Origin of the sequence: Curtobacterium pusillum (assembly GCF_007680845.1) — a bacterium.
GTDB classification, from domain to species: Bacteria; Actinomycetota; Actinomycetes; order Actinomycetales; family Microbacteriaceae; genus Curtobacterium; species Curtobacterium pusillum_B.
This window is the reverse complement of sequence record NZ_VEIY01000001.1, coordinates 364,585-818,961: the sequence shown is the minus strand read 5'-3', so window position 1 is coordinate 818,961 and position 454,377 is coordinate 364,585. Positions and strand designations below refer to the sequence as shown.

Sequence of the window (454,377 nt, the reverse complement as noted above, 5' to 3'; positions counted from 1 at the left end):
GGGCTCGACGACGCGGGCAAGGAACGGCTGACCGCGATCAACCAGGAGCTCTCGACGCTCACCACGACGTTCGAGCGGAACTTGCTCGAGGACACGAACGACCTCGCCGTCCACGTCACCGCCGAGGAGGAACTCGCCGGCCTCGACGACGGCGCGAAGTCCGCTGCCGCGAGTGCCGCCGCCGACCGCGGGCTCGACGGCTGGCTCATCACGCTGCCGCTGTACACGGGGCACCCGTGGCTCGCGTCCCTCGCGGACCGCGGCCTCCGTGAGCGGATCCTCGAAGCCTCGCTGTCCCGCGGGCGCCGCGGGAACGAGCACGACAACCGCGAGGTGCTGCTGCGCATCGTGCGGCTCCGCGCCGAGCGTGCGGAGCTCCTCGGCTTCCCGAACCACGCCGCCGTGGTCACCGCGGACGAGACCGCCGGCACGCCGGAGGCCGTCGATGGACTGCTGTCCTCGCTCGTCCCCGCCGCGGCCGCGAACGCGAACGACGAGCGGGCCGTCCGCTCCCGTGTCGTCGGGTTCGAGGTCGAGGCATGGGACTGGGCGTACGCCACCGAGCTGCTGCGCGGTGAACAGTTCGCGGCGGACAGCTCGGCGCTCCGCCCGTACTTCGAGGCCGACCGGGTCCTCCGCGACGGGGTCTTCCACGCGGCCGGGGAGCTGTACGGGCTGACCTTCACCGAGCGTCCGGACCTGCACGGCTACAACGACGAGGTCCGGGTCTTCGAGGTGCGCTCGGACACCGACGAGCCGGTCGGCCTGTACCTGCTCGACCTCTACACGCGGGACGGCAAGCGGGGCGGTGCGTGGATGAACCCCGTGGTGGAGCAGTCCGACCTGCTCGGCACGCTGCCCGTCGTCGTGAACAACCTCAACGTGGCGAAGCCGGCGGCGGGGTCGCCGACGCTCCTCATCCAGGACGAGGTCGAGACGCTGTTCCACGAGTTCGGGCACGCGCTGCACGGGCTCATCGCCCGCACGACCTACCCGCGGTTCTCGGGCACCAACGTCGAGCGGGACTTCGTCGAGTTCCCGTCGCAGGTGAACGAGATGTGGGTGTCGTGGCCCTCCGTGCTCGCGAACTACGCCAAGCACCACGAGACCGGTGAACCGCTGCCGCCCGAGCTCGTCCTCGGGTTGAGCGACTCCGCCGGGTTCAACGAGGGCTTCGCGACGACGGAGTACCTCGCCGCCGCGCTCCTCGACCAGGCGTGGCACCGGCTCTCCGCCGCCGAGGCCGCCGAGGTCACCTCCGTCGAGGACTTCGAGCGCTCAGCACTGGAATCGGCCGGGATCGCCGTGGCAGCCGTGCCGCCGCGGTACTCGTCGACGTACTTCGCGCACACGTTCTCGGGCGGGTACGACGCCGGGTACTACGGGTACATCTGGTCGGAGGTGCTCGACGCGGACACCGTGGAGTGGTTCCGGGACAACGGTGGGCTCTCGCGGGAGGCCGGGGCGCGGTTCGCGTCGAAGTTGCTCGGGGTCGGCGGGGCGAAGGACCCGCTCGAGGCGTACCGGGACTTCCGCGGGCGTGACGCCGAGGTCGGGCCGCTGTTGCGGCGACGCGGGCTCGAGTAGGGCGGGGCGCCCGCGTGCCGGGCGGAATCGGGCGTACCTGCCGGAATCGGGCGTACCGTGTCGAAACGTTCGACCAGGTACGCCCGATTCCACTTTCCATCCCCGGTGTGATGGGAAGGAGCGAGTGCGCTACGCGGACTTCTCGACGCGCTTCGCCCGGGGCCGCGGCACGATCGTCGGCGCAGCGTTCTCGAGCACGGACTCGCGGGTGATCACCACGCGAGCGACGTCGTCGTCCGAGGGCACCTCGAACATCACCGGCCCGAGGACCTCTTCGAGGATGGCCCGGAGCCCACGAGCACCGGTCTGCCGCAGCACGGCGAGATCGGCGATCGCCTCGAGCGCACCGCGGTCGAACTCGAGCTCGACCCCGTCGATCGCGAACATCCGCTGGTACTGCTTGACGAGCGCGTTCTTCGGCTCGGTGAGGATCCGCATCAGCGCCGACTGGTCCAGCTGCGACACCGTGGTGACGACGGGGAGACGCCCGATGAACTCCGGGATGAGGCCGAACTTGTGCAGGTCTTCCGGCAGGACGTCGGCGTAGAGGTCCTGCTGGTCGAGCGGGCTGTGCAGCGGAGCGCCGAAGCCGATCCCCCGCTTGCCGACGCGCGAGGACACGATGTCCTCGAGCCCCGCGAACGCCCCCGCCACGATGAACAGCACGTTCGTCGTGTCGATCTGGATGAACTCCTGGTGCGGGTGCTTCCGTCCGCCCTGCGGCGGGACCGAGGCGACCGTGCCTTCGAGGATCTTGAGCAGCGCCTGCTGCACGCCTTCACCGGAGACGTCGCGCGTGATCGACGGGTTCTCGGCCTTGCGGGCGATCTTGTCGACCTCGTCGATGTAGATGATGCCGGTCTCGGCACGCTTCACGTCGTAGTCGGCGGCCTGGATCAGCTTGAGGAGGATGTTCTCGACGTCCTCGCCGACGTAGCCGGCTTCCGTCAGTGCGGTGGCGTCGGCGACGGCGAACGGGACGTTGAGCCGCTTCGCCAGGGTCTGTGCGAGGTAGGTCTTGCCGCAGCCCGTGGGGCCGATCAACAGGATGTTCGACTTCGCGATCTCGACGTCGTCGCGGTCCTCCGCCGCGGTGATCTGCCCCTGCGCACGGATCCGCTTGTAGTGGTTGTAGACGGCGACGGCCAGGGAGCGCTTCGCCGGGTCCTGCCCGATGACGTACTCCTGCAGGAAGTCGAAGATCTCGCGCGGCTTGGGGAGCTCGAAGTCACCGCTGGCGGTGTCTTCGCCGGCTTCGGCCAGTCGTTCTTCGATGATCTCGTTGCACAGCTCGACGCACTCGTCGCAGATGTACACCCCGGGACCGGCGATGAGCTGCTGGACCTGCTTCTGGCTCTTGCCGCAGAAGGAGCACTTGAGCAGGTCAGCGCTCTCTCCGATGCGTGCCATGTCGGTGCCCTCCCTGGTTGACCGATGCGTTCGCCGGATGCTGGCCGACGGCCCGCCCGACTGTCCACGAGCCTAATCGCAACCGGTGACACCAGCGGCGACGCCGAGCCGGTTTCCCGCAGCGCGTTCGCCCAGGGCGTTCGATCCTGCTAGCGTGTCCTCGACTTCTCTACAAGTTGTAGAAGTGCACCCCTGGAAGGAACCCCATGACCAAGCGTCTCGCCGTCGTCGGCACCGCGACCCTCGGCGTCACCGCTCTGATCGTCCTCGGCACCGCCGGTGTCGCCAGCGCCCACGTGGAAGCGACCGCCACGTCGACCGCCGCGGACTCGTACACGACGGCGACCTTCTCGGTCCCGCACGGCTGCGACGGCTCCCCCACGACGAAGATCGAGTTCCAGGTGCCGGAGTCGATCATCGAGGTCACGCCGACGGTCAACCCGAACTGGACCATCACGAAGGCCACCGAGCCGTACACGAGCCCGTCGTCCTCCGCCGACGACGAGTCCGCCGAGGACGCCGGCGAGCGCGTGACGAGCGTCACCTACACGGCGAAGACCCCGCTCCCCGCTGACGAGCGCGACACCTTCCAGCTGTCGTTCTCGCTGCCGGACGGCAAGGCCGGCGACCGCGTCGAGTTCCCCGCCCTGCAGACCTGCGAGAAGGGGTCCGTCGAGTGGAACCAGGAGCAGAAGACCGGTGCCGCCGAGCCCGAGCACCCGGCCCCCTCCATCGTGCTGACCGCAGCCGTGCCCGTCGCCGCCGACGGTGACCCGATCGAAGCCACGCCGACGGCCACCGCCGACGCCAGCGCCTCGACCGCCTCCCCCGCCGACCCCGACCTGGTCGGTCGCTTCCTCGGCCTCGGCGGCCTCGTGCTCGGCGCGGTCGCCCTGGTCGTCGCCGTCGCGAACACCCGTCGCCGGAGCACCACCAAGTGACGAAGCGGTCCGGTGGGCACGTGGCGTCGGCCTGGAGGCGCGGGTCGGCCGCCGCCCTGTCCGTCGCGATCGTGGCCGGTGCCGTCCTCGGTCTGGCCGGCCCCGCCTCGGCGCACAACTACATGGTCGCCTCGACCCCGAAGGTCGACGGCACGCTGACCTCGCTGCCCGAGTCGTTCGAGATCACCACGAACGACAAGCTGCTCGACATCGGCGACACGAACTCCGGGTTCGCGTACCGGATCGTCGGCCCGGACGGGAAGTACTACGAGGACGGCTGCCTCGACGTCGACGGGCCGTCGATGACCACGAAGGCCGCGCTCGGCGACTCCGGCAAGTACACCGTCGAGTGGCAGATCATCTCCGCCGACGGACACACCGTGTCCGACGAGTACACCTTCACGTGGGACGCCCCCGCCGGGTTCACGCCCGCGAAGGGCGCCACGGAGCCCCCGGTCTGCGCCACGTCGAGCAATGGCGGCGCGGCGAGCTCCGGCGGCGACACCACGGGCACGGCGTCGGGCAGCGGGGAGTCGACTGCCTCCGACGCGATCTGGATCGGTGCCGGGGGGATCGTCCTCGTCGGCGTCGTCGTGGCCCTCCTGCTCCTGCTCCGCCGTCGTCCCGCGCCCGCCGCGGACGACGAGCGCGACGCGGTGGACGGTCCCGAGACGGACTGACGCCCGCCCGCCGGACCCGCACCGCGCCTCCAGGCCGGCCGCGACACGACGAAGGCCCCGCACCGGACGGTGCGGGGCCTTCATGTGCCGGTGCTACTTGACGAGCGCCGGCAGGTTCTTGCGGCTCGTGAGGACCTGGTCGATCAGGCCGTACTCGAGCGCCTCTTCGGCGGACATGATCTTGTCGCGCTCGATGTCGTTGTTGACCTGCTCCGGCGTGCGGTTCGAGTGCTTCGACAGCGTCTCCTCGAGCCAGGTGCGCATGCGGAGGATCTCCGCCGCCTGGATCTCGATGTCCGACGCCTGACCGCCACCCTGCTGGACAGCGGGCTGGTGGATGAGCACCCGAGCGTTCGGCAGCGCCAGACGCTTGCCGGGCGTCCCGGCAGCGAGGAGCACCGACGCGGCCGAAGCCGCCTGGCCGAGGCAGACCGTCTGGATCTGCGGACGGATGTACTGCATCGTGTCGTAGATCGCCGTCATCGCGGTGAACGAGCCACCGGGCGAGTTGATGTACATCACGATGTCGCGGTCCGGGTCCATCGACTCGAGCACGAGCAGCTGGGCCATGACGTCGTCGGCCGACGCGTCGTCGACCTGGACGCCGAGGAACACGATGCGGTCCTCGAAGAGCTTCGCGTACGGGTCCTGGCGCTTGTAGCCGTAGGCCGTGCGCTCCTCGAAGCTCGGGAGGATGTACCGATCAGAGGGAGCCGGGACGTTCTGCGCGCCACCGAGCATTGGGAGATGCATTCTCGTTTCCTTTTCTACGGTGGGTCGGATCAGGACTTGGCGTCGGGGTCGGCCGCGTCGGTCGGGGTCTCGCCGTCGGCGACCGTTCCGCCGCCGCCGATGACCTCGACGCTCGACGCGCGGAGGTGGTCGACGAAGCCGTACTCGAGGGCCTCCTGCGCCGTGAACCAGTTGTCGCGGTCGTTGTCCTTGAGGATCTGCTCGATCGACTTGCCGGTCTGCTCCGCCGTGAGCTCCGCCATCCGCTTCTTCATGTCGAGGATGACCTTCGCCTGCGTCTGGATGTCGGCAGCGGTCCCGCCGAAGCCACCGGACGGCTGGTGCAGCAGCACCCGCGCGTTCGGCGTGATGTAGCGCTTGCCCGGCGTGCCCGACGAGAGCAGGAACTGCCCCATCGAGGCGGCCAGGCCGATGCCCACCGTGACGATGTCGTTCGGGACGAACTGCATCGTGTCGTAGATGGCCATGCCGGCGGTGATCGAACCACCGGGCGAGTTGATGTAGAGGTAGATGTCCTTCTCAGGGTCCTCGGCGGCGAGCATCAGCAGCTTGGCTGCGATCTCGTTCGAGTTGTCGTCGCGGACCTCGGAGCCGAGCCACACGATCCGGTCTCTCAGAAGGCGGTCAAAAACACTGGGGTTCAGTGTTGCTTCGGCCATGGAAAAGCTCCCGTTCAGTTGTCGCTTGATGTCGAACTTATCGGGTGCAACGCAGCAGTTCGCGCCTGTTCGCTGACGGCGGTCAGGCGGTGCGGAAATACGAGACGGGAGGCGCGGTGCCAGCTGGCACCGCGCCTCCCGTCCGTCGTCCTGGTGGCGTTACTCCGCGTCGTCCGCGGGGGTCTGCGCGACGCCCGCCGTGAAGGCGGAGAGGTCGACGTCGTTGCCGTTGGTGTCCTTCACGGTCACCTTCGACAGGACCGTCGCGACGGCCTTCGAACGAGCGACCTCGCCGACCATGCCGGGGATCTGGCCGTTCTGGTCGATCACCTTGATGAACTCGGCCGGCTCCATGCCGTACTGCGCAGCGGCCTGGATGAGGTACTGCGTGAGCTCTTCCTGCGAGACCTGGATCTCTTCCTTCTCGGCGATCGAGTCGAGGAGGATCTGCGAGCGGAAGGCCTTCTCGCTGGACTCGGAGACCTCCTTGCGGTGCTCGTCGTCCTCGAGGCGGTTCTCCTGCTCGAGGTGACGGTGCACCTCGTCCTCGATGAGCTTCTCCGAGATCGGGATGTCGACGTCCTCGATGAGCTTCTCGACGAGCTTGTCGCGAGCCGCGGCGCCCTGGCCGAACGACTTCGACTTCGCGATCTGCTCCTTGAGGTCCGCCTTGAGCTCCTCGATCGTGTCGAACTGGCTCGCGATCTGGGCGAACTCGTCGTCGGCCTCGGGGAGCTCGCGCTCCTTGACGGCGGTGACGGTCACGGCGATCTGGGCGGTCTCGCCCTCACGGTCGCCACCGACGAGCTTCGACTCGAAGGTGGTGGACTCGCCGGCGGTGAGGGACTCGAGCGCCTCGTCGATGCCCTCGAGCAGGTCGCCCGAACCGATCTCGTAGGAGACGCCGGTGGCCGAGTCGACCTCGTCGTCGCCGATGGTGGCGGTGAGGTCGATCTGGGCGAAGTCACCCGTGGTCGCCGGACGGTCGACCGTCACGAGCGTGCCGAAGCGGGTGCGGAGGTTCTGCAGTTCCTCTTCGATCTCGTCGTCGGAGACGTCGACCGCGTCGACCGTCAGCTCGTACTTGTCGTACTCCGGCAGGTCGAACTCGGGACGGACGTCGACCTCGAAGGTGAGGACGAGGTCGCCCGTGAAGTCCTTGACGTTCGGGAGCTCGGAGACGTCGGCCTCGGCACGACCGAGGATGCGGAGCTCCTGCTCTTCCACCGCCTGGCGGTAGAAGTTGTCGATGGCGTCACCGACGGCGTGGTTCAGGACCTCGCCGCGGCCGACACGCTGGTCGACGATCGCCGGCGGGACCTTGCCCTTGCGGAAGCCGGGGATGTTGATCTGCTCGGCGATGTGCTTGTACGCGTGGTCGATGCTCGGCTTGAGATCTTCCGGCGTCACGTTCACGGTGAGCTTGACGCGGGTGTCGCTCACCTTGTCGACGGTGCTGGTGGCCAAGGGGAGTACTCCTGTTGGTTGACGTTCGTGTGGTCGGTGTTCTGGTGGACCTGGTCGGGGCGACAGGAGTTGAACCTGCGACCTCCCGCTCCCAAAGCGGGCGCTCTACCAAGCTGAGCTACGCCCCGTCTGCATGGGCCAGGGGTGTCCGCGCGCGCCAGAGGCGCATGCGACGCCGATGAGTCTAGCGGTCTGCCGGTGGTCGGTTCCCGGGAGGTACTCGGGTGTGCTCGGCCGGGTCGGGGTCGTCGTCCTCGGCGGCGCGTCGGAGGCCGCTTCGCCACTGCACGCCGACGACGATCTGGACCGCCACGGCTGCGAGCGCGAGCACGATGCCGGCGACGATCCGCCACACGTGCAGGAGGGCGTGGGCGGGCTGGGTCTGCGGGTCCCCGAACAGCTCCGGACGCAGCGAGAACACCACGGCTGCGAGGAGCACGAGGGCGTACGAGAGCACTCGGGAGTGCTTGATGCGGCGGGCTTCCCGGTCCGTCGGCGGCAGGGTGACGCGTGGTGGCATGTCGCGGTGTCTGGTCCGGCTCGTTCGTCCGTTACGATGATGGGGCTGCGACTCGTGCGCAGCCGCGGGGATGTAGCTCAATGGTAGAGCCCCAGTCTTCCAAACTGGCTACGCGGGTTCGATTCCCGTCATCCCCTCCACATCCCGACTTGCACTGCGCCGATCCGCGATTCTCCTGGACGCCCCCAGGCTCTCCACGGGAACCACCCGGATCAGGCCGTCGGCTGCAGAACGGAGGACCGGGTCCTCGGTCACCAGGGCGTCTGCCTGCAGGATCGCCACCGCGAGGTACTCAGCCGGCCCGACCTCGTCCCACCCGAGCTCCATCGCTATCTTCCACGCGGTCGCCCGCGAGACCCGGTCCCCCAGTAGTCGGATCCGGAGCGCGGCGAGGCCGTCCAGCAACGCCCGCGCCGTCTGCTCGTCCATCGACCCGGCGCGGACCTCACGGTAGAGCGCAGCCAGGACGTGGGACCGCAGTACCGCCGGCCCCACGAGCTGGTGCGACGAGTCCACCACCACCTCGCCACGCACGATCCGCAGCGCGACCCCGGCATCGATCCCGTACCTCGTCATGCGACCAGTGTGCTCCGCGCCCACGAGGAGTCGACGAGCGGGGATGTCACTCCTCGCTCAGATCGTGACGACCGGCTGCTCCTCGACTTCTTGCCGGAGCATCCGGTAGTGCTGTTCCCATCCCGGGGTCCCGCGGCCGGCAGCGTGCAGGGCGGTTCGGACGGCTCCGAGCGCACGGTCGAGCGCACCGAACTCGTCGTCGGCAGTGACTCCGACCGAGAAGGTCAGCGTCCGTGTGCCGACGTCCGCGCTCAGGTCCTGGTCGTGGACGTCTTCGAGCTCGAAGAGCGCGTCCGCGATGAGATCGAACGCCGCCGTGATGTCATCGGCTCCGTCGACCAGCGCGGCGCACTCCAGGTGTACGAGGTAGTTCGTCATCGTGTTCTCCCATCCCAACAGCTCGATCGCGCGAACCGATACTTCAGATGCACAACGTACCAGCGGTTCGAAGGCGTGAGGTGCACCGTGAGCAGGTGTTCTCCGCACGGGCAGTACGCCTTGTAGTACTTGCGTCCCTTCGTGAAGCGCCATCCACTGGCTTCCGCCGTGCGGATGATGGCTTCGATCTCCTTCTTCGGATGTCGTGGTCGTTCGACCATCGCCACCTCCCCTCCACGCTCAGGACGGTAGGGAGGAGCGGCGCGACGACTGGACGAGTCAGTGACGGCTGTGGACAGGGTCGCGGACGGGCGTTGCTGGGGAGGAACGAGGGTCAGGGGCCGCCGAGCTCGAGGGTGACCGTCGGGGCGTCGCCGAGGTCGACGCCGGCACGACGACGCTCGGCTGCGCGGAGCGGCACGAGGTACCCGCCGTCCTTCGGGAACAGCGAGGTCGTCCAGGTCACCGAGCCGATCGTCACCCGCGCGGGGATGACGCCCCACCCGTAGGTGAGCATCGGGGCGAGCTCGTGGATGACCTCGGCGGCGTCGGGCGGCACGACCGCGTAGAAGAACGGCGCCGGTCCGCGCCACTCGATGACCTCGCCGCTGAACTCGAGTTCCACGCCGCGATCGTACGGCCGCGACGCCGCCGGTAGCCGGTTCGCCGAAGCGACAGGTTCCCGCGAACGTTCGGCGGGAACCTATCGCTTCGGCAGAGGGGGCGGTGCCGCGCGGGCGAGATCTGTCGCTTTGACGCGGAAGACTCCCGCTCAACGCGGAAGACGCACACGCGCGAGCCGCGAGCCGCGAGCCGCCGCCGCCGCTCGAGACGCGACGTCAGTGGTACGTCGCGGCCTGCCCGTAGAGCTGCTGCGTCATCGCCGACACGTACCCGGAGACGTCACCGTCCGGCAGGTTGTACGTCATGAACACGCCGTACCCGTCGGCCTTCGTGCGCTGCGCGAGCGACACCGCGGTGGACTGCGACGTGTTCTGGATGTCGACCGCCGCAGCCGACAGCTTCGACTTCGACAGCCCCGGGATGGACGGCGCCGAGTACGTGCCGTAGAAGGGGTTCCAGGCGTAGTCGAGCTTCGAGCCGATCGTGCTGCTCGACGACGACAGCGAGGACGCGGCCGGGCCGATGTTGTAGAACGAGATCAGCTTCGACGGCATCTGGGCCCGGAGCGCGGTGATGAGCCACCCGATGGACTGCGAGTTCGGCTGCGGCGTGCCGTTCGTGCCGTAGTCCGAGTACTCGTCGTCCAGGTCGACCCCGTCGAGCCCGTACTTCGTGACGGTCGCGGTGACCTGGGACGCGAAGTCCGTGGCCGCGGCCTGCGTCGGGAAGTTGGCGATCCCGGCGCCCTGGTGGTTGCCGAGGATCGACAGCGACACCTTGATGCCCTTCGCCTGCAGGGGCTTGATCTGGGTGGCCGCGTTGTCGAGGGTCGCCTGGACGTTGGTGTTGTTCGCCAGGACGGCCTTCGAGCCGTTCCAGTTGATGTTCGCGGCGAAGATGATCGCCACGTCGAACGCGTTCGCGCCGTTCGCCAGCTGGTAGCGGCCGACGTTGGCGAGCTGGTCGTTGTTGACCTCGACGTACGCGATGCTCGTCGGCCCGGACTTCGTGGCGGTGGTCGACGCTGGTGCCGCTGTTGCTGCGGCGGGCACCATCGGTGCGGCGACCATCGCGGCGATGGCCGCCACGATCCCGATCTTCACGGACTTCTTCATCTCATTCCTCCTTGAATGGTTCGGTCGTTCAGTTGTGCGGGAAGCGGAAGGTCCGCACCTCGTACGCGTCCACGGAGAACGAGGACGCGTCCGTGTCCGCCAGCGGTTCCTCGAGCAGCGTGACCTCGACCGACGCCCCGTACGGACCGTCGACGGCCACGCTGCCGGTCCCCCGCCGCCCGCTCGGCTCGTACACCCGCACGACCAGGTCACCCGACCGGTCGTCCGCGAGCTTCACGCTCGACAGCACGACGTCACCGGACACCTCGACCAGCGGCGCGAACCCGTGCGACCCGGTGACGGTCCGCGCGGCGGCGTTCATCACCACGCCGGCCTCCGTCGCCCCGAGCTGGTCGGTCCCGATGACGATCCCGTACCGGTGCGTCTGCACGCCCTGGTCGGTCTCCGGGTCCGGGAACCGCGGCGCCCGCAGCAGCGACAGCCGCACGGTCGTGGTGACGTGCCCGTCGACGGCATCGCGGGTGGTGTCGAACCCGTGGATCGAGTCGTTCACCAGCGCGACACCGAACCCGGGCTCCGACACGAGCACGTAGCGGTGCATCGAGGTCTCGAACTTCGCGGCCTCCCACGAGGTGTTCGTGTGCGTCACCCGCTTCTGCGCGCCGAACTGCGTCTCGGCGACGGTGTGCTCGGCGCGGACGTCGAGCGGGAACGCGACCTTGAGGAACTTCTCGGTCTCGTGCCAGTCGGTCGTCTGGTCGAACTCGAGGGTGCGGGACCCGGGCGCGAGCGTGATCTCCTGCGTGACGGTCGAGTCGCCGAAGGCCCGCGACACGACGACCCGTGCGACGCCGTCGGCCCCCACGGACGCGTCCAACGACGAGACCGTGACCAGGTCCTCGACCCGGTTCCGGTAGTACCGGTCGACGTCCCACGCGTCCCACATGTTCGGGAAGTCCTGGTGCAGCTGCAGCAGGTTCGCCGCCTGCCCCGGCGCGATCGCGTCCCGCCCGGTGGTCAGGTCGACGGCGCTGGTCACGAGTCCCTGCGCGTCGACGACGACCCGCACGAGCTCGTTCGCGAGCACGTACCCGCCGTCCGCCTCGGCGAGGGAGACGGCGCTCGCCTCCGGCACGTCGGTCGCCTCGACGGCGCCCTGCGCGGGTGCGCCGGCCTGGAGGAACGGGGCCGGGTTCACGACGACCGTCCGGTCGCCGACACCGGCCAGTGCCGACAGTGCCCGCTCGATGATCGCGGTCAGGCTCGCGGCCGTCTCGGCGTACTTCTGCTCCGCTTCGCGGTGCACCCACGCGATCGACGTGCCGGGCAGGATGTCGTGGAACTGCTGGAGCAGGACCTGCTGCCAGAGCGCGTCGAGCTCGTCGTACGGGTAGACGAAGTCGGTCCGGGCGGCGGCGGTCGCGGACCACAGTTCGGCCTCGATGAGGAGCTGCTCGCACCGGCGGTTGCCCTGCTTCGTCCCGTGCTGCGACGTGAGGGTCGCGCGGTGCAGTTCGAGGTACAGCTCGCCCACCCACACGGGCGGATCGGTGAGCTCGGACTTCGCGCGGTCGAAGAAGTCGTCCGGGTGCTCCCAGCGGACCTTCGCACTGCCCTCGAGGTCGGCCAGGCGTGCCGCGGTGCCGGTCATCTCGCGGGTGGTGCCACCGCCGCCGTCACCCCAGCCGACGGGTGCGATCGACCCGGTGGCGAGTCGGTTCTCGCGGAACTGGCGCGAGGCCTTCGCGACCTCGGACCCGCTCAACCGCGAGTTGTACGTGTCCATCGACGGGAAGTGCGAGAACACCCGCGACCCGTCGATGCCCTCCCAGAGGAACGTGTGGTGCGGGAACTTGTTCACCTGGTTCCACGAGATCTTCTGCGTGAAGAACCACTCGAAGCCCGCGCGGCGCATGAGCTGCGGCAGCGCCGGCGAGTACCCGAAGCTGTCCGGCAGCCAGACGCCCTTCGGCCGGATCCCGAACTCGCGCTCGAAGAACCGCTGCCCCTGCGAGAACTGGCGGACGATGCTCTCGCCGGTCGGCATCACGGTGTCGGACTCGACCCACATGCCGCCGATCGGCAGGAACCGGCCGGCGGCGACGGCGGCCTTGACCCGGGCGTAGACCTCGGGGCGGTGCTCCTTGATCCAGGCGTACTGCTGCGCGCTCGACATGCCGTAGAGGAAGTCGTCGGTCTGGTCGATGAGCTCGGTCATCGTCGAGGTGGTGCGGGCGACCTTCCGGATCGTCTCGCGCACGGGCCAGAGCCAGGCGGAGTCGATGTGGGCGTGTCCGACGGCGGAGATCGTGTGCGCCGAGGCCTCGGCGGGCGCGGCGAGTACCTCGGCGAGCGCTGCGCGGGCGTCCGGCGCGGTCGCGGCGATGTGCTGCAGGTCGAGCCGGTCGAGGGCGTCGTCGAGCGCCTGCAGGATCCGCATCCGCCGCGGGCCCTCCGGCAGCTCGGCCTGGAGCTCGAGCAGGACGTCGATGTCGAGCGCGAGCTCGTGCACCTCCGAGTCGAACACGGCGAGGTCCATCCGCCGCGAGGTGTACAGGCGCTTGGAGGACGAGGTCTGGATGTCGCCCTCGTGCGTGACGAGGAAGGGGTGGTAGTCGAGGAGGACCGGGTTCGACGCCGCCTCCACGAAGAGTTCGACGGTCTCGCCGCCCTCGGCCCGTTCGGTGACGAGCACCCACTGGTTCCGCGGGTTGATCGACTTGACCGGGGTGCCGTCGGCGAGGTAGACGAGTCCCTCGCACTGGAAGCCCGGCATGTTCTTGTCGAAACCGAGGTCGATGACGGCCTCGATGCGACGCCCCGCCCACTCGACCGGGACGGTCCCGGTCAGCCGGAACCACGTCGTGCCCCACGCCGCTCCCCACGTCGTGCCGACCTCGTACGGCTCGAAGTCGAGGGCGAGCCCGGACGCCGGTGCGATCGGCTCACCCGGCAGCTCGTGCCAGGCGGTGTCGAGCGGCGTCGCGGTGGCGTGCACGGCCGGCAGGATGCGCTCGTCGAGGACCCGTCGTGCGCGTCCGGTGGTGAGGGGGATGTCGTCGTGCATGGGGACCTTCCTGGTTGCGGGAGGGCCGGCGTCGGTGCCGGCGGGACGGGCGGGTGGTGCGGTCAGGCCATCGTCGCCGGGTGGGCGACCGACAGCAGTGCGGTGGGGGTGTCGTCGGGGACCTCGACGCACCGGGTGATCCCCCGTCCGCCGAGCAGTGCGTCGTCGCCGATCCGGGACCGGAGGACGACCTGCGGCCCTCGCCCGTCCGGAGCACGCTCGGCGAGCTCGAGCCACGCGGCGGCGAACCGGCCACCGGGCGCGCACTCGGCCCGGAGTCCGTGGCGGGTGGTGCCATCCGGCAGCACGTCGTCGAGGACGAGTGCAGTGGCCGGGGCGGTCCGCGGCACCGGCGGAGCGTCGGCGGCAGCATGAACGCCGTGCGCGTGGGCGAGGGCGGCGAACGCCTCCCCCGCGGGCTTCAACCGGCCGTCGTTCGTGAACAGCCCGAGGTCGTACTCGAGCTCGGGGAAGTCGGCGAGCGACCGGGAGACGTCGTGCGAGCACCACCACGTGACGCCGAGCACGTCCTGCGCGTCGAGGACGTGGCGGATCGTCTGCTCGGTGAACGACGCGGCGTCGGCGGGGTCGACGACGTTCGTGGGGGCGCCGACCTCCTGCAGCCAGTTCGGTCGGCCCGGCTCCCGGTTCCAGGCGGCGGCGAGTTGGAGGAGGTACTCCCCGTGGCGCACCGATCCGGCTCCGAGTGCGCCGTGCAGCGCTGCCGAGCCGTTGAACACCCATGAGTGGGTCACGGTGGCGTCGCCGTGGTCCGCCGCGTGCTCGGGGCCGAAGGGCTGCGCGTCGTCGTACCAGGCCGCGTCGTACTGCGCGACGGTGACCAGGGGCCCTGGACGCGACCCGGTGCCGGACGCGGGCGACGGGGCGGACGCGCGCCGCGCCTCCAGACCGACAGCGCCGGACGCGCCGGACGACAGCCCGCGCCGCGCCGCCGCGACCATCGCCGCCGCCCACGCGTGCCCCTGCTCCGCCGTGATCTCGTGCGGCGTGGGGTGCGGAGCGTGCGCGAACTGGTTCACCTCGTTGCCAATGGTGATGCCGAGCAGGTTCGGCTTGTCGGCGACCGCTCCGGCGAGCGCCTCGACGTAGGCGGCGGTCGACGCGACGACGTCAGGGTCGGTGAACATGTTCCGACGGTGCCAGCTCTCGAGCCACGAGGGCACGAAGTCGAAGCTCGACAGGTGCCCCTGCAGCGCGTCGACGTTGACGTCGAGCCCGAACGACCCGGCGATGTCCACGACGGACGCGACGTCCCGCAGCGCGGACTGCCGGATGAGCGTCCGGTTCGGCTGCACGACCGGCCAGAGCGGGAAGATCCGCACGTGGTCGGCGCCGAGCGACGCGATCGCCTCCATGTCCCGCGCGGTGTCCGACGGCGAGAAGTCGAGCCACGAGTGGAACCAGCCGACGGAGGGGGTGTGGTTGACGCCGAAGCGCATCAGCCCTTCACCCCGCCCTCTTCGACGCCCTTGAAGAAGAAGCGCTGCAGGATCGCGAAGATCACGGCGATCGGGATGAACGCGATCATCGTGCCCGCGGCGATCATCCGCTGGTCGGTCGCGAACGTGCCCTGCAGGTACTGCAGCCCCACCGTGAGGGTGAGCTTGTCCGGCGACTGCAGCACGATGAGCGGCCAGAGGAAGTCGTCCCACGCGCCGATGAACGAGAAGATCGCGATCACCGCGATGGTCCCCTGGACCGCGGGCAGCGAGATGTACCGGAGCCGCTGCATCGCGTTCGCGCCGTCCATCACGGCGGCCTGGTCGATCTCCTCGGGGATCTGCCGGAACGCGTTGAACATCAGCAGGACGTTGAGCGCGGCGATCATGCCGGGCAGCGCGACGCCGACGAGGGAGTCGGCGAGGCCGATGTCCTTGATGGTGACGAACTGGCTGATGATCGTCGCCTCCCCCGGCAGCACCAGGGTCGCGAGGAACAGCCCGAGCACGAGCTTGCGGAAGCGCCACTGCAGGCGGGCCAGGGCGAAACCGGCGAGGGTCGCGAACACGATGTTCCCGAGCACGTCGATCGCGGCGACGATGAGCGAGTTGCCGATGTAGCCGAAGACCGGGATTGCCTCGCCGACGCGCAAGTAGTTGCCGAACGTCGGCTGGGTCGGGATGAAGGACGGGTTGGCGGTGTAGATGTCCTCCCCGGTCCCCTTCAGCGACGTGGAGAGCTGCCAGAGGAACGGGCCGATCGTGATGAACAGCACCACGACGAGGAGGACGTAGCGGAGCACCTTCTCGCGGGTGGACATGACGCCCCAGGACGCGCGGCGCTTGCGTGCGCGTCCGTCGCGTCCGTCGCGTCCGCTCGGCCGGGAGGCGCGGCGTGCGTCCGTCGCGCCGGTCACGTCGGGCGCGGGGACCGCTGCGCCGGCGGCGCCCCCGAGGACGGGTTCGGTGGTCGGGGTCGTGTTGGTCACTTGTCCGCCTTGCTGTTCATCCGGGCGAGGGCGAGCATCGGGATGAGCGTCACGACGAAGAGCAGGAGGCTCAGGGCCGACGCGTAGCCGAGGTTGCCGGTGAAGCCGCGGGCGTACTGCTGGATGAGCATGACGAGCGAGTTGTCCTGCCCGCCCGGTCCGCCGGTGCCGTTGGTGAGGATGTAGAGCTCGCTGAACACCCGGAGCGCGCTGACGCAGACGAGGATCCCGACGAGCGTCATGGTGCCGCGGACCCCGGGCATCGTGACCGACCAGAACCGGCGGACCGCCCCGGCGCCGTCGAGCGCCGCGGCCTCGTGCAGGTCCTTGCCGACGTTCCCGAGGGCCGCCAGGAAGATGATCATGTAGTACCCGAGGCCCTTCCAGACCGTCAGGCTGATCGCGCTGAACACGAGCAGCCACCGGTCGGTGAGGAACGGGATGGAGTGCTGCACGATCCCCAACGACTGCGCCATCTCATTGATGACGCCGCGGTCGTCGAGGATCCAGTTCCAGATGAGCCCGACGACGACCGCGCTCGCGATCACCGGCGTGTAGTACGCGGTGCGGAAGAACGCGATGCCGGGGAGCTTGCGTTCCACGAGCACCGCCATCAGGAGCGGGAGGACCGTCAGGAGCGGCAGGCAGACCGCCATGTAGATGACGCTGTTGAGCAGCGCCTCCCACACCTGCGGGTCGGCGAGCAGCGTCTGGAAGTTCTGCAGGCCCACCCACTGGCTCACGCCCCCGAGGGGGCTGGCGTTCGTGAACGACAGCCGGACGGTGTTGATCGACGGCCAGAGGCTGAACGCGAGGAGCCAGACCAGTGCCGGCAGGACGAGCAGCCAGGGCGTGAACCAGCGGTTGGCGCGCATCAGCTGTTGGCCAGCAGGCTGTTCATCTTGGTCTGGGCGGTCTGCAGCGCCTTCTCGGGCGTGGTGCCACCCTTCATCGCCAGCGCGATCTGCTGGTCGAGGAAGTCCGTCATCGCCGAGTTCGCCTCGACCGGGTTGAGGTTCTTGGCGGTCTTCAGGGCGTCGTTGGCGAGCACGCGGGCCTTCGCCTCCACCGTGCCGTCGTCCTTCGAGAAGTACGGGTCGGACTGCGACGAGGTGGTCGACGGGAAGATGTTCACCAGGTGCGCGAACGCCTCCTGGTTCTTCGCGTTCGTCATGAAGGCGGCGAGCGCCTCGGCGGTGGCGACGTGCTTGCTCTTCGCGCTGACGCTGAGGCCCTGCACGTAGAGCGGCGGGTTGTCCAGCGCCGGCGAGACGACGATGTTGCCCTTGAGCGACGGGTTGTTCTTCTCGAAGTCGCTGATGGCCGTGGCCCCACCGGTGGTCCAGGCGACCTTGCCCTGCGTGAACAGGGTCGAGTTGCCGAGGTAGTCGGTGTTCAGCACGGAGGACGGCATGAGGCCCTCCTTGTAGGCCTTCGCGTACTTCGTGATGAGGTCGGCGGCCTTCGAGGAGTTCGCGAAGGTGAACTTCGTCCCGGCGTCGTTGATGATCTTGACGCCGGCGAGCGAGAAGTCCGACAGGCCGGGCTTCCGGCTCATCAGGTAGTCGTCCGGGCACTTCTGGTGCATGGTCTCGGCCTGCGTGAACAGCTCGTCGGTGGTCTTCGGCGGGTTCGCGGGATCGAGGCCGCACTTCTCGAACATCGTCTTGTTCCAGTAGTCGACGTCCGTGTTGAGGTACCACGGGTACCCGAACGTGCCGTCGACGCCCTTGTAGTTGTACGCGGCGAGCGCGCCCTTGACGTAGGTGCTCGACAGCTTCGAGTCGTCCTTCGCGACGTCCTGCAGGAACCCGCGCTTGGCGAGGGGCAGAGCGATGTCCGGCGGCAGGTTCACCACGTCGGGCAGCGAGTTCGACGTCGCCTGGCTGAGGACCTTGTCCGCGTAGCCGTCGCCGGGCTGGTCGACGAGCTTCACCTTGGCATCCGGGTACTTCTTCTCGAAGTCCTTGATCACGCCGTTGAGGTAGTCGGTGTAGGTCGGCGTCAGGGCCCAGGTCTGCAGGGTGATCGACCCCTCGACCTTGCCGCTGTCGCCGCTGCCCGACCCGCCGCCGCTCGAGCAGGCCGTGAGCGCGAGGGCCGTGACGGCCGCCCCGGCGAGGAGCGCCATCGCGCGTCCCGTCGTCCTGCGTGTGGTGTTCTTCATCGCTCGTGACTCCTTCGTCGTGCCGCTGATGCTGCTGAACCGGTTCAGTTCCTGTCGCCGAACCGGTCGAATGCAGCGATGGTGACGAACTAAAGCGCTATAGTCAAGTCCGTGGCCAAGAACCGCCGAACGACGATCGCCGACATCGCCGCACGCGCCGGCGTGTCCATCAGCGCGGTCTCGTTCGCGCTCAACGACCGACGGGGCGTCTCCGACGAGACCCGTGCACGCGTCCGTGCGGTGGCCCGCGAACTCGACTGGCAGCCGCACACCGCGGCGCGGGCGCTGGGCGGCGCGAAGGCGGGATCCATCGGTTTCGTGCTCAACCGGCCGGCCCGGACACTCGGGACCGAGTCGTTCTTCGGCGACCTCATCTCCGGCATCCAGCTCGGGCTCGCCGGCAGCCACGTCGGCATGAACCTGCTCGTCGCGCGGGACGCGGCGGAGGAGCTCGAGACCTACCGCGACTGGTGGCGCGGGCACCGGGTCGACGGCGTGATCGTGATCGACCCGCGGCGCGACGACGACCGGCTCGCGCTGCTCGCCGACCTCGGGATGCCGGCGGTCGTCGTCGGCTCGCACCCGACCGCCGAGGGTGCCGCGCCGAGCGTCTGGATCGACGACTCGGACGCCACGGACACCGTGCTCCGCTACCTGCACGCGCTCGGGCACCGGCGGATCGCGCACGTCGCCGGCCGCCCGGAGTTCGAGCACACCGCGATGCGGATCGACCGGGTCCGGGCGTTCACCGCGTCCGAAGGGCTCGACGGCACCGAGTCGATCCCGACCGACTACTCGGCCGAGGCGGGTGCGAGCGCGACCCGGACCCTGCTATCCCGCAGCACCCGGCCGACCGCGATCGTGTACGACAACGACGTGCTCGCCGTCGCCGGACTGGGGGTGGCGAGCGAGATGGGCGTCTCGGTCCCCGCGGACGTGTCGATCGTGTCGTTCGACGACTCGGCGATGATCCAGCTCGTCCGGCCCTCGATCACGTCCCTGACCCGTGACACCGTCGAGCTCGGGCAGCGGGCGGCGACCCTGCTGCGCGAGCAGATCGACGCGGGCACGGTGCTCCCGTCGCGCCCGGGGCCGTCGCTGACGTTGAGCGTCCGCGAGTCGACGGGCCGCGCGCGGTCTTCACCCTGACACCTCCGGGACACGCCGACCAGCGCTCCCATACCCCACCACCGGCGCGGCCGACTTGACGTCGGTTCGAACACACGTTCGAATACCGTCGTGGGACGGCGTCGCGAGAACCGGTGGCAGCCCCCGGAGCACCCGGAGGTCGAACGCCCGCGCGCCTACTCCCTGTCCGAGGACGCCCGCGGCCCGGACGTCTGCCACGCCGTCACACCCGTGCCCGTGTGGGCGTGGATCCAGTTCCCGACGTTCCACGTCCGGGTCAAGGCCTTCGCGAAGAGCTGGACCCGCGACGCCGTTCTCGTCGAGTGGGCGCAGTTCGGCCAGCAGGCGAACGCCTGGGTCTGGCGGTCGGCCGTGAAGCACCGCACCCTGCGTGCCGATCGGGACGCCCGTCGTCCGGAGAACGCGTCGCATTGACTTCTCCTCGGAGGACGAGGATCGTTTACGGAACACCGGTTCAGCAAGTAACTCGACGATCGAGACTTTCAGTCGCCTGAGCAACGAACCGGGAGGAGGCACCATGCACAAGAACGAGGTGCCGTCCTGGGTGGCGCACGTGCTCACCCCGCCGGAGGTCATCACGGCCTACGTCGAACGTCGGATCAACGACCCGGCGCTCCTGACGGGTGAGCAGTCGGAACCCACGTACGCGGACTTCCTCCGCGACGAGTAGGCGGGTCTTCCAGGAGGCGCGGGTCACGTGGTGATCCGCGCCTCACTTCTTCCGCCTGTGACGTCCCGTCGTCACGCAACGGGATCCGCGCCGGCACGCGCCCGGCGGGCGGACATCGTCACGCCGACGCTCGCGGCGGTGACGCACACGAGGGCGACGACCTCGAGCGGCGCCAGCCCCTCGTGCAGGATCGCCAGGCCCGCGAGCGCCGCGATCGCCGGACCGAGGCTCTGCAGCACCCCGAAGACCCGGGTCGGCATCCGCCGGAGCGCGAGCATCTCGAGCGCGTACGGCAGGACGCTCGAGAGCACGGCGACGGCGCCGAACACGACGAGGAGTACCGGTTCGCGCACCACTCCGTCCACGGCCGGCCCGAGCCCGGACGGCAGCGACACGAGCATCGCGACCAGCATCGACACCGCGAGGCCGTCCACCCCCGGGATCGCCGCGCCTACGTGCCGGTTCATGACGATGTAGCCCGCCCAGCACGCGGCGGCCAGGACGGCGAACACGACCCCGGAGACAGCCGTGACCGCCGTCGGACCGACCCCGAGGAGCACCACCCCGGCGAGGGCGAGCACGGCCCAGGTGACGTCCCGCCACCGGCGGGTGTGCACGAGCGAGAGGGCGAGCGGGCCGAGGAACTCGATGGTGACGGCCACCCCGATCGGGATGCTCGCGAAGGCGATGTAGATGAAGACGTTCATCCCGCCGAGCGCCAGGCCGAGCCCGACCGCGCCGAGCCACTGCGCCCGCGTCCAGTGCCGGACGCGCGGGCGGACGACGAGCGCGAGGACGACGGCGCCGATGACGAGCCGGAGCGTCGCGGCGCCGACGGGGCCGACGTCGTCGAAGCGGGTCTTCGCGACCGCGGCGCCGAGCTGGACGGACACCATCGCGGCGAGCGCGAGGACCGGTGCCGGGATGCGGTTCATCCCAGGGCTCGGTTCATCCGAGGTACGCGAGGACGGCGAGGACGCGGCGGTGGTCCTCGCCGGTGTCCTCGAGCGCGAGCTTGCCGAAGATGCTCGACACGTGCTTCTCGACCGCGCCGGTGCCGATCACGAGGGCGCGCGCGATCGCGTTGTTCGTGCGGCCCTCCGCCATCAGCCCGAGGACCTCGCGTTCCCGGGGTGTGAGCGCTTCGAGCGGGTTGCGGCGGCGGCTCATGAGCTGCGTGACGACCTCGGGGTCGAGCACGGTGCCGCCGGCTGCGATGCGGCGGACGGCGTCGTCGATCTCCTCGAGCCGGGTGACGCGGTCCTTGAGCAGGTAGCCGATGCCCGTCGCGCCGGCGGCGAGGACGTCCTCCGCGTAGGTGGCCTCGACGTACTGCGAGAGCAGGAGGACCCCGGTCCGCGGAGCCAGACGGCGGGTGGTGACTGCGGCGCGGACGCCTTCGTCCGTGAAGCTCGGAGGCATCCGGACGTCCATCACGACGACGTCGGGTGCGTGCTCGGGCAGCGTGGCGAGGAACGAGTCGGCGTCGGCGTACTGCCCCACGACGTCGATGCCGGCTTCGTCGAGGACCCTCGCGAGCCCTTCGCGCAGCAGCACCGCGTCGTCGACGACGACGGCCCGGATGCGTGCTGCATCCGGGCCGTCGCTCATGCCGACCAGCCTAGCGGGAGCGGTGGCGCTCCCGGCGGCTCAGGCGCGCGTCATGCCCGCGCCACCGGGACGCCGTTCAGGGCGCCGAGCGGGATGCGCGCGGTGGCCTCGGTCGGACCGCCCTCGGGGCTCGACACCGTGAGCTCGCCGTCGAGGGCACGCATCCGGCCCATCAGTCCCTCGATGCCGTGGCCCTCCTGCGGACGGGCGCCGCCGCGACCGTCGTCGGTGACGCTGACCGTGAGGTACCAGAGACCGGAGGCGTCGACCACGAGCCCGAGGTACACCCCGGCGGTCGAGGCGCCGGCGTGCTTCGTCGTGTTCGTGAGGAGCTCGCTCACGGTGAAGTACACGTTGCGCTGGATCTCGGTCGCAAGCTCCAGCCCGTCGGGCAGGCGGACGTCGAGCCCCACCGGGATCGGCGTCCGGGCGACGAGGGCCTCGAGCGCGGCGACGAGCCCGCGGTCGAGCAGGATCGGCGGAGCGAAGCCCCGCGACAGTGCGCGCAGCTCGTCGAGGGCGTCCTTGGCGTGCTCCGACGCCTCGCCGATGAGCTGCTTGGCCTTCTCCGGGTCCTTGTCGAACGCGCGCTCGGCGGCCGAGAGGTCCATCCGGAGCCGGACGAGGCGCTGCTGCGGGCCGTCGTGCAGGTCGCGCTCGATCTGGCGGAGGGCCTGCCCTTCGGCGGTCACGGCGCCGGCGCGGGAGGCCTGGAGTCCGGCGACGCGCTGCTCGAGCTGCTCCGCGCGGAAGCCGCCGAGCAGGCCGAGGTCGATCCAGTAGTGGGCGATGACGGAGCCGCGCGCCCAGAGCGGGAAGAGCACGACCGAGGCCGCCATCGACAGCAGCCCGAGGAACCCGTACCCGACGACCGAGGCCATGTCCCAGCCGAAGTACTGCGCGCTCATGCCGTTCACGAACACGACGCCGGCGAGGCCGATCGGCCAGAGGAAGCCGGCGAGGAGCACGGCACCGGCACCCACGGTGAACAGCGCCGCGAGCGGGTACACGACCGCCGCGTGCAGCAGGTAGAGCCAGTAGTGCGGGTTCGCGACCGCGGACCCGGTGCAGGTCCACCAGTTCTGCTGCCACCGCGGCGTCCAGTCCACCGGGCGGATCGGCCGACGGTCGGCCCAGCCGATGCGGAGCTTCTCGAACTGGCCGAGCCACCGTGCGACGAACAGGGCGATGAAGAACATCAGCAGGACGAACGGGTTGAAGAGGTCCCGGAAGCCGCCGCCGAAGATCGCCGCGGGGAACGCGACGTACAGCGTGCAGAGGAGCACCGCCGTGAGCGCCATGTAGCCGAAGTCCCGGGGCAGGCGCTTCCAGGCCTCGCGGTAGAACGCGCCGGCGGTGACACCCGAGCCCGAACCGGACCCGCTGGCCGTCGGCGGCGGGGTCGCTGACCACGTCGGCGGGGTCTGGTTCGGCTGCTGGGCGGGCATCGGTTCGGTGGCTCCTGGTGGGACGGAGTCGTGCAGCGGGACGGTCTCGGCCTGGTCGAGGCGGGCGGTGTCGGTCATGACACCAAGCCTCGCGACCGCGGGCTCGTTCCCCCATCCTGCCCCCTCCCGGACCCGGGGTGGGGTTATCCCCCGGTCCGGCGTACGGTGAGCGACCGTGGTCGCCGGGATCGCCGCGGCCCTGGTGTTGGTGGTCGCCCTCCGCGTGCGGGACCGCCGGGCCCTGGCCTTCGCCGTGTCCGCGCTCGCCTTCGCACTCGCCTGGGGCATCCCCGGGCCGGTCGGCTCCGCGCTGTACGTCGTCGCGCAGGGTGCGCTCGTGGCGTTCGGGGTGCTCACGGTGCGGTCGGTCCGTGGCCCGCAACGGGTGCTCGCGTGGGTCGTGATCCTCGCCGCCGCGCTCTGGTTCGTCACCGACCTGCTGGCACAGACCGTGGTCCCGCCCGCGCTCTCGCAGGGGGCGATCGGCGTCGTGTACTCGATCCCCACGCTCGTGATGGCGGTCGCCTACCTCGCCGCCGCGGTCCTCGTCGCCGTCCCCCTGCTCCGGACGGTGGGCGCGGGCGCCGGCGCGCTCTGGGCCTCCGCCGAGGTGCGCTGACCAGCGCACCAGCGCCAGAGCGCCCGCGGACGACTGACCGCCGCGCCCGTCAGACGAGCCCCGCAGCGACCTCCGGCGTCTCCGCGGGGATCGCCCAGGGCTCCGAGGTCATGCCTCCACCGCCCCGGATCGACCGCACGGTGCCGTCGGCGTCGCGCGCGTAGGTGACGTCCTCGTCGATCGACCCGAACCGGTTGCCGTGGGTCATCCGGAGCGTGTCGGCGTCGACCACCTCGAGCCGGGTCGGCGTCTCGAGCGGAGCGGGCGCCGACGGGTCGACCTCGACGAGCCGGTCACCGATCCGGGCGATGTCGCTGACGCCCCACGGGTTCGCGAACCGACCGGTGAACGTGCTGGTGTCGACGTCGTCCGGCACGGGCGTCCCGGGGGCGTCGGCGGCGGCGGCGGCATCGAGCAGGTTCACGATGGCGGTCGCGATGAGCGTCGCCGGGCCGCCGGCCGCACTGGTCAGCACCGAGACCACGAGCCCGGACTGCGGGTCGAACAGCGACTGCGTGATGTGCCCGGGGAAGCCGCCGGAGTGGCCACGGACCTCGCGCCCGCCGATCCGGTCGACGATGAACCCGGCGCCGTACCCGCGGCCGGCCACGTCGTCGGTGGCGCTCCACGCCCGGCGCTGTGCGAGCCGCTTCGAGTGGTCGTCGAGCAACGTGCCCTGCCCGATGACGTGCTGGGAGAAGTACCGCACCAGGTCGGACGCGGTGCCGTGGAACCCGGTCGCGGCGGCGAGCGCACGGGTGTCGACGTGGTCGATGCGGTGTCGGACGCGGTCGGCGTGGAAGCCCGTGTAGCCGACCACGAACTCGTCTGCACGCGCGGGGTCCCAGTCCGGGCCGGTGCCGTGGAGGCCGAGCGGTTCGGTGATCGACTCGCGGACGAAGTCGTTGTAGGACCGTCCGGAGACGGCGGCGATGACGAGCCCGAGCAGGGCGTAGCCGAGGTTCGAGTAGTTGAAGGACGACCCGGCGGGCACCTTCTGGCCGCGGTCGAGGACGAGCGCGAGCAGCTCCTGCTCGTCCGGGAACGGGCGGAGCAGCGACCAGTGGTCCCCGTCGTGGCCGTCCCGGATCACCCCGGCGCCCATCTCCATGAGCTCCCGCAGGGTCGCGTCGGCGAGGGGCGACCCACCGTCGACGAGCGCGGGGACGTACGTGCCGACGGTGTCGTCGAGGCGGAGCGATCCCCGCTCGGCGAGCTGCAGGAGCGCGGTCGCGGTGAACGTCTTCGAGTGCGAAGCGATCCGGAACAGGTCCGTCGTGGTGAGGCGGCGGCCGGCCTCGACGTCCGCGTACCCCCACGCCTCGTCGAAGAGGACCTCGCCCCCGTACCCGATCGCGACCTGCACGCCCGGCACCCGGAGCTGCCACACCTTGTACGACACCCATTCGCGGACGTAGGGCAGGACGGTCTCGTAGGCGGCGCGCTTCGTCATGACGATCAGGCTCCCATGTGCCACGCTGGCGGCATGCGACACACACCGCACTTCCTCATGACCGACGTCGACGAGGTGCGCAGGCTCATCGACGCGAACCCGTGGGCCACGATCGTGTCGCACACCGACGCCGGACTCGTCGCATCGCACTACCCGTTCCTGCTCGAGCACAGCAGCGACGACGAACTCGTCCTCGTCTCGCACGTCGGACGCCCGGACGAGATCGCCCACGAGCTCGGTCGGCACGAGGTCCTCGTCGTGTTCCAAGGCCCGCACGGGTACGTCTCCCCCGCCTGGTACCCGCCGGAGCAGTTCGTCCCGACCTGGAACCACGTCACGGCGCACTGCTGGGGCACGCCCGAGATCCTGTCCGACGACGAGAACTTCCGCGTGCTCGGCGAACTCGTCGACCACTTCGAACGGGTTATGCCGGAGCCGGTCTCGCTCGAGGTCGACGAGGAGACCGCCCGCCGGATGGCGAAGGGCACCGTGGGGATCCGCATCCGGGTCACCCGGTTCGACGCCCGGGCGAAGCTGTCGCAGAACAAGGCCCCCGAGGTCGTCGAACGGATCATCGCGGGCCTCCGCGGGGACGGTCCGTACGCGTCGCCAGCACTCGCCGACGAGATGGCACGGACACACGGCCTGGAGGGACGATGACGGAGGTCCTGCTCCGCACCGTCCGGCGGGTGGGCACCTCCGGGGCCCCTGCCGACGTCCGCATCGTCGACGGCCGGGTCACCGAGATCGCGCCGGCCGGCGCGCTCGACGCGTCCGGCCCGGACACCGACGTCGTCGAGTCCGCCGGTGCGTGGCTCGGCCCAGGCCTGGTCGACCACCACGTGCACTTCGACCAGTGGGCCCTCGTCCGCCGCCGCGTCGACGTGTCCGGGTGCGACTCGGCGGAGTCGACCGCCGCCCTCCTGGCGGAGGTGGGTCGCACGGGCGTGGCGGACCGCGTCCTGGTCGGTCACGGCTACCGCGACGGGATGTGGCCCCGCCCTGCGCGACGTGCGCTGCTCGACGAGGCCGCGCCGCGCCTCCCGGCCGTCGTGATCAGCGCCGACCTGCACGCGGTCTGGTGCAACGCCCTCGCACTCGCGCACTTCTCGACGATCGTCGGCCGACCGCTCGTCACGGGTGTGGACGGGGTCCTGCGCGAGCAGGACGCGTTCGACGTGACGGGCGCGCTCTCCGCCGTCCCCGACGACGTGCTCGACGGCTACGTCGCCGACGCCGTCGAGGCGGCGAGCGCCCGCGGTGTGACGCGGATCGTGGATCTCGAGATGCGCTTCGGCCTGGACCGGTGGCGACGACGCGTCCACGCGGGGACCGACGGGCTGCGCGTGTCCTCCGGCGTGTACCCGGCGGAGCTCGACGACGTCATCGACCGTGGTCTCCGCACGGGCGACGTGCTGGACGGCACGCGGGGCCTCGTCACGATGGGGCCGTTCAAGGTGATCACCGACGGGTCGCTCGGTACCCGGACGGCCGCGGTGACCGAGGCCTACCGGGAGCTCGGCGGTCACGGCGTGCTCACCTGGCCGCTCGACGAGGTCGTGCCGATGGTCCGCCGAGCCGTCGACGCCGGACTCGTGCCGGCGATCCACGCGATCGGGGACCGCGCGAACACCCTCGCACTCGACGTGTTCGAAGCCGTCGGATCCCGCGGCACGATCGAGCACGCCCAACTGCTGGCGGACGAGGACTTCGGTCGCTTCGCGGCGCTCGGTGTGGCCGCGTCGGTGCAGCCGGAGCACGCCATGGACGACCGCGACATCGCCGACCGCTACTGGGCGGACCGCACCGACCGGACCTTCGCGTTCGCGTCGCTCGAGCGTGCCGGAGCGCGGCTGCTCCTCGGGTCGGACGCTCCGGTGGCGCCGCTCGACCCGTGGGTCTCGATGGCGGCGGCCGTCGGGCGCGACCGGGACGGCCGCGAGCCGTGGCACCCCGCGGAGCGGCTGTCGGCACTGACGGCGTGGCGCGGTTCGACGGACGGCCGGGTCCAGGTGGCGGTGGGTGACGTCGCGGACCTCGTGCTGGTGGAGTCGGATCCGCTCGGCACGGCCGACGCAGCGCAGCTCCGGGAGACGCGGGTGCTGGCCACCGCGATCGCCGGTCGGTTCACGTACCGCGACGTGTGAGGGTGCGCTACTTCTGGTCCTTCGGGCACCAGTAGAGCTTGCGTCCGGCCATGTCGGCCATCCGGATCTCGGTGCCGCACACCCGGCACGGTTCGCCCTGCCGGTGGTAGACCCAGTGCCGGTCCTTCCGTGAGCGCTTGGCCTTCTTGAGTTCGGCGTCGGACAGGCCGTCCATCGTGAGCATCAGGCCGTCGCGGACACCGTCGTGCAGGAGCTTCGACCAGTCCGCCCACAGCGCCTTCGCCTGCTTCACGGTGATCTTCTTCCCCGGCTTGTAGGGGTCGATGCGCTGGCGGAACAGCAGCTCGGCACGGTAGATGTTGCCGATCCCGGCGACCACCGACTGGTCCATGAGCAGCTGCCCGATGGCCACGTTCCGCTTCCGGACGTTGTCGACGAACGCCTTCTCGGCCTCGGGGCCGTCGTCGTTCATCGGGTCGGGGCCGAGCTTGTCGAGCGCCTGCTGGACCTCGGCCGGGGTCTCCACCACGCACGCGGTCGGGCCGCGGAGGTCGGCGACGGTGTCCTCGGTGAGGATCCGGACGCGGACCTGGCCGACGGGGTCCGGCGGGAAGGACTCGATCGGGTCCTCGACCTTCTCCTGCTCCGCCATCCGGTACCGGGCGAGTCGGGGTGCGCCGATCGAGGTCAGCGACTCCTCGCCGTCGTCGTCGGTGGACAGTGCGGTGGCGGTCGACAGGTCGCCGGCGAAGTCCCACGCGCCGTAGAGCCCCAGGTGCACACGGAGGAACAGGTCGCCCTCGAACTCGAGGAACATCTGCTTCGCCACGGCACGCGCCGCGATCATCTTCTTGCCGTCGAGCTGCGCCGCCCCGGCGGCGAACCGACCCTGCGGACTCGACACCTCGCAGCGTTTGCCGACGAAGTGCCGGGAGAACTGGTTGGCGATGCGGTGGACGGAGTGACCCTCGGGCATGCCTACCGTTCTACCCGGTACCGCTGACGGGAGGGCCTACTCGTCGATCTGCTTGCCGGCGATCCGGCCCGTCGTCTCGTACTCGGCGAGCTGCGCGATGCGGCGGGCGTGCCGTTCCTCGCCCGAGAACGGCTCGGCGATGAAGAGGTCGACGAAGCGGATGGCTTCGTCCTCGGTGTGCTGACGGGCACCGATGGAGATGACGTTCGCGTCGTTGTGCTGGCGTGCGAGGAGCGCCGTGGACTCGTTCCACACGAGCGCTGCCCGGATGCCCTCGACCTTGTTCGCCGCGATCTGCTCGCCGTTGCCGGATCCGCCGAAGACGACGCCGAGTGCCTGGACGCCCGCGCGCTGGTCCTCGACGACGGCGTGCGCGGCGTTGATGCAGAACGAGGGGTAGTCGTCGAGTGCGTCGTACTCGGTCGGACCGTGGTCCACCACGTCGTGCCCCGCCTCGGTGAGGTGGGCGTTCAGGGTCTTGTTGAACTCGAGGCCGGCGTGGTCCGTTCCGAGGTGGATGCGCATGGAAGCGATCCTATTCCTGCGGCTACTGGCCCCGGACCACGATGACGGCGTACCGCGTGGGCTCGTCACCGGGGTTCCGGTAGACGACGTCGGCGGGCTCGCCGAGTTCGATGCGGTCCCCCGCGCCGAGCCGCGTCGGCTCGCCGCCGACGACGACCTCGAGCACGCCGTCGACGACCCAGATGCAGTGGCGCAGGAACGCGTACGCGGACGCCGGGTAGGCCACTTCGCGGCCGGCCGGGAGGCGCACCTCGGTGACGTCCGCGGGGAAGGACGCGCTCGAGACGGGACGGCGCCGGTACCCGGTCTCGGGATCGGTCCAGGAGTCGGCGGTCGCGCCGCGTTGGACGCCGCGCGCGTCGTCGGGGTCGGTTCCGCGGGGCACCTCGTGGTCGAGGGCCTCGTCGAGGAGCTGCGAGATCGTGAGTCCGAACGCGCCCGAGAGCCGTCCGAGGATCGTCGCCGTCGGGCTGGACACCCCGCGCTCGACGCGGTTGATCATGGCCCGGGAGACGCCGGACTCCTCGGCGAGCTCGGTGAGGCTCCACTTCCGCTCGGTGCGCAGGCGCTGCAACCGGTCGCCGAGTCGGCGCTGGTCGGCGTCGTCGGTTTCCGGTTCCGGCACGGTGTCGTCTACGATCTGAGACATGACGACAGCATATGCGACGAACGGGATCGTGATCCGCGACTGCACCCCGGTCGACCTCGACGTCGTGCACGCGCTGCACGTCGACGCCGTGCTGCACTCCACCGCGATCTGGCAGGACGAGCCGCACCCGCGCGCCTACTTCGACGACTGGCTCGCCGAGCGCCGCGCGGACGGGTACCCGGTGCTCGTGGCCGAGGTCGACGGAGCCGTGGCCGGGTACGCCACCTACAGCGCCTTCCGCCCCCACCAGGGGTACCGGCACACGGTCGAGCACAGCGTCTACGTCGTCGAGGCGTTCCGGGGTCGCGGTGTCGCGACGGTGCTCATGGACGCGCTGACGTCCGAGGCCCGTGCCGAGGGACGGCACGTCATGATGGCGGGCATCTGCTCGTCCAACACCGCGTCGATCGCACTGCACGAGCGCCTCGGCTTCACGACCGTGGGCGTGCTGCCCGAGGTCGGCCGGAAGTTCGACCGGTGGCTCGACCTGACGCTGATGCGGCTGCCGCTGTCCTGACGGGGCGGGTCAGTCGGCGGTGTCGAAGATCGGGCCGACCGTCCGCGAGCGCTTGAGCTCGAAGAAGCCGGGGTACTTCGCGACCGCGACGACGCCGTCCCACAGGTCGAGCGCCTCCTGGCCCTTGGGCGCCGGCGAGATGACCGGACCGAAGAACGCGGTGCCGGCCACGGCGATGACCGGGGTCCCGACGTCCTGCCCGACGCGGTCGATGCCGTCCTTGTGACTGGCGCGCACGGCCTGGTCGACCTCGTCCGTCCAGGCGTACTCGAGGAGGTCGGCGTCGAGGCCGAGCTCGGCGAGCACCGCGGGGACGACCTGCTCGGGGTCCTGCTCCTGGCGGTGGTGGATGTGCTCGCCGAGGGCGTCGTACAGCGGCTTGACGATCTCCTGCCCGAGCCGGAGCTTCGCCGCCGTGACGATCCGCGGGTAGACCTGCCCGGCGCTGAGGCGTTCCTTGTACTTCTCCGGGACGTCCTGGTCCTCGTTGAGCACGAAGAGGCTCATCACCTTCCAGGTCACGTCGAGGTCGCGGTGCTCGGCGACCTCGCCGACCCAGCGGCTCGTCATCCAGGCCCACGGGCAGTTCGGGTCGAACCAGAACTCCACGGTGGTCCGCTCGGTGGTGGTCGCTTCGTCGGTCGTCTTGTCCAGAGTCGTGTCCGTCACGCTTGGACCCTACGCCCGCTCGCTAGGCTGGGAGCCACCGTCCCGCCGGTGCACGACGCCGTGCGGGGACACCGCACCGTGGACACCGATCGTCCGCGGACACCGAAGATGGAGCGTCCGTGCCCGGAGAGAACCTCACCCGAATCGAAGCCCAGGAGCGCGCCGGCATCGTCGACGTGCAGACGTACGACGTCGAGCTCGACCTGACCCGCGGCGCGGAGACGTTCGGCAGCACGACGCGCGTGCGCTTCACCGCGACGCCGGGCGCCTCGACCTTCATCGACGCGATCACGAAGACCGTGCACGCGATCACGCTGAACGGCACCGACCTCGACGTCGCGGCCGTGAACGACGGCGTGCGCATCCAGCTCGACGGGCTGCAGGAGCAGAACGAGCTCGTGGTCGTCGCCGACGCGCTGTACACGAACACGGGCGAAGGGCTGCACCGCTTCGTCGACCCCGTGGACGACGAGGTGTACCTGTACTCCCAGTTCGAGGTCCCGGACTCGCGCCGCATGTTCGCGGTGTTCGAGCAGCCCGATCTCAAGGCCGAGTTCTCCTTCACCGTGACGGCGCCGTCCCGGTGGCAGGTCGTGTCGAACTCCCCCACGCCCGAGCCGCACGTCGACGGCGACATCGCGACGTGGGCGTTCCCCCCGACCGCGAAGATCTCCAGCTACATCACCGCGCTCGTCGCCGGCCCGTACGAGGTCGTGCGCGACGAGCTGACGAGCCGCGACGGCCGCACCATCCCGCTCGGCGTCTTCGCACGCAAGTCGCTGGCGGAGTACCTCGACCCCGAGTACGTGTTCGACATCACGCGGAAGGGCTTCGCGTACTACGAGGAGAAGTTCGACGTCGCGTACCCGTTCGAGAAGTACGACCAGCTCTTCGTGCCGGAGTTCAACGCCGGGGCGATGGAGAACGCGGGCGCGGTCACCTTCACCGAGACGTACGTCTTCCGGTCGAAGGTCACCGACGCGATCAAGGAGCGCCGGGTCGTCACGATCCTGCACGAGCTCGCGCACATGTGGTTCGGCGACCTCGTCACCATGAAGTGGTGGAACGACCTCTGGCTCAACGAGTCCTTCGCCGAGTGGGCCTCCACCATCGCGACGGCCGAGGCCACCGAGTGGACCGAGGCCTGGACCACGTTCCAGGCGATGGAGAAGTCGTGGGCGTACCGGCAGGACCAGCTCCCGTCGACGCACCCGATCGTCGCGACGATCAACGACCTCGAGGACGTCCAGGTCAACTTCGACGGCATCACCTACGCGAAGGGCGGCTCGGTCCTCAAGCAGCTCGTGGCGTGGGTCGGCATCGACGCGTTCTTCGCCGGGGTGTCCGCGTACTTCAAGAAGCACCACCACTCGAACACCGAGCTCCGCGACCTCCTCGTCGAGCTCGAGGCCACGAGCGGCCGTGACCTGTCCGACTGGTCGGCGCTCTGGCTCGAGACCGCCGGGGTGAACACGCTCCGCCCCGAGATCGAGGTCGACGACGCCGGCGTGATCACCTCGTTCGCGGTCCTGCAGGAAGCCCCGGCCGACCACCCGACGCTCCGCCCGCACCGACTCGCGATCGGCGTCTACGCCTTCCAGCAGGACGCGGACGCCCCGTTCGGCGCCGACACGGCGTCAGCGGGCGGCAAGCTCGAGCGCACGCACCGGGTCGAGATCGACGTCGACGGTGCGCGCACCGAGGTCCCCGAACTCGTCGGCGTGCACCGCGGCGACCTCGTGCTCCTCAACGACGACGACCTCGCCTACGCCAAGATCCGGCTCGACGAGCACTCCCGGCGCACCGCGATCGAGCACCTCGCCTCGATCGCGAACCCGCTCGCCCGCTCCATCGTCTGGGGCGCGATGTGGGACGCCACGCGTGACGCCGAGTCGCCCGCGAGCGACTACGTCCGCCTCGTGCTCGGCAACATCGCGACCGAGACCGAGTCGACGACGATCCGCACGACGCTCTCGCAGCTGCTCCTCACGGCGCGGAACTACGTGGCGCCGGCGAAGGCCGACGCGACGATCCGCACGGTCGGCGACACGCTGTGGAAGCTCGCCTCGAGCGCCGAGGCCGGGTCGGACGCGCAGTTCCAGTTCGCGAAGTTCTTCGCGCAGATCGTGTCCACGCCCGAGCACGTCGCCACCCTCTCCGGACTCCGCGACGGCGCGGTGACGCTCAACGGGCTCGAGATCGACACCGACCTCCGCTGGGAGCTGCTCGAGGGCCTCGTGCTCGCGGGCGCTGCCGGCAACGCCGAGGTCGACGCCGAGCTCGCCGCGGACAAGACCGCGTCGGGCGAGCAGGCCGCGGCGCGTGCGCGGGCCACGATCCCGACCGCCGAGGGCAAGCTGGCCGCGTTCTCGTCACTCGTCGACTCGTCCGAGCTGCCGAACGCGATCGTGCGCCAGACCACGATCGGGTACCAGCACGTCAACTCCCCCGTCGTGCTCGAGGGCCTCGTCCCGAAGTACTTCGAGGTCCTCACCCGCATCTGGGCCGAGCGCAGCTACCACATCGCCGACACCATCATCACCGGCCTCTACCCCGCGCCCCTCGCGTCGGTCGAGCTGCGTGACGCGGCCGTCGCGTGGCTCGAGGCGCACCCGGAGACCCCGGCCCTGCGGCGCATCGTGACCGAGGGACTCGCGGGCACCGAACGGGCGCTCCGCGTGCAGGCGGCCGACGACTGAGCACCCGGTGACGGTCAGCGGGGTCTTGGCGTTCCTCACGGAACGCCAAGACCCCGCCCTCTACGATCGATCGGATCATGATCTTGGCTGTACCGACCCCCACCCCATCCGACGCCGCACAGGTCGTCACCCAGACCTTCGGTGAGTTCGTCGAGACCTGGCACATCCCGATCACCGTCGTCATCACGATCATCGCCGCGATCGTCCTCCGCCTGATCCTCCGGCACTCGATCAAGGGCATCGTCGACCGTGTCGTGAACGGCGTCAAGAAGCGTCAGGGCGCGACCGACACGCAGGCGCTGATCGCCTCACCGATCCAGACTGCGCGCGTCGTCCAGCGCACCCGGACGCTCGGTAGCGTCCTCGAGAACCTCGCGACGGTGATCGTCGTCGTGATCGCGCTCGTCGTGATCATCCCGCTCGTCATCCCGAACGCCGCCGTCGGCATCGTCGGTGGCGCCTCGCTCGTCGCGGCCGGCCTCGCCGTCGGCGCGCAGAGCATCGTGAAGGACCTGCTGTCCGGCGTCTTCATGATCCTCGAGGACCAAGCAGGCGTCGGCGACGTCGTCGACACCGGCCAGGCGACCGGCGTCGTCGAGAACGTCGGCCTCCGCGTCATGCAGATCCGTGACGTCAACGGCATCCTCTGGTTCGTCCCGAACGGTCAGATCCTGCGCGTCGGCAACCTCTCGCAGGGCTGGTCACGGGTGCTCGTCGACGTCACCGTGCCGTACGACACCGACATCGACGCGGTGCAGGACGCCCTCCTCGCCGCGGCGGTGACGATGTCGCAGGAGCCCCGCTGGCGCCAGCGGATCGTGGAGAAGCCGGAGATCTGGGGCCTGCAGTCCATCAGCGACGACGGCATGGTGTTCCGCCTCGTGGTGAAGACGCGTGCGTCGGAGCTCGACGTCGTCGGCCGGGAACTCCGCGTGCGGCTCAAGCGCGCCGTGGACGCGCTCGGTGTGACACTGCCCGCGATGGCGATGATCATGCCGGAGGGCTGGGAGAACGCGACCTCGATCAACGGGCTCCGGACCGTCCGCACCCAGCCGACGCCCGCGCCGACGAAGCCGCGGCGCACGCGCAAGAACGTCCTCGGTCAGCCGATCCGGACCGACGACCACGATGCCGGGAGGGACCCGCAGTGACCGAACCGACCCCACCGCCCACCGGGTCCCCGCAGCCGGGCGGCGGCGTGCCCGCGCAGCCGATCACGCTCCGGGTCGGTGAGCGCGGGGCGTCCGCCACCGGGTCGCTGTTCGAGCGCATCGGCGGCGCCCCGACGTTCGACCGTCTCGTCCGCCGCTTCTACGAAGGCGTCCAGCAGGACGACGTGATCTGGCCGATGTACCCGGCGGACGACCTGGACGGCGCGGTCTGGCGGCTGTCCGCGTTCCTGCAGCAGTACTGGGGCGGCCCTGGGACGTACAGCGAGGAACGCGGCCACCCTCGGCTGCGCATGCGGCACATGCCGTTCCGCATCACGTCGGAAGCGCGGGAGCGCTGGCTCCTCCACATGCGCGAGGCAGTGGAGTCGCTCGGACTCGCCCCGCTCGACGAAGCCGAGCTGTGGGGCTACCTCGACCGTGCCGCGCACGCCATGACGAACACGTTCGACTGACCGTCGGGTCAGCGGAGGTACGACCCGTCCGCCAGGTCGTCGACCAGGGACGGCCCGGTGGGGTCCCAGCCGAAGGCGGCACGCGCGTGCGCGCCGGACGCCTCCTGGTGCAGGAGCAGCGCGTCGGCGTACTCGGCGCCCAGTCGCGCACGGCTGGCGTCGGCGCTCTCGGCGACGACCGGCGACCCGTGCGCGCCCGCCTCGCCGAGCTCCCGCACCGTCGGGTTGTGCCCGCTCACGGCGACCGCGTACCCGTCCTGCTCGGCTCGGTGCACGGCGAGCACGTAGAGCTCCCCGAGGTCGTCGACGTGGACCGTCGTCCAGCGCTGGGAACCGTCGCCGACGAGCCGGACCTCGTGCTCGCCGTCGCCGACGAACATCGCCGGGATGCCGGCGCCGCGGCCGTGGACGATGCCCGGCGCGATGATCGTGGTGCGGACGTCGCTCGCCCGGACGGCCGCCTCGTTCGGGACGCGCCACGCGGTCAGTGCGGGCGGTGACACCGGGGACTGCTCGGAGATGTCGGTCGAGTCGCCGAACGTGAAGATGCCGCCGGTGTGGACGAACGGCTTGGGGGTTCCGACGAGCGCGTCGAGGACCGTCCTGGTGAAGCCCGGGTCGACGTCCGGCGCCGAGGCGGTGTGGACGACGGCGTCGGACTCGCGCGCGAGCTGCCGGACGAGGTCGGTGTCGGTGACGTCGCCGACCACGGCTCGGCCGCCGGCGTCCCGGACGGCCTGCGCCTTCTGGTCCGTCCGCACGACCGCGGTGACGTCGTGCTCGTGCGCGACGAGTGCGCGGAGCACCGAGGAGCCGATGTACCCGGACGCGCCGGTGAGGAACACGTGCATCGTCGGTGGGTCTTTCCTACGACGTGAGGGTCCAGGCGCGACGCTTCACGAGCACGTGGCCGCGCGACGTCGTCAGCCGGCTCCACGGGCCGGTCTCGAACAGCCGCACCGGGTCGTGTCCGAGGAACCCGAGGCTCTCCCCCGCGAACCCGGCACCGGCGGGGACGTGCTCGATGCCCGCGACGGGTCGGCCCCAGACCTCGGAGCGCACCTTGCGGACGATCGCCTCGCCCGCGTTCGTCGGTACCGCGTCGGCGACCTCGGCGATGCCGTCGCGCGCCGCACGGCGCAGGAGCTCCGGCGAGACGTCGGGCAGCGGGACCCAGCCGCCGCGGGGCGGTGAGATCGCCGCCCACGTGACGGTGTGGACCTCGTGCGGGAGTTCGACCTCGATCGGGGTCGCCCGGGTGGGGTCGGCAGCGTCCGCGTGCTCGGCGTCGTGCGTCTCGCCGAGCACCCGGAGCCGCTCCTGCAGCGAGGCCAGCGGCACCACCGCGTCGATGGACGCCGGCTGCGCGAGTGAGAACGTGCGGAGGCCGAGCACCGTCGGCAGCTCGTCGAGCAGACCGAGCGGGTAGAGGATCGCCGTGTACACCGCGAGGACCCCGGAGTCGGCGATCAGCCGGACGGAACCGTCCTCGATCCGGGCGGCCCGTCCGAGGTACGTGCGGAGGTCTCCGAGCGAGGCTGCGTCGGGAAGCGTGAACGAGTTGCCCATGTCTCCCGGATCCTACCGTTCCGAGCCTGCTCGTAGACTGCCCGTGTGAACGGCGAACCGGACTTCCTGCGGACCCTCCGACTGTCGGACACCGGCGCGAGCACGGGCGAGACGATCCTCACCGGAGCCAGTCACTGGTCCCCCGGCGGCCGGGTCTTCGGCGGGCAGGTCCTCGCGCAGTGCATCGTCGCAGCACAGACCACCATCGAGGACCGCGACATCCACTCGATGCACGGTTACTTCCTCCGACCCGGCGACATCGACGTCCCCATCACCTTCGGCGTCGAGCGGATCCACGACGGTCGCTCGTTCGCCGCCCGGCGCGTCCAGGCGTACCAGCGCGGCGTGCCGATCTTCTCGATGATCGCGTCGTTCCAGCGTCCCGACCACGGGCTGGAGCACCAGGACCCGTTCCCGGTCGACATCCCAGCGCCGGAGTCGCTGCCGTCGGCCGCGTCGATCCTCTCCGCGATCGACCACCCCGTCGCACAGGCGTGGGCGGAGCGGTCCATCGACCTCCGGCACGTCGAGGGTCCGGTGTTCGTCGACGTGCAGGGCGAGCAGGTCCCGCACCAGGCCGTGTGGTTCCGGGTCGACGGCGACCTGCCCGAGGACCCCGCCCTGCACCGCGCCGTCCTCGGCTACGCGAGCGACCTGTCGATCCTCGAGCCGATCATGCGACGGCACGGGCTCGCGTGGGGAACGCCAGGGGTGAAGAGCGCCAGCCTCGACCACGCGATGTGGTGGCACCGCGACGGCCGGGCGGACGAGTGGGTCCTGTACACGCAGGAGTCCCCGAGTGCGCAGGGCGGCCGGGGACTCGCGTTCGGGCGGATGTTCTCGCGGGACGGCCGGCTACTCGCGTCCGTGGCGCAAGAGGGGATGATGCGCGCTCCGCGCTGACCGGCTGCCCGCACCGGCTCGGACTCGGGCTTGCTGACCGGCTGACCGCTCGGGCTCGGGTGCTACGGCCGGGAGAACTCGACGGCAGCCTCGGTGTACCGGGCGCAGGCGTCCCGCTCGGCCGCGGTGAGCCGGCGCGGCCGGTTCGTCTCCGCGTCGACCATCACGAGGGCCGTCGTCGCCCGGGTGTAGAGCACAGCAGGCTCGTGCCCGACCGGCGACCACACCTCGTACGACACGTCGATGCTCGCGCCCCCGATCCGCCCGATCCACATCTGGATGTCGAGGGGCTGCCGGAAGTACGGGATGGACGCGAGGTACTCGAGCCGCTGCGCCGCGATCACCGTCATCGTGCCCGAACCCGGCCGACCGTCGATGATCGGTTCCGGCATCGACCCGTCGGACTCGAGTTCGTCCGGGTCCGGACCCCAGAACCCCACGATGCGCGCCTCTTCCAGGAGGCGCAGCATCGCGGAGTTGTTGACGTGACCGTAGGCGTCGATGTCGCTCCACCGCATGCGGATGGGAGCGTGCAACCGCGCCACGGTCAGTCGCGGGTGAGCTTGCGGTACGTCGCGCGGCCGGGCTTGGCCGCGTCGGCACCGAGGCGCTCGATCTTGTTCTCCTCGTAGGCCTCGAAGTTGCCCTCGAACCAGTACCAGTTCGGCGTGCCGTCCTCGTTGAGGCCTTCCCACGCCAGGATGTGCGTCGCGATGCGGTCGAGGAACCACCGGTCGTGGGTGATGACGACTGCGCAGCCCGGGTACTCCAGCAGTGCGTTCTCGAGGCTGCCGAGGGTCTCGACGTCGAGGTCGTTCGTCGGCTCGTCGAGGAGCAGCAGGTTGCCGCCCTGCTTGAGCGTCAGCGCGAGGTTGAGGCGGTTCCGCTCACCACCGGAGAGGATGCCCGCACGCTTCTGCTGGTCCGGCCCCTTGAAGCCGAACTGCGAGACGTAGGCGCGCGACGGGATCTCGGTCTTGCCGACCTGGATGTAGTCCAGGCCGTCGGACACGACCTCCCACAGGTTCTTGTTCGGGTCGATGCCGCCACGGCTCTGGTCGACGTAGGAGATGTCGACCGTGTCGCCGATCTTCAGGGTGCCGCCGTCGAGCGGTTCCAGGCCGACGATCGTCTTGAACAGCGTGGTCTTGCCGACACCGTTCGGACCGATGACACCGACGATGCCGTTCCGCGGCAGCGTGAACGACAGGTCGTCGATGATCACGCGCTCGCCGAACTGCTTGTGCAGCTTGTCGGCGTCGATGACCTGGGAGCCGAGGCGCGGCCCCACGGGGATCACGATCTCCTCGAAGTCGAGCTTCCGCGTGCGCTCGGCTTCCGTGACCATCTCTTCGTAGCGGGCCAGACGGGCCTTCGACTTCGCCTGGCGGCCCTTCGTGTTGCTGCGCACCCAGTCGAGCTCGGACGACAGGCGCTTGGCGAGCTTGGCGTCCTTCTTGCCCTGGACCTCGAGGCGAGCGCGCTTCTTCTCGAGGTAGGTCGAGTAGTTGCCCTCGTACGGGTAGAGGCGGCCACGGTCGACCTCGGCGATCCACTGGGCGACGTGGTCGAGGAAGTAGCGGTCGTGGGTCACGGCGAGGACGGCGCCGTGGTACTGCTGCAGGTGCTGCTCGAGCCACTGCACGGACTCGGCGTCCAGGTGGTTGGTGGGCTCGTCGAGGAGGAGCAGGTCGGGCTTCTGGAGCAGGAGCTTGCAGAGCGCCACGCGACGCTTCTCACCGCCGGAGAGGTGCGTGACGAGCTCGTCCCCCGGGGGGCACTGGAGCGCGGCCATCGCCTGCTCGAGCTGCGAGTCGAGGTCCCACGCGTCTGCCGCGTCGATCTCTTCCTGCAGGGTGCCCATCTCGGCGAGGAGGGCGTCGAAGTCGGCGTCCGGCTCGGCCATCAGCGCGGAGATCTCGTTGAACCGGGTGATCTTCCCGTGGATCTCGCCGACGCCTTCCTGCACGTTCTCGAGGACGGTCTTCGACTCGTCGAGCTCCGGCTCCTGCATGAGGATGCCGACGCTGAAGCCCGGAGTGAGCTTCGCCTCGCCGTTGGACGGCTGGTCGAGACCCGCCATGATCTTCAGGATCGTCGACTTGCCCGCACCGTTCGGTCCGACGACGCCGATCTTGGCGCCGGGGAGGAACGACATCGTGACGTCGTCGAGGATCAGCTTGTCGCCGACCGCCTTGCGGGCGCGGACCATCTGGTAGATGTACTCAGCCATATCGCGATGAGTCTACCGACAGCGCACCGGCCGCGCCCGCGCGCTGTCGCTTGCTCCGGAACCCGCAGGGGGGCTGTTGCACTCGGCGACTTCGACGTACCGTTACCGCGCCCCGCACCAGGGGCTCGGTCAACCGACCACCGGAGAGGATCAGGACATGTTCACCAAGCGTCTGCGACGACTCGTGCTCCCGCTCGCCGGGGCGACCGCGCTCACCGTCGCGCTGCTCGCCCCCGCCACCTCCGCCTCGGCCGCGTCGCCGGTGCCGCGCGGGAAGCCGTACGTGCAGTACACCGCGCACCTCATCGAGAACGGGTCCGGGTCGGGGTACTCGTCGTACATCAACGTCCACGACGCGCACAACAACGCCTTCGCCGTCGGGATCCAGTCCGACACCGGGTCCTCGATCAGCAAGGGACAGCCGCGGTTCATCTGGGAGCGCGTGCAGAACGGCAAGTTCACGTACGGCTACATGGGCGGCGCGTCCCACAGCAAGACCTCGGTCGGTCTGCGCTGGTACAAGAACGACGTGGCGTCGGTCATCCTCAACAACCGCACGGTCGGCACCATCGCCGTGAACCTGGACGGGCGACTCTTCTTCAACGCCGAGGCGAACGCCCGTCTCAACGGCGACGTCGTGCACTCGCAGGTGAACGACATCTCGATCGCCGTCGGTGACACCGCCGGGCGGACCGGTCTCACCGGCACCTGGAACACGGGCTTCACGTTCCACGGGCTGAAGGCGAAGCAGACGAACGGCACGAAGGTCCAGGGTGCGAGCTTCTCGATCGACGGACGGGTGTCCGGGCTGCCGCGCGGCGGGAACTGGGACACGACCGAGGTCGCGGGCATCGCGATGATCGCCCAGGCCTGGCGGTAGTCCGCGCCACGGCTCACGCCGCCGCACGGTCGTCCTCCGGGGCGATCGTGACGGCGGCGTTCGTCATCGGGTCGTACTCGTCCCCGTGGATCGCGGCGGTGTGCCGGGCGGCCTCGGTCGAGTCCGGGAGTTCCTCGCCGGGATCGGACTCGGGGCCCGGGCGGTCGCCTTCGTCGTCGTCGGCGTCGGCGTGCGCGACTTCGGTGACGACGCCCGTGACCGGGTCCACATTGGGCGCGATGGTGGCGGTGCTGCCCGGCGCAGCGGACGAATCGCTCGTGTGCCGGGGGACGCGGACCCAGTTGCTGATGCCCCAGGCGAGGTCGTGACCGACCCCTTCGGCGTCGATCTCGACCGAGGTGCCGCCGCGGCCGTCCCGTTCCCACGTCCGGATCCGGACCCGCCCGGTGACGACGATGCGGTCGCCCTTCTTCAGGGAGCGGTGGACGTTGGCCGCGAGCGACCGGAAGGCGGTGACGGTGTACCAGTTGGTCGCGCCGTTGGTCCAGCTCGAGGTCGCGCGGTCCCAACGTCGTGACGGCGAGGCGAGCCGCATGCTCGTGATGGCGATCCCGGTGTCGGTGACGAGGTGACGGGGCTCGGTGGCGATGATCCCGCAGACGGTGATGGTGTCGTTCATGCCTCGATCGTCATCGAGCCCCGGAGTGCGGAAGCACTCCGGGGCTCGATCTGTGACTGGATGACTCGATCAGGCGAGGTGTGGAGGAGGAGTCCCCCGCGCCTCCAGACCGACGTCAGTGCGCGCGGAACTCGGGTCGGTCCGCCAACGGCCCGAGCGCCGCGTGCACGGCACCCTTCGCAGAAGCGAGCGACGGGTACGTCCCGCCGAGCCCGCTGCGACCGTAGAGCTCGACCCGGTACCCGCCATCGGCACGGTGGATGCTGCCCACCGCTCCGGCCGGTCCGACCGCGACCCAGGTCCCGGTGTTGTTCGTCATCGTTCGACCACCTCCTCGTGGCCCCGACGTCCGGACGATCAGGACGATCAGGACGCCAGGATGTACTGACTGTAGGCCTTGCGGACCTTGTTCACCTTCGGCAGTGCGACTGCGAGGCAGTAGCCCTGACCGGGGTTCTTCGCGAAGAAGTCCTGGTGGTACTCCTCCGCTCGGTAGAACGTACCCAACGGTTCGATCGTCGTCACGATGCCCCCGTCCCAGATCTCGGACGCGCGCTCGATCGCACGCTCGAACAGGGCCCGCTGCTCGTCGTCGGCCGGGAACATGGCCGAGCGGTACTGGGTGCCGACGTCGGCGCCCTGCCGGTTCAGCTGCCGCGGGTCGTGGAGCGTGAAGAAGACGTCGAGGATGACGTCCGCCGGGATCACCGACTCGTCGAAGGTCACGGCGACGGCTTCGGCGTGCCCGGTCGTCCCGGTGCAGACCAGCTCGTACGACGGCTCGGGGGTCGCACCACCGACGTAGCCGGACACCACGTCCTGCACGCCCTGGAGCGTGCGGTACACGGCGTCGAGACACCAGAAACATCCACCTGCGAGCACGAACGTCGTCATGCGCTCAACCTACCTTCCCGGCCTCGGACCGACCCGAGATCGGGTCGTTCCTCCTCCACAACGCGACGGGTCGGAGCGGTGTTCCACGGAGCGGACACGGAGCCCGCGGCGTGTCGGTGGTCGCCCGTACCGTCGGACACACACCGACGAACCGGAGGCCACCCGATGCACACGACGACCGAACCCGCACTGCGGATCCGCACCGTGCCCGTCGCCCGTTCGCGCGGTGACCTCCGCATCCTCGACGTCCGTGACGACCTCAGCCGTGTGACCCGCGCCAGCGGCGAGATCGTCGGGTACGTGGACCGCGTGGACGTCGCCGGCGGGACCGCCTACCGGGCCCGCCGCTACGTCTCGGCCGAGCGGCGCTTCGTCGAGCTGCCGAACGTGTGGTCGGCGGACGACGCCGTCGACTGCCTCCGCTGGGGCTGATCCACACGTCGACGCAGCGCAGCACCCGGCTCCGACGGGTTGCGTGGAACGCCGTCCCGCTTCCCCGATGCCTGACCGTTTCGTGAGTAGGGTGCGCGCATGGACTGGTGGAACGACCTGACCGACTGGATCTCGTCGGACGACGGCTGGCGTGTGATCTCCGGCGCGATCATCCCGTTCGTCGCGATCGTCGTGGCGGGCATCGTCGCGGCGCTCATCGGACGCGCGGCGACGAAGCGCGTCGTCGCGATGCAGGAACGCGAAGCACGGAACGCGGCCGTCGCGGGTGTCGTCTCGGCGGCGCGCAAGGCCGCGACGTGGGGCTCCCTCGGGCACGACGAGCGCGCCTACGCCGACCACCTCGCCGAGGACTCCGACATCCGCCTCCGACTCCTGCCCGTCTCCGGTGCGCCGCTCGCGGCGAACTGGACGCAGCACGAGATCGCGGACATCAAGAAGAACTCCTCGACGTTCAGCTTCCAGGCCGAGCAGTCGCTCGCCGAGTTCCGCGACCGGCTCCTCGAGTGGCAGGCACGTCCGAACCGTGCGCGCAAGCTCTTCAAGAGCGACCTCGAGCGCTGGAAGTTCGACTCGCCGGACCCCGACGCCGAGCTGATCTCGCGTCAGCAGGAGTGGAACGCCGACAAGACCGCCGCGCGGCCCACGGACGCCACGGCTGCCGCTCCGGCACCTGCGCCGGCCGCCGATCGCCCCACCCCGACCACGACGTCCCTGCGCCCCGCGCCGCAGCGTCCGGGTGCTGCCACCCCGGTCGGTTCCACCGCGACCCCCGGCGCCCCCACGGCTCCCGCGGGCGCCGCTGCCGCGCAGGCCGCAGGTGCCGGGTTCTCGGTCACGCGCGGCGGTGCCGTCCGGACCGATCCGAACGCCACGACCCCGATCTCGGACTCCTCCGGCACGAACGCGACGACGCCGATCTCCGACGCGAACACGACCCGCGCGTACGGCGACCGGGCAGCCACGCCGATCCGCCCGGCGCTCGGTTCGCCGGCCTCCCCGTCGCGTTCCACCGGGTCCTCGGCAGCACTCCGTCCGGACACCGACAGCGCGACCGCCGCGCGCACCAGCGACTCCCGGCGGAGCGACACGGACGACGACAACGCCGACACGGTCGACGACTCCCGCACCCAGCAGTCCGCGGGACAGCGTGGGCCGCTGACGAGCGGCTCGCCCGTGCCGCCGCCCGTCGCGCAGCCGACCTCGGCGGACGCCCACGTGAACCGCGGCACCGATGCCGACGGCCGCAGCACCGACGCTCCCGCCGCGTCCCCGACGCGATCGGTCCCCACGCGCATCGCCGATGCACCCGCCGAACCGGCCGACGCGAACGAGACCTCGGAAGCGCCGTACACGCAGCCGATCAGCGCGAGCGAGCTCCGCCGCCGGGCTGCCGACGACGACGAGTAGACCGCCGGAACCACGACGAAGGCCGCCGTCCCGACGGACGGCGGCCTTCGTCGTACGTGCCCCCGGCAGGAATCGAACCCGCGGCACGGTGGGTAGAAACCACCTGCTCTATCCACTGAGCTACGGAGGCGGACGGCCTCGATTCTATCCGCGACCCTCGTCGAGGTGCTGCACGAACCGGTCGATCGCCCGCTGGGAGCGCAGCCGCACGATGCGGAGGTGCGGGGCCGTCCGGACGAGTTCGGGCACCCGTTCCCGAGTCGCGTTGCGGGTGCTGATCCCCCAGCGGACGATGTGGCCGCGGTCCGTGAAGAAGGTCCAGAGCGACGGCTCGACGTTCCCGTTCCAGAGCTCCGTCCGGCGCAGGCGCCGGCGGACGGTACGGCGCACCAGACGCCACAGGGCCAGGGGCGTCGGCAGATCGATCCACACCAGCGTGTCCGCACGTTCGGCGAGGAGTGCCCGCACGGACGTGTACTGCCACTCCGTCACCCAGGTCGGCGCGCTCGTGAACGCCTCGACGTCCTCGACGAAGCGCTCCCGCGGCTGCCAGTCCGGCCCGTGGTACAGCGCGTCGATCTCGGTGTGCGGGATCCCGAGCGCCCGGCCGATGCGCCCCGCTGTCGTGGTCTTCCCGACGCCCGTCGTGCCGGCGACCAGGACGCGCCGGGGTGTCGGGTCGAGGGGGTCGTCGGCGCCGAGCACCTCCCGACCCTAGCCCACGGTCAGGTCGTACACCGTGACGCCGCCGATCGTCGTCGACGTGAAGTTCGACTCGACCCACGACGAGATCTTCGACGCCGTGTCGCTGCCGCCGTTCGACCGGCCGACGCTCCCGGCGATGAAGTAGTGGATCTTGCCCTCGGCGACGTACCGCTTGAACTGCGCCAGGGTCGGTGACGGGTCCGAGCCGTTGAACCCACCGACGGGCATCACCGACTCCCCGGTGGCGAGCTGGTACGTCGCGGCGCTGTTCGAGCCGATCGCTGCGGCCACCCAGGTGTAGTCGTCGGCGTCCTTCGTGAGCGCCTGGCGCAGTGCGGAGGAGATCTCCGTGGACCCACCGAGCAGACTGCCCGCGCCGCCACCGAAGCCGCCACGGCCACCCTCGGCCGACCCGCCGAAGCCACCGAACCCGCCGCCAGTACCACCGGTGCCGGTGCCGGGCGCGCCGGTGCCGGTACCGCCCGTCCCACCGCCGCCGGTCCCACCGGCGCCACCCGCGCCTCCTGGCTGACCGCCGAAGCCGCCGAACCCTCGACCGCCGCCGGCACCTCCCGCACCACCGGCACCGCCACCGAAGCCACCACGTCCGCCGCCGAACCCCGCGCCCGCGACGCTCGGTCCTGCCGACGGCAGCGACCCCGTGTGCGCAGTCGTGACGGTGTCGATGGAGTACGCGGCCGGGCCGAGCAGGGCGGTGATCACGGAGCCGACGACCACGACGCCTCCGAGCAGGCGGGACCACCGCGCCGCCACACCCCAGCGGGGGCGCACGGCCGGGGAACCCTCCGGATCGCCGGACTCGGACGGACCCGCGGCGACGGGGACCGACTCCCAACCCGACACACCGGCCGCGCCAGCCCCGCCAGCCCCGCCGACCGCACCGGCCGCGCCAGCCCCGCCGACCGCACCGGACTCGTCGACGACGCCAGCCCCGCCGCCGGCCCGACCAGCCCCGCCGCCCACACCCCGCACCGGCACGAGCACCGCCGCGGCGGTCACCACCCCGACGACCAACACCACCCACCGGATCCACGGCTGCCACCCCGACGCCGCCGTCAACAGGTGCCACTGCCACACCACGGTCACGACGATCGCGAGCGCCGCCACACCCCGCCACCACCACGACGCCCGCCGCTCCCAGAGCACTCCGGCCCCGATGCCCACGAGCCCCGCGATGTACGGCGCCAGCGCGACCGTGTAGTACGGGTGGAAGATCCCGCCCATGAAGCTGAAGACCAGTCCGGTCACGAGCAGGGCGCCGCCGAGGGCGAGCACCGTCGCGAGCCGAGCAGACGTACGCTGCCGGAAGCCGATCGCGACGAGCACCGCCACGAGGAGCACGAGCGCGGTCGGCAGCAGCCAGGTGATCTGCCCGGCGAACTCCGACCCGAACAGCCGCAGGATCCCGGTGGCACCCCACGACCCGCTGCCCGCGGTACCGCCGCCCCCGCCTCCACCGGTCACGCTGCCGGTCTCGTCGCCGGTCACCCGCCCGAGGCCGTTGTACCCGAACGTGAGCTCGAGGAACGAGTCCGTCTGGGACCCGCCCACGTACGGACGCGCCGACGAGGGGACGAGCTCGACGATCGCGACCCACCAACCGCCGGCGACGACCACGGCGAGCGCGGCCCACAGCAGGTGCACGACGCGCTTCACGAACGGCAGCGACGAGCAGTACAGGTACACGCCTACCAGGACCGGCAGGATGACGAACCCCTGCAGCTGCTTGGTGAGGAACGCGATCCCGACCGCGACGCCCGCGAGGACCACCCACCGCAGCCGTCCGCTCTCGACGCCGCGTAGCACGAGCCACAGGGACAGGACCATGAGCAGCGCCAGCAGCGCGTCCGGGTTGTTGAACCGGAACATGAGGGTCGCGACCGGCGTCACGGCGAGCGCACCACCGGCGATGAGCGCCGCTCCGGCGGAGAATCGGCGGCGCACGATCGCGTAGAGCAGCGCCACGGCGCCGACGCCCATGAGCGCCTCTGGGACGAGGATCGCCCACGAGTTGAGCCCGAACAGCCGCACGGACAGCTCCATGACCCAGAGGAACGCCGGCGGCTTGTCGACGGTGATCGAGTTGCCGGCGTCGGAGGAACCGTAGAAGAACGCCTCCCAGTTCCGGCTGCCGGCCTGCACGGCCGCCGAGTAGAACGCGTTCGCGTACCCGTTCACCCCGAGGTTCACGATGTACAGCACCCCGGTCGCGACGAGCAGGCCGAGGAACGCGGGGCGTTCCCACCGCGCGCGCGGGACGACTGGTGTGCGGGACGTGGGAGCCATGGTCCCAGCGTCATCGAGTCGGCTTTCGGCATCCGTTGGTACGGCTGTGCAACTGCCGGGAGGCGCGGCTCGACTCCGGCGCGCGGGTTCCGGCACGGTTCGGCGCGAGTCTGCCTCGTGTTCGCTTCCGCGTCACCGGCGCTTCGTAACGTCCGGACCATGCGCTCCACCGGTTCCGTCGTCGCGGTCGTGCCGGCCCGTGCCGGGTCGAAGGGGATCCCGGGGAAGAACCTCCGGGTGGTCGCCGGCCGGTCCCTCGTCCGCCGCGCCGTCGAGTCGGCACGTGCGGCATCGACGATCGACCTCGTCGTGGTCTCGACCGACGGGGACGCCATCGCCGCCGAGGCCGTCGCCGCCGGCGCCCGGGTCGTCCATCGGCCGGAGGCGCTCGCCGGGGACGAGGCCTCGTCGGAGTCCGCGATCCTGCACGCCCTCGACGCGCTGACCGCGGCCGGGGAGGACCCCGACGTCGTGGTGTTCCTGCAGGCGACCTCGCCGTTCATCGACCCGGCCGACCTCGACGCCGCGGTCGCGCGCGTGCGGGACGGCCACGCCGACGTGGTGTTCGCGGCGGCCCCGTCGCACGCGTTCCTCTGGCGGATCGGTGACGACGGCGCCGCCCACGCGGTGAACCACGACGCCGCGGTCCGCCCGCGCCGGCAGGACCGCGAGCCGGAGTACCGCGAGACCGGCGCCTTCACCGTCTTCCGTGCGGAAGCGTTCCGGGAGCACCGCCACCGCTTCCACGGCCGCGTCGAGCTCGCCGTCGTCGACCCGCGTGGCGCAATCGACATCGACGACCCCGCCGACCTCGCGCTCGCCTCGGCCCTCGCAGCCCGGCTCGAGCAGCCGGCCCCCGACCACCCTGCGGCCGTCGCGCCGCACGTCCCTGCACCGAACGGAGCACCATGACCGTCACCATCGGCACCTCGACCATCGGCGCGGGCCATCCCGCGTACCTCATCGGCGAGATCGGCCTCAACCACAACGGCGACGTCGAGCTCGCGAAGCGACTCATCGACGTGGCGGCCGACGCCGGGTTGCAGGCGGTCAAGTTCCAGAAGCGGACGCCGGCGATCGCCACGCCGGAGCACATGAAGCACACGCCGCGGTCGACGCCGTGGGGCGACATGACGTACCTCGAGTACCGCTACCGGGTGGAGTTCGACCGCGACCAGTACATCGAGATCGGCGACCACGCCACGCTCCGCGGCCTCGACTGGTTCGCCTCGCCGTGGGACGAGCCGTCGGTGGCGTTCCTCGAGGACCTCAACGTCGTCGCGTACAAGATCGCATCGGCGTCCGTGACCGACCTCGGCCTCCTCGCCGAGGTCGCGGCCACCGGCAAGCCCGTGATCCTGTCGACCGGGATGTCCACGCTCGAGCAGATCGACCGCGCGGTCGAGGCCCTCGGCACCGAGCGACTCGTCCTCATGCACGCCACGTCGACGTACCCGCTCCCCGCCGAGGAAGCGAACCTCCGCATGATCGACACCCTCGCGAACCGGTACGCGGGCGTGCCGGTCGGGTACTCGGGCCACGAGCCCGGGCTGCAGATCTCCCTCGCCGCCGTCGCGCTCGGGGCCACCGCCGTCGAGCGGCACATCACCCTGGACCGCACGATGTGGGGCTCCGACCACGCGGCGTCGCTCGAACCGCACGGGCTGCAGACCCTCGCGCGCGACATCCGGATCATCGAGACGGCGTTGGGCGACGGGGTGAAGCGGATCTTCCCGGGCGAGCGGGCGCCGCTGGCGAAGCTGCGCCGCGTCGGGGCGTGAGCGACGGAGGTCGGAGCGTCACCGGTGACGGGGGCGAGCCGACGAGCGGACGGGAGGCGCGCCTCCAGTCCGAATCGTCACCACGCGTCCGACGCGTGGTCGGCCTCGTCGACACCGACTCGTTCGCGAAGTGGGGCGCCCACCTCCTCGCCACGGCACCCGCGCACTGGGACGTCGAGCTGCGCACCGTCGCGACACCACGCTCCGCGAGCCGCCAGCAGCTGCGGTCCGCGTTCCGGGGTCTCGACGACCGTCTCGCGCACCTCGCTGCCGCGCCGTCCGAGCCGCTCGGGGTCGACGCCGTCGTCGAGCAGCTGCGGCGCGACCCGCCGGACGCCGTCCTGGTCTCCCTGATCGGTCCGGTCGCCGAGCTCGTGATCGACGAGGTCCACCGGCGGGTGCGACGGCGACCGGTCCTCGTGACCGGGCTGCCGGGGATCTCGTACCCGTCGAAGTGGAAGGGCGTGTTCTTCCGTGCCCGCGCCGACCTGTTCGTCCTGCACAGCCACCGCGAGGTGCGCGCGTACGAGGAGCTCGCGGCCGAGGGCGGCGTCGAGCCGCACTTCGCACTCGCGACGCTGCCCTTCGCGCGGCGCGCCGGGGCGGTGCGCGGCGCCGTGGCGGTGCGCGACGCCGTCGTCTTCGCGGCGCAGCCGAGCGTCCCCGCCGAGCGGGCGGAACGCGCACGGGTCGTCGGCTGGCTCGCCGAGACGGCCCGGCGGCACCCGGAGTGGCGCGTGGTCATCAAGGTGCGTGCCACGGCCGGCGAACAGCAGACGCACCGGGAGCCGTACCCGTACCCGGACCTGGTGCCGGCGGACGCACCGGCGAACCTCGTCGTCGAGAGCGGGCCGATGGCGGAGCACCTCGACCGGGCGGTCGCCCTCGTGACGATCAGTTCGACGGCCGTCCTCGAGGCTGCCGCCCGAGGCGTCCCCGCACTCACGCTGACCGACTTCGGCATCGGTCGGCACCTCATCAACGAGGTCTTCGTCGGCAGCGGGCTGGAGGGTGACTCCGTCGACCTGGTGGACGGCCGCTTCGGCACGGTCCGCCCGGAGTGGATGCACGCCAACCACTTCCACCCGGAGTCCGAGAACGACTGGGCGGAACGGGCCGAGCACCTCATGGAGCAGCGTGACGCCGGGGTCCTCGTCGACCGTCCGGCCGCGCGCCGGAGTCGTGGCGGAGCGCTGCGGCGGGCGTGGGAACGGAAGAACGCGCTCGGGGCGGACGACCACAGCGTGCTCGGTGCCGTCGCCCTCGGGGTCGGGGCACCGGTCCGGGCCGTGAAGCGAATCGTGCGCCAGGTGCGGCGGCTCGTCCGGCCTCCCGAGGCACCCGTCGTGCTCGCGCCGACGAGTCAGCGGGCGGGCACTGGCGGTGCTGGCGGTGCTGGCGGCGCAGGCGGCGCGGGCGGCGCGGGCGTTCCGCGCGTTCCGCGCGTTCCGCGCGTTCCGCGCGTTCCGCGCTCAGAGCGCGTGGGCGATCGCGAGCAGGAGTTGGTCCCGGGTCGGGACGCCGGGTGACCGGAAGACCTCGGCGCCGTCGTCCCGACGCACGATGATCGTCGGGGTCGACCGGATGCCGAGTTCCTCCGCGCGGTCAGGGTCGTTCGCGACGTCCCGTTCGGTCAGGTGCAGCCCGGGGACGAGCGCCGCGGCCTCGGCCGACACCCTGCGGGCGGCGGCGCACGGGGCGCAGAAGGCGGAGGTCCAGAGATCGAGCTGCATGACCTGGTGCAACACAGCGGCGCCGGGATCCACTCCCGACGCCGCCGGCCTCGCGCTCACTCGTGCTTGCTCGCGGTCACTCGCGGTCGAACTCGCCGCTGCGGTCGCCGCGGTCCTGCAGGTCGTCGACGGGGTCGGACTCCCCCGGGACGTACTCGTACTCGGCCGAGGTCTGGTCGAGCACCTGGCGGGTCTTCGTCACGCGGTAGGTGAAGGCCGTCTGCAGTCCCTCGACGTCGGCGAACACCGTGACCTCGTCGTCCAGGGCGTCGCTCGTCGCGGTCCGGGTGTCGGTCGTGCCGTCGAAGGGTCCGCCGTGGAAGATCGCGGTGTACTCGTCGCCTTCGTGGATGGTGATGTCGCTCATGCATCACTTCTACCAGGCCGGACCTGTTGACTGATTCATAGCCTCGCTATATAGTTTTGCTATGGAACCGAACCGGGAGCAGACGCTCGAGACGCTCGTCGTCTCGGTCAACCGTCTGATCCGCTCCGCAGCGCAGGCCACCGGCAACAGCACGTCCTCGGCCGTCTGGCGCACCCTCGGCATCCTCGAGACGGACCAGCCGCTCCGCCTCGGGGAACTCGCCGCCGCTTCGCGCGTCGCCCAGCCGACCATGACCCGCCTCGTCGCGAGCATGCTCGCCGACGGCCTCGTCTCCCGCACCGTCGACCCGGACGACTCCCGCGGCCAGCTCATCGAGCTCACCGAGGCCGGCCGCGTCCGACTGGCCGAGTGGCGCGCCACCATCGCCAGCACGGTCGGCCCCCTGTTCGCCGACCTCGACGACGACGAGTGGGACCTCCTGCACCACGCCGCGACGCTCATCGCATCACGGACGCCCACCTCCACCAGAACGGAGACCACCGCGTGAACGCCCACGCACCCGCCGGCCAGTCCGGCAGCATCCTCAAGCAGTCCTCGGCCGTGTGGGCCATCGCCTTCGCCTGCGTCGTCGCCTTCATGGGCATCGGCCTCGTCGACCCGATCCTCCCCGCGATCGCCGCCTCGCTCAAGGCGACCCCCGCCCAGACCGAGCTCCTCTTCACGAGCTACCTGGCCGTCACCGGCGTCGCCATGTTCTTCACCAGCTGGGTCTCGAGCCGCATCGGCGCGAAGAACACCCTGCTCATCGGCCTCGCCCTCATCGTGCTGTTCTCGGTGCTCGCCGCGGCCTCCAACAGCGTGTGGAGCATCATCGACTTCCGCGCCGGCTGGGGTCTCGGCAACGCGCTCTTCATCTCCACCGCACTCGCGACGATCGTCGGCGCGGCATCGGGTGGCACGGCGTCCGCGATCATCCTGTACGAGGCGGCGCTCGGTCTCGGCATCGCCGTCGGCCCACTCGTCGGTGGCCTGCTCGGCTCGGTGAGCTGGCGCGGCCCGTTCTTCGGCGTCACCACCCTCATGGCGATCGCCTTCATCGCCATCGTCACGCTCCTCAAGACGAAGAACCTCGAGAAGCCCACTCCGACGAAGCTCTCCGCCCCGTTCCGCGCCCTCAGCCGCCCGGCGCTCGCCGCCCTCGCCGTGACCGCGCTGTTCTACAACATCGGCTTCTTCGTGCTGCTCGCCTACACGCCGTTCCCGCTCGGCTTCGGTGCGCTCGGCATCGGCTTCACGTTCTTCGGCTGGGGCGTCGGGCTCGCGATCACCTCGGTGTGGGTGGCCCCGATGCTCACCGCCCGTCTCCGTCGGACGACCGTGCTCAAGATCGCGCTCCCGCTGCTGGCGCTCGACCTGTTCGCCGCGGCCGTGGTCGTGCGGTCGCAAGCGGGGCTCATCATCTGCGTGATCATCGGCGGTCTCGTGCTCGGTGTCCTCAACACCGTGCTCACCGAGTGCGTCATGGAGGCCACCGACCTCCCCCGTTCCGTCGCCTCCAGCGCCTACTCGGCGGTGCGCTTCATCGGTGGTGCGATCGCCCCGCCCGTCGCGACCCTGCTCGCGGATGCCTTCTCCCCGTCGGCCGCCTACGTCTTCGCGGGGCTGTCGGTCGCGGTCGCCTTCGTGGTCGTGCTCGCCACCACCAAGGTCCTGCGCCGGGTGGACGAGGGCGTCGAGCCCGAGCAGGTCGAGGCCGAGGCGATCTCCGCGGGCGAGATGTCGTAGCGCGCGCGGCGTCCGGGCGCGGCGCGGGCGCGCTCCGCGCCTTCCCCGCGAGCGGGCGATGTACGTGCCGTCCACGGCGCGAGCGCGCCGTGTTCCGCCCGCTCGCGGAACGAGGTGACCGCCTGGAGGCGCGGCGCCGGTCTCACGGACCGGCCCCGCGCCTCCAGGCCGTCACGAACACGGCCACCCCCGATCCGCGAGCGGGTGGAACCAGTCCGGTCCGCACGGCGCCCCGCGCCGGATCCGCCCACTCGCGTATGCGGGCGGCGGGCGGGCGACCAGGGGCGCACGCACGCTGTCGAGCGGCGGAATCGCATCCGGACCGCCGCGAACCGGCGCGTCCTTCGCCCGCTCGTCTCGTCGGGGAGCCGGCCGCCGCGCGACCGGGCGGAATGTGGCCCGACCGGTGCGCCCACCGCGCGTCCTTCGCCCGCTCGGTGAGAGGGCAAGGCGGGCACGACGCCGAGCGGGCGGCATGCGGCCCGGTGGGCGGGCGAGCGGGACCTATTTCGCCCGCTCGCGCGCCCGCTCGCGCCCCGCGCGCCGCCGCGCGCCGCCGGCGACGGGCCCCTCCGCCCCGCGGAATAGGATCGACCCCATGGCAACTGCGAACGACCGCCTCGTCTGGATCGACTGCGAGATGACGGGCCTCGACCTCGAGGTCGACGAACTCGTCGAGGTGGCCGTGGTCATCACGGACTTCGACCTCGTCCCCGTCCACCCCGGGTTCGACATCGTCATCAAGCCGGACCAGTCCGCGCTCGACAACATGAACGAGTTCGTCACGAACATGCACACGACCTCGGGCCTCATCGACGAGATCCCGGACGGTGTGAGCCTCGCGGACGCCGAGTACCAGGTCCTGGAGTACATCCTCCAGCACGTCCCCGCCGAGGGCACCGCTCCCCTCGCGGGCAACACGATCGGCACCGACCGGGCCTTCATCGCGAAGTACATGCCGCGGATCGACAACCACCTGCACTACCGCAGCGTCGACGTGTCGAGCATCAAGGAGCTCTGCCGGCGCTGGTTCCCGCGCGTGTACTTCAACGCCCCGGAGAAGCACGGCGGCCACCGGGCGCTCGCGGACATCCTCGAGTCGATCCGCGAACTCGAGTACTACCGCCGCGCCGGCTTCGTCGCCGAGCCGGGGCCGTCGTCCGAGGACGTCCGCGCGGTCCAGGCCGAGGTCGTCGCGAAGTGGGAGCCCCGGCTCGCCCAGCCCGCCGCGGAGTAGCGACACGCGTGGTCCGACCGGGCTCCGGCGTGTACTACAATTGAGTGGTCGCGCCGGTCACCCGGTCCGAACATGGTGGATATAGCTCAGTTGGTAGAGCGCCTGGTTGTGGTCTAGGAGGTCGCGGGTTCGAGACCCGTTATTCACCCCAGCAGCTGATGCAGGTCAGCAGAGAGCCCCGGTCCGATCGGACCGGGGCTCTCGTCGTGCAACGCCACCGCCCCGTCAGGTCGGTGTGGGACGATCGGCCCGTGATGGAGATGTCCCTCGACGACTTCGAGCAGCTCGTGACCGACGAACTCGACCTGCTCCCGGACGAGATGGTCGACGGCCTCGACAACGTGGTGTTCGTGGTCGAGGACGAGCCGGAGGACGGCTCCGACCTCTTCGGCGTGTACGACGGCATCGCCGCGACCGAGCGTGGGCAGTACGGCTTCGGCGAGCTCCCGGACCGCATCGTCCTGTTCCGGAAGCAGCACCTCGCCGAGTGCGACACGGTGGAGGAGCTCCGGGACGAAGTGCACACCACCCTCGTGCACGAGATCGGCCACTTCTACGGGATCGACGACGAGCGTCTGCACGAACTCGGCTGGGCGTGACGGGCGGGTACCCCGCCTACGTCCGCGCCACCACGTCCGCCAACCCGGCCGGCTGCTCGGCCGCGATGAACGCCTCCTCCTGCGCCGCCCACCGCGCCCACTCCCGCGCGAACACCTCGCCGTCCCGCCCGATCGCCCGCTCCCACCGCGCTCGGTCGTCGGCCTCGAGCCACACCCGCAGCGTGGCGAGTGGTGCGGACGCCCGGGACAACGCGCCGCACCCCTCGACGACGATCGGGAGGCGCGGGTCGACCGCCGTCCACCCGTCCGGCTCCGAGGTGGTCCAGTCCCACCGCCGGTACCCGGACGGCTCGCCGAGGATGTCGGTCACGACCGCCTCGGACGCCGCGCGGAGCCCGTCCCAGCCGGGGTAGACGTCGTCGAGGTGCACGATCTGCGCGCCGAGCTCGGTGGCGAGGGCGTTCCCGAGCGTGGTCTTCCCCGTCCCGGACCGTCCGTCGACGAGGACGACGACCCGCCCGGCACCCGACGCCCCGACCGGACCCGCACCGGGCACGACGACCCGCCCCGCACCCGGCGCGCCGACCGACCCGACCAGACGCTCGAGCACCCGCTCGAGCACCGCCGTCCGCTCAGGCACGCCACGTCCCCGCCCCCACCGCGACCACGATCGCGACGACCCCGATGCCGACGAGCACCCCGACCATCGCCCACTCCGGCCCGCCGAACCGTGCCGTCCGCGCCCACGTCCGTCGGCCCGGCGCCCCGAACCCCCGCGACTCCATCGCCACCGCGAGCGTGGTCGCCCGCCGCAGCGCGAGCACGAGCAACGCGAACGCCATCGAGGCCCCGCGCCGCACCCGTCCGGTGTCCGCCACCCCTCGTGCCCGCCTGGCCATCCCGAGCTGTCGCCAGTCGTCGCCGAGCAGCGTCGTCATCCGGATCGCGGCGAGCGCACCGAGCACGAACCGCGCCGGCAACCGCAGCAGCTGCGCGAGCCCGTCCGCGAGATCCGTCGGGTCCACCCGCACGAACAGCGCCACCGCGGGCAGCCCGACGGCGAGGACGCGCAACGCCGTCGCGAGCGCGAGCGTCAGGGACCCGTCGGTGACGTGCGCGAAGCCGAGGTCGAACCACTCCCGGCCGGAGGGCCGCCCGTACAGCGCGATGCTCAGCGCCGTGAGCGGGACCGCGACGAGCACGGGCGAGGTCCGCAGGAGCAGGGTCCGCCACGGGATCCGGAGCACCGGCAGGAGCAGCACCTCGAGTCCGAGCGCGACCGCTGCGGACACGACGTCGAGGCTGAGCACGAGGCACACGCCCAGCGCGAGGACGCCCAGCAGCGACGCCACCGGCTGGACACCGCGGATCCCCCCGGCGCGTGCGGGTGCGGTCGGTCGTCCTGGAGGCGCGGTTCGCCCCCGCGGTCCGGCTGCGGCCCTCGACGTGCTCACGATCGCACCTCCGCGGCCCGGCCCGGCGGGACGCGCGTCGCGCTCGCAGGACCGCGCGCATCCCCGACCGCCACCACCCCGTCGGCGCCGAGCACGGCCTCGTCCGCGTCGAGTGCGCGCACGAGGTCACGGTCGTGCGTCACCGCGACGATCGCGGTCCCGTTGTCGGCGAGCGTGCCGAGCCGGTCGACCACGGCCTGCCACGTGGCGCGGTCCTGCCCGGAGGTTGGTTCGTCGAGCACGACCACCGGCGGTCGGGAGGCGATCACCGCCCCGATCGCGAGCCGCCGCTGTTCTCCGCCGGACAGCGTGAAGGGGTTGGCGTCCGCGAGGTGTGCGAGCCCGAACGCGTCGAGCAGCTCGGCCACGCGGTCGTCGACGTCCGGCTGCCCGAGGGCGCGGGGTCCGACGGCGAGCTCCTCGCGGACGGTGCGGGCGACGAACTGGTGCTCGGGGTCCTGGAAGACCGTGCCGATCCGTGCGGCGAGTTGCCGGCTCGACCACGCGGCGGGTGCGTCCCCGGCACCGTCGGCCACGTCAGGAGTGGCGCGGAGTGTGCCCGCCGCGGGTCGGAGGAGTCCGGCGAGCGTGAGGCCGAGCGTGGACTTGCCGATGCCGTTCGGTCCCGTCACGGCGAGCACCCGGCCCGAGCGGACGTCGAGGTCGATGCCGCTCCCCACCCGCTGTCGCCGACCCCGGGCGGTCCCGAGCCCGCGCGCCTCGAGCAGCACCGCACCGTCCTCGTGTGCGGACCCACGGGAGGACCCGCGCGCCGGCTCCGCCCCGGGTACCCACACCCCGGCGGCGGTGAGCGCCGGACCGTGCGCAGCGAGCACGTCCGCGGGTGCCCCGTCGGCGACGACTCCCCCGCCCGGTTCGAGCAGGACGAGCCGGTCGACGAGGTCGAGCCACGTCCCGATCCGGTGCTCGACGACGAGCAGGGTGGCCCCGGTCGCGTCGAGGAGCGCTCGGACGGCGTCGTGCACCTGTGTCACACCGTCGGGGTCGAGGTTCGCGCACGGTTCGTCGAGCACGAGCGCCCCCGGCCGCATCGCGAGCACCCCGGCGAGCGCGAGCCGCTGCCGTTGCCCGCCGGAGAGCATCGTGGTGGACCGGTCGAGCGGGAGGTCGAGCCCGACCACGTCGAGCGCCGACCGGACCCGTTCCCAGGTCTCGGCCTGCGGCACGCCGGTGTTCTCGCACCCGAAGGCGACGTCGTCCCCGATGCGTGACATGACGGTGTGGGCCTCGGGGTCCTGCATGACGAGGCCGACGCGTCCGCGGACCGCGCCGGGGTCGGCGCCGTCGACGAGCACCGTTCCCTGCACGGCCGCGGCGGTGTCGTCGCTGGGATCGGGTTCGTCGGGCAGCACCGCGGCGACGGCGCGGAGGAGCGTGGATTTCCCCGCTCCCGACGGCCCGACGATCGCGACGCGCTCCCCCGGCTCGACGGTCAGGTCGACGCCGCGGACCGCCCAGGCGTCACGTTCCGCGTACCGCCACCCCCAGTCGGAGAAGGTGACCCGCGCGGCTCGGGCGGTCACGCGACGGCGCGGGTCCGGCGCCTGGAGTGTTCGCGTCCGACAGCGAACGAGGACAGCACCCCGGTGGTGGCGAGCGCTCGCACGAGCAGCCACGACCCGATGCCCGCGATCACGGCGCCGGACACGATCGCCGAGACGACGTAGACGACCTTGAACGCGGCGTCGAGTCCGGCGTACCAGAGGATGGTGTCGTTGAGACCGAGCGCGAGCCCGGCGGCGGCACCGGCGAGCACGACGACGGGGAGCCGGTAGGTGCGGTACAAGAAGAGCGCGAGCACGAGCTCGGCACCGAGGCCCTGCACGAGCCCGGCTTCGAGGGTCAGCCACCCCCACTGCGTGCCGAGGAGCGCCTCGACCGAGGCGGCGACCATCTCGGCGTAGAGGGCCGCTCCGGGCTTCCGGACGACGATCGCGACGACCGGACCGGCGAGCAGCCAGACCCCGCCGAAGAGCGCCTGCGTGCCCGGGAGGACGAGCGTGGCGGCGGCGCTGATCGGCTCGTAGCCGAACTCCCAGAGCTTGAACACGACACCGATCGCGACGGCGAGGACGCTGGCGACGACGATGTCGACGACCCGCCACCGCAGGGATCGCTTGGTGGTCGTGAGGACGGTGGACGACGGACTGGTGGACATGGTCCTGGACTCCTCCCTGCGCCGGCATGATCCGGATCAGGTTCGACGGTCGGAGCGCGACTCGCTCCCTCTCAGCCCGGCGTTCCCGGACTCCCGTGTGTGTGCCACCAGTGTAGACACGGTCGCGACCACATGACGGACTGGAGGCGCAGTGCCCGCTGGCACCGCGCCTCCCGTCCCGCGACGGGTCACTTCTTGAGGACGCGCACCAGTTTCCGCAGGACCGTCCCGGTCACCCAGATGACGGGGATGCTCACCGCGAGGAGCGAGATGAGGTTCGGTTCGAACTCGAGGTCGCGGCCTGGACGACGGACGTACGCGCCGACCGGGATGGAGGCCGCGCCCCCACCGCCGCCGCCGTTGTCGTCGCCGTCCCCGCCCCCACCGAAGCCGAACCACGCGATGGACACCGGGATGAGGGTCTGGTCGCCGACCTCGACCGGCTCGCCGTAGTTGGTGGACACGCCGACCGGGCGCACCTTGTCTGCGATCTGACTGACGATGTTGGTCATGCGCGCGAGGCTACTCGGCCGTTCCTCCACAGCCCGCGATCCGCGGCGACTGTCCGCTGCTGGGCCTTGTCTGCGGACGGGGGAGGTCAGCGTCGATATCGTGACGAGACCCACTTCTGGAGGACCATTGCACACCTGGCCCGGTAACCCGTACCCCCTCGGCGCGACCTACGACGGCAGCGGCACGAACTTCGCCCTGTTCAGCGAGGTCGCCGAGCGCGTCGATCTCTGCCTCTTCGACGACGACGGCAACGAGGAGTGCATCCCCTTCGTCGAGGTGGACGCCTACGTCTGGCACGCCTACCTGCCGAACGTCGGCCCCGGGCAGGAGTACGGCTTCCGTGTCCACGCCCCGTACGACCCCGAGAACGGCGTGCGCTCGAACCCGAACAAGCTCCTGCTCGACCCCTACGCGAAGGCGACGAGCGGTGAGATCGACTGGGACCAGTCGCTGTTCTCGTACACGTTCGGCGACCCCGACTCGACCAACGACGAGGACTCCGCGTCGCACATGATGAAGGGCGTCGTGATCAACCCGTTCTTCGACTGGCAGGGCGACCGCGCACCGCGGACGCCCTACGGCGAGACGGTGATCTACGAAGCCCACGTCAAGGGCCTCACCGAGACCCACCCCGACGTGCCGGAAGAGCAGCGCGGCACCTACGCCGGCGTCGCGCACCCGGCCGTCATCGAGCACCTCAAGCGCCTCGGCGTCACGACGCTCGAACTCATGCCGGTGCACCAGTTCGTCAACGACTCGACCCTGCAGGACAAGGGTCTGTCGAACTACTGGGGCTACAACACGATCGGCTTCTTCGCGCCGCACTCGTCGTACTCGTCCTCGGGCGACCAGGGCCAGCAGGTCCAGGAGTTCAAGACGATGGTGCGCGAGCTGCACCGCGCCGGCATCGAGGTCGTCCTCGACGTGGTCTACAACCACACCGCCGAGGGCAACCACATGGGCCCGACCCTGTCGTTCCGCGGCATCGACAACGCGGCCTACTACCGCCTCGTCGACGACGACAAGAAGTTCTACATGGACTACACCGGCACGGGCAACTCGCTCAACGTCGGGCACCCGCACTCGCTGCAGCTCATCATGGACTCGCTCCGCTACTGGGTGACCGAGATGCACGTCGACGGCTTCCGCTTCGACCTCGCGTCGGCGCTCGCCCGCGAGTTCTACGAGGTCGACCGGCTGTCGGCCTTCTTCGAGCTCGTCCAGCAGGACCCGATCGTGTCGCAGGTGAAGCTCATCGCCGAGCCGTGGGACGTCGGCCCCGGCGGCTACCAGGTCGGCAACTTCCCCCCGCAGTGGTCGGAGTGGAACGGCAAGTACCGCGACACGGTGCGTGACTTCTGGCGCGGGGAGGCCTCGACCCTCGGCGAGTTCGCGTCCCGGATCTCCGGCTCGGCCGACCTCTACGAGCACGACGGCCGGACGCCCAAGGCGAGCATCAACTTCATCACCGCGCACGACGGCTTCACGCTGTACGACCTCGTCGCCTACAACGAGAAGCACAACGAGGCGAACGGCGAGGACAACAACGACGGCGAGAGCCACAACCGTTCGTGGAACTCCGGCGCCGAAGGCCCCACCGACGACGACGCCGTGAACGCCCTGCGGCTCCAGCGCCGACGGAACTTCATCGCGACGCTGCTGCTCAGCCAGGGCGTGCCGATGATCGCGCACGGCGACGAGCTCGGCCGGTCACAGTCGGGCAACAACAACGTCTACGCGCAGGACTCCGAGCTGAGCTGGATCGACTGGGAGACCGCGGACGAAGACCTCATCCAGTTCACGGCCGACGTCGTGAAGCTCCGGCACGACCACCCGACGTTCCGCCGCACCCGGTACTTCAACGGGCGCCCGGTCCGCCGTGGCGAGGGCGAGCCGCTGCCGGACGTCGTCTGGCTGACCCCCGCCGGCGAGGCGATGGACCCCGAGGACTGGGACTCCGGCTTCGGCAAGAGCGTCGGCATGTACCTCAACGGCGAAGGGATCCGCGGGCGCGACTCCCGCGGCGAACGGGTCACGGACGTCGCGTTCATCACGTACTTCAACGCCCACGACGACACCGTGACGTTCACCCTGCCGCCCGAGGAGTACTCCCCGGGCTGGACCGTCCGCATCGACACGGCGGACCCCGGCGCCCGCGACGAGGTGCTCGAGGCAGGCACGCTGCTCGACGTGCCCGCCCGTTCGATGATCGTGCTCCGTGCCGAGCCCGACCACGAGGTCCGCGTGACCCCGGTGGACGCGAGCACCGCGGTGCCGTCGACGCCCGCCCCGCAGGACGCCGTCACGCCGGCGAACCCCGCCGGTGCGCCGGCCCCGTCCGCCACGGGCGGTGCACAGTGACCGACCGGCGCGTGCCGGCGTCCACCTACCGGCTCCAGGTCACGGCGGACTTCGACCTCCGCTCCGCACAGGACGTCGTCGACTACGTCCGGGACCTCGGCGCGGACTGGCTGTACCTCTCCCCGGTGCTGCAGGCCGAGCCGGGCTCACAGCACGGCTACGACGTCGTCGACCACTCCCACGTGGACACCGAGCGCGGCGGGGACGACGCTCTCCGCGCCCTGGCCGAGGCCGCGCACGCGGTCGGGCTCGGCGTGCTGGTCGACGTCGTGCCGAACCACGTCGGCGTCGCCACCCCCGCGGTCAACCCGTGGTGGTGGTCGCTGCTCGAGCACGGCCAGGGCTCACCTGTGGCCTGGGCGTTCGACGTCGACTGGGAAGCCGGCGACGGCAAGCTCCGCGTCCCGGTGCTCGACGACCGCCTGCTGGACGCGGTCGAACTGCGCGACGGTCGGCTGTACCTCGGCGACACCGCGTACCCGACGGCCGCCGGCACCGTGCAGGACGGCGACTCCGTCGCGGACGTCCACGCGCGGCAGCACTACGAGTTCGTGCACTGGAAGCGTGCCGACCACGAACTGAACTACCGGCGGTTCTTCGCCGTGAACACGCTCGCGGCGATCCGGGTCGAAGAACCGGAGGTCTTCGCGGCGTCGCACGACACGATCGGGGGCTGGTTCCGCGACGGGCTCGTCGACGGGCTCCGCATCGACCACCCGGACGGGCTGTACGACCCCGCCGGGTACCTGCAGGACCTCGCGGAGCTGACCGGCGGCGCGTACACCCTCGTCGAGAAGATCCTCGAACCCGGCGAAGCGCTGCCGTCCTCCTGGCCGGTGGACGGCACGACCGGCTACGACGCCCTCGGGGTGCTCGACCGGGTGTTCGTCGACCCGGCCGGCGAGGCACCGCTCACCGCCGCGTCCGGGGCCGAGCCGACCGACTGGCAGGAGCTCACGCACGGCACGCGTCGCGGGATCGCGGACGGCATCCTCGGCAGCGAGGTCGAGCGGCTCGCCCGGCTCCTCGGACCCGGCACGGCGACCGCCACGACGGCCCCGATCCCGCACGAGCGCATCGTCGACGCCGTCGCCGAGATCGTCGCGTCGTTCGACGTCTACCGGACCTACCTGCCGGAGGGGTCGCACCACCTCATCGACGCCCTCGAGCGTGCTGCCGAGGCACGTCCCGAGCTCGACGACGTCATCGACCGGATCGCCCCGGCACTCGTCGACCCGACGAACGCCGCCGCGATCCGCCTGCAGCAGACGAGCGGCATGGTGATGGCGAAGGGCGTGGAGGACACCGCGTTCTACCGCACCTCGCGGCTGACCTCGCTCAGCGAAGTCGGCGGCGACCCGAGCGTGTTCTCGGTCACCGTCGACGACTTCCACCAGGCGCAGCGCGACCGGCTCGGCAGCTGGCCGCACACCATGACCACCCTGACGACGCACGACACGAAGCGCAGCGAGGACACCCGTGCCCGCATCGCCGTGCTGGCCGAGCTCGGACACGAGTGGACCTCGGCCCTCGAACGGTTGCAGTCACTCGCGCCGCTGGAGGACGCCGTGCTCGCCGACCTCCTCTGGCAGGCGATCGTCGGGGCACGACCGGCCAGCCGGGAACGCCTGCACGCCTACGCCGAGAAGGCCTCCCGCGAAGCCGGGGACAGCACGACCTGGACCGCACCCGACGAGGACTTCGAACGCCGGATGCACGCGCTCGTCGACGCCGCGTTCGTCGACCCCGCGGTGGTCGCGGTGCTCGACGCCCTCGACGAACGGATCGACGCCGCCGGGTGGTCGAACGGCCTGGGCGTCAAGCTCGTGCAGCTCACCGCGCCGGGTGTGCCCGACGTGTACCAGGGCACCGAGTCCTGGGACCGCTCGCTCGTCGACCCCGACAACCGTCGGCCGGTGGACTACACCGAACGCCGGCACGTGCTCGCCTCGCTCGACGGCCCCGACGACGACGGGCCGGAAGACCTGCCGCCGATCGGGCTCGACGGCGCCGCGAAGCTCCTCGTCACGAGCCGGGCACTGCGGCTCCGGCGCGACCACCCCGAACTGTTCACGCGCTACCTCGCACTCGAGGCGACGGGCAGCGCCGCCGACCACGTGATCGCCTTCGACCGGGGCGGCGCGGTCACGATCGCGACCCGACTCCCGATCGGCCTCGACCGCGTGGGTGGCTGGGGCGACACCCTCGTGCACGCCGTCCCGCTCGACCGGGTGGACCTCCTCACCGGCCGGAGCGTCCCCGCTGGCCGGGGCATCGCGCTGGCCGAGCTCCTCACCGACTTCCCGGTGGCGCTGCTCGTCCCGGCGTCCGTCGCCGAGGCGACCGACCACGGCACCGAGGGAGCCGCTGCAACGGGGACGGGCACGGCGCCGGGGGCGGGGACGGACCCGGGCACCACGCTCGCCGGCACCTCGGCACCGGAGACCGACGCGCAGGCCGAGATCGACATCCTGGAGGGCCACGCATGACCGCACCCGACCGCTACGCCGTCTGGGCTCCGGTCCCGGAGCGCGTCCGCCTCGTCGTCGACGGGTCCGAGTACCCGCTGACCCGCGGCGACGACGACTGGTGGACGACCGACGCGATCGTGCCGGTCGTCGGCGCCCGCTACGGCTTCCGCATCGACGACGACGACGACGTGCGACCCGATCCGCGCAGCCGGTTCCAGCCCGAGGGGGTGCACGGGCCGAGCGAGGTGGTCGATCCCGCGCGGTTCTCGTGGACCGACGACGCCTGGACCGGGCGTCCGGCGCGCGGCGGTGTGATCTACGAGATGCACATCGGCACCTACACCCCGGAAGGCACGCTCGACGCCGCCGCCGCGAAGCTCGACCACCTGGTGGAGCTCGGGGTCGAGTTCGTCGAGCTGCTGCCTGTGAACGCCGTCAACGGTGTCTGGAACTGGGGCTACGACGGGGTCGCCTGGTACGCCGTGCACGCGCCGTACGGCGGACCGGACGCGTACGACCGCTTCGTCGACCGTGCCCACGCCCTCGGGCTCGGGGTCATCCAGGACGTCGTGTACAACCACCTCGGACCGAGCGGGAACTACCTGCCGCTCTACGGGCCGTACCTCCTGCAGGGGCTCGGCAACACGTGGGGCGACTCGGTGAACGTCGAGCACCCCGAGGTCCGCCGGTACGTCCTCGACAACGTCCGGATGTGGTTCCGGGACCACCACGTCGACGGGCTCCGGCTCGACGCGGTCCACGCCATCCGGGACACCACCCGGCCGCACGTGCTGCAGGCGATGGCGTCCGAGACGGACGCCTACTCGGCGTTCGTCGGGCGGCCGCTGTCGCTCATCGCCGAGTCGGACCTCAACGACCCGGTCATGTTCCGGCCGCAGGAAGCCTGGGGGTACGGCCTCGCCGGACAGTGGTCGGACGACTTCCACCACGCCGTCCACGTCGCGCTCACCGGCGAGACGAACGGCTACTACGCGGACTTCGCTCCGCTGTCGGCGCTGGCGAAGGTCCTCGAGCACGGCTTCTTCCACGACGGCACGTGGTCGTCGTTCCGCGGGAAGCGGCACGGACGACCGATCGACCGGGGCACCTCCCCCGCGACCGCGCTCGTCGTCGCGAACCAGAACCACGACCAGATCGGGAACCGCGCGACCGGGGACCGCCTCGCGGCGACCCTGACCGACGAGGGCCTGGTGATCGCGGCCGCCCTGACCCTGCTGGGTCCCTTCACGCCCATGCTGTTCATGGGCGAGGAGTTCGCCGCGTCCACGCCGTGGCAGTTCTTCACCTCGCACCCGGAGCCGGAGCTCGGCACGGCCACGGCCGAGGGTCGGATCGCGGAGTTCGCCGAACACGGCTGGGACGAGTCCGTGGTGCCGGACCCGCAGGACCCGTCGACGTTCACCAACTCGAAGCTCGTCTGGGCCGACGTCGACTCGAAGCGGGGGCAGACCATCCTCCGCGCCTACCGGGTGCTCGTGGCGCTGCGTCGGACCGACCAGGCGTTCGTCGACCACCGGTACGAGGCGAACGCGGTGCGCTTCAGCGAGGACGACCGGTGGCTCGTGCTGACGCGCGGGCTGCTCGGTCCGGACGCCCGGCCGGTGCACGTCGTGGTGAACCTCCGCGACGAACCGGCCGAGGTGCCCGTCCCCGGCGCGACGGGCGAGGAGCTCTACCGCTTCGGGGCCGTCGACGCGCAACCCGACACCGGCACGACCGAGGATCCGGGCGTCGTCCGGTTCGCGGGCCGGGGCGTCGTGGTCGTGCGCTGACCCGGACCGACCCGGTCACACGGCGGACGGGAGGCGCGGTGCCAGCCGGCACCGCGCCTCCCGTCCGTCGTCGGGCCGTCAGGCCGCGTGGTCGGCGACCGCGTGCGCGTTCGCGCGCACGGACGGCAGCCGGCGGTGGTCCTTCACGAGCGAGCGCCCTTCGCGCAGACGCCGGTCGATGCCCCACTTCGTGACGAGCGCCAGGCTCTCGCGCACGATGTTCCCGCTCATCTTCGAGACGCCGAACTCGCGCTCCGTGAACGTGATCGGTGTCTCGACGACGCGCAGTCCCGCCTCGAGCGCGCGCCAGCAGAGGTCCACCTGGAAGCAGTACCCCTTCGACGCGACGCCGGCGAGGTCGATCCGTTCGAACGCCCGCGAGGTGAACACCCGGAACCCGCCGGTCGCGTCCCGCACGGCGATGCCGAGCGCGAGGCGCGTGTAGAGGTTCCCGCCGCGGGAGAGCAGCTCCCGGTACCAGGGCCAGTTCTCCACGTCGCCGCCCTTGACCCAGCGGGACCCCAGGACGAGGTCGTTCGTGTCGGCGAGCTCGAGCATCCACGGCAGGTACTCCGGGTGGTGCGAGCCGTCCGCGTCCATCTCGACGAGCTTGTCGTAGCCGTGCTCGAGACCCCACGCGAACCCGGCCAGGTACGCGCCGCCGAGGCCGTCCTTGACGGTGCGGTGCATGACGTGGACGCGGTCGCTCTCGCGGGCGAGCTCATCGGCGATGTCGCCCGTGCCGTCCGGCGAGTTGTCGTCGACCACGAGGACGTGCACCGTGTCGTCGGTGGCTGCGAGGGTCCGTGCGACGATGGGTCGGACGTTCTCCGCCTCGTCGTAGGTCGGGATGATGACCAGGGTCGTGCTCATGCTGCTCCTTGCGCTTGACATCGAAGGTATCGGCCGGTCGCTGCGTCAGTCCGACGAGAGCTCTGCGAACACGATCAGATTGTCCGTGTAGTGCCCTGTGGCCGTGTCGAACGTGCCGTCGCACGTGATGAGGCGCAGCTCCGGAGTGGGTGCGGGGCCGTAGACGTCGCTCGTGGGGAAGGCCGACTTCGCGGCCCGCTCCGACCGGTCCACGGTGAAGGTGCGGGTGGTGCCGTCGGACATCGCCACGTGGATCTGGTCCCCGGGGACGAGTTCGTCGAGGCGGAAGAACACGGCCGCGGTGGTCGGGCTGTCGACGTGTCCGGCGATCACGGCGGGGCCGACCTCACCGGGCACGATGCCGTCGCTGAACCAGCCGGCGCTGTTCCAGTCCTTCGGCGGGTCGAGCTCGCCGGCGGACCCGCGGTGGAGGTCCTCGAGCGAGGACGAGACCCCGATCGCCGGGATCGTCACACGGACCGGGGTGGCGTCCGACCGCGCTGCCGGGACCGCGGGGTCCTGGAACCCGCCGGCGCTGTTCCGGCCGGCCGCCGCACTCGCCGACGACGATGCGCTCGACGACGCGCTCGGGGTGCTCGACGTGCCGGGACTCCCGGCGGCGGACGGCCGGTCGGGTCCGTTCGTCGCCGCGACCGCGACCCCGGTGACACCGCCCACGACGAGGACCACGGCCACGACCGTGCCGGCGACGAGCCCCCGTCGTGCCCGGAGCCGCTCGCCGAGACCCGGCCGTCGCGCCGCGCGTCGCCCGCGGACGGTCCGACCCCCGCTCACGATGCCCCTCCGCCCGCGGTGGCGCACCCGCCGAGGACGTCGGACGTCAGCATCGTCGCCCCGAGCGCCGCCCACGCGTCGCCGTAGTACGTCGGTGTCGTCGCGGCCGTGCGGTCCGCGCGTCGGAGGTCGGTGGCCGCCGCCGAGGTCGCCCCCGACGCGTGCTCCGCTGCCGCCCGCGCGACGTACGCCAGGGCGCTGGTGTCCCCGGTCACGGCCGTCCCGCCGAGGTCGAGCTGGGCCGCCAGCTGCGTCTGCCGCCGGAGCGTCGGCGCGATCGAGCCCGCGAGCGCCCGGTCCGGAGCGGAGCACGCCTCGGCGTACCGCACGGGCATCCGCATCGCGTCGTACCCGTACAGCACGCGGCTGTCCCCGCCCGTGGCCGGCATCGGGTCGACGCTCCCGTCGGCGTGCACCTGCGACCAGTCGCTCGGCAGGTCGGACTCGTCGAGGACCGCGCTGGTCACCGCCCGCGAACCGCGCGACAGCGCCGTCCAGCGGTCGTCGCCGGTCGCGGTGGCCAGCACCTCGAACGCCGCCGGCGACGCGTACGAGGCGTCGTACCGGTACGGCTCGGAGTCCGCCCACGGCCCGGGCAGCAGGATCGTGCCGAGGTCCGTCGTCGCGGTCTCGTGCTCGAGGATCGCCGACGCCAGGGTCTTCCCCGCCGTCGTGTAGCGGGACTCGCCCCACGACGAGCCGGCCAGCACGAGGGCCCGCGCGGCATCGAGGTCCGCGTCGCTCGCGGACTGCCCGTCGGCGACCCCGCCGTCCGGCGTCCAGCGCCAGGCGAGCAGGTCGTCGTCGGTGACCAGGTGCCGCTCGGTCCACGACCAGATCGCGTCGAAGCGCTTCCGGTCGCCGTTCGCGTAGGCGATGAGCAGCCCGTAGGCCTGGCCCTCGCTGACGGTGTCGCCGCCCTGGTCCGTGCGGACCACGCGGCCGTCCCGGACGTACCGGTCGAGGAAGTCGGTCCGCAGCTGCTCCGGGGATCGTGCCGCGTCGGGTGCGGTGGTCGAGGTGGGCGTCGAGGTCGGGTCCGACGCCGCTCCGGCGTCGGTCGTGCGGTCGCCCCACGGTCGTACCGCGACGAGCGCGATGCCGACCGCGACGAGCACCGCCGCGGCGGCGGTCACGGGGATCCAGGTCCTGCGGGTCATGCGGCCTGCCTTCCTGGGCGGGTGGGATGGGGGTCGGACGGGAGGCTGGGCCCACGCCGCCGGTTCCTGTCCGACGCGCCAGCGGCGGACAGGCCGTGCCGGTGGGGAGGATCACGTGGGCGCGTCGGCTCGGGTGATCCGCGCCTCCAGTCCGGGTGTCAGCTGAACAGCGCGCGGAGGGCGCGGATGAACGCGTGGTCCGCCTGCGTCCGCGCGTCGGCCGCGCCGCCGCCGCCGGTCTGCACCCCGCCGGTCGGGGTGGCGGCCGTGGCGGCCGCGTCCGTGACCGGCACGACCGTCAGGTCGCCCTTGCTGTCGTCGAGCACGAACAGGGTCGAGACGGTGTTGCTCTTGAGGTCGACGATCGCGGAGCCCCGCTGGCCGCCCCCGGAGATGTTGAGCGCCCAGGTGCCGGCGTCCACGGTGGCGTACTTCGTGGCCGAGCCGTAGGCGGCGTCCTCGGCGATGGCCGTGCCCTCGGAGGTCCGCACGTCGACCGTCTTCGCACTCGTCGCGGCCTGCACGAGTCGGAGCTTCGCCTTGCCGTCGCCCGGCTGCTGCAGGTCGTCGGTGAATGCCTTCGTCTTGAGGTCGGCGTTCTTGCCGTAGGCGACGACGGTCCGGGCGTCGCCCTTCACCACGGACACGTCGGTCGAGATGACCGGCGTGGAGTCCGGCGCGTTCGCCGCGCGCATCGAGAGGACGTACGTGCCGACCGGGAGCTTGCGGTACGGGCTGACCTGGCCGTAGGCGACCCCGTTCAGGGCGAACACAGTCTTGCCGCCGGACAGGCTCGAGAGCTGCACGTCGACGTCCTTGGTGTCCGGCGAGAGGTGCCCGACGCGGAGCCACCCGTCGCTCGTGGCGGCGGAGGTGGCGGCGGTCGCTGCCTGCGGGGCGAGGCCGACGGCTGCGGCGACGAGCGTCGCGGCGATGGCGCCGACGACGAGGGTACGACGAGGTGCTGACATGGTGGTGCTCCTTCGGGTCGTTGTCCGGGTCTGGACCGTGCGGGTACGGGTCACGAGCCGCTCTGGGCGGTCGTCGTCGGGTCTGCCGGTGTGTAGGTCACCGTGAGGTGTCGCCCGTCCCGCACGACCGAGTCGGGTCGGAACGCGGCGGGGACGGCGTCGAGGGTCGCCTCGATGCGCCGGGCGTCGGCCGCGCTGGAGGCGAGCATGACCACGCGGCGGAACGGCTGTCCGGTCTCGCCGGGGCGCGGGGTGAACCGGTCGACCTCGACGGACTGGTCGGCGAGCACCTGGCCGAGGGCGATCATCGCTCGCGAGTCGACCTGGCCGGCACGGAACTGCGACTTCGTCCCCTCGTCCGCGAAGAGCTCCGGGTTCGACGCGAGCTGCGTGCCCAGGGTCTTGCGGACGTCGGTCGCCCGCGTGATCGCGGTGTCCGCCGCGGCCTTGCCCTCGGCGTGGATGCGACGGACGTCGACCTCCTGGTCGCCGGTGCCGAACGTGGCGACGGACGTGGAGTTCTCGATCGCCTGGCGGACGTCCGGCGACGAGTTCCCGCCGGTCCGCATCGAGTCCGTCGTGATGACGTAGTCGGAGTCCTTCCAGCCGTTCGGCGACTGGCGTTCCACCGCGGCGTCGGTGTCGAGCTTGTAGTACCAGATGACGTTGTCGCGGGCGAACCCGTCCCGCACGAGGTCGACCCACATGGCGTCGTCGACGAGCAACCGGGACGACTTCGGCACGTTGGTGTCCACCCACTTCTGCGCCTGCTGCATCGGGAGGTCGAGGTCGCCGAGCACGAAGCCGCGCAGCTGCGGCCCCCAGAGCGACACGGCGACGAGGAGCGCTGCGGACGTCGCGATCGCCCAGGTGGTCCCGAGGGCGCGGCGGGCGACGGCACCCGCGGAGTTCCCCGCGGTGCCGTGCACCCGGCCGAAGACGGTGAGGACGGCACGCTCGGCCGTGTACGCGACGAGGAGCGCAGCGAACGGGATGAGCATGATCACGTACGGCACCGGCAGGTACCCGTTCGGCCGGAACATCACGACGAGCAGGAACACGAGCATCGCCGCGATCGGCCGGACCCGGCGCAGGAACAGACCGACGACGGCGGCGGCGGACCCGAGCACGATGAACGCCGGGTCGAGTGCCCACCACTGCGACGCGGCCGCGTTCGCGAGGCTGCTGGGGTCGAACACCGAACCGCTCGCGGCACGTGACCCGAGCTGGTACGTGATGCCCTGGAGCAGGCTGACCCGCCCCGGCCCGGGCAGGAGCTCGCCCTTCACCGCGGCCAGCAGGAGGTAGCCGCCACCGATCACCACGAGCACGGCCCCGGCGACGCTGAGCGTGTAGCGGCGGGTGCTCTTGTCGGCGCGACGCACGGCCAGCCAGATCAGGAACGGCAGCGCGAGGAGGTACGTCTCCTTCGAGAGCACCGCGATGCCGAGGCACGCGGCAGCGGCAGCGAACCCGGCCAGCTGCTGCCGGCGGTTGAGCACGAGGACGAACGCAGCGAGGAGCCACGGCGTCGCGACGTTGTCGATGTACACGGTGCGGTGGTACTGCAGCGCGAGCGGGGAGAGCGCGAACACCAGGACGGCCGCGGCCGCGGTGGCGCGGTGGGCGCCGAGCCGTCGGGCGAGGACGAACAGCAGGACGGCCGAGACCGCGGCGAAGAACACCATCGCCTCGCGGCCGGCCTCGACGGCGTACGGGTAGCGCGCGAACGCCCCGGTCAGCGACGTGTACCCGGCGATCTGGACCCAGCCGAGCGGCGGGTGGTCGTACCAGTACGTGTAGTGGGTGAGCTCACCGAGGTTCGTCAGCGCCCACGCCTGGGCCGTGTAGGTGCCCTCGTCGTCGATGCGCTGCGGCGTGCCGGTCATGTTCCACGCCTGCACGACGACGGCGACGGCGAGGACGGGCAGCAGCCACACGAGGCTGGGCGCGTGCACCCGGAGCCAGGTCCGCACGCCGTGGGACGACCCGGCACCCCGGATCGGGATGCCTGTGGTGTCGGTGATGCTGGCGGTCATGACTTCGCTCCGGCGCGCTCGAGCTCACGGGCGGCCGGCGCCGGCACGACATCTGCGTCAGGGAACACGGGTGCTGCATCGACGGCCTCGGGGTGAGCCGTCCGGTGTTGACCAGTGTGCTCCGTCTTCTCCCATCCGTCCTGCCCCTTCGCGTGCCGGATGACGGCCCGCACCGCGGCGGCGGCGAGGAACACCTGGTACGGCACGAGACCGAGGACGAGCTTGACGTAGTCGCGGACCCGGACGTTCTCCTTGTAGATGCGCCCGAACTCGTTGAGTCCGACCACCTCGACCGCGAGCAGCATGAGCGTCGGGGCCACCGGGACGAACGACACGAGGGCGATCGCGGTCGGCACCTTGACGAACAGGATCATGAGCACGCTGAGCGGGATGAGGAGTCCGGTGGTCGCCTGGATGAACGGCATCGTCAGCATGTAGCGGGCGAAGAAGCGCTGGCGGAAGGAGGGCAGCTTCTTCCACTCCCCCTTGCCGAGCACCTGCAGGAAGCCCTGGTTCCACCGGGTCCGCTGCTTGAGCAGGGAGGCGAAGGTGGGCGGGGTCTCCTCGCGGGTGACGGCTTCCGGGCTGTAGGCGACGACGACCTTCGCGCCGTCGGCGGAGAGCCGGACGCCGAGCTCGCAGTCCTCGGCGAGGCAGTGCGCGTCCCACCCGTTGGACCAGTCGAGCCGGTCCTTCGTCACGAAGACGGTGTTGCCGCCGAGCGGGATGAACTTCGACCCCGCGTGGAAGTGCAGGCGCGACCGGAACCAGAAGTAGTACTCGAGGACGTTCCGGAGCGACCACCAGCTCGACCGGAAGTTCATCAGCTGCACGCCGCCCTGCACGACGTCGGCGCCGGTCTCCTGGAACCGCGAGTCCACCAGGGTGAGCAGGTGCGGGTACACCTCGTCCTCGGCGTCGAACACCCCGACGATGTCACCGGTCGCGTACTGCAGCGCCAGGTTCATCGCCTTCGGCTTGTTCTTCGGCGCGGTGTCGTCGACGACCACCCGGATGAGTCCGGGGTGCCGGGCCGCGGCGGCGCGCACGACGGCGTCCGTCTCCGGGTCGTCCTCGCCGACGATGGCGATGATCTCGAAGTCGGGGTGGTCCTGCGTGGCGAGCATGTCGAGCGTCTGGCCCATGACCTCCTGCTCGTGCCGGCCCGGTACGAGCAGGGTGAAGCGGTGTGCGGCGGGTCGGGGCGTCTGGCTGAAGCTCGTCGACTTCAGCGCGTCGCGCGACCGCCAGGCGTGCAGCATCCACCACAGGGTGGTGAGCGCGACGATCGTGAGCAGCACGGAGATGGCGATGAGGGCGGAGTACCCGACCCACTCGCCCACCGACCAGGCTGCCTGCGGGACCTGACCCGAGCCTCCCGTCGGCACGTCGGTGGTCCCGCGGTTCGGGACGGACCCTGACGGGCCGGCCCCCTCGCCGGGCTGGAGCAGCGGCCCGGCGGCCGCCAGCAGCGTGGTGGAGATGGTCATTCGGCGAGCTCCTTCGTGCGACGAGCGTCGGTGGAACGGAAGACGAGGGCCTTGTACGCGGCGAACCGGAACGCGGTGCCGAGCACGAGACCGACCCCGTTGCCGGCGACGTTGTCGGCGAGGGTGGACGTGAACCCGAGGACGTAGTGCGAGACGAAGAGGCAGGCCGCGGCGATGCCGAGCCCGACGAGGTTGGTGGCGGCGAAGAGGAGTCCCTCGCGGAGGGTCTCCCGACGTCCGGACTGCCGTTCGGCGCGGAAGGTGATGAACCGGTTCCCGATCCACGCGACGGCGGTGGACACCACGGCGGAGACGATCTTCGCGGCGATCGGTGCATCCGGCATCACGGTCGCGCGGAGGAGGTTGTAGATCCCGAGGTCGATCACGAAGCAGACGGCGCCGATGCTGCCGAAGGTGACGAGCTGCCGGCCGAGGACGACCAGGCGCGCGACGCGGGTGGAGCGCGCGGGCTCGGCGCTCGCCAGTGCCTCCCTCGGTGCGGATGGCACCAGAACGGGGGTATCGGTTCGGGTCATGCCCCCTCTTCGGGGGCATGGAGGGTGCGGTTTGGGCGGGGTACGCCCCTTGCCAGGCGTCTGCCAGTTCGACGACATCTGCCGTTCACACGACGGACGGGAGGCGCGGTGCCGGCTGGCACCGCGCCTCCCGTCCGGGGGTTGGTCGCGTCTACGCGGGGCGCGACGCCGGGCTGACGGTCTTCGACGCGTCGCGCTCCGGGATGTCACCCAGGGCCTCGTCGATGGCGGCGAGTGCGTCGGCGTCGAGCGTGACGCCGGCGGCCTTCACGTTGTCCGTGACCTGCTCCGGACGGGACGCGCCGACGATCGCACTCGCGACGTTCGGGTTCTGCAGCGTCCACGCGATCGCGAGCTGGGCGAGCGTGAGCCCCGCCTGGTCGGCGACCGGCTGCAGGCGCTGCACGGCCTCGAGGACCTCGTCGCGCATGAACCGCTTGATCATGTCCGCGCCGCCCTTCTCGTCCGTGGCGCGGGAGCCCTCGGGCAGCGGCTGACCGGGCTTGTACTTGCCGGTGAGCACACCCTGCGCGATCGGCGACCAGACGATCTGCGAGAGGCCGAGCTGCTTCGACGCGGGGACGACCTCGCCCTCGATGACCCGCCACAGCATCGAGTACTGGGGCTGGTTCGAGATGAGCTGGAAGCCGAGCTCCTTCGCGAGGGCGGCGCCCGCGCGGATCTGCTCGGCGTTCCACTCGCTCACGCCGATGTAGAGCGCCTTGCCCTGCCGGACGACGTCGGCGAAGGCCTGCATGGTCTCTTCGAGGGGGGTCTCGGAGTCGTAGCGGTGCGCCTGGTAGAGGTCGACGTAGTCGGTCTGGAGGCGGGTCAGCGAGCCGTCGATCGACTCCATGATGTGCTTCCGGCTGAGGCCGACGTCGTTGTGACCCTTCGGCCCGGTCGGCCAGTAGACCTTCGTGAAGATCTCGAGCGACTGGCGACGCTCGCCCTTGAGGGCCTCGCCGAGGACCTGCTCGGCCGCGGTGTTGGCGTACGTGTCCGCGGTGTCGAACGTGGTGATGCCGGCGTCGAGCGCTGCCCGCACGCACTGGGTGGCGACGTCGTTCTCGACCTGCGAGCCGTGCGTCAGCCAGTTGCCGTAGGTGATCTCGGAGATCTTGAGTCCGGAGTTGCCCAGGTACCTGAATTCCATGGTGTCGACGCTACCGGGCTCCGGGTGCGCGTGAGGGGCCGTGGGAGTACCTGGCGGGGTGGGCGGCGCGCGGCGCGCGCGTGCCGCGCGCCGCGCGCGGCGCGCGGCGCGGGGGGGGAGGTGAGGAATGCGAGCGGGCGGTATACCCACCCGGGCACTCCGGAACCGCACGTATTCCTCCCACTCGCGCCGCGCCTCCAGGACACGCACCCCGCTGACCGGGCCCGTCAACGCGAGCGGGCGGTATGCCCACCCAGGAGCCCGGGAACCGCACGTATTCCTCCCGCTCGCGCCGCGCCTCCTGGACGCTCCCGCGCGCGCTACGGGCCGCACCCGCGAGCGGGAGGAATACCCACGAGATTGGGCCGGTAAGCTCCCGGATCCGCCCGCTGGCGGCACGCTCGTCCAGTCGGCCACCCCCTCACAAGGTGCCCCGCGGCGGCAGCGCTCCACAGATCGCGCCACAGAGCGACCACGGCCCGGCGACTCGACGAGGCTGACCCCATGCAAGCCGAGCTCGCGTTCCCGATGGCCCTCCGCGGCCGGCCGTTCCGCGTCCGCGAAGCGCTCCACCGCGGCATCAGCCCCGGACGACTGCGCTCGAAGGCACTACTCCGACCATTCCACGGCATCCGCACCTGGGTGCAACCGCGGACGCACGAAGAACGTGCGCGTGCTGTCCTCCCTCGGCTCCGACCCGACCAGGCGTTCAGCCACACGACCGCAGCCGTCATCCTCGGCCTGCCACTCCCCCGGCGACTCGAACGCGACCTCCGCATCCACGTGACGACCATCGGGCCCGACCAGGCGCTCCGCGTCCGCGGGACCATCGGGCATCGCGCTCGCGAAGGGCGTGTCCGCACCGTCCACTCCGGGACAGCGACGCTGACACACCCAGCCGACACGTTCATTGCGCTGGCGACCCTCCTGAACAGGGACGAACTCATCGTCGTCGGCGACGCCCTCGTCGGCTGGCGAGGGTGGTGCGACCGCGACGAGCTCATCGCGGCCGCCCGCCGGTACCGAGGCGCCCGCGGGATCCGTCGCGTCCGCGCTGCCCTTGCCGAGATCCGGCCGGGCTCCCGCTCCCCAGGAGAGACGAGGCTGCGGCTGGCCATGACCCGCCGCGGTCTCCCGCAGCCAGCGCTCAACCACGACGTGGTCGTCGACGGTCGGTGGGTGGCGTGCGTCGACCTCGCCTACCCCGCGGCCCGCGTCGCGATCGAGTACGAGAGCGACCTCCACCGCACTGACGACAGGACGTTCCGGAAGGACCTCACTCGCGGAGAACTCCTCAAGGACGCCGGCTGGTGGCTCGTCCGCGCGACCGCGGACGACGTCGGGGCGGCGATCGACACCTTCGTCGCGCGCGTTCGTCGCCTGATCGACGGGGCGTCAGCCGGGAGGCACGACTCGCGTCCGACACGCCGGTCACCGTCATCGGGATGAACATTGGTTGACGCTTCAACCAAATGCGTGCAGAATGGGCTACCATCGGCTTCGATGCAGGCGCATGGAACTCTCGTTCCTCCCAACGCCTGCTCGGGTACGCAGACCACACGCTTCGAAGGAGTCACCATGACGCTCACCGCCTCGACCATCCCCGGCTACCAGACCGGCACCTGGAAGATCGACCCCACCCACTCCGAGGTCACCTTCTCGGTCCGCCACCTCGCGATCAGCAAGGTGAAGGGCAAGTTCGAGACCTTCGACGCCACCGTCGTCACCGCCGAGAACCCGCTCGAGTCGACCGTCGAGGCGAACATCGACGTCGCGTCGATCAACACCGGCCAGGAGCAGCGCGACCAGCACCTCAAGACGAGCGACTTCTTCCTCACCGAGGAGCACCCGCAGCTGACCTTCCGCTCCACGAGCATCGAGGCCAAGGGCGACAACCTGCACATCGCCGGCGACCTCACCCTCCGCGGCGTGACCAAGCCCGTCGTCCTCAAGGCCGAGCTCGGTGGCTTCACCACTGACGGCTACGGCCAGGTGAAGTTCGGCGCCGAGGCGACGACGAAGATCGACCGCACCGAGTTCGGCGTGAACTGGAACGCGGCGCTCGAGGCCGGTGGCTTCACGCTCGGCAACGACGTGACCATCAACCTCGACGTGCAGTTCGTCCTCCAGGCGGCCTGACTCCCTTCGAGTTTCTGACCTCCAGGTCCGCGAACGCCGCGTGACCTGAGGGCACCGAACAGCAGGACACTGCAGCACCCGAGGCGTACGGCCCGGCTCCCTCCAGGGAGCCGGGCCGTTCGTCGTTCCCGGTGCTGATGCCCGTCGCGGTGCGGCGCGTCCGTGCTGGCCTCTTGGCGCTTCCGCGAGCGGGAGGTATGCGCACGGCATCGGCGCTCCCGGAGGCCTGTTCCGCCCGGTCGCCGCGCACGTCTCGCTTCCTTTGTCCGCGGCGTCGACCGCCGACGAGCGCTGAGCAGCGAGCGGGCGTGATCCGTTTCGGAAGCGAGCTCTGACTCGCTTCTTCAGGCCGCTCGCTCCGCTCAACGCGAACGGGTGAATTGGTACGGATTCGCTTCCCGCGCACGCGCATGTGGCCCGCTCGCCGCGGGCGCGTGACGAATGGGCGGAAGCGGCGGCGATCCGACTGGTCCGCCGGCGTATTCCTCCCGCTCGCGCAACGCAACGGGACGGGGCCGCCGGTCGGGGGCGCCGGCCCCGGGCCGGGGCGGCGGAGGAGCGAGCGGCCGCTCGGGTGGCGCAGTAGCGTGAGACCGCACCACGAGGGGGCGCCCCACCCAGGGAATCCGCGGCCCCGCCCGCCGGTTGCAGCCGAGCACCAACAGCACGAAGCGCCCGCCCGAGCACCGCCCGGGCACGGCCAGACAGCACGAACAGCACGAACAGCCCGCCCAAGAGCACCCCCACCCCCACCCCCACGAACAGGAGCACCACCATGGCCACCGACTGGATCGCGCTGCAAGCCCTCGCCGCATCCGAGTTCGGCCGCCGCGTCGCCGCCGTGACGGACTGGGACGCCCCCACCCCCGACTCCGAGTGGACCACCCGCGACCTCGTGCAGCACGTCGTCGAGGAACAGCGCTGGATCCCGAAGCTCCTCACCGGCTGCGACCACGACCAGGCCGAGGCGGACCTCGAGGAGATCGGCCCCGACCTCGCCGCCGAGTGGGAGAAGTTCGCCACGGCAGCGACCGAAGCCTGGCGTACTTCGCCCGCTGACGCGCCCGTGCACCTGGCGACCGACATCGTCCCCGCCGGCGAGTACCTCACCGAGCAGACGAGCGACATCACGATCCACACGTGGGACCTCGCACGGGCGACCGGCTCGGACGAGGACCTCCCGGACGAACTCGTGCGCGCCGTGTGGGAGTACTTCGAGCCGAAGATCGAGCACCTCGCGGCGACCGGCCTCTACGCCGCCCCGGTCGAGGTCGGCGAGGACGCCCCGCTGCAGGTCCGCCTCCTCGCGGTCACAGGCCGTGATGCCAGAGTGACGGCATGAGCGAAGGAACGAGCACCACCCGCCTCGGCGCCACCGGCCTCGAGATCAGCAGCGTCATCCTCGGGATGATGTCCTACGGCGAACCGGACCGCGGCGCCCACCCGTGGAGCGTCGGCATCGACGAGGCGCGCCCGTTCGTCCGCCGCGCGTTCGAGCAGGGCATCACCACGTTCGACACCGCCAACGTGTACTCCGCGGGCAGCAGCGAGGAGATCACCGGCACCCTCCTCAAGGAGCTCGCCCCGCGCGAGCAGATGCAGGTCCTCACGAAGGTGAACGGCCGGATGCGCCCGGGCCCGAACGGCGCCGGGTTGTCCCGCGTGGCGATCATGCACGAGATCGACGCCTCGCTGACGCGCCTCGGCACGGACTACGTCGACCTGTACCAGATCCACCGCTTCGACCCGGAGACCCCGGTCGAGGAGACGATGGAGGCCCTGCACGACGTCGTCAAGGCCGGCAAGGCCCGGTACATCGGCGCGAGCAGCATGTGGACGTGGCAGTTCGCCGAGATGCAGCACGTCGCCGAGCGGCACGGGTGGACGAAGTTCGTCAGCATGCAGGACCAGTACAACCTCCTCGAACGCGAGGAAGAGCGCGAGATGCACCCCTTCTGCGCCCACACCGGCGTCGGCGTCATCCCGTGGAGCCCGCTCGCCCGCGGCAAGGTCACCCGCCCGTGGGACGCGCAGGGCTCCGGCAGCCGCGCGGAGTCGGACGAGTTCGGCAAGACCCTCTACCGCCAGGACGAGGACGCCAACCGCGCCATCGTCGAGGCGGTGCAGCAGGTCGCCGAGGCGCACGACGCGAGCATGGCCCAGATCGCCCTCGCCTGGGTGATGGGCAAGGCCGCGGTCAGCGCTCCGATCGTCGGCGCCACCAAGGAGCACCACATCGACGACGCCGTGATCGCGTCGACGATCACGCTCAGCGACGACGAGGTCACGCGACTCGAGTCCGCGTACACGCCCCGGGTGCCGTCCGGTTTCTGACGCACCACCCGTCTGACTGGAGGCGCGGTGCGGGCCCGCGCCGCGCCTCCAGTCCGTCAGACGGTCGCGTCCACCCCGTCGGCCGCGCGTTCGAGACGCGCGATGCGGACGAGCGCCGCGCGCTCCGTCCCGGGCTGGTGTCCGAGCACGGCTCCGATGCCGTCGAGCACGATCCCGGCCGTCCGCTGCACCGGGAACTCGACCGGCCCGATCGCCGGCGTCCGAAGACCGAGCATCGAGCGGTGCCGCGGGTCGAGCGACGCGACCGCCCCGTCGAAGAGCGCGCGGTAACCCGGTCGCAGGAGCTTCGCGAGCGGCGGGTCCTTGATGAACCGGACGACCTCGCTCGTGCGCGCGGTCACGACGAGTTCCCCGCGGTCGAGGTAGCCGTCCATCTGCGCGCGGAGCTCGAGTTCGCTCTCGGGCGGGTCCTCGACGTGCATGAGCCGGCCGGCGGTCGCCCACTCGCGCACGTACGCGTCGGCGCCGCCGGGGATCGGCTCGCCCCACAGCTGGGCGCTCCGCAGGAAGGCGTCGGTGAACGCGAGGTGCACCCACCGCGCGAGGTCCGGGTCGTTCGCCGCGTACGGCTTGGTGACCCCGTGCCCGTCGACGTACTCGCCGCGGACCCGCTCGTGCAGCTTCCGGACCCAGGCGCTCGCGGACTCGGCGGCGGCGGTGTCGCCGTGCGACACGGTGTAGATCCAGCGGATGGTGCCGGCGAGGCGGCCGAACGGGTCCTCGCGGTAGCGGGAGTGGTCGGCGACCCCGGCGAGCGCCCCCGGGTGGAGTGCCTGGACGAGCAGCGCGCGGACGCCGGCGAGGATGGTCTGCTTGCCGCCGTGCACCGACCAGGTCGCGGATCCGGGGCCGAAGAACCCGGCGTCGGTGCCCTGTTCGAGGTCGTCGATCCAGGCCGGACGTTCCGTGGCACCACCGGTGAACGTGTCGTTGAGTCGTGAGCGGAAGGCGTCGGCGACGGAGGGCATGCCCCCATCGTCCGTCGTGCCCCTGACAACCCGCCGCGACCGCCCGCTAGGTTGGTCCGCGTGAGCATCGACACGCCTCGTCCCTGGCTTGCCTCGTACGCCCCGGGGGTCCCGCACGACATCGACGAGCCGACGGGCTCCTTGTACGACCTCGTGGAGGAGTCCGCTCGGCGCTTCCCGAAGCACGTCGCGCTCGAGTTCTTCAAGCGGACCACCACGTACGCCCAGCTCGAGGAGCAGATCCTCCGGGCGGCGAACGGGCTCCGGAAGCTCGGCGTGGGCGCCGGCGACCGGGTGGCGATCGTGCTGCCGAACTGCCCACAGCACGTGGTGGCCTTCTACGCGGTGCTCCGGCTCGGGGCGATCGTCGTCGAGCACAACCCGCTGTACACGCCGCGGGAGCTCCGCCACCAGTTCGAGGACCACGGCGCGAAGGTCGCCATCGCCTGGGACAAGTCCGTCGCGACGCTGCAGGACTTCCCCGCGGACGTGTCGCTCGACGCGATCGTCTCGGTCGACCTCACGCGCGCGATGCCGCGGAGCACCCGTCTGGCGCTCGCCCTGCCGATCGCGAAGGCCCGCGAGTCCCGCGCGAAGCTCACGACGAGCGTCCACGGCACCACGACCTGGGACGACCTCGTGTCCAGCCGCAAGCTGTCGAAGCGGCACCCGCGTCCGGCGACCGGCGACGTCGCGCTCATCCAGTACACCTCCGGCACGACCGGGGTGCCGAAGGGCGCGGTGCTCAGCCACCGCAACCTGCTCGCGAACGCCGCGCAGTCCCGAGCGTGGGTCCCGCAGATCGTGCGGGGCGACAACGTCGTGTACGCGGTGCTGCCGATGTTCCACGCCTACGGTCTGACGCTCTGCCTGACCTTCGCGATGAGCATGGCGTCGCGGCTGGTGCTGTTCCCGGCGTTCGACCCGGCGCTCGTGCTCGCGGCGGTGAAGAAGCACCCGCCGACGTTCCTGCCGGCCGTGCCGCCGATCTACACGCGGCTGCAGCACGCGGCGGACTCCGCGGGGGTGTCGCTCGCCGGCATCGAGATCGGGATCTCCGGCGCGATGCCGTTGTCGCAGGACGTCGTCGAGCCGTGGGAGGCCCGGACCGGCGGCTACCTCGTCGAGGGCTACGGCCTCTCCGAGTGCTCGCCGGTGCTCATGGCGAACCCGGTGTCGCCGGCACGTCGCCTCGGCGCTATCGGGCTCCCGTTGTCCTCGACCGAGGCCCGGGTCGTCGATCCCGACGACGGGACGAAGGTGCTCGGCACCGACGAGCCCGGCGAGCTGCAGGTCCGCGGTCCCCAGGTGTTCCGGGGCTACTGGGGCAAGGCCGAGGCCACCGACGAGGTCTTCACCGCCGACGGCTGGTTCCGCACGGGTGACGTCGTGGCGATCGACGTCGACGGGTACGTCCGGATCGTCGACCGCCTCAAGGAGCTCATCATCACCGGTGGGTTCAACGTCTCCCCGTCGGAGGTCGAGGACGCCCTGCTCAAGCACCCGAGCGTGCGCGAGGTCGCCGTCGTCGGCATCACCCACGCCGGCAACGAGCAGGTCGTCGCCGTGGTGGTGCCGAAGGACCCGGCCACCTTCGACGCGGAGGCGCTGCGGGCCTGGTCGCGCGAGCACCTGGCGGCCTACAAGGTGCCGCGCCGGGTCGTCGTGGTCGACGACCTGCCCCGGTCGATGATCGGCAAGGTGCTCCGACGGAAGGTGCGGGACCAGATCGTCGGCGAGTAGCGCTGGCGCGGTGGCCCGGGGCGCTCAGGCCACCCGGAGCGGTTGCGGCTGCGCCGGCACGTCCTGCGTCGGCGCGTCCTGCGTCGCCATCCACGCGAGCAGCAGGGCGATCCCGTGCTCCGGGTCGACCTGCGGGACGTACCCGAGGGCGTCCGCCGCGGCCGACACGTCCGCGAACGCCGCCCGCACGTCCCCGAGCCGGTACTGCCCGGTGACCTGCGGCGCCGGGGCACCCGCCTGTGCAGCGACGAGGGCGGCGAGGTCGAGCAACGTCATCGGTGCGCCGGAACCGATGTCGACGGTGCTGGTGCCCTCCGTGGTGCTCCGGGTGGCCGCGGACAGCGCACGCACGACGTCGTCGACGAAGACGAAGTCGCGGGTGATGTGGCCGTCCTCGTAGACGGGGATCGAGCGGTGCTCCCGCGCCAGGCGACCGAACAGGCTCACGATGCCGGTGTACGGGTTCGTGAGGGACTGGCCCGGTCCGTAGACGTTCTGCAGGCGCAGCACGCTGAGGGGCGTGCCGTGCGCGGAGGCCCAGGCGTGCAGCACGTGCTCCTGCGCGAGCTTGGTCGCCGCGTACACGTTGGAGGGGCGTGGTTGCGTCGTCGCCGCGGCGTGCGCCAGCGGGTGGGCCGGACCACCGCCCGCGTCTCCAGGCGCCGACGGGTCCCACTCCGCGCGGTCGAGCTGCCGGACGTCGCGGGCGGCGGCGGCGAAGCGCGTGCCGTCCGGTGTGGCCCACTCGCCCTCGCCGTACACGGCGCGGGACGACGCGAGGACGAAGCGGTCCGGGACGTGGCCGGCCCGGTGCAGCCCGTCGAGGAGCTCGCTCGTGCCGACGACGTTGACCCTGGTGTGGCGGCTCGCCTCGGTCAGGGACTGCCCGGTGCCGGTCTCGGCCGCGAGGTGGACGACGACGTCCGGGCGCACGGACCGGAGCACGGCGTCCCACATGGTCGGCACGGTGACGTCGAACGGGATCGCGGTGATGTCCGCCGGGAGTGCGGGCCAGCCGCCGGCGTGCACCTGGGGGTGCAGGACGTCGAGCAGGACGACGTCGTCGCCGTCGGCGGCCAGGTCGGCGGCGAGACGGGAACCGATGAACCCGGCACCGCCGGTGATGAGGACGGTACGGCCGGTCATGATGGCTCCTTGGTGAGCAGGACGTGCTCGGCGAGGGCGTCGAGCACGCGGGGGTCTGCGCCGAACTTGCGGGCGAACGGGTGCGGGGCGGCGACCAGCATCGGGACGTCCTCGACGGTGAAGACGTCGGGACGCCCGGAGCGGTGGTCCGACCAGCGGATGGTGTGCAGCGACTCGTGCTCCACCCGGATCGACGGGTCGTTCTCGAGGATCGTGGCGAACAGCGACTCGACCGGGATCACGGTGCGCTCGTAGTAGCGCACGAGGGCGGGGTCGGCCTCGATCCGTGTCACGACCGCCTGCATCGCGCGTCGGTCCAGCGCGAACCAGCAGTTGTTGTGCCAGCCGGGGTGTGCCCGGTCGAACGGGGTCCGGAGTGCGCGGAACCCGATGCGCGCGGGCACGCCGACCGACGGCATCGCGAGCGCGAGGCGGACGGGCAGCCCGTGCTTGTGCAGGCGGTGGACGAGGACACCCGCGGCGCGGTCGACGAAGCGGGCGACCGGTCGTGGCAGGTGCCTCGCGAGCCCCGTCGTCGGCAGCGCGTACCACTGGAACCGGTACCGCTGAGCGGCTTCGGCACGGATCTCCGGGTCCGGGATCTCGTCGAGGCGCCAGGCCTCCATGACGACGTCGGTCCCGTTCGCGGCCGCGGCTCCGAGTCGCTCGCGGAGGACGCCGAGGGGCGCGGTCGGGTGGTCCTGCTCGGACAGCATCATGACCCAGTCGACGTCGAGGTGCTCGAGGATCCAGCCGTACACCCGCCACCGGGCACGGTCGAGGGTGATGTCGCCCCAGCCGATCGTCTCCGGGCTGAGCAGGACGTGGACGCCGAGCGCGTCGAGCGGTGCACGGTCGAGGGCGTTGTGCGTCTCGTCGTGCTGGACGACGATCTCGGCGTCGGGGTCTCCGGCCCGGAGAACGCGCACGAGCCGGAGCAGCTGGACGCCGTCGCCGTACGACGTGATGAAGTAGGCGAGCCGCAGGGGCTCGCGGGGTGCTGCGAAGTGGTGCTCGGACATCGTGATGTTCCTCGCAGGGACGGTGGTACCGGCCGGCCACGACGGGGCGTCGTGGTGCGATCAGTCTCCTGAGCACCGGCGGGCGCGTCGATGGCTGCGCCCGCAGTTTGCGGCAAACCGCACCGGGTGGCGCCCTCCGCCGGACCGGCGACCGGCCGTCGCCCGGCCACCGCCGACCGCCGTCAGGAGCGCGAGCGACCGGCCCCACGAGCAGGCAGGGCCAACAGGGCGAGCCCGCCCACGACGAGCACGATCCCGACCGTGCCGCCCGCGCCGAGGTGCTCCCCCACGACGAGCACCGCCAGCACCGCCGCGACCACCGGCTCGACCAGGGACAGCAGCGTCGCGACCGAGGCGCTGACGCTCCGGAGCCCCACCGCGTACAGGGAGTGCCCGAGCACCGTGGGCACGAGCGCCAGGTAGAGGAAGACCGGCCAGTTCGACGCCACTCCCAGGGAGTCGTGGCCGCCGACCACCGCGAGGACCACCAACGGGACCGCGGCCAGACCGAACACCGCCCCGACGACGCCCCGCCCGTCCGCCCCCGGCACACCGGCCTCGGGACCGCGCGGCACGGCCCCGACTCCGCCCGGCACCGCCCCGCGAGCGCCCGGCACCGCCCCGATCCCGCCCGCGCCCGGCACCGCCCCGCGAACGCCCGGCACCGCCCCGATCCCGCGCGCGACCGCCCACGAGTACAGCGCGTACGTCAGCCCGGCGACGAGCGCACACCCGAGCCCGAGCACGAGCAGCCCACCCGCCCCGGACCCCGCCGCCCCTGCCCCGGCCCCCTCCGACCGCGCGAGGGTCACGACGACCATGCCGGCCACGCTCACCAGGGTGGCGACGATCCACCGGGGTGTGACGCGCCTCCCGTCCGCCACCCACTCGACGAGACCCGCGAACACCGGCGACGACCCGATGGCCACCGTCGTCCCGAGCGCGACGCCCGCGTCGGCGAGGGCGGCGTAGAACGCGACCGCGTAGACGACGAGCGAGACCGCGCCGAGCACCACCCACCGGCGCGTCGCCGGTCCGGCCAGGGCGCCGACGGTCCGCCGCCCCGCGGCGACCGCGAGGACGAGTCCACCCAGTCCGAACGTCACCGCGCCGAAGACGAACGCGGGCACGCCCGGCGCGAAGTGCGTCGCGGTCCCGGTGGTCCCCCACACGGCTGCGGCGACGAGGACTGCCGCGGCTCCACCGAGCGGCCTGGAGGCGCGGCGCACGTCCGCGTCGCCCGTCACGACACGTGGACGCTGGGTCGTCGGTTGACGTCCGGTTCCGCCTCGCGCAGCACCTCGCGCGTCACGGGGGCGACGTCGCCGACGCCGGTGAACACGAAGCGGATGGCGTTCCGGATCGGGCTGCCCTCGTTCCACTCGAAGTAGATGCTCGGGACGACGCCGGCGATGTCGCGGATCGCGAGGAGGGTCGACGCGATGGTGTTGGGGACGTTGCCGGAGCGGACCTTCAGCACGCGGTGCCCGTGGATGACGTGTCCTTCGACGACGAGGTCCTCCTCGAAGTCGGAGGAGTCGGCCGGCAGCACCTCGAGGAACATCGTCGGGACCCGCGCCGGGATGCCGGAGTCGCGGCGTTCCTCGCGGCCCTTCGACCGGTACGCCTCGGCGGTCCCGGCACCGGGTTCGTTCGCGATGATGCAGACCGAGCTGAACTGGTCGGCGTCGGCCTCGACGAACTGCCTCGCGGTGGCGTCGAGCTCGATCGACGATGCCCGGAGCTCGAACGAGCGACGCACCCGCGAGACCAGGGACACGACGACGATCGCGACGATGAACACCGCCGCGATCCGGACGCCGTCGGGTCGTTCGATGACGTTCGCGATCGTCGTGTAGACGAACACGACGGCGATCACGCCGAAGCCGATCGTGCGCTTCCGCTGCTGCTTGCGCCGTGCCGAGAGCGTCACCGCGACGGCGGCGCTCGTGATGAGCACCAGCACGCCGGTGGCGTACGCGCCGCCCTGCGCGTCGACGTCGGCGCGGAAGATGATCGTGATGACGAACGCGATGAGCGTGAAGATGATCACGAGCGGCCGGGTCGCTCGCGCCCACTGCGGCGCCATGCCGTAGCGGGGCAGGAAGCGGGGCACGAGGTTGAGCAGGCCGGCCATCGCGCTCGCCCCGGCGAACCACAGGATGGCGACGGTCGAGAAGTCGTACACGGACCCGAACACGCCGCCCAGGTACTGGTGGGCGAGGAAGGCGAGCGCACGGCCGTTCGCACCGCCGCCGGGCTGGAACTCGTGCTGCGGGATGAGGAACGTCGTGGCGATCGAGGACGTGATGAGGAACGAGCTCATGATCACGGCGGCGACGGTGAGCAGCCGCTTCGTGCCGCGGATCCGTCCTTCCGGTCGGGCACTCGAGTCGTCCGAGGCGTCCCCGCGGACCTGCGGCATCACGGCCACACCGGTCTCGAAGCCGGACAGGCCGAGCGCGAGCTTCGGGAACACGAGGAGGGCGATCCCGATCATCACGAGCGGGTTGCTGTGCTGCGCGGTGAGCCCGCTCCACCAGTCGCTCGCGACCATCGGGTGCTCGAACACGTGCCAGAGGGCGACCACGACGACGACCGCGTTGAGCGCCAGGAACACCCCGACGAGCCCGACGGCGATGCCGATCGCCTCCTTGAAGCCGCGGAGGAACACGATGCCGAGCAGGAGCAGCAGGGCCAGGGTGATCGGGATCGGGATCTCGGTGAACCAGTGCGGCGTGTACGGGTTCTCGGCGATGTGGGCCGTGGCGTCCGCTGCCGACAGGGTCATCGTGATCATGAAGTCGGTGACCGCGAAGCCGAGCAGCACGAGGACGAAGAGCTTGCCGGCCCACCAGGGCAGCAGCTTCTCGAGCATCATGATCGACCCGGCGCCCCTGAAGCTGTCCTGCGCCACCCGGCGGTACACCGGCAGCGCGCCGAGCAGGGTGACGAGGACGAGGACGATCGTCGCGATCGGCGACAGGAGCCCGGCGGCGAGCGCGGCGATGGCGGGCTGGTAGCCGAGGGTGGAGAAGTAGTCGACGCCGGTGAGGCACATCACGCGCCACCACGAGTGGGTCTTCTCGACCTCGACCTGGTGGGGGCCCTGGTGCGAGGCGCCCTGGTCCGCGCCGTGCAGCATCCAGCGACGCAGGCGGGTGCTGCGGTCGAGGGGTGGCTCGGTCGCGTCGCGTTCCGCGGCCCGCTCGGCGTCTGTCGCGGTCACGATGACGATGGTAGGCGGTCCGGGCAGCGGTGACCGTCACGAGCGCGGCCGGGCGACGGTGACCGTCACGACCGCGGTCGGGCGGCGGCGGCCGTCACGACCGCGGCTGGGCGACGGCGGCCGTCACGACCGGGCCCGCCACCGCCGGGCCCGTCAGGACCGCGGTCGGGTGACCGCGGCCGCCACGCCGGCCACCACGAGCAGGACGCCCGCCGCGACGCACGCCGCCAGCACCAGGGTCAGCGGGTCGACGGAGAACAACGGCAGCGCGGTCACCGCCATCGCCGCGGCGAACACCAGGAGCACGACGCCCCAGAACACGGTGCCGAACCGCGCCGCCCTCCGAGGGCGGGCATCCACCGTGGCGGGTGTCGGATCATCGCCGACCGGCTCGTCGAGCGGTTCGGTCCGGTCCAGGGGGGTGGTGTCGTCGGTCATGATCGCTTCCTCACTCGTTCACGAAGACCGCACGCGGGACGGTGACCCCGCCACCGAGGACCCACACGTGCACGGTCGTGGTCTCAGCGGCACTCGCGGTGCGGGCCGCCCGGTTCTCGACGAGGGTGGTGCCGAGCACCCCGCCCTGGCCGTCGTCGTCATCGTCGCCCGGTGTCACGTCGACGCCGTAGCCGACACCGCTCACCTCGACGCGGACCGGCGCATCGGTCGGCAGCCGGACCTCGGCTCCCCCGGCGCCGAGCCACAGGTTGACCCGCCCGCCGCCGTCGGCCTCGTCGAGTCCGCGCAGGTCGAGCGTGGGACCGCCGACCACCATCGCGTAGTTCCGTTCGGCGCCCCGTCCGACGTCGTCCACCCGCCAGGTCGTGCCGCCGATCACGGAGACCTGCGTCCCCGCGGGCAGCACGCCCGTGACGACGAGCGCGACGACGCCGATCGTGGCGAAGAGTCCGAGGCCCCCGCTCTCGCGCCCCCGGACGCCGGCGACGATCGTCGCGACGGCGAGCACGCCGAGCGCCGCGGCGATGCCGAGCACGGCGACCGAGAGCCCGGCCTGCTGCGCCCACACCGCGACGCCGGCCCCCGCGACGAGCGCCAGTCCGAGACTCACCGCGAGGAACGCCGCCCCAGGTACACGCTCGGCTCGGCGGGCACGCCGCTCGGCCGCGCGCTCACGTTCCCGTCGCACCCGGTCGAGGTGCTGCTGGTGGCGGTCGGCGGCGGTGGTCCCGTTCCACGTCCAGGAGGCGCTGCTCGCCCCCGTCGCGTCCCCTGCGGCCCCGGGACGGCCGGGTCCGGGAGCCGTGGTGGCGCCCGCCGTCGACCACGCCGGACCAGCGGGGCCGCCGGGGCCGGCGGGCCCAGCGGGGCCACCTGGCCCACCTGGCCCACCGGGGCCGGCGGGGCCAGCGGGGCCAGCGGAGCCGGCCGGGCCGGTCGGGTCCTCGGCGCTGGTCCAGAAGTCACGCCGCAGCCCACCGGCGTCGGTCCCGGCCGCGCCGTTCCAGTCGGTCGGGTCGGTCGGGTCGCCCGGGCGGACACCACGGCGGGCCAGCACCACGACCAACCAGATCGCACACCCCACCAGGGCGATGGTCCAGGCCGTGCCGAGCGTGGCCGAGAGCCAGCCCGGCATCCCCCAGGCGACGGGGACGCCCTGCCACCAGATGCCCTGCACGGCCGGCACGAACGTCAGGACGACGAGGACGCCGATCGCGATGAGCGCGGGGTCGAGGACACCCCGGATCATCCGCTCGAGGTGGATCCGTCCGGCGGAGTCCGGCAGCAGCGCCCAACCGGCCGCGTAGGCCAGGAACACCGGACCACCGAGCAGAGCCACGACGATCGCGACGCCGCGCACCACGAGCGGGTCGAGGCCCGTCCGCTGGGCGACCGCACCGCACACGCCGGCGAGCCAGCGATCGTCGGTCCGGGTGACGTGGATGCCCCGGATCCAGTCGAAGAACCGTGTCGCCGACGCGGGGCCGCCGGTGTCCTGTTGAGTCATGGCCACCAGCATCGCGCCGGGCGGGACCCGCCACCATCGGGGTTCGCCCTGACCGGCCCCTGATCCCCACCCCGGTCCCGTCGTCCGGGGGCGGCACGATGTCAGGATGGGGGCATGCCCACCGCCACGATGTCCCGCCCCGCACTGCGGGTCGTGGGCGGCGTCTGCGGTGGCTTCGCGGCCCACACCGGGCTGCCCGTCGGAGCGGTGCGCGCGGTGACGGTGGCGCTCGCCGTCTGCGGGGGCGCCGGGGTGCTCCTCTACGCCTGGCTGTGGGCGACGACACCGGAACAGGCATCGGCGTCGGCGTCGTCACTGAAGTCGGTGCTCACCGCGCCGGCCGACCCCGCCGACCGGGCCGGGGGCGACCAGGCCGGGGCCGCCGACCCGGGTCGGCGTGCCCCCGTGGTCGAGATCCTGCTCGGCCTCGCGCTGCTCACCGCCGGCGGCGCCATGATCGCCTCCCGTCTCGGCGCCGACGTGCCGCTCGAGGTCGTGGTGCCGGCGATCGTCGTCGCGACCGGGGCCGCGCTGGCGTGGCGGCAGCTCGACGCCCTGCGGAACGTCCGTGCGGCCGGGTCGTCCGCACTCGTCGTCCGCGCGCTCGGCGCACTGGTGCTCGTCGTGCTCGGGATCCTGCTGTTCTTCACGTCGAGCACCCACCCGAACGTGTGGACCGTCCTCAGTGCCGCCGCCGCGGTCCTGCTGGGCGTGGCGGTGGTCGTCGCGCCGTGGGTCGTCCGGCTCGTGCGCGACCTCGCCGAGGAGCGTGCCGCTCGCGTGCGCGACGTCGAACGCGCCGAGATCGCGGCGCACCTGCACGACTCGGTCCTGCAGACCCTGGCGCTCATCCAGCAACGGGCCGAGCCGGGCTCCGACGCGGCCCGGCTGGCGCGGGCCCAGGAGCGGGAGCTGCGCTCGTGGTTGTTCGCCGAGCAGGAGGAGCCGACGTCCGACCTCGGCGCGCAGCTCCGCGCCGCCGCCGCCGAGATCGAGACCGAGTACCCGGCCCGCGTCGAGGTGATCGCGGTCGGTCCGGCCCGCGCCGACCTGCCCGACGGCATCGTCGCCGCCGCACGGGAGGCCATGCTCAACGCAGCCCGGCACGCTGGAGGGACCGTGAGCGTGTACGCCGAGACCGCACGGGACCGGGTCGAGGTGAGCATCGGTGATCGCGGTCCGGGGTTCGACCCGGCGTCCGTGCCCGAGGGACGGTACGGGGTGCGGGAGTCGATCGTCGGACGGATGCACCGGCTGGGCGGCACCGCGAGCATCGGGCCGGGTCCGGGTCGCACCGGTACCGAGGTCCGGCTGACCCTGGCCCTGCCGGACACCGACGCGCCGACGAAGGAGCACTGAGTGACCGAGGGCGACGCGACCAACACGACCGACGCGACCGACGACACCGGCGACACCGCGTTGACGGTCGCGATCGTCGACGACCACTCCATCTTCCGAGCAGGCGTGCGCGCCGGACTGCCGGCGGACCTCCTGGTCGTCGGTGAGGCCGCGACGGTGGACGGGGCGGTCGACCTCGTCGCTGCGACCGCTCCCCGGGTCGTCCTGCTCGACGTGCACCTGCCCGGTGGCGCCGGGGGCGGCGGTGCCGAGGTCATCGCACGGGCGGCGCCGGGCAGCCCGGACACCCGCTTCCTGGCGCTCAGCGTGTCGGACGCCGCCGACGACGTGGTCCGCGTCATCCGGGCCGGAGCCCGCGGCTACATCACGAAGAGCTCGTCGGTCGCCGACGTCGCCGAGGCCGTCCGCCGGGTGGCCGACGGGGACGCCGTGTTCTCGCCGCGGTTGGCGGGGTTCGTGCTCGACGCCTTCGGAGCCGTCAGCGGCGAGACGGCCCAGGGCGACGCCGAGCTCGACCGCCTGTCCGCCCGGGAGCAGGAGGTCATGCGGCTGATCGCGCGGGGCTACGCCTACAAGGAGGTCGCCGCCGACCTGTTCATCTCGGTGAAGACGGTCGAGACCCACGTGTCGAAGGTGCTCCGCAAGCTGCAGCTGTCGAACCGGCACGAACTGACGGCCTGGGCGCTCCAGCGGAAGCTGCTCTGACGGCGGCCCGCGCTACTTCGAACTGATCCGCGTGTACTTGTTCACCGCCCAGGGCACGAACACCACGAGCATCACCGCGATGCCGATCAGGACCGTGACGACCGGGTGCTGCATCGTCCAGATCTCCGGCACCGGCGCCGACCCCACGTTGCCGAAGAGCTCGCGTGCGGCCTGCACGAGCGACGACACCGGGTTCCACTCCGCGAAGACCCGGAGCACGAGCGGCAGGGTGTCGCTCGGCACGAACGCGTTCGAGATGAAGGTCAGGGGGAACAGGATCATGAACGAGGCGTTGTTGATCACCTCGGGCGTCTTGACGCTCATGCCGAGCAGAGCCATCACCCAGCTGAACGCGTAGCTGAACAGCAGCAGCAGCGCGACGCCGGCGAGGAACTCGAGCGGCGACGAGTTCACCCGCCACCCGACCACGAGGCCGGTGAGCATCATGATCGCCATCGAGATCCCGTTGAGCACGAGGTCGGAGTTCGTCCGGCCGACGAGCACCGCGGACGCGGACATCGGCAGGGTGCGGAAGCGGTCGATGAGGCCTTCCTTGAGATCCTGCGCCATCGCGGACCCGGAGAACGTCGCCCCGAAGACGACCGTCTGGGCGAAGATCCCCGCCATCAGGAACTGCGTGTAGTCCGTCCCCTGCACCGCGATGGCGCCGCCGTAGACCTGGCTGAAGAGCAGCACGAACATGATCGGCTGGAGCACCGCGAAGACGAGCATGTCCGGCGACCGCTTGATCTTGATGAGGTTCCGCTTGGTGATGGTCCAGCCGTCCTCGAACCACACCGCGGCGGGTGCGGTGACGACGACGGGCAGCTGTCGGCCGAGCGCCGTGGTGGTGGCGGTCATCGTGCCGTCTCCTTCTGCTTCTGGTTCTTCGCCGGCTTCTTCCCCGCGGTGGTGTCGTCCACTTCGTCGTCGGTCGCGGCGTGCCCCGTGAGCCGGAGGAACACGTCGTCGAGCGTCGGCCGACGCATGCCGGCGTCGTGCAGGTCGATCCCCGCCTCGCCGAGGTCGGCGAGGACCCGCTGCAGGGCGGAGGGACCGGCGTCGACCGCGATCGCCCGGGTGCGGCCGTCGCCGGAGACCTCGACCTCGCCCACGCCGTAGCGACGGAGCACCGTGGTGGCCGCGTCGCCGTCGGCTTCGTCGACGAGGGTCACCACGACCCGGTGTCCGCCCACCTGGGCCTTGAGGTGGTCGGAGGTGCCCTCGGCGATCACGGTGCCGTCGTCGATCACCGCGATGTCGTCGGCGAGCTGGTCGGCTTCCTCGAGGTACTGCGTGGTGAGGAGCACCGTCGTACCCTCGGCCACGAGGCCCTCGATGATGCCCCAGAGCGCCAGGCGGCTACGGGGGTCGAGGCCGGTGGTCGGTTCGTCGAGGAACAGCACGCGCGGGTTCATCACGAGCGCGCCCGCGAGGTCGATCCGGCGCCGCATGCCGCCGGAGAACCCCTTCACGGGTCGGTCGCCCGCCTCGGACAGGTCGAACACGTCGATGAGCTCGCGTGCTCGCTGCCGGGCCGTCCGACGGCCGAGGTGGTAGAGCCGTCCGATCATCTCGAGGTTCTCGAACCCGGTGAGGTTCTCGTCGACGGCCGCGTACTGCCCGGACACGCCGATCGACCGCCGGGTGGCCTGCGGGTCGGCGATGACGTCGATGCCGTCGATGTGCGCGGTGCCGGCGTCGGGCGTGATGAGGGTCGTGAGCACCTTCACGGTCGTGGTCTTGCCGGCGCCGTTCGGTCCGAGCAGCGCCTTCACGGTGCCCTGCGGCACCGAGAGGTCCAGCCCGGCGAGGGCGTGGACCGGTCCGGACTTGGACCGGTAGGTCTTGGTCAGCCCGGAGGCTTCGATGATGGCCATGGCGCTCCCTTGTCGACCACAGAACATATCAGTAGGTCGGTGGGAGCGCCGACGTCGCTACACGTCGAAGTCACCACCGAAGTCGCCGAAGCCACCGCCGAAGTCCGATCCGCCGTCGCCCCAGCCCGCATTGTCGAACCCGCCGCCGTCGGAGCCGCCGCCGTCCGTGGCGCCGCCGTCTGCGGAGTCGGCACCAGTGTCCTCCGAACCACCGTCACCCGCAGCGTCGGTACCGCCATCGAACGATCCCGGGTCGGGCAGGAACGCGCTCATGATCGCCGAGCCGATGACGTAACCGGCCACCGTGCCGAGGATCGACGCACCGATCATGCTGCCGAACGATGGCCCGGACCGCTGCCCGCCGAACCCACCGCCGAAGGCACCGCTCTGCCCGCCGCCGACGCCACCGAGCGACCGCTCCATGAAGCCGGGCTGCCGGATCTCGGACCGTGTCGCCGCCTGCGCGAGCGACCGGGGGTCGTCCCCGCGGGGCGCTTCGCCGGCCGGGGCCGTCCGGGTGAACTCGTCGTAGACCATCCGGCGCTGCTCCGGGGTCAGGGTCGCGAAGGCTTCGGCGTGGACCTCTTCGATCCGCTCGGGCGGCGCCGTGCGGAGCAGGTACCGGTACCGCTCGACCGCGCGCTCGTCGTCGGTCCCGGCGCCCGGCGCGGGCGGCTGGTAGGGCTGCTGGTACGACTGCTGGCCGTACTGGTACCCCTGCTGCTGGCGGGGCGCCTGCCCCCACTGGTTCGGCGTGCCGCCGTTCTGTGCGGCACCGTTCTGGTCGCGGTCCGGACGTCCGAGCAAGCGGTCGAGGAATCCCATTCCGCCACAGTAGGGAGCGGCGGCGCCCGGTGACTGAACGCACGCACAGAGTCCGCCGTGAGCGTCCGGGTGCAGGATGGCGGCGTGACCGTGGACCTCGACGAACTCCGACGGCTGCGGCGGGCCCGCAGCCGGGTGGACCGTGACCACGCCGAGCCCCTCGACGTGCCGTCCCTCGCAGCGGCCGCGTTCATGTCCACCGCGCACTTCAGCCGTCGGTTCCGCGCCGCGTACGGCGAGACCCCGTACGCGTACCTGATGACCCGGCGGATCGAGCGGGCCCAGGCACTGTTCCGCAGCACGGACCTGAGCGTGACCGAGGTCTGCATGGCGGTCGGCGCCACGAGTCTCGGGTCGTTCTCGACGCGGTTCACCGAACTCGTCGGCATGACGCCGACCCAGTACCGCGCGGCCGACCACGACGCCCTCGCGGGGGTGTGGAGCTGTCACACGATGATCGTCACGCGCCCGGTCGCCCGGCCCGTCCGAGCAGGATCGGAGAAGCGCCGGGACACCTCGCAGTCCTAGGGTCGCTGCCATGACCATCCAGATCAGTGGCGTGCACGTGCTCGCCGACGACATCGACGCCGCCGTCGCCTTCTACGGCGACGTGCTCGGCTTCACCGTCCGGAACACCGTCGAGAACGGCGGGTTCCGGTGGGTGACCCTCGTCAGTGACGACCACGCCGACCTCGAGCTCGTCCTCTCGGAGCCGCACGCCGGCCGTTCGCAGGAGGACGGCGACGCGATCGCCGCGCTCCTGGCGAAGGGCGGGCTCTCGATGCTCCAGCTCCGGGTGAGCGACCTCGACGCGACGTTCGACCGCATCACGGCGAGCCCCGACGCCGAGGTCCTGCAGGAGCCCACCGACCAGTTCTGGGGCGTCCGGGACGCCGCCGTCCGGGACCCCGCGGGCAACATGGTGCGGATCGCACAGGCCTGACGGACCGCGGTCACCCGGCGGCGAGCGCCGCCGTCCACACCGCGTGCAGCTCGTCCGCCGCACCGGGGTGCGCCACGAGGAAGGGCTCCCCCGCCGGTGGGAAGCCCTCCACCGGGCCGGAGCGGGTGAGCACGACCCCGCCGGCCTCGTGCACGAGCAGCACCGCCGCCCCGTGGTCGACCGGGTCGAACGCCGACACGCACCCGCCGATCCCCCGGCCCGCCGCGACCTGCGCGATCGTCAGCGTGCCGGATCCCTGCACCCGCAGCGTGCAGGACCGGTCCCCGAGGGCGTCGAGGAAGGCACCGAACCCGCGCCACGGCCGCTGCCCGTCGAGCTCCGTCCCGACGACCGCGCCGGCCAGGGCCCGGGGTGCGTCGTCCAGCCGGAGTGCCCGGTCCCGGAGCGTGGCACCGTGGCCACGTCGGGCCTCGAACACCTCACCGCGCCACGGGTCCGCGACCACCCCGACGATCGGCCGGCCGCCCCGGACGAGGCAGAGCGACGTCGAGGTCCACGGCACGCCGTTCAGCAGGTTCGTCGTCCCGTCCACCGGGTCGAGGTACCAGCGGTGCCGGTCGCCGGGCGCGTCGCCGTACTCGGGTCCGGTGAACCCGTGGGTCGGGAACACCGCGCGGACCCGGGACCGGACGTGCTGCTCGACGAGCCAGTCCACGTCGGCGACCACGGCCTCCTCGACGTGCTCGCGGGTGAACGCGATGACCTCGTGCGCGATGCGGTGCGCGAGCGCCTGGGCGCGTCCGGCGACCTCGGTCTCGGTCGGTTCCCGGTCACGCTCGGGCAGGCCGTCGCGCTCGGCAGCGGCGAGGACGGCGCGGAGCCCGGCGACGTCGTTCGTGGTGATCGCGTCGACGCCGAGCCGAGCGGCCCAACGGGCGGGCTCGGCGTCGTCGACGGTCCGCACCGCGACCTGCAGCCCCAGGGCGTGCGCTGCCGTGACCGTCCGTCGTGTGAGGAACGCGAGGTCGAGGTGCAGGGTCGAGGGTCGCAGCGGGTGGAGGTCCTTCCGCGTCGGCGGGTCCAGCGACTCCCAGGCCGCCCAGACCTCCGCGTCCGGGAGCACGGATCGCACCGCCGCCGTCGCGTCCCGGCCGCCGCACCACGCGACCACGGTGCTCCCTCGGAACGCGCCGACGGTCTCCGCGGCGACGAGGGCGTCGGCGGGATCGACCACGTGGACGAGCAGCGTGGACCGGCAGCCCTCGAGTCGTTCGAGGGCGTCGTCCAGCCGCGGGATCCGGTCGAGGCCGTTGCCGAGCCGGGCCACGTCGCACCAGGCGACGTCGGCGACCCGGCGTGCGTCGCCCCACATCCGTCCGAGCGTGGCGTCGTGGAGCAGCACCGCGACGCCGTCGGCGGTGCGTCGGACGTCGACCTCGATGGTGTCCGCGCCGAGCGCTTCGGCGACCGCGACGGCGGGCAGCGTGTTCTCACGTCGGACACGCGGCGCACCGCGGTGGGCGACGAGACGTGGCGGACGCACGCCGCGCCTCCCGTCCGTGCCCACCGTGGACCCGACGGACGCGACGGACCCGACTGGCGCTGTGGGACTCACGGTCATCGGGGCATCCTGCCCGGCCGGGGCGAACCGCGGGTGACGCGGATGTGAACGCGGGGCTGCGCACCACGCAGCCCTGCGAGAATGGGGACGTGACCCAACGCACCTGGGGCTGGCTCGCAGCCGTGATCGACGTCGTGCTCATCGTCCTGTTCGCCCTCATCGGGCGGTCCTCGCACGGCGAGGCCGACTCCGCCGTCGGGCTGTGGACCACGGCGTACCCGTTCCTCGCCGGCTGGGCGATCGCGTACGTGACGAGCGGCGCGTGGTCCCGTCCGCTGCGGTTCTGGCCGACGGGCGTGGTGGTGTGGGTACTGACCGTGTTCGTGGGGCTGGCGATCCGCGTCGCGACGGGTCAGGGCGACGTCGACGGCAACCCGCTGCCGATCTCGTTCGTGATCGTCGCGACGATCGTGCTCGGGCTGTTCCTGCTCGGGTGGCGCGGGATCGCGCGGCTCGTGCTCCGCGCCGTCGACCGGCGAGAGCGGTCGACCGCGACCACACGCTGACGGGTCCGCAGCACGCCACCCCGGCGCGCTGAGGCGTCAGAACAGCCCGTCGCGGGAACCCTCCGGCCCGTCGAACCCGCGGAACATGTCCGACACCAGCGCCTCGATCTGCGGCTCCACCAGGCGTTCGACCGCCTCGGCGATCCGCTTCCGGTGGTCGATGAGCGCCAGGCACACGGACGTCCCCGTGGACCGGGCGCACTCGTCGGACAGCTCGATCTCGTGCCGGAGCGCGTTCTTCGCCTCGTCCGACAGCGGTTCGCGGGGCGACTGCTCCCCCGCCCCCGTCCCGGTCAGCTCACCGAGGGTGAACAGGAACGGCGACCCCGGCGACGGCTCCGGGTCGACGTCGAGCCCCTGGAACTCCGGCGAGAGCCCGTCCGTCGGCTGGTACCCGGCGTGGCGCCTGCGGGCCGCGGCCCGCTCGAGCTCCCGCTGCAGCAGCGGCAGGTTCTTCGCCGTGTAGTCGTCGACGGCGTCCTCGATGATGGTCGAGATGCGCCCGATGAGCGCGTGCTGGACGGCGTGCGGCACGTCCGGCCCGAACCCCGCGGCGCTCGCGATCGGGGAGCCGGTGCACTTCCGGCAGATCCGGGTGCGCGGACGCGCGGTGCCGATCTGCCACCGCGGCAGCCAGCGGAGCCAGACATCGACCGCGCCGCGCACGCGCCCCTCGATGCCGTCCATGCCCTCAACAGTAGGCCTGTGCGCCCACGCCGGCCGGTACCGACGCGTCGCGGAGCCTGCGGAGCGACGTGGCGGCCGAGCCGGTGGGGAGGCGCGGATCACCCCGGTCGGACCGGGCCAGTCGTGGGGTCGGTCGGGTCCTCAGGCCTTCGGTTCCGTCACGAAGTCGATGAGCTCCTCGACGCGGCCGAGGAGCTGCGGCTCGAGGTCGGCGAACGTCCGCACCTGACCGAGGATCCGCTGCCACGCCCGGGCGATGTCGGCCTGCTCGGCGTGCGGCCACCCGAGGGCCTGGCAGATGCCCTGCTTCCACTCGATCGACCGTGGGATCGTCGGCCATTCCCGGAGTCCGACCCGGGCGGGCTTGACCGACTGCCAGACATCGACGAACGGGTGTCCGACGACCAGCACGTGCGCGCCCCACTTCCCGCGCATCACGGCGTCGGCGAAGCGGGACTCCTTCGAGCCGGGCACGAGGTGGTCGACGAGCACGCCGACCCGGCGGTCGCGGGAGGGCCGGAAGTCGTCCAGGACCGAGGCCAGGTTGTCGACGCCGGAGAGCTCCTCGACCACGACGCCCTCGACGCGGAGGTCGGCTCCCCAGACCTTCTCGACGAGTTCGGCGTCGTGCTTGCCCTCGACCATGATCCGGGAGGGCAGCGCCACGCGAGCCCGCTGCGACTCGACCGCGAAGGATCCGGACGCGGTGCGGAGGCGACCACCGTCGGCGGTCTGGCGGACCGCCGGGGCCGCACCGTCCCTCCAGTCGGCGTGGACGGAACCGACCGCGCCACCGCGACCCGCAGGAGCGGCGGCAGACCGTCCGACCGGCGAAGACGGACGTCCGAGCGTGACGAGCTCGCCCTCGAGCAGGAACTGTCCGACGAAGGGGAAGGAACGGGTGCGGCCCTTCCAGTCCTCGAGCGCGACGTTCCCGGCCTCGAGCCCGACGACGGCCCCGGCCCAGCCGGAGTCCGGGTCCTCGAGCACCATGCCGCGTTCGAGCGGCACCTGCCGCACCTTCTTCACGCCCTTCGAGCGCCAGTCCCCCGAGAGCACATCGCTGCCGTACCGGTCGTCGTCCACCCGCACGAGGGTACTGTCGACGACGGCCCGGACGACGTCGACCGCGCCGACTCCCCACCATCTCGACGGAAGGCTCCCCCCGTGCGCGCAGCGATCATCCACGCCCCGAACGACATCCGTGTCGAGGACCGTGACCAGCCCGGCCTCATCACCCCGAAGGACGTCGTCGTCAAGGTCGTCGCGGCGTGCGTGTGCGGCTCGGACCTCTGGCCCTACCGCGGCGTCACGAAGACGAAGGAGCCGCGCCCGATCGGGCACGAGCTCGTCGGCGAGGTCGTGGCCGTCGGCGACGACGTGACGGACCTGCACGTCGGCGACTTCGTCATCTCCCCCTTCACGATGAACGAGGGCACCTGCCAGGCCTGCCGGCACGGGATGACCACAGGCTGCGATCACCTGTCCGGCTTCGGCGGGAAGGACGCCTACGGCGACCCGGTCGGCGGCGCCCAGGCGGAGTACGTCCGCATCCCCGATGCCGAGGCCACGCTGGTCGCCGTGCCCGGACCGGTCGACCCGGCGCTCGTGCCGTCGCTGCTCACGCTCTCCGACGTCTTCTCCACCGGGCACCACGCCGCGGTCTCCGCGGCCGTCGGCCCCGGCAAGACCGTGGTCGTCGTCGGTGACGGCGCCGTCGGGCTGTCCGCCGTGCTCGCGTCGAAGCGGCTCGGCGCCGAGCGCATCATCGCGATGAGCCGGCACGCCGACCGGCAGGCGCTCGCCCGGGAGTTCGGCGCGACCGACATCGTCGCCGAGCGCGGCGCGGAGGGCATCGCCGCGATCAAGGAGCTGCTCGACGGCGACCTCGCGGACTGCGCGGTCGAGGCCGTCGGCACCGAGGAGAGCATGGACCAGGCGCTGCACTCGGTGCGTCCCGGTGGCAACCTCGGCTTCGTCGGGGTCCCGCACGGGGTGCCGACGATCGGGACGCGGTACCTCTTCGACACGAACATCGCGATCGCCGGCGGGATGGCGCCGGCGCGGAAGTACATCCCGGAACTGCTGCCGGACGTGCTCTCGGGCGCGATCGAGCCCGGGCGGGTGTTCGACCTCGAACTGCCGCTCGACGAGGCCGCCGAGGCGTACCGCGCGATGGACGAGCGCCGCGCGATCAAGGTGCTGCTGCGCCCGTGACGCGCCCGCACGTTTCGCAGAACAGAACGCGTGTTTCGAATCGGTAAACAAACCTTTCAGTAAAGAAGGTTGTCCGTTACAGTCCTCGACATGAGCACTCGAGGACGCACCCCCGGCCAGCCCGGCCTCCTGCGCGTCCTCAACGACCGGGCGGCCCTCGAGCTCCTCCTCGACGAGGGGCCGCTCACCCGGAACGAGATCGCCCAGCGCACTGGACTGAGCAAGCCCACCGCGGCCGAGATCATCCGACGGCTCGAAGCGGCGGCGCTCATCCGGGGCGCGGGCACCTCGTCGCAGGCGGGCCGCCGCGGCCCGAGCGCCGTGGTGTACGAGGCGATCACGGACCGCGACCTCGCCGTCGCCGTCGACGTCCAGCTCGTGGACGTCCGCTCCACCGTCGTGGACGCCGCCGGCCGGACCTTCCCGGTCGCGACGCACACGATGTCCCCGGCCGAGATGCGCTCCCCCGGGGCGGACATCGTCGCGGCGGCGATCTCCCGTGCCGCTGCCGCCGCCGACATCGACCCCGAGCTCGTCACGGCCGTCGCGGTCGGCGTGCAGGCGTCCGTCGACCACGCCACGGACACCCTCATCTTCACCGACGGCCTGCCCGGCTGGCCTCGCGACCAGGTCTCGACGTCGCTGTCCCAGGCGCTCGGCGTCCGGGTGGTCATCGAGAACGACGCGAACCTCGCCGCCATCGCCGAACGGAACATGGGCGCCGGTCGCGCCCCCGGTTCGTTCGCGCTGCTGTGGATGGCGGAGGGCCTCGGCATGGCCCTCGACCTGCACGGCCACCTGCACACCGGCGCCTCCGGGGCCGCGGGTGAGATCGGCTACCTCAGCGTGCCCGCCGACGCACGCTCCATCGACCCGACGGCCACGCTCGTCGCGGACCTCATCTCCGAGTCCGCGATCGCGTCCCTCGCCGCTGAGCACGGGATCACGGCACCGGACGGCACCGCAGCCGACTGGCGCCAGGTGCTCCCGCAGCTGCCCGGGCTCCCCGAGCAGCACCCGTTCACCGCCGCCCTCGGCGAGCGCGTCGGGCACAACGTGCTCCCCGCCCTCGCCGTCGCCGATCCCGAGACGGTCGTGCTGCACGGCCCGACGGGGATCGCGGGCGGTCCCGCCCTGGCCGCCGCCGTGACCTCCTGGCTCCGGACCCGCACCCGCTGGTCCACCGCCGTGGTGGCACCCGGCGTCCCCGACACCCCCGTCCTGCACGGTGCCCGGCACGTCCTCATCGACGTCGTCCGCACCGCACTCGCCGACCGGCTCGAACGCATCAGCGACGATGCGCCCGCTCCGGACCCCGTCGAGCGCCCCTGACCAGCACCACCCCACCCGCACCACTCGAGGCACCACCACCCGGCCCTTTCCCAGGGCTCTTCGTCGCGCCCGGAAACGGGCACGTCGGAGCGAGAGAAGAGAGCGAGTCCCCCGTGTCCCTCCCCGAACCGAAGCGACGGGCGTTCCGTCGCATCGTCACCGCCACGGCCGTCGCCGCGACCGGAGCGCTGGTCATCGCCGGCTGCAGTTCCGGCAGCAGCGCCGACTCCGTCGACAAGAGCGCCCCGAAGGAGCTGAAGGGCACCGTGTCCCTCTGGCACTTCTTCACCGGCCGCGAAGCCGGCGTCGTGAAGAGCGCCGTCGCCGGCTTCGAGAAGGCGAACCCCGGCGTGACCGTCGACATCCACGCCGGGCAGGACGACGAGAAGCTGCAGAAGGCGATCTCGTCCGGCCAGAACATCGACGTGGGCCTGTCGTACTCGACGGCCATCGTCGGCAGCTTCTGCTCCTCCGGCGCCTTCCGCGATCTGTCGCCGTACATCAAGCGCGACAAGGTCGACCTGTCGGACATCCCGAAGGCCGTGCAGTCGTACACGGAGTACAAGGGCACGCGCTGCACCCTGCCGGCCCTCGCCGACGTCAGTGCGCTCATGGTCAACAAGCCGCTCCTGGCCAAGGCGGGCATCACGACGCCGCCGAAGACCCTCGACGAGCTCAAGACCGACGCGCTGAAGCTCACGACGTACAACGCCGACGGGTCGATCAAGCAGCTCGGCTTCAACCCGCTCATCGACTTCTACGAGAACTCGCCCGAGCACTGGGCGCCCATGGTCGACGGGTCGTGGCTCGACAAGAAGGGCAACAGCGTGATCGGCACGTCCGCTGCCTGGAAGAAGCTCATCGAGTGGCAGAAGGGCTTCGTCGACGAGATCGGCTACGACAAGCTCAAGGCCTTCACGTCGGGTCTCGGCCAGGAGTTCGCCGCCGACAACGCGTTCCAGACCGGCCAGGTCGCGATGCAGATCGACGGTGAGTACCGCACCGCGTTCATCAAGGACCAGAAGCCGGACCTCGACTACGGCACGGCGCCGACCCCGGTGATGGACGGCCTCGGCAACTACGGCTCGACGTACATCGCGGGCAACGTCGCCGGGATCGCGAAGGGCTCGAAGCACCCCGAGCTCGCGTGGGCGCTGCTGAAGTACCTGTCGACGAACACCGACGCCCAGGTCACCATGGGCAACGGCCTGAAGAACATCCCGACGCTCACCTCGGCGCTGGACTCCCCGAAGCTCGAGGTCGACGACAACTACAAGACGTTCGTCGACGTGGCCGGCAACAAGGACACGATGACCTCGCCCGGCACCGCGGACGGCGCCGCCTACATCGGCACGTTCACGAAGTTCTGGCAGGCGTACCAGGAGAACGGCGGCAACCTCGACGCCAAGCTCAAGAAGCTCGACTCCGACATCGACAACGCCAACCAGCTGGCTGGTCCGTGACCATGACGGACGTCACCACCCCTGAGACCGGCAGCCTGGAGGCGCGGCCCACCCGCGCCTCCCGGCCGCCGGCCAGCGCCGGGTCCGGTTCCACGGCCCCCGGGAGCCGACCACGTCGGCGCCGGTCCGCCGAGTCCCGCCGTCGCCTCGTCGCGCTGACGATGCTGGCGCCGGCCCTGGCGGGCCTCGTGATCTTCTTCGCGTACCCGCTCGTCGCGTCGATCTTCTACTCGTTCACCCGCTACAACCAGCTGCAGGAACCCCAGTTCGTCGGCCTGCTCAACTACAAGTTCCTGTTCACGCAGGACCCGCAGATCTGGCCGGCGGTCATCAACACGCTGTGGTTCGTCGTGATCCTCGTGCCGATCCGGATCGTCTGCGGGTTGCTCGTGGCGGGGCTGCTCAGCCGGGCGAAGACCGCGACCGGGTTCTGGCGAACGCTGTTCTACCTGCCCGCACTCGTGCCGCCGGTCGCGAGCGTCGTCGCCTTCGTGTTCCTCTTCAACCCCGGGACCGGGCCGGTCAACCAGATCCTGCGGCTGTTCGGGATCGACGGTCCGCTGTGGTTCAACGACCCGGCGTGGTCGAAGCCCTCGCTCGTGATCATGGGCGTCTGGGTGATGGGCGACATCATGATCATCTTCCTGGCGTCGCTCCTCGACGTGCCGCGCGACCTGTACGAGGCCGCGTCGCTCGACGGCGCGAACGGCGTCCAGCAGGTGCGGCACATCACGCTGCCGACCATCGCGCCCGTCATCGGCTTCGCGGCCGTGACCGGGGTGATCGCGGCCCTGCAGTACTTCACCGAGGCCGCGGTGGCGTCGGGGGTCGCGAGCGGCAAGGCGACGATCGGCGGTGGGACGGCGGCGCAGCTCGGCTACCCGGGCACCTCGCTGCTGACCTACACCGAGCTGCTCTACCAGCACGGGTTCGCGAACTTCCAGTTCGGCTACGCCTCCGCGATGGCCGTGGTGCTGTTCGTGGTCACCGCCGTGGTGCTCGTGTTCACGATGCGCCGGATCAGTGTGTTCCGGCCGGAGGAGTCCTGATGACCGCCGTCTCCCAGTCCCCGCTCGCCCGGGCCCCCCGGGGCGCTGCGTCCGGCACCGCCCGCGGTCCGCGCCGGAGCCTGTTGGTCTGGATCGCCGAGCACGCCGCGCTGGTGGCGCTCGGGGTCCTGACGATCGCCCCGATCGTGTTCGTCATCCTGACGTCGCTGATGTCGAGCAACCAGGCCCTGACGGCGTCGATCCTGCCGCGCCCGTTCGACTTCTCGAACTACGCCAGGGTGTTCACCGAGCTGCCGCTCGCGCAGTGGTTCGGCAACTCGTCGATGTACGCCGTGCTCGCCACCGCGTTCATGCTCCTGAGCTCCGTGCCGGCGGCGTACGCCCTGGCCCAGATCAAGTTCAAGGGCGCGAACCTCATCTTCACGGTGATCATCGTCGCGATGCTCCTGCCCCCGCAGGTCACCGCGGTGCCGGTCTACGTGATGTGGTCCCAGCTGCACCTCACCGGCACGCTCTGGCCGTTGATCCTGCCGAACCTGCTCGGCGACGCGTTCAGCATCTTCCTGCTCCGCCAGTTCTTCATGACGATCCCGAAGGAGTACGGCGACGCCGCCCGGATGGACGGCTGCAGCGAGTGGGGCGTGCTCTGGCGGGTCGTCGTGCCGATGGCCCGCCCGGGCATCGCGTCGGCGGCGATCTTCATGTTCTTCCACTCGTGGAACGACTACTACGGCCCGCTCCTGTACGCGTCCGAGAACCAGGCCGCCTGGCCGGTGGCGTACGGGCTCGCCACGTTCCGCGGACAGCACGGCACCGACTGGTCGATGACGATGGCGATGACCGTCGTCGTCATGGTCCCGGTCGTCGTCATCTTCTTCTTCGCACAGAAGGCATTCGTCGAGGGCATCGCGCTCACCGGCGTGAAGGGATAGCACCACAGTGAAACTCGCAGTCATCGGTGGCGGATCCACCTACACCCCCGAACTCGTGGACGGCTTCGCCCGGCTCCGCGACCAGCTGCCCATCGACGAGCTCTGGCTCGTCGACCCCGACCCCGTCCGCCGGGAGCTCGTCGGCGGCGTCGCGAAGCGGATGTTCGCGCACGCCGGGCACCCGGGCACGATCCACGTCACGGACGACGTGGTCGCCGGGGTCTCGGACGCCGACGCCGTCATGTTCCAGCTCCGCATCGGCGGCCAGGCCGCACGGCACCAGGACGAGACCTGGCCGCACGAGGCCTGCTGCATCGGGCAGGAGACCACCGGGCCCGGCGGGTTCGCGAAGGCGCTCCGCACCGTGCCCGTCGTCCTCGAGTACGCGTCGCTCGTCAAGCGCCACGCGAAGCCGGACGCCTGGATCGTGGACTTCACGAACCCGGTCGGCATCGTCACCCGCGCCCTGCTCGAGGCCGGGCACCGCGCGGTCGGGCTCTGCAACGTGGCGATCGGCTTCCAACGCCGCTTCGCCCGCGAGTTCGACGTCGCACCCGGTGCCGTCCGCCTCGACCACGTCGGCCTGAACCACCTGACGTGGGAGCGCGGGGTGCACGTCACGGACGCCTCGGGCGAGCGTGACGTGCTGTCCGAGCTGCTCGCCGCAGAGACCGGGGCGCTCGAACGGATGGCCGAGAGCGTGCACATGCCCGCCGACCTCATCCGCCTGCAGCACGCCGTCCCCTCGTACTACCTGCGCTACTTCTACTCGCACGACGTCGTGCTCGAGGAGCAGCTGCACTCCCCCACCCGGGCCGAGGCCGTGATGGAGACCGAGCGGGCCCTGCTCGCGAAGTACGCCGACGAGTCCGTCGTCACGAAGCCCGCCGAGCTCGAGCAGCGCGGCGGTGCGTACTACTCCGAGGCCGCGATCGACGTGCTGTCCTCGATCCTCGGCGACCGCGGCGACGTGCAGGTCCTCAACGTGCGGAACGACGGCACGTTCCCGTTCCTCCCCGACGACCACGTCATCGAGGTCCCGGCGCGCGTCACCCGGCAGGCGATCACCCCGCTGCCGGTGTCCCCGCTCGACGCCGACATGGCCGCACTCGTGGGGCACGTCGCCGGGTACGAACGGCTCGCGCTCGACGCGGCCGTGCACGGCGGACGCGACCGGGTGCTCAAGGCGATGTGGGCGCACCCGCTCGTCGGGCAGGTCGACAAGGCCGAGAAGCTCACCGACCTGCTGCTGGCCGCGAACGCGGAGCACCTGCCGTGGACGCGATCGGAGCAGCTGACGTGGGCGGGTTGAGCCGCGCGGCCTCGCCCGTCGCGCCGGTCGGTACCGCCGCGGGCACGGACGTCGTGCTCGCAGTGGACGGCGGCGGCAGCAAGACCGACGTCGTCGCGATCGGACTCGACGGGTCGATCGTCGGCCACGCCCGCGGCCCCGGGTCCAACCCGCAGACCCGCGGGTGGGACGTCGCCGGACCGATCCTCGACGACGTCCGCGCACGGGTCGTCGGAGGACTCGCCGACCGGCGGATCCGCACGACGCACGTGTACCTCGCCGGACTCGACCTGCACGACGAGCTCGTCGCCGCGACCGCCGCCCTCGCACACTGGGCGGAGGACGGCGGCGCCCCGGACGTCCTGGACAACGACCTGTTCGCACTCCTGCGAGCCGGGACACTGTCTCCGGACGCCGCGGCCGTGGTGTGCGGGACCGGGATCAACGCCCTCGCGGTCCGTGCGGACGGGGCGACCACCCGCTTCCCGGCGATCGGGGACATCTCCGGGGACTGGGGCGGCGGCGCGTACCTCGGCAACCGGGCGCTCTGGCACGCGGCGCGGGCCGAGGACGGGCGTGGACCGGCGACGGCGCTGACCACGGCGGTCCCGGAGGCGCTCGGCCTCGGATCCGTGCGGGAGGTCACCGAAGCCATCCACTTCGGCCGCCTCGACCAGCGCGTGTTCAACCGGCTCTGCCCGGTGCTGTTCGAGGTCGCCGCTGCCGGTGACGCCATCGCCACCGAGGTCGTGGCACGGCAGGCGGAGGAGATCGTGCTGCTCGCCTCGGTCGCACTGGGGCGGCTCGGACTCGGCGGGTCCGCGGCGACGCCGGTGCCGGTCGTGCTCGGGGGTGGGGTGCTCGCGGCACGGGACGACCTGCTCGTGGAGGGGGTCGTGGCAGGACTGGCCTCCCGGGTGCCCGGGGCGGTGCCGACCTGGGTGACCGATCCCCCGGTGCTCGGTGCGGGGTTGGCCGCGCTCGAGTCGGTCGGGGCCGGCGAGGCGGCGCTCGACCGCTACCGGGAGGCCGTGCGCTCCCGCTCGTTCGCGTCCACGACGGCGCTGATCCGCTGACGCGGCCGCGCCCCCTTCGCGAAAGCGACAGTGTGCCGCCGAAGTTCGGCGGCACACTGTCGCTCTCGCGGGACCGTCCGAACGCCCGGGCGGCAGGACGTCGCTCTGCCGCCACAGACCAGGCAGCCGCCGCGCGCCCTACGCCCGCGCCAGCATCCCGAGCGTGTCGACCACCCGGTTCGAGAAGCCCCACTCGTTGTCGTACCAGGCGACGACCTTCACGTGCCGCCCCTCGTCCACGCGGGTGAGCAGCGAGTCGAAGATGCTCGACTCCGGCCGCCCCGTGATGTCGGTCGACACGAGCGGGTCCGCCGTGAACGCCAGCACCCCGGCGAGCGGCCCGGCCGCAGCGGCACGGTAGGCCTCGTTCACCTCGTCGACCGACACGTCCCGCGACACCACGGTGTTCAGCTCGACGATCGACCCCACCGGCACGGGCACCCGGATGGCGTCACCGGAGAGCTTTCCCGACAGCCGCGGCAGCACGAGCCCGATCGCCTTCGCGGCGCCGGTCGACGTCGGCACGATGTTCACCCCGGCGGCACGTGCCCGACGGAGGTCCCGGTGCGGACCGTCCTGCAGGTTCTGCTCCTGCGTGTACGCGTGCACGGTCGTCATGAAGCCGTGCTCGATGCCGGCGAGGTCGTCGAGCACCGACGCCAGCGGCGCGAGCGCGTTCGTCGTGCAGGACGCGTTCGAGACGACGGTGTGCACGTCCGGGTCGAACACGTCGGTGTTCACCCCGTACGCGATGGTGGCGTCGGCGCCCGTCGCGGGGGCGCTGATGAGCACGCGTCGTGCGCCGGCGGTCAGGTGCCCCGCGGCCGCGTCACGTGCGGTGAAGCGGCCGGTGGACTCGAGGACGACCTCGACGCCGAGCTCGGCCCACGGCAGTTCCGCGGGTTCGCGCGAGGCCAGGACGCGGATCCGGCGCCCGTCGACCACGAGCGTGTCCCCGTCGACCTCGACGGTCCCGGCGAACGGGCCCAGCGCGGAGTCGTACCGGAACAGGTGCGCGAGGGTCTCCGGTGCGGTCAGGTCGTTGACGGCGACGACCTCGAGGTCGTCGCCTCCGCGTGCGACGAGTGCGCGGAGCGTGTTGCGGCCGATCCGGCCGAATCCGTTGATGGCGATGCGGGTCATGAGCACTTCCTTTCGTTCCGCGATCCATGCTCGTGGGACGGGAGGCGCGCCTCCAGTGGCACGAGAGCCAGCGTCCGGAAGGATCTCGCCACCAGGGCGTGGGGTCGCGTCAGTCCTGGAAGGTGCGCCGGTACGCCGTCGGGGAGGTCCCGAGGATCCGCCGGAAGTGTGTCCGCAGGTTCGCGTCGGACCCGAGCCCGGCGCGCTCGGCCACCTGGTCGACCGACAGGTCGGAGCGCTCGAGCAGCTCCCGCGCGAGGTCGACCCGCGCGCGGAGCACCCACTGCATCGGCGTGTACCCGGTGTCCTCCACGAACCGCCGCGAGAACGTCCGCGGGGACACCGTCGCGTTCCGGGCGAGCGCCTCGAGCGTCAGCGGATCGGCGAGGTGCCGGAGCGCCCACTCGCGCGTCTCGGCGAACACGTCGCCGAGGGGCTCGGGCATGCTCCTGGGGACGTACTGGGCCTGCCCGCCGCTCCGGTACGGCGCACTGACGAGCCGCCGGGCGACGTGGTTCGACAGTGCGACCCCGTGGTCCTGCCGCACGATGTGCAGGCACAGGTCGATCCCGCTCGCCGCCCCCGCACTGGTCAGCACCGAGCCGGCGTCCACGAACAGCACGTCCTCGTCGACGTCGACCTCGGGGTACCGCTCGCGGAGGACCCGCGTGTAGTGCCAGTGCGTGGTGGCCCGCCGGCCGTCGAGCAACCCGGCGGCCGCGAGCGCGAACGCCCCCGTGGAGATCGCCGCGATCCGCGTCCCGTCGTCGTGGGCAGCTCGGAGCGCCGCGACCACCGCCGCCGGGGGCGGGACGTCCGCGGGGAACCGGTACCCCGGCACGAAGACCGTGTCCGCCCAGTCGATGGTCTCCAGCCCCCGTCCGACCGCGTAGGCCAGACCGTCGCCACCCCGGACCGTCCCCGCCCGGGGCCCGCACACCCGGACCTCGTACGGCATGCTCGGCCGGTTGGAGAACACCTGCGCGGGGATGCCCACGTCGAGCGGCTTCGCGCCGGGGAGGACGAGGACCGCCACACGGTGGAGTCGAGCTGGCGCCATGGTGCGACGCTAGCCCAGCACGACCGCGTCAGGCGTCGTGGATCGCCAGCACCCGGTGCGGGGTCGCCCGCTCGGCACGCCAACCCGGTGGGAGCGCGTCGTGCAGCTCCGGCAGCGTGAAGGACCGCCGGATCGACCGGAGGCCGTCGACCCGGACGAAGGTGCCGGCCGCGACGAACGTCGACCCGACCGCGTACGCCCGGTAGGCCGACGCCGACCGCCGGATGTCGGAGTGCAGGCTCCGGCTCGACGCCAACCGCTCGGAGTCGGCGAGGAACCCGTGCCGTTCCTCGTCGCCGAGGTGGTGCAGCACGTGGTTCGAGACGACCACGTCGAACCGCTCCCCCGCCGCGACGAGCTCGGCGCTGGACTGCTGTCGGAAGGTCACCCCGCGCGGCGTGGACCGGTTCGCCGCCGCGATCGCCCGCTCGTCCGGGTCGGCTCCGACGACCTCGACCTCGAAGCCGTCGGCCGCTGCCCACCGGACGAGCGCCCGTGCCAGGTCCCCGCCACCGCACCCGACGTCGAGCACCCGCCCCCGACCGTTCGCCGGCAGCGCGGGCGCGACGTGCGTCCGCCACGCGGCCCGCCACCCGCTGACGAGGGCGTTCACCAGGGCGAACCGCCGGAACGTGCGCGCGAGCGCGCGCGGGTCGCAGTCCGGGTCGTCCATGAGCTCCTGCAGGTCGACGGCGCGTCGGGTCAGGTCGACTGCCTGGAGGCGCGGCTCGGCCCCGTCACGCCGACTCACGAGACCGACGCGGTCGCGACGGCGGTGGCGTGCGCGGCCCCGGCGGTCGCGGCGGTCCCGACCGTGCCGGTGACGGTGCGGCCTGCCTCGGACGCCGTCGCGGTCCCGACGGCGGTGAGCCGGGCGGCCTCGACGGTCAGCCCCGGCCCGAACGCGAGTGCGACGACCGGGCTCCCGTCGTCGATCCCGTCGTCGAGCGCCTGCCGGAGCACGAACAGCACCGTGGCGCTCGACATGTTCCCGTGGTCCCGGAGGACCGTCCGGCTCGCCGCGATCGCCTCGTCGGGCAGACCCAGGGCGTCCTGCGTGCGGTCGATGATGGCCCGGCCGCCCGGGTGCACGGCCCAGACCGGGATGTCGGTGACGCGCATCCCGGAGCGTTCGAACAGCGGGGCGACCGCCTCCGCCACCGTGGCGCCGACGAGCCTGGGGACCGCGGTGCTGAGCACCATCTCGAAGCCCTCGTCGCCGATGTTCCACGCCATCTCCGACGCTCCCTCGGGCACGACCGTCGTCGCGAAGTCGTCGAGTCGGAGCCCAGGGCCGTCGGCAGTGACGACCACGGCCGCCGCTCCGTCCCCGAAGACGCTGTTCGCGACGATCTGGTCGGGGTCGTCCGAGGCGCGCACGTGCAGGGTGCACAGCTCCGCGCAGACGACGAGCACCACTGCGTCCGGGTCGCCCTCGGCGAAGGCCGCGGCGATGCGCAGTGCGGGGAACGCGGCGCAGCAGCCCATGAACCCGATGTGCTGGCGGAAGACGGTCCGGCGCAGGCCGAGCTCCTGGACGACGTCGAGGTCCGGTCCGGGCTGCGTGAACCCGGTGCACGACACGGTCACCACGTGGGTGATCGACTCCGGCGCGACACCGGCACGATCGACCGCGTCACGGGCGGCCGCCACGAACAGCGCCGGAGCGAGCTCGCGGTACCGGTCGTTGCGGGTACCGGTCGACGGCGACAGCAGGACGCCGTGCTCGTCCCGGAAGGCACCGGCCGGCGTCGCGGCGTCGAGCTCCTCGAGGACGGTGTGCCGGTGCTCCACCGCGGAGACGTCGAACGCAGCGGGCACCAGGCGACGTCCGAGGCGTCCGAGGTCCGGTTGCCCGACGAACAGGTCGCGCACCGCGGGCTGGTCGAGCGTCTTCGTGGGGACGGCGGTTCCGATGGCGCGGATCGTTGCGGACACGACTCATCCTGTCACCGGGTCGCTGACGCGTCCCCAGGTTGCGAGCCCCACGAGCCGAGCACCGGGGAACGGACACAGCACCGCGGAATTCCACGGTGCTGTGTCCGGAACCTGGTTCCGCGGGGAGGGGTCAGCCCTGCTGCGCGCGCTCCAGCACGAGTTCGCGCACGCGAGCAGCGTCGGCCTGGCCCTGCATGGCCTTCATCACCGCACCGATGATCGCGCCGGCGGCCTGGACCTTGCCGTCCTTGATCTTCGCGAGCACGTCGGGCTGCGCGGCGAGTGCCTCGTCGACCGCGGCGGTGAGCGCCGAGTCGTCCGAGACGACCTTGAGCCCACGGGACTCGACGACCTGCGCCGGCGAGCCCTCGCCCGCGATGACGCCCTCGAGCACCTGGCGCGCGAGCCGGTCCGTCAGGTCGCCGGACTCGACGAGTGCGATGAGCTCGGCGACGTGCTGCGGCGACACGAGGTCACCGGGGGCGGCGTCCTGCGTGTTCGCCACACGGCTGATCTCGCCGGTCCACCACTTCCGTGCCGACTGCGGCGCAGCGCCCGCGGCGACCGTGCCCTCGACCTCGTCGAGCAGCCCGCCGTTGACGACGTCCTGGAACTCGAGGTCCGCGAAGCCCCAGTCACCCTTGAGCCGACGGCGACGTGCGACCGGTGCCTCGGGCAGGGACGCCCGGAGCTCCTCGATCACGGCCGGATCCGGCACGACGGGGAGCAGGTCGGGCTCGGGGAAGTAGCGGTAGTCGTCGGCGTCGGACTTCGGGCGCCCGGCGGAGGTGCGGCCGGTGTCCTCGTGCCAGTGCCGGGTCTCCTGCGTGATCGTCCCGCCGGCGGCGAGGATCGCTGCCTGGCGCTGGATCTCGTAGCGGATCGCCCGCTCGACCGCGCGGAACGAGTTGACGTTCTTCGTCTCGGTCCGGGTGCCGAGCTTCTCCTGCCCACGCGGGCGCAGCGAGATGTTCGCGTCGCACCGCAGGTTCCCGCGCTCCATCCGGGCTTCGGAGACGCCGAGCGCGCGGACGAGGTCGCGGATGACCTGCACGTAGGCGGCCCCGAGCTCCGGCGCGCGGTGCTCGGCGCCGATGATCGGCTTCGTGACGATCTCGACGAGCGGCACACCGGCACGGTTGTAGTCGACGAGCGAGTACTCGGCGCCCTGGATCCGCCCGGTGGCGCCGCCGACGTGCGTCAGCTTGCCGGCGTCCTCCTCCATGTGGGCGCGCTCGATCGGCACGTTGAAGATCGTGCCGTCGGCGAGTTCGACCTCGACCTCGCCCTCGTACGCGATCGGCTCGTCGTACTGCGAGATCTGGTAGTTCTTCGGGTTGTCCGGGTAGTAGTAGTTCTTCCGGGCGAACCGCGACGACTCAGCGATCGAGCAGCCGAGCGCGAGCCCGAGCTGGATCGAGTACCGCACCGCCTGCGCGTTCACGACCGGCAGGGACCCGGGCAGCCCGAGGTCGACCGGGGTCACGTTCGTGTTCGGTTCGCCGCCGAAGAAGTTCGGCGCGTCCGAGAACATCTTGGTCTTCGTCGCGAGCTCGACGTGCACTTCGAAGCCGAGGACCGGCTCGTAGCGCTCGAGCGCTTCGTCGAAGTCCATCAGCGCGTCCTTCTGCGCCATCAGATCACACCTTCCTGCGCAGCGGACTGCTGACTCTGGTCGAGGTCCGGGATGCTCTCGATGAGCGGACGACCCCACTGCTGCTCGAGCAGACGCTCCAGCGCGGCACCGTACCGGTAGAGGCGGGCGTCCTCGCGCTGGGGCGCCATGAGCTGGACACCGGTGGGCAGGCCGTCCTCGGGCGCGAGCCCGTTGGGGATGCTCATGCCGGGGACGCCGGCGAGGTTCGCCGGGATCGTCGTGAGGTCGTTGAGGTACATCGCCAGCGGGTCGTCGATGCGTTCGCCGATCGGGAACGCGGTCGTCGGAGCCGACGGGCTGATGAGCAGGTCGACCTGCTCGAACGCCGCGGTGAAGTCGCGCTGGACGAGCGTCCGGACCTTCTGCGCGGAGCCGTAGTACGCGTCGTAGTACCCGGCGCTCAGTGCGTAGGTGCCGAGGATGATGCGTCGCTTGACCTCGGGTCCGAAGCCCGCTTCGCGCGTGGCCGCCATGACGTCCTCGACGGTCGCACCGTTCTCGGGGGTGACCCGGAGCCCGAACCGGACGGAGTCGAACTTCGCGAGGTTCGACGACGCTTCGGCCGGCAGGATCAGGTAGTACGCGCTGATGGCGTAGGCGAACGACGGCGCGTCGATCTCGACGACGACCGCACCGGCCGACTCGAGGATCGCGACGGTCTCCTGGAAGCGCTGGGTGACACCGGCCTGGAAGCCGTCGCCACCGGCGAGCTCCTTCACGACGCCCACGCGCAGCCCGCGGAGCGTGTCCGCCTGCAGCCCTTCGCGCGCGGCGGCGGCCATCGACGGCCAGGCGTCCGGGATGGACGTGGAGTCCCGCGGGTCGTGTCCGCCGATGACGTCGTGCAGGAGCGCGGCGTCGAGGACGGTGCGGGACACCGGGCCGACCTGGTCGAGGCTCGACGCGAGCGCGATCGCCCCGTACCGGCTGACCCCGCCGTAGGTCGGCTTCACGCCGACGGTGCCCGTCACGGCGCCGGGTTGACGGATCGACCCGCCGGTGTCCGAGCCGAGGGCGAGCGGCGCTTCGTGCGCGGCGACCGCCGCCGCCGAGCCACCGCCGGAGCCGCCGGGGATCCGGTCGAGGTCCCACGGGTTGTGCGTCGGGCCGTACGCCGAGAACTCGGTCGTCGAGCCCATCGCGAACTCGTCCATGTTCGTCTTGCCGAGCAGCACGAGACCCGCGGCGCGGAGCTTCGCGACCGGGGTGGCGTCGTACGGCGGCACCCAGCCTTCGAGGATCTTCGACCCCGAGGTCGTCGGCATGTCCTGCGTGCACAGGACGTCCTTCACCGCGATCGGCACGCCCGCGAGCGGTCCGAGGTCGTCCCCGGCGGCACGACGGGAGTCGATCGACTTCGCCGCCGCGATCGCGTTCTGGTTGACGTGCAGGAAAGCGTGGACGTCGCCGTCCACCGCCTGGATGCGGTCGAGGTGGGCCTGGGTGGCTTCGACGCTCGAGACGTCGCGCGACACGAGGGCGTCGGCGAGCGCCGCGGCGCTGAGCGTGGTGATGTCGTCGGTCACTGTCTTCGCCCTACTGTTCTTCGCCGAGGATCGCGGTCACACGGAACCGCTCGCCGTCGGAGTCCGGAGCGCCCGAGAGCGCCTGCTCCTGCGTGAGCGTCTGCCCGACCACGTCGGGTCGGGTGACGTTGCCGAGCGGCACGGGGTGGCTCGTCGCGGGGACGTCCGGGGTGGCGACCTCGGTGACCTTGGCGACGCTGTCGACGATGTGCGACAGCTCCCCCGTCAGCTTCTCGATCTCGTCGGGCGTGAGTGCGATACGCGCGAGGTTCGCCAGGTGGGCGACCTGCTCGCTCGTGATGTCAGGCATGGTGCTCCGTCGATCGGTTCGTGGAATGCCCACCAGTCTATTGATGAACGCGACCGTCCGGAGGCTCGGTGCCGGTCCGCAGAACCGGCACCTTGCCTCCCGTGCTCACTTCCCGGTCTGCTGGCGCTGCGTCGTCGCCGGTTGCGACGCCTGCTGCGTCGGCTGGGCCGGCGACTGCGTCGCCGTGCCCGTGGCACCCGACCCCGTGCCGGTCGACGTACCGGACGACCCGGACGTCCCGGACGAGGTCGACGCGTGGCTCGTCTGCCCGATCATCGCCGGGTCCGCTGCCGGGAGCGCCCCGCCGCCGACGGTCTGGTCGAGGTAGGTCATCATCGACCGGCCGACCCCGAACTTCGCGCTGTAGCCGGTCGTGCCCTGCAGGAACGGCCAGTTCGCCAGGCTCACCTGCCCCTGCACGTTCCCGATCCAGGTCGCGTTCGTGTACTTCGTGGTCGACGCCACGAGCCAGTTCTGGACGTCGCCGTCGGTCGTGCCGGTCTTGGCGAACTTCGGGGTGCTGTCGCCCGGGTTCGCGCTCGCGGCGGTCCCGGAGCCGGTGAGCACGCCCTGCAGCGCGTAGTCGACGGTGCCGGCGACCTCGGCGGAGACGCCCTGCGTGCAGGACGACGGGGTCGGTGTGATCTTCGTGCCGTCGGCCTCGGTCACCGAGTCGATCGCGGTCGGCGTGCACACGACGCCGCCGTTCGCGAAGCCCGCGTAGGCCTCGGCGAGGTCGATCGGCGACAGGTCGTTCACGCCCAGGATCGACGACGGGGTCTGCGTCAGCTGGCCGCCGGAGGCCGGGTGGATCCCCATCGACTGGGCGAGCTGCGCGATCTTGCACAGGTCGAGCTGCTTGCCCATCTGCGCGTACGCGGTGTTGATCGACTCGGACGTCGCCGCCTGCACCGTCATGGAGGACGGCACGCTCTCGGCGTTCGACACCGGCCAGGTCCCACCGCTGACGTTCTGGCACGAGTTCGTGAACTCGGAGTTCTGGAAGGTGTGCTCCCCCGTCGACACCGACTCGGACAGGGTGTGCCCGGTGGCCAGCCACTCCGCGAGCGTGAAGACCTTGTACGTCGAACCGGTCTGGAAGCCGCCGGAGTTCCCGTAGCCGCTGTCGGCGCTGTAGTTCACGGCCGTCGACCCCGCCGCTGCGTTGTCGCCCTGCGTGTACGAGGTGTTCTGCACCATCGACAGGATGCGGCCGCTGCCGGGTTCCACGGTGACGTTCGAGCCGCCGACGTCGACGCCGGCCATGGTGCTCGGCACGTAGGTCGACAGGGCCGTCTGCGCCTGGGCCTGCAGGTCGAGGTCCAGCGAGGTGTGGATCTCGAGCCCCTTCGTGTCGAGCGTGGCGATCCGCTCCGCCGCGGTCTTCCCGAACGCCGGGTCCTGCAGCACCTGGTCGCGCACGTAGTCGCAGAAGTAGCCGGCGTCGTAGCCGGTCGCGGCCGACGAGCAGCCGTTCGCGGTCGCGGTGATCTTCGGCGTGATCGGGGTGGCCTTCGCCTGGTCGAGCTGCGTCTTCGTGATGTCGTGGTGGACGTACATGCGCTGGAGCACGTAGTCGCGGCGTTCCTTCGTCGCCGCGTACCCGTTGGCCGATCCGTTGTCGGCGTTCGTGGGTTCGTCGATGCGGAGGTTCGACGGGTTGTTGAGGATCGCGACGAGCGTGGCGGACTGCACGAGCGAGAGGTCCTTGGCGTGCACGCCGAAGTAGTACTCGGCTCCGGCCTCCGCGCCGTACACCCGGCCGCCGAGCCCGACGAGGTTGAGGTAGCCGGTGAGGATCTGGTCCTTCGAGTACTTCTTGTTGACGGCGATCGCGTACCGCATCTCCTGGAGCTTCCGCTGCGGCGTCACACCGGCCGCGTCCTCGTAGCACGCGGCGATCTTCTTCGCCGTGTCCGCGGCGTTCTTGCCGGTCAGCTCCTCGCACTCCTGCACGAGCACGTTCTTGACGTACTGCTGCGTGATGCTCGATCCGCCCTGCACGTCGCCGCCGACGACGGTCGCTGCAGCGCCGCGGAGGGTGCCCACCACGTCGATGCCGCCCTCGTCGTAGAAGCGGGGGTCCTCGGTGTCGATCGCGGCCTGCTTGAGGGTCGCCGCCATCGCGCTGGACGCCACCGTGGTGCGGTTCTCGGCGTAGAACGACGCGATCTTGACCTGCTGCCCGTCCTTCGTCGCGTAGACGGACGACACCTGCTGCGGGGTCTGGATGTCGAGGTAGCTCGGCAGGTCCTCGAAGAAGGCGACCGCACCGGACGTGCCCTCACCCGCGACCGCGACGGCCGGGGTGACCGCCACCGCGACGAGCATGCCGGCGAGCGCCGACATCGCGACGAACGTCAGGAGAGCACCAGGCCATCGCACCACACGCATGCGAGTGACGGTAGGGGGACGTTCTGTACTGGTTCTGCCGTGGAACGAGTCCCACCTGCGTCGGCACTCAGGTTGCCGTCCAGGATCAGTCGCGCGGCTGGAGGTCCTGCGGGCGCACGAGGTACATGTCCGGCGACGCCTGCGGGAGCCCGTCGTCGCCGCCCTCGCCCCGGCGGACCTGCTCCCGCACGAGGTCGCCCCGGCCGACCGCGATGAGGGCGACGTCGTGCAGCGACGCCGTCCCGGGCTTGAGGTAGTCGTTGTGCCCGATGGGCCGTCGGAACACGTCCCCCGCGTCCGCGGCGTCGGCCCCACCGGCCAGGTCGAGCAGCGTCGACCCGAACGACGACGACCCCGGGTCCGTCCCGAAGTACCCGGACCCCGCGATGGGGTCGCTGTGGGCGTCGCCGACGAACACCTGGCCCGCACTGACGGCGAGGTCCGCGGAGGTCGGCACGTCGCTGCCCGGCGAACCGAGCACGGTCAGCGTGTCGGCGCTCATCCGGCCGGAGGACAGCGCCATCAGGGCGGCCGTCGACCCGTACGAGTGCGCCACGATGTTGAGGCGGGGCTGGTCGCCGTCGCGGATCTCGCGGAGGCCGCCGACCGTGTGCTCGAGCCGGGTGGCACCGGTCTTCGCGAGCCCGAGCGAGAGGATGTTCGACAGGTCCGGGGTCCGGTACCCCATCCACGCCACCACGGCGACCCCGCTGCCGGATCCCGGCGCCGCGACCCCGGCGAGCGTCGCCTGCTCGCTGTAGAGGTCGTTCGCGGTGTTCGTGAAGTCGGTCATCTGCCCGGTGACGGTGAAGAACATGCCGGGGACGACGACCGTGACGTCGGCCGCGGTGTCCAGGTCCCCGATCGCGATCGCCGCGCGGCCGGACCCGCGCGTGTCGAGGGTGATGAGGGAGCGCGCCGGTGCGCCCACGGCGTGGACGAGGGAGTCCCGGACCTGGCCGAGCATCGCGGTCCGGGCGGCACCGGCGGCGTCGTCGGCGAGGCCCGCGGCGAGCACCGCGCGGTTCGCCCGGTCGCGGACGGCGTAGGGAACGCCCTCGAGGTTGCCGACGACCGACGGCGCGAAGGTCACCAGGGTCCGGCGCTCGTCGTCGTCGAGCCCCGTCCACCACGTGTCGACCTCCGCCGCCGTCGGTGGGTCGTCCTGGGCGGTGGCGACGACGCGGGGGTCACGACCGGCGTCGGCGAGGTCGGACCGGCCGAGCGCGGCGAGGTCGTCGAGGAAGGTCCGGCCGTGCGCGGCGGCGACGTCCTCGACGGTGACCTGTACCCCGGTCATGACCGGTCGGGGCACGGAGTCCGCTCCGGGGACGACGGCGGACGCGGCGACGACCGACACCGAGTGTGCTGCGGGCGCACCCGGGGCCTCGACCACTCCGAGCGAGTGCATCGAGGCGGTGAGCAGAGCCGCGGCGATGAGCAGCAATCGGGTCTCCCCCGGGAAGGCCGTCCCGTCGTCCCCCTGCAGACGACGGGTGATGCTCTATCGAGTGTAAGGAGAATGGCCTCCGGGCGGATGTGCGAGATGCAACTTGTCCCTCGAACTGGGTGCACGACGAGGCGCGTCGCGGTCATCGGACAGCCGCCGGACGTGCAACTGCGGTCCGGTCAGCCCTCGACGGCGCCGTCCGCGGCATCGGCGTCGACGGCCGGCGCGTCCCCGAGTGCACGGGGTCCCTCGGTCACGAGCACCCGGAACTGCTCGGCGTCGATGATCCGGACCCCGAGCTGTTCGGCCTTCGTGAGCTTCGATCCGGCGCCGGGGCCGGCCGCGACGAAGTCGGTCTTCTTGCTGACGCTCGACGCCGCCTTGCCGCCCGCGGCCATGATCGCCTCGAGCGCGCCTTCCCGGCTGTACCCCTCCAGCGAACCGGTCGCGACCACCGTCAGGCCGCTCAGGACGCCCCCGTCCTCGCTCGCAGCACCGGGACCGGGGTGGCCGGGAGTGGTGAACTGCACCCCCGCGGCCGTCCACCGATCGATGATCTCGCGGTGCCAGTCGACCTCGAACCAGTCGGCCAGGGCGTCGGCGATGATCCCGCCGACACCGTCGACCGCCGCGAGCTCCTCACGCGACGCCGCACGGATCGCGTCGAGCGAGCCGAAGTGGTTCGCGAGGGCGCGCGCCGCGACGGGTCCGACGTGGCGGATGCTCAGGCCGACCATGATGCGCCAGAGCGGCTTCGTCTTCGCGGCGTCGATGTTCGCGAGCATCTCGAACGCGTTCTTCGACGGGTACCGGCTCGGCTCGCCGGTGTGGTCCGCGCCGCGGGCATCCGGGTCGAACGGCGGGTCGGTCTTCTTGCGCGCCCGGCTGAACGGCGTCACGCGCTTCGGGGCGCCGTCGTCCGTCGTCTTCTCCATGCCGGTCTCGGAGTCGCGGACGACCACCTCGATGGGGACGATGTCCTCCATCGTGAGGTCGAACAACCCGGCTTCCGTCACGAGCGGGGGCTGCTCCGGGAACGACGGCTGCGTGAGCGCCGCCGCGGCGACCTCGCCCAGCCCCTCGATGTCGAGGGAGCCACGGGACGCGATGTGCTCCACGCGACCGCGGACCTGGGCCGGGCAGCTCTTCGCGTTCGGGCACCGGAGGTCGATGTCGCCTTCCTTCGCCGGGGCGAGGAGCGTGCCGCACTCCGGGCAGTGGGTCGGCATCACGAACTCGCGCTCGCTGCCGTCGCGGAGTTCGACGACCGGCCCGAGCACCTCGGGGATGACGTCGCCCGCCTTGCGGAGGACGACCGTGTCGCCGATGAGGACGCCCTTCGCCTTGACGACCTGCTGGTTGTGCAGCGTCGCCTGGCGCACGACGGAGCCGGCGACCTCGGCCGGGGCCATCACCGCGAAGGGGGTCGCGCGTCCGGTCCGGCCGACGCTCACCACGATGTCGACGAGCTTCGTGTGCACTTCTTCCGGCGGGTACTTGTACGCGATCGCCCAGCGCGGTGCACGGGAGGTGGACCCGAGTTCCTCGTGCAGAGCGAGGTCGTCGACCTTGATCACGATGCCGTCGATCTGGTGCTCCACCGAGGCCCGACGGTCGCCGTAGTCCCGCACGAAGCCGAGGACCTCGTCGATGGTGTCGAACACCCGGTAGTGGGTGCTCGTCGGCAGGCCCCACGACTGCAGCAGCTCGTACACCTCGGACTGGGCGTGCACGTCGGTGTCCCGCTCGAGTTCCCGGACGGGCCACGCGCCGATGCCGTGCACGAGCATGCGCAGCCGTCGCAGCCGGTCGACCATGAGCTCGCGCTTCGCCTCGGACTTGCCCTCCTCCTTCTGACGGAGGGACCCGGCGGCGGCGTTCCGCGGGTTCGCGAAGAGCCGTTCGCCCGCGTCGCGCTGCTTCGCGTTGAGCTCGTCGAACTGCTCGACGGGGAAGAAGATCTCGCCGCGGACCTCCACGATCGGAGGGTGCCCGCTGCCGGAGAGGCGGTCCGGGATGGTCCCCATCGTGCGGACGTTGCCCGTCACGTCCTCGCCGACCACGCCGTCGCCGCGCGTGGCCGCCGACACAAGCCGGCCGTCCTCGTAGCGGAGGTTGATCGCGAGCCCGTCGATCTTCAGCTCGGTGAGGAACCGGACGCGTTCGGCGCCGGCGTCCCGCTGGACCTTGACCGCCCAGTCGGTGAGCTCCTCGGGGCTGAAGACGTTGTCGAGACTCAGCATCCGCTCGGCGTGCTCGACCGGCGCGAACTGCACCGTCTGCGCCTGCCCGCCGACCGTCTGCGTCGGGCTGTCGGCGGAGAGGAGCTCCGGGAACCGCTGTTCAATCGCGTCGAGCCGGCGCACGAGGGCGTCGTAGTCGCCGTCCGCGACCGTCGACCCGTTCTCGTCGTAGTAGGCGTGCCGCAGCTCGTTCACCCGTGCGCGCAGCCGATCGACCTCGCGCTGCGCCTGTGCCGCGTCGAGGTCGGCCGGGTCCAGGGTCTCGAACGTCGAGTCCGCGGGCGTCGTGTCGCTCATGCTCCAGTTCTACCGCGAACCACCGACCCCGCGGATCAGGCGGGGGTCGGGACCGCCGAGACCGTGGTGTCGATCGTGCACTGCCCGAGCACGCGCGTGCCGACGTAGACGACGGCGGTCTGCCCGGGGGCCACACCCGACAGCGGCGCGTCGACGTCGATGACGAGCTGGCCGTCGGACACCCGCGCGGTCGCCGGGACCGGGTCGGCGTGCGCGCGGATCTGCACGTCGCACGCGAACGGCACGGACGGGTCGGCCGGAGCGGTGCCCGCCCAGGTGAACCGTGCGCCCGACATCGAGGTCACGTCGAGCGCTTCCTTCGGCCCGACCACGACGGTGTTGTCCTTCGGGCGGATCTCGAGCACGAACCGCGGCTTGCCGTCCGGCGCCGGACGACCGAGGTGGAGGCCACGGCGCTGCCCGACGGTGTACCCGGTCGCTCCGTCGTGCGCGCCGACGACCGTGCCGTCCCGCTCCACGACGTCCCCGGGGGCGGTGCCCACGCGGTCGGCGAGCCAGCCACGGGTGTCGCCGTCCGGGATGAAGCAGATGTCGTAGGAGTCCGGCTTCTGCGCCACGGTGAGCCCGCGCGCGGCGGCCTCGGCCCGGACCTCGTCCTTCGAGGGCGTCGCGCCGAGCGGGAACATCGCGTGCTGGAGCTGCTCGGCGGTCAGGACCCCGAGGACGTACGACTGGTCCTTCGCCCACGCGGCGGACCGGTGGAGCTCGCGGGACCCGTCCGGGCCGGTGGTGATCGAGGCGTAGTGGCCGGTGCAGACCGCGTCGAACCCGAGGGCGAGCGCCTTCTCGAGCAACGCCGCGAACTTGATCCGCTCGTTGCACCGCATGCAGGGGTTCGGCGTGCGACCGGCCTGGTACTCGGCCACGAAGTCGTCGACGACGTCCTCCTTGAAGCGCGCCGAGAAGTCCCAGACGTAGTACGGGATCCCGAGCGCGGACGCGGCGCGCTGGGCGTCCATCGAGTCCTCGATCGTGCAGCAGCCACGACTGCCGGTGCGGAGCGTGCCCGGCATCCGGCTGAGCGCCAGGTGCACGCCGACCACGTCGTGCCCGGCGTCGACGGCCCGCGCTGCGGCCACGGCCGAGTCGACGCCACCGCTCATCGCTGCAAGTACTCGCATGCCTCCAGGGTACGCGGCAGGCGTAGCGTTGGAGGGCGATGACCTCCGAGACCCCCGCCTTCGACTTCCGGGCGGTGCTGCTGTCCGGCTTCCTCCCCGCCGCCCTCTTCGCGATCGGCGAGGGAGCGATCATCCCGATCATCCCGATCGCGGCGTCGTCCCTCGGCGCGAGCCTGGCGTTCGCGGGCTTCGTCGCGGCGCTGATCCTCGTCGGCGAGCTGATCGGCGACGTGCCGTCCGGCGTGGTCGTCGCGCGCATCGGGGAGCGCAACGCGATGATCGGCGCCGCCGCCGTCTCGGTCGTCGGGCTCCTCGTCTGCACGGTCGCGCCGAACGCCTGGGTCCTCGCGCTCGGGGTCTTCCTCGTCGGCGTCTCGACCGCGGTCTTCGCACTCGCCCGGCACGCCTACATGACGACCGCGATCCCGCTGCAGATCCGTGCCCGCGCGCTGTCGAGCCTCGGCGGGGTCTTCCGGTTCGGCTACTTCGTCGGCCCGTTCATCGCCGCCGGGGTCGTGCACCTGACCGGGACGACGCAGAGCGCGTTCTGGATCCACATCGTCTGCTGTCTCCTGGCGGCGGTGGTGCTCCTCGTCCTCCGCGACCCCGCGACGGGCGCACGCGGCTTCCGGAGGCCGCCCCGCGCCTCCCGTCCGGACGCGACGACCGCGACGAACGCCGCGACCGCCGCGACCGAACCGCCCACCGACACCGGCGCGCAGTTCGTCCAAGAAGAGGCGCACGGCCTCTTCCGCACCATCCGCGCGAACCGTGCCGTCCTCCTCCGACTCGGCAGCGGCGCTGGCCTGATCGGCGCGCTCCGCGCCGGACGGCAGGTCATCCTGCCGCTCTGGGCCGTGAGCGTCGGCCTCGACGACTCCACCGCCGCCCTCGTCATCGGCATCGCCGGTGCCGTCGACTTCGCGCTGTTCTACACGAGCGGGCAGATCATGGACCGGTGGGGCCGGCTCGCGAGCGCGCTCCCGTGCATGGTCGGCCTCAGCATCAGCTACTTCCTCCTCGCGTGGAGCGGCCACCTCGACGCCCGCGTCGGCTGGTTCGTCGCCATCGCGATGGGCATGTCGCTCGCGAACGGGGTGGGATCCGGCATCCTCATGACGCTCGGCGCGGACCTCGCCCCGCGCGACCACCCGGCGCCGTTCCTCGGAGCGTGGCGGTTCACCGGCGACTTCGGGCAGGCGGCCGCACCGCTCGTCATCTCCGGCGTGACGGCGGTCGCATCGATCGCGGTCGCGAGCGGCGTGATGGGCGTGCTCGGCCTCGTGGGCGCCGGCATCCTCCTGCGGTACGTCCCGCGCTACCTGCCGCGTCGGTTGCGGTGAGCACCGCGAGCGGGCACGGCCGTGGAGGCGCGCACCGCCCCCGGTGCGTCGGCCGCGGTCGGTAGACTGCCGCTGCTCGCGGGAGTGGTGGAATCGGTAGACACGCAGGATTTAGGTTCCTGTGCCCCAGGCGTGAGGGTTCGAGTCCCTCCTTCCGCACGGAAGTCCGCACGGTCCCCGCGCACCTTCGGGAAGTCATACCCCCGAGGGATGGGACCGCGATCCTCGGACGGTACCCTCGTCACGCGGGAGTCCTGCCCGTGACCCCGCCGCTCGACCGGAAGAAGCATGCACTCCGTCGCACTCGCACTGATCCCCTGGCTGGATCCGCAGTACATCCTCGACCACTTCGGGGCCGTCGCCGTGCTCGTCGTGTGCGCCATCATCTTCGCCGAGACCGGGCTGCTCGTCGGGTTCATCTTCCCCGGTGACAGCCTGCTGGTCATCACCGGCCTGTTCGCGTTCGACCGTGGCGGCGAGATCGGCGGGATCCCGGTCTGGGTCGCCGCGCTGATGATCGCCGCAGCGGCGTTCCTCGGCGGCGAGCTCGGCTACTACATCGGCAAGAAGGCCGGTCCGCCGATCTTCGAGCGCAAGGAGAGCGGACTGTTCTCCAAGGCGAACGTCGACCGCACCAACGCGTTCTTCCACCGGTTCGGCCCGCTCGCGGTGATCCTCGCGCGCTTCGTGCCGGTCGTCCGCACGTTCCTCCCGATCGCCGCGGGCGTCGGGCGGATGAACTACAAGAAGTACTCCCTCTACAACGCGATCGGCGCCGTGGTGTGGGGCGTCGGGGTCACGTTCCTCGGGTACTTCATCGGGCACATCCCGTTCGTGGCGCACATCGTCCGCGAGTACATCGACATCATCCTGCTCGCGGCCGTCGTGGTCACGGTCGTGCCGATGGCGCTGACCTACCTCCGGAACGCCCGCAAGGCGAAGCACGCCACGGAGGCCGAGGCTGGGACCGAACCGCAGCACTGAGGTCCCCACCCGACGGACGGGAGGCGCGGTGCCGGCTGGCGCCGCGCCTCCCGTCCGTCTGCCGGTCGGCCGGCCGGCCGCGCCGACTTCCCGCACCGAGCGGGCGATGTACGTCACGCTCGGCGCGTTCCGTCGACGTGTTCCGCCCGCTCGCCGCGGCGCCCACGGCGTGTTGCGCCCGCTCGGCGGGCCCGCCCGCCGCGCCGTGCGCGGCGCGAGGCCCGCACGCGCGTCACGCGCCGAAGTACTCCCGCACGATCGGCGCGATCCCCCGGAACGCCTTCGCCCGGTGGCTCAGCGCGTTCTTCTCCTCGCGCGTCAGCTCCGCTGAGGTCCGGTCCGCGTCGTCCGGCCGGAACACCGGGTCGTACCCGTGCCCGCCGTCCCCGATCGGCTCCGTCGTGACCTCGCCGTTCCAGACCGCCTCGACGACGTGCTCGGTGCCGTCCGGTGTCACGAACGCAGCCGCGCACACGAACGCCGCGGTCCGCTCCACGACGCCTTCCAGCCGGGACAGCAGCAGTGCGATGTTGTCCGCGTCCACCCGCGTGCCGGCGTACCGGGCGGAGTGGATGCCGGGCGCCCCACCGAGCACGTCCACGGCGATGCCCGAGTCGTCGGCGAGTGCCGGCAGCCCGGTGTGGGCCACCGCGGCCCGCGCCTTGATGAGCGCGTTCGCCGCGTAGGTGTCGCCGTCCTCGACGGGCTCGGGGCCGTCGTACGCCTCGAGCGCGACGCCGCCGAGAGCGTCCCCGAGGATCTCCCGCAACTCGACGACCTTCCCCTGGTTGTGGGTCGCGAGCACCACGGTCCCGGTCACGACGACAGCCCCAGTACCTCGCGCTGGATCGCCGCGAGCGACTGGTTGCCGGCCAGGCCGAGGTCGAGCAGCGTGTTCAGCTCGTCCCGGTCGAACGGCGCGTGCTCGGCGGTGCCCTGCACCTCGATGAACTTCCCCGAGCCGGTCGTCACGATGTTCATGTCGGTGTCGGCCGCGGAGTCCTCGGTGTACGCCAGGTCGAGCATCGGCTCCCCCTTGACGATGCCGACCGAGATGGCCTGCACGCTGTCGGTCAACGGGACGGCCTTCTTGCCGATGAAGCCCTTCGCCCGACCCCACTCGATCGCGTCGACCATCGCCACGTACGCGCCCGTGATCGATGCGGTCCGGGTGCCCCCGTCGGCCTGCAGCACGTCGCAGTCGATGACGAGGGTGTTCTCGCCGAGGCCCTTCATGTCGACGACCGCTCGGAGCGACCGACCGATGAGCCGGGAGATCTCGTGGGTCCGGCCGCCGATCTTGCCCTTGATCGACTCGCGCTGCATGCGCTCGTTCGTCGAGCGCGGGAGCATCGAGTACTCGGCGGTGACCCAGCCGGTCCCCTTGCCGGCGAGCCAGCGGGGGACGCCGTTCGTGAACGAGGCCGTGCAGAGCACCTTCGTGTTGCCGAACGAGATGAGCGCACTGCCCTCGGCCTGCGCGCTCCACCCCCGCTCGATCGTGACGGGACGGTGGTCGGTCGCGGTGCGGCCGTCGATGCGGAGCGTGTCGCTCATGGGGTCCTTTCGATGCGGGGCAGCGTGATGGCCCCGGTCTGGAGGTGGCCGACGCTGGAGACCTCGGGGCCGAGGAAGCGTCGGGCGAGTCGGATGAAGCCGTTCTGGTCGGTGCCAGTGGCCTCGAACGAGTAGGTCGGCGGCGCCGTGGTCGTCCGCTCGAGCCCGTGCTCGACGAGCCGTCGGTACACGTCGTTCGCTGTCTCTTCCGCACTGGACACGAGCGTCACGTCCGGCCCCATCACGTACTGGATGGCGGCGGACATGAGCGGGTAGTGCGTGCAGCCGAGCACGAGCGTGTCGACGTCCGCAGCGCGGATCGGTGCGAGGTACTGCTCCGCGACCGTGCGGAGCGCCGGCGACGAGGTGTCCCCGGCCTCGACGAACTCCACGAACCGGGGGCAGGCGGCGAGCGACAGGGTGATGTCCGAGGCGACGGCAAAGGCGTCCTCGTAGGAGCGGGAGGCGATGGTGCCGACGGTGCCGATCACGCCGATCCGCCCGGTGCGGGTCTGCTTCACGGCAGCGCGGGCGGCGGGTTGGATGACCTCGACCACGGGGATCCCGTACGCCTGCTCGTAGCGTTCCCTGGCGTCCCGGAGCACCGCGGAGGACGCCGTGTTGCACGCGATGACGAGCGCCTTCACGCCCTGCTCGACCAGGTCGTCCATGACCTCGAGCGCGTACTGCCGGACGTCCGCGATCGGCTTCGGCCCGTACGGCGAGTGCAGGGTGTCCCCGACGTACCGGATGCTCTCGCGCGGCAGCTGGTCGATGATCGCGCGCGCCACCGTGAGCCCGCCGACCCCGCTGTCGAAGACTCCGATCGGTGCATCCGTCACGGTGACCAGCGTACCGACGCGAGGCGACCGCCAGGGAACCGGCCGTGTCCGCTCGGCGAGCCGAGCGCCGGGCGTGATCCGCGCCTCCCGGCCGCTCCGACAGTAGTGTCGGTGAGGTGACCAGCGCCCTCCTGACCGACCAGTACGAACTCACCATGGTCGACGCGGCCCTCAAGGACGGCACGGCCGACCGCCGCTGCGTCTTCGAGGTCTTCGCCAGGCGCCTGCCCGACGGGCGTCGCTACGGCGTGGTCGCGGGCTTGGGGCGCTTCCTCACCGCCCTCGCGGACTTCCGCTTCGGCGACGAGGAGATCGGCTTCCTGCGCGACCGCGGCGTCATCGACGCCGGGACGGCCTCGTACCTCGCCGACTACCGCTTCACGGGCGACGTCCGCGCGTACCGCGAGGGCGAGGTGTTCTTCCCGAACTCCCCCGTCCTGCAGATCGAGGGGACGTTCGCCGAGGCGGTCGTCCTCGAGACCCTCGCGCTGAGCATCTTCAACGCCGACTCCGCGATCGCCTCCGCCGCAGCCCGCATGGTGTCCGCCGCCGACGGACGCCCGCTCGCCGAGATGGGCTCGCGGCGCACGGGCGAGTGGAACGCCGTCGCTGCCGCTCGTGCCGCGTACATCGCGGGCTTCGGCGCGACGAGCAACCTCGAGGCCGGGCGGACGTGGGGCATCCCGACGATGGGCACCGCCGCGCACGCCTTCACGCTGCTGCACGACTCGGAAGAGGACGCCTTCCGGTCGCAGCTCGACGCCCTCGGCACCGGCACGACCCTCCTCGTCGACACGTACGACATCGAGGCCGCGGTCGACACCGCCGTGCGCCTGACCGACGGCAGGCTCGGCGCGGTCCGGATCGACAGCGGCGACCTGCCGTCGGTCGTCGCGAGCGTCCGGGCGCAGCTCGACCGGCTCGGCGCGACCGGGACGAAGATCACCGTGACGAACGACCTCGACGAGTACACGATCGCGGCGCTCCGGGCGGCACCGGTCGACTCCTACGGCGTCGGGACCTCGGTCGTGTCCGGCTCCGGCCACCCAGCGGCGGGCATGGTCTTCAAGCTCGTCGCACACCAGGAGGACGGCGGCGAGTGGGTGTCGGTCGCGAAGAAGTCGGCGGACAAGGTCACCCTCGGCGGCCGCAAGGAAGCCGGACGTCGGCTGCGGAACGGCATCGCCACCGCGGAGGTCGTGCTCACCTCGGGCCAGGTCGGGCCCGATGAGCGGCCGTTGCTCGTCCCGGTCGTCACGAACGGTCAGGTCGACCCGGCGTTCCTCGGCGCGCACGGGGTCGAGGCAGCCCGGGCGCACCACAAGCTCGCGAAGGCCGAACTGCCGGCGGACGCGGCGCGGATCGGCCGGGGTGACCCGGCGATCCCGACGCTCGTGATCTGAGCGGGGCTACTCGGCCTGCATCTTCTCGTAGATGGCCTTGCAGTCCGGGCACACCGGGAACTTCTCGGGGTCGCGTCCGGGGACCCACTTCTTCCCGCAGAGCGCCTTGACCGGCTTCCCGGAGAGGGCGGACTGCAGGATCTTGTCCTTCTTGACGTAGTGCGAGAACCGCTCGTGGTCGCCGGGCTCGATCGCCTCTTCCTCGAGGAGCTTCTCGAGCTCGCGGTCCATCACGTCGAGGCCGCCGCCGGGTTCCGTCATGCTCATGTGTCCAGGGTACGACGGTGCGGCGCGCTCCGCGACGGGCGCCGCGGTCCGGTGGTGCGTCGTGACGGCCTGGAGGCGCGGGGCGGCGCCGACCCGCGCCTCCAGGCCGTCAGGCGGTCGGCTCGAGAGCGCGACCCGGCTCAGTTCCGCTGCGCCGCGGCCAGCAGGTCCGGCCCGTGCCGGTCGAAGAGCCGGCCGCCGACGGCCACGCCGATCGCGAGGACGACCACGCCCACCAGGACGCCCACGACCAGGGTCAGCACCGCCCACGGGGAACGCCCGTCGACGAAGGACAGCACGGCCAGCCACGCCGCGGGCACGGAGCACACCAGGATCCCGACGACCATCGACGACTGCGCGACGGAGGCGAGCAGTCCGGCGGCCTGGGGCTGCTGGAACGGGTGGTCGCCCGGGCGTACCGTCGGGTACGGCAGCAGGACGGACACGATGCTCGACAGCCCGAGGCCGGACAGCAGGGCGCTCACGCTCACGCCGAGGAGCACCGGGAACGTGGTGGTGTCGCCGAACAGCAGCGCGGACGCCCAGGAGCCGACGACCAGCGCGGGGATGCCCACCGCGATCACGGGGACGAGGCGACCGAGGCGGTCGCTCCACCCGGCCGCTCCGGACGCGACGTGCAACCACACCGCGGTGTTGTCGTAGGAGACGTCGTTGTGCGGCAGGAACCCGGCGATGAGCGCCATGAGGGGCAGCGGCACGAGCGCCGTCCAGTGCCACGGCACCCCGGCGACCCCGAGCGGGATCACCACGACCGGCACGAAGACGATGATGAGGTACGACGCCCGGTAGCGCGGGTCACGGCCCCAGTAGGTGAGCGCACGGGCGGCGACGGCACCGACGGGCGTCGACCCGAGCGAGTCGAACCACCCGAGGCCGCGGTAGCGGCGGGTGCGTGCGCGGCCGTCGACGGTCTCCAGCGCCCGACCGACGACCGCCCACCAGGCCCAGGCGAGCAGCGCCACGACGGCGACCGCGACGAGGAGCTTGACGACGCCCTCGCCGACACGACCGCTGGCGACGTCCGCGGGCACGGCCCACGCCGCGCCCCACGGTGTCCACCCGGCGACGTCGGCGACGCGCTGCATCTCGGTGCCCGCCGGGTCGAGCCAGTCGACGCGCAGCAGGAGCGACACGACGGGGATCGCCAGCACGACGATCACCAGGGCGACGAGCCAGCCGGCGTCGCGGGAGCGGTGCGGACCGATCAGCGCTGCACCCACCGCGCACCCGACGCGGACGAGCAGTGCGCACGTGGCGATCGCGAGGACTCCCCCGACGACCCCGAGGAACCCCGCACCGGTCCCGCGCATCCACGCGACCGACTGCGCGACGGCGACGATCGCGACCGCGACCACCGGCACCCCGACGAGGCCTGCGACACCGAGGCCCACCGCGAGGTCCCGCCGGCCGATCCCGAACACCGTGAAGCGCCGTGGGTCGAACTGGTCGCTGCGCCCCACGACGAGCGGGACGACGGTGAAGGCGAAGGCGACGAGCGTCCCGACGGGGACGATCACGGACCGGGCGACCTCGGGAGCGGCACTGCGCAGCCCGACGATCTCGAAGCCCACGAGCACCGCGGCGACGAGGCCGGCGAGGCTGCCGAGCACGACGAGGACCGACCGGCGGGCGCTGCCGCGGACCTCCCCCGCGAGGAGGTCGGCCCTCAGCCGGAGAAGCTGTGCAACCATTCCATGCTCTCTGCCACGACGCGGCCGCCCGCGAGTTCGACGAACTTGTCCTCGAGGCTCTTGCGCCCACGGACCTGCGCCATCGTCCCGGACGCCAGGACCTTGCCGCCGACGATGATGGCGACCGAGTCGCAGGTGCGCTGCACGAGCTCCATCGAGTGGCTGGAGAGCACCACGGTCCCACCGCCGCGCGTGTAGCGACGGAGGATCTCGGTGATGGTCGCCGCGCTCACCGGGTCGACGGACTCGAACGGTTCGTCGAGCACCAGCACGCGGGGCGAGTGGATGAGCGTCGCGGCGAGGGCGATCTTCTTCGCCATGCCCACGGAGTAGTCGGCGACCTGCCGGCCGAGCGCTTCGCCGAGGCCGAACGCCTCGGCGAGGTCGGCGCTGCGCTTCCGGGCGGTGGCGCCGTCCAGACCGCGGAGCGTCGCCGAGTAGTAGAGGAGCTGGGCACCCGTCAGACGGTCGAACAGCCGCAGTCGGTCGGGCAGCACGCCGAGGTCGCGCTTGGCCGCGGCCGGGTCGGCCCAGACGTCGTGGTCGAGCACGGTCACGGTGCCGGCGTCCGGACGGAGGAGTCCGGTCACCATGGACAGCGTGGTGGTCTTGCCCGCGCCGTTCGGGCCGACGACGCCGAAGATCGAGCCCTGGCGGATCTCGAGGTCGACCTCGTCCGCCGCGAGAGTCTGGCCGTAGCGCTTCACGAGGCCGCTCGCGCGGAGGACGACGGGCTGCAGCGGCTGCTTCTGGGCCGGGGCGGGGCGCTTGGCGGCGGGGCGCTTCTTGGGGGCCTTGCCCGGGGCGGGGTCCGTGTCCGTGGTGGTCGCGTCCTGCGGGGCGGGCGCGGTCGCGGTCGGGGTCGGGTCGGCCGTCGCGGTCGGGTCCTGCGTCGCGGTCGCGGTCGGGTCCTGCGCCGCGGTCGCGTCCGTCGGCGCGTCCGCCGTCGCGGTCGCGTCGGCCGGGTCCGGCGTGCTGCTGCCGGGAGGCACGGTGCCGGTCGTCCCCGCGGCCTGCGTCGGGCGCGTCGCACGTCCCTTGCCGCCACGCGCCTTCGCGGGTCGGCGGCCGGTCGTCGTCGGAGCGACCGCCAGCGCGGCGCTCGTGACGGGTTCGGTCCCCGTCGTCCCGGTGACCGTGGTGTCGTCGGTCATCGCGTCCTCAGCGGAGGCATCGTGCGCATCCCCGTCCCCCATGTCGTCGTCGGCGGAGTCCTGCTCCGCCGTGGCGTCGTCGTCCGTGTCGTCGGTGTCGTCCTCGACGTCCTCGGCGACGGTGTCGTCGTCGGTGCCCGCTGCCGCGTCCGCGTCAGCTTCCTCGGTCAGCCAGGCAGCGTCCGACGTCGCGTACACGTCGTCGTCTTCCCCTGCTGCTGCGGCCACGGCCCAACCGTACCAACGGTCTCCGGACACTGGCGGACGGGTCCGGGCGCAGTGTCACGAAATGAGCACGAAGCGGGCGGAACCGTACCCCGGGGGACGCCCGTTCCGTATCATTCACCAGGGCACGACGGAGTGTTCACCACTTGGCAACCTGCTCCGGCCGGCGTTTCCCACGTGACCCTCTCCTGCGAATCAGCGCAGGAGCGGCGGTTTCTGGGCGAACTCCGACCTTCCAGGAGCAGACTCTACGAGGCCCGCCCGTGCCCCAGGGCGCGCGGGCGGACACCAGAAGGGACCATCATGACCACGCAGATCGTGATCCTCGCAGCGGGGATGGGCAGCCGCCTCGGGCGCAGCCTGCCGAAGCCGCTCACCGAACTCAGCGACGGCCGCACCATCATGCAGCAGCAGTTCGACAACATCCGTGCCGCGTTCGGTTCGAGCGCGCGCGTGACGATCGTCGTCGGCTACAAGTCGGAGTACATCGTCGAGGCGTTCCCCGAGGCGAACTTCGTCTACAACGAGTCCTACGACTCGACGAACACCTCGAAGAGCCTGCTCCGTGCGCTCAAGGCCACGGGCAAGGGCGGAGTCCTCTGGATGAACGGCGACGTCGTCTTCGACCCGCGCGCGCTGGTGCGTGCGGCCGACATGATCGACGAGGACCGCTCGTTCGTCAGCGTCAACACCGACAAGGTCTCCGACGAAGAAGTCAAGTACACGATCGACGCCGAGGGCTTCATCCACAAGCTCTCGAAGCAGGTCGTGGGCGGTCTCGGCGAAGCCGTCGGCATCAACTACGTCGCGTCGAGGGACAAGCAGGCGCTCATCCGTCAGCTCGGGCGCGTCGACGACCAGGAGTACTTCGAGGGCGGCATCGAGGCTGCCATCGCGGAGGACGGGCTACTCTGGAGCCCGGTCGACATCTCCGACCTGTACGCGGTCGAGATCGACTTCGCCGAAGACCTCGAGCGCGCGAACAACCTGTTCGCCTGAACCACCCGGACCCCTCGGCGGTTCCGCCCGAAGGGACATCGTGACCACAGCGAGTACACCGACCGCGCCCAGGATCGCCGCACCGATGGCGACCCGGGGCGCGGTTCGGCGTTACCGGCACGCCCTGTGGCTGCTGACCGCGCGCGACCTGCGGGTCCGGTACTCGACGTCCGCGCTGGGGTACTTCTGGTCGATCCTCGACCCGCTGGTGATGTCGGCGATCTACTGGTTCGTCTTCACCCAGGTCTTCCACCGCGGCTCGGTCGGTGAAGAGCCGTACATCGTGTTCCTGCTGTCCGCACTGCTGCCGTGGATGTGGTTCACCGGTGCGGTGTCCGACTCCACCCGTGCCTTCGTGAGCGAGGCCAAGCTCATCCGCTCGACGACCATCCCGCGGAGCATCTGGGTGGCGCGGGTGAACGCGTCGAAGGGCATCGAGTTCCTCCTCAGCCTGCCGGTGCTCGCCGTGTTCGCGATCGCCACCGGCGCACACCTGCACTGGCAGCTGGCGCTCTACCCCCTGGCGATCGTGCTCCAGTGCGCCCTGGTGTACGGCATCGGCCTGATCGTGGCGCCGCTCGTGGTGTTCTTCCGTGACCTCGAGCGTGCCGTGAAGCTCGTGCTGCGGTTCCTCTTCTACGCGTCCCCCATCATCTACGGCACGCAGGCGCTCCCCGACAAGCTGCACGACCTCGCGGCGTTCAACCCGCTCAGCGGCATCTTCGGGATCTACCGCTCCGCGTTCTTCCCGTCGCAGCTCGACTGGTTCGAGGTCGCGGTCTCCGCCGTGGTCACGGTCGTCGTCCTCGCGATCGGCCTCGTGGTGTTCCGCCGGAGCGAGCACCGCGTCCTGAAGGAGCTGTGATGACCGCCACCGAGACCGACACCCGTCCGTCGACCGTCGCCCCCGTGATCACCGTCCGGAACGCCGGCATCCGGTTCAAGCGCAACCGCCGGGCCAGCCGGAGCTTCAAGGACCTCTTCGCCGGCAGCAACCGCCGGAAGCGCGCCGACGAGTTCTGGGCGCTCCGCGGCGTGACCTTCGACGTCCGTCCCGGTGAAGCGATCGGGGTCGTCGGGCGGAACGGCCAGGGCAAGTCCACCCTGCTCAAGCTCGTCGCGCAGGTCATGCTGCCGGACGAGGGCCGTGTGCACGTCGGCGCCGGCGTGGCACCCCTCATCGAGATCACCGGCGGTTTCGTCGGCGACCTCTCCGTGCGGGACAACGTGTTCCTCACCGCGGGGCTGCACGGCATGTCCCGCGCGGAGATCCGCGACGCCTTCGACGAGATCATCGACTTCGCCGAGATCGGCGACTTCGTCGACACCCCGTACAAGCACCTGTCGAGCGGCATGAAGGTGCGCATCGCGTTCGCCGTGATCTCCCGGCTCGACGAGCCGGTCATCCTGGTGGACGAGGTCCTCGCGGTCGGCGACAAGGCGTTCCGCGAGAAGTGCTACAAGCGGATCGAGGAGCTCCTCGCCGGCGGCCGCACCCTCTTCTTCGTCTCGCACAACGACAAGGACCTCCGCCGGTTCTGCGACCGCGGGCTCTACCTCGACAAGGGACGACTCCAGCTCGACGGCACCATCGAGGCGGCACTCGCGCGCTACTCCGCCGACTACGGCGTCTGACGGCCGCACTCTCCGTCCACAACCAGGGTCCCCCGGGCCGCTCTCAACAGCCGCCGGTGCCGCGACGCGAACCGGCCGCCGGACGTCGGACCCTCACCCTACGGTGGCCCCATGCACCACCCGACACCGGCCTACCCCGTCCCGTTCACGATCGACCGCTCCCGAGCGCCCCGGCGCTACGACCTGCTCAACGCCGGCGACGAGACCGTCGACGGTCTCACCCTGACCCACCTGGGGAACGGGTACTGCCCGCCGCTCGCCGTCAACCGACTCGAACCCGGCCGGTCGCTCTCGATCGCCGTGTTCGGCGCCGACCCCGAGGACACCGGCGTGGTGGTGGTCCGCTGGCGTCGGCCCGACCGCTCCGAGTACCTCTGGCGGATGTCGCTCGTCGGTGACGGGCGCGCCGCGTGACCGTCCGGACGACCCGCTCAGTCCTCCCCGCGTGCAGAAGCGACCTCGCGCCACCGGGCGAGGAGTCGTTCCACGGCGTCGTGCAGCCGAGCCGTGGCGACCCCGGGCGTGGTGTCACCGAAGTACCGGGTCACCCAGTGCTGCAGCTTCTCGAGCTCGGCGGCGTCGTGCGCGGCCGCGTCGACGCGTGCGACGACGTCGTGCGCGTCCGCCGCGGTCAGCCAGTTCGCGTCACCGAGGTAGCCGCGCTCGTCGACGTCGGCCTCCGGCGCCACCGGCCGGGTGACGATGAGCGGCTTGCCGACGGCCAGTCGGTCGTAGATCATCGCGCTGATGTCGGTGATGGCGACGTCCGCGCCGGCGAGCTGCCAGCCGAGCTCGGCACCGTCGTCGTACACGTGGTGCGCGCTCGGGTCGGCGGCGTTCGCGCTGGCGATCGCCGCCACGATCCGCTCGTGCGCCGCCTTGTAGGCGGGTTCGCGGACGCCGCTGCGCGGGTGCGGCCGGTACACGAGCCGGTGCTCCGGCGACGCGAGCACCCGTTCCGCGATCGCGGTCCCGTGGCTCGCGATCGACCCGTAGGCCGCAGCGGGCCGGTCGCCTTCCCAGGTCGGCGCGTAGAGCACGACGGTGCGGTCGTCCGCCGGGTACGGCGTGGCCCCCGCGAAGTGGTCGGCCTGCGGACGGCCGATCGCGATCGTCCGCGCGTCGACGTCGTAGTCCCACAGCGCGTCCGACAGGCGTTCACGGGCGGCGTCACCGGCGATCAGGGCGTAGTCGTACGCCTTGAACTGGTTCGTCGTCATGTACATCTTGTCGCTCTCGCCGTGGTTGACGAAGACGTGCCACATGCGCCCGTACCGCATCATCTGGAAGTTGCGGGCGTTCTGGTTGACGTAGAGGACGATCTTCGGCGCCTGCTCGTCGACGAAGCGCTCGAGGTCGACGACCTGCCGCGCGTACACGACCGGGACGGGCGACTCGTCGAGCAGGGTGAGCATCGTGCCGGGGCTGCGCGAGATGATCGCGACCGGGTGCGTCGCGGCGAGCTCGGCCAGCGGCGCGTACCACTGCCGCACCTGGTACATGTTCACGGGTCCGTCGGCGAAGTACACCGCGATCTCGATGCTGCCCGGCGCGGGGACCGGCACGGACGGCATCCGGCGAGCCAGGTCACGACGGCTCCGTCGCGACTTGAGCAGGCGTTCGACGAGCCGCAGAGCGGTGCGCGCGTCACTGGTGATCGGCATGGTCCCTCTTCCGGAGTCGACGATCGGTTGGTGGTGGGGGTCTCAGACGACGGGCGGACGGCCCGCGAGCGTCATGCGTCCGATCGTCAGCCAGCCCATGACCCGCGTCGGGCCGCAGTCCGTCGTCCAGCCTTCGCGGACGCCGCCGAACCAGGTGGCCAGGCGACGCGGGTGTCGCCACCAGCGCGCGGTCTGGATCGCCGCCCAGGACCCGACGTAGACGGGGCGGAGCACCGCGGGCAGGTTGCGCCGGGCGAGCCACACGCGGTTCCGGGCGTTCAGCCGGTAGTACTCGGTGTGCCGCGCCGGGTCGATCGCGGGGTGGTGTGCGACGAGGTCGCCGGCGTACCAAGCGCGTCGGCCGGCGTCCCACACCCGCCAGGCGAGCTCGATGCCCTCGTGCGCGTAGAAGTACGGAGCGCCCCACCCACCGACGACGCGGTAGACGTACATCGGCAGGACGACCGCCCCTTCCCACACCGAGAACACCGGCGACGAGTCCTCCGGCGCGCCCTTGCGGATGCGCGGGATCCAGCGCGTGGGGTTCGCCGCGCCGGTCGGGTCGACGACGCGGGGCTGCACGAGCCCGAGCGACGGATCGCGCTCGAGCAGCGCCACCGCGTCGCGCAGGAAGGTCTCGGACGGCACGGACGCGTCGTCGTCGAGGAAGAACACGTAGTCCCCGTCGACGACCTCGGCGCCGGCGTTCCGACCAGCGGGGATGCCGACGTTCTCCGCCAGGGCGAGCGGGCGGACGCCGTCGGGGAGCCCGGTCGGTTCCCAGCCGTTGCCGACGCACACGACGTCGAGCTCGACGTCGCGCTGGGCGAGCACGCTCTCGAGCCCGCGGCGCAGGTCGTCCGGCCGGGTGCCCTGTGACAGGCTCACGACGGCGACGCGGGGACGCTCGCGGTGCGGGACCGCGTGCCGCCGCAGCGTGCCCGGGGTCACCCCCGGACCCGCTTCGACGAGATGATCGCGACGAAGTGCCCGAACGTCGCCAGCACCGCCAGCGGCAGGAGTGCGCCGACGAGGATCCGATCGGCCAGCGGGTGTCCGATGACGAGCGCCAGGAGCGCGAAGACGAACGCCAGGATGCTCAGCTCCACCGAGTGGTACAGACGGTGGAACGGCAGGAAGCGCGCGGCCCGGCGCAGCCCGGCGAGCCGGCGACCGGACGGCACGGTGCCGGCGTCGCGGCGGTCCACGAGCTTGTCGAGCCCGGCGTTCGCCCGAGCGACGTGGACCATGTCGTTGAGGGCCTTGTTGAGCACGATCACGAGCCCCAGGGCGCAGCCGATCGTCGTCCACATCCAGTCGGCGCCGTGGATCGGCCACGTCGCGGCACGGATCCCGAGCGCGACGGGGACGAGTCCTTCGGTCGTGTAGTGCCCGACCTTGTCCAGGAACACCCCGGCCGGCGAGTGGGTCCCCCGCCAGCGGGCGACCTCGCCGTCGGAGCAGTCGACGAGCATCTGCAGCTGGCCGAGCACGAGCGCGAGCGCCGCACCCCAGATCCCGGGGATGAGCAGGGCAGCGGCCACGCTCCACCCGACGAGGATCATCAGGCCGGTCACCTGGTTGGCGCTCACCCGGGTCTTCAGCAGCACCCAGGTCAGGTACGGCGAGACGTCCCGCAGGTACAGCGAGGCCGTCCAGTGCTCGGCGTTCGCGCGCGACCGGACCTCGTCCGGTTGGGCGACGGCCCGGAGCTCCGCGATCGAGGTGGGGCGGGTGTCGCCGCGGCCGGTCGTGTCGTCGGTCAAGATGTCAGGTCACCGTCCCGTGTGCGTGGTCAGCTCGGACGTCCGGGTGAGGAAGCCGATGATGAAGCCGAGTCCCCAGCCGACGTGGATGCAGGGCAGCACCACGAGCAGCCAGGCCATCGTCGGCAGTCCCGAGCGTCGGGCGACCGCGACGGCCCCCACGACGACGAAGACGAGGTACACCGCGGGCACGACGAAGCCGAGCAGCGCCCACGCCGCCCCGGAACCGAGAGCCGCGCCGATGATCCCGACGATGCCGGCCACGATGCCGAGCGCCATCGCCGCGACCATGGCCGGCGGGACGAAGTAGCGGAGCCCGTTGTTCGTCGGGAACCGACGGGCGAGCTCACCGCGCCACAGCCCGGTCGCGACGAACTGCCGGACCAGCCGCTTCAGGCTCGGACGCGGACGGTACGTGACCACCAGCTCGGGCGTGAACCACACCGTGCCGCCGGTCTGTCGGAGTCGCTTGTTGAGTTCCCAGTCCTGCCCGCGCTTGATGCCCTCGTCGAACAGGCCGACCGCGAACAGCCGGTCACGGCGGAACACCCCGAGGTACGCGGTCTCGGCCGGACCGGCCTGCCCGCCCACGTGGTGCGGGGTACCGCCCAACCCGACCCGACTGCCGTAGGCGAGCGCGACGGCGCGTTCGAAGGGGGTGCGGCCCTCGGCCTGCATGATGCCGCCGACGTTGTCCGCACCGGACTCCTCGAGCACCCGCACCGCGGTGCGCGTGTAGTCCGTCGGCAGCACCGAGTGCGCGTCGACGCGCACCACGATCGGGTGCACGGACGCCCGGATCGCCACGTTCAGGCCGGCCGGGGTCGACCCGACCGGGTTCTCGATCGCGCGGATGCGGGGGTCGGCGGCGCTCATCTCGGCGACGAGCTCGTTCGTGCCGTCGATGGACGGACCGAGCGCGAGGATCACCTCGAATGGGCCGGTGTAGTCCTGGTCCAGCAGACTCTGGACGGCGGCCCGGACCTCGGTGACCTCGTTGAGGACGGGCATCACGTACGAGACGCCCGGCACGGGCTGTCCGTCTGTCTGCATGCGTACCTCGGGTCCTCAGCTGGGCGCGGGTCGCACCGCGGACGGCGCCGCCCCGCAGAGCGACCCCGAGCCTATCAAGGACGCAACCCTGAGACGGCCTGGAGGCGCGGTGCCAGCTGGCACCGCGCCTCCAGGCCGTCGTGTCGTGCAGCTGCGCTGTCGCGCGTCAGCCCTTGTAGGTCCCGAGGGTTACGTCCGCCTCGCGGGTCTGCCCGTCCCGGATGAAGGTGATGGTCGTCTTCGCGCCGCCCGCGAAGTAGCGGACCTGCGCCGTCAGGTCGGTCGCGTCGGAGACCGTCGCCGAACCGATCTTGGTGACCACGTCGCCCTTCTGCAGGCCGGCCTTCGCCGCGGCGCCACCGGACGACACCGACTTGATGAGGCCGCCCATCTGCGTGGCGTTGGCGTCCTCGGCCGCGTCACCGACGGTCGCGCCGAGCAGGCCGTGCGTCGCCGAGCCGTTGTCCTTGATCTCGTTCGCCACCCGCTTGACGAGGTTGGCGGGGATCGAGAAACCGACGCCGATGCTGCCGGACTGGCTGGTGGAGTCCGAGGAGCTGCTCGCACTCGCGATCGCGACGTTGATCCCGATCAGCTTGCCCTTGGAGTCGAGCAGCGCGCCACCGGAGTTGCCCGGGTTGATGGACGCGTCCGTCTGGATGACCGGGAGCGACACCGTGCTCGTCGCGGACGAGCTGCTGCCGTTGTCGCCGTTGCCCCAGAAGTCGAACGGGCCACCGCTCGAGCCGCTGCCGCCCTCGTTCGAGTCGCCGCCGTCGGTCGGAGCGCTCGACGTGACCTGGATGCTGCGGCTCAGGGTCGAGACGATGCCGTCCGTGACGGTGTTCGACAGGCCGAGCGGTGCACCGATCGCGACCGCCGTGTCACCGACGTTCAGGTTCGAGGAGTCCGCGAAGGTGATCGGCTTCAGGTCGGTGGCGTCGATCTTGATGACCGCGAGGTCGACCGTCGGGTCCGTGCCGACGAGCTTCGCCGGGTAGATCTTGCCGTCCGAGGTCGTCACCGTGATGGTGCCGCTCGACGAGTCGCCGTCGAGGGTCACCACGTGCGTGTTCGTGACGATGTAGCCGTCCTTGCTGAAGACCACGCCGGAGCCGGTGCCGGCCTCGCTGCTCGCCGAGACGTTGATCGTCACGACCGACGGGGTCGCCTGCGCGGCCACGGCGGTGACGACGGTGGCGTTGTTGTAGTCGTTGACCGTGAGGTTGCCGCCGCCCTGCGAGCTCGAGGAGCCGACGACGGTGCTGCCGCCCTGGCTCGACGCCGCGAGCCAGCCGGCGCCGCCGCCGACGAGGCCGGCGATGACGATGCCGGCGACGAGCGGGAGGACGAGTCGGCTGCGGCCGTCCCGCGTGCGGGTCGTGGTGCTGGTGGACGCGGCTCCCGCTGCGCCGGCCGCGCCTGCCGTGCCTGCCGTGCTGCCGAAGTAGTGGCCGTTGCGCTGGTTCGACCCGTCGACGTCGCCGAAGGCGCTCGTGGCGGAGGACGGGGCCTGCGCGGAGGTCGCGCTCGCGTACTCGGAGGCGGAGGCCGGAGCCGAGGTCGGCTGTGCGTACTCGCCGTACCGGGGCTGCTGGCCGTACTGGCTGTCGCCCTGGCCGTACTGGGACTGCTGGCCGTACTGCGACTGCTGGCCGTACTGGGGCTGCTGGCCGTACTGGTTCTGCTGGCCGTACTGGTTCTGCTGGCCCTGGTCGGATGCTGCGCTCGCACCGGCACCGGCGTTCGTGCCGTGCGGTGTGGCGTGCTGTCCGTACCCACCGGACGCCTGTCCGTACTGGGACTGCTGGCCGTACTGGGCCTGCTGGCCGTACTGGCTGCCCCCCTGGCCGTACTGCGACTGCTGGCCGTACTGGCTCGTCTGCCCGTACTGCGCGGTGTCGGCAGCAGGCGCGTCGCTGCCCGAGACGGTCGGGTACGGCGCGGTGTACCGGTCGGTCGGGTGGTCGGTCGACGCCGCGAGGACGTCCGTCTCGTTCGCGCCGGCGGGGTCGATCACATCGGTGTGGTCCGCTCGCGCGTCGCTCGTCGGAGCGTCGTCCGTGTGCTGGGAGTCGTTCGGCGAAGCGTCCTCGGATGCGGCCTTCGCGGCCGTGTCGTCCGGACGGATGTCGTCGCCCTGCCCGTTGGGCGTGGTGTCGGTCATGCTGGACGTGCTCCTTTCAAGCTCGTGCAGTCTGTCGGACCCACCTGAGCGGTGCTCCTGGTGACGCTGCAAGCGACCTATGGCGATCTTATGCGTGGGCTGTGGGGGCCCTCCCGGGCGGACGTCCGGGAGGCCGCTAGGTTGGGTCCGTCCAGCGCGGCGGTGCGTCGGCGACACCTCGGAGGGAACCACATGCGGCAGGCAGGACCCTGGTTGCGAGCGGCCGAGGGCGCGATGCTCCTCGGTCCCGACGGCATCCCCGCTCCCACCGTCTTCGCGGAGATGAGCGCCCTCGCCGCGGCGACCGGTGCGATCAACCTCGGCCAGGGGTTCCCGGACGAGGACGGGCCGGCCGAGGTGCTCGAGGCAGCGGTCGCCGCGATCCGCGACGGCGTCAACCAGTACCCGCCCGGCCGCGGGACCCCCGACCTCCGCGCGGCGATCAGTGAGCACCAGTCGCGGTGGTACGACCTGGAGGTCGATCCCGACCGCCAGGTGCTCGTCACCGCCGGCGCGACGGAGGCGCTCGCCGCGACGCTCCTCGCGCTCGTCGAGCCCGGTGACGAGGTCATCACGTTCGAGCCCTTCTACGACGCGTACGGCGCGCTCATCCGGCTCGCCGGGGCCGTCCACGTCACGGTGCCGCTCACCGCCCCGGACTTCCTGCCCGACGAGTCGACGCTCCGCGCTGCCTTCTCGGACCGCACGCGGGCAGTGCTGGTGAACACGCCGCACAACCCGACCGGTCGGGTCCTCCCCGCCGAGGTCCTCGCCACGGTGGTCGAACTCGCCGCGCAGTACGACGCGGTCATCGTCACGGACGAGGTCTACGAGCACCTGACCTTCGACGTGCCCCACGTGCCGATCGCCACGCTCCCCGGCGCGGCCGAGCGCACCGTGACGATCTCGAGCGCTGGGAAGACCTTCAGCACCACCGGCTGGAAGATCGGCTGGCTCACGGCTCCCCCGGCACTCGTCGACGCCATCACCGCCGTCAAGCAGTTCCTCACGTTCGTCAACGGCGCTCCGTTCCAGCCGGCGGTCGCCGCGGGGCTCCGGTTGCCGGACTCCGTGTTCGCGGGCATCGCCGCCGAGCTGTCGGCCAAGCACGACCTGCTCGCCGCCGGGCTCCGCGCCGCGGGCTTCGACGTGATGCGACCCGACGGCGGGTACTTCGTCATCGGCGACGCTGCAGCGCTCGGGTACGCCGACGCCCGCGAGTTCTGCCTGCGGTTGCCCGAGCTCGCCGGGGTCGTCGGGGTCCCGGTGTCGGCGTTCGTCCGGCCCGATCACGCTCCCGGGTACCGGTCGCTGGTGCGGTTCGCGTTCTGCAAGCGTCGGTCGGTGCTCGAGGAGGCGGCGGCGCGGCTGGCCGGCCTGGCCGCCGCGGTCTGAGCCACCTCGCGGAGGTGGGCGGCGGGGCGGGGCCGAGCCGCGCCTCCAGTCCGCCCGTCCGCCCGCCTGCCCGCCTGCCGGTCGTCCGCCGAGCCGGTCGTGCTCGAGCGGGCGAAATACGGCCCGCCGGGCACGCCATCGGCGCACATACCGCCCGCTCGCGGAGCGGCGCGCGCGGCGGGGTGCGGCGAGCGGGCGGAATACGGCCCGTCTGCCGTTCTGTTCGCTCGCATACCGCCCGCTCGCGGGAGGGGGCGCGGCGAACGGGCGGAATACGGCCCGCCGGGCACCCCGTCCGCGCACATGTCGCCCGATCGCGGGAGGGGGCGCGGGGCGTGGCGGGGCGCGGCGAACGGGCGGAATACGGCCCGGCGGGCACGCCGTCCGCGCATGAACTGCCCGCTCGGCGAGGGACGGGCGGAGCCCGGCATCCCGAGCGGGCGAAAAAAGGCCCGCTGGGCACGCCGTCGGCGCGGATGTCGCCCGCTCGCGGGAACGCGCGCGGCGGGGCCCCGGGGGCCGACGGCCTGGCGCGCGGGTCAGGTGCGCGGGAGGACCTCGTACCGACGGAGCGCGAGCGACGGGTTCACGCGGCGGACCTCCTCGGTGACGGCAGTGTCGATCGTGGCGATGAGCAGACCGGGTTGCACGCCCGCGGCGGCGACCGCGACGCCAGAGGGGTCGAGGACCACTGACGCGCCGATGCCGACGGGCGGCGTCTGGCCCACCCCGACCACCCAGACCGTGTTCTCGATGGCGCGGGCGGCGAGGAGGGTGCGCCAGTGGGCCTCCTTGCCGGGGCCCCGGACCCACTCGGCGGGCAGCACGACGACGTCAGCGGCCCCATGCTCGGGCGCGGCCAGGCGACGCGTGACCTCGGGGAACCGCAGGTCGTAGCAGGTCTCGAGGCCGATCCGGACCCCGTCGAGCTCGAAGACCGGCAGCTGTCCGGGGTCCCCCGGTTCGATGCGGTCCGACTCGCTGGAGCCGAACGCGTCGTAGAGGTGCACCTTCCGGTACGTCTCGGCGATGGTGCCGTCGGCGAGGACCGCGACGAGCGTGTTGCGGAACCGTCCCGCCTCGGGCGACGATTCGGCAGTCCCGACGACGAGGGCGATGCCGGCCTCGCGGGCGATGCCGCGCAGCCCGTCGACGAACGGACCGTCCAAGGGCTGCGCGGCTCCGGCGAACCGGTCGTCGATCTCCGCGGTGAAGTACGAGCTGTACTCGGGGGTCACGAGGAGGGCGGCTCCGCGGGCCGACGCTTCCGTCGAGGCGTCGCGGATGGTCGCGAGGTTCGCGTCGGGGTCGTCCACGGGGGTGAACTGTGCGGCGGCGATCGTGAGGGTGCCCATCCGGCGAGCGTACCGGCGGGTGCGACGGGGTGTCGCGGCGGCTCCACCGCCGTCCTCTGTACGGCGAACGGTGGTCGACCCGCCCGCTCACACCGCGGATCGCGCTAGCGTCGAGACCATGGGGTCCTCCTCGCCGGCACGCGCTCCGCGGCAGTGGCGTCTGCGCACGCCGTGGGGGCACCTCCCCGTCGTCGTCCGTGACGGAGCCGGCGGGGTCCTGCTCTTCGTCATCTCGCTCCTCCCGCTCGGTGTGCCCGGCGTGGAGCTGGGCGAGCTCCACCACTCCGTCGAGCCGTGGGTCCCGCCGGTGCTCGCCGCGGCGCAGACACTCGCACTGGCCGTGCGGCGCATCGCCCCCGGCACCGCGCTCGGGGTGGTCGGGGTCGCGTTCGGCGCGGCGCAGTTCGCCGGCGCGAGCACGGGGACCGCCGGGCTCGGGCTCTTCGTGGCGATCTATTCGTTCGCTGCGTACCAGCGGCGACGGCGGAGGACGATCGCCCTCGCCGCAGCGGTGGCGTACGTGCTCCTCGCAGTGGGGTTGCACGCCGAGGGCTCGCCCGAGCGTCTCATCGACTGGGTGACGTTCTTCCTGGTCCTCTCGACGCCGTGGTTCGTCGGGCTGCTCGTCCGGCGGCGGATCGCCGAGCAGGCCGCCCGCGAGGTCGAAGCAGCCGAGGCCGCCGTCCGGGAGTCGCGGATCCTCCTGGCCCGCGACCTCCACGACATCGTCACCCACCACGTCACGGCGATGGTGGTGCAAGCCGATTCGACCGCCTACCTCGACGAGGCCGACGCGCTCGAGCGCGCTGAGACCCTCGCGACGATCGGAGCCACCGGGCGACGGGCCCTGCAGGAGCTCCGTTCCCTGCTGGGCGCCCTGGAGCAGACGCCGACACCGGCCAGCGACACGGCTGCACCGCGCGAGGCCGTGCCCCGGACCGTCGCCGACCTCGTCGAGGAGGCGAGGCTGCGGGGGTACCCGGTCACCTTCGACGAGCCGGTCCCACACCAGCCAGTCTCGGACGAGGTCGCCATCACGCTCTACCGGATCGCCCAGGAAGCCCTGACCAACGCCATGAAGCACGCACCCGGGTCCCCCGTGACCATGACCGTGAGCGAAACCGACGGCCGGGTCCTCCTGCGCGTGTCGAACGACATCGGGACGCGTGACCCCGGCGGCCCCGGCCGTGGCCGTCGCAACATGGCCGAACGTGCCGCCCTCCTCGGCGGCAGTGTCGATGCAGGGGCCTCCGACGGTGTCTTCACCGTCGTCGCCGCCTTCGCTGCGGACGCACGCCCACGAGCGGGGACGACCAGGTGACCACCGAGCAGCGACTGCGCGTCGCCCTGGTCGACGACCAGACGATGGTGCGCGACGGCTTCGCCCGCATCGTCCGGGCGCAGGACGACATGGTCCTCGTCGGCCTCGGTGCGAACGGCCGTGACGCCGTCGACCTCGCTCACGACGCGGCGCCCGACGTCATGGTGGTCGACATCCGGATGCCCGTCCTCGACGGGATCTCGGCGACACGCGAGATCCTCGCCGCCCCGATGAGCGACGACGGGTCGCCGCCGCCACGGATCCTGGTGGTGACGACGTTCAACCTCGACGAGTACGTCTTCGATGCACTCCGCGCCGGCGCGAGCGGCTTCCTGCTCAAGGACGCGTCGCCGCCGCAGCTCCTGGACGCGATCCGGACGATCGCCCGCGGTGACGCGCTCGTCGACCCCGCGGTGACGCGCACGCTCATCGGCAGCTTCGCCGGCCGGATCCGTCCCCCGGTCGAGCCGACGACCACGGCGGGCGACCTCACGCCGCGGGAGCTCGAGGTGTTGCGCCTCCTCGCGAAGGGGAAGTCGAACGTCGAGATCGCGGAGGCGATGTTCGTCACGCGCGAGACCGCCAAGACGTACGTGTCGAGGATCCTCCTCAAGCTCGGCGTCCGCGACCGCGTGCAGGCCGTCGTCCACGCCTACCGCACCGGCCTCGCCGACGACTGATCCGCTCCGGGCCCGACTGTCGACCTTTGGGGGACCCGCGGGTCCCCGCCGTTTCCTACCGTCGAACCAGCAGCAGATGCTGCTCCACGACGAAGGAGAACGACCATGGCAACAGCAGTCACCGCGCGCGAGGGACAGGGCCCCAAGCCCGGCGTCGCGCGCCGGATCTTCACCTTCCCGCTGACCTGGATGGTCATCGGGACCGTCTTCGTGTTCCTCACCAACGCGATCCTGGTCGGCGTCGGCTCGGAGATGGACTCGACCGGCGTCATCGTCACCGCCCTGATCGGTGCGGCAGCCGGACTCCTGTTCTACAAGCTCACGATGTGGCTCGTCGCCCGCCGCTCGACCCCCGAGCTGTCGCTCCGCCACTTCGGCCGCGAGACGGTCTTCGGCCTCGCGATCGGCACCGTCTTCATCGCCGCGTCCTACCTGATCGTCGTGGCGACCGGCGGGTACTCGGTCGTGTGGGCACCGCACGACGTCGCGACGACGGTCGGGCTCGCGCTCGCTGTGAACGCCGGCGCAGCCATCGTCGAGGAGCTCACCTTCCGCGGGCTGCTGTTCCAGGGCATCGAGGCCCTCGGCGGCCGCCGCGCCGGCCGCTGGATCGCCCTCGGCGTCACCGCCGCGTTCTTCGGCGGAGCGCACCTGTTCAACCCGGGAGCCACGCTGTGGTCGTCGTTCGCCATCGCCGTCGAGGCCGGCGTGCTGCTCGGCGCCGCGTTCATCTGGCGCCGCAATATGTGGTTCGTCATCGGCATCCACTTCGCCTGGAACGTCATCGAGGGGCTGCTCGGCATCCCCGTCTCCGGCCACCGGGACCCGGGTCTGTTCCTCACCACCGTCCACGGGACCGGGCTGCTGTCCGGCGGCGCGTTCGGCCTCGAGGCATCGTTCGTGCCGGTGCTCGTCAGCCTCGCCGTCGCGATCCCGATGCTCGTCGCGGCGCACCGGAAGCGCGTCGCCCTCGCCCCGGTCCCCGCCGTCGCTCGGTAGCGTCGCCTGCATGATCGTCACGACGTGGACACTGGAGATGCTGCGACGGCCCACCCGGCCGCCGCGGCCTCTGCCGGTCGGCGTCCACCTCGAGCTCGCCACCGGGGTCGACCCGGAGTACGCCCGCTTCCTCTACGCCGCCGTCGGCGGCCCGTGGCACTGGTCGGACCGGCTCGACTGGAGCCGCGACCGCTGGGTGGACGAGCTCGCCGTACACGGCACCGAGTTCTGGATCCCGTACGGCGACGGCGTCCCCCTCGGCTACGTGCAGCTCCAGCCGCAGCCGGTCGAGGACGGCACGCAGGTCGAGATCCGGTACTTCGGGCTCCTCGCGCGGGCCACCGGTCGTGGTCTCGGCGGGGCTTTGCTCGAGCGCGCGATCGACGCGGCGTGGTCGCTCCCCGAGCGGTCGGGCGTCCCGCCCGTGACCCGTGTGTGGGTGCACACGTGCAGCCTGGACGGGCCCGCCGCTCGGCCGAACTACGAAGCCCGCGGCCTCGTCCTCTGCCGCACGGACGTGCACGAGGAGGACGTCCCCGCCGAGGCCGTCGGGTCGTGGGTCGCGACCGGCGGCAGCGCGGCTCCGGCCTGACGCGGGACCCCTGCACGGCGCCGGCCGGGCGGCCCGAGACTCGGGCACGGCGACAGTTCTCGGGCCACGGAACACGAGAACGGTCGCTCAGGCCGAGACTCGGCCCCGGCGCGCCGAGACTCGGCCTCGGCACGGCACGGCGCACGCCGGCGGCCCCGGGCAACGCAGAAGGCCCCGGTCCGACTGGACCGGGGCCTTCCGTGTGACGCTTGGTTGCGGGGGCAGGATTTGAACCTACGACCTCTGGGTTATGAGCCCAGCGAGCTACCGAACTGCTCCACCCCGCGGCACGTAGAACAGCCTACACGGGGCCGCGGCGGGGCACAAATCGAGCGCCCCGCCACGGTGTGTCAGTTGTCGCCCTCGGCCTCGGTCGCGGCCTGGATCGCTTCCTGCAGACGCTGGTCGGCCTCCGCAGCGGCGACCAGGTCGTTGTCCGCGTAGGCGTCCTGACGGTCCTGCAGTGCCTGCTTCGCGTCGTTCAACGCCTTCTGCAGCGCCTCGTTGTCGACCGTGCCCGAGCCGGTGGACGTGCCCGAGTCCGACCCGGTCGAGGACCCGGAGTCGCTGGACGAGCCCGAGCCCGAGTCGCTGGACGACCCCGACCCCGAGCCCGTGGACGACCCCGAACCCGCCGCACCCTGGTCCCCAGCGGCAGCGCCGGAGTCGCCCCCGAAGAGGCTGTTGAGCGCCTCGTCGAGGGTGTCCTCGAACGCGATCTTGTCGCCGAACGCCACGAGGACCTTCTGCAGCAGCGGGTACGAGCCGCTCGACGTCGACTGCACGTACACGGGCTGGACGTAGAGGAACCCGCCGCCGACCGGGAGCGTGAGCAGGTTGCCCTGCTTCACGGTCGAGTTGCCCCGTTTCAGGATGTTGAGCTCCTGCGACACCGTCGTGTCCGAGTTGAACAGGTTCTGCACCTGCGCCGGACCCGGGATGTTGTCGGTCTTCGGCATCGTCAACAGGGTGAGCTTGCCGTACCCGGACGACTTCTTCCCCTTGCCGGCTCCTCCGGCGTCGGAGTCGACCGCGAGGTACCCGGTGAGCACGTTGCGGTTGTTCGACCCCGTCGACTGCTGGGGTATGTAGGTCGTGTACAGCGTGTACGCGGTCCCCTGCCCCGGCACCTTCATCGTGAGGTAGTACGGGTCCTGCAGGTTGGCCCTGGTCGTCGTCGTGGTGGTCCCGAGCGCGTTCGTGCCCGAGTTCGTGGTCGTCGTCGTGTCGCTGGTGTCCGAGGTGTCGTTCGTCCCGGACGTCGGTTCCTGCGGCGTGTTCCACGCGTCGTCACCGGAGTACCACGAGTTGGCGTTCGTCACGTGGTACGTGCCGAGGATCGAGCGCTGCACCTTGAACAGGTCGGTCGGGTACCGGACGTGGTCGAGCAGCTGGGCGCTCATGTCCGACACCGGCTTGACCGCGGTCGGGAAGATCTTCTGCCAGGTCTTCAGCACCGGGTCCTTGGTGTCCCAGGAGTACAGGGTCACCTTGCCCGTGTACGCGTCGACCGTGGCCTTCACCGAGTTGCGGATGTAGTTCACCTGGTCGGTGCGGTAGGCCGAGCTCTCCGAGCCGGCGATGCTGTCCGACAGGCTCTGGCTCTGCGAGTACGGGTACGCGTCGCTCGTGGTGTAGCCGTCGACGACCCACTGGATGCGGTGGTCGACGATCGCGGGGTACGCGTCGCTGTCGAGCGTCAGGTACGGCGCGACCTTCTGCACGCGGGTGATCGGGTCGCGGTCGTAGAGGATCTGCGAGTCCTTGTTGACGGCGTTCGAGAGGAGGATCTGCTCGGACTGGAACTTCGCCGCGTAGACGAGCCGGTTGAAGAAGTTGCCGAGGCTCGGCCCGCCGTTGCCCGCGTAGGTCGTCGTGGCGTTGCCGCCGTTGCCGTCGTCGTCGCCGGACGGGTAGTCCAGCTCGACGTTCTTCGAGCCCTTCGGCGCCCCGACGATCGAGTACGCCGGCGAGGTCTCACCGAAGTAGACGCGCTGCTGGAAGTCGCCCAGGCCACCCGTCGACGGGATCCCGGATTCGAGGAACACCGGCTTGCCGTCGCTCGCGCGCTGGTTGCCGTACGCGGCCGTGACGCCGTAGCCGTGCGTGTAGACGAAGGCCCGGTTGTACGGGGTGTTCGCCTGCGCGCTGAGGCCGTCCAGGTCGATGTCGCGGACGGCGATGACGGTGTCCTCGGTCTGGCCCTTGACGTCGTACCGGTCGACGTCGAGCTCGTCCGGGAACTGGTAGTACTGCCGGTACTGCTGCAGCTGGCTGAAGGTGTCGGAGACGATCTTCGGGTCGATGAGGCGGATGTTCGCCGTCGTCTGCGCGTCCTGCGCGAGGGCACCGGAGCTCGCCTCGGTCGTGGCGTCGTAGTTCTGTTCCTTGACGCCGGAGACGCCGTACGCGTCGCGGGTCGCCTTGATGTTCCGCTCGATGTACGCGGACTCGAAGGTGCGCTCGGACGGCTTCACCTGCAGGCGCTGGACGATCCACGGGTAGATGCCGCCGATCACGATCGCGGCGACGAGCAGCAGCCCGGTCCCGACGATCGAGATGCGCCAGCGGCCGATGACCGCCGTGACGATGAAGAGGAGCGCCACGATCGCGGCGATGCCCGCCATGATCTCGCGGCCGGGGATGACCGCGTTCACCTCGGTGTACTGGGCGCCGGTGATGAGCGAGTTCGACTTCGTCAGTGCCGCGTACTGGTCGAGCCAGAGGCTGATCGCCTGCAGCGCCACGTAGACGGCTGCCGTCACGGCGAGCTGGATGCGCGCGGCGCGGGAGATCCGGACCTCGCGCCCGCCGAAGCGCATCGCGCCGTACAGGTAGCACGCGGCGAGCGCGGCGAGTCCGGCGATGAGGACGACCGCCGACGAGTACGCGACGATCGCGCGCCAGAACGGCAGCTCGAAGACGTAGAACCCGATGTCGAGGCCGAACTGCGGGTCGGTCTTGCCGAACGGCGTCCGGTTGAAGTACTCGAGCACCATGCTCCAGCGCCCCGCGGTGGAGAGTCCGGCGAAGATGCCGAGGACGACCGGGATGCCGATCATCACCGCGCGACGGAGCGGTTCGATGACCTGCTGGTAGCGGTCGAGCTGCGAGTTGAGCTTCGCGTACACCGGGCGGAACCGGAACGCGATTGCGATGCTCGCGTACACCGGCACGGCCATGCCGAGGAACCCGGCGAAGAACATCAGCGTGCCCGCGATCCACCTGGTGGTGAGGACCTGCTGGAAGCCGAGCTGCGCGAACCACGCGTAGTCGGTGTACAGGCTCGCGAAGATGAAGAAGGCGATCACCAGCGCGGCCAGCACGATGATCGTGACCACGATCGGGACCCGCGGCGAGCGCCGCCCCGAGGTGGACGAGGTTGTCGTCACTTGATGTGCTCCAGACGTGTCGAACCGTCGGGCCCGGCGCGCGGACCGTCAGTGCGTCGATCCTACGGGGCCCGGCCGCTCACGAAACTGTACGGCGACTCAGGAAGGCGATCCGCGCCTCCCGACGGACGGTCTGGAGGCGCGGATCGCGCCGTCCGCGCTCGTCGCGTGGACCACGTGGCCGGGTCTACGACGTGCAGCGCGCGAGCTTCGCGGTGCTCTTCCCAGAGCCGATGGTCTGCAGGTCGGTGACGGCCTGGTCGAGCGTGGCCACCTTGTAGACGTCGAGGCCGTCGGGGACGTGGCCGACGACCTCGTCGCAGTTGTCCGCGGGGGCGAGGAAGACCGTCGCGCCCGCGTCCTTCGCGCCGTACAGCTTCTGGCGGATCCCGCCGATCGCGCCGACCTCGCCGTCCGCGCTGATGGTGCCCGTGCCGGCCACGTGCTTGCCGCCGTTGAGCTTGCCCGGCGTGATCTCGTCGATGATCCCCAGGGCGAACATCATGCCGGCCGAGGGGCCGCCGACGTCCTGGAGCTTGATCGAGACCGTGAACGGGAAGTCGTAGTGCTCGGTGACGCCGACGCCGATGAGCGGGGTGCCCTGCTGGTCGCGCGGCGTCAGCTCGACGGTCTTCTCGGCGCCGTCGCGCTCGATGACGACCTTCGCCGGGCTGGAGGTGCCGTGCTTCGCGACGAGTTCTCGGAGCGACGTGGCGTCCGCGTTCGTGGTGAGCGAGGTGCCGTCGAACGACCGGACGACGTCGCCCTTCTCGATGACGCCGTCGGCCGCGGACCCCTTCTGGACGGTGCCGACCTCGAGTTCGGTGGGGAGGTCGAAGCCCTGCTGGATGAGCGCGGCGGCGACGGCGGACTGCTGCGACTGCTGCATGTCGGCCTGGTCCTGCTGGTTCACCTGGTCGGTCGTGGTGCCGGTCGGGTAGATCGCCTCGGCCGGGATGACCGCCTCGGAGCGGGTGAACAGCGCACGGATGACACTCGTCCACGACGGCCGGTTCGTCGCGTCGCCCTGGATGCCGACGGTGAGCATGTCGAGCGCGCCGGCGGTCGGGTAGGTCGGGTGCCCGTCGATCTGCATGAGCTTCACCTTCTCGGCATCCTTGCCGGTCCCCTGTTCCTGGGTGCCGATGGTGTTGTACACCGGGCCGGGCACCTCGATGAGGTACGGGCTGGGCAGGACGCTGGCGAGGAGTCCGAGGACGACGGCGCCGATCACGAACGCCCACCCGAGGGTCCGGGATCGCGGACGTCGACGGGGTTGGGGGGCGAAGAGGGTCACGCAGCGTCCTTCCACGGTGGGCTGTTCGCCCTCGGCGCAGCGGTTCGGGCGTTCCCACGGGGGCGTCCCAGGCGCGGCCCCGTGAGCAGCGATTAGCGTAGTCGCCATGCCTGATGAACCGCAGCCGGGGCCGGACGACGACTTCCAGGAGATGCTCCGGAAGCTGCTCTCCGGCGAGGGCCAGATCGACCCGTCGCAGCTGGCCGGAGCGGCCGGTCTGCCGAACGACCCGGCCTTCGTCGCGAACCTGATGAGCCAGCTGCAGCGGGCCGCGCAGTCCGGCGGGGACGGCATCGACTTCTCCGTCGCGACCGAGCGTGCCACCGCCATCGCCCGCGACGGCGGCCGCGCGATCGACCCGGTGACCTCGCAGGCCGCCGACCAGGCGTTCCAGGTCGCGGCGCTCTGGCTGGACGAGGCCACCTCGGTCCCCGAGCTCACCGCCACCCCGAGCGTGTACACGCGGGAGCAGTGGGCGAAGGCGACGACCCCGGTGTGGGCGCAGATCGCCGAACCGGTGGCGCTGAGCATCTCGAACGCCCTGACCGAGGCGATCGAGCAGCGGGCGCCCGAGCAGCTCAAGGCCATGCTCGGCGACGTCTCGAAGGCCATGCGCGGCGTGGGCGGCGCGCTGTTCGCGATCCAGCTCGGCCAGGTCGTCGGACAGCTCTCGAAGGAGGTCGTGTCCGGCGGCGACGTCGGCGTCCCGCTCCTCGACGAGCAGGTCGCCGCGCTGGTGCCGCAGAACGTGGACGAGTTCGCCGAGGGACTCGACGTCCCCGAGGACGAGGTCCGGATCTACCTGGCCGTCCGCGAGCTCGCACACGCCCGGCTCTTCCGCTCGGCGCGCTGGCTCCGGCTGCACATCATCTCGTCGATCACGGACTACGCCCGCGGCATCCACATCCCGTTCGACCGGGTCGAGGAACTCGCGTCCGAGATCGACCCCACCAACCAGGAGCAGCTCCGCGACGCGTTGGCGTCCGGTGCGCTCATCCCGCCGCGCACCGAGGAGCAGGAGGCCGCGCTCGCCCGTCTCGAGACGATGCTGGCGCTCGTCGAGGGCTGGGTGGACACCGTGACCGCTGCCGCGACCGTGCGCCTGCCGAAGTCCGGCGCCATCGCCGAAATGGTCCGCCGTCGCCGGGCGGCCGGGGGTCCCGCCGAGTCCGCGTTCGCGACACTGGTCGGCCTCGAGCTCCGGCCCCGTCGACTCCGGGAGGCCGCGGCGATGTGGCAGCGGGTCACCGACGAGCTCGGCACCGAGCAGCGGGACGCCCTGTGGTCCCACTTCGACGCGGTCCCGACCTCGGACGACATCGACGCACCCGACGCGTTCGTCGCCCGGCTGCGGAACCCCGGCCGCTCCGCCGAGGACGACGAGTTCGACAAGGCGCTCGAGGACCTGCTCAACGACACGACCGGCGACCGTCCGCGTGAGGACGAGTCCGGCAACGTCGACGAGTCCGCGTCGGACGACGACGGCGACGCCCCGAAGTAGTTCTCCACAGATGTCCCGGCACTCCCCCACGCGGCCGCCCGGTCGGCCAGCGTGGGGGCATGGGCATCCGCATCGATCCGACACTCGAGTTCGTCTGGCGCGACCCGACCACGGTGCAGCTCGGGGTCGACCCGCCGCGGGCCGTCGTGCCCGTGCCGACCACGGGCGAAGAACGGTTCCTGTGCGCCCTGCGGCGTGAGACCGGCCGGGACGCCCTGGCCGGACTGGCCGCGGCGAGCGGCTGCGCCCCGGGGATCGCCGCCCGGGTGCTCGGCGCGGCGTCCCCCGCGGTCGTCGACCTGCTGCCGGAACCGCTCGAGCGCGTCGAGGTCCACGGCACCGGGGCCCTGCCGGACGCCGTCGCCGAGATGCTCTCCGGTGAAGGCGTGACCGTCGCCCGGACGACCGCGGTCCGCGGCGGGCCCGTCGTGCTGCCGGAGCAGGATCCGAGACTCGCCGTCGTGGTCGCCGAGCACGTCGTGGACCCCGCGCTCCGCGCCGCGTGGACCCGCCGTGCCGTGCCCCACCTGCCCGTGGTGGTGGGCGACGGACGCGTGCGTCTCGGGCCGTTCGTCGTCCCGGGTGCCGGGCCGTGCCTCCAGTGCGTCGAGTACGCGCACGTCGACGACGACGACTCGTGGCCGGCGATCGCGGCGCAGGTCTGGGGCCGCCCCGCGGCGCCGCTGTCGCCGTACCGGACCGCCGCGATCGCCGCCGCGACCACCCGGATGCTCCTCGAACGGCTCCCGCTCGTGACGCAGCGCCCCCGTGCCGAGCAGCTGCTCTTCGAACGGGACGACCTGTCGGTCAGTCTGCTGCCGGTGTCGTTCCATCCGCGGTGCGCGTGCCGAGCGCTGCCAGGAAACGACTCGCCACGCGAGCGCCCCCACGCGTGGAGCCCTGCGCGGACCACGTGACGGTGACCGAGCGGCGCGCGCGGGTCAGTCCGACGTAGAAGAGTCGGCGTTCCTCGTCGACCTCGGCGTCGGTCGTCGCGTACGAGATCGGCAGCAACCCCTCGGCAACCCCGATCACGACGACGTGCGGCCACTCCAGGCCCTTCGACGAGTGCAGCGTCGCCAGGGTCACGGCGTCCAGCTCGGGCTCGTGGTGGGTCGCGGCCCGGTCGACCAGGTCCTGGGTGAACTGCTGCATGGTCGTGCCGGCCGGGGCGTCCTCGGCGAGCCCCATGATCGCCTGCAGGGCCTCCCACTGCTCGCGGACCGCGCCCGTCCCCTCCGGCGGGGTCGGCGTCCACCCGCTGACCTGCAGGACGAGACCGACGCGTCGGGTGAGCTCGTCGTCGGTCTGCCGGACTGCTTCGCCGCGCATGTGGTGGACCGCGAGCTTGACCTCGGGACGGTCGAAGAACCGCGTACCGCCCTGCACCCGGTACGGGATACCGGCCCGGCCGAGCGCGGACTCGATCGCCGCGGCCTGCGCGCCGAGTCGGTAGAGCACGGCGCAGTCGCCGTGGGCCGCGCCGCCGGCGACCAGCTCTGCGATGCGGCGGGCGACCGCCTGCGCCTCGTCGCCGTCGTGCACGCACGCCAGCACCTCGGGCTCCGGGCCGGACGTCGTGGACTGCGCGACCAGGTCGAGCGCGCCGGGCTGGCCGCGCATGAGGGCGTTCGCGGCGTGCACGACCTCAGGCGTCGAACGGTAGTTCCGCTCGAGCCGCAGGACGGACCCGCGCGGGAACTCCGAGCCGAAGCCGAGCAGGTAGCGGCTCGACGCGCCCGCGAACGAGTAGATCGTCTGGCTGGCGTCACCGACCACGCAGACGTCGTCGCGGCCGCCGAGCCACGCGCGGAGCAGGTCGTGCTGCACGGGCGAGACGTCCTGGTACTCGTCGACCACGAAGAACCGGTACTGCTGGCGGACGTACGACGCCACGCGCGGTTCGGACTCGACCATGCCGAGCGTCGCGAGCAGCACGTCCTCGAAGTCGAGCTGGCGGCGGTCGTCCTTGAGCTGCTCGTACGCGCGCATGAGGTCGAGGACCCGTCGCGGTTGGGTGTCCCGCGGCATCACCCGTTCGGCGGCCGCGACCTCGTACTCCTCGTAGGAGAGCATCTGGACCTTGCGCCACTCGACCTCGGCCGCCAGGTCGCGGAGCGTCGGGGTGTCCACCCGCAGACCGACGGTGTCCGCGGCGTGCGCGATCACGCGCCCCTTCGACTCGACGATCCGCGGTGCGTGTCCGCCGACGGTGTCCGGCCAGAAGTAGCTGAGCTGCGCCATCGCGGCGGCGTGGAAGGTGCGCGCCTGCACCGCACCGGCGCCGAGCGTGCGCAGGCGGGACCGGAGCTCACCGGCGGCCCGCGTGGTGAAGGTCAGCGCGAGGACGTGGTTCGGTGCGTACGTGCCGGTGGCGACGCCGTACGCGATCCGGTGCGTGATGGCGCGCGTCTTGCCGGTCCCGGCACCGGCGAGCACGGCCACGGGACCGAGCAGGGTCCGTGCGACGGTGCGCTGCTCGGCGTCGAGCGCCGCCAGGAGTTCGTCCGGCGACGGTGGCCGGACGGCGTCGGCCGCGGTGCTCACGGCAGGTCCAGCGGCCCGCCGTACCACTCCTCGATGATCGCGCGGGCGATCGACGTCCTCCCCGGCAGGAGCAGGGTGTCCCCGGCGCGCTCCCGGATCTCGTCGCGGGAGAACCAGCGCACGTCGAGGATCTCGACGCCGTCGGGGCGGGCGGTCGACGGGTCGCCGTCCACCGCGCGGGCACGGAACCCGACCATGAGGGACGCCGGGAACGGCCACGGCTGCGACCCGAGGTACTCGGGCTCTTCCACGTGGACGCCGGACTCCTCCCAGACCTCGCGCCGGACGGCGTCCTCGAGGGACTCCCCCGGTTCGACGAAGCCGGCGAGCAGCGAGTAGCGGTTCGCGTCCCACGCGGCGTTCGAGCCGAGCAGGATGCGGTCGTCGGCGTCGGTGACGCCCACGATGATCGCCGCGTCGGTGCGTGGGAAGTGCTCGTGCCCCTCGGGGTCGCGCCGCACCCAGCCGCCGGTCACGACGTCGGTCGCCGACCCCGTGCGCGGCGAGAACCCGTGCACGGCGTGCCAGTTCGCCATCGCCACCGCTTCGACCGCGAGGCCCTGGTCGCGCGCCGAGAGCTCCGTGCCGAACATGCGCAGGCTCTCCCACGCGTCGTCGTCGGGCTCGATCGCGGCGGCGGTGGCGCCGTCGACGAAGGCGGCCGCGAACCGGGTGCCGGCCGCGGCGTCGGGAGCGTCGGACACGGCACGGCCGAGGTACAGCGTCACGGTGCCGCCCGGGACGGCGTCGGCGGAGACGAACCGCAGCGTGCCGTCGGGGTTCCGGAGCACCTCGGAGCCCCGGACGGGCAGGAAACGGGTCGACGGGTCGTCCCGGAGCACCCGCTCGAGGTCGGGGGTCGTGCGGAACTCCGCGTCACGGTCGAGCTCGTTGCGGGAGAGGGGCAGCCGGGCGGCGAACTCGACGGTCACGGCAGGGGGCTCCTCGGGTCGGTTCAGGTGGTGTTGCTGGGACGCGGTGCAGCGTGGCGTGCGCTCGTCCTCCGGCTCCGGACCTACCCTGTTGGGCATGGCGGGATCCCAGTTCACTCTAGCCGCGTTGGCGACCACGGCCGTCTCAGGCCTCCTCGTCACGGGCACGCGCACGCTCGGCTCGGCCGCGTCCGGGGACTACGAGTCGGCCGTCCTCCGCGACGCCGACGGCGTCGAGTCCGCGATCCGCCGGCCGCGCAACCAGCGGGCCGAGGCCCGTCAGTCCGCCGACCTCGTCGCCATCCGGGCGCTGAGCGCCGGGATCCGCACGCGCCTCCCGTTCGGCGTCGCCGAGTACCGCGGCCAGGCCCCCATCGGCTCGACCCGCGCGATCGTCACCAGCTACCTGCCGGGGTCGCACCCGACCCTGCAGTCACTCGTCGACCGTCCGGAGCTCGCCACGAGCGTCGGCCGGGCCGTCGCCGCCATCCACCAGCTCCCGACGAGCTTCGTCACGGACGCCGGGCTGCCGTCGCTCACCCCGTTCGAGGTGCTGCGCTCCGCCGTGTCCGTGATGGACCGCGCCGTCGCCACGAAGCTCGTCCCCGCCGCGCTCAAGGAGCGGTGGGAGGGCGCCGCGCGTGACCAGCAGCTCTGGCAGTTCACGCCGACCGTCGTGCACGGCTCGCTCGGCACCGCGACGATCCTGGTCGAGGGCGACGCGGTCTCCGGGGTCATCGACTGGGGTGAGCTGCGGCTCGGCGACCCGGCGAAGGACCTCGCGTGGGTCCTCGCCGGCCGGAAGGACGCGTTCGACACCGTCCTCAGCGCGTACGAGGCGAACGGCGGCGGTCGCGACCGGCAGCTCGCGCAGCGGGCGCGGGTCCACCACGAGCTCGAGACGGCGCAGTGGCTGCTGCACGGCGTGCAGGCCAAGAGCACCGAGGTCGTCGACGACGCGGTCGCGATGATGCACCGGTTGGTCGACGCGGTCCAGACGCCGAGCGCGGCGCCGCTGCAGTCGGTGTCACCCGAGACGATGGAGATCGGCGAGGTCGAGCAGCTGCTGTCGTCGACCGAGCGCCGGCACGGCTGACGCGCGCCGCGCGCTGCGCAGCGGCGCGTCCGCGCAGCGGCGCGGCTCGTGACGAACCACGGAACCGACGTCGAACCGACCCGCGGACTCGGTTCGACGTCGGGAACGTGGTTCGACGCCGACGGCGCCACGCCGCGGCGGACGGGAGGCGCGGAGCGGGCCCGCACCGCGCCTCCCGTCCGCAGCGTGGTCCCGCCGGGCGCGGGGCGCGCGCACCGCGTCAGCCGATCGCGTCGCGCCAGGCCCGCTCGAGCCCGGCACGGTCGAACAGCTCGCGCGGCCGCACCTCGAGGTCGTCGGCGACGAAGTAGAACACCGCGTCGACCTCGTCCACGGGCCGCCCGGTGAACTCGGCGTAGGCGACCCGGTACAGCGCGAGCTGGAGCTGGCGCTTCGCGAGGTCGTCGGCACCGGAGGGGGCCTTGCCGGTCTTCCAGTCCACGACCTCGGCACGGCCGTCGATCTCGTACACCGCGTCGAGCTTGCAGACGACGCTGTGCCCGAGGAACGGGATGTGGATCTCGCGCTCGACCTCGATCGGGGTCAGCTCGGCCCACCGTGACCGGGCGAACGTCGCCTGGAAGTCGGCGAGCCGGCGGGCGTCGTCGTCGCTGACCACCGCGTCGGCCGAGGCGTCGACGGCGTCGTCGAGGTCGAGGTCGAGTTCGCCGTCCCACGCGTCGAGCGTCTCGATGGATCCCCCGGTCCGCGCCCGCTGCTCGACCCACTGGTGGAAGAGCGTGCCGAGTCGGGTGGCGCGGTACGGACGCTCCGGCATCGGTCGACGCAGCCGTTCGGCCACGGCGTCCGGGTCGGTGAGGTAGTCCTTGAACCCGGACGCCGGCACCCGGTGCGGGACGACGACCGAGTGCCATGCGCGCCGGTTCGCGGTGCGCTCGGCGAGCAGCAGGTCGATGTCCGGCGCGAACCGTCCGGCAGCACCGGGGTTCGCGTTCCGGACCCGGTCCGCCGCCGCGACCACCCGGGCGGCACGCTGCCCGAACGGCACGTGCGGCCAGTGCTGCGTCGCTCCGGCGTCGCCGAGGGGGTTCTCCTCGTGCGCGGTCGTGTCGGGCACGGCCGCCGCGTCGACCACGCCGGCGTCCACGAGGTCGCGGAGGTACCGGCTCGGCTCGGTCGGCCGCACACCGCCGGCCCAGAACGACCCCGTGACGAGCAGGTCGTGCTTCGCCCGGGTGAGCGCGACGTACGTGAGCCGTCGTTCCTCGTCCTCGTTGCGGGCCTTCACCTGCTCCTTGTACGCGTCGATCGCGTCGGTGACGTCCTTCTGCGCGTCGTGCCCGCGCCAGTCCAAGCGCGGCAGCTCATCGGCGTCCCCGCGGAACTCGTACGGCAACCGGCCGAAGCCCAACCAGCCGGAGGAGCCCTCCTGGGGTCGGGCCGGCAGGGCGCCCTCGACCATCCGCGGCACGGCGACGGCGTCCCACTCGAGGCCCTTCGAGCCGTGGATCGTCAGGATCTGGACCGTGCCGGCCTCGGGTTCCTCGGAACGCGGTCCCATGTCGTCCCGGCGGGCCGCGGCGTCGATCCAGCCGAGGAACGCCCCGAGGTCGGCGCGGTCGTCGGTGGTCACGAAGCCCGCGAGCTCGTCCACGAAGGCGTCGAGGAAGGCGCCGCTGCCCTGCTCGTGCGCGGCGACCTCGACGTCGAGCCGCATCTCCTGCACGACGAGCGTGACGAAGTCGACGAGGTCACCGGCGGCCCGGGAACGCAGCGCGGCGAGCTGCCGACCGAGCTCCCGCATCCGTCGACGACCAACCTCGCTGATGTCGGCGAGCGCCCCGTGCTCGTCGGGCGCGGTCGCGACGAAGTCGAGCGCGTCGACGATCGACCCGTGCTCCCCGGCCGCGACCGAGGCCCGGAACGCCGCGGTGAGGTCGTCGTCGAGGCGCTGCTGCGTGTGGTCGCGACCGAACAGCCACCGGGCGAGGGCGTGCAGTGCGGCGATGTCCGCGGCGCCGATCCGCCACCGGGCGCCGGCGAGCAGCCGGATGAGGTCGTTGCCCGCCGCGGGGTCGTGGAGCACGCGGAGGCAGGCGACGAGGTCGACGATCTCCGGGCGCTGGAGCAGGCCGCCGGTGCCGAGGACGTGGAACGGCACACGGTGGTCGCCGAGCGCTCCGGTGAACGCGGCGAGGTCCTTCCGCGAGCGGAGCAGCAACGCCATGGACCCCTTCGGGTCCGCCGCCCGACGGTCGCGGAACCACCTGGCGACCGCGTCGGCTTCCTCCGGGAGGGTCTCCGGGAAGACGGCGTGCACCGTCCCGGCGTCGGCCCCGGGGCGTGGGGAGAGCCGCTCGACGTCCACCTCGGACGCCTCGGACAGGGGTGCGACGACCGCGTTCGCCCCGGCGAGGACGTCGACGGGGTTCCGCCAGCTCGTCGAGAGCGCGAAGGTGACCGGCCGGTCGCCTCCGGACTCGTCGCCGAAGTCCCGCGGGAACCGGGCGAGGTTCGCAGCGCTCGCGCCGCGGAAGCCGTAGATCGACTGGTGCGGGTCGCCGACCGCCATGACGGGGTGGCCGCGGAACAGCCGGGCGAGGAACCGCGTCTGCACCACCGAAGTGTCCTGGTACTCGTCGAGGAGGACCACCCCGTACCGCTGCCGCAGGTCGGTCACGACGCGGGGCGCGGACTCGGCGGCGGCGAGGGCCAGGGCGATCTGGTCGGAGAACTCCACGAAGCCCCGGTCGACCTTCTGCCGACGGAACTCCTCCACCAGGTCGACCAGGGGTTCGAGGGCACCGATGGCGGCCACCGCGTCCGTGACCGCCTTGTACGGGGTGCCGCGGGTGCTTCCGGGCAGCTCCAGCAGCCCGGCGAACTCGATCGCGAACCGTCGCAGGCGCGCAGGCTCGACCAGGTGTTCGGAGACGGCCCCGGCGAGCGCCACGACCGCCGCCGTGACGGTGTCCACGTCCCGGTCGAGTCCGGCCAGCCGGTCGTCCCGCGCGCCGACGACCACCCGGCGTGCGAGCTGCCAGGCGGACGGCTCGGTGAGGACCTGGGACTCGCCGTCCCGCCCGACGAGGAGGGCGTTCTCGCGGAACACCGAGTTCGCGAACGCGTTGTAGGTCGACACCGTCGGGGCTTCGAACGCGTCGCCGGCGTCGAGCAGCCCGACGTCCTCGAGCGCGCGGATCCGGTCGTTGATGCGGACGGAGAGCTCGCCGGCGGCCTTGCGGGTGAAGGTCAGGCCGAGGATGCCGTCCGGCCGGACCATCCCGTTCGCGAGCAGCCAGACGACCCGGGAGGCCATCGTCTCGGTCTTCCCGCTGCCCGCGCCGGCGACCACGAGGGCGGGCGCGAGTGGCGACTCGATGACCGCGCGCTGTTGCTCGGTCGGCCGTGGTCGGCCGAGGGCGTCGGCGATCGCGTCGGCACCGTGGCGCGGCGCGGCGACCGGAGCGACCGCTTCGTGGACCGTCTGCTCGCCGTTCACCAGGTGACCTCCCCCACCACGTGGATCCGGCACTCGACGCCGGTCCGTGCCTTGTCACAGTGGTCGTCCACGTTCGCGAGGAACGTCCGGCCGGCCATCCCCTCGGCGACGGCGTGCAACCGCTGCCGGTAGGTCTCGCGGGCGTCCTCGTCGAAGGCGTGCTGCGTCCGCTCGGAGTACGCCCGGCCGCCGCGCGGGTTCTGCACGAACACGAGCCGGGCATCGGCCATCGTGGAGCCGGCGGGGACCCCCTCGACGGCGCCGTCCTCGACCGCGAGCTGGTACGCCCCGAGCTGCGGGTGCTCGGGCATGTCCTTCTTCTCGCTCGGCATGGACCGACCGGTCTTCAGGTCGACGACGCTCACCCGGCCGTCGGGGTCGATCTCGATCCGGTCGATGCTGCCGCGCATCCGGGCCGGCCCGGTGACCAGCGCGAAGGACGTCTCGGCACCGAGCAGTCGTCGTCCGGCGCTCGCGAACGTACGGAGGTAGTCGCTGAGCCCCTCGATCATCCGGCGCGTCCGGGCACGCTCGCGGTCGGCGATCCACGCCGACTCGAAGGTGAGCTCGTCCCACCGGGCCTCGACGTGTTCCCAGAGGGACTCCACGTCCACCGCGGTGGCGTGCTCCATCGCCCCGTGCACGATCGTCCCGATGCCCATCGCGGGGCTCGGCGCGCTGCCCCCGAACGTCTGCACGAACCAGTGCACGGGGCACTCCTCGTAGGTGCCGATCCGGGACGGGGACACCGAGACCGTCGGAGCGACCGGGTCGCCGCCGTCAGGGTCGGGCACGGGATCAGCGGTGAGGTCGACGAGGGGGTCCTCCGTCGACGGTTCGGCGAGTCCGTACCAGTCGTCCGGCGACGCGCCCGGCACCTCGGCCTCCGCCAGGCGGGCGAGCGCGGAGGCGGCCTCGTGGTCCCCCGAGGCGACGACCCGACGGCGCAGGGACCCGGCGAGTCCACGGAGGGACAGCGGGTGGACGGTGGGCTGCCGGTCCGGTGGCACCGGGACGAGGCGCACGAACGGGGACGGGGCCTCGTCGTCGTTCGCCACGGTGCCGATGACGACCTGCGTCGTCGCACGCGAGACGGCGCGGGCGAAGAGCCGGAGCTCGTCGGCGATCACGGCGGCGCGGTCGTCGATCGCGGAGTGCTCGGTGCCGGCGGCCGTGCGGACGAGCCCGTCGGGGTCGAGCAGGCTGCCCCGGACCCGGGTGTTCGGCCAGACGCCGTCCTGCAGCCCGAGGACCACGACCACGTCGCACTCGAGACCGATGGTGGCCGACGGGGTCAGCACGCGGACCCGGCCGGCGGTGCGGTCCGGGCCGATGGAGTCCTCGGGCAGGTCCGCGCCGAGCAGGTCGTCCACGAAGACCCGTGCGGGGGCGTCCGGGGTCCGCTCGACGAAGCGCTTCGCGGCGGTGAACAGCCCGACCACGGCGTCGAGGTGCCGGTCGGCCTCGGCGGCGCCGACGCCACCGGCCGCGGACTGGCCGCCCCAGGTCCCGGCGAGTCCGCTGCGTTCCCAGAGGCCCCAGAGGATCTCCTCGATGCTCGCGCCCGACTCGGCGTCCGTCCGGGCCTGCACGAGACTGCGGGCCAGCCGGGTGGCGCGGCGCGCGAACCCGGCGTCGACGGTCGCGAGTCGTTCCGGTGCGCCGAGGGCGTCGACCAGGAGCTCGTCCGCGGTCCTGGTGCCGCCGCCGGCGATCTCCTCCCGCCGCAGGGCGAGCCGGAGCCGCCGCATCGCGAGGGTGTCGAGCCCGCCGAGCGGCCCGGTGGCGAAGGACGTGGCGAGCGCGGCGTCGAGCGGGAGCACCCCGAGCGACACGGCCGCGGCGTCGATCAGGGAGCGTGCTGCGGTGTCGTCCCGCGGGCGGACCGGTGCGGAGCCGGCGGTCGCGGGGACCTCGGCCACGGAGAGCGCACGGACCAGCTCGGGGATCGCGGCACCGCTCCGCGTGACCACGGCCATCCGGTGCCAGGGCACGCCGTCGAGCAGCCGGTGCTCGCGGAGTCGCCGGGCCACCGCGACCACGAGGGCTGCACGGCTCGCGCCCTCGAGGTGGACGACCGCGTCCGGGCGGGCGTCCGCCGTGGTCGCCGTCGCCGTGCGCTGTCGACCCGCGGCCGCCGCTCCGATGCGGGCGGTGATGCCGGTCACGAGGGCACGGATCGGCGCCGCGTGCCGGTGCACGGTGGTCAGCACGAGTTCGTCGACCCGGTCCACCCCGAGTCGCACCCGGAGCCGACCGAGGACGTCCGGCTCGGCGCCGCGGAACGCCGAGGCCGCGATGTCGGGGTCGCCGAAGGCCACGACCTGGACCCCGGAGCGCGCGAGGGCACCGAGGAGGGCGATCTCCCCCTCGACCAGTTCCTGGGTGTCGTCGACCACCACGAGCCGCAGCGCCTGGACGCTCGCGGGCACCTGCCCGCGGAGGACGGCGGCCGTGGCGTACGCGACGAGTTCCGCGGCGTCGAGACTGGTCGCCCGGAACGCCGTGACGGCGCCGCGGTACTCGTCCACGAAGTCGCCGACCGCCCGCCACTCCGGCCGCCCGGTGTCGTCACCGAGCTCGCGCATGTCGTCCGGCTCGACGCCGGCAGCGACCGCCCGCATCATGACGTCCCGGAGCGCCGTCCGGAACCCCGCACGCTCCCGCACCACGGCGGTGATGGGCGGCGGCCACTCCGGACCGGTGCCGTCGAGCTCGTGCCCCTCCAGCAGGTCGGCGATGATGCGGTCCTGCTCGCCGCCGGTGAGCAGCGTGGGCGTCTCCTGCCCCTGCACCGCGGCGGCGTGCGCGACGATCTGGAACGCCAGGGAGTTCACCGTCCGCGCGAGCGCACCCGGCATCACCCGCTCGACCACGGCCGCGAGGCGGTCCCGGAGCGCCGTGGCGGCCGTGCGCGCGGAGGTCAGTGCGAGCACGGTCGCGTGCCCGTCGGGCGAGATCGCGTCCGCGCGCGTGAGCCGGGCGGCGACGAGCCGGGCGAGCGTCGTCGTCTTCCCGGTGCCCGGTGCGCCGATCACCGCGGCGTGCCGTCCGTCGGGCAGGGCGAGCACCGCTGCCTGCGACGCGTCGGCCGCCAGGGCCCGGGCGACGCCGGTGTCCTCGGGGGCGGTCGTCAGCGTGGTCTGGGGCACCCTCGTACGGTAACCGTGGCGACCGACACCACCGGGCCGCCACGACGGGCGAGCCGACCGAGCCGCCGGGAACGGGCGTCCGTGCGCCTGCGGCGAACGTCCGATGCCCCGACGGTCCGCTCGGATACGCTGTGCCCGTGGACATCAAGATCGGCATCATCAACAGCCCGCGCGAGATCGCGTTCGAGACCGCCCAGACCGCGGACGAGATCGAGAAGGCCGTCTCGGAGGCGCTGGCCCAGCAGGCGACGCACCTCTCCCTCCAGGACGAGAAGGGCCGTCGGTTCATCGTGCCCGTCGCATCGCTCGCGTACGTCGAGGTCGGCGCCGAAGAGGCCCGTCGCATCGGCTTCGTCGCCTGACGACGTGGAACTGCTCTTCGCGGTCCTCGGCGGCCTGATCGTCGGGGCCGTCGCGCACGTGGTCGTGCCGTGGCGGACCAGTCGGGGCTCCCTGCTCGGTCCGGCCGTCGGCGGGATCGCGGCCGCCGTGCTCTGGGAGGCCCTGACCTGGGCGGGCTGGAAGTACGACGCCACGTGGATCTGGGTCGTCGCCCTCGTGGGTGCGGCCGTGGTCGCCCTCGGCACCGAGTGGGTCCTCGGTCGGCGCCGGACGGCGGCGGACGCCGCCTACTACGAGCGCATCAAGGCCCAGGGCGCCTGACCCGCGCACTACACGCGACCGTTCCGGGCGGTGGGCGCGACCGCCCCGGGCGGTGACGGGACCGCGCGGGCCGGGCCGCGCCTCCAGGCCGTCACGCTCTCAGGCCGTCAGGCCGTCAGACCCAGCGCGTCCATCCGACGGGAGTGCGCCGCGATGAGCTCGGTCCACACCGGCTCGAGACGCTCTTGGTCCTCCCGCGCGTGGGACGCGAGCGCCGACCGGGCCACGAGCAGCGTGTCGCCGACCAGCCGCCGACCCCACATCGCCAGACGCGACCCGACCTGCGGGTCCTCCGCGATGCGGGCGGTGAGCTCCTCGACCACGGCGGCGTCCTCACGCGCGTCGAACACCGTCCCCAACCGCTGCCGGACCTCGGCCGGGAGTGACCGCAGCAGGTTGCCGAACAGGTCGTTGAGGATGCCGCCGGTCACGTAGCCGGTGAGCATCGACTCGTACCAGTCGGCGCCGCTCGTCCGCTCGAGGAAGCGGTCGATCGGCTCACGGTGCGGAGCCATCAGCGCGGCGGGGTCCCCGCCGGTGCGTTCGATCTCGGCGACGATGGTCCGGTGCCGGTCGAGCGCCGTGGTGGCCAGCACGCCCGTGACCAGTCGGCCGGAGAGCGTGGGGGCACCGGCGCCGGCACGACCCATCGTCTCGTACAGCGAGAGCTGCAGGTACGCGGCCTGACCGAGGTAGACGTCGAGCTCGGGGGTGACGTCGTCGAGCTGGAGGCGTTCGACTGGCTTGGCGCCACGCGGGTTCCGCGACGCGAGCCACGCGGCGGCGAGCTGCGCAGCGCGCTTCCGGTTCCACCACGACACCACCCCACGAGCATAGCGGGAACCGCCCCGCGCCCAGCCCGACCGGGCCGTCGGTAGACTGGTCGGGACTTCCACCAGGACTAAGGTGATTCTTTGACTTTCGCAGACCTCAACATCGAGCAGGACATCGTCGATGCGCTCGCCGGCAAGGGCATCATCGAGCCCTTCCCGATCCAGGAGCAGACGATCCCGCTCGCCCTCACCGGCCAGGACATCATCGGCCAGGCCAAGACGGGCACCGGCAAGACCTTCGGGTTCGGCCTCCCCCTCATCCAGCGTCTCGGCGCCGACCCCGCGCCCGGCGTGAAGGCCCTCGTGGTCGTCCCGACCCGCGAGCTCGCGGTGCAGGTCACCGAGGACCTCGAGCTGGCCACCTCGAACCGGCCCACGAAGATCGTGTCGATCTACGGCGGCAAGGCGTACGAGGGGCAGATCGAGCAGCTCAAGGCCGGCGCGCAGATCGTCGTCGGCACGCCCGGTCGGCTCATCGACCTGCAGCGCCAGCGCATGCTCGACCTCTCCCACGTGCAGGAGGTCGTCCTCGACGAGGCCGACCGCATGCTCGACCTCGGGTTCCTCTCGGACATCGAGCGCATCTTCCAGGCCGTCCCCGACGTGCGGCACACGATGCTGTTCTCGGCGACGATGCCCGCGCCGATCGTCGCGCTCGCCCGTCGCTTCATGAGCCGTCCGGTGCACATCCGCGCGACGGACCCGGACGAGGGCCTCATGCAGGCCAACATCAAGCACCTCATCTACCGTGCCCACTCGCTGGACAAGGACGAGGTCATCGCCCGCATCCTCCAGGCCGAGGGCCGCGGCAAGACCGTGATCTTCACGCGCACCAAGCGTGCCGCGGCGAAGCTCGTCGAGGAACTCAAGGACCGCGGCTTCAACGCCGCAGCCGTGCACGGTGACCTCAACCAGGAGCAGCGCGAGCGCGCGATGGCGGCGTTCAAGGCCGGCAAGCGCGACGTGCTCATCGCGACCGACGTCGCCGCCCGCGGCATCGACGTGGACGACGTCACGCACGTCATCAACCACACGATCCCGGACGACCCCGACACGTACCTGCACCGCGCCGGCCGGACCGGTCGCGCGGGCAAGACCGGCATCGCGGTCACGTTCGTCGACTGGGACGACCTGCACAAGTGGACGCTGATCGACAAGGCCCTCGAGTTCGGCATCCCCGAGCCCGTCGAGACCTACTCGTCGTCGCCGCACCTGTTCGAGGAGCTCGACATCCCCAAGGGCACCAAGGGCCGGCTGCCCGGCGCATCGGCGCACGCGGCGTCGGCCGGTGGCCCGGCCGAGAAGCGCACCGGCGACCGTCCGGCGCGCGGCTCGCGTGACGCGGCCGGCTCCCGTTCGCGGTCGCGCACCCGCTCGGGAGGCGCGGAGCGCTCCGCCTCGCAGGCTCCGGCCGCCGAGTCCACGGCTCCGACCTCCGCGCCCACCGACGGCGGTTCGCCCGCGGTCGACGGCGCCGAGGGCACCGGCACGGACGGCGCCGCGAAGCGTCGCCGTCGGCGTCGCCGTCGCGGGGCCGGCACCGGCTCGTCCGAGGCGACCGCCTCGGCACCGCAGGGCACGTCGGACGGCGAGTAGCGCCTCCAGGCCGAAGGGTCCGTCGCTGGCGCGACGGGCCCTTCGTCGTTCCCGCGCGCCTGCTGGCCCGCGCGGCCGCCCGCGGTCCCGAGACTCGGGCTGAGCGACGGTTCTCGGGACGTCAGCCCCGAGAACCGTCGCTCACCGCGAGACTCGGACGACCCGGGACGAGACTCGGGTCAGGGCAGGCGGGAGCCAGCGCCGACCACGGGGGCGCTGCCGGTCGCCTCGGAGCGGATGGCGTCGAACGCTGCACGACCCGTGCGGTGTTCGCCGAGCCGGTTCGGCTTCCCGGTGCCGTGGTAGTCGCTCGATCCGGTGACGAACAATCCGTACCGACCCGCCCAGTCCAGCAGGGTGCGCTTGCCGTGCGCGAGGTTCTCGCGGTGGTCGACCTCGAGCCCGCCGAGTCCGGCGTCCACGAGTTCGCGGAGCATCGGCTCGTCGATCACGATCCCGCGCGACGAGGCAGCCGGGTGCGCGATCACCGGCACCCCACCCGCCTGGCGGATGAGCTCGACTCCGCGGAGCGGGGTCGGCGCCTCGTGCGGTTCGTAGTAGCCGGAGGCCGGGTGCAGGATCCCGCGGAAGGCTGCACTGCGGTCCGTCTCGAGCCCGCGGGCGACCAGCGCGTCGGCGATGTGCGGCCGGCCGATCGTGGCACCGCGGCGGGACTGCGCGAGGACGTCGTCCCACGTGATCGGGTGGTCGCGACCGATGCGGTCGACCATGCGGCGTGCGCGGGACAGCCGGCCGTCCCGGATGCGCGCGGTCTCGGCCACGAGGCCCGGGTCTTCCGGGTCGACCAGGTAGCCGAGCACGTGCACGCTGCTGAACCCGACGCGCGTGCTGAGTTCGAGTCCGGGGAGGAGCGTCATCGGCAGGCCGCGTGCCGCCTCCGTCGCCTCGGCCCAGCCCGCGGTCGTGTCGTGGTCGGTCAGGGCGACGGCGTCCAGCCCGGCGGCCGCTGCCGCCCGGACGAGGTCCGCGGGTCGCTCGGTGCCGTCGGAGACGCTCGAGTGCGCGTGCAGGTCGATGAACGGATCGGGCACGTCGACAATGCTATCCACAGGTGAGCAGCCGCACAGGCCGCGGTCCCACGGGCGGTGCGATGATGGGGGCATGGCCGACACCACACCCCGCGCGACGAGCAACCGTTCCACCACCCCCGGGTCCTCGACGTTCAAGGACTACATCGGTTCGCAGTGGGCCGATCGCGACCGTCCGCTGCCCGAGCTGCGGGAACAGGCCGCCTTCGCCGCCGAACGCCGTGCACGGATCTCCGAGCTCCACCCGGGCCGCACGATCGTGGTGCCGGCCGGTCAGGCGAAGGTGCGCTCGAACGACTGCGACTACCCGTTCCGCCCGCACTCCGCGTTCGCGCACCTCACCGGCTGGGGCACCGACACGGTCGTCGGCTCCGTCCTCGTGATGACGCCGAACGGCTCCGGGCACGACGCCACGCTGTACTTCCGCGCCACCGCGGGCCGCGACTCCGAGGAGTTCTACGCCAACCCGGAGATCGGCGAGTTCTGGGTCGGGCCGCGTCCCTCCCTCGCCGAGGTCGCGGCGGACCTCGGTCTCGCCACGGCCGACCTCGGCGCGTTCGACACGGTGACCGCGGGGCTCGACGCCGCGGCGCTGCTGGTGCGGGACGCCGACGTCGAGCTCACCCGTGCGATCGACGAGCGTGTCGGCTCGCCCGTCGGCGGTGCGCCCGAAGCCGACGGCGTGCCCGCGACGGACGACGCCCTCGCCCGCGACCTGTCCGAGCTGCGCCTCGTGAAGGACGCGTACGAGGTGAACGAGCTCCGCCAGGCCGTCGACGCGACGAAGGCCGGGTTCGACGACGTCATCGCCGACTTCGACGCCGTCCTCGCACACCCCCGCGGCGAGCGCATCGTCGAGGGGACGTTCAACCGCCGCGCCCGCGCGGACGGCAACACCGTCGGCTACGACACGATCGCGGCGTCCGGGCACCACGCCTGCATCCTGCACTGGACCCGCAACGACGGTGCCGTGCAGCCGGGTGACCTCATCCTCATCGACGCCGGCGTCGAGGTGGACTCCTTCTACACGGCCGACATCACCCGCACCCTGCCGGTGAGCGGCACGTTCTCCGACGTGCAGCGCCTCGTCTACGAAGCCGTGCTCGAAGCCGCCGACGCGGCGTTCGCCATCGTCAAGCCGGGCATCACGTTCCGTCAGGTGCACGCCACCGCGATGGAGGTCATCGCCCGGAAGACCGCCGAGTGGGGCTTCCTGCCCGGTACCGCCGAGGAATCGCTGCAGCAGGACAACCAGTTCCACCGGCGCTACATGGTGCACGGGACGAGCCACCACCTCGGCCTCGACGTGCACGACTGCGCGAAGGCCCGGCGGGAGATGTACATCGACGGCATCGTGCAGCCCGGCATGGTCTTCACGATCGAGCCCGGCCTGTACTTCCAGCAGGACGACCTCACCGTCCCCGAGGAGTTCCGCGGCATCGGCGTCCGGATCGAGGACGACATCCTCGTGACCGCCGACGGCGCCGAGAACCTGTCCGTCGGCATCCCCCGGACCCCCTCGGAAGTGGAGGGGTGGATCGCCCGCTCCGGCCGCTAGCCTGAACGGGTGACGACGCCCGAGCTGTCCCCGAACACCGTCTCGATCGAGGTCGAGCACTTCGACTCCCCCGACGCGCAGCGGCTGCGTGCCGCCCAGCGGTTGGAGATCGACCGCGCCTACGGGGGCGACACCGAGCCGGGCGAGAAGCCCACGGCGGAGTCGATCGCGGTGTTCTTCCTCGCCCGTGACGAGGACGGGACGCCACTCGGCTGCGCCGGGTTGCGGATCGTCGAGGACGGCATCACCGAGATCAAGCGCATGTACGTGCGGCCGGAGTCCCGCGGAGCGGGTGTCGCGACGGCGCTGCTGCGGCGGTTGGAGGAAGCCGCGCTCGACCTCGGCTCACCGGCGCTCGTGCTGGAGACCGGGAACGAGCAGAAGCGGGCGATCGGGTTCTACGAGCGGGAGGGGTTCTCGCACATCGCGAACTTCGGGCCGTACGTCGGGGCGCCGCTGTCGATCTGCTACTCGAAGGTGCTGTAGGCGCGGGGGCCGGGGCGCCGAGCGGGCGAAATACGTCCCGCTCGCCGCCCGCCGACGGCCACTTCTGCCCGCTCGGCGATGGGCCCGCGGCGTGTCCTGCCCGCTCGGCAGACCGGGGCGCAACCTCGGTGGACGAGGGGCGGGGCTAGCCGGGGCCGGGCGCCGAGCGGGCGAAATACGTCCCGCTCGCCGCCCGCCGGCGGCCACTTCTGCCCGCTCGGCGGTAGGCCCGCGGCGTGTCCTGCCCGTTCGGCGGACCGGACCGGGCGTCGACGGGGGCGGGGCGCGGCGTGCGGGCGCGGGGTCAGCGGCCCTCGTCGTCCTTCGGGGGCTCGGTGTCCGACGACGCGGGCGACGCCGGCGCCGAGGTCGGCGTCCCGCCGGTGACCCGCTCGCCGTACCGCGGCGGCTCCTCCGCGCGGGCCTGCGACGCGGTCGACGGAGCCCCGGGGTCGGACGGAGCGGACGGAGCGGAAGGAACGGCTTGGCCCTCCCCGTACCGCGGCCCCTCGTTCGTGCCGTAGCGCGGCGCTCCCGTCTGCGTGCCGGGCGCCGACGTACCGGGCTGCTGCGCGCCTCCAGGCTGCTGGTGCGGAGTCGCGTGCCCACCGTACGGCGAGCCCTGCGACGGCGCGCCAGCACCGGGCGCCCCCGCGCCGGGCGCACCCGGACGCCACGGCTCCTGCCCCTGGAACCCGGCACCGCGCACGCCCGAGCCCGACGAACCGGAGCCCGGGGCACCCGGACCACCAGGAGCACCCGGCGTCCCCGGGTTCCAGTGCGTGGTCGGGGCGATCCCGGCCTCCCCGAGGATCCGCCGCGCCTGCCCGACGAGCTGCGGGTCGACGACGATCTGGTAGTTCGTGGCGAGCACCTGGTGCACGCTCGTGAAGTCCCGCTGCCGCTTCGTGATCGCGAACGAGACGATGCCGTAGAGCATGCCGAACGCCGCACCGATGATCGCGGCGGCGAGGATGAGGCCGCCCGCACTCGGCGAGAACAGCGTCAGCACGATGCCGAAGAAGATGCCGAGCCACAGGCCGGACAGGGCACCGGCGATCGCCGCGCGTCCGTAGGTCATCTTGCCCGTGACGCGCTCGACGGTCTTGAGGTCGTTGCCGAGGATCGAGAGCTGGTTGACGGGGAAGTCCGCCTCGGCGAGCTTCGCCACGACGCGCTGAGCGTCGGGGTAGCTGTCGTACGTGCCGAGCACGTCCCCGCGCGGGAGCGTCGGGAAGGCCTGGGCGGTGCGTCCGGCGAACGGGCTCTGATTGCTCACCCAGCCATCATTCACCGCACACCTTGCGATCGCACGTGCACACACAGGGAAGGCCCCGACCGCGCGGCACCGTACGGCCAGACGCAGCGACTACGCTGGGTCGAGTGAGCGCCACGAAGGTTTTCGTCGCCCGCCTCGCCGGGTGCTCCGTCTTCGACCCCGCGGGCGACCGCGTCGGCAAGGTCCGCGACGTGCTCGTCGTGTACCGCCGTGACGACCCTCCCCACGTGGTCGGTCTGATCGTCGAGGTCCCGGGCAAGCGCCGCATCTTCGTCAGCGTCGGCCGGATCACCTCGATCGGCGCCGGGCAGGTCATCACCACCGGGCTCGTCAACATGCGCCGCTTCGAGCAGCGCGGCGGCGAGGTCCGGGTGATCGCCGAGATGCTCGGCCGCAAGGTCCTCATCACGAAGGAACGCATCCGCGCCACCATCGAGGACGTCGCGATCGAGGACCGCGGGCAGGGCTCGTGGGAGGTCTCGCAGCTCTTCCTCCGCAAGCCGAAGACGACGCCGTCGCCGTTCGGCAAGGGCCCGACGACCTTCGCGACCTGGAACGAGGTCACCGAGGACGAGCTCCCCGGCGAGGCCCAGTCCGCCGAGCACGTCATCGCCGCGTACTCCGACCTCGTGCCGGCCGACCTCGCGTCGACGCTGCTCGACCTCCCCGAGGAACGCCGCTTCGAGGTGGCCGAGGAACTCCCCGACGACCGGCTCGCCGACGTGCTCGAGGAGATGCCCGACCAGCAGCGCATCGAGATCCTCACCCGGCTCACCGACGCCCGAGCCGCCGACGTGCTCGACCACATGCAGCCGGACGACGCCGCCGACGTGCTCGCGCAGTTCTCCGACGAGCGGAGCGAAGCCCTCCTCGAGCTCATGGAGCCGGAGGAGGCGCAGGACGTCCGCATGCTCCTCGAGTACGAGCCGGACACCGCCGGTGGCCTCATGACGACCGAGCCGGTGATCGTCTCCGCCGACGCGACCGTGGCCGAGGGGCTGGCGCTGGTCCGGCGCCACGAGCTCGCCCCGGTGCTCGGCGCCGCGGTGTGCGTCACCCTGCCGCCGTACGAGCCGCCGACCGGCCGGTTCCTCGGGCTCGTGCACTTCCAGCGGATGCTGCGCTACCCGCCGAACGAGCGGCTCGGCACCCTCATCGACCAGCAGACCGAACCGGTCCGTGTCGATGCGAGCGCCGCGGAGGTCACCCGCATCATGGCGACGTACAACCTGCTGTCCGTGCCCGTGGTCGACGATGCCCACCGACTCGTCGGGGTGGTGACGATCGACGATGTCCTCGACCACGTCCTGCCGGACGACTGGCGAAGTCAGGGCGAGGGGGAACCCTCACCGCTTCCACGCCAACGCCCGCGCAAGACGCCCGTGACGACGGGAAGGAGGACCACCCGTGGCCCGAACGGATGAGAACCGTCAGGAACGCCTGGACGCCCCGAAGGGCATGCGCACGCGTGTCCTCCCGACCCGACGACGCTCCGGTCGCGGTGACACGTTCGGCCGCGCCACCGAAGGCATCGCCCGTGCGATGGGAACGCCCTGGTTCCTCGTCGGCCTGACCCTGTTCTGCGTGGTCTGGATGGGCTACAACACGCTCGCGCCGAAGTCGTGGCAGTTCGACTCCGCGGCCATCGGCTTCACGGCCCTGACCCTCGTGCTGTCGCTGCAGGCGTCGTACGCGGCACCGCTCATCCTGCTCGCCCAGAACCGGCAGGACGACCGCGACCGGGTGCAGTTCGAGCAGGACCGGCAGCGCGCCGAACGGAACCTCGCGGACACCGAGTACCTCGCCCGCGAGGTCGTGGCGCTCCGCCTGGCGATGCGCGACATGGCGTCGAAGGACTTCATCCGCGCCGAACTGCGGTCGCTGCTCGAGGAGCTCGACCGGCGCGACGCGGACGACGCCGGCTTCGCCGACGAGTCCGGCAGCACCGCCCGTGGCTGACGCCGGGTCACCCGAGGAACGCCTCGGCTCCGCGGTCCTCGCGGCGCTCGGCCGGGTGATCGACCCCGAGATCCGCCGGCCCGTCACGGAGCTCGACATGATCCGCGGGGTCGACGTGCAGCCTGGAGGCGCGGTGCGCGTCGACCTGCAGCTCACGATCGTCGGGTGCCCGGCCGCCGACACCATCGAGCGCGACGTGCGCGCGGCCGCCGCTTCCGTGGACGGCGTGTCCACCGTGTCGATCGACGTCTCCGTGATGGCGCCGGCGACCAGGGCCGCGCTCACCGAACGACTCCGCGCGGGCCGACCCCGGGGCGTGCAGTTCACGCCCGACTCCCTCACCCGGGTGATCGCGGTCACCAGCGGCAAGGGCGGTGTCGGGAAGTCGACCGTGACGGTGAACCTCGCGGCCGAGCTCGCCCGGCGCGGGCAGCGGGTCGGTCTCGTCGACGTCGACGTGCACGGCTTCAGCGTGCCCGGGCTGATGGGCCTCACGGACGCGAACGGCGTCGCACCCCGCCCGACCCGGGTGGACAGCATGATCCTGCCGCCGGTCGCCCACGACGTGAAGGTCGTCTCGATCGGCATGTTCGTCGACGACGTCTCCACCGCGGTGTCCTGGCGCGGCCCGATGCTGCACCGCACCGTCTCCCAGTTCCTCACCGACGTGTACTTCGGCGACCTCGACGTCCTCCTCCTCGACCTGCCGCCCGGCACCGGCGACGTGGCGATCTCGGTCGGGCAGCTGCTCCCCCACGCCGAGGTCCTCGTCGTCACCACCCCGCAGGCGGCCGCCGCCGACGTCGCCGAGCGGAGCGGGGTCGTCGCACGGCAGACCGGGCAGCGGGTCATCGGTGTCGTCGAGAACATGGCCGGGCTCGTGCAGCCGGACGGCAGCGTCCTGCACCTGTTCGGTGAGGGCGGTGGCGCCGAGACCGCCGCCCGACTGTCCCGTGGGCAGGACAGCCCCGTGCCGGTGCTCGGGAGCGTGCCGCTGTCCGTCCCGCTGCGCGAGGGCGGGGACGCCGGGGTTCCGGTGGTGCTCGGTGCGCCGTCCGATCCCGCAGCGGTGGCCCTGGCGGCGATCGCCGACCGGATCACCACGATGGGCCGGGGTCTCGCGGGCCGGAAGCTCGGGCTGTCCCTGTCCTAGGGGCGTCGCGTCGAAGGACTGAGGGCGCGGACCTGTACGTCCTTTCATGGACAGGTCGTTCTACTCGGGAGCAATATGCAGGGGTATTCCACAATGCTCCTGCGAAATCGGGTCGCAGGAGCTCCACCCGCCGGACGACGACGACCGGCCGAGGACAGGAGAACCGTGTGAAGAAGCAGATGCGCATGCGCGCCGGACTGGTCGCCACACTGGCCGCCGTGGCCGCGACGATCGCCGGAGGATCGCTCGCCGCGGCCCCGGCCCTCGCCGCCACCCCGGCCTGTGCGACCGCCTGGAGCGCCGGCACGGCGTACACCGGCGGCGCCACCGTCAGTGAGAACGGCACCAACTACACCGCGAACTGGTGGACGCAGGGCGACGACCCCGCGACGCACTCCGGGGCGACGGGGAGCGGGCAGCCCTGGACCTCGACCGGCGCCTGCACGGGCACGGGCGGCGGCGGGACGACCACGCCCCCCGGTGGTGGCACCACGACCCCGGGCACCGGCGGCAGCGGGGGCACCGCCAGCGGCCTGGTCTTCAGCCCGTACAAGGACGTCACCGTGAACCTCGACTGGAACACGAACGTGATGAACACGGCGGTCACGGGGACGCGCATCCCGGTGGTCGGGTCGAGCAACAGCCTCGTCTCCACCCGGGAGCCCGGCCTCAAGGAGATCACCCTCGCCTTCGCCACCGGCACCTGCGGCAGCGAGAACTGGGGCGGGGTCGCCGCGGACGCGTTCGCGAGCGCCAACATCCCGAAGCTCGACGCCGCGGGCGTCAACTACATCGTGAGCACCGGTGGTGCGGCGGGATCGTTCAAGTGCTCCGGCACGGCGCTGCAGTCGTTCATCGCCCGGTACGCCACGCCGCACATGATCGGCGTGGACTTCGACATCGAGAGCGGGCAGTCCGCCGCCGACGTGCAGAACCTCGTCAACGCCGCAGCACTCGCCCAGTCGAAGTACCCGGGGCTGCGCTTCTCGTTCACCCTCGCGACCCTCGCCGCCAGCGACGGGAGCTTCGGCGGACTCAACAGCACGGGTGACGCCACGGTCAAGGCGATCAAGGCCTCCACGCTGACGAACTACACCGTCAACCTCATGACGATGGACTTCGGCCGCGCGACGACCGCGAACTGCGTCCTGTCCGGCTCCACCTGCGAGATGGGCCAGTCCTCGATCCAGGCCGTCACGAACCTCGAGCACACCTACGGCATCGCGCCGTCGAAGATCGAGGTCACCCCGATGATCGGCGTGAACGACGCCTCGGACGAGGTCTTCACCCTCGCCGACGTCGACACCCTGTCCGCCTACGCCAAGGCGAACGGGCTCGCCGGGATCCACTACTGGTCGCTGGACCGGGACACCCCGTGCTCCTCGACGACGGCGATGTCCACCTGCAGCTCGGTCCCGAGCGCACCGGCCCTCGCGTGGACGGACCGCTTCATCGCGGACCTGAAGTAGACGCGACCCCCTGACGGCCTGGAGGCGCGGTGCCAGCCGGCACCGCGCCTCCAGTCCGTCTGCTGGTCACGTGACGGGCGTCAGGTCGCTTCCGCGTCGAACGGTGCGGCCTCGCCGATGGCGAGCGGCACCACCGGTGCCGACGCCCGCACCTTCGACGCGGTGACCTGCGCGGTCTGCACGGCGGCCGCACTGCCACCGGAGTCGAGGAGGGCGTCGCGGATGATCCGCCGCGGGTCGTACTGCCGGGGGTCGAGCTTCTGCCAGTCGACCTCGTCGAACTCGGGGCCCATCTCCTCGCGCATCCGGTCCTTCGCGGTGTCGGCGAAGCGACGGACGGCCTTGACGAACTCGGCGAGCTTCTGCGCGTACTGCGGGAGCCGTTGCGGTCCGAGCAGGAGGACGCCGATGATCCCGATCACCAGGAACTTCTCGAAGCCGTCGAACACGGTACGAGCGTAACCCGTCCGTGCCCCGCAGCACCCGTAGAGTTGTCACCCGAACGGAGTGTGCGTGTCAGAGAAAGAGTCGAACTGGAAGTTCGCCGAGGACATCGTCTCGGAGTCCGAGGTGATCACCCGAGCGCGGGAGCACTCCCTCGAACTCGGGGTCGAGGCGATCTCCCCCGCCATCGGAGCGCAGATCGGGGTCATCGCCGCCGCCTCACGGGCGACGAGCATGATCGAGATCGGCACCGGACTCGGCGTCTCCGGCCTGTACCTGCTCGGGGGTGCGCCGACCGCCACGCTCACCACGATCGACGTCGAGGTCGACCACCAGCAGTACGCCCGTGACGCGTACATCGCCGCGGGCACCGCTCCCGCGCGGATCCGGCTCATCCCGGGTCGGGCGAACCAGGTCCTGCCGCGGATGAACGAGGCCTCCTACGACGTCGTCCTCGTCGACGCCGACCCGGAGCACGTCATCGAGTACGTCGAGCACGGGCTGCGGCTCGCGCGGCTCGGCGGGACGGTCCTCGTGCCGCACGCGCTCTGGCGGGGTCGCGTGGCGGACCCGGTGAAGCGGGACCGGGCGACGACCGACTTCCGGCTGCTGCTCACCGAGGTGTCGACGTCGGGGGCGGTCACCAGCGCGCTGTCGCCGGCGGGCGACGGGCTGCTGCAGATGACGAAGGTCTCCGCCTAGCCCAGGGCGCTCGGCTCACGCCAGGTGTCGGAGGTACCGTTCCGGGGACTCCAGGAACGACCGTTGGTGCCGCACCAGGTCGAGGTCGGCCCAGTCCGTCCGACGGATGCCCCACTCCCCCACCTCGTGGATCGTCGCGCCGGGGAACGCCGCGAGCACGGGTGAGTGCGTCGACATGAGGACCTGCCCGACGCCGCTCTCCACGATGGACTGCAGCAGGGCGATGAGCGCGAGGCACCCGGAGAACGACAGCGCCGACTCGGGCTCGTCGAGGATCCACAGGCCGGGCCACCGCGCCCGGTCGATCACGAAGTCGAGGAAGGACTCGCCGTGACTGCGCTCGTGGAAGACGGGCTCCGGGCGGGAGCGGTTCGGGTGTTCCTCGAGGTAGGTGAAGAACCCGTGCATGGTTTCGGCTCGCAGGAAGAAGCCGCCGCGCGGAGCACCGAAGTCGCGACGGACGGCGATGTGCTCGCAGAGGTCGGACTCGGACGGGCGGGTGGAGTGCTGCGAGCCGGTGCCGCCGCCCTCCGGGCCCATGCCGAACTGGAGGGCGATCGCCTCGATGATGGTCGACTTGCCGACGCCGTTCTCGCCGACGAGCACCGTGACGGGGTCGAGGTCGAGGCCCTCGTCGAGGAGCTGGCGGACCGGGGCGAGCGTGGCGGGCCAGACGTCGCGGGGCATCGGGCCGGGGTCGAGGAACTCCTCGACGCGGCGGATCGGCATGTGGGTCCTCGGCACGGTGCCATCCTGCCGGGTGGCGCCGACACGGCGTGCTCCGGGGCCAGCGCGCTCCGGGGCCAGCGCGCTCCGGGGCCGGCGCGCGAAAGGGCTCGGAGCGTACACGCTCCGAGCCCTGACGATGGTGCGTCGACGTACTAGGCCGAGACGACCTCAGCGAGTGCGTCGTGGAGTTCCTTGGCCTCGGCATCGTTGACCGAGACGACCAGGCGGCCTCCACCTTCGAGCGGAACCCGCACGATGATGAGTCGACCCTCCTTAACAGCCTCCATCGGCCCGTCACCGGTCCTCGGCTTCATGGCTGCCATCAGATGTCCCCTTTCGTGCAGTACATGCCCGCTCATTATCTCGTATCGATGGGCCAACTGCGAAACCGCCCAGGTTGGGGGGCCTCCATCGAGCCGTTCTCGCGGTTCCGAGTGGTCACCTTGGGGGATGCCGTACATCCGCTCCACGCGCCGTCCACCGGTCGACCCGGCCGTCGAGGCCGTCCCGGCGGGCATGCGCGTCGCCGGTGCGTTCTCGTGGCGCCTGCTCGTGGTGGCCGCCGTCCTCGCCCTCGCCGTCGCGGCCGTCTTCCTCCTGCGGGACATCGTCGTGCCGTTCCTCATCGGCCTGATCGTGTGCGCCCTGCTGGCACCGATGTCCGCGTTCCTGCAGCGGCACCGCTGGCCGAAGTGGACCGCCGTGCTGTCGTGCTTCCTGGCCGTGGTGGTCGTCATCGGCGTCCTCGCACTCGTCGTCACCGCGCAGATCCGGTACGACCTGCCGGCGCTCGGCCATCGCCTGGACCACAACGTGCAGTCGCTGCAGACCCTGCTCGCGACGGAGCCGTTCGGCATCACGTCGAAGCAGGTCACGATGTGGCTGTCCGACGGCACGACGTTCCTGCAGACCCACGCCGCCTCGATCCTCTCCGGGTTCCAGGAAGCCGGGAGCGGGTTGGTGCACGCGCTCGAGGGGCTGTTCATCATCGTCTTCACGACACTGTTCGTGCTCATCGACGGATCCCGCATCTGGGCCTGGGTCGTGCGTCTCTTCCCGCGCCGTGCCCGTCCCCGGCTCGAGGTCGCCGGTCGCGCCGGCTGGAAGACCCTGACGAGCTTCATCCGCGTCCAGCTCGTCGTCGCCGTCACCGATGCGCTCGGGATCGTGATCGGGGCGCTGGCGCTCCAGGTGCCGCTGGCGATCCCGATCGGCGTGATCGTGTTCCTCGGCGCCTTCGTGCCCGTCGTCGGTGCGATCGTGGCCGGAACGGTCGCGGTCGTCGTCGCGCTCGTGTTCAACGGGTGGGTGCCGGCGCTCGTGATGCTCGGCATCGTCGTGCTCGTGCAGCAGCTGGAGAGCCACGTGCTGCACCCGTTCCTCACCGGGAGCGCGGTCAAGGTGCACCCGCTCGGCGTCGTGCTCGGCGTCACCGCCGGGACCACGATCGCCGGTGTGGTCGGGGCGTTCTTCGCGGTGCCGTTCATCGCGACCGTGAACGCGATGGTCACCGCCGCGGCAGCACACCCCGCGGGGACACCCGCCCCGGAGATCGGATCAGCGTCGACGCCGCCGGCGACCGTCGACGTCGCTGCCGATCACGGCGGGGTCCAGTCGTAGCCGTCGACCCACCAGCAGTAGTAGAGCCACGCCCACTGCAGGGCCAGGCACACCACGACGACGAGCACCCGGTACACCCGTGACCGCGGCAGCGCCACGATCCCGAGCAGGGGCGCGATCGGCAGCAGGATGCGCCACGTGCTCGACTGCGGGAAGAACACCGCCAGCAGGTAGACGAGGTACGCCACGCCCCAGAGCCGCAGCTCGAGGCCGATCCGTCGTGCGGCCGGCATGGACACGAACGCCGCGAAGCCGACCACGACCACGGCGAGCAGGATCGCGCCCGCCGGCTGCTGGAACCACCAACCGAAGCCCTGGACCCACGGCGCGAACGGCACGAGGTCCTTCCAGCCGATGTACGACGACCGCCAGGCGAGCTCGGTGTCCGTGTAGGCCCGCGGCACCCCGGTGGCGGCCCAGGCGATCGCGGGCCACGCGAGCCCGACGAGCCCGGACACGACGGCGACGACGGCCGGCGGGACGGCTCGGCGCACGGTGAGCGGCGACGACGCCCGGACCCACGCCGGTCGGACGGCCCACGCGCCGAGGAACAGGAGGACGAGCAGCGCGAACGCGAGCCCGGTGGGACGGGTCATCCCGAGCAGCAGCACCACGGGCAGCATCGTCCACCACCGCCGGTCCACGAACAGCAGCAGGGCGACGAGCAGCAGGAACATCCCCATCGACTCGGCGTAGGCCACCTGGAACATCACCGACACGGGGGCGACGCAGAACAGCACGGTCGCGAACGTCGCCCGCGCCGGGTCGAGGAAGCGCCCCATCAGTCGTCGGAAGACCAGGGCAGCTCCCCAGCCGAAGAGCAGCGACACGGAGACCGCGACGAGCTCGAACGACGCCCCGGTGAGCGCCATCAGCGCGCGGACCAGGAACGGGTACGCCGGCATGAACGCCCACGCGTTCTCGGTGACGTGTCCGGCGGTGTCGACCGGCAACGTCGAGGGGTACCCGCTCGTGGCGATCACCCGGTACCAGGCGCCGTCCCAGATCGACGAGAACGACAGCAGGCCCGGGTGCTGCACCGTGAACGAGTTCGCGGCCTGCACGCTCGCGAACGCGGCCAGCATCGCACCCGTGACGACCCGGGCGAGCGCGTAGACGACCGTGATCCGCACCCACCACGGCACCACCCGGTAGCGGGCGCGCCACCGGGCCGTGGCACGTGCGGGCGGGGCGACCGGCGACGCCCCCGTCGTCAGGCCGTCAGCCACCGACGCAGGCCGTCCTCGACCGCGGTGATCTGGTCGACGGGGACCTGCTCGTCGTCGTGGTGCGCGTAGACCGGTTCGCCGGGCCCGTAGTTGACCGCGGGGACGCCGAGGGCGGAGAACCGGGCGACGTCGGTCCAGCCGTACTTCGGCCGGGGCGCGGGGCCGCCGACCGCGTCCACGAACTGCTGGGCGAGCGGCGCGTCGAGCCCCGGGCGTGCACCGGCGGCGAGGTCGACGATCTGCACGTCGTACCCGTCGAAGAGCTCGCGGATGTGGGCGACGGCCTCGTCGGCGCTGCGCGAGGGCGCGAAGCGGTAGTTCACGTGCACCATCGCCTCGTCGGGGATGACGTTGCCGGCGATCCCCCCGGAGATGCCGACGGCGTTGAGGCCCTCGCGGTACTCGAGGCCGTCCACCGTGACGGTCCGCGGCTCGTACGCGGCGAGGGTGGCGAGGATCGGAGCGGCCTTGTGGATCGCGTTCTCGCCGATCCAGCTGCGCGCGCTGTGCGACCGCTTGCCGAACGTGCGGATCTCGGCGCGGAGGTTGCCGTTGCAGCCACCCTCGATCTGCGCACCGGAGGGCTCCCCGAGGATCGCGAAGTCGCCGGCGAGGAGCTCGGGGCGCGTGCGTGCCAGTCGGCCGAGGCCGTTCAGGGAGTCGCTGACCTCCTCGTGGTCGTAGAAGACCCAGGTCACGTCGATCGACGGCGCAGCGAGGTCGTACGCGAGCTTCAGCTGCACGGCGACACCGGCCTTCATGTCCACCGTGCCCCGGCCCCAGAGGATCTCGGCGCCGTCCTCGGCAGTCCGGAACTCCGTCGGCAGGTTCTGGTTGAGCGGCACCGTGTCGATGTGCCCGGCGATGACGACCCGGCGGTCACGACCGAGGTTCGTCCTGGCCACGATCGCGTCGCCGTCCCGGACCACCTCGAGGTGCGCGAGCGGCGCCAACGCAGCTTCGATCGCGTCGGCGAGGGGCCCTTCGTTGCCGGACACCGACTCGATGTCGCAGATGGCACGGGTGATGTCGATGGACGAGGCGGTGAGGTCGAGCGGCTCCGGCATGCGGTCACTGTACCGGCCGCGGCACGGACGAGACCGTGCGCGCCCACCCCAGTACCCTGGTGCGGTGACCGACACGACCGCTGCCACCGACCGCCCGACCCACGCCTGGGGCCACGGCCTCGCGACGATCGCCGCCGACGGCACCACCCTCGACACCTGGTACCCGGAGACGCACCTCGGCGCCCGGCCCGCCGACGCGGCCTTCCCCGCCGAGCTCCGGGCCCACGTCGGCGACGACCCCCGCCGCGGCGTGACGATCGAAGCGGTCACGACCGAGATCCAGATCGACACCGCCCCCGCGAGCACCCCGGACGCGTACCTCCGTCTGCACCTCCTCAGCCACCTGCACGTCCGCCCGAACGAGATCGCCCTCGACGGCGTCTTCGCGCACCTGCCCATCGTCGCGTGGACGAACGCCGGCCCGGTGCACCCGGACGACCTCACGCGCCTCCGCCCGGTGCTGCAGCGCGCGGGCATCGCCGTGCACGCCGTCGACAAGTTCCCGCGGCTGGTCGACTACGTCGTCCCGGATCGCGTGCGCATCGGCGACGCCAACCGGGTCCGGCTCGGCGCGCACCTCGCCCCCGGCACCACGGTCATGCACGAGGGCTTCGTGAACTTCAACGCCGGCACCCTCGGCGACGCCATGATCGAGGGCCGCGTCTCCCAGGGCGTCGTCGTCGGCAACGGCACCGACATCGGCGGCGGCGCGTCCATCATGGGCACGCTGTCCGGCGGCGGAACGCACCGGGTGTCGCTCGGCGAGCGCGCGCTCCTCGGGGCGAACGCGGGGCTCGGCATCTCGCTCGGTGACGACTCCGTGGTCGAAGCCGGTCTCTACGTCACGGCCGGCACGAAGGTCGTCCTGGTCGGCGCGGCCCCGAACCCGGACGGCACGCCGAAGACGGTGAAGGCCGCCGAGCTCTCGGGTGCCCCGAACGTCCTGTTCCGCCGCAACTCCCTCACGGGTGCGGTCGAGGCGCTGCAGCGCAAGGGCGAGGGCATCCAGCTGAACACCGCGCTCCACGCGTAGCGCCCCGCGCCCAGCGCGACGGCCTGGAGGCGCGGTGCCGGCCCCTGGGACCGGCACCGCGCCTCCAGGCGGTCGCGTCGACGCCCGCGCCCGCCGCGAGCGGGCAGGACACGCCGTCCCCGTTCCGCCGAGCGGGGGGAGAACGCCGGGTCCGGCCACCGAGCGTGACGGAAAAGGCCCGCTCGCGGAACGCGAGCGGGCCTCGGCAGCGCGGCCACCCCAGCGCGTCAGCGCGCCGGCAGGTCCCGCTCGGGGTGCCCCACGTAGAGCTGCTGCGGGCGCCCGATCTTGTTCAGCGGGTCGTTGTTGAGCTCGCGCCACTGGGCGATCCACCCCGGCAGACGCCCGATCGCGAACAGGACCGTGAACATCCGCGGCGGGAAGCCCATCGCCTTGTAGATGATGCCCGTGTAGAAGTCGACGTTCGGGTAGAGCTTGCGGCTGACGAAGTACTCGTCCTCGAGCGCGATCTGCTCGAGCTCCATCGCGATGTCGAGCAGGTCGTCCTGCACGCCGAGCGCTTCGAGGACCTCGTGCGCGGACTCCTTCACGAGCTTCGCCCGCGGGTCGTAGTTCTTGTAGACGCGGTGTCCGAAGCCCATGAGCTTCACCCCGCGCTCCTTGTTCTTCACCCGCTCGACGAAGCGCGTCACCGGCTCGCCGGAGTCCTTGATCTGCTGGAGCATCTCGAGCACGGCCTCGTTCGCGCCGCCGTGCAGCGGCCCGTAGAGCGCGTTGATGCCCGCCGAGATCGATGCGAACATGTTCGCCTTCGTCGACCCGACCAGGCGGACGGTGGCCGTCGAGGCGTTCTGCTCGTGGTCTTCGTGCAGGATGAGCAGCCGTTCGAGCGCCTTCGACAGCACCGGGTTCGGCTGGTAGGTCTCGGCCATGGTGCCGAAGTTGAGGCGGAGGAAGTTGTCGACGAACGACAGCGAGTTGTCCGGGTAGAGGAACGCCTGCCCGATGGACTTCTTGTGCGCGTAGGCGGCGATCACCGGGAGCTTGGCGAGGAGCCGGACGGTCTGCAGCTCGACCTTCTCCGGGTCGTCGACGTCCATGTCGTCCTCGTAGTAGGTCGACAGGGCGCTCACCGCGCTCGAGAGGACCGACATCGGGTGCGCCGAGTGCGGGAGGGCGTCGAAGAGGCGACGGAGGTCCTCGTGCAGGAGCGTGTGGCGGCGGATCCGGGCGTCGAAGTCGGCGAGCTCGCTGTCCGTGGGGAGCTCCCCGTAGATGAGGAGCCACGCGACCTCGAGGAAGGTGCAGTTCGACGCGACCTGGTCGATCGGGTACCCGCGGTACCGCAGGATGCCCTGGTCGCCGTCGATGTAGGTGATGGCGCTCTTCGTCGACCCGGTGTTCACGAACCCGTAGTCGAGCGTGTTCATCCCGGTCTGCTTCTTGAACGAGGAGATGTCCACGGTGGACGCGCCGTCGACGCTCGGCAGGATCGGGAACTCCGCGGTGCCGCCCGGGTACGTCAAGGTCGCGGTCGCCGTCGTCTGCTCGGCGGCGGGACTCACGGGGACGGGCGTCGTAGGCGGTGTGGCCGTCTTCTGAGCGTCATTGGCAGTGTCAGTCACGGTGACAGCCTAATCGCGGGTCCTGTCACTCGCGCACACAGGGACCCTCGGCATTTGGTGGGAACCACGGATTGCGCTCAGGGCAGGAGACTGCCCGGAGGCGCCGTGCGGCTCCGTCAGACGCCGTTCAGACGACGTCCACTCGCGAGACGCTGCGCGGCGGCCGCGATGCGCTCGTCGGTCGCCGTGAGGGCGATACGGACGTGCTGCTCCCCCGCGCTGCCGTAGAAGGTGCCCGGCGCGACGAGGATCCCGCGCTCGGCGAGCCACGCCACGGTGTCGAGTGCCGGCTCCCCGCGGGTGGCCCAGAGGTACAGGCCGGCCTCGCTGTGGTCGATGCGGAAGCCCGCGCCTTCGAGTGCCCGCCGGAGCATGTTCCGTCGGGCCCGGTACCTGGCCTTCTGCTGCTGCACGTGGGACTCGTCGGCGAGGGCGACGATCATCGCTTCCTGCACCGGGAGGGGCGGCATCATGCCGGTGTGCTTCCGGACGGCGAGGACCTCGGCGAGGACCGCGGCGTCACCCGCGACGAACGCGGCACGGTACCCGGCGAGGTTGGACTGCTTCGAGAGCGAGTACACGCTGAGGACACCATCGACCGAGTCCCCGACGACGCGGGGGTCGAGGATCGTCGGGGTCGGGGTGCGGTCGTACGGCGCTTCCCAGCCGAGCTCGGCGTAGCACTCGTCGCCCACGATGACGGCGCCGAGCTCGCGGGCGCGGGTCACGGCCGCCCGGAGGTCGTCGACGGACAGCACGCGGCCGTCCGGGTTGCCCGGCGAGTTGAGCCAGACGAGCTTCGTCGTGTCCGGCCAGGCGGCGGGGTCGTCCGAGGCGAGGGTGTCCGCGCCGACGAGCGCCGCACCGAGCTCGTACGTCGGGTACGCCGCCGCGGGGAACACCACGGTGTCGCCGCGGCCGATGCCGAGCCACAGCGCCAGCCCGGCGATGAACTCCTTCGAGCCGATCGTTGGCAGGACCTGGTCGGGCGTGAGCGTGACGCCCTGTCGGCGGCCGTACCACGCGGCGATCGCCTCACGCAGGGCCGGGGTGCCGGCGACCTGGGGGTACGCGTGCGCGTCCGTCGCCTCGGCCAGGGCCGTGCGGACCACTTCCGGCGTCGGGTCGACCGGCGAACCGACGCTGAGGTCGACGATGCCGCCCTCGTACGCGGCGGCCTGCTGCTTGAACGGGACGAGCTGGTCCCAGGGGAAGTTGGAGAGGTCGAGCGCCACGGGCCGGCTCCGGTTCAGCCGCGGGGCGGTTCGGCCATGACGACGGGGTGGTCCTTGTGGATCACTCCGACCTTCGCGGCACCGCCGGGCGAACCGACCTCCTCGAAGAACTCGACGTTGGCCTTGTAGTAGTCCGCCCACTCGTCGGGCAGGTCGTCCTCGTAGTAGATCGCCTCGACCGGGCAGACCGGCTCGCACGCACCGCAGTCGACGCACTCGTCGGGGTGGATGTACAGCGACCGGTCACCCTCGTAGATGCAGTCGACCGGGCATTCGTCGATGCAGGCGCGGTCCTTGACGTCGACACAGGGCTGGGCGATCACGTAGGTCACGGTGCGGGTGCTCCCTTCGGACGAGCGGCTCCGAGTCTACCCGCGGGCGGGGCCGGAACCTGACGAGGCGGCCGCACCGGCGGTCGGTGCCGCGTCCCGCGCCGCCCGCACACCGGACAGGTCGGGCCAGGCGAGGACGAGCGCGGCGATCACGGCCGGTCCGAACGTCCACACGTAGCCCGCGGTGTTCGCGAGCACCAGCGGCGAGCTCTGCCCACCGACCGACGACAGCACCTGCGTGGCCACGATGATCCCGATCCCCACCGCCGCGACCATCGCGCGCGATCGGTAGAGCAACCGGAGCCCGACCGTGAGCCCGACCACGATCAGGGTCGTGAGGACCATGCCCACCGGGAACGCCCCGAGCGTCTGCTGGTGGGTGACCGTCCCGAGGCCGCCCGCGACGAGCCCGAGCAGGAGCGCGACGACGACCGCGGTCACCTTGCCCTGACGGCTCATCTCGGCGTAGGTCTGCGGCGCCGGTGCGGCCGGGGCCTCGGCGTGCCGGAACGCCTCGACCGCCGGGGCCTGGTGCCGGGCGCCGTGCGGCATCACCCACGACAGTGCCGTCGGGTCCGCGGGGTCCGTCGGATCGGCCGTGACCTGGGAGCGGTACTGCTCGACGGCGGCCCGGACCTTCGCCCGGACCGGGAGGACGTCGACCGTGACGTCGGCCTCGGTCGAGGCCGGGTCGACGACCATCGAGAACGGGAGGTCCTCGGCCTTCGCCGCGTACCGGGCAGCGTGGTGCACGCGGACGTGGTCCGGGTGCCCGTACCCGCCGTCGTCGGCGTAGCTCACCACGGCGTCGGCCGCGGTGGAGCGGATCGCGGCACGGATGTCGTCGACGACCTCGCCGAGGTCGGCCGCGGTGAGCGAGTCGGCGGGGGCGTCGTCCGAGGCGACCGCGCGGCCGTCCGGTCCCCACTGCATGCCGGAGTCGGTGTAGCGGCGCTCGGGCAGGTCGGTGGGCCGGGCGCCCGGCCCCCCGAGCCACAGGTGCGCGGGGCGCCCGAGGGCGGCGAGCGCAGCGGCGATCTCGGTCTCCCGGTGGGCGGCGACGCGCGGGCCGTCGCCGTACATCGGCGCCAGGGCCGGGGTCAGCATCTCGCCGCGCTCACCGCGGGTCGCGGTCAGCACGGTGACCTCGGCACCGAGCTCGAGCAGGGTGGCGATCGTCCCACCCGTCGCGAGGGTCTCGTCGTCGGGGTGGGCGTGCACGAACAGGACGCGCTCGGGGCGGGTGGCAGGGACCTTCGACATCGCGACCCAGCGTACGGGCTAGCGGGGCGTCACGATGTAGGTCGCGGTGACGCCGTCGTCGCCCTTCGAGAAGGTGAGCACGACCCGGTAGGCGTCGCTGCGGAACATCCCGAACGCGCTCGACGAGTCGGCACGCTTCGCCGACTCGGTGAACCCGGCGTCCGTCAGCTGCTGGTCGGCCGTCTGGAAGTCGTCGACGGACGCAGCGCGGACCTGGGCGACCCAGCCGGCGCCGTTCGGGCCCGCTCCCCCGCCGAGGACGGTGCCGTCCACGAGCGGGACCTCCTTCGTCGGGAACCCGTCCGGGAGCTTGCCGTCCGAGGTGACGTTCGCGCCCTTCAGCGCCGTGTCGAGGGCGCCGTCGATCCCGCCGGCCACCGAGGCCATGCCGTCCTGGATCGCCTTGCCGTCGATCCCGTTGACGCTCTCGGCGACGCTCGACGCGACGGAGGAGCCGAGGTCGGTGGCCTGCTGGACGGCGTCCGAGGAGCAGCCGGCCAGTCCGGCGAGGGCGATGCCCGCGGCGACGGCCGCGATCAGGGTCCGGGTCGTGGTGCGCATGCCGAGCACCCTAGATGGTGGGCCGGGAGGCGCGGCGTGAGTCCCCTGGGAACGTCACGTGCGCGACGGGGTCGCGCCGCGCCTCCCGAGATGCCCGACCGAGGCGCGGGTCAGGCGACGTAGGCGCGCGCCGCGGCCACGAAGGCGTCCACGCCCACCGGGATGGCCGTCTCGGCCTGCGGCGCGTAGAACGGCGAGTGGTTGCTCGGGATGTCCTCGCCGCGACGGAAGAGCTCCGGGTCGGTGATGCCGGTGAACCAGTAGACGAGCGGGGCACCGCTGGCCGTGGCGAGCTGACCGACGTCCTCCGACGCCATCGCGAGCCCGATCTCGAGGTCACGGGCACCGGGCACCACGGCCCGGATGGCGTCGAGCACGGTCTGCGCCTCGGTCGCGTCGTTCACCGTCACCTCGGCACCGGGCGAGCGGACGATCGTCGGCTCGGGCAGGCCGCCGGCGTCGCTCTCGGCGCGGACGATGCGCTCGATCGACGCGATGATCCGTTCGCGGGTCTCCTCGTTGCGGGCGCGGGTGGAGATCTCGATGACCGCCTGGTCGGGGATGATGTTCGCGCGCGTGCCCGAGTGGAAGCTCCCGACGGTGACGACCCCGGCGTCGCTCGGGGACACCTCGCGCGAGACGACGGTCTGCAACCGCACCACGGCCGACGCGGCCGTGACGATCGGGTCGAGCGACGCCTGGGGCGCCGAACCGTGCGCACCACGGCCGTTGAACGTCACCGTGAGCCGGTCGCTCGAGGCCATGACCGGACCGCTGCCCACCGCGACGATGCCGACCGGAGCCGGGGCGGAGTGCTGCCCGAGGACGACGTCCGGCTTCGGGAAGCGGTCGGCGAGCCCGTCCTCGACCATTGCCCGTGCGCCGGAGATGACCTCCTCCGCCGGCTGGAACACGGCGACGACCGTGCCGTGCCACTCGGTGGTGGTCGCCGCGAGGCGCTCGAGCGTGCCGAGCAGCCAGGTCACGTGGATGTCGTGGCCGCAGGCGTGCATCGTCGGCACCTCGTTGCCGTCCTCGTCGCGGCCGGTGTGCTCGCTCGCGTACGGCAGCCCGGTGCGCTCCTGCACGGGCAGGCCGTCCATGTCGGCACGGAGCCAGACGACCGGGCCGTCGCCGTTCGACAGGACGCCGACGACACCGGTGCCGCCGACGCCGGTGGTGACCTCGATCCCCCCGATCTCCGCGAGCCGGTCGGCGACGATGCCGGCCGTGCGGTGTTCCTGGAAGCCGAGTTCCGGGTGGGCGTGGAGGTCCTGGTACAGCGAGAGGAGGTCGAGGGTCACGGCATCCACCGTAGCCCTCGACCTCCTCGGGTCGCGCGGGTCGCGCAGCGTGCTGGTTACGCGTCCTGACGCTTCAGGCGGGCGTACGAGCGCTGGCGGGCCTGCGCGTCGAGCTCCACCTTGCGGATGCGCACGGCGTCGGGGGTGACCTCGACGCACTCGTCCTCGCGGGCGAACTCGAGGCACTCCTCGAGCGAGAGCTGACGCGACGGCGTCATCGACTCGAACGTGTCGGCGTTGGCCGACCGCATGTTCGTGAGCTTCTTCTCCTTGGTGATGTTCACGTCCATGTCGTCGGCGCGCGAGTTCTCGCCGATGACCATGCCCTCGTAGACCTCTTCGGTGGGGTTGACGAAGAACGTCATCCGCTCCTGGAGGTTCGTGATGGCGAAGGGCGTGACCACACCGGCCCGGTCGGACACGATCGACCCGTTGATGCGGGTCTGGATCGAGCCGGCCCACTCGTCGTAGCCGTGGAAGATCGCGTTGGCGATGCCGGTGCCGCGGGTCTCCGTGAGGAACGACGTGCGGAAGCCGATCAGGCCGCGCGACGGGACGATGAACTCCATGCGCACCCAGCCGGTGCCGTGGTTCGTCATGTTCTCCATGCGGCCCTTGCGAGCGGCCATGAGCTGCGTGATCGCGCCGAGGTACTCCTCCGGCGTGTCGATGGTCATGTGCTCGTACGGCTCCTGCAGCTTGCCGTTCTCGTCACGCTTGGTGACGACCTGCGGCTTGCCGACGGTGAGCTCGAAGCCCTCACGACGCATCTGCTCGACCAGGATGGCGAGCGCGAGCTCACCACGGCCCTGGACCTCCCACGCATCGGGGCGACCGATGTCGAGGACCTTGAGCGAGACGTTGCCGACGAGCTCGCGGTCGAGGCGCTCCTTGACCATGCGCGCGGTGAGCTTGTGGCCCTTGACCTTGCCCACGAGCGGGCTCGTGTTGGTGCCGATCGTCATGGAGATCGCCGGGTCGTCGACCGTGATGGTCGGCAGCGGACGGACGTCCTCCGGGTCGCTCAGCGTCTCACCGATGGTGATCGTGTCGAAGCCGGCGACGGCGACGATGTCACCGGGGCCCGCGGACTCGGCCGGGTAGCGCTCGAGCGCCTTCGTGATGAGGAGCTCGGTGATGCGGGCGTTGACGACGGTGCCGTCGTGCTTGACCCACGCGACCGTCTGCCCCTTCTTCATCGTGCCGTGGAAGATGCGGAGCAGCGCGAGGCGGCCGAGGAACGGCGACGCGTCGAGGTTGGTGACGTGCGCCTGCAGCGGGTGCTCGTCGTCGTACTTCGGCGCCGGCACGTGCTGGAGGATGGCCTCGAACAGCGGCTCGAGGTCGTCGTTGTCGGGCAGCGAGCCGTCGGCCGGCTTGTTGCGGCTGGCGGCACCCGCACGGCCCGAGGCGTACACCACGGGGACGTCGAGGATCGCGTCGAGGTCGAGGTCGTCGACCTCGTCCGACAGGTCGGAGGCGAGGCCGAGGAGGAGGTCCTGGGACTCGGAGACGACCTCGTCGATGCGGGAGTCGGGGCGGTCCGTCTTGTTGACGAGCAGGATCACCGGGAGCTTCGCGGCGAGGGCCTTGCGGAGCACGAAGCGGGTCTGGGGCAGCGGGCCCTCGGACGCGTCGACGAGCAGGACGACGCCGTCGACCATGGAGAGGCCGCGCTCGACCTCGCCACCGAAGTCGGCGTGGCCGGGGGTGTCGATCACGTTGATCGTGATGGGACCGCCCGCACCGAACTCCGCGGCGTGCTTGCCGTTGTAGAGCACCGACGTGTTCTTCGCGAGGATCGTGATGCCCTTCTCGCGCTCGAGGTCGTTCGAGTCCATCATGCGGTCTTCGCCCTCGAAGTGGGCGTCGAACGAGTTGGTCTGCGTGAGCATCGCGTCGACGAGGGTGGTCTTGCCGTGGTCGACGTGTGCCACGATGGCGACGTTGCGCAGGTCGGACCGGGTGGCGAGCGCCATACAGGACATCCTTCAAGTTCTGGGAGATTGTCGGGCCGGCAGCATCGGCGCCACGCCCGCGGGCAGAACGCCCGACACGCCAGTCTACCGGTAGTTCGCAACCGACAGGAGTACAGCCGATGAGCCGACGGCGAACGTGGATCGAGATCACGATCGTGCTCATGCTGTCGCTCGGTGGCAGCGCCCTGTACTCGATCCTCCAGATCGTCGACGACCTGTCCCAGACGACCCCGCTCGGCGACCAGTCCACCGCGCTCAACACCTCGACGACGACCGTGCAGTACGTCGACCTCGCGCGGCAGCTCGTCGGCATCGCGGTCGACCTCGCACCGGTCGCGCTGGTCTGCTACCTCCTCTGGAGCACGAGCCGCCCGCACCTCGCCCGACTCGGCATCGACCGGTTCCGGGTGAAGCCGGACATCGGCGGCCCCGTCCTCATCGCGCTGTGCATCGGCATCCCCGGACTGGCGCTCTACTTCACCGGTCGAGCGCTGGGCTTCACCGTGAACGTCGACCCCTCCGCGCTCGACTCGTACTGGTGGACGGTCCCGGTGCTGCTGCTCTCGGCGGTCCGGTCCGGGCTGCAGGAGGAGGTGATCGTCGTCGGGTACCTGTACGAGCGACTCGGCGGGATCGGCTGGGGACGCTGGCAGGTCATCCTGTCCACCGCGGTCCTCCGCGGCAGCTACCACCTGTACCAGGGGTTCGGGGCCTTCGTCGGGAACGCGGTGATGGGCATCGCCTTCGGGTGGATCTACACGAAGTGGGGCCGGCTCCTGCCGCTCGTCATCACGCACTGCCTGCTCGACGCCGCGGTCTTCGTCGGGTACCCCTGGGTCGCCCACGCGTTCCCGCAGCTCTTCCGCTGACCCGGAGCCGCGACACCCGGCGCGCACAGCCACCCCCGTTCGGGCGTCGGCGATGCTGAGGACGCACACGACCCCGGTCGAGCGATCCCACAGCCAACCCACAGCGCGGCGGGCACCGGCACTGTCCGAGCGGCCCTAGCGTGAGCACATGAGCATCCCCGAGGTCGGCGACCCCGCGCCCGACTTCACCCTGCCCGGCATGATCGTGCGCGACGGGACCCGCACCGACGACGAGTACGCCCTGTCCGCCGAGATCGGCCGGACCCTCGTGCTCGCCTTCTACCCCGGCGACGCCACCCCGGTCTGCACGGCGCAGCTCTGCAGCTACCAGGAGGAGCTCGACGACTTCGGCGACCTCGGTGCCGTGGTCTGGGGGGTCAGCCCGCAGGCGCTCGACTCGCACGAGGCGTTCGCCCGCGGCTCCTCGCTCACCTTCCCGCTGCTCAGCGACACCGCCGGCAGCGTCATCCGCTCCTACGGCGTCCAGGCACCAGGGATCGGACTCCGTCGCTCGGTGTTCGTCATCGGGCCCGACGGCGTCATCCGCTGGCGTCACGTCGGGCTCGTGGGTCTGCGGTTCCCGAAGCCCGAGGCGATCCGCGCACAGATCGAGCTCCTCGTCGCCTGATCCGGCGGTTTCCTGAGATCTCTGCGCTCGGCCCTTGACACCCGAACGGGGGTCCGAGGACGATGGTCGACACGAGAGGTCCACCAGGATCTGCCTCCCCGGAGAATCGGGTCGTCCGGAGATACGCGACGGTGTGTCACACCCGCTCCCCGGGCGTCTCCGGGGAGGCATCTCGTAACCTCTTCCGGTGACCACGATCACCGCTCCCGGCATGCGCCTGCTCGCCCTCGTCCTGTGGGCCGCGGCCGTCGCCCTCGTCCCGCTCGCCCTGGTCGGCGGCGGAGCGGTGTGGCTCGCTCCCGTCCCGAGCCTCTTCATCGCGTTCGTCGCCTGGGCCGTCCTGTGGCGTCCGCGGTTCGAACTCACCCCGGAGCACCTCCGCATCGTGGACGTGCGCCGGTCGAGCACCTACGACTGGCGGCGCGTCACCGAGGTCCGCACGAAGTACGGCATCGAGGTCGTCTCGAGCGAGGGGGTCCGCCGCACCTGGCTCGCGACCCGCAGGTCGGCTCGCCTCGGCGCGGTGGTCGCGGACCGGCCTGGAGGCGCGGATCGCCTCGACGTCGACGCTGCGGCCGAGCGCATGCGGGCCTTCGTGCCGGTGCGGCCCGAGCAGGACGGCCCGCCCCCGGCGACGGTGGTCGCCGCCCCGATCACGCACCGGGCGCACGGGTGGACGGTCCTGGCGATGATCGTGCTCGGCTTCGCGGCGACCGTGACGGCCGCGCAGCTCTGACCGCAGCCGGCGGGGCGGGGCCGAGCCGCGCCTCCAGTCCGACCGTGCTGCTGACCGGACCGCTGACGCAGGACGACACCCCCGATGTCGTGGGACGTCGGGGGTGTCGTTCGGGGTCGACCGGACCGGTTACTCGTCCGAGCCGGCGGCGAGGATCTGCCGACGCAGCTCCCGACGCTCGCGCTGGACGTCCGGGTCGGGCAGCGGCACCGCGGCGATGAGCCGCTGCGTGTACGGGTCCTGCGGGTCGCGGAGGATCTGGTCACGCGTGCCGACCTCGGCGAGGTGCCCGTGGTGCAGCACCGCGATCCGGTCCGCGAGGACGTCGATCACCGCGAGGTCGTGCGTGACGAACAGGCAGGCGAACGCGAACTCGCGCTGCAGGTCCTTGAGCAGCTCGAGCACGGTCGCCTGGACCGACACGTCGAGTGCCGACGTCGGCTCGTCCGCGATGAGCAGCTTCGGCCGCAGGGCGAGCGCGCGGGCGATGCCGATGCGCTGCTTCTGGCCACCGGAGAGCTCGTGCGGGAAGCGGGTCGAGTACGCGGTGGGGAGGCGGACGGCCTCGAGCAGGTTCTCGACCTCGCGCTCGAGCTCGCGCCCCTTCATGCCCTTGCCGAGCAGCAGCGGCTCGCCGATGGACTGGCCGATCGTCATGCGCGGGTTGAGCGACGACGACGGGTCCTGGAACACGATGCCGGCGTTCTGGTGCACCTGACGCACGAGCGACCGGGTCGGCTTCGACAGGTCGACGCCGGTGACCTCCAGGCCGCCCGACGTGATCGGCAGCAGGCCGATCGCGGCACGGCCGAGGGTGGACTTGCCGGAACCGGACTCGCCCACGAGCCCGACGACCTCGCCCTCGTGGACGGTCAGGTCGACCCCGTCGATGGCACGGAACGCCTTGACGCGGCCGCGACCCGGGTACTCGATGACGACGTCCTTGAACTCGAGGACCGCCGGGCCGAGCGTCTGCACGACGTCGGTGTGGGTGACCGTCGAGCCGACCTGGGCCGGTGCCTCGTGCTCGACCACGGACTCGAGCGTCTCGGTGAGGTCGATGACCACGTCACCGGCCTGGCCGAGACGGGGGACGGCGTCGAGCAGCGTCTGCGTGTACTCGTGCTGCGGGGCGGCGAAGACGTCGCGGACCGTGCCGGTCTCGACGGCGACACCCTGCTGCATGACGACGATGCGGTCGGCGAGGTCGGCCACGACGCCCATGTCGTGGGTGATGAGCAGGACCGCACTGCCGAGCTTCGCCGCGAGGTCGCGGATGAGGTCGAGGATCTCGGCCTGCACCGTGACGTCGAGGGCCGTGGTGGGCTCGTCGGCGATGAGGAGCTTCGGGTCGCAGGAGATCGACTGCGCGATCATCGCGCGCTGCCGCTGCCCACCGGAGAGCTGGTGCGGGTACGAGTCGAACGCCTTCTGCGGGTCGGGCATCTCGACCATGGTGAGGAGCTCGATCGCGCGGACCTTCGCCTCGCTCGGCGAGATGCCGTAGTGGATGCGGATCGTCTCGACGATCTGCGACCCGACGGTGAAGACCGGGTTGAGGGCCGTCATCGGCTCCTGGAAGATGACCGCGATCTCCTTGCCGCGGTACTCCCGGAGCTGCGCCGAGCGGAGCCCGAGCAGTTCGGTGCCGTTGAACTCGATCGAGCCGTTCACGCGGGCGTTCCGGGGCAGGAGGCCGAGGATCGACATCGAGCTCACCGACTTGCCGGAGCCGGACTCGCCCACGAGCGCGAGGACCTCACCGGACCGGATCTCGTAGGACAGCTGCTTGACCGCGGGGGTCCAGACGTCGTCGACCGCGAAGTCGACGTCGAGTCCGGAGACCTTGACGACGGGGGTGCTGGTGGCGGCCGGGGTGGTGGCCGCGGAGGCGGGCGTGCTCAACGACGTCCGGTCCTTTCCCGGCCGCTCGTGGCGACCGCGTGGGTGGTGGTGGAGGTGCGCTGGCGTCGGGGTTCGGTGCTCCGACCTGCGACGATGGAGGCATGCCTGCCCCCTCGACGACGCACGATGTGTTCGTGTCCAAGTTCAACCGCGGACTCGCGATCGCGCTCTGGCTGATCGTCGCCCTGCTGTTCGTCACGACCGTGGTCAACGACACGACGTGGCCGGACCGGGTCCTGGCCCTGGTGCCGACCGCGTTCGGTGTCCTGCTCGGCTGGGTGGCGCTCTGGCGTCCGCGCCTGACGATCGCCGACAAGGGCATCGAGGTCGTCAACGTCTTCCACACGGTGCACGTGCCGTGGGCCGCGCTCGTGCACGTCGACACCCGGTTCGCCCTGACGCTCGTCACGCCGAAGCGGCGCGTGTCCGTCTGGGCCGCCCCGGCGCCCGGTCGTGCCGGCGTCGCGCTCGCCCGTCGGCAGAACCAGCGGCACGGACGCGACACGGCCGGCCTCGGCGACGGCGACCGTCGCGCCGGTGACCTGCTGTCCACGGCGTCCGGCGACGCCGCGTACCTCATCCGTCACCGCTGGGACGACCTGCGCGAGCGCGGCGCCATCGAGCTGGGCACCGCCGACACCGTGCACGTGCCGGTCACCCTGCACTGGGCGTCGATCGTGCTGCTCGCGGCGACCGCCGTCGGTGGCTGGTTCGCCATCGCGGCTCGCTAGGACGCGGGGGGACGTCACGCGCTGATCATCTCCGAGCCGGACGAGTTCGCCGGCTCGCGCGTCTTGCGGAGGCTGAAGCGCTTCGAACGCGGGTCGAACGCGTCACGCAGGCCGTCACCGATGAAGTTCACGCACAGCGCGAGCAGCACGATGAACGAGGCCGGCCACCAGAACAGGTACGGACGCGTCTGGAACGCGGACTGGTTCTGGCTGATGAGGAGACCGAGCGACGAGTCCGGGGCCTTGATGCCGTAGCCGAGGTAGCTCAGGGCCGTCTCGAGCAGGATCGCGGAGGCGATGAGGAGCGTCGCGGACACGATGATCACGCCGATCGCGTTCGGCAGGATGTGCCGGAAGATGATCCGCGCGTCCGAGGCGCCGGCGACCCGGGCGGCCTCCACGAACTCGCGCTCGCGGAGCGACAGGAACTCGGCGCGGACCAGACGGGCGATGACCATCCAGGACACCAGGCCGAGCAGGAGCGCGAGGCCCCACGCGCCGAGACCGTTGGCCGTCTTGCCGACCACGGCGCCGATCACGATCGCCGGGATGACGATGAAGATGTCGGTGATGCGCATGAGCACCGCGTCGACCGTGCCGCGGAAGTAGCCCGCGATCGCGCCGACGACGACGCCGATGAACGTCGCGAACACGCCGATGACGATCATCACGAGCACCGAGTTCTGGATGCCGCGCATGGTCAGGGCGAAGTAGTCCTTGCCGATGCGGTCCTGGCCGAACGGGTGGTCCGCCGTGGGCGCCCCGCCGTTCTGGAGGTCCTCGAGCGCCTTGTAGGAGTAGTGCCACCAGCCGGGGATCGGGCCGAGGCCGACCGCCGAGACGGCGAAGAGGAGCACGAGGACGTAGACGACGAGCGCGACGACCGCGAGCCGGTTGGCGAGGAAGCGGCGGAGGATGATCCGCCCCTGGCTCTCGCCGACCTGCTTCTCGTGCGAGTCCGGCGTCATGCCGACGTCGGTGCCGTCGCCGATGTTCGGTTCGAGCGGCGCGCCGCCCTGGATGGTGCTCATCGGTTGTCCTCCTGGTGGTGCAGGTTCGCCGGGGTCATCGGACACGCACCCGCGGGTCGAGGGCCGAGTACGCCAGGTCGGCGAGGAAGTTGAACGCGATCGCCGTGATCGCGATGACGAGGAAGTACCCCATCACCGGGTTCACGTCGGTGATCGAGAGCCCGCTGTTGAACAGGCTGCCCATGCCGGAGATCGCGAAGACGCGTTCGGTGATGATCGCGCCACCGAGGAGCGCCCCGATGTCGGTCGCCACGAGGGTCGCGATCGGGATGAGCATGTTGCGGAGCGCGTGGCGCACGATGACGGTGCGCTCCGGCAGGCCCTTCGCACGGGCGGTGCGGACGTAGTCCTGGTCGAGGACCTCGAGCATGCCCGAGCGGGAGTACCGCGTGTAGCTCGCGAAGCTGATGAGCAGCAGCGAGATCGTCGGCAGCAGCAGGTGCGTGTAGGTGTCGATGCCGGAGATCCAGAAGTCACCGGTCAGACCGGGCGTCTGCGAACCGACGGTCGCGATCGGTCGCGACACGTAGTTCTGCGTGTAGTCGATCCAGGAGCGCATGAAGCGGTCGAGCAGGATGACGCCGGCGCTGAGGAACGCCGTCAGCGCACCGATGCGCATCATCAGCCCACGGTCGTGGCCGCCGACGAAGAAGCCGGACGCGAGCCCGACCAGCACCGTCACCACCGCGAGGATGAAGATCGTCGCACCCGACGACACGTTCAGCAGGCCCTGCAGCGCGAAGTAGCAGATGATCGCGACGAGGACGTTGATCCCCGCGACGAGCCAGGCACGACGGTTCTTCGTGCCGGCGAGGAGCGCCACCATCGCCAGGCCGATGCCGGCGCTGAAGAGGATCACGAACACCGGACCGAGCGACGGGTCGGTGAACCAGCCGGTGGCCTGCATGAGGAGCAGCATGCCGGCGGTCACGACCGCGCTCACCGCGCCGACGACGAGGCGTCGGCGGAGGATGCCGCCCACGATCAGCTGGATGACCAGGCCGACGACGATCGCGATGAGCACGAGGTTCACCGGCGGGATCTTCGGGTCGACGAGGAAGTTGTTGTAGTCGAGCGCGATGAACGACTTCAGGAGCACGGCCATCAGGAAGGACGGCAGCGAGTAGAGGAAGAAGCTGACCAGGGTGATCGAGTAGTCGAAGCCCGAGTAGACGCGGAGGGCGGTGACGACGCCGAGGCCGATGCCGAAGATGATCGCCAGGATGAACGAGAACGTCACCAGCTGGATCGTCGAACCGACGGCCTGCGGGAGGAGCTCCGCGACGGGCTGGTTCGAGAACGTGGTGCCGAGGTCGCACTGCCCGATCACGCACTTGCCGACGCCGGTGATCCACAGGCCCCAGCGGAGGGGCGGGATGAGGTCGAGGTGCTGGGCCGCGGTCCGTGCAGCGATGAGCTGGTCACGGTTCGGCGAGTTGCTGCTCTGGAGGTCCTGCAGGGGGTTTCCCGCGATCGCCGCCAGGTTGTACATGATGAACGACGCAGCGATGAGGATGAGGACCGAGACGAGGATCCGTCTCGCGATGAAACTCACCATGGGCGATGGGTGCCTCTCCGGTGTGGTGGATCGTACTGCTGGTCGTCCGATCGGGCGGCCCGCGCAGCAAGGGTACTGGGTCCCGCTTGCTCGGTCGTCTTCGACCTCGCACAGCGGCGGTTGCCGGGGTCTCCGGCGGGAGGGTGCCGGTCAGGGTCCCGGCTCACGGGAGGGCGCCGGACTCGTCGAGTCCGGCGCCCCCTCGTGTGTGGTGCTGATCAGCGACCGGTCAGGGTCACTTCTTCCAGTCCCAGACGTTCCAGAAGATGCCCGTCTGACCGCCGAAGTACTCGACGCCCTTCAGGTTCGAGCCGGTGGCGAAGAGCCCCGGGCTCTGGAACAGCGGCAGGCCGTACGCCTTGTCGAAGGCGATCTTGTCGATCTGCTGCTTCATGTCGTCGAGCTTCGACGCGTCCAGCGTGGTCTGCGTCTCGACGGCCAGCTTCGAGGCCTCCGCGTCGGAGAACTTGTTGTAGTTGCCCGAGTTGTTGGTCTGGAAGAGCTGCGGGATCGCGGCGTTGCCGGCACCCGGGTTGACCCAGCCGAAGATCGACGCGTCGTAGTCGCCGCCCGCGAGGAGCGAGGACCAGTCGGGCGAGCCGCCGTCGACGACCTTGATGCCGGCCTTGGCGGCCGAGGCCTGGATCGCCTGGAACGTGTCCACGCGGTTCGGGTTCTCGGTGTTGTAGAGGATCTTGATCGACGGGGTGGCGCCGTTCAGGAGCTTCTTCGCCGCGGCGATGTCGACCTTCGAGTACTCGTCCGAGTCGTTCGACTTGACGGACTCCTCGTAGCCCTTCTGACCCGGCAGGTACAGCTGCGAGTCGAGGACCTTGGCGTCCTTGTTGATCGGGGTGACGATCGACTTGAGGATCTGCTCACGCGGGATGGTGAGGAGGAAGGCCTTGCGGACGTTCTCGTCCTTGAACACGGACGCGCCGAAGTTCAGGTCGAGGTGGTCGTAGGCGACCTGCGAGCCCTCGATGACCTTCACGCCGGAGGCCTCGTCGAGCGCCTTCACCGTGTCGGCCGAGGCCTGCGGCTGGATCGCGTCGACCTCGCCGTTCTGGAGGGCGGTGACCTGCGCGTTCGCGTCGCCGATGAAGCGGACGACGAGCTTGCCGAAGTTCACCTTGTGCGAGCCGGTGTACTCCGGGTTCGGCACGAGGGTCATCGACTGCTTCGGGGTCCACGCGGAGACCATGAGCGGACCACCGGAGACGAGCAGCTTCTTGTCGCTCGGCAGGCTGGTCTTGTCGTAGCCCGTGTTGATGAAGTCGGCGACCTTCTTGAGGGTCTCGTTCGCAGCGGCGGGCTTGGCCGGGTCACCGGCGGGGGTGTCCTTGAGGGCCTTGAGCAGGTCGCTGGTGGTCGTGCCCGCCTCTTCCGCGACGACGTGCGCCGGGAACTGGATCGGGTTGACGAGGTTCCAGTCGACGTACGGGTCCTTGTACGTCAGGGTGATCGACGTCTTGGTGATGTCGCTCGGGTAGTCCGTCTTGAACGGGGAGGCCGAGGCGAGCGAGAAGTACTGCGTCCCGCTCGTGACCTTGCCGTCGGCGTCCTGCGTCGCGGAGTCGTAGTAGCCGGACGCCTGCGCCCAGCCGAGGAGGAGGTCGTCAGAGGTGATCGCCTTGCCGTCGGACCACTTCGCGTCCTTGTTCAGCGTGTACTTGACGGTCAGCGGGTCGTCGCTGATCTTCTTCATCGTGCCGAGGTCGGTGTTCGGCGTGATCTTGTAGTCCGAGCCCAGCGTCACGAACTGCGGCTGGGTCATGTAGTTGATCATGCCGTTCATGTCCAGGTTGCCCTGGGGGGTGTTGTAGTTGAACGACGTGACTTCGTTGACCTGCGCGACGGTGACGGTCTTGTTCGACGACGAACCCGACTCGGTGGCACTCGGAGAGGTGGTGCAGCCGGCGAGAGCGATCGCGGCCGCCCCGGCCAGGGCGACGACGCCGAGCAGCTGGCGTCCCCGCTTCTTGGTGATGTTCACTCTGTGATCCTCCTGATGGAATGTGATCGAACGAGCATGAGGCAGGCCTCCACGGCGCGTTCGCAAGAACCTTAGGTGCGTGTCGGAGAGGCCTCAAAATCTCCGGAGCACTTGTTACACACCGGAAACCTGACCGGCGGATCGTTGCGTGACACTGCGGATACTTGCGCCAGGCTGATGCCATACGCAACGTCTGCGCTTGACGACGCAAGTGGTTCTGAACAGTCTTGCAACGGCGCCCGGACTCGGTGAACGCCCGGGGAACGTCTGGCCGTAGCGTGATGGTGTGCTCGCGAACGACATCAACCACCTCCACGTCCCTTCCTCCCCCACCGTCAGCGGCGACCCCCGGAACGGCGGCGCCGCGTACGTCGCGGTCTCGCGACCGGACCTCGACGACGACTCCTACCGCAGCACCCTCGAGCGGGTGACCGCCTCCGGCGCCGACCGCTGGACCGCGGGCGACCGTGACTCGTCGCCCGTCCTCTCCCCCGACGGCCGGCGGCTCGCCTTCCTCCGCGTGGTCGAGGGCGAGCACGGCGGTCCCCGCCCGCAGCTCGCCGTCGCGCCCGTCGACGGTGGCGAGGCCCGCGTGGTCACCGACCTGCCGCTCGGTGCCGGTGACCCGGTCTGGTCACCGGACTCGACGCGCGTGGCGGTCACGGCACGGTTCCCCGAGCCCGGCCGCTACGGCTCCGCCGTCCCGGGAAGCGACCGCCGTCCGGCACCGAACGCCGAGGCGCCCCGGCTCATCACCCGGCTCGACTTCCACGTCAACGGCTCGGGCTACCTGCTCGACAAGCCGCAGCAGGTCGTGGTCGTCGACGTCACCGACCGGGACGCCCCGCTCGTCGACTCGGCGCTGACGAGTGCCCCGTGCTCCCTCGCCGCGCCGGCCTGGTACCCGGACGGCAGCGCCCTCCTCGTCGTCGCGCCGCGGGACCTCGGCGCCCGGGAGACGCACGACGACGACCTGTACCGGGTCGACGCCGCCGACGGCACCCTGACGCTCGCGATCCGGACCGAGGGGTCGGTCAGCGCGAGCACGGTGACGCCGGCCGGGACCGTGTACTACACCGGCGCTTCGCACGCCGAGGGTCGGCTCGTCGCCGAGCCCGAGGGCCTCTGGGTCGGCACGCACGGGTCCGACCCGGTGCGGCTCACGGCGCGCGAGACCGTGGACGTCACCGGGCACCCGGTCCTGCACGGTGCGGACGTCCTCGTCGCCGTGCTCGACCGCGGGACCGTCGGGATCCGGCGCGTGCCCGGTGGGACCGCCTCGCCCCTGCAGCTCGACGAGCTGACGATGGTGCTCGGCGGGCACCTGGTGGTGTCCGGGTTCGACGTCGACGGCGACGTCCTCGTGGCGACCGCGGCGACCCCGACCTCCCCCGGCGAGGTCCTCGTCGTCGACCTGGCCGACGGCACGGACGCCCCGACCGTCCTCACCGACTACGCCGCCCCGCTCCGCGACAGCGCGGCCGCTCCGGGCGTCCGCCGGATCGAGGAGCTCACCGGCACCTCCGCCGACGGCACCCCCGTGCACGGCTGGGTCGTCCTCCCCGAGGGCGAGGGCCCGCACCCCGTGCTCCGCGTCGTCCACGGCGGCCCGTTCGGTCAGGACACCTGGGCGTTCTTCGACGAGGCGCAGGTCTACGCCAGCGCCGGGTACGCCGTCGTCATCGGCAACCCCCGCGGCTCCGGAGGCTACGGCCTCGACCACGGCCGCGCGGTGATCGGCGCGATGGGCACCGTCGACGTGGACGACGTCCTCGCCCTGCTCGACGCCGCCCTGGAGCGCCCGGACCTCGACGGGTCACGTGTCGGCATCATGGGCGGCTCGTACGGCGGCTTCATGACGAGCTGGGTCGCCGCGCACCACGGCGAGCGCTTCGTCGCCGCGTGGAGCGAGCGCGCCGTGAACGCCTGGGACTCGTTCGCGGGCAGCTCCGACATCGGCTGGTTCTTCGCGGACGCCTACGTCGGTGCCGACCCGGAGGAGCAGCGTCGTCGCAGCCCGCTGACCTACGCGGCGCAGGTGTCGATCCCGTTCATGGTGGCGCACTCGGAAGAGGACTGGCGCTGCCCGATCGAGCAGGGCCACCGGCAGTTCGTCGCGCTGCGCCGTGCCGGCGTGGACGCGTCGTTCCTGGTGTTCCCGGGTGAGGGGCACGAGCTGTCACGCTCGGGTCGCCCGCAGCACCGCGCGCAGCGCTTCGAGCACGTGCTCGCGTGGTGGGCGGAGCACCTGCCCGTGACGCCGGTCGCGTAGCCGGCCCAGGACGGACGGGAGGGACGGTGCCAGCTGGCACCGTCCCTCCCGTCACGGCCGTCACCCCGCTGGCGCGGTGCGCCGGTACCGGCGGGTGGGGCCCACCTCCCGTCCGCCGTGTGGTGCGGACGGATCGCGGGTCGCTACGCGAACGCCTCCACCGGCGGGCACGCGCACACGAGGTTGCGGTCCCCGTACGCCTGGTCGATGCGCCGCACCGGCGGCCAGTACTTCCTGGCGCTGATCCCCGGGAGCGGGTAGACGGCCTGCTCGCGCGTGTAGGCGTGCGTCCACTCCCCCGAGATCACCGACGACGCCGTGTGCGGGGCGTGCACCAGCGGGTTGTCGTCGGCCGGCCACTCGCCGCGCTCGACGGCCGAGGCCTCGGCACGGATCGCCAGCATCGCGTCGACGAACCGGTCGAGCTCGGCGAGGTCCTCGCTCTCGGTCGGTTCGACCATGAGCGTGCCCGCGACGGGGAACGACATCGTCGGCGCGTGGAACCCGTAGTCGACCAGGCGCTTCGCGACGTCGTCGACGGTGATGCCGGTGGCGTCACGCAGGGGGCGGAGGTCGAGGATGCACTCGTGCGCGACCAGCCCGGACTCCCCCGTGTAGAGGACCGGGAACGCGTCGCGGAGCCGCGCCGCGATGTAGTTCGCACCGAGCACGGCGGCCTCGGTCGCACGGGTGAGTCCCTCGAGCCCCATCATCCGGACGTAGGTCCAGGTGATCGGCAGGATGCTCGGGCTTCCGTACGGCGCCGCGCTGACCGGCCCACCGCCGTGCGCGTCGCGGCGGGCGTCGTCCGCGGTGACGGAACCGGTCCGGCGGTCGGCGTCCTGCGCGAACGGGTGGCCGGGCAGGAACGGCGCGAGGTGGGACTTCGCCGCGACCGGACCGACACCGGGCCCGCCGCCACCGTGCGGGATGCAGAACGTCTTGTGCAGGTTGAGGTGCGAGACGTCCCCGCCGAAGTCACCGAAGCGGGCGTGGCCGAGCAGCGCGTTGAGGTTGGCGCCGTCGACGTAGACCTGGCCGCCGGCGTCGTGCACGGCGTCGCAGATCTCGCGGATGTCGTGCTCGTAGACGCCGTGCGTGGACGGGTACGTGATCATCAGCGCCGCCAGGGTGTCGGCGTGCTCGGTGACGCGGGCGCGGAGGTCGTCGAGGTCGACGTTCCCGTTCTCGTCGCAGGCCACCACGACGACCTGCATGCCGGCGAGGACGGCCGACGCGGCGTTCGTGCCGTGCGCGCTCGACGGGATGAGGCAGACCGTGCGACCGTCGTCACCACGCGACCGGTGGTACCCGCGGATCGCGAGGAGCCCGGCGAGCTCGCCCTGGCTGCCGGCGTTCGGCTGCAGCGACACCGTGTCGTACCCGGTGACCTCGGCCAGCCAGGTCTCGAGGTCGTCGATCATGTCGAGGTAGCCCTCGACGTCGCCGCGCGGGGCGAACGGGTGCACGTTCGCGAACTCGGGCCACGTCACCGCGGCCATCTCGGTCGCGGCGTTGAGCTTCATGGTGCAGCTGCCGAGCGGGATCATGCCGCGGTCGAGCGCGTAGTCCTTGTCGGCGAGGTGCTTGAGGTACCGCATCATCCGGGTCTCGCTGCGGTGTGCGCTGAACACGGGGTGCGTCAGGTACTCGCTCGAGCGTTCCAGGGCGGACGGGAGGCCCGTGCCCGCGTCCCGCACGGCGGCCTCGGTCGCGGGGACGGTCACGTCCACCGCCCCGAACACGCCCGCCAGCCGGGCGACGTCGTCGGGCGTGGTCGTCTCGTCGACGGACAGCTGGAGGGTGTCGTCGTCCACCCGGTGCAGCAGGTAGTCGGCGTCCTGCGCTGCGGCGACGATCTCGGTCGCGCGTCCGGCTGCCCGCAGGGTCACGGTGTCGAAGAACGCGTCGTGCACGACCTCGAGGCCGGCGTCGCGGGCGGCGGTGGCGAGCGCCGACGTCGTCCGGGCGACCCGGTCGGCGATGAAGCGCAGGCCCTCGGGCCCGTGGTAGACCGCGTACATCGACGCCATCACGGCGAGCAGGACCTGCGCGGTGCAGATGTTGCTCGTCGCCTTCTCGCGCCGGATGTGCTGTTCGCGGGTCTGCAGGCTGAGCCGGTAGGCCATCTGGCCGTCGGCGTCGAACGACACCCCGACCAGGCGGCCGGGCAGCTGGCGTTCGAGACCGGCACGCACGGCGAGGTACCCCGCGTGCGGGCCGCCGAAGCCGAGCGGGACACCGAAGCGCTGGCTCGTGCCCACCGACACGTCGGCCCCGAGGTCGCCGGGGCTGGCGAGGAGCGTCATGGCGAGCAGGTCGGCGGCGACGACCGCGATGCCCCCGCCGGCGTGGACGCGCTCGATGACGGCCGACGGGTCGACGATGCGGCCGGAGGCGCCGGGGTACTGCACGATGACCCCGAAGGCGCCGGCGAGCTGCTCGTCGGTCGGACCGTCGGCGGCGTCGAACGTCCGCAGCGTGATCCCGACGGCGTCGGCGCGGTGGCCGAGCAGCGCCCGCGTCTGCGGGAGCAGGTCGGCGTCGACCAGGAACGCGTCGCCCTTGACCTTGGACGCGCGGCGGGCGAGGAGCATGCCCTCGACCACGGCCGTGCCTTCGTCGAGCATCGACGCGCCGGCGGTCGCCATGCCGGTCAGGTCGGACACCATCGTCTGGAAGTTGATGAGCGCTTCGAGTCGGCCCTGGGAGATCTCCGGCTGGTACGGCGTGTAGGCCGTGTACCAGCTCGGGTTCTCGAGCACGTTCCGCTGGATCACCGCGGGGGTGTGCGTGCCGTGGTACCCGAGGCCGATCATCGCGCGACGGACGGTGTTCCGCCCGGCCTTCGCCCGGAGTTCGGCGAGCGCCTCGGTCTCGCCCACCGCAGCGGGGATGGACGAGTGCGTCACCGGAGCGGCGTGGATCGACTCCGGGATGGCGGCGCGGACGAGCGCGTCGAGCGTCGATCGGCCGACGGCGTCGAGCATCGTCTGCTGGTCGGCCGGCGTCGTGCCGATGTGGCGGTCCGCGAAGGTCGTCTGGAGGTTCGGCCCGGTCATGCGATGGACGCCCGGTACGCGTCGTGGTCCATGAGGTCCTCGGGGAAGGAGGTGCCGTCCACCTTGATCTTGACGAGCCAGCCGGCGCCGAACGGGTCCTGGTTGACGGTGTCCGGAGCGTCGACCACGGCGTCGTTGATCGCGACGACCTCGCCCTCGATCGGGGCGAAGAGCTCGCCGACGCTCTTGGTCGACTCGATCTCGCCGATCTGGTCGCCCGCGGTCGTGGCGGTGCCGACTGCCGGGAGTTCGACGTAGACGACGTCACCGAGCTGTTCGGCGGCGTGGTCGGTGATGCCGACGGTGACGGTGTCGCCGTCGACGAGGAGCCACTCGTGGTCGGCGGTGTACTGGAGTGCGGTCTGGTCGGTCACGAGATCAGCCTTTCTCAGGGCGGCGGTAGAAGGGGAACGCGGTGACGGTGCTGGGGACAGCGGTCCCGCGGACGTCGATGTGGAGGGTCTGTCCCCCGTCGGCGACGGCGGTCAGGGCCGCCGGGTCGACGAAGGCCATGGCGACCGGGTGTCCGAGGGTCGGGGACAGGGCCCCGGAGGTGATCGTGCCGACGACGGAGCCGTCGAGGACCACGTCGTAGCCGGCGCGGGGTGCGCGGCGGCCCTCGGTGACGAGGCCGACCAGGACGCGTGCGTCGGCGGCGGGCGTGACGCCCTCGGCCCCGACGAACGAGCCCGAGGTGGCGACGACCCGGCCGAGGCCCGCCTGCGCGGGACGGACGTCGGTGCCGAGCTCGTGGCCGTAGAGGGGCATGCCGGCCTCGAGCCGCAGGGTGTCACGCGCGGCCAGCCCGGCGGGGACGACGCCCCGGTCGGCGCCCGCGTCGAGGAGGGCGTCCCAGACGGCACCGGCGACCCCGGTGTCGCAGTACAGCTCGAAGCCGTCCTCGCCGGTGTACCCGGTGCGGGCGACGAGGACCTCGGCGCCGTCGAACAGGGCGTGCAGGACCCGGTAGTAGCGGAGTTCGTCGAGCGGGGACTCCGGCTGCAGCCGGTCGGCGACGACGAGCGCGTCGAGGGTCCCCGCGGCTGCCGGACCCTGGATCGCGACGAGCGCCGTCGTGTCGGAGTCGTCGGAGACCTCGACGTCGAAGCCGTCCGCGCGTGCGGTGAGGGCGTCCACCGCGACCGTGCGGTTCGCGGCGTTCGCGACGACGAGGAAGACGTCCCCGTCGGTGCGGTAGACGACGAGGTCGTCGAGGATCCCGCCGTCGTCGGCGAGGAGCAGCGAGTACTTCGCCCGGCCGACCGTCATCGCGCCGAACGACCCCGCGAGCGCGTGGTCGAGGAAGGCGACGGCGTCGGGGCCGGTGACACCGATCTCGGCCATGTGCGACAGGTCGAACACCCCGGCCGCCTGACGCACCGCGTGGTGCTCGGCGAGGTCGGACGAGTACCGCACGGGCATGCGGTAGCCGGCGAAGTCGGTGAAGGTGGCGCCGGCGGCTTCGTGCGCGGCTTCGAGGGGGGACGAACGCATGGCGGAGTTCTCCTGGCATCGGCAGGACCCAACGACCGTCGTCGGGCGGAACTCCCCCTCTGTCATGGGCCTGAGAGTTTCACCGCGGCCCGTGAGGTCCGGCGGCTTTCACCGTGGGCGAGTCACGATCCGACCCGGTGGGGGCATCGTGACTGCTTTTCAGAGTGGCCTGTCCGCTGCGGTGTGGGACCTGAGAGATTGTCGGGGGGATTGCTCCTTCGGTGCGGTGCGACCCGGTGCCGTCGGCGTCCGGGCGGTGCACCGCGTCTCCCGCGACGGATGAACGGCCGGTCTTCAGTTGTCCGGCCCGATCATACCGACCCCGCGTTTCGGGCATGTGTCGCGCTGCGCGCTTCGACATCTCGTAGAATCGCGGGATGGCAGGACAGCGATCGCGCCCCCGCGGGCAGCTCGAACGAGCGGTCCTCGACGCGCTCTGGTCGGCGGACGCGGGGATGAGCGCTCGCCAGGTGCTCGACGTCTTCCCGGAACCCCGCCCCGCACTGACGACCGTGCTGACCGTGCTCGACCGCCTCGGCCGGAAGGGACAGGTGGAACGCGAGCAGCACGACGACGCCCCGCTGACCTTCCGCGCGACGAACAGCCGCGAAGAACAGACCGCGTCCCTCATGTCGAACGCCCTCGCCGCCGCGACGGACCGGGAAGCCGCCCTGCTGCAGTTCACCGGGTCGCTCGCCTCCGACGACCTCGACGTCCTCCGCCGCGCCCTCGACGCCCGAGCACGTTCCTGACGGAGCCGGTGCCGTGATCGTCGCCGGGGTCGCCCTCATCGTGCTGGCACTCGCGGTCGTCGTGCTCGCACCCCGCGTCCTGACGCGCTCGGCCTGGACCATCGACCGTCCCCGCACGGCCCTCGTCTGCTGGTCGGTCGCCGTCCTGCTCGGGATCGTCGGGTTCCTCGCCGGTGTCACGCTCGTCGTGCTCGCGAACCGCCCGGTCACCGATCCGTTCCGCCTCGGCGACTCCCCGAGCCACGGGCTCAACATCGGCGTCGCGCTGCTCGCCGTCACCGCCTTCGCCGTCGCCGTGCGGGTCCGCCCCGGCCCCGAGCACGACGCCGTCCGCGAGGCCATGCGCTCCGGGTCGGCCCCCCACCGCGAGATCGACGGCACGCCGGTCGCCGTCGTCGAGGCCGAGCACGCGCTCGCCTGCGCCGTGCCCGGCCGCTCCGGCGGGGTGCTCGTGAGCACCGGGCTCGCGGACCGGCTGCGCACCGACGAACTGGAGGCCGTGGTCGCCCACGAACGCGCCCACCTGACCCAGCGCCACGCGGTCGCGGTCGGGGTCGCCGAGTCCATCGAGCGTGCGGTCCCGTGGATCCCCGGTGCCCGCGCCATGGCGCGGTCGACCCGCGTGCTCGTCGAGTTCGCGGCGGACGACGCCGCCGCGAGACGCGTCGGACGCGACGCCCTGCGCCGAGCGGTGCTGGTGGCGGACGGGACGAGCGCGCTCGGGGCGATCCGCACCTCCAGGCTGTCGGACGCCCCTGTCGGCGGCGAGGCATAGGGTGTTGAGCACCGTGAAGCCACTGACCGAAGCAGACATCCGTTCGTCGTTCGTCAACGCGACCCCGGACGAACTCGCCCAGCTCCCCATCCCCGGCCTGCACGAGATGCTGTGGGACGAACGCGAGTTCCTCGGCTGGCGTGACCCGCAGGCCGCCCGCCGCGGCTACATCGTGTCGTGGATCGACGAGCGCCCCGTCGGCATCGTCGTCCGCGCTGCGAGCGGTTCCCTGCGGCCGGGCATCGCCGCGATGTGCTCGTTCTGCCACTCCCCGCAGCCGGCCACGCAGGTCCGCTTGTTCTCGGCGGCGCGTGGTGGCGAAGCCGGGCGGAACGGCAACACGATCGGCTCGTACATCTGCGAAGACCTCGGTTGCTCGATGCTGATCCGCACGGCGCCGCCGCACCTCAACCCGCCGGCGACCATCGCGATGCGGGGCGAAGCGCTCCAGCAGCGGATCCGGAACTTCACCGAGGACATCGCGAAGACCGCCTAGCTCGAGCGGGTGTAGCCGTACAGGTCCTGCTGGACGCCGTTCACCCACAGGTCGGGTCCGTCGGGTCGTGCGACGCGGAGCGTGCGGTTGTACGCCTCGTCGAGGATCCGCGGCTCGTACCCGGCCGCCCGCAAGCGCGTCGCCAGGTCGTCGAGGTCGCCGGAGTACTCGAACGAGAGCTCGACGCCGCGCTGGTCCGCGCGGTGCAGCGCGACCGCTCCCCCGCCGACCGCGGTGAAGTCGATCCACACGCCGCTGTCCGACGCGAGCCGGCGGCGGAGGCCCACCGCCTCGGCGACGGCTGCCTGGGCGGTGAGGTCGCTGCCGTACCAGATGGGCATCACCGTGATCGGCGAGGGGCCGCTCGCGGCGGCGGACGCGGAGACCGTCGCGGTCATCGGGAGCGGACCGTCGACGACCAGGAGCGGGCCGATGTCGTCGAGGATGGTCCGGCGCAGCGTGGCTCCGGCCCCGACGAGTGCGCGCTCGAGGGCGTCGAGTGCTTCCGGACCGTCGGTCAGGAGGGTGAGCTCGGTCCGTTCGTCCGCCGGGGCGTCGACGCGGTGGACGGCGAGGATGCCGTCGCCGGCGAACTCGGACCAGACGTCGTCACCGCCGTCGAGCGGTTCGAGGCCGAGCGCGCGGGCGAGTGCGTGCCACGCGGGCGGGTCGGTCGTGTACTGGATCTGCTGCACGGTGATCGTCATCGGGTTCCCCCTTCGGAGTCGGACACGTACTGGGTGGCGATGCGCTCGACGAGGGCGGAGAGCGAGACCCCCTCGTCGATGGCGCGGTGCTTGAGGTCCCGCACCAGGTCAGCGGGGAGGTACACGTTGAACTGCACCTTGGGGCTGTTCGCGCTGGCTACCATGCTAGCAATCTAGCCGATGCCGCTGCTTGTGTCACGGGTCGGTCGGTAGCGTGTGTCCGTGAGCCGGTTCAGCACTGCACGGTGGGCCGTCGTCGAGGAGCTCGGTGACGGCCGGTGGCGACTGTCCGTGCGGGACGAGGCCGACGACGAGCTCGGGGCATTCGGGCTCGGCGTCGAAGGGCCGTGGGACCCGGACGTCGAACCCCACGTGGCGTTCGTGCTCGTGCAGCTCGGACTGACGCTCCGGGGGGCCCGGCCCTGGCGGGAGGACGAGCTGGGCGACCAGCGCGCGCCGGTGCTGCCGCCGTCCTGACGAGCGGTCCGGTCACTCCGTCGCGGACTCGGTCGCGGGCTCCGTCGCGGCGACGAAGTTCCGCAGGATCTCGCGGTCGTCCCCGGCGCGGGCGGCCCAGACCAGCTCGCTCCGGTGCTCGTCCGCCTCGAGCGGGAGGAGCACGACCGAGTCGGGTGCTGCCAACGTGGCACTCTCCGGTGCGAGGGTCACCCCGAGCCCCGCGCCGACCAGGTGCAGGACGGTCGCCCACGTCGTCGCTTCCTGCACCACCACCGGACGCCGGGCACCCGACACGACGGGCGCGAGGTTCCGCTCGGTGGCAACCGAGCCGGCTTCCGCCGGGAAGAAGACGAACGGGTCGTCGAGCAGCTCCGGACCGCGGATCGATGCCCGTCCGGCGAGCCGGTGCCCGCGCGGGACGGCGGCCACGAACCGCTCGCTGCGGAACGGCAGGAAGCGCACGGCCGGGTCCGGGTCGGGGTCGCGCACGATCGCGAGGTCGAGTTCGCCGCGGACGATCCGGGCGAGCAGCGTCGAGGAGTACCCCTCGGTGAGTTCGACCCGGACGAGCGGGTAGCGCTCCCGGAACACCTGCACGCGTTCGATCGGTCCGAGCGGCAGCGCGGAGACGACGAACCCGACGTCGAGCCGACCCGCCTCGCCGCGCCCGACGCGCACCGTCTCGTCGAGGTCCCGACGGGCCTGCTGCAGGAGCGACCGCGCCCGGCCCTGCAGGACGCGTCCCGCCGGGGTCAGCGCGACGCTGCGGCTCGTCCGGACGAAGAGGTCGACGCCGAGTTCGCGCTCCGTCCGCCGGATCTGCTGGGACAGCGCCGGCTGTGCGATCCGGAGCCGTCCGGCCGCCCGTCCGAAGTGCAGTTCGTCGGCCACGGCGAGGAACGCCCGCAGCTGCCGGAGGTCGACGTCGGGCTCGCGATCCATGCACAAAGCGTATCGATCGGAGCGAACGAGTATTGGACGTCGCTCGACGAGCCGTTCAGGATGGACACATGCCCGATGCGACCACCGCCGACGCCCTCACCATCTCCGACATCGCCTCCGCCGCTGACGCCGAGGCGTTCCGGATCCTCAACGAGGCCTGGATCAGCCAGTTCTTCACGCTGGAGGACGAGGACCGCAAACTCCTCGGCGACCCGCTCGGCCAGATCGTCGAGCCGGGTGGTGCCGCGTTCGTCGCACGGCTCGGACAGGACGGCCCGGTCATCGGCTGCGTGGGCATCGCCCTCGTCGCACCCGGGGTGTTCGAGCTCGTGAAGATGGCCGTCTCGCCCGACCACCAGGGACACGGGACCGGGCGACGTCTCATCACCACCGCACTCGAGCGTGCCCGGGCCCTCGGCGCCCACCGCATCGTGCTCGAGAGCAACGCGCAGCTGGCGAGCGCCGTGCACCTGTACGAGGCGTTCGGGTTCCGGCACCTCGGCCACGACGAGGTCGCACCGAGCCCCTACGTCCGCGCCGACGTGCACATGGCGCTCGAGCTCACCTGAGGGCTCACCGCGGCGCGCGGTAGGTGCTCCCGTCGCAGGTGTGCACGGCCGAGTCGTCCAGGAGCGTCCGCAGGTTGTAGGCCGCACAGTCGACGAACGTGCCGATGCTCATCGAGGTCGAGGACCGGTGCAGCTCGCCCTTCGACGGCCCGTCGGAACCGATGCCCGCGCGGTGCACCATCCACTCGACGTCCCGCGCTTCCCGGTCGAGGTACCGCATGACCGCTTCGTTGTCCGCGTGCTGCCCGATGTAGCCGCGGGCGATCGTGCTGCGGACGAGCCGGAGCACCGGGGACAGCCGCTTGTCCGGCGCCGCGCTCAGACCGCCCGCCTGGTACAGGAACCGGCGGGTGCGACTCCTGCGCATCGCGGGCACCAGCGACCGGACGAACTCCGTGTTGACCAGGCGCTCGCGCTGCGCGGCGGCATCGCCGACCATCATGACGACCCCGTCGACCCCGTCGAGGAGTGCATCGAGGTCGAGGTCGTCGCCGATCGACCCGCGCACGACCTCGAGTTCGTCGTCGGCGGCCTGCAGCTTCTCAGGCGTCCGCGCGACAGCCCGGACGTGGTGTCCGGCGGCGAGCGCGAGGCGGGTGAAGTGCTGTCCGGTCTGTCCGGTGGCGCCGAACACCAGGAGGGACTGTCGCGTTGTCATGCGCCCAATCTAGGCACTGTCTAGCAAATAGGCAATGACTACTTCACGACTAGGATGACGGGATGACCGAGCGGCCGTTCCACCACGGCAACCTCCGGGCCGCCCTGCTCGACGAGGCGGCCACGGTCGTCCGCGAGTCCGGCGTCGACGGACTCTCGCTCCGCGACCTCGCGCGGCGAACCGGCGTGAGCCACGGCGCTCCACGGAGCCACTTCGTCGATCGCCAAGCACTGCTCGACGCCCTTGCGGAGCTCGGCTTCCAGCGGCTCACCGCGGCAGTGCACCGCGCGCTCGGACCCGAGGGTGACCTGTCCGGCCGCTTCCGCCGCGTGGCGCAGGCCTACGTCGACTTCGCCATCGACGACGCCGCGCTGATGGAGCTGATGTTCCAGGCGAAGGCCGCGCACCGGTCCACGGGCGTGCACGACGCAGCCGACGCCCTGTTCGCGACGCTCGACGGTGCGATGGGTCCGCGGTCGTCCGGCGACGTGGACGACGACTCGCGGACGCTGTTCAAGTTGCTGTTCGCGGCGACGATGCAGGGGATCGCGTCGCTCGTCGCGTCCCGCCGCATCGACCGCGCCCAGGGGAACGGCTTGGTGGACGCGGCCATGGAGACCATGCTCGGCTCCGACCTCGCGACCCGAGCGGTCACCGTGCGCGACGAGCCGGACACCGCGGAAGCCTGACGTCCGGACGTGTGCGTCCGATAGCGTCCGACGAGATGCGGATCCACCAGCGCGCCGAAGCCGACCTCGACCCACTGGTCGAGGTGCTGTGGCGCGTCCACGACACCGGCTGGCCCGCAGCGTGGCCGGACGCGCCGCGGGACTGGATCTCGCCGGCCGGACTCCTCGGTGCCTGGGTCGCGGTCGACGACGACCAGGTCGTCGGTCACGTCGGCGTCGCCGTTCCGGCACCAGGACGCATGGCCGAGGTCACCCGGCTGTTCGTCGACCCGGCGCACCGCGGCAAGGGTGTCGCCGATGCGCTCCTCGCCGCCGCCGAAGCCGCCGTCCCGGGCACGCACGTCCGGCTCGACGTCACCGAGGAGAGCCCCTCCGCCTGGCGACTCTACGAGCGGCGCGGCTGGTGCCTGACCGGACGCGGCCCCGCCGACTGGTGCACGCCCTCGGGCGAGGTGCCGACCCTCCGGTACTACGCCAAGCGCGTCGGCTGACCGGTACGCTCACCGCATGGCGACACACGAGGTGCAGGCGGTCCGCGAGCGCGGCGCTTGGCAGGTCTTCATCGACGGCTTCCTGGTGACCGAGGTGACCCGGTGGCCGTCCGTCGGGTTCGTCGCCCGCGAGTTCGTCGCCCTCACCGAGGACGTGCCCGTGGGCGAGGTCGACCTGGCGATCCGGGTCGTCGGTCGGAACCAGTACCTGGTCTGACCCGACTCCCGGCGCTCGCTGGCCCGCTCAGCGCGCCGCGGCGACGAGCTGCTGCGCCCGCTGGTGCGACACGTGGAGCAGCGGTCCGATCTCGCGCACACCACAGCGACCTGCACCGCCGCTCACGCGACGTGCCAGACCAGCCCCTCCTGCGCACTCGACGGGTAGGCGGCGGCGATCCGCAGCACCGCTTCACGCAACGTGTCCGGCGAGCATGCCAGGTTGAGCCGGGCGAACCCGCGCCCCTGCGAGCCGAACCCCAGGCCGGAGTTCAGCGCCACGTACGCGTGCTCCCGGAGCGGCACCGCCGGGTCGTCCCCGAGCCCGATCCCCCGGAAGTCCAGCCACGCCAGGTACCCGGCACGGGGCCGCGTGTAGACGACCCCGGGCAGGTGCTCGGCGAGCAGCGACCCGAGCAGCCGCTCGTTCGCGACGATCCGGGCGACCACGTCGTCGAGCCAGTCGGTCGCGACCGTGAACGCCGCGGTGTTCGCGTGCAGGCCGAGGATGCTCGTGCGGCACGCGACCTCTTCCCACAGGGTGTCGAGGAGCGCCGCGGTGCGGTCGTCCCCGGCGACGATGATCGAGCACTTCACGCCGGCGAGGTTCCACCCCTTGCTCGCACTCGTCACGCACACGCTGCGGGCACCGGCGGGCTCGGCGACCATCGCGAACGGGGTGAACTGCACGCCCGGGTGCGTGAGCGGGGCGTGGATCTCGTCGCTGACGACGAGGACGTCGTACCGGGCGGCCAGTTCGGCGAGCGCCTCCAGGTCGGCCCGGTCGTGCACGAGGCCGACGGGGTTGTGCGGGTTGCAGAGCAGGAAGACCCCGACGCCGTCGGCGAAGGCGCGCTCGAGGCCCGCGAGGTCGAGCCGGTAGACGCCCCACTGCTCGAGCAGGGGGACCTCCTCGACCTGACATCGGGCTTCTTCGACGAGCTCGAAGAAGGGCGGGTACACCGGCGGCGTGATCGCGACCCGTCCGCCGTCCGGCAGGGCGAGGCGGAGCGTCTCGACGATGCCGACGCTGACGTCGGTGGCGAGGTACACGCGCCCGGGGTCGACCTGCCATCCCCAACGGTCCGCGGCGAAGGACGCGAAGGCGGGCGCGAGCGGCCCGGGCCCATCGAGGTATCCGAGGTCGGACTGCTGGACCCGCTCGATGAGCGCCTGCCGGATCGCCGGCGCGACCTCGTGGTCCATCTCGGCGACGAACAGGGGCAGCACGTCGGGCGCGTACCGCGTCCACTTGATGCTCGTGCGGACCCCGCGGAGCGTGCCGACCGGGTCCTCCTCGTCGTGCGCCATGCGTCCCAGCATGCATCGGACTGGAGGCGCGGCGCGACCCCGCCCGTCATCTCGCGTCGTGTTCCGGTCAGGTGACGGCCGGGGGCCGCCCCGTCGGCCTACTGTCGGCGGCATGAGCACGAGCACCGCCGACAAGGCGACCACCCTCAAGCAACTGCACGAAGCCCCCGAGATCCTGCGGGTCGTGAACGTCTGGGACGCGATCTCCGCGAAGGTCGTCGCCGACCTGCCGGAGACGAAGGCGATCGCGACGGCCGGGCACTCGATCGCCGCGTCGTACGGGTACGAGGACGGCGGGATGCCCCTGGACCTCGCACTGTCGGGGGCCGCGATCGTGGCCGCGGCGACCGACCTGCCGGTGACGGCGGACCTCGACGACGGCTACGAGGACCCGGCCGAGACGATCCGCCGCGCGATCGGCTCCGGGATCGTCGGCGCGAACGTCGAGGACCGACTGCGCCCGTTCGACGAGGCCGTCGCCCGGGTCGCCGCCATCACCGCGGCCGCCGAGGCCGAGGGCGTCGACTTCCAGCTGAACGCCCGCACCGACGCGATCGCCCGCGGTGGGGACCGCCCGATCGACGAGAGCATCGCGGACGCGATCGCCCGCGGCAAGGCGTTCCTCGACAACGGCGCCGCGCTGGTGTTCGTCCCCGGGGCGATCGACCACTCCGTCGTCGAGCGGCTCGTCGAGGGGCTCGGCCGCGGGAAGCTCTCGGTCATCGGCCTGCCCGGCGCCCTGCCCGCCGCGGAGTACGAAGCCCTCGGCGTCGCCCGCATCTCCTACGGGCCGCTCACGCAGCGCGTCGCGCTCCGGGCGCTCCGCGACCTGGCGACCGACCTGTACGGCGGTGGCGTCGTGCCGGAGGACACCCCGACCCTGAACTGACGAAGCAGACGGACGGGAGGCGCGGTGCCGGCTGGCACCGCGCCTCCCGTCCGTCACGGGGTCGCGTCACGCGACCCGCTCAGCTCAACCGAGCGCCGGGTACAGCGCGGGCGTGGTGCGGGCCTTCGTCGCCTGCTCGAACGAGTAGCCGATCCCGATGATCGTGCTCTCGTCGAACGAGCGGCCGAGGAACTCGAGGTTCACGCCGGCGCCGGTGATCGTGTTGTCGGCCGCGATCGCCTGTCCCATCGGCACCGTGACCGCCGGCATGCCGGTGTTCGGGCTGAGACGCATGTTGGTCGACTGCGTCCCGTAGGGCGTTCCCGACGGGTAGATCAGCGTGTCGAGGTCCTGGTCGTCGAGCATCTGCGTGACCAGCTGCTTGCCGGTGGCGAGCTGCGTGGTGTGCGACCCCGTCGGGCCGGCCCACGCCTGGTACTGCGCGTCGGTGATGAGGTCACGCGACTCGTAGGTCGACTTCCGGCTCGGCACGTACTCCCCCGAGGCGAGGATGCCCTGCAGCGACCGCGCCGTGACGTCCGGGTCGAGGTGCTGCGCGACGTACTCGGCCAGGTCGTGCTTGAACTCGTTCGTCGAGCCGCTGCCCTCGGACAGCACGCGGTTGAACGCGGTCGTCGCGGTGATCGGCACCACGGTGGCTCCCGCGGCCTCGAGCTTCGCGACGGACGCGTCGAACAGGCGCTTCGTCGTGGCGTTGGTGCCGACCATGCTCGTCACGTACCCGATCCGTGCACCCTGCAGTGCCGTCGGGTCGAGCGCCGCGGTGTACGACGTGGGCACCTTGCCGGACTGCGCGCTGGTGGCGGGGTCGGCCGCGTCCACGCCGGTCACCGCGTCGAGCGCGACCGCCGCGTCGGTGACGGAGCGGGCGATCGGGCCACCCGTGTCCTGGGACAGCGCGAGCGGGATGATCCCGTCGCGGCTGGTCAGGCCCACGGTCGGACGGATGCCGACGAGCTGGTTGTAGGTCGACGGGACGCGGATCGAGCCGCCCGTGTCCGTGCCGAACCCGATCCCGGCGAGGTTCGCTGAGATCGCTGCGCCGGTCCCGCCGGAGGACCCACCGGCGGTCTGGTTCGTCGCGTAGGGGCTCGCGACGAGGAGCGAGGAACCGGCGGGCTGGTTCGACGAGAACTCCGAGACGAACCCGTACGCGAACTCGTCGAGGCTGGCCTTGGCGAGGATCACCGCACCAGCGTCGCGGAGTCCGGCCACCATGGTGGCGTCGGTGTCCGTCTGGTTGCCGTCCCAGCAGCCGCAGCCGCCGGTGGTCGGCATGTCCTTCGTGTCGTAGTTGTCCTTCACCGCGATCGGGACGCCCAGCAGCATGCTCGTCATGCCGTGGTCGGCACGCTCGGTGTCCGCGGCCTTCGCGGCGGCGAGCGCATCGGCGTTCGTCGTGACGATCGAGTTGAGCGGACGGCCGGTCTCGGCCGTGTCGACGGTGGTGCGGTCGTACGCGGCGATGCGGTCGAGGTAGTCCTGCGTGATGGCCACGGAGGTGGTCACCCCGGCGTTCATCGCGGCCTGCATGTCGATCGTGGACGCCTCGACGAGCTCGAACGGCCCGTCGTCGTAGATCATCCGCGCGGAGAGGGCGGCGACGTCCTCGACGGAGACGACACCGTCGGCGTCGGTGTCCGCCGCGCTGACCGACGCCCAGTCGGGGCTCGCGCTGGTGTCGCCGAGGTGTGCGGTGAGCACCGCGAGGTCGGCCTTGGTGACCTGGTCGTCGCCGGTCAGGTCGAGGTCCGTGTAGTACGGCGCGAGCATCGCGGCGGGGCTGGCGTCGACCGCTGCCGGGGCGGCTGCCGCGGTGATCGCGGGTGTCGCGGCGAGGACGGTGCCGACGAGGGCGACGAGTGCGGCGCCGGCGACGGCCGGGCGCTTCCTGGCGGTCATGCGGATGCTCCGGTGCGGTCGCGGCGGGCGCGGCGCGCACGCAGGGTGATCAGGGTCCCGCCGGCGGCGAGGAGGGCGAGGGACGCGGCGATCCACGGGGCGACGTCGGCTCCGGTCCACGCGAGCGACCCGCCGGTCGGACCGGAGGCTCCACCGGCGTCGTTCCCGCCGCCTGCGGCCACCGGGGTGGCCGGGTCGGAGGGGTCGGCCGGCGTGGCCGGGTCGGACGGGTCCGAGGCGTCCGAGGGCTCGGACGGCGTCGCGGTCGGGGTGGCGGTCGGCGTCGCGGTCGCTGCCGCCGCGATCGTCACGGTCGTGCTCGCCGGGTCGGTGAGGCGCGTGGTGCTGCCGTCGGACCCGACGAGCGTGATGGTCGTGACCGCGATGTCGGCGTCGCCGGCCGCCGTCGGGGTGAGCGAGACGGACGCGTCGAGGTCGCCGCTGAGCGCGGGCGACGTCCCGAGCCGCGTGTGCACGATGGTGATGGCGTCGCCGTCCTGCTCCGCGCTGTCGAACCCGCCGTCGGGGCCGGTCACGCTGTCGGCGTCGTACGTCAGCGCGTCCGCGTCGACGGCGAGGGTGATCTCGTACGCGAAGACGTCGGCGGTCGCCGGGATCGTGACGTCGACGTCGAACGGGGTGCCGACGGTCGCGGACGCCGGGGCGTCGATGGCGGCGGAGGTCGCCGTGGGTGCCGCCTGGGCCGGAGCGGCCGAGAAGACGGCGAGGCCGATCGCCCCGGCAGCGACGAGCGTCGAGGAGACGATCGTCGCGCGGGGGCGCAGCCGTGGTCGGTGCTGCATGGGTGCAGTTCCTTCGCTGGGAGGGGAGCTGAGCGGGTACTCAGCGATCTGCACGCTAACGGCGGCCTGTTTCGCGGACGGGCCCGCCGCATTTCCGGTGCGTTACACGTCAGGTGTGGCACTACTGTCGTGCCATGATCGTGGACGTCGAGGCGCTGCTCGCACCGCCCTCCCCCGTCGCCGAGCGCGCGCTCGAGGTCGTCCGTGCATGGTCCTCGCCGGCGCTCGTCAACCACTGCCTCCGGTCCTGGGCCTGGGCGTCGTTGCTCGCCCCGACGATCGACCTCGAACCCGACCGCGAGCTGCTGTTCGTCGCGACGATGCTCCACGACCTCGGCGTCACGACCGCGTTCGACGCCCACACCGTCCCGTTCGAGGACGCCGGTGGCGCCGTCGCGTCGGTCTTCGCTGTCGGTGCCGGCTGGGACACCGTCCGTGCCCGTCGCGTCGGCGAGGTCATCGAGCGGCACATGTGGACCGCAGTGGACCCGGCCCTGGACGCCGAAGGACACCTGCTCGAGGTCGCGACCTCGCTCGACGTCTCGGGGGTCGGGTTCGAGCGCTGGGACGCCGCGGACCTCCGCGCGGTCGCCGCCGTCCTCCCCCGGCTCGACTTCTCCGAAATGTTCGACGGGCTGGTCCACGAGCAGGCCGGACGGAAGCCGTCCTCGGCCGCCGCGCGGCTCGACAGCTCGGGCAACGTCGCCGCCGGCGGAGCACGATGGGGCGCGTTCCTGGACTTCTCGCCGACGATCGGGTAGTGTCTCTTGTTGGTGCATTGCAGCGAACCCATCTGACTCGCGCACACCGAACCGTCTCGAAGCCGACTCACCCGAGTCGCATTCCCACGAGACCACCGCTCGATCCGAACGGACGAGCAGCACGTTGAAACTCGACGTGCGCGCCCCGCACCCGATGCGTCGCGCCGGACCGAGCCGTCCGCCGACACCGGGTCCCCTGGGCGCCGACGACCAGGAAGTACCAGCACCATGACCAGCAACGAACGCATCACCATCACCGGCACCGCACTCGCGGCGCCGACCGTCTCCCCCGACCGCATCGCCGAGTTCGGTGTCCGTGACGACCGCTCGCAGCGCGAGTACCTCGTCCGCATCCCGGCCGACGACCTCGGGCTCTTCATCACCCGTGGCGCCCGCGTGGGCGTCGACGGCGAGGCCGGCTGGACCGTGCCGGGCCGCTCGTGGGCGGGCGAGGCGAGCCGCACGCTCGTGCAGGCGCAGTCCGTCCGCGCGGGCGAGTTGGCCCTCGCCGCCTGAGCCCTCCGCTCCACACACGAATGCCGCCGAGCTGTGCTCGGCGGCATTCGTCGTCTCAGGGGCGGTCGGCCGGTCTGTCGCCGTCCGGGCCGTCGGCGTCGTGGTCGTCGCCGTGCGTGCTCGTGCTGTCCGGCTCGTCGGCTCCGACGAATCGGCGGCCGCCGTCGGCGTTCACCGGGGTCCGGTCGCCCGCACGCGCCGCGGCGTCACGCAAGTTCCGGACGAACGCGATGTCCTCCGGCTCGAGTTCGTCGTCCGGTGCGGTGCTCACCGTCAGCTCACTCGCGGGGCCGATGAGGACCGTGGTGCGGGTCACCGAGCCGTCGTCCGCCACCGCTGGGATGGCGACCGTGTCGGTCCGTTCGTTGGCGCCGAGGACCGCTGCGTAGTCCACGACCGCGTCGGCGATCGCGTCTCCTGTCAGGATCAGGCTGCCGTCGTAGTGGATGTACTTCACGTTGCCTCCTCCGCTCCGACGGTAGGTGCGGGGCATCCACGGTGGCACAACGAACGCGTTCGTTGGCCAAAAGCGGCACGGTCAGGGACGACGTCGTACCGTCGTCTCCCGCTCTGCGAGGGCGTCCCGAGCTGCCTTGCGACGTTCCATCAGGAGCAGGCGCATCGCTCGGACCCGAGGCGGGTCTCCGCTCAATCCGACGTACGTCCCGCGGAGCAACGCTCTCGTCGTTGTGTCTCTCATAGCCGGCACCTTCCTCCCGATCGGCGGACAACTCGGCCATGGTCGTGGGTCCGAGCCACCGAGCGCCAACATCCGGAATGCATGGCAGATGTCGAGCAGGCGTGGCAGTGTCCCCACCAGGGAGGGCGGAGGTGCGGATGAGCCGAGCGGCTGAGCTGATCCGAGCAGCTCGTGAGGACGTCGGCATGACCACGGCGGAGCTCGCCGCTGCCTCCGCGATCCCCGAGTCCCAGCTCGATGCTGACGAGCACGGCGCGGAGGAGCCGGCTTGCGAAGCACTGACCCGCATCCTCAACGCTGCAAAGATGCGCCCGAGCATCCCCTTGGTGCTCTTCGCCGACGAGATCCTTCGCGAGGCAGCGCGCTGGAACCTCCAGCACGTGCGGGTCTTCGGCTCGACCGTCCGGGGTCAGGACACCGACACCAGCGACATCGACCTGCTCGTGGCACTGACTCCGGCGACCTCGCTCTTCGACCTCGGCGGCTTCGCGCAAGCCGTCGAGAGCCTCACAGGATTCACCGTCGACATCCTCACTGACGACCTGGCCGGCGACGAGCACTTCCGCCACGTCCTCGACGAAGCGGTGCCCCTGTGACCGTGAGGGTCAGTACTCGCCCTTGATGACGAAGAACGAGCCGCGGATGGTCCCCGCGAGCTTCGACTTCTGCCGGGCGAACTTGAACTTGTCCGCCAGCTCCTCGGGCACCTCCATGCCGTCCGAGAGCTTGAACCCGACCGCGCGCTTCCCGCCGGGCTCGAGCGTGTAGAGAACGTTGACCGCCAGGCCGGACTCGTAGAAGACGTAGGTCCAGCGGACGCCGTCGACCAGCGCCTCCGTGGCTTCGAGCGGCGGCGACGCGATCACGATCCCGCGCTCGTCCTGCAGCACCCGCGCGACGTAGTCCACGAGGTCGGGCACGTCGGCTGCCGGGTGGGTGGTGAAGACGTGGTCGTACTTGTTCTTGAAGTAGCGCGCCTCGTTCGCCCGGAGACCGGCGAGTGCGTCGACGACCGGTGACGACTCGAGCCCGACGGTGGACACGTTCTCGAAGTCGACGACGTACGACATCGGGCCTCCTCGGCGCTGGGTCAGCGTCAATCTAGCCGGTCCGCGGTAGGACGTCGCCCTCGTCCCCCTGGTCGCGGCACCGGCCGGAGGACGACAATCGCGGCATGTCAGGATTCTTCGCGAGCGCGTCGTCCTACGACCGCTTCATGGGCCGGTTCTCGAAGCAGCTCGCGGCGCCGTTCCTCGACTTCGTCGAGGCACCCGCGGCGACCAGTGCCCTCGACGTCGGATGCGGCCCCGGTGCGCTGACCGAGGTGCTCCGCGAGCGGGTCGGTACGGTCAGCGCCGTGGACCCGTCGCCGGCGTTCGTCGATGCTGTCCGGGCCGCGCTCCCCGATGTCGACACTCACGTCGCATCGGCGGAGACGCTGCCCTTCGCCGACGGAGTGTTCGACCTCACGGTGGCCCAGTTGGTCGTCCACTTCATGCCGGACCCCGTCGCCGGTGTCGCCGGCATGGCTCGGGTGACACGGCCGGGCGGAGTCGTCGCGGCAAACGCCTGGGACTTCGCGGGCGGGCGCGGCCCCCTGGGCGTCTTCGAACGCGCGGCCCTCGACCTCGACCCGGACGCGCCGACGGAGCGAGAACTCGTCGGAGCAGGAGCGGGCGACCTCGCCCGTGTCTTCGGTGCCGCCGGGATCGTCGACGTCCGGACGGGGTCGATCACGATCGGTCTGGAGTTCGCGACGTTCGAGGACTGGTGGGAACCGTTCGGCCTCGGGGTGGGACCGGCAGGCGCGTACGTGGCCTCCCTGGGCGGGGAAGCACGGACAGCGCTCTCCGACCGTGCTCGCGAACTCGTCGGAGCAACCCCGTTCCGCATCGACGCGACGGCTTGGGCGGCGGTGGGCACGGTGCCCGACGACGCCGGTGCAGGCAGCTAGTTGTTGAAGCGGAACTCCACCACGTCGCCGTCCTGCATGACGTAGTCCTTGCCCTCGATCCGGGCCTTGCCGTGTGCACGGGCCTCGGCGATCGAGCCGGCCTCGATCAGGTCGTCGAACGAGATGACCTCGGCCTTGATGAAGCCCTTCTCGAAGTCCGTGTGGATGACGCCGGCGGCCTGGGGAGCCTTCCACCCCTTGCCGATCGTCCACGCACGCGACTCCTTCGGCCCGGCCGTCAGGTAGGTCTGCAGCCCGAGGGTGTCGAACCCGATGCGGGCGAGCTGGTCGAGGCCGGACTCGGTCTGCCCGGTCGACTCGAGGAGCTCGGCGGCGTCCGCGGGGTCGAGGTCGATGAGCTCGGACTCGACCTGCGCGTCGAGGAACACGGCCTGCGCGGGGGCGACGAGCGCCGCGAGCTCGGCCTTCCGCGACTCGTCGGTGAGGATCGCCTCGTCGACGTTGAAGACGAAGATGAACGGCTTGGCGCTGAGGAGCCCGAGCTCGGCGATCGGCGCGAGGTCGATCGAGGTCGCGGAGAGCAGGACGCCCTTCTCGAGCTCGGCCTTGGCCTCACGAGCGGTCTCGAGCACGACCGGCTCGGCCTGCTTGAGCTTCACGGTCTTCTCGTACCGCGGCAGTGCCTTCTCGATGGTCTCGAGGTCGGCGAGGATCAGCTCGGTGTTGATGACCTCGAGGTCGTCCTTCGGGGAGACCTTGTTCGCGACGTGCACGACGTCGTCGTCGGTGAACCCGCGGACGACCTGCGCGATGGCGTCGGCTTCGCGGATGTTCGCGAGGAACTTGTTCCCGAGCCCCTCGCCCTCGCTGGCACCCTTGACGATGCCGGCGATGTCGACGAACGACACGGGCGCGGGCACGGTCTTCTCGGAGTGGAAGAGCTCGGCGAGCTGGTCCAGACGAGGGTCGGGCAGGTTCACCACGCCGACGTTCGGCTCGATCGTCGCGAACGGGTAGTTCGCCGCGAGGACCTGGTTCTTCGTCAGCGCGTTGAAGAGGGTCGACTTGCCGACGTTCGGGAGACCGACGATTCCGATGGTGAGTGCCACGGGAGGACAGCCTACCGGCGGCCGCCCGGCGGGGCCGACCCGCGCCTCCAGTCCGACCGCCGGAGCGCACGATGTGGCACGGTGGTGCGGGACGACGAGAGGGAGGACGCTCGATGTGGTTCGAACGAGACCGACGCGGTGTGCACTCGATGGGGCTCGACCGGCGGGCACAGCGCCGGTACGTGGCGCCGGAGACGATCGCCGCGCTGGAGGCACTGCCGCTCCGTGATCTCGACGCCCTCCACGACGCGATGGCGGAGCTCGAGGCGGACGTCCTCGTCACCTACGACGCCGCGGACGACTCGATCGACCACGACGCGGAGGACGCCTTCGCGCTGCGCACCCCGCCCGCTGGCATCGCGTTCCCGCCGGTGACGAGCGACTTCGCGGCCGCCTTCACGGCACACGTCGAGAGCCTCCCCCGCCGGTGGCGCATCGACGGCGCCGCGATCGCGTACGAGGTCGTCGGCTCGGTCCTCGCACCGCAGCTCGCACGGGAGCGGGCACGGCGCGCGGCGACCTGGCGGGCGACCGCACGCCGGCAGCGGGGATCCCGGCGGACGCGCCGCCGCTGACGCCCACGGCCGTGGCGCAACGCCGTGTTCGCTTCCGGCGATGTCGGTGACGCGTGCGACGATCGGGACGTGCCGTTGAACTTCACCGCGATCGACTTCGAGACCGCGAACAGCTCGCCCGCCAGCGCCTGCTCGGTCGGACTCGTCAAGGTCCGGTCGGGGAAGGTCGTGGACCGCGCCTCGTGGTTCATCCGGCCGCCGTTCGGGCACGACGCCTTCCTCGAGTGGAACACCCGCATCCACGGCATCGTCGCCTCGGACGTCCAGCACGCCAAAGGGTGGGCCGAGCAGTACCTCGACATCGTGGCGTTCGCGGACGGTGACGTCCTGGTCGCCCACAACGCGCGCTTCGACATGGGCGTCATCGCGGGTGGGTGCTCGGCGACGGGCACGGACCTGGCGGAGCACCACTCGATGTGCTCGCTGCAGGTGGCCCGCAAGACCTACACGCTCGATTCGTACCGGCTGCCGATGGCCGCTCGCGCGGCCGGCTTCGAGGGCTTCCAGCACCACGACGCCGCTGCGGACGCCGAAGCGTGCGCGGCGATCGTCGTGCACGCTGCCGGCCGGCACGGCACCGACACGGTCGAGGCGCTGGGCGCTGCCACCCGCGTCGCGATCGCCCCGGTCCGGCCCCGCGTCGAGAAGCCCCGCACCGCCCCGCAGCCCCGGCTGTCGAACCGCCCGATGATCTTCGCCGACTGACGGACGAACGAGGGAGACGCACGTGCCCGCGACCACCACCATCGAGCGATCGATCGTCGTCGCGGCACCGGCCGCGGCGATCCTCCCGCACCTCGCCGACCTCCACCGCTGGACCGAGTGGTCGCCGTGGGAAGGGCAGGACCCCGACCTGCACCGCGAGTACGGCGGCGAGCCAGGCACGGTCGGTTCGACGTACGCGTGGAAGGGGAACCGCAAGGCCGGCGCCGGCGACATGCGGGTGACCGGCATCGCCCCGCACCGGGTCGACATCGACCTCCGCTTCACGGCACCGTTCCGCTCGTCGAGCACGTGCGTGTTCCGTCTCGACGAGACCGGTGCCGGGACCGGTGCCGGGACCGACGCCGGGACCCGTGTGGTCTGGATGATGACGAGCCCGCGCACCACGATGTCCCGCATCGTCGGGACCTTCATCAACATGGACAAGCTCATCGGCGGGGACTTCGACAAGGGACTCGCGCAGCTCAAGGCCGTCGTCGAACGCTGACGCCGAACCCCCGGTGGTATTGTCACGACATTCCCCGTCGGCGCCGTTGCCGACCCCCGCACTCCCTGAAGGACCGCGATGACCAACGATGGCCAGCTGCCGTCCGACCTGTTCATGGACCTGGACCGGTCGGGTCCGATGCCCCTCTACTTCCAGGTGGCGTCACGCATCGAGGAGTCGATCCGGTCCGGCGCGATGCCCCCGGGAGCGCGGCTGGAGAACGAGATCGCGCTCGGTGAGCGGCTCGGGCTGTCCCGTCCGACGATCCGTCGGGCCATCCAGGACCTCGTCGACAAGGGCCTGCTCGTCCGTCGGCGGGGCATCGGCACGCAGGTCGTGCACGGACCGGTGACCCGCAAGGTCGAGCTGACGAGCCTCTACGACGACCTCGCACAGGGATCGCAGGCGCCGGCCACGAAGCTGCTCGAACGGAACGACGTCCCCGCGTCGGACGTCGTCGCCGAGGCGCTCGGGCTCGAGCCGGGCACCACGGTCGCGCACATCCGCCGCGTGCGGTTCGCCGAGGACGTGCCGATGGCGGTGCTCGAGAACTACCTCCCGCCGGAGTTCTTGGAGATCACCGACGAGGACCTGCAGACGCACGGTCTGTACCAGCTGCTGCGCGGGCGCGGCGTGACGATGCGGGTCGCGAAGCAGCGGATCGGCGCCCGTGCCGTCGTCGGCGACGAGGCCGCCCTGCTCGAGATCGAGGACGGCGACCCGGTGCTGACGATGAGCCGCACCGCGTACGACGCCTCCGGCCGAGCGGTCGAGTACGGCGTCCACTGCTACCGACCCGACCGCTACTCGTTCGAGGTCACCCTCGTCGACAAGTAGGCCTCACGCCGAGGCGGGGACCCCGAGCTCGCCGGTGACGTACTGCGCCCGCCCGAAGCCGAACGACCAGTCCTGGGGGCCGTTCTCGACGTAGCCGATGAAGACGTCCTCGCTCGCCACGCCGACCCCGGCGAGGGCGTCGTGGATCGCGGCGTACAGCGCGGTCTTCGCCTCGTCGGAGCGGCCTCGCTGGGTGAACACCTGGATGACGAGCACCCCGTCCGTGCGCTCGAACCCGAGTCCGGCGTCCTCCGCGATGATCTGCTGCGCCGGGTGCTCGGTGATGACCTGGAACCGGTCGCGGACGGGGATGCCGTACACGTCGACGATGGCTCGGTGGATCGCGTCGGCGATGGCGCGGACCTGCTCGGGGGTACGCCCGGTGGCGAGGTCGATACGGACGAGTGGCACGGTGCCTCCTGCTGTCGGGGTCCTCGCCGCTACGCGGCGGGGACGATGATGTCGCGGACGAGGGCGTCGAGCTTGGCGTCGGCGTCGAGGAACTGCCGCAGTGTCGTCACCGTCGCCCCGAACCGGTCGAACTCGTCGATCGTCATGCCGTCCTCGTCGTAGCCGCGGGCGAACTCGGGCGTCGCCGCTCGGAGCGCTGCGATCACGGACGCCGGCACCTCGTCGTCGATCGCGTCGGGACGCCACGGGAACGCGTTGTCGTTGATGTCCTTCGACCACTGGAACGGCGGGGAGACGACGAGGTCACCGCCCTGGAACTCCGACCACTGCAGCGCGTTGCGGAACGCTGCCACGAGGACGCGCGACCGGAACCCTCGCTCCTGGAAGATCCGGTACGCGTTCTTCACGGCGGCGACGCCGGCCCACTCGAGGATCCCGGGGTCGACCATGACGTGGTCGCGCTTGACGACCGTCTTGAGCCAGTCGTCGAACCGACCGGCCATGAGCGTGACGACGTGGCCGAACTCCTGCTCCGGCAGCCGGTCGGCCGCGCGACGGTCGAGGGCCCGCTCGATGGCCTCGCCCACGGCGACGACCTGCGGCACCGTGAACGACACCGTTGCGTTGATCGAGACCCCGCGGTACGCGGCTTCCTCGATCGCAGCGATCCCGACCTTCGTGGCGGGGATCTTCACGATGATGTTCGGCGCGAGACCCGAGAACCGCACGGCCTGCTCGACGAGTGCGTCCCGGTCACGGTGGAGGCGCGGGTCGGTCTGCATGGACAGGCGCCCGTTGCGTCCACCGGACGCCTCGAACGCCGGCAGCAGTTGCGCGGCCGCGGCGATGGAGAGCTCCTCGACCGCCTTCCAGCCGATCCAGGCCTCCCCCGCGGTCGGGTGCTCGGCAGCGATCTCGCGGATCCGCGGCTCCCACGTCGTCGGGTCCTGCTGGATGCACGTGTACGCGATGACCGGGTTGCAGGTCGCCCCGACGGCGCCGTACTCGGTGATGGCGGTGGCGAGCTCCCGCGGGTCGGCGGAGTCGTTCCAGAGCGCCGTGACGGTCTGCGTCGCGGCCTGCAGGGTGACGGGCCGGGTGTCGGCGCTGGTCGGCGCCGGGGTGGTCTCGAGGGTGTTCGTCATCGGGTGAGTCCCTTCGTGATCGCTTCGAGTTGGTACCGCGAGACCTCGTCGGCGTTCTCGTCCTCGGCGAAGACGCTGGAGACGGCGACGGTGTCCTCGCGCGCGGAGAAGCCGATGCGGTCGAGGCCGGCCCAGAACGCGTCGAAGTCGACGTCGGCCCGACCGATCGGCAGGTGCTGGTGGACGCGCGCGGTGTTGCCGGGCGGGTTCGAGATGTAGCGGAGGCCGTGCGACCGGCGGTGGTCGTAGGCGTCCGCGACGTGGACGAGCTGCAGCGAGTCACCGGCGGCGTCCATGATCGCGTCCATGTCGCCGCCGTAGTGGAACGTGTGGCAGGCGACGTAGACGAAGCCGACGTGCTTCGAGTTGAGGCCGCGGATCACCCGGAGCGCCTCGAGACCGTCCTCGACGAAGTCGTCGGGGTGCGGGTCGATGAGCACGCGGAGGTCGGCGTCCTCGATGATCGGGAGGAGCTCGTCCATCGAACGGTAGAAGGCGTCCTCGGACTCCTCGGCGCGCTCGGGGCGGCCGGAGAACTCGGTGTTGATCGTGTCGACACCGAGGCGCTTCGTGATCTCGATGACCCGCTTCCACTTGTGCACGGCGGCTTCCCGCGCATCGCGGTCGGGGCCCGACCAGCGGAGCACCGGCAGGACGCTCGCCACGCCGACACCGGCGTCACGACATGCTGCGGCGAAGGCGTCGACCAGGTCGTCGTCGGCCTTCGGGTGCCGGTAGAACGGGATGAAGTCCTTGTGCGGCGTCAGCTGCAGGTACTCGTACCCGAGGTCGGCGACCTTCCGCGGGAACTCGAGCAGCGACAGGTCGTGGTGGAACGGCGTGGGGTCGAGTGCGATCTTCGGCACTGTGCTCAGGCCCCCGCGAGCGCCGCGTCGTCCGCGGAGAACGCCGGCTCGTAGAACGCCGGCTTCGTGAGCGCGTACTCCACGGTCTCGTTCGCACCGGACTGCTGCGCACGCACTGCGACCTCGGCGACGACTGAGGCCGTGTAACCGTCCCAGGCGCTCGGGCCGTCGATGCCGCCCAGGCGGGCTGCGTCGACCCACCGCTGGACCTCCTCGTCGTACGCGGCCGCGAAGCGCTCCTTGAACGACGGGGTGACGCCCTGTCCGGACACACCGGCCGACACGATCGTCTGCGAGGTCTCGCGGCCGATGTACGCCACACCCGACTCGAACACCGCGTCCGTCGTGACCTGGTACCCGAACTGCGCGTTCACGTTGATCTCGACGATCGCCATGGTGCCGGACTCGGTGGTGAAGAGGACGAACTGCGGCTCGGGCAGGTCTGCCGGGGCGAGGGAGTTCTTGCGCGGCTTCTTGACCTCGACGTTCGTGATCGCCTCGCCCGTGAGGAACGGGATGATGTCGATCTCGTGGATCACCGAGTCGTGGATGAGCATCGACTCGTTGAAGTTCGGCGGCGTCGTGGGGTTGCGGTGTGCGTGGTGCAGCGCGAGCAGGGCGCCGTTGGCACCGGACTCGCGGAGTGCCTTGAGCTCCTGGTACCCCGAGTCGAAGCGCCGCATGAACCCGACCTGGATGATCGGGCGGTCCGCGTGCTGCTGCTCGAGCTCGACGATCCGGAGCGAGTCCGCGGCGCTCGTCGTCAGCGGCTTCTCGCAGAGCACCGCGAGTCCGCGTTCGAGCGCGGTCACGAGGATCGGCTCGTGCAGGAAGCCCGGCGTCGCGATGATGACGCCGTCGATCTCGGTCTGCGCGAGGGCCTCGTCGAAGGAGGCTGCCGTGATCGCGCCGGGGGCGAGGGCTGCGGCCGCCGCGGCGCGGGCCTCGTCCGGCTCGACGACGGCGACGACGTCGGCGTTCGAGATCTTCGCGGTGATGCGACGGACGTGGTCGGCGCCCATCATGCCGGCGCCGACGACGGCGACGCGGAGGTTCTGCGTGGTCATGGTGTTGCTCCCGTGGTGGTGGACGACGCGTCAGGAGACGCGGGCAGCGGAGGTGGAACCGAAGATGTGCTGGAAGGTGCGCTCGGCGATCGGCCCGGGGGCGTCGACCGAGCAGCCGTACATGTCCTGCTCGACGATCCCGAACACGTCCGGGTTGATCGCGGCGACGGCCTCGATGATCGGCGCGAGCTCCGGCGTGCCGTGCGGCGGCTCGGTCATGATGCCCTGCGACACCGCGGTCGCGAACGGGACGTCGTTCTTCAGGACGTCGAACAGCAGGTCGGTGTCCACCTGCTTGAGGTGCAGGTAGCCGATGCGCTCCGGGTGCTCGGCGATGAGCTTGAGGTTGTCACCGCCGTAGTACGCGAAGTGGCCGGTGTCGAGGCAGAGGTTCGTGTACGCCGGATCCGTCTCCGACAGGAACCGGACGGTCTCCTTGTACGTGCCGACGTGGCTGTCCGCGTGGGTGTGGAACTGCTGGTGGACGCCGAACTCCTCGAGCAGTGCCTTGCCGAGCCGGTCGTGACCCTTGCCGAGACGGTCCCACTGCTCGTCGGTCAGGGTGCGCGACTCGAGGACCTCTTCCGTGGCGTCCGAGCGCCACAGGTCCGGGATGGTGACGAGGTGCTCGGCGCCGAGCGCAGCGGCGAGGCCGGCGACCTTCACCGCCTGGTCCCAGGCGCGCTGGAACTGGTCGTCCCCCTTGTGGAACCCGGTGAAGACGGTGCCGGCGGACAGCTGGAGCCCGCGGGACTCCAGCTCGTCGGACAGCTGCGCGGGATCGGTCGGCAGGTACCCGTACGGGCCGAGCTCGATCCACCGGTAGCCCGCGGCGGCGGCCTCGTCGAGGAAGCGCTGCCACGGCACCTGCTTCGGGTCGTCCGGGAACCAGACGCCCCACGAGTCGGGGGCGGTACCGATCCGGATGGCGTCGGTGGCGGTGGCGGTGTCGGTCATGACGTCGTCGTCCTTCTGCAGTGGTGGTGGGGGTGTTCAGCCGAGCAGGGGTCGCTGCACCGCGACCCGCTCCTCGTACGCGGCGCGGGCGGCCTGCGTGCTCGGCAGGGTGGAGGTCTGCGCGACCGGGACGTCCCACCAGCCGTCGCCCTCGGGCGCGTAGACCAGCGGGTCGGAGTGGACGTGCACGAGCGTGGCGTGGTCGTTCGCCTTCGCCTGGCGCACCGCGGCCTTGAGGTCCTCGATGCTGTCCGGCCCGGGCCGGACCTCGATGACGTCGACGCCGTAGGAACGGGCGTTCGCCGCGAGGTCGACGGGCAGCACGTCGTCGCCCTCGAACGAGCCGGTGTCGTCGAGGTAGCGGTACTTCGTGCCGTACCGCTCGGACCCGACCGTCTCGGACAGGTGCCCGATCGACGCGTACCCGTTGTTCTGGATGAGGACGACCACGATCTTGATGCCCTCGGCCACGGCCGTGACGAGCTCGGTGTGGAGCATGAGGTACGAGCCGTCGCCGACCATGACGATCGCGTCGCGGTCCGGGGCACCGCGGCGGACGCCGATGCCACCGGCGATCTCGTACCCCATGCACGAGAAGGCGTACTCGACGTGGTAGCCGAGTTCGTCCCGAACGCGCCAGAGCTTGTGCAGGTCACCGGGCAGCGAACCGGCGGCCTGGATGACGACGTCGCGGGGATCGGTCGCGGACTGCACCGCGCCGATGATCTCGGACTGGCCCGGCAGGGCCAGGCCCGACGGCGCGAACGCGGCGTCGACCGTCTGGTCCCACTCCCGCTTGCGCGAGGCGATCTCGGCGGCGTACCCCGCGTCGACCGCGTACGACGAGTCCGTCGTGAGCGACGTGGTCAGGGCGACCAGCGCCTCCCGAGCGTCGGCGATGAGCGGCAGCTGCGAACCGTGCTTGTAGGCGTCGAACGCGGCGATGTTCACGTTGACGAACGTGACGTCCGGGTTCTGGAACGCGGTGCGCGACGCCGTCGTGAAGTCGCTGTAGCGGGTGCCGATCCCGATCACGACGTCGGCCTGCGCGGCGATCGCGTTCGCCGCTGCCGTGCCGGTCGCGCCGATCCCACCGAGGTACTGCGGGTGGTCCCAGGCGAGGGCACCGCCGCCGGCCTGCGAGGTGCCGACGGGGATGCCGGTGGCCTCGACGAAGGCGGCGAGCTGGTCGGAGGCGTCGGAGTACAGCACCCCGCCGCCGGCGACGACGACGGGGCGCTTCCCCGCTCGGATCGCCGCGACGGCGCGGGCGAGCGGACCGTGCTCGGGCAGCGGTCGCCGGACGTGCCACTCCCGCGGCTCGAGGAACGCGAGCGGCACGTCGAGCGCCTCCGCCTGCACGTCCTCGGGGAGGGCGATCGTGACCGCGCCGGTCTCGGCGGGGTCGGTGAGGACGCGCATCGCCGCGAGCGCGATCGAGAACAGCTGCTCGGGACGCTCGACCCGGTCGAAGTACCGGGACAGCGGCCGGAACGCGTCGGTCACCTGGACCGAGGTGTCGTGCGGCATCTCGATCTGCTGCAGCACCGGGTCGGTGGTCCGCGTCGCGAAGGTGTCGGACGGCAGCAGCAGCGCGGGCAGACGGTTGGTCGTCGCGAGGGCGGCGCCGGTGAGCATGTTGGCCGCGCCGGGGCCGACGGACGCGGTCGACGCGTACGTGGCGCGACGGCGGTGCATCCGCGCGAAGCCGACCGCCTGGTGCACCATCGCCTGCTCGTTGCGCGCCTGGTGGTACGGCAGGAGACCAGGCTGCTCGACGTGGAGCTGCTTGATCGCCTGGCCGAGGCCGGCGACGTTGCCGTGACCGAAGATGCCGAAGATCCCCGGGATCGTCCGCTCACGGTGGTCGCCGTCGACGGTCCACTGGTTGGCCAGGAACTCGACGAGCGCCTGGCCGACGGTCATGCGGCGGGTCCCGCCGAGACGTCGCGTGGTGGTGGTCACGCGTGCTTCCTTTCGTACGGCAGTCGGGGGTCCACTTCCTGCGAATCCCAGACCTGGCGGACCCAGCCGTGGGCAGGGTCGTCGGTGATGTTCCACACGCGCTCCGGGTCGGGTCCGGCCATCACGTTGAGGTAGTACATGTCGTAGCCGGGCGCCGCGACGGCGGGACCGTGCCAGCCGTACGGCACCAAGGCGATGTCGCCGGTGCGGACCTCGCGGAACTCGTCGATCGCACGGTCGTCCGACGCGTAGGTCCGGTGCAGCGCGAACGGATCGGCACTCGCCGGGGCGGAGACGCCGCGGGCGACGGCGGACTCGTAGTAGTAGATCTCCTCGAGGTTCGACTCCTCGCCCGGCACGTTCGTGTCGTGCTTGTGCGGCGGGTACGACGACCAGTTGCCGGCCGGCGTGATCACCTCGCACACGATGAACTTCACCGCGTCGAGCGCCGCCGGAGTACCGAAGTTGTGCACCTGCCGGCTCGACTGCCCGGCGCCGCGCAGCTCCACCGGGACGTCCTGCCGCGCCACGTACGTGCTCGGCTTGACGACGTCGGTGGGCGCCTCGGCGACCGCGAGGCGACCAGCCCCGGTGATCCGCGCCTCCGTTCCCGAACCGAGGTACAGGACGTCGGTGGGTCCGTCGAAGACGCTCGCACGTCCCTCCAGGACCTGCTCCGTGCCGTCGTACACGACGGTGAAGTTCCCCGACAGGGGGACGACGATGCGCTCCACGGCGTCGGCCTGGAGGCGCAGCTCGCCTCCGTCGGACAGGCTGCCGGTCCGGAGACCGGTGTGCGCCCACCCCTCGATGCGTCCGTCGACCACGTCGGTCCAGCCCGCCTCGGGGCGGGAGCCAGCCGGGACGAACCAGCTGTCGTGCTGGTGCTGTTCGTTCGTCATGCGCGGGGTCAGTTGTTCGAGGGGAAGCCGAGGTTGATGCCGCCGTGCGAGGGGTCGAGCCACCGCGACGTGATCGCCTTCTGGCGGGTGAAGAAGCTCACGCCGTCGGCGCCGTACGCCTTGTGGTCGCCGAACAGCGAGTTCTTCCACCCGCCGAACGAGTAGTACGCGACCGGGACGGGGATCGGCACGTTGATGCCGATCATGCCGACCTGCACGTCGCGCTGGAACCGGCGGGCGGCGCCGCCGTCGTTGGTGAAGATGGCGGTGCCGTTGCCGTAGGCGCCCGAGTTGATGAGCTCGAGGCCCTCTTCGTAGGACGCGACCCGGACGACCGACAGCACCGGGCCGAAGATCTCCTCCGTGTACACGCGGCTCGTCGTGGGCACCTTGTCGATGAGGGTCGGGCCCAGCCAGAAGCCGTTCTCGTCGCCGTCGGGTCGGACGGTGCGGCCGTCCACCACGACCACCGCACCGTCCTGCTCGGCGACCTCGATGTACGAGGCGACCTTGTCACGGTGCTGCTTCGTGACGAGCGGGCCCATGTCGCACCCGCGACGCCCGTCACCGATGCGCAGGGTGGCCGCGCGGGCCGTGATCTTCTCGATGAGCTCGTCCGCGACGGGCTCGACGGCGACGACGACCGAGATCGCCATGCAGCGCTCCCCCGCCGAGCCGAAGCCCGCGTTGATGGCGTTGTCCGCGACGAGGTCGAGGTCGGCGTCCGGCAGCACGAGCATGTGGTTCTTCGCGCCGCCGAGGGCCTGCACGCGCTTGCCGTGCTTCGTGCCGGTCTCGTAGACGTACTGCGCGATCGGGGTCGACCCGACGAACGAGATCGACTCGACGTCGGGGCTGGTGAGGAGCCCGTCGACGCTCAGCTTGTCGCCGTTGAGGACGTTGAAGACGCCGTCCGGGAGGCCGGCCTCCTGGAACTTCTCCGCCAACCAGATGGCCGCACTCGGGTCCTTCTCGCTCGGCTTGAGCACGACGGTGTTGCCGGCCGCGATCGCGATCGGCAGGAACCACAGCGGGACCATCGCCGGGAAGTTGAACGGGCTGATGATGCCGACGACACCGAGCGGCTGCCGGATCGAGTACACGTCGATGCCGGTCGACACCTGGTCGCTGAACTCACCCTTCAGGAGGCTCGGGATGTTCGTCGCGAGCTCGACGACCTCCTGCCCGCGGGCGATCTCGCCCAGGGCGTCGTCGATGACCTTGCCGTGCTCGCTCGTGATGATCTCGGCGAGCTCGCCCTTGTCCCGGTTGAGGATCTCGCGGAAGGAGAACAGGATCTGCTGACGCTTCGACAGCGAGAGGTTGCTCCACGCCGGGAACGCGGCCTTGGCGCTCGCGATGGCGGCCTGGATCTCGTCCTCGTTCGCCAGCGCGACCTGCTTCGTCGCGACACCGAGCGCCGGGTCGTAGACCGGAGCCGTGTTGCCGGACTGCGAGGCCACACGTGCCCCGTCGATCCAGTGGCCGACCGTGGTGGTGGTCGTGTCGGTGATCGTCATGCGTTGCTTCCTTCGAGTGTGGTGGTGTGCACGTTCCTGTGGACGAGACCCGCGGCGACGTCCACGGCGGCGGCGACGTCGCCGTCCCCGGGGTAGAGCAGGGTGCGGCCGACGACGAGACCGCGCACGCCCGGCAGGGCGAGCGCGTCAGCCCACTTGGCGTAGGTCTCGAGCGGCTTGGTCGACGGGTCGCCACCGAGCAGGAGCGTCGGCAGTGTCGTCGCCGCCATCACCCGCTCCATGTCGTCGACGACCGGGATCTTCAGCCAGCTGTAGGCGCTCGACTCGCCGAGACCGGCGGCGATCGCCATCGAGGTGATGACGGCGTCCGTGGAGAGGTCGTTCACGATCCGGTCGTCCTTCCACTCGGACATGAACGGCTCGAGCATGATGGGCAGCTGCTGGGCCGCGGCCTCGGACACGGCGCGCGCGGTCGCCTCGAGGGTCGGGGCGGTGCCGCCGTCGGCGAGGTTGATGCGGACGAGGAGCTTCGCGAAGTCGAGGCCGGCGTCCTTGATCGACGCGGCCGAGTACGCCGTGTACCGGTCGTCCATCTCGAAGGTCGCTCCGCGCAACCCGCCGCGGTTCATCGAGCCGACGACGACCTTGCCGTCGAGGACGCCGAGGAGCGCGAGGTCCTCGAGGATGTCCGGGGTGCCGAGGACCCCGTCGACACCGGGTCGGCCGAGGGCGGTCACGAGGCGCTCGAGCAGGTCGTAGCGGTCGGCCATCGCGGACTCGTCGTCGCGCACGCCCAGGGCGCCGCGTGCGGGGTGGTCGGCGGCGACGATGAAGAGCTTGCCGTCGTCGGCCAGGAGGCTTCGCTTGGTGCGGGCCGCAAGCGCGGTCTGGATCTGCTCGGGCTGCGAGGCGCGGACGTCCCGGAGGCGCTGGAAGTCGGCGGCGCTGATCTCAGGCATGGACGGACTCCTCGTGGTTCGTCCCCTCGGCGGGGTTCGACTGGATGAACTGCTCGATCTCGTCGCTCGTCGGCATCGCGGTGGAGCACTCGAAGCGCGTGGCGACGATCGCGCCGGCGGCGTTGCAGAAGGCGAGGATGCGCTCGAGACCCCAGCCCTCGAGGAGCCCGTGGGTGAGTGCACCGCCGAAGCCGTCACCCGACCCGAGGCCGTTCACGACGTCGATGTGGTGCGGGCGGAACTCGACGAACTCGTCGCGGGTCTTCGCCAGCACGCCCTTCGGCCCCTGCTTGACGATGGCCAGCTCGACCCCGCGCTCGAGGAGGGCGTCGGCGGCGCGGACCGGATCGGTCTCGCCGACCGCGACCTCGCACTCCTCGCGGTTGCCGACGGCGACGGTGGCGTGCTCGAGGGCGACGGCGACCTCACGGGTGGCGGCCTCGGCGCTCGACCAGAACATCGACCGGTAGTCGAGGTCGAGCACCGTGTGGAGCTTGGTGCTGCTCGTGGATGCGCTCCGCGCTTCGTAGGCGACGTGGTGGGCTTGGCGGCTCGGTTCCTCGCTGAGCCCGGTCACCGTCGTCCAGAAGATCCCCGCCCGCTCGATCTCGTGGAGCGGCAGCGACTTCGCGGTGATCATGAGGTCCGGGGCCTTCGGCGCCCGGTAGAAGTACAGCGGGAAGTCGTCCGGCGGGAAGATCTCGCAGAACGCGACCGGGGTGTTCAGTCCCTCGACCGTCTCGACGAACTCGTTCGCGACGCCGAACTCCGGCAGCGTCCTGGCGATGTAGCGGCCGAAGGGGTCGTTCCCCGTGCGGGTGATGACGGCGGCGTCCGTACCGTGGCGGGCCGCCGCGATCGCGACGTTGGTGGCGCTGCCGCCGACGGACTTCGAGAACGTCGAGACGTCTTCGAGCGGGCCCGTCTGCTGGGGGTAGATGTCGACGCTGACACGTCCCATCGTGATCACGTCGTACGCGTGGGGAGCTGGGTTCGTCATGCGACGTGGTGGACCTTCCGTGCGGCTTCATCGGCGGACGATCACGACTGTACACCGCGTTTGCCAGAATGTCATTACATGGATCGCGGCCAGGAGGCGCGGTGTCGGTGGGTCCTGCCAAGGTCACGTCATGCAGATCCTCGCGCTGGTCATCGGTCTCGTCATCGGCACCGCCGTCGGTGCCGTCGTCGCCTGGTCGCTCGCGCGCTCGCGCGCCGGCGTGGACGCCGCCGCGGCCCGCGCGACCGCCGAGGCGCTGCGCGGCCAGCTCGCGTCCGTGCGGCAGGACGCCGAGGAACGGCTCGACGCCCAGGACACCCAGTACCGCCGGCAGGTCGACTCGCTCGAACGTCGGTCCGCCGAGCTCGAGCACCTCGTCGAACGGATGCACGGCGCCGACGCCGCCCGCAACCAGAACGAGTCGAAGGTGCTCTCCGCGCTGAGCCCGGTCGCCCAGACGCTCGACGTCATGCGCGCCAAGATCGCCGAACTCGAGCAGGCCCGCAGTGAGCAGTACGGAGCACTGTCCTCCCAGCTGCGCTCCGCCGCCGAGTCCGAGGAACGCCTGCGCGCCACCGCCGAGACCCTCGCGAGCGCACTGTCCGCCAACAGCACCCGGGGCGTCTGGGGCGAGACGCAGCTCCGGAACGTGGTCGAGGCCGCCGGTCTGCTCGAACGAGTCGACTTCGACGTGCAGTCCTCCGTCACGACCTCCGCCGGTGCCGCACGCCCGGACATGATCGTCCACCTGCCCGGTGGGAAGAGCATCGCCGTCGACGCGAAGGTGCCGTTCAGCGCCTACCTGCAGGCGGCGGAGATCCCGGCGAGCGCGACCGGGGCCGAGGGGGCTCGCCGGGACCACCTCATCGGCCAGCACGTCAAGGCGCTCCGGGCGCACGTCGACGCCCTGGCCGCGCGGGAGTACTGGTCCGGGTACGACGCCTCCCCCGAGCTGACGGTGGCGTTCATCCCGTCGGAGTCCCTCATCGCCAGTGCCCTCGCCGCCGACCCGGGGCTGCTCGACCACGCGTTCCGCAAGCGGGTGGCACTGGCTTCGCCCGTGACGCTCTGGTCGGTGTTGAAGACCGTCGCGTTCTCGTGGCAGCAGGACGTCGTCACACAGGAAGCCAGGGAGCTGTTCACCATCTCGCGGGAACTCCACGGCCGGCTGTCGACGATGGCCGGGCACGTCGACAAGCTCGGGCGCTCGATCCGCGGCTCGGTCGTCGACTACAACCGGTTCGTGGGGTCACTGGAACGGCAGGTGCTGCCCAGTGCTCGTCGGTTGTCGTTGCTCGACGAGTCGAAGGTGATCGCGGACCCGTCCACGATCGAGGACGAGCCACGCCTGCTCACCGCGCCGGAGCTCGTCGGCGCCGTCGACGACGACTGACCCGCTCGCGCCGGTCGCGCCGGGCGTCGGGCGTCGCGGCGTCGCGGCGTCGAACCACGAAACCGACGTCGAACCGGCCCCGTCGCCTGGTTCGATGTCGTTCGCGTGGTTCGACCTCGGCGCCGGCGCCGGCGTCGACCTCGGCGCCGGCGTCGGCGTCGGCGTCCGGCTCAGCGGCGGGTCAGAACCACTTCTCGGCGCGGTGGTCGGCCTGGATGCGGCGGATCGTGTTCGACCGGGACCGGAGCACGAGGGAGTCGGTGTGGATCACACCACGCGACCGACGCACCCCGTCGACCAGGACACCGTCCGTGACCCCGGTCGCGACGAAGAACGTGTTGTCACCCGTGACGAGGTCATCCTGGTCGAGGACCTTGTCCAGGTCGTGCCCGGCAGCGATCGCCTTCTCCCGCTCCTCGTCGTCCTTGGGCTGCAGCTTGCCGAGGATCACCCCACCGAGCGCCTTGATCGCACACGCCGTGATGATGCCCTCCGGCGTCCCACCCACCCCGACGCACATGTCGATCGTCGACCCCGGCAGCGCCGCCGCGATCCCACCCGCGACGTCCCCGTCGAGCAGCAGCCGCGTCCCGGCACCGGTGGCACGGATCGCACGGATGAGCTCGTCGTGGCGGGGACGGTCGAGGACGGCGACGACCATGTCCTCGAGGTCCTTGCCCTTCGCCTTCGCGAGCGCGCGGATGTTCTCCCCGATCGGCTTCTCCAGGTCCAGGACGCCGCGGCCCTCGGGCCCGGCGGCGATCTTGTCCATGTAGAACACCGCCGACGGGTCGTACATCGACCCACGATCCGACACCGCCATCACCGAGATGGCGTTCTGCCGGCCGGCAGCGGTCAGCGAGGTGCCGTCGATCGGGTCCACGGCGATGTCACACGCGGGACCGTGGCCGTTGCCGACGTGCTCACCGTTGTAGAGCATCGGGGCGTTGTCCTTCTCGCCCTCTCCGATCACCACGACACCGTCGAAGTTCACCGTCCCGAGGAACTTCCGCATCGCGTCCACAGCGGCACCGTCCGCGAGGTTCTTCTCACCACGACCCACCCACGGCTGCGCACGGATCGCGGCAGCCTCCGTCGCACGCACGAGCTCGAGCGCCAGGTTGCGGTCAGGCTGGAGGAACAGGGAGCCGGTCTCAGTGGTGGGAGTCACGGCCCCAAGACTACCGACCGGCGTCGAGTCACACTCCAGTCCGCCTGACTAGGCTCGGCCGGGACACCACCGAAGTTGAAGGAGATCCACGTGCCCATCGCAACGCCGGAACAGTACGCCGAGATGATCGAACGAGCGAAGGCCGGCAAGTTCGCGTACCCGGCCGTGAACGTGTCCTCGTCGCAGACGATCAACGCGGTCCTCCAGGGACTCGCGGAGGCCGGCTCGGACGGGATCCTCCAGGTCACCACCGGCGGCGCCGACTACTTCGCCGGCCACACCGTGAAGAACCGTGCCGCCGGTGCCCTCGCGATGGCGAAGTTCGCCCACGAGGTCGCGAAGAACTACGACATCACGGTCGCACTGCACACCGACCACTGCCCGAAGGACGCCCTCGACGGCTTCGTCCTCCCGCTCATCGCCGCGAGCGAGGAAGAGGTCCGGCAGGGACGCAACCCGATCTTCCAGTCGCACATGTGGGACGGCTCGGCGGTCCCCCTCGACGAGAACATCGAGATCGCGAAGACGATGCTCGAGAAGACGCGGAACATCAACGCCATCCTCGAGGTCGAGATCGGCGTCGTCGGCGGCGAGGAGGACGGTGTCGAGCACGAGGGCACCAACGACGCGCTGTACACGACCCCCGGCGACGTCGAGAAAGTCGTCGACGCGCTCGGCCTCGGCGACCAGGGCCGCTGGATCGCCGCCCTGACGTTCGGCAACGTGCACGGCGTCTACAAGCCCGGCAACGTGAAGCTGCGCCCGGAGCTCCTCGGCGAGATCCAGGCCTCGGTCGCCGCGAAGCACGGCACCGGCGAGAACCCCCTCGACCTCGTCTTCCACGGCGGCTCCGGCTCGACGGACGACGAGATCCACGAGGCCGTCCGCAACGGCGTCATCAAGATGAACATCGACACGGACACGCAGTACGCGTTCACGCGCTCGATCGCCGGTTCGATGTTCACGAACTACGAGGGCGTCCTCAAGATCGACGGCGAGGTCGGCAACAAGAAGCAGTACGACCCGCGCGCCTGGGGCAAGGTCGCCGAGACCGCCATGGCGGCCCGCGTGGGCGAGGCCGCGAAGGTCCTCGGGTCGGCCGGTCACACCAAGGGCTGATCAGCAGGTCGCGTCCGGTTCGTCCGGACGGGAGGAACGGGGCGCGTCCGACGGGCGCGCCCCGTCCTGCGTCTGGGCGCCGCCACCGCGTGCCACGATGGACGGGTGACCGCCGACGCCATCGCCACCGAGTTCGCCCAGTACGTCACCGACTCCCCGACGGCGTTCCACGCCGCCGCGGCCGCTCGGGACCGGCTCGTCGGAGCAGGGTTCACCGAGCTGTCGGAGCTCGACGCCTGGCCGACGGAGCCCGGCGCCTACGTGGTGGTCCGCGACGGCGCGGTCATCGCCTGGCGCCTGCCGTCCGGCGCGACGGGCACGATCCCGTTCCGGATCCTCGGCGCGCACACCGACTCCCCCGGGTTCCGGATCAAGCCGAACCCCGGCGTCCGGACCGGCGGGTGGGAGCAGCTGAACGTCGAGGTCTACGGCGGCGCGCTCCTGTCCACGTGGTTCGACCGGGACCTCCGGATCGCCGGCCGGGTCGTCGACGCCGACGGCTCGGTCCTCCTGGTGTCGACCGACGCCGTCGCCCGGATCCCGAACCTCGCGATCCACCTCGACCGCGGCGTGAACGACGGCAAGGAGATCGACCGGCAGCGGCACACCCTGCCGATCGTCGGGGTCGACGGGGACGCGGGCGGCACCGACGTGGTGGCCTGGTTGCGTGGACGACTCGGTGAGGGCGCGGTCTCGTGGGACCTGTTCCTCGCCGACACCCAGCTGCCGACGCGGATCGGCATCGACCGGGAGTTCCTCGCCTCGGGTCGGATGGACAACCTCACGAGCGTGCACGCCGGACTCCGCGGCATCGTCGACGCTCCGGCCGACGGCGACCACATCCCCGTGTTCGCGGCGTTCGACCACGAGGAGATCGGCTCGTCGACGCCGTCCGGCGCGGGCGGCCCGTTCCTCGAGGACGTCCTCGGCCGCGTGCAGGAGGGCCTCGGTGCGAGCCGGTCCGACGCCGCGCGGGCGTTCCGGGCCTCGTGGCTGCTGTCGAGCGACGCCGGGCACCTAGTGCACCCGAACCAGCCCGAGAAGCACGACCCGACCAACCGCCCGCGTCCGGGAGCCGGTCCGCTGCTGAAGATCAGCGCGAACCAGCGCTACATGACCGAGGCGAAGGGTGAGGCGGTCTGGGCGGCGGCCTGCACGACCGCCGGTGTGCCGTGGCAGCCGTTCGTCAACGTGAACACGATCCCCGGCGGCTCGACGATCGGCCCGATCGCGGCGACCCGGCTCGGCATCCCGACGATCGACATCGGCGTCGGGCTCCTGTCGATGCACTCGATCCGGGAGCTCGTGCACGTCGACGACCTCGCCGCGCTGCACGGCGCGGTCGCTGCGTTCCTCGCCGGGTAGTCGACGAGCGGGAGGGATACGCCCGCCGCGGGATCAGCCGCCGGACGCCATCCGCTGCAGGTACGCCTGCACCTGCGGGTCCTGGAAGACGACGACCAGCACCGGGACCATCCCGAGGAACGACCCGACGACACCGCCGACGAGCGGGACCCAGAACGTCCAGCGTCGGGACCGCAGCCGCCGGAGCGACCACCAGGCGACGAGCACGAACGCGACGACGAGCACGACTGCGCGCACGACGGCGGCGGACGACAGGGCAGCCGGATCGGCGAGGTCGGTGTACTGCTGCTCGACGACGGACCGCACCGTCGAGGCCACCGTGCCGACGGCGAAGGACTCGAACACGGACCACAGCCCGATGACGAGCAGGCCGACGGTCAGGACGAGGTCGAGCGGCGACGCGCCGAACCGGCTGGCCAGCGGGGCCGTGCGTGCCGACGGGTCGGCCGGAGCGCCCCCACGGGTCGGCGGTGCGGCCGGGCCACCACGGCGATCGCGGACCGCGGCTGCGGCTGCCTGTTCCCGCAGTGCTCGCGAACGGTCGTCCTGCTCGCGGCGTTCCTGCTCGACGAGCACCGGGTTCACCCAGCCGTCCGGGGCGTACTCGCCGTACTGCGGTGCGGGGCGGCCGTGGACGCGACCATCCGGTCCACTGCTCGCCGACGTGGCGGGGGTGCGCCGCGCCTCCAGGCCGTCCGTCGCGTCGTCGACGTGACCCGACGAGCGCGACGGGACCGACGACCAGTCGCCCGTGCCGCTCATCGGCGTCGCCCGCCGAGCGCACGCGTCGGAGCACCCGAGGCATCGGTGCGGAGCTCCTTCGGGAGCGAGAACATGAGGTCTTCGTGGGCGGTCACGACTTCTTCGACCGTGCCGTAGCCGGCGTCGGCGAGCTGGTCGAGCACCTCGGTGACGAGTTCCTCGGGGACGGAGGCGCCGCTCGTGACGCCGACCGTGCTGACGCCCGCGAGCCAGTCCTGCTGGATCTCGGACGCGTAGTCGACCCGGTGCGCCGCCTTCGCACCGTGCTCGAGCGCGACCTCGACCAGGCGGACGCTGTTCGACGAGTTCGCCGATCCGACGACGATGACGAGGTCAGCCGCGGGCGCGACCTTCTTCACGGCGACCTGCCGGTTCTGGGTGGCGTAGCAGATGTCGTCCGACGGCGGGTTCTCGATCGTGGGGAACTTCTCGCGCAGGAGGCGGACGGTCTCCATGGTCTCGTCGACGCTCAGCGTGGTCTGCGACAGCCAGACGAGGTTGTCCGGGTCCGGGACCTCGAGCGCGGCCACGTCGTCGGGGCCGTTGACCAGGATCGTGCGCTCGGGCGCGTGCCCCATCGTGCCTTCGACCTCTTCGTGGCCGGCGTGACCGATGAGGATGATGGTGCGCTCGGCCTTCGCGAAGCGCGTTGCTTCCCGGTGCACCTTCGTGACGAGGGGGCAGGTCGCGTCGATGGCGTGCAGGTCGCGGTCGGCGGCGCCGGCGACGACCGCGGGCGAGACCCCGTGCGCGCTGAAGACGACGTGCGAGCCGCGCGGGACCTCGGCGACGTCGTCGACGAACACCGCGCCACGCTGCTCGAGCGTCGACACGACGTGGACGTTGTGGACGATCTGCTTCCGGACGTAGACGGGCTCGCCGTACTGCTCGAGCGCCTTCTCGACGGCGACCACGGCGCGGTCGACGCCCGCGCAGTACCCGCGGGGCGCTGCGAGCAGGACCTTCTTCGTGCCGGCGACCGGTTCGTCCCGCAGCCGGCCGCGCGGCGCGAGGACCCGCGGCGCTGCGAGCGGGACCGTGTGGCCGTTGGTGATCGTCACGTCCCCGATGATAGGTGAGCACCACGCGCGCGACCTGGGGACGGGACACGCCTGTGGAGAACACGCCGACCGCCCCGCTGTCACCGGTACCGGGCACGATGGGCGTCCGACGACGAGGAGCTTGCATGGCGATCGAACAGGGCCCGCCCACGGCCGACAACCCGTGGCCCGTCGCGCTGCTCGGCTCCAAGATCCGGGACTGGATCGACCGGCTCGGCACCGCCTGGGTCGAAGGCGAGATCACCCAGTGGAACGTCGCCGGCGGCAACGTCTACGGCAAGCTCAAGGACGTCGAGGTCGACGCCACGGTGTCGTTCTCGATCTGGTCGAGCGTGCGCGCCCGGGTCCCCGCCGACCTCAAGCAGGGCGACCGGGTCGTCGCTGCCGTCAAGCCGAACTACTGGGTCAAGGGCGGCTCGTTGACGATGCAGGTCGTCGAGATGAAGCACGTCGGCCTCGGGGACCTGCTCGAGCGGCTCGAGCGGCTCCGGCGCACCCTCGCCGCGGAAGGGCTGTTCGACCCGTCGCGGAAGAAGCGCCTGCCGTTCCTGCCGCACCGGATCGGGCTCGTCACCGGCAAGGACTCCGACGCCGAGAAGGACGTCAAGCGGAACGCGCAGCTCCGGTGGCCGCAGGTCGAGTTCCGGACGGTCCACACGGCGGTGCAGGGCGAGCGCGCCGTGAGCGAGGTCACCGCCGCGATCCTCGAGCTCGACGCCGACCCCACCGTCGACGTGATCATCATCGCCCGTGGCGGCGGCGACTTCCAGAACCTGCTCGGCTTCAGCGACGAAGGACTCGTCCGGACCGCGGCCGCCGCGGACACACCGATCGTCTCGGCCATCGGGCACGAGGCCGACCGGCCCATCCTCGACGAGGTCGCCGACCTCCGCGCCTCCACCCCGACCGACGCCGCGAAGCGCGTGGTGCCGGACGTCGCCGAGGAACTCGCCAACGTCCGGCAGGCCCGGGCCCGGATCGGGCTCCGGCTCTCGCACACCCTGTCGGTCGAAGCGGACCGGATCGCGGCGCTCCGGTCGCGGCCGGCCCTCGCGTCCACGGGGTGGCTCGTCGACACCCGGGCCGAGGAGATCGCGCGTGACCTGTCCCGCGCCCGGGAGCTCCTCGACCGGCGGCTCGAACGGTCGCATGCGGACGTCGGGCACCTGACCGCCCGGCTGCGCGCACTGTCGCCGCGGGACACCCTGCGGCGGGGGTACGCCATCGTGCAGACGACGGACGGCGGGGTCGTGCGGAGCGCGGACGACCTGGCCGGGGCGACCCCGGTGCACGTGACGCTCGGCGCCGGGACCGCGACGGGCACGCTCGAGCCGGACGGCCCGGGGCCGGACGGGGTCTGACCGGGCGGGACTGAGCGGACGGGGTCCGACCGTGCGCGTTCTCCACAGATGCTCGGAGCGGCCCGCGGGTCGGTGGGCGCTCGGTAGGATCGAGGGGTGCCATCCCAGCAGGAACCCGAGCAGCCCGACGTCCAGTCGCTGAGCTACGAAGCCGCGCGCGACGAACTCGTCCGCGTCGTCGCCGAGCTCGAGCAGGGGTCGGCGACGCTCGAACGGTCCCTGTCGCTCTGGGAACGCGGTGAGTCACTGGCCGCACGGTGCGAAGAGTGGCTCGTCGGCGCCCGTGCGCGCCTCGACGCCGCTCGTGCCGCCTCCGCGACCGAGGACGGCGCAGCCCGATGACCGACGCCGACGGCCGCCCGATCGTCGCCGAGCTCGGCCGCCCCGAGACGCCGGAGGAGACCTGGGCACGGAAGGACGCCGCGCGCACCGCTCGCCGGCAGCACCAGACGGCGTTCAACCTCGTCCTCGCCCTCATCGCGTCACTCGGCATCGTGCTGTTCCTCGTCGCCGTCGTCGTCCGCCCGGACACCTCGGTGGGTGACCGCACGGTGGACTACCAGCAGGTCGCCTCACAGGCGAAGGTGCCCGGCGTGACGCTCGCCGCTCCGGCGCTCCCGAAGGACTTCACGTCCAACCGAGCCGACTACAAGGACAAGACCTCCGACGGCGTCAGCGTGTGGACCGTCGGGCTGATCACCCCGGACAAGCAGTTCATCAGCCTGCAGCAGGGCATCGACGCGAACGCGACCTGGGTGTCGAACGAACTCGAGCAGCACGCGGCCACCGGGTCCCGCACGATCGCCGGCACGAAGTGGACCGTGTACGACCGCCGTGCCGAAGGCGACGACGCCGGCAACCAGGCGTACTCGCTCGTGTCGACGTTCGGCAAGAACACCGTCGTCCTGGCCGGCACCGCGAACGACTCGTCCTTCCGGACCGTGGCCACCGCCGTCGCGAAGCAACTCGCGGGCTGACCGCACACCACCCGAACCCGCACCCGCACCCGCACCCGCACCAGCACCAGAAGACCAGCACCCGAGGAGCCCCATGCCCGACCGCGCCGCTTCCACCCCGTCCGAGGCCCTCCGGCTCCTCGTCGACGGCAACGCCCGCTTCGCCGCGGACAAGCGCCGCACGGGCCGGATCGACCCCGACCGCCGGTCCGAGCTGGCCGGGTCGCAGGCACCGTTCGCGACCGTCCTCGGCTGCTCCGACTCCCGCGTGCCCTTCGAGCACGTGTTCGACGCCGGCATCGGGGACCTCTTCGCCATCCGCAACGCCGGGCAGATCGTCGACGACGTCGTGCTCGGGTCGATCGAGTTCGCGGTCGTCGCGCTGGGCACTCCGCTCGTGGTCGTCCTGCGCCACACCAAGTGCGGCGCCGTCGCGGCCGCCCGCTCCGGTGAGCCCGTCCCCGCGCCGCACCTCCAGGCCCTCGTCGACGCGATCGCCCCGAGCGTCGAGCGCGTCCGCACGAGCGACCCGGACGTCCCCCAGGAATCGGTCGGCGCCGCGCACCTCGAAGCGACGCTCCGTCAGGTGATCGAGCGCTCCGGTGCCGTCTCCGACGCCGTCGCCGAGGGTAGATTGGCCGTCGTCGGCGCGACCTACGACCTCACCACGGGCGAGGTCACGATCGACATCGTCGTCGGCCAGGCCTGACCGGCCGGCACGACGAGCAGTCCCGGGCGCCGGCGGAGACCCCGCCGTCCGGACACCCCACGAGCCGGCGCGACCGCGGCCGGTGACCACCCCAGGAAGGACCACGACGACGTGACCGACACCACCACCCCGACCACCGTGACCGACAGCTCCGGCGAGTACCGGATCGAGCACGACACCATGGGCGAGGTCCGGGTGCCGGTGTCCGCGCTCTACCGGGCGCAGACGCAGCGCGCGGTGGAGAACTTCCCGATCTCGGGCAGCGGGCTCGAGTCCGCCCAGATCGTCGCCCTCGCCCGGATCAAGCGCGCCGCGGCGATCGTCAACGGCGAGCTCGGCATCGTCGACCCGGCGCTGGCGGACGCCGTGGCGAAGGCGGCGGACACGATCATCGCCGGCGAGCACCACGACCAGTTCCCCGTCGACGTGTACCAGACGGGCAGCGGCACCTCGTCGAACATGAACATGAACGAGGTCCTCGCGACCCTGGCGTCCGAGATCGCCGGCACCCCGGTGCACCCGAACGACCACGTGAACGCCTCGCAGTCGTCGAACGACGTCTTCCCGACCTCGGTGCACGTCGCCGTGACCGAAGCCCTGCTCCGTTCCCTCGTGCCGGCGCTCGAGCACCTCGCGGAGTCGCTCGAGGCCAAGGCGTCGCTCTGGGCCGACGCCGTGAAGTCCGGCCGCACGCACCTGATGGACGCCACCCCGGTCACCCTCGGCCAGGAGTTCGGCGGCTACGCACGCCAGGTCCGCCTCGGCATCGAGCGCGTGAACGCGACGCTCCCCCGCGTGGCCGAGGTCCCGCTCGGCGGCACGGCGGTCGGCACCGGCATCAACACGCCCACGGGGTTCCCGCAGCGCGTCATCGCCCAGCTCGCGACCGACACCGGCCTCCCGATCACCGAGGCGCTCGACCACTTCGAGGCGCAGGGCGCCCGCGACGCCCTCGTCGAGGCGTCGGGCGCGCTCAAGGTCATCGCGGTCAGCCTGACGAAGATCAACAACGACCTCCGCTGGATGGGCTCCGGCCCGAACACCGGCCTCGGCGAACTCCACATCCCGGACCTCCAGCCGGGCTCGTCGATCATGCCGGGCAAGGTCAACCCGGTCATCCCCGAAGCAACCCTCATGGTCGCCGCCCGGGTCATCGGCAACGACGCCACGATCGCGTGGGCCGGCGCCTCCGGAGCGTTCGAGCTGAACGTCGCGATCCCGGTGATGGGCACCGCGCTCCTCGAGTCGATCCGTCTGCTGGCGAACAGCTCGCGGGTCCTCGCCGACAAGACCATCGACGGGCTCGAGGCGAACGTCGACCGTGCACGCGCCTTCGCGGAGTCGTCGCCGTCGATCGTGACCCCGCTCAACCGGGTCATCGGCTACGAGGCCGCGGCGAAGGTCGCGAAGTTCGCCGTCGCCGAAGGGGTCACCGTGCGCGAGGCCGTGATCGCCCTCGGGCACGTCGAGCGGGGCGAGGTCACCGAGGAGCAGCTCGACAGCGCCCTCGACGTCCTCAGCATGACGCACCCGAACTGACGCACCCACACGGCGGACGGGAGGCGCGGTGCCAGCTGGCACCGCGCCTCCCGTCCGACACCGCGGAACGGACACAGCACCGCGGAATCCCGCGGTGCTGTGTCCGGAACCTGGTTCCGACGCGTGGCGACGCGACGCGACGCGCGCGCCGCGCTACGGCAGGTCGGGCGAGTCGAGCATCTCCGTCACGAGCGCCGCGATCGCCGACCGCTCCGACCGCGTCAGCGTCACGTGCGCGAACAGCGGGTGCCCCTTGAGCCGCTCGATCACCGAGGCGACCCCGTCGTGCCGACCGACGCGCAGGTTGTCCCGCTGCGCGACGTCGTGCGTGAGCACCACCCGCGAGTTCTGCCCGATCCGGGACAGCATCGTGAGCAGGACGTTGCGCTCGAGGGACTGCGCCTCGTCGACGATCACGAACGCGTCGTGCAGGGAACGCCCGCGGATGTGCGTGAGCGGCAGGACCTCGAGCATGCCCCGCTCGACGACCTCGTCGAGGACGTTGTCGGACACCAGCGCGCCGAGGGTGTCGTAGACGGCCTGCGCCCACGGGTTCATCTTCTCGTTCGCGTCGCCGGGCAGGTACCCGAGCTCCTGCCCGCCCACGGCGTACAGCGGGCGGAACACCATGATCTTCTTGTGCTGCTGTCGTTCGAGCACCGCCTCGAGCCCGGCGCAGAGCGCGAGCGCCGACTTGCCCGTCCCGGCGCTGCCGCCGAGCGACACGATGCCGATCTCCGGGTCGAGCAGCGCGTCGATCGCGAGTCGCTGTTCGGCCGAGCGGCCGCGGAGGCCGAAGACCTCCCGGTCGCCCCGGACGAGTGCCACCGACCCGCCGGGGATCACACGTCCGAGCGCCGAGCCGCGCTCGGAGTGGATCACGACGCCGGTGTTCACCGGGATGCCCTCGAGCGATGCGGAGCGGATCTCCTCCTGCTCGTACAGGTCGGACATCTGCTCCCCGGAGACCTGCAGCTCCGTGACTCCGGTGTAGCCGCTGTCCACGGCGAGTTCGGCGCGGTACTCCTCGGCCGCCATGCCGATCGAGGACGCCTTGACGCGGAGCGGCAGGTCCTTCGACACGACGACGACGTCGAGTCCGTCGTTCTTGAGGTTCGACGCGACCGCCAGGATCCGGGAGTCGTTGTCGCCGAGCTGCAACCCGGAGGGCAGGACCGACTGGTTGGAGTGGTTGAGCTCGACCCGGAACGAGCCGCCCTCGCCGATCGCGATCGGGAAGTCGAGCCGTTCGTGTTCGATCCGCAGTTCGTCGAGGAGTCGGAGGGCCTGCCGCGCGAAGTACCCGATCTCCGGGTCGTTCCGCTTCGACTCGAGTTCGCTGACGACCACGACCGGCAGGACCACCGCGTGCTCCGCGAAGCGGAACAGTGCCCGCGGATCGCTGAGGAGCACCGAGGTGTCGAGCACGTACGTGCGCTGGGCGACCGACGTGGACGAGTCCGCGGTGCGCTGCTGGGCGGTGCCGCGAGAGACGTTCTGAGAGGTCACGACCACTCCATCCCCGGGCCGCGATCGGCCCGGTCCATGTCCTCGAACGCGGCCGTGGAGCGGGTCCCGAAGCACCGACTGTGGCCGCTTCGATCGGGCGCGGTGCCCGATGGGGACAAGCTACGTCCGACCCCCGACAGGCGACACGCGACACGCTGTTCCGCAGGTTACGGTCGCGTGAACGCGCACCGCGGCTGACGGGAGGTCCGGCGGCCCCCTCGCGAAAGCGACGGATTGCCGCGAACTGTCCGCGGGGATCTGTCGCTCTCGCGACAGAGACCGCGCAGCGCGCCGCGCGCTACTGCATCGTGGCGTACGACAAGCAGGCGTCGCGGAACATGTCGAGCGTCTCGTCCGTCGTGGACGCGAACACCGACACCCGAGCGACCCCGAGCCGCGTCGTCACGGTGACCCCGTGGTTGTGCAGCGCGGCCGACAACGCCGTGAGCCGCCCCTGCGGCGGCCGGAGCACCACGATCCCGGCGCGCTCCCGCGGGTCGCGGCTGGACTCCACCGAGAGCCCGAACTCGTCGGCGATGTCGAACACCCGCTCGACCCGGTCCGCGACGCGCTCCTCGACCGCCGCGACACCGACCGCGGTCAGCCGGTCGAGCGACACCGCCATCCGGGCCTGCGACACCGGGTCGACGCGCGACATCTGGTAGCCGGCAGCCCCGGGTCGGACGGAGGGCACCTCGGTCGGCCAGCCGGTCGTACCGTGCGGACCGGAGAGCGCCGGACGCAGGCGGTTCAGGGCCCGGTCGCTGAACGCTGCGAAGCCCGTCCCCCACCCGGCGTGCAGCCACTTCTGCCCGCCGGTGGCGACGACGTCGGCGACCTCGTACGGTGCGTCCACGACGCCGAAGCCCTGGATGGCGTCGACGATGAGCAGGCGGTCGCCGATGACCTCCCGGATCGCGGCGAGGTCGGCGAGGTAGCCGGTCTGCCAGTCCACGAGGGACAACGCGACCGCGGTGACGTCGTCGGTCAGGCGCGACTCGATCAGCGACGGGGTCATCCACCCGGCACCCGACTCGATCACGACCGGCTGGACCCGGCCGCCGGTGGCCGACGCGGCACTGGCGAGGGCGAGCGGCAGCGACGGGTACTCGTCGGCGGACACGAGCACGCCGCCGGTGAGTCCGAACGCGGTGTGCAGCAGGCCCGGCGTGGTCGCGGTCTGCGAGACGACCTGGTCCTCGCGCCGGCCGACCAGGCGCGCGGCGACGGTGCGGACCCGGGCGTCCTGCTCGTCGAGCGTCTCCATCGCGCCGAACCGCAGGTGTTCCTGGATCGTCCCGAGCACGCGCTGCTCCTCGAGGACCGCGGTCTGCACCGGACCGAACGCGGCGTGGTCGAGGTAGCCGGGCTCCTCGGCGAACCCGGCGGCGTACTCGGGGATGTTCACAGGGGCAACCTTCCGTGGGACGAAAAACCCTGTGAGTCTACTGGGACGCCCCGTGCGGGACGAACCGACTATCCGCCGAAGCGCCGGGAGCGCAGCCCGAAGTCACGGACTGCGCGGAGGAAGTCGACCTCGCGGAGGTCCGGGTAGAACGCCTCCACGAAGTAGAACTCGCTGTGCGCGCTCTGCCACAGCATGAAGTCCGACAGCCGTTGTTCACCCGAGGTCCGGATGACCAGGTCCGGGTCGGGCTGGCCCTGCGTGTAGAGGTGGTCGCCGATGAGCTCGGGGGTGAGGACCTCGGCCAGGGTGTCGAGGGTGCCGCCGCCCTCGCCGTGGGCCTGCACGATGCTCCGCATGGCGTCGGCGATCTCGCGGCGTCCGCCGTACCCGACCGCGAGGTTGATGTGCAGGCCGGTGTGGTCGGCGGTCCGGCGCTCGGCCTGCTCGAGGGCGGACACCAGCGACTCCGGGAGCCCCTCGTTCGACCCGACGTGCTGCACGCGCCAGTCGCGGTGGTCGGAGAGCGTGCCGGCCAGGTCGGCGATGATCCCGACGAGCTGCTCGAGCTCGTCGCCGCCCCGACCCGTCAGGTTGTCCGAGGACAGCAGGTAGAGCGTCACGACCTCGATGCCGAGGTCGTCGCACCAGGTCAGGAACTCCGGGATCTTGGCGGCGCCGGCGCGGTGGCCGTGTGCGGCGGACTCGAGGCCGAGCTGCTTCGCCCAGCGACGGTTGCCGTCCACGATCATGGCGACGTGCTTCGGCATGGCCGCACCGTCGATCTGCCGGCGGATACGACTCTGGTAGGCGCGGTAGAGGATCCCTCGTCCTGCCCATCCCACCCTGCCGGTCACGGGACGAACATAGTCCACCGGACCTCCGAACCAGCCACGCCGCCGAGCTGTTCGGCAATCGTTCGGCGGCGGACCGTACGGTCGGGGCATGCACGCCGAGCACGACACCGGAGCCCTCCCGCACGTCCCCTTCACCGAAGAGGCCGCCTCGGTCGGCCCCGGTCCGGCCGTGGAACCCCGCCCGGCCTGGCGCGGGTGGATCCACCTCGGGGCGTTCCCGTTCGCCGCCGCGATGGGCATCGTCCTCATCGCCCTCGCCGGCTCCCCCGCGGCGAAGGTCGGCAGCGCGGTGTTCATGGCGACGTCGTTGGCGATGTTCGGTGTCTCGGCGACCTACCACCGCTTCCCCTGGGGCCCGACGGTCAAGGCCGTGCTGAAGCGCATCGACCACACGAACATCCTGCTGCTCATCGCCGGCACGTACACACCGGTGGCGATCTGTGCGCTGCCGCACACGCTCATGGTCGTCGTGCTGTGGGTGATGTGGTCCGGCGCAGCGCTCGGCATCGCGTTCCGGGTGCTCTGGATCGGGGCACCGCGGTGGCTGTACGTGCCGATCTACCTCGTGCTCGGGTGCGCGGCGCTCGGTCTGCTCCCGCAGTTCTTCGCCGCGAGCGTCCCGATGACCGTGCTCGTCCTGTCCGGCGGCCTCGCGTACGTCATCGGCGCGCTCGTGTACGGCTTCAAGCGGCCGAACCCCTCGCCGACGGTGTTCGGGTTCCACGAGGTGTTCCATGCGCTCACCGTGGTCGCGTTCGCCGCGCAGTGGGCCGGTGTGCTCATCGTGGCGCTCCACCCGGTCCGGTGACGCGCGCGGCTCACGTGAGCGGCTGACGGACTGGAGGCACGGTGCGGGCCCGCGCCGCGCCTCCAGACCGTCGATCGGACGCGTCTACCCGCGTTCGGTGTCGTCCCCGACGTCGGCTCGGCCGTCCTCGGCCGCCCGCCGTTCCGGTTCGTCGGTCGCGACGCCGTCGCGGTCGTACCCGTCGGCGCTCGCGGTGCCGTTCGCCTCCGCCTCGAGCCGCTCCCGGATCTCCGCGCGGTAGCGGGTCCGGCGGATGCGCCGCGTCATGTCGATGACGAGCAGGATCGTCACGACGGCGACGACCGCGATCGCGATGAAGCCCGCGACACCGGGGGTGACGTCGACGTCGGGGACGGTCGAGGTCGGGCTCGGGCTGGGGGTGGCGGCGAGTGCCGCCCAGGTGGTGCTCACGCAGTGGTGTCCTCGTCTGCCGGGATCCCCGCGAAGAGGTCGGACTCCGGCGTCGACGTCGGCACGCGTGCCTCGACGAGCTGGTAGTCCTCGGTCGGCCACACCGTCGCGAGGAGGTCGTTCGGCCAGTAGAAGAACGCGCTGTCCGGCGGCACCTGGCTGGCGTGGGCGCGCAGCGCGGCGTCGCGGGCGTCGAAGTACTCGTGCACGTCGACGTGGGTGGTGGCGAGGTCTGGTCGGTCGGCGAACCGTTCGACCCACTCGCGGAGCTGCTCGATCGCGGGGCTGTCCGGGTCGCGTTCCTGCAGGGCCTCGAAGATCGTGCGGAACCGGCGGGGGTTCATCGTGCGCTCGTAGTAGAGCTTCGCGATCGCCCACGGCTCGCCGGCGGACGGGTACTTCGTCGGGTCGGCGGCGTCGCGCCAGGCGGCCACGGACACCTCGTGCGTGCGGATGTGGTCGGGGTGCGGGTAGCCGCCGTTCTCGTCGTAGGTGACGAGCACGTGCGGACGGAAGCGCCGGATCACCCGGACCAGGGCCTCGGTGGAGTACTCCAGCGGTACCGTGGAGAACGTGCCGGGGCGCACGGTCTCGCCCTTCTCGGCGTCCGGCAGACCGGAGTCGTGGTAGCCGAGCCACAGGTGGTCGATCCCGAGCGCTGCCTGCGCTGCGGCCATCTCGGTGCGGCGGTACCCCGCCATGTCCCGGTGGGCGCGGCTGGTGGCCGGTTCGCCGAGCCGCTCGTTGAGGATGTCCCCGGCCTCGCCGCCGGTGCAGGACACCACGAGGACCTCGTTGCCCTCGGCCGCGTACTTCGCCGCCGTCGCCGCTCCCTTGCTCGACTCGTCGTCGGGGTGGGCGTGGACGGCCAGCAGGCGGTACGGCACGGTGGTTCCTCACAGATCGTGCGCGGTGGTGCGCGGGGGGCGCACGGTGGACGCGGGCGGCGCACAGGGACGCGTGAACTACCCTTGCATCAGGATAATCACCCCGGGAGCCCCGAACTGTCCGAACCGCACGCCCGACCGGCACCTCAGCCGTCCGCCAGCACCACCGCGACGCTGGACGACCGCTACGGCCGCACCCCCGGCCGTCTCCGACGCGGCCGCTTCATCGGCATCGTCGGTGCCGTCGCCGTCGCCGTGGTCTTCGCGGTGTGGGTCATCTGGGCCGGCCCGGGGCAGACGAGTCACGGGCTGGACACCGACGACGTCGGCTACCAGGTCGTGGACGCGCACCGGACGGTCGTGCACACGCAGATCTCCGTCGACCCGGGCACGGTCGCGAAGTGCGCCGTCCAGGTGCTCGACAAGTCGTACACGATCGTCGGCTGGAAGGAGATCCAGGTCCCCGCGTCCGAGCAGCGCACCCGGAGCATCACGACGGCTGTGAACACCGTGTCCCGGGGCGTGACCGGCTTGATCCACGACTGCTGGGTTCCCTAGACTGCTCTGATTCGCGGACGAGACCGGCCACACCGGCCGGTCTCGTTCCATGCTGAAGGGAACCACCATGAGCAACGACACCCAGGTCACGTGGCTGACCCAGGAAGCGCACGAGCGTCTCACGGCGGAGCTCGAGCAGCTCTCCGGGCCGGCTCGCAAGGAGATCGCGGACCGCATCGAAGCGGCGCGTGAAGAAGGCGACCTCAAGGAGAACGGCGGCTACCACGCCGCGAAGGACGAGCAGGGCAAGATCGAGGCCCGCATCCGTCAGCTCACCGAGCTCCTCAAGCACGCCACCGTCGGCGAAGCGGACTTCGACGGCACCGTCGAGCCGGGCACCGTCGTCACCGCGGTCATCGCCGGCGACGAGTCGACCTTCCTCGTCGGCAACCGCGAGATCGTCGGCGAGGGCTCGGACCTCACGGTCTACAGCCCGGTCAGCCCGGTCGGTGCCGCGATCGTCGGCCTCCGTGCGGGCGAGAAGACGTCGTACACGGCGCCGAACGGCAAGGAGATCGCCGTCGAGGTGACGAAGGTCGAGCGCTACGAGCCGTAGCGGCTGCGCGCCCGCCCCGGAACCAGGTTCCGGACACAGCACCGTGGAATTCCGCGGTGCTGTGTCCGTTTCGTGGTTCCGAGCAGGCCGACCGCGCACCCGGCAGCGCGGCTCAGTGCTCGAGCAGCTCCGGGCGGAACCCGACCTCCCGCAGGCGGTGGATGACCTCCTGCGCGTGCTCCGGCCCGCGCGCCTCGATCGACAGGTCGAGCGCGACCTCGTTGATGACGAGCCCCTGTCCGTGGCGCGTGTGCAGCACCTCGACGACGTTCGCCCCGGCGTCCGAGATCACCTGCGAGACGCGGGCGAGCTGCCCCGGGCGGTCGGGCAGCATGATCCGGATCCCGATGTACCGCGAGGCCGCGACGAGCCCGCGGGTGATCACGCGCTCCATCATGAGCGGATCGATGTTGCCGCCGCTGAGCAGCACCACGGTGCGACCGGTGTCGCGGACGGCGCCGGACATGATCGCCGCGACGCCCACCGCCCCGGCCGGCTCGACCACCAGCTTGGCGCGCTCGAGGAGCACCAGGAGCGCGCGGGCGACGTCGTCGTCGGACACCGTGACGATGTCGTCGACCAGGTCGCGGATGATCGGGAAGTTCATGTCACCGGGACGGGCCACGGCGATGCCGTCGGCGATCGTCGGCCTGGTCGAGACGGTGACCGGTTCGCCCGCCTCGAGCGAGCTCGGGTAGGCCGCCGCGTTCTCGGCCTGGACGCCGACGACGCGGATGGTCCGACCGGTCCGCTCGGCGACGCCCTTCACCGCGAGGGCGATCCCGGCGATGACCCCACCGCCGCCGATCGGCACGATCACGGTGTCGGTGTCCGGCACCTGGTCGAGGATCTCGAGGCCGAGCGTGCCCTGGCCGGCGATCACGGCGGGGTGGTCGAACGGCGGGATGAACACCGCGCCGGTGCGGGCGGCGAAGTCCTTGGCGGCGCTCAGGGCCTCTTCCACGGAGTGGCCGCGCAGGACGACCTCGGCGCCGTAGTGCCGCGTGGCCTGCAGCTTCGGCAGGGCGACCCCGACCGGGGTGAAGATCGTCGCGGGGATGCCGAGCTCGCGGGCGGCGAGGGCGACGCCCTGGGCGTGGTTGCCCGCGCTCGCGGCGACCACGCCCGCTGCGCGCTGCTCCGGCGTGAGCGTCGACAGGCGGTTGTACGCACCGCGGACCTTGTACGCACCGGTCCGCTGCAGGTTCTCGCACTTGAGGTGCACCGGGGACCCGAGCACTTCGGCGAGGAACTGCGACGTCTCCATCGGCGTGACCCGCGCGACACCCGAGATCGTTTCGCGCGCCCGCTCGATGTCGTCGAGGGTCGGGATCAGCGGCGCAGTCGTTTCGGTCACCGTCCCATCATCGTCGGTCGTGGCCGCTCCTGACGAACCCGTGACGTCAGTTGGTGCTGGCAGTGCCCTCAGCCGCCGTCGGTTCCGGCTTGCTGCCCGGAGCCGGCACGTCGTCGCCCACCTTGTGCCGTCGGCGGCGCATCAGTTGGAGTTGGCCGTGCTGGCCGTGCTTCGGAGTGGCCTCGAGCACGTGCTCGGAGTCGAGGCCGCGCCACCGCCCGCTCGCGATCGTCGTCACCATGGCGTTCAGGGTCGCGATGAGCGGCACGGCGAAGAACGCACCGGCGATGCCCGCGAGCCCGGAGGCCGCCGTGACGCCGAGGACCACGGCGAGGGGGTGGACCTTCACCGCGTTGCCCATGACGAGCGGCTGGAGGATGTGCCCCTCGATCTGCTGCACGAGCAGCACGACGCCGAGGACCAGCACCGCGGCGACCGGCCCGTTGAAGATGAGCGCGACGAACACCGCGAGGAACCCGGTCACGATCGCACCGACCACGGGGATGAACGCACCGAGGAAGACGAACGCGGCGATCGGGATCACCAGCGGCATGCCGCCGAAGAAGAGTCCGACGACGAACGCACCGAGACCGATGCCGACGGCGTCGACGAACGCGACGAAGATCTGCACGCGGATGAAGCTCGTGAGCGTGATCCACCCGGCGACGCCGGCGCCGTCGACCGTGGCGCGTGCCTTCTTCGGGAAGAGCCGGACCGTCCACCGCCACACGTTCTTGCCGTCGATGAGCAGGAAGATCGTCGTGAACAGGATTATGAACAGGGCTTCGAAGATGTGCGTCGCGCCCGACCCGGCGCTCGCCACACCCGAGAGGATCGACCCCGAGTTGTCCTGCAGCCACTTCGTGCCGTCGTCGAGCCACCCGTTGACGTCGCTCTGCGTGATGCCGAAGCCGGAGTTGAGGACGAAGTCCTTGATGTTCGCGTACTGGTCGATGGTCCGGTCACGCAGCGAGGGGTACGAGGCGATGATCTGGTCGACCACGAGCCAGATGAGCCCGCCGAGGGCCGCGATGCCGCCGAGCAGGCTGAGCACGACCGCGAGCCACTTCGGCACGTGGTGCCGCTGCAGCCAGTTCGAGATCGGCACGAGCAGCGCGGAGATCACGATCCCGATGAGGAAGGGGATGAGGATCTCGCTGAAGATCGTCATCAGCCAGATGAACACCGCGATGACGCCGACGACGACGAGCACCCGCCACGACCACGCCCCCGCGATCCGCATGCCGGTCGGGACGCTCTCCTCGACCACGGGGTCGGGATGCGTCGGTTGCTGCTTTCCGCGCCACACCATGCCGCGAGTGTACCGATGTGCCTCCTGACAGGTTCCAGATGCGGCATACGTCGCCCGACGCGGCTGTCGGCGGCCCCCGGTAGCGTCGGCGTCATGGTCCGGACCACGCTCTCCGCCGCAGAGGCCCGCCGCGTCGCCCTGGCGGCCCAGGGGTTCGGGCAGCCCCCGGCCGAGTCCGTGCCGACCAGGACGCTGACCGCGGGGTTCGCCCGGCTGGGCCTGCTCCAGATCGACTCGGTGAACGTCTTCGAGCGCAGCCACTACCTGCCGCTGTTCGCGCGCCTCGGTGCGTACGACCGCTCGACGCTCGACCGCCTCACCATGGCCAAGCGCGGCCCGTACGCCGAGTACTGGGCGCACGAAGCGGCCTTCGTGGACCGCTCCGACCTCCCCCTGTTCCGCTGGCGCATGGACGCCCTCCGCGATCGTGACTCGTGGCCGACACGGATCGAGAGCGTCACCCGCACCGAGGGGGTCCGCCGCGAACTGCAGGCCCTCCTCCGGGCCGAGGGGCCGATGCCCGCGAGCGCCGTCGAGCACGAGTCGAACGTCCGCCGCGGTCCGTGGTGGGGATGGAGCGACGTCAAGCTCGGGCTCGAGCAGATGTTCCGCTGGGGGGACGTCGTCAGCGCCGGTCGATCCGGCTTCGAGCGGGTGTACGCGCTGCCCGAGCAGGTGCTCCCCGCGGGCACGCTCGAGACGGCTCCGCCGCGGCCGGTGGCGATCCGCGAACTCGTCCGCCGGTCCGCCCGGGCACTCGGGGTCGGCACCCGCGCCGACATCGCGGACTACTTCCGCCTCCGCTCGGACGACACCGGCGCTGCGATCGCCGAGCTCGTGGCCGCCGGGGAACTCGTCCCGGTCGAGGTCGAGGGGTGGTCCGAACGCGCGTGGATGCACGCCGACGCCCGGGTCCCGAGGCGCATGTCGGCCGACGCCGTGCTCAGCCCCTTCGACCCGGTCGTCTGGTTCCGGCGGCGGGCCGAGCGCACGTACGGCTTCCACTACCGGATCGAGATCTACACGCCGGCGCCGAAGCGGGTGTTCGGCTACTACGTGCTGCCGGTGCTGCAGGACGACCGGCTCGTCGGGCGCATCGACCTGAAGAGCGATCGACAGCGCGGCGTTCTCCGGGTGCGGACCGCCTGGCAGGAGCCCGGGGAACACCTCGACGCCGTCCGTCTGGCCGACACCCTCCGCCGGACCGCGGCGTGGCAGGGCCTCGACGGGATCGAGGTCACCGACCGCGGGACCGCGGCAGCGGCCCTGGCGGGCGCGCTCGGGGTGCGGCCGGTGCCGCACGTCGTGGCGGACGACCAGGAAGCGGTCGCGGCCCTGGACCCGGCCGTCTGACGGATTGGAGGTGGGCCCCACCAGCCGGTTCCGGCGCACCGCGCCAGCGGGGTGACGGCCGAGACTGGAGGGACGGCGCGGGCCGGACCCGCGCCTCCCGTCCGGCGTCGGCTCAGAACCGGTCGATGCTCGACCGGAGCCGCGCGATGCGGTCCGGCAGCGGCGGGTGGGTCGAGAACAGGCGGTCCATCACCCCCGGACGCATCGGATCCGCGATCCAGAGGTGGGCCATCGACGAGTTCTGCGTCCGCGTCGGCCGACCGTACGCACCGAGCTTCTCGAGGGCACGAGCGAGTCCCTCCGGGTACCGCGTCGTCATCGCGCCGGTGGCATCCGCCAAGTACTCGCGCTGCCGGGAGACCGCCGCCTGCACACCTGCCGCCGCGATCGGGGCGACGATGACGGCCACGATGCCGGCGACGAGGAGGATCGGGTTGTTGCCGCCGTTGTCGTTGTTCCGGCTGCGCCCTCCCGCGAGGCCGCTGAAGATCGAGATCCGGAGCAGCACGTCGGCGATGAGCCCGACCGCGACCACGAGACCGAACACCATCGTCGACACCCGGATGTCGTAGTTCCGCACGTGCCCGAGCTCGTGCGCCATGACGCCCTGCAGCTCTTGGTCGTCCATGATCGCCAGCAGCCCGGTCGTGGCGGCGACGACGGCGTGCTCGGGGTCCCGGCCGGTGGCGAAGGCGTTCGGCGCCGGGTCGTCGATCACGAACACCCGGGGCATCGGCATCCCGGTGGCGATCGCGAGGTTCTCGACGGTGCGCCACAGCCGCGGCTCGGTCGTGCGGTCGATCTCGATGCCGCCCGCGATCGCGGTCGCCTGACGGGCCGCGAAGAAGTACTGCAGCACGGCGTAGCCGATCGCGACGACGAGCACGATCACGCCGATGGACACGTTGCCGGCGAGGTACCCGCCGAGGAACCCGAGCGCTCCGATGATCAGCAGGAACACGAGGACGATCAGGACCGTGTTGCGCTTGTTCCGCGCGATCGCGCTGTACACGTCAGCCCGGGGTCGGTCGGGTCAGAACTGGACGCGCGGCGGTTCGGCGATCGCCGCGGGCTCGGCGGTCTCGAAGAAGGCCGCCTCGGAGAAGCCACGGCTCTTCGCGAACGACGAGTTCGGGAAGACGCGGATCTTCGTGTTGAGCTCGCGCACGCCGCCGTTGTAGAAGCGTCGAGCGGACTGGATCTTGTCCTCGGTGTCGACGAGTTCGGTCTGGAGCTGCAGGAAGTTCTGGCTCGACTGCAGTTGCGGGTACCCCTCGGCCACCGCGAACACGCTCTTCAGGGCCTTCTGCATGTGCCCTTCGGCCACCGAGGCCGTCGTCGCGTCACCGGCGCCGAGCGTCTCCGCCCGGGCCCTCGTGACGTCGTCGAACACGGACTTCTCGTGGGTGGCGTAGCCCTTGACCGTGTCGACGATCGTCGGGATCAAGTCGGCTCGGCGCTTGAGCTGCACGGAGATGTCGCTCCAGGCTTCGTCGACGCGGACCTTCAGCGTGACGAGCGCGTTGTACGTGACCCACAGGTAGATCCCCACGACCACCAGGAGGACCACCACCACCCCGACGACGATGAGCGTCGTGATGAGTCCGGTGTCCATGAGGGCGTACTCCTTTGCGTCGGGATGCGCGGGTACCCGCGAGCCGCCGTGACGGCCGGGGTGATTCTACCGACCGGTCGGGTGCCCTCCCGCGCCCGGTGGCGGTTCACGGCCGATTCCCGAGTCGTACACACCGGGCGTTCGGCCTGGTCGGCGTGTCGGGCGACGGGGGCGACATCATCCGTTCGACGTATTGACCCGGGGCACGTGATCACGTGGGATGGAGGTGGATGAACGCGCGCGGGGAGAACGTGGACGACCGGACCGTCGGGGGCGACGGTCCCGTCCGACGACCCAGGACGGTCCTGCTCCTCGTCGGAGCGCTCGCCGTGGTCGCGGGCCTCCTCGGTACGGCTGCCGCGCCCGCGGCGGCCGCCGTCCCCGGGGCTGCCGCCACCCCCACGGTCGACGCCGTCCCCGGGGGCTCTGCCGCGCTCGCGGCCGCCGCCACCGCGCCCGCCCCCACGTCCACCCCCGTGCCGCAGAACCAGCTCACGCCCCGCCCCGGCGGGCCCACGTCCTCCCCCGCACGTCCGGTCCGCCCGACCATCGCGGACCCCGGGGACATCACGAGCGCCACCGTGCGGTTCAGCGGGACGGGCACCCCCGGGCACGAGCTCCGGGTGGCCGGCCCGGGGTCGACCGGATCGACCGGGTGCCGGGCTTCGGTGCGGGCCGATGGTTCGTGGTCCTGCCTCGCGGGCGTCCGGTCCGGGCCGCGGCAGGTCTTCGTCGTGCAGGACGCGTCCGCCCCCGGCATCGGTGCAGCGCGCACGCCGGCGTCGGACGTCATCGTCCCTCCCGTGGTGACGACCTCCCGCCCGACGAGCGGCCCGGTCTCCGGCACCGGGCGCGCCGGCTCGACGGTCTCGGTCTCGGTGTCCGGCGCGACGGCGGAGCGGACGACGACCGTGGGCCGGGACGGCCACTGGACCGTGCTCCTCGGCGTCGGATCGGACGGCCGACGGACGGTCACCGCCACCCAGACCGCCAGCACGGCCGACGGCTACCGCTCCGACCTGCGGAGCGCCGCCTCCGCTCCGGTCACGATCACGGTCGACCGCACGGCACCGGCTGCCCCGCGCATCAGCGCCCCGAGCGCCGGCGACCGGCTCGGCACGCAGCCGACGACGGTGTCCGGTGCCGGTGAGCCCGGTGCGGTGCTCACCGTGTACGTCGACCGCGCGCCGGTGTGCCGGGCGGACGTGTCGGCGTCCGGCCGCTGGTCGTGCTCGACGGCGGGATCGACGCTCCGGCCCGGAACACACTCGGTCACGGCCGCGCAGCAGGACGTCGCGGGCAACTTCTCGGCGACGTCGGGCGCGGTCCGGGTGACCGTCGCGAAGTCCCCGGGGTCGACGGGGTCGGCGGGCGACCCCTCGGGCACGGCCACGTCCGGCACGGGCAACGGCACCGGCGGTGGCAACGGCTCGGGTACCGGCGACGCGGCGACGCCCGGCGGCAACGGCAGCGGCAGCGGCAGCAGCAGCGGCAGCGGTGCCGGCAACGGCCACAGCGGCGGCGGCAGCGGCAACGGCCACGGCGACGGCGGTCAGGCGGGGAACGGCAACGGCGACGGCACGGGCACCGGCACCGGCACCGCAGGCCAGGGCGCGAACGGCACCGGATCCGGCACGGGCACCGGAACGGGCACGGGCACGGGCACCGGCCCCATCGGCGGCGTCCACCCCGGGAATGGACGAGGCCCCGACTGGTCCGGACCCGCCGGCGACTGGACCGCCTCCACCACCTACGACGCCACCGTCCCGACGATCCAGTCCGCGTTCTCGTGGCGCACCGTCCTCGTGGCCACCGCGGTCGCTGCCGGGTTCCTGCTCCTCGTCGCGGGCCCCCTCGCGCTCGTCGCCGGCGCCGCCCGCGGCCGACTCCGCTCCCCCTTCGCCGGCCTCCTCGGTCGGAACCGCCCCCACGACGAACGTCGCCGGGGTGACGCCCTGCCGACGTGGGCGTCGATCTCGGTCGCCGTCCTGGTCGTCGGGCTGTGCACGGTCCTGGGCGTCGGGGTGTCCCTCGAGGCCCGGTACGTCCGCCTCGCGATCGCGGTCCTGCTCGGGGCCGCCGTGCTCGCGACGACCGTGGTGCTCGCGAGCCGGTGGGCGGCCGGGCCGGACCGGCACACGGTCGGGTTCCGCGTGTCGCCGTGGCTGGTGCTCGCGGCCCTCGTGGCCTGCAGCGTCACCCGGACGTTCGACCTCTCCCCCGCGCTCGTCGTGGGCGCCGTGCTCGTGCCCGTCGGGCGGCCCGATGCCGACACCGCCGTACTCCGGTTGGGCTCCGCCATCGTGGCCGGTGCCCGGAGCGCGACCTGGCGTTCCGTCGCCCTGCTCGTGGTGGCGGCGGCCGGGTGGGTGCTGCACTCGGTGACGCCCGGGTCCGGGTTCTGGGTGTCGTTCGTGTCCGAGTTCGCGATCACCCTCTGCGTCGGTGGCCTCGGTGCCGTCCTGACGACCCTGCTGCCGGTGGCGGGATCGGCCGGGCACACCCTGTTCGCCCAGGCTCGGGGCCGGTACGTCGCGATCGTGGTGGTGGCGGTCGCCCTCGCCGCGGCGGTGTCCTCGGGGTCGACCGGGACCCACGTCCCGCCCGTCGCCCTGGTCGTCGTCGCGCTGGCGTGCACGGCCGCGGCGGTCGGGACCCGCCTGTGGCACCGGGTCGCGCGCCCCGACCAGCGAGCCTGAGGCACGCGGCCGGAGCCCCGGCACCACGTCGCACCCGACGGATACGCTGGCGATCGGTGCACGAGACACCACGACCGCCCCAGGGAGCGACGATGACCCAGACCCGATCCGACTACGACCCGACCCGGTTCCGCGACGTCTTCGAGGGGAGCTACACGTACGCGAACGGCTTCGCCCGGAACACGCACCGCTTCGCCGGCCGCCCCGCGCTGCGCGACCCGGACTCCGACCGCTCCTGGACGTACGCCGAGCTGGGCGACGCCGTCGACCGCGTCGGCGGGTGGCTCGTGCGGCACGGGGCCGGACCCGGCTCGGTGGTCATGGTCGAGCTGTTCAACTCCCCCGAGTTCGCGATCCTCTACCTCGCCTGCCACCGCATCGGCGCCGTCTTCTCCCCGACCAACTTCCGGCTCGCCCCGGACGAGGTCGCCTTCATCATGGAGGACTCCGCGCCCGTGGTCCTCGTCTACGACGCCGCGCGGACGGCCGACATCACCGCCGCCCTGCGGACCGCACCCGAGCTGCCCGACCACGTGGTCGTCGTCGGGGACGCCGAGCGCGAGCACACGCCGTTCGCCGACCTCCTCGCCGCCGAGCCCGTCACCGCCGACGAGCTCGCCTCGACCGAGCCGCGCAGCACCTACGACGAGACCACCCGGCTCTACACCTCCGGCACGACGGGCCGGCCGAAGCCGGTGCCGCTCCCGAGCCTCGTCGAGGTGCTCAGCGCGCACGACGTGATCATGCACTTCCCGCTCAGCCCGTTCGACAAGACGCTCAACATGTCCCCGCTGTTCCACCGCGGCGGCCTGTACTCCGGCGGCCCGAACCCGGTCTTCTACGTGGGCGCCGAGCTCACCACGCTGCGGCACTTCGACGCCGACCGGGTGCTCGACCTGGTCGAGTCGGAGCACCTGACGTTCCTCATCGGTGCTCCGCCGAACCTCGTGCAGCTCGCGAACGCGCAGGAGGCCCGCCCGAGGGACCTCTCGAGCCTGCACGGCATCGTCACGATGGGCGCCCCGCTCGACCGTGCCGCTGCGCTCCGGTACCAGGAGCTCCTGTCCCCGCGGATCTTCAACGGCTACGGCACGACCGAGACGTTCTGGAACACGTTCCTCCGCCCCGAGGACTTCCCGGACGGTGCCGGCTCCACGGGCCGCGCGAGCACCGACGACGACGTCGCCGTGGTCCGGGTCTACGAGGACCGCCTCGCCGACCCGTCCGACACCGTCCCGAAGGACGGCACCGAGATCGGCGAGTTCGCGGTGCGCACCGTCAAGTCGGGGTACTCGTACCGGAACCCGGGGCTCGAGGCCGAGAAGTTCGCGAACGGTTGGTTCTACCCGGGCGACCTCGCCACGTGGGACGAGCACGAGCGGGTGACGATCGTCGGCCGCAAGGACGACATGATCATCTCCGGCGGCGAGAACGTGCACCCTGTTCAGGTGGAGGCCGCACTGCAGGAGCACCCCGGCGTCGCGGACTCCATCGTGGTCGGCGTGCCCGACGAACGCTGGGGCGAGGTGGTGACCGCGTTCGTGGTCCGGGCTCCCGGTCGTCTGCCGGAGGACGACGTCGAAGCCGCCGCCCAGCTCGAGGAGTGGACGGGATCGCACCCCGGCCTCGCCCGCTACAAGCGCCCGCGGCTGTACCTGTTCGTCACCGAGCTGCCGTACAACGCGACCGGCAAGAAGGTGCACTACGTCGCCAAGGCGACGGCTGCGGAGGACCAGCAGGCCGGTCGGCTCATCGCACCGTAGCGGCTGACCGGACCACTTGACGGACTGGAGGCGCGGTGCGGGCCCGCACCGCGCCTCCAGTCCGTCAGCTGGTCGCGTCCACCGCGCGCTGCGGCGCGTTCCGGGCGAACAGGCCCGGCAGCAGGCCACCGATCTTCGTGCCGACGCAGAGACTGACGAAGGTCGCGAGCGGCGTCGCCAGGGCGACCGGGTCGAACGTCGCGACGGCCACGAGTCCGACCGTGCCGGGCACGAGCAGCAGGAACGCCGGGAAGAACGACACCGTCGCCGGGATCGCCGGCACGAGACGCTCGAGCAACCGGGTCGCCACGAACAGCAGCGCCGCCGTGGCGCCGGTCGCGACGACACTCCCCCAGAGCGGTGTGATGCCGCTGACGAGCGCGTACGCCGTGGTCATGACGGCGACGGACACGACGGTCAGTCGCCACCCGGAGCGGAACACCAGGCCGAGCCCGACCGCGAGGACGACGACGGCGACCCACGAGACCCAGTACGGCGGGACCGCCTCCCACCCGCCGCGGTCCGTGCCGACGCCGGCGACCTCGCCGACGAGCGCCGCGGACGCCGGGTCCACGTGCAGGCCGGTGAGCGCGCTGCCCGCCGCGATCCCCGCCGCCATGAAGCCGAGCATGATGAGCCCCTGCATGAGGCGCGACGACCCGGTGACGATGTCGGCCGCCGTGAGTTCGAGCAGGGCGTTCGTGATGAGCGCACCCGGCACGAACACGGCGACGGGCGCGCAGACGGCGAACAGCGGGACGTGGTCGAAGCCGGTGCCGGCGGCGACGACCCCGACGATCGCGGTCGACCCGAAGGCCGCGAGGAACGGGATGATCGCGACGGCCTCACGGAACCGACGGAGCAGCAGACCGATCACGCCGACGAGTGCTCCGACCCCGAGCGCCACGAGGATCGCCCACCACGGGCAGCGGAACACGACCGCGAGGCCCGCCGACGTCAGCGCGTTGCCGGCGATCCACGGCAGCGCGGGCGGTGGGACGGTGCCCGCCCGGATCGCCCGGACCCGCGCGGGGATCTCGGCGAGGGCGATCGAACCGCTCTCGAGCCCGAGGACCAGACGATTCGCCCGCGCCGCCTGCCGGAAGCTCAGCTCGACGCCCTCGGCGTTGACGATGGTCGCGGCACCCGTCGCGGTCTCGCTCACCATCACCAGCGCGGGGAGCACCCCGACGGCGAGGGTCGGGCCGACCCCGGCGGCGTCGCGGGCCTTCTCGAGCGCGGAGCGGACGTCGGTGACGGAGCTGCCGGCGTCGAGGAGGAGGGCACCGAGCGTGCCGAGCAGCATGCCGACGGGGACGGTCTCGCCGTCGACGACCTCGACGTGTGCCTCGGGTCGGCCGAGGGCGTTCCGCAGGTTGGCGAGCGCGCTTCCGAATCCGACCACACGGAGATGGTACTGACGCCGAGCCCGCTCCCCGTGCGTCACCGCCGGAGGGTGTGACGCGGGTACTCCCCGAACCGCTGCAGGTACTCGCCCGAGAAGCGGCCGAGGTGGGTGAAGCCCCACCGTGACGCGACGGTCGCGACGGACGTGGTGGCGTACTCGGTGCGGAGGAGGTCCTCGTGGGCACGGCGCAGCCGGATCTCCCGCAGGTACGTCATCGGGGTGCGGTCCATGGTGCGTTGGAACGCCTCCTGGAGTCCCCGGACACTGAAGTCGGCCGCGTGCACGTGGATGTACTCCACCGCGGCGCGGACCCGGTGGTTCCGGTGGTCGCCGTACCCGACCGGGACCGGCTCGCCCTGGAACCGGTACAGCGCGAACAGCGACCGTGCGACGTCGCGCTGCGCCTCCTGCCACGCGAGCGAGCTCGTCCCGTCCGAGCGGAGGGCCTGCATCGCGGCCGCCACGGAACCACGCCACTGGGCGACCGCTGCCGGGCTCGGCGTGCGGCTCCGATCGAACCCGAGGGTCCCGTCGGCCAGGTACCGCTCGGCGGCGACGTCCAGCACGAGCTCCCGGTCCAGGTGCACGAGGCGTTGGTCCCAGTCCCGGTACTCCATCTCGAACCGTTGCTCGATCGGGAACAGGGTGGGGACGCCGGCCTGCATGCGCACCTCGTCCTGACCGACGTCGACACGCGCCTCGCCGGAGTCGATCCACTGCACGACGACCTCGCCCTCGACGGCGACGTCACCGCGGAGGTAGCCGTGCATCTGCGAGCGTCGGATGCTGAGGTGGTCGTCGCCGACGGCGACGTACTTGTACCAGTACGCCTCGTCGAGGTGCGACGAGTACCAGGTGCGCCCGGCGTACATGCCTGCGAGGTCCTGAATGGCGCGGTCGGTCTCCGACCCTGAGACCGCGACGATCGGGGCGATCGCGGGGGCGGCGGTCGCGGTGCGTGCGGCTGTGGTCGTGGCTGTCACGCGACACCCCCCGTGCCGCGGAGCGCTCGAGCGACGTCGAACGAGGTGATCGTGAGCGTGTGCACCGTGCTGGCCCGGAGGACGAACACCGGCAGGAACAGAGATGTGGCGGTCATGGCGGACCGACCTTCCGCGAGGCTGTGACGCCTCATCGCTGCCGGAACGCCCTGCTGTGCCAGCACTCCGCAGACCGCGAAGACCATCGTGGCGACAAGACCGCAAATTGTTCCGACCACTTCACGGTAGCGACGGCGGGGCCGGGCGGCAACGAACAGCCGCGGAGCGCGAGACTGCTCCCCGGCGGCGGCAGCGTGCCGACGTCGTACCCCCGGTGGGACTCGAACCCACAACTCGGCGATTTTAAGTCGCGTGCCTCTACCGGTTGGGCCACGGGGGCGGGCCGGAACAGCCTACCGACGCGACGACGGCCGCTGCCCCCGTGCGGGGCAGCGGCCGTCGTGTCGAGCAGGACCTACTTGGCGTCAGCCTCGGCCTTCACCGGCTCGGCCTCGTTCGAGACGTCCTTCGCCGGCTCGCCGTACGCGGGGCCCGCAGCACCGGCGGGCTTGCCCTCTTCCGGAGCGGTCGTGGGCTTCGCGGCCTCGACCGGGGCGGCGGGCGCCTCGGCAACGGGCTTCGGACGGGACGCGAACGCCTCGAACGCCGCACGCGGGGTCTCGCGGTCGTCGAGCGACGCGATGTCGCGGCCGAGGAAGAAGCCGCCGACCCAGTCGCCGATGACGCGCCACTTGCGCTCCCACGACGGCATGGCCAGACCGTGGTAGCCGCGGTGGGCGCCCCACGCGAGGAAGCCCTTCATGGCGAACTTGCCGGACTGGAACACACCGATGCCGAGCCCGAGGCCCGCGACGGCGCCGAGGTTCTCGTGCTTGTAGTCGTTCGTCGCTTCACCGCGGAGGGTCGCGACGAGGTTCTTCGCGAGCTGCTTCGCCTGACGGACCGCGTGCTGGGCGTTCGGCACGCAGAAGCCGCCGACGCCACCACCCGTGAGGTCCGGCACGGCCGCGACGTCACCGCAGGCCCACGCATCGGCGATCACGCCGCTGTCGTCGACGACGCGGAGGTCGGGCTGCACGCGGATGCGACCGCGCTGCTCGAGCGGGAAGTCGGTGCCCTTGACCATCGGGTTCGCCATGACGCCGGCGGTCCAGATGATGAGGTCGGACTCGATCGTCTCGATCGCGCCGTCGCTGGTCTTCAGTTCGCAGACGCCACCGACCGCGGAGGCCAGCTGGGTCTCGAGGTGCACCGTGGCACCGCGCTGCGCGAGGTTCTCGAGCACCCAGTGCGAGGTCTCCAGCGAGACCTCGGGCATGATGCGGCCCATCGCCTCGACCAGGTGGAAGTGCGTGTCGTCGAAGGACAGCTGCGGGTAGCTCTTCAGCAGGTCGGTGACGAACGAGCGGAGCTCGGCGAACACCTCGATGCCGGCGAAGCCACCGCCGACGACGACGACCGTCAGCAGACGGTCGCGCTGCGGGCCGGCCGGCAGGTTGGCTGCCTTGTGGAAGTTCACGAGGATCTTGTCGCGGATCGCGGCGGCTTCCTCGATTGTCTTGAGACCGATCGCCTCGTCAGCGACGCCCGGGATCGGGAACGTGCGCGAGACCGCGCCGGCCGTCATCACGATCTGGTCGTAGGACTCCTCCCACGCCTCCCCCTCGGCCGGGGTGATCGTCGCCGTCTTGGTGGCGTGGTCGACCTTCGTGACCTTCGCCGTGACGACGCGGGTCTTCTTGAGGTGCCGGCGGTGCGAGACGACCGCGTGACGGGGCTCGATGGAACCGGCGGCGACCTCGGGGAGGAACGGCTGGTACGTCATGTACGGCAGCGGGTCCACCATCACGACCTCTGCTTCGCCCTGGCGAAGGTGCTTCTCGAGCTTCCAGGCGGTGTAGAAGCCGGCGTAACCGCCGCCGACGACGAGGATCTTGGGCACGGGGGATGATCTCCTTGGAGTGGGGTGGTTGCCGGGAGGCTGGTTCAGACTTCGCCGCCACCCGCCCCGACTCCAGCGTCTGCGAGGCCATCATACGCCCGGCACTCACACCGGGAGGGCGACCAGGCCGCGCGCTCGAGCGCGAGGTCGCCGATGGGGTTGACGCCGGGTCCGGCAGCGAGGGCGTGGCCGACGAGGGCGTGCAGGCACTTCACGCGGGTGGGCATGCCACCGGCGCTGATGCCGTCGATCTCGTCGACGTGCTCGATCGACTCGCGATCGGCGAGGTAGGACTCGTGGGCGGCGCGGTACGCGGCCGCGGTGTCCTCGTCCTCGAGCAGGGCCGCCAGTTCCGGCATGACCTGGTTCGCCTCGAGGGTGCTGACCGCAGCGGTGGCCGCGGGGTGGCACAGGTAGTAGAACGTCGGGAACGGGGTGCCGTTCGCCAGCCGGGGCTTCGTGGAGACGACGGTGGGGTTGCCACAGACGCAGCGTGCCGCGATCCCGACGACGTCCCGCGCCGGTCGGCCGAGCTGCGCCGAGACGACCTGGATGTCGCGTTCGGTGGGCGGGTCGAAGGGAGGGGTCGTCACGGGAACGTGAGCCTACCGGAGTCCCGCGGCGCGGCCTACTTCGTGTCGCCGGTGCCGGAGACGTCCGGTGCGACGAGCTCCTGCGTCGTCTCGTCCGTGAGCCCGGAGGTGAGGACGGACGAGAGCATCGCCTGCACCCAGTCCACCTTCGGGGTCTGCACGGTCGAGCTCACCGGCGTGCCCGAGTCGGTGGTGGGCTTCGCGCTGGACGCCGTGCTCTCCGCGCCCATCACGAGGTAGCTCTCCTCGCCCGGGTAGACGTAGAGCAGACGGTCACGGGCCTGCGCCTCGATGTACGCGGGGTCGTCCCAGCGCGCGACGTCCTTCTTCTTCTGCGTGACGTCGGCCTTCTGCGCTGCGACCTCGCGCTGCTGCTCGGCGATCTGCTCCTGCTGCTGGATGAGCGTGCGGAGCGAGGGCGCGAGGACCACGACGAACAGCACGATGATCGCGAGCATGAGCAGGCTGAAGCCGGAGAAGTGCAGCGACCGGTACCAGGGCTGGTCGGCGGTGCCGCCGTCCGGCATCGCCACGGGGACGCGGCGGACGCGGGGCTTCTGGCTGGGCACGGTCCGACGATAACCCCGCCGGTCGCGTGGTCGGGTCCGGCACGCGGTCGTCGGGCAGCCTCTCAGCGTCGGCCTGGAGGCGCGGCGCGGCTCCGGCTCGTCCGTCCCGTCTCGGCGGGGAGTCGAGCGGGCACGGCGGGGCGCCGAGCGGGCACAACACGCCGTGCCCCGTCCGCCGAGCGGGCACGAGGTGCTGCCCGGGGGCCGCCGAGCGTGACGGATGTTGCCCGGTCGGGAGGGACCGTCCGCCCGAGCCCGGGCACAGCACGACGCCGCCCTCCCGGAGGAGGACGGCGTCTCGAGCGGTGCTGGTGTTACAGCGCGGCCGCGCGCGGGAAGGCCGAACGACCGGCGTACACCGCGGCGTCGCCGAGCTCTTCCTCGATGCGGAGCAGCTGGTTGTACTTCGCGACGCGGTCCGAGCGAGCCGGGGCGCCGGTCTTGATCTGGCCGCCGTCGACCGCGACCGCGATGTCCGCGATCGTGGTGTCCTCGGTCTCGCCGGAGCGGTGCGACAGGATCGAGGTCAGGCCGTGACGGTGTGCCAGGGACACGGCGTCGAGCGTCTCGGTGAGCGTGCCGATCTGGTTGACCTTGACGAGGATCGAGTTGGCGGCCTTCTCGTCGATGCCCCGCTGCAGGCGCTTCGGGTTCGTGACGAACAGGTCGTCGCCGACGATCTGGACCTTGTCGCCGAGCTCGGCGGTCAGGTGCGACCAGCCTTCCCAGTCGTCCTCGGCCAGCGGGTCCTCGATGGTGACGAGCGGGTAGTTCGCGACGAGGTCGGCGAAGTACGAGGTGAACTCCTGGCTCGAGAGCTGCTTGCCCTCGAACTGGTACTTGCCGTCGGAGAAGAACTCGGTCGACGCGACGTCGAGACCCACGGCGATGTCCTTGCCGGGGGTGTAGCCGGCCTTCTCGATCGCGGCGAGCAGGAAGTCGAGCGCGGCGCGGTTCGAGGCGAGCTCGGGGGCGAAGCCGCCCTCGTCGCCGAGACCCGTCGCGAGGCCCTGCTTCTTCAGCTCACCCTTGAGGGCGTGGTACGTCTCGACGCCCCAGCGGAGCGCCTCCGAGAAGGACTCGGCGCCGTACGGCACGAGGAAGAACTCCTGGATGTCGACGTTGGTGTCGGCGTGCGCGCCACCGTTGACGACGTTCATCAGCGGGACCGGCAGGGTGTGCGCGTTCGGGCCACCGAGGTAGCGGAACAGCGGCAGGTCGGCCGAGTCGGCGGCGGCACGGGCCACGGCGAGCGAGGCACCGAGGATCGCGTTGGCGCCGAGGCGGGACTTGTTCTCGGTCCCGTCGAGCTCGATGAGCGCGGCGTCGACGAGGCGCTGGTCGGTGGCGTCGAAGCCCTCGAGCGCCGGGCCGATCTCGTCGAGGACGGCGTCGACCGCCTTGAGGACGCCCTTGCCGCCGTAGCGGGAGGCGTCTCCGTCGCGGAGCTCGTACGCCTCGAACGCACCGGTGGAGGCACCGGACGGGACGAGTGCGCGGGACACGACGCCGTCGTCGAGGAGGACCTCGACCTCGACCGTCGGGTTGCCTCGGGAATCGAGGACTTCGCGTGCTCCTACGGCATCGATCACGGCCACGGGGTACTCCCTACACGTTCGGTTGTGGTGATTGCGGAACCGATCCTACCGAGGCGCAGGTGAACACGAGGGACCGTGACGGCCACTGTGGAGAACTCAGGCGAGCGGGCGGAACTCCACACCCTCGAGCGACTCGGTGTCGGCGTGCACGGCGGCCCATGCGTCGAACCCCTGCGCGGCGAGGGCGGCGAGCAGGTTCTTCGTGTTCTTCGTGCGCCGCTCGAGCCGGACGCGCCGGTGCTGGTCGAGCGCCTCGGTCTTGAGCGCCGCGAGCCGCACCGGGTCGACGTCCTTGTCGTGCACGAGCACGACCGCGTCCGACTCGGCGGACTCCGGCAGCGTCACGAGGTCGACGAGCCGCTCGAAGCCGAGCGAGAAGCCGACCGCCGGGACGTCCTGGCCGAGGAAGCGCCCGATCATCCCGTCGTACCGGCCGCCCCCGCCGAGGCTGTAGCCGAAGTCCGGGTGCGCGACCTCGAAGATCGTTCCCGTGTAGTAGCCCATCCCCCGCACGAGCGTCGGGTCGAAGCGCAGGTCGACCCCCGGCAGTGCTTCCCGGAGCTGCAGCAGGTCGGCGAACGCGTCAGCGTCGAGCCACGGAGCGCCCTCGACGGAGGACCAGTCGGCGGACTCCAGCGTCCGGATCGTCGACTCGAGTCCGGGGAGCTCGGACCCGATCGTCTCGCGGAGCTCTGCCGCGACCCCGTCCGGTCCGATCTTGTCGAGCTTGTCGATCGTGATCAGCGCGCGGTCGGCGGCGCCGGGCTCGGTGATGCCCCAGGACCCGAGGAGGGCGAGCAGGATCCGGCGGTCGTTGATCCGGATGGTCGTGCCGGCGATCCCGAGGGCGTCGAGGGCCGCGGTCGTGGCGCGGATGAGCTCGATCTCGGCGAGTTGCCCCGGCTCGCCGAGGATGTCGATGTCGCACTGCACGAACTGGCGGTAGCGCCCCTTCTGCGGTCGCTCGGCACGCCAGACCGGCGCGATCTGCACGGAGCGGAACACCGAGGGCAGCTCGGCGCGGTGCGACGCGTAGAACCGGGCGAGCGGCACCGTGAGGTCGAACCGGAGCCCGAGGTCGGCGAGGTCGAGCGGGGCGTCGGCGTTCCGGAGGTCCTCGGTGGACAGGCCCCGCTTCATCACCGCGAACGCGAGCTTCTCGTTGTCACCGCCGAGCCCGGAGTGCAGGCGTGCGGCGTCCTCGACCACCGGGGTCTCGATCTCGTCGAAGCCGTGGCGCGCGTACACCCCCCGGATCACGCCGAGGACGTGCTCGCGCCGGGCCTTGTCCGCCGGGAGGAAGTCACGCATGCCACGGGGAGCCGTCACGGTCGAAGCCATGCGTCGATTCTGGCAGATGGACGGTCGGACTTGCGCAGCTCGTGAGCAACGGATATGCTACATCCAGAACCTCGGTTCGACGGGTGCCTGATCCACCCCCGGACCGATCGGGTGGGCACCGTGCTGCAACGTGCCCCGCGGTTCGAGCGGGCCTCCGTGCCGACATCCATTCCCTGGTGGTGTCGACTGCCCGCTCGCGGGCGTCCTCCTTTTTTCGGGTTGGGAGGACGCCCGCACTCTCCTCGCTGGCCGCGCAGCCGGGTCACTCGCCCGCGCGGCCCGCCGACTCCAGTTCGGCGACCGCAGCGCGGAGGCTCGCGATCGGATCGACACCGGCATCCCTCGCCTCGGCGACGGATGCGAGCATCGCGCTCCCCCACGCGACGTCGACGCCCACCGGAACGTCCGCGCCTGCCGGAACGTCCGCGCCAGCGCCCGCACCCGCATCCGCACCCGCGCCGGCCCCCGCCCCGACCCGCGCGACGACGGACGCGACGACCGTGTCGGCGTCCCCCCGTTCCTCCAGTCGCTCCAGCAGCTTCACCGCACGCTCGAGGGGCGGCATCGCTCGCGGCACCCCGTCGAACACGCTCCGCCGCGACGACTTCTCCGCCGCCTTCGCCGCGCGCCAGACCCGGACCACGTCCTCCACGGTGTCGGCCCGCTCGTCGCCGAACACGTGCGGGTGCCGACGGATCATCTTGTCGCGGGCGCCGGCGGCGACGTCCTCGAGGTCGAACGACTCCGCGAGCCCCGCGTGCAGGACGACTTGGTACAGGACGTCCCCGAGCTCCTCCCGGAGTTCCTCGTCGTCCCCGGCGTCGATGGCGTCGACGAGTTCGTACGACTCCTCGACGGCGTACCGGGCGAGCGTGGCGTGCGTCTGCGACCGGTTCCAGACGCAGCCGGAGTCGGGGTCGAGCAGGCGGTCGACGACGGCGACGAGGTCCGAGACGGCGGTCATGCGGTCATCGTGCCACGGTCACCGGCTCGCCCGGCGGGCTCCGACCGGTATGCTGGACATGGCGTGTCGGGAAGTCTGGTCGACGGACCCTCGCCCGACCCCGAACCTCGGAGCTCCATGCCGGCACTCGTCCGTTCTCCTCGATTCAGCGCCATCGCCCTCCTGACCGCCGCGGTCCTCGGCCTCCTGGTGGCGAACTCGCCGCTCGGCCGCGGCCTCGAGCACGTGCTCCACGTGCACGCTCCGTGGGGTGCCGTCGGCCTCGACCTCTCGGTCGCGCACTGGATCAGCGACGGTCTGCTCGCGGTGTTCTTCCTGCTCGTCGCGATCGAGCTGAAGCACGAGCTCGTCGCCGGTGAGCTGTCGAACCCGAAGACCGCCGTCATCCCCGCGATCGCCGCGATCGGCGGGGTCGTCGTCCCCGCCGGCATCTACCTCGCGGTGACGACCGGCACAGCGTACGGCCATGGCTGGCCGATCCCGACCGCCACCGACATCGCGTTCGCGCTCGGGGTCCTCGCGGTGTTCGGTCGCGGGCTCCCCTCGACCCTCCGGGTGTTCCTGCTGGCGCTGGCGGTGCTGGACGACCTCATCGCGATCGTCATCATCGCGGTGGTCTTCGCGCACGACACGGACTTCCTCGCCCTCGGCGGCGCCGTCGTCGTACTGGTGCTGTTCTGGTTGCTCGGCAAGGCACTCCGCCCCGGACGCACCGGTCAGGCGTGGTTCATCGCCGGCATGGTGCTGCTCGGGCTCGTCACGTGGTGGCTCGTGTACCACTCGGGCGTGCACGCGACGATCGCCGGCGTCGCGCTCGGGCTCGTCCTGCCGCGGCGCCCGGGCCACACCCTCCACGAGCACGTCGAGCCCTGGTCGAACGCCGTCGTGCTGCCGGTGTTCGCGTTCGCGTCGGCCGCGGTCGTCATCCCGGCGGTCGGGATCGGGCAGCTCTCCCCGACCTTCTGGGCGGTGGTGGTCGCGCTGCCGGTCGGCAAGGTGCTCGGCATCACGCTCTTCGGGGCCGTCGCGACCCGGGTGTTCCGGGCGCCGGGGCGGTCGACGCTGTCGTTCTGGTCGATCGTCACGGTCGGGGTGCTCGGCGGCATCGGGTTCACGGTGTCGCTCCTCATGAACGAGCTGGCGTTCGCCCACAACGAGGAGGTCCTCGACGAGGGCGTCCTCGCGGTCCTCGTCGGGTCCGGCATCGCGATCGTCGCGTCCGCGGTCGTCGTGAGCGCGCGGGCGCGGCAGTACCGGGCGCGGCACGAGCTGTCCGAGGCCGAGGCGACCGAGTAGGGGTTCGCGCGCGGCGGCGGCGACTCCGAGCGACACGGCCGACGTCGTACGACATCCGCCGTGTCGCCTCGTGCGGACGCGGACTGTTGCTCGCGCGTGGTTGCGACATCGCCGATGTCGTACGACAGCGGCGATGTCGTTCCGAGTCGGCACGCCGCGCACCATGCGACGAGACCCCGCCCCCGTCAGGCGGCGGAGGTCTCCGCCGGCGCCTTCGACGCCCCGTACACGGCCGTCAGGATGCTCTCCACCCACTGGATGAGCCCGTCGTCCGGCAGGGTCTCACCGTGCGGCTTCGGCAGCGGGATGCTCGCGGCGTCCTGCTGCGGGAACCACCGGGCTCCCGGGAACATCCGCTTGAGCCGCACCTGCGCCGAGTCCGCGAGCTCCTTGCCCGCGACCCGCAGGTTCGACCCCATGACGACCACGTCGGACAGCCCGACCTGCTGCGCCATCCGGCGGAGGCGCGAGACCTCGACCAGGGTGAGCACGGCCTGCGGGGGCTGCCCGTACCGGTCGGTGAGCTCGTCGAGGACCATGTCGATCCCCTCCGCCTGGGCCGTCGGCGACGAGGCGGCCGAGAGCTTCTGGTACGCCTCGAGCCGGAGCCGTTCGGACTCGACGTAGTCCTCGGGGATGTGTGCGTCGACGGGGATCTCGAGCCGGAGCTCGGTCTGTCCCTCGGCGACGTCCCCGCGGAACTGCGACACCGCCTCGCCGATCATCCGGAGGTACAGGTCGAACCCGACGCCCGCGATGTGCCCGGACTGCTCGCCGCCGAGCAGGTTGCCGGCGCCCCGGAGCTCGAGGTCCTTCATGGCGACCTGCATGCCCGCGCCGAGCTCGTTGTTCGCGGCGATCGTCTCGAGGCGGTCCTGCGCGGTCTCGGAGAGCGGCTTGTCGGCGTCGTAGAGGAAGTACGCGTACCCGCGCTCCCGCCCACGGCCGACTCGACCGCGCAGCTGGTGGAGCTGCGACAGGCCGTACTTGTCGGCCTTGTCGATGATGAGCGTGTTCGCGTTCGCGATGTCGAGGCCGGTCTCGATGATCGTCGTCGACACGAGGACGTCGAACCGGCGCTCCCAGAAGTCGACCATGACCTGCTCGAGCGTCCCCTCGGACATCTGCCCGTGCGCGACGGCGATGCGGGCGTCCGGGACGATCTCGGCGAGGTGCGCCGCGACGCCCTGGATGTCCTTCACGCGGTTGTGGACGTAGAACACCTGGCCCTCGCGGAGGAGCTCGCGCCGGATCGCCGCGGCGACCTGCAGGTCCGACTGGGGTCCGACGAACGTGAGGATCGGGTGGCGGTCCTCCGGCGGGGTGGCCAGCGTCGACATCTCGCGGATCCCGGTGACGGCCATCTCGAGCGAGCGCGGGATCGGCGTCGCGGACATCGCGAGCACGTCGACGTTCGTCTTGAGCTTCTTGAGCTGGTCCTTGTGCTCGACGCCGAACCGCTGTTCCTCGTCGATGATGACGAGGCCGACGTCCTTGAACTGGATGCCCTGCGACAGGATCCGGTGCGTGCCGATGACGATGTCGACCGTGCCGTCGGCGAGCCCGGCGATGGTCTCCTTCGACTCCTTCTCGGACTGGAACCGGCTGAGCGCGCGGAGGTGCACCGGGAAGCCGGCGAAGCGCTCCTGGAAGGTCTCCATGTGCTGACGGACGAGGAGCGTCGTGGGCACGAGCACGGCGACCTGCTTGCCGTCCTGCACCGCCTTGAACGCGGCGCGGATCGCGACCTCGGTCTTGCCGTAGCCGACGTCACCGGAGAGCAGCCGGTCCATCGGGATCGGGCTCTCCATGTCGCGCTTGATCTCGTCGATCGTGGTGAGCTGGTCGGCGGTCTCGGCGAACGGGAACGCATCTTCCAGCTCGCGCTGCCACGGGGTGTCCGGACCGAACGCGTGCCCCTTCGACGCCATGCGCGCGGAGTAGAGCTTCACGAGGTCGACGGCGATGTCCCGGACGGCCTTCCGCGCCTTCGACTTCGCCGCGGACCAGTCCGAGCCGCCCATCTTCGACAGGGTCGGGTTTTCGCCGCCGACGTAGCGGGAGAGCTGGTCGAGCTGGTCGGTCGGCACGAAGAGCTTGTCGCCCGGGTAGTTCCGCTTCGACGGCGCGTACTCGAGCACCAGGTACTCGCGCTGCGTCTTCACGGCGTTGCGGCCGCCGGAGCTGACCTCGCGCGAGACGAGCTCGACGAACTTGGCGATGCCGTGCGTGGCGTGCACGACGACGTCGCCCGGCTTGAGCTGCAGCGGGTCGACGACGTTCTTCCGGCGTCCGGCGAGCTTCTTGACGGTGCGAGCGCCCTGCTGGACGCTCCGGCCGTAGAACTCGGCCTCGCTGATGAGGGCGATGCGCGGGTCCGGGATGGCGAAGCCGTGCTCGACGACCGCGGTCGTCACGATCGCGACACCCGGTTCGGGAGGCGCGGTGAGGGCTTCGGCACGGGCGGCGACCCCGGCGTCGGCGAGCACCTGCACTGCCCGTTCGACCAGTCCCTTGCCCTGGGCGGTCACCACGACGGCCCACCCGTTGTCGGTGAGCTCCTTGACGTGCGCGATCGCGCCGTCGGCGCTGCCCGCGAAGGCCGGGATCGACTCGGCGCGGACGCGGATGTACTCCCCCGCCTCGGCCGCGGCTTCGGCGTCGGTGAGGACCCGCTGCTCGTCGCCCTCGTCGAGGCCGGAGTCGAACGGCGACACGGTCCACCAGGTGCGCTGCCCGCGGCCGTTCTTCAGCTGCTGCACGGTGAGGAAGTTGCCGGCGTCGAGGTCGATCGGCGCCTGCGCCCCGGCGACGGCGGCACTCCACGCCGCCTGGAGGAACTCGGTGTTCGTCTCGGCGAGGCTGTGCGCACGCCCGCTCACCCGCTCGGGCGAGAACACGGCGATGATCGAGTCGTCGGGCAGGTAGCTGGTGACGGGCACGAGGTCCTGCACGAGCGCGGGTGCGAGGGACTCCATGCCCTCGACCGGGATGCCCTCGGCGATCTTCGCGAGCATCTGGGACAGGTTCGGGAACTCGTGGAGCATCTCCCGCGCACGCTGCCGGACGTCGTCGGAGAGCAGGAGTTCGCGGGACGCGGTGAGCTCCACGGAGCCGAGGTCGTCGTCGGTGGTGCGCTGGTCGGCGACCGAGAACGCCTTGATCGCCTCGATCTCGTCGCCGAAGAAGTCGACACGGACCGGGTGGTCGGCGGTCGGCGGGAAGACGTCGAGGATGCCACCGCGGACGGCGAACTCACCGCGGCGGGTGACGAGGTCGACGCGGGCGTACGCCATGTCGACGAGCTGCCCGGCGATGACGCCGAGGTCGTTGCCGCGGGAGTCCGTCCGGAGGGCGATCGGCGCGAGGCTCGTCAGGTTGCCCGCGAGCGGCTGCAGCGCCGCTCGGACACTCGCCACGACCACGGTCGTCCGGCGGTCGGCTGCGGCGGCGTCCTGCCACGTCGCGAGCTTCCGGAGGGTCGCGATGCGTGTGCCGACCGTCTGCGCGCTCGGGCTGAGGCGTTCGTGCGGCAGGGTCTCCCACGCGGGGAACTCGAGGACCTCGGCATCGGGCAGGTAGCTGCCGACGGCGTCCCGGACGGCTTCGGCTTCACGACCGGTCGCCGTGATCACGAAGACGCACTGCGGTCCGTTCCGTTCGGCCAGCAGCGCGCCGAGCAGCGGCACGCGCAGGCCGTCGACCACCGAGAAGTCGGCGTCACGGGGTGCGGCACGGAGGACGCGATCGAACGCGGAGGCGCGCGAGAGCGCAGGGATGATGCCCGAGATCGTCACTCAGGACATGGTACCGGCCGCCACCGACAGCGGTCAGGACGGGGCGTGCACCCGCTGCTGGGCGGCGAGGAGTCCGAGCTCCGCGATGGCCTCGACCGCGTCGGCGCCGTCGGCCAGCAGGTTCGGCAGCGTCTTCTTCTCGGTCGGCGAGAAGTCGCGGAGGACGTAGTCGGCGGGGTCCTGTCGCCCGGGGGGTCGACCGATGCCGATCCGCACGCGGGTGAACTCGTTCGTCCCGGTCGCCTTGATGATGTCCCGCAGACCGTTGTGGCCGCCGTGCCCACCGCTGCCCTTGAGCCGCACGGTGTCGAACGGCAGGTCCAGCTCGTCGTGCACGACGACGAGCTGCTCCGGCGTCGCGCTGTAGAACCCGAGCACGCTCGAGACGGGGCCGCCCGAGGTGTTCATGAACGACCCCGGCTTGGCGAGCACCAGGCGGGGTCCGCCTGGGACGAGGCGCCCCTCGGCGACCTGGTTCGGGGTCTTGTGCTTCTTGAACGTCGCGCCCATGCGGGCGGCGAGTTCGTCGAGGACCATCTGGCCGACGTTGTGGCGGTTGCCCGCGTAGCCGGGCCCGGGGTTCCCGAGCCCGATCACGATGAGCGTCTGCTCCACCATCAGCGTCGGCCAGTGTCCGCGAAGGGGGTGTTACTCGGAGTCGCTCGAGTCGGCGCCGGCCTCGGCACCCGCCTCGGCGGAGGCCTCGTCGGCGGCGTCGTCGTCGGCGGTGCCACGCGGGGTGACGATCGAGACGACGATGGGGTCGCCCTCGGTCTCGAGCTCGGCGCCCTCGGGGAGGGTGATGTCGGTCGCACGGATCTGCGCGCCGTCCTCGAGGCCCTCGACGTCGACGACGATGTGCTCGGGGATGTCGGTCGCGAGGACCAGGAGCGACAGGGTCGACTCTTCCTGGACGTGGATCGTGCCGGAGAACGACTCACCGTGGACGACGACGGGCACGGAGACCGTGACCTTCTCGCCGCGACGGACGACCACGAGGTCGATGTGCTCGATGATCTGGCGCACCGGGTCACGCTGGACGTCCTTGACGAGGGCGAGCTGCGCGGTGCCCTCGATGTCGAGGTCGATGATGGCGTTCGCCTGGCGGACGATGAGCATCGTCTCGTGGCCCGGGAGCGTGATGTGCTGCGGCTCGGTGCCGTGACCGTACACGACGGCGGGGATCTGGTTGTTCGCGCGGATCTTCCGGGCGGCGCCCTTGCCGAACTTGGTCCGGATCTGGACGGCGAGCTTGGTGTTGTCGGCCATGGTGTCTCCTGGTCTCGGGGACGACACCGGAGTGCCGGCATCGTGGGGGTCTGTGGTGTTGCAACTCGAACGCGTGCACGCGTGAGGAACGTTCCCAAGCTGGGCCGGGTCTCCCACCGCGTCGATCACGGCCGCTTTCGCAGCCCTCGCCGAAGTCAGTCACCGAGTCTAGCAGCACCCGTCCGGGCGTGTCGGCCCACGCTCTGAGCGTGCGGTCAGGGCGGACGGGAGGCGCGGTGCCAGCCCGCACCGCGCCTCCCGTCCGCCCGTCCCCGCGTCCCCGCGCGGCGTGCGCCGTCCCCTCAGTCGACGTCGGCCGGTGCCTTCGGCGCGAGGCGCCGGATCGTCTCGTCGAGCCGGCGGTCGACGGCCGGCTGGTCCGCCGTCGCCGCCCGCAGCACCGCCGCGTCCGAGGCCGTGACGTGCAGGAGCCGGCTCCACTCGGCGTCGTAGAGCGCGCTCCGGTACCCCGAGGAGTCCTGGCAGCCCGCGTCGCGCACGGCGATCGCGATCTCGCCGTCCCGCACCGGTGTCGACCGGATGTTCGTGCCGTACTCCACCTGCATCGACCGCGACGGCATCCGGTCCGGTGTCGCGGGCAGGTCGGGCGGGCCGGCCGGTGCCATGCAGGCGTGCCACTCCGCGGCGGCCCGGACCACGGTGTCGTCCGTCCGGGCGTCCACCGCGGCGAGGTACGTCAGTCGCTTCGCCACGAGCGACGCGGACTGCGCCCGGCCGTCCTCGTCGTCGGTGCCGAGCGTCCGGTACCCCTGGCGGAAGCACCGCGTCGTCGCGGTGTCCGAGGCCGCGGCGAAGGCGGCGTTCCGGGCGGGGTCCTGCCCCCAGGCGCGCATCCCGTCCTCGTTCGCGCCGGCCGTCGACGGCCCGTGGTAGCCGCGCGTCCGGGCGAGCTCGGCGCCCAGCGGCACGCTCCCGGACAGCGCGGGCGCGGGGTTGCCCCGTTCCGGTGTCTCGGACGCGTCCGACGACGCCTCGAGCCCGGCGATCGTGGCCCACGGCACCGGGAAGTCGATGCCGACGTCGCGCAGGCAGGGCTGGACCACGAGGTCCTCCGCGTAGTCCTGCTTGTCCCAGCCGGGCTGGACGTACCCGTCGAGCGGCATCGCCCACGCGCCCGGCGACCGCTCGGTGGTCGGCGCGATCGCGACGTCGGCGCGCTCCGGCAGGGCGTGCACGACGCCGGCGCCGAGGCCGACGACCACGAGCGCGAGCGTGCCGGCCTTCGTGACGCGTCTGGTGATCTGCATGGTTCCCCCTAGGCGCGGACGAGGCCGCGTTCGTGTGCGGTGATGACGACCTGGATCCGGTTCCGCAGGCCGAGCTTCTGGAGCACCGAGCGGACGTGGGTCTTTACGGTGGCCTCGCTGAGGAACACCGACGTGGCGATCTCGGCGTTGCTGAGCCCCTTCGCGACGAGCAGGAATACCTCGCGCTCCCGGGCGGTGAGGGCGTCGAGCACCTCGTCCCGACGGCTCGACTGGACCGGGGTCCCCTGGTCCCGCAGCAGGTCGAGCGCTTCGTCCTCGGTCGGAGCCGGACGGCCCTCGTGGACGTCCCGGATGGTCGCCGTGACGACGTCGGGCAGCGCGTCCTTCGTGAGGAACGCGGCTGCGCCGGCGTGCAGCGCGGCGAGGACGGCGTCGTCCCGGCGGATCGTGGTCAGCGCGATCACACGCGGGCGGTCGTCGGTCTGCTCCGCGAGGCGCGCGAGGGTCTCGATGCCGTTGAGCACCGGCATCCGGAGGTCGAGCAGGAGGACGTCGGGCTCCTCAGCTGCGCACAGGAGCAGTGCTTCAGCTCCGTCGGCCGCTGTCCCGACGCACGTCATGTCGTCCTGGGCGTCGACGAGCATCTGCATCCCGGAGGCGAACAGTCGCTGGTCGTCGACGACGGCGACGCGGATCGGGCTCACGACGCGACCTCGCCGACGGGCTCGCCGGCCGCCGGGGCCGGGGGCAGGGCGCGGTCCGTGGTGGGCGCGGCGGAAGCCGTCGGTGCCGTGGGGAGCCACGCAGTCACGACGAACTCGTGGTCCCCGTCTCCGGCGCCGGCCCGGAGCCAGCCGCCGACGAGTCGTGCCCGCTCCTGCATCCCGGCGATCCCGGAGCCCGGTCCGTCGAGTTCGACCAGCGGCGCGGACCCGTGCGAGGACACCACGACGCCGAGCCCCGGCCCCCGCCAGTCCAGCACCACGCGGGCGGTCGCCGTGCGGCCCTGGTGCTTGAGGACGTTCGTCAGGCTCTCCTGGACGATCCGGTGCACCGCGGAGCCGACCCCCGGTGACACGTCGGACCGCGTGCCGTGCTGCTCGAGGCCCGCGTCCATCCCGAGTTCCGCCATCTCGTCGACGAGCACCCGGACGTCGGCGAGCCCGTGCCGCGCGTCGTCACCCGCGCCCTGGATCCGCTCGACGAGCGCGCGGACCTCCCCGAGCGCCGACCGGCTCACCGTCGCGATGTCGTCGAGGGCCCGGGCCGCGTGCTCGTCGCGGACCGCGATCGCCGCGGCACCCTGCGCCTGCGAGACCACGACCGCCAGGGAGTGCGCCAGCGAGTCGTGGACGTCCCGCGCGATGCGGGCCCGCTCCTGCTCGGCGTGCAGCTCCACGGTCGTGACCTCGGCCTCCCGCTCGGCCTCGACGACCCGGACCCGAGCGAGCCCGATCCGCCACGTCGCCCCGACGGCGACGCCCACCGCCCACCCGATGCCGCTCGCTCCCGCGATCGCCAGCGCGACGAACGCGAGGTCCGAACGGGTGCTCGACGACGAGCCGACCCAGAGCCCCCACACGTCGGGGTCCGCCACCGTGGGGACGACCATCGCCCACGCAGCCGCGACGCTCGCGACCGCGAGGACCGGGAGCGCCAGCCAACGGAGCAGGTCGGACCGACCGGCCCCGACGATGCCGACGACGACCGCGATGGCCAGGTACTCCGGCCACGTCGTGTCCGTCGGGCGGTGGAGCAGGCGGAGCGTCTGGAGCAGCGGCACCACGACGACCAGGCCGAGGGCTGTCGAGGGCATCCAGTTCGCCAGACCGATCGCCACGGCGAACGCCGAGACGACCACGACGTGGTCGACGAGCCCCGAGCGGCCGGCCTCGGCGACGATCCAGAGCACGAGGTACAGGGCGCCGGCGGCCGGGGCCACGAGGTGCCGGAACCGACGGATGGTGGAGGTCATGGGGCCGAGCGTACGAGGAGGCCCGTGCGGTCAGCGAGGCGCGTCGGCGCTTTTCATCCGAGGTGATGAGGGTCAGCGACCGACCGCACGGCGGTGGTGCTGCGCGGCCGTGAGGACGTCGCGAGCCCGGTCGCTCGCGGCTTCCGCGTCGTCGCGGGCGCGCTCGAGGCGTTCGACCTCCGCGGTGGCGTCGGCGAGCTGCCGTTCGAGGTCGGCGCGGCGCTCCTCGGCGGCCTCGAGGTCGGTCTCGGCGGCGTCCAGAGCGGCGTCGGCGTCGCGGGACTCGGCTCGGGCCTCGGTCTCGGCCTGGCGGGCGGCGCGGCGGTCGGCGGCGGGGTCGGTCTTCGGCTCGCGCTGCTTCGGCTCGCGGCGCTCGGGCTCGCGCTGCTTCGGGTCGCGCTGCTTCGGATCGCGGCGCTTCGGCTCGCGCTGCTCCGGCTCGGGCTTCCTGGAGGCGCGGCTCGCCCCCCGTGCACCCCTCGCGCTGGTGATCGGGATGGGTGGTGCGTCGCTGCCGCCCCACGCGTCCGGCACCGCGTCCGGGTCGGCCAGTGCGCCGTCCAGGTCGACGTCGTCGAACCCAGCGCTCTCGAGCGGACGGACGAGCAGGCCCGAACGGACGGCGGCACCGGCGTGCGGGTCCGCCATCGCGGCCTCGATGGCGGCACGGACCTGGTCGAGCACCGCCGGGGTCGCCGGGTGTCCCGCGTCGGAGGCCAGGTCGGCCCCCGCCTGCACCAGCGCGTCGACCACGCCGGCCCGCTGGTGCCGCAGTGTCCGGATCGCCCCGGGGTCGGCGTCGGCCTGGGCCTGACGGATGGCCGGCCCGAGGTCGACTGCTTCGTCGAGGGCGCCGTCGCGTGCCAGGAGGTCGATGACCCACGCGGCCGGCGCGGGCTTCCGGAGTCCACCGATCGCGGCGGCGAGCTCACGGTCGTCCTTCCGGACCGCCCGCTGCCTGGCGGTGCGTTCGGCGACGAAGTCCGCGGGCGCGACGAGGAGCAGTTCCCTCGCCACGTCCGCGAACCCCATGCCCACCAGCATGCCCTGCCGGCGGCGTCCGGCTACCAGTCGTGGACGGTGCCGTCGGCGAGGCGGTTGAAGGGCAGGTACGCCTGTTCGTAGGGGTACTTGCCGGCTTCGTCGACGTCGAGGGTGACGCCGAGGCCGGGTTCGTCGCCGGGGTGGAGGTACCCGTCGGTGAAGGTGAACGTCTGGTGGAACACCTGGTTCGTCTTCGGCCCGTGCTGCATGTACTCCTGGATGCCGAAGTTGTGGATCGCGAGCCCGAGGTGCATCTGCGCCGCGAGGCCCACGGGTGAGATGTCGGTCGGGCCGTGGAACCCGGACTTGATCTGGTACATCGCCGCGTAGTCCATCGTCTTCTTCAGCGGACTGATGCCGCCCATGTGCGTGACCGCGCCGCGGACGTAGTCGATGAGTTGGTCGCGGATGATGTCCTTGAAGTCCCAGATCGTGTTGAACACCTCACCGATCGCCAACGGCGTGGTGGTGTGCTGCCGGACGAGCTTGAGGGCTTCCTGGTTCTCGGCGGGGGTGCAGTCCTCGAGCCAGAACAGGTCGTACGGTTCCAACGACTTGCCGAGCTTCGCGGCCTGCAGCGGCGTCATCCGGTGGTGGCCGTCGTGCAGCAGCGGCAGCTCGGGACCGAACTCGTTCCGGACCGCTTCGAACACGGTCGGCACGTGCCGGAGGTACGCGCGGGTGTCCCAGTCCTCCATCGCCGGGAACGCCCCCCGCTGCGCGGGCTCGAAGTCGTACCGGACACCACTGTTGCCTTCGGTGGTCTTGTTCGACGCGATCCCGTAGATGGACTCCAGCCCGGGGACACCGGTCTGGACACGGATGGACCGGTACCCCTCGGCCTGGTGTTCCCGGATCGAGTCGAACAGTTCCGGGAGTTCCTTCCCCGACGCGTGCCCGTACGCCATCAACCCGGTCCGGGACGCCCCGCCGAGGAGCTGGTAGACGGGCATCCCCGCGACCTTGCCCTTGATGTCCCAGAGGGCCATGTCGACCGCGGCGATCGCTGCCATCGTCACCGGTCCCCGGCGCCAGTACGAGGACCGGTACAGGAACTGCCAGGCGTCCTCGATGCGGCTCGCGTCCCGGCCGATGAGGAGCGGCACGACGTGCTCGGACAGGTACGCGGCGGCGGCGAGCTCGCGCCCGTTCAACGTGGCGTCACCGAGGCCCGTGACGCCGTCGACGGTCGTGATCTTCAGCGTGACGAAGTTCCGGTTCGGGCTCGTCACGATCACCTCCGCCCGGTCGATCAGCTGCCCGCGGTCGGTCGACGCCCACGTGTCCGGACGCCCCGCCGTCGGATCCGTCGCCGCACCCGTGTCGGCAGCACCCGGCACCGGGGCCGCAGGGTTCGTCGTCGTGTCGGTCATACGGGGACTCCTTCGTCGGTGGTGGTGCGGTCCGCAGCGGCACGCGCGGCCGTGATGCGGTCGGCCGCTGCGGTGACGGCAGCGACCACGGGGGCGGTGTCGAGGTCGGGCGCGATGACGCGCAGCACGTCGTGCACGTCCGAGTCTGGCCCGGGAGCGCCGTCATCGCTCACGAGGTGGGGCTGCTCGGTGCAGTGCAGCCACCACGAGGCGACCGCCGTCGCGGCGCCGGGACCGATCCCGGCGTCGGGGTCGCGTCCGAGCCGGTGTCGCAGGACGTCGACCACCCGGACGGGCAGCTTCTCGGACCCGCCGGACGCGATCTGCCGCAGGGTGTGCCGGATGCGGGGGTTCGCGAAACGGTCGACCAGGGCCGCTCGGGCCGCCGAGATCTCGGCAGCGGGCAGCGGCAGCTCGAGGGCGGCTTCGTCCCACAGCTGCTCCACGGCGGCGCGGCACATCGGGTCGTCCATCGCCGCGGCGACGGTCTCGTGCCCGAGCAGGAGCCCGAGGTACGCGAGCAACGAGTGCGAACCGTTCAGCAGCCAGAGCTTCCGCTGCTCGTACGGGGTGACGTCGTCGACGACCCGGACGCCGGCGGTCTCCCACGCGGGACGGTCGATGCCGGCGAAGGCGTCCTCGAGCACCCACTCGGCGAAGGGCTCGGTGACGACGGGCACCCGGTCGCCCGGCAGCGATCCGGGGAGGCCGGCGAGGGCCGCGACGTCGGCGTCCGTCGTCGCCGGGGTGATCCGGTCGACCATCGACGACGGGAACGACACGTTCGACCCGATCCACGAGCGGAGGTCGTCGTCGTCCACTGCCCCGAGCACGGCGTCGCGCAGGACCTGGCCGTTGTGGGTGAGGTTGTCGAGGCTGACCAGCGCGATCCGCCCGCCCCCGGCCCGACGCCGGGCGTCGAGGCCCGCGACCAATCGGGCCGGCACGTCGGAACCGGACCGGTAGCCCTGCTCGGTGACCGTCAGCGTCACGATCGTCGTGTCTGGGGACGCGACCACGCGCCTCCAAGACTCCTCGTCGCTGCCGGCGTGGGCCGCGACGATCGCGTCGATGACCAGTGCTCCGTCGCCGTCGGCGGCCCGGGTCACCAGGGTGTAGCGGCAGCCCTGTGCGGTGAGCGCCTCGGCCGCTTCCGGAGACCGGCCCGTGAAGGCGGTGATCCCCCATGCGGGGCCGTCGACGCGCGCCGTGTACCAGGCGAGGTGGGCGCGCGCGAACGCACCCACCCCCAGGTGCACGATCCCGGGGCGGCGGTCCGTCATGCCGACACCGGGACGAGGGACTTCAGGTACGCCAGGTTGTCGGCGGTCCGGGCCTCGAGCGGGAGGTCGGTGGAGAAGTCCTCGATCGTCACCCACCCGTCGTACCCGAACCGGCGCAGCGCATCGAGGTACTCCGAGACGGACGCCTGGCCGGTGCGCAGGGGTGCCCACTCGTTCTGCCAGATCGAGGAACCGTCGGCCCGGGTGTCCCCGGTGTCGACCCACCGGGCGTTCTTCACGTGCGCGTGCGCGAGGTACGGGCCGAGGAGCTCGAACGCGGCGAGGTGGTCCTCCTGCCCCTCGATCACGAGGTTGCCGAGGTCGTGGATCACGCCGACGTGCGCCGGGTCGAGTCCGTCGACCAGCCGCAGCGCCGCGGACGCCGAGGGGGTGATCGTCATGTGGTGGAGCTCGACGAGGGCCTTCACCCCGAGTTCGGCCGCGCGGTCCGCCGCCCACTCGAGGTCGGCACGGGTGCGGTCGAAGAGCTGGCCGTAGGTCTCGCCCGTCCGCTCCTTCTCGGCGCGGTAGTTCGGCATCGTCACGCGCACCTGACGGGCGCCGAGCTCACTCGTCACGCGGAGCATCGTCTCCACGCCGTCGTGGTCCGACGCCTGCTGGTAGCCGCCGATGCCGGAGTACTCGAGCCCGGCGGCGTCGGTGGTGCGGGCGATGTCGCCGACGTGGTCCGCGATGCCGGTGAACTGCCAGGTCGACTTGTTGCCGGCCCAGAACGCCCGCTCGGCCGGCACGGTCGCACCGTCGGCGGGGCGGTCGTCGACGATCCGCCACTCGATGCCGTCCCAGCCCTGCTCGGCGAGGATCGAAGCGGCTTCCGACGGGGTCCAGTCGGGTGTGGACGCGGTGAACACGGAGAACTTCATCGGGATGCTCCTTCGGTCGCGGCAGCGCCGACCACCGGCACCACGTCGTCGTACCCGCCCTCGATCACGTCGTCGATGCGGACGGGCTTCCCCAGCGTCGCGCTGACGTACAGCCCGCGGACGGTGGCGAGCGACACGAGTGCCGCGTCCACCGTGACCGCCGCGTCGCGGCCGTCCCGGATCGCGCTGACGATGTCGGTGTACTGCCGGGCGTGGCCGGCGGCGAAGTGGTCGGGCTCGGCCGGGCCACCGACGACGTGCTCGGCGGGGACGACTTCGTCCTTCTGGTCGACCGCACCGGCGACCGCCGTGGCGTTCGCCGTGGTCGACGCCGACTCGAGCGTCGCGGCGTCCGGCGCGACGTGGAAGTACGCGAGCCGGTCGTCGTCGACGATCGCGGAGCCGTGCGTGCCGTAGACCGCGTACCGCGCGGACAATCCGGGGTAGGCGGCGGTCGTGCAGTGGATGACACCGAGGGCGCCGTTCTCGAACCGAACGGTGGCGACGGCCGTGTCCTCGACCTCGATGCGGTCGTGCGCGAGGAGGCCGGTCTGCGCGGAGATCTCGACGGGACGACCGAGCACCCACACCAGCAGGTCGACGGTGTGCACGCCCTGGTTCATCACCGCTCCGCCGCCGTCGAGCGCCCAGGTGCCCCGCCAGTCACCGGAGTCGTAGTAGCCCTGCGACCGGTACCAGGCGACGCTCGCGACACCCGAGGTGACGGTCCCGAAGGCCCCGTCGTGCGCGGCGGCCGCGACGGCGGCGGACGCGGGGTCGAAGCGGTGCTGGCTGATGACGCTCGTCACGAGCCCGCGCTCGCGCGCCTCCCGCGCGAGACGGGCGATCTCACGGGCACGCGGCATCGTCGTGTCGAGGGGCTTCTCGATCACGACGTGCTTGCCCGCGGCGAGCGCCGCTTCCGCCAGCTGCACGTGCATGCCCGACGGCGAACAGATCGCCACCACGTCGATGTCGGTCTCGGCGATCGCCTGCTCGATGGTCTCCGTCGTGACGGGGCGGGCGACGCCCATCGCCTCGATCTCGTCGGCGGCGCTCGTGGCGGCGGCGGGGATCGCGTCGACGAGCGCGACCACCTCGAGGTCGGGGTGGTGGACGGCGACGGTGGCGTGGTGGCGTCCGATGACGCCGGCGCCGACGACGGCGAGGCGGAGTGGGCTGGGTTCGTGTGGGGTGGTCATCGCAGGGTGACTCCGATCTGGTCGGTGAGCGTGCGGAGGGCGCGTCCGGCGCGGCCGAAGGCCGCGGGGCCGGAGAACCCGCCGAGGGAGGTGAAGTCGCTGAGGTGCGGTTCGAGCGAGGCGTACCCGGAGTACCCGGCGTCCCGCAGGGCCGTGAGGGTCTCCAGCAGTTCGCCGTCGCCTTCGCCCGCGGGCACCACGGACGAGTCGGCGGCGAGGGCGTCCTTCACCTGGAGGTAGTCGACGTACGGGGCGAGCTGCGCCCAACCGTCGGTGAAGGGTCGGACGCCGCACTGCACGTAGTTCGCGTTGTCCCAGGCGAGACGGAGCGCCGGGGAGCCGACGCTCTCGACGACGTCGAGCACGCGGGAGGGGACGTCGCCGTAGATGTCCTTCTCGTTCTCGTGCAGGAGCGTCACGCCCTCGCGCTCGGCGAGGTCGGCCAGCGCGCGCATCCGGACGAGCACGTCGTCGCGGACGGCCTCGGGCGCTCGGCCCGCGAAGTAGAACGAGAAGATCCGGATGTTCGTGGTGCCGAGGGCGTGCGCGGCGGCGATCGCGCGGCCGAGCCGACCGACCTCGTGCTCGACGGGTTCGTCGATGGAGACCTTGCCGATGGGCGAGGCGATCGCGGACACGGTCTGCCCACGCTCCTCGAACAGCCGGTGGAGTCCCGCGAGCTGGTCCTCGTCGAGGTCGACGACGTTCACGCCCCAGGCGCTGCGCACCTCGATGGCGTTGGCGCCGAGTGCCTGGAGCACTGCGACCTGGATGGTGGGGTCGGCGTCGATCTCGTCGCCGAAACCGGAGAGCTCCCAACTGGGCTGGGTCATTGCATTCCCTTCATGCGTCCAGCCTGGAGGCGCGGGGCGGGCTGGCACCGCGCCTCCAGGCTGTCTGTGGACAACTTCGTCACTTCACAGAGCCGGCGGTGAGACCGCCGACCAGGTAGCGCTGGAAGATGAGGTAGAGGGCGACGACCGGCACGGCGCACACGATCGACGCGGCCATCATCTGCCCGTAGATGGGGACGGCCCCGCCCTCCTGCGTGGTCCCGAGCACCTGGAGGACCACGGCGACGGTGCGCGTGTTGGGGGTCGTCATGATCGTCGAGAAGAGCACGTCGTTCCAGCCGAGCAGGAAGGCGAAGATCGCGGACACGACGATGCCGGGCCACGACAGCGGCAGGACGATCTTCGTGAGGATCTTCGTCGAGGAGGCACCGTCGATGCGGGCGGCTTCCTCGAGTTCCTTCGGCAGCCCGCGGAGGTACGTGACCATCACCCACGTCGAGAACGGCAGGGCGAACGTCAGGTAGGTGACGAACAGGCCCCAGCGGGTGCCGATGATCTGCACGCCGGTCGCGCTCGCGACGTTCGAGAACACCACGAACACGGGCAGCAGGAGGAGCGTGCCCGGGATCGACTGCAGCGCGAGGAGCCCGCGGAGGATCGTCAGGCGGCCGAGGAACCGGAACCGGACGAGGACGTACGCGGTGGACACGGCGAGCGCTGCACTGGCGACCGCGACCGCGCCGGCGGTGAGGATCGAGTTCACGAGTCCCTGGCCGAGCGCGACGGTCGACCAGATGTCGACGTAGTTCGCCAGCGTGAACTCCGAGGGGAAGTACTCGCCGCGGGCGACGGCGACGTCGGAGTTCACCGACCCGAACAGGATGTAGAGCACCGGGACGGCGATGAACGCGATGATCACGGCGATGACGACGACCAGCAGCCAGCGCGGCAGGAGCCGGGTGACGTCGGTGTCGTACGGCCGCTTGCCGCGGCGGGGGCCGGGCGCGGTGATGCTCTCCGTGAGCGTCGCGGTCGGGCGGGTGCGGGTGGTCCCGAAGGTGGTCATGCGCGTGCTCCGTCGAGGTCGGCGGCGGTCGGGGCGGTGGCACCGGCCAGGGTCGCGCGGTCGGCGCGCCGCTGCTTCCGGGTGGGTCCGGCGTCGTCGCCGGTGTCGAGCTTGACGGCCCGCAGGTAGACGAACAGCGGGATGGCGACGATCACGAGCGAGCAGATCGCCATCGCCGCGGAGAGCCCGAAGCGGAACGACTGGAAGCTCGCGATGTAGGTCAGGACGGGCATCACCTCGACGCTCGACGGCAGCGGGATGCCGAACAGCACGAACGGGAGCGTGAAGTTGTTGATGTTGTGCAGGATCGAGATGATGATCGCGAGCGAGAGCGGGCCGCGGAGGTACGGGAAGATGATGTAGCGCAGCTTCGCCCACCAGGTCACCCCGTCGAGCGCGGCGGCCTCGTGCACCTCGTTGTCCACGGCCTGCAGCCCGGCGAGCGAGAGCAGGTACACGAACGGCCAGCTCGTCCACACCATCACGCCGGCGAGCGCCCAGTACGACGCCGACCCGTTCAGCCAGAGGACGTCGGTGTGCAGGATCGAGTTCACGACGCCCTGCGGCTGCAGCATGGTCCGGAAGAACGTGCCGACGACGAACGCCGGGAGCACGTACGGGATGAGGTAGATCGACCGGACGAGCCCGCGCCCGGGGAACCGGTTCTGCGTCGAGATGGCCGCGGCGACCCCGATCGGCACGGTGACCGCGGTGACGAGCACCGACAGCGACACCGAGATCCAGATCGAGTGCAGGAGCGGCGAGTCCGTGAACGCCTCGGCGAAGTTGGCGAACCCGACGAACGGGGCGCTGAACCACTGGCGGAGCGTGTACTGGTCGAGGTCGAGCATCGCGATGAACACGCCCACCAGGAGCGGCACGACGATGACGGCGAGCATGAGGACGCCGCCGGGCAGGAGCATCCAGAGCGGACGCTCCTTCTTGTACAGCGGGGTCGTGCCGTGCGGCCGGACGGGCCGTTCGGCGTGCTCGGTCCGGGGTCGGGTCTGCGTGCTGGTCATCACAGGCCTCCGTTCTTCTGACGGTCGAGCGTGGACTGGGCGTCCTTCTGCGCGGCCTGGAGTCGTTTCCGGAGCTGGTCGTCCGTGACCTCGCCGCTCTTGAGCGACGGGATGGACTGCACGACGACGTTCACGAGCGAGAGCTGGATGTCCGACCAGGCCCCGGTGAACGCCGTGGGCTTCGAGAGCTTGCCGGCCTGGATGATCGGGGCGAGCTGCGGGTTGTCGGCCGCGAGCTGTGCGGCCGCGTCGGCGTTCGTGGGCAGGTTGCCGAAGAGCCGGTAGTACTCGAGCTGCGCCTTCGGCGTGCTGAGCTGCTTGATGAAGTCGAACGACAGGGCCTGCTTCGTGCCGTAGTCGGCGACGACCCAGTTGTCGCCGGAGAGGATGCTCGCGGCCTCGATGCCGTCGGCCGGACGCTCCGTCGCCCCCGGTGGCACGGTCGGCAGCAGGGCGAACTCGTACTTGCCGTCGACCTTCGTGTTCTCGAACGAGTTGATCGCGGTGGTGGTCGTCATCGGGAAGAAGGCGGCCTTGCCCTCGGTGAACTGCGCGAGGGCCTGGGCGTTGTTCCACCCGATCGCGGCCTTGTCGACGACGCCGTCCTTCGTCACCCAGTCGAAGTAGGTGCGGTAGGCGTCCTGGACGGCCTTCGTGTCGATCTCGGCCTTGCCGTTCCCCGACACGATCGTGTTGCCGGCGTTCTGCGCCATGCCCCAGACGAACTTCCACGGGTCGAAACCGTCGGCGTACGCGACCGCGAGACCGTGGTGGTCACCGGTGGTGGTGGCCTTCGCGTCCGCGGTGAGCTCGTCCCACGTCGTGGGCGGCTTCTCGATCCCGGCCTGGGCGAGCAGGTCCTTGTTGACGGCCATCACGAACGGCCGGCTGGCGAACGGGATGCCGATCTGCTTCGCGGCGCTCGGCCCCGAGATCCCGAACGACGCCGGGTCGAACTGGTCCTTGCCGCCGACCGCTTTCCAGTCCTTCGCGTCCATCTCGACGAAGGCGCCGGTGGCGTACGCCGTCGGGGTGAAGGTGCTGCCGATGGCGTACACGTCGGGGCCCTGCCCGGAGATGACGCTCGTCTGGATGGCGGTCAGCTCCTCCTGGGCGGAGGAGTACGTCTCCCACTGGACCTTCGCGCCGGTGGTGCGTTCGAACTCCGCAGCGACGTCCTGCTGCCACTGCTTGCGTTCCTTCGGGTAGGTGGTGTCCGCGCCCATCATGACGCGGAGGGTGTTCGGGTCGTCACCGCTGCCGTTCACCACGGCGCATCCCTGGAGGGACAGCGCGGTGAGGGCGACCACGGCCACGGCACCGACCAGGGTGCGTGTCCTGAGTCTTCCTGTGCTCATGCGGGGGTTTCCTCCTCGAGACCTCCACCCGGGAGCGACGCTGCGGCCCGGGTGCCGGGAGGTGCTGCCCCCGGCGTGGCCACCACTGTTCCTCGGCTGGCAACAACCGGCAACCGGTTGCCACTTGTTGCCAGATCCGCTTACGGTCGGCATCGTGAGCAGCAGCGGCACGGAACCCGACACCACCCGGCGGGTGACCATCCGGGACATCGCCGACGCGACCGGGGTCGCCGCGTCGACCGTGTCGCGTGCGCTCTCGCTCCCCGACCGGGTCAACCACGCCACGCAACAGCGGATCCAGCGGGCCGCCCGGGAGCTCGGCTACGTCGCGAACTCGCAGGCCCGGGCGCTCACCTCCGGCCGGACCCGCGCGGTCGCCGTCCTCGTGTCGGACATCACGAACCCCTTCTACTTCGACGTCATCCGCGGCACGCAGCACCAGCTGGCCGGCGCCGGGTGGACCCAGCTGCTCGTGGACACCGAGGAGTCCGCCGAGGCCGAGACCGCCGCCCTCAGCGCGATCGCCGGCAAGGCCGACGGGGCCGTCCTCACGGCGTCGCGCCTCTCCGACGCGCAGATCGCCCGGTTCGCCGAGCGCACGCCGCTCGTGGTCGTGAACCGCCGGCCGCCCGGTGTGCCCTCCGTGCTCATCGACACCCCGGGCGGGGTCGAGCAGGCCGTGCAGCACCTGGTGTCCCTCGGGCACCGGGACGTCCTCTACGTCGCCGGCCCGGACAGCTCGTGGTCGAACGAACGCCGCTGGCGTGCGCTCGTCCGCGTCGCCAAGCGACTCGGCATCCGGGTCGCGCGGATCGGGCCGCACGCGCCCTTCGTCGACTCCGGTGCCGCGGCCGCGGACGCCGCCGTGCACGCCGGCGCCACCGCGTGCATCGCGTTCAACGACCTCATCGCAATCGGCATGCTCGGTCGACTCCGCGAACGCGGCGTGCGGGTCCCCGAGGACATGTCCATCGTCGGCTGCGACGACATCTTCGGCGCGGACTTCTGCAACCCGCCGCTCACCACGATGACCTCGCCCATCGAGCGGGCCGGACGGGTCGCGATCCGCATGCTGCTCGGCCGGCTGGGAGCGCTGCCCGCCGATGAACTGCCGGGCGAGCACACCACCGGCGCGGTCGCGTTGCCCACGCACCTCACCGTCCGCGAGTCCACCGGCCCCGCGCCGCGTCCGTCCTGATCCGTCCGTCCGTCCTGAAGGAGTCGACGATGACCCGAACCAGCACCGCCACCCCGCTCGCCCCGCACCCCGACCGGCTCTTCCCCGCCGATCCGGGAGCGCGCGCGGTCGCCCGCACGGTCCACGACGCCGTCAAGGACGCGCCGATCATCTCCCCCCACGGACACGTCGACGCGGCCCTGATCGCGGACGACCAGCCGTTCGAGGACCCCGCCGCGCTGCTCATCACGCCGGACCACTACGTCCTGCGGCTCCTGCACGCGAACGGTGTCGGACTGGAGGCGCTGGGTCGCGTCGACCTGTCCGGAACGCGACCGGGCTCGCAGGCTCGCCCGGCGGGGTCGGCGCATCGCTGGCGCGATGCCGCTGAGCCGACCCCGCCTGGCAGGGCCATCTGGCGGCAGCTCGCGGAGCACTGGAACGACTTCCTCGGCACCCCCGTCCGCTCCTGGTTCGAGACGGAGCTGCACGACGTGTTCGGGCTCGACTCCGCCCCGTCGGCCGCGAACGCGGACGAGCAGTACGACCACATCGCCGACCGGCTCGCGTCGCCGGCCTTCCGCCCGCGCGCCCTGTTCGACGCCTTCGGGATCGAGGTCCTCGCGACCACCGACGCGCCCACCGCCGACCTCGCCGCGCACGCGCGGCTCGCCGCCGACCCGACGTTCACCGGTCGGGTGCTCCCCACCTTCCGCGCGGACGCCGTGTTCGACCCGTCCCGGTCGGACTGGAGGCACGTGGTCGCGTCGATCGGTGAGGCCGCCGGGATCGACACGGGGACCCACCAGGGCCTCCTGGCGGCACTCCGCGCACGTCGCCAGTACTTCATCGAGCACGGCGCGACCGCGACCGACACCGGGGTGCTCGACGCGGGATCGACGCCGTTGTCGGAGACGTCCCGCGAACGGATCCACGCGGCGGCACTCCGCGACCCCGCGTCGGTCTCCGCGGCCGATGCCACCGCGTACCGGCACGACATGCTCTACCGCTGGGCCGAGATGAGCGTCGAGGACGGCCTCGTCATGCAGCTGCACCCGGGGGTCCTCCGGAACCACCACACGCCGACGCTCGAACGCTTCGGCCCGGACACCGGCCACGACCTGCCCGCCGTCGGGTCGTTCACCGTGCCGCTCCGGCCGTTGCTCGAGTCGTTCGGGACCGCTCCCGGCTTCCACCTCGTGCTGTTCACCGTCGACGAGACGGTGTTCTCGCGCGAGATCGGTCCGCTCGCCGGGTTCTACCCCGCCGTGTACGCCGGCGCGCCGTGGTGGTTCATCGACACCCCCGCCGCGATCGGGCGGTACCGGGCGGCGATCACCGACTCGGCGTCGTTCACGAAGACCTCCGGGTTCATCGACGACACCCGGGCGTACTGCTCCATCCCCGCGCGGCACGACATGGCCCGGCGGGCGGACGCTGCGTACCTGGCGTCGCTCGTGGTCACGCACCAGATCTCCGAGGAGGACGCCGTGCAGACCGCGCGGCGCATCGTGTCCGACATCCCGCGAGCGACCTTCAAGCTCTGAGCGGGACCGAGCGGAGGAGGTCGAGCGACCGGCGGATCTCCCGCTCGGCCTCGTCGGGGTCGGGCGACCAGCGGCACTCCAGCGACACCGCGCCGCGGTAGCCGCCGTCGTGGACCGCCTCGAGGAAGGTCCGCCAGACGTCGTCGACCGTCCCGGGAGGCCGCCGGTCCGGATCGCTGACGTGCACGTGCCCGATGCGGCCGCCGTGCGCCCGGAGGACCTCGAACGACTCGCCCTCGTTCCGGATGTGGAAGAGGTCCGCGACGACGCCGCCTCCCCCGATGCCCGCCGCATCGAGGAACGCCACGGTCTCCTCGACGGAGTTGAGGAGGTTCGTCTCCGATCGGCTGAGGGGTTCCAGCACGATGCGGAGTCCGCTCGCCGTCGCCGTGTCGCGGGCGGTGCGGACGACGTCGGCGAGGCGCTCGTGCGCCTCCGCGGTGGACATCCCCTCGGGAGCATTGCGCGCCGTGCCGGAGCCGAACACGATCGTCGCGCCGGGCTCGGCGACCGACGACACGATCGGCATGACACTCGTGAAGTACTCGCTGACCGTGCCGGGATCCGCGGTCAGCAGCGCGAGGTCGCCTGGTACGAGGACAGCGAAGGACGGGAAGCGCTCGCCACGGTACGGCTCGGCGAGCACCCATCCGGTGCCGCCCGGCTCGTCCCGCGCGACCAGGTCGCCGGCGATCGTGGGCTCGACGTGGTCGGCGCCGGCACGTCGGGCGGTCTCAGTCAGTCCTGCATCGGCGACGACGCCAAACCCGGTGAACGACATGGGTCCATGCAACTCGGTCCGGCCGGGCGCTGCGGTCGTTGCCAGGCGTTGCCGGGTGTTGCCACGGCCGACCGTCACCGTCGAGCGTCACTCCGCGGTCGTGACCAGTCTGCTCGGCGCGTCGGAGATGTCGGGGACCGAGTCGAGCCGCCCCTCGGCGATCGCGACGATGAACTCGTCCGCCTGGTCGTTGGTCGCGGTGAGCCGCCGCCCGTTGCCCTCGAGGACGACGAAGGTCCGGCGCGCGATGTGCAGTGCTTCGTCGGTCGTGAGGTGGATCACCGTCCGAGTCGCTCCAGTGCTTCGGCGAAGCGTGGCAGGTCGCGGTCGAGGACGCGGTCGATGGTGTCGGTCGTGGTACCACTCGTCAGGTGCTCGAGGGTCACGGGCGCCAGCCGGGGGTGACGAGGCCGGTCTCGTAGGCGAAGACGACGAGCTGCGCGCGGTCCCGGGCGCCGAGCTTGATCATCGCGCGGGAGACGTGGGTCTTCGTGGTCATCGGACTGACGAAGAGGTGCTCCGCGATCTCGGTGTTGGTCATCCCGACGGCGACGAGTTGCATCACCTGACGTTCGCGGTCGGTCAGGACGCCGAGCTCGGGAGCCAGGGATGACGGCTTCGCGTGGGTGGCGTACGCCTCGACCAGGGAGCGGGTGGCCCCGGGCGACAACAGCGACTCCCCCGCGACGACCGTGCGCACCGCTCGGAGGAGTTCCGCCGGCTCGGTGTCCTTCACGAGGAAGCCGGCTGCGCCGGCCCGGATCGCTTCGAACACGTAGTCGTCTTCCTCGAAGGTGGTGAGGATGACGACGTGCACTCCCGCGAGGTCGGGGTCCGCCGAGATCCGCTGGGTCGCCGCGAGGCCGTCGGTGCCGGGCATCCGGATGTCCATGAGGACGACGTCGGGCCGGTCCCGGCGTGCGGCGTCCACTGCGGCGTCGCCGTCGCCCGCCTCACCGACGACCGTCATGCCCGGTTCGGCGTCCACGAGCGCTCGGAGACCCGCGCGGACGAGCACCTGGTCGTCGACGAGAAGCACACGGATCGGATCGGGGATCATCGGTCGTCCTCCGTCTCGGCGCCGGCGCCTGTGCCGGTCGCGGGCTCGGGCTCGGGCTCGGGCTCGGGCTCGGGCTCGGGCTCGGGTTCGGTGCCGATGATCGGGAGCCGCGCGGCCACCCGCCATCCGCCGTCCGGGGTGGGGCCGGCGGTGAAGGTCCCGTCGACGGCGTTGGCGCGCTCGCGCATCCCGATGATCCCGTTGCCGGACGGTCCGAGTGGTGCCGCCGACTCCCCCGCGAGCCGCGGGACGGACGGACGGTCCTCGACGACGAGGTCGACGACGTCCGGGCCGATCGACACCGTCACTTCGGTGTGGTGACCGGGGGCGTGCTTCATCACGTTCGTCACCGATTCCTGCACGATGCGGAACGCGTTGCGGTCGGTCACGCCGTGGACGGTGCTCAGGTCGCCGTCCACGGTCGCGATGACGTCGACCCCGGCGGCTCGAGCGCGCTCGACGAGGTCCGGGATCCGGTCGAGGCCGGCGACGGGGTTCCGTTCGGGTCCGCCGCCGTCGCCCGTGCCGTCCACGCTCCGGAGCACGCCGAGGATCGTGCGGAGCTCGACGAGGGCGTCGCGGCTGGAGTCGCGGATGTTCGCCAGCGACTCCCGCGTCTGCGCCGGGAGCTCGGACCCGAGGTGGAGCGCGACCCCGGCCTGCAGGTTGATGAGCGACATGCTGTGGGCGACGGAGTCGTGGAGTTCGCGGGCGATGCGCACGCGTTCGTCCGCCGCACGGCGCTGCTCGGCTTCGGCACGCTGCCGACGACGTTCGGCGACGCGTTCGAGCCGGACCCGCACGAGCTCCGACACGGCGATGGTCACGGTCACCCACGCGACCGCGAGGAGCACGGCGCTGAGGTCGAGCACCGGCGAACGCCCGAGCAGGGTGTCCGCCGTCGGCAGCAGCGCGACCGAGACGGCCGCCGCGGCGACCGCCCAGGAGCGGTGCCCGCGGAGCCAGGCGTTCGCGAGCGCCATCGTCAGGGCGGCGACGAACGGACCCCGCGGACTGACCACGAGTGCGAACCCGACCGTGCTGGCGAGCGTGACGAGCAGCACCACCCGCGGCCAGCGCCAGCGCCACGGGAGGACGACGACGCCCGCGACGAGCAACGCGATCGCGAGCGGGCCGAGGTGCACCGCGTCGACGTGCACACCGGCCGCCGAACGCGCCCAGGGCGGGCCGCCGGACCCACCCGCCGCGAACCGCGACGCGAAGAGGGTCCCCACGATCTGCACGACGGCCACCGGCAGCACGCGTCCGACCCGGGCGAACCGACGTCGTCCGGACCAGCGGGCGTCGCGGGGCGCCGGTGCGGTGACGGACGGGATGGCCATGGACCGAGCCTAGGGTCGCGCTCCCCCTGCGGCATCGGACCGGAGCACGACCTGTGGACTACTCCCCCGGGAGTAGTCGCCTGTGGAGGAGGACGTCGCGTACGACCGCGGGAGCAGGCGGAAGTGGGGACGCGGGGCGGACGCGCGCCGCGCCTCCAGGCCGGACGCTGTGAGGGTCGCGATCGCGGCACCGGAACCGACCACAGGAGACCACCATGTTCACCACCATCGCAGCGACCGCACCGTACTGGCACGGCGGCGGGTTCCCGTTCTTCGTCTTCCCGGCGTTCTTCTTCTTCGCCTTCCTCGTCGTGTTCGTCGTGTTCGGCGTGCTCCGTCGCGGTGGTTGGCGCGCACGGTCCGACGCCCGCTCGGTGCTCGCCGACCGGTTCGCCCGCGGCGACATCGACGCCGAGGAGTACCGCTCGCGGCTGTCCGAGCTCAGCCGGAAGTGACCGACAGCGCGGCGAGGATCGTCGCCACCGTGTCGTCGACCGACCCCTCGATCGACACGGCGACGGCGGCCTCGTCCGGCTGCGGGCGCTCGAGCGTCGCGAACTGCGAGTCGAGCAAGGACGTCGGCATGTACTCGTGGTGCCGGTGCGACTGCCGCTCGGCGATCAGCTCGCGAGAACCGTCCAGGAAGGCGATGACGAGACCGGGCGCACGCTCCCGGAGCCGGTCGCGGTAGACGCGCTTGAGGGCCGAGTTGGCCATCACGCAGCGGCTCCCTGACGCCTCGACCTCGGCGATGCGGTCCGCGCACGCGACGAGCCACGGCCAGCGGTCCTCGTCGGTGAGCGGGATGCCCTGCCGCATCTTCTCCTTGTTGACGGCGGGGTGCAGGTCGTCGGCGTCGACGAACACGCACGCTCCGCCCCGCGCGACGAACGCGTCGGCGAGGGTGCGGCCGATCGTGGACTTGCCGGAGCCCGAGACCCCCATCACGAGCACGGGCGGGGGGACGGCACTCTCGGTCATCCCTCCACAGTATTGGTGCGGTGAACAGTCATCCCCAGTTGCCGTAACACCCGTGCGGTTCCGAGCGAGCGACCGTAGGTTGGGCCGGAGACGTCAGGACAAAGGAGACCTTCGTGGCAGACAACAACGGACAGGCGAACATCGGTGTGGTCGGCCTCGCCGTCATGGGATCGAACCTCGCACGGAACCTCGCATCGCGTGAAGGCAACACGGTCGCGGTGTACAACCGCACCTACGCCCGGACCGAGGAGCTCCTCAACGAGCACGGCGACGCGGGGTTCATCGCATCGGAGTCCATCGACGACTTCGTCGCGTCGCTGTCGAAGCCGCGGACCGCGATCATCATGGTGCAGGCCGGGAAGGGCACCGACGCGGTGATCTCGCAGCTCGCCGACCGGTTCGAGGAAGGCGACATCATCGTCGACGGCGGCAACGCGAACTTCCACGACACCATCCGCCGCGAACACGACCTTCGCGAGCAGGGCCTGAACTTCGTCGGCACCGGCATCTCCGGCGGTGAAGAGGGTGCCCTGAAGGGGCCGTCGATCATGCCCGGCGGGTCGAAGGAGGCGTGGGAGACCCTCGGCCCGATCCTGAAGTCGATCGCCGCGGTCGCCGAGGGTGAACCGTGTGTGACGCACATCGGCACCGACGGCGCCGGGCACTTCGTGAAGATGGTCCACAACGGCATCGAGTACGCCGACATGCAGCTCATCGCCGAGTCCTACGACCTGCTCCGCCGCGCCGGCGGGCTGAGCGTCGAGGAGCTCGTCGGGGTGTTCGACGAGTGGAACAAGGGCGACCTCGAGTCGTACCTGATCGAGATCACCGGGGAGATCCTCAAGCAGAAGGACGCCGACACCGGCAAGCCGCTCGTGGACGTCATCCGCGACGAAGCCGGATCGAAGGGCACCGGGGTGTGGACGGTGCAGAACGCGGTCGGGCTCGGGATCCCGGTGTCCGGCATCGGCGAGGCGGTGTTCGCCCGAGCGGTGTCGTCCAAGCCGACGCAGCGCGCGGCCGTCCAGCAGTCCGTGCAGTCGCGGCCGTCCATCGCCGAGGTGCCGGACACGTTCGCCGACGACGTCCGTGCGGCGCTGTACGCGTCGAAGGTCGTCGCGTACGCGCAGGGCTTCGACCTCATCATCGCCGGGGCCAAGGAGTACGGCTGGGACATCAACCTCGGCAACATCGCCAAGATCTGGCGCGGTGGGTGCATCATCCGCGCCCAGTTCCTCAACCGCATCGTCGAGGCGTACGACAAGAACCCGTCGCTCGAGTCGTTGCTGGTCGACCCGTACTTCGCGGGCGCCGTCGCCGAGGGCGAAGCCGCCTGGCGCCGGATCGTCGGGATCGCGGCCGCGTCGGGGATCCCCGCACCCGGGTTCTCGTCCGCGCTGTCGTACTTCGACTCCCTCGCCTCCGACCGGCTGCCGGCCGCGCTCATCCAGGGACAGCGGGACTTCTTCGGCGCGCACACCTACCAGCGCATCGACAAGGACGGCACCTTCCACACCCTCTGGTCCGACGACGACCGACGCGAAGTCGAACAGGAACCGTCGACCCACTAGACCGCGGCCACAACCGCACCACAGGAAGGCCTCGCCGATCGGCGGGGCCTTCCGCCTTGCCCGGGGTGCCGGAGCTCGCAGGTTGGTGCGGCCGCTGGCCGCTTGCCGCTTGCCGCTGGCCGCTGGCCGCTGGCCGCTACGCGACGATGCGCTCCCGCGCGAGGTCCGCGACGAGCCGGTCGAGCCGCGGGCCCCGGCCGAGCATCCGGCGTGACCCCGGCGCCGCCCGGACGAAGAACGTCGCCACCGCCGTGGTGTCGTCCGGCCGGACGTAGTGCAGCGCGATCGCCCACGACCGGCCGTCCCCCTGCACGTCCTCGAGTCCGACGTGCACCATGCGGCTCCACCGGATCACGAGCAGCCGGGTCGCCCGACGTTCCTCGAGTTCCCACAGCGACGCCTCGGTCGCCCCGAAGGCCCAGGTCACGCGGTGTCCGAGCGAGACCTCGGGCCGGACGGCCTCGACGGACGACCGCAGCTCGGGGGTCGGGGCCGCCGGGACCAGCCACACCGTCGGGTCGATGCGACGGATGGCGAGTGCGAGCGCCTCGTCCTCGTACCGGCGCCGGAGCGAGTGCCCCCGGACGACCGCCACGCCGATCACCAGGACGCCGAGCGAGATCGCGACCACCTCGGCGATGCCGAAGACCGTCAGGTCGGCGTCCGGCGTCAGGGCCACGACGATGATCCGGACGGTGAGCAGGGCCGCCCAGACCCCGACGATGATCCAGCGCAGGGTCATCAGCCGGCGGGCGGAGGACATCGGGGAGCGCTGCCGTCCGCGGGCGCGACCGGGTCGCGGGACACCGTCGGAACGCCTCAACACCCTCCGATCCTCGCACGACCGGCCCGTCGACCGCTGTCGGGGTGCAGGACTGTCAGCCCACGCGCGGCACCGGCGACCTACGCTCGGGCCGTGACGACCGACCTCGAGACCGCGCCCCGTACCGTCCGACGACCGGCGGCGTCGGCGGCAGCGGCCGGCATCGTCGCCGCCGCAGCGTTCCTCGCCGTCGCGGAACTCGGCGCCCTCGTCCTCGGTGGTGCCGGGAGTCCGCTGGTCGCGGTCGGGTCCGCGGTCATCGACCTCGCCCCGCGTGGTGCGAAGAACCTCATGGTCGCGCTCTTCGGGACCGGCGACAAGCTGGCGCTCTTCGTGCTCATGGCGGTGCTCGTCGCGGCGATCAGCGCCGGTGCGGGCGTCCTCGAGCGGGCCCGCCCGCCGTTCGGCGCGCTCGTCTTCGCCGTCGGTGGCGTGCTGTCGCTGCTGGCGGTGACGACCCGGTCGGGCAGCGGGACCCTGGACGGCGCCCCCTCGGTCCTCGGTGTGGCGGCTGCCATCGTGGTGCTCCGGGTCCTCATCGGACGGCTCCGGCGGTGGGAGTCCGCCGCGGCCGTCCCGTCGGCGGCGACGCGACCCGCGTCGACCGAGCGCCGCGCGTTCCTGGTCTGGGGCGTCACGGCGGCGGCCGTCGCGGTCGTGGTGGGCACCGCCTCCAGGCTGGGCACCTCGGCCGTGCAGGCCGCCGCTGCCGCACGCCGGGCCATCAAGCTGCCCGCCCCCGCGACTCCGGCGCCGACCGTCCCCGCAGGTGCCTCGCTCGACGTGGCGGGGATCTCGCCGTACGTCACACCGAACGCGGACTTCTACCGGATCGACACCGCGCTGCGCGTCCCGTCGGTCGACACCGCGGACTGGCGACTCCGGATCCACGGAGCGGTCGACCACGAGGTCGAGCTGAGCTGGGACGAGCTCCTCGCCCTGCCGCTCGAGGAGCACCACGCCACCCTGAGCTGCGTGTCGAACGAGGTCGGCGGCGACCTCATCGGCACCGCGCTGTGGCTCGGCTACCCGATCCGGCACCTCCTCGAGCGTGCCGGGGTGCACGCGGGCGCGGACATGGTGCTGTCCCGCAGCGTGGACGGGTTCACCGCGGGAACGCCCCTCGACGTCCTGCAGGACGAGGGGACCGCTGCGCTCCTGGCGGTGGGGATGAACGGTGAGCCGCTGCCCCCGGAGCACGGATTCCCGGTGCGCATGGTGGTCCCGGGACTGTACGGGTACGTGTCCGCGACGAAGTGGGTCACGGAGCTCGAGGTCACCCGGTTCTCGGACGCCCAGGGGTACTGGACGCCGCGGGGCTGGTCGGAGCGCGGGCCCGTCAAGCTCGAGTCGCGGATCGACACCCCGCGTGCTGGTTCGACGGTCGACGCGGGGTCCACGGTCGCCGTGGCGGGGGTCGCGTGGCAGCCGCACACCGGGGTGAAGGCCGTGCAGGTCCGGATCGGCGGTGGCGCGTGGGAGGAGGCGACCCTGGCCGACTCGGTGTCGGCCGACACGTGGCGCCAGTGGGTCTACCGGTGGACGCCGACGAAGGGGTCGCACCGGATCGAGGTGCGCGCGGTGAGTGCGGACGGCGAGGTGCAGACGAGCGTCGAGCGACCGCCGGCGCCGAACGGCGCGACGGGCTGGCACACGGTCGAGGTGCGCGCGGCCTGACCGAGCGGGTCGTCAGGCGGGGAGCGTCGCCACGACGCAGGTGCCGTCGACCTCGTCGTCGGTCTCGATCGACGTCGCGAACCCCGCTGCGCCGAACGCGGCCGCCGAGTCGGACGCCTGCGCCACCGACACCTCGATGACGACCGAGCCACCCGGGCGGAGCCACTCCCCCGCTCCCGCGGCGATGCGTCGGTGCAGGTCGAGCCCGTCCGGACCGCCGTCGAGCGCGACGCGGTGTTCGTGCTCGCGGGCTTCGGACGGCATGGTGGCGATCGAGGCCGTCGGCACGTACGGGGCGTTCACCGCGATCACGTCGACCATGCCGCGGAAGCGCTCCGGGAGCGGCGCGAAGAGGTCCCCCGTCACGACGATGCCCCGGTCGCCGATGTTCTCGGCCGCGACCTCGACCGCGTCGGGATCGATGTCCGTGGCGACGAGGTCCAGCGCGCCGACCCGCGCGAGCAGCGCGACCGAGACCGCGCCGGCGCCGCAGCAGAGGTCGACCACCCGGTCGTAGCGCTGCAGCCGTCGCGCTGCGTGCTCGACGACGACCGCGGTGCGCGCACGGGGGACGAACACGCCCGGGGTCACGCGGAGGCGGTGCCCGTCGAACGCCGCCCAGCCGAGGACGTACTCGAGCGGCTCCCCGTCGAGGCGTCGCTGGACCAGGGCGCGGAGGCGGACGGCGTCACCGTCGCCGGCGTCGAGCAGCAGGTCCGCTTCGTCCTCGGCGAAGACGCTGCCCGCGGCCCGGAGCCGGGCCGCGAGCGCGTCACGCGCGGCTCCGGTCAAGCAGCACCGTCGAACATCGAGGTCACCGAACCGTCGTCGAAGACCTCGTGAATGGCACGGGCGATGAGCGGGGCGATCGGCAGGACCTCGAGCCGGTCCCAGCGCTTCTCTTCCGGCAGGGGCAGGGTGTCGGTGACGACGACGCGGTCGATGAACTCGCTCTGCAGGAGCTCGGTCGCCGGGTCGGAGAACACCGCGTGGGTCGCGGCGACGACGACGCCCGTCGCACCGGCGGCCTTGAGCGCTTCGGCGGCCTTGGCGATCGTACGGCCGGTGTCGATGAGGTCGTCGACGAGCAGGCACACCCGGCCGGAGACGTCACCGACGATCTCGTGCACCGACACCTGGTTCGGCACGAGGGGGTCACGACGCTTGTGGATGATGGCGAGCGGGGCGCCGAGCTTCTCGGACCAGATGTCGGCGACGCGCACGCGGCCCATGTCCGGCGAGACGACCGTCAGCGTCGACGGGTCGAGGATCTCCTGGAACCGCTGCAGGAGGACCGGCATCGCGAACAGGTGGTCGACGGGGCCGTCGAAGAACCCCTGGATCTGCGCGGCGTGCAGGTCGACGCTCATGATGCGGTGGGCGCCGGCTGCCTTGAACAGGTCGGCGACGAGACGGGCCGAGATCGGCTCGCGCCCACGGCCCTTCTTGTCCTGTCGGGCGTACGGGTAGAACGGCGCGACCACGGTGATGCGCTTGGCCGACGCGCGCTTGAGGGCGTCGACGATGATGAGCTGCTCCATGAGCCACTCGTTGATCGGCGCGGTGTGCGACTGGATGACGAAGGCGTCACAGCCGCGGACCGACTCGTCGAAGCGGGTGTAGAGCTCCCCGTTCGCGAAGGTCCGGGCATCGGTCGGGACGAGGTCGACCCCGAGTTCTTCTGCGATCTCGGCTGAGAGCGCCGGGTGTGCCCGCCCCGAGACGAGGACGAGTCGTTTCTGGCCGGTCGTTTTGATTCCGGACAAGTGCGGTGCTCACTCCCTGACCCGCGAGGGGTCGATGCCGACGACGGGTGGTCGCCGTGTGTTATTCGCCGTTCGCGCGCCGAGCCGCCTCGGCCGCCGGCGTACCGGGTCGGTGTTCCTCGACCCAGCCGTCGGTGTTGCGCTGTGGGGCGTAGCTGATGGCCAGCGAACCGGCCGGTACGTCCTTGCGGACGGTCGTACCCGCGCCGGTGTACGCCCCGTCACCAATCCTAACCGGGGCGACGAAGACGTTGTGCGAGCCGGTCCGGACGTTCGAGCCGACCTCGGTCCGGTGCTTGTGCACACCGTCGTAGTTCGCGGTGATGGTGTTCGCGCCGATGTTCGAGTCCTCGCCCACCTCCGCGTCGCCGATGTAGGACAGGTGCGGGACCTTGCTGCCCCGGCCGATCGTCGCGTTCTTCGTCTCGACGAAGGTGCCGATCTTGCCGTGGTCGCCCAGGATCGTGCCCGGTCGGAGGTACGCGAACGGCCCGACCGAGGCGCCGTCCCCGATGACCGCGAGCGTCGCGTCCACCCGGTTCACGGTGGCGCCCGCCCCGACCTCGGTGTCGCGGAGCGTGGTGTCCGGGCCGACCACCGCACCCGCGGCGATCGCGGTGGCACCGACGAGCTGGGTGCCCGGGAGGATCTCGGCGTCGGGCTCGATCGACACGTCGAGGTCGATCCAGGTGGTCGCCGGGTCCTGCACCGTGACGCCGGCGAGCTGGTGGCGGCGCACGATGCGCTCGTTGAGCACGCGGGCGGCGTCGGACAGCTGCGCGCGGTCGTTGATGCCGGCGACGAGCCACGGGTCGGTCAGGGTGACGACGTCGACGATCCCGCCGCGGCCCGCGATGAGGGCCGGCGCATCGGTGATGTACTTCTCGCCCTGCACGTTGGCCGTGGTCAGGGACGGCAGGACGGCCCGGAGGTGGGCGACGTCGAACGCGTAGATGCCGGCGTTCGCCTCGGTGATGGCGCGCTGCTCGTCGGTCGCGTCCTTGTGCTCCACCACGCCCACGAAGACGCCCGCGGCATCGCGGACGACGCGGCCGAGACCGGTGGGGTCCGGGGCGATCGCGCTGACCAGGGTGGCGGCGTTGGCGGCGCCCACGTGCGCGTCCACGAGGCGTCGGAGCGACTCGGCGTCGAGCAGCGGGACGTCACCGGAGAGCACCACGACGGCGCCGTCGAAGTCAGCGGGCAGCGCCTGGACGGCGACCTCGACCGCGCGCCCGGTCCCGGGGACGTCGTCCTGGTCGACCACGATCGCGTCCGGTGCACGCTCGACGACCTCGGCCGCGACGCGGTCCCGCTCGTGCCGCACGACGACGGCGACGTGCTCGGGCTCGAGGGACGACGCCGTGCGGAGCACGTGGGCGATGAGCGGCAGGCCCGCGAGGCGGTGCAGGACCTTCGGGGTGGAGGACTTCATGCGCGTGCCCTGCCCGGCGGCGAGGACGACGACGGCGATCCGCTGGTCGGTCATGCCACCATCCTGGCGCACGTTCCCTGCAGACGCCGGACGTTCCTTCCCAGAACGTGCGCGATGGGATGCAGGAACGGGCGTACCAGGTCGGAACGGATCGCCGGGTACGCCCGATCCCACCAGGTACGCCCGGTCCCACCCGGCGAAGAAGCAAGCCCAGGCAAGCCCCAAGCCCAGGCCGCCCCTACCCGCGCGTCTCCCGCCGCACGAACGCCATGAGCACCAGCCCCGCGACGAGCACCACCACGACCCCGAGGATCCCGTACCGCGTCGACCCGCCGACCGTCACCGCGATCCCGAACAACGCCGGCGCCAGGAACGACGCCGCCCGCCCGGTGGTGGCGTAGAGGCCGAAGAGCTCGCCCTCGCGTCCGGGTGTGGCCAACCGCGCCAGGTACGCCCGCGAGGACGACTGCACCGGCCCCACGAACACCGCCAGCGTCAGCCCGAGCACCCAGAAGCCCGCCGTGACCGTGCCCACCGCGAAGACGCCGATCCCGCACACGGCGAGCCCGACGAGCGACACGGTGATGATCGCGCGGGACCCGAACCGGTCGTCGAGCCGCCCGGACACGAACGTGGCGATCCCCGCGACGACGTTCGCGGCGATCGCGAACAGGATGACCTGCGACGCGCTGAACCCGAAGACCTGCGCGGCGACGATCCCGCCGAACGTGAACACCGCGCCGACGCCGTCGCGGAACACCGCGCTCGCGAGCAGGAACGCCAGGACCTCACGGCGCTCCCGCCAGAGCCGCGCGACGTCCCGTCCGAGGTCCCGGTACGCCCCGAAGACGCCGCCCCGCCGCACGGACGGGTCCGGCGCGGCCTCGGGCACGGTGACGAACAGCGGGATCGAGCTGACCGCGAGCCACACGGCGGCGATCCCGATCGCGACGCGGACGTCCCACTGCCCCGACGCCACGGTCGCCGGCAGCCGCAGGAGCCCCGCGACGTCGTCGCCGCCGAAGTCCTGGATGCAGAGCACGAGGAGCACCACGAGCAGCACGATGCCGCCGAAGTAGCCGGCGGCCCAGCCGATCGCCGAGACGCGGCCGGTCTGCGTGCCGGTGGCGACCTGCCCGAGCATGGCGTTGTAGCCGACGCTCGCGATCTCGTACGCGACCGTCCCGATGCCGAGGAGGGCTGCGCCGAGCAGCAGGTACGGCTGGCTCGGCGCGACGAAGACCATGCCACCGATCGAGAGCGCCACGCCGATCGTGGCGATGAGGACGGAGCGACGTCGGTGTCCGGAGGAGTCCGCGAGCCGCCCGACCGCCGGGGCGACGAGCGCGACGACGATGCCGGCGATCGTGAGGGCGGTCGAGACGACGGCCGCGTTGTGGGCGAGCTCCCGTTCGACGAGCGCCCCGCCGGCGGCGGACGTGTCGGCGACCAGGCCCGGGTCGACGAACGCCCGGCTCGCCAGGTACGTGCTGAACACGAAGGTCGTCACGACGGCGTTGAAGGCTGCGGACCCCCAGTCCCAGAGGGCCCAGGACACGAGGGCGCGGCGGTCGGTGCGCTGCGGCGCGGCCGCCGTCGGTGAAGCCGTCATGCGCGAACCGTAGCGCGTCCCGGTGTCGCGCCGGTGGCCCCGTTCCGGGTCACGTGGCGGACGGGAGGCGCGGTGCGGGCCCGCACCGCGCCTCCCGTCCGCCCGGTGGTCACGTCGCTGACGGAACGCCACCCGGGTAGACGACCGACTTGAGGGACTCGGGGTCGGTGTCGCTCTCGAGGGCCTCGCGGACGTCGTCGAGCCCGAACCGCCCCGTGACGAGCGAGTCGAGGTCCACCTGCCCCGACGCCACCAGCTCGATCGCGACCGGCCACGTGTTCGTGTACCGGAAGATCCCGGTGACCGTGACCTCGAGGTTCTGGATGTGCTCGACGGGCAGGCTCATCTCGGAGTTCCCGAGACCGACGAGCACCGCGGCCCCGGCGGGACCCACGGCCTTGATGCCGTCGGACACCGCTCGGGGCGCACCGCTGGCGTCGATGAAGGCGTCGACGGGGACGATGTCCGACGCGACCGACACCGCGGTGGGGTCGACGACCTCGGTGGCCCCGTAGTCCAACGCGCGCGCACGCCGCTCGGGCACGAGGTCGCTCACCACGATGCGGGAGGCACCGAACGCCCGCGCGGCCTGGGCGCAGATGATGCCGATCGGCCCCGCGCCCGCGATGAGCACCGAGGAGCCCGGCACGATCCGGGCCTTGCGGACGGCGGCGATGCCGACCGAGAGCGGTTCGAGGAGCGCGCCGGCCTCGAAGGACACCGAGTCGGGCAGCGTGTGCGCGAACGCGGACTCGATCGTGACGAACTCGGCGAACGCGCCGTCGACCGGCGGCGTCGCGTAGAAGCGCATGTCCGGGCAGAGGTTGTAGCGGCCGGCGAGGCACTGGGCGCAGTGGTGGCAGGGACGCTGCGGTTCGACGGCGACGCGTTCGCGGACCCGTGCCTCGTCGACACCCTCGCCCACGGCGACGATCGTGCCGGAGAGCTCGTGCCCGAGGACGAGGGGCTCCTCGACGACGAAGTCCCCGATGCGGCCGTGTCGGTAGTAGTGCACGTCCGAGCCGCAGACGCCGACGGCGGCGACCCGGACGAGGACGTCGCCGGGGTCGACGGCGGGGACGGGGCGGTCCTCGACGGTGAGGTCCTGGGTGCCGAGCAGGACGCTGGCGCGCTGGCGCTGGTCGGTGGTCATGCGGGTCTCGCTTCCTCGGCCGCAGCGGTGCGGCCCGTGGTGGTGGGTGATGCGGGGTCGAGCAGGAGGTCGCGGAAGCCGATCTCGGCGGCACCGCGCACCAGGACGTCGGTGCCGAGGGCGGCCGGGACGATCCGGAGCCGTTCGGTCATCGCGGGCATGGACTGGGCGCGGACGTCGGCCTCGATGCGGTCCCCGACGTGGCCGAGCAGGGCCCCGAGGAAGCCGCCGAGCACGACGACCTCCGGGTCGACCGTGTGGATCGCGTTGCGGAGCCCCGTCGCGAGCGCGGTGACCTGCCGGTCCACGACCCGCTCGACCTCGGGGCGTCCGGCGGCGAGCGCGACGGCGAGCGCCGCCAGGTCGTCCGGTGGCGTGCCGGTGACGCGCGTGAGGGCCGACCGCGAGGCCTCGGTCTCGAGGCACCCGACCGCACCGCAGTGGCAGCGGATGCCGTTCGCGGCGACGAAGGTGTGGCCGAGCTCCCCCGCGTACCCGTCCGCGCCGCTGAAGGGTCGGCCGGCGCTGACGATCCCGCCGCCGATGCCGCTCGCGCCACCGTTGAGGTACACCAGGTCGTCGACGCCGCGGGCGCTGCCGTACAGGCGCTCCGCCCAGGCGCCGAGGTTGGCGTCGTTCGCCGCGCGCACCGGGAGCCCGAGTCGGTCGGCGAGGGGCGCGGCGAAGGGTTCGTCCCGCCATCCGAGGTGCGGGGCCTCCCGGACGGTGCCGTCCTCGACGCGGACGATGCCGGGGACGGCGACGCCGACGCCGACGATCCGGACGGCGGGGTCGGTCCGGGCGGTCAGCACCGCGAAGACCCGGGCGACCGCGTCCATCGCCTGCGCTGCGGTGGGGACGTCCTGCTGGGCTTCGACCTCGCGGTCGCGCACGGTGCCGTCGAGGCCGACGAGTGCGACCCCGACCGCGTCGATCTCGACCGTGACCGCGGCGGCGAGCACGTCGCTCGAGGCCCGGACGACGCCGCTCGGTCGCCCGACGCCGGCTCCCGGTGTGCCCGGGGCCGGGGCCTCCTCGTGCACGAGGCCGAGGTCGACGAGCTCCCCGACGAGCGCGAGGATCGTGGACCGGTTGAGCCCGGTGCGGCGGGTGAGCTCGGCGCGCGTGACGGGGCCGTCCTCGTGCACGATGCGGAGGACCCGTGCGGCGTTGCCGGGCGCCGCCTGCGGGCCACTCATCGGGACTGCGAGAACGCCGCGTCGAAGGAGGCCTCCGGCGGCGCGATCGTCCCCAGCCTGCGCACGAACGCCAGCGCCTCCGGCCCGCCGACGAGCCGGTCCATCCCGGCGTCCTCCCACTCGACGCTCGTCGGCCCGGTGTACCCGATGTGGTTGAGCACCCGGAACACCCGCTCCCACGGCACGTCGCCGTGCCCGGCGGTGACGAAGTCCCAGCCGCGTCGGGGGTCGCCCCACGGCAGGTGCGACGCCAGGCGCCCGTTGCGGCCGTCGAGCTGCTTCACCGACTCCTTGCAGTGCACGTGGTAGATCCGGTCGGCGAAGTCGAGCAGGAACGCCGCGGGGTCCAGGTCCTGCCAGACGAAGTGCGACGGGTCGAAGTTGAACCCGAACGCCGGCCGGTCGCGGAACACCTCCAGGGTCCGCGCAGCGGTCCAGTAGTCGTAGGCGATCTCGGACGGGTGCACCTCGAGCGCGAACCGGACCCCGACCTCCTCGAACACGTCGAGGATCGGCGACCAGCGGTCGTGGAAGTCCTGGTAGCCGGCGTCGATCATCGAGGCGGGCACGGGCGGGAACCCGGCGACGGTCTTCCAGATCGACGACCCGGAGAACCCGGTCACGGTGTCGACGCCGAGCGCCGCGGCGGCACGTGCGGTCCACTGCAGCTCCTCGGCGGCGCGCTGTCGCACGCCCTCGGGGTCGCCGTCGCCCCACACGCGCGGCGGGACGATGTCCTCGTGCCGCTGGTCGATCGGGTCGTCGCACACGGCCTGGCCGACGAGGTGGTTCGCGATCGTCCAGACCCCGAGGCCGTTCCGCTCGAGGATCGCCTTCCGGTCGGCGACGTACTCGGGGTCGGTGGCGGCGCGGCGGACGTCGAGGTGGTCGCCCCAGCAGGCGATCTCCAGGCCGTCGTAGCCCCACTCGCCCGCCAGTCGTGTGACCTCCTCGAAGGGCAGGTCCGCCCACTGTCCGGTGAACAGGGTCACCGGCCGCGTCGGCCTGGAGGCGCGGGTCGCCCCCGTCTCGTCGGTTCCGTCCGTCGTCGTCATCGTCGTCGTCCTTCCTCGCGGGTGGGTCCGGTCACCATGATCCGGGGGTGGCGCCGGCGGGCACGAGCGCGGGCCGGTCGACCCGGGAGTGCACGTCGACCACGGTGTGCTGGCGACCGGCGGTCGTGACCGCTTCCATGACCTCGAGCACGTGGAACGCGAGGTCGCCCGAGGCACGGTGCGGCCGGTCCGTCGCGATCGCGTGCGCCATGTCGGCGAGCCCGTACCCGCGTCCGGCGTCGGCGTACCCGGCGGACACCGGCAGCTCGCGCCACTCCCGGTCGTCGGCGGTGGCGATCGACACCGGGTCGGAGAAGCGGTTCGGGTCGGACACGGCGAGGCTGCCCGCGGTGCCGTGCACCTCGAACAGCGGCGCCCGGGTGGCCCAGACCTCGAACGAGACCGTCATGGTCGAGACCACGCCGTTCGCGTGTTCGAGCACCGCGACCACGTGCGTGTCGATGTCGACCGGGATCGGCGCGCCGGCGAACGGTCCGGTCGCGATGGTCCGCTCGCGGGTGGAGCGCGTGGCGCTGCCGCTGACCCGGGCGACCGGGCCGAAGAACTGGACGAGGCTCGTCAGGTAGTACGGGCCCATGTCGAGCAGGGGGCCGCCACCGGGCTGGTAGTAGAACGCCGGAGCGGGGTGCCAGAGCTCGTGCCCGGGGGCGCTCCACGACACCGCTGCGCCCACCGGGTCACCGATGCGGCCGTCGTCGATCGCCGCGCGGGCGGTCTGGATCCCGGTGCCGAGCACGGTGTCCGGTGCGCTGCCGACCCGCAGGCCCCGTTCCGCGGCGAGGGCCAGGACGGGCGACGCCTCCGCCGTGGCGAGCGCGAGCGGCTTCTCGCCGTAGACGTGCTTGCCGGCCTCGAGCGCACGGGTGGCGACCTCGGCGTGGGCGGCGGGGATCGTGAGGTTGAGCACGACGTCGACGTCGTCCGCGGCGAGGAGGTCGTCGACGCTGGTCCCGCGCACGCCCTGGGCCGCGCCGACGGACTGCGCCCGCTCGACGTCGAGGTCCGCGACTGCGGTGAGGGCGAGCCCGGGCAGGGCCGGGAAGTGCTCGAAGTACTGCTGGCTGATGTTGCCGACGCCGATCACCCCGACGCGGAGCTGCTCGCCGGTCATCGCGCTGCCCACAGGAGTCCGCGCTCGATGATCGTGCGGAGCGGCTGCGACTCGACGACCTCGAGCCGGTGCCCGGGTGCCGAGACGAACACGCGACCCTCGCCCCACTGCCGGGTCCAGATCGCCGGCGCGGTCACCGGTCGGTTCCAGGCGTCGAAGTCCCGGGCCTCCTGCGTGGTCCTGGCCAGGACGTCGTTGTACTCGTCGCTGAGGACCCAGTACTGCTCCGTGACGAGCTCGAAGTCCTCGATCCCCTCGGTGATCGGATGCGATCGCCCGAGGTCGGTGAGGTGCACCGTGTACGGGATGTAGTTGTCGGACTGCTCGCCGGTGCGCTCCGACGGGTGCTTGCCCGCGTGGTGGGCGAACTGGCCGCCGACCATGTGCAGGTAGTCCGCGGTGTTCCGGAAGGCGTCGGCGATCCCGCCGTGCCAGCCGGCGAGTCCGGCACCGCCGAGCACCGCTCGCTGCAGGCCGGCGAATTCGTCGTCGGCGATGGTCGACATCGTGACGACCTGCACGATGAGGTCGACGTCGCTCATGACGGCCTCGTCCGCGTAGACGGCGGTGGAGTCCGACACCCGGACGTCGAACCCGTTGTCCCGCAGGAACGGGACGAACAGGTCGGTGGTCTCGACGGGCTGGTGGCCGTCCCACCCGCCGCGGACGACGAGCGCCTGGCGCTGCCCGGTCATCGGATCGCCGTCCAGCTGCTGCCGTCAGCGGCGCTGCGCTCGACCGCGTCGAGCACGCGCTGCACGTGGAGGCCGTCCTCGAACGACGGCGACGGGTCGGTGCCCGCGACGATCGCCTCGACGAAGTCCTTCACCTCGTGGCTGAAGGTGTGCTCGTACCCGATGAGGTGTCCGGTCGGCCACCACGCCGCCATGTACGGGTGCTCGGGCTCAGTGACGAGGATCCGCTGGAAGCCCTGTTGGCCGGCCGGCGCGGTGGCGTCGTAGATGCGCAGCTCGTTCATCGACTCGAGGTCGAACTGGATCGCGCCGTCCGATCCGCTGATCTCGAGCGTGAGGCCGTTCTTCCGACCGGTCGCGTAGCGCGTGGCCTCGAACGAGCCGATCGCGCCGTCGGCAGCGCCACCGGCGAGCCGACCGAGGAAGAACGCGGCGTCGTCGACGGTGACCTGCCCGCGCTCGCTCGACGCGGTGCCGGACAGCCCGACGCCGTCAGCGAGCAGCGGGCGTTCGGTCACGAAGGTCTCGAGCGTGCCGGACACGGTCGTGAGCTGTGCGCCGGTGACGTGCTCGGCGAGGTCGATGGCGTGCGCGCCGATGTCGCCGAGCGACCCGGAGCCGGCGAGCGCCTTGTCCAGCCGCCACGTCATCGGACCGTCCGCGTCGGCCAACCAGTCCTGCAGGTAGAGCGCGCGGACCTGGCGGACGGTCCCGAGCCTCCCGGCCTCCACCAGCCGCTTCGCGAACGCGATCGCGGGCACCCGACGGTAGCTGAAGCCGACCATCGCGCGGACCCCGTCCGCGCGGGCCGCTGCGGCGGCCGCGGTCATCGCCTCGGCCTCGGCGACGGTGTTGGCGAGCGGCTTCTCGCAGAGCACGTGCTTGCCGGCCTCGAGCGCAGCGATCGCGACCTCGACGTGCGAGGAGCCGGGCGAGCAGATGTCGACGACGTCGATGTCCGGGTCGGTGACCACGGCGCGCCAGTCGGTCGAGGCGCTCTGCCACCCGTACTGCTGCCGCGCGGCTTCGGTCCGTTCGGGATCACGGCCGACGATCACCGCCATCTCCGGTTCGACCCCGAGGTCGAAGAACCTCGGTGCTGTCCGCCAGCCCTGTGAGTGGGCGGCTCCCATGAAGCCGTGGCCCACCATCGCCACTCGAAGTCGGTCCGATGCCATCCGCTCGCTCCTTTGCGATCACGTCCTTGCCAGAGTCAACACTACCGCTTATGTTGGGCGCGGCAACATTTTGTTTCGACGACGAACGGTGACCACCATGGCAACGACGCCCACCCGTGCAGACAAGTTCTCCTTCGGTCTCTGGACCATCGGCTACAACGGCTCCGACCCCTTCGGCGGCCCCACCCGACCCGCGCTCGACGTGGTCGAGGCGGTCGAGAAGCTCGACGAGCTCGGGGCCTACGGCCTGACCTTCCACGACGACGACCTGTTCGCGTTCGGTTCGACCGACGCCGAACGCCAGACGCAGATCGACCGCCTCAAGGGCGCGCTCGAGTCCACCGGCATCGAGGTGCCGATGGTGACGACGAACCTGTTCTCCGCCCCCGTGTTCAAGGACGGCGGCTTCACCTCGAACGACCGCCAGGTACGCCGGTTCGCGCTCCGCAAGGTGCTCCGCAACATCGACCTCGCAGCCGAGCTCGGCGCGAAGACGTTCGTGATGTGGGGCGGCCGCGAGGGTGCCGAGTACGACGCCGCCAAGGACGTGCAGGCCGCACTCGAGCGCTACCGCGAGGCCGTCAACCTCCTCGCCCAGTACGTCACCGACAAGGGCTACGGCATCCGGTTCGCCATCGAGCCGAAGCCGAACGAGCCCCGCGGCGACATCCTCCTGCCGACCCTCGGTCACGCGATCGCCTTCACCGAGACGCTCGAGCGCCCCGAGCTGTTCGGCATCAACCCCGAGGTCGGCCACGAGCAGATGGCGGGCCTGAACTTCACCGCCGGCATCGCCCAGGCGCTCTACCAGGGCAAGCTCTTCCACATCGACCTCAACGGCCAGCGCGGCATCAAGTACGACCAGGACCTCGTGTTCGGTCACGGCGACCTGCAGAACGCGTTCTCGCTCGTCGACCTGCTCGAGCACGGTGCCCCGCAGGGCGGCCCGGCGTACGACGGCCCGCGCCACTTCGACTACAAGCCGAGCCGCACCGAGGACATCTCGGGTGTCTGGGACTCGGCGGCCGCGAACATGCGCATGTACCTGCTCCTCAAGGAGCGTGCCGAGGCGTTCCGCGCCGACCCCGAGGTGCAGGCAGCCCTCGAGGCGTCGAAGGTCCCGGAGCTGAGCACCCCGACGCTGAACAGCGGCGAGTCGTACGACGACTTCCTCGCCGACCGCTCCGCGTTCGAGGACTTCGACGCCGAGGCGTACTTCGGCGGCAAGGGCTTCGGCTTCGTGAAGCTGCAGCAGCTCGCCATCGAGCACCTCATGGGCGCTCGTGGCTGAGCTGGTCGCCGGGGTCGACTCGTCGACCCAGTCCTGCAAGGTCACCGTCCGTGACGCATCGACGGGCGCGGTCGTCCGGGAGGGACGCGCATCCCACCCGGACGGCACGTCCGTCGACCCCCGCCACTGGTGGGACGCGCTCGGCACCGCGATCGCGGAGGCCGGCGGGCTCGCCGACGTCGGCGCGATCGCGATCGCCGGGCAGCAGCACGGCATGGTCGCGCTCGACGCCGACGGCCGGGTCGTGCGCGACGCGCTGCTCTGGAACGACGTGCGCAGTGCGGACGCGGCCGCGCAGATGGTCGCGGAACTCGGCCAGGAGGCGTGGGTCGCCCGCACGGGACTCGTCCCGGTCGCGTCGTTCACCGGCACCAAGCTGCGGTGGCTCCGCGACGCCGAGCCGGAGAACGCCGCCCGGGTCGCCGCCGTCGCGCTCCCCCACGACTGGTTGTCGTGGCGGCTGCGCGGGTACGGTCCCGCCGACGAGAGCCCGCTCGGCCCCGACCTCGACGCGCTCGCGACCGACGGCTCGGACGCCAGCGGCACGGCGTACTGGGACCCGGTGCGCCGCGAGTACGACCCGGAGCTGTTCCAGCTCGCGTTCGGCCGGCCCCTCCGCACCGCCGAGACCGGGGACGAGGACGCCGTGGTCGTGCCGCGGGTCGTCGCCCCCGACGAGGCGATGGGCACGCTCGACGTCGACGTCCCGCTGCCGAACGGTGCCGTGGCACCCGCCGGACTGGTCGTCGGCCCGGGGCTCGGCGACAACGCCGGGGCAGCGCTCGGCCTCGGGCTCGGCCCGGGTGACGTCGCGGTGTCCCTCGGCACGAGCGGCACGGTCTTCGGGGTCACCGACGCCGAGGTGACGGACCCGAGCGGGACCGTGGCGGGCTTCGCCGACGGGACCGGGTCGCGCCTCCCGATCGTCACCACGCTCAACGCGGCCCGCGTGCTCGAGGTGATCGGCGGTCTGCTCGGCGTGGACCACGACGAGCTCGGGGCGCTGGCGCTCCAGGCGCCGGCGGGGGCGGACGGGCTCGTGCTCGTGCCGTACTTCGTCGGCGAGCGCACCCCGAACCGGCCGGACGCGACCGCGTCCCTCGTCGGGATGACCCCGGGGACCACGGACCGGGCGCACCTCGCTCGTGCCGCGGTCGAGGGGATGCTCTGCGCGCTCGCCGACGGGCTCGCCGCCGTCGAGGGCACCGGGGTCACCGTGGACCGGCTCCTCCTCATCGGTGGAGCCGCCCGCAACGAGGCAGTCCGGGCTGTCGCCGCGCAGGTGTTCGGGCGCGACGTCCTCGTGCCGGAGCCCGGCGAGTACGTCGCCGCCGGTGCCGCGAAGCAGGCCGCGTGGATCCTCACCGGGACCCTGCCCGCCTGGGACCTCGACACCGCCGTCGTCCCCGGCGACCCGCACCCCGGGGTCCTCGAGCAGTACCGCGCCGCCGCGCGCTGACCGTCCCGCCGGGACGACGTCCGCGATGCCTGGCACGATCGGGCATACCTGGTCGGAACGATCGACCGGGTACGCCCGATCCGTGCGGGTACCACCCACACACGATGCCTGGAGGCCCCATGCCGTTCACCGATCTCCCGCTCGACCAGCTCCGGGAGTACCGGCCGACGCTGCGGCGCCCCGACGACTTCGACGCGTTCTGGGCCGACACCATCGCCGGCGCCCGGGCCGCGGACACCGGGACCGAACCGCTGCTCGAGGCCGCGGACACCCCGGTCACCGGGCTCGTCATCGAGGACCTGACCTTCCCGGGATTCGCCGGCGACCCGGTGCGGGCCTGGGTCTCCCGCCCGGTCGGGGCGTCGGGCCCCCTGCCCGTCGTCGTCGAGTTCCTCGGCTACAACGGCGGCCGCGGACTGCCGGGCGAACGGGTCGCGTGGGCCCTCGCCGGGTACGTGCACGTGGTCATGGACACCCGCGGGCAGGGCAGCGGCTGGGGTTCCGGCGGGGACACCCCCGACCCGCACGGCTCGGGGCCGCACATCGGCGGGTGGATGACCGCCGGCATCGACTCCCCCGCCGACCACTACTACCGGCGCGTGTACACCGACGCCGTCCGGCTCGTCGACGCCGTCCGGACGCTCCCCGGCGTCGACCCGGACCGCATCGCACTGACCGGCGGGAGCCAGGGCGGCGGGATCACGATCGCCGCGGCCGCCCTCGTCGAGGCGCACACCGGGCCGCTCGTCGCCGTGCTGCCCGACGTCGCGTTCCTCAGCGACTGGGAGAACGGCACCGCCGTCGCCGTCGGCGGCCCCTACCTCGAGCTCGCGCAGTACCTGTCGGTCCACCGTGACGCGGTCGACACCGTGTGGCGCACCGCCGCCTACTTCGACGGGGTGCACTTCGCCGCCGGGATCACCGCGCCCGCGCTGTTCTCGGTGGCGCTCATGGACGACGTCGTGCCGCCGCGGACGACCTTCGCGGCGTACAACGCACTGGGGTCCGCCGACACGGCCATCGAGGTCTACCCCTACAACGGCCACGAGGGCGGCGGGTTCGCGCACTGGGAGCGTCAGGCGGCGTTCCTCCGCGCTCGGATCGGCTGACCCGGGCGGGGCCCGTCAGCGGCCGAGCAGGGCGGTGACCGCGTCGACCACGACCTGGCGTCGGCGCGCCGGGACCACCGCGCCCGTGAGCGCGTCGAACTCCGGTGAGGCATCGCTCCAGAACGCGGCGAGGTGCAGGACGAGCCCGAGCAGCACCGCCGGACGGTACGCCCGCGGCAGGACACCCGCACGCTGGGCGCGCTCGACCTCGGCGACGGCGGCGGCGTTCCGCTCCACGATCGCCTCGAGCGGAGCGACCCGACCGCGTTCGAGCCGGTGCCAGGTCAGCAGTCGGGGACCCCAGGGCCGTCGGACCGCGGCGTCGTGCAGGCGCCCGGCCCACTCCGGCAGGTCGGCGGTGTCGAGCGGGACCTCGTCGAACGTCTCGGTCACGGTCTGGGCGACGAGGGCGTCGAACAGGCCCTCCTTGCTGCCGAAGTAGTGGAAGACCTGCGCCTTGTTGCTCGCCGCCGCCGCGGTGATCCGCTCGAGCCGGGCGCCGGCGAGCCCGGCGGCCGCGAACTCGTCCCGTGACGCGAGCAGCAGCCGTGCGCGCATCGCATCGCTGGCGGGGGGCGTGAAACTGGCCATGGCGACCACCGTACCGATCAGCGGGTGCCCGGACCGAACCGGGGCGGGTGGCGCGCGAGCAGGTCGAGGATGCCCTCGGGGAACACAGGTGTCGTGGTGTCGACGGGCACCCACCGCACCGGGCTCCCCTCATCGAGCACGACGAGCTCGGCCTCGAGCGGCACCGCGTCGAGCGCCGCGGAACGGACCGTGAAGACGTGCACGACCTCGTGTCCCGGCACGCCCTCGTACACGAACAGGTTCTCGAGCACCCCGAGGGGCTCGGCCGCGTCGAGCTCGACCTCGAGCTCCTCACGGAACTCCCGGCGGAGCGCCTCGACCGCCAGCTCCCCGAACTCGATGCCGCCGCCGACGGCTCGATGGAACCGGAGCCCGCGGACCCGGTCGACCGACTCCGACACGAGCACGTGCCCGTCCTTGACCGGCAGGCCGACGGCGATGTTCCGGATGCTCCCCATCCGACCACCCTGCCACCGGTCGCGGGACGCGGTGGTCCGGCACTGCTGACGGACTGGAGGCGCGGTGCGGGCCCGCACCGCGCCTCCAGTCCGCCAGGGATCAGCGGGCGGGCGGCGTCCAGACCGGCGCGCCGTCCACGGTCTCGGCGATGCGCCGGCTGATCGCGCCGAGCTGGCGCACCTGGGTCGGGGTGAGCGCGTCGAACACGACCCGGCGGACGAGTGCCTCGTGCCCAGGGGTGGCGGCGACGACCTGCTCGTGACCGGCGTCGGTGAGCTCGGCCAGGGTGAAGCGCCCGTCAGCGGGGTCGACGACACGGTGGACCCACCCCTTCCCCTCGAGCCTGGTCACGGCGCGGGACAACCGCGAGAGCGTGCAGCTCGCGTACCCGGCGAGGACGCTCAGCCGGAGCACCCGGTCGGGCGCGCTGTCGAGGGCGAACAGGATGCCGTGCTCGAAGTGCGTCACACCGCTGTCGGCCTGGAGTTGCGCGTCCAGCGCGGTCGGGAGCCGCTCGAGCAGGGTCGCGAGGGCAGCCCACACCTCGCGCTGCTCAGCGGTCAGCGATCCGGGTCCGTCAGGGTCGGGCACGTGTCGATGCTAGCAGCCTGACTTGCTCAGGCAAGTCAGGCTGCGTACTGTCACTTGCCTGAGCAAGTCAAGGACGGACAGGAGCGGACATGGACCTCGGACTCATCGGCAGGACGGCCTTCGTCAGCGGGTCGACGCAGGGCATCGGGTACGCGATCGCGGCCACCCTGGCGGCGGAGGGCGCCCGGGTGGTGCTGAACGGCCGGGACCCGGACCGGGTGGACGCCGCGGTGGCACGGCTGCGGAGCGCTCAGCCCGGCGCGAAGGTGTCCGGCGCCGCCGCCGACCTCGGCGACGCGGAGCAGGTGGACGCGCTCCTCGGACGCCTGCCCGAGATCGACGTCCTCGTGAACAACGTCGGGCTGTTCGGCCTGGCGGACTTCGAGTCGGTCGACGACGACGAGTGGGCCCGGTACCTCGACGTCAACCTGATGAGCGGCGTCCGGCTGTCCCGCGCCCTCCTCGGCCCGATGCTCGACCGCGGGTGGGGTCGCATCGTGTTCATCAGCAGCGAGTCCGGCGTGAACGTGCCCGTCGACATGGTCCACTACGGCGTGACGAAGGCGGCGGTGATCGCGCTCGGGAACGGCCTCGCGAAGCGCACCCGCGGGACCGGCGTCACGGTCAACACGGTGCTGGGCGGTCCGACCTGGTCGGACGGGGTCGCCTCGGCGGTTGAGTCGGTCGCGGCAGCGCAGTCCGCTCCGGTCGAGGCGGTGCGGGCGGCGGTGATCGGCCAGAACCGGACGACGCTGCTCGAACGGTTCATCGCGCCCGAGGAGATCGCGCACCTGGTCGCCTACCTGGCGAGTCCGCTGTCCTCGGCGACGAACGGCGCGGCGGTCCGGGCGGACGGCGGGGTCCTGACCGCGATGCTCTGAGCAAGACCGCTCGATGCGCGCCGCCGCCCCCGGCGTCAGCGACCGGTGTCGAGCAGCACCCGGCCCCCACGACCGGCATCGACCAGGTCGTGCGCGGCCGCGACCTCGGACAACGGCAGGACGGTTCCGATCGTCACCGACAGCTCGCCCCGGTCCGCCGCGGCGACCAGGTCCTCCATCGCCCGGCGCTTGACGTCCGCGGCGAAGTCGTCGCTCCCGAGGAACCGGACGAGGACGTTGGCGAACAGCAGCGGCGGGAACGGCAGGTCGACCCGCTCCCCGCGTGCGAAGTACGTGGCGATGACCCCGTCGTTCGCGATCACCGCGGCATCGAGGTCGGCGTTCGCGTCGAGCGCGACCTCGACGACCCGGTCGACTCCGTCCGGTGCGATCGCCCGGATCGCAGCGGCCGGGTCCGTGTCGAGCGCGACGACGTTCACCCCGGGGAACGCGACCCCGTCGAGGTCGGCGGTGCGGCGGACCGTCCCGACGACGGTCGCGCCGTCGGCGACCGCGAGCTGCGCCGCGATCGACCCCACCGCCCCGCGGACGCCCTGCACGAGCACGGTCTTGCCCCGGACGGACCCGTCGGCGAACACCGCACGGTGCGCGGTGACCCCGGGGATGCCGAGCGCCGCCGCGACGTCGTCGTCGACCCCGTCCGGCAGCGGGACGGCGAGCCCCGCGGGGACGACGACGTACTCGGCAGCGGTGCCGTACTGCCGGTACGACTGCGCCCCGTACACGGCGACGCGCGTGCCGGCCAGGGCGCCGGGGACCCCGTCGCCGACCAGGTCGACCACGCCGGCGCCGTCGCTGTGCGGGACCACCCGCGGGTACGGCATCGCCGACCCGAGCCAGCCCTCGCGCTTCTTCGTGTCGCCGGGGTTGATGCCCGAGCGGGTGAGCCGGACGCGGACCTCGCCGGCGCCGGGCTCGGGTGTCGCGACCTCGCCGGTGCGGAGGACGTCCCCCGCCGGTCCCTGCTCGTCGTACCAGGCTGCCTTCATCGGGTTCGTTCCTCTCGTTCGTCCGCGGGCCCACGACGGAGCGCGCGGAGCAGTCGTTCGGCCTGGTCCACCTCGGCGGGTCCCAGTCGGTCGCCGAGGCGTCGGTCGAGCGCCGCGTCGAACGCGGCACGCGCGCCGGCGAGCACCTCGACGCCGGCCGGCGTGAGCACGAAGAACCACGAGCGGCCGTCGTCCGGGTTCGCGAGGCGCTCGCAGAGACCGTCGGCACGGATCCGCTCGACGAGCTTGCTCGCCCCGCCTCGGGTGATCGAGAGCGCGTCGGCGATGTCCGCCACCCGGCAGTCCGGCGTCGCGTCCATGACCGACATCGGCTCGAACCGGCTCAGCGGCACGCCGCACACGGCGACCATCTCGGCGTCGACGTCCGACCAGACCTCGGTCTCGGCCCGGATCAGCGCGTCGAAGAGCGATCGCAGACGCGCTGACCCGGACCTCATGGTCCCAATCTAGTTTCCATGGAAACCAGTTCGCAACCGTTCGCTAGACGCGCTCCCACGTGACGACCCGCTCGTCGGACGCCTGCACCTCGCGCACCGGACCGGTGACCCGCACGACCGCACGGTCCGTCGCCGAGCCGGGCACGGGCCGTGGACCCGACCCACGACCGACCGCGACGATCCCGTCGGCGTGCACCGTGCCTCCCGGCCGAGACGCCGCCGCGTGCGACGCGACCCACACCTGCACGTCCCCCGGTTCCACGACCCGCTGCATCGCGCGGTCGCTGAACGCGAACCGCTGCACGGGCACCCTGAACCGCAGCCGGGCCGACTCCCCCGCGCCGAGCGCGACGCGGGCGTAGCCGATCAACTGGACGAGGGGCCGCGTGACCGACCCCTGCACGTCGTGCCCGTACAGCTGGACGACGTCCTCGCCGGCGCGCTCCCCGGTGTTCGTGACGGTCACCGTCGCGGCGAACGCACCGTCCGTGCTCACCGACTCGTCGACGACGAGGTCGGTGTACCCGAACGAGGTGTACCCGAGACCGAACCCGAACGGCCGCACGGGCGTCGAGTCGGTCGCCGTCACGTCGGACGGGCCGCCGAGGCGCGGGTGGAGGTACGTGTACGGCTGCGCTCCCGCGGCACGCGGCAGCGACACCGGCAGGCGGCCGGACGGCGACGCGACCCCGGTGAGCAGGTCCGCGATGGCCAGGCCGCCGCCCTCGCCCGGGAAGAACGCCTGCACGACCGCGGCGGGTCCGGTCGCGGGGTCGTCGAGCGCCCAGCCGACGGCGTACGGCCGACCGGTGAGGAGCACCACGACCGTCGGGGTGCCGGTCGCGACGACCGCCTCGACGAGTTCGCGCTGCACCCCGGGCAGGTCGAGCGACTCGGTGTCGTTGCCCTCGCCGACGGTGCCGCGGCCGAACAGTCCGGCCTGGTCGCCGACGACGACCACGGCGACGTCCGACCCCGTGGCGACGGCGACCGCGTCCGCGAACCCGGACCGGTCGGCGCCGGTGACGGCGCAGCCGGCGGCGTACCGGACGGCGGAGGACCCGAGCGCTTCCGTGAGCGCCTCACGCACCGTGGGGATGCTGAAGCCGAGCGGGAGCTCGGGGTACCCGGCGAGCACGTGGTTCGCGAACGAGTAGCAGCCCTGCAGCGCTTCCGCGCGGTCGGCGTTCGGGCCGAGCAGCGCGACCGTGGCACCTGGGCGGACCGGGAGGACCGGGGACGATCCCCCGGCGGACTCGTTCGACAGCAGCACGAGGGACCGTGCCGCGAGCTGTCGCGCGAGCGAGCGGTGCAGCGGCGAGTCGAGGTCGAAGCCGGTCGGTGGCTCGTCCTCGAACGCCGACGGGTCGAGCAGCCCGAGGCGCTCCTTCTGCCGGAGCACCCGGAGCACGGCGCGGTCGACGAGCGCCTCGTCCACCAGGCCCGCTCGGACGCGGTCCACCAGCGGCGCGAGGTAGGCGTCCCCGGTGGGCAGTTCGACGTCGATCCCGGCGGTCAGCGCGAGCTCGGCGGCCTCACCGCGGTCGGCGGCGATGCCGTGCATGACCTCGAGGAAGGCGACCGAGAAGTAGTCCGCGACGACGGTCCCCTCGAACCCGAGCCGGTCGCGGAGCAGGTCGGTGAGGAGGGCGCCGTTCGCCGCGACGGGCACGCCGTCGATCTCGGCGTACGAGTTCATCACGCTCCGTGCGGGTCCGTCCCGCAGCGCCATCTCGAACGGCGGCAGGAAGACGTCGGCGACCTCGCGCGGTCCGGCGTGCACGGGCGCGTGGTTCCGCCCGGCCTGCGAGGCCGAGTACCCGAGGAAGTGCTTGAGCGTCGCGTCGACCCCGGTGGACTGCAGCCCCTTGACGTACGCCGTGCCGATCGTCCCGACCAGGTACGGGTCCTCGCCGATGCACTCGTCGACGCGCCCCCACCGTGGGTCGCGGATGACGTCGAGGACGGGCGCGAGACCCTGGTGGACGCCGAGCGTGCGCATGGACGCGCCGATCGCCGTCCCCACCTGCTCGACGAGGTCCGGGTCGAACGCCGCGCCCCACGCCAGCGGCGTCGGGAACGTGGCGGCCTTCCACGCGGCGAGGCCGGTGAGGCACTCCTCGTGCACGAGCGCCGGGATCCCGAGGCGCGTCTCGCGCTTGAGCCGCCGCTGCTCGGCCCACAGCCACGCGGCGCGCTCGTCCGGTTCGACCGGACGGGTGCCGTACACGCGGGTGAACTGGCCGATGCCGTGGCGGGTGATGTCGGCGAGGGTGCGGCCGCCGTCGGCGTCCTGGTGGGCCGCCATCTCGCCCTGCATCGGCGCGACGACACCGTTCTGGTCGAGCCAGTAGCCGACCAGCTGGGCGGCCTTCTCCTCGAGCGTCATCGCGGCGAGGAGCGCGGTGGCGCGGTCGGTCGTGGTGCTGTCGGTGCTGTCGACGGGGTGGCCGGCGTCGGACTGGAGGCGCGGCTCGCGCCCGGCGGTCCGGGTCGCGTCGGTCGCCGTCATCCCTTGACCGCCCCGGTCAGGCCGCCGACGATGCGGCGCTGGAACACGGCGAAGAACACGAGCGCCGGGATCATCGACAGCGAGGTGAATGCGAGGACCTTGGCGGTGTCGACGGAGTACTGCGACGAGAACGCCTGGACGCCGAGGGGCAGCGTGTACGCCGACGCGTCGTTGAGGATGAACAGCGGCAGGATGTAGCTGTTCCAGCTGCCGATGAACGCGAGGATCCCGACCGTGACGACGCCGGGCAGCGACAGCGGCACGACCATCCGGAAGAAGAACCCGAGCCGGCTCGCACCGTCGATCGCGGCGGCCTCCTCGAGCTCGTCCGGGATCGCCCGGAGGAACGGCACGAGGATGATGACGGTCGTCGGCAGCGCGAACGCGATCTGCGGCAGGATCACCCCGGCGAGGCTGTTCGTCAGACCGAGGTCCTTGACGAGCAGGTACAGCGGCGTGATCGCGACGGTGATCGGGAACATCAGGCCCGCCGCGAACAGGGAGTACAGCGCGCCGCGACCGCGGAACCGGTAGCGGGCGAGGACGTAGCTCACCATGAGGCCGAGCACGACGACGCCGAGCGTGGTGGCGACGCCGGCGATCACGGAGTTGCCGAGCTGCTGCCAGAACACCCCGCTGGAGAGCACCGAGACGTAGTTCCCGATCTGCCAGGGGTTCGGGAGGCCGGCGGGGCTCGCGGTGATCTGCGAGTTGCTCCGGAACCCGCCGAGCACGATGTACAGCACCGGGCCGACGCACACCGCGATGAAGAGCACCGCGATGAAGTACGTGCCGAGGTTGCGTTCGCGGCGCACCGGCCCGGATTCCCGGGGGCGGCGCTTCGGCGCGACGATGGAGGCGGTGGCGGTCATCGGTCGCCCTTCTCGGTGAGGGCGCCGGCGGTGTCGCGGCGCAGGACGAACCGCTGGTAGACGAGGGCGACGACCAGCGAGATGAGGAAGATGACCACGGCGACGGCGTTGCCGTACCCGTAGTTCCCGGACAGGCGCCCGTTGGAGACCATGTACGTCGCCATCGTCGAGGTGCCGGCGGTCGCGGCGATGTACTGACCCCAGATGATGTACACGAGGTCGAAGAGCTGCAGCGACCCGATGATCGACAGGAACGCCCAGATGCGGACGGTCGGGCCGAGGAGCGGCAGGGTGATCCGCCGCTGCATCTGCCAGTAGCTCGCGCCGTCGAGCTGCGCGGCCTCGAAGAGCTCCTCGGGGATGCTCTGCAGACCGGCGAGGAACAGGATCACCGCGAAGCCGATGTACTTCCACGAGATGATCGCGAGGAGGGTCCAGATCGCGATGTCCGGGTTCGACAGCCAGTCGGCGCGGAGGGCGCCGAGCCCGACCGCCTGCAGCAGGTCGTTGACGGCGCCGCTGGACTGCAGCATGAGGCTCCAGCCCGTCCCGACGATCACCTCGGAGATGACGTACGGCAGGAAGATGAGCACGCGGATGAGGCCGCGGCCGCGGATCCGCTGGTTGAGCAGCAGCGCGAGGATGATCGCGACCGGCCCCTGCACGAGGAGGGATCCGACCACGATGAAGAGGTTGTGCCAGAGCACGCCGCGGAAGTCCGGGTCGGTGAAGATCACCGCGTAGTTCTGGAGACCGACGAAGTCGGTGGGGGTGCCGTAGCCCTGCCACTTGTAGAAGCCGTAGTAGGCGGCGAGTGCGACGGGCAGGATCACGAACCCGACGAACATGATCGTGGCCGGTCCGGCGAGGACGGCTATCTCGACCCGGGTGCGGACGTCCGTGCCCTTGCGGGCCCGGCGGACCGGGGCCGACGGCGAACCGTCGGCCCCGGTCTGCGGACGACCGGCCCCGGACCGCGCGTCTCCGGATCGTTCCGGGGAGCGGGGTGCGACGGAGGTGGTCATAGGTGGCTCAGCCCTTCGATGCGGCCTGGTTGACGGTCGACACGATGTCGGAGACGGACCCCTTGCCGGCGAGCAGGTTGACGACGCTCGTGTTGAGGGCGTTGCCGACGTTCTGCCCGTAGACGGTGTCGAGGTAGTTCGACACGAACGGCGCCTTGTTGTACGCCTCGAGGACGCTCTTCAGGTACGGCTCGGTGACGACGGACTGCGCCGACTGGTTCGCCGGGATCGCGTTGAAGGCCTTGTAGTAGGCCTCCTGCACGGGCTTCTCGGTCATGTAGTTGAGGAAGTCGGTGCAGGCCTTCTTCGGGGCCTTGGCCGAGCAGGAGTAGCCGTCGACGGCGCCCATCATCGAGCCGGGTGCGCCCTTGCCGCCGGAGACCTCCGGGAACGGGAAGAAGCCGAGGTCGGCGAGGGGCTTGCCGTCCGGGGTGAGCGAGGAGATCACGCCCGGGTCCCAGGCGCCCATGAGCTCCATCGCGGCCTTGTGGTTCGCGACGAGACCGGCGGAGCTGCCGGCACCCTGCTGGGCTGCGGTGGTGAGGTAGCCGTCGTTGAACGGCTTCGTGTCGAAGAACGCCTTGGTGTCCTTGCCCGCCTGCGTCCAGCAGGCGTTCGTGAACTTGAGGTCCTGGGCGGTCTTGGTCAGGGTGCTCTCGCTGCAGGCGCGGAGCGCGAAGTTGTAGTACCAGTGCGCTGCCGGCCAGGCGTCCTTGGCGCCCACGGCGACCGGCTGGATGTTCGCGTCCTTGAGCTTCTGGATGTCGGCGTTGAGCTCGTCCATCGTGGTGGGCGTGCCCTTGATGCCGGCCTGCTCGAAGAGGTCCTGGCTGTACCAGATGCCCTCGGGGTTGACGTCGACCGGCATGGCCCACGTCTTCCCGTCCTGCTTGTACCCACCGAACGCGCCGTCGCTGATCTCGCTCTTCGCGGTCTTGCCGATCGAGCCGGAGATGTCCATCAGCTGGCCGGCGTTGACCATGGCGGCCATCTTGCCGCCGCCGCGCTGCAGGAACACGTCGGGGGCCGAACCGGAGTTGAGGGCGGTCTGGAGCTTGCCGTCCAGGTCCTCGTTCTGGATCGCCTGGATCTTGATGGTGACGTTCGGGTTCTTCGCCTCGAAGTCCTTGACGGTCTTCTCCCAGAACGCCTTGCCGGGACCGGTCGTCGAGTTGTGCCAGAAGGTCATCGTGACCTTGCCGTCACCGCTCGCGGCGTCGCTCCCTGTCGAGCAGCCTGCGGCCACCAGTGCTGTCGCCCCGATCAGCGCGATGGCTGCCGCGGCACGGATCTTCCTCGTCATCGTGGAACTCCTCGAGTGTCGTCGTTGACATGCAGCGACATCGACTGCCGCTGCGGAGAGCGTGCCAGGTGTCCGGGACCGTTGTCAATCGATATCGATAACGTTTTCTTTACCGATTCCGCGCCGGGGCAGCGGTACGGTGAGCACATGGACACGGCCCTGGGCATGCGTCCCGGAGCCGGCCGGGTCACGATCGCGGACGTCGCCCGCGCCGCCGGGGTCTCGATCCCCACGGTGTCGAAGGTGATCAACCAGCGGGACGGCGTGGCGTCGGCGACGATGCTCCGCGTGCAGCAGGTGGTCGAGGAGCTCGGGTACGAGACGTCCCTCGTGGCCAGGAGCCTCCGGAGTTCCCGGACCGGGGTCGTCGGCATCCTGGTCCCCGAGTTCGAACCGTTCTCCACCGAGCTCCTCCGCGGGATCTCCCGCGCCACCACCGGGACCGGCTACGAACTGCTCGCCTACGCGGGACTCGTCACGGGCGCCGACCAACCGGGGTGGGAGCGGCGTTCGCTCTCCCGCCTCTCCGGCACCCTCATCGACGGCGCCATCGTGGTGACGCCCACCACGGCACTGTCGAGCTCGTCGATCCCCGTCGTCGCCATCGACCCGCACACCGGGCCGGAAGGGCACGCCACGGTCGACGCCGACAACGAGGACGGGGCCGTCCAGGCGGTCGAGCACCTCCTCGCGCTCGGGCACACCCGGATCGCGCACGTGCGGGGTCGCGCCGACCTCGCCTCCGCCCAACTGCGCGAGGCCGGGTACCGTCGCGCGCTCGTCGCCGCGGGGATCCCCGTGGACGAGCGACTCGTGCGGGACGGCGGGTACCAGGAGGACCAGTCCGCCGCGGTCGCCCACGAACTCCTCGCCACGGCCGACCGGCCCACCGCGGTGTTCGCCGCGAACGACTCCTCCGCCGTCGGCGTGCTCCGCGCGGCCGCCGGCCTCGGCCTGCGCGTGCCGGCCGACCTGTCGGTGGTCGGTTTCGACGACGTGCCGCAGGCATCGAGCACCGAGCCACCGCTGACCACGGTCGCGCAACCGCTCACCGAGCTCGGGTCGCGCGCGGTCGAGATGCTCCTCACGATGCTGCGCGGGGAGCAGTCGTCCGACCACGTCCGGTTGCCCACGACGCTGCGCGTCCGCCGGAGCACGGGCCCCGCGCCGACCACGCCCTGACCCCGGCGGGCCGAGCGCGGCCGGCCGCGGAGCACCCCGTCAGCGGCGCAGCGTCTGCTTCGGGTACTCGCCGAAGCGCTCCGCGTAGGACGCCGAGAACCGCCCGAGGTGGGCGAACCCCCACCGTCGCGCGACGTCCCCGACGGCACCGACCTGGGCGTCCGCCTCGAGCAGCTCCGCGCGCACGCGGTCGAGCCGCACGTGCCGCAGGTACGTCAGCGGGGACACGTCGAACACGCGCCGGAAGGACTCCTGCACGCTGCGCACGCTCAGGCCCGACGCGGCGGAGAGCTCGGCGATGGTGACGGGTTCGGCGGCGTGGTCGTGGATGTACTCCACCGCGGCCCGGAGTCGTGCGTTCCGCGGCAGCCCGAGCACCGCCGGCAGGTGGTCGACCTGCGGCGGGAACATCTCGAGGAACACCTCGGCGGCTGCGGTCTTGGCGCCCTGCCACGCAGCCGACTCCGGCCCGCCCACCCGCAGCGACCGGGCGAGCATCGTGAGCACGCTCTGCCACCGACGCGCGGCCTCCGGGTCGGGCACGTGCCGGTCGTCGAAGCGCAGGGCGTGTTCGCCGACCCCGACGCGCGCGACGGCGACGCGCTGGACGAACGCCCGGTCGAGGTGCACGACCCGCTGGTCGTAGTCGGCCGTCCAGAGCGCGTACTCGTTGTCCGGGGGCAGCAGCACCGGGACCTCGAGCGGGAGCGTGTACCGCTCCCCGGTCCGCTCGACCTCGGCCGTGCCCGCACTCATCCACAGCACGACGTAGTCGTGCCCGACGGCCGTGACCCCGGACAGCGTGCCGTGCATCTGCGATCGCCGGACCGTGACCTCGGCGTCGCCGAGCGCGGTGTACCGGTAGTCGAAGGTCCCGTCGACGGGCCGCGCGACCCACCGCTCGCCGCCGTGGATCCGGCCCAGGTCGCGTGCTGCGTCCGCGGGCTGGTGTCCGGAGACCTCGAAGCGGACGGTCGCGGGCGACGATGTGTCATCGGCGAACTCGTCGGTCACCACGTCCGTCATGCCCGCCCCCGACTCGCTCGGTTTGTCCGGATCCCGCCGATCGTCTCGTTATCTGGATACGCTGTTCGGGTACCCGCGGCGTATCGTGTCGCGGAACGGATCCGCACCGAGGGGGCGACCGCGTGAACGAGATCGACCTGACGGCCGCTGTCACCCGGCTCGAGGCCGCGATGGGCGCGCTGCGCGGTCGACTCCGTGATCGACTCGGCATCTCGGGCACGGACCTCACGGTGCTGCAGTACGTCGCTCGTGCCGAAGCGGCGGAGCGGAAGGTGCGCGTGAAGGACCTGGTGTCGCACCTCGGCCTGAGCGGACCGGCGGTCACCGGCACGGTCGACCGACTGGAACGAGCCGGTCACCTCTGCCGCGTCCCGAACCCGGACGACGGCCGGAGCCGGTTCATCGAGCTGACCCCCGCCACCGAGCGCTCCTACGCGTCGGCGATGGACAGCACGAACGAGCATCTGCACGAGCTGTTGTCCTCCTTGTCTGAACGGGAACGGGCGAAGTACGTCCGCCTGATCGACCGGGTCGTCGAGGCGCTCGAGTACGGCGCTCCGACCCCGTGACGGCAGGCTACGGGCGGGTGACATCCCTTCCCGGTCGTTTGTCCAACAAGCGCAGCTAGGTCAGTTCCCTACCTATCTTGCCGGACGGGACGACCGTGCGTCCGTACCGTCGGCCGCGGATGCCCCCGACCGGGGGTACCGAGACGACGGGGAGGGACCATGGGCAACTACGAGACTCAGCCGGGCGTCGATCCGGTGCGCATCGAGACGTTCCGACGGATGCGCAAGCGCTGGAAGTACGGCGAGCTGCAGGACGGCGCCGGGCTGTACGACGACTTCTTCACCGACACCGCGCGCGACCCACGGCGCCGCTGACCGCGGGGGTGCGCGTCGACTGCCTGGAGGCACGGCGCGCGCCCGTCACGTCCGCTGCGGCACCAGGGGCACCGAGTTCGGTCCGACGGTCGCCGTGGCCAGGCCGACGTGCGCCAGCCCGCCGGGCACGAGCGCGTCGGCGACGGTGAGGCGCAGTGCCGTCTCGGTGAAGCGCCCGGTGACCGCGAGTCCCTCGGGCACCCCGGGGGCTCGCTGGTCCTCCTGCACGTTGACACGCAGGGACAGGACGGCGGGCAACCTCGCCAGGACGGCGCCCGTCGCGGCCACGACCGGGCCGCCGATGGTCGTCGTGACGGTGGTGCCGAGTGTGCCGACGAGCCCGAGGAGCCCGGTGGACAGGACCCCGACGACCGCGTGCGTCAGGGGCCGCACCAGCGTCGTGGCGAGCCCGGTCACCACCGCGAGCAGCGGGCCGAGGTCGAGTCCGAGGAGCGCGACGCCGACCGAGAGCTCCGTCCGGCCGGCCACCAGCGCGGCGATCCCGGTGTCCACGCCCACCGACAGGGTCGCGATCGGCACCCGGATGCCGAGCACGAGGGGCGCACTGAGGTCGGCGGCCAGGGCGATCCGGAGGTGGATCGAGCCCAGCGCCGTCGTCAGCGCCGTGGTGACCCGCGCGGCCCAGGCGTCGACGACCTGACCGAGCCGGTCCGCGAGGGCGCCGAGTGTGGCCGCGTCGAGGACCACCTCGTGGTTGGGCGGCAGGTCGTTCAGTCCGTGCACGTCGTCGCCGAGCAGGTGCGCCAGGTCGACGCGGATCGACCCCGCCGACAGGTCGAGTGCGAGGGTGCCGTCGGGGTCCTCGACGGGCTCGGACAGCAGCGGCGACACCGCTCCCCCGAGGTCGGGACCGGTGAGCTCGACGGTGCCGCCGAGCGTGCCCAGCCCGAGGTCGCCGGTGAGCGTCCCGAGGACGCCGACGACGCCCTGCCCGATCGTGCGGGCGAGCACACCGTCGCTGCCGCCGAGCGCGTCGACCTCGGCGTCCAGCTGGTCGACCGTCTCGTCCACGGCCGTGACGAGCTCCCCGACGAGCGGACTGTCCACCCGCAGGTCCAGGCTCGCGATGCCGTAGTCCCGCTCGACGCCCACCGTGCCGGTGTCGGCGACCGCCCCGGTGTGCGCGACCGCGCGCTGCACGGCGGCGTCGAGGTCGTCCGGAGCGTGCGCTGGACGACGGAACCCCAGACGTCCTCGCGCAGGGCGTCGCACCCGGCGAGCGCCGCGTTCGCGCCGACCGCGCCGACCTCGAGCCCGACGTCGCTGACGTCGGCGATGCCCGGGAGCGCCCGACCGAGGCCGACCGTCGCGGGCTCGGGCAGCCGGTCCGGCGGGGTGGTGTCGGTGACGAGCACCCCGCCCGAGTCCGCGACCAGCCCGGACGCGGCGACGGCGTCCCCGGTCCCCGAGGCCGTCGCCACCTGGTTGACGACACCGGCTGATCCGGCCGGCAGTCCGACCCCCAGGCCCGTGAGGTCGATGCCGACGAGGTCGCCCAGCAGCCCGACGTCGAGGGGGTTGCCGAACGACTGCGCGTACGGGCGGGGGGTGCCGATCTCCGGCGCGGTCGCCGGTTCGACGGCAGCGGGCGCTGCGCCGGTCTTCGCGACGGTGACGCCCTGCACGGTCGCGAGCGAGTCGAGGTCCACGCCGGCGAGGGTGCCGCTGAGGAAGCGGCTCGACGCGGCCGAGGAGTACCCGGCGTCGGTCCCGCAGTCGAACGAGGAGGTGCCGACCTCCCCGGACGCCCACTCCCGGTCCGTCCAGGACGCGGTGCTCGGCACGGCCGTGGGCACGACGAGGGCTGCGGCGAGCGCGATGCCCGTCCAGACGGCGGTACGGCCCCGCGCGGTCACGGTGCCGACTCCCCCGCGCGAGGCCGCCGCCGAGTCCGCAGTGCGACGCCGGCGAGCACCGCGGCGAGCGCGACGAGCACCGGGCCGGTGACGGCCGCGCCGGTGGACGCCAGGACGGACCGAGGGGCGCCGGTGGCGGGGTCCTCGCTCCGGGCGGTGACGCCGATCCCGAGCCGGCCGGTGGCACCGGGCAGCTCGGGGTCGGACCGGTCCGCGAGCGTCGTGCGGACCAGCAGGTACGCGGTGCCGTCGCCGTCCGGGTCGGGGATCCGCACGACGGGGCTCGACGCTGCCCGGTCGTCGGTGGTGGTCGCTCGGACGAGGGCGGTCGCGCCGGGACCGCACGCGGGCGTGCCCGTCGTGGCCCGCAACGGTCGGTCGCAGAACGACACCGCGACGACGAGCCCACCGGGAGCGCTGGCGAGCGCACCGTCCTTCCGGATCTCGAGGTCCAGCACGACCGGCCCGTCCGGCAGGACGTCGGTGCGGACCTGCCACGTCCCGGTGTCGTGCGCTGCGTCGGGCAGGGTGAGCGGCTCTGGACCGGTGTGCAGCACGAGGCGACCCGGCGTGCCGGTCTCGGGGACGGGCCTCCAGTCCGGGGCGGCGACCGCCGCGGCCGTGGCGCCGGCCCCCGCGCAGGCGGCGACGACCGCTCCGGTGGCGGCGAGGACCGCGAGACGGCGGGTCATGCGTCCTCCGCCCGCGGGCGGTCGGGCCAGAACGCCCACGCGACGAGCGCGCCCACCGCTGCGACCGTCAGCCCGCGCGCGACCGGGCTCGTGAGGGCGACGAGCACCGTCCCGAGTGCCGGCGCGTGCGCGAGGACGAGGCCGGCGTCCCGCACGACGTACGGGTCCCGGTCGTCGGTCTCGTTGTCGTCGCCACGGAGGGTCAGCGAGCGCGCGGCCCGGTCCCCGGCCACCCGGTCGATCGCGACGACCCGGTGCGTCACCGGCAGTGCCGAGCCGCGGCGCGGCACCGTGACGACGTCGCCCTCGTGGAGGTCCGCGGCGCGGACCGCGTGCGTGATCGCGAGGCCGCCGGCGGGGATCGTCGGTGCCATCGAGCCGGTCGTGACGACGACGAACGAGAGGCCGGTGGTGACGATCGCCACCCACCCGAGCAGGCAGGCCAGGCCGATCGCCCCGGCAACGGTGACCACGACCGTGCGGATCCGGTTCGGGAGGGGGACGGGTCGGGCGGGCCTGGTGGAGCCGTGCACGACGTGCTCAGTCGGACTCGGCGGCGAACTGCCACGCCGGTGCCGCCGTCCGGCCCTGCAGCGCGTCGAGCTGGACACCGGGCGGCAGGGTCGGCGACGCGGGCAGCGAGACCTCGAAGCAGTACAGCTGCGTCGATGCGCCGGCGGCCGCGAGCCGCTGGGTGGCGGACGGCGCGGTGGTGGCGAGCGGACCGTCCGCGATCACGTCCGCCGGGTCCTGGAACGCCGTGGCGTCGCACGCGGCCGAGGTGCTGGTCGCGGTGGCGACCCGGACGTGCAGCGCACCCCAGAGCGCGCCGTCGGCATCGGTCACGGCCACGCCGTCGGCGGGGACGGCGGCGCGGAGGGCGAGGTCCCCGGCGATCGAGTCCGGTGTCGTCCGCAGGGCGACCGGGGCGTAGGTCGCGGTCCCGGGTGAGAGGGCCAGCGCGCGCACCGTGAACCGGAGCGCCTGGCCCGGGTTCGTCTCGTCCGAGGTGAAGCCTGCGGCGCTGAACGGTGCGGTGACGTTCTGTTCCACCTCGAAGCCCGAGGTCGCGACGCCCCCGCCGCCGGTCCCGTCGCCGCCGAACACCCACTCGGTGTCGGTCCACGACGCGAGGGTGTAGCCCAGTCCCTCGACGACGAGGGCGCCCCCGGCCGCGAGTGCGAACGCCCTGGTGCGGCGCCTGGCGCGCACGGATGTGCTGGTGTCGGTCATCGACGTTGCTCCTGATCCGAGCGTCGAGCGGTGGAGACGAGGGTCGGGGGTGGTTGGTCCCCGGCCGTCGTCCTCGACGCTTCCCCCGATCCTGGCGGATCATTCCTGAGGAATCAACAAGGAGTTCAGGCGCGTGCGACCGGGCCCGTCGACTCGGCGGTGCGCAGCGTGCAGGGCAGGAGGAAGTGCGGGAGGTCCGTGGAGGTGCCGTCCAGCTGGTCGATGAGCGCGTCGGCTGCTCGCGTGCCGAGTTCCCGTCCGGGGGCGACCATGGTGGACAGCCGGGGGTAGTGCTGGTCGGCGTTGGTCTCCGACGAGGCGATGCTCAGCACGGACACGTCCTCGGGCACCCGCCGCCCGGCCGCGAAGAGCCCCACCAGCAGCCCGGCGTCCGAGTCGTCCTTCATCACCAGGACCGCCGAGACGTCCGGATCGGCCTCGAGCAGCTCGCTCGCCGCGGCCCGGCCCCCCTCGCTCCCGGCGCCGGCGTAGATGATCGTCCCGGCGAGGCCGCGGTCGGCGACCACGCTCGTGAAGGTGTCCTCGGCGCGGAGGTGCGGTGCGTAGCCGGCCATGGGGGTGCCCTCGAGGTCCTCGAGCACGAGCCCGAACCGACGGTGGCCGAGGGACTCGAGGTGGTCGATGCTCTGCTCGATGGTCGTCTCGAAGTCGATGTCGACGAACGGCAGCCCGCTGCTGTCTCGCGTCCGGCCGATCAGCGTGAACGGGACGTCCAGCTCGGTGAGGACGGCGACGCGGGGGTCGTCCATCCGCACCTCCATCAGGATGACGCCGTCGACCAGGCCGCCGGAGACGAGGTCGTCGAGGTCGTCACCAGCCGGGTCGACCGGCCAGAGGACGAGGTGGTACCCGCGCTCCGACGCCCGCTGGGCCGCACTCATGAAGAACTGCGAGGTGGTCGGGCTGAACCGGTTGCCCGTGGTCGGGAAGAGCAGGGCGACGATCCGGGTGCGGCGGCTCGCCAGTGCCCGGGCCACGACGTTGCCGCGGAACTTCAGTTCGCGCATCGCGGCGGTCACCCGGGCGGTCGTGGCCGGGGTGACGTACTTCGTGCCGTTCACCACGAAGGAGACGGTGGCGATTGAGACTCCGGCACGGTCGGCGACCTGCTGCATCGTGGCCATGGCGTCCCCTCGGAGGTCGGTCGTGGCTGATCGCGTCGGCTGCCACGTCGCTCAGTGTAGCTCCCAGGTTCGGCGAAAAAAGCGCTTTACAGGTGAAGCGCTTTTCTGTTAGCTTCTCGCCCCAAGGAACACAGCGACGATGACGTCAGCGGATTCGTGGTTGCGCCCCTCTGCCCGAAGCATCCGTCAAGAGAAGAGCTCTGCAATGAAGCAAAGATTCCCCTCCAGGTCGCGCCGGATCCGCGCCCTCGTCGGCGCCGTCGCGGTCATCGCGACCGTCCCGCTGGTCCTCGCCGGGTGCTCCGGCTCCGGGACCGCAGCGTCCGGCGGCAAGACCCTCACCATCGAGGACTACTACGCCGCCAACTACAACCCCATCTACAAGCAGTGCGCGGCGGAGGTGGGCGCGAAGGTCACGATCAACCACGTCGCCGGCGCCGGACTCATCTCGAAGGTGCTGCAGCAGGCGTCGTCGCGGACCCTCCCCGACGTGCTCATGCTCGACAACCCCGACGTGCAGCAGATCGCCGCCTCCGGGGCCCTGTCGAACCTCGGCGACTACGGCCTCGACGCCAGCGGCGACGTCCCCGGCGTGAAGGCCGCGAACTCCTACAAGGGCGACCTCTACGGTCTCCAGCCGGTCACCAACTCGATCGCGTTGTACTACAACAAGAAGCTCCTCGCCGCCGCCGGCGTCCAGCCGCCGAAGACGTGGGACGAGCTCAAGGCCGCCGCGAAGAAGCTCACCTCCGGGTCCACGTACGGGTTCGCGATGAGCAACATCAACACCTACGAGGGCACCTGGCAGTTCCTGCCCTTCTTCTGGTCGAACGGCGGTGACGAGAAGGACATCGCGACGCCCGAGGCAGCGCAGGCCCTGCAGCTCGTCGACGACCTGCAGAGCGACGGGTCGATGTCGAAGAGCTCGATCAACTGGGCGCAGGCCGACGTCAACAACCAGTTCCTCGCGGGCAAGGCCGCGATGATGATCAACGGCCCGTGGCAGCTCCCCGCGCTCAACGCGAAGAAGGGCCTCGAGTTCGACAGCGTCCCGATCCCGACCCGCACCGGCGCGGCCACCGTCGCCCCGCTCGGCGGCGAGGCGTTCACCGTCCCGCAGACCGGCGACAAGGACAAGATGAAGCTCGCCGGCAAGTTCGTCGGGTGCCTCAACACCGACAAGATGCAGAAGGTCATCGCCGGCGTCACCGGGAACGTCCCGACGAACCTCGAGGTGGGCGCCGCCTGGGCGAAGGACCACCAGCAGGTCTCCTCGTTCGTGACCACCGTCAAGACCGCCCGTGCCCGCACCGGTGAGCTCGGACCCGACTGGCCCAAGGCCGCGACGAAGATCTACACCGCTGTCCAGCTCGCCCTCACGGGCAAGGCCGATCCCGAGGCAGCGCTCCAGCAGGCGCAGTCCCAGAACCAGTAGTGACCGAGGGAGCCGGCCGGTCCCGGCCGGCTCCCTCCCACCTGCGAGAGGAGCGGATCCCACGATGAGCGCCACGACCCAGACCCGACCACGGACCCAGGTGTCCGTCCCACCACCACGACCCGGCCAGCGCCGCGCGCGCCTGCGGAACGGGTTCACCCGATGGCTCTTCGTCATCCCGGCCGCCGTCTTCGTGGCCGTGTTCTTCGGCTACCCGGTCGTCAAGAACATCGTGATGTCCTTCCAGGACTACACGACCAAGACCTTCTTCACGGGCGAGGCCCCCTGGGTCGGACTCGGCAACTACATCGCGGTCTTCCAGAGCTCGGTCTTCACGACCAGCGTCGTCAACACCGCCCTGTTCACCGCGGGCTCGATCATCCTCCAGTTCGTCCTCGGACTGGGCCTGGCGCTGTTCTTCCGGCGGCACTTCCCGCTGTCGGGGTTCCTCCGCGGGCTCCTCCTCCTGCCCTGGCTGCTGCCCCTGATCGCGTCGAGCGCGGTCTGGAAGTGGCTCCTCGACCAGGACAGCGGCGCGCTGAACCAGCTGCTCGGCCTCGTCGGCATCGCCCCGGTGCCGTGGCTGGTGAGCCCGAGCCTCGCGCTCATCGCGGTCATCGGCGTGAACGTCTGGCTCGGCATCCCGTTCAACACGACGATCCTCTACAGCGGCCTGCAGTCGGTGCCGCCGGAGCTGTACGAGGCCGGGGCGCTCGACGGCGCCACCGGGTTCAAGGCCTTCTGGTACATCACCTGGCCGAGCATCCGGTCGGTGGTGAGCGTCGTGATCGTCCTCGGGGTCGTCTACACGCTGAAGGTCGTGGACATCATCCTCGGCCTCACCGGCGGCGGCCCGGCGAACTCGACCCAGACGCTCGCCACGAACGCGTACCACCAGTCGTTCATCAACTTCCAGTTCGGCATCGGAGCCGCGGTGAGCAACGTCCTCATCGTCGTCTCGTTCGTCTTCGCGATGGTCTACATCGCGATCTCCAGGAAGGCGGTCGACGAATGAGCGTCGGACTCGCGGGCAACACCGTCACCACCACCCGCGCCATCACGACCGCGCGGACCGTCAGGGCCCGCCGGCCACGCGGCAGCGTCAAGGGCATCCCGCTCACGATCCTCGGCATCGTGTTCCTCGCGATCATGGTGTTCCCCGTCTACTGGATGGTGAACACCAGCCTGCAGGCGACCTCGGGTGCGGCGACCGCGACCTGGTTCCCGTGGTCCCCGACCTTCGCCGGGTACGAGGCCGCGTTCCAGCAGCAGGGCCAGAACTTCGTCTCGAGCATGATCATCGGCCTCGGCACCGTCGTGCTCACCCTCGCCATCGCGACCCCCGCCGCGTACGGTCTCGCCCGGTTCCGGATGCGGGGCACGCGGGTGTTCCTGCTCGTGCTGCTCATCACGCAGATGATCCCGGCGATCGTCATCGCGAACGCCCTCTACACGCTGTTCAACAACGTCGGGCTGCTCAACAGCTACCTCGGGCTGATCCTCGCGGACAGCGCGGTCCAGGTGCCGTTCGCCGTGCTGCTCATGCGCGCGTTCATGGAGTCGATCCCGGCGAGCCTCGTCGAGGCCGCGCTCGTGGACGGCGCGAACGACTTCCGGGCCTTCGTCTCGATCGTCCTGCCGATCAGCCGGAACGCCATCGTCACGGCGGCCCTGTTCACCTTCCTCGGCGCCTGGGGCGACTTCCTCATCGCCCTCACGCTGACCTCGACACCCGCCGTCCGACCCATCACGCTCGGCATCTACAACTACATCGGCTCCAACGTCACCGACTGGGGGCCGGTGATGGCGACCTCGGTCCTCGCGTCCCTCCCGGCCGCCGTGCTCCTCATCGTCGCCCAGCGGTACATCTCCGCCGGTGCCCTCGGCGGTGCCGTCAAGTGACGACACCGGACCGACCGCACCCCACGAACTCCACGTCAGAAAGGCACACCATGACCTCCTCTCCGCTGCGCATCACCGTCTGGGGCGAGAACGTCCACGAGCAGGTGGAGCAGCACGTCGCCGAGCGCTACCCCGAGGGCATGCACGGCGCCATCGCGGACGGGATCCGCGAGAACCTGCCCGACGCCGTCGTCCGCACCGCCACCATGCAGGAGCCCGAGCACGGCCTCACCGACGAGGTCCTCGCGCAGACGGACGTCCTCACCTGGTGGGGGCACGCCGCGCACCAGGACGTCGACGACGCCGTGGTGGACCGCGTCCACAAGCACGTGCTGTCCGGCATGGGGCTGGTCGTCCTGCACTCCGGCCACTGGTCGAAGATCTTCGGCAAGCTCATGGGCACGACCTGCACGCTCCGGTGGCGCAGCGAGCACGACCAGGAACTCGTCTGGACCGTGAACCCGCAGCACCCCATCACGCGCGGCGTCCCGAACCCGATCGTCATCCCCGAGCAGGAGATGTACGGCGAGTACTTCGACGTCCCCACCCCCGACGAACTCGTCTTCATCTCGGGCTTCACCGGCGGCGAGGTGTTCCGGAGCGGCATGACGTACCGACGCGGCCTCGGGAGGATCTTCTACTTCTCCCCCGGCGACCAGGACTTCCCCGTGTACCACCACAAGGACGTCCGACGCGTGATCGCGAACGCCGCGGAGTGGGCACGGCCCGAGCGCGAGCGGGAGATCCCGACCCTCCGCCGGTACGAGCTCGGCGAGTACTTCGACGGGCAGCACTACCGGGGCCCGTTCGACGACGCTCCGGTCGAGGACGCCCCCGTTGACACGCACGCGGAGGCCCGCGCATGACGACGCCCCTGCGCGTCGTCCAGGTCGGCGCGGGCGGCATGGGCCGCGCCTGGCTCGGCACCGTCGCCGCCGACCCGGACGTCGAGCTCGTCGGCATCGTCGACCTCGACCTCGACGCCGCCCGCGCCGGTGCCGAACTCGCCGGCGACGCGTCGATCCCGGTCGGCCGCGACCTCTCCGCGCTCCTGGCCGACACCGGCGCCGAGGCGGTGCTCGACATCACCGTGCCCGTCGCGCACCACCCGGTGACCGTCGAAGCACTCGCCGCCGGACTGCCCGTCCTCGGCGAGAAGCCCGCGGCACAGACCGTCGCCGAGGCCCTGTCGCTCGCCGCCACGGCCGAGGTCACCGGCAAGCTGTTCATGGTGTCGCAGTCCCGTCGCTACAACGACCACCTGGTCGCCTACCGGCAGCACCTCCGCGGCCTCGGCGGCGTCGGGTCGCTGAGCACCCGGTTCGCCAAGGCGCCGCACTTCGGCGGCTTCCGCGAGGAGATGGACGACGTCCTCCTGCTCGACATGGCGATCCACGCGTTCGACTCCGCCCGGTACCTGCTCGAACAGGACCCGGTGTCGGTCTACTGCGAGTCGTGGAACCCCTCGTGGTCCTGGTACCGCGGCGACGCCTCGGCCGCCGCCGTGTTCGCGTTCGAGGACGGCGCCCGCTACGTCTACGACGGCTCCTGGTGCGCGCCCGGCGACGAGACCTCGTGGAACGGCGACTGGCGGGCGTCGGGTGCCGCCGGGTCGGCCGTGTGGGACGGCGACCACGCTCCGTCGAGCGACCTCGACGGCACACCGGGTGACCCGCCGGGAGCACCGGGGGTGGGCAGCGACATCGCCGGGTCCCTGGCGTCGTTCGTCCGAGCCGTCCGCTCCGGCGACGTCCCCGACGGCGAGGTGCACGGCAACGTGATGAGCCTGACCATGGTGGACGCCGCGATCGCCTCGGCCCGCAGCGGCCGGCGCATCGTCATCGACGAGGTGCTCGAGCACGCGCTCGCGACCGCCCTCGCCGACGAGCGGGACGACGCCGTCCGCGAGCGGCTCGCGTCGTGGGGGTCGGTGCGCAGCGCGCTCGCGGACGAGGCGGCGACGCCGACGCGGTGACGGCGACCGGACGACGGACTGGAGGCGCGGTGCGGGCAGGCACCGCGCCTCCAGTCCGTCAGTGGGGCACCGGCTCCCAGGGAGCTGCGCCTAGTGTCCGGGATGCGCGTCGAGCACCTCAGCTCCCCAGCGTCGACCGGAAGCCTGTTCCATGCGACCCCCCCACGCACTCTCCTGGCGACAGGACTCCCCTGACGGGTGGACCGGGCTGGTCGACGGCGTCTCGGTGGCCACGATCAGCTACCGGCGACAGTACGAACTCGAGACCCTCGACCACCGCGTGCACGGCTCGCACAGCAGTCTCGGGAGCGCGCAGGCGCAGTTCGCGGCGTGGCAGTCGTGGGACGACGCGCAGGACGCTCCCGCCTGAGCAGCAGGCTCCGGAGGCTGCGCGCACGGCGGGGATGCGGCTCCCGGATGAGGCCAGGACCGGTGCGCCGCGGTGTGTGATGATTCGTGCTGATGCCGATCGACGACGCGATGCCGGTCCGTCTCGAGGCGGCCGGGACGGAGCCGGGTGAAGCCGCTCAGCTCCTGAGCGACCTCTACCGCGCGGACGTGCAGGTCGACGCCACCGATGGTCCGTTCGCGTTCCGGTACACCGCGGTCGGGGACGGGGCCATGACGCTGCGCTCGTCACGGTTCGGTGGTCGGCTCGCGGGCGAGTTGCCGCCATCCGGTGAGGTGATCGTGCAGTGGCTGCAGTCGGGGTCGAGCGTGCTCGACACCGGTGGGCAGGCGTTCCGGATGACGCACGGCGTGCCGGTGCCGTTGCTGCCACACCGGTCGTTCACGTTCGAGATGGCGGACTACGAACAGCGCCTGGTCCACCTGTCGCGTCCGGTCGTCGAACGCGTGGCCTCGGAACAGGGCACCGACGTCGGTGACGGTCTGCGTTTCGACCACACCGCCGTCCCGGCGGCTCGGGCCGTCCGCACGTGGCACAACACCATCGCCCTGGTGGCGCACACGCTCCGCGACAGCACGCCCGGGCGGCTCCTCCATGCGGAGATGGCACGGCTGGTGTCCGCATCGCTCCTGGAGATGTACCCGCAGCAGCGGAGCGACCCCGGTGCGACCGACGGGGCGACGCGCTCGGCGCACGTGCGCGCGGCGGTGGAGTACGTCCACCAGAACGCGCACCTCCCCATCACGACGAGCACCCTCGCGAAGCACCTCGACGTCAGCCTGCGCGCACTGCAGGAAGCCTTCCAGCGCGACCTGCAGACGACGCCGAACGCGTTCATCCGCAGCGTGCGTCTCGGCCGGGTCCGCCAGGAACTGCTCGCCGCCGACCCCGCCGAGGTGACGGTCCGCCAGGTGGCGTCCGCGTGGGGGTTCGCGCACCTCGGGCGGTTCAGCCAGCAGTACTCGGCAGCGTTCGCCGAGTACCCGAGTGCCACGCTCGCTCGCCGCTGAGACGACTCCGCCCGCGGCGTGCCCGAGCGCGGTTCAGATGAAGCGGTCGGCGCGGGCGGGGCCGTAGACACTCATCAGCACCGCGGCGGTCATGCGCGCGGACCGAGCCGGCTGGGTGGTGCCGTGGATCGCTGCCTCCACCTTCGCGCCCTGCACCAGGAGCGAGAGCCCATCGGCGACGTAGCTCGGGAGTGACGCCTCGGTGCACAGCGTCCTGAGGTGGGCCTCGATGCTGGCGAGGTGCTCGTCCGCGAGTGCGGCGATGGAGGGTTCGGTCCGGCCGAGCTCGCCGTACCCGTTGATGAAGGCGCAACCGCGCCAGTCGTCGTCCGTGAAGCACAGTTCGAGGTAGCCGAAGAGTGCGAGGATCTGGTCGCGCGGCTCGCTCACCGCACGGGTCGCCATCGCGAGGCCGTGCAGCCAGTGCTCCTGTCGGTACCGCAACACGGCGGTCACCAGGGCGAGGACGTCCGGGAACCGCGCACGCACCGTTCGGACGTCGACCCCGGCAGCCGTCGCGACGTCGCCGTGCCGCAGGCGCGCGGCACCCGCTCGCGCCAACGCGCGGTCAGCAGCGGCGACGACGGGGTCCGGTTCCAGCTGTCCGTCGAACGTCGGAGGCGGAGCGATCGCGGTCATGGTGCCCTCCACAGTGAGCCGGTTCCTCCCGCTCGGTACCCACGTGCGGCCGATCTGCTGCGACGGCGACGGTCCACCGGAGCTCAGGGACCGTGTCCCGACGGCTCACGCAGCAGTCGGCGCGACGAAGAAGTCCGCGTACGATGGCTCCGCGTGCAGGCCGGAGACCGCGGAGAAGGTCTCGCCGACCCGGGTCGCGACCAGGGCGTCGATCTCGGCAGGGGACGTCATCCCGCGACGGTGCCACTCGGAGGGCACCTGGCGGAGTTGCTGGAGGTGGTGCTGGTCACGCATGGTGTGCCTGCTTCTGCGCCAGGATCAGCGCGGTCATGTCGATCGCTTCGGTCGGCGCGTGCACGCGCTCGTCGACGAAGGCGGTGGGGCGGGGAGTCGTCGCGCTCACGAGGCGACGCTCAACGCGATGGTGGCGACCGCGGCGATGCTGACGGCACCGATGCCGGTCAGGACCGCCGACGCCGCGAGGAACCGGTCGTGGCGCGCTGCGCGGACCTCGGAGAACGAGGAGCAGCTGCGAGGAGGACGGGCGGACACGTGCCGCACGCCGGCGATCGGCGTGTCCGTGAACGGGGTGATGGACGTGGCGGTCATGACGCGTCCGCCTCTCATGAGGCGTCGCAGGCCTCGGTCTCGGTCAGGACCACCGCGCGCCGTCCGGTCCTCACGAAGCTGTGCGGAGTGTTGGACGATCGCGGTGTCGAACAGACGTCCTGACGGGTCCAACGCTAGGAAACGAGGACCGGGACAGCCAGCCGATCGGTGCTTCCCGCGAATACGGGACACCGACCAGCCGCGTTTTCCGTTCGCCGCCCGAGGGTGCTGGGCTCGAGGAGTCAGAGCGGATTGTATGCAAACAGTTGCCATATCAGTTGCTCGCTGGCAACATGATGGCGTTCAGTCGCTCGAGTGGACGTGATCAGACAGCATGGAGCCCTACGTGACCCAGACCAGCCCACCCGCCCGGACCCGCCTCCGCATCGCCGCCGCAGTGGTCGGCGGCGGCTTGGTCGTGAGCACCCTCCTCATCGGCCCCGCCGCCGTCGCCGACCCCGCTGGCCACCTCCGCGCCGGGACGTGGACCGTCGACGGCCAGCGCGCGACCACGCAGCTGCCCGCGGAGCTCGCCGGACTCGGCGACGTCGTCGCGGTGAACCAGGACGCCGCTCAGTCCGCGCTGGTCGTCACGTCCGGCGCGAGCACGGGCTCCCTCCAGCTCCGCCCGAGCCCGGGGGCCATCACCGCCGCCCGGTCGTGCCTGACCGGCCAGGCGGCCCTCGTCCCGGTCACCTGTGCCACGTACGGCTCCGACATCACCTTCCCCGAGCCCGTCGTCGACCCGGTCCTCCGTCTCTCGACCGCTGGTGGCGCGATGAGTTCCGGATCGAACTGCTCGCTCGACTGGTACGACATCTCGGTGTCCGGCATCGACGGCGCGCCCGCAGATCCTTCGCGGCTGAGTCTCGAGGAGTCCCCCAACGGTTGGGCCCTGCAGGGTGACACCATCACCCGCCCGTCCCAGCCGTCGCGGCTCCCCTGCACGGCGCCGACCGCCGGCGCGATGTCGCTCAAGATCCACGGCGTCGTCCGGTCGGTCCACCTCGACAACGCGTTCCGCGCGATCGTCAACTACGGGAGCGCGATCCCGGTGTCGACCTTCCAGGGCGTCGCCGTCCAGGTGCTGCTCCCGACGACCGACCTGGTGGCCGAGGCCTCGGCGCCGGCCCTCGTCCCCGCCGAGGGCACCGCCGCGTGGACCTTCTCGGTGCGCAACGACGGCCCCGCGGACTCGCACGGGTACGTCCTGACGGCCCAGCTCCCGGCCGGTGTCACGAACGTGGTCGCTCCGGACGGCTGCACCGTCGACGGGACGACCGTCACGTGCACCACCGTGCCCGCCGGCGCCTCGGCAGAGCGCAGCACCACCGTGCCGACCTTCGCCGCGCTGACGAACCCCACGGGGACCGCCGACAGCGTGCTCGCAGCGGGTGCGACCGCACCGTCGATCGTCGTCCGGGCGACGACCCCGGCCGACCGCGACGCCGACCTCTCCGCGACCGCTCTGGTCTCCGGCGTCGACCTCGACACCGCCCCTGCTTCCAACGCAACCGAGGTCACCTCGGCCGTGCAGCGACCGGCACTCACCCTGACGAAGGGTGCCGACCGCACCGCCGTCAGCGCCGCCGGTGAGTCGCTCGGGTACCGCTTCGACGTCCGGAACACGGGCGACGCCGCACTCACCGACCTCGCCATCGACGAGGGCCGCTTCTCGGGGACGGGTTCGCTCGGACCGGTCCGCTGCGACACCACCGAACTCCAGGCCGACGAGTCGACCACGTGCTCTGCGCCCTACACGGTCACGACCGACGACGCGAAGTCGGACGCCATCACGAACACCGCCACCGCGAGCGCGCTCCCGGCGGGTGAACCGCGACGGATCGCCTCGGCGGCGTCGTCGGTGTCGGTCGCGGTGAACACTTCGACGGGGTCGTCCGACGGGACCGGTGGCTCCGGGAGCGGAGCGGTCGGTGACGACGACGGGGGTGCCGGCGACACCGGTGCCGCCGGCTCCGGTACCGCCGACTCCGGTGCTGCAGGTACGGCCGGTGACGCCGACGTTCGTCCGAGCGGCGACGGTCGTCCGGTCACCGCCGGAACCGAGGCCGCGCCGCGCAGCGGGACCGCTGGTACCCGTGCCGGCTCCCTCGCGTACACCGGCGCCGAGATCGTTCCGCTCGCCGCCGGCGCGGCGATCGCCCTGATCGCCGGCCTCACCATCGCCGCAGCGGCCGCAGCGCGTCGCCGGAGCCGGCGCGCCTGAGGCGGGGCCGGTGACGGACGGGAGGCGCGGTGCCATCTGGCACCGCGCCTCCCGTCCGACGTGTGGTCGCGTTCACCCCTGCCGAAGCGACAGTTCCGCCCGGAACGTCCGCGGGGATCTGTCGCTTTCGCGGGGAGTTCCGGCGGGGGGTCAGCGCGGGATGACCGAGAACATGAACCGCTTCCGGATCATGTACCAGACCAGCAGGATCAGGACGGTGTGGGTCGCGAAGCCGATCCACCCGTTGTTCCAGTCGACGCCCGGGATCGACGCGATCGCCAGCGCGAAGAACACCTGCCAGACGAACACGTAGAGGCTCGCCTGCCCGATCGGGATCCAGAGCCAGCCGATCGTCGCCGCGATCGGCTTCCAGAACACGGTGAGGATGGCGTACGACACGATCGCGAAGAACGCGATGTCGACCAGACGGCCCCACTGCAGGTCGACCCGCTGGTACGCCGTGTTGTACAGGTCGTCGTACATCGACGCGGGGAACGGCGTCGGCACGAACCCGAAGTGGTTCCCGGCCCAGACGTACACCAGGAACAGCGCGTACCCGCCGATGCCCACGCCGATCAGGACCTTGCCGAGCCGACCGGTCAGCGCGCGGATGATCTGCCGCCGGTAGTACCCGAGGACGAGCCCGTGCGTGAACACCACCTGCCACGTGAGCAGGGGGAACACCGACTCGAACTGCGAGTTGATCGGCCGGAAGTCCGGGTTGACGGCCTGGTAGACGTACAGCGCCCAGCTCACGACGAGCAGCGCCCACCAGAAGCCCCGCTTGATCACCCACATGAACGCGGGGATGAACAGGCTCAGCACCACGAAGAGCCCCATGATGTTGAACGGCCACGGGCCCATCTCGAGCAGCAGGAACTGGCGGATCGCGTACCAGGGCGGCGGGTAGGCCAGCAGTTGCATGGCGTTCGGGTAGAGGTCGTAGACGCGCCCCTCGGCCCCCACCCCGCCGGTACCGGTGCCCCGGTCGGTGAACGTCGTGATCGCGTCGGTGTTCAGGAACGGGACGAAGCTCAGCGCGAAGACCACCAGGATCACGCCGAGGGTGACGAGGTACTGCTTGCGGGCGCGCTTCCACGCCCCGATCGCAGCCGCCCACTCGCCGAACTTCTTGATCGCGAACGGGTACGTCATGCCGAGCACCATGCCGGACAGGAACACGAACATCTCCGCACCCGTGATCGCACCGGTCGCGTGCAGCGTGATGTACGAGTACGGGCCACCGATCTCGATGTGGGTGATGACCACGGCGAGGATGATGAACCCGCGGAACAGGTCGAGCCGCAGGTCGCGACCGGGCTTGCCGTCGTCGGGGTAGCGCCAGCTCGGCAGCAGGCGACCGAACAGCCCGCTCAGCAGGAACACCAGCGCCAGGCCCACCGAGCACCAGACGATCCAGGCCATCTGGTCGCCGCCGGTGTCGTACTGCTGGTCGGTCGCCGCAGCGCCGGCCTGCGGGGTGACGCGGTCGGTGACGGGTCCGAACACGACCTCGCCCGCGCGCTCGAGGTCGGTCCGGAACGAACCGGCGATGCCAGGCACGGCGGTGTCCCGCCAGTCGGCGACACGGTTGCCGGCCTCGGGCTCGCGGCGGTTCGTCTCGAGGAAGGTGACGCCACGGATGAGCGGTCGGTCCTGCACGGCGGCGAGCACCTGCCGCCACCAGCCCTGCTTCACCGAGAGCTCCGCGTCGCCGCGCAGCGAGTGGTCGTACAGCGCACCCGTGTCGAGCAGCATCGGGCGGTCGTCGGCCGCCGCGAACCGGTCGTAGAAGTTCCCGGACTGCTGCTGCTCGTAGCCCCAGGTCTCGTCGAACCGTGCTGCGACCTCGCCGGACTCGGGGACGTCGTTGCGGGTCAGCGGGACGTCGCGCCCCGCGGCCTCGGTCGCCTTCCCCTTGCCGAAGTAGTACATCGACAGACCGACCCAGTCGACGGACGATGCGCCCGGCCAGTACGGCTCGTACGGGTCGTCGGCGGCGGTGAGCTGGCCGTCGTCGTTCGTGTCGAGCTTCGCGACGTCGGTCGCGGACAGGTCGCGCAGTCGACCGGCGGACTCGCCGAACGGGTAGCCGGCACCGTACGACGGCGACCACACCATGAGCGCGTCCGAGCTGCCGCCGTGCACCGCGGACGCCAACGCCCGGAACGCCGCGACGAACCGCGTCGGCTGCTGGCCCCAGCGCACCCACGTGCCGTTCATCTGCGGGGCGAACCGCACGAGCACCTGGGTGTCGTACTGGTCGTGGACCGTCTCGAACAGGTCGTTGGCCGCGCGGGCGTCCGCCGCGGTGAGCGAGCCGAGCGACTGGTCGGGCTCGAGGCTCACGACGAGGACGGCCCCCTGCGCCGCCGCGGCACGGGTCGCACGGAGGAACTCCTTGCGGGCGCTGCGGTCCAGGGGGTAGTCGATCTCGACGCCGTACATCGAGGGGGTCGCCCCGAGTCGGCCGGCGTACCCGTCCGGAGCGTCCGCGCCCCAGTCGAGGTCCGGCCCGAACCAGGTCGTCCCGGTGGCGGGCGTGACGGCTGCCGCCGTGCTCGCTCCGGCGGCGGACGCCGGCAGGGCACCGCCCAGCGCGAGCGTCGCGACGACGACCAGGAACGCGACCGCCCGGGCCGCACGACGCCTCACCGCGTGCACGCCAGCGTCCACACGTTGCGGCCACCCTCGTGCCGGTGCTCGAGCCGGTCGAGCGCCGCGATGGCGAGCGCGAGGCCGCGACCGCTCTCCTCGTCCACGTCGGCCATCGTCACGGCGGCGAGGTCGACGTCGGCGGGCAGGCCGTTGTCGCTGAGCACCGCCACGAGTTCGCGGTCGGTCACGTCGAGTTCCACCGTGTAGCGCCGTCCGGCTTCCTGGTCGGTCCGTCGGGTGTGCTCGACGATGTTCGCGGCGATCTCGGCGAGGGCGGTCTCGAGGCCGAACCGGAGCCGGACGTCGTCGATCCCGATGCCGTCCCACCACGCGCCGAAGCGGTCCTGCACCTGGTCGAGGGACTCCACCGTGGCCGGGACCTCGTACGTGGTGCGGTGCTGGCTCACAGGGGTCCTCCGGTCGTCGTCGATCCGTGTTCCGACTGCACGGTCCCCGGGCCCCGGTACCGGACGGCTCGGATGACGATGCTGAAGATGAAGAGGTCGAACACCACCCATGCGGTGTTCACGAGCGGTGCGATGCCGGACGCCTGACCGGTCAGGTACCGGATGCCGATCAGGACCAGCGCAGCGACGAGCGCCCCCATCGCGTAGAGCTGCGGCTTCACGAGGTCCCACCGGGGCTTCTGCTCGGACTCGTCGCGGACCTTGGGCGTCACCCGGAAGCCGAGCGGCCGGCCCCGGAACACGTTGTCGAAGGCGCTCGTGACGGACTCGATCCACACCGGGAACAGCGCGAGCGAGTACTGCTGCCCGCGCCAGGTCGGTCGGCCGGCGGCCACCACCCAGAACAACAGCTGGTTGAGGACGAGGAACGGGATGAGCCGGGCGAAGAAGTCGACGCTGTACGCCTGGACGGGCACGACCCCGAACGAGAGGCACAGCACGGGCGCAGCGATGTACACGATCGCCGCGAAGCCGGACAGGTAGCTCCACATCGTCGAGAAGTACATGAGCCGCTGACCCCACGACAGGCCCTTCTGCACGAGCGGGTTCTCACGGAAGAAGACCTGCATGGTGCCCTGCGCCCAGCGGAGGCGCTGCACGAGCATCGTCGGCAGGTCTTCCGGTGCGAGCCCCTTCGCGAGGATCTCGTCGTGGTAGACGGACTTCCAGCCGAGGCCGTGCAGGCGCATGGCGGTCGCCATGTCCTCGGTCACGGAGATCGTCGCGAGCGGCATGATCGGCTGCGCTTCGTCGTCGCGGTTCACGTCGAGCGCACGGGCGAGCACCGCGATGGACTCGATCGCGGCGACCGGGGAGGCATCGCGACGGCCGAGCACGTCGAGCGCGGCGTCGTCGAGGCCGGCGAACGTGTTCGCGTCGGTGGACATCGCCGCGAGCTCCTGCAGGTCGTTGCGCACCGACTCGAGGTCGGTGGCCGCGAACCGGAACGAGATCGCGTCGATGCCCCGCTGGAAGGCGTAGGTGACGTCGCCGAGCGGTTCGCCGCGCTGCACCTGCTCACGGGCGCGCTCGACCACGGCCTCGGCCTCGTCGAGCGCGCCGAGGACGCGCGGGTCGGTCTCCGTCTCGCGCGCGCGGGCCAGGAGCTTGCGGGACGTCTTGATCGTGCGCGCCACCGACGCCTCGACCTCGCGCACGTAGCGCGTGACGCCGAGCTGCATGAGCGCTTCGCGTCGGAGGATCGCGTTCGACCCGCAGAAGAACGCGGCGTTCCAGCCGTCCTTCGACTGCTGGATCGGCCCGTAGAAGAGCGGCGCCTGGCTGCCGAGCAGGTCGGCGTCCGGCACGTTCTCGAACCACTGCGGGGTCTGGACGAGCGCGGTCTTCGGGTCCTTGAAGTACCCGAGCGTGCGGTCGAGGATGGACGGTTCCGGGACCTGGTCGGCGTCGAGGATGAGCAGGAACTCGCCCTGGGTCGCGAGCAGGGCGTTGTTGAGGTTGCCGGCCTTGGCGTGCCGGGGGCGGTCCACCCAGTCGGCGCCGCGGGTGATCACGCCGATCCCGAGCGCATCGGCGGCCGCGCGCATCTCCGGGCGGTTGCCGTCGTCGAGGATCCACGTCGTGTGCGGGTGCGCGATCGCCTTCGCCGCCCGGGCCGTGCGGACCACGAGCTCGATGGGCTCGTTGTAGGTCGTGATGAAGACGTCGACCGTGACGTCGGACGAGGGCTTCGTCGGCGGCTCACCGCGTTCCCGGAGCCGCCACGCCCCGAAGGCGAACAGGAGCGAGTCGATGACGCTGTACGTCTCGGCGAGGACGAGCGGGACGGCGATCCACCACGAGTGCCAGTTCACCGACGCGGCCCAGCGCCAGCCGACGTAGTTGACGCCGGCGAGGGAGGCGAGCAGCGCGACGGTCCGCACCGTGACGAGCCGACGCCGGGCGGTGCCCTCGCTGAGTCGGCGGCGGTCCTGCCTGCTGATGTCGAGCGCGGTCACCGCGCACCCCGGTCCCCGGCGTCGCCGAACGTGCTGCGTCGCAAACGTGCCTCCTGATCCGCCGGTCCCCGACCGCGGCGCGCGCCCGAGGGTGGTTTCGGTCCGATCGGGCCCCGGCTCCAGGTACCGGCATCCGATCGTCGCTCCGGTCGTCGGGCACGACCTCGGCGTAGGGACCTGTCTACCGCAGGAGGGGGCCGTCTGTCAGTCCGCTCCCCGCTCTGGGGACAACCGTGTCAGTCGAACAGGGCGGTGAACCCGAGGTCGTCCGCGAGCCGGGCGATCACCTCGTCGAAGTAGGCCGCGCCGTCCGACACCGACCCGACGTAGTGGCCGAACAGCTCGAACGAGACCGTGCCGAACACGGTGGTCCACGCCATGAGCGTGCGGAGCAGGACCTCCTCCGGGAGCTCGGTCCCGAACTCGCGGAGGGACGCGACGCCGGCCGAGACCGCGTCGGCGACCATCCCGGGCGCCGTCGGCGGCGCTGTCGGCGACCCGCGCCTCCCGTCCGACCCGACGTCGGACGCGTCCGCTGTGGCGTCCGCGACCACGCGCACGAGTGCGAGCGTCGTGCGGGAAGCCGGCTCCACGGTCGCCCGCGGCGCGACGTAGCCGGGCACGGGTGATCCGAACAGCAGGGCGAAGTCCCCCGGGTGCGCGATCGACCACGTCCGGATGGCTCGACAGACGGCGACCCATCGTGCACCGGGCGCCGGGGCCGCCGCCTGCTCGGCTGCCTCGACCGTCGCACCGAGCTCGTCGTAGTCGGCGATGAGCAGGGCCGTCAGGAGGTCGTCGCGGCTCGGGAAGTAGCGGTAGACGGCGGACGAGACCATGCCGACGTCACGCGCGACGGCGCGGAGGCTGAGCTGCGACGGCCCTTCCTCGGTGAGTCGGGCGCGGGCCGCGGCCAGGATGCTCGCGTGCACGGCCTGTCGGGCCAGTGCACGTGCGGTCGGAGCCCGGTCTGCCATACCCCCAGCCTGCCATGCGAGAGCACTGCACACAAATGAGAGCACTGCTCTTGCAATCCGTCCCGACGAGGTGCATGCTGATCTCCGAGAGCACCGCTCTCCGAGATCGACGGAACAGACGAGATCAACAGCCCGACGAAAGCAGGAAGCCATGTCCCAGCACCACGTCGTCATCGGTGCCGGCCCGGTCGGCCGGCACGTCGCCGCGCTCCTCGCCGAGCGCGGGGAACGCGTCACGGTCGCCACCCGTTCCGGGCGCGACACCGGCCTGGACGGGGTCGACCACCTCGCCCTCGACGCCTCCGACGCCGACGCGCTCACGCGGGCCGCCGAAGGAGCGGCCGTGCTCTACAACTGCGCGAACCCGGGGAACTACACCCAGTGGGAGGCGACCTGGCCGCCGCTCGCCGCCGCACTCCTCACCGCAGCCGAGCGGACCGGCGCCGTCTACGCCATCACCGGGAACCTCTACCCGTACGGGCCGGTCGCCGGGCCGATGCGCGAGAGCCTCCCGGACGCGGCCACCGACCACAAGGGCGTCCTCCGGGCGAAGCTCTGGGCGGACGCCCTCGCCGCGCAGCTCGCCGGACGGGTCCGTGCCGTCGAGGTCCGCGCCTCGGACTACGTCGGCCCGGGCATCGGCGAGAACGGGCACATCACGCGCGTGCTCCCCGCCGCACTGCAGGGGAAGGCGGTGTCGATGGTCGGTCGGACCGACCTCCCGCACACCTTCACGGACGTGCTCGACGTCGCGCGGACGCTCGTCGCGGCCGCCGCGGACGAGGGCGCCCACGGCCGCACGTGGATGGTGCCGAGCAACCCGGCGCGGTCGCAGGCGCAGGCGCTCACCGAGATGCTGGCGGCGGCGGGCAAGCCGCCGGTCACGGTGCGGCGGCTGCCGGCCGGGCTGTTCTGGACGATGGGGCTGGTGTCACCGATGATGCGCGAGATCGGGCAGATGACCTACCAGTGGACCGCGCCGTACGTGGTCGACGACTCCGAGAGCCGGGCGCGGTTCGGGATCGAGCCGACCCCGTGGGACGAGGTCTGCCGCCGGACGGTCGCGGGGGTGGCGGCCTGAACCGCGCCGGACCGCGAGACGGGAGGCACGGTGCCAGCTGGCACAGTACCTCCCGTCCGTCGCGCTGGGGTCTAGATCACCAGGAGGCGCGTGAACTGTCCGGCGGACAGCTGCACGGCGGCACCGCCGGCGGCCTTGAGCCGCCAGAGGCCGGTCGTCGTCCCGCCGCTCACGTCGAAGAACAGGTCCCCAGCCTCGTCGGCCGCGCCGATGAAGAGTCCGCGACCCTCCGCCTTCACGCCGCTCGTCGTGCGCTCGACGGTCGAGCCGTCCGCGCTCCGGGCGGTGAGCGTGGTGATGGTCTTGTCGGCCTTGCAGCCACCCGGGCTCGCGTCCGCCGGTGCGGCGCACCACCCGGCTGACTTCGCGATGAGCAGCGAGCGCGTGTTCGTCGCGGCGTACTCGAAACCGATGCGCGACTCCGCCGAGGCGAGCGTGCTCGACCCCTTCGTGAGGACGGACCAGCCGCTCGCACCCGACGCACCCGTCGACGTGTAGTTCAGGTACAGGTCGCCCTGTCCGTCGGCGATGACGGCACCGAAGGTCTGGTACCCGGTCTCGGGCACCGACCGCGTCGTGCGGACGCCCGCGGGCGACACGGACACGACCGTCGTCGCAGCACCCTGCTGGCCGAAGGTCACCGCCGAGACGGTGCCGTCCCGACCGACCGCCCAGCCGGTGCCGGCCGAGGGGATGATCGCGACCGGCGCGGCGCCCGTCACCGGGAGCTTCGTGATCGCCCCGGTCGAGGAGTCGACGAAGTACAGGTTGCCGGCGACGTCGGACCGCAGGTCCGCCGTGAGGTGCAGGCCGGTCGCCACCGTCCGGACAGCGGCTCCGCCGGCCGGGTACATGAGGACCGAGGTGCGGTCCGCCGACGGCACGAACACGTCGCCGACGTCGTCGGCCGTGAAGCCGGTGCCGTTCGGCGCGATCGTCACCGGGGCCGCGGTCCCCGTCGTCGGGAAGCGCACGACCGAGCCGGCGGCGTTCAGGGCGAACAGGGACTGCACGGTGCGGACCGATCCGGGAGCGGTGTAGTGCACCGCGACGGCCGAACCGGTCCCACCGGCGCCGACCGCCCGCACCGAGAACGTGTAGGCGGTGCTCGCCGTGAGGTTGCCGAAGCGATCGGACCGGGCACCGGCGGGCAGACGGTCGACACCGTTGTCGGGCTGCTGTTCCGCGGGCGTGACCGTGACGCGCCAGCTGGTGACGCGTGCGCCGGACTTCGGCAGGCCCCAGGTCACGGTCGCACTGTCGGCGGCGCCGGTGACGCGGACGGCGGTCGGTGCTCCCGGCACCGACGAGGGTGCGGCCGTCGCCGGCGCTGCTCCCCCGATGATGAGCGCCACCGCTGCTGCGGCGGTGACTACGGCTCTGTACACGTGCGGTCCCCTTGGTCGTCCCCGTGAGCCCTGCGCCACGGCTAGAGGTATCAGACCACCGTCCGGACGCCCCGGGGCCGTCGCGGGCGGATCGTGCGGTCGGCCTGCGCCATCCCGCAACGCGTGGCCGGGGGCCCGGGGCGGGCCTGGTTCGCGAAAGCGACGGTCTGGCGCGAACAGTGCGCGGCACAGTGTCGCCTGGCGAAGGCAACGCGCCGCGAGGGCGGCACTGTGTCGCTTCCGCGGAGGCAACGGGTCGCGCGCGACGGTCGCGACGGCACCGCCGGAACGACGGGAGGCGCGGTGCCAGCTGGCACCTGGGCCCACGCCGGCCGGTCCCCGACAGACGCGCCAGCGGCTGTCGGGCCGTGCCCGGTGGGGAGACTCCCGTCAGGCCGCGGGTCGCGTCAGGAGCGCGGCTTGCGCGCCGGCCGGTCGCCGCGGTCGTCCCGACGCGGACCCCGGTCGTCCCGGTCGTCGCGGTCGTACCGGCGCGGGCCCTCGCGGCGGTCCGGCTTGATCTCGATGAGCTTGCCGCTGATCCGGGTGTCGGTCAGCCGGTCAAGCACGCCGCCGTCCATGTCGGCCGGCAGCTCCACGATCGAGAAGTCCGGGCGGATCTGGATGGCGCCGAAGTCGTCACGGCGCAGACCACCCTCGTTGGCGAGCGCGCCGACGATCTGACGCGGCTCGACACGGTGGCGACGCCCGACCTCGATGCGGTACGGGGTCATCGGCTGGGAGCGACGGGGGCCACGGTCCGCGCGGTCGCCCCGGTCGCTGCGCGCACCACGGTCGTCGTCGCGGTCACGGCGATCGCTGCCGCGGCTGTCGCGGTCGACGCGATTCCGCAGTTCGTCGGCCTTCGGGTCGAGCAGGAGCGGGTCCTCGCCCTGCGCCACGACAGCGAGGGCTGCGGCGACGTCGTCCGCCGGCACGTCGTGGTGCTCGACGTAGTGCGCGATGATGTCGCGGAACGCGGTGATGCGGTCCTGCTGCTCGAGCGCCGAGGTGATGGCGTCGTCGAAGCGGGTGAGGCGGGTCTCGTTGACGTCCTCGATCGTCGGCAGCTGCATCTGCGTGAGCGGCTGCTTGGTGTGCCGCTCGATCGCCGACAGCAGCCGTCGCTCGCGCGGGGTGACGAAGCTGATCGAGTCGCCCTTGCGGCCGGCGCGACCGGTGCGGCCGATGCGGTGCACGTAGGACTCGATGTCGACGGGGATGTCGAAGTTCACGACGTGGGTGATCCGGTCGACGTCGAGGCCACGGGCGGCGACGTCGGTCGCGACGAGGATGTCGAGCTTGCCGGACTTCAGCTGGTTGACCGTGCGCTCACGCTGGGCCTGGGCGACGTCACCGCTGATGGCGGCTGCGGCGTAGCCACGGGCGCGGAGCTTCTCGGCGAGGGTCTCGGTCTCGCTCTTCGTGCGGACGAAGACGATCATCCCCTCGAAGTCCTCGACCTCGAGGATGCGGGTGAGCGCGTCCACCTTCTGCGGGTACGACACCATGAGGTACCGCTGCGTGATGTTCGCCGCGGTCTTCGTCTTCGTCTTGACCGTGATCTCGGCCGGGTCGGTGAGGTACTGCTGCGAGATGCGGCGGATCTGCGCCGGCATCGTCGCGGAGAACAGGGCGACCTGCTTGTCGTCCGGCGTCTCGGCGAGGATCGTCTCGACGTCCTCGGCGAAGCCCATCTTGAGCATCTCGTCGGCCTCGTCGAGCACGAGGTACTTCAACTCGGACAGGTCGAGCGTGCCCTTGGCGATGTGGTCCATGATGCGGCCGGGCGTGCCGACCACGACGTCGACGCCACGGCGCAGCGCGGAGAGCTGCACGCCGTACGCCTGGCCGCCGTAGACGGGCAGGACGTGGACGTGCTTCATGTGGGAGGCGAACTGCTCGAACGCCTCGCACACCTGCAGCGCGAGTTCGCGCGTCGGGGACAGCACGAGCGCCTGCGGCACCTTGCTGCCCGACTCCATGCGGGACAGGATCGGCAGCGCGAACGCCGCGGTCTTGCCGGTGCCGGTCTGCGCGAGGCCGACGACGTCGCGTCCCTCGAGCAGCGTCGGGATGGTGGCTTCCTGGATCGCGGAGGGGGTCTCGTAGCCGATGTCCTTGACGGCCTTGAGCACCGGCTCGCTCAGGCCGAGGTCGGCGAAGGTCACCACGGGCCCCTCGTCGGCGGTCTCGGTGGTGGTGGCGGTGTCCGTGCTCATGCGGAAACGGTATCTCGGATGTGACCCGAGTAGTGACGGACGGGAGGATCGGGGCGGGCCCGCACCGCGCCTCCCGACCGTCTCGCGGGCACCTCCACCGCGTCAGCCGCGTGGTCAGGACGGGTCGCGACGGGCGGGCGCGCCGACCCCGAGGACCGCGTCGGCGCGGTCGTTGAGCCGCGCGAGGAGGCCCGCGAGGGTGTGCAGCTCCCCCGTCGCGAACGCCCCGGTGAGGTCGTCGAAGACCTCGGCTCCGGCGACGTCGAGCGTGTCGAGCAGCGTCCGGCCGGCGGGCGCGATGGAGACGAGGCTGGCGCGCCCGTCGGCCGGGTCGGGCGTGGTGCCGAGGTACCCGGACTCGACGAGGGAGGCGACCCGGCGACTGATCACCGGGCGGGACAACCCGGTCGCGTCGGCGATCGCCATCGAGCGGACGGCTCCGAAGTGGTCGACAGCGCGGAGGATGACCCGCGCCGTGGGGTCGAGTCCCCCGCGGGACTCGATGATCGACGACCGGAGGGTCTGCCGGACCCACAGTCGGTCGAGCTGCGCGCGCAGGAGCCGTTCGGCGTCGTCCCGTCCCTCGGTCACGTTCGTCAGCGTACTGGCCGATTTAGTTGCTTGCTGGAAGCATCTGATGTAGCGTTGCGCGGTCTGCAAACTTTCACAGCAGGAAACACAGCACGAACCAAGGAGCTCGATGACCGCCACCGCACCCGTCCCGGTGCAGCACGGCCGACGCGCAGCAGGGGTCCCAGCGACCCCGGGCGCGACCGGCCAGCAGCCGCTGATGACCCACCGCCAGATCCTCCTCGTGATCTACGGGCTGATGGCGGGCATGTTCCTGTCGTCCCTCGGACAGACGGTGTTCGGCACGGCGATCCGGACGATCGGTGACGACCTGCACGGCCTCGACCAGCAGGCGTGGGTGACGACGGCGTACCTCATCACCTCGACGATCGCGACGCCGATCTACGGCAAGCTCTCCGACATCTTCGGCCGCCGGCCGCTCTACATCTTCGGCATCGTCGTGTTCATCGTCGGCGCCGTGCTCTCGTCGATGTCGACCTCGATGCTCATGCTCGCCGGCTTCCGCGCCGTGCAGGGCATCGGCGCCGGTGCGCTCATGTCGCTCCCGCTCGCGATCATGGGCGACATCCTCGCCCCGCGCGAACGGGCGAAGTACCAGGGGTACTTCCTCGCCGTGTTCGGCATCTCGAGCGTCATCGGCCCGCTCATCGGCGGCCTGCTCGCCGGTTCCTCCGAGATCCTGTGGATCACCGGGTGGCGCTGGGTCCTGCTCATCAACGTCCCGATCGGCATCGCCGCGCTCGTCATGGTGCTGGTCTTCCTGCACCTGCCGAAGGTGCACGGCGCCGACGCGGTCAAGCCGAAGGTCGACTGGTGGGGCGCGACCTCCGTCATCGTCACGCTCGTACCGCTCCTCCTCGTGGCCGAACAGGGCCGCACGTGGGGCTGGGGCTCCGCGGCCGCGATCGCCTGCTACGTGATCGGCGTCGTCGGCCTGGTCGCCCTGCTGCTCATCGAGTCGAAGATGGGCGACGCGGCGATCATCCCGCTCAAGGTGTTCCGCTCCGGCACGTTCTCGATGGCGACCGTCATCGGCTTCCTCGTCGGCTTCGCCATGTTCGGCGCCATGCTGACCATCCCGCTCTACCTGCAGATCGTGGTCGGCCTGACCCCGACCGAGTCCGGGTTCGCGACGCTCCCCCTCGTGGGCGGCCTCATGATCGCGTCGATCACGTCCGGCCAGATCGTCGCCCGGGTCGGCCGCTACCGGATCTTCCCGGTCATCGGCACGGGCCTGGTCTCGGTCGGCTACGTGGTGCTGACCTTCATGAGCATCGACAAGCCGCTCTGGTTCCTCATGATCGGCATGTTCCTCATCGGCCTGGGCCTCGGCTCGGTCATGCAGTCGCTGACCCTCGCGTCGCAGGGGTCCGTCGAGGCCAGGGACATGGGCGTCGCCACGTCGTCGGCCACGTTCTTCCGGCAGATCGGCGGCACGCTCGGCACCGCCGTCCTCCTCTCGATCCTGTTCTCGGTGATGCCGGCGAACATCCTGCACGCGACCGCGAACCGGGCCGACCTGCGGGACGCGCTCGACGCCGCGACGAACCCGACGGTCGCCTCGGCCGCCGCCAACCGTGGCGCGATGGCAACCATCTGGGCGCCGATCGTCACACCTCTCGAGCAGAACGTGCAGTCCTCGCTCGACGACGTCACCGCCCAGGTGCAGCAGGCGACGAACGGTGCGCCGGCTGCCGTCCAGCAGCAGGCCCTCGCCGCCGCGGCCGAGAAGGCGCACGCATCCGTCCAGGACGGTGCACTCGTCGTCGACTGGTCGGACGCGTCGCAGCGGTCCTACTGGGTCGACGAGCTCACCCCGGCCGTCGCGAAGCAGGTCGAGGACGGCAGCGGCTCGGGCGACAGCTCGATCAGCACGAACGACACCTCGTTCCTGACCGGTGCCGACAGCCGGCTCACCCGGCCGTTCATGGCGGGCTTCAACGCCTCGTCCGTGACGATCTACTGGGTCGGTCTCGGCGTGATCCTGCTCGCGTTCGTGCTCACCTGGTTCTTCCGGGTGCCGCCGCTGCGCCAGCGCTCCGCCCTGCAGGAGCGGGCCGACGCGGCCGGATCCTCGGCATCCGAGGCCGAGGCCGAGCTCGAGGTGTCCGCCGGCCTGGCCGCCGCCGAAGCGGGTTCCTTCACCGGTCCGATGACCGGATCCACTCCGACCCAGCGTCGGTGACCGACCGGGGCGTCCGTCCGCTGTCCCCCTTCGTGGACGGGCGCCCCACTCCACCCCCAGGAGCGAACGTGACCAGCACCCCGACGAGCACGACGACGACGGCGACGGAGCCGTGCACGTTGCGCGAGCGGAAGAAGCAGCAGACCCGTCAGGCACTGCACGACGCCGCGCTGACCCTGGTCTCGGCGCACGGCCTCGACGGGGTCACCGTCGAGCAGATCTGCGCCGACGCAGACGTCTCCGCCCGGACGTTCTTCAACTACTTCACCTCGAAGGCACACGCCGCGCTCGGGCTCGACACGGTCGACGTCCCGGAGGCCGCCGCCGCTTGGTTCGCCGCCGCCGACGGATCGCTCGTCGACGACCTCTGCCGGCTCGTGGCGTCGAGCGTGCCGCTGTCCCAGGACCGCCGCCGGATGAAGGAGCTGCTCGTGCTCCGCCCGGAGATGACCCCGATGGTGATGCAGTGGATGGCCGAGTCCCGGCAGTCCCTCCTCGCCACCGTGGGCGCGCGCACCGACGAGCAGACCGCGAGGACGGCCCTCGCGCTCGTCATGTCGGCGCTCACCGAGGTCGCACACCGCGGGACCGTGCACACCACCGACGAGCTCGCCGCCCGGCTGCGTGCCGTGGTCGGCGAGATCGGCGCGCTGGCGAGCGCCTGAGGGCCAGGCTCCGCCACCGCGTCGCGACCCCGCAGCACCCGTCGTTTGCAGACGGCGGACAGGAGGCGCGGTGCGCGCCCGCACCGCGCCTCCCGTCCGCCATCTGGTGGCGTGCACGCGCGTCGGCTCGCCGGCCACGTCCTCAGGCGTGTGCCAGCGGGTCCAGCTGCTCCGGCGTCGCGTCGGCGGCCTGGGTCGACCGGCTGAGCGCTTCGTGCCGCTCGTCCTCGGCGAGGAGCGTGCGGCCCGCAGCGGTCCCGTGCTCGAAGGCATCCGGGCCGACGAGCAGGCGCAGCGGCGGCTCGTCCATCGCGACGACCCCGAGGACCAGACCGGCGACGAGGTCGGGGTCGCTCGCGCCGACGCTCGTCCCCTCGTGCATGCGCGCGGAGACCCCGACGGTCGACTCGTACTCCGGGCGGACCGGAGCGACCCGCATCGACGAGCCCGCCCAGTCCGTCCGCATCCCGCCCGGCTCGAGGACGGTGACGCGGACGCCGAGCGGAGCGACCTCCTTCGCGAGGACGGAGGAGAAGCCACCCACCGCCCACTTCGCGGTCTGGTACGCGCCGAGGCCCGGTGTCGCCATGCGGCCACCGACCGAGGACACCTGCACGATGTGCCCGGAGCCCTGTTCGCGCATGACGTGCACGGCCTCGCGGCTGAGGGTCACGACGCCGAAGAGGTTCGTCTCCACCTGGGCGCGGAAGTCGTCGGGGTCGACATCCTCGATGCTGGCGAGGTTCGCGTAGCCGGCGTTGTTGACGAGGACGTCGAGGCGGCCGAAGCGGTCGACGGCGGTGCGGACGGCTGCGCGCGCGGCCTCGGGGTCGGTGACGTCGAGGGCGACGGGGACCAGGGTCCCAGCCGGGGACGTGGCCGGGTCGGTTCCGGCCGGGGACGGGTCGGCTCCGGCCGGGGACGGGCCGGCTCCGGCCGCGAGGACGAGGTCGTCGAGGGCATGGACGTCGCGGACCCCGGCGACGACCTGGTGCCCGGCGGCGAGCGCGGCGGTGACGATGGAGCGACCGAGACCACGCGAGGCGCCGGTGACGAGGAAGATGGACATGATGTTCCTAACTGACTGGTTGGTTGACATTCGTCATCGAACACCCCGCTCGCCCCGTTGTCAACCATCCAGTTGATAGAGTTCGTCCATGCCGATGCCCCGCGACGCCGACGCCACCCGCGCCCGCCTCCTGCTCGCCGCACGTGACGAGTTCGCCGCGGTCGGCATCGCCGGCGCCCGCGTGGACCGGATCGCCGCCGCTGCCGCGAGCAACAAGGCGCAGATCTACCACTACTTCGGCAGCAAGGACGGCCTGTTCGACGCGGTCTTCGACGCCATGGTCGCCGAGACCCTCGACGAGGTGACGATCGATGCCGACGACCTCGCCGAGTACGCCGGACGCCTCCACGACTCCTACGCGCACCGGCCGTGGGTGCAGCGCCTGGCGACCTGGTACCGACTCGAGCGCGGGGACTCGGACCGGCCGATCGACGCCGTGGTGCGGAGCAACGCCGGCAAGCTCCGCGCGATCGAAGCGGCCCAGGACGCCGGGCGGGTGACGACGACGTTCACGGCGTCCGAGCTCCTCGGCGTCGTCATCCACACCGCGGCCCTGTGGAGCGGGGCGACCCCGGAGTACGCGCGGTTGACCGACGAGGTCGGGGCCGCGCGGCGGCGGGCGGTCGTCGTCGCGGCGGTCGCGGCGGTGCTCCGGGGCTGACCGCGGCGCCGCTCGGATCGGTAGGAAACTACCAGGATCGGTACTTTTCTCCCGCAGCACTGCGCTCAGACGACCGACCACCCGCCGTCGCTCGGCAGCACCGCGCCGTTGACGTTCGCCGAGTCGTCGCTGAGCAACCACGTGATGGCGGCGGCGAGCTGCTCGGGCTGCGCGACCGGCGGGATCGCGACCTGCATGATCGGCCCGACACGCGACGCCGCGTACGCACTCCGCATCGGCGCCTCGATGTTCGTCGCGACGGCACCCGGCGCGACGGCGTTCGCGCGGACGCCCTGCGGCCCGTGGAAGAACGCGACGCTCTTCGTGAACCCGGCGATCGCGTGCTTCGACGCTGTGTAGGCCGCCCCGGCCGCCGATGCACGGAGGGCCGCCTCGGACGCGACGTTCACGACGGCGCCACGTCCGGCGGCGATCATGATCGGCAGGACCGCGCGGGTGAGGCGCATCGGACCGGTGACGTTGACGCTGAACACCCGGTCCCAGGTGGCGTCGTCGACCTCGCTCGGCGGGAGGAAGGCGTCCATGATCCCGGCGACGTTGGCGAGGCCGTCGATCCGACCGCCGGCCGCGGCGATCAGCGCGTCGATCGTCTCCGTGGCGGCGACGTCGCCGACCACGGTCTCGACGGCCAGCCCTGCGCCGTCGACGAGTTCGGCCCGGAGGGCGTCGAGCCGTTCGGGGACCACGTCGGTCGCGATGACCCGGCCGCCTTCGTTCGCGATGCGCGTCGCCGTGGCGCGTCCGATGCCGGAACCCGCCCCGGTGACGATGATGGTCCTGCCGGTGAACCGTCCGGCGGTGGTGTCGGTCATGTCGTCTCCTCACTGAGAGGCGCTGGATGCGCCATCCCTGTTGTAGCACTCAGTGCCGAAAGGCTGCCATGAGCACCGATCGCCCGACCGGACGCCCCCGGACGATCGACCCCGACGCGGTGTCGCTGGTCGCCCTCCGACTCTTCGACGAGCAGGGGTTCGACGACGTGTCGATGGACGACGTCGCGGCCGCGGCCGGGATCAGCCGACGGTCGTTGTTCCGACTGTTCCCGAGCAAGGCCGCGCTCGTGTGGGGCGGCCTCGACGAGTTCGCCACGCGGTTCACCGAGGCGTTGCGGGTCCGTCCGGAGTCCGAGTCCTCCTGGGTGGCGTTGCGTGCCGCCTACCGCGTCGGCGCGTCCTTCCCCGAGGACACCGTCGAGGTCACCCGGCACCGCCTCCGGGTCATCCGGGCGAACCCGTCGCTCGAGCGCGGAGGCGAAGCCGCGTCCGCAGCGCTCACCGGGGTCATCGAGCGCTTCGTCGCGGAACGGGACGGCGGCACGGTCGACGACCTCACCACGACGGTGCGGGCGCACGCGCTGGCCGCGGCGGCGAGCGCTGCGCTCACCTGGTGGGCGCTGCACGGCGACGGCCGGCCGGAGGAGGTCGTCGACCGCGCGCTCGCGCTCTTCGGCTGACCGGCGGGGCCGGTCAGGCGCGGCTGGCGGTCCGCTTGCCGCGCACGTCGTGCGAGAGCGCGTCGATGCGGGCCAGGTCGTCGGCGGTGAGGACGACGTCGGCGGCGGCGACGTTCTCCGCGACGCGGTCGGGGTTCTTCGACCCGGGGATCGGGACGAGGTCGTCGCGCTGCGCGAGGATCCACGCGAGCGACAGCTGCGAGAGCGAGATCCCGTGGGCGTCCGCGATCGCCGACAGCTCCCGGGTCACCGCGACGTTCTGGTCGTAGTGCTCCGCCGCCCACCACTCGAGCATGTGCCGGATGTCGTCCTCCGGGTACGAGGATCGGGGCCGGACCGCGCCACTGAGGAACCCGCGCGCGAGCGGCGAGTACGCGACGAGACCGATGCCGAGCTCATCGACGAGGGGGAAGAGCTCCTCGGACTCGCGGGCGAACACCGAGTACTCGGTCTGGAACGCCGAGATCGGGTGCACGGCGTGTGCGCGGCGGAGCTGTTCGCCGTCGGTGTTGGACAGGCCGAGGTACTTGACCTTCCCGGCCTGGACGTACTCGGCCATGACGCCGACGACGTCCTCGATCGGGACGGCCGGGTCGTGCACGTGCTGGTAGAGCAGGTCGATCGAGTCAGTCCCGAGGTTCACCAGGCTCTGGTCGACGACCTCGCGGATGTGCTCCGGGCGGGAGTCCGGCGCCCAGTCGTCGGTGGTGAAGCCGAACTTCGTCGCGATGGTCACCTGGTCGCGGATCGGAGCGAGGGCCCTGCCGAGGAGCCGCTCCCCCGCACCCCACCCGTACATCTCGGCGGTGTCGAAGTGCGTGACACCGAGGTCGTGGGCGCGGCGGATCGCCGCGGTGGACTCGGTCTCGTCGGCCGGTCCGTAGGCGAACACGGTGCCCATCGCGCCGTAGCCGATGGAGCCGACCGTGAGCCCCTGTGTCCCGAGTGTGCGCTGCTGCATGAGCCGTCCTTTCGTCGAGTGGTGGCTGTGCTGCGGATGTCACTGTACGCCTGATCTGTCAGAGTCTGACAAGTCGGGCACTGGCCGACGACTGCGGTAGGATCCGGGGGTGAGCGAGACGAGCGTGCGGACCGGGCTGCGTGACATCACGCGGGAAGCCGTCCGCGCGCGGATCGCCGCGGTGGCCGTGGCGCGCTTCGACCGGGACGGGTTCGACGCGGTGACCGTCGAGCAGATCGCGGCCGAGGTCGGCATCTCCGCACGGAGCTTCCACCGCTACTTCCCCGCGAAGGAGGACACCGTGATCGGCGACCCCCGGCGGCACCGGGGCGTCCTCGCCGACGCACTCCGGGAACGCCCGGCCGACGAGCCCGTGTGGGAGTCCCTGCGCGAGGCGTTCGCCGGCATGATGGTCCGCGCCGACGAGGACCCCGAGTACGGCCGTCGCTCCGTCCGGGTGATGACGTCCACGCCGTCGCTCCGCGCCCGGAACCTCGAGAAGCACCTGGCGTGGGCGGACGTCCTGACACCGCTCGTCGTCGACCGGCTGCGCGGGTCGGACCAGCCAGAGCTCCGGGCCGCCGTGCTCGTGCAGGCGGCGCTCGGCTGCTTCGACGTCGCGATCGACCGGTGGTCCGTCACCGACGAGGACGCCCCGACGCTGCTGCGCCGCACGTTCGACACGCTCGCGTCCGCCGTCTGAGCGGTAGGGTCCGGGCATGAGCGTGCACGGGCCTTCGCCCTACTTCCAGTTCGACGGCACCGCCCGCCAAGCCCTCGAGCGCTGGCGCAGCGTGTTCGGCGGCGAGGTCCGGATCGCGACGTACGCGGACTTCTCACGGACCGACGGCCCCTCGGACGCCGTCGCACACGGGCAGCTCCACGGCGAGGTCGAGCTCTTCGCCGCCGACGCCGCCACGGGCGAGACCCCGTTCGCCGCGACCGGCGTGCTGTTCTCGCTGCTCGGGGCCTCGACACCCGACGTCCTGCGAGGGTGGTTCGACGACCTCGCGACCGACGGCATCGTGGTCGACCAGCTGCAGGAGCGCCCGTGGGGCGACTGGGACGGCATCGTGCGGGACGCGTTCGGCGTGACGTGGCTCATCGGGTTCGAGGCGGCCGCGCTGGCGTGACCGACCGCGCGGAGCGGCCCAGCCGCGCCGGCGTGACCGACCGCGCGACCCCGCCCGCCGCGCCCCTACCGCTCGTCGAGCGCCAACAGCGGCGCCCAGTACGCGTCGGGCCCGTCCGCGACCACGGCGTCCGGCTCGAACCGGAACCCGTACCCCCGGACGAAGTCGAGCGCCGCTGCCCGCTCGCTCGTGGCGTCGTCGTCCGACGCGTCGAAGAGGTACTCGCCGTGCCCCATCCGCACGCCCGAGTCGCTGATCACCGAGAGGTCCCAGCGCCCTTCCTCGGCGCGTTCGATCCGCACGACGGCGGCCTGGTCAGCGGTGAAGTCAGCCATGCCGCGAGCATACGGACGACACGACGACGACGTTCAGCCTAGGGTGGCGCCATGACTGCGACGGTGCGGCAGGTACAGGTGACGTTCGACTGTGCGGACCCCGAGCGGGTCGCGCGGTTCTGGTGCGAGGTGCTCGGCTACGTGGTGCCGCCTCCGCCACCGGGCTTCGACTCGTGGGACGCCTTCGACCAGACGCTCCCGCCGGAGGACCAGGGATCGGCGTTCGCCTGCGTCGACCCGAACGGCGTCGGTCCACGGCTGTTCTTCCAACGGGTCCCGGAGGGCAAGGTCGTCAAGAACCGCGTGCACCTCGACGTCCGGGTCGGCACCGGGCTCGAGGGTGCGGAACGGCTCGCCGCGCTCGACGCCGAGAGCGACCGGCTCACCGCGCTCGGCGCCACGCAGTTCCGTCGCATGCTCGCCGACGAGGTGAACGAGTCCTGCATCGTGATGCAGGACGTCGAGGGCAACGAGTTCTGCCTGGACTGATCCGGCCGCTCCCGCCGGAGCTGCGGACGGAGCGCCTCGTCCTGGGCGGCTGGAGCGACCACGACGCCGGCTGGTACGCCGACCTGGTCGCGGAGCGGAGCGCCGCTGCTGCCCGCCGTGGTGAGCCGCCGACGCCGCGCACCGCCGGTCGCCCGACCGTCGCGGCCGCCGTCGACACGATCAGCCGGCTGGCCGGGACGATCGGCTCGCCCGTGCCGCTCTACGTGGTCCGCCGCGCCGCGGACGACGAACCGCTCGGGTACTGCGGTCTGGTCGTCGGCCGGTCGGTCCCCGCCGAGCCCGAGGTCGCGTACGAGTTCCTCGAGGCAGCCCACTCGCACGGCTACGCGACCGAGGCGGCGACGGCCGTCGTGCAGGCCGCGCGGACGGCCGGCTCCGTCCGGCTCTGGGCGACCATCCGGTCCTGGAACCACCCGTCGTCGCGGGTGGCCGCGCGACTGGGCTTCGTGCCGGATCCCCTGGCCACCGCCGCGCACCCCGAGCCGGACGACGGCCGCGGCGATCAGGTGTGGTACCGACTCGACTGCTGAGTCGACGTACAGGGAGTGTCCGCGGAAGCCCTAGTCTTGGCGCATGTCAGTCGGTCTGCTCGCCATCGTCGACGACGTGCTCTCCGCGGCCCTGAAGGCCAGCGCCAAGACGGCGGGTGTCGTCATCGACGACGCGGCCGTGACCCCGCAGTACGTGCAGGGGCTCTCCCCCGCCCGTGAGTTGCCGGTCGTCGGGCGGATCGCACTCGGGAGCCTGTTCAACAAGTTCGTCATCATCATCCCGCTCGCGCTGCTGCTCACGGCGTTCGCCCCGTGGGTGCTCCCGTGGCTGCTGCTCCTCGGCGGGACGTACCTGTGCTTCGAGGGCGCCGAGAAGGTCACCGAGTGGTTCGGCCACCACCACGCCGGCGCCGAGGAGTCGACCGGCGACGAGGGGAAGCTCGTCTTCGGCGCGATCCGCACCGACCTCATCCTCAGCACCGAGATCATGCTCATCGCCCTGGCCGGGCTCGACCCGGACTTCGGGCTCTGGCCGACGCTCGGCGCGCTCATCGTCATCGGCCTCGTCATGACGGCGGCCGTCTACGGTGCGGTCGCACTCCTCGTGAAGGTCGACGACATCGGCCTGCAGATGATGAAGCACCCGGTCCGCCGCACCCGACGGACCGGCGCGCGGATCGTCCGGGCGATGCCGGCGGTCTTCCGGGTCATCAGCGTCGTCGGCACGGTCGCGATGCTCTGGGTGGGCGGCCACCTCGTGATCCAGAACCTCGCCGAGACCGTCTGGCACGGCCCGTACGACCTGCTGCACGCCATCGAGCACGCGATCGAAGCGACCGGTCCGGTCGTGACGTGGATCGTGGACACGGCCGTCTCAGCGGTGTTCGGCGTCGTGCTCGGCATGATGGTGGTCGGCGTCGTCCTCGGCGTCGGTCGCCTGCGCGGCCGCACCCACTGAGCACGGACGGACGGGAGGCGCGGTGCGGGCCCGCACCGCGCCTCCCGTCCGTCACGGGGTGACGCCCCTCACGCCGGTGACGTCCGTCACTGGGTGACGTTCTCCAGGTCCGCCAGCAGGCTCGGGTGGGTCGGCTGCCAGCCGAGCGTGCGCTGGGTGACCGCGCCGGACGCCGGCTGGTCCATCGCGAAGATCGGTGCGAACGCACCGAAGGTCTCGTCCGCGACCCGCTGCACGGGCACGCCGAGCCGCCGCCCGATGACCTCGACGATGTCGCGGACCCGGTCGCCTTCGTCGGCGACGGCGTGCCACGCCGTCCCGGCCGGTGCCCCCTCGAGCGCGAGCCGGAACAGCACCGCGGCATCCCGCGCGTGGACGGCCGGCCAGCGCTGCTCGCCCGTACCGGGGTACCCGGCGACACCGGTGCTCCGGGCGACCTCGGTGAGGATCCCGGCGAAGCCCCCGGTGCCGTCGGCGTGCACCGTGCGGGGCAGGCGGATCGCGGAGACCCGGACGCCCCGGTCCGCGAGGTCGAGGGCGGCGAGGACCGATCGCGCTCGCCCGGCGACCGGGCCCTCCAGCGGGAGCGGATCGGTCTCGACCGACGGACGTCCGGCGACCCACGGCGTCCCGGACACGACGACGAACGGGCGGTCGGACCCGACGAGGGCCTCGCCGAGGGCGGCCATCGCGGCGGACTCCTCGGCGATGGCACGCGCGAGGGCGTCCGGCGAGCTGAAGTCGTTCGAGAACGCGAGGCTGACGACCCCGTCGGCGTCCCCGGCTGCGGCACGGAGGGTCTCGAGGTCGGTGAGTGCACCGCGCACCGGGTTCGCTCCGGCGGCGGTCAGGGCGGCTGCCGACCGGTCGGAGCGGGCGAGCGCGGAGACGGCGTGGCCCGCCGCGAGGAGTTCCGCGACGACGGCGGTGCCGATGGTGCCGGTGCCGCCGGTGACGAAGACGTGCATGGGTGCTCCCGAGGATCGGGGTCCCGCAGTGACGGGACCGATGTCCCATCACGGTACACCCGCGATGGGACAGTTGTCCCGTCGCGTATGATCGTCCCATGGCGCGATGGGAACCCGGAGCCCGGGAACGACTGGTCCTGGCGGCCGTCGACCTCTTCTCGGAGCAGGGCTACGACGAGACCACCGTGGCGCAGATCGCCGAGCGCGCCGGGGTCACGAAGAGCACGTTCTTCCGGCACTTCCCCGACAAGCGCGAGCTGCTCGTGGCCGGCCAGGAGACACTGAGCCGCCTGCTGGCCGACGGCATCGCCGACGCCCCGGACGGTGCGACCCCGCTCGACGCCGTGGCCGCCGGGCTGGCCCGTGCGTCGGAGGAGATGGGACCGGTGAACCGCGAGCTCGGGCCGCGGCTCCGGGCAGCGGTCGCCGCCAGCGCGGAGCTGCAGGAACGCGATGCCCTGAAGCGCGTCGGCATGGCGGCCGCCATGACCGACGCCCTCGTCGCACGCGGGATCGGCGACGCGGCGGCCCGCCTCGCGAGCGAGATGGGGGTCCTGGCGTTCAAGCAGGGGTTCGACGCGTGGTCGGGCAACGGCCGGACCGACGACGAGCCGCTCGCCGCGTCCGCCCTCGCAGCCCTCGACGAGCTGCGAGCGGCGGCCGCGGCGCTCGGTTGAGCCCGCAGGTCGGGCTCAGTTCCAGATCGCGATCCAGTCGATGCTGACGTGCCCGACGGCCGAAGCCGGCACCGCGGCGCCGCTCGTCGTCGTCTCGGCCTGCAGGGTCACCCGGAACGCCGTCTTCGGCACGGCCTTGGTGGTCGACGACACGAGCTTGCCGTCCCAGTAGAACCGCACGATGCCCTTGTCCCACTCGGTCGTCGCCACGTGCCAGCCGGTCGTGTCCGAGGACGCGAAGGTCTCCTTGCCCGGCTCGAACTGCATGCCGCGCGCCGAGAGGGTCCCGGGCACGGCCGATGCCGGACGAGCGCGAGCACCGAGGTCGGCCTCGGGCCAGTCGATCTCGCCCTCGTTCCAGTTGTCGTTCGACGGCCACAACATCCCGACGAACTTGTAGCCGGTCGTCTTGGTGGTCTTGTACCGGATGGAGACGCGACCGGTCTTGTGCGGGGCGTAGCCGTCGGGCATGATCGCCGCGACCAGCGGCTGCCCCTTCTCGGTGTGCAGCGCGAAGTCCAGGACGCCCTTCGACACGCTGAGGACCTTCGCGGGCGCGTACTTGCCACGCCCCGTCGTGTCGGAGAAGCCGTCGTAGGTGCCGATCGACGGGTACGCCTTCGCGAACTGACCCACCGCGGCGTTCGTGCTGTCGAAGCCCTGGCGGTACGACATCTTCCACGTCCGGCCGTTGGTGACCAGGTTCCCCCGGGCCGGCACGGTGGTGGAGTTCGGGATGGTGGCGGTCGCCTTCGACGAGGCGGGGACCGTGGCGGCGTCGGCTGGTGCGCCGGCAGCCAGGCCGGTCGCGACGACGAGCGCGACCGAGACGGCGGTGACGAGGACGAACGGGGACCGCATGCGAACTGCCTCCTGCTTGGCTCAGCGTGTGGTGCGATGACCGTGGTGCTTGTGCGAGGGAGTATCGGGAGGTGGTGCCGAGGTGTTAGAGGATTCCCTCGGCGGATCGCGTTCGTCCAGGTTCGCTGTACCCCACGTACCCCGTCAGCGGCAGGAACGCTGACGGGCAGGGCGGACGTCGTCAGATCTCGACGTCGCTGCCCATCGTCACGGTGCGCTGTGCCGGCAGGCCGAACCGGGCCGCCGGGTCGGCCGCGTTGTGCGCCAGACCGACGAACAGTTTCTTCCGCCAGCCGACCATGCCGCGGTTGCCCGGCATCGGCCGGAGCGCCCCGCGGGAGATGAAGTACGAGGCGCGCTCCATCTCGTCCGGGTCGATGTCGAGCACCTCGGCCAGGCACGCCGCGTGCAGTGCCTTCGGCAGGTCCTGGTCGTCCGAGAACCCGAACTTGATCGTGATGTGGTCGATGCCGTCGTCCTCGTAGCCGAGGTCGTCCCGGAAGAACGCCTTCGCGTGCGGCACGTGCGGCACGTTCGCGGTGAGGACGGACACGATGATCACGGTCCGGTGCACGACGTGGTTGTGCTCGACGTTGGCCCGGAGCGCGAGCGGCGTCGTCTCCTTGTTCGGGTGCGGGAACACGGCGACGCCCTTGACGCGCGGGATGCCCTTCGTGTTGATCTTCGTGATGAAGTCGGCGAGCGACCCCTCGCGTTCCTTGCGCTCGTCCTGGACGAGCTGCCGGCCGCGGCGCCACGTCGTCATGATCGTGATCACGGCGAGGGCGATGAGCAGCGGCACCCACCCGCCGTGCAGGATCTTCGACAGGTTGCCGGCGAGGAACGTCAGCTCGAGTCCGCCGAACGCCACCGCGGCGACGACGAGCTTCCACGTCTTCCACTTCCACAGCGGCCGCACGACGATGAGGAGCAGCAGGGTGTCGACGACGAGCGCACCCGTCACGGACACCCCGTACGCGGTCGCCAGGTTCGCGGAGGACCGGAACGCGAGCATGATCGCGAGGACGCCGATGAAGAGCAGGAGGTTCACGGCCGGCAGGTAGATCTGGCCGCTCTCACGACGCGAGGTCTGCCGGATCGTCAGCGGCGGCAGGAGTCCGAGCTGCACCGCCTGCCGGGTGAGCGAGAACGCCCCGGAGATGACGGCCTGGCTGGCGATCACGGTCGCGATCGTCGCGAGGACCACCACGGGGATCTGCAGGGCGTTCGGGAAGAGCAGGAAGAACGGGTCCTTCGCGGCCTCGGGGTTGCTGAGCACCAGCGACGCCTGGCCGAGGTAGTTGAGCACCAGGGCGGGGAACACGACGAAGAACCACGCCCGGAGGATCGCCGGCCGGCCGAAGTGGCCCATGTCGGCGTACAGCGCTTCCGCACCGGTGATGACCAGCACGACGGCGCCCATCGCCACGAACGTGATGTACGGGTGCGCGAAGAGGAAGGCGATGGCCCACGTCGGCGACAGACCCTGCAGGACGCCCGGGTGGGCGATGATGTGCGGCACGCCGGCACCGGCGATCACCACGAACCAGAGCAGCATGACCGGCCCGAACAGGGACCCGACCTTGCCGGTGCCGAACCGTTGCGCCGCGAACAGGATGACGAGGATGACGGCGGCGATCGGCACGACCAGGTGCCCGACCGACGGCGCCGCGGTCTCGAGCCCCTCGACCGCGGACAGCACCGACACCGCGGGCGTGATCACCGAGTCTCCGTAGAACAGCGAGACGCCGACGATCCCGATGACGAGGAAGATCACCGCACCGCCGCGCCGCTTCGCGTACAGCCGGCGAGCCAGTGCGGCCAGCGCCATCACGCCGCCCTCGCCGTCGTTGTCGGCCCGCATGAGCACGAGGACGTACTTGATCGACACGATGATCGTGATGCTCCAGAACATCATCGAGATCACGCCGTAGACGTCTTCCTGGTTGGCCTTCACGATGCCGTCGTCGATCGTGAAGACCGTCCGGAGCGCGTACAGCGGGCTGGTCCCGATGTCGCCGAACACGACGCCGAGCGCTGCCAGCGCGAGCGCGGCGACGCCCTTCGTCGCACCGTGCGCGCCGTCGTCGGCCGCGTCGGTCGCCGGGGTCTGAGAGCGGGTCTCGGTCACGCTCGTCACTTCCGTCTCCGGCCGTCCGGGCGACGGCCGCCGCCCATCTTCGCACCGTCGACACGGGCGCGCTTGCAGCGTGCGCACATGCCGGACTGGAGGCGCGGTGCGGATCCGGCACCGCGCCTCCAGTCCGCCGTGGGGTGCGGGAGACCGCCCGGCGCACCTCGCGCGGATCAGGCGCGTGTCGCGGTCGGGCGCTGCCGTTCCAGCTCGGCCGCGACGATCCCGGCGAACGCGTCGGCTCCGGAGTGGTCGTCGGCCGTCACGGTGACCACGGTGTCGCCGTCGAAGAGGAGCATCTGGCCGTACGCGCCGTGCAGTCGCCAGAGCCGTCCGGGGCCACCCCAGCCGGCCATCGCGTACCGGTCGTACCCAGGGTCGGTGTCCGTTCGACGCACCCAGTCGGCGTGCATGGCGTCGCACCAGCGCGCACCGACGATGCGCCGACCGCCGAACGCACCGCGGTCGCGGATCAGCCGGCCCAGCCTGGCGACCTCCTCCGTGCGGAGGGCCAGCCCCTCACCACCGGCCACGTACCCGTTCGCGCAGCGCTGCCAGACGACGTCCTCGATGCCGAGCGGCTCGAACAGGCGTCGGGCGACGAACGCTCCGACGTCGCCGGTGCGCGTCTCGAGGACCCGCATCGCCGTGTACGTGCTCGCGTTCGCGTACTGGAACACCCGGCCGCGCGACGGGCGCCCGAGGAACTCGACGGCCAGGTCCGGCCAGTCCGTCAGCTCCGTCTCGGACCAGGGCATGTCGACGCCGCTCGTCATCGTGAGGAGGTGGCGGAGCGTGACCGCGTCGGTGCCGGCGCCGAACGCGATGTCGGGGAGCGCGTGCGCGACCGGCTCGTCGACGTCGACGAGGCCGTTGTCCGCCGCGATGCCGGTCGCGAGGACGGCGACGCCCTTCGCGAGGGAGTGGATCTCCTCGCGCACGTCGGGCGCCCAGCGGTGTTCCGCGACGTCGTCGGCGCCGGTCAGGACGTGGAGGCCGTGTGCGCCGAAGCCGGTCGTGTCGGCGTGCCGGACGAGGGCGTCGAGGATCGACTGCGCGCTGGTCACGGTGCCATCTTCTCGCGGACGGCCGCGGGTCAGGCCGCCAGGCCGAGCACGACGTCGTGGACGACGCGCGCCGCGCGCGCCGCGGCGTCGTCGAGGTGCTCACGGAACTCCTCGCCGTCGGGCGCGCACAGGTCGCTGATCGCCCGGACCGAGACGAAGGGCATGTCGTGCACGTGCGCGAACTGTGCGATCGCCGCGGACTCCATGTCGACCGCCGCCACCGTCGGGAACGCAGCACGGAGCTCCCGGGCACGGCCCTCGGTCACGAACACCTCGCTCGAGCCGATCGTCGCCGACCGGAGCCGGTACCCCGTGTCCGACCCCGTCGCGAGCTGGACCAGCCGCTCGTCCGGCGCGTAGCCGGTCGGCATGCCCGGGACCTGGCCGAGCGCGTAGCCGAACGCCGTCGCGTCCGCGTTGAGGTTCACGTAGCGGTCCCCCACCACCACGTCGCCGATCGCCACGCCGTGCATCAGGCCGCCCGCGGTCCCGACGCTGATCACCGGGACCCCGCTGCCGAAGTCGTGGAAGCAGTGGGCGACCGCCGCCGTCGCGTTCGTGAAGCCGATGCCGCTGCGTCGCAAGGCCACCGTGGAGCCGCCGACCGCCAGCAGGTGGGAGGTGTCGTGCCCGCCGACCGGACCGTCGTCGATGACGACCCCGCCGATGAGGGCGGCGACGGCGGAGAGTTCCTCGCTCATCGCCGCGATGACGACCGCGACGGGTCCTGGGGCCTGCTGCACCGACCGATCCTCGCACACGACCGCGGGCGGACCGATCCGGTCCGCCCGCGGGTGTTCACGCCGTGCTGCTCAGCGACGGCGGAAGTAGGCGTTCGCGCCACCGACGAACATCAGGATCGTCGCGACGATCACGGCGACCGCACCGATCCAGCCGAAGGCGTTGCCACCGGACGCGGCGCCGACGCCGACACCGATGACCTGCAGGATCGCGAGGACGAGGAGGACGATGCGTGCCCAGTTGCGGCCGTCACGCATCTTGAAGACGATGATCAGCTCGATCACCGCGAGGATGAACGCGAAGATCGCGCCCCCGATGAGCGGCGCGGTGCCGACGTCCTGTGCCGCTGCCGACGATCCGCCGCCGGAGACCAGGCTGATGATGCCCTGCACGATGTTCGCGAGGACGACGATCAGCCAGATGACGAACGAGACGGTGACGCTCGTCGGACGACCCGACGTGGTGCTTCCGGACATGCTTGCTCCTTTTCTCGCGGCCACTTTCAGCGACCTCACCGTGAACGTACAGAAGGATCGCGGCCGTGTCCGGAAGTGGTGGTCTGCGGCTCCCGCGAGCGAGCGGGTACGTCAGCCGACGAGACCCCGTTCGAGCATGCTGCGAGCTCCCGACGTCACGGCTTCCTGCCACGAGCGTGGCGTGAGTCCCAGCAGTTCCCGCTCCCGTCTGGTGGACAGGCGCTTGACGAGGCCGAGCTCCGGAGCGATCTCACGGAACTCCGGCCGGAGGACCGCTCCGGCGCGGATCACGATCGACGGGATGTTCCGAGTGGGGACTCGGCTGGCACGGTCCCCGAAGGTGGACCGGAGGAGCGCGCCGACCTCGCGGAGGGGGACGGCGGTGTCCTGCGACGAGAGCAGGATGCGCTGACCGGCGGCTCCCGGGGCGCCGAGGGCCGCGATGTGCGCCGCTGCGACGTCCCGCACGTCGACGAAGGGGATGGCCAGGTCGGGGAACCCCGGCATGCCTCCGGTCAACATCCGCTGCAGGAGCCGGTTGGTCCCCGAGACCGCGTCGCCCATCACCGGTCCCAGTACCGCGACGGGCTGGATCGTGACGAGCTCGGGCGTGCCGTCGCCAGTACCCACGAAGTCCCACGCGGCGCGTTCGGCGAGCACCTTGCTCCGGCCGTACGCGTCCATGCCGGGCCCGTCGAGCGGTGACCAGTCGTCCTCGGTGAAGACGTGGTCGATCGGTCCGTGGCCGAAGCCCACGGCGTGGAAGGCCGAGGTGAGCACGACCCGCGGGACTCCGGCTGCCCGCGCGGCGCGGAGCACGCGGAGTGCACCCTCACGGGCGGGCACGACCACCTCGTCCTCGTCGTCCACCTGCCCGGGGAGCACCGGGGAGGCGACGTGGAGCACCCCGCTGACACCGGTCACTGCACGGTCCCAGCCGTCGTCGGAGGTGAGGTCCGCCGTGACGAACTCGAGCAGGTCGAGCCGCTCGGCACCTGCGGACGCCAGCACGGCACGAACGTCGGCTCCGCGAGCCTGCGACCGGACGGTGGTGCGGACCCGCCGGCCCGCGGCGAGGAGCTGGAGGATGCAGTGCCCGGCGATGAAGCCGGAGCCGCCGGTCACGAGGACGGGTGCGGCCGAGGAGTCCGCGTCGGTGTGGGTGTCGATCATGTCGTCCATCATCGGCGGGCCACGGGCACGCCGCCATGCCCTGCTGACACTGGTACTCGGAGGGACCAGGGTGACCTGCTCGTCGGCCGCTAGCGTGTCGAGCATGTCCGATGTGCGGAACCTCCTGGGTGAGTACCTCCGTGCGCGCCGTGAGCTGGTCACCCCGGACCTCGTCGGTCTCCCCGTCTCTGCCAGACGGAAGGTCCCGGGGCTCCGCCGCGAGGAGGTGGCGATGCTCGCGAGGATCAGCGCCGAGTACTACCTCCGGCTCGAGCAGGGCCGAGACCGTCGCCCGTCACGACAGGTGCTGGCCGCCGTCGCTCGGGTCCTGCAGCTCGACGACGAGTCACACCTGCTCCTGCTCGCCGACGAGAACGACCCCGCGCAGCGCCGCCCACGCGTCCGGCGCCCGCGGGAGACCGTCCCCGCGAGCATCGTTCGACTGGTCGAGTCCCTCCCGGTGCCGGCGTTCGTCGAGGGCAAGTACCTCGACGTCCTGGCCGCCAACTCGATCGCCGGAGCGGTCTCCCCACGCCTGACACCGGGCCGGAACCGACTGCTCGACGTGTTCCTCGACCCTGCCGAACAGGCCCTGTTCGAGCACGCCGAGCGCGCGGCCGGAGCGCTCATCGCAGGGTTCCGACGGTCCGTCGGCACCGACGTCGACGACCCGCGGGTCATCGAACTGGTCGGGGAGCTCTCGGTGCGCAGCCCGCTCTTCCGTCAGCTCTGGGCGCGGCACGACGTGGCCGACCTCAGCGGCGGCGGCGTCACGCTGGACCACCCGCAGGTCGGTCCCCTCGCGTTCGACCGCGACAAGCTCGCGATCGCGGGGGCGGACGGGATGCTGCTCGTGATCCACCAGCCGCGTCCGGACACCGACTCGGCCGACAGGCTCGCGCTGCTCGCCTCCCTCGCCGCTGCCCCAGCCGGGGCCTGACCGGGCGCGCGCGCCTCCGGCGCGGCAGAGCGCCCGCCGGGACGGATCCCGACGGGCGCTCTGGGGTGTCGTCCGCTGCGCTGGCTGCGCAGCGGACGGTGCGGATCAGCTGCGGCGGTGGCGGCGACGCGCGATCGTGAGGCCGATGCCTGCGAACAGGAGCAGCATCGCGAGCGCGATGATCGGGGCCGTGTCCGCACCGGTGTAGGCGAGCGCGCCGCCCGAATCGTTGCCGGACCCGTCACCGTTGCTCGCCGGGGCGACGACCGCGACGGTGAAGCGCACCGGGTCGGACGCGTCGGACGCACCCGCGGTACCGACCTGGGTGGCCGTGACCGTGTAGGTGCCGTTGCCGAGCGGGACGAGCGGGGTGCAGGTCCACGTGCCGTTCGCGGCGACCACGGCGGTGCAGACCACGGTGCCACCGATCGTCACCGTGACGGTCGCGCCGGGCTCACCGGTGCCGCTGATCGGCGGGTTGCCGGTCGTGACGGTCCCACCGTCCCCCGGAGACGTGATCACCGGAGGTGCGGTCGTACCGGCCGGCTCGTAGGTGTACTCCAGCGGGTCGGAGGTCCCGGCCGCGTTCGTCACCGTGACGTCCACGGTGCCGGCTGCGTGCGCCGGCGTCGTGAAGGTCAGCGTGGTCCCGTCGGCCGAGACGGCGTCCGGCGTGATGGGGTCCGAACCGTCGACGGAGACCGTCGAGTCGTCGGTGAAGCCCGTACCCGTGATCGTCACCGAGGTGCCACCGGCGACCGGCCCGTTGTCGGGGTCGAGCGTCGTGAGCGTCGGTGCCTCAGCGGGTGCGGCGTCGTAGGTGTACGTCAGCGGCTCACTCGTGCCGTTGCCGTTCGTCACCGTCACCGTCACGTCACCGGCGTCGTGCGCCGGCGTCGTGAAGGTCAACGTCGTGCCGTCGTCCGAGACGGCCGTCGGCGTGATCGGGTCCGAACCGTCGACGGAGACCGTCGAGTCGTCGGTGAACCCGGTACCCGTGATCGTCACCGGCGTGCCGCCAGCGGCAGGCCCGTTGTCGGGGTCGAGGGTCGTCAGGGTCGGAGCGCCAGCAGGAGCAGCGTTGTAGGTGAACGTCAGCGGATCCGTCGTCCCAGCGGCGGTCGTGACCGTCACGTCCACGTCACCGGCAGCGTGCGCCGGCGTCGTGAACGTCACGGTCGTGCCGTCGTCGGCGACCGCGGTGGGCGTGATCGGGTCGGATCCGTCGACGGAGACCGTCGAGTCGTCCGTGAAACCGGTACCGGTGATCGTCACCGCAGTACCGCCACCAGCCGGACCGTTGTCGGGGTCCAGTGCCGTCGCGGTCGGAGCTGCCGCGTTGTAGGTGAACGTCAGCGGCTCGGAAGTGCCGTTGCCGTTCGTGACCGTGACCGGGACATCACCAGCAGCGTGCGCGGACGTCGTGAACGTCAGCGTCGTGCCGTCGTCAGCGATCGCGGTCGGGGTGATCGGGTCGGACCCGTCCACCGAGACCGTCGAGTCGTCGGTGAAGCCCGTGCCCGTGATGGTCACCGAGGTGCCGCCAGCGGCCGGCCCGTTGTCGGGGTCGAGCGTCGTCAGCGTCGGAGCGCCAGCGGGCGCGGCGTTGTAGGTGAACGTCAGCGGATCCGTCGTCCCAGCGGCGGTCGTGACCGTCACGTCCACGACACCAGCGGTGTGCGCGGGCGTCGTGAACGTCAGCGTCGTACCGTCATCGGCGATCGCCGTCGGCGTGATCGGGTCGGATCCGTCGACGGAGACCGTCGAGTCGTCCGTGAACCCGGTACCGGTGATCGTCACCGCAGTACCGCCACCAGCCGGACCGTTGTCAGGGTCCAGTGCCGTCGCCGTCGGAGCATCCGCCGGCGCCGCGTTGTACGTGAACGTCTGCGGGTCGCTCGTCCCCACAGGCGTCGTGACGGTGACGTCCACGGGACCGGCAGCGTGCGCCGGGGTTGTGAAGGTCAGGCTCGTGCCGTCGTCCGAGATCGCGGTCGGGGTGATCGGGTCGGAACCGTCGACGGAGACCGTCGAGTCGTCCGTGAACCCGGTCCCCGTGACGGTGACCGGCGTGCCACCGGCGACCGGACCGTTGTCCGGGTCGAGGGCCGTCAGCGTCGGCACCGCGAGCGGACCGGCGTTCGGTCCGACGGCGGCCGAGGCGAGGTTGACGACCGCGGCCGGGGTGGCCGCGTTCGGCAGCAGCCCGACGCGGAGCGCCCGCTGCGTGAAGACACCACCGCCCGTCTCCTGCACGTTGGCCTGCAGCGAGACGACGTTCGTGAGCGCACCCGCGAGCGGCGTGACCACCGTCGCCCCGAGGTTGCTGATCACGGTGTTGATCGGTGCGACGACCTGTGCAAGGACCGGGTTGACGATCGGCAGGACCAAGCCCACCGGGACCGGGACCCCGAGGGACGTCACGGTCAGACCCCGGAGCGAGGTGGTGAGCTGCGTCACGACGCCCTGGAGCGCGGCGGTCACTGCGGGCAGGAGCTGCGTCGTGAGTGCGTTCGTGATGTACGGCAGCAGCTGCGTGTTCGCCGGCAGGTCGTTGAGGTCGAGCCCCGCGTTCGTGAGGACGTCCGCGACGTCGATCGTGATCGCACCGGTCCGCAGGTTCGCGGTGATCGATCCGTCCGCGCTGGTCACGTTCGTGGCCGAGTCGAGCACCGCCACCAGGTTCGGGAGGCCCGAGACCTGGACCGCCGGCCCGACCACCTGGAGCAGCGTCTGCAGGTTGTTCACCGTCGGCTGGAGTCCGCCGAGGGTGGTCCGGAGGTTCGTCACGGTGGTCCCGAGGGCCGGGTTCGTGAGATCGAGATCGAGGCTCGCGATGCCGTAGTCACCCGTCTGGGCACCGTTCGGGCCGGCCGCCTGCGCCGCGGTCGCGGACACCGAGCCGACGTCGACGCCGAGGTCGGCGAGCGCCGTCGCCGCGTCCGTGCCGATGAGTCCGGACAGGTCGAGCGTGGCGTTGGCCTGCGGGACGCCGTCCTGGCCGCCGACACCGATCGCGCCGGTGTTGGCGACCGCGCCGGTCGCCGCCAGGGAGCTGCCGTTCGCGTTGGCGCTCGCGTACTGGTTCACCGCGCCGAGCGTCAGGATCCCGTTGTCGCCGAGGAGGTTCAGCCCGTTGCCCACGTTCACGTTGACGGCGTTGAGCGCGGTGACGTCCAGCGGGTGCACGTCCGTGACCGTGGCGCCGCCGGTGTTGGCGGCGTCAGCGGGCGTGACGGTGAGGATGTCGTCGAGGTTGATGCCGAGCGCGGAGCCGCTGAGGAAGCGCCCCTGCCCGATCGACGCAGCGGGTGCCGCGATGGCCGGACCTGCGGCGAGCACGCTGCCGCCGGCTCCGAGGAGCGCCGCGGTGAGGATCGCGATGCCTTGGGTGGTGGCGTTCCGACGGGTGGGTGGTGGCGCCCCTGGGTCGTTCTGGGCGCGCGCGAGTACTCCGAGCCTCATGTGGCTTCGCTCCTGATCCTGATCCTGCGGTTGGTGAGACCGCGCTCGGCAGTTGGTGAGACTGCCTACAGCTGGAGTGCTGTGCTGCAGAGCGTAACCCTGAACAGGGACACAAGTCCAAGCCCCCCGTAATGGGGACGGTGCGGCACGCAACGGGACACCGGAGCAGACTCGGTCTGCGCCGACGTGCCCTGCTGACGAGGAGATCCCGACCATGACCATCCCCCTCCCGCGCACCACTCCCGAGGCACTGACCGATCTCCGACTCCGGCTGCAGCGACGGCGACCCGTTCCCCGCGTGTCACCGACGGACCGCTTCGGCGTCGACCCGGCGTCACTGGACGCGGTGCTGGACTACTGGGCGGACTCGTTCGACTGGGAAGCGCAGGAAGAACGCATCCACGCGTACCCGTGGCGGCGGTCCGCGACGCCCACGCCGGTCAACGCGATCGTCCAGGCGGCCGACGCGGACTCCCCCGTCGTGCTGTTCCTGCACGGTTGGCCCGACTCCGTCCTCCGCTTCGAACGCATCCTCCCCGAGCTCTCCGGCATCACGGCCGTGGTGCCCGCACTCCCGGGCTTCCCGTTCGCGGCGACGCAGGACGGCCTCTCCGCCGTGGACATCGCGGAGGCCGTCCACGCCGCGATGATCGACTTCGGGTTCCACCGGTTCGTCGTGTCCGCGGGCGACGTGGGCTGCGACGTCGCCGAGGCGCTGGCGGCCGCACATCCGGATGCCGTCTCCTCCCTGCACCTCACGGACGTGTCCCAGTACCACTTCCTCGTGGACCTCCCCGATGACCTCGACGCGGAGGAACGCGCGTACGTCGAGCGCGGGAGACTCTGGCAGGCCGCCGAGGGCGGCTACATGCACGAGCAGTCGACGCGTCCGGACACGGCTTCGGTCGGGCTCGGGGACTCACCAGCGGGGCTCGCCGCGTGGATCGGTGAGAAGCTCGACCGCTGGACGGACCAGAGCTCCGGGCCGGCCTTCTCGATGGACGAACGGCTCACCTGGCTCTCCGCGTACTGGTTCTCCGGAACGATCGGTACGTCGTTCGCCCCGTACGCCCTGAGCAGCCCGAAGGACTGGCCGCGGATCACTGCGCCGACCGTCTTCACGGTCTTTCCGGGCGACCTCGTCAACGCCCCCCGGCGGTTCGCGGAGCGCTTCTTCTCGGTCGTCAGCTGGCGCGAGTTCTCCCACGGCGGCCACTTCGCGGCGTGGGAGCAGCCGGACGACTACCTCTGGGGCGTCCGCGAGGCCGTCCGCATCTGTGACTGAGGACCCGCGCGAGGATCGCGGTGCGGCTGGACACCGCACGTGACGTGCGTCGGTGCGACGCGGCCCCGGTGCGGACGGGAGGCGCGGTGCGGGCCCGCACCGCGCCTCCCGTCCGCCGCGTCGCGGCTGTCAGCCGCTCACGACGCGAGCTGCCGCCTCGGTGACCGACGCGAGTTCCTCGGCGGGCCGGGACAGCAGCGACTTGACCATCCGGGAGTCCTCGTCCGCGAGGACCTCGAACGCGCCGGCCGCGACACCGTCGTAGGCCTGCGCGACGACGTCCGCAGGATCGGACTTCGGGACGTCGAAGCGAGCGCCCATCGCGGTGTCGACCATCCCGACGATGACGCCGGTGACCGTGGTGCCCTGACCCGCCAGTTCGACCCGCAGGCCGTTCGTCGCAGACCAGGCGGCGGCCTTGGACGCCGCGTACACCGTCGGCAGCGGGATCCAGGCCGCGAGGGACAACACGTTCAGCACCGCGCCGCCGCCGTTCGACGCCAGCACGGGTGCGAAGGCCCCGGCGACCCGGATCGGACCGAGGGTGTTCGTCGCGAAGACGTCCTCGAGGGAGCGCTCGGACGGTGCGGCGATGCTGGCGTCGGAGGCGGGAGCGATCCCGGCGTTGTTGACGACGAGGTCGACGTCGGGGGCCGCGGCGGCCGCGGCGGCGATCGACTCCGGATCGGTGACGTCGAGTCGCAGCGGCACGATCCGGTCGTCCCCCCACTCGCGCGGGGAACGGGCGGCGGCGTACACACGGGTCGCGCCGCGTTCCAGCGCCTGGCGGACGAACTCGGTCCCGAGCCCTCCGTTGGCGCCGGTGACGAGGACGGTGTGGTGCTCGAAGGTGTTGGTCACGGATGCTCCTGAGGTACGCTGGTCGAAGTGGGGATGTTCCCCGCTTCAGTATGTGGGGACACTCCCCACTTCTGTCAACCCGACCTCGGAGTGTCATGCGAGCCGACGCGCAGCGCAACCGCGACGCGATCCTCCTCGCCGCGCGGACCTGCTTCGAAGCGGAGGGGATCAACGCCCCGACGGACGTCATCGCCGTCCGGGCCGGTGTCGGCAACGCCACCCTCTACCGGAACTTCCCCACCCGAGACGACCTCCTCTCCGCCGTCGTCGAGGAGAGCATCGACGCACTGCTCGAGGAGTCCGAGCGGCTGGACGGACTCGACGCGGTGGCGGCGCTCCGGGAGTGGATGTTCCAGCTGACCTGGCGCCTGCGCGTCTGGCAGGACCTGCCGACGTGCATCGCCCGGACGAAGGACGAGGACGGCAACCCGGTCCAACCCGTCAGCGCCCGGCTCACCGCTCGGACCGCCGACTTCCTGCGCCGGGCCGAGGCGGACGGTGCCGACGGCGCCCACGGCGCCCACGGCGCCGACGGCGCCGAGCCTTCGGTTCCCGCGGCGGACGTGTTCGAGCTCGTGACGGCTGTCTCCTGGGCCGTCGACCGCTTCGGGGACGACGAGGCCCGAGCGCGTGAGCGCGTCGAGCTCGCGACCGCCGGCGTGGTCGCACGGGTCACCCGCGTCGCCGGGGTCGGGACGGCCTGACGCAGCGAGCACCACGACGACTCGGTGGACCCGCGGGGTAGCGTGGCGCCATGGCGAACGACGACGGTCCGCACGGCGGCGGCATCCCGTTCGCCCCGGTCGTCGCCTTCGTGCTCGGCGGCCTCGTCGTCCTCGCGGCGGGACTCGGGGCACGTCCCGTCCTGACCGGCGCCCGGTGGTCCCCCACCGTCGGCGCGGCCACCGTGCCGCCGACGGAGCCGACGCCCGCGGCACCCGCCACCGACGAGCCACAGCGGCTCAGCCCGCCTGCCGCCCAGCACGTCGACGTCACGTGGCTCCTCGTCGTCGTGGCCGGGCTCGTCCTCGTGCTCGTCGTCCTCGCGGTGGCGTACGTCCTCCGCAACCGGCACCGGCGAGCGCGTCCGGAACGGATCGACGTCGCCGGACTCGCGATCGACGTGACGGCCGGCCCCTCGGCAGCGGTCGGGCTGCAGCACCTCCGCCGCGGGATCAGCCGTGCGCTCGAGGTGCTCTCCGACCCGCGGGACCCGTCCGACGCCGTCACCGCGGCCTGGCTCGGGCTGCAGGAGTCCGCCGAGGACGCCGGGTTCCTCCGCGGTCCCGCCGAGACACCGACCGAGTTCACCACCCGCATCCTCCGGCAGCTCGACGTCGACGAGACCGCCCTCGGCACCCTCCGACGCTGCTACCTCGCGGTGCGGTTCGGCGGCGTCCCGGCCACCGAGGCGGACGTCGCCGCGGTCCGCGCGGCACTCCGGACGCTCGAGCGGCAGTGGGCCGTGGCCCCGACGGGCCGGTCGTGAACCCCCGGGCCACCGCCGGCGTCGTCGTGCTCGCCGTGGTCGCTGCCGGCATCACCTGGTTCTTCGGCGTCGACGTCCCGCAGTCGCTCGCCGTCGGCGGCGTCGTCGCCGCAGTCGGACTGACGTGGACCGCCGTCCGCGACGGTCCCCCGCTGACCTGGCCCGTGCCTCCCGTCCGATCCGCACCCGGAGCACGACGCGAGCTGTCCGAGACAGCGTGGGCGCTCCGGTCCCGTGGCGGCGTGCCGGAGCGGGCGATCGCCCGGGCACGCTCGGTCGCTCGGCACCGACTCCGGACGCTGCACCGACTCGACCTGGACGATCCGGACCAGCGCGCTGCGATCGAGGCGGTCCTCCCGCCGGCCGTCGTCGCCGTGCTGCGGGCCGAGCGGCGGCCGGAGCTCGACCTCGCCGGGTTCGCGGCCGTCCTCACCGCCGTCGAGGCGCTCGCACCTCCCACCGACCAGACCCCGACCGAGAGGCAGCCGTGACCACGACACCGCCCGACCCCGAGTCCGCGATGCCCGTCGCCGACGTCGCCGAACGCGCACGTGACGTCCTCGACACCGTCGGCGCCGTCGTGGTCGGCATGCGGGAGCCGCTCGGCCTGGCCTTCGCGAGCATCCTCGCCGGAGGCCACGTGCTCTTCGAGGACGTCCCCGGCCTGGGGAAGACCCTCGCGGCACGGAGCCTCGCCGCGGCCTGCGGACTCGACTTCCGTCGACTCCAGTGCACCCCGGACCTGTTGCCCGCAGACATCACCGGGTCGTTCGTCTACGCACCGGCGACCACCGAGTTCGTCTTCCGGCCTGGCCCCGTCTTCACCGGGATGTTCCTCGCCGACGAGATCAACCGGACCTCGCCGAAGACGCAGTCGGCCCTGCTCGAGGCGATGGCGGAGGGGCAGGTCACGGTCGAGGGCGAGGGCTTCCTGCTCCCCCGCCCGTTCCACGTCATCGCGACGTCGAACCCGATCGAGTACGAGGGCACGTACGCGCTGCCCGAGGCCCAGCTCGACCGGTTCATGGTGCGCCTCTCCGTCGGGTACCCGAGCCGCGAGGGCGAGCAGCGCGTCCTCCTCAACCGCGTCGGACGGCGGCACGAGGTCGCGGAGGTCCCCGCCGTGATCGACGCGTCCGAGCTGCAGCGCATGCAAGCGGCCGTCGAGGGGGTGCACGTCGACGAGGACATCGCCCTCTACTGCGTGGACCTGGCGGGCGCGACGCGGACCCACCGCGAGGTGCAGGTCGGGGCATCGCCGCGTGGTGCGCAGGCGCTCATGCTCGTCGGCCGTGCGCGTGCGGTCATGGACGGGCGGGACTTCGTCACACCCGAGGACGTCAAGACCGCGGCCGTCGCGGTGCTCGCGCACCGGATCTCGTTGACGCCGCAGGCATGGGCGAACGGCGTGGACCCGGCGGGGATCGTCCGGGGGATCGTCGCGCAGGTCGCGGGGCCGCCGGTGGTCGGCGTGGGCGCATCCGGCCTGGAGGCGCGGTGAGCGTCCCCGACCCGCCTCCCGCCCGCCAGGACCCCGGTCCCGACGTCGCGCCGGTCTGGGCGCGCAACCCGGCGCTCGTCTTCGGGCTCGCCGGCGCGGTGCTCCTCGCCGGCCTCGCGCTCCTCACCGGACGCGCCGAGCTCGCGGTCGTGGCGCTCCCGGCCCTCGTGACCGCAGGGTTCGGTGCCCGTGCGCGCCTCGGACAGGAGCTCGTCCGGGTGGCGACGACCCTCGCGCCGTCCGACTCGGGCCGCGGCGTCGCGTACCGGACGGAGGTCGCAGTGCCACCGTCCGCCGAGGTCGTCGCCCTCGAACTCCGGGTCGCGGGCGACCGGCGGCACGTCGTCGTGGTCGACCGCCGGACGGCGGCGACGCTCGCCGGCACCGTGCCGGTCGTGCACTCCGGCCCCCAGGAGATCCTCCGGACGCACGTCTCCCTCCTCGGACAGGGCGGCACCGCGGTCTCGGTCCCGGCGGCGGGGCCGGCCGCGGCGGCGGTCGTCCCGCCTCCGCACCTCCGGATGCAGCACCTGCCGATGCCGCGTCGCGTGACGGGCATCACCGGCGCACACGACTCCGCCCGACCGGGCGACGGCGGCGAGTTCCGCGACGTCGCCCTGTTCGCTCCGGGGGACCGCCTCCGGCGCATCGACTGGCGGCGCACCGCGCGGCGCGCCGAACGACCCGGAGACCTCTACGTCCGGCGCACCTTCGCCACCGCGGACGCGCTCGTCGTCCTGGTCGTGGACGGCCGCGACGACCTCGGCACCGACGTCACGGAATGGGGCGGCTCCCGCCACGGCACGCACGAGGCGACGTCGCTCGACCTCGCCCGCGAGGCCGCCCTCTCCCTCGCGACCGCGTACATCGGCGCCGGCGACCGGGTCGGCTTCCGGGACCTGGCCGGCACCGCACGGTCGGTCGAACCCGGCGGCGGGACACGGCACCTCGAACGGCTCCGGTCGACGATCGCCTCGGTGACCCCGACCAGCGACGCGACCGGGGCGGCGCGGATGCCCCTCGTCCCGGCCGCCTCGCTCGTGGTCGTCCTGTCGACGTTCCTCGACGACCGGGCTGCGACGATGGCGATGACGTGGGCGGCCACCGGACACCGGGTCGTCGCAGTGGACGTGCTCCCGACCCCGGACGTGCGCCGGGCGAACCGGCAGGAGCGCACGGCGTTCCGACTCATCACCCTCGAGCGCGACGACCGGCTCGCGGAGATGGCCGCCACCGGGGTCGAACACATCCGCTGGCAGACGAGCGACGGCGGCTCCCCCGCCGTCCAGCTGCGGCTCCTCAGCCGACCACGGCGGGCCGGGTGAGCGCCGGTCCGCGGACGCCGTCGCGGGCGGTGCGGGCCGGCGCGCCCTCGATCGGCCCGGCCGTGCCGGCGTGGACGATCGGCGCCGTCGGCCTGGTCGCCGGCGTCGTCGGGTCGGCCGTCGTGATCGGCGCCAGCGGCTGGCTCGTCATCGCGATCGTCCTCGCCGTGGCCGCCGCGGTCTTCCCCCGCGGTCCCTTCGCCGCACTGCTCGTGGTGCAGCTGGCGATCGCCGGACTGTCCGGCACGAACCCGCCCGTGCTCGTCCTCACGACCCACCTCGTCCTCGCCACGGGCCTGCTCTGGGCGTGGACTCCCCGGACCGCCCGGGTACAGCTCCGAGCGCTCCGCCCGTCGGCACTCCGGTTCGCTCTAGTGCAGGTGGGTGCGCAGGCCGTCGGGTTCGTCGTGGTCGCGGTGTTCGGCGAGGCGGGGCCGATCGGGGGCGTCTGGCTGGCGGTCGCCGGGGCGGTCGCGCTCCTCGCACTCGCGCTCGGGCTCTTCCTGCCGGTGCTGCTGCGTGCCGGTGCGGGCGACGGACGGTGACGGCGCGGCGGCTGCCTATCCGGCTCCCTCCGATCGACGGAGCTCGTCCAGCTAAGGCGGGTCGGCTCCAGGACGACCGACGGTCAGACCGGCGATCCGGCCCGCCCTCTTCAGCACAGCGCGCCACTGCGCGGTGGGCAGCGCCTCAAGATCGCCGCGGGCACCTGCGCCGAGCGCACCCTCGTTCCAGAGCGCATCGACGAGGCCGGCACAGAACGCGTCGCCGGCGCCGATCGTGTCAGCGACCGCGACCGGCATCGCTGGCACATGTACCCGTTCTGCTCCGCGGAAGAGCGTCGCGCCGCCCGCGCCCCTGGTCACGACGACCGCCGCACCAGAGCAGGCCCACTCGGCGGCGGTCGCATCCACGGCACCGCTCCCGGCGAACCACGCGAGGTCGTCGTCCGACGCCTTGACCACGTCACTGATGCGGACGAACGCCTCGACACGCTCACGGGCGTCGATGATCCCGTCGACGGCAGCCGGACGGATGTTGACGTCGTAGCTGATGGTGCTGGTGTCCCGGACGCCGGCGAGGTAGTGCAGCACGGCGTCCGCGCCCGGCAGCAGCGCAGCACCCAGACAGCCGGTGTGGACGACGAGCGGTGCACGCGGGACGTGCCCGAGGTCGACGTCCCAGTCGATGTCGAAGGTGTACGTCGCATTGCCGTGGGCATCGAGCAGCGCCTCGGCCGTGAACGTCTGCCCGTCCGGCCGGCGGTGCACCGGCACGACGTCGACGCCCGCGGCCTCGAGCGGGGGCACCACAGCGACGCCGTCGGCGTCGCGCCCGACGTGGGTCGCGAGGTCGACCGGTCTACCCAGACGCGCGAGCCCGAGGGCGACGTTCGCGGCCGCGCCTCCCGGGTGGGTCCGGACGATCCCGGACGGTGCGCGAGCGATGTCGATGAGGGTTTCCCCGATCACGAGGGCGCGGCCACCAGACGTCGCTCCGCCACGCATCACGGCTGCCGCCGCCCGACGTGGGAGCCGGATCGCCGGACCACGGTCGTGATGGGGACGACGGCTGCGAGGAGGGCGCCCCCGTGGGCGAGTTCGAGGATCGGACCGTCGATGACCAGTACGGCTTCCCCGTCGTGACGTGGCATCGTCAAGTTCCGGCCGTCGACCTCGACCCGCAGCTCGTCCGCCACGGCTCGGAGTGACCAGGACGCACCGGTCGTGGTGATCCCTTCGAGGTCGCCGTCCGCCGCGGGGTCCCAGCGGATCACCGAAGCACCACCGACGACCTCGTCCAGCCCGATCGGACGCAGGCGTCGCTCCGCGTCGTCGTGCAGCGTCAGGTGGAGTGACCCGCCGATGACGGACAATCTCCACGGGAGGCTGTGCGCGCCCGCCCAGGTGCCGCCGGGATCGGCCACGTCCCGGAGCCAGAAGGTGATGCACGGATGCCCGTCCGCGTCGTGGTACACGGTCGGCGCGTACGGCGAGGGGCCGAACGCCAGCACACCCCACTGCGCGACGTCGAACCGACCCGCGCTCCACCGTCCCGACGCGTACACGGTTCCGTGACCGGTGTCCTCGGCCCACACGCTGAAGACGAGCACGTCGTGTCCGTCCACGCGGACGAGCTGCGGGCACTCCCACAGCTCACCGGTAGCCAGCGGCGTCCGTGCCGACGCGGGCCGGGACGCGGCGACACCGTCGAACCGCCACGTCCCCAGGTCGGCGGACGAGTAGGAGAGCAGAGCGGCGACGCCGTCGGGCATGGCGCCGCCGACGAGCATGCGCCACGTCCCGTCGTCGTTGAACACGAACGGGTCCCGGAACGCGGTCAACCCGAGCTCGTCGGGGGCATCGACGACGACCGGTCCCTTCCGCCACGTCATGAGCGTGCGGTCGCTCGCGGTCGCCACCCGGACTCGGCCCATCTGGGTGTCCGGCACGGTGACGCTGGTGTAGAAGGCGGTCGACGTCGATCCCGTACTGACGATGCTCCCGGTCCAGACGCCGTCGTCGCCGTCGCCCGGTTCGATGGCGCTCCCGCGAAGGGCCAGGGACAGCAGGTCGGGGCCGACCGCGTGACCCCAGTGGATCCCGGTCTCCCACTCGGTGCTGCCGGGGACGTACTGGAAGAACGCGTGGTACTCGCCGTCGATGACGACGAAGCCGTGCGGGTCGTTGATCCACCCGTCGGCGGTGAAGTGGACTTCTGGTCGCATCGTGCAGCCCATTCCGGACGTCAGCGGGGTCGGCGCGCGGAGGCGTCGCCGAGCGGCGGGAACGGCGCGTGCGGCTCGACCTGGTACCAGTACGCGGTCGTGCTGATGTCATCGCTGCGTTCGAAGAGTCCGTGCTCGGCTGCGCCGATCTGCTGCAGCGTGACCCGGAGCTCCTGCCGGAACGCGATCGGGTCGGGCAGGTGCCACCGGTACATCGCGTGCGTTGGCGGCATGGCCTGCCAGAACGGGGAGCCCTTCGACTCGTCGGAGTGCGACACGTGCGGGTAGCCGAAGTACGGCGCACTGAACCGCAACGGGTTCGGGTCGGGGTGCTCGCGGAGTTCGTCCTGGAACGCCCACGCGCCGCCGGCGTAGTCCTCGAGACCGGTGCTGCACAGCGTCGGGAAGTCGTCGTCGCCGTCGAGGTAGAACTTCACCTCCCCTTCCCCCCACCAGTACCGCTCGAGTTGGGAGAGCGCCACGTAGGTGCCCACGTAGTGGCCGCGCCCAACGATGCCGTCGACGATCACGTGGTCCTCGCCGAGGGCGGTCGTCCCGTTGCTGCGGCGCCACTGTGCGTGGAACCGGGCGACGTCCTCCGGGTGCTCGTCGCCGACCGTGTAGTCGATCTGGTAGAAGACCGCACCGATCTCGTCGGGGTGCTCGCTCTCGAGCGTGATGCGTGCCGAGTTCCGGAACGGCATCGGGAAGTAGGAGTTCATGCCGCCGGTCGGCGCGACGACGATCGGTTCGGAGGTGACCAGTGCGCGAGCCCCGAAGCCGTTGCAGAAGAAGTCACCGAGCGGTACTTCCACCGCCGGCTCCGCCTCGCCGTCCCAGTACGCCCGCAGGACCAGGTTGCGGAGCACGAACGCGCCACCTTCCGTGCGGTCCGGCACCGTGATCCAGATGTGGCGGATGGTGCCGGGCCCGGTGATGTCGGCAAGGGTGATCGTCTCGCCGGCGGCGAGCGGGAGGAACGCGGTGCCCTTCCGACCGGGGCCGAGCGCTGATGCGGTCCGTGCACCGTCGCCTCGAGAGCCGGTCGGGTTCTCGGCGTTGATGGATCGGCTCTCGATCCGGGTGGGGGCTGACAGGACGGTGTCCCAGGAGAACGACATGCGGGGTTCCTTACTTGACGGCGCCGGCGGTGATGCCGCGGGTGAGGGAGCGTTGGAAGATGACGAAGAAGACGAGGGTCGGGAGCAGCGACAGCAGGGAGCCGGCGTTCTGCTCGGTGATGTCCGTGGAGAGCTGCCCCTGCAGGGTCGACAGCGCGATCGGGACGGTCTGGTTGGTGGGGTCGGTGAGCATGACCACGGGGATGTAGAACTCGTTCCACGTCCAGATGAAGAAGAAGATCACCAGGACCGCGAGCGTCGGACGCATGACGGGGAACACGACCCGCCAGAGGATCTGCCAGCGGTTCGCGCCGTCGAGGGACGCTGCTTCGAGGAGCGACGGTTCGAAGGTGCCGAGGATCGATCCCAGCAGGTACGTCCCGAAGGCGGCTTGCAGGACGGAGAAGATGATGATCACCGACCAGATCGACCCTTGCAGGCCGAGTGCCTGCGCGCCGTAGAACAGCGGGTAGATGATCGACTCCTGCGGCAGCATCGTCGCGAAGAGAAGAACCGCCGTGATGACGGTGCCCCCGCGGATCCGACCGATGCCGATCGCGTACGCGGCCAGGAGGGCGATGACGACAGCGACGAGGGCGACGATGCCGGAGATCAGGATCGAGTTCAGCAGCGCGACCGGGAAGTCGACGTCCGCCAGGTACTTCGCGAACGCTGCGGTCGTGAACTGCTGCGGCCACGCGAACGGTCCGTTCACCGAGTAGTCCGCCCGCGTCTTGAACGCGTTGAGGATCAAGATCAGGAACGGTGCGGCGAGGAGCAGACCGACCAGGACGGCCACGGCGAGGAGCAGCCACCGGACCGGGCTCTTCCGCGCACGGCGCACCGGCGGCGGACCGGCGGTCGGGGGCGCGGTCGTGGGGGCGCTGAGGGTTGCGGTCATCAGCTCTCTGCCTTTCGGATGCTGGCACGCTGCCACCAGAGGATGAGCGACGCGATGACGAGGATGAGGACGGTCAGGACGGTCGCGATGGCGGAGCCGTACCCGACGCGGGAGAGCTGGAAGAAGTTGAGGAACGAGTAGTACGACGGCACGTAGGTGGAGCTCTCCGGCCCCCCGTTGGTCAGGATCAGCACCGGGGCGAACACCTTCAGCGCCCCGACGGTCGCCGTGAGCACGACGATGAAGACCTCCGGGCGGATCTGCGGCACGGTGATCGCGCGGAATCGGCGCCACCATCCGGCACCGTCCACCTCGGCCGCTTCGAGGAGTTCCGGATCGACGCGCTGCAGCCCGGACATGAAGATCACGACCGGGTAGCCGATCTGGCCCCAGATGAGCACGATCATGATCGAGTACAGCGCCAGCTTCGGGTTGCCGAGCCAGTCCGGTCCCTCGATGCCCACGGTACCGAGCAGGGTGTTGATCGCTCCGCTCTGCGCGCCGAGGACCCAGCTCCAGATGACGCCTGCCACGGCGACCGGGACGATCTGCGGGAGGTAGTAGGTCGCGCGGAGGAAGCTCGCGACCCGGGGGCCGAACTGGCGACCGAGGTAGTCGAACAGGAGCGCGGCGAGCACGAGCCCGATCGCGGTCGGCACGACGACGATCGCGACGATCATGTAGATCGAGTTCTTGAAGGAGGACCAGAAGAGCTCGTCGTGGAGGAGCGAAGTGTAGTTGCCGAGGCCGACGAACTGCATCGGCGCGAGCCCGCCCTTCCACTGGAACATGCTGAAGAACAGGTTGCAGGCGAACGGCACGAGGACGATCGCTGCGAACCCTAGCCCGATCGGCAGCAGGTACCAGTAGTACGACACGGGTCGAGTCGGGCGGAATGGAGTGTTCCTGGTCGCGGGACGCGCCAGGGTGGGACTGATGGTGGCCACGGGAGCCCTTTCCGTACGAGGGAGGGACCAGGGGCCGCCGCACGGTTGCAGCGGCCCCTGGTGGGACTACTGCAGTTGCGCCTTGCCCTTGACGTAGTACTGCTGGAAGGACTTGCTGAACGCCGCAGCCGTCGTCGACTTGTTCGTCAGTGACTGCATCCCGCTCTGCTGGAAGTCGAGCAGTCCGGGCAGCGGGTAGTCCGGGAAGTAGGACAGCTTGTCGCCCGCCACGAGCGTCTGGAACTGCTCGGACAGCGCCTTCACCTGGGGGTCACTGATCACGCTCGGGTCACCGGCCAGCGGGAGACCGGCGTTCTTGCCCATCACGTTCTGCACCCGGGGGCTGAGGGTCGTGCTGATCCAGTCGTACGCGAGCTCCTTGTTGCTCGACTTCGTCGGCACGGCCCAGAGGTGTCCGGAGGATCCGACGTTGAGCTTCGCGTCGGGCAGGGCGAAGGTGCCCCAGTTGAACTTCGCGGACGCCTTGATGTTGGTGAAGGCGTTCGAGTCCTCGAGCAGGAAAGGGTTCTTCTGGCTGAGCCACGCCTGGTCCATCTGGTCCCCGGTCACCGACGCGAGCCGGCTGCCGAGGTACCCCTTGTCGATCCAGTCCTGGAACTCCTGGGTCCCGGTGGCCCACGGAGCCTTGTCGACGTTCGGCGACCCCTTGAGGAACATGAAGTCATCGATCTGGTCGCGGGTCGCGCCGGCGGAGACCAGGGAGTACCAGGTCCAGAGCGCACCGAAGCCGTTCGCGCTGCTCGCCAGCGGGGTGGTGCCCTGGTCGGCGAACTTCTGCATGTCCGCCTCGAGCTCTGCACGCGTGGCCGGGGGTTGCGTGATGCCAGCTTTGGCGAACATGTCCTTGTTGTAGAACCAGACGATGAACTCGCCGATGTTCGGGATGCCGTACCAGTTCCCGCTGCCGGCGTTGCCGTCTGCGTCGTACTTGGCGAGGCTGGCGACGGATCCCTTGATGTCCTTGTCCCAGCCGTACTTCTTGACCTCGTCGTTCAGGTTCTCCAAGAGACCCTGCGACGCGAGCTGACCGGCGTCCGCGCCGCCCTTGTTGACCTCGAGGACGTCTGGCGCCTTGTTGCCGGACAGCAGCAGCTTTCCGTTCTTCTGGATGTTGGCGAAGCTGGTCGTGACGAACTTGACGTTCACGTCTGGGTGCTTCTTCTTGAAGATCGTGACGGCCTCTTGCCAGCCCTTGTACTGGGCGCTGCTGCTCGCCTCGTACTGCCAGATGGTGAAGGTCTTCGAGCTGCTGCCGGATCCGGCGCAACCGGACAAGGCCGTCGCGGCCAGACCGATCGTGACGAGGCCGACGACTGCGCGCCAGAGCGTGCGGGGTTTGCGTTGCATGGGAGTACACCTCTTCGTGTTGGGGCGGGACCGTTTCCGGGCACGCCGAAGGCGTCGCTGAGCGACGTGCGGGAACGGGGCGGGTCAGGCTGAGCGACGCCCAGCCGTTCGGGTCAAGGAACGAGTTCGGGGGCCGGCAAGCGCACCGGCGGGGGCAGGGTGCGCTCTGGTGGAGCGACGGAGCCGCGGCGAACGACCGGACACGGGACGACGTGCTCCGTTGGGTGGTGTTCCGTGTGCGGTGGTTCGAGCGAGCGTTCGATGGTGAGACGCGCAGCGAGCTCGCCCATGGCCCGGTGCGGCAGCTGCACGGTGGTCAGCCCGGGCACGAGCCCTTCGGAGATGTCGAGCTGATTGTCGAACCCGACGACCGACAGGTCCTGTGGGATGCGGAGCCCGAGCTCGTGCGCAACGTGGTAGACGGCGTTCGCCATCCGGTCGCCGAAGCAGAACACCGCCGTCGGGCGGTCCGGTCGGTCGAGCAACGCCCGCGCGGGTTCGAGCGTGTGCACGGTCCCGGCTTCCGCTGCCTCGACGACGAGGGCCGGGTCGAACGGGATCCCGGCCGCTGCCAACGCGTCCGTGTAGCCCAGGAAGCGCAGGTCTCGGGCGGGCATGTCCCGCGACACCGTGCAGAACCCGATCCGTCGGTGTCCGGCGCCGGTGAGTTCGGCGACCGCCCCCGCCGCGCCACCTCGCTCGTCCGGGATGATCCAGTCCACGGGAGCGGTCGGGTCTTCCGGGCGTCCGTCGAGGATGACCAGCGGGACACGAGCGGGCACCACGGGCGGGACCACGACCTGGTGGTACTCACACGCGTAGATCAGGGCATCGACGTTGCGCTGCAACAGCATCGTCAGTGCGTCCCGGACGACGCTCTGCTCACCGTCCGTGTCGACCAGGAGGATCAGGTACTTCTCGTCGATCGCAACGCGTTGCGCGCCGCCGATCATCTGCCCCGCGAACGGGATGCTCGCCACGCGGTCCGAGATGAGCCCGATGGTGTGCGTCTGCCTGGTGCGGAGGCCCCGTGCCATGAGGTCTGGGACGTACCCGAGCGTGTCGGCGACGTCGCGCACGTGCTCGACCACGCTGTCGCGCACCCGTCCCTGGTGGCGCCCGCTCAGGACGAGCGAGACCGTCGAGACGGAGACGCCAGCTCGGGTGGCCACGTCCTTCATCGTCAGCATGATCAACCTCCTCGTCAATCGGTTGATGTGACGGTAGGAGGTCAACAAGTTTGACGCAAAGACCTCGGTCAGAATCTTTCTGACGGGACGGATCCCGGACTTCGCCGGTCCGATCGCGCCCCGCTCCGCCTCCAGGATTCGAACCCGGACCTAACGGCACCAAAGGCCGTCGTGCTGCCATTACACCAAGGCGGAACGCGCACTCGAGGCGCCCGACCATCCTCCCACGACCGGAACGGTGGCCGCGCCCGCCGCCTTCGGCCAAGATGGAGGGATGCCGGAAGAGGACGAGGTCGATCGCATCGTCGCGGCGTGGGGGCGCGAGCGCGCCGACCTGGACTTCGGGCCGCTCGAGGTCCTGTCCCGTGTCGACCGGCTCGCCCGGCACCTCGACCGAGCACGACGGGCAGCGTTCGACGAGAGCGACGTCGAGCCGTGGGAGTTCGACGTGCTCTCGGCACTCCGGCGGGCGGGCGAGCCGTACGAGCTCAGCCCGAAGACGCTCCTGCAGCAGACCCTCGTGTCGAGCGGCACGATGACGAACCGCGTGGACCGGCTCGCGGCGCGCGGGCTCGTCGCGCGCCGGACCGACCCCCGCGACGGTCGGGGCATCCTGGTGTCGCTGACGAGTGCGGGCCGCACCGCGGTGGACGCCGCGATCGCGGACCTGCTCGCGGCGGAACGCGCCATCCTGGTCGGGGTGTCCGACGCCGAGCAGGGCCAGCTGTCGGGGCTGCTCCGACGGCTGATCCTCGGGCTCGGGGACTGAGACGCGCGTAGTCTCCGCGCCATGCACGCGATCACTCTGGCCGTCGCCGACGTCGCACGATCGGCGGACTTCTACCGTGCGTTGCTCGGCACCGAGGGCAGCGGCGTGATCGGCACGGAGTACCCGCCGACCGAGACCGCAGCTGGCGGCACCACGGCGATGTTCACGCTCGACGACGGGCTCATCGTGAGCGTGTACGGGCGGGACGACATGGCGAAGGACTCCGGCGTCGCGCTGGCCACCGCGCCGAGCAGCACGATCGGGCACTTCGTCGACTCGCAGGCGGACGCGCAGGCGTTCCTCGACCGGGCACGGGCCGCCGGTGCGACGATGCTCGCTGCCCCGTACACGCGGCCGTGGGGCATGTGGTCCGGCTTCTTCCAGGACCCCGACGGTCACCTTTGGGAGGTCGTGGCGAACCCGGGCGGCGGCGACCCCGCGGAGTCCACCCCGGTCTGACCGGCCGCCCCGGTCCCTAGACCCCGAGCAGCTCCGCGACCTCGAGCCAGCGTTCCTCGAGCTGCTCGACCTCCGCCTCGAGTTCCGTGAGGCGACCCTGCAGCGCCCCGAGCCCCTCGTAGTCAGACTGGTCGTGGGTCGCGAACGCGTCGAGCAGCTTCTTCCGCTCGTCTCCCACGCGGGCGATCCGGCGGTCGAGCGCCGACATCTCCTTCTCCGCCGTGCGACGGTCGGCACCGGACAGACCGGGCGCGGCAGGGGCGGTGGAACCGGCCACGGTGCCAGCCGAGCCCGTCCCGCCAGCGGTGTCGGGCCTCCCGGCAGACGCGGCGGCAGCCGCTGAAGCGGTCCCGCCACCGGTGCCGGCAGCACGGAGCCGCATGTACTCGTCGACGCCGCCCGGCAGGTGCCGGAGGTGGCCGCCGAGGACGGCGTACTGCTGGTCGGTGACGCGCTCGAGCAGGTACCGGTCGTGGCTCACGACGAGGAGCGTGCCGGGCCAGGTGTCGAGGAGGTCCTCCATCGCGGCGAGCATGTCCGTGTCGAGGTCGTTCGTCGGCTCGTCGAGGATGAGCACGTTCGGCTCGTCGAGCAGGATGAGCATGAGCTGCAGCCGGCGCTTCTGCCCGCCGGAGAGGTCCTTCACCGGCGTCGAGAGCTGCTCCGAGGTGAAGCCCAGCCGCTCGAGCAGCTGCGACGGCGTCATCTCCTTGCCGTCGGCGACGTAGCTCGTCTTCTTGCGGGCGACGACCTCGCGGACGCGGTCGTCCGCGAACTGCGCGAGGTCGGCGAGCTGCTGGTCGAGCACGGCGATCTGCACGGTCTTGCCGGTCTTCACCCGACCGGAGGTCGGCTGGAGCTTGCCGGACACCAGGTTGAGGAGGGTCGACTTGCCGGCGCCGTTCGGGCCCAGGATGCCGGTGCGCTCCCCCGGCGCGATCCGCCACTCGATGCGGTCGAGGATCTCGGTGCCGTCGAAGGAGACGCTGACGTCGAGGAGGTCGACGACGTCCTTGCCGAGGCGAGCGGTCGCGGTCTTCGCCAGGGCGACGGTGTCGCGGATCGGCGGGACGTCGTCGATGAGCGCGTTCGCGGCGTCGATGCGGAACTTCGGCTTGCTGGTGCGGGCTGGGGCCCCGCGGCGGAGCCACGCGAGCTCCTTCCGGGCGAGGTTCTGTCGGCGCTGCTCGCTCGCGGCGGCCTGCCGGTCGCGCTCGACGCGCTGCAGGATGTAGGCCGCGTAGCCGCCCTCGAAGGGGTCGACGACGCCGTCGTGGACCTCCCACGTGTCCGTCGACACCGCGTCGAGGAACCACCGGTCGTGCGTGACGACGACCATCCCGCCCTGGTTCGCCGACCAGCGGCGGTTGATGTGCTCGGCGAGCCACTGGATGCCCTCGACGTCGAGGTGGTTCGTGGGCTCGTCGAGGAACAGGACGTCCCAGTCGCCGACGAGCAGCCTGGCGAGGGCGACCCGACGTCGCTGGCCGCCGGACAGTTCGTCGACGCTGACGTCCCACGGGATGTCCGACACGAGGCCACCGATGACGTCGCGGATCTTCGGGTCGCCGGCCCACTCGTGCTCCTCGCGGTCGCCGACGACGACGCTGCCGACGGTCGCGCCCGCGGGGAGGATGTCGCGCTGGTCCAGGTACCCGACGGTCAGGCCGCGACGGTGTGTCACGCGGCCGCTGTCCGGCTCCAGGCGCTGTGCGAGCAGGGCGAGGAGGGTCGACTTGCCGTCGCCGTTCCGACCGACGACGCCGATGCGGTCCCCCTCGTCGATGCCGAGGGTGACGCTGTCGAAGACGACCTTGGTGGGGAACGCGAGATGGAGGTTCTCGGCGCCGAGGAGATGTGCCACCCGTCAAGGGTAGGCGGCGCGCGGGGGTGCGGGGTGCGCGGGGGCGGGGGCGCGGGCGCGGGCGCGCCGGCGACGGCGCGAGCCGCGCGCGCGGCGGCGCTGGCGGAACCTGGTTCCGGACACAGCACCGCGAAACGCCGTGGTGCTGTGTCCGGAATCAGGTTTCCGACGTGGAACCAGCCGCTGCGCGTGGATCGGAGTCGGGAACGTGGTTCGGGAAGGGCACGGACCGGCCAGGAGGCGCGGGTCAGCTCCCCGGGGTCGGCTCGCCTTCGCCGGCGGCTTCCTTCGCCCGACGGAGGCGCGCCTGGGCCTCCCAGTACTCGATCTCGCGCTCGAGGTCGGCGAGCTCCTGCTCCGTGCCGGTCACGCGCTTGTCCCCGTGGGCGGCGCGGGCGTGGCCGAGGCTCGCGTACTGGTCCTCGTGGCGCCTCGGCTCGATGTAGCGGCCGTGGTTCCGGTCGCCCGGGCTCCAGTCGTGGCCGACGGCGAACCACACGATGCTGCCGACGACGGGCACGAGGATCACGAGGAACACCCACGCGATCTTCGGTAGCCCACGGACCTGGTCGGCGCCCCGGGTGAGGATGTCGATCAGGGCGAAGACCAGCAGGACGATCGACGCCCCGTACAGCAGCACGCTCATGAGCAGCGAGTCTATGGATCAGCTTGGAGCGTCGCCATGCCCCGAACGCGTGCCGCGGTTGCGATCCGGCAACGGTCTGCTGCGGTCTCCCGCAGGCGTCTCGGCGAGGTAGCGCCGGGCAAGGACGACGTCCCGCAACGCGACGATCGTCGTGACGACTCCGATGCCCGCGACGACGGCGTACGGGATCGACGTGGGCGTGCCCATGGACGCGCCGCTGGTCCAGGCGAGCACCAGGCCGACCGTCATCGGGAGGCCACGACCCGCTGCGGCCTGCGCTGCCGCCGCCCGGACGACGTCGAGTCGGTCGTCCGGAGCCTCCTGGCGCCGCCGGATCACGCGCTGCACGGCACGCTGCTCACGAGGCGAGAGGGACTTCGTCACCGCTGTCCGTTCGGGCCGCCGCGAGCGATCACGGATGGCCCGGACGGCGTCCGTGAAGAAGAGTCCGAAGCCGGCGGCGGCTCCGACGACGCCGGTCACCAACCGGCCGGTGCTCTCGGGCGGGAACGAGAGGGCGACGCCGATCAGGACGACCAGGCTCACACCGCCGCCGGCGACGATGGGCAGGGAGACGCGGCGTGGGGCGGGTCCGGCGAGGGCGCGCTGCGCCTGTTCGTCGGCGAGCGCCCAGCGCCCCTCGGCCTGGGCCGCGGAGTCGGTCATCGTCCTCGACCCAACCACAGCGGTGGAGGACGCGTCAGAGGGCGGCCACCCACTCGTCCGAACCGTCGGTGAACTGCTGGTGCTTCCAGATCGGCACCCGTTCCTTCACGAGGTCGACCAGGGCCCCGCACGCCGCGAAGGCCTCGGCCCGGTGCCCCGACGACACGGCTGCGGCGAGCGCCACGTCCCCGACCACGAGCGCTCCGACCCGGTGCAGGACGGCGATGCGGACCTCGGGGTGGGCTGCTGCGATGGTCCGGGCGACGTCGGCGATGACGTCGCCGGCGCTCGGGTGCCGTTCGTACCCGAGTGCGGTCACACCCTTCCCACCGTCGTGGTCACGGACGACCCCGGCGAACGTGACGACCGCGCCGTCCTGGTCCGTCGCGACGACGGTCGAGACCTCGTCCACGGTGATCTGGCGGTCGACGACGTCGGCGAGCACCACGCGGTCGTCTGACGCCGCCCCGGTCACGAGGCACTCCGCGGCGCGTGCCCCTCGCCCGACACCTGGGCCAGCACGTGGTCGAGCAACCCGTCGAGCACCGCGAGGCCGTCCGCCACGCCCCCGCGCGACCCCGGCAGCGTGACGATGAGCGTGCCGCCACTGGCGATCCCGGCGATACCCCGGCTGAGGAGCGCCGTCGGCCCCGCGCTCGCGAGTCCGCGGCGGCGGATCTCCTCGGTGATGCCGGGGAGGTCGAGGTCGAGGAGCGGCGCGATCGACTCGGGGGTGCGGTCGGTCGGGGTGACGCCGGTGCCCCCGGTGGTGATCACGACGCGGGCGTCGGCGAGGAGTTCCGCCGAGACGGTCTCGCCGATCTGCCCGCCGTCGGGCACGATCACCGGCTCAGCGACCGTGAACCCGTGGTCGCGCAACCACTCGGCGATGACGGGGCCGGTGCGGTCGAGTGCTGGGTCGGTGGACGCCTGCGTGGAGACGACGACGACAGCCGCTCGGCCCCTGGTCGGTTGCGAGGTCATCGGTTGCTCCAGTCCCCCGAGCGGCCGCCGTGCTTCTCCAGCACGCGGACGTCGGTGATCGAGGCCGCCCGGTCGACGGCCTTCACCATGTCGTACACGGTCAGCGCGGCGACGCTCGCGCCGGTCAGCGCTTCCATCTCGACCCCGGTCCGGGAGGTCGTGCGCACGGACACCTCGACCACCACACGGTCGCCGTCGCCGGTGATGTCGACCTCGACGCCCGCGATCGGGAGTGGGTGGCAGAGCGGGATGAGGTCCGAGGTCTTCTTCACCGCCATGATCGCCGCGATCCGGGCGGTGCCGATGACCTCGCCCTTCGGCAGCGAGCCGTCGAGGATGCGAGCGACGACGTCGGGGCGCGTGACGAGCGTGGCGGTGGCGGTGGCCGAGCGCGCGGTGACGTCCTTCGCGGAGACGTCGACCATGTGGGCGGTCCCGTCGGCGCGGACGTGGGAGAGCTCGTCGCCGAGCGGTGCGGGTTCGGTCAACGGAGACTCCAGACGGTCAGCGGGTCACCCGGTTCGACGACGGCGGTGCCGACCGGGACGTGGACGAGGTGCGTGGCTGCGGCGTAGTGCGCGAGCAGGTGGGAGCTGGGGCCGCCGACGAAGTGCACGTGGCCGTCCTCGACCCGGCCACGGCGCACCTGGTGCTTCCCGGGCGGGGACGTCGCCGCTTCGGCTGCGGGCAGCTCCTGCACGATGCGGTCGTCGGCGAGCCCGGCGTCCGCGGCGAGCACCGGACGGAGGAACACCTCGAACGAGACGAGCGCCGACACCGGGTTGCCGGGGAAGGAGACCACCGGCACCGAGCGGCCGGCGATCGACACCCTGCCCGAGGCCTGCGGCCCACCCGGCTGCATCGCGACGGGGGTGACCTCGAGCCCCCGCGGCTCGAGGGCCTGTCGGACGACCTCGTACGCGCCAGCGCTGATGCCGCCGGTGGTGAGCACGAGGTCGGCCCAGTCCCCCACCGCGTCTTCGAGGCCCGCCAGGAACGCGGACTCGTCGTCGGGAACGCGGATCGACCGGGCGTCCACTCCGACCTCGGCGAACGCCGCCCGCAGCGCGATGCCGTTGGCGTCGCCGATGGTGGCGTCACCCGCGCCCCGGAGTTCGGAGCCGGTGGACACGACGAGCACCCGGAGCCGTCGGACGACGTCCACCGTGGTCACCCCGGCCGCCGCGAGCGTCCCGAGCAGCGCGGGCGTCACGGCAGCGCCGGCGGGAGCGAGTTCCCCTCCGCGGGCGAGGTCCGTCCCGGTGGCCCGCACGTAGGTCCCGGTCACGAGGTCGTCCGGCACCGTGACCTCGGCCAACGTCAGCGCGGCCGGGAACGCCCCCGGCGGCGTCGCCTCGACCGGGAAGACCGCGTCGGCACCGTGCGGGATCCGCGCCCCGGTCATGATCGGCGCCGCGCTGTCCGGGTCGAGCGGCGGCGGAACGACGCCCGCGGGGATCGGCTCGACCACCCGCAGCGCGCGGCCCGCGTCGACGGCTCGGACGGCGAAGCCGTCCATCTGGCTGTTGTCGAACGGTGGGAGCGGAACGGGTGCGACGACGGCCCCTGCGAGCACACGGTGACCCCGTCCGGCGCCGGCCCCGGTCGCGAGGTCGTCGATGTCCCGCGCCTCCAGTCCGGAGTGCCGTCTGCCGGACAGGACCGGCGCGACGAGGGCCGCGATCTCGTCACGGTGCTGACCGATCGTTCGCACGTGCGCCTCCGAACAGGTGAGAAGTGTGCCGTCCTCCCGGTTCGTCCGGGGGCGGTTTCAGTAGCGTAACGAGGGCGCACAACGCGCCGAGGACCATTCGGAGGACCTGTGGAGAACGACGTGACCACGACCGGGGCTGTGGACGAGACGCAGGTGGGCATCGGGGTGATCGGGGGCTCGGGGCTGTACGAGCTGTTCGAACCCGGCACCGCGGACGAGATCGACGTCGACACCCCGTTCGGACCCACGTCGAGCCCGATCAGCGTCGGCACCATGGCCGGCAAGCGGGTCGCGTTCCTCACCCGTCACGGCCGTGAGCACTCCGTCGCGCCGCACCGCATCAACCACCGGGCGAACCTGTGGGCGCTGCGCTCCCTCGGCGTCCGTGCCGTCGTGTCGTCGAGCGCCGTCGGTGGGCTGCACCCGGACTACGCGCCCGGCACGTTCGTCGTGACGGACCAGCTCATCGACCGGACCTGGGGCCGAGCGGACACGTTCTTCGAGGACGCCGTGCAGCACCTGTCGTTCGCGGACCCCTTCGACCCGGTGCTCCGTCGGGTCGCGGTCGGCGCGATCGAGCAGCTCGGCGTGCCGTTCCGACCGACGGGCACGTGCGTCGTGATCCAGGGGCCGCGGTTCTCCACCCGTGCCGAATCGGTGTGGATGCGCGAGGCCGGTGGGCACACGATCAACATGACGATGACCCCGGAGGTGCCCCTCGCCGCGGAGCTCGGGATCGGGACGGTGAACCTGTCGTTCGTCACCGACGCCGACGCCGGTCTCGCGCCGACCGAGGAGGAAGCCGCAGCGGCGGCTTCCGAGACGCCCGTCACGCACGCCCTCGTGATGGAGCGTCTGGCCCGTGCGAACGAGGTGATCGTCCGCGCCATCGGCTCGATCGTCGCCGCGATCCCGGACGACTACACACCGCGCGAGCTCGTCCCGGCAGCGGCGAGCGCCGCAGCCCTCGCCGGCGCGACCGGCGCTGCTGCGCCGCAGTCCGGTGCTGGCGCATGACCCGCCTCCTGGTCACCGGCGGCGCGGGCTTCATCGGCTCCGCGATCGTCCGCCGCGCCCGCGCTGACGGCCACGAGGTCCGGGTCCTCGACTCCCTCCGCGAGGACGTGCACGGCGACCCCGCCGGCATCGTCACCGCCCACCAGCAGCAGGGCATCGAGTTCGTGCACGGCGACGTCCGCGACCGGGTCGCCCTCGAGGCCGCCCTCGACGGCATCGACGTCGTCTGCCACCAGGCGGCCAAGGTCGGCCTCGGCGTCGACTTCCAGGACGCCCCGGACTACGTCTCGTCGAACGACGCGGGCACGGCGCACGTCCTCGCGGGGATGGACCGGTACGGCATCGGTCGCCTCGTGGTCGCGAGCTCGATGGTCGTCTACGGCGAGGGCGCGTACACGACCGCCTCGGGAGAGCCGGTCCGCCCACCCGCACGCCGACGCACCGACCTCGACGCCGGCGAGTTCGACCCGATCGGCCCCGACGGTCGTCCGCTCCTGCCGGGCCTCATCGACGAGTCAGCGGCCCTCGACCCTCGGAACGTGTACGCGCAGACGAAGGTCGCGCAGGAGCACCTCGCATCGTCGTGGTCCCGTGCGACCGGCGGTCGGGCGATCGCACTCCGGTACCACAACGTGTACGGCCCGGGCATGCCCGCGAACACGCCCTACGCCGGCGTCGCGTCGCTGTTCCGGTCCGCGCTCGCCCGCGGCGAGGCACCGCGCGTCTTCGAGGACGGCCGGCAGCGGCGCGACTTCGTGCACGTCGACGACGTCGCCGGGGCGAACGCGGCGTCGATCGCGGCGACCGAGGACCTGCCCGCCGAGACGTTCCGCGCGTACAACGTCGGCTCGGGCGTGGTGCACACGATCGGCGAGATGGCCGCGGCGATCGCCGGCCCGGACGGCCCGCAGCCGGTCGTGACGGGCGAGTACCGGTTGGGCGACGTCCGGCACGTGACCGCGTCGTCGGACCGGATCGCGGCCGAGCTGGGGTGGCGGGCCGGGGTCGACTTCGAGCGGGGCATGCGCGAGTTCGCGACGGCGCCCTTGCGCGCGGCGGTGCAGTAGGCCGCGCGGCGGCGTCGCCGGGAGCGGCAGGCGGGCGGGCGGCGTCGCCGAGCGGCGCGGGCGGGCGGCGTCGCCGAGCGGGCACAACACGCCGCTCACGTCCGCCGAGCGTGCGCAAACGGCCGTCTCCGCGCGCCGAGCGCGACGGAAAGTGCCCGCTCGGGCCGCCCCGGCAGGGCACCCGGGACCGCCCGGCCGGACGCGCGTACCGCCCTGGACGGGACCGCCTGGAGGCGCGGTGCCGGTCCGGCGGGCGTGCGCCGCGCCTCCAGGCGGTCGACACGCTGGTCGAGGGCTCCGCGAGCGGGCACGACATGCCGCTCACGTCTGCCGAGCGGGCGCAAGCGGCCGCCGCGCGGCCCCGAGCGTGACAGATTTTGCCCGTTCGACGACCCCGGCCGGGGGCCCGGCGGGCGCCCGGCCGCGGCCCGGCCGGGGCCGCCCCGTCCCCACACCCACCGACACCCGTGTCCCCCGATCAGGGGGAACCACTCCCCGGCAGTGCGCAGAACGGCCCTCGGGGGACGCCGATCCTGTCCCCCGACACCGCGCCTCGTGTTGGCTCGGAGGCATGGAACGACAGCCGGCCCACGAGACCGACCGCCCCCGGGAACGACACCCGCGACCCGACACCCATCGTTCCGACGGTCCGCGCCGAATGGCCGACATGAACGTCGACGTGATCCTCCCCTGTCTCGACGAGGCGGACGCCCTCCCCGAGGTCCTGGGCCGCCTCCCGCGCGGCTACCGCGCGATCGTCGTCGACAACGGGTCCACGGACGGCTCGGCCGACGTCGCGCGTGCGCACGGCGCACTCGTCGTCACCGAACCCGTCAAGGGCTTCGGCTCGGCGTGCGCTGCCGGCGTGGCGGCCGCGACCGCGGAGTACGTCGCGTTCTGCGACGCCGACGCGTCCATGGACCCGGCCGAGCTCGTCCCGCTCGTCGCCCGCGTGGCGACGGGGCACACCGACCTCGCCCTCGGCCGACGGGTCCCGACCACGCCGGGCGCATGGGCGCCGCACGCACGGTTCGCGAACCGCGTCCTCGCCGTCCTCATGCGTCGCGCGACCGGCTACCGCCTCCGCGACCTCGGTCCGATGCGTGTGATGCGCCGCGAGGACCTCGTCGCCCTCGACCTGCAGGACCGCCGCAGCGGCTACCCGCTCGAGATGGTCCTCGCCGCACACGCGGCGGGCTGGCGGGTGGACGAGTCGGACATCGGGTACGCGCAGCGCATCGGTGACAGCAAGGTCACCGGCACGCTCCGCGGCACGGTCAACGCCGTGAAGGACATGTCGCGTCTGCTGCGCGAGTACCGACGGGAGGCGCGACCCACCCCCGTCGCACCGGCCTCCGTCGAGCCGCTGGTCGCCTCCACCGCCGAGGGGGTGCGCTCGTGACCGCGGGCGTCACCGTCGCGGTGGTCGCGAAGGAGTGCCTGCCCGGGAAGGTGAAGACGCGGCTGACGCCGGCGCTCACCCCGGAGGGCGCCGCTCGCGTCGCCCGCGCCAGCCTCGCCGACACGCTCGCCACCGTGCGCGCGCTGCCCGCGGCGCGTCGGGTGCTGTTCTTCGACGGGTCGGTCGTCCCGCCGGGTGCCGAGGACTTCGACGTCCTGCACCAGCCGGGCGGCGGCCTCGACGAGCGGCTCGGCTTCCTGTTCGACGCGGTCGACGGCCCCCTCCTGCTGGTCGGGATGGACACGCCGCAGGTCAGCGCCGCGGACGTCGCGCCGGTGTTCGACGACCCGGAGCGGGACGCCTGGTTCGGCCCGGCCGAGGACGGCGGGTTCTGGTCGCTCTACCTCCGCGATCCGGACGGCTCGTACCTCCGGGGCGTGCCGATGTCCAAGGACGACACCGGTGCCGTGCAGTTCGCCCGACTGACCGACGCCGGACTCGACGTGGGCACCCTCGGTGTCCTCCTCGACGTCGACACCGTGCCCGACGCCGAGCGCGTCGCCGCCCTCGCGCCCGACTCCGGGTTCGCCGAGGCACTGCAGGCCGAGACCGTGGGGAGCCTCCGATGACCATGCACGCACCCGTCTCCTTCGGCGCCGGCGGCGGTGAGCCGTACGCACGTGCGCTCCGCACCGACGGCCGCATCCGCCTCACCGACCCTTCACGCCCGGACTCGGCCGTGACGCTGGACGTCGGTCGGTGGAGCGCCGCGGCCGACCGGGTGGACCGGTCGCTCCTCGACGGTGCGGACGGCCCCGTGATCGACATCGGGTGCGGCCCCGGCCGGATGCTCGTGGCCGCGGGGACCCTCGGGATCCCGGCGCTCGGGGTCGACGTCTCGGCGGACGCGGTGGCGATCGCCCGACGCTCCGGCGGCACCGCGCTGCAGGGCTCGGTGTTCGACCGGGTGCCGGACGAGGGGCACTGGGACACCGCCCTCGTCATCGACGGGAACATCGGCATCGGCGGCGACCCCGCGGCACTGCTGGCCCGCTGCCGGGACATCGTGCGCGTCGGCGGCCGGATCGTGGTCGAGACGCACGTCGACCGCACCGCGGACCGGGTGTACACCGCACGCGTGGTGGACGCCGACGGGCACCAGAGTGCCGAGTTCCCGTGGGCCGAGGTCGGCGTCGACGCGCTGCTCGACCTCGCCGACGAGGTCGGTCTCGTCGCCCGGCAGAGCTGGACCGCGGGCGGCCGGACGTTCTGCGAGCTGGTCGCCTGAGCAATCCTTCTTTTGTGTCATGCAAAAGAAGGAGGTACGATGGGGTCATCAGGTCGACGGCGTCGTGGTCGCCGACCCGGTGACCGACGATCCTCGGCACGACGACGAGGAGTACCCATGCAGAACCGTCAGAACCCCCTGGGCGGCGCGTACGTGACCGGCCTCGCATCCCGCACCGAACTCGGCGGCTACGCGGTCGACGCCGCATGGCGTCCGATCGGCAGCTACACCGGCACCGGCTCCGAGCGACCCCTCCGTCGCTTCGTCGACACGCAGTTCCGTCGTCCGGGCACCGCGACGTCCTCGACGCGCACGGTCACCGGATCGCTGCGCACGGCGACCGGGTCGTTCCGCACCGCCTGACGCGCTGCGGCGCGCCGCACCGCACGAGGCGCTGCCGCGCACCGCATCGCACAGCGCGGTGCGTACCCAGACCGCGAGCGGTCGTCCACCCGGACCGTCCCCCCTTCGGGCCCGGTGGGACGGCCGCTCGCACTTCTCCACAGGTGCGGTGGTTCCTGGGCGCTCGCGTGGGGGCGATGCCAGGATGGAGCCATGAACGACCGCGCCGGCACCCCCGCCACTGCAGACGACCTCGTCGACCTCGACGCCCTCATCGCCGCGTACCACGAGCGCGTCCCGGACGTGACGGTCCCCGAGCAGAAGGTGGTCTTCGGCACGTCGGGCCACCGCGGCTCGTCGCTGGACTCCGCCTTCAACGACACCCACATCGCCGCCATCACCCAGGCGATCGTCGAGTACCGCACGTCGCAGGGCACCGACGGCCCGCTGTTCATCGGCCGCGACACCCACGCCCTGTCCGGCCCGGCGGAACGCACCGCGCTGGAAGTCCTCGCGGCGAACGGCGTGCACGTGCTCGCCGACAGCGAGAACGGCTACGTGCCGACCCCGGCGCTCAGCCACGCGATCATCGCCTACAACCGCGCCGGCAACCCGGACACGGCGGACGGCATCGTCATCACGCCGAGCCACAACCCGCCGCGCGACGGCGGCTTCAAGTACAACCCTCCGCACGGCGGCCCGGCCGACAGCGACGCCACCAGCTGGATCGCCGACCGTGCGAACGCGATCATCGCCGGCGGCAACGCCGACGTGCGGCGCTCGGAACAGGCGACCCCCGACCGCTACGACTTCCTCGGCGCCTACGTCGCCGACATCGAGAACATCATCGACATCGACGCGATCAAGCGCGCAGGCGTGCGGATCGGCGCCGACCCGCTCGGTGGGGCGTCGCTGCCCTACTGGAACCGCATCCGCGACCACTACGGCCTCGACCTCACCGTCGTGAACCCGGACGTCGACCCGACGTGGTCGTTCATGACGCTCGACTGGGACGGCAAGATCCGGATGGACCCGTCCAGCGCGAGCGCGATGGCGTCCGTCGTGGCGCGGAAGGACGAGTTCGACGTCCTCACCGGCAACGACGCCGACTCCGACCGCCACGGCATCGTCACGCCGGACGCCGGGCTGATGAACCCGAACCACTACCTCGCGGTCGCGATCGAGTACCTCTACGCGCACCGTCCCCAGTGGCGCGACGACGCCGCGATCGGCAAGACCCTGGTGTCGTCGAGCATCATCGACAAGGTCGCCGAGTCGCTCGGCCGTCGGCTGTGGGAAGTCCCGGTCGGCTTCAAGTGGTTCGTCCCGGGCCTGATCGACGGCTCGGTGGCGTTCGGCGGTGAAGAGTCCGCGGGCGCCTCGTTCCTCCGCAAGGACGGCACCGCGTGGACGACCGACAAGGACGGCATCATCCTGGCGCTCCTGGCGTCCGAGATCATCGCCGTCACCGGCAAGACCCCGTCCCAGCTCTACCGCGAGCTGACCGACCGCTTCGGCGACCCGGTCTACCAGCGCGTCGACGCGGCCGCCAGCAAGGAGCAGAAGGCACGCCTGGCGAAGCTCGACGGCGACGCCATCACGGCCGAGACCCTCGCGGGCGACCCGATCACCGCGAAGCTGTCGAAGGCTCCCGGCAACGACGCGGCCGTCGGTGGCGTGAAGGTCGTCACGGACCGGGCGTGGTTCGCGGCCCGCCCCTCCGGCACCGAGGACGTGTACAAGATCTACGCCGAGAGCTTCGTCGGCCAGGAGCACCTCGAACAGGTGCAGCGCGAAGCCAAGGAGATCGTGGACGCCGCCCTCGGCGCCTGACCCCGCCGCGCGCATGGGGTGGTTCGGTCGGAAGAAGTCAGCCGGGCACGGCGAGCACGGCGTGACGCTCGTCGCCCTCGCGCAACGGGCACTCGCCGAGCGGGGCCTCGAGACCACGGTCGAGGTGCCACCCGGTGAGCAGCCACGCCTGGTCGGCACCGACGGCCGACTGTTCCTGCTCGACAACCTGGCGATGCAGGTGCACGGCGCGGCGCCCGCGGAACAGGTCCAGATCGTCGGCGAGCACTTCGACCGGATGGTCCAGGCGTCCCGTGAGCCCGCGGTCACGGAGCTCGGCGCGGACGAACTCCGGGACCGCATCCGGCTCCGGATCCTCGCGGAGGACGGCAGCGGCCCGGCGGACCCCACCGACCTGTCGTACGCGCGGCCGTTCGCGCCGGGGCTCGTCCTCGGGCTCTGCGTCGACTACCCCACGATGGTGAGCACGATCTCGGCGTCCTCGCTGCCGAACCTCGCGCTCGGGATCGACGAGCTGTTCGCCATCGGGCAGCTCAACACGGACGACGAACCCGTCGACGGCAACGCAGAGATCGCACCGGGCGTCTTCGTGGTCGAAGGCGAGTCGCTCTTCACCGCCTCGAAGGCCGTCAACCTGCCCGCGCTCTTCGGTGCCGCACCGTTCGGCACGGTGTTCGCGGTCCCGCACCGACACCTCCTGCTCGCCGCGCCGATCCGCGACGCCGAGAGCATCACGGCGGTGCAGACGCTCGGCGGGATGCTGCTGCAGGTCCTCGGCGACGCAGGCCAGGGGCTGCCGGGCGGCCCGCTCAGCCCCCTGCTGTTCTTCTCCCGCGGCGGCGAGGTCAGTGCGGTGTCGGGCTTCGACGAGGAGACCGGCGCGATGCGCATCGAGGTCGACGAGCGGTTCCGGGAAGCGCTCGAGCAGGCAGCGGCGACGAACCCCTAGCCCCGGTCGCGGCGTGCGTGGGCCCTCGCCGGGAACCCCCTGCCGTCCCTCGGCGTACTGTGACGGCGTCCGGCGTCGTCACCGGGACGACCCCGCAGCGAGCGTCCCGAGAGCGCCGTCGGGGCTGCCGATCCACACAGGAACCCACCCCGCCGTGACCGTGCACCTTGCGGCAGATGTAACTTTGCAGCCAGCGCAAAGTTTTTCCAAGCACCCCCGGAGAGCCCGCACATGACCCAGACCGCGACCGCACCCGCGGCACCCACGACGTCGTCGAACGCCGTGATGAGCCACCGGCAGATCCTGCTGGTCATCTACGGCCTGATGGCCGGGATGTTCCTCGGCGCCCTCGACCAGACGATCGTCGGCACCGCGATCCGCACCATCGGCGACGACCTGCACGGTCTCGACCAGCAGGCGTGGGTCACGACCGGCTACCTGATCGCGTCGACGATCACGACGCCGATCTACGGCAAGCTGTCCGACATCTTCGGCCGGCGTCCGCTGTTCATCACCGCGATCGGCATCTTCATCGTCGGCTCCTTCGCCGCGTCGTTCTCGACGTCGATGCTCATGCTCGCGGGGTTCCGCGCGCTGCAGGGCCTCGGCGCCGGTGGTCTGATGTCGCTGCCGCTCGCGATCATGGGCGACATGCTGGCGCCCCGCGAGCGCGCGAAGTACCAGGGGTACTTCCTCGCGGTGTTCGGCATCTCGAGCGTCATCGGCCCGCTCGTCGGCGGCGTCTTCGCCGGCTCGGGCGAGCTGCTCTTCATCTCCGGGTGGCGCTGGGTCTTCCTCATCAACGTGCCGATCGGCGTGATCGCACTCTTCATGGTGCTCACGTTCCTGCACCTGCCGAAGTTCGGCGACCGTGGCAAGCCCCGCATCGACTGGTGGGGTGCGTCCCTCGTCATCGTGACCCTGGTGCCGCTGCTCCTCATCGCCGAGCAGGGCCGTGACTGGGGCTGGGACTCCCCCGGCGCCTTCGCCTGCTACGGCATCGGTGCGGCCGGCCTCATCGCGTTCATCCTCGTCGAGCGCGCGATGAAGGACGACGCGATCCTGCCGCTGAAGCTGTTCGGCTCGCGCGTCTTCTCGATGTCCGCGATGCTCTCCGTGCTCGTCGGCTTCGGCATGTTCGGTGCGATGCTCACGATCCCGCTGTACCTGCAGATCGTGAAGGGCGTCACCCCGACCGAGTCCGGGTTCGCGATGCTCCCGATGGTCCTCGGCCTGATGATCTCCTCGATCGCCTCCGGCCAGATCATCTCCCGGACGGGCAACTACCAGGTCTTCCCGATCACCGGTACCGCGTTCACCGCGATCGGCTTCACCGTCCTGACCTTCCTCACCGCGGACCGTCCCCTCTGGTTCCTCATGCTCGGCATGTTCGGCATCGGCCTCGGGCTCGGGCAGCTCATGCAGACCCTGACGCTCGCGGCGCAGAACTCGGTGAGCCCGCGGGACATCGGCGTCGCGACCAGTGCCGCCACGTTCTTCCGCCAGATCGGCGGCACCATGGGCACCGCCGTGCTGCTGTCCGTCCTGTTCACGCTCATGCCGACGAACATCACGACGGCCATGCAGAACGAGGGCGACCTGAAGAGCGCCCTGAACGCCGCCCTCACGCCGTCCGTCGCGAACGCGTCCGACAACAAGGGGGTCATGGACCAGATCTGGAACAAGATCGTCGACCCCGTGAAGGACAACGTCCAGGACGGGCTGAACAAGGGCGCCGTGCAGGCGAAGGAAGCCGCGGACGCCGCCGTCACGAAGCAGGTCACCTCGGCCGTCCAGGCACAGGTCTCCGCCGGGAAGGTCCCCGCAGCCTCGGCCGACTCGGTCATCGCCGAGCAGGTCGCGGCGGCCAAGCCCGCAGCCGAGCAGCAGGCGCTCGAGACCGCCGCGTCGAAGGCCAAGGCCGACGTCGTCGACGGCACGCTGCAGGTCGACTACTCGAAGGCCAGCCAGCGACAGAACGTCGTCGACGAAGTCGCGCCGACGCTCATCAAGCAGCTCAAGCAGGGCGACTCGAGTGCGAACTCGTCGTCCAGCTCCGCGACGAGCGACACGTCGTTCCTCAACGGCGCCGACAAGCGGCTCACCCGTCCGTTCCTCGTCGGGTTCAGCAGCTCGGCCGTCACCGTCTACTGGGTCGGCCTCGGCGTCATCCTGCTCGCCTTCGTCCTGACCTGGTTCTTCCGGGTGCCGCCGCTCCGCAAGGTGTCCGCACTCCAGGAACAGGCGAACACAGAGAAGGCTGCCACCGCGAAGGCGGAGGGTGACCGTGCCGATGCGGACCGCCTCACCGTGGACGCTCAGAACGCGGCCGCCGGCTCCGGGTCGCTCGTCTCACCGGACACGGGGTCGATGGCGGTCGTGCCGACCTCGCCGGACGTGCCGTCGCAGCCGCGCTCGGCGGGTTCCGCGGTCGGCATGCGGGACACGGTCGGCGCGGTCCGCTCTGGAGGCACGGCCTCCGCCGCCACGTCCGTCGCCTCCCACGGGTCGTCGGCTCCGACCTCCGGCCGTCCGGATGCGGACACCACGCGTGCTCCGCTGCCGGACGCCACGACGCACGGTGCGCATTCCGCGGCCGCGCCGGTCGACGAGCCGCCGACGACCACCGGGGCGATCCGCACCCGGGCCGCCCACGCCGCAGCGACCCCCGTCGACGCCGTGCCCGGAGCGACCACCGACGGCAGCCCGGCCGCGGACCAGAACGCGACCACGGACCCGACCGGGACGGACGCGACGGAGGCGAGCCGCGCCTCCAGGCCGGACGACCACGCGCACGGTCGCCACTCGGCCGAGTAGCCCGGCCAGCCGGAGAACCCGCCGACCGCCCGTCGTCCCCGCGTCAGACCGCGGAGGCGGCGGGCGGTTCCGCGATCTCGAACGACGCGCCCGGCAACCTGGCGCGCATGACCTCGACCGCGACCGGGTTGTCGTCGACGAGCACGAACCGACGCCCGAGCGCCCGTGCCACCGCGCCCGTCGTGCCGCTGCCGGCGAAGAAGTCGAGGACCCAGTCCCCCTCGCGTGAGGACGCCTGCACGATCCGACGCAGCACACCCTCGGGCTTCTGCGTCGGGTAGCCCGTCTTCTCCTTGCCGGTCGGCGAGACGATCGTGTGCCACCACACGTCCGTCGGGAGCTTGCCGCGCTCCCGCTTCTCGGCCGTGACGAGCCCCGGGGCCATGTACGGTTCGCGGTCCACGGCCTCGGAGTCGAACCAGTAGCGCGCCGGGTCCTTGACGTAGACGAGGATCGTGTCGTGCTTCGTCGGCCAGCGGGAGCGCGACTTCGCGCCGAAGTCGTACGCCCAGACGATCTCGTTGAGGAACGCGTCACGGCCGAACAGCGCGTCGAGCAGGACCTTGGCGTAGTGCGACTCGCGGTAGTCGAGGTGCAGGTAGAGGGTGCCGTCGTCGGCGAGGAGCCGCCACGCCTCGAGCAGCCGGGGCTCGAGGAACGACCAGTAGTCGTCGAACCGGTCGTCGAAGCGCATCAGGTCGCCGCGGACGCGCTCGTAGGTACTGCCCCGGAAGCCGGTCACCGTCTCGCGGCGGGAGCGGGGTGCCCCGGTGGTCGGGTCGGCCGGCTCGCGGACGGCTGCGCTCGCGTGGCGTCGCTGGTACCGGCCGGTGTTGAACGGCGGGTCGAGGTACACGAGCGTGAAGGACCCGTCGGCGAGGGTGGGGAGCACGTCGAGGTTGTCGCCGAGGACGACCCGGTCGGGCCCGCGATCGTCTCCGGTGTGCACCGGACCATTGTCGTGCACGGGGCGCCGTGGTGGGCGGCCGCCGGCGTCGCCGACGAGCGTCGCGTCGTGGTCCGACGACCGTGCCCCAGGCGGGGTAGCGTCAGCGTCATGGCAGCACCCGAAGTCCGCAACGACACCGACAAGCGGCAGTACTCCCTCGTCGAGGACGGCGAGGTGATCGGCTTCGCGGCGTACGAGGTCGACGACGACGAGATCCGTTTCGTGCACACCGAGGTGGACCCGGCTCACCGCGGCGGCGGTCACGCCTCGATCCTCGTGCAGCATGCGCTCGACGACGTCCGGTCCGGCTCCCTCCGCGTCGTCCCGCAGTGCAGCTACGTGGCGGCGTGGATCGAGCGGCACCCGGACTACCAGGAGCTCACGACGCGCTGAGGCGGCGGTCACTCCTCGCCGCGCTCCCGCATCTCGACGAAGTCGCCCGCGGCGCACCACGACGTCCCGACGACCGAGTCGCCTCCTCCCAGATCTGAAGAGTTGTACCCGATGACCAACGCGGCTCCGCCTCTCCCGTTCACCCCGACCATCGTTCCGCCCCCGGTCGAGAAGCGATCCGTGTCGAGCCCGCCGTCGGACCACAGACGCTCGAGCGTCCGGATGTCTCGCCGGCGATCCCCGCGGTCAGTGCGACGCTTGATGTAGGTGTACTTCACCCCCTCGCCCTCACCACGTTCGTTGGCACACGTGCCGAGTCGGGGGCCGCCCTCAGAGTTCCACTCCCCGCCGAGCGCCTGGGTGGCAGCATCGACGAGCTCGATGATGCTCTGTCGGGCGTCCTCAGGCTTCTGCGTTGGATGAGTCAGTGTGCTTCCCCCGGCGCAGCCAGCAACAGCGGCACCGATGACGAGCATCGACGCGATGGCCGCGACCGGAGTGGTTCTGGTGCTCGACCCCATCGTCACTCCTCGCCGCGCTCGCGCATCTCGACGAAGTCACCCGCGGCGCACCACGAGGCCCCGCTGACCGAGTCGCCGCCACCAAGGTCGGACGAGCTGTAGCCGATGTTCGAAGCGCCTGCACCTCGCCCGTTCAGGCCGATCCACGCTCCGCCGGCACTCGAGAAGCGCTCCGTGTCGAGACCTCGGTCCGACCACAAGCGCTCGAGCGTGTTGATGTCCCGCTGCGCCTGACCCCGGTCAGTGCGACGCTTGATGTACGTGTAGTCCACGCCCTCACCCTCGCCGCGCTCGTTGACACAAGTGTCCAGTCGAGGTCCGTCGTCCACCACCCACTCGCCGCCGAGCTGCTCGGCGGCAGCATCGACGAGATCAACGATGCCCTGTCGAGCATCCTCGGGCTTCTGCGTCGGACGGGCCTGAACGATCCCGCCGGCGCACCCAGCGACAGCGGCGCCGATGACGAACACCGACGCAATGGCCGCGATCGGAGTGGTTTTGGTCCTCGACTCCATCGTCACTCCTCGCCGCGCTCCCGCATCTCGACGAGGTCCCCCGCGGCGCACGGGGATGTTCCGCTCACGGTGTCACCACCGCCGAGGTCCGAAGAGCTGTACCCGATGCTCGATGCCCCCTCGCCCCGAGCGGAGATCCCGATCAAGGCTCCGCGGCCACTCGAGAATCGTTTCGTCTCAAGCCCACGGGCCGACCACAGGCGCTCGAGAGTGATGATGTCCCGTTCAGCATCGCCCCGCTCTGTGCGCCGCTTCATGTAGGCGTAATCGACACCCTCACCCTCGCCACGTTCGTTGACGCAGGTGCCGAGACGCGGTCCGTCGATCACATCCCACTCCCCACCGAGCGCCTCAGTTGCAGCATCGACGAGTTCGACGATGCCGCGCTTGGCGTCCTCAGGCTTCTGGGTCGGGTGGGTCTGCATGCTTCCTCCAGCACAGCCGGCAACACCGCCGATGATCATCAGCACGGTCACGACGGACACGATGTGCTTTATCAGGATGGGCATCGTCGTTCATTCTTCATCGTGTTCTGCCCGAACCGACGACGCGTTCATCTCGTCGGCCCAGTGACGCGGTGGCCGTGGCCCGTGGTCGTGAACGCGACGTTCCTGATCGATTCAGTTTCGCGATCGAGATAGCCGTTCCCGGACGCTGTATGGACCCCGTGGTCGGTCACCGGCTTCAGGTCGCCGTGCCCGTCGGCACCGAAGGTTTTCGCGCCGAAGGCACTCGCCGTCGGGTCCTTCCGATTCGGAAAGCTGAAGTCGCGGCCGATGTAGGCGAACTGATCACCGAAGCCCGGGATGCCGACCATCGTGTTCTGTGCCTGACCCGCGTACACGTAGTCCGCGTGCAGGTCCGTCGCGCTGCCGATGCTCCGAGGGATCCCAGCGGAAGCGATCGAGGTGAACGAGTCCACGCGTACGCCGGACTTCGTCAGGGCGAGCGAAGCCGTCGTGGTTCCGTAGGAGTGCCCGAGGACGTTCGTCCTGGGCATGCCGTCGGCACGGGCGGCCGTGAGCCCGCGGATCGACGCAGCGAGCTTCCTCGCGCCCGCGGCGGCAGACTTCTCGTTGAGGACGCCGAAATCAGGGTTCGATGCACTCGGTATCGGAGGAGCGACGTAGCCGATCCAGGCGATGACGGCATGACGGGATTGATCGATGCGTACCTGCTCGGCGTACACATTCTGCGCTGAGTCCACCCACTCGGTCGTCCGGAGCGTGCTCGACCCCATGCCCGGCACCGCCCACGTCACGTTCTCAGCGGCATCGAGGTCGCCGATCGACACGGCCGCGAGCGGCGGCACATCCGCGGTCAGCGCGATGAGGAAGCGGTTCGGCCGAAGCGCTGCCCTGATGTTCTGCAGCGCCGCCTTCTCCACCGGATCGAGGTTCCGCCGCCGCAACCTCGCCGCCAGCACCGTCCGGTTCGCGGTGTTCCGGACCCAGTACGGGATGCCCTCGAGGTTCCCGAGCATCGACAGGACGGACACCGGCAGCGCGGCGAGGTCGTGTTCGCCGTCGCGAGCGAAGCCGAGTCCTGACCAGATTCGCGCAGCCTTCGCCGGGGACACGCCCGCGGCGAGGAGCTTGCGGAACGACGCCGGGATCGTGGCGGCGGCCGCAACGTCGAGCACGGCGTTCGGCAGACGACGGCCGGAGCCGGCACGCTCGAACGCCTCCGCGATGCGCTCGACCCAGTCGGCATCGGCCGCGTTCTCCTGCAAGTAGCGCTCGAACCCGCGGAACAGCGTCGTGCTGTCGACCGTCGCCCACGCACAGTGCATGGTGAACGCTGCCCACGCCGCCCGGAGCCGGGACGAGGTGGCACCGAGGTCGATGTCTCCGACCCGGGACGACGCGGCGAAGGCCCGCAGTCTGTCGGGATCCGCCGAGCTCCGCCCGCTGCTGGTGGCCCCGGCGTTCCGTGGCCGATCCGATGCCGCGAAGGACGCGGAGATCGGAGTGGGACGGATGGGCGTCTCCGACGGCTTCGGGTCGAACATCGACCCGGTGTCGATGCCGAACGGTGCGAGCGTGTTCGACGCAGCCGCCCGACGACGCTCGTCCTCGCGGCGACGCCAGTCGGCGAGCGCTTCGCGACGCGCCCGCTCCCGTTGCGCCTGCTCCACGACGACCTGGACCTGCTCAGCGAGTGAGTCGAGCGCACGCGCGAGTCGGACGCGATCAGCCGCCTCGGCTTCCGACGCGGCGGTGAACCGCTTCGCGTACGCGCCGGAGAAGTCGACCACCGCGTCTTCGGTGGCGTACCTCCGGCTCGACCCGCTGGCCCGCAGCCGGTCGTCCGCAGCGGTCGCCGTCGTGATCAGCTTCCGAGCCACACCGCCGTCGAACTCGATCCCCGCCACCGTTCCCCCAGCCCTCTCGGGGCCGCCGGAACGCTGCCCCGCAAGACATCATGGCGAGGAAGAACGTTCAGATGCAAATGTTTAGTATTTCACACACTGAGCACATCAGTAGCTGCGGTCGTGCGTCCCGGCGCGGGCCTCGTGCCGGCCGGCGCCCCGCACCGCGGGCACGCGGATGAGCACAGTGCCGCTGAGCAGGTCGTGGTCGTCGTCCGCCGGTGTCGGTGCTTCCCTCGGGAGGCGCGACTGCCGTTCGTACTCCGCTTGCGTCTCGTGACGGGTCGGTGCGAACACCTCGTCCATCATCGAGATCACGCCGCCGGATCCGCCGCTGCGCGTGGCCTTGTTCGACAAGTCGATCCACCCCACGCGATCGGCGATCCACATCACGACGGCCGCCGCGGCCACCGCCCCCAGGAGGATCAACCAGTTCACGGACACGACGGTACGTGGACCACAGGACGAGCACATCCGCCGCGCGGGTGATTCTCGTGATCCGCACACGTCGTTCTTCAGGACGACACCCACACTGGTCGTGCGGCCGCCCGGGACCCCCCTCCCCGGGCGGCCGACCACGTGCCAGGCTCAGGGCACCCGCTCGAGCCACTCCCGCGTCGCGAACTTCGACGCCACGAGCTCCTGCGCCCGTTGCCGCTCGGCGGCCGTCACGTGCCCCTCGTGCGCCCCGTACAGCCGTGTGAAGGTCGCGATGAGCCGGTCGATGATCTCCGCGCGCGTCAGCCCGGTCTGCGAGCGCAGCGGATCGACGCGCTTCGCGGCCGAGGTCGTGCCCTTGTCGCTCATCTTCTCGCGACCGATCCGGAGCACCTGGACCATCTTCTCGCCGTCCATGTCGTAGCTCATGGTCGCGTGGTGGAGCAGGGACCCGGTGCCGAGCCGCTTCTGGGCGGCCCCGCCGATCTTGCCCTTGGTGGAGGTGATGTCGTTGAGCGGCTGGTAGTACGCCTCGATGCCGAGTGACTTCAGCGCCTCGATCACCCACTCGTCGAGGTACGCGTACGAGTCGGCGAAGGTCATGCCCTGCACGAGGTCGGTCGGCACGTACAGCGAGTACGAGATGATCGCGCCGGCGTCCATGAACATCGCGCCGCCGCCGGAGATCCGCCGGACGACCTCGACGCCGTACTTCGCCGCCCCTTCCGGGTCGACCTCGTTCTTGAGGGACTGGAACGACCCGATGACGACGGCGGGCTGGTCCCACTCCCAGATGCGGAGCGTGGGACCGCGGCGTCCGGCTCCGACCTCCTCCGTGAGGACCTGGTCGAGCGCGAGGTGCTCGTTCGGGCTGATCGGCCCCTCGTGGATGATCTCCCAGTCGTACTCCTGCCACGTCGACGCCCGCGAGAGCGCCCGACGGACGGCGACGCCGACGGACTCGGGCGTGAACCCGAGGAGGACGGCGTCGGACGGTAGGGCGGCCCGGACGGCGGCGGCGATGCCCGCGGCGTCGGTCGTGGCCGGCAGTCCGTTCACCGCGTCGTCGATGAGCGGCAGCGCGTCGTCGGGTTCGAGGAAGAAGTCGCCGGCGAGCCGGAACCCACCGATCACCCCGTCGACGACCTCGAGGTCGACGACGACCAGCTTGCCTCCGGGGACCTTGTACTCACCGTGCATGCCGCAACCCTATTCCGGACGGGAGGCGCGGTGCGGGCCGGCACCGCGCCTCCCGTCCGCCGTCGGCGCACGTCCACCGCCCCGCGCCGCGTCAGCGCGCGGTCACGCGATCGAGCCACGCCACCAGGTCGGCGACGACGTCGGCTCGGTTCGTCTCGTTGTAGACCTCGTGCCGAGCGCCCTCGTACACCTGGACCGTCACGTCCGACAGCCGTCCGCGACGTCGGTAGGCCTCGGCCAGGCGTTCGACGGAGCGGGGGCCGCCGAGCGGGTCCTCCGACCCGACCTGCAGCAGCATCGGGAGGTCGTGCGGGATCCCCCGCCGCGGCACCCCGAGCAGCCGGAGCGCGTCCCGCACGCCGAACAGCCCGATGACGTCCGCTTCGACCGCGAGCGGGTCGGCGGCGACCGCCTCGATGATCGACCGGTCGCGCGTGAGCCACTCGAACTTCGTCGGCCCGGAGCCGGCGTGCCGCGCGTTCAGGTCCCCGCTGTTCATCCAGCCGGGCAGGCGGTACGCCGTCGCCGAGAGCACCACGCCGTCGTACGACGCCGACGACGAGTTCACGATCCGCTGCGCCATGAGCGAGCCCCACGAGTGCCCGAGGAGCACGAGCGGGACGCCGGGGGTGTCCTCCCGGGCGACGGCGCTCATCTGCTCGACGGCCGCGATCGCCGCCCGCAGGCCACCGGGGCCGAGCCGACCGAGCTTGGCGTGGTCGCCCTCCCACTGCGCGAGACCGGTCCGACCGTGGCCGCGGTGGTCGTTGACTTGCACGGTGTACCCGGCGCGGACGAGGTCCTGCGCGAGCGGCTCGTACCGGAGCCCGTGCTCGCCGACCCCGTGCGCGATCTGCACGATGCCCTTCGGCCGGGCCGCCCGCCAGGTCGAGTACACGATCTCGACGCCGTACGCGTCGGTGAACGAGGAGTCCCCTCGGGCGGCGGAGAAGGTGGGCACGTGAGCATCCTCGCAGACGCGCACCGGTCCGGGACCCGGCCGCCGGTGTTCACCCGGCGTTCACGCAGGCGGTTCGGAGCGGGCCTACCGTCGCGCGCATGGATGTCCTCGTCACCGTCGTGCTGGTGATCGTGGTCGCCCTCGTGTTCGACTTCACGAACGGCTTCCACGACACCGCGAACGCCATGGCCACCTCGGTGGCCACGGGTGCCCTCAAGCCCCGCACCGCCGTCCTCATCTCCGCCGTCCTCAACCTGGTCGGGGCCTTCCTCTCGACCGAGGTCGCGAAGACCGTCTCGCAGGGCATCATCCGCGAGGGCCAGGACGGCATCCACATCTCCCCGACCATGATCTTCGCGGGACTCGTCGGCGCGGTCCTCTGGAACCTCGCCACCTGGTACTTCGGGCTGCCCTCGTCCTCGACCCACGCGCTGTTCGGCGGCCTCATCGGGGCGTCCATCATCGGCGCCGGGCTGAACTCGGTCGACTGGGCCACGGTGGTGTCGAAGGTCGTGCTCCCGGCCCTGCTCTCCCCGCTCATCGCCGGGATCATCGCCCTCGTCGCCACCTACGTCGCGTACCGCCTGACGAAGAACGCCACCACGCACGGTGCCGCGACCGGCTTCCGGCACGGCCAGACGATCTCCGCGTCCCTGGTCTCGCTCGCACACGGCACGAACGACGCGCAGAAGACGATGGGCGTGATCACGCTGACGCTCATCGCCGCCAACTACCAGGACGCCGGTACGGGTCCGGCGATCTGGGTGATCCTGGCCTGCGGCCTCTCGATCGCCCTCGGCACCTACATGGGCGGCTGGCGGATCATGCAGACCGTCGGCAAGAAGATCTCGGACGTGCAGTCCCCGCAGGGCTTCGCGGCCGAGGCGAGCTCCGCCGCGACGATCCTCGTGTCCTCGCACCTCGGCTTCGCGCTGTCGACCACGCACGTCACGTCCGGCTCGGTCATCGGCTCGGGTCTCGGCAAGAAGCTCGCGGACGTGCACTGGGGCGTCGTCGGTCGCATCGTCATCGCGTGGGTCATCACGCTGCCGTCGGCCGCGGTGGTCGGCGGGCTCGCGACCTGGATCGCGGCGACCTCGACCGTCGGCCTGGTCATCGTCGCCGTGCTGGCCCTCGCGGGCGGCCTGACCTTCTACTCACTCGCACGGCGGAAGCCGATCACCGCGGGCGACGTCCACGAGGGCGCGCCCGAGCGCGAGCCCGTCGGCGCCGAGAACTGAGGAGGACGACATGGAGATCGACTTCGCGAGCATCGCGACGGTGGCGGGCGTCGGGTTCGTCTCGGCGGTCGGGGTGGTGCTGCTCTACACGGTCGGGCTGCGCCTGCTCGGTGCCGGGCAGCCGGGAGACGCCGCCGGTGACCACACCCAGTACGCGGACGAGTCCGCCCGGTCCGGGAAGACCCCGCCGGCAGCGTTGGCGGGCGCCGTGGTCTGCTTCGCGCTCTGTGCGGCGGCCGTCCTCTTCGGGATCTGGCTGACGATCCCGCAGTTCCACTGAGTCGGGGACGCCCGCGACACTGAGTCGCGGGCGACGCGTGCGGTCCTGAGTCGCGGGCACGTGCGATGGAAAGCGGAATCGGGCGTACCCGGGCCGTTCGAACGACCAGGTACGCCCGATTCCGCCAGGTACGCCCGATTCCGCACGGACGCACGAGCGCTGCGAGCCAGCGAGACTCGGCTCAGTGGGCGCTGTACCCGCCGTCGACCAGGTGGTAGCTGCCGCTGATGAACGACGCCTCGTCGCTGAGCAGGAACAGCACGAGTGCCGCGACCTCGGCGTCGGTGCCGAGGCGCTTCGCGGCGTGCTCGGACTCGAGCGCGGCGAGCGCCTCCTCGGACAGCGACGCGCGGACCAGGGGCGTGTCGATGAACCCGGGGCCGACGGCGTTCGTGCGGACGCCCTGCGCGGTGTACTCGAGCGCGGCGACCTTCGTCAGCCCGACGAGCGCGTGCTTCGACGCGACGTACGCGGCGTTCTGCGCGATGCCGACGGAGCCGAGCACGGAGGACATGTTCACGATCGCGCCACCGCCGGCCGTGAGCATGGCGGGGATCTCGTAGCGGAGGCCGTAGAACACACCGTCGAGGTCCACCGAACGGACCCGGTCCCACGCGGCGACGTCGTACTCGCCGATGGGCTGCGGGGCGGCGCCGATGCCGGCGTTGTTGACGGCGAGGTGCAGGGCACCGTAGGTGTCGACCGCGAACTGCACCATGCGCTCGTTGTCGGCGGCCACGGCGGAGTTCGCCTCGAAGGCACTGGCGGTCCCGCCGGCGTCCTCGATCTCCGATGCGACCCGCTGGGCGGCGTCGAGCTTGATGTCCGTCACCACGACGCTCGCGCCCTTGGCCGCCAGCGCCTTGGCGACGGCCTCGCCGATGCCGCTGCCACCACCGGTGACGACGGCGACCTTGCCCTCGAAGTCTGACATGTTCTCCTTCTCTCTCGGCAACACTTGTTGTCTAAACCAAGCGTACACCTCCGAACCAGTTCGTTCACTGAACTAATTTGCTAGACTAACGATCGTGCTCGACGTCTCCCTCTCCACTGACCTCCGGATCGCGGTGAACCGCCTGTCCCGCACCCTGCGCGCGCAGAAGGCGGACACCAGCGTCACGGACGCCCAGTTCTCGGCGCTCGCCCGCCTGCACCGCGACGGCCCGATGACCCTCGCCGAGCTCAGCAGGCAGGACGGCGTGACACCCCCGTCGATGACGAAGACGATCGCCGTGCTCGTCGAACGCGGCCTCGTGTCGAAGGGCGGCCACGGCGACGACCGCCGCAAGGTGCTCCTCGGCGCCACCCCGGACGGGGCCGACTTCGTGGCGGAGACCCGACGCCGACGGGACGGCTGGCTCACCCCGCGCCTGGCCGACCTCACCGAGGCCGAACGGCACACCCTGGCCGACGCCACCGAGATCATGAGGAGGCTGGCCCAGCAGTGACCGCCATGTTCCGCTCCCTGTCCACCCACAACTACCGCATCTGGTTCGCCGGTGCCCTGGTGTCCAACGTCGGCACCTGGATGCAGCGGACCGCCCAGGACTGGCTCGTCCTGACGAAGCTCTCCGACAACGACGCCATCGCCGTCGGCATCACGATGGCGCTGCAGTTCGGCCCACAGCTGCTGCTCCTCCCCCTGACCGGCCTCGCCGCCGACCGGTTCGACCGCCGCAAGATGCTCATGCTCACCCAGGGCCTCATGGGCGCACTCGGCCTCGGCCTGGGGATCATGGTGCTGACGGACACCGCGACGATCTGGTCGCTCTACGGCTTCGCGCTCGCGCTCGGCATCGTCGCCGCGTTCGACACCCCGATCCGCCAGACCTTCGTGTCGGACGTCGTCCAGGGTGAGCACGTCGCGAACGCGGTCGCCCTCAACTCCGCATCGTTCAACGCTGCGCGGCTCATCGGCCCCGCCGTCGCCGGTGTGCTCATCGCGGCGATCGGCTCCGGCTGGGTGTTCGTCATCAACGCCGCCTCGTTCCTGGCGGTCCTCCTCGCGCTGCGCTTCGTCGATCCGGCCCAGCTGGCCGACCGCGTCCGGGCCAAGCGCGGCAAGGGGCAGATCCTCGCCGGCATCCACTACGTCCGGACCCGACCGGACATCATCGTGGTGCTCTGCATGATCTTCGTCGTCGGCACGTTCGGCGTGAACTTCCCGATCTTCACCTCGACGATGGCCCGCGTGGAGTTCCACAAGGGCGCCGGCGAGTTCGGCCTCCTCAACTCCGTGATGGCGATCGGCTCGGTCGCCGGAGCCCTGCTCTCCGCACGCCGGGACCGCCCCCGGATGCGCACGCTCGTGATCGCGTCCGCCGGGTTCGGCCTCGCGTGCGCCGCGGGAGCGGTCGCCCCGACGTACTGGACCTTCGCGATCGTGCTCGTGTTCGTCGGGCTCGCGTCCCTGACCTTCATGACGACCGCGAACGCCCTCGTCCAGACCACGACGAAGCCCGCGATGCGCGGCCGCGTGATGGCCCTCTACATGGCGATCTTCGCCGGCGGCACACCCATCGGCGCGCCGATCGTCGGAGCGGTCGCCGACGCGTGGGGTCCGCGCTGGGCGATCGGCGTCGGTGCGACGTCGGGGTTCGTGGCGCTCGCGATCGCACTCGTGTGGCTCATCCGGTACGAGCGGTTCCGGGTGCGGTACGACGCGGACACCCGCCTGCACCTGGCGATCACGAACGCGGTGCCGATCGTGGGGACGCGCGCGTCCCGCGCGGCGATGCGGCACGACCTGAAGCGCGACGAGGCGGTCGCCGACCGGTCCAGCGCGGTCTGACCCGGCCGCCGGCCAGCCCAGGGCGCCGCGTCAGTGGGCGGCCCAGGGCGCCGGTCCGATGGCCGGCTCAGTGCGTGGGTTCGGGCACCGCGAAGACGCGCGCGTCGAGCGCCTCGACCACCCGGTCGACCGCGGCAGCGAACCGCTCACCCACGGCGGACGCCTCGGGGAGGGCCGCGTCCTCCGGCATCGCCTCGAGTACGGCGCGTGACTCGGCGAAGGCGAGCACCTCGGCCTCGATGCACGCCGGAGCGACGTCGGACAGGTACTCGTCCGACCGCCGCGCGAGGAACCGCAGCGACCGCGGACTGTGCTCGTCGAGGAGCAGGAAGGCCGCAGCGTCCTCCGGCCCGAGCGTGTGGTGGTCACGACCACGCTGGAACGCCTCGCCGGCGCCGCACGCGCGGAGCGCCGTCGTCCAGGACGACCCCGAGGCCTGGTCGAGCAGCCCGGACGCGAGCAACCGGGCGGTCGTGCCGCATCGCTGCAGCGACCGTCCGAGCGTGAAGAACTCCCACACCTCGTCGCGACTGGCATCGGCTTCCACGACGCCGATCGCGAGGGCGCTGCGCTCCCGGACCCAGCCGAGGAACTCGTGCGCACGATCCGGCGCGACCTTGCGCGGCATGCGGGACCGCGTGACGTTGAGGCAGTCCCAGAGCTCGGTGGACACGACCTCGCGAGCCCGTCGGGCGTTGTCACGGGCGACGGCAACTGCGGATGCGATCGACGCCGGTTCGTGCCGGTCGAGCGCCAGGGCGTCGATCGTCGCCGCTCGATCGGGGTCGCTCGCGGGCCCGCCGGCCCCGACCACGGACCGGAGCTCCGTCGCCACGGCCCGGTCGTGCTCGGCGACGGCCGGTTCGCCGCGTGCGACGTAGACGTCGAGCATCCGAGCGACGACGTCGGCGCGTTCGACGGCGTTCCCGACGTGGAACACGCTCCCCGCGAGTCGGCTCAGCACGTCGGCTCCTGCATGCGGCGAACCTACTGACCGGGGATTGCGAGGGTGTTTCGTCGCCGCGTCACGGGTGTTGCGGGTCGGGGAGGAGGCGGGCCCGGTCCGATCGGCGCACTCGCTAGACAATCTAACTAGAGCGTCTAGCATTGAGGCATGACGACCGAGGTGACGACGAGCGCCGCGGGCTTCTGGTACGACGATCAGTCCAGGGTCGACGCGGTGGACGTGTTGAATGCGCTGCGCCGGTACCGCACCGCCGAGAGCGCGGTGCAGCGCCGGGCCCGCGAGGCGCTCGGGATCGGCGAGAACGCCCTCCTGGCGCTCCGACTCCTGGTCGACTCCGACGAAGCCGGCCGGACCGTCAACGCGAAGGACATCGCCGAGCACCTCGACATCACCCCGGCGTCCACGTCGGCGCTCGTGGACCGGCTCGTCCGCAGTGGCCACGTCGAACGGCACGCGGATCCGAGCGACCGCCGCGGCGTGATCCTCACCGCCACCGGCCGCTCCATGCGCGACGTGCTGCAGGTCATCGACCAGCTCGACTCCCGCGCGCTCCAGGCCACCGAGCACTTCACGTCCGACGAGCTGGCCGTGGTCACGTCGTTCCTCGACGAGATGGTCCGCGTGGTCGACGACGTGGACACAGTGCGGGTCAGCCGGTCCGCGTAGCCTGATCGCATGGCAGATCCGGGCACCGACGGTCCCCCACAGCCCGCGCCGCGCGACCGTCCCCCACAGCCCGTCCCACGCGACCCCGAGGACGACATGCCCCTCGCGGAACTCGACGCCCGGGCCCGCGCTGACGCTGCCCTGCGGCGCATCCGAGCCGGGGCCGACCCCGCACGTGAGGCCTTCGACCTCGCGAACACCATGAACGACGAGACCGTCGGACGGCTCACGAACGCCGTCCGACGGTTCTTCCGACGTAGCTCGGGTCGCTAGAAGGCCGTCCCGACCGCGGCGATGTCGTCTCCGCCGTGGCCCGCCGCACTGGCGTCCGCGTAGACGCGGCCGAGGGCGTCGAGCAGCACGGTCGACACCCCGGTGCTGCGGGCGGCGTCCGCAATGAGCCCGATGTCCTTCCGCAGGCCGTCCAGGGCGAACTGCGCGGGGAACGACCCCTCGATGATCGACTTCCCCTTCGCGTGCGCGTACGCAGAGTCGCTGGCGCTGCCCGCGATCGCCTCGAGGAAGAGGGCCGGGTCGAGGCCGAGGGACCGTGCGATGGCGAGGGACTGCCCCGTCGCCGCGGTCAGCGAGGCGATCCACGCGTTCGCAGCGAGCTTGAGCGCGGTCCCGTTGCCGACCTGGTCGCCCGCGCGGACCGTCTTCGCCCCGATCGCGTCGAGGACCGGGTCGATGCGGTCGAGCACGTCCGAGGGCCCGGCGGCGAGCATCGTCAGCGTGCCCTGTTCCGCGGGAGCCTTGGTGCCGAGCATCATCGCCTCGACCAGGGTGATCCCGTACTTGCCGGCGAGCTGCACGACCGTCTCAGTCCCGGCGACACCGATCGTCGAGCACTGCACCCACACGGCGTCGGTCGGGGCCTCCCCCGCAGCTGCCTCGAGCACGTCCACCACCGCGTCGGTGTCGAACAGGGTGACCAGGACCACCTCGGCATCGGCGACGGCGGCACCGGCGTCCGGCGCGACGGTCGCTCCCTGGTCACCGAGCGGAGCGGCCTTGTCGGCGCTCCGGTTCCACACCGTCACCTCGTGCCCCTCGCGGAGCAGCGATCCCGCCACTCCGGCTCCCATGGTCCCCGTCCCCAGCACACTCACGCGCACGTCCGTCTCCGTCCTTGCGCGGCACCCTGCCGTCGCGTCCCCGACGGTACGCGCCTCGTGCTGTCGCGTCGCCGCCGACGGCGCGCGGCCCGTCGCGTCGCGGCCGACGGTGTCCGCCTCCCGGTCAGAGCAGGCCGCGGGCCCGGAGCCACGCCGCCGGGTCGACGGGGCCGCCGCGGAGGATGACCTCGAAGTGCAAGTGCGAGCCGGTCGAGACCCCCGTGCTGCCCACGGCACCGATCCGTCCGCCGGCCGTCACCGTCTGGCCCGCCCGGACGTCGACCCGCGACAGGTGCCCATAGCGGGTCTGCGTCCCGTCCGGATGTCGCAGCAGGACCTGGTTGCCGTAGCCCCCGGACACCCCGGCGGCCTCGACGCGGCCCGACATCACCGCGACGACCGCCGTCCCGGGCGGAGCCGCGAAGTCGAGGCCCTGGTGGTTCGTCGAACACGCCCCGCACCCGCTGACCCACCGGGAGCCGAAGCCGCCCGCCGCCGGGATCGTCCCCGACACCGGGCGCACGGCGTGCTCGTCCGGGTCCGCGAGCGCCGCTGCCTGCCCGGGAGCAGCAGGAGCGGGTCGTCCCGAGGAGCCGATCCCGAACGCGTCCCGCTCGACGGCGATCGCCGGTGCGCCCGTTGCCGTGAAGTGCTGCGCCGCGCGGCCGAGGTTCGATGCGGCGGAGAAAACCGACGAGGTCGAGGCGTGCGCGGTCTGCGGTGTGGCGACGGTGACGAACAGGCACGCGACCACGGCGGTGGCGGTGAGTGGGACGGCCTTGGCCGAGGCGAACGCGGAGCCGATCGTCCGGACGGGCGCGGAGAGTGCGCGGCTCGCAGCGCGACCGAGGTCGGCGGGGCTGGTGGTTCTCGGCGGCTGGCGGAGCGTGCGGCGGGACGGGAGCGGGGCCGGCACGCTCAGCTCGGCGGCGGTGGGGGCGGCGGGCCGGGAGGCGCGGCTCGCGTCCGCCACACCGGCGGCGGTGGGAGCGGCGGGACGGGAGGCTCGGCTGGCGTCCGCCACACCGGCGGCGGTCGGGCGGGCGGCGGGCAGGGAGGCGCGGCTCGCCTCACCACCGCCGGCGGCGGTCGGTCGCGCGGCGGGCTGGTGGAGCGTGGAGACCGGGGCGGCGGGAGGGGACACCGTCGCCCCGGTGGTCTGGAGGCCCGACACGTCGGAACATCCGGGCGGAGACGCCAGCGCGGCGAAGGCGGGGGCGGGGGCGGGGGCGGCGGCGGGGGCGGCTGCTGCAGCCTCCGCAGCACGGCGCGCACGCCGAGTCGGGTGCGCGTGCGCCGAGTGGGGTGCGGCCTGCGCCCGAGCGGGCCCTGGCGCAGGTGTCGGCACGGGCGGGGCGGCGTGCCGAGCTCTCGGGCGGGGCCGGCGAGGCGCGAGGTCTGCGGAGGTCGCGGTCACGGGGAGGAGTGCTCCCGGTCAGGCGCGGACGAAGCCGTCGCGGGCGATGCGCTCGAGTTCGGAGGCGACGGCGTCCACCACGGCGCGGGTCATCGCGTCGGCGACGGCTTCCACCAGGACGAGCTGGGCAGCGGCCACCGGGTGTTCCGTCTCGAAGGTGCCGGACACAGGTGCCGGGATCGCTTCGATCGCGGCGACGAGGGCGGCCGGCACGAGCACGGGGTCGGAAGCGGGCGAGGAGATCGGGGATGCCGGGGCGGAGTCCGCGGAGATCGTCGAGTGCGCGACGGACGGGGCGTCGGTCTGACGGGCGATGGAGTCGAAGAGTGGAGTCGAGGACATGCTGCTTGCCTTCTGATCTGGATGTCGGGGAGTGTGCCCGAGCACAGCCCCATTCAACCACCAGTATTTCAGATATGCAATAGTGCGTTCCGACACTGCTCAGTCGGGCTCGACCGCCTCGGTGGGGTCGTCGCGCCGGAGCACCTGCCGGACCCGCTCGACGATCGTCGCTGGCGGGTTGTTGTACGCGTTGGCGGGCTCCTGACCGCTCAACTCCTGGATCGCAGCCATGACGGCATCGGTCGCGTGGCGCCTCGCTCGACCGGAGGACGCGTCGCCGTAGCCGGACAGGTCGAGGGGCTTCCCGAACTCGATGGTCACCCGAGCGAGCTTGGGGATCCGCGACCCGACCGGCTGGACGTCCTCGGTGCCCGTGAGCGCGACGGGCACCACGGGAGCGCCGCTCGTCAGCGCGAGCCACGCGACCCCGGTCCGGCCCTTGTACAGGCGCCCGTCGAGCGAACGGGTGCCCTCCGGGTAGATCGCGAAGGCCTCCCCCGCCTCGAGCCGTTCGAGTCCGAGGTCGAGGGCGTGCTGTGCCGCCGAACCAGCGCCGCGTTCGACACCGATCGCGCCGATGCCACCGAAGAACGCTCGGGACACCGCCCCGCGGAACCCCGTTCCCGTGAAGTACTCCTGCTTCGCGAGGAACGACACCTTCCGCGGTGCCATCAGCGTGATCGCCGGGGAGTCGATGAACGACCGGTGGTTGCTCGCGAGGATCACCGGCCCGCGCTTCGGCACGTTCTTCCGACCGACGATCCGCGGACGCCACAGCAACCGGGCGAGCGGGGTCACCACCGCACGGCTGAGCGTGGTGGTGAGCTTCGTCGAACCGGACACCGGGCCTCCTCTTGACGGGAGGTTCCGAGTGTAGTGATCACACCCGCTGGCTCATGCCCGCAGCGGCATGTGCCCGGATCACTCCGCAGCGGCGACCACGTCGAGCACGGCCCGGCCGTACCGTTCGAGCTTCGCCCCGCCGACGCCGGAGATCTCGGAGAGCTGGTCCACGTCGGCCGGCTTCACCGCTGCGATGCCCCGCAGGGTCGCGTCGTTGAACACCACGTAGGCGGGGACACCTTGTTCACGGGCCTGCGCCGCTCGCCAGGCACGGAGCGCCTCGAACAGGCCGATGGCTTCCTGCGGCATGTCCGTCACGACGGTGCTGCGACGGGAACGGCCGGCACGCGGAGCCTTCACGGGGTCGCGCCGCATGCGCACGACGACCTTGCCACCGAGGACGTCGGCGCTCGTCGGGCTGAGGACTATCGTGCCGAAGCCATCCCCGGACACCGCGGCGTACCCCTGCGCGAGCAGCTGACGAGCCACCGCGCGCCACTCGGCTTCACTGAGGTCGCTGCCGATGCCGAACGTCGCGAGCGACTCGTGCTGGAGCTCGAGCACGCGCGGCGACTGCTTGCCGACCAGGATGTCGACCAGGTGCGCGACGCCGTACCGCTGCCCGCGTTCCCGGTCGAGGCGGACGACGGTGGACAGCAGCTTCTGAGCCGGGACGGTGCCGTCCCACGACTCCGGCGGGGCGATGCACGTGTCGCAGTTGCCGCACGCCGTGCTCTCCTGCCCGAAGTACGCGAGCAGCCGCACCCGGCGGCACTCGATCGTCTCGCACAGGGCGAGCATCGCGTCGAGGTGCGCGCTGAGCTGGCGACGGTGCGCGGCATCTCCCTCGGACTGGTCGATCATCCGGCGCTGCTGCACGACGTCGTTCAGGCCGTACGCGAGCCATGCGGTGGAGGGCAGCCCGTCACGGCCGGCGCGACCGGTCTCCTGGTAGTAGCCCTCCACCGACTTCGGCAGGTCGAGGTGCGCGACGAACCGGACGTCCGGCTTGTCGATGCCCATGCCGAACGCGATGGTGGCGACCATCACGACGCCGTCCTCGCGCAGGAACGTGGACTGGTTGCGTTCCCGGACCTTCGCGTCGAGGCCGGCGTGGTACGGCAGCGCCTGGATCCCCTGTTCGGCCAGCGCAGCCGCGGTGCGCTCCACCGAGTTCCGGGACAGGCAGTACACGATGCCCGCGTCGCCGCTGTGCTCGGTGCGGATGAAGGTCAGCAGCTGCTGCAGCGCGCCGGTCTTCGGTTCGATGCGGTACTGGATGTTCGGCCGGTCGAAGTCGGCGACGTAGTGCGCCGCGTCGTCGAGGCCCAGGCGCGCGGAGATCTCACGGTGGGTCTGCGGCGTCGCGGTCGCGGTGAGGGCGATCCGCGGCACGGTCGGCCAGCGCTCGTGCAGCACGCTGAGTTCGAGGTAGTCGGGGCGGAAGTCGTGGCCCCACTGGGCGACGCAGTGCGCTTCGTCGATGGCGAACAGGGCGATCCGCGCACGGTCGAGCAGGGTGCGGGTGGACTCGAGCCGGAGCCGTTCGGGTGCGAGGTAGAGCATGTCGACCTCGCCCGACACCACGGCCCGCTCGACCCGGGCACGTTCGTCCGGCCCCTGCGTGGAGTTGAGGAACGCGGCCTTGACGCCGTTCGCGGCGAGGGCGTCGACCTGGTCCTGCATGAGGGCGATGAGCGGCGACACCACGACGCCGACGCCGTCCCGCACCAGCGAGGGCACCTGGTAGCAGAGCGACTTCCCGCCACCCGTCGGCATGAGGACGAGCGCGTCCCCGCCGCCGACGACCTGGTCGATGATCGACGCCTGTTCCCCGCGGAAGTCGTCGTAGCCCCACACGCGGTGCAGCACGTCGAGCGCTGTGGCCCGGGGAGCCGACACGGCGGCGGGCGCGGGCGTGGTGCTCATGCCACGAGCCTACGGGCGACCGGCGACACCCAGCGAGCTCTCCACAGGTCCGGCGTCCGCCGGGTCGCCGTCACGGGCACTGGACGCGACCGTCTCGTCGGGCCCGGCGGGTGCGCCGACCCAGCCCGCGCCTCCCGGCCCGGTCCACCGCCGCCCGCCCGCCCAGGCCGGCACCGCACCGCGGAAGCGCGGTGCCTCGGCACCGGGGAACCGTCGGTCGAGCTTCCGCCACGTCGCGAGGACCTCGACCATGCCCCAGTACGCGAGCGACGTCGCCAGGGTCAGGAGCCACCCGCCGACCGTGCCGTTCGCGTCCTGCGAGGTGAGGTCGATCTTGGACCAGCCCGGGGCCTGCACGACGAAGATCATGATGTTGTTGAACGCGTGCTGCAGGACGGTGGCCTCGAGCCCGCCGGTCCGGAGCACGATGATCGCGGCGATCAGCCCGAACGAGCCGACGTCGAGGATGCCCCAGACGTTGTAGCCGTTCGGGATGTGCAGGCTCGCGAACACGACCGTCGACACCAGCACGGCGATGACGGTGCCGACGATCCGCACCGGGATCCACGAGCCGATCGTCTGCATGAGGAACCCGCGGAAGATGTACTCCTCCGCCGCCCCTTGGAACGGGACGAGGACGATGACCAGCACGATCGTCGTGGCGAGGGTCGCCTGGGTGACGGTGGACTGCCCGATGGCGGCGTGGTCCCAGCCGAAGCCGCCTGCGGAGGTGAACATGCCGTGGGTCTGGAAGAGGAACATCACGACCGAGATGACCAGCGTCGGGATGAGGCACCACGCCGCCCAGCGCCAGCGCACGCGGAACCGGGTCGACGAGAGGATGCCGGCCGGGCCGACCCGCGCGATCTTCACGGCGAGCAGGATCCCGGGGAGCAGGACCACGAGCGACACCAGCGTGAGCGAGAGCACGAGCGGGTCGGTCGGGTCGAGCGCGCCGCTCTGCAGCGTGTCCAGCAGACTGGTCAATCCCGACTCACCCTGGACCGCCGCGACGGGGATGAAGTACGCGATCGTGATGAGCACCTGCGACACCAGGTACCACCCCGCCAGGAACGCGAGTGCGACCAGTGGGCGCCACCACCTCCAGCGTGCGTCGACGCGGGGCAGGCGGTGGTAGGGAACGCTCACGCACCGCAGGCTACCGGGCCGGGCAGGATGGGACCCGTGCTCACGGTCGTCCTCGGTCTGTCCGGCGCCCTCGTCTACGGGTTCGCCGACTTCCTGGGCGGCCTGGCCTCCCGGCGCGTCCGCGCGGTGACCGTCGCGGCCGTCGCCGCCGGAGTCGGGATCGTGCCGCTGCTCCTCGGGCTCGTGGTCGTCGGCGGGAGCTTCACGGGGGCTGCCGTCCTCTGGGGCGCGGTCGCGGGTGCGTCCGGCGGCTTCGGGGTGCTCCTGCTCTACCGGGCGCTGGCGATCGGGCCGATGAGCGTGCTCTCGCCCCTCACGGCGGTCTTCGCAGCCGTCGTGCCGGTGCTCGTCGCGGTGCTCCGCGGGACGGCGCTGTCCGGACTCGCGGTCGGCGCGCTCGTGGTCGCGGTCGTCGCGGTCGTCCTGGTGGCGGCCGTCCGGGACACTTCCGGCGCGCGTGTGACGGCGGGCGGGCTGGTGTCCGCGGCGGTGGCCGGGTGCGGGTTCGGTGGGATCGTCCTCGCCTACGACCTCGCCCCGTCCGACTCCGGCGTCGCGCCGCTCATCGTGGCGCGGGTGCTGCAGGCGGTGCTGCTGGGAGTGGCGGCGGCGGTCGCGGGACTGGTGGGACGGTCTGGAGGCGCGGCAGACCCCGCGACGTCGGCCGACGCTCCGGGGTCTGCCGCGCCTCCAGGACGCCGTGGTCGGGGCGGTCGCTGGCCGCTGCGACTGCTGGTGACGGTGATCGCCTGCGGCGTCCTGGACGCGATGGCGAACGTGTTCATCCAGGCGGGGCTGCACTCGAGCGACGACCCGACGACGCTGCCGGTGGTGAGCGTGCTCAACGCGCTCTACCCGATCGGGACGGTGGTGCTCGCGGGGGTGGTGCTGCGCGAACGGCTCAGTGCCGTGCAGTGGACCGGCATCGGACTGGCGATCACGGCGTCCGTCGGGCTCGCGCTGGCGTAGCGGCGGGTGCTGGTGTCTCGGTCGTCGGCTCGGTCGTCGGCTCGGTCGTCGGCTCGGTCGTCGGCTCGGTCGTCGGGTCAGTCGGCTCGGTCGGCTCAGTCGTCGGCGATGAGGCGCTTGCCGAGGGACACGGTGTGGTCCGGCGCGTAGCCGAGCGACTCGTAGAAGCCGAGCACCTGCTCGTTGCCGGCCCGCACCTGCAGGTTGAGCTTCGGGCAGCCGAGCTCCATCAGCAGCCGCTCGAACTCGGCCATGAACGCCCGCCCCAGCCCCGACCCATGCAGGTCCGGCCGCACCGCGAGGTAGTTGACCCAGCCGCGGTGCCCGTCGAACCCGGCCATGCCCGCGCCGACGACCGGACGGGTCGGGTCGTCTGCGTCCTCCGCCACGAGGAAGAGCTCCGGCTGCACCGTCAGCTTGCGCGCGATGTCACGTCGGGGGTCGTTCCACGGGCGGACGAGACCGCACGCCTCCCACAGGGCGACGACGCTCTCGGTGTCGTCGGGGCTGAACGGACGGATCACGTGCTGCAACTGGTGGTGCATCGCCCCACGCTAACGGGGGCTGTGGACAACGTGGTCATCGCGTCGTCGCCGTGATCTGATAGACCTGTCCGACCACCCCATCCGGATCAGGAGCCCCGTGACCGCACACGAGACCCTCCCGTCGCGGCGAGAACGCCGCGACGATGCCGACGACGCTCGGCGCCCGGCACCCCGTCGTCGCCAGACCGTGGGTGGCGCGATCGTCTCGCTCGTCGCGGAACTCCTCATCATCGCCGGCGCAGCCACGGGCCTCTACGTGGTGTGGACCGCGTGGTGGACCGACGTCGTCGCCGTCCACTCGCAGACGCAGCTCGTCGAAGGCCTCAAGCAGAAGCCGACCAGCACCGACGTCGGCACCGAGCACCGCGGGCCCGCGCCCGTGCTCGCCGAGCCGCCCGGGCTGTCCTCCGTGTTCGGCACGATGCAGATCCCCCGCTTCGGCGCGGACTACAACCGACCCATCGGTGAGGGCACGGATCGTGAGAAGGTCCTCAACACCGTCGGCCTCGGTCACTACCAGGACACCGCGATGCCGGGCGCCGAGGGCAACTTCGCCGTCGCCGGCCACCGTGTCACCTACGGCAAGCCGCTCAACCAGATCGCGGAGCTCAAGCTCGGCGACGACATCGTGGTGCGGGTCACGGACGCCAAGACGAAGTTCGACGTCTGGTACGTCTACAAGGTCACCGACTCGCAGATCGTCACGCCCGACCACGTCGAGACCATCGCCCCGGTGCCGAACAAGCCCGGGGTCGAACCCACTTCCGAGGACCGCTGGTTGACACTCACCGCCTGCCACCCGATGTGGTCCGCCAAGGAGCGGTACGTCGTGCACGCCAAGCTCGCCTACTGGATGCCCGCGTCCGAGGGCACGCCGAAGGAGATCTCGAAGTGATCTTCCCGTTCGTCTGGCGGATCCTGCCCGGACCCGTCGTCGTCAAGGTGCTCCTGTTGCTCGTGCTCCTCGCCGCCGTCGTGTACGCGCTCTTCACGTGGGTGTTCCCGTGGATCGCGGCGGACATCCTGCCGCCGCCCGACGGTACCGTGGACGTCACGCCGACGCCGACGCGCTGACCGCGGCGGCGCTCCTGGCCTGCGGGGGCGACTGGCGCTCCGATCCGGCCGGTGCTGTGCGTGGACGAGCAGCGGCGCCGGCCAGCGCGGTCCGGTCGGTCGGTCGATCGGTCAGACGGTCGTCGTGACCCGCGACCCGCCCTCGACCGTCCGCCGCACCGCGATGCGCTCGGGGATGCGCTGTTTGAGCTCTTCGACGTGGCTCACGATCCCCACCTGACGCCCGCCGGCCGTCAGCCGCGAGAGCTGCCCGATGACGTCGTCGAGCGTCTCCGGGTCGAGCGTGCCGAACCCTTCGTCGACGAACAGCGTGCCGAGGGACACCCCGCCAGCCTCGGCCTGGACGACGTCGGCGAGCCCGAGCGCGAGGCACAGCGACACCGTGAAGGTCTCACCGCCGGACAGGCTGCGGGGATCGCGCGTGGTGTCGGTCGTCTGGTCGTGCACGGCCAGGGCCAGCCCGGTCCGCCGTGCGCGTGACCCGGACTCCCGCTCGTCGGAGGTCTCGAGCGTGAACCGCCCCGCGAGCATCGCGCGGAGCCGGTCGTTGGCGGCTGCGACGACGTCCTCGAACCGGCGCATCAGCACGTAGGTGCCGAGGGTGATGCCGCTCGGGTTGACCGTGGGCGCACCGGCGGTGATGTCGGCGAGCCGGACGACCGCCCGGCTCCGTGCCGAGGTGTCGTCGCGGGCACGGACGGCGGCGACGAGGGCGTCGGCACATTGCTCGGAGGCGGCAGCCCGGTCCGCCGTCGAGGTCGCGATGCGCGTTGCGGCCTCGGCTGCCGCGGCGGTCGCGTCCCTCGTGCGGCGGGCACCGTCGAGGTCCAGCGCGGCGCGGTCGTCGTCAGCGGCGGCCACCACCGCGGGTTCGGCGAGCCCTTCGTCGACCACGGCACGCTCACGCTCGGCGCGCGCGATGTCGTCCCGGAGCCGTTCGGCACCGGCGCGGTCGAGGATGCCGGCCCGAGCAGCCGCGACGTCCGCGAAGTCCTGTTCCGCGAGCGCGCGCTCGACGTCGGCGATCCGGTCGCGCAGGGCCGCAGCCGCGACGGCGGCACGGTCGTCCGCCGTCGTGACGGCATCGAGCCGGACGACGAGGGCGTCGAGCTCGTCGACTCCGCCCCGGAGGCTGTCCGGCGCGTGGTCGAGGTGTTCGGCGACCCGGTCGGTGGCGGCCCGGACCGCGGCGAGGTCGTGCTCGAGGCGTTCCGCGTCCGCTGCCGCCGAGCCCGCGAGGACCGCACGTTCGGCGTCGACGTCGTTGCGCTGCCGTTCGAGGGCACGGGTGCCGTCGTCGTGTGCGGCACGCTGCTGTTCGAGTTCGCGCACCCGGACCGACGCGTCGTGGGCGGCTCGGACGCGGGCAGCGGCTGCGGCGGCCAGCGCGTCGAGGACGAGCGCGTCGGTGTCGCCGAGCACGCGGACGAGGCGGTCGAGTTCGGCCCGCTCGACCGCGAGCGTCGTCGCCGCGTCGGCCAGCTGCTGCTCCGCGCGACGAGCGAGGTCGGCGGCCGCGTCGATCGCGTCGGTCGTCGGGTGGTCGTCCTGCGGCGTGGCGACGACGGGGTGCTCCGTCGCCCCGCACACCGGGCAGGGGTCTCCGGGTGCGAGAGCGGCCCCGAGCTCCCCGGCGAGACCGGCGATGCGGCGCTCCCGCAGGTGCTGCTCGGCGCGGACGCGCTCGTGGGCGATCGACCGGGCGTCAGCCACGGCCTGCTCGGCGACGCGGACCCGGCGTTCCGACCCGGCCCGGGCGTCGAGGTCGGCGCGGACCCCGGCGACGCGGTCGACCTCGAGCCGGGCGGCCTCGGCGTCGGCGGCGAGTCCGGCGGCCGTGCGGGCGTCCTCGACGATGCGGGACCGCTCGGCGGGCCGGGACGCGAGGGCTGCGTCGAGGTCGGCGAGCCGGGCGGTCAGCTCGACGCCGCGGCTCGCTGCGTCGGACAGGGCCAGGCGCCGGGCCGGGAACCCGTCCTCGGTCTCGATCAGGTGTCGCACCGTGGTGAGGCACTCCGCCACCGTCGACCGCTGCGTGCGGAGGGCGTCCCCGTCGGCGGTGACGCCGTGTCGGGTCCGGAGCGACTCGGCCGCCGCGGTGGCGTCGTCGGATCGCTTCCGTGCGGCGTCGAGCGCGTCGGCGACGGCGGTCACCCGTGCGGCGCGCTCCCCCACCGCCAGCCGGGTGCGGGCGGCGTCGACGGCGGGAGCGTTCTCGTCCAGCACGGCGCGGCGGGCGAGGAGCGTGCTGCGCCGATCGAGTGCCGCGATCCGAGTCGTGACCGTCTGTTCGTGAGCCGCTGCGGTGGCCGCGGCGCGGGCCGCCGTCGCGCGCTCGGCTCCGGCGACGTCCGCGGTCGCACGGAGCGCCGCGACGATCCCCGGCACCGCCGGTTCCTCGGGATCGTCGACGCCCGCGGCCTGCGCGAACCGGGCCAGGGCGTCGCGGACGCGGGCGTCGGCACCCTCGACCTCGGCCTGGACGGCACGGCGCCGGGCGGCGAGTTCGTCGGCGGTCCGGTCGTAGACCTGGGTGCCGAACAACGACTGCAGGAGCTTCCGGCGGTCTTCGCCGGGCGAGCGGAGGAACCGCGCGAACTCACCCTGAGGCAACACGACGGTCTGCAGGAACTGCGCCTTGTCCAGCCCGACGATCCGGGTGATCTCGAGCCCGACCTCGGGAATGCGCGACGACATCGGCTCACCAGCGGCGTCGGCCGGCCCGGTGAGCCGGAAGAGGTGCGCGGACGCCTGCTGCTTCACGGTGCCTGAGCCGCGCTGCTTCGGTCGGTCGTACTGCGGGGTCCGACGGACCCGGTACACGCCGGCGCCGGTCTCGAAGACGAGCTCGACGTACGGTTCGACCGCGGGGTCGGCGTGCTGGCTGTGCAGGCGGTCGCTGCTGGCGTCGCTGCCCGCGAGGCCGCCGTAGAGCGCGAACACGACGGCGTCGATGATCGTCGACTTGCCGGAACCCGTCGGCCCTTCGAGCAGGAACACCCCGGACGCGGTCAGCGCGGCGAAGTCGATCGTCACGAGGTCCGGGTAGGGGCCGATCGCACGGAGTTCGAGCCGGTGCAGGTACATCAGCGGTCTCCTTCGTGCTGGAGGGCCAGGGCAGCGGCCTCGTACGCCTCGGTCAGGATCGCGCGGTCGTCGTCGTCCGGAGCGGCACCGGTGACGAAGGACACGAAGTCCGCTGCGACCTCCACCGGGTCGGACGTCGCGGTGACCGCGCGCGCGGCGGCGCGTTCGCCCCGGTCGGCCGGTTCGTGCGTGACGGCGAGGGCATGCGGGAAGTGGTGCTTGACCCGTGCGTACATGCACTCGGGGTGCACCGTGTCGGTCACGGCCACCCGGACCCAGGCGTCCGCTGCGGCGCGGTGCGCTCCGGACTCGATGTCGTCGATGCTGGACCGCACGTCGACGAGCCGGCGGGGCACGGGAGCCGGGACGAGTTCGACGCTCGTGCCGCCCGCCGCGTCGAGCTCGACCACCGTCACGGACTTCTGCTGGTGCCGCTCGCCGAACGAGAACGCCAGTGGTGACCCGGCGTAGCGGATGCGGTCGCCGTCGCCGACGCGCTGCGGCCCGTGCAGGTGCCCGAGCGCGACGTAGTCGATGCCGTCGAACACGGACTCGGCCACGCGGTCGACCCCGCCGACACGGATGTCCTGTTCGCTGTCGCTCGGTTCGGTCCCGCCGACGAAGGCGTGCGCCACCACGACGCTGCGCGTGTCGGCACGCCCGGCGAGGTCCGACCGGACGCGTTCCATCGCCGCACCGACGACGGCCTGGTGCGACCGGGCGAGCGGCTCGTCCGGCACCGCGGCGAGGGCGTACCGGGTGAGGTCCGGGTGCAGGTACGGGATGCCGTAGACCGCGACGGGACCGTCCGCGTCGTCGACGAGCACCGGCGTGGCGATGCCGGCGGGTTCGGCGAGGATCCGGACCCGGGAGCCCATGACCCCGGCGCCGAAGCCCAGTCGGGCGGCGGAGTCGTGGTTGCCCGGTGTGAGGACGACGGTGGTCGTCTCGGCGAGACGTTCGAGCACGCGGGACAGCATCCGGACGGCGTCGACCGGCGGGACCGCCCGGTCGTAGACGTCGCCCGCGATGACGACGAGGTCGATCGCACGCGCGCGCACCTGGTCGACGAGCCAGTCGAGGAACGCAGCCTGGTGCTCGAGCAGGTCGGCGCCCAGCAGGGTGCGGCCGAGGTGCCAGTCGCCGGTGTGCAGGATGCGCATGCCGTCACGGTAGCGCCGGCCGGGGACATCCCGAGGCGCCCCGCGGCCGGCTGTGGAGAACTCAGGCGCAGCTGAGGTTCGTCCCGATGACGGCGGTCTGGATCCTCGTGGTCGCGGTGCTCGTCGACGTCCACGAGCCCAGGTAGTTGACGCGGACGGTGACGGTGTACACCTGCCCGAGGCTGAGGATGCCGGAGCCGACGACGCGCACCGGCGAGGCTGTCCCGGTCGCGAGCACGGTGCTGCCGTTCATCACCGAGAACGAGGTCGCCGCCGGGCCGCCGTACGTGAAGCCGATGTTGACCGACCCGTCGCCGTTCGCGGTGCAGGCGAGCGCGGTCGCCGCCGGGACCGTGAGGGCCGAGAACGCCGTGGTCGTCACGGTGTCCCGGTACCACGGTGCGGCGACGGCCTCAGCGGGCAGCAGCACCCCGACCCCGCCGACGAGCACGAGGACGGCTGCCGCGCCACCGAACCGACGGGCGCGCTGCGTGCGCCGTGCGTCCCGAGCCTGTCGACGCAGGCTGCGGCGGCTGACGGGGGGCGGGTCGGACGGGAGGCGCGTGGCGGCGCCGTCCCGCGCCTCCAGGCCGTCGTCGACCCGGTCCGGACCGTCGCCGCCGGCCGCCGGGTCCGATGGGTCGGACGACTCGTCGTCCCCGACGGCGAGCCGCCGCAGCGACCCGTCCACGGTGCAGAGCGCGAGGAGCGCGATCAGGCCGAGCGCCAGCACGCCGGTCTTGACCCACTCGCCGTCCCGGAGCCACACGATCGGCGCTCCGACGAACGGCACCCGCAGGAACGCGACCCCGTGCACCGCGGCCGGCTCGAGCGGCGTCGAGTCCTGCTGCGGGTTCGCGTCGCCCTTCGTGAGGAGAGTGCCGTGCGGCCCCTTCGCCACGTACCGGTGCATGCGGAGGTGGCCCGGCTGGTCCGGGTCGTCGGCGAGGACGATCTTCCCGACCCTGACCTCGGCGGCGGAGACGGGTCGCGAGACGACGACGTCACCCGGGGTGAGTCGTGGCTCCATCGAACCGGTCATCACGGTCGTCGGCTGCCAGCCGATGACCGCCGGAGCGGCAGCCCAGAGCGCGAGCCCGAGGAGCGTCGCGACGACCCCGCGCGCGAGGGTGGCGACGACGACGCGCCCCCAGTCGACGGCGTCACGGAGCACGTCGTGCGGTGTGGGGCCACCGTGCACTGCGATGCTGACCATGACTGCCTTCGACCGGGGGCGCGTTGACGAGGGCGACCGACGAGTCCGGGTCGGGCTCGGACTCGGTGGCCGCGGAACGGTGGCCACCGGCAGCACGGTCGCGCTGCCGGGGCCGTCCGCTCAGCTGTTCTGGGCCTCCCACGTGAAGCCGAGGGCCGCGGTGCCGCCCTGCACGGTGTTCGGCGCGGTGCTCGAGACCGTGTAGGTGAAGCGGTAGACACGCGACTCCGAACCGCTGCCGGTGGGTGCCCACGTGCCGACGCCCGTGGCGAAGTTCGTCGAGGCGGTGCCGAAGCCGGCGACGGTGCCGCTGTAGAGCGTGCCGCTCGTGCTCGCCGGGGTGAACCCGGTGCAGGAGCCGAAGCCGCCGCCCGTGCCCTGCTCGACGGTGAGGTTGATGTTCGAGGCGAGGGCGTTCGTCGTCGCGGCGTTCGTGCCGTAGAGCTTCACGGTCGAGGGCAGCGAGCCGGTCGAGGTGACCGTGATGCAGTTCGCGCCGGTCGAGCCCGGCTTGAGCCCGGTCGCGTTGAAGAGTGCGGTGTTGTTGTCGTCGTCGGTGAGAGCGACGTTGCCTGCCGTCCAGTTGCTCGTCGGGTTGACGGTGGTGGCCGAGAAGGCCGAGTAGGACGCGGTCGAGACGACGACACCCGAGGCCACGAGAGCGGCGGGGATGGCGATCCAGGCGGCGAGGCGCGCAGCGCGCGGGGTGACACGGGACATGACGGAGCTCCTGATCCATGGGTGGCGCTCGGTTCGCGGTGGTTGGCCGCTGGTGCGCCGTGGTTGGTACGATGATCAAGCTACTTGCTCATCGTGAGGCTCACAAGCGAAGGTACACCCCCACTGTTGGGGGTGGCTCAATCATTGAGATACTTGTTGGATGAGCAACACGGCGACACACTCGTGCCGCCAGACCGGCCGCGTTCGCGGCCACCACCCGAGATGAGCCGCCCGATGACGGACACCACCCCCGTACTCCCCGCCCAGTCCCTCCCCGAGCAGCCCCTCCCCCCGGCGCCCATCTCCCCTACGGTGAGCGTCCCCGAGCTGTCGCCCGACTCCGAGCTCGCGAAGCTGATGACCGCGTTCCGGGTGCTCCAGATGCAGCACGCCCGCGTCCTCCACCACGAGAGCTCCGCCCGCGGACTCAACGCGACCGACGCGCGCTTCGTGTTCTTCCTGGCCGCGGCCGACGGCGAGGGTGTCACCCCGAAGCAGGCCGGGGAGTACCTCGAGCTGTCCACCGGCGCGATGACCTCCCTGATCGACCGGCTCGAGAAGCGCGCCCACATCGAGCGCCGGCCGAACCCCGAGGACCGCCGGAGCATCCTGATCCACCTCACCCCGTCCGGCTCCGACATCGCCCGCGAGATCGGCGCCGTGTACACGGCAGCGTTCCGCGACGTCGTCGCCCCCGCCGAACGCGGCCGCTTCGCCGACGCGTTCGACCGTCTCGGCGTCGCGCTCGACCGCCACTCCCGCGTGACGAACGGTGTCGCAGACCGCGCGTAGCGTGGCGGGCATGACCCCCTCAGAACTCCTCGTCGAAGCGTTCTCCCGAGTGCCGGCGACCGTGTCGCGCGCGCTCGACGGTCTCTCCGAAGACCAGTTGGCCGCACGTCCGGCCGCCGGCGCGAACACGCTGGCGTGGCTCGCCTGGCACATCGCCCGCGGGCAGGACGCCCAGATCGCCGACCTCGCGGACACCGAACAGGTGTGGACCGCCGACGGCTGGGTGGAACGGTTCGGCCTGCCCTTCCCCGCCGAGGCGCTCGGGTACGGCATGTCCCGCGACGACGTCGGTCGCGTCCGCGCCTCCGCCGACCTGCTGCTCGGCTACCTGCGAGCGGTGCACGACCGGACCGTCGCGTACGTCGGCACGCTCGGTCCGGACGACTTCGACCCCGTGGTCGACGACGCATGGGACCCGCCCGTGACCCGCGGTGCGCGGCTCGTCAGCATCCTCGACGACTGCACGCAGCACGCGGGGCAGGCCGGGTACGTGCGCGGCCTGCTCTTCTTCAACCGCTGACGCGGTCGCTCCCTCGCGGAACGACGGACGGGAGGCGCGGTGCCAGCTGGCACCGTCCTCCCGTCCGTCGTCTGGTCGCGACTACCGCGCGGCGAGCTCCGCGACGATCCCGTCACCGGGGGCTGCGTCGACGAGCTCCGCCTCGATCTCCGCGTGCTCGAGGATGCCCTCGATCTTGCGGCGACGGCTGCGCGGGACGATCGTGACGACCGTGCCCTCCTTGCCGGCACGACCCGTGCGGCCCGAACGGTGCATGTACGCCTTGTAGTCGTCCGGCGCGTCGGCCTGCACGACCAGCGAGACGTCGTCCACGTGGATGCCCCGGGCGGCGACGTCGGTCGCGACGAGGACGTTCACCCGGCCGCTCGTGAGCAGCTGCAGGTTCCGCTGGCGGCGCGACTGGTTCAGGTCACCGTGGAGCGAGGTCGCACGGATGCCGGCGTCCTCGAACTGGTCGGCCAGACGCTCGGCGTAGGCGCGGGTCCGGGCGAAGACGATCGTCTTGCCGTCGCCGGCGACGAGCTCCTCGAGGAGCTGGTCCTTCTGGCGCTGCTCGACCACCAGCACGCGGTGGTCGATCGTCGAGGACGCCTGGTCCTCGCCGGCGACCTCGTGCACGCTCGGCTCGTGCAGGAACTGCGCCACGAGCGATGCCACCTGGGCGTCGAGCGTCGCGCTGAACAGGAGCTTCTGGGCGCGGTTGCCCTCCGGGGTGATCTCGGCCGTGGCGGAGAGGATCTCCTGCACCGGCTCGAGGAACCCGAGGTCGCACATGTGGTCGGCCTCGTCGAGCACGGAGATGACGACCTCGCTGAGGTCGAGCTTCCCCTTGTTCATGAGGTCCTGCACGCGACCGGGAGTGCCGACGATGATGTCGACACCCCGCTGGAGGGCGCCCTCCTGGCGGCCGTACGGGACGCCGCCGTAGATCTGCGTCGTGAACAGGCCCACCGAACGGGCGATCGGCTGCACCGTGCGGTCGATCTGCAGGGCGAGCTCGCGGGTCGGGGCGAGGATGAGCGCACGCGGCGCGCGGCCCATCTTGCGCTTCGTGCCGCCGCCGTTCTCCATGAGCTTCTCGACGAGCGGGGCGCCGAACGCGATCGTCTTGCCGGAGCCCGTGCGGCCACGGCCGAGGACGTCCTTGCCGGCGAGCACGTCGGGGATCGTCGCGGCCTGGATCGGGAACGGGCTGACGGCGCCGAGCTCGGCGAGGGTGCGGGAGATGTTGCCGCCGATGCCGAGGTCGCCGAAGGTCACGCCCTCGACGTCGGCCGCGACGGTGGCCTCGGCCTGGAGCTTCTCGAGCTTGACGTCGTCCGCGGGGACGTAGTGGCCGCGGTCGGCGCTGGCGCGGTCGGTGCGGGGTGCGCGGTCGTCGCGGTCGAACCGGCGCGGGGCACGGTCGTCGCGGTCGAACCGGCGCGGGGCACGGTCGTCGCGGTCGAAGTTACGGCGCGGACGGTCGTCCGAGTCACGACGGGGGGCACGGTCATCGCGGTCGAACCGGCGCGGGGCACGGTCGTCGGAGTCACGGCGCGGGGCACGGTCGTCGCGGTCGAACCGGCGGGGCGCGCGGTCGTCGCGGTCGAAGCGGCGGGGCGCGCGGTCGTCGGAGTCGCGGCGCGGGGCACGGTCGTCGCGGTCGAACCGGCGCGGGGCGCGGTCGTCACGGTCGAAGTTGCGGCGCGGACGGTCGTCGGCGTCACGACGAGGCGCGCGGTCATCGCGGTCGAACCGGCGCGGGGAACGGTCGTCGGAGTCACGGCGGGGCGCGCGGTCGTCGCGGTCGAACCGGCGCGGAGCACGGTCGTCGCGGTCGAAGTTGCGACGCGGACGGTCGTCCGAGTCACGGCGAGGGGCGCGGTCGTCGCGGTCGAACCGGCGCGGGGCACGGTCGTCACGGTCGAACCGACGCCCACGGTCGTCACGCTGCGGGCGACCCTGGCCGGCGTCACGCGGCTCCCAGTTCGGGCGCGCGGGGCGCTCGCCCTGCGCCGAGCGGCCGCGGCGCTCCTCGGCGTCCCAGCGCTGCTTCTGGCGCGGAGCCAACGGGTCGGCGGCGCGGAAACCGCGGTGCTTGCTGCTGCGAGCGGCAGGGGTGCCGTTCGGGTGACGGACACGATCGGAGGCGCGGTTGTCCGCGCCGCCCTTGTTGTACGGGGCCATGGCTACTCTCTCGGGTGCGCAACGTACCGCAGCGCCCGGCAGCGACATCGGCGGGGGCTGAATGCGGAGAGGGGGTTCATCCCGTCGCGGATCGACGTGATTCCAGCCCTCGAGCAACACACACCCAGAAGAAAACTCCGTGATCGCAATGTCACGGCGCCGAAGGCCGACCGACCGAGTCTACGTGATCACGACGGCCCTGGCCAGCCCGACGGCGGACGCGGGCTCCGCGGCGGAGGCGGGCCGCGCCTCCAGTCCGGTCAGCGGGTCAGGACTCGGCGAGCCGCTGGCGCTGCTCGGCCACGTCGAAGTCGGCTGCGGGCCACGTGAGCTGCATGTCCTCGAGCGTGCGGAGGAGGAGCTGCTGCACGGCGAGCCGGGCGTACCACTTCCGGTTCGCGGGGATGACGTACCAGGGCGCGAGGGACGTCGACGTGCGGTCGAAGACGGTCTGGTACGCAGCCTGATAGTCGTCCCAGAGCAGGCGCTCGTCGATGTCGCCGGGGTTGAACTTCCAGTGCTTGTCGGGACGGTCCAGGCGTTCGCCGAGGCGCTCGCGTTGTTCGTCCTTCGAGATGTGGAGCATGACCTTCACGATGCTGGTGCCCGACGCGACGAGACGGTCCTCGAACTCGACGATCGCGCCGTAGCGCCGTTCGATCTCTTCCGGCGGCGCGAACGAGCGGACCTTCTGGATGAGGACGTCCTCGTAGTGGGAGCGGTCGAAGACGCCGAGCTGCCCCGCGCGCGGCAGCTCGCGTTCGACGCGCCAGAGGAAGTCGTGCTCACGTTCCTCGGCAGTGGGCGCCTTGAAGCCGGCGTAGTGCACGCCGTTCGGGTCGACCGCGCCGACGACGTGCGAGACGATGCCGCCCTTGCCAGCGGTGTCCATCGCCTGGAGCACGAGGAGCACGCGCCGCTGGTCGCCCGCGGTGGATGCCGCCCACAGGCGTTCCTGGAGGGCGGACAGTCGGGAGGCGCCGGCGGCGAGCGCTTCGAGCCCGTCGATCTTCCGACCCGGGAACCCCGGGGTGCCGTCCGGGTCGACGCTGTCGAGACGGAAGCCGTCCGTCACGCGGAGCAGTGGTTCGGGGTCGGCGTTCCAGGCCTTGCGACGGCTCACGGGTCCTCCTGCGGGGTCGTGTTCATCCTGGCACCGCGCGCCAGGTCCGTCCGCGTGCCGACACACCGGTGGGTGGTCCGACGGGCGGAGCGGGTCTGTGGAGGAGTCGTCCCCCGGGTGGACGCCGGAGCCGAGGGGTCGGGTTACCGTTGTCGTGATGAGGTCAGGCCGTCGCACGTTGCTCGCGCTCGTCGCCGCGGTCGTGGCGCTCGGCGCGGTCGCGTCGTGCAGCGGCGATCCCGTGGGCGACGAGAACCGGACCGTCACCGCGGGTCCGGTGATCTACCCGCTGTCACTGCGCTACCACGGCATCGACGTCGTCGCCGACGTGCCGTACGGGTCGGACCCGCTGCAGCGGCTCGACGTCTGCCTGCCGGCGGACAGCGCGCCGGAGACCACGGCGACGCCGACACCGACTGCCGCGGGGACGGCGGCGGCGACAGCAGCGGCGTCCGCAGCCGTATCCGCGTCTGCTTCGGCAGTGGCCGGTGCGGCTGCGGCCGGCGACGCAGCGGGTGCCGCAGCAGCGGTCGGCGCTGCGGCGGCGGCTGGCGGCGCGGGTGCGACCGGCACCCGACCCGCCGTGCTCATGATCCACGGGGGCAGCTGGTCCCACGGCGACAAGGCCACCGCCGCCTACCGCTCGGTGTGCAAGTACCTGGCGTCCGAGGGCTTCGTGACCTTCAACGTCGACTACCGTCTCGCCCCGACGGACCCGTTCCCGGCCGGGCTCGACGACGTCCGACGCGCGCTGGACTGGGTGTTCCGGCCGACGACGCTGTCGACCTACGACGTGGACAGCGGACGGGTGGGCGTGTTCGGCGGGAGTGCCGGTGGCAACCTGGCCGCGATGCTCGCCGTGACCGACCACGACTCCACCGCGTACGCCGAGGGCGACCGGATCCGGGCGGTCGTCGACCTGAGCGGGCCGACGAACCTCACCTCCCGCTCGACCGAGGCCGACGGCGTCGCGGCGTCGTTCCAGCGGAAGCAGCTGCTCTACCTCGGGTGCCGGACCTACACGAACTGCCCGGCGTCGACCCGCGCGTCGCCGGAGTACCACGTGACGTCGGACACCGCGCCGTTCTTCATCGGGCACTCCACGGACGAGTTCATCCCGATGTGGGAGTCGCAGGAGTTCGCCGCGACCCTGCGGAAACACGACGTCCCGGTGACCTTCGTCGCGGTCGAGGGGACGGCGCACTCGATCGCGCAGCTCGACGAGGCGATGAGCAAGCGCGTGGTGACGTTCCTGCGGCGGCACCTGGACTGAGCGAACGGGCGCGGCCGGGTGGCGGCGCCGGCGGGCTCCGGCCGGGCGGCGGCGCCGGCGGGCTCCGGCCGGGCGGCGGCGCCGGCGTGCCCCGGCCGGGTGGCACCCGGAGTCGGGACTGCCGTCGCGGCCCCGCGGGCCGCAGACTTCCGGGGTGACCGACACCTCGACCCGCCCTGCACGCGACACCGCCACCCGTTGGGAGCGGCACTCCGCAGCGCAGACGGCCGCCGAGCTCCTGCTCGGCCTGTCGTTCACCGCGGCGGTCGCCTTCGGCGGGTACGCGGCCGTGACCGGTCGGATGGTCGTCCTGTCGCAGGGCGCGGGGATCGTGTTCCTGGTGACCCTGACGTGCGTCCTCGTGTCGTGGTTCCGGGCCGTCGAGCGCGAGGACAACCCGCGGCCGACGACGACCACGACGACGAGCACGTCGGTCGACCCGATCGCGGCCGTCGACGCCGAGTACCGCCGCTAGCGCTCCGGGGCGTCCGCCTCCGGAACGTCCGCCTCCGGGACGTCCGCCGCCGGCACTCCGACCGCTTGCACGGCGTGAGCAGCCCGCGCGGCACGCCGCTCGGCCCGCCGCTCCCGCCCACCCTCGACGAGGGCGTACAGCGACGGCAGCACGACGAGCGTCAGGACCGTCGACGACACCAGCCCGCCGATCACGACGAGCGCGAGCGGCTGCGAGATGAACCCCGACTTGCCGGTCAGCCCGACCGCCATCGGCAGCAGCGCGAAGATCGTCGCCAGCGCCGTCATCAGGATGGGGCGGAGGCGTCGGGTGGCTCCTTCGACGAGGGCCTCGCGGACGCGGAGCCCTCGTCGCCGGTACTGGTTGACGAGGTCGATGAGCACGATCGCGTTCGTCACGACGATGCCCACGAGCATGAGCACGCCGATGAGCGACGCCACCCCGAGCGGGATGCCCGTGATGATCTGCAGGAGCAGCGCACCCGTGACGGCGAACGGCACCGACACGAGCAGGAGCAGCGGCTGCAGCAGGCTCCGGAACGTCGCGACCATGATCACGTAGACGATGAGCACCGCGACCAGCACGGCGAGCAGCAGCTGGCTGAACGCCGACGACTGGCTCGAGGCGACGCCGCCGATCGTCGCCGAAGCGCCTCGCGGCAGGTCGAGCCCGTCGACCGCGCTCGTGACGTTCTGCACCGCGGCGCCGAGGTTCGTCGAGTCCGGCGTGACGGTGATCGTCGCGGTCCGCACGGCGTTCGAGGTGGTGATCGTCGTCGGGCCCTCGGACTGCTCGACCGTCGCGAGGTCGGACAGCGGCACCGACCCGGTCGTGGTCGGGATCGAGAGCGCCTTCAGGGCATCGATCGTCCTCGGCGGCTCCGGGTCGGCGATGTACACGTCGAGCGTGGCGTCGTCGATCTCGATGGTGCCGGTGTCCCGGGGTGAGACCGCCGCGGCGACGAGTCCGCCGACCTGCGTCTCGGTGAGCCCGTGCGCGGCGACCGCCTGCCGGTCCACGCGGACGGCCAGGTACGGCTCGGCCGCCGAGAGGTTGCTCGTCGCGCCGGTGGTGCCGTCGACCTTCCGCATCTCGCGGAGGACCTTGTCGGCAGCGGTCTTCAGCTGAGCCTGCGTCGGCGCGGTGACGTCGACCTCGATGTCGCTCGAACCGCCGAAGCCGCCACCGGCGGACGACAGGTTCACCTCGCCGACCCCGTCGAGCTTCTCGATGCGCGTCCGAGCCTGCGACTGGATGGTGGTCTGGTCGGCGTCGGCGTCGGTCGTCACGTTGTACTGCACCGACGCCGAAGCCGCCCCGCCGAACGCCGCCTGGATCGACTGCCCGCTCGTGCCGATCGTGGTCTGCACGGTCTCGACGCCGGAGACGCCGCGGAGCACCCGTTCGACGTCCTCGGCCGCGTGGGACTGGACGTCGAGGCTCGTGCCCGGCTTGAGGTCCTGCGTGACGGTGAAGGTGTTCTGGCCGGAGTCGCCGAGGTAGTTCGTCTTCACGAACGGCACGGCCGCCGCGGTCCCGCCGAGCACGAGGAGCGCGAGCACGACGACGATCGCCGGCCGGCCGATCGCCCACCGCAGCACGGGCTGGTACCCGCGACGCAGCCGGTCCGGGGCGCCGGCGTCGTGCAGGTCCGCACCCGACGCGAGCGCCCCGGTCGCCGCCGAGACGGGAGCGTCCGGGACGGCAGCGTCCGGGACTGGAGCGTGCCGGTGCGTCTTCGGTGCCCGCAGGAACCAGTACGCCAGCACCGGCACGATCGTCAGCGACACCAGCAGCGACGCGACGAGCGCCATCGTCACGGTGAGCGCGAACGGCCGGAACAGCTCGCCGACGAGCTCCGCGACGAACGCGACGGGCAGGAACACCGCGACGGTCGTCAGCGTCGAGGCGGTGACGGCTCCGGCGACCTCGCGCACGGCATCGAGGACGGCCCGGGTCCGCTCCACCCCGGGTTGCAGGTGCCGTTTGATGTTCTCGATGACCACGATCGAGTCGTCCACGACGCGGCCGATCGCGATGGTGAGCGCGGCGAGCGTGATGATGTTGAGCGTGTAGCCGGCCGCCCGCACGCCGATCGCGGCGAGGAGCACCGACGTCGGGATGGAGATCGCGGTGACGATCGTGGACCGGACGGAGAGCAGGAACACGAGGATGACGATGACCGCGAAGCCGAGGCCGAGCAGCCCCTCCTCGGCCAGGGAGTCGATCGACTGCTGGATGTAGGGCGCCTGGTCGAAGACCACCGTGAAGCGCGGGTCACCGGCGACCTTGGCCTCGATGCCGGGCAGGGCGTCCCGGACGGTCTCGGAGACGTCGACGGTGTTCGCCTCCTGCGTCTTCGTGATCGCGATCGTCAGCGCGGTCTTCCCGTCCACGCGGCTGATCGAGGTGCGCGGGGACTCCTCGATGGCGACCTTCGCGACGTCGCCGAGCGTCGTCGGCGTCGTGGTCGCGGCGGCTCCGCTGGTCGCGGTCGGACTGGAGGCGCTGCTCGCCTCCCCCGCGCCGCTCGCGCCCGTCGTCCCGGTCGCGCCCGGGGCCGCACTCGCGCCCGTCGCGCCGGTGGCGCCGGTCGTCCCGCCCGTGGCACTCGTGCCGCTCGCACCGGTGGAGGAACCGCCGGACGACGAGCTCGCCGCGGTCAACGGCAGCGCCCGGATGTCGTCGAGCGAGGCGATCCGCTCGCCGGTCTGCACCGACAGGGTCGTGCCGTCCTGCGTGATCGTGCCGCCGGGGACGAGCGCGCCGTTGTCGTCCAGCGCGTCCGAGATCGACTGCGTGGTCAGGCCGCGCGACGCGAGTTCGTCCTCGTCCGGGGTGATCACGACGCGGCGTCCGGGGTTGCCGAAGACGTCGGCCTGCCGGACCCCGTCGAGCTTCTCGATGTCCGGGATCGCGGTGGCGTTCAACCGGTCGACGAGCTGTTCCTGGTCCCCCGACGCCGTGACGGCGAGCTGCAGCACGGGCAGGTCGTCGAACGAGCCCGTGACGATCTGCGTCTGCACGGTGTCCGGCAGCGACAGGGCGTTCACGGCGGTCTGGA

Annotated in this window: 429 protein-coding genes, 8 tRNA genes, 1 pseudogene and 2 riboswitches (2 of these 440 cut by a window edge); of the genes and pseudogenes, 175 read left to right on the top strand and 263 right to left on the bottom strand. The window is 71.7% G+C overall.

The features are described from left to right. On the top strand, positions 1-1,587 hold the 3' portion of the coding sequence (locus tag FS825_RS03895) for a M3 family metallopeptidase (RefSeq protein ID WP_144711012.1). 441 nt of this gene lie to the left of the window's left edge; the window shows 1,587 of its 2,028 coding nt (coding positions 442-2,028); its start codon lies off the left edge, out of view; its stop codon occupies positions 1,585-1,587. A gap of 129 nt (positions 1,588-1,716) precedes the next feature. Here the strand turns inward: FS825_RS03895 and clpX are convergent, their stop codons facing one another. After that, positions 1,717-2,997, bottom strand: coding sequence for an ATP-dependent Clp protease ATP-binding subunit ClpX (gene clpX / locus FS825_RS03890; protein WP_144711010.1), 1,281 nt, complete (start codon positions 2,995-2,997; stop codon positions 1,717-1,719). Positions 2,998-3,203: 206 nt separating this feature from the next. Between clpX and FS825_RS03885 the strand changes: the two genes are divergently transcribed. Beyond that, positions 3,204-3,938, top strand: a complete 735-nt coding sequence (locus FS825_RS03885; RefSeq protein WP_144711008.1) for a YcnI family copper-binding membrane protein — start codon at positions 3,204-3,206, stop codon at positions 3,936-3,938. Further along, on the top strand, positions 3,935-4,618 hold the full coding sequence (locus FS825_RS03880; RefSeq protein ID WP_144711006.1) for a copper resistance CopC family protein: 684 nt from the start codon (positions 3,935-3,937) through the stop codon (positions 4,616-4,618). Before FS825_RS03885 ends, FS825_RS03880 begins: the two co-directional genes overlap by 4 nt. 93 nt (positions 4,619-4,711) lie before the next feature. On the opposite strand, the gene FS825_RS03875 is transcribed toward FS825_RS03880, so the two are convergent. The 5 genes from FS825_RS03875 to FS825_RS03855 all read right to left on the bottom strand — a co-directional run bounded on the left by FS825_RS03875 (position 4,712) and on the right by FS825_RS03855 (position 8,017). Beyond that, complete coding sequence (locus FS825_RS03875) at positions 4,712-5,371, bottom strand: ATP-dependent Clp protease proteolytic subunit (protein ID WP_144711004.1); 660 nt, start codon at positions 5,369-5,371, stop codon at positions 4,712-4,714. A 29-nt stretch (positions 5,372-5,400) separates the two neighbouring features. Further along, positions 5,401-6,030: an ATP-dependent Clp protease proteolytic subunit gene (locus FS825_RS03870; protein WP_144711002.1), complete on the bottom strand. Its 630-nt coding sequence runs from the start codon at positions 6,028-6,030 to the stop codon at positions 5,401-5,403. Between the two features lie 159 nt (positions 6,031-6,189). Further along, a complete protein-coding gene (tig, locus tag FS825_RS03865) occupies positions 6,190-7,497 on the bottom strand; it encodes a trigger factor (RefSeq protein ID WP_144711000.1) in 1,308 nt (435 codons plus the stop codon). A gap of 51 nt (positions 7,498-7,548) precedes the next feature. After that, a tRNA-Pro gene (locus FS825_RS03860) sits at positions 7,549-7,625 on the bottom strand. A gap of 56 nt (positions 7,626-7,681) precedes the next feature. Then, a complete protein-coding gene (locus FS825_RS03855) occupies positions 7,682-8,017 on the bottom strand; it encodes a hypothetical protein (RefSeq protein WP_144710998.1) in 336 nt (111 codons plus the stop codon). Positions 8,018-8,083: 66 nt separating this feature from the next. Between FS825_RS03855 and FS825_RS03850 the strand changes: the two genes are divergently transcribed. Beyond that, positions 8,084-8,157 (top strand) — tRNA-Gly (locus FS825_RS03850). Here the strand turns inward: FS825_RS03850 and FS825_RS03845 are convergent. The 9 genes from FS825_RS03845 to FS825_RS03805 form a co-directional block, all read right to left on the bottom strand. Then, positions 8,126-8,593 (bottom strand): type II toxin-antitoxin system VapC family toxin, encoded by a 468-nt coding sequence (locus tag FS825_RS03845; protein WP_144710996.1) that lies wholly within the window; start codon positions 8,591-8,593, stop codon positions 8,126-8,128. The genes FS825_RS03850 and FS825_RS03845 overlap by 32 nt on opposite strands. A gap of 57 nt (positions 8,594-8,650) precedes the next feature. After that, on the bottom strand, positions 8,651-8,971 hold the full coding sequence (locus FS825_RS03840) for a hypothetical protein (RefSeq protein ID WP_144710994.1): 321 nt from the start codon (positions 8,969-8,971) through the stop codon (positions 8,651-8,653). Between the two features lie 334 nt (positions 8,972-9,305). Further along, complete coding sequence (locus FS825_RS03835) at positions 9,306-9,596, bottom strand: DUF1905 domain-containing protein (protein ID WP_144710992.1); 291 nt, start codon at positions 9,594-9,596, stop codon at positions 9,306-9,308. 214 nt (positions 9,597-9,810) lie between these two features. Next, entirely contained in the window at positions 9,811-10,710 is a 900-nt protein-coding gene (locus FS825_RS03830) for an endo-beta-N-acetylglucosaminidase H (protein ID WP_144710990.1), read from the bottom strand. A gap of 28 nt (positions 10,711-10,738) precedes the next feature. Beyond that, positions 10,739-13,738, bottom strand: coding sequence for an alpha-mannosidase (locus FS825_RS03825; protein WP_144710988.1), 3,000 nt, complete (start codon positions 13,736-13,738; stop codon positions 10,739-10,741). Between the two features lie 62 nt (positions 13,739-13,800). Next, complete coding sequence (locus tag FS825_RS03820; protein WP_144710986.1) at positions 13,801-15,198, bottom strand: glycoside hydrolase 5 family protein; 1,398 nt, start codon at positions 15,196-15,198, stop codon at positions 13,801-13,803. Then, positions 15,198-16,187, bottom strand: coding sequence for a carbohydrate ABC transporter permease (locus FS825_RS03815; RefSeq protein ID WP_222126876.1), 990 nt, complete (start codon positions 16,185-16,187; stop codon positions 15,198-15,200). Before FS825_RS03815 ends, FS825_RS03820 begins: the two co-directional genes overlap by 1 nt. Beyond that, the gene (locus tag FS825_RS03810; RefSeq protein WP_144710984.1) at positions 16,184-17,062 is read right to left on the bottom strand and encodes a carbohydrate ABC transporter permease; all 879 of its coding nucleotides are present in this window, start codon (positions 17,060-17,062) and stop codon (positions 16,184-16,186) included. Before FS825_RS03810 ends, FS825_RS03815 begins: the two co-directional genes overlap by 4 nt. Then, a complete protein-coding gene (locus tag FS825_RS03805) occupies positions 17,062-18,354 on the bottom strand; it encodes an ABC transporter substrate-binding protein (RefSeq protein WP_144710982.1) in 1,293 nt (430 codons plus the stop codon). Before FS825_RS03805 ends, FS825_RS03810 begins: the two co-directional genes overlap by 1 nt. Positions 18,355-18,465: 111 nt before the next feature. Between FS825_RS03805 and FS825_RS03800 the strand changes: the two genes are divergently transcribed. From FS825_RS03800 to FS825_RS18550, 3 genes are all read left to right on the top strand, one after another. Continuing rightward, on the top strand, positions 18,466-19,503 hold the full coding sequence (locus tag FS825_RS03800) for a LacI family DNA-binding transcriptional regulator (RefSeq protein ID WP_144710980.1): 1,038 nt from the start codon (positions 18,466-18,468) through the stop codon (positions 19,501-19,503). A 90-nt stretch (positions 19,504-19,593) separates the two neighbouring features. Beyond that, a complete protein-coding gene (locus FS825_RS03795; protein WP_144710978.1) occupies positions 19,594-19,917 on the top strand; it encodes a hypothetical protein in 324 nt (107 codons plus the stop codon). Positions 19,918-20,020: 103 nt separating this feature from the next. After that, complete coding sequence (locus tag FS825_RS18550; protein WP_186377055.1) at positions 20,021-20,173, top strand: hypothetical protein; 153 nt, start codon at positions 20,021-20,023, stop codon at positions 20,171-20,173. 71 nt (positions 20,174-20,244) lie between these two features. On the opposite strand, the gene FS825_RS03790 is transcribed toward FS825_RS18550, so the two are convergent. From FS825_RS03790 to FS825_RS03780, 3 genes are read right to left on the bottom strand one after another with little or no spacing between them, the layout of a single operon-like run. Further along, positions 20,245-21,108, bottom strand: coding sequence for an EamA family transporter (locus tag FS825_RS03790; protein WP_144710976.1), 864 nt, complete (start codon positions 21,106-21,108; stop codon positions 20,245-20,247). Positions 21,109-21,121: 13 nt separating this feature from the next. After that, positions 21,122-21,784, bottom strand: a complete 663-nt coding sequence (locus FS825_RS03785; protein ID WP_144710974.1) for a response regulator transcription factor — start codon at positions 21,782-21,784, stop codon at positions 21,122-21,124. A gap of 50 nt (positions 21,785-21,834) precedes the next feature. Continuing rightward, on the bottom strand, positions 21,835-23,310 hold the full coding sequence (locus FS825_RS03780; RefSeq protein WP_144710972.1) for a sensor histidine kinase: 1,476 nt from the start codon (positions 23,308-23,310) through the stop codon (positions 21,835-21,837). Positions 23,311-23,407: 97 nt separating this feature from the next. Here FS825_RS03780 and FS825_RS03775 point away from each other — a divergent pair, with 97 nt between their 5' ends. Continuing rightward, positions 23,408-23,851 (top strand): hypothetical protein, encoded by a 444-nt coding sequence (locus tag FS825_RS03775; RefSeq protein ID WP_144710970.1) that lies wholly within the window; start codon positions 23,408-23,410, stop codon positions 23,849-23,851. Between the two features lie 49 nt (positions 23,852-23,900). Here the strand turns inward: FS825_RS03775 and FS825_RS03770 are convergent, their stop codons facing one another. Then, a complete protein-coding gene (locus FS825_RS03770; RefSeq protein ID WP_144710968.1) occupies positions 23,901-25,304 on the bottom strand; it encodes a serine hydrolase domain-containing protein in 1,404 nt (467 codons plus the stop codon). A gap of 33 nt (positions 25,305-25,337) precedes the next feature. On the opposite strand from FS825_RS03770, the gene FS825_RS03765 reads away from it, so the two are divergent. Continuing rightward, the gene (locus FS825_RS03765; RefSeq protein ID WP_144710966.1) at positions 25,338-25,964 is read left to right on the top strand and encodes an FMN-binding negative transcriptional regulator; all 627 of its coding nucleotides are present in this window, start codon (positions 25,338-25,340) and stop codon (positions 25,962-25,964) included. Then, positions 25,961-27,451, top strand: a complete 1,491-nt coding sequence (locus FS825_RS03760; protein ID WP_144710964.1) for an amidohydrolase — start codon at positions 25,961-25,963, stop codon at positions 27,449-27,451. The genes FS825_RS03765 and FS825_RS03760 overlap by 4 nt, the downstream gene beginning before the upstream one ends. Positions 27,452-27,458: 7 nt before the next feature. Here the strand turns inward: FS825_RS03760 and FS825_RS03755 are convergent, their stop codons facing one another. The 3 genes from FS825_RS03755 to FS825_RS03745 are packed head-to-tail and all read right to left on the bottom strand — an operon-like array spanning position 27,459 to position 29,562. Continuing rightward, positions 27,459-28,388 (bottom strand): Fpg/Nei family DNA glycosylase, encoded by a 930-nt coding sequence (locus tag FS825_RS03755; RefSeq protein ID WP_144710962.1) that lies wholly within the window; start codon positions 28,386-28,388, stop codon positions 27,459-27,461. 36 nt (positions 28,389-28,424) lie between these two features. Continuing rightward, positions 28,425-28,913: a ribose-5-phosphate isomerase gene (locus tag FS825_RS03750; protein ID WP_144710960.1), complete on the bottom strand. Its 489-nt coding sequence runs from the start codon at positions 28,911-28,913 to the stop codon at positions 28,425-28,427. A 22-nt stretch (positions 28,914-28,935) separates the two neighbouring features. Beyond that, positions 28,936-29,562, bottom strand: coding sequence for a helix-turn-helix domain-containing protein (locus FS825_RS03745; RefSeq protein ID WP_144710958.1), 627 nt, complete (start codon positions 29,560-29,562; stop codon positions 28,936-28,938). Here FS825_RS03745 and FS825_RS03740 point away from each other — a divergent pair. Continuing rightward, a complete protein-coding gene (locus FS825_RS03740; protein WP_144710956.1) occupies positions 29,561-30,079 on the top strand; it encodes a GNAT family N-acetyltransferase in 519 nt (172 codons plus the stop codon). The two genes, FS825_RS03745 and FS825_RS03740, sit on opposite strands and share 2 nt — an antisense overlap. 9 nt (positions 30,080-30,088) lie before the next feature. Here FS825_RS03740 and FS825_RS03735 read toward each other — a convergent pair whose 3' ends face one another. After that, the gene (locus FS825_RS03735) at positions 30,089-30,649 is read right to left on the bottom strand and encodes a mycothiol-dependent nitroreductase Rv2466c family protein (RefSeq protein ID WP_222126885.1); all 561 of its coding nucleotides are present in this window, start codon (positions 30,647-30,649) and stop codon (positions 30,089-30,091) included. 218 nt (positions 30,650-30,867) lie between these two features. On the opposite strand from FS825_RS03735, the gene pepN reads away from it, so the two are divergent. The 3 genes from pepN (at position 30,868) to FS825_RS03720 (ending at position 35,071) form a co-directional block, all read left to right on the top strand. Further along, on the top strand, positions 30,868-33,447 hold the full coding sequence (gene pepN / locus FS825_RS03730) for an aminopeptidase N (protein WP_144710954.1): 2,580 nt from the start codon (positions 30,868-30,870) through the stop codon (positions 33,445-33,447). Between the two features lie 77 nt (positions 33,448-33,524). Beyond that, a complete protein-coding gene (locus tag FS825_RS03725; protein ID WP_144710952.1) occupies positions 33,525-34,598 on the top strand; it encodes a mechanosensitive ion channel family protein in 1,074 nt (357 codons plus the stop codon). Further along, complete coding sequence (locus FS825_RS03720; RefSeq protein WP_395885454.1) at positions 34,595-35,071, top strand: globin; 477 nt, start codon at positions 34,595-34,597, stop codon at positions 35,069-35,071. The genes FS825_RS03725 and FS825_RS03720 overlap by 4 nt, the downstream gene beginning before the upstream one ends. A gap of 8 nt (positions 35,072-35,079) precedes the next feature. Here FS825_RS03720 and FS825_RS03715 read toward each other — a convergent pair whose 3' ends face one another. Both FS825_RS03715 and FS825_RS03710 read right to left on the bottom strand, forming a co-directional pair. Then, on the bottom strand, positions 35,080-35,922 hold the full coding sequence (locus tag FS825_RS03715; protein ID WP_144710950.1) for an NAD(P)H-binding protein: 843 nt from the start codon (positions 35,920-35,922) through the stop codon (positions 35,080-35,082). Positions 35,923-35,938: 16 nt separating this feature from the next. Next, a complete protein-coding gene (locus FS825_RS03710) occupies positions 35,939-36,640 on the bottom strand; it encodes a DUF8185 domain-containing protein (RefSeq protein WP_144710948.1) in 702 nt (233 codons plus the stop codon). Between the two features lie 45 nt (positions 36,641-36,685). On the opposite strand from FS825_RS03710, the gene FS825_RS03705 reads away from it, so the two are divergent. Beyond that, positions 36,686-37,543 (top strand): acyl-CoA thioesterase, encoded by an 858-nt coding sequence (locus FS825_RS03705; RefSeq protein WP_144710946.1) that lies wholly within the window; start codon positions 36,686-36,688, stop codon positions 37,541-37,543. A 62-nt stretch (positions 37,544-37,605) separates the two neighbouring features. Here the strand turns inward: FS825_RS03705 and FS825_RS03700 are convergent, their stop codons facing one another. Both FS825_RS03700 and ettA read right to left on the bottom strand, forming a co-directional pair. Continuing rightward, a complete protein-coding gene (locus FS825_RS03700) occupies positions 37,606-38,061 on the bottom strand; it encodes an acyl-CoA thioesterase (RefSeq protein WP_144711265.1) in 456 nt (151 codons plus the stop codon). Positions 38,062-38,090: 29 nt separating this feature from the next. Beyond that, positions 38,091-39,776, bottom strand: a complete 1,686-nt coding sequence (ettA, locus tag FS825_RS03695) for an energy-dependent translational throttle protein EttA (RefSeq protein ID WP_144710944.1) — start codon at positions 39,774-39,776, stop codon at positions 38,091-38,093. A 157-nt stretch (positions 39,777-39,933) separates the two neighbouring features. On the opposite strand from ettA, the gene FS825_RS03690 reads away from it, so the two are divergent. Continuing rightward, on the top strand, positions 39,934-40,656 hold the full coding sequence (locus FS825_RS03690; RefSeq protein ID WP_144710942.1) for a hypothetical protein: 723 nt from the start codon (positions 39,934-39,936) through the stop codon (positions 40,654-40,656). A 13-nt stretch (positions 40,657-40,669) separates the two neighbouring features. Here the strand turns inward: FS825_RS03690 and FS825_RS03685 are convergent, their stop codons facing one another. The 3 genes from FS825_RS03685 to msrA form a co-directional block, all read right to left on the bottom strand. Beyond that, complete coding sequence (locus FS825_RS03685) at positions 40,670-41,296, bottom strand: single-stranded DNA-binding protein (protein ID WP_144710940.1); 627 nt, start codon at positions 41,294-41,296, stop codon at positions 40,670-40,672. Positions 41,297-41,411: 115 nt separating this feature from the next. After that, entirely contained in the window at positions 41,412-41,615 is a 204-nt protein-coding gene (locus tag FS825_RS03680) for a methyltransferase (RefSeq protein ID WP_144710938.1), read from the bottom strand. 47 nt (positions 41,616-41,662) lie between these two features. After that, a complete protein-coding gene (gene msrA / locus FS825_RS03675; RefSeq protein ID WP_144710936.1) occupies positions 41,663-42,190 on the bottom strand; it encodes a peptide-methionine (S)-S-oxide reductase MsrA in 528 nt (175 codons plus the stop codon). Positions 42,191-42,355: 165 nt separating this feature from the next. Here msrA and FS825_RS03670 point away from each other — a divergent pair, with 165 nt between their 5' ends. Beyond that, positions 42,356-42,622 carry a hypothetical protein gene (locus tag FS825_RS03670; protein WP_144710934.1) on the top strand — a complete coding sequence of 89 codons (267 nt, stop codon included), beginning with the start codon at positions 42,356-42,358 and terminating at the stop codon, positions 42,620-42,622. 99 nt (positions 42,623-42,721) lie between these two features. Further along, positions 42,722-44,050 carry a hypothetical protein gene (locus tag FS825_RS03665; RefSeq protein WP_144710932.1) on the top strand — a complete coding sequence of 443 codons (1,329 nt, stop codon included), beginning with the start codon at positions 42,722-42,724 and terminating at the stop codon, positions 44,048-44,050. A 57-nt stretch (positions 44,051-44,107) separates the two neighbouring features. On the opposite strand, the gene FS825_RS03660 is transcribed toward FS825_RS03665, so the two are convergent. From FS825_RS03660 to FS825_RS03650, 3 genes are all read right to left on the bottom strand, one after another. Next, positions 44,108-44,180, bottom strand: a tRNA-Arg gene (locus FS825_RS03660). A gap of 14 nt (positions 44,181-44,194) precedes the next feature. After that, a complete protein-coding gene (locus FS825_RS03655) occupies positions 44,195-44,755 on the bottom strand; it encodes a P-loop NTPase family protein (protein ID WP_144710930.1) in 561 nt (186 codons plus the stop codon). A 9-nt stretch (positions 44,756-44,764) separates the two neighbouring features. Further along, entirely contained in the window at positions 44,765-47,062 is a 2,298-nt protein-coding gene (locus tag FS825_RS03650; RefSeq protein WP_144710928.1) for a glycosyltransferase family 39 protein, read from the bottom strand. Between the two features lie 159 nt (positions 47,063-47,221). Between FS825_RS03650 and FS825_RS03645 the strand changes: the two genes are divergently transcribed. Genes FS825_RS03645 through FS825_RS03635 form a run of 3 tightly spaced genes read left to right on the top strand, consistent with a single transcriptional unit; the run spans position 47,222 to position 50,372 of the window. Beyond that, positions 47,222-47,974 (top strand): acylneuraminate cytidylyltransferase family protein, encoded by a 753-nt coding sequence (locus tag FS825_RS03645; RefSeq protein WP_144710926.1) that lies wholly within the window; start codon positions 47,222-47,224, stop codon positions 47,972-47,974. After that, the gene (locus FS825_RS03640) at positions 47,971-48,843 is read left to right on the top strand and encodes an N-acetylneuraminate synthase family protein (protein ID WP_144710924.1); all 873 of its coding nucleotides are present in this window, start codon (positions 47,971-47,973) and stop codon (positions 48,841-48,843) included. The genes FS825_RS03645 and FS825_RS03640 overlap by 4 nt, the downstream gene beginning before the upstream one ends. After that, positions 48,840-50,372, top strand: coding sequence for a DUF6716 putative glycosyltransferase (locus tag FS825_RS03635; protein ID WP_144710922.1), 1,533 nt, complete (start codon positions 48,840-48,842; stop codon positions 50,370-50,372). Before FS825_RS03640 ends, FS825_RS03635 begins: the two co-directional genes overlap by 4 nt. On the opposite strand, the gene FS825_RS03630 is transcribed toward FS825_RS03635, so the two are convergent. Both FS825_RS03630 and FS825_RS03625 read right to left on the bottom strand, forming a co-directional pair. Next, complete coding sequence (locus FS825_RS03630) at positions 50,316-50,576, bottom strand: thioredoxin family protein (RefSeq protein WP_186377054.1); 261 nt, start codon at positions 50,574-50,576, stop codon at positions 50,316-50,318. The genes FS825_RS03635 and FS825_RS03630 overlap by 57 nt on opposite strands. A gap of 76 nt (positions 50,577-50,652) precedes the next feature. Continuing rightward, positions 50,653-50,943 (bottom strand): hypothetical protein, encoded by a 291-nt coding sequence (locus tag FS825_RS03625; RefSeq protein ID WP_144710920.1) that lies wholly within the window; start codon positions 50,941-50,943, stop codon positions 50,653-50,655. A 61-nt stretch (positions 50,944-51,004) separates the two neighbouring features. Here FS825_RS03625 and FS825_RS03620 point away from each other — a divergent pair, with 61 nt between their 5' ends. The 5 genes from FS825_RS03620 (at position 51,005) to FS825_RS03600 (ending at position 54,525) form a co-directional block, all read left to right on the top strand. Then, the gene (locus FS825_RS03620; protein ID WP_144710918.1) at positions 51,005-51,451 is read left to right on the top strand and encodes a MarR family winged helix-turn-helix transcriptional regulator; all 447 of its coding nucleotides are present in this window, start codon (positions 51,005-51,007) and stop codon (positions 51,449-51,451) included. Continuing rightward, complete coding sequence (locus tag FS825_RS03615; RefSeq protein WP_144710916.1) at positions 51,448-52,689, top strand: MFS transporter; 1,242 nt, start codon at positions 51,448-51,450, stop codon at positions 52,687-52,689. Before FS825_RS03620 ends, FS825_RS03615 begins: the two co-directional genes overlap by 4 nt. A gap of 598 nt (positions 52,690-53,287) precedes the next feature. Continuing rightward, complete coding sequence (gene orn, locus FS825_RS03610; RefSeq protein WP_144710914.1) at positions 53,288-53,926, top strand: oligoribonuclease; 639 nt, start codon at positions 53,288-53,290, stop codon at positions 53,924-53,926. Positions 53,927-54,001: 75 nt separating this feature from the next. Beyond that, positions 54,002-54,077, top strand: a tRNA-His gene (locus tag FS825_RS03605). Between the two features lie 103 nt (positions 54,078-54,180). Beyond that, positions 54,181-54,525: a metallopeptidase family protein gene (locus tag FS825_RS03600; protein ID WP_260981015.1), complete on the top strand. Its 345-nt coding sequence runs from the start codon at positions 54,181-54,183 to the stop codon at positions 54,523-54,525. Between the two features lie 16 nt (positions 54,526-54,541). On the opposite strand, the gene FS825_RS03595 is transcribed toward FS825_RS03600, so the two are convergent. The 5 genes from FS825_RS03595 to FS825_RS03575 form a co-directional block, all read right to left on the bottom strand. Continuing rightward, positions 54,542-55,126, bottom strand: coding sequence for a nucleoside/nucleotide kinase family protein (locus FS825_RS03595; protein ID WP_260980994.1), 585 nt, complete (start codon positions 55,124-55,126; stop codon positions 54,542-54,544). Continuing rightward, positions 55,119-55,838: an energy-coupling factor transporter transmembrane component T family protein gene (locus FS825_RS03590; protein ID WP_260980993.1), complete on the bottom strand. Its 720-nt coding sequence runs from the start codon at positions 55,836-55,838 to the stop codon at positions 55,119-55,121. The genes FS825_RS03595 and FS825_RS03590 overlap by 8 nt, the downstream gene beginning before the upstream one ends. A gap of 98 nt (positions 55,839-55,936) precedes the next feature. After that, positions 55,937-57,484: an ABC transporter ATP-binding protein gene (locus FS825_RS03585; protein ID WP_144710910.1), complete on the bottom strand. Its 1,548-nt coding sequence runs from the start codon at positions 57,482-57,484 to the stop codon at positions 55,937-55,939. After that, on the bottom strand, positions 57,481-58,119 hold the full coding sequence (locus tag FS825_RS03580) for an ECF transporter S component (RefSeq protein ID WP_144710908.1): 639 nt from the start codon (positions 58,117-58,119) through the stop codon (positions 57,481-57,483). Before FS825_RS03580 ends, FS825_RS03585 begins: the two co-directional genes overlap by 4 nt. Further along, positions 58,115-58,226: riboswitch (TPP riboswitch) on the bottom strand. It overlaps the preceding gene by 5 nt. A gap of 81 nt (positions 58,227-58,307) precedes the next feature. Continuing rightward, positions 58,308-58,631, bottom strand: coding sequence for a hypothetical protein (locus tag FS825_RS03575; RefSeq protein ID WP_144710906.1), 324 nt, complete (start codon positions 58,629-58,631; stop codon positions 58,308-58,310). 127 nt (positions 58,632-58,758) lie between these two features. Between FS825_RS03575 and glgX the strand changes: the two genes are divergently transcribed. Genes glgX through treZ form a run of 3 tightly spaced genes read left to right on the top strand, consistent with a single transcriptional unit; the run spans position 58,759 to position 65,257 of the window. Further along, the gene (gene glgX / locus FS825_RS03570) at positions 58,759-60,993 is read left to right on the top strand and encodes a glycogen debranching protein GlgX (protein WP_144711261.1); all 2,235 of its coding nucleotides are present in this window, start codon (positions 58,759-58,761) and stop codon (positions 60,991-60,993) included. Positions 60,994-61,004: 11 nt separating this feature from the next. After that, positions 61,005-63,482 (top strand): malto-oligosyltrehalose synthase, encoded by a 2,478-nt coding sequence (gene treY / locus FS825_RS03565; RefSeq protein WP_260980992.1) that lies wholly within the window; start codon positions 61,005-61,007, stop codon positions 63,480-63,482. Beyond that, positions 63,479-65,257, top strand: a complete 1,779-nt coding sequence (gene treZ, locus FS825_RS03560; RefSeq protein ID WP_144710902.1) for a malto-oligosyltrehalose trehalohydrolase — start codon at positions 63,479-63,481, stop codon at positions 65,255-65,257. Before treY ends, treZ begins: the two co-directional genes overlap by 4 nt. Before the next feature lie 78 nt (positions 65,258-65,335). Here treZ and FS825_RS03555 read toward each other — a convergent pair whose 3' ends face one another. From FS825_RS03555 to FS825_RS03520, 8 genes are all read right to left on the bottom strand, one after another. Then, a complete protein-coding gene (locus FS825_RS03555; RefSeq protein ID WP_222126875.1) occupies positions 65,336-66,130 on the bottom strand; it encodes a polyprenol monophosphomannose synthase in 795 nt (264 codons plus the stop codon). A 45-nt stretch (positions 66,131-66,175) separates the two neighbouring features. Then, complete coding sequence (locus FS825_RS03550; protein WP_144710898.1) at positions 66,176-66,925, bottom strand: class F sortase; 750 nt, start codon at positions 66,923-66,925, stop codon at positions 66,176-66,178. Continuing rightward, positions 66,922-68,085: a family 8 glycosyl hydrolase gene (locus tag FS825_RS03545; RefSeq protein WP_144710896.1), complete on the bottom strand. Its 1,164-nt coding sequence runs from the start codon at positions 68,083-68,085 to the stop codon at positions 66,922-66,924. The genes FS825_RS03550 and FS825_RS03545 overlap by 4 nt, the downstream gene beginning before the upstream one ends. Before the next feature lie 158 nt (positions 68,086-68,243). Then, the gene (locus FS825_RS03540; RefSeq protein WP_144710893.1) at positions 68,244-69,056 is read right to left on the bottom strand and encodes a DUF4397 domain-containing protein; all 813 of its coding nucleotides are present in this window, start codon (positions 69,054-69,056) and stop codon (positions 68,244-68,246) included. A gap of 50 nt (positions 69,057-69,106) precedes the next feature. Continuing rightward, the gene (locus FS825_RS03535; RefSeq protein ID WP_144710891.1) at positions 69,107-71,095 is read right to left on the bottom strand and encodes an ArnT family glycosyltransferase; all 1,989 of its coding nucleotides are present in this window, start codon (positions 71,093-71,095) and stop codon (positions 69,107-69,109) included. Continuing rightward, on the bottom strand, positions 71,092-72,585 hold the full coding sequence (locus tag FS825_RS03530; protein WP_144710889.1) for a glycosyltransferase: 1,494 nt from the start codon (positions 72,583-72,585) through the stop codon (positions 71,092-71,094). Before FS825_RS03530 ends, FS825_RS03535 begins: the two co-directional genes overlap by 4 nt. After that, on the bottom strand, positions 72,582-73,094 hold the full coding sequence (locus tag FS825_RS03525) for a GtrA family protein (protein ID WP_260980991.1): 513 nt from the start codon (positions 73,092-73,094) through the stop codon (positions 72,582-72,584). Before FS825_RS03525 ends, FS825_RS03530 begins: the two co-directional genes overlap by 4 nt. A gap of 178 nt (positions 73,095-73,272) precedes the next feature. After that, positions 73,273-74,277, bottom strand: coding sequence for an aldo/keto reductase family protein (locus tag FS825_RS03520; RefSeq protein WP_144710884.1), 1,005 nt, complete (start codon positions 74,275-74,277; stop codon positions 73,273-73,275). A 504-nt stretch (positions 74,278-74,781) separates the two neighbouring features. On the opposite strand from FS825_RS03520, the gene FS825_RS03515 reads away from it, so the two are divergent. The 4 genes from FS825_RS03515 to FS825_RS03500 all read left to right on the top strand — a co-directional run bounded on the left by FS825_RS03515 (position 74,782) and on the right by FS825_RS03500 (position 78,750). Next, a complete protein-coding gene (locus FS825_RS03515; RefSeq protein ID WP_144710882.1) occupies positions 74,782-75,726 on the top strand; it encodes a hypothetical protein in 945 nt (314 codons plus the stop codon). Positions 75,727-75,855: 129 nt separating this feature from the next. Then, the gene (locus FS825_RS03510; protein WP_144710880.1) at positions 75,856-76,416 is read left to right on the top strand and encodes a YceI family protein; all 561 of its coding nucleotides are present in this window, start codon (positions 75,856-75,858) and stop codon (positions 76,414-76,416) included. 775 nt (positions 76,417-77,191) lie between these two features. Continuing rightward, on the top strand, positions 77,192-77,758 hold the full coding sequence (locus FS825_RS03505; RefSeq protein ID WP_144710878.1) for a TIGR03086 family metal-binding protein: 567 nt from the start codon (positions 77,192-77,194) through the stop codon (positions 77,756-77,758). Further along, on the top strand, positions 77,755-78,750 hold the full coding sequence (locus FS825_RS03500) for an aldo/keto reductase (RefSeq protein WP_144710876.1): 996 nt from the start codon (positions 77,755-77,757) through the stop codon (positions 78,748-78,750). Before FS825_RS03505 ends, FS825_RS03500 begins: the two co-directional genes overlap by 4 nt. Positions 78,751-78,806: 56 nt before the next feature. Here FS825_RS03500 and FS825_RS03495 read toward each other — a convergent pair whose 3' ends face one another. Continuing rightward, entirely contained in the window at positions 78,807-79,739 is a 933-nt protein-coding gene (locus tag FS825_RS03495; RefSeq protein ID WP_144710874.1) for an oxygenase MpaB family protein, read from the bottom strand. A 60-nt stretch (positions 79,740-79,799) separates the two neighbouring features. Between FS825_RS03495 and FS825_RS03490 the strand changes: the two genes are divergently transcribed. Further along, positions 79,800-81,482, top strand: a complete 1,683-nt coding sequence (locus FS825_RS03490) for a long-chain-fatty-acid--CoA ligase (protein ID WP_144710872.1) — start codon at positions 79,800-79,802, stop codon at positions 81,480-81,482. Between the two features lie 24 nt (positions 81,483-81,506). Here the strand turns inward: FS825_RS03490 and FS825_RS03485 are convergent, their stop codons facing one another. The 6 genes from FS825_RS03485 to FS825_RS03460 form a co-directional block, all read right to left on the bottom strand. Continuing rightward, a complete protein-coding gene (locus FS825_RS03485; RefSeq protein ID WP_144710870.1) occupies positions 81,507-82,628 on the bottom strand; it encodes an NAD-dependent epimerase/dehydratase family protein in 1,122 nt (373 codons plus the stop codon). Beyond that, a complete protein-coding gene (locus FS825_RS03480; protein WP_144710868.1) occupies positions 82,625-83,650 on the bottom strand; it encodes a core-2/I-branching beta-1,6-N-acetylglucosaminyltransferase family protein in 1,026 nt (341 codons plus the stop codon). The genes FS825_RS03485 and FS825_RS03480 overlap by 4 nt, the downstream gene beginning before the upstream one ends. Before the next feature lie 182 nt (positions 83,651-83,832). After that, positions 83,833-84,897 carry a DMT family transporter gene (locus FS825_RS03475; RefSeq protein ID WP_144710866.1) on the bottom strand — a complete coding sequence of 355 codons (1,065 nt, stop codon included), beginning with the start codon at positions 84,895-84,897 and terminating at the stop codon, positions 83,833-83,835. Next, positions 84,894-86,795: an amino acid transporter gene (locus FS825_RS03470; protein WP_395885516.1), complete on the bottom strand. Its 1,902-nt coding sequence runs from the start codon at positions 86,793-86,795 to the stop codon at positions 84,894-84,896. The genes FS825_RS03475 and FS825_RS03470 overlap by 4 nt, the downstream gene beginning before the upstream one ends. Positions 86,796-87,032: 237 nt before the next feature. Continuing rightward, positions 87,033-87,317 (bottom strand): hypothetical protein, encoded by a 285-nt coding sequence (locus FS825_RS03465; protein WP_144710862.1) that lies wholly within the window; start codon positions 87,315-87,317, stop codon positions 87,033-87,035. 10 nt (positions 87,318-87,327) lie between these two features. Beyond that, entirely contained in the window at positions 87,328-88,845 is a 1,518-nt protein-coding gene (locus FS825_RS03460; protein ID WP_186377052.1) for a PspC domain-containing protein, read from the bottom strand. 114 nt (positions 88,846-88,959) lie between these two features. Between FS825_RS03460 and FS825_RS03455 the strand changes: the two genes are divergently transcribed. Next, on the top strand, positions 88,960-90,204 hold the full coding sequence (locus FS825_RS03455) for an ATP-binding protein (protein ID WP_144710858.1): 1,245 nt from the start codon (positions 88,960-88,962) through the stop codon (positions 90,202-90,204). Continuing rightward, positions 90,205-90,909 carry a LuxR C-terminal-related transcriptional regulator gene (locus FS825_RS03450; RefSeq protein ID WP_144710857.1) on the top strand — a complete coding sequence of 235 codons (705 nt, stop codon included), beginning with the start codon at positions 90,205-90,207 and terminating at the stop codon, positions 90,907-90,909. Positions 90,910-90,921: 12 nt separating this feature from the next. On the opposite strand, the gene FS825_RS03445 is transcribed toward FS825_RS03450, so the two are convergent. From FS825_RS03445 to FS825_RS03435, 3 genes are read right to left on the bottom strand one after another with little or no spacing between them, the layout of a single operon-like run. After that, a complete protein-coding gene (locus tag FS825_RS03445; protein WP_144710855.1) occupies positions 90,922-91,770 on the bottom strand; it encodes an ABC transporter permease in 849 nt (282 codons plus the stop codon). Beyond that, positions 91,767-92,789: an ATP-binding cassette domain-containing protein gene (locus FS825_RS03440; RefSeq protein WP_144710853.1), complete on the bottom strand. Its 1,023-nt coding sequence runs from the start codon at positions 92,787-92,789 to the stop codon at positions 91,767-91,769. The genes FS825_RS03445 and FS825_RS03440 overlap by 4 nt, the downstream gene beginning before the upstream one ends. 57 nt (positions 92,790-92,846) lie before the next feature. Then, positions 92,847-93,614: a hypothetical protein gene (locus tag FS825_RS03435; protein ID WP_144710851.1), complete on the bottom strand. Its 768-nt coding sequence runs from the start codon at positions 93,612-93,614 to the stop codon at positions 92,847-92,849. Positions 93,615-93,698: 84 nt separating this feature from the next. Between FS825_RS03435 and FS825_RS03430 the strand changes: the two genes are divergently transcribed. Continuing rightward, positions 93,699-94,142, top strand: coding sequence for a helix-turn-helix transcriptional regulator (locus FS825_RS03430; protein WP_144710849.1), 444 nt, complete (start codon positions 93,699-93,701; stop codon positions 94,140-94,142). A 10-nt stretch (positions 94,143-94,152) separates the two neighbouring features. After that, positions 94,153-94,557, top strand: a complete 405-nt coding sequence (locus tag FS825_RS03425) for a VOC family protein (RefSeq protein ID WP_144710847.1) — start codon at positions 94,153-94,155, stop codon at positions 94,555-94,557. Positions 94,558-94,567: 10 nt separating this feature from the next. Here FS825_RS03425 and FS825_RS03420 read toward each other — a convergent pair whose 3' ends face one another. Continuing rightward, positions 94,568-96,139 (bottom strand): inositol monophosphatase family protein, encoded by a 1,572-nt coding sequence (locus FS825_RS03420; protein WP_144710845.1) that lies wholly within the window; start codon positions 96,137-96,139, stop codon positions 94,568-94,570. Between the two features lie 89 nt (positions 96,140-96,228). Here FS825_RS03420 and FS825_RS03415 point away from each other — a divergent pair, with 89 nt between their 5' ends. After that, entirely contained in the window at positions 96,229-96,645 is a 417-nt protein-coding gene (locus FS825_RS03415; protein WP_144710843.1) for a DUF3054 domain-containing protein, read from the top strand. Between the two features lie 36 nt (positions 96,646-96,681). On the opposite strand, the gene FS825_RS03410 is transcribed toward FS825_RS03415, so the two are convergent. Beyond that, complete coding sequence (locus FS825_RS03410) at positions 96,682-97,332, bottom strand: spermidine/putrescine ABC transporter substrate-binding protein (protein WP_144710841.1); 651 nt, start codon at positions 97,330-97,332, stop codon at positions 96,682-96,684. Positions 97,333-97,473: 141 nt separating this feature from the next. Then, positions 97,474-98,418 (bottom strand): DUF3097 domain-containing protein, encoded by a 945-nt coding sequence (locus FS825_RS03405; RefSeq protein ID WP_144710839.1) that lies wholly within the window; start codon positions 98,416-98,418, stop codon positions 97,474-97,476. Positions 98,419-98,499: 81 nt separating this feature from the next. Here FS825_RS03405 and FS825_RS03400 point away from each other — a divergent pair, with 81 nt between their 5' ends. The 7 genes from FS825_RS03400 to FS825_RS03370 all read left to right on the top strand — a co-directional run bounded on the left by FS825_RS03400 (position 98,500) and on the right by FS825_RS03370 (position 106,653). Then, positions 98,500-99,549: an alcohol dehydrogenase catalytic domain-containing protein gene (locus FS825_RS03400; RefSeq protein ID WP_144710837.1), complete on the top strand. Its 1,050-nt coding sequence runs from the start codon at positions 98,500-98,502 to the stop codon at positions 99,547-99,549. 90 nt (positions 99,550-99,639) lie between these two features. Further along, a complete protein-coding gene (locus FS825_RS03395; RefSeq protein ID WP_144710835.1) occupies positions 99,640-100,881 on the top strand; it encodes an ROK family transcriptional regulator in 1,242 nt (413 codons plus the stop codon). Positions 100,882-100,994: 113 nt separating this feature from the next. Further along, the gene (locus tag FS825_RS03390) at positions 100,995-102,344 is read left to right on the top strand and encodes an extracellular solute-binding protein (RefSeq protein WP_144710833.1); all 1,350 of its coding nucleotides are present in this window, start codon (positions 100,995-100,997) and stop codon (positions 102,342-102,344) included. A 2-nt stretch (positions 102,345-102,346) separates the two neighbouring features. Then, the gene (locus FS825_RS03385; protein ID WP_222126882.1) at positions 102,347-103,393 is read left to right on the top strand and encodes a carbohydrate ABC transporter permease; all 1,047 of its coding nucleotides are present in this window, start codon (positions 102,347-102,349) and stop codon (positions 103,391-103,393) included. Then, on the top strand, positions 103,393-104,286 hold the full coding sequence (locus FS825_RS03380; protein WP_144710831.1) for a carbohydrate ABC transporter permease: 894 nt from the start codon (positions 103,393-103,395) through the stop codon (positions 104,284-104,286). The genes FS825_RS03385 and FS825_RS03380 overlap by 1 nt, the downstream gene beginning before the upstream one ends. A gap of 7 nt (positions 104,287-104,293) precedes the next feature. After that, the gene (locus FS825_RS03375) at positions 104,294-105,598 is read left to right on the top strand and encodes a 6-phospho-beta-glucosidase (protein WP_144710829.1); all 1,305 of its coding nucleotides are present in this window, start codon (positions 104,294-104,296) and stop codon (positions 105,596-105,598) included. Beyond that, complete coding sequence (locus FS825_RS03370; RefSeq protein ID WP_260980990.1) at positions 105,586-106,653, top strand: N-acetylglucosamine kinase; 1,068 nt, start codon at positions 105,586-105,588, stop codon at positions 106,651-106,653. The genes FS825_RS03375 and FS825_RS03370 overlap by 13 nt, the downstream gene beginning before the upstream one ends. 138 nt (positions 106,654-106,791) lie before the next feature. Here the strand turns inward: FS825_RS03370 and gap are convergent, their stop codons facing one another. The 11 genes from gap to mnmA form a co-directional block, all read right to left on the bottom strand. Continuing rightward, positions 106,792-107,796 (bottom strand): type I glyceraldehyde-3-phosphate dehydrogenase, encoded by a 1,005-nt coding sequence (gap, locus tag FS825_RS03365; protein WP_144710827.1) that lies wholly within the window; start codon positions 107,794-107,796, stop codon positions 106,792-106,794. 109 nt (positions 107,797-107,905) lie between these two features. Next, positions 107,906-108,856, bottom strand: a complete 951-nt coding sequence (locus FS825_RS03360) for a GlxA family transcriptional regulator (protein WP_144710825.1) — start codon at positions 108,854-108,856, stop codon at positions 107,906-107,908. A gap of 28 nt (positions 108,857-108,884) precedes the next feature. Further along, complete coding sequence (locus FS825_RS03355) at positions 108,885-109,607, bottom strand: methyltransferase domain-containing protein (RefSeq protein WP_144710823.1); 723 nt, start codon at positions 109,605-109,607, stop codon at positions 108,885-108,887. Beyond that, positions 109,604-110,794 (bottom strand): type III polyketide synthase, encoded by a 1,191-nt coding sequence (locus FS825_RS03350; RefSeq protein ID WP_144710821.1) that lies wholly within the window; start codon positions 110,792-110,794, stop codon positions 109,604-109,606. The genes FS825_RS03355 and FS825_RS03350 overlap by 4 nt, the downstream gene beginning before the upstream one ends. Before the next feature lie 130 nt (positions 110,795-110,924). Continuing rightward, on the bottom strand, positions 110,925-112,430 hold the full coding sequence (gatB, locus tag FS825_RS03345) for an Asp-tRNA(Asn)/Glu-tRNA(Gln) amidotransferase subunit GatB (RefSeq protein WP_144710820.1): 1,506 nt from the start codon (positions 112,428-112,430) through the stop codon (positions 110,925-110,927). Beyond that, positions 112,430-113,977: an Asp-tRNA(Asn)/Glu-tRNA(Gln) amidotransferase subunit GatA gene (gatA, locus tag FS825_RS03340; protein WP_144710818.1), complete on the bottom strand. Its 1,548-nt coding sequence runs from the start codon at positions 113,975-113,977 to the stop codon at positions 112,430-112,432. The genes gatB and gatA overlap by 1 nt, the downstream gene beginning before the upstream one ends. A 10-nt stretch (positions 113,978-113,987) precedes the next feature. After that, positions 113,988-114,287, bottom strand: a complete 300-nt coding sequence (gene gatC / locus FS825_RS03335; RefSeq protein ID WP_144710816.1) for an Asp-tRNA(Asn)/Glu-tRNA(Gln) amidotransferase subunit GatC — start codon at positions 114,285-114,287, stop codon at positions 113,988-113,990. Between the two features lie 105 nt (positions 114,288-114,392). Beyond that, positions 114,393-116,681 (bottom strand): transglycosylase domain-containing protein, encoded by a 2,289-nt coding sequence (locus tag FS825_RS03330; RefSeq protein WP_144710814.1) that lies wholly within the window; start codon positions 116,679-116,681, stop codon positions 114,393-114,395. A gap of 85 nt (positions 116,682-116,766) precedes the next feature. After that, positions 116,767-118,128 (bottom strand): alpha/beta hydrolase, encoded by a 1,362-nt coding sequence (locus tag FS825_RS03325; RefSeq protein WP_144710812.1) that lies wholly within the window; start codon positions 118,126-118,128, stop codon positions 116,767-116,769. Between the two features lie 182 nt (positions 118,129-118,310). After that, positions 118,311-120,671, bottom strand: a complete 2,361-nt coding sequence (gene ligA, locus FS825_RS03320; RefSeq protein ID WP_144710810.1) for an NAD-dependent DNA ligase LigA — start codon at positions 120,669-120,671, stop codon at positions 118,311-118,313. A gap of 35 nt (positions 120,672-120,706) precedes the next feature. Further along, positions 120,707-121,813, bottom strand: coding sequence for a tRNA 2-thiouridine(34) synthase MnmA (gene mnmA / locus FS825_RS03315; protein WP_144710808.1), 1,107 nt, complete (start codon positions 121,811-121,813; stop codon positions 120,707-120,709). A 38-nt stretch (positions 121,814-121,851) separates the two neighbouring features. Here mnmA and FS825_RS03310 point away from each other — a divergent pair, with 38 nt between their 5' ends. The 3 genes from FS825_RS03310 to FS825_RS03300 all read left to right on the top strand — a co-directional run bounded on the left by FS825_RS03310 (position 121,852) and on the right by FS825_RS03300 (position 124,140). After that, complete coding sequence (locus FS825_RS03310; protein WP_144710806.1) at positions 121,852-123,156, top strand: MFS transporter; 1,305 nt, start codon at positions 121,852-121,854, stop codon at positions 123,154-123,156. 78 nt (positions 123,157-123,234) lie between these two features. Further along, a tRNA-Leu gene (locus FS825_RS03305) sits at positions 123,235-123,315 on the top strand. A gap of 129 nt (positions 123,316-123,444) precedes the next feature. Further along, complete coding sequence (locus FS825_RS03300; protein ID WP_144710804.1) at positions 123,445-124,140, top strand: DedA family protein; 696 nt, start codon at positions 123,445-123,447, stop codon at positions 124,138-124,140. A 232-nt stretch (positions 124,141-124,372) separates the two neighbouring features. Here the strand turns inward: FS825_RS03300 and rdgB are convergent, their stop codons facing one another. From rdgB to murI, 3 genes are read right to left on the bottom strand one after another with little or no spacing between them, the layout of a single operon-like run. Further along, the gene (gene rdgB, locus FS825_RS03295; RefSeq protein ID WP_144710802.1) at positions 124,373-124,960 is read right to left on the bottom strand and encodes an RdgB/HAM1 family non-canonical purine NTP pyrophosphatase; all 588 of its coding nucleotides are present in this window, start codon (positions 124,958-124,960) and stop codon (positions 124,373-124,375) included. Further along, positions 124,957-125,697, bottom strand: coding sequence for a ribonuclease PH (gene rph, locus FS825_RS03290; RefSeq protein ID WP_144710800.1), 741 nt, complete (start codon positions 125,695-125,697; stop codon positions 124,957-124,959). Before rph ends, rdgB begins: the two co-directional genes overlap by 4 nt. Next, positions 125,694-126,539 carry a glutamate racemase gene (murI, locus tag FS825_RS03285; RefSeq protein WP_144710798.1) on the bottom strand — a complete coding sequence of 282 codons (846 nt, stop codon included), beginning with the start codon at positions 126,537-126,539 and terminating at the stop codon, positions 125,694-125,696. Before murI ends, rph begins: the two co-directional genes overlap by 4 nt. A gap of 116 nt (positions 126,540-126,655) precedes the next feature. Between murI and FS825_RS03280 the strand changes: the two genes are divergently transcribed. Next, positions 126,656-127,942 carry a nicotinate phosphoribosyltransferase gene (locus FS825_RS03280; protein ID WP_144710796.1) on the top strand — a complete coding sequence of 429 codons (1,287 nt, stop codon included), beginning with the start codon at positions 126,656-126,658 and terminating at the stop codon, positions 127,940-127,942. A 6-nt stretch (positions 127,943-127,948) separates the two neighbouring features. On the opposite strand, the gene FS825_RS03275 is transcribed toward FS825_RS03280, so the two are convergent. From FS825_RS03275 to FS825_RS19060, 3 genes are all read right to left on the bottom strand, one after another. Next, positions 127,949-128,209, bottom strand: a complete 261-nt coding sequence (locus FS825_RS03275) for a DUF3039 domain-containing protein (protein WP_144710794.1) — start codon at positions 128,207-128,209, stop codon at positions 127,949-127,951. A gap of 140 nt (positions 128,210-128,349) precedes the next feature. After that, on the bottom strand, positions 128,350-129,921 hold the full coding sequence (locus FS825_RS03270) for an ABC transporter permease (protein WP_144710792.1): 1,572 nt from the start codon (positions 129,919-129,921) through the stop codon (positions 128,350-128,352). Then, on the bottom strand, positions 129,897-131,303 hold the full coding sequence (locus tag FS825_RS19060) for an ABC transporter ATP-binding protein (RefSeq protein WP_313960533.1): 1,407 nt from the start codon (positions 131,301-131,303) through the stop codon (positions 129,897-129,899). Before FS825_RS19060 ends, FS825_RS03270 begins: the two co-directional genes overlap by 25 nt. 300 nt (positions 131,304-131,603) lie before the next feature. Between FS825_RS19060 and FS825_RS03255 the strand changes: the two genes are divergently transcribed. From FS825_RS03255 to FS825_RS03240, 4 genes are all read left to right on the top strand, one after another. After that, the gene (locus FS825_RS03255) at positions 131,604-132,299 is read left to right on the top strand and encodes a phosphocholine cytidylyltransferase family protein (RefSeq protein ID WP_144710790.1); all 696 of its coding nucleotides are present in this window, start codon (positions 131,604-131,606) and stop codon (positions 132,297-132,299) included. An 85-nt stretch (positions 132,300-132,384) separates the two neighbouring features. Further along, a complete protein-coding gene (locus FS825_RS03250; RefSeq protein ID WP_144711257.1) occupies positions 132,385-133,164 on the top strand; it encodes an ABC transporter permease in 780 nt (259 codons plus the stop codon). Next, on the top strand, positions 133,164-133,934 hold the full coding sequence (locus FS825_RS03245; protein WP_144710788.1) for an ABC transporter ATP-binding protein: 771 nt from the start codon (positions 133,164-133,166) through the stop codon (positions 133,932-133,934). The genes FS825_RS03250 and FS825_RS03245 overlap by 1 nt, the downstream gene beginning before the upstream one ends. 111 nt (positions 133,935-134,045) lie before the next feature. Next, positions 134,046-134,348, top strand: coding sequence for a hypothetical protein (locus FS825_RS03240; RefSeq protein ID WP_144710786.1), 303 nt, complete (start codon positions 134,046-134,048; stop codon positions 134,346-134,348). 17 nt (positions 134,349-134,365) lie between these two features. Here the strand turns inward: FS825_RS03240 and FS825_RS03235 are convergent, their stop codons facing one another. From FS825_RS03235 to FS825_RS18825, 5 genes are all read right to left on the bottom strand, one after another. Next, the gene (locus FS825_RS03235) at positions 134,366-135,598 is read right to left on the bottom strand and encodes a CDP-glycerol glycerophosphotransferase family protein (protein ID WP_144710784.1); all 1,233 of its coding nucleotides are present in this window, start codon (positions 135,596-135,598) and stop codon (positions 134,366-134,368) included. Positions 135,599-135,640: 42 nt separating this feature from the next. Then, the gene (locus FS825_RS03230; RefSeq protein WP_186377051.1) at positions 135,641-136,549 is read right to left on the bottom strand and encodes a glycosyltransferase family 2 protein; all 909 of its coding nucleotides are present in this window, start codon (positions 136,547-136,549) and stop codon (positions 135,641-135,643) included. Next, complete coding sequence (locus tag FS825_RS03225; RefSeq protein ID WP_144710782.1) at positions 136,546-137,364, bottom strand: CDP-alcohol phosphatidyltransferase family protein; 819 nt, start codon at positions 137,362-137,364, stop codon at positions 136,546-136,548. Before FS825_RS03225 ends, FS825_RS03230 begins: the two co-directional genes overlap by 4 nt. 9 nt (positions 137,365-137,373) lie before the next feature. Then, complete coding sequence (locus FS825_RS03220) at positions 137,374-138,417, bottom strand: glycosyltransferase family 2 protein (protein ID WP_144710780.1); 1,044 nt, start codon at positions 138,415-138,417, stop codon at positions 137,374-137,376. A 166-nt stretch (positions 138,418-138,583) separates the two neighbouring features. Then, on the bottom strand, positions 138,584-140,584 hold the full coding sequence (locus FS825_RS18825; protein ID WP_222126874.1) for a S1C family serine protease: 2,001 nt from the start codon (positions 140,582-140,584) through the stop codon (positions 138,584-138,586). A 192-nt stretch (positions 140,585-140,776) separates the two neighbouring features. Here FS825_RS18825 and FS825_RS03210 point away from each other — a divergent pair, with 192 nt between their 5' ends. After that, positions 140,777-141,979 carry an aminotransferase class I/II-fold pyridoxal phosphate-dependent enzyme gene (locus FS825_RS03210; protein WP_144710778.1) on the top strand — a complete coding sequence of 401 codons (1,203 nt, stop codon included), beginning with the start codon at positions 140,777-140,779 and terminating at the stop codon, positions 141,977-141,979. Between the two features lie 539 nt (positions 141,980-142,518). Here FS825_RS03210 and FS825_RS03205 read toward each other — a convergent pair. Next, a complete protein-coding gene (locus FS825_RS03205; protein ID WP_144710776.1) occupies positions 142,519-143,334 on the bottom strand; it encodes a carbon-nitrogen hydrolase family protein in 816 nt (271 codons plus the stop codon). A gap of 118 nt (positions 143,335-143,452) precedes the next feature. Here FS825_RS03205 and FS825_RS03200 point away from each other — a divergent pair, with 118 nt between their 5' ends. From FS825_RS03200 to FS825_RS03185, 4 genes are all read left to right on the top strand, one after another. Continuing rightward, on the top strand, positions 143,453-144,655 hold the full coding sequence (locus FS825_RS03200) for a sensor histidine kinase (protein ID WP_186377050.1): 1,203 nt from the start codon (positions 143,453-143,455) through the stop codon (positions 144,653-144,655). Then, positions 144,652-145,335, top strand: coding sequence for a response regulator (locus tag FS825_RS03195; protein ID WP_144710772.1), 684 nt, complete (start codon positions 144,652-144,654; stop codon positions 145,333-145,335). Before FS825_RS03200 ends, FS825_RS03195 begins: the two co-directional genes overlap by 4 nt. Before the next feature lie 105 nt (positions 145,336-145,440). Further along, a complete protein-coding gene (locus FS825_RS03190) occupies positions 145,441-146,334 on the top strand; it encodes a type II CAAX endopeptidase family protein (protein WP_144710770.1) in 894 nt (297 codons plus the stop codon). 10 nt (positions 146,335-146,344) lie between these two features. Then, entirely contained in the window at positions 146,345-146,926 is a 582-nt protein-coding gene (locus FS825_RS03185) for a GNAT family N-acetyltransferase (RefSeq protein WP_144710768.1), read from the top strand. 210 nt (positions 146,927-147,136) lie between these two features. Here FS825_RS03185 and FS825_RS03180 read toward each other — a convergent pair. The 3 genes from FS825_RS03180 to FS825_RS03170 form a co-directional block, all read right to left on the bottom strand. Beyond that, positions 147,137-147,213 (bottom strand) — tRNA-Met (locus FS825_RS03180). 63 nt (positions 147,214-147,276) lie between these two features. Beyond that, positions 147,277-150,318: a UPF0182 family membrane protein gene (locus tag FS825_RS03175; protein ID WP_260980989.1), complete on the bottom strand. Its 3,042-nt coding sequence runs from the start codon at positions 150,316-150,318 to the stop codon at positions 147,277-147,279. A 187-nt stretch (positions 150,319-150,505) separates the two neighbouring features. Continuing rightward, positions 150,506-151,615, bottom strand: coding sequence for a YlbL family protein (locus tag FS825_RS03170; RefSeq protein ID WP_144710766.1), 1,110 nt, complete (start codon positions 151,613-151,615; stop codon positions 150,506-150,508). 106 nt (positions 151,616-151,721) lie between these two features. Between FS825_RS03170 and FS825_RS03165 the strand changes: the two genes are divergently transcribed. Further along, positions 151,722-153,116, top strand: a complete 1,395-nt coding sequence (locus tag FS825_RS03165) for a zinc-dependent metalloprotease (RefSeq protein WP_144710764.1) — start codon at positions 151,722-151,724, stop codon at positions 153,114-153,116. A gap of 59 nt (positions 153,117-153,175) precedes the next feature. Further along, positions 153,176-154,033 carry a hypothetical protein gene (locus FS825_RS03160; RefSeq protein WP_144710762.1) on the top strand — a complete coding sequence of 286 codons (858 nt, stop codon included), beginning with the start codon at positions 153,176-153,178 and terminating at the stop codon, positions 154,031-154,033. Here FS825_RS03160 and FS825_RS03155 read toward each other — a convergent pair. Both FS825_RS03155 and nudC read right to left on the bottom strand, forming a co-directional pair. Continuing rightward, positions 153,924-155,663, bottom strand: coding sequence for an ATP-dependent helicase (locus FS825_RS03155; protein WP_144710761.1), 1,740 nt, complete (start codon positions 155,661-155,663; stop codon positions 153,924-153,926). The two genes, FS825_RS03160 and FS825_RS03155, sit on opposite strands and share 110 nt — an antisense overlap. Continuing rightward, on the bottom strand, positions 155,660-156,595 hold the full coding sequence (nudC, locus tag FS825_RS03150) for an NAD(+) diphosphatase (protein ID WP_144710759.1): 936 nt from the start codon (positions 156,593-156,595) through the stop codon (positions 155,660-155,662). The genes FS825_RS03155 and nudC overlap by 4 nt, the downstream gene beginning before the upstream one ends. 97 nt (positions 156,596-156,692) lie before the next feature. On the opposite strand from nudC, the gene FS825_RS03145 reads away from it, so the two are divergent. Beyond that, positions 156,693-157,691 carry a phosphotransferase gene (locus FS825_RS03145; RefSeq protein WP_144710757.1) on the top strand — a complete coding sequence of 333 codons (999 nt, stop codon included), beginning with the start codon at positions 156,693-156,695 and terminating at the stop codon, positions 157,689-157,691. A 220-nt stretch (positions 157,692-157,911) separates the two neighbouring features. Here FS825_RS03145 and FS825_RS03140 read toward each other — a convergent pair whose 3' ends face one another. Both FS825_RS03140 and FS825_RS03135 read right to left on the bottom strand, forming a co-directional pair. Then, positions 157,912-161,154 (bottom strand): ATP-dependent DNA helicase, encoded by a 3,243-nt coding sequence (locus tag FS825_RS03140; protein ID WP_144710755.1) that lies wholly within the window; start codon positions 161,152-161,154, stop codon positions 157,912-157,914. Continuing rightward, on the bottom strand, positions 161,151-164,306 hold the full coding sequence (locus FS825_RS03135) for a UrvD/REP family ATP-dependent DNA helicase (RefSeq protein WP_144710753.1): 3,156 nt from the start codon (positions 164,304-164,306) through the stop codon (positions 161,151-161,153). Before FS825_RS03135 ends, FS825_RS03140 begins: the two co-directional genes overlap by 4 nt. A 137-nt stretch (positions 164,307-164,443) precedes the next feature. Here FS825_RS03135 and FS825_RS03130 point away from each other — a divergent pair, with 137 nt between their 5' ends. Then, complete coding sequence (locus FS825_RS03130) at positions 164,444-164,668, top strand: DUF3107 domain-containing protein (RefSeq protein ID WP_144710751.1); 225 nt, start codon at positions 164,444-164,446, stop codon at positions 164,666-164,668. A 4-nt stretch (positions 164,669-164,672) separates the two neighbouring features. Beyond that, positions 164,673-164,969: a hypothetical protein gene (locus FS825_RS03125; RefSeq protein ID WP_144710749.1), complete on the top strand. Its 297-nt coding sequence runs from the start codon at positions 164,673-164,675 to the stop codon at positions 164,967-164,969. A 107-nt stretch (positions 164,970-165,076) separates the two neighbouring features. Here the strand turns inward: FS825_RS03125 and FS825_RS03120 are convergent, their stop codons facing one another. Then, the gene (locus tag FS825_RS03120) at positions 165,077-165,793 is read right to left on the bottom strand and encodes a ferritin-like domain-containing protein (protein WP_260980988.1); all 717 of its coding nucleotides are present in this window, start codon (positions 165,791-165,793) and stop codon (positions 165,077-165,079) included. Between the two features lie 90 nt (positions 165,794-165,883). Between FS825_RS03120 and FS825_RS03115 the strand changes: the two genes are divergently transcribed. Next, positions 165,884-167,398, top strand: a complete 1,515-nt coding sequence (locus FS825_RS03115; protein ID WP_144710748.1) for a DEAD/DEAH box helicase — start codon at positions 165,884-165,886, stop codon at positions 167,396-167,398. Between the two features lie 179 nt (positions 167,399-167,577). Here the strand turns inward: FS825_RS03115 and FS825_RS03110 are convergent, their stop codons facing one another. Then, complete coding sequence (locus FS825_RS03110) at positions 167,578-168,450, bottom strand: PHP domain-containing protein (RefSeq protein ID WP_260980987.1); 873 nt, start codon at positions 168,448-168,450, stop codon at positions 167,578-167,580. 70 nt (positions 168,451-168,520) lie between these two features. On the opposite strand from FS825_RS03110, the gene FS825_RS03105 reads away from it, so the two are divergent. Both FS825_RS03105 and FS825_RS03100 read left to right on the top strand, forming a co-directional pair. Beyond that, entirely contained in the window at positions 168,521-170,005 is a 1,485-nt protein-coding gene (locus tag FS825_RS03105) for an aminopeptidase P family protein (RefSeq protein ID WP_144710744.1), read from the top strand. Positions 170,006-170,014: 9 nt separating this feature from the next. Next, the gene (locus FS825_RS03100; RefSeq protein WP_144710742.1) at positions 170,015-170,491 is read left to right on the top strand and encodes a GNAT family N-acetyltransferase; all 477 of its coding nucleotides are present in this window, start codon (positions 170,015-170,017) and stop codon (positions 170,489-170,491) included. A 304-nt stretch (positions 170,492-170,795) separates the two neighbouring features. Here FS825_RS03100 and FS825_RS03095 read toward each other — a convergent pair whose 3' ends face one another. After that, positions 170,796-171,770 carry a YflT domain-containing protein gene (locus tag FS825_RS03095; protein WP_144710740.1) on the bottom strand — a complete coding sequence of 325 codons (975 nt, stop codon included), beginning with the start codon at positions 171,768-171,770 and terminating at the stop codon, positions 170,796-170,798. A 104-nt stretch (positions 171,771-171,874) separates the two neighbouring features. Here FS825_RS03095 and FS825_RS03090 point away from each other — a divergent pair, with 104 nt between their 5' ends. The 4 genes from FS825_RS03090 to FS825_RS03075 all read left to right on the top strand — a co-directional run bounded on the left by FS825_RS03090 (position 171,875) and on the right by FS825_RS03075 (position 176,351). Next, positions 171,875-173,194, top strand: coding sequence for a magnesium transporter MgtE N-terminal domain-containing protein (locus tag FS825_RS03090; RefSeq protein ID WP_144710738.1), 1,320 nt, complete (start codon positions 171,875-171,877; stop codon positions 173,192-173,194). Beyond that, positions 173,178-173,729: a DUF1003 domain-containing protein gene (locus FS825_RS03085; RefSeq protein WP_186377049.1), complete on the top strand. Its 552-nt coding sequence runs from the start codon at positions 173,178-173,180 to the stop codon at positions 173,727-173,729. Before FS825_RS03090 ends, FS825_RS03085 begins: the two co-directional genes overlap by 17 nt. Next, positions 173,722-174,882, top strand: a complete 1,161-nt coding sequence (locus FS825_RS03080) for an Mrp/NBP35 family ATP-binding protein (protein ID WP_144710737.1) — start codon at positions 173,722-173,724, stop codon at positions 174,880-174,882. Before FS825_RS03085 ends, FS825_RS03080 begins: the two co-directional genes overlap by 8 nt. A gap of 167 nt (positions 174,883-175,049) precedes the next feature. After that, positions 175,050-176,351: a carbohydrate-binding protein gene (locus FS825_RS03075; RefSeq protein WP_222126873.1), complete on the top strand. Its 1,302-nt coding sequence runs from the start codon at positions 175,050-175,052 to the stop codon at positions 176,349-176,351. 80 nt (positions 176,352-176,431) lie between these two features. Here the strand turns inward: FS825_RS03075 and FS825_RS03070 are convergent, their stop codons facing one another. Beyond that, the gene (locus FS825_RS03070) at positions 176,432-176,800 is read right to left on the bottom strand and encodes a twin-arginine translocase TatA/TatE family subunit (RefSeq protein ID WP_144710735.1); all 369 of its coding nucleotides are present in this window, start codon (positions 176,798-176,800) and stop codon (positions 176,432-176,434) included. Between the two features lie 64 nt (positions 176,801-176,864). On the opposite strand from FS825_RS03070, the gene FS825_RS03065 reads away from it, so the two are divergent. Continuing rightward, entirely contained in the window at positions 176,865-177,497 is a 633-nt protein-coding gene (locus FS825_RS03065) for an O-methyltransferase (protein WP_144710733.1), read from the top strand. A gap of 15 nt (positions 177,498-177,512) precedes the next feature. Here the strand turns inward: FS825_RS03065 and FS825_RS03060 are convergent, their stop codons facing one another. Both FS825_RS03060 and FS825_RS03055 read right to left on the bottom strand, forming a co-directional pair. Then, the gene (locus FS825_RS03060) at positions 177,513-178,241 is read right to left on the bottom strand and encodes an AAA family ATPase (protein WP_144710731.1); all 729 of its coding nucleotides are present in this window, start codon (positions 178,239-178,241) and stop codon (positions 177,513-177,515) included. 137 nt (positions 178,242-178,378) lie between these two features. Beyond that, positions 178,379-178,549 (bottom strand): DUF3117 domain-containing protein, encoded by a 171-nt coding sequence (locus FS825_RS03055; protein ID WP_017887054.1) that lies wholly within the window; start codon positions 178,547-178,549, stop codon positions 178,379-178,381. Positions 178,550-178,676: 127 nt separating this feature from the next. Between FS825_RS03055 and FS825_RS03050 the strand changes: the two genes are divergently transcribed. After that, complete coding sequence (locus FS825_RS03050; RefSeq protein ID WP_186377048.1) at positions 178,677-179,846, top strand: AI-2E family transporter; 1,170 nt, start codon at positions 178,677-178,679, stop codon at positions 179,844-179,846. Here FS825_RS03050 and FS825_RS03045 read toward each other — a convergent pair. Then, positions 179,825-181,075: a hypothetical protein gene (locus FS825_RS03045; RefSeq protein ID WP_144710727.1), complete on the bottom strand. Its 1,251-nt coding sequence runs from the start codon at positions 181,073-181,075 to the stop codon at positions 179,825-179,827. The two genes, FS825_RS03050 and FS825_RS03045, sit on opposite strands and share 22 nt — an antisense overlap. Further along, positions 181,060-182,142 (bottom strand): succinyl-diaminopimelate desuccinylase, encoded by a 1,083-nt coding sequence (gene dapE / locus FS825_RS03040; protein ID WP_144710725.1) that lies wholly within the window; start codon positions 182,140-182,142, stop codon positions 181,060-181,062. Before dapE ends, FS825_RS03045 begins: the two co-directional genes overlap by 16 nt. Positions 182,143-182,206: 64 nt before the next feature. On the opposite strand from dapE, the gene dapD reads away from it, so the two are divergent. Further along, positions 182,207-183,175, top strand: a complete 969-nt coding sequence (gene dapD, locus FS825_RS03035; RefSeq protein WP_144710723.1) for a 2,3,4,5-tetrahydropyridine-2,6-dicarboxylate N-succinyltransferase — start codon at positions 182,207-182,209, stop codon at positions 183,173-183,175. Positions 183,176-183,402: 227 nt separating this feature from the next. Here dapD and FS825_RS03030 read toward each other — a convergent pair whose 3' ends face one another. The 7 genes from FS825_RS03030 to typA form a co-directional block, all read right to left on the bottom strand. Continuing rightward, positions 183,403-184,701 (bottom strand): citrate synthase, encoded by a 1,299-nt coding sequence (locus FS825_RS03030; protein WP_144711250.1) that lies wholly within the window; start codon positions 184,699-184,701, stop codon positions 183,403-183,405. 176 nt (positions 184,702-184,877) lie between these two features. Continuing rightward, on the bottom strand, positions 184,878-185,996 hold the full coding sequence (dapC, locus tag FS825_RS03025) for a succinyldiaminopimelate transaminase (RefSeq protein ID WP_144710721.1): 1,119 nt from the start codon (positions 185,994-185,996) through the stop codon (positions 184,878-184,880). A gap of 14 nt (positions 185,997-186,010) precedes the next feature. Next, positions 186,011-186,328, bottom strand: a complete 318-nt coding sequence (fdxA, locus tag FS825_RS03020) for a ferredoxin (RefSeq protein ID WP_058728223.1) — start codon at positions 186,326-186,328, stop codon at positions 186,011-186,013. 36 nt (positions 186,329-186,364) lie between these two features. Beyond that, positions 186,365-187,591 (bottom strand): PIG-L deacetylase family protein, encoded by a 1,227-nt coding sequence (locus tag FS825_RS03015; protein WP_144710719.1) that lies wholly within the window; start codon positions 187,589-187,591, stop codon positions 186,365-186,367. Between the two features lie 18 nt (positions 187,592-187,609). After that, positions 187,610-188,152 carry a hypothetical protein gene (locus FS825_RS03010; protein WP_144710717.1) on the bottom strand — a complete coding sequence of 181 codons (543 nt, stop codon included), beginning with the start codon at positions 188,150-188,152 and terminating at the stop codon, positions 187,610-187,612. Between the two features lie 110 nt (positions 188,153-188,262). Next, complete coding sequence (locus FS825_RS03005) at positions 188,263-189,456, bottom strand: amidohydrolase (protein ID WP_186377046.1); 1,194 nt, start codon at positions 189,454-189,456, stop codon at positions 188,263-188,265. Between the two features lie 56 nt (positions 189,457-189,512). Further along, a complete protein-coding gene (typA, locus tag FS825_RS03000) occupies positions 189,513-191,435 on the bottom strand; it encodes a translational GTPase TypA (protein ID WP_144710713.1) in 1,923 nt (640 codons plus the stop codon). 119 nt (positions 191,436-191,554) lie between these two features. Between typA and FS825_RS02995 the strand changes: the two genes are divergently transcribed. The 3 genes from FS825_RS02995 (at position 191,555) to FS825_RS02985 (ending at position 193,668) form a co-directional block, all read left to right on the top strand. After that, entirely contained in the window at positions 191,555-192,304 is a 750-nt protein-coding gene (locus FS825_RS02995; protein ID WP_144710711.1) for a CPBP family intramembrane glutamic endopeptidase, read from the top strand. A 148-nt stretch (positions 192,305-192,452) separates the two neighbouring features. Continuing rightward, entirely contained in the window at positions 192,453-192,932 is a 480-nt protein-coding gene (locus FS825_RS02990) for a peroxiredoxin (RefSeq protein WP_144710709.1), read from the top strand. Positions 192,933-193,119: 187 nt separating this feature from the next. Continuing rightward, complete coding sequence (locus tag FS825_RS02985) at positions 193,120-193,668, top strand: hypothetical protein (protein ID WP_144710707.1); 549 nt, start codon at positions 193,120-193,122, stop codon at positions 193,666-193,668. A 129-nt stretch (positions 193,669-193,797) separates the two neighbouring features. On the opposite strand, the gene FS825_RS02980 is transcribed toward FS825_RS02985, so the two are convergent. Then, positions 193,798-195,573 (bottom strand): ABC transporter ATP-binding protein, encoded by a 1,776-nt coding sequence (locus FS825_RS02980; protein WP_144710705.1) that lies wholly within the window; start codon positions 195,571-195,573, stop codon positions 193,798-193,800. A gap of 134 nt (positions 195,574-195,707) precedes the next feature. Here FS825_RS02980 and FS825_RS02975 point away from each other — a divergent pair, with 134 nt between their 5' ends. Further along, positions 195,708-196,304 (top strand): PH domain-containing protein, encoded by a 597-nt coding sequence (locus tag FS825_RS02975; RefSeq protein ID WP_186377045.1) that lies wholly within the window; start codon positions 195,708-195,710, stop codon positions 196,302-196,304. A gap of 14 nt (positions 196,305-196,318) precedes the next feature. Here FS825_RS02975 and FS825_RS02970 read toward each other — a convergent pair whose 3' ends face one another. The 3 genes from FS825_RS02970 to FS825_RS02960 all read right to left on the bottom strand — a co-directional run bounded on the left by FS825_RS02970 (position 196,319) and on the right by FS825_RS02960 (position 200,889). Continuing rightward, positions 196,319-197,272 (bottom strand): ABC transporter permease, encoded by a 954-nt coding sequence (locus FS825_RS02970; RefSeq protein ID WP_144711249.1) that lies wholly within the window; start codon positions 197,270-197,272, stop codon positions 196,319-196,321. A gap of 97 nt (positions 197,273-197,369) precedes the next feature. After that, a complete protein-coding gene (locus tag FS825_RS02965; protein ID WP_144710701.1) occupies positions 197,370-198,893 on the bottom strand; it encodes an ABC transporter permease in 1,524 nt (507 codons plus the stop codon). Positions 198,894-199,128: 235 nt separating this feature from the next. Beyond that, on the bottom strand, positions 199,129-200,889 hold the full coding sequence (locus FS825_RS02960; RefSeq protein WP_144710699.1) for an ABC transporter family substrate-binding protein: 1,761 nt from the start codon (positions 200,887-200,889) through the stop codon (positions 199,129-199,131). Positions 200,890-201,175: 286 nt separating this feature from the next. Between FS825_RS02960 and FS825_RS02955 the strand changes: the two genes are divergently transcribed. After that, positions 201,176-203,161: a S9 family peptidase gene (locus FS825_RS02955; protein ID WP_144710697.1), complete on the top strand. Its 1,986-nt coding sequence runs from the start codon at positions 201,176-201,178 to the stop codon at positions 203,159-203,161. 143 nt (positions 203,162-203,304) lie between these two features. On the opposite strand, the gene gcvP is transcribed toward FS825_RS02955, so the two are convergent. From gcvP to gcvT, 3 genes are read right to left on the bottom strand one after another with little or no spacing between them, the layout of a single operon-like run. Further along, a complete protein-coding gene (gcvP, locus tag FS825_RS02950; protein ID WP_144710695.1) occupies positions 203,305-206,223 on the bottom strand; it encodes an aminomethyl-transferring glycine dehydrogenase in 2,919 nt (972 codons plus the stop codon). Continuing rightward, positions 206,220-206,597, bottom strand: coding sequence for a glycine cleavage system protein GcvH (gcvH, locus tag FS825_RS02945; protein ID WP_144710693.1), 378 nt, complete (start codon positions 206,595-206,597; stop codon positions 206,220-206,222). The genes gcvP and gcvH overlap by 4 nt, the downstream gene beginning before the upstream one ends. 4 nt (positions 206,598-206,601) lie before the next feature. After that, positions 206,602-207,717 carry a glycine cleavage system aminomethyltransferase GcvT gene (gene gcvT, locus FS825_RS02940; RefSeq protein WP_186377044.1) on the bottom strand — a complete coding sequence of 372 codons (1,116 nt, stop codon included), beginning with the start codon at positions 207,715-207,717 and terminating at the stop codon, positions 206,602-206,604. 169 nt (positions 207,718-207,886) lie between these two features. Further along, a riboswitch (glycine riboswitch) is annotated at positions 207,887-208,000 on the bottom strand. A 94-nt stretch (positions 208,001-208,094) separates the two neighbouring features. On the opposite strand from gcvT, the gene FS825_RS02935 reads away from it, so the two are divergent. From FS825_RS02935 to FS825_RS02925, 3 genes are read left to right on the top strand one after another with little or no spacing between them, the layout of a single operon-like run. Further along, a complete protein-coding gene (locus tag FS825_RS02935; RefSeq protein WP_144710689.1) occupies positions 208,095-208,469 on the top strand; it encodes a BlaI/MecI/CopY family transcriptional regulator in 375 nt (124 codons plus the stop codon). A gap of 13 nt (positions 208,470-208,482) precedes the next feature. Further along, the gene (locus FS825_RS02930; protein WP_144710687.1) at positions 208,483-209,244 is read left to right on the top strand and encodes a M56 family metallopeptidase; all 762 of its coding nucleotides are present in this window, start codon (positions 208,483-208,485) and stop codon (positions 209,242-209,244) included. 13 nt (positions 209,245-209,257) lie between these two features. After that, positions 209,258-209,740 carry an FBP domain-containing protein gene (locus FS825_RS02925; RefSeq protein WP_186377043.1) on the top strand — a complete coding sequence of 161 codons (483 nt, stop codon included), beginning with the start codon at positions 209,258-209,260 and terminating at the stop codon, positions 209,738-209,740. On the opposite strand, the gene FS825_RS02920 is transcribed toward FS825_RS02925, so the two are convergent. Then, positions 209,737-210,447, bottom strand: a complete 711-nt coding sequence (locus FS825_RS02920) for a hypothetical protein (RefSeq protein ID WP_144710683.1) — start codon at positions 210,445-210,447, stop codon at positions 209,737-209,739. The genes FS825_RS02925 and FS825_RS02920 overlap by 4 nt on opposite strands. Further along, positions 210,444-210,611 carry a ribbon-helix-helix domain-containing protein gene (locus tag FS825_RS02915; protein WP_144710681.1) on the bottom strand — a complete coding sequence of 56 codons (168 nt, stop codon included), beginning with the start codon at positions 210,609-210,611 and terminating at the stop codon, positions 210,444-210,446. The genes FS825_RS02920 and FS825_RS02915 overlap by 4 nt, the downstream gene beginning before the upstream one ends. A 58-nt stretch (positions 210,612-210,669) precedes the next feature. Here FS825_RS02915 and FS825_RS02910 point away from each other — a divergent pair, with 58 nt between their 5' ends. Beyond that, the gene (locus tag FS825_RS02910; RefSeq protein WP_144710679.1) at positions 210,670-210,924 is read left to right on the top strand and encodes a hypothetical protein; all 255 of its coding nucleotides are present in this window, start codon (positions 210,670-210,672) and stop codon (positions 210,922-210,924) included. Between the two features lie 12 nt (positions 210,925-210,936). Here FS825_RS02910 and FS825_RS02905 read toward each other — a convergent pair whose 3' ends face one another. Beyond that, on the bottom strand, positions 210,937-211,848 hold the full coding sequence (locus tag FS825_RS02905) for a LysR substrate-binding domain-containing protein (RefSeq protein ID WP_144710677.1): 912 nt from the start codon (positions 211,846-211,848) through the stop codon (positions 210,937-210,939). A gap of 68 nt (positions 211,849-211,916) precedes the next feature. Between FS825_RS02905 and FS825_RS02900 the strand changes: the two genes are divergently transcribed. Continuing rightward, complete coding sequence (locus tag FS825_RS02900) at positions 211,917-212,417, top strand: GNAT family N-acetyltransferase (protein WP_144710675.1); 501 nt, start codon at positions 211,917-211,919, stop codon at positions 212,415-212,417. Positions 212,418-212,421: 4 nt separating this feature from the next. Here the strand turns inward: FS825_RS02900 and FS825_RS02895 are convergent, their stop codons facing one another. Next, a complete protein-coding gene (locus FS825_RS02895; RefSeq protein WP_144710673.1) occupies positions 212,422-213,075 on the bottom strand; it encodes an NAD(P)-dependent oxidoreductase in 654 nt (217 codons plus the stop codon). Positions 213,076-213,137: 62 nt separating this feature from the next. On the opposite strand from FS825_RS02895, the gene FS825_RS02890 reads away from it, so the two are divergent. The 3 genes from FS825_RS02890 to FS825_RS02880 are packed head-to-tail and all read left to right on the top strand — an operon-like array spanning position 213,138 to position 214,472. Next, positions 213,138-213,764: a TetR/AcrR family transcriptional regulator gene (locus FS825_RS02890; RefSeq protein ID WP_144710671.1), complete on the top strand. Its 627-nt coding sequence runs from the start codon at positions 213,138-213,140 to the stop codon at positions 213,762-213,764. A 35-nt stretch (positions 213,765-213,799) separates the two neighbouring features. Continuing rightward, the gene (locus FS825_RS02885; RefSeq protein WP_144710669.1) at positions 213,800-214,255 is read left to right on the top strand and encodes a GNAT family N-acetyltransferase; all 456 of its coding nucleotides are present in this window, start codon (positions 213,800-213,802) and stop codon (positions 214,253-214,255) included. Between the two features lie 16 nt (positions 214,256-214,271). After that, positions 214,272-214,472: a hypothetical protein gene (locus FS825_RS02880; protein ID WP_144710667.1), complete on the top strand. Its 201-nt coding sequence runs from the start codon at positions 214,272-214,274 to the stop codon at positions 214,470-214,472. Between the two features lie 122 nt (positions 214,473-214,594). Here FS825_RS02880 and FS825_RS02875 read toward each other — a convergent pair whose 3' ends face one another. Then, on the bottom strand, positions 214,595-215,782 hold the full coding sequence (locus FS825_RS02875; RefSeq protein ID WP_260980986.1) for a MalY/PatB family protein: 1,188 nt from the start codon (positions 215,780-215,782) through the stop codon (positions 214,595-214,597). A 112-nt stretch (positions 215,783-215,894) separates the two neighbouring features. Here FS825_RS02875 and FS825_RS02870 point away from each other — a divergent pair, with 112 nt between their 5' ends. Beyond that, entirely contained in the window at positions 215,895-216,671 is a 777-nt protein-coding gene (locus FS825_RS02870; protein ID WP_144710664.1) for an isocitrate lyase/PEP mutase family protein, read from the top strand. An 84-nt stretch (positions 216,672-216,755) separates the two neighbouring features. Here the strand turns inward: FS825_RS02870 and FS825_RS02865 are convergent, their stop codons facing one another. Together FS825_RS02865 and FS825_RS02860 are read right to left on the bottom strand one after the other, a co-directional pair. Further along, the gene (locus tag FS825_RS02865) at positions 216,756-218,594 is read right to left on the bottom strand and encodes an amidase family protein (protein ID WP_144710662.1); all 1,839 of its coding nucleotides are present in this window, start codon (positions 218,592-218,594) and stop codon (positions 216,756-216,758) included. Continuing rightward, positions 218,591-219,397 (bottom strand): hypothetical protein, encoded by an 807-nt coding sequence (locus FS825_RS02860; protein ID WP_144710660.1) that lies wholly within the window; start codon positions 219,395-219,397, stop codon positions 218,591-218,593. Before FS825_RS02860 ends, FS825_RS02865 begins: the two co-directional genes overlap by 4 nt. A gap of 134 nt (positions 219,398-219,531) precedes the next feature. On the opposite strand from FS825_RS02860, the gene FS825_RS02855 reads away from it, so the two are divergent. Both FS825_RS02855 and FS825_RS02850 read left to right on the top strand, forming a co-directional pair. Continuing rightward, entirely contained in the window at positions 219,532-220,158 is a 627-nt protein-coding gene (locus tag FS825_RS02855) for an HD domain-containing protein (protein WP_144710658.1), read from the top strand. A 228-nt stretch (positions 220,159-220,386) separates the two neighbouring features. Continuing rightward, positions 220,387-220,674: a hypothetical protein gene (locus FS825_RS02850; protein WP_144710656.1), complete on the top strand. Its 288-nt coding sequence runs from the start codon at positions 220,387-220,389 to the stop codon at positions 220,672-220,674. 55 nt (positions 220,675-220,729) lie between these two features. On the opposite strand, the gene FS825_RS02845 is transcribed toward FS825_RS02850, so the two are convergent. Beyond that, a complete protein-coding gene (locus tag FS825_RS02845; RefSeq protein ID WP_186377042.1) occupies positions 220,730-221,131 on the bottom strand; it encodes a hypothetical protein in 402 nt (133 codons plus the stop codon). 428 nt (positions 221,132-221,559) lie between these two features. Between FS825_RS02845 and FS825_RS02840 the strand changes: the two genes are divergently transcribed. Next, positions 221,560-221,970 carry a nucleotidyltransferase family protein gene (locus FS825_RS02840; RefSeq protein WP_260980985.1) on the top strand — a complete coding sequence of 137 codons (411 nt, stop codon included), beginning with the start codon at positions 221,560-221,562 and terminating at the stop codon, positions 221,968-221,970. Between the two features lie 9 nt (positions 221,971-221,979). Here the strand turns inward: FS825_RS02840 and FS825_RS02835 are convergent, their stop codons facing one another. Next, positions 221,980-222,444 (bottom strand): phage tail protein, encoded by a 465-nt coding sequence (locus FS825_RS02835; RefSeq protein ID WP_144710652.1) that lies wholly within the window; start codon positions 222,442-222,444, stop codon positions 221,980-221,982. 104 nt (positions 222,445-222,548) lie between these two features. Between FS825_RS02835 and FS825_RS02830 the strand changes: the two genes are divergently transcribed. After that, positions 222,549-223,328: a class I SAM-dependent methyltransferase gene (locus tag FS825_RS02830; RefSeq protein ID WP_144710650.1), complete on the top strand. Its 780-nt coding sequence runs from the start codon at positions 222,549-222,551 to the stop codon at positions 223,326-223,328. Here the strand turns inward: FS825_RS02830 and ychF are convergent. Continuing rightward, entirely contained in the window at positions 223,325-224,398 is a 1,074-nt protein-coding gene (ychF, locus tag FS825_RS02825; protein ID WP_144710648.1) for a redox-regulated ATPase YchF, read from the bottom strand. The genes FS825_RS02830 and ychF overlap by 4 nt on opposite strands. Before the next feature lie 113 nt (positions 224,399-224,511). On the opposite strand from ychF, the gene FS825_RS02820 reads away from it, so the two are divergent. The 4 genes from FS825_RS02820 to FS825_RS02805 all read left to right on the top strand — a co-directional run bounded on the left by FS825_RS02820 (position 224,512) and on the right by FS825_RS02805 (position 227,020). Then, positions 224,512-224,973, top strand: coding sequence for a hypothetical protein (locus FS825_RS02820; protein WP_144710646.1), 462 nt, complete (start codon positions 224,512-224,514; stop codon positions 224,971-224,973). A gap of 69 nt (positions 224,974-225,042) precedes the next feature. Continuing rightward, entirely contained in the window at positions 225,043-225,678 is a 636-nt protein-coding gene (locus tag FS825_RS02815) for an exonuclease domain-containing protein (protein WP_144710644.1), read from the top strand. A gap of 22 nt (positions 225,679-225,700) precedes the next feature. Beyond that, complete coding sequence (locus FS825_RS02810) at positions 225,701-226,183, top strand: SRPBCC family protein (protein WP_144710642.1); 483 nt, start codon at positions 225,701-225,703, stop codon at positions 226,181-226,183. 78 nt (positions 226,184-226,261) lie between these two features. Next, entirely contained in the window at positions 226,262-227,020 is a 759-nt protein-coding gene (locus tag FS825_RS02805) for a GntR family transcriptional regulator (RefSeq protein WP_144710640.1), read from the top strand. A 3-nt stretch (positions 227,021-227,023) separates the two neighbouring features. Here FS825_RS02805 and FS825_RS02800 read toward each other — a convergent pair whose 3' ends face one another. Genes FS825_RS02800 through iolC form a run of 10 tightly spaced genes read right to left on the bottom strand, consistent with a single transcriptional unit; the run spans position 227,024 to position 237,773 of the window. Then, positions 227,024-227,431: a tautomerase family protein gene (locus FS825_RS02800; protein WP_144710638.1), complete on the bottom strand. Its 408-nt coding sequence runs from the start codon at positions 227,429-227,431 to the stop codon at positions 227,024-227,026. Between the two features lie 29 nt (positions 227,432-227,460). Next, positions 227,461-228,576 (bottom strand): transaldolase family protein, encoded by a 1,116-nt coding sequence (locus FS825_RS02795; protein ID WP_144710636.1) that lies wholly within the window; start codon positions 228,574-228,576, stop codon positions 227,461-227,463. Beyond that, positions 228,573-229,442, bottom strand: coding sequence for a sugar phosphate isomerase/epimerase family protein (locus tag FS825_RS02790; RefSeq protein ID WP_144710634.1), 870 nt, complete (start codon positions 229,440-229,442; stop codon positions 228,573-228,575). Before FS825_RS02790 ends, FS825_RS02795 begins: the two co-directional genes overlap by 4 nt. 5 nt (positions 229,443-229,447) lie before the next feature. Then, complete coding sequence (locus FS825_RS02785; protein WP_144710632.1) at positions 229,448-230,509, bottom strand: Gfo/Idh/MocA family protein; 1,062 nt, start codon at positions 230,507-230,509, stop codon at positions 229,448-229,450. A 30-nt stretch (positions 230,510-230,539) separates the two neighbouring features. Then, positions 230,540-231,466 carry a sugar phosphate isomerase/epimerase family protein gene (locus FS825_RS02780; RefSeq protein WP_144710630.1) on the bottom strand — a complete coding sequence of 309 codons (927 nt, stop codon included), beginning with the start codon at positions 231,464-231,466 and terminating at the stop codon, positions 230,540-230,542. Between the two features lie 36 nt (positions 231,467-231,502). Continuing rightward, positions 231,503-233,392 carry a 3D-(3,5/4)-trihydroxycyclohexane-1,2-dione acylhydrolase (decyclizing) gene (gene iolD, locus FS825_RS02775; RefSeq protein ID WP_144711248.1) on the bottom strand — a complete coding sequence of 630 codons (1,890 nt, stop codon included), beginning with the start codon at positions 233,390-233,392 and terminating at the stop codon, positions 231,503-231,505. 35 nt (positions 233,393-233,427) lie between these two features. Further along, positions 233,428-234,333 carry a 5-deoxy-glucuronate isomerase gene (gene iolB / locus FS825_RS02770; RefSeq protein WP_144710628.1) on the bottom strand — a complete coding sequence of 302 codons (906 nt, stop codon included), beginning with the start codon at positions 234,331-234,333 and terminating at the stop codon, positions 233,428-233,430. 8 nt (positions 234,334-234,341) lie between these two features. Continuing rightward, entirely contained in the window at positions 234,342-235,853 is a 1,512-nt protein-coding gene (locus FS825_RS02765; protein WP_144710626.1) for a CoA-acylating methylmalonate-semialdehyde dehydrogenase, read from the bottom strand. Beyond that, the gene (locus FS825_RS02760; RefSeq protein ID WP_144710624.1) at positions 235,850-236,773 is read right to left on the bottom strand and encodes a class I fructose-bisphosphate aldolase; all 924 of its coding nucleotides are present in this window, start codon (positions 236,771-236,773) and stop codon (positions 235,850-235,852) included. Before FS825_RS02760 ends, FS825_RS02765 begins: the two co-directional genes overlap by 4 nt. Further along, entirely contained in the window at positions 236,766-237,773 is a 1,008-nt protein-coding gene (iolC, locus tag FS825_RS02755) for a 5-dehydro-2-deoxygluconokinase (protein ID WP_144710622.1), read from the bottom strand. Before iolC ends, FS825_RS02760 begins: the two co-directional genes overlap by 8 nt. Before the next feature lie 130 nt (positions 237,774-237,903). On the opposite strand from iolC, the gene FS825_RS02750 reads away from it, so the two are divergent. Beyond that, positions 237,904-239,166 (top strand): DNA recombination protein RmuC, encoded by a 1,263-nt coding sequence (locus FS825_RS02750; RefSeq protein WP_144710620.1) that lies wholly within the window; start codon positions 237,904-237,906, stop codon positions 239,164-239,166. Between the two features lie 181 nt (positions 239,167-239,347). Here the strand turns inward: FS825_RS02750 and glpX are convergent, their stop codons facing one another. After that, positions 239,348-240,337, bottom strand: a complete 990-nt coding sequence (gene glpX / locus FS825_RS02745; RefSeq protein WP_144710618.1) for a class II fructose-bisphosphatase — start codon at positions 240,335-240,337, stop codon at positions 239,348-239,350. A 90-nt stretch (positions 240,338-240,427) separates the two neighbouring features. Between glpX and fbaA the strand changes: the two genes are divergently transcribed. Further along, positions 240,428-241,456 carry a class II fructose-bisphosphate aldolase gene (fbaA, locus tag FS825_RS02740; RefSeq protein ID WP_144710616.1) on the top strand — a complete coding sequence of 343 codons (1,029 nt, stop codon included), beginning with the start codon at positions 240,428-240,430 and terminating at the stop codon, positions 241,454-241,456. A 105-nt stretch (positions 241,457-241,561) separates the two neighbouring features. Continuing rightward, positions 241,562-242,821, top strand: a complete 1,260-nt coding sequence (locus FS825_RS02735; protein WP_144710614.1) for a M18 family aminopeptidase — start codon at positions 241,562-241,564, stop codon at positions 242,819-242,821. A gap of 33 nt (positions 242,822-242,854) precedes the next feature. Here the strand turns inward: FS825_RS02735 and FS825_RS02730 are convergent, their stop codons facing one another. Next, positions 242,855-243,583, bottom strand: coding sequence for a DUF6264 family protein (locus FS825_RS02730; protein ID WP_144710612.1), 729 nt, complete (start codon positions 243,581-243,583; stop codon positions 242,855-242,857). After that, entirely contained in the window at positions 243,580-244,644 is a 1,065-nt protein-coding gene (locus FS825_RS02725) for a 4-hydroxy-3-methylbut-2-enyl diphosphate reductase (protein WP_395885384.1), read from the bottom strand. Before FS825_RS02725 ends, FS825_RS02730 begins: the two co-directional genes overlap by 4 nt. 125 nt (positions 244,645-244,769) lie before the next feature. On the opposite strand from FS825_RS02725, the gene xseA reads away from it, so the two are divergent. The 5 genes from xseA to FS825_RS02700 all read left to right on the top strand — a co-directional run bounded on the left by xseA (position 244,770) and on the right by FS825_RS02700 (position 249,209). Next, a complete protein-coding gene (gene xseA, locus FS825_RS02720; RefSeq protein WP_144710610.1) occupies positions 244,770-246,005 on the top strand; it encodes an exodeoxyribonuclease VII large subunit in 1,236 nt (411 codons plus the stop codon). A gap of 96 nt (positions 246,006-246,101) precedes the next feature. Beyond that, positions 246,102-246,347, top strand: coding sequence for an exodeoxyribonuclease VII small subunit (locus FS825_RS02715; protein WP_144710608.1), 246 nt, complete (start codon positions 246,102-246,104; stop codon positions 246,345-246,347). After that, a complete protein-coding gene (locus FS825_RS02710) occupies positions 246,344-246,982 on the top strand; it encodes a DUF4245 domain-containing protein (RefSeq protein ID WP_144710607.1) in 639 nt (212 codons plus the stop codon). Before FS825_RS02715 ends, FS825_RS02710 begins: the two co-directional genes overlap by 4 nt. A gap of 73 nt (positions 246,983-247,055) precedes the next feature. After that, a complete protein-coding gene (locus FS825_RS02705) occupies positions 247,056-247,670 on the top strand; it encodes a carbonic anhydrase (protein ID WP_144710605.1) in 615 nt (204 codons plus the stop codon). Positions 247,671-247,808: 138 nt separating this feature from the next. Beyond that, complete coding sequence (locus tag FS825_RS02700; protein WP_144711246.1) at positions 247,809-249,209, top strand: class II fumarate hydratase; 1,401 nt, start codon at positions 247,809-247,811, stop codon at positions 249,207-249,209. Between the two features lie 153 nt (positions 249,210-249,362). On the opposite strand, the gene FS825_RS02695 is transcribed toward FS825_RS02700, so the two are convergent. The 3 genes from FS825_RS02695 to FS825_RS02685 form a co-directional block, all read right to left on the bottom strand. Then, entirely contained in the window at positions 249,363-250,724 is a 1,362-nt protein-coding gene (locus FS825_RS02695) for a PhoH family protein (protein WP_186377041.1), read from the bottom strand. Positions 250,725-251,016: 292 nt separating this feature from the next. Then, complete coding sequence (locus tag FS825_RS02690) at positions 251,017-252,126, bottom strand: aminotransferase class V-fold PLP-dependent enzyme (protein ID WP_144710603.1); 1,110 nt, start codon at positions 252,124-252,126, stop codon at positions 251,017-251,019. Between the two features lie 68 nt (positions 252,127-252,194). Beyond that, complete coding sequence (locus FS825_RS02685) at positions 252,195-252,980, bottom strand: isoprenyl transferase (RefSeq protein ID WP_186377040.1); 786 nt, start codon at positions 252,978-252,980, stop codon at positions 252,195-252,197. Positions 252,981-253,068: 88 nt separating this feature from the next. Here FS825_RS02685 and trhA point away from each other — a divergent pair, with 88 nt between their 5' ends. Further along, on the top strand, positions 253,069-253,788 hold the full coding sequence (gene trhA / locus FS825_RS02680) for a PAQR family membrane homeostasis protein TrhA (RefSeq protein WP_144710601.1): 720 nt from the start codon (positions 253,069-253,071) through the stop codon (positions 253,786-253,788). A gap of 84 nt (positions 253,789-253,872) precedes the next feature. On the opposite strand, the gene FS825_RS02675 is transcribed toward trhA, so the two are convergent. Beyond that, entirely contained in the window at positions 253,873-254,199 is a 327-nt protein-coding gene (locus tag FS825_RS02675) for a hypothetical protein (protein WP_144710599.1), read from the bottom strand. Continuing rightward, positions 254,196-255,086: a mycothiol conjugate amidase Mca gene (gene mca, locus FS825_RS02670; protein ID WP_144710597.1), complete on the bottom strand. Its 891-nt coding sequence runs from the start codon at positions 255,084-255,086 to the stop codon at positions 254,196-254,198. Before mca ends, FS825_RS02675 begins: the two co-directional genes overlap by 4 nt. Before the next feature lie 84 nt (positions 255,087-255,170). On the opposite strand from mca, the gene FS825_RS02665 reads away from it, so the two are divergent. Continuing rightward, positions 255,171-255,644 carry a DUF4307 domain-containing protein gene (locus tag FS825_RS02665; RefSeq protein WP_186377039.1) on the top strand — a complete coding sequence of 158 codons (474 nt, stop codon included), beginning with the start codon at positions 255,171-255,173 and terminating at the stop codon, positions 255,642-255,644. A gap of 67 nt (positions 255,645-255,711) precedes the next feature. Further along, positions 255,712-256,200 (top strand): transcription elongation factor GreA, encoded by a 489-nt coding sequence (gene greA / locus FS825_RS02660; RefSeq protein WP_144710593.1) that lies wholly within the window; start codon positions 255,712-255,714, stop codon positions 256,198-256,200. Positions 256,201-256,312: 112 nt separating this feature from the next. Here greA and ilvA read toward each other — a convergent pair whose 3' ends face one another. After that, positions 256,313-257,557, bottom strand: a complete 1,245-nt coding sequence (gene ilvA / locus FS825_RS02655) for a threonine ammonia-lyase (RefSeq protein ID WP_144710591.1) — start codon at positions 257,555-257,557, stop codon at positions 256,313-256,315. A gap of 46 nt (positions 257,558-257,603) precedes the next feature. Further along, the gene (locus FS825_RS02650) at positions 257,604-258,869 is read right to left on the bottom strand and encodes an AI-2E family transporter (protein WP_260980982.1); all 1,266 of its coding nucleotides are present in this window, start codon (positions 258,867-258,869) and stop codon (positions 257,604-257,606) included. A 93-nt stretch (positions 258,870-258,962) separates the two neighbouring features. On the opposite strand from FS825_RS02650, the gene FS825_RS02645 reads away from it, so the two are divergent. Continuing rightward, a complete protein-coding gene (locus tag FS825_RS02645; RefSeq protein WP_144710589.1) occupies positions 258,963-260,222 on the top strand; it encodes a winged helix-turn-helix domain-containing protein in 1,260 nt (419 codons plus the stop codon). Between the two features lie 112 nt (positions 260,223-260,334). Here the strand turns inward: FS825_RS02645 and FS825_RS02640 are convergent, their stop codons facing one another. After that, positions 260,335-261,234: a M48 family metalloprotease gene (locus tag FS825_RS02640; RefSeq protein ID WP_144710587.1), complete on the bottom strand. Its 900-nt coding sequence runs from the start codon at positions 261,232-261,234 to the stop codon at positions 260,335-260,337. A gap of 21 nt (positions 261,235-261,255) precedes the next feature. Then, complete coding sequence (locus FS825_RS02635) at positions 261,256-261,837, bottom strand: LemA family protein (protein ID WP_186377038.1); 582 nt, start codon at positions 261,835-261,837, stop codon at positions 261,256-261,258. Between the two features lie 230 nt (positions 261,838-262,067). On the opposite strand from FS825_RS02635, the gene FS825_RS18545 reads away from it, so the two are divergent. Both FS825_RS18545 and FS825_RS02615 read left to right on the top strand, forming a co-directional pair. Beyond that, positions 262,068-264,536, top strand: coding sequence for an Ig-like domain-containing protein (locus FS825_RS18545; RefSeq protein WP_186377037.1), 2,469 nt, complete (start codon positions 262,068-262,070; stop codon positions 264,534-264,536). Between the two features lie 92 nt (positions 264,537-264,628). Continuing rightward, positions 264,629-266,299, top strand: a complete 1,671-nt coding sequence (locus FS825_RS02615) for a class I adenylate-forming enzyme family protein (RefSeq protein ID WP_144710581.1) — start codon at positions 264,629-264,631, stop codon at positions 266,297-266,299. A 64-nt stretch (positions 266,300-266,363) separates the two neighbouring features. On the opposite strand, the gene FS825_RS02610 is transcribed toward FS825_RS02615, so the two are convergent. The 9 genes from FS825_RS02610 to FS825_RS02570 form a co-directional block, all read right to left on the bottom strand. Continuing rightward, complete coding sequence (locus FS825_RS02610; protein ID WP_186377036.1) at positions 266,364-267,704, bottom strand: threonine/serine exporter family protein; 1,341 nt, start codon at positions 267,702-267,704, stop codon at positions 266,364-266,366. Positions 267,705-267,742: 38 nt separating this feature from the next. Next, positions 267,743-268,690: a helix-turn-helix domain-containing protein gene (locus FS825_RS02605; protein WP_144710579.1), complete on the bottom strand. Its 948-nt coding sequence runs from the start codon at positions 268,688-268,690 to the stop codon at positions 267,743-267,745. 323 nt (positions 268,691-269,013) lie between these two features. After that, positions 269,014-269,087: transfer RNA gene (locus FS825_RS02600), tRNA-Leu, on the bottom strand. 75 nt (positions 269,088-269,162) lie between these two features. Continuing rightward, positions 269,163-270,650, bottom strand: a complete 1,488-nt coding sequence (locus FS825_RS02595; protein ID WP_144710577.1) for an NAD(P)/FAD-dependent oxidoreductase — start codon at positions 270,648-270,650, stop codon at positions 269,163-269,165. 44 nt (positions 270,651-270,694) lie between these two features. Continuing rightward, entirely contained in the window at positions 270,695-271,243 is a 549-nt protein-coding gene (locus tag FS825_RS02590; protein ID WP_144710575.1) for a DUF501 domain-containing protein, read from the bottom strand. Between the two features lie 35 nt (positions 271,244-271,278). Beyond that, positions 271,279-271,812, bottom strand: a complete 534-nt coding sequence (locus FS825_RS02585; RefSeq protein WP_144710573.1) for an FtsB family cell division protein — start codon at positions 271,810-271,812, stop codon at positions 271,279-271,281. A gap of 314 nt (positions 271,813-272,126) precedes the next feature. Continuing rightward, complete coding sequence (gene eno, locus FS825_RS02580) at positions 272,127-273,410, bottom strand: phosphopyruvate hydratase (RefSeq protein ID WP_144710571.1); 1,284 nt, start codon at positions 273,408-273,410, stop codon at positions 272,127-272,129. 96 nt (positions 273,411-273,506) lie between these two features. Continuing rightward, on the bottom strand, positions 273,507-274,751 hold the full coding sequence (hisS, locus tag FS825_RS02575; RefSeq protein WP_144710569.1) for a histidine--tRNA ligase: 1,245 nt from the start codon (positions 274,749-274,751) through the stop codon (positions 273,507-273,509). Between the two features lie 262 nt (positions 274,752-275,013). Then, positions 275,014-275,715: a MazG family protein gene (locus tag FS825_RS02570; RefSeq protein ID WP_144710567.1), complete on the bottom strand. Its 702-nt coding sequence runs from the start codon at positions 275,713-275,715 to the stop codon at positions 275,014-275,016. Positions 275,716-275,832: 117 nt separating this feature from the next. Here FS825_RS02570 and nhaA point away from each other — a divergent pair, with 117 nt between their 5' ends. Next, positions 275,833-277,011 carry a Na+/H+ antiporter NhaA gene (gene nhaA, locus FS825_RS02565; protein ID WP_144710565.1) on the top strand — a complete coding sequence of 393 codons (1,179 nt, stop codon included), beginning with the start codon at positions 275,833-275,835 and terminating at the stop codon, positions 277,009-277,011. Positions 277,012-277,196: 185 nt separating this feature from the next. Here nhaA and mfd read toward each other — a convergent pair whose 3' ends face one another. From mfd to FS825_RS02490, 15 genes are all read right to left on the bottom strand, one after another. Beyond that, a complete protein-coding gene (gene mfd / locus FS825_RS02560; RefSeq protein ID WP_144710563.1) occupies positions 277,197-280,808 on the bottom strand; it encodes a transcription-repair coupling factor in 3,612 nt (1,203 codons plus the stop codon). Between the two features lie 33 nt (positions 280,809-280,841). Continuing rightward, positions 280,842-281,426: an aminoacyl-tRNA hydrolase gene (pth, locus tag FS825_RS02555; RefSeq protein WP_144710561.1), complete on the bottom strand. Its 585-nt coding sequence runs from the start codon at positions 281,424-281,426 to the stop codon at positions 280,842-280,844. A 30-nt stretch (positions 281,427-281,456) separates the two neighbouring features. After that, entirely contained in the window at positions 281,457-282,077 is a 621-nt protein-coding gene (locus tag FS825_RS02550) for a 50S ribosomal protein L25/general stress protein Ctc (protein WP_144710559.1), read from the bottom strand. 302 nt (positions 282,078-282,379) lie between these two features. Next, positions 282,380-283,345, bottom strand: a complete 966-nt coding sequence (locus FS825_RS02545) for a hypothetical protein (protein ID WP_144710557.1) — start codon at positions 283,343-283,345, stop codon at positions 282,380-282,382. Positions 283,346-283,353: 8 nt separating this feature from the next. Then, positions 283,354-284,010: a response regulator transcription factor gene (locus tag FS825_RS02540; protein WP_144710555.1), complete on the bottom strand. Its 657-nt coding sequence runs from the start codon at positions 284,008-284,010 to the stop codon at positions 283,354-283,356. Further along, positions 284,007-285,281: a sensor histidine kinase gene (locus FS825_RS02535; protein ID WP_144710553.1), complete on the bottom strand. Its 1,275-nt coding sequence runs from the start codon at positions 285,279-285,281 to the stop codon at positions 284,007-284,009. The genes FS825_RS02540 and FS825_RS02535 overlap by 4 nt, the downstream gene beginning before the upstream one ends. 72 nt (positions 285,282-285,353) lie before the next feature. Next, positions 285,354-286,313 (bottom strand): hypothetical protein, encoded by a 960-nt coding sequence (locus tag FS825_RS02530; RefSeq protein WP_144710551.1) that lies wholly within the window; start codon positions 286,311-286,313, stop codon positions 285,354-285,356. A gap of 32 nt (positions 286,314-286,345) precedes the next feature. Continuing rightward, positions 286,346-287,698: a D-mannonate dehydratase ManD gene (gene manD, locus FS825_RS02525; RefSeq protein ID WP_260980980.1), complete on the bottom strand. Its 1,353-nt coding sequence runs from the start codon at positions 287,696-287,698 to the stop codon at positions 286,346-286,348. Continuing rightward, the gene (locus FS825_RS02520; protein WP_144710549.1) at positions 287,695-288,981 is read right to left on the bottom strand and encodes a mannitol dehydrogenase family protein; all 1,287 of its coding nucleotides are present in this window, start codon (positions 288,979-288,981) and stop codon (positions 287,695-287,697) included. Before FS825_RS02520 ends, manD begins: the two co-directional genes overlap by 4 nt. Continuing rightward, positions 288,978-289,865: a sugar phosphate isomerase/epimerase family protein gene (locus FS825_RS02515; RefSeq protein ID WP_144710547.1), complete on the bottom strand. Its 888-nt coding sequence runs from the start codon at positions 289,863-289,865 to the stop codon at positions 288,978-288,980. Before FS825_RS02515 ends, FS825_RS02520 begins: the two co-directional genes overlap by 4 nt. Then, the gene (locus tag FS825_RS02510; RefSeq protein WP_144710545.1) at positions 289,862-291,067 is read right to left on the bottom strand and encodes a Gfo/Idh/MocA family protein; all 1,206 of its coding nucleotides are present in this window, start codon (positions 291,065-291,067) and stop codon (positions 289,862-289,864) included. The genes FS825_RS02515 and FS825_RS02510 overlap by 4 nt, the downstream gene beginning before the upstream one ends. Beyond that, entirely contained in the window at positions 291,064-291,900 is an 837-nt protein-coding gene (locus FS825_RS02505; RefSeq protein WP_144710543.1) for a sugar phosphate isomerase/epimerase family protein, read from the bottom strand. Before FS825_RS02505 ends, FS825_RS02510 begins: the two co-directional genes overlap by 4 nt. 79 nt (positions 291,901-291,979) lie before the next feature. Further along, the gene (locus tag FS825_RS02500; RefSeq protein ID WP_144710540.1) at positions 291,980-292,927 is read right to left on the bottom strand and encodes a carbohydrate ABC transporter permease; all 948 of its coding nucleotides are present in this window, start codon (positions 292,925-292,927) and stop codon (positions 291,980-291,982) included. Continuing rightward, the gene (locus tag FS825_RS02495) at positions 292,924-293,949 is read right to left on the bottom strand and encodes a carbohydrate ABC transporter permease (RefSeq protein WP_144710538.1); all 1,026 of its coding nucleotides are present in this window, start codon (positions 293,947-293,949) and stop codon (positions 292,924-292,926) included. The genes FS825_RS02500 and FS825_RS02495 overlap by 4 nt, the downstream gene beginning before the upstream one ends. Continuing rightward, entirely contained in the window at positions 293,949-295,307 is a 1,359-nt protein-coding gene (locus tag FS825_RS02490; RefSeq protein WP_144710536.1) for an ABC transporter substrate-binding protein, read from the bottom strand. The genes FS825_RS02495 and FS825_RS02490 overlap by 1 nt, the downstream gene beginning before the upstream one ends. A 154-nt stretch (positions 295,308-295,461) precedes the next feature. Here FS825_RS02490 and FS825_RS02485 point away from each other — a divergent pair, with 154 nt between their 5' ends. Continuing rightward, positions 295,462-296,505, top strand: a complete 1,044-nt coding sequence (locus FS825_RS02485) for a LacI family DNA-binding transcriptional regulator (protein ID WP_186377035.1) — start codon at positions 295,462-295,464, stop codon at positions 296,503-296,505. Positions 296,506-296,534: 29 nt separating this feature from the next. Beyond that, on the top strand, positions 296,535-298,031 hold the full coding sequence (gene uxaC / locus FS825_RS02480; protein ID WP_144710533.1) for a glucuronate isomerase: 1,497 nt from the start codon (positions 296,535-296,537) through the stop codon (positions 298,029-298,031). Here the strand turns inward: uxaC and FS825_RS02475 are convergent. The 4 genes from FS825_RS02475 to FS825_RS02460 all read right to left on the bottom strand — a co-directional run bounded on the left by FS825_RS02475 (position 298,021) and on the right by FS825_RS02460 (position 301,215). Next, positions 298,021-298,812, bottom strand: a complete 792-nt coding sequence (locus FS825_RS02475; RefSeq protein ID WP_144710531.1) for a sugar phosphate isomerase/epimerase family protein — start codon at positions 298,810-298,812, stop codon at positions 298,021-298,023. The genes uxaC and FS825_RS02475 overlap by 11 nt on opposite strands. An 87-nt stretch (positions 298,813-298,899) precedes the next feature. After that, positions 298,900-299,094, bottom strand: coding sequence for a hypothetical protein (locus FS825_RS02470; protein WP_144710529.1), 195 nt, complete (start codon positions 299,092-299,094; stop codon positions 298,900-298,902). Between the two features lie 100 nt (positions 299,095-299,194). Further along, positions 299,195-299,872 (bottom strand): response regulator transcription factor, encoded by a 678-nt coding sequence (locus tag FS825_RS02465; RefSeq protein WP_144710527.1) that lies wholly within the window; start codon positions 299,870-299,872, stop codon positions 299,195-299,197. Further along, positions 299,869-301,215 (bottom strand): sensor histidine kinase, encoded by a 1,347-nt coding sequence (locus FS825_RS02460; RefSeq protein ID WP_144710525.1) that lies wholly within the window; start codon positions 301,213-301,215, stop codon positions 299,869-299,871. The genes FS825_RS02465 and FS825_RS02460 overlap by 4 nt, the downstream gene beginning before the upstream one ends. A 215-nt stretch (positions 301,216-301,430) precedes the next feature. On the opposite strand from FS825_RS02460, the gene FS825_RS02455 reads away from it, so the two are divergent. Continuing rightward, entirely contained in the window at positions 301,431-301,670 is a 240-nt protein-coding gene (locus FS825_RS02455; RefSeq protein WP_144710523.1) for an SHOCT domain-containing protein, read from the top strand. On the opposite strand, the gene FS825_RS02450 is transcribed toward FS825_RS02455, so the two are convergent. Beyond that, on the bottom strand, positions 301,657-302,196 hold the full coding sequence (locus tag FS825_RS02450; protein ID WP_144710521.1) for a gluconokinase: 540 nt from the start codon (positions 302,194-302,196) through the stop codon (positions 301,657-301,659). The two genes, FS825_RS02455 and FS825_RS02450, sit on opposite strands and share 14 nt — an antisense overlap. Positions 302,197-302,309: 113 nt before the next feature. Here FS825_RS02450 and gndA point away from each other — a divergent pair, with 113 nt between their 5' ends. Then, positions 302,310-303,767 carry an NADP-dependent phosphogluconate dehydrogenase gene (gndA, locus tag FS825_RS02445; RefSeq protein ID WP_144710519.1) on the top strand — a complete coding sequence of 486 codons (1,458 nt, stop codon included), beginning with the start codon at positions 302,310-302,312 and terminating at the stop codon, positions 303,765-303,767. 136 nt (positions 303,768-303,903) lie between these two features. Here the strand turns inward: gndA and FS825_RS02440 are convergent, their stop codons facing one another. After that, a complete protein-coding gene (locus tag FS825_RS02440) occupies positions 303,904-304,530 on the bottom strand; it encodes a hypothetical protein (protein WP_144710516.1) in 627 nt (208 codons plus the stop codon). A 153-nt stretch (positions 304,531-304,683) separates the two neighbouring features. Here FS825_RS02440 and FS825_RS02435 point away from each other — a divergent pair, with 153 nt between their 5' ends. Continuing rightward, entirely contained in the window at positions 304,684-306,267 is a 1,584-nt protein-coding gene (locus tag FS825_RS02435) for a molybdopterin-dependent oxidoreductase (RefSeq protein WP_144710514.1), read from the top strand. Positions 306,268-306,279: 12 nt separating this feature from the next. Here FS825_RS02435 and FS825_RS02430 read toward each other — a convergent pair whose 3' ends face one another. The 10 genes from FS825_RS02430 to FS825_RS02385 all read right to left on the bottom strand — a co-directional run bounded on the left by FS825_RS02430 (position 306,280) and on the right by FS825_RS02385 (position 317,492). Then, on the bottom strand, positions 306,280-307,059 hold the full coding sequence (locus FS825_RS02430; protein ID WP_144710513.1) for a putative protein N(5)-glutamine methyltransferase: 780 nt from the start codon (positions 307,057-307,059) through the stop codon (positions 306,280-306,282). Further along, a complete protein-coding gene (locus tag FS825_RS02425) occupies positions 307,056-308,033 on the bottom strand; it encodes a ribose-phosphate diphosphokinase (RefSeq protein ID WP_144710511.1) in 978 nt (325 codons plus the stop codon). Before FS825_RS02425 ends, FS825_RS02430 begins: the two co-directional genes overlap by 4 nt. 61 nt (positions 308,034-308,094) lie before the next feature. Continuing rightward, a complete protein-coding gene (gene glmU, locus FS825_RS02420) occupies positions 308,095-309,522 on the bottom strand; it encodes a bifunctional UDP-N-acetylglucosamine diphosphorylase/glucosamine-1-phosphate N-acetyltransferase GlmU (protein WP_144710509.1) in 1,428 nt (475 codons plus the stop codon). A gap of 184 nt (positions 309,523-309,706) precedes the next feature. Beyond that, positions 309,707-311,080 carry an MFS transporter gene (locus tag FS825_RS02415; RefSeq protein WP_144710507.1) on the bottom strand — a complete coding sequence of 458 codons (1,374 nt, stop codon included), beginning with the start codon at positions 311,078-311,080 and terminating at the stop codon, positions 309,707-309,709. Between the two features lie 109 nt (positions 311,081-311,189). Beyond that, positions 311,190-312,233: an NAD(P)-dependent alcohol dehydrogenase gene (locus FS825_RS02410; RefSeq protein WP_144710505.1), complete on the bottom strand. Its 1,044-nt coding sequence runs from the start codon at positions 312,231-312,233 to the stop codon at positions 311,190-311,192. Next, a complete protein-coding gene (locus FS825_RS02405) occupies positions 312,230-313,432 on the bottom strand; it encodes an ROK family transcriptional regulator (RefSeq protein ID WP_144710503.1) in 1,203 nt (400 codons plus the stop codon). Before FS825_RS02405 ends, FS825_RS02410 begins: the two co-directional genes overlap by 4 nt. After that, entirely contained in the window at positions 313,429-314,487 is a 1,059-nt protein-coding gene (locus FS825_RS02400) for a sugar phosphate isomerase/epimerase family protein (RefSeq protein WP_144710501.1), read from the bottom strand. Before FS825_RS02400 ends, FS825_RS02405 begins: the two co-directional genes overlap by 4 nt. 31 nt (positions 314,488-314,518) lie before the next feature. After that, positions 314,519-315,619, bottom strand: coding sequence for a Gfo/Idh/MocA family protein (locus FS825_RS02395; protein WP_144710499.1), 1,101 nt, complete (start codon positions 315,617-315,619; stop codon positions 314,519-314,521). Beyond that, on the bottom strand, positions 315,616-316,314 hold the full coding sequence (locus FS825_RS02390) for a ThuA domain-containing protein (RefSeq protein ID WP_144710497.1): 699 nt from the start codon (positions 316,312-316,314) through the stop codon (positions 315,616-315,618). The genes FS825_RS02395 and FS825_RS02390 overlap by 4 nt, the downstream gene beginning before the upstream one ends. After that, positions 316,311-317,492 carry a Gfo/Idh/MocA family protein gene (locus tag FS825_RS02385; protein ID WP_144710495.1) on the bottom strand — a complete coding sequence of 394 codons (1,182 nt, stop codon included), beginning with the start codon at positions 317,490-317,492 and terminating at the stop codon, positions 316,311-316,313. The genes FS825_RS02390 and FS825_RS02385 overlap by 4 nt, the downstream gene beginning before the upstream one ends. Positions 317,493-317,589: 97 nt before the next feature. Between FS825_RS02385 and xylA the strand changes: the two genes are divergently transcribed. The 3 genes from xylA to FS825_RS02370 all read left to right on the top strand — a co-directional run bounded on the left by xylA (position 317,590) and on the right by FS825_RS02370 (position 321,351). After that, positions 317,590-318,783: a xylose isomerase gene (gene xylA, locus FS825_RS02380; protein WP_144710493.1), complete on the top strand. Its 1,194-nt coding sequence runs from the start codon at positions 317,590-317,592 to the stop codon at positions 318,781-318,783. Continuing rightward, positions 318,776-320,242, top strand: coding sequence for an FGGY family carbohydrate kinase (locus FS825_RS02375; RefSeq protein ID WP_260980978.1), 1,467 nt, complete (start codon positions 318,776-318,778; stop codon positions 320,240-320,242). Before xylA ends, FS825_RS02375 begins: the two co-directional genes overlap by 8 nt. A 119-nt stretch (positions 320,243-320,361) precedes the next feature. Beyond that, positions 320,362-321,351: an acetylxylan esterase gene (locus FS825_RS02370; RefSeq protein ID WP_144710491.1), complete on the top strand. Its 990-nt coding sequence runs from the start codon at positions 320,362-320,364 to the stop codon at positions 321,349-321,351. 15 nt (positions 321,352-321,366) lie between these two features. Here the strand turns inward: FS825_RS02370 and FS825_RS02365 are convergent, their stop codons facing one another. From FS825_RS02365 to FS825_RS02355, 3 genes are all read right to left on the bottom strand, one after another. After that, complete coding sequence (locus FS825_RS02365) at positions 321,367-321,942, bottom strand: TetR family transcriptional regulator (RefSeq protein WP_144710490.1); 576 nt, start codon at positions 321,940-321,942, stop codon at positions 321,367-321,369. A gap of 17 nt (positions 321,943-321,959) precedes the next feature. Further along, the gene (locus tag FS825_RS02360; protein WP_144710489.1) at positions 321,960-322,400 is read right to left on the bottom strand and encodes an NUDIX domain-containing protein; all 441 of its coding nucleotides are present in this window, start codon (positions 322,398-322,400) and stop codon (positions 321,960-321,962) included. Between the two features lie 100 nt (positions 322,401-322,500). Next, on the bottom strand, positions 322,501-322,992 hold the full coding sequence (locus tag FS825_RS02355) for a MarR family winged helix-turn-helix transcriptional regulator (RefSeq protein ID WP_144710487.1): 492 nt from the start codon (positions 322,990-322,992) through the stop codon (positions 322,501-322,503). A gap of 89 nt (positions 322,993-323,081) precedes the next feature. Between FS825_RS02355 and FS825_RS02350 the strand changes: the two genes are divergently transcribed. After that, positions 323,082-323,873 carry an SDR family NAD(P)-dependent oxidoreductase gene (locus FS825_RS02350; RefSeq protein ID WP_144710485.1) on the top strand — a complete coding sequence of 264 codons (792 nt, stop codon included), beginning with the start codon at positions 323,082-323,084 and terminating at the stop codon, positions 323,871-323,873. Positions 323,874-323,908: 35 nt separating this feature from the next. On the opposite strand, the gene FS825_RS02345 is transcribed toward FS825_RS02350, so the two are convergent. From FS825_RS02345 to FS825_RS02320, 6 genes are read right to left on the bottom strand one after another with little or no spacing between them, the layout of a single operon-like run. After that, on the bottom strand, positions 323,909-324,883 hold the full coding sequence (locus FS825_RS02345; protein WP_144710483.1) for an NADPH:quinone reductase: 975 nt from the start codon (positions 324,881-324,883) through the stop codon (positions 323,909-323,911). Continuing rightward, positions 324,880-325,341: a MarR family winged helix-turn-helix transcriptional regulator gene (locus tag FS825_RS02340; RefSeq protein WP_144710481.1), complete on the bottom strand. Its 462-nt coding sequence runs from the start codon at positions 325,339-325,341 to the stop codon at positions 324,880-324,882. The genes FS825_RS02345 and FS825_RS02340 overlap by 4 nt, the downstream gene beginning before the upstream one ends. Positions 325,342-325,384: 43 nt before the next feature. Further along, entirely contained in the window at positions 325,385-327,853 is a 2,469-nt protein-coding gene (locus FS825_RS02335) for a beta-xylosidase/alpha-l-arabinosidase (RefSeq protein WP_144710479.1), read from the bottom strand. After that, complete coding sequence (locus FS825_RS02330; protein WP_144710477.1) at positions 327,850-328,725, bottom strand: carbohydrate ABC transporter permease; 876 nt, start codon at positions 328,723-328,725, stop codon at positions 327,850-327,852. Before FS825_RS02330 ends, FS825_RS02335 begins: the two co-directional genes overlap by 4 nt. Then, positions 328,722-329,750 carry a carbohydrate ABC transporter permease gene (locus tag FS825_RS02325; RefSeq protein ID WP_144710475.1) on the bottom strand — a complete coding sequence of 343 codons (1,029 nt, stop codon included), beginning with the start codon at positions 329,748-329,750 and terminating at the stop codon, positions 328,722-328,724. Before FS825_RS02325 ends, FS825_RS02330 begins: the two co-directional genes overlap by 4 nt. Positions 329,751-329,757: 7 nt before the next feature. Next, positions 329,758-331,053 (bottom strand): ABC transporter substrate-binding protein, encoded by a 1,296-nt coding sequence (locus FS825_RS02320; RefSeq protein ID WP_144710473.1) that lies wholly within the window; start codon positions 331,051-331,053, stop codon positions 329,758-329,760. Between the two features lie 147 nt (positions 331,054-331,200). Here FS825_RS02320 and FS825_RS02315 point away from each other — a divergent pair, with 147 nt between their 5' ends. Continuing rightward, positions 331,201-332,235, top strand: coding sequence for a LacI family DNA-binding transcriptional regulator (locus FS825_RS02315; protein WP_260980977.1), 1,035 nt, complete (start codon positions 331,201-331,203; stop codon positions 332,233-332,235). 39 nt (positions 332,236-332,274) lie between these two features. Here FS825_RS02315 and FS825_RS02310 read toward each other — a convergent pair whose 3' ends face one another. Beyond that, positions 332,275-333,261: a helix-turn-helix transcriptional regulator gene (locus FS825_RS02310; protein ID WP_144710471.1), complete on the bottom strand. Its 987-nt coding sequence runs from the start codon at positions 333,259-333,261 to the stop codon at positions 332,275-332,277. 122 nt (positions 333,262-333,383) lie between these two features. On the opposite strand from FS825_RS02310, the gene FS825_RS02305 reads away from it, so the two are divergent. Together FS825_RS02305 and FS825_RS18540 are read left to right on the top strand one after the other, a co-directional pair. Continuing rightward, complete coding sequence (locus tag FS825_RS02305) at positions 333,384-333,830, top strand: MarR family winged helix-turn-helix transcriptional regulator (protein WP_186377034.1); 447 nt, start codon at positions 333,384-333,386, stop codon at positions 333,828-333,830. Between the two features lie 159 nt (positions 333,831-333,989). Further along, positions 333,990-334,145, top strand: a complete 156-nt coding sequence (locus tag FS825_RS18540) for a hypothetical protein (protein WP_186377033.1) — start codon at positions 333,990-333,992, stop codon at positions 334,143-334,145. 45 nt (positions 334,146-334,190) lie between these two features. Here FS825_RS18540 and FS825_RS02300 read toward each other — a convergent pair whose 3' ends face one another. The 6 genes and pseudogenes from FS825_RS02300 to FS825_RS02275 form a co-directional block, all read right to left on the bottom strand. Continuing rightward, positions 334,191-335,306: a choice-of-anchor G family protein gene (locus tag FS825_RS02300; protein ID WP_260980976.1), complete on the bottom strand. Its 1,116-nt coding sequence runs from the start codon at positions 335,304-335,306 to the stop codon at positions 334,191-334,193. Positions 335,307-335,425: 119 nt separating this feature from the next. After that, positions 335,426-335,950: pseudogene (locus tag FS825_RS19110) on the bottom strand (choice-of-anchor G family protein); the annotation flags it as partial. Positions 335,951-336,018: 68 nt separating this feature from the next. Continuing rightward, complete coding sequence (locus tag FS825_RS02290; RefSeq protein ID WP_144710463.1) at positions 336,019-336,714, bottom strand: hypothetical protein; 696 nt, start codon at positions 336,712-336,714, stop codon at positions 336,019-336,021. Continuing rightward, a complete protein-coding gene (locus FS825_RS02285) occupies positions 336,711-337,187 on the bottom strand; it encodes a signal peptidase I (RefSeq protein WP_186377032.1) in 477 nt (158 codons plus the stop codon). Before FS825_RS02285 ends, FS825_RS02290 begins: the two co-directional genes overlap by 4 nt. Positions 337,188-337,254: 67 nt before the next feature. Then, positions 337,255-337,947: an acyl-CoA dehydrogenase gene (locus tag FS825_RS02280; protein WP_144710459.1), complete on the bottom strand. Its 693-nt coding sequence runs from the start codon at positions 337,945-337,947 to the stop codon at positions 337,255-337,257. A gap of 125 nt (positions 337,948-338,072) precedes the next feature. Then, entirely contained in the window at positions 338,073-339,092 is a 1,020-nt protein-coding gene (locus FS825_RS02275; protein WP_260980975.1) for a LacI family DNA-binding transcriptional regulator, read from the bottom strand. 205 nt (positions 339,093-339,297) lie between these two features. Here FS825_RS02275 and FS825_RS02270 point away from each other — a divergent pair, with 205 nt between their 5' ends. From FS825_RS02270 to FS825_RS02240, 7 genes are all read left to right on the top strand, one after another. Continuing rightward, a complete protein-coding gene (locus tag FS825_RS02270) occupies positions 339,298-340,527 on the top strand; it encodes a sugar ABC transporter substrate-binding protein (RefSeq protein WP_144710457.1) in 1,230 nt (409 codons plus the stop codon). Between the two features lie 64 nt (positions 340,528-340,591). Then, positions 340,592-341,542, top strand: coding sequence for a carbohydrate ABC transporter permease (locus FS825_RS02265; RefSeq protein ID WP_260980974.1), 951 nt, complete (start codon positions 340,592-340,594; stop codon positions 341,540-341,542). Continuing rightward, positions 341,539-342,429, top strand: a complete 891-nt coding sequence (locus FS825_RS02260; RefSeq protein WP_144710455.1) for a carbohydrate ABC transporter permease — start codon at positions 341,539-341,541, stop codon at positions 342,427-342,429. Before FS825_RS02265 ends, FS825_RS02260 begins: the two co-directional genes overlap by 4 nt. A 50-nt stretch (positions 342,430-342,479) precedes the next feature. Beyond that, positions 342,480-343,295, top strand: a complete 816-nt coding sequence (locus FS825_RS02255; RefSeq protein WP_144710453.1) for a ThuA domain-containing protein — start codon at positions 342,480-342,482, stop codon at positions 343,293-343,295. Beyond that, on the top strand, positions 343,292-344,404 hold the full coding sequence (locus tag FS825_RS02250; protein ID WP_186377031.1) for a Gfo/Idh/MocA family protein: 1,113 nt from the start codon (positions 343,292-343,294) through the stop codon (positions 344,402-344,404). The genes FS825_RS02255 and FS825_RS02250 overlap by 4 nt, the downstream gene beginning before the upstream one ends. Positions 344,405-344,555: 151 nt before the next feature. After that, positions 344,556-344,774: a hypothetical protein gene (locus FS825_RS02245; RefSeq protein WP_144710450.1), complete on the top strand. Its 219-nt coding sequence runs from the start codon at positions 344,556-344,558 to the stop codon at positions 344,772-344,774. Positions 344,775-344,866: 92 nt separating this feature from the next. Further along, positions 344,867-345,823 (top strand): helix-turn-helix domain-containing protein, encoded by a 957-nt coding sequence (locus FS825_RS02240; protein ID WP_144710448.1) that lies wholly within the window; start codon positions 344,867-344,869, stop codon positions 345,821-345,823. Between the two features lie 33 nt (positions 345,824-345,856). Here FS825_RS02240 and FS825_RS02235 read toward each other — a convergent pair whose 3' ends face one another. The 3 genes from FS825_RS02235 to FS825_RS02225 form a co-directional block, all read right to left on the bottom strand. Beyond that, entirely contained in the window at positions 345,857-346,462 is a 606-nt protein-coding gene (locus tag FS825_RS02235) for a TetR/AcrR family transcriptional regulator (RefSeq protein WP_144710446.1), read from the bottom strand. Between the two features lie 105 nt (positions 346,463-346,567). Further along, complete coding sequence (locus FS825_RS02230; RefSeq protein ID WP_144710444.1) at positions 346,568-346,756, bottom strand: hypothetical protein; 189 nt, start codon at positions 346,754-346,756, stop codon at positions 346,568-346,570. Positions 346,757-346,861: 105 nt separating this feature from the next. Continuing rightward, positions 346,862-347,071 carry a hypothetical protein gene (locus FS825_RS02225; protein ID WP_144710442.1) on the bottom strand — a complete coding sequence of 70 codons (210 nt, stop codon included), beginning with the start codon at positions 347,069-347,071 and terminating at the stop codon, positions 346,862-346,864. Between the two features lie 346 nt (positions 347,072-347,417). Between FS825_RS02225 and FS825_RS02220 the strand changes: the two genes are divergently transcribed. Continuing rightward, a complete protein-coding gene (locus tag FS825_RS02220) occupies positions 347,418-349,298 on the top strand; it encodes a DUF7507 domain-containing protein (protein ID WP_186377030.1) in 1,881 nt (626 codons plus the stop codon). 150 nt (positions 349,299-349,448) lie between these two features. Here FS825_RS02220 and FS825_RS02215 read toward each other — a convergent pair whose 3' ends face one another. From FS825_RS02215 to FS825_RS02200, 4 genes are all read right to left on the bottom strand, one after another. Beyond that, positions 349,449-351,962 carry an OpgC domain-containing protein gene (locus FS825_RS02215; protein WP_144710438.1) on the bottom strand — a complete coding sequence of 838 codons (2,514 nt, stop codon included), beginning with the start codon at positions 351,960-351,962 and terminating at the stop codon, positions 349,449-349,451. Beyond that, positions 351,950-352,363, bottom strand: coding sequence for an ATP-binding protein (locus FS825_RS02210; RefSeq protein ID WP_186377029.1), 414 nt, complete (start codon positions 352,361-352,363; stop codon positions 351,950-351,952). Before FS825_RS02210 ends, FS825_RS02215 begins: the two co-directional genes overlap by 13 nt. Beyond that, positions 352,360-354,366: a glycosyltransferase gene (locus tag FS825_RS02205; protein WP_144711233.1), complete on the bottom strand. Its 2,007-nt coding sequence runs from the start codon at positions 354,364-354,366 to the stop codon at positions 352,360-352,362. Before FS825_RS02205 ends, FS825_RS02210 begins: the two co-directional genes overlap by 4 nt. Before the next feature lie 251 nt (positions 354,367-354,617). Next, on the bottom strand, positions 354,618-355,358 hold the full coding sequence (locus tag FS825_RS02200) for a TetR/AcrR family transcriptional regulator (RefSeq protein ID WP_144710434.1): 741 nt from the start codon (positions 355,356-355,358) through the stop codon (positions 354,618-354,620). Positions 355,359-355,509: 151 nt separating this feature from the next. Here FS825_RS02200 and FS825_RS02195 point away from each other — a divergent pair, with 151 nt between their 5' ends. Continuing rightward, a complete protein-coding gene (locus FS825_RS02195; protein ID WP_144710432.1) occupies positions 355,510-356,439 on the top strand; it encodes an NAD-dependent epimerase/dehydratase family protein in 930 nt (309 codons plus the stop codon). 71 nt (positions 356,440-356,510) lie between these two features. Here FS825_RS02195 and FS825_RS02190 read toward each other — a convergent pair whose 3' ends face one another. The 3 genes from FS825_RS02190 to FS825_RS02180 all read right to left on the bottom strand — a co-directional run bounded on the left by FS825_RS02190 (position 356,511) and on the right by FS825_RS02180 (position 360,640). Beyond that, positions 356,511-357,827, bottom strand: coding sequence for a fibronectin type III domain-containing protein (locus FS825_RS02190; protein ID WP_186377028.1), 1,317 nt, complete (start codon positions 357,825-357,827; stop codon positions 356,511-356,513). A 407-nt stretch (positions 357,828-358,234) separates the two neighbouring features. Continuing rightward, complete coding sequence (locus FS825_RS02185) at positions 358,235-360,049, bottom strand: DEAD/DEAH box helicase (RefSeq protein WP_144710428.1); 1,815 nt, start codon at positions 360,047-360,049, stop codon at positions 358,235-358,237. A gap of 114 nt (positions 360,050-360,163) precedes the next feature. Then, on the bottom strand, positions 360,164-360,640 hold the full coding sequence (locus FS825_RS02180; protein ID WP_186377027.1) for a MarR family winged helix-turn-helix transcriptional regulator: 477 nt from the start codon (positions 360,638-360,640) through the stop codon (positions 360,164-360,166). A 109-nt stretch (positions 360,641-360,749) separates the two neighbouring features. Between FS825_RS02180 and FS825_RS02175 the strand changes: the two genes are divergently transcribed. Together FS825_RS02175 and FS825_RS02170 are read left to right on the top strand one after the other, a co-directional pair. Beyond that, a complete protein-coding gene (locus FS825_RS02175) occupies positions 360,750-362,825 on the top strand; it encodes an MDR family MFS transporter (RefSeq protein WP_186377026.1) in 2,076 nt (691 codons plus the stop codon). A gap of 68 nt (positions 362,826-362,893) precedes the next feature. After that, the gene (locus FS825_RS02170) at positions 362,894-363,490 is read left to right on the top strand and encodes a TetR/AcrR family transcriptional regulator (RefSeq protein WP_144710424.1); all 597 of its coding nucleotides are present in this window, start codon (positions 362,894-362,896) and stop codon (positions 363,488-363,490) included. Between the two features lie 142 nt (positions 363,491-363,632). Here FS825_RS02170 and FS825_RS02165 read toward each other — a convergent pair whose 3' ends face one another. Further along, positions 363,633-364,559: an SDR family NAD(P)-dependent oxidoreductase gene (locus FS825_RS02165; protein WP_260980973.1), complete on the bottom strand. Its 927-nt coding sequence runs from the start codon at positions 364,557-364,559 to the stop codon at positions 363,633-363,635. Between the two features lie 88 nt (positions 364,560-364,647). On the opposite strand from FS825_RS02165, the gene FS825_RS02160 reads away from it, so the two are divergent. Continuing rightward, positions 364,648-365,220, top strand: coding sequence for a TetR/AcrR family transcriptional regulator (locus tag FS825_RS02160; RefSeq protein WP_260980972.1), 573 nt, complete (start codon positions 364,648-364,650; stop codon positions 365,218-365,220). Positions 365,221-365,285: 65 nt separating this feature from the next. Here the strand turns inward: FS825_RS02160 and FS825_RS02155 are convergent, their stop codons facing one another. Further along, positions 365,286-366,053, bottom strand: coding sequence for an SDR family NAD(P)-dependent oxidoreductase (locus FS825_RS02155; protein ID WP_144710422.1), 768 nt, complete (start codon positions 366,051-366,053; stop codon positions 365,286-365,288). A 68-nt stretch (positions 366,054-366,121) separates the two neighbouring features. Between FS825_RS02155 and FS825_RS02150 the strand changes: the two genes are divergently transcribed. Next, complete coding sequence (locus tag FS825_RS02150; RefSeq protein ID WP_144710420.1) at positions 366,122-366,694, top strand: TetR family transcriptional regulator; 573 nt, start codon at positions 366,122-366,124, stop codon at positions 366,692-366,694. Positions 366,695-366,707: 13 nt separating this feature from the next. On the opposite strand, the gene FS825_RS02145 is transcribed toward FS825_RS02150, so the two are convergent. Beyond that, complete coding sequence (locus FS825_RS02145; protein ID WP_144710418.1) at positions 366,708-367,655, bottom strand: aldo/keto reductase; 948 nt, start codon at positions 367,653-367,655, stop codon at positions 366,708-366,710. 109 nt (positions 367,656-367,764) lie between these two features. Between FS825_RS02145 and FS825_RS02140 the strand changes: the two genes are divergently transcribed. Beyond that, positions 367,765-368,358 carry an acyl-CoA-like ligand-binding transcription factor gene (locus tag FS825_RS02140; RefSeq protein WP_144710416.1) on the top strand — a complete coding sequence of 198 codons (594 nt, stop codon included), beginning with the start codon at positions 367,765-367,767 and terminating at the stop codon, positions 368,356-368,358. A gap of 16 nt (positions 368,359-368,374) precedes the next feature. Beyond that, positions 368,375-368,788, top strand: coding sequence for a VOC family protein (locus tag FS825_RS02135; RefSeq protein WP_144710414.1), 414 nt, complete (start codon positions 368,375-368,377; stop codon positions 368,786-368,788). Between the two features lie 65 nt (positions 368,789-368,853). Here the strand turns inward: FS825_RS02135 and FS825_RS02130 are convergent, their stop codons facing one another. After that, a complete protein-coding gene (locus tag FS825_RS02130) occupies positions 368,854-369,123 on the bottom strand; it encodes a hypothetical protein (protein WP_144710412.1) in 270 nt (89 codons plus the stop codon). Positions 369,124-369,174: 51 nt separating this feature from the next. On the opposite strand from FS825_RS02130, the gene FS825_RS02125 reads away from it, so the two are divergent. Genes FS825_RS02125 through FS825_RS02115 form a run of 3 tightly spaced genes read left to right on the top strand, consistent with a single transcriptional unit; the run spans position 369,175 to position 371,082 of the window. Then, complete coding sequence (locus tag FS825_RS02125; protein ID WP_144710410.1) at positions 369,175-369,612, top strand: VOC family protein; 438 nt, start codon at positions 369,175-369,177, stop codon at positions 369,610-369,612. Continuing rightward, positions 369,564-370,163: a GNAT family N-acetyltransferase gene (locus FS825_RS18890; protein WP_260981011.1), complete on the top strand. Its 600-nt coding sequence runs from the start codon at positions 369,564-369,566 to the stop codon at positions 370,161-370,163. Before FS825_RS02125 ends, FS825_RS18890 begins: the two co-directional genes overlap by 49 nt. 43 nt (positions 370,164-370,206) lie before the next feature. Beyond that, positions 370,207-371,082 (top strand): DUF808 family protein, encoded by an 876-nt coding sequence (locus tag FS825_RS02115; RefSeq protein WP_144710408.1) that lies wholly within the window; start codon positions 370,207-370,209, stop codon positions 371,080-371,082. 86 nt (positions 371,083-371,168) lie between these two features. Here the strand turns inward: FS825_RS02115 and FS825_RS02110 are convergent, their stop codons facing one another. Further along, positions 371,169-372,050, bottom strand: a complete 882-nt coding sequence (locus tag FS825_RS02110) for an NAD-dependent epimerase/dehydratase family protein (RefSeq protein WP_144710406.1) — start codon at positions 372,048-372,050, stop codon at positions 371,169-371,171. A 98-nt stretch (positions 372,051-372,148) separates the two neighbouring features. On the opposite strand from FS825_RS02110, the gene FS825_RS02105 reads away from it, so the two are divergent. Continuing rightward, positions 372,149-372,727, top strand: a complete 579-nt coding sequence (locus FS825_RS02105; RefSeq protein WP_144710404.1) for a TetR/AcrR family transcriptional regulator — start codon at positions 372,149-372,151, stop codon at positions 372,725-372,727. A 15-nt stretch (positions 372,728-372,742) separates the two neighbouring features. On the opposite strand, the gene FS825_RS02100 is transcribed toward FS825_RS02105, so the two are convergent. The 6 genes from FS825_RS02100 to FS825_RS02075 form a co-directional block, all read right to left on the bottom strand. Further along, on the bottom strand, positions 372,743-373,588 hold the full coding sequence (locus FS825_RS02100; RefSeq protein ID WP_144710402.1) for a glycoside hydrolase family 16 protein: 846 nt from the start codon (positions 373,586-373,588) through the stop codon (positions 372,743-372,745). Positions 373,589-373,769: 181 nt separating this feature from the next. Next, positions 373,770-375,719 carry a potassium transporter Kup gene (locus FS825_RS02095; RefSeq protein ID WP_144710400.1) on the bottom strand — a complete coding sequence of 650 codons (1,950 nt, stop codon included), beginning with the start codon at positions 375,717-375,719 and terminating at the stop codon, positions 373,770-373,772. A 176-nt stretch (positions 375,720-375,895) separates the two neighbouring features. Then, positions 375,896-376,789 carry a serine hydrolase domain-containing protein gene (locus FS825_RS02090; RefSeq protein WP_144710398.1) on the bottom strand — a complete coding sequence of 298 codons (894 nt, stop codon included), beginning with the start codon at positions 376,787-376,789 and terminating at the stop codon, positions 375,896-375,898. Positions 376,790-376,818: 29 nt separating this feature from the next. Further along, positions 376,819-377,532, bottom strand: coding sequence for a 5'-methylthioadenosine/S-adenosylhomocysteine nucleosidase (mtnN, locus tag FS825_RS02085; protein WP_144710396.1), 714 nt, complete (start codon positions 377,530-377,532; stop codon positions 376,819-376,821). A gap of 69 nt (positions 377,533-377,601) precedes the next feature. After that, positions 377,602-378,006 carry a hypothetical protein gene (locus FS825_RS02080; protein WP_144710394.1) on the bottom strand — a complete coding sequence of 135 codons (405 nt, stop codon included), beginning with the start codon at positions 378,004-378,006 and terminating at the stop codon, positions 377,602-377,604. Positions 378,007-378,117: 111 nt separating this feature from the next. After that, positions 378,118-379,179: an NAD-dependent epimerase/dehydratase family protein gene (locus FS825_RS02075; protein ID WP_144710391.1), complete on the bottom strand. Its 1,062-nt coding sequence runs from the start codon at positions 379,177-379,179 to the stop codon at positions 378,118-378,120. Between the two features lie 103 nt (positions 379,180-379,282). On the opposite strand from FS825_RS02075, the gene FS825_RS02070 reads away from it, so the two are divergent. Then, positions 379,283-380,119, top strand: coding sequence for a helix-turn-helix domain-containing protein (locus FS825_RS02070; RefSeq protein ID WP_144710389.1), 837 nt, complete (start codon positions 379,283-379,285; stop codon positions 380,117-380,119). Between the two features lie 105 nt (positions 380,120-380,224). Here FS825_RS02070 and FS825_RS02065 read toward each other — a convergent pair whose 3' ends face one another. Beyond that, positions 380,225-383,584, bottom strand: a complete 3,360-nt coding sequence (locus FS825_RS02065; RefSeq protein ID WP_144710387.1) for an IPT/TIG domain-containing protein — start codon at positions 383,582-383,584, stop codon at positions 380,225-380,227. A gap of 214 nt (positions 383,585-383,798) precedes the next feature. Here FS825_RS02065 and FS825_RS02060 point away from each other — a divergent pair, with 214 nt between their 5' ends. Further along, positions 383,799-384,869 (top strand): alpha/beta fold hydrolase, encoded by a 1,071-nt coding sequence (locus tag FS825_RS02060; RefSeq protein ID WP_144710385.1) that lies wholly within the window; start codon positions 383,799-383,801, stop codon positions 384,867-384,869. Between the two features lie 129 nt (positions 384,870-384,998). Here the strand turns inward: FS825_RS02060 and FS825_RS02055 are convergent, their stop codons facing one another. Continuing rightward, positions 384,999-385,730, bottom strand: coding sequence for an SDR family oxidoreductase (locus tag FS825_RS02055; protein ID WP_144710383.1), 732 nt, complete (start codon positions 385,728-385,730; stop codon positions 384,999-385,001). A gap of 95 nt (positions 385,731-385,825) precedes the next feature. Here FS825_RS02055 and FS825_RS02050 point away from each other — a divergent pair, with 95 nt between their 5' ends. From FS825_RS02050 to FS825_RS02025, 6 genes are read left to right on the top strand one after another with little or no spacing between them, the layout of a single operon-like run. Then, the gene (locus FS825_RS02050) at positions 385,826-386,434 is read left to right on the top strand and encodes a TetR/AcrR family transcriptional regulator (RefSeq protein WP_144710381.1); all 609 of its coding nucleotides are present in this window, start codon (positions 385,826-385,828) and stop codon (positions 386,432-386,434) included. A 50-nt stretch (positions 386,435-386,484) separates the two neighbouring features. Continuing rightward, entirely contained in the window at positions 386,485-387,219 is a 735-nt protein-coding gene (locus tag FS825_RS02045) for a DUF4129 domain-containing protein (protein WP_144710379.1), read from the top strand. Further along, positions 387,216-387,710 carry a hypothetical protein gene (locus tag FS825_RS02040; RefSeq protein ID WP_144710377.1) on the top strand — a complete coding sequence of 165 codons (495 nt, stop codon included), beginning with the start codon at positions 387,216-387,218 and terminating at the stop codon, positions 387,708-387,710. Before FS825_RS02045 ends, FS825_RS02040 begins: the two co-directional genes overlap by 4 nt. A gap of 29 nt (positions 387,711-387,739) precedes the next feature. Then, positions 387,740-388,720: an AAA family ATPase gene (locus FS825_RS02035; protein WP_144711227.1), complete on the top strand. Its 981-nt coding sequence runs from the start codon at positions 387,740-387,742 to the stop codon at positions 388,718-388,720. Beyond that, positions 388,717-390,045, top strand: a complete 1,329-nt coding sequence (locus FS825_RS02030; protein ID WP_144710375.1) for a DUF58 domain-containing protein — start codon at positions 388,717-388,719, stop codon at positions 390,043-390,045. Before FS825_RS02035 ends, FS825_RS02030 begins: the two co-directional genes overlap by 4 nt. Next, positions 390,042-390,590 carry a hypothetical protein gene (locus tag FS825_RS02025; protein ID WP_144710373.1) on the top strand — a complete coding sequence of 183 codons (549 nt, stop codon included), beginning with the start codon at positions 390,042-390,044 and terminating at the stop codon, positions 390,588-390,590. Before FS825_RS02030 ends, FS825_RS02025 begins: the two co-directional genes overlap by 4 nt. 51 nt (positions 390,591-390,641) lie before the next feature. Here FS825_RS02025 and FS825_RS02020 read toward each other — a convergent pair whose 3' ends face one another. The 8 genes from FS825_RS02020 to FS825_RS01985 all read right to left on the bottom strand — a co-directional run bounded on the left by FS825_RS02020 (position 390,642) and on the right by FS825_RS01985 (position 398,495). After that, positions 390,642-391,517, bottom strand: coding sequence for a carbohydrate kinase family protein (locus tag FS825_RS02020; protein WP_260980969.1), 876 nt, complete (start codon positions 391,515-391,517; stop codon positions 390,642-390,644). A gap of 35 nt (positions 391,518-391,552) precedes the next feature. Beyond that, a complete protein-coding gene (locus FS825_RS02015) occupies positions 391,553-392,773 on the bottom strand; it encodes a glycoside hydrolase family 32 protein (protein ID WP_186377025.1) in 1,221 nt (406 codons plus the stop codon). 20 nt (positions 392,774-392,793) lie between these two features. Then, complete coding sequence (locus FS825_RS02010) at positions 392,794-393,894, bottom strand: glycoside hydrolase family 172 protein (RefSeq protein WP_144710368.1); 1,101 nt, start codon at positions 393,892-393,894, stop codon at positions 392,794-392,796. A 10-nt stretch (positions 393,895-393,904) separates the two neighbouring features. Then, complete coding sequence (locus FS825_RS02005) at positions 393,905-394,795, bottom strand: carbohydrate ABC transporter permease (protein WP_144710366.1); 891 nt, start codon at positions 394,793-394,795, stop codon at positions 393,905-393,907. Continuing rightward, positions 394,795-395,673 carry a carbohydrate ABC transporter permease gene (locus tag FS825_RS02000; protein ID WP_260980968.1) on the bottom strand — a complete coding sequence of 293 codons (879 nt, stop codon included), beginning with the start codon at positions 395,671-395,673 and terminating at the stop codon, positions 394,795-394,797. The genes FS825_RS02005 and FS825_RS02000 overlap by 1 nt, the downstream gene beginning before the upstream one ends. A 135-nt stretch (positions 395,674-395,808) precedes the next feature. Beyond that, positions 395,809-397,110: an ABC transporter substrate-binding protein gene (locus FS825_RS01995; RefSeq protein WP_144710364.1), complete on the bottom strand. Its 1,302-nt coding sequence runs from the start codon at positions 397,108-397,110 to the stop codon at positions 395,809-395,811. A gap of 113 nt (positions 397,111-397,223) precedes the next feature. Further along, positions 397,224-398,300, bottom strand: a complete 1,077-nt coding sequence (locus tag FS825_RS01990; RefSeq protein WP_144710362.1) for a LacI family DNA-binding transcriptional regulator — start codon at positions 398,298-398,300, stop codon at positions 397,224-397,226. A gap of 123 nt (positions 398,301-398,423) precedes the next feature. Continuing rightward, positions 398,424-398,495, bottom strand: a tRNA-Gln gene (locus tag FS825_RS01985). A gap of 79 nt (positions 398,496-398,574) precedes the next feature. On the opposite strand from FS825_RS01985, the gene FS825_RS01980 reads away from it, so the two are divergent. Next, on the top strand, positions 398,575-399,069 hold the full coding sequence (locus tag FS825_RS01980) for a MarR family winged helix-turn-helix transcriptional regulator (RefSeq protein ID WP_144710360.1): 495 nt from the start codon (positions 398,575-398,577) through the stop codon (positions 399,067-399,069). 21 nt (positions 399,070-399,090) lie between these two features. After that, positions 399,091-399,528, top strand: coding sequence for a VOC family protein (locus FS825_RS01975; RefSeq protein ID WP_144710358.1), 438 nt, complete (start codon positions 399,091-399,093; stop codon positions 399,526-399,528). Between the two features lie 16 nt (positions 399,529-399,544). On the opposite strand, the gene FS825_RS01970 is transcribed toward FS825_RS01975, so the two are convergent. The 7 genes from FS825_RS01970 to FS825_RS01940 all read right to left on the bottom strand — a co-directional run bounded on the left by FS825_RS01970 (position 399,545) and on the right by FS825_RS01940 (position 405,402). Next, the gene (locus FS825_RS01970) at positions 399,545-401,392 is read right to left on the bottom strand and encodes an ABC-F family ATP-binding cassette domain-containing protein (protein WP_144710356.1); all 1,848 of its coding nucleotides are present in this window, start codon (positions 401,390-401,392) and stop codon (positions 399,545-399,547) included. Between the two features lie 247 nt (positions 401,393-401,639). Next, entirely contained in the window at positions 401,640-402,038 is a 399-nt protein-coding gene (locus FS825_RS01965; protein ID WP_144710354.1) for a PLD nuclease N-terminal domain-containing protein, read from the bottom strand. Positions 402,039-402,056: 18 nt separating this feature from the next. Further along, positions 402,057-402,704, bottom strand: coding sequence for a hypothetical protein (locus tag FS825_RS01960; RefSeq protein WP_144710352.1), 648 nt, complete (start codon positions 402,702-402,704; stop codon positions 402,057-402,059). 34 nt (positions 402,705-402,738) lie between these two features. Next, positions 402,739-403,179 (bottom strand): molybdenum cofactor biosynthesis protein MoaE, encoded by a 441-nt coding sequence (locus FS825_RS01955; protein WP_395885330.1) that lies wholly within the window; start codon positions 403,177-403,179, stop codon positions 402,739-402,741. Beyond that, entirely contained in the window at positions 403,176-403,688 is a 513-nt protein-coding gene (locus FS825_RS01950; RefSeq protein ID WP_144710350.1) for a MogA/MoaB family molybdenum cofactor biosynthesis protein, read from the bottom strand. Before FS825_RS01950 ends, FS825_RS01955 begins: the two co-directional genes overlap by 4 nt. Further along, on the bottom strand, positions 403,685-404,176 hold the full coding sequence (gene moaC, locus FS825_RS01945) for a cyclic pyranopterin monophosphate synthase MoaC (protein ID WP_144710348.1): 492 nt from the start codon (positions 404,174-404,176) through the stop codon (positions 403,685-403,687). Before moaC ends, FS825_RS01950 begins: the two co-directional genes overlap by 4 nt. Continuing rightward, the gene (locus FS825_RS01940; RefSeq protein WP_144710346.1) at positions 404,173-405,402 is read right to left on the bottom strand and encodes a molybdopterin molybdotransferase MoeA; all 1,230 of its coding nucleotides are present in this window, start codon (positions 405,400-405,402) and stop codon (positions 404,173-404,175) included. Before FS825_RS01940 ends, moaC begins: the two co-directional genes overlap by 4 nt. 120 nt (positions 405,403-405,522) lie before the next feature. On the opposite strand from FS825_RS01940, the gene FS825_RS01935 reads away from it, so the two are divergent. The 9 genes from FS825_RS01935 (at position 405,523) to FS825_RS01895 (ending at position 416,096) form a co-directional block, all read left to right on the top strand. Then, positions 405,523-406,419 carry an MTAP family purine nucleoside phosphorylase gene (locus FS825_RS01935; RefSeq protein WP_260980967.1) on the top strand — a complete coding sequence of 299 codons (897 nt, stop codon included), beginning with the start codon at positions 405,523-405,525 and terminating at the stop codon, positions 406,417-406,419. Beyond that, positions 406,416-407,486, top strand: a complete 1,071-nt coding sequence (locus FS825_RS01930) for an NAD-dependent epimerase/dehydratase family protein (protein WP_144710344.1) — start codon at positions 406,416-406,418, stop codon at positions 407,484-407,486. The genes FS825_RS01935 and FS825_RS01930 overlap by 4 nt, the downstream gene beginning before the upstream one ends. A 658-nt stretch (positions 407,487-408,144) precedes the next feature. Next, on the top strand, positions 408,145-408,888 hold the full coding sequence (locus FS825_RS01925; protein WP_260980966.1) for a glycosyltransferase family 2 protein: 744 nt from the start codon (positions 408,145-408,147) through the stop codon (positions 408,886-408,888). Beyond that, positions 408,885-409,517: a TIGR04282 family arsenosugar biosynthesis glycosyltransferase gene (locus tag FS825_RS01920; protein WP_144710342.1), complete on the top strand. Its 633-nt coding sequence runs from the start codon at positions 408,885-408,887 to the stop codon at positions 409,515-409,517. Before FS825_RS01925 ends, FS825_RS01920 begins: the two co-directional genes overlap by 4 nt. Continuing rightward, entirely contained in the window at positions 409,514-410,176 is a 663-nt protein-coding gene (locus FS825_RS01915; RefSeq protein ID WP_144710340.1) for a class I SAM-dependent methyltransferase, read from the top strand. Before FS825_RS01920 ends, FS825_RS01915 begins: the two co-directional genes overlap by 4 nt. A gap of 117 nt (positions 410,177-410,293) precedes the next feature. After that, positions 410,294-410,539, top strand: coding sequence for a hypothetical protein (locus tag FS825_RS01910; RefSeq protein ID WP_144710338.1), 246 nt, complete (start codon positions 410,294-410,296; stop codon positions 410,537-410,539). A 192-nt stretch (positions 410,540-410,731) separates the two neighbouring features. Beyond that, positions 410,732-412,351, top strand: a complete 1,620-nt coding sequence (gene pgm, locus FS825_RS01905; protein WP_144710336.1) for a phosphoglucomutase (alpha-D-glucose-1,6-bisphosphate-dependent) — start codon at positions 410,732-410,734, stop codon at positions 412,349-412,351. Between the two features lie 13 nt (positions 412,352-412,364). After that, positions 412,365-413,279 (top strand): DUF1444 domain-containing protein, encoded by a 915-nt coding sequence (locus FS825_RS01900; protein WP_144710334.1) that lies wholly within the window; start codon positions 412,365-412,367, stop codon positions 413,277-413,279. A gap of 231 nt (positions 413,280-413,510) precedes the next feature. Then, on the top strand, positions 413,511-416,096 hold the full coding sequence (locus tag FS825_RS01895) for an MDR family MFS transporter (protein WP_144710332.1): 2,586 nt from the start codon (positions 413,511-413,513) through the stop codon (positions 416,094-416,096). Between the two features lie 43 nt (positions 416,097-416,139). On the opposite strand, the gene FS825_RS01890 is transcribed toward FS825_RS01895, so the two are convergent. Continuing rightward, positions 416,140-417,045 carry a DNA-methyltransferase gene (locus FS825_RS01890; protein ID WP_260980965.1) on the bottom strand — a complete coding sequence of 302 codons (906 nt, stop codon included), beginning with the start codon at positions 417,043-417,045 and terminating at the stop codon, positions 416,140-416,142. A 108-nt stretch (positions 417,046-417,153) separates the two neighbouring features. Here FS825_RS01890 and FS825_RS01885 point away from each other — a divergent pair, with 108 nt between their 5' ends. Continuing rightward, entirely contained in the window at positions 417,154-417,438 is a 285-nt protein-coding gene (locus tag FS825_RS01885) for a GNAT family N-acetyltransferase (RefSeq protein ID WP_144710328.1), read from the top strand. 8 nt (positions 417,439-417,446) lie between these two features. Here the strand turns inward: FS825_RS01885 and FS825_RS01880 are convergent, their stop codons facing one another. The 7 genes from FS825_RS01880 to FS825_RS01850 all read right to left on the bottom strand — a co-directional run bounded on the left by FS825_RS01880 (position 417,447) and on the right by FS825_RS01850 (position 423,444). After that, positions 417,447-417,959, bottom strand: a complete 513-nt coding sequence (locus FS825_RS01880) for a hypothetical protein (protein ID WP_144710326.1) — start codon at positions 417,957-417,959, stop codon at positions 417,447-417,449. 2 nt (positions 417,960-417,961) lie between these two features. Continuing rightward, positions 417,962-418,474: a hypothetical protein gene (locus FS825_RS01875; RefSeq protein WP_144710323.1), complete on the bottom strand. Its 513-nt coding sequence runs from the start codon at positions 418,472-418,474 to the stop codon at positions 417,962-417,964. A gap of 2 nt (positions 418,475-418,476) precedes the next feature. Next, a complete protein-coding gene (locus FS825_RS01870; RefSeq protein ID WP_144710322.1) occupies positions 418,477-418,983 on the bottom strand; it encodes a hypothetical protein in 507 nt (168 codons plus the stop codon). A 44-nt stretch (positions 418,984-419,027) separates the two neighbouring features. Beyond that, positions 419,028-420,848: an alpha/beta hydrolase gene (locus FS825_RS01865; protein ID WP_144710319.1), complete on the bottom strand. Its 1,821-nt coding sequence runs from the start codon at positions 420,846-420,848 to the stop codon at positions 419,028-419,030. A gap of 105 nt (positions 420,849-420,953) precedes the next feature. Then, entirely contained in the window at positions 420,954-421,283 is a 330-nt protein-coding gene (locus FS825_RS01860; RefSeq protein ID WP_144710318.1) for a hypothetical protein, read from the bottom strand. Between the two features lie 150 nt (positions 421,284-421,433). After that, positions 421,434-422,483 carry a lipoate--protein ligase family protein gene (locus FS825_RS01855; protein WP_144710317.1) on the bottom strand — a complete coding sequence of 350 codons (1,050 nt, stop codon included), beginning with the start codon at positions 422,481-422,483 and terminating at the stop codon, positions 421,434-421,436. A 91-nt stretch (positions 422,484-422,574) separates the two neighbouring features. Continuing rightward, a complete protein-coding gene (locus tag FS825_RS01850) occupies positions 422,575-423,444 on the bottom strand; it encodes an alpha/beta hydrolase (protein ID WP_144710315.1) in 870 nt (289 codons plus the stop codon). 98 nt (positions 423,445-423,542) lie between these two features. Here FS825_RS01850 and FS825_RS01845 point away from each other — a divergent pair, with 98 nt between their 5' ends. Both FS825_RS01845 and FS825_RS01840 read left to right on the top strand, forming a co-directional pair. Beyond that, positions 423,543-424,685: an inorganic phosphate transporter gene (locus tag FS825_RS01845; protein ID WP_144710313.1), complete on the top strand. Its 1,143-nt coding sequence runs from the start codon at positions 423,543-423,545 to the stop codon at positions 424,683-424,685. A 10-nt stretch (positions 424,686-424,695) separates the two neighbouring features. After that, a complete protein-coding gene (locus FS825_RS01840; protein ID WP_144710311.1) occupies positions 424,696-424,965 on the top strand; it encodes a hypothetical protein in 270 nt (89 codons plus the stop codon). Between the two features lie 181 nt (positions 424,966-425,146). Here FS825_RS01840 and FS825_RS01835 read toward each other — a convergent pair whose 3' ends face one another. After that, positions 425,147-425,899 (bottom strand): SDR family NAD(P)-dependent oxidoreductase, encoded by a 753-nt coding sequence (locus FS825_RS01835; RefSeq protein WP_144710310.1) that lies wholly within the window; start codon positions 425,897-425,899, stop codon positions 425,147-425,149. Between the two features lie 94 nt (positions 425,900-425,993). Between FS825_RS01835 and FS825_RS01830 the strand changes: the two genes are divergently transcribed. Then, on the top strand, positions 425,994-426,413 hold the full coding sequence (locus FS825_RS01830; protein ID WP_186377024.1) for a MarR family winged helix-turn-helix transcriptional regulator: 420 nt from the start codon (positions 425,994-425,996) through the stop codon (positions 426,411-426,413). Then, a complete protein-coding gene (locus FS825_RS01825; RefSeq protein ID WP_144710306.1) occupies positions 426,410-427,756 on the top strand; it encodes an MFS transporter in 1,347 nt (448 codons plus the stop codon). Before FS825_RS01830 ends, FS825_RS01825 begins: the two co-directional genes overlap by 4 nt. Before the next feature lie 67 nt (positions 427,757-427,823). Here FS825_RS01825 and FS825_RS01820 read toward each other — a convergent pair whose 3' ends face one another. Continuing rightward, positions 427,824-428,720, bottom strand: coding sequence for an alpha-E domain-containing protein (locus tag FS825_RS01820; protein WP_186377023.1), 897 nt, complete (start codon positions 428,718-428,720; stop codon positions 427,824-427,826). 150 nt (positions 428,721-428,870) lie between these two features. On the opposite strand from FS825_RS01820, the gene FS825_RS01815 reads away from it, so the two are divergent. Further along, positions 428,871-429,389 (top strand): MarR family winged helix-turn-helix transcriptional regulator, encoded by a 519-nt coding sequence (locus tag FS825_RS01815; protein ID WP_144710302.1) that lies wholly within the window; start codon positions 428,871-428,873, stop codon positions 429,387-429,389. 9 nt (positions 429,390-429,398) lie between these two features. Then, positions 429,399-429,662, top strand: coding sequence for a hypothetical protein (locus tag FS825_RS01810; protein ID WP_144710300.1), 264 nt, complete (start codon positions 429,399-429,401; stop codon positions 429,660-429,662). On the opposite strand, the gene FS825_RS01805 is transcribed toward FS825_RS01810, so the two are convergent. The 6 genes from FS825_RS01805 to FS825_RS01775 form a co-directional block, all read right to left on the bottom strand. Then, on the bottom strand, positions 429,659-430,501 hold the full coding sequence (locus tag FS825_RS01805) for an NAD(P)-dependent oxidoreductase (protein ID WP_144710298.1): 843 nt from the start codon (positions 430,499-430,501) through the stop codon (positions 429,659-429,661). The two genes, FS825_RS01810 and FS825_RS01805, sit on opposite strands and share 4 nt — an antisense overlap. A 130-nt stretch (positions 430,502-430,631) precedes the next feature. Continuing rightward, a complete protein-coding gene (locus FS825_RS01800) occupies positions 430,632-431,681 on the bottom strand; it encodes a M23 family metallopeptidase (protein WP_260980964.1) in 1,050 nt (349 codons plus the stop codon). A 261-nt stretch (positions 431,682-431,942) separates the two neighbouring features. After that, positions 431,943-432,266, bottom strand: coding sequence for a hypothetical protein (locus FS825_RS01790; protein WP_144710292.1), 324 nt, complete (start codon positions 432,264-432,266; stop codon positions 431,943-431,945). 99 nt (positions 432,267-432,365) lie between these two features. After that, positions 432,366-433,109 carry a lysophospholipid acyltransferase family protein gene (locus FS825_RS01785; RefSeq protein WP_144710290.1) on the bottom strand — a complete coding sequence of 248 codons (744 nt, stop codon included), beginning with the start codon at positions 433,107-433,109 and terminating at the stop codon, positions 432,366-432,368. A gap of 78 nt (positions 433,110-433,187) precedes the next feature. Then, positions 433,188-435,038: a DNA helicase RecQ gene (recQ, locus tag FS825_RS01780; RefSeq protein ID WP_144710289.1), complete on the bottom strand. Its 1,851-nt coding sequence runs from the start codon at positions 435,036-435,038 to the stop codon at positions 433,188-433,190. 9 nt (positions 435,039-435,047) lie between these two features. Continuing rightward, positions 435,048-436,187 (bottom strand): CPBP family intramembrane glutamic endopeptidase, encoded by a 1,140-nt coding sequence (locus tag FS825_RS01775; protein ID WP_144710288.1) that lies wholly within the window; start codon positions 436,185-436,187, stop codon positions 435,048-435,050. Between the two features lie 36 nt (positions 436,188-436,223). Between FS825_RS01775 and FS825_RS01770 the strand changes: the two genes are divergently transcribed. Continuing rightward, positions 436,224-437,156, top strand: a complete 933-nt coding sequence (locus FS825_RS01770) for an EamA family transporter (protein ID WP_144710286.1) — start codon at positions 436,224-436,226, stop codon at positions 437,154-437,156. Positions 437,157-437,251: 95 nt separating this feature from the next. On the opposite strand, the gene FS825_RS01760 is transcribed toward FS825_RS01770, so the two are convergent. After that, complete coding sequence (locus FS825_RS01760; RefSeq protein WP_144710284.1) at positions 437,252-437,701, bottom strand: GNAT family acetyltransferase; 450 nt, start codon at positions 437,699-437,701, stop codon at positions 437,252-437,254. Between the two features lie 97 nt (positions 437,702-437,798). Between FS825_RS01760 and FS825_RS01755 the strand changes: the two genes are divergently transcribed. After that, complete coding sequence (locus tag FS825_RS01755; protein ID WP_260980963.1) at positions 437,799-438,596, top strand: class E sortase; 798 nt, start codon at positions 437,799-437,801, stop codon at positions 438,594-438,596. Then, a complete protein-coding gene (locus FS825_RS01750) occupies positions 438,593-438,775 on the top strand; it encodes a hypothetical protein (RefSeq protein ID WP_395885314.1) in 183 nt (60 codons plus the stop codon). Before FS825_RS01755 ends, FS825_RS01750 begins: the two co-directional genes overlap by 4 nt. A gap of 111 nt (positions 438,776-438,886) precedes the next feature. On the opposite strand, the gene FS825_RS01745 is transcribed toward FS825_RS01750, so the two are convergent. From FS825_RS01745 to FS825_RS01730, 4 genes are all read right to left on the bottom strand, one after another. After that, entirely contained in the window at positions 438,887-441,862 is a 2,976-nt protein-coding gene (locus FS825_RS01745; RefSeq protein WP_144710281.1) for an AAA family ATPase, read from the bottom strand. Next, complete coding sequence (locus FS825_RS01740; protein ID WP_144710279.1) at positions 441,862-443,025, bottom strand: metallophosphoesterase family protein; 1,164 nt, start codon at positions 443,023-443,025, stop codon at positions 441,862-441,864. Before FS825_RS01740 ends, FS825_RS01745 begins: the two co-directional genes overlap by 1 nt. 61 nt (positions 443,026-443,086) lie before the next feature. Beyond that, on the bottom strand, positions 443,087-444,241 hold the full coding sequence (locus FS825_RS01735; RefSeq protein ID WP_144710277.1) for a S24/S26 family peptidase: 1,155 nt from the start codon (positions 444,239-444,241) through the stop codon (positions 443,087-443,089). Between the two features lie 120 nt (positions 444,242-444,361). Then, entirely contained in the window at positions 444,362-444,961 is a 600-nt protein-coding gene (locus tag FS825_RS01730) for a hypothetical protein (RefSeq protein WP_144710275.1), read from the bottom strand. A gap of 234 nt (positions 444,962-445,195) precedes the next feature. Between FS825_RS01730 and FS825_RS01725 the strand changes: the two genes are divergently transcribed. Both FS825_RS01725 and FS825_RS01720 read left to right on the top strand, forming a co-directional pair. Further along, a complete protein-coding gene (locus FS825_RS01725) occupies positions 445,196-445,753 on the top strand; it encodes a MarR family winged helix-turn-helix transcriptional regulator (RefSeq protein ID WP_186377022.1) in 558 nt (185 codons plus the stop codon). Positions 445,754-445,763: 10 nt separating this feature from the next. Beyond that, positions 445,764-446,273 carry a mycothiol transferase gene (locus FS825_RS01720; RefSeq protein ID WP_144710271.1) on the top strand — a complete coding sequence of 170 codons (510 nt, stop codon included), beginning with the start codon at positions 445,764-445,766 and terminating at the stop codon, positions 446,271-446,273. Between the two features lie 81 nt (positions 446,274-446,354). On the opposite strand, the gene FS825_RS01715 is transcribed toward FS825_RS01720, so the two are convergent. Together FS825_RS01715 and FS825_RS01710 are read right to left on the bottom strand one after the other, a co-directional pair. Beyond that, complete coding sequence (locus FS825_RS01715) at positions 446,355-448,442, bottom strand: DEAD/DEAH box helicase (RefSeq protein WP_144710270.1); 2,088 nt, start codon at positions 448,440-448,442, stop codon at positions 446,355-446,357. 268 nt (positions 448,443-448,710) lie between these two features. Beyond that, positions 448,711-449,565: a PPK2 family polyphosphate kinase gene (locus tag FS825_RS01710; RefSeq protein WP_144710268.1), complete on the bottom strand. Its 855-nt coding sequence runs from the start codon at positions 449,563-449,565 to the stop codon at positions 448,711-448,713. 157 nt (positions 449,566-449,722) lie between these two features. Between FS825_RS01710 and FS825_RS01705 the strand changes: the two genes are divergently transcribed. Together FS825_RS01705 and FS825_RS01700 are read left to right on the top strand one after the other, a co-directional pair. Continuing rightward, complete coding sequence (locus FS825_RS01705) at positions 449,723-450,838, top strand: alpha/beta hydrolase (RefSeq protein WP_144710266.1); 1,116 nt, start codon at positions 449,723-449,725, stop codon at positions 450,836-450,838. A 154-nt stretch (positions 450,839-450,992) separates the two neighbouring features. Next, entirely contained in the window at positions 450,993-451,313 is a 321-nt protein-coding gene (locus tag FS825_RS01700; RefSeq protein ID WP_144710264.1) for a hypothetical protein, read from the top strand. On the opposite strand, the gene FS825_RS01695 is transcribed toward FS825_RS01700, so the two are convergent. Further along, on the bottom strand, positions 451,310-454,377 hold the 3' portion of the coding sequence (locus tag FS825_RS01695) for an efflux RND transporter permease subunit (protein ID WP_186377021.1). 325 nt of this gene lie beyond the right edge of the window; 3,068 of the gene's 3,393 nt are visible here — the last part of the coding sequence; its start codon lies off the right edge, out of view; it ends in the stop codon at positions 451,310-451,312. The two genes, FS825_RS01700 and FS825_RS01695, sit on opposite strands and share 4 nt — an antisense overlap.

Excerpts from the sequence above, each read along its gene's own strand:
- FS825_RS02185 (WP_144710428.1), bottom strand. The coding sequence starts at position 360,049 with ATGAGCACGGACACCGCCACCACCACCGAGACCGCCGACGAGGGGCCC.
- FS825_RS01960 (WP_144710352.1), bottom strand. The coding sequence starts at position 402,704 with ATGACCGACTCCGCGGCCCAGGCCGAGGGGCGCTGGGCGCTCGCCGAC.
- pth (WP_144710561.1), bottom strand. The coding sequence starts at position 281,426 with ATGGTGGAGCAGACGCTCATCGTGATCGGGCTCGGGAACCCCGGGCCC.
- FS825_RS18825 (WP_222126874.1), bottom strand. The coding sequence starts at position 140,584 with ATGACCGACACCACGCCCAACGGGCAGGGCGACGACATCCGTCCGGAC.
- FS825_RS01875 (WP_144710323.1), bottom strand. The coding sequence starts at position 418,474 with ATGGAGTCGAGGACCAAAACCACTCCGATCGCGGCCATTGCGTCGGTG.
- FS825_RS02125 (WP_144710410.1), top strand. The coding sequence starts at position 369,175 with ATGACTGCGACGGTGCGGCAGGTACAGGTGACGTTCGACTGTGCGGAC.
- FS825_RS03710 (WP_144710948.1), bottom strand. The coding sequence starts at position 36,640 with ATGGGCAACTCGTTCACGCTTCCCGACGCAGCCTCGCTCGGAGACCTC.
- FS825_RS02860 (WP_144710660.1), bottom strand. The coding sequence starts at position 219,397 with ATGCAGCACCGACCACGGCTGCGCCCCCGCGCGACGATCGTCTCCTCG.
- FS825_RS03105 (WP_144710744.1), top strand. The coding sequence starts at position 168,521 with ATGGCCGACACCACACCCCGCGCGACGAGCAACCGTTCCACCACCCCC.
- FS825_RS03680 (WP_144710938.1), bottom strand. The coding sequence starts at position 41,615 with ATGACGAACAACACCGGGACCTGGGTCGCGGTCGGACCGGCCGGAGCG.
- greA (WP_144710593.1), top strand. The coding sequence starts at position 255,712 with ATGAGCAACGACACCCAGGTCACGTGGCTGACCCAGGAAGCGCACGAG.
- FS825_RS02150 (WP_144710420.1), top strand. The coding sequence starts at position 366,122 with ATGAGCACCGATCGCCCGACCGGACGCCCCCGGACGATCGACCCCGAC.
- FS825_RS03715 (WP_144710950.1), bottom strand. The coding sequence starts at position 35,922 with ATGCACGTGTTCCTCACCGGCGCGTCCGGGTACATCGGCTCCTCGGTG.
- FS825_RS03245 (WP_144710788.1), top strand. The coding sequence starts at position 133,164 with ATGACCGCCACCGAGACCGACACCCGTCCGTCGACCGTCGCCCCCGTG.
- FS825_RS02130 (WP_144710412.1), bottom strand. The coding sequence starts at position 369,123 with ATGGCTGACTTCACCGCTGACCAGGCCGCCGTCGTGCGGATCGAACGC.
- FS825_RS01790 (WP_144710292.1), bottom strand. The coding sequence starts at position 432,266 with ATGTCCTCGACTCCACTCTTCGACTCCATCGCCCGTCAGACCGACGCC.
- FS825_RS02345 (WP_144710483.1), bottom strand. The coding sequence starts at position 324,883 with ATGAAGGCAGCCTGGTACGACGAGCAGGGACCGGCGGGGGACGTCCTC.
- ettA (WP_144710944.1), bottom strand. The coding sequence starts at position 39,776 with ATGGCTGAGTACATCTACCAGATGGTCCGCGCCCGCAAGGCGGTCGGC.
- FS825_RS03420 (WP_144710845.1), bottom strand. The coding sequence starts at position 96,139 with ATGACCGTGAGTCCCACAGCGCCAGTCGGGTCCGTCGCGTCCGTCGGG.
- msrA (WP_144710936.1), bottom strand. The coding sequence starts at position 42,190 with ATGACGACGTTCGTGCTCGCAGGTGGATGTTTCTGGTGTCTCGACGCC.
- FS825_RS03210 (WP_144710778.1), top strand. The coding sequence starts at position 140,777 with ATGCGGCAGGCAGGACCCTGGTTGCGAGCGGCCGAGGGCGCGATGCTC.
- FS825_RS02175 (WP_186377026.1), top strand. The coding sequence starts at position 360,750 with ATGACCGCCACCGCACCCGTCCCGGTGCAGCACGGCCGACGCGCAGCA.
- FS825_RS02065 (WP_144710387.1), bottom strand. The coding sequence starts at position 383,584 with ATGAGGCTCGGAGTACTCGCGCGCGCCCAGAACGACCCAGGGGCGCCA.
- FS825_RS02965 (WP_144710701.1), bottom strand. The coding sequence starts at position 198,893 with ATGGTGAGTTTCATCGCGAGACGGATCCTCGTCTCGGTCCTCATCCTC.
- FS825_RS02650 (WP_260980982.1), bottom strand. The coding sequence starts at position 258,869 with ATGGTGTGGCGCGGAAAGCAGCAACCGACGCATCCCGACCCCGTGGTC.
- FS825_RS02060 (WP_144710385.1), top strand. The coding sequence starts at position 383,799 with ATGACCATCCCCCTCCCGCGCACCACTCCCGAGGCACTGACCGATCTC.
- FS825_RS18545 (WP_186377037.1), top strand. The coding sequence starts at position 262,068 with ATGAACGCGCGCGGGGAGAACGTGGACGACCGGACCGTCGGGGGCGAC.
- FS825_RS02645 (WP_144710589.1), top strand. The coding sequence starts at position 258,963 with ATGGTCCGGACCACGCTCTCCGCCGCAGAGGCCCGCCGCGTCGCCCTG.
- FS825_RS01810 (WP_144710300.1), top strand. The coding sequence starts at position 429,399 with ATGGCAGATCCGGGCACCGACGGTCCCCCACAGCCCGCGCCGCGCGAC.
- FS825_RS03785 (WP_144710974.1), bottom strand. The coding sequence starts at position 21,784 with ATGAGCGACGGCCCGGATGCAGCACGCATCCGGGCCGTCGTCGTCGAC.
- FS825_RS02820 (WP_144710646.1), top strand. The coding sequence starts at position 224,512 with ATGTGGTTCGAACGAGACCGACGCGGTGTGCACTCGATGGGGCTCGAC.
- FS825_RS02545 (WP_144710557.1), bottom strand. The coding sequence starts at position 283,345 with ATGCAGATCACCAGACGCGTCACGAAGGCCGGCACGCTCGCGCTCGTG.
- FS825_RS02010 (WP_144710368.1), bottom strand. The coding sequence starts at position 393,894 with ATGTCGTTCTCCTGGGACACCGTCCTGTCAGCCCCCACCCGGATCGAG.
- FS825_RS03310 (WP_144710806.1), top strand. The coding sequence starts at position 121,852 with ATGACCTCCGAGACCCCCGCCTTCGACTTCCGGGCGGTGCTGCTGTCC.
- FS825_RS03825 (WP_144710988.1), bottom strand. The coding sequence starts at position 13,738 with ATGCACGACGACATCCCCCTCACCACCGGACGCGCACGACGGGTCCTC.
- FS825_RS01915 (WP_144710340.1), top strand. The coding sequence starts at position 409,514 with ATGACCATGCACGCACCCGTCTCCTTCGGCGCCGGCGGCGGTGAGCCG.
- FS825_RS03395 (WP_144710835.1), top strand. The coding sequence starts at position 99,640 with ATGAGCACTCGAGGACGCACCCCCGGCCAGCCCGGCCTCCTGCGCGTC.
- FS825_RS03200 (WP_186377050.1), top strand. The coding sequence starts at position 143,453 with ATGGGGTCCTCCTCGCCGGCACGCGCTCCGCGGCAGTGGCGTCTGCGC.
- FS825_RS03465 (WP_144710862.1), bottom strand. The coding sequence starts at position 87,317 with ATGACCGACGACACCACCCCCCTGGACCGGACCGAACCGCTCGACGAG.
- FS825_RS03750 (WP_144710960.1), bottom strand. The coding sequence starts at position 28,913 with ATGCGCATCCACCTCGGAACGGACCACGCCGGCCTCGAGTTCAACAAG.
- FS825_RS02100 (WP_144710402.1), bottom strand. The coding sequence starts at position 373,588 with ATGCGGTCCCCGTTCGTCCTCGTCACCGCCGTCTCGGTCGCGCTCGTC.
- FS825_RS02870 (WP_144710664.1), top strand. The coding sequence starts at position 215,895 with ATGAGCACGAGCACCGCCGACAAGGCGACCACCCTCAAGCAACTGCAC.
- FS825_RS02315 (WP_260980977.1), top strand. The coding sequence starts at position 331,201 with ATGGACACGGCCCTGGGCATGCGTCCCGGAGCCGGCCGGGTCACGATC.
- FS825_RS03545 (WP_144710896.1), bottom strand. The coding sequence starts at position 68,085 with ATGACCCGCAGGACCTGGATCCCCGTGACCGCCGCCGCGGCGGTGCTC.
- FS825_RS02495 (WP_144710538.1), bottom strand. The coding sequence starts at position 293,949 with ATGACCAGCACGCAGACCCGACCCCGGACCGAGCACGCCGAACGGCCC.
- FS825_RS03380 (WP_144710831.1), top strand. The coding sequence starts at position 103,393 with ATGACCGCCGTCTCCCAGTCCCCGCTCGCCCGGGCCCCCCGGGGCGCT.
- FS825_RS02320 (WP_144710473.1), bottom strand. The coding sequence starts at position 331,053 with ATGACGAGGAAGATCCGTGCCGCGGCAGCCATCGCGCTGATCGGGGCG.
- FS825_RS03165 (WP_144710764.1), top strand. The coding sequence starts at position 151,722 with ATGCCTGATGAACCGCAGCCGGGGCCGGACGACGACTTCCAGGAGATG.
- FS825_RS01730 (WP_144710275.1), bottom strand. The coding sequence starts at position 444,961 with ATGTCCCGTGTCACCCCGCGCGCTGCGCGCCTCGCCGCCTGGATCGCC.
- FS825_RS02920 (WP_144710683.1), bottom strand. The coding sequence starts at position 210,447 with ATGACGATCACCGTGCAGCAGATCCAGTACACGACCGACCCGCCCGCG.
- FS825_RS02935 (WP_144710689.1), top strand. The coding sequence starts at position 208,095 with ATGGCAGGACAGCGATCGCGCCCCCGCGGGCAGCTCGAACGAGCGGTC.
- FS825_RS02225 (WP_144710442.1), bottom strand. The coding sequence starts at position 347,071 with ATGACCGCCACGTCCATCACCCCGTTCACGGACACGCCGATCGCCGGC.
- FS825_RS03015 (WP_144710719.1), bottom strand. The coding sequence starts at position 187,591 with ATGTCGAAGGTCCCTGCCACCCGCCCCGAGCGCGTCCTGTTCGTGCAC.
- FS825_RS03470 (WP_395885516.1), bottom strand. The coding sequence starts at position 86,795 with ATGCTGCACGGCGCGGACCAGGGCGCCTCGCACCAGGGCCCCCACCAG.
- FS825_RS02895 (WP_144710673.1), bottom strand. The coding sequence starts at position 213,075 with ATGACAACGCGACAGTCCCTCCTGGTGTTCGGCGCCACCGGACAGACC.
- FS825_RS03485 (WP_144710870.1), bottom strand. The coding sequence starts at position 82,628 with ATGACCGGCCGTACCGTCCTCATCACCGGCGGTGCCGGGTTCATCGGT.
- FS825_RS03240 (WP_144710786.1), top strand. The coding sequence starts at position 134,046 with ATGCACCACCCGACACCGGCCTACCCCGTCCCGTTCACGATCGACCGC.
- FS825_RS03055 (WP_017887054.1), bottom strand. The coding sequence starts at position 178,549 with ATGGCAGCCATGAAGCCGAGGACCGGTGACGGGCCGATGGAGGCTGTT.
- FS825_RS02710 (WP_144710607.1), top strand. The coding sequence starts at position 246,344 with ATGACCGACGCCGACGGCCGCCCGATCGTCGCCGAGCTCGGCCGCCCC.
- rph (WP_144710800.1), bottom strand. The coding sequence starts at position 125,697 with ATGAGCGACACGCTCCGCATCGACGGCCGCACCGCGACCGACCACCGT.
- FS825_RS03790 (WP_144710976.1), bottom strand. The coding sequence starts at position 21,108 with ATGAACCGCATCCCGGCACCGGTCCTCGCGCTCGCCGCGATGGTGTCC.
- FS825_RS03855 (WP_144710998.1), bottom strand. The coding sequence starts at position 8,017 with ATGCCACCACGCGTCACCCTGCCGCCGACGGACCGGGAAGCCCGCCGC.
- FS825_RS03770 (WP_144710968.1), bottom strand. The coding sequence starts at position 25,304 with ATGACGAAGCGCGCCGCCTACGAGACCGTCCTGCCCTACGTCCGCGAA.
- FS825_RS01835 (WP_144710310.1), bottom strand. The coding sequence starts at position 425,899 with ATGTCAGACTTCGAGGGCAAGGTCGCCGTCGTCACCGGTGGTGGCAGC.
- FS825_RS01745 (WP_144710281.1), bottom strand. The coding sequence starts at position 441,862 with ATGTACCTGCACCGGCTCGAACTCCGTGCGATCGGCCCCTACCCGGAC.
- manD (WP_260980980.1), bottom strand. The coding sequence starts at position 287,698 with ATGACCGACACGACGACGAACCCTGCGGCCCCGGTGCCGGGTGCTGCC.
- FS825_RS03255 (WP_144710790.1), top strand. The coding sequence starts at position 131,604 with ATGACCACGCAGATCGTGATCCTCGCAGCGGGGATGGGCAGCCGCCTC.
- FS825_RS03575 (WP_144710906.1), bottom strand. The coding sequence starts at position 58,631 with ATGACCAACATCGTCAGTCAGATCGCAGACAAGGTGCGCCCGGTCGGC.
- FS825_RS03620 (WP_144710918.1), top strand. The coding sequence starts at position 51,005 with ATGGAACCGAACCGGGAGCAGACGCTCGAGACGCTCGTCGTCTCGGTC.
- FS825_RS01900 (WP_144710334.1), top strand. The coding sequence starts at position 412,365 with ATGGGGTGGTTCGGTCGGAAGAAGTCAGCCGGGCACGGCGAGCACGGC.
- FS825_RS02505 (WP_144710543.1), bottom strand. The coding sequence starts at position 291,900 with ATGACCCAGCCCAGTTGGGAGCTCTCCGGTTTCGGCGACGAGATCGAC.
- FS825_RS03625 (WP_144710920.1), bottom strand. The coding sequence starts at position 50,943 with ATGAGCGACATCACCATCCACGAAGGCGACGAGTACACCGCGATCTTC.
- FS825_RS02970 (WP_144711249.1), bottom strand. The coding sequence starts at position 197,272 with ATGACGCCGGACTCGCACGAGAAGCAGGTCGGCGAGAGCCAGGGGCGG.
- FS825_RS03645 (WP_144710926.1), top strand. The coding sequence starts at position 47,222 with ATGCGCTCCACCGGTTCCGTCGTCGCGGTCGTGCCGGCCCGTGCCGGG.
- FS825_RS03540 (WP_144710893.1), bottom strand. The coding sequence starts at position 69,056 with ATGTCAGCACCTCGTCGTACCCTCGTCGTCGGCGCCATCGCCGCGACG.
- FS825_RS02200 (WP_144710434.1), bottom strand. The coding sequence starts at position 355,358 with ATGGCAGACCGGGCTCCGACCGCACGTGCACTGGCCCGACAGGCCGTG.
- FS825_RS01950 (WP_144710350.1), bottom strand. The coding sequence starts at position 403,688 with ATGACCTCGCAACCGACCAGGGGCCGAGCGGCTGTCGTCGTCGTCTCC.
- FS825_RS01845 (WP_144710313.1), top strand. The coding sequence starts at position 423,543 with ATGGATGTCCTCGTCACCGTCGTGCTGGTGATCGTGGTCGCCCTCGTG.
- FS825_RS03510 (WP_144710880.1), top strand. The coding sequence starts at position 75,856 with ATGACGCTCACCGCCTCGACCATCCCCGGCTACCAGACCGGCACCTGG.
- recQ (WP_144710289.1), bottom strand. The coding sequence starts at position 435,038 with ATGAGCACCACGCCCGCGCCCGCCGCCGTGTCGGCTCCCCGGGCCACA.
- FS825_RS02855 (WP_144710658.1), top strand. The coding sequence starts at position 219,532 with ATGATCGTGGACGTCGAGGCGCTGCTCGCACCGCCCTCCCCCGTCGCC.
- FS825_RS01930 (WP_144710344.1), top strand. The coding sequence starts at position 406,416 with ATGACCCGCCTCCTGGTCACCGGCGGCGCGGGCTTCATCGGCTCCGCG.
- FS825_RS02410 (WP_144710505.1), bottom strand. The coding sequence starts at position 312,233 with ATGACCACCGACCAGCGCCAGCGCGCCAGCGTCCTGCTCGGCACCCAG.
- FS825_RS02270 (WP_144710457.1), top strand. The coding sequence starts at position 339,298 with ATGAAGCAAAGATTCCCCTCCAGGTCGCGCCGGATCCGCGCCCTCGTC.
- FS825_RS01975 (WP_144710358.1), top strand. The coding sequence starts at position 399,091 with ATGCACGCGATCACTCTGGCCGTCGCCGACGTCGCACGATCGGCGGAC.
- FS825_RS02535 (WP_144710553.1), bottom strand. The coding sequence starts at position 285,281 with ATGACCTCCACCATCCGTCGGTTCCGGCACCTCGTGGCCCCGGCCGCC.
- FS825_RS02915 (WP_144710681.1), bottom strand. The coding sequence starts at position 210,611 with ATGGTAGCCAGCGCGAACAGCCCCAAGGTGCAGTTCAACGTGTACCTC.
- pgm (WP_144710336.1), top strand. The coding sequence starts at position 410,732 with ATGAACGACCGCGCCGGCACCCCCGCCACTGCAGACGACCTCGTCGAC.
- FS825_RS02990 (WP_144710709.1), top strand. The coding sequence starts at position 192,453 with ATGAGCATCCCCGAGGTCGGCGACCCCGCGCCCGACTTCACCCTGCCC.
- FS825_RS03665 (WP_144710932.1), top strand. The coding sequence starts at position 42,722 with ATGGACTGGTGGAACGACCTGACCGACTGGATCTCGTCGGACGACGGC.
- FS825_RS02260 (WP_144710455.1), top strand. The coding sequence starts at position 341,539 with ATGAGCGTCGGACTCGCGGGCAACACCGTCACCACCACCCGCGCCATC.
- FS825_RS03300 (WP_144710804.1), top strand. The coding sequence starts at position 123,445 with ATGCACTCCGTCGCACTCGCACTGATCCCCTGGCTGGATCCGCAGTAC.
- FS825_RS02995 (WP_144710711.1), top strand. The coding sequence starts at position 191,555 with ATGAGCCGACGGCGAACGTGGATCGAGATCACGATCGTGCTCATGCTG.
- FS825_RS02570 (WP_144710567.1), bottom strand. The coding sequence starts at position 275,715 with ATGACCGCCGTCTCGGACCTCGTCGCCGTCGTCGACCGCCTGCTCGAC.
- FS825_RS02705 (WP_144710605.1), top strand. The coding sequence starts at position 247,056 with ATGCCCGACCGCGCCGCTTCCACCCCGTCCGAGGCCCTCCGGCTCCTC.
- FS825_RS03050 (WP_186377048.1), top strand. The coding sequence starts at position 178,677 with ATGCCGTACATCCGCTCCACGCGCCGTCCACCGGTCGACCCGGCCGTC.
- FS825_RS01740 (WP_144710279.1), bottom strand. The coding sequence starts at position 443,025 with ATGCGCATCCTGCACACCGGCGACTGGCACCTCGGCCGCACCCTGCTG.
- FS825_RS03690 (WP_144710942.1), top strand. The coding sequence starts at position 39,934 with ATGTTCACCAAGCGTCTGCGACGACTCGTGCTCCCGCTCGCCGGGGCG.
- FS825_RS03875 (WP_144711004.1), bottom strand. The coding sequence starts at position 5,371 with ATGCATCTCCCAATGCTCGGTGGCGCGCAGAACGTCCCGGCTCCCTCT.
- FS825_RS02405 (WP_144710503.1), bottom strand. The coding sequence starts at position 313,432 with ATGAGTGGCCCGCAGGCGGCGCCCGGCAACGCCGCACGGGTCCTCCGC.
- FS825_RS01760 (WP_144710284.1), bottom strand. The coding sequence starts at position 437,701 with ATGCACCACCAGTTGCAGCACGTGATCCGTCCGTTCAGCCCCGACGAC.
- FS825_RS02500 (WP_144710540.1), bottom strand. The coding sequence starts at position 292,927 with ATGACCACCTTCGGGACCACCCGCACCCGCCCGACCGCGACGCTCACG.
- FS825_RS03685 (WP_144710940.1), bottom strand. The coding sequence starts at position 41,296 with ATGAACGACACCATCACCGTCTGCGGGATCATCGCCACCGAGCCCCGT.
- FS825_RS02255 (WP_144710453.1), top strand. The coding sequence starts at position 342,480 with ATGACCTCCTCTCCGCTGCGCATCACCGTCTGGGGCGAGAACGTCCAC.
- FS825_RS03760 (WP_144710964.1), top strand. The coding sequence starts at position 25,961 with ATGACGGAGGTCCTGCTCCGCACCGTCCGGCGGGTGGGCACCTCCGGG.
- FS825_RS02475 (WP_144710531.1), bottom strand. The coding sequence starts at position 298,812 with ATGTCGTTCACCGGGTTTGGCGTCGTCGCCGATGCAGGACTGACTGAG.
- FS825_RS03480 (WP_144710868.1), bottom strand. The coding sequence starts at position 83,650 with ATGTCCGAGCACCACTTCGCAGCACCCCGCGAGCCCCTGCGGCTCGCC.
- FS825_RS03435 (WP_144710851.1), bottom strand. The coding sequence starts at position 93,614 with ATGGGATTCCTCGACCGCTTGCTCGGACGTCCGGACCGCGACCAGAAC.
- FS825_RS02780 (WP_144710630.1), bottom strand. The coding sequence starts at position 231,466 with ATGACCGACACCGCCACCGCCACCGACGCCATCCGGATCGGTACCGCC.
- FS825_RS03810 (WP_144710984.1), bottom strand. The coding sequence starts at position 17,062 with ATGCGCGCCAACCGCTGGTTCACGCCCTGGCTGCTCGTCCTGCCGGCA.
- FS825_RS03185 (WP_144710768.1), top strand. The coding sequence starts at position 146,345 with ATGATCGTCACGACGTGGACACTGGAGATGCTGCGACGGCCCACCCGG.
- FS825_RS03640 (WP_144710924.1), top strand. The coding sequence starts at position 47,971 with ATGACCGTCACCATCGGCACCTCGACCATCGGCGCGGGCCATCCCGCG.
- FS825_RS03805 (WP_144710982.1), bottom strand. The coding sequence starts at position 18,354 with ATGAAGAACACCACACGCAGGACGACGGGACGCGCGATGGCGCTCCTC.
- FS825_RS02335 (WP_144710479.1), bottom strand. The coding sequence starts at position 327,853 with ATGACGGCGACCGACGCGACCCGGACCGCCGGGCGCGAGCCGCGCCTC.
- FS825_RS02240 (WP_144710448.1), top strand. The coding sequence starts at position 344,867 with ATGCCGATCGACGACGCGATGCCGGTCCGTCTCGAGGCGGCCGGGACG.
- FS825_RS02885 (WP_144710669.1), top strand. The coding sequence starts at position 213,800 with ATGCGGATCCACCAGCGCGCCGAAGCCGACCTCGACCCACTGGTCGAG.
- FS825_RS02385 (WP_144710495.1), bottom strand. The coding sequence starts at position 317,492 with ATGGCATCGGACCGACTTCGAGTGGCGATGGTGGGCCACGGCTTCATG.
- FS825_RS02520 (WP_144710549.1), bottom strand. The coding sequence starts at position 288,981 with ATGACGGACCGCCGCCCCGGGATCGTGCACCTGGGGGTGGGTGCGTTC.
- iolB (WP_144710628.1), bottom strand. The coding sequence starts at position 234,333 with ATGACGAACGAACAGCACCAGCACGACAGCTGGTTCGTCCCGGCTGGC.
- xylA (WP_144710493.1), top strand. The coding sequence starts at position 317,590 with ATGGCAACGACGCCCACCCGTGCAGACAAGTTCTCCTTCGGTCTCTGG.
- FS825_RS02015 (WP_186377025.1), bottom strand. The coding sequence starts at position 392,773 with ATGCGACCAGAAGTCCACTTCACCGCCGACGGGTGGATCAACGACCCG.
- FS825_RS03385 (WP_222126882.1), top strand. The coding sequence starts at position 102,347 with ATGACGGACGTCACCACCCCTGAGACCGGCAGCCTGGAGGCGCGGCCC.
- FS825_RS03160 (WP_144710762.1), top strand. The coding sequence starts at position 153,176 with ATGGGCATCCGCATCGATCCGACACTCGAGTTCGTCTGGCGCGACCCG.
- FS825_RS02045 (WP_144710379.1), top strand. The coding sequence starts at position 386,485 with ATGGCGAACGACGACGGTCCGCACGGCGGCGGCATCCCGTTCGCCCCG.
- FS825_RS01990 (WP_144710362.1), bottom strand. The coding sequence starts at position 398,300 with ATGCTGACGATGAAGGACGTGGCCACCCGAGCTGGCGTCTCCGTCTCG.
- FS825_RS01715 (WP_144710270.1), bottom strand. The coding sequence starts at position 448,442 with ATGGCCCCGTACAACAAGGGCGGCGCGGACAACCGCGCCTCCGATCGT.
- FS825_RS03460 (WP_186377052.1), bottom strand. The coding sequence starts at position 88,845 with ATGACTCAACAGGACACCGGCGGCCCCGCGTCGGCGACACGGTTCTTC.
- FS825_RS03840 (WP_144710994.1), bottom strand. The coding sequence starts at position 8,971 with ATGACGAACTACCTCGTACACCTGGAGTGCGCCGCGCTGGTCGACGGA.
- FS825_RS02310 (WP_144710471.1), bottom strand. The coding sequence starts at position 333,261 with ATGACGGACGTGGTGACCGACGAGTTCGCCGATGACACATCGTCGCCC.
- FS825_RS02750 (WP_144710620.1), top strand. The coding sequence starts at position 237,904 with ATGCAGATCCTCGCGCTGGTCATCGGTCTCGTCATCGGCACCGCCGTC.
- FS825_RS03725 (WP_144710952.1), top strand. The coding sequence starts at position 33,525 with ATGATCTTGGCTGTACCGACCCCCACCCCATCCGACGCCGCACAGGTC.
- FS825_RS03360 (WP_144710825.1), bottom strand. The coding sequence starts at position 108,856 with ATGGCGCCAGCTCGACTCCACCGTGTGGCGGTCCTCGTCCTCCCCGGC.
- FS825_RS03580 (WP_144710908.1), bottom strand. The coding sequence starts at position 58,119 with ATGTCCACCAGTCCGTCGTCCACCGTCCTCACGACCACCAAGCGATCC.
- FS825_RS03330 (WP_144710814.1), bottom strand. The coding sequence starts at position 116,681 with ATGCGTGTGGTGCGATGGCCTGGTGCTCTCCTGACGTTCGTCGCGATG.
- dapE (WP_144710725.1), bottom strand. The coding sequence starts at position 182,142 with ATGCCGGAGCCGCTCGACCTCACCGCCTCGTCCATCGACATCACCCGT.
- FS825_RS02550 (WP_144710559.1), bottom strand. The coding sequence starts at position 282,077 with ATGGCCGACAACACCAAGCTCGCCGTCCAGATCCGGACCAAGTTCGGC.
- typA (WP_144710713.1), bottom strand. The coding sequence starts at position 191,435 with ATGGCGCTCGCCACCCGGTCCGACCTGCGCAACGTCGCCATCGTGGCA.
- FS825_RS03740 (WP_144710956.1), top strand. The coding sequence starts at position 29,561 with ATGACGACAGCATATGCGACGAACGGGATCGTGATCCGCGACTGCACC.
- FS825_RS02290 (WP_144710463.1), bottom strand. The coding sequence starts at position 336,714 with ATGACCCGCCGTCTCGCGGTCCTCGCCGCCACCGGAGCGGTCGTCGCC.
- FS825_RS01720 (WP_144710271.1), top strand. The coding sequence starts at position 445,764 with ATGACCCCCTCAGAACTCCTCGTCGAAGCGTTCTCCCGAGTGCCGGCG.
- FS825_RS03735 (WP_222126885.1), bottom strand. The coding sequence starts at position 30,649 with ATGACGAGCCGCTGGGTCGGCGAGGTCGCCGAGCACCGCGACCTCGAC.
- FS825_RS03250 (WP_144711257.1), top strand. The coding sequence starts at position 132,385 with ATGGCGACCCGGGGCGCGGTTCGGCGTTACCGGCACGCCCTGTGGCTG.
- FS825_RS03500 (WP_144710876.1), top strand. The coding sequence starts at position 77,755 with ATGAGCGAAGGAACGAGCACCACCCGCCTCGGCGCCACCGGCCTCGAG.
- FS825_RS01925 (WP_260980966.1), top strand. The coding sequence starts at position 408,145 with ATGGCCGACATGAACGTCGACGTGATCCTCCCCTGTCTCGACGAGGCG.
- FS825_RS02360 (WP_144710489.1), bottom strand. The coding sequence starts at position 322,400 with ATGGGGAGCATCCGGAACATCGCCGTCGGCCTGCCGGTCAAGGACGGG.
- clpX (WP_144711010.1), bottom strand. The coding sequence starts at position 2,997 with ATGGCACGCATCGGAGAGAGCGCTGACCTGCTCAAGTGCTCCTTCTGC.
- FS825_RS03275 (WP_144710794.1), bottom strand. The coding sequence starts at position 128,209 with ATGAGCATGACGGAACCCGGCGGCGGCCTCGACGTGATGGACCGCGAG.
- FS825_RS02340 (WP_144710481.1), bottom strand. The coding sequence starts at position 325,341 with ATGAGGTCCGGGTCAGCGCGTCTGCGATCGCTCTTCGACGCGCTGATC.
- FS825_RS02465 (WP_144710527.1), bottom strand. The coding sequence starts at position 299,872 with ATGATCCCCGATCCGATCCGTGTGCTTCTCGTCGACGACCAGGTGCTC.
- FS825_RS03630 (WP_186377054.1), bottom strand. The coding sequence starts at position 50,576 with ATGCAGCTCGATCTCTGGACCTCCGCCTTCTGCGCCCCGTGCGCCGCC.
- FS825_RS01725 (WP_186377022.1), top strand. The coding sequence starts at position 445,196 with ATGACGGACACCACCCCCGTACTCCCCGCCCAGTCCCTCCCCGAGCAG.
- FS825_RS03820 (WP_144710986.1), bottom strand. The coding sequence starts at position 15,198 with ATGCGCTTCGGCGTCAACCACACCCCCTCCGTCGGCTGGTTCCACTCG.
- FS825_RS02145 (WP_144710418.1), bottom strand. The coding sequence starts at position 367,655 with ATGCAGCAGCGCACACTCGGGACACAGGGGCTCACGGTCGGCTCCATC.
- FS825_RS01815 (WP_144710302.1), top strand. The coding sequence starts at position 428,871 with ATGACGACCGAGGTGACGACGAGCGCCGCGGGCTTCTGGTACGACGAT.
- FS825_RS02785 (WP_144710632.1), bottom strand. The coding sequence starts at position 230,509 with ATGACCACGCAGAACCTCCGCGTCGCCGTCGTCGGCGCCGGCATGATG.
- FS825_RS02070 (WP_144710389.1), top strand. The coding sequence starts at position 379,283 with ATGTCCGATGTGCGGAACCTCCTGGGTGAGTACCTCCGTGCGCGCCGT.
- FS825_RS02510 (WP_144710545.1), bottom strand. The coding sequence starts at position 291,067 with ATGACCACCCCACACGAACCCAGCCCACTCCGCCTCGCCGTCGTCGGC.
- FS825_RS02050 (WP_144710381.1), top strand. The coding sequence starts at position 385,826 with ATGCGAGCCGACGCGCAGCGCAACCGCGACGCGATCCTCCTCGCCGCG.
- FS825_RS03145 (WP_144710757.1), top strand. The coding sequence starts at position 156,693 with ATGGCGGGATCCCAGTTCACTCTAGCCGCGTTGGCGACCACGGCCGTC.
- FS825_RS02515 (WP_144710547.1), bottom strand. The coding sequence starts at position 289,865 with ATGAAGTTCTCCGTGTTCACCGCGTCCACACCCGACTGGACCCCGTCG.
- FS825_RS01870 (WP_144710322.1), bottom strand. The coding sequence starts at position 418,983 with ATGCCCATCCTGATAAAGCACATCGTGTCCGTCGTGACCGTGCTGATG.
- mnmA (WP_144710808.1), bottom strand. The coding sequence starts at position 121,813 with ATGCGAGTACTTGCAGCGATGAGCGGTGGCGTCGACTCGGCCGTGGCC.
- FS825_RS03425 (WP_144710847.1), top strand. The coding sequence starts at position 94,153 with ATGACCATCCAGATCAGTGGCGTGCACGTGCTCGCCGACGACATCGAC.
- FS825_RS02005 (WP_144710366.1), bottom strand. The coding sequence starts at position 394,795 with ATGACCGCAACCCTCAGCGCCCCCACGACCGCGCCCCCGACCGCCGGT.
- FS825_RS03745 (WP_144710958.1), bottom strand. The coding sequence starts at position 29,562 with ATGTCTCAGATCGTAGACGACACCGTGCCGGAACCGGAAACCGACGAC.
- FS825_RS18550 (WP_186377055.1), top strand. The coding sequence starts at position 20,021 with ATGCACAAGAACGAGGTGCCGTCCTGGGTGGCGCACGTGCTCACCCCG.
- FS825_RS02265 (WP_260980974.1), top strand. The coding sequence starts at position 340,592 with ATGAGCGCCACGACCCAGACCCGACCACGGACCCAGGTGTCCGTCCCA.
- iolD (WP_144711248.1), bottom strand. The coding sequence starts at position 233,392 with ATGACCGTCGGCCAGGCGCTCGTCGAGTTCCTGGCCAACCAGTGGACC.
- treZ (WP_144710902.1), top strand. The coding sequence starts at position 63,479 with ATGACCGCACCCGACCGCTACGCCGTCTGGGCTCCGGTCCCGGAGCGC.
- FS825_RS03270 (WP_144710792.1), bottom strand. The coding sequence starts at position 129,921 with ATGGTTGCACAGCTTCTCCGGCTGAGGGCCGACCTCCTCGCGGGGGAG.
- FS825_RS03600 (WP_260981015.1), top strand. The coding sequence starts at position 54,181 with ATGGAGATGTCCCTCGACGACTTCGAGCAGCTCGTGACCGACGAACTC.
- FS825_RS01895 (WP_144710332.1), top strand. The coding sequence starts at position 413,511 with ATGACCCAGACCGCGACCGCACCCGCGGCACCCACGACGTCGTCGAAC.
- FS825_RS03650 (WP_144710928.1), bottom strand. The coding sequence starts at position 47,062 with ATGGCTCCCACGTCCCGCACACCAGTCGTCCCGCGCGCGCGGTGGGAA.
- FS825_RS01840 (WP_144710311.1), top strand. The coding sequence starts at position 424,696 with ATGGAGATCGACTTCGCGAGCATCGCGACGGTGGCGGGCGTCGGGTTC.
- FS825_RS02275 (WP_260980975.1), bottom strand. The coding sequence starts at position 339,092 with ATGGCCACGATGCAGCAGGTCGCCGACCGTGCCGGAGTCTCAATCGCC.
- FS825_RS01880 (WP_144710326.1), bottom strand. The coding sequence starts at position 417,959 with ATGGGGTCGAGCACCAGAACCACTCCGGTCGCGGCCATCGCGTCGATG.
- FS825_RS03765 (WP_144710966.1), top strand. The coding sequence starts at position 25,338 with ATGCGACACACACCGCACTTCCTCATGACCGACGTCGACGAGGTGCGC.
- FS825_RS01910 (WP_144710338.1), top strand. The coding sequence starts at position 410,294 with ATGCAGAACCGTCAGAACCCCCTGGGCGGCGCGTACGTGACCGGCCTC.
- FS825_RS02325 (WP_144710475.1), bottom strand. The coding sequence starts at position 329,750 with ATGACCACCTCCGTCGCACCCCGCTCCCCGGAACGATCCGGAGACGCG.
- trhA (WP_144710601.1), top strand. The coding sequence starts at position 253,069 with ATGCACGCCGAGCACGACACCGGAGCCCTCCCGCACGTCCCCTTCACC.
- FS825_RS01965 (WP_144710354.1), bottom strand. The coding sequence starts at position 402,038 with ATGAGCGTGCTGCTGTACGGGGCGTCGATCGTCCTGCTGGTCTTCGCC.
- FS825_RS01735 (WP_144710277.1), bottom strand. The coding sequence starts at position 444,241 with ATGGTCAGCATCGCAGTGCACGGTGGCCCCACACCGCACGACGTGCTC.
- FS825_RS02395 (WP_144710499.1), bottom strand. The coding sequence starts at position 315,619 with ATGACCGGCGAGCAGCTCCGCGTCGGGGTGATCGGCGTCGGCAACATC.
- FS825_RS02760 (WP_144710624.1), bottom strand. The coding sequence starts at position 236,773 with ATGCCTGAGATCAGCGCCGCCGACTTCCAGCGCCTCCGGGACGTCCGC.
- FS825_RS02830 (WP_144710650.1), top strand. The coding sequence starts at position 222,549 with ATGTCAGGATTCTTCGCGAGCGCGTCGTCCTACGACCGCTTCATGGGC.
- gcvT (WP_186377044.1), bottom strand. The coding sequence starts at position 207,717 with ATGCGTTCGTCCCCCCTCGAAGCCGCGCACGAAGCCGCCGGCGCCACC.
- FS825_RS02460 (WP_144710525.1), bottom strand. The coding sequence starts at position 301,215 with ATGGCCATCCCGTCCGTCACCGCACCGGCGCCCCGCGACGCCCGCTGG.
- gap (WP_144710827.1), bottom strand. The coding sequence starts at position 107,796 with ATGACCCGCATCGCCATCAACGGATTCGGCCGGATCGGCCGCAACACG.
- FS825_RS03530 (WP_144710889.1), bottom strand. The coding sequence starts at position 72,585 with ATGACCATCTCCACCACGCTGCTGGCGGCCGCCGGGCCGCTGCTCCAG.
- FS825_RS03495 (WP_144710874.1), bottom strand. The coding sequence starts at position 79,739 with ATGCCCTCCGTCGCCGACGCCTTCCGCTCACGACTCAACGACACGTTC.
- FS825_RS02875 (WP_260980986.1), bottom strand. The coding sequence starts at position 215,782 with ATGGCGCACGACGAGGAGGACCCGGTCGGCACGCTCCGCGGGGTCCGC.
- FS825_RS02370 (WP_144710491.1), top strand. The coding sequence starts at position 320,362 with ATGCCGTTCACCGATCTCCCGCTCGACCAGCTCCGGGAGTACCGGCCG.
- hisS (WP_144710569.1), bottom strand. The coding sequence starts at position 274,751 with ATGGCTTCGACCGTGACGGCTCCCCGTGGCATGCGTGACTTCCTCCCG.
- FS825_RS02390 (WP_144710497.1), bottom strand. The coding sequence starts at position 316,314 with ATGACCGGGCAGCGCCAGGCGCTCGTCGTCCGCGGCGGGTGGGACGGC.
- nhaA (WP_144710565.1), top strand. The coding sequence starts at position 275,833 with ATGCCGGCACTCGTCCGTTCTCCTCGATTCAGCGCCATCGCCCTCCTG.
- FS825_RS03010 (WP_144710717.1), bottom strand. The coding sequence starts at position 188,152 with ATGCGCACCACGACCCGGACCCTGATCGCGGCCGTCGCCGCGGGCATC.
- FS825_RS02230 (WP_144710444.1), bottom strand. The coding sequence starts at position 346,756 with ATGCGTGACCAGCACCACCTCCAGCAACTCCGCCAGGTGCCCTCCGAG.
- FS825_RS03885 (WP_144711008.1), top strand. The coding sequence starts at position 3,204 with ATGACCAAGCGTCTCGCCGTCGTCGGCACCGCGACCCTCGGCGTCACC.
- FS825_RS02730 (WP_144710612.1), bottom strand. The coding sequence starts at position 243,583 with ATGAGCGGCACGGGCGACTGGTCGTCGGTCCCGTCGCGCTCGTCGGGT.
- FS825_RS02530 (WP_144710551.1), bottom strand. The coding sequence starts at position 286,313 with ATGGGGTTCGCGGACGTGGCGAGGGAACTGCTCCTCGTCGCGCCCGCG.
- FS825_RS03205 (WP_144710776.1), bottom strand. The coding sequence starts at position 143,334 with ATGGGCACCCTCACGATCGCCGCCGCACAGTTCACCCCCGTGGACGAC.
- FS825_RS03410 (WP_144710841.1), bottom strand. The coding sequence starts at position 97,332 with ATGGACGGCATCGAGGGGCGCGTGCGCGGCGCGGTCGATGTCTGGCTC.
- FS825_RS01885 (WP_144710328.1), top strand. The coding sequence starts at position 417,154 with ATGGCAGCACCCGAAGTCCGCAACGACACCGACAAGCGGCAGTACTCC.
- FS825_RS02115 (WP_144710408.1), top strand. The coding sequence starts at position 370,207 with ATGTCAGTCGGTCTGCTCGCCATCGTCGACGACGTGCTCTCCGCGGCC.
- gatC (WP_144710816.1), bottom strand. The coding sequence starts at position 114,287 with ATGCCTGACATCACGAGCGAGCAGGTCGCCCACCTGGCGAACCTCGCG.
- FS825_RS02280 (WP_144710459.1), bottom strand. The coding sequence starts at position 337,947 with ATGACCGACACCAGCACATCCGTGCGCGCCAGGCGCCGCACCAGGGCG.
- FS825_RS02400 (WP_144710501.1), bottom strand. The coding sequence starts at position 314,487 with ATGACGACGACGGACGGAACCGACGAGACGGGGGCGACCCGCGCCTCC.
- FS825_RS01995 (WP_144710364.1), bottom strand. The coding sequence starts at position 397,110 with ATGCAACGCAAACCCCGCACGCTCTGGCGCGCAGTCGTCGGCCTCGTC.
- FS825_RS03505 (WP_144710878.1), top strand. The coding sequence starts at position 77,192 with ATGGCCACCGACTGGATCGCGCTGCAAGCCCTCGCCGCATCCGAGTTC.
- FS825_RS02105 (WP_144710404.1), top strand. The coding sequence starts at position 372,149 with ATGGCGCGATGGGAACCCGGAGCCCGGGAACGACTGGTCCTGGCGGCC.
- FS825_RS02850 (WP_144710656.1), top strand. The coding sequence starts at position 220,387 with ATGACCAGCAACGAACGCATCACCATCACCGGCACCGCACTCGCGGCG.
- gcvP (WP_144710695.1), bottom strand. The coding sequence starts at position 206,223 with ATGACCGGGCCGAACCTCCAGACGACCTTCGCGGACCGCCACATCGGC.
- FS825_RS02235 (WP_144710446.1), bottom strand. The coding sequence starts at position 346,462 with ATGACCGCGATCGCTCCGCCTCCGACGTTCGACGGACAGCTGGAACCG.
- FS825_RS02195 (WP_144710432.1), top strand. The coding sequence starts at position 355,510 with ATGTCCCAGCACCACGTCGTCATCGGTGCCGGCCCGGTCGGCCGGCAC.
- FS825_RS02440 (WP_144710516.1), bottom strand. The coding sequence starts at position 304,530 with ATGTCCTCCGCCCGCCGGCTGATGACCCTGCGCTGGATCATCGTCGGG.
- FS825_RS02635 (WP_186377038.1), bottom strand. The coding sequence starts at position 261,837 with ATGGACACCGGACTCATCACGACGCTCATCGTCGTCGGGGTGGTGGTG.
- FS825_RS01855 (WP_144710317.1), bottom strand. The coding sequence starts at position 422,483 with ATGCACGGTGAGTACAAGGTCCCCGGAGGCAAGCTGGTCGTCGTCGAC.
- FS825_RS03780 (WP_144710972.1), bottom strand. The coding sequence starts at position 23,310 with ATGACCGACACCGCCCGCCTCGACCAGGCCGAGACCGTCCCGCTGCAC.
- FS825_RS02035 (WP_144711227.1), top strand. The coding sequence starts at position 387,740 with ATGCCCGTCGCCGACGTCGCCGAACGCGCACGTGACGTCCTCGACACC.
- FS825_RS02805 (WP_144710640.1), top strand. The coding sequence starts at position 226,262 with ATGACCAACGATGGCCAGCTGCCGTCCGACCTGTTCATGGACCTGGAC.
- FS825_RS02415 (WP_144710507.1), bottom strand. The coding sequence starts at position 311,080 with ATGACGGCTTCACCGACGGCGGCCGCGCCGCAGCGCACCGACCGCCGC.
- FS825_RS03455 (WP_144710858.1), top strand. The coding sequence starts at position 88,960 with ATGCCCACCGCCACGATGTCCCGCCCCGCACTGCGGGTCGTGGGCGGC.
- gatB (WP_144710820.1), bottom strand. The coding sequence starts at position 112,430 with ATGGCGCAGAAGGACGCGCTGATGGACTTCGACGAAGCGCTCGAGCGC.
- FS825_RS02245 (WP_144710450.1), top strand. The coding sequence starts at position 344,556 with ATGCGACCCCCCCACGCACTCTCCTGGCGACAGGACTCCCCTGACGGG.
- FS825_RS02840 (WP_260980985.1), top strand. The coding sequence starts at position 221,560 with ATGACCACGGCGGAGCTCGCCGCTGCCTCCGCGATCCCCGAGTCCCAG.
- FS825_RS03235 (WP_144710784.1), bottom strand. The coding sequence starts at position 135,598 with ATGCCGATCACCAGTGACGCGCGCACCGCTCTGCGGCTCGTCGAACGC.
- FS825_RS03535 (WP_144710891.1), bottom strand. The coding sequence starts at position 71,095 with ATGACCGCCAGCATCACCGACACCACAGGCATCCCGATCCGGGGTGCC.
- FS825_RS02795 (WP_144710636.1), bottom strand. The coding sequence starts at position 228,576 with ATGACGAACACCCTCGAGACCACCCCGGCGCCGACCAGCGCCGACACC.
- FS825_RS02865 (WP_144710662.1), bottom strand. The coding sequence starts at position 218,594 with ATGACCGCCAGGAAGCGCCCGGCCGTCGCCGGCGCCGCACTCGTCGCC.
- FS825_RS03440 (WP_144710853.1), bottom strand. The coding sequence starts at position 92,789 with ATGGCCATCATCGAAGCCTCCGGGCTGACCAAGACCTACCGGTCCAAG.
- FS825_RS01980 (WP_144710360.1), top strand. The coding sequence starts at position 398,575 with ATGCCGGAAGAGGACGAGGTCGATCGCATCGTCGCGGCGTGGGGGCGC.
- FS825_RS03830 (WP_144710990.1), bottom strand. The coding sequence starts at position 10,710 with ATGAAGAAGTCCGTGAAGATCGGGATCGTGGCGGCCATCGCCGCGATG.
- FS825_RS02835 (WP_144710652.1), bottom strand. The coding sequence starts at position 222,444 with ATGTCGTACGTCGTCGACTTCGAGAACGTGTCCACCGTCGGGCTCGAG.
- FS825_RS02135 (WP_144710414.1), top strand. The coding sequence starts at position 368,375 with ATGAGCGTGCACGGGCCTTCGCCCTACTTCCAGTTCGACGGCACCGCC.
- xseA (WP_144710610.1), top strand. The coding sequence starts at position 244,770 with ATGGCGATCGAACAGGGCCCGCCCACGGCCGACAACCCGTGGCCCGTC.
- FS825_RS03670 (WP_144710934.1), top strand. The coding sequence starts at position 42,356 with ATGCACACGACGACCGAACCCGCACTGCGGATCCGCACCGTGCCCGTC.
- FS825_RS03520 (WP_144710884.1), bottom strand. The coding sequence starts at position 74,277 with ATGGAATTCAGGTACCTGGGCAACTCCGGACTCAAGATCTCCGAGATC.
- FS825_RS02075 (WP_144710391.1), bottom strand. The coding sequence starts at position 379,179 with ATGATCGACACCCACACCGACGCGGACTCCTCGGCCGCACCCGTCCTC.
- FS825_RS02080 (WP_144710394.1), bottom strand. The coding sequence starts at position 378,006 with ATGTCCGGAAGCACCACGTCGGGTCGTCCGACGAGCGTCACCGTCTCG.
- FS825_RS03755 (WP_144710962.1), bottom strand. The coding sequence starts at position 28,388 with ATGCCCGAGGGTCACTCCGTCCACCGCATCGCCAACCAGTTCTCCCGG.
- FS825_RS02160 (WP_260980972.1), top strand. The coding sequence starts at position 364,648 with ATGCCGATGCCCCGCGACGCCGACGCCACCCGCGCCCGCCTCCTGCTC.
- FS825_RS02905 (WP_144710677.1), bottom strand. The coding sequence starts at position 211,848 with ATGGATCGCGAGCCCGACGTCGACCTCCGGCAGCTGCGGGCGTTCCTC.
- FS825_RS02490 (WP_144710536.1), bottom strand. The coding sequence starts at position 295,307 with ATGAGCACAGGAAGACTCAGGACACGCACCCTGGTCGGTGCCGTGGCC.
- iolC (WP_144710622.1), bottom strand. The coding sequence starts at position 237,773 with ATGACGAACCCAGCTCCCCACGCGTACGACGTGATCACGATGGGACGT.
- ligA (WP_144710810.1), bottom strand. The coding sequence starts at position 120,671 with ATGAGCGACACGACGCCCGCGGACTCGACGTTCGAGACCCTGGACCCG.
- glmU (WP_144710509.1), bottom strand. The coding sequence starts at position 309,522 with ATGACCGACCAGCGGATCGCCGTCGTCGTCCTCGCCGCCGGGCAGGGC.
- FS825_RS02110 (WP_144710406.1), bottom strand. The coding sequence starts at position 372,050 with ATGCACGTCTTCGTCACCGGCGGCACCGGCACCATCGGCACCGCCGTC.
- FS825_RS03845 (WP_144710996.1), bottom strand. The coding sequence starts at position 8,593 with ATGACGAGGTACGGGATCGATGCCGGGGTCGCGCTGCGGATCGTGCGT.
- FS825_RS03220 (WP_144710780.1), bottom strand. The coding sequence starts at position 138,417 with ATGCAGACAGACGGACAGCCCGTGCCGGGCGTCTCGTACGTGATGCCC.
- FS825_RS02450 (WP_144710521.1), bottom strand. The coding sequence starts at position 302,196 with ATGACCGAGAGTGCCGTCCCCCCGCCCGTGCTCGTGATGGGGGTCTCG.
- FS825_RS02900 (WP_144710675.1), top strand. The coding sequence starts at position 211,917 with ATGCCCGATGCGACCACCGCCGACGCCCTCACCATCTCCGACATCGCC.
- orn (WP_144710914.1), top strand. The coding sequence starts at position 53,288 with ATGGCAACTGCGAACGACCGCCTCGTCTGGATCGACTGCGAGATGACG.
- FS825_RS02765 (WP_144710626.1), bottom strand. The coding sequence starts at position 235,853 with ATGACGATCACCGACACGACCACCACCACGGTCGGCCACTGGATCGAC.
- FS825_RS03190 (WP_144710770.1), top strand. The coding sequence starts at position 145,441 with ATGGCAACAGCAGTCACCGCGCGCGAGGGACAGGGCCCCAAGCCCGGC.
- FS825_RS02455 (WP_144710523.1), top strand. The coding sequence starts at position 301,431 with ATGTTCACCACCATCGCAGCGACCGCACCGTACTGGCACGGCGGCGGG.
- FS825_RS18540 (WP_186377033.1), top strand. The coding sequence starts at position 333,990 with ATGGGCAACTACGAGACTCAGCCGGGCGTCGATCCGGTGCGCATCGAG.
- FS825_RS03445 (WP_144710855.1), bottom strand. The coding sequence starts at position 91,770 with ATGACCGCCACCACCACGGCGCTCGGCCGACAGCTGCCCGTCGTCGTC.
- FS825_RS03555 (WP_222126875.1), bottom strand. The coding sequence starts at position 66,130 with ATGAGCACGACCCTGGTCATCATCCCGACCTACGACGAGGCGGAGAAC.
- FS825_RS02165 (WP_260980973.1), bottom strand. The coding sequence starts at position 364,559 with ATGTCCATCTTCCTCGTCACCGGCGCCTCGCGTGGTCTCGGTCGCTCC.
- FS825_RS02250 (WP_186377031.1), top strand. The coding sequence starts at position 343,292 with ATGACGACGCCCCTGCGCGTCGTCCAGGTCGGCGCGGGCGGCATGGGC.
- FS825_RS03870 (WP_144711002.1), bottom strand. The coding sequence starts at position 6,030 with ATGGCCGAAGCAACACTGAACCCCAGTGTTTTTGACCGCCTTCTGAGA.
- FS825_RS03700 (WP_144711265.1), bottom strand. The coding sequence starts at position 38,061 with ATGCGGTGGAGCGACATCGACGCCTACGGTCACGTCAACAACTCCGCG.
- FS825_RS02330 (WP_144710477.1), bottom strand. The coding sequence starts at position 328,725 with ATGACCGCCACCGCCTCCATCGTCGCGCCGAAGCGCCGCCCCCGGGAA.
- FS825_RS02880 (WP_144710667.1), top strand. The coding sequence starts at position 214,272 with ATGGCGACACACGAGGTGCAGGCGGTCCGCGAGCGCGGCGCTTGGCAG.
- FS825_RS01705 (WP_144710266.1), top strand. The coding sequence starts at position 449,723 with ATGAGGTCAGGCCGTCGCACGTTGCTCGCGCTCGTCGCCGCGGTCGTG.
- FS825_RS02155 (WP_144710422.1), bottom strand. The coding sequence starts at position 366,053 with ATGACCGACACCACCGCCGGACGGTTCACCGGCAGGACCATCATCGTC.
- FS825_RS02350 (WP_144710485.1), top strand. The coding sequence starts at position 323,082 with ATGGACCTCGGACTCATCGGCAGGACGGCCTTCGTCAGCGGGTCGACG.
- FS825_RS02890 (WP_144710671.1), top strand. The coding sequence starts at position 213,138 with ATGACCGAGCGGCCGTTCCACCACGGCAACCTCCGGGCCGCCCTGCTC.
- FS825_RS02615 (WP_144710581.1), top strand. The coding sequence starts at position 264,629 with ATGACCCAGACCCGATCCGACTACGACCCGACCCGGTTCCGCGACGTC.
- FS825_RS03515 (WP_144710882.1), top strand. The coding sequence starts at position 74,782 with ATGCAAGCCGAGCTCGCGTTCCCGATGGCCCTCCGCGGCCGGCCGTTC.
- uxaC (WP_144710533.1), top strand. The coding sequence starts at position 296,535 with ATGACCCGAACCAGCACCGCCACCCCGCTCGCCCCGCACCCCGACCGG.
- FS825_RS02365 (WP_144710490.1), bottom strand. The coding sequence starts at position 321,942 with ATGGCCAGTTTCACGCCCCCCGCCAGCGATGCGATGCGCGCACGGCTG.